The organism is Comamonas testosteroni (assembly GCF_030505195.1).
Lineage (GTDB): Bacteria > Pseudomonadota > Gammaproteobacteria > Burkholderiales > Burkholderiaceae_C > Comamonas > Comamonas testosteroni_G.
In genome coordinates this window covers 2,536,994-2,994,633 of sequence record NZ_CP129672.1, presented here as the reverse complement: position 1 = coordinate 2,994,633, position 457,640 = coordinate 2,536,994, and the positions used below count along the sequence as shown (strand labels likewise).

The window sequence follows — 457,640 nt, the reverse complement described above, 5'->3', positions numbered from 1 at the left end:
TAGTGGTGCTTGAGGTAGTCGATCCACATACGCACGCGCAGCGGCATGTGCTTGCGCTGGGGGAAGACCACGAAGATACCGTTGGGAGGTGCGGCAAACTCTTCCAGCACGGGCACGAGGCGACCCGCGGCGATCTCGGCCTCCACCTCCCAGGTGCTCCGCCAGGCAATGCCCCACCCCCCCAGGCACCAGTCGTGCAGCACCTGACCATCGGAGCAGTCCAGCGGGCCGCCCGGCTTGAAGTGCACGACCTCGCTGGTGCCGCTTTCGGGATGCGGGATGCGGAAGGCCCAGCCCCGTGTTTGCGAGGCATCGGACGACAGCGTCAGGCAGTCATGCTGGGTCAGCTCGCTGGGATGCTTGGGCGTGCCGCGGCGCTCCAGATAGCCGGGGGTGGCCACGCACAGGCGACGGTTGTCGGCAATGCGCACGCTGACCAGGGCCGAGTCCGGCAGATCCCCTACGCGCACCGCGCAATCGAAGCCCTCGCCCGCCAGATCGACCACGCGGTCGCTGAGGTTCAGCGAAATGGTGACATCGGGATGCAGGTCTCGAAAACGCGGCACCAGCGGTGCCACATGACGGCGCCCGAAACCGGCGGGAGCCGTAATGCGCAGATGGCCCGTGGCCTTGACACCGCCGGCCGACACGCTGGCCTCGGCATTGCACACATCGGAGAGCAGACGCTGGCAATCCTCAAGGAAGGCGCTGCCTTCATGGGTCAGCGAGATGCGGCGCGTGGTGCGCACCATGAGCTTGACGCCCAGATGCTCTTCCAAAGCGTCCAGACGGCGCCCCATGATGGCGGGCGCCACACCTTCGGCCTTGGCGGCAGCCGTCAAGCTGCCCCTGGTCGCTACCGATACAAAAGACTCAAATGCCTTGAGTTTGTCCATGACCGCTGCTCCTGTCTGGTCCGTGTTGTCTCCTGCTGCGGTAGCGTGCACTGTTAATACAAGAGCACATACCGCACAAGCAGTCTTGATTTCTCAAATGTTTTTATCGAAAGTTCTTTAAACAAGAGCGCTGACTGCTATCACTATAAAAGTCATCAATCAGTGCCACATGCCTGTCTCGCATGTGACTTTATTGCGATATATCTTACTCAGAAGTCACAAGTTGTCAGCGAATCTCTGATGTTTATATACGTTTATATCAAAATTTACCGTTTTCCCTGAGGCAGGAATATCGCTTATTCGCCAGCGCCATGAGCTGGTGGGCAGAGCCAGGCGTTAAACCTATGATTTGCAAAACACATTTACCAATCCGCTGCCGCCTGCCGTCATGAGCTTTTCACCCGTTTCTGCCGCCCATCTGGTCGATCTGCTGGGCCGCTCCGGCCAGGGCTGTGCACTCTGGAATGCCCAAGGGCTGCTGCTCATGGCCACTCCCGCCTGGTGCCAATGGCTGGATGTGCCCGCGGACGCAAGCCCCATCGGCCAGCCGCTGCAATCTCTGCTGCCTGCCCAGATCTGGCAAGTCCACGGCCAGCGCTTTAGCGCCGCAGCCCGGGGCTTGCACCAGGAATATGACGACATTCGGCCTGGAGGCTCCGGTTCGCAACACCACCGCCGCATACAGCTCATGCCCGGCACAGCCGATGACCGGGGCCGGCACGAGGTGCTGATGCAGCTCAGCGACATAGGACGCGAATATGCACGTGGCGAAGTCATTGAACGCCAGCGCGAACAGTTGCAGACCTTGCACGAGCAACTGCGCAGCAGCCGCCAGGACGCGGGCGAGCTCGACAGGCTGCGTACCCTGCTGGACTGGCGCACGGCCATGCTGAGCGAACACAACGAGATGCTGCAGCTGCTGTCGCACGAAATCCGCCAGCCGCTGAACAATGCCTCGGCTGCCATGCAGGCCACGCTCAAGGCCATCGAAGATCTGCATCTGGCCGATGCCGCACCCGCGGCCAAAGCCTTGCTGCGCGCCGAGCATGTGCTGCAGCAGGTGATAGGCACACTGGACAACACCCTGGCTGCCGGCACCATCTTGGCCGCAGGCGGCAAGGCCGGCGCCTCCAGCGAGACCGATCTGCCGACGCTGATCAAGCTGGTGCTGCACGATATTGCGGCCGACCTGCGCCCGCGCATCGATGTGCAATGGCTGACCACGGCACGCACCGTACAACTGCATCCAGCGCTGATGCGGCTGACGCTTCGCAATCTGCTCAACAACGCCCTGGCCTATGCGCCCGCAGATACCCGGGTGCAGCTGCGCATCTCCGAGTCCGACGAGCCGCTGGCGCTGATTCTGGAAGTCATGGACCAGGGCCCCGGCATTGCCGAGGAACTGCTCCCGCATCTGTTCGAAAAAGGCTTGCGCGGCCACCACAGCCATAGCCGCCCGGGTGCAGGCCTGGGCCTGTTCATCGTGCATTCGGTCTTGCAGTTGCACCAAGGTACAGTACAAGCTCTGCCGCACCGCCCGCATGGCACGATCATGCGCCTGGTCATTCCCCAAGGTCTTGCCGAATGAGGTCCGCCGCCCATGCTGCCTGCCACTCTTGCCCTGGTCGACGACGACACCGAGTACTGCGAATTTCTGGCCCAGCATCTGCGCAGCCAGGGCGTGGAAGTCGCGGCATACAGCGACAGCAGCGACCTGCTGGCCGACGACGCACCCTATCGCTTTGATTTCTATGTCCTGGACCTGATGCTGCCGGGGGTTGCCGGCACCGAGCTGCTGCGCATCATCCGCAAGCGCAGCCAGGCGGGCGTGCTGATTGTCTCGGGGCGCCTGGGACCCGAAGTGTTTGCCGAGGTCATCAACGCCGGTGCAGATATGTATCTGACCAAGCCCGTGAGCTTCGAGCAGGTGGAGCTGGCGGTACGCGCCGTGCACCGGCGCATCATGACAACGGCCCGGACGGCCACGGCCTGGAAGCTGGACAGCCGCCGCAGCCTGCTGACCGCCCCCGACGGCCAGAGCGTGGAGCTGGGCGCCACCGACCTGATGCTGATGGAGTGCTTTTTGCAGGCCCAGGGCGAAACCGTCAGCCGCGACCATATCCGCAGCCTGCTGACCCATACCAGCGCAGCCGAGTCCGACAACAACCTGCACGCCACCATCTACCGCCTGCGCCGCCGCATCGAAAAGGCAACGCCCGTGGCCGTGCCACTGCAGTCCCAACAGAAAGTGGGCTACCAGTTCCGCGCCCCATTGATCGCGGCCTGATCAATGCGGCGCGGAAAACAAGAACCGATCCCCGGTCCCGTTGCGCCTCTTCAGGCCGGCTCAATCACATGACGAACTTGGACTCCACATCCGAGGCCTTGCGCCTGGCCAGGGCCAGGTTGGCACGGCCGTTGTCCAGCACGTAGTAGATGAAGATGCCGTTGATCTTCTCGGCAGGGCGCAGGATGTGATACTGCTTGCCCAGGGTGATCAGAATGTCTTCGATGCTGTCGTTCAGACCCAGGGACTTCATGGTCTTCATCTTGGCGCGCACCACTTCGGTATTGCCGGCAGCGGCCAGCTCCAAGTCCACGCCGGAACCTATGCTGCCCAGCAGCATGCCGCTGTTGTAATCCACCACTGCCGCGCACATGGCGCCATCCAGGGTCATCAGTTCTTGCAGGCTTTCGTTCAGATTCGCCATCAGGAGCTCCTTGGTAAAGATAGGCTGGCCGATATCGGAAGATGCTCAATTTGTTTCAAGATTAACAAATCATTTCTGAGCGCGGATATCGACTTATGACAGACAAAACCTCGTCATTTGATTGCGCGCACTCACTTCCATACCAAGGATCAGGCACGTGAAAACACCGTCCAATCTGCCGCAAGCTCAGGCCTGGCAAGCGATTGAAGCTATTGCTTCGGGAGAGAGCTCGCCCCGCCTCTTCCAGCCTCTGCAAGCCATTGCTGAGCCGGCCACCACCGAAGCCGCCGCGCCTACCGGTCAGAACTGACGAACTCTGGCGCCTTTGGTGCGTAAAACGCATAAAGTCCCGCAACTCCATATAAAAACATCATGAGTTCTGAACTATTTAGGCTATTTATGTACTCAAAAAATTCAAATACAGTCTCCACACATGCTGCCCGTGATGGGCAACGACTCCTGAATCCAGAGACATCACAACCAGAGGTTTCCAATGACTGATCGCACCCAAGTCCACGGCCTGCAAGTCGCCACCGAGCTGTACAACTTTGTGAACACGCAAGTGCTGCCTGGCACGGGCGTGGACCAGGAGACCTACTGGAAAGGCTTCGACGCCATCGTGGCCGATCTGGCCCCCAAGAACGCAGCCCTGCTGGCCGAGCGCGATCGCCTGCAGACGCAGCTCGATACCTGGCATAAGGCCAACCCCGGCCCCATCACCGACATGGTGGCCTACCGCAAGTTTCTGACGACCATCGGCTATCTGGTCGAGTCCCCCAAGGGCGCCAAGGCAACGACCGAGAACGTGGATGCCGAGCTGGCCATCCAGGCCGGCCCCCAGCTGGTCGTGCCCATCCTGAACGCCCGCTACGCGCTGAACGCCGCCAACGCCCGCTGGGGTTCGCTGTACGACGCGCTGTATGGCACGGACGCCATTAGCGAAGAAGGCGGCGCTGAAAAGGGCAAGGGCTACAACCCCGTGCGCGGCGCCAAGGTCATCGAGTTCGCACGCAACTTCCTGGATCAGGCCGTGCCCCTGGCTTCCGGCTCGCACAAGGACTCCACCGGCTACGCCGTCGAAGGCGGCAAGCTGGTCGTATCCCTGAAAGACGGCAGCAAGACCGGTCTGAAGGACGAAGCCAAGTTCATCGGCTACCAGGGCGATGCTGCGGCTCCCACATCGGTGCTGCTCAAGAACAACGGCATCCACATCGACATCATCGTCAACAAGTCCACCCCCATTGGCGGCACCGATGCTGCCGGCGTGGCCGATGTGGTGGTCGAAGCCGCTTTGTCCACCATTTTGGATCTGGAAGACTCCGTGGCCGCCGTGGATGCCGAAGACAAGGTCAACGGCTATGCCAACTGGCTGGGCATTCTCAAGGGCACCCTGACCGAGTCCTTTGAAAAGGGCGGCAAGACCGTGACCCGTGGCCTGAACCCCGACCGCGAATACACCGGCGCCGACGGCAAGAGCGTGAAGCTGCACGGCCGCTCGCTGATGTTCGTGCGCAACGTGGGTCACCTGATGACCAACCCCGCCGTACTGTGGGGCCCCGAGCACAAGGAAATCCCCGAAGGCATCATGGACGCGCTGGTGACCACCGCCATCGCCATCCATGACCTCAAGGGCAACGGTGCCAACGGCATTAAAAACAGCCGCACCGGCTCCGTCTACATCGTCAAGCCCAAGATGCACGGCCCCGCCGAAGCCGCTTTTGCCAACGAGCTGTTCGGCCGCGTGGAAAAGGTTCTGGGCCTGCCCGAAAACACCGTCAAGCTGGGCATCATGGACGAAGAGCGCCGCACCAGCGTGAACCTGAAGGCCGCGATTGCCGCCGCCCCGGCACGCGTTGCCTTCATCAACACCGGCTTCCTGGACCGCACCGGCGATGAAATGCACACCGCCATGTATGCCGGCCCCATGGTCCGCAAGGCCGACATGAAGACCTGCGCCTGGCTGCCCGCGTATGAAAAAAACAATGTGCTGGTCGGCCTGAACATGGGCCTGCGCGGCCGCGCCCAGATCGGCAAGGGCATGTGGGCCATGCCCGATCTGATGAAGGCCATGCTGGAGCAGAAGATTGCCCAGCCCAAGGCCGGTGCCAACACCGCCTGGGTGCCCTCGCCCACTGGCGCCACCCTGCACGCCCTGCACTATCACCAGATCAATGTGGCCGACGTGCAAAAGGGTCTGGAAAGCCCCAACGCCGACGCCGAGTGCGACGAGCTGCTGAACGCCATCCTGCAAGTGCCCGTGTCCACCAACCCCAACTGGAGCGATGCGGAAAAGCAGCAGGAAGTGGACAACAACGTGCAAGGCATCCTGGGCTATGTGGTGCGCTGGATCGACCAGGGCGTGGGCTGCTCCAAGGTGCCCGACATCCACAACGTGGGCCTGATGGAAGACCGCGCCACGCTGCGCATCTCCAGCCAGCACATCGCCAACTGGCTGCAGCACGGCATCGTCACCGAAGCCATGGTGCGCGACAGCTATGCCCGCATGGCCAAGATCGTGGACGAGCAGAACGCCGGCGACGCCGCCTACAAGAGCCTGGCGGCCAACCCCGATGGCGCGGCTTACCAGGCCGCTCTGGATCTGGTGTTCAAGGGCAAGGAACAACCCTCCGGCTACACCGAGCCTCTGCTGCACGCCTGGCGCCTGAAGGTCAAGGCCGGCGCCTGATGGCCAGGCAAGGCCGCTCCTGAATAAGGAGTGGCTTTCGCTTGATATGAAAGGATTTGAAAGGTATCTATATCTGAATCCATTGATTCAAGCGCGCAAGCAGCTATCAAAATGCACTGCATGTCAGTACATCGAGTGCATTTTTCTTGGCCTCGCCACTCGCGGAGCGGTATGGCTTCTACACTGCTGCCATGCCCATCGATCCCCTCATCGACGCCAGCCGCTGCCCTCTGTGCGGCCAGCCCAACCAGTGCGCCATCAGCGCCGGCCTGCCGCCGCACAGCTGCTGGTGCATGCAGACCCCGGTTTCCCGGGACGCGCTGCAGAGGCTGCCCGCAGACGCACGCGGCAAGGCCTGCATCTGCCCCGCCTGTGCGCGGCCGCTCGACAACGATTCCACCCCTGCCTGATCCTGCGCTCACCGCCTTGCAGCTCGGGCACTCCACCACAGCCAGGAGACCTTGATGCCCACCTATCGCATTGAACTGTTTGAAGGCCGCAGCGTTGAACAAAAGCGCAAGCTGGCCGAAGAAATCACCCGCGTGACCACCGAGGTTCTGGGCAGCGCCCCCGAGTCCGTGGACATCATCATCACCGACGTGCCGCGCCACAACTGGGCCACCGGCGGCAAGCTCTGGTCGGAGCAAAGCTGAGCGGCCCGCACGCAGCCAGGACCGTCCCGGCACGGCACTTGAGCCGCCCGGCCTTATGATGGGCCTCTTTTCCCAACCCAAGCCAGCAAGGAAACCTGCACATGCCCACCTACCATGTCGAAATGATGGAAGGCCGTACCGTCGAACAAAAGCGCAAGCTGGTCGAAGAAATCACCCGCGTCAGCGTTGAAGTGCTGGGCGGCTCGCCCGAATCGGTGGACATCATCATCACCGACATCAAGCGCCACGACTGGGCCACCGGCGGCAAGCTCTGGCTGGACCGCGAATAGGCCATCGCCGCCCTCTTTCGCAAAGCAGCTTCGGCTGCTTTTTTCATGCCGGCCCGAGAGCGGTTGACGATCTCTGCCATACAGCACCATCATTGACCAGATCATCCATAGATTCTTGGGCTATAAAGCTTTTTTGCCTGAAAGATATGACAACGCCATGTGCCAGCTGCTTGGAATGAACTGCAACACGCCCACCGATGTGCGCTTTAGCTTCTCAGGCTTCACGCAGCGCGCGGGCAACACCGGCGACCACACCGACGGCTGGGGCATCGCCTTCTTCGAAGACAAAGGCCTGCGCCACTTCGTCGATCACGAACGCGCTGTCGACTCCCAGATCGCCAAGCTCATCCGCGAATACCCGATCAAGAGCACCAACGTCATCGCCCATATCCGCAAGGCCACCCAGGGCGTGGTCAGCCTGCAGAACTGCCACCCCTTCGTGCGCGAGCTCTGGGGACGCAACTGGGTCTTCGCGCACAACGGCGACCTCAAGAACTTCGCCCCCAAGCTGCATGCCCACTTCCAGCCCATTGGCAACACGGACAGCGAGCAGGCCTTCTGCTGGATCATGCAGGAGCTATGGAAGTCTCATGCCGGAGTGCCCAGCATCGAAGAGCTGACCCACACCCTGCGCGAGCTGGCCGCGAAGATCGCACCGCACGGCACGTTCAACTTCCTGCTCTCCAACGGCGAAGCGCTCTGGGCCCATGCCACGACCCACCTCTGCTACATCGAGCGTAGACATCCCTTCACCCAGGTGCAGCTGTCCGACGAAGATCTCAGCGTGGATTTCTCCCGCGAAACCACCCCCCAGGACAAGGTGGCCATCATCGTCACCGCCCCTCTGACACAGAACGAGCAGTGGATCCCTTTCCAGAACGGGGAGCTGCGCGTGTTTGTGCATGGCCAGGCGGCGCCTTATTGAAGTGCGTCAGACCGGCATTGCAAAATAAAAAGAGAGCGCCTAGCGCTCTCTTTTTATGGGTTTCCGGTATTTTTGTAGCTGTAATCCTTTGACAGCCTGCGGTAAACGCTCCTTATTTCGAAGCACCCAATAAAAAAACCCCGTAATCTTTCGACTACGGGGTTTTCACTGTAAGAGCCTGACGATGACCTACTTTCACACGGGAACCCGCACTATCATCGGCGCAAAGTCGTTTCACTGTCCTGTTCGGGATGGGAAGGAGTGGTACCAACTTGCTATGGTCATCAGGCATAAACTTTTTGTCAGATTGACGGCGCCTCGATTAACTTCTTAATCTCGCTCACCTTCAGTCCAACGAATTCATAGAGTCTTCAATCAGCTTTTCGATTGCGCCTTTTCGGCATAACTAGAACTTGCGTTCTGTCTTTATTTTTTCAGGCTTACCCAAAGTTATAGGGTCAAGCCGCACGGGCAATTAGTACTGGTTAGCTTAACGCATTACTGCGCTTCCACACCCAGCCTATCAACGTCGTGGTCTACAACGACCCTTCAGGGGGCTCAAGGCCCCGGCAGATCTCATCTTGAAACGAGTTTCCCGCTTAGATGCTTTCAGCGGTTATCTCTTCCACACTTAGCTACCCTGCGATGCCACTGGCGTGACAACAGGTACACCAGAGGTGTGTCCACTCCGGTCCTCTCGTACTAGGAGCAGGCTTCCTCAAATCTGCAGCGCCCACGGAAGATAGGGACCAAACTGTCTCACGACGTTTTAAACCCAGCTCACGTACCTCTTTAAATGGCGAACAGCCATACCCTTGGGACCGACTACAGCCCCAGGATGAGATGAGCCGACATCGAGGTGCCAAACACCGCCGTCGATATGAACTCTTGGGCGGTATCAGCCTGTTATCCCCAGAGTACCTTTTATCCGTTGAGCGATGGCCCTTCCATACAGAACCACCGGATCACTATGTCCTGCTTTCGCATCTGCTCGACTTGTCAGTCTCGCAGTTAAGCACGCTTATGCCATTGCACTATCGTCACGATGTCCGACCGTAACTAGCGTACCTTCGAACTCCTCCGTTACGCTTTGGGAGGAGACCGCCCCAGTCAAACTGCCTACCATGCACTGTCCCCGATCCAGATAATGGATCCAGGTTAGAACCTCAAACGCACCAGGGTGGTATTTCAACGTTGGCTCCATGCGATCTAGCGACCGCACTTCAAAGCCTCCCACCTATCCTACACAGATCCGTTCAAAGTCCAATACAAAGCTACAGTAAAGGTTCATGGGGTCTTTCCGTCTTTCCGCGGGGAGATTGCATCATCACAAACATTTCAACTTCGCTGAGTCTCAGGAGGAGACAGTGTGGCCATCGTTACGCCATTCGTGCAGGTCGGAACTTACCCGACAAGGAATTTCGCTACCTTAGGACCGTTATAGTTACGGCCGCCGTTTACTGGGACTTCAATCAAGAGCTTGCACCCCATCATTTAATCTTCCAGCACCGGGCAGGCGTCACACCCTATACGTCCACTTTCGTGTTTGCAGAGTGCTGTGTTTTTATTAAACAGTCGCAGCCACCAATTTTTTGCAACCCCTTTGAGCTCCGTTTGTTCAACTTCACTTACTTGGGGTACACCTTCTCCCGAAGTTACGGTGTCAATTTGCCGAGTTCCTTCTCCTGAGTTCTCTCAAGCGCCTTAGAATACTCATCTCGCGCACCAGTGTCGGTTTGCGGTACGGTCGTCAATAGCTGAAGCTTAGTGGCTTTTCCTGGAAGCAGGGTATCACTCACTTCGTCTGCAAGCAGACTCGTTATCACCCCTCATCTAAGCCTGGCGGATTTGCCTACCAGGCACGACTACAGGCTTGAACCAACATATCCAACAGTTGGCTGAGCTAACCTTCTCCGTCCCCACATCGCACTATTGATCGGTACAGGAATATTGACCTGTTTCCCATCAGCTACGCATCTCTGCCTCGCCTTAGGGGCCGACTCACCCTACGCCGATGAACGTTGCGTAGGAAACCTTGCGCTTACGGCGAGGGGGCTTTTCACCCCCTTTAACGCTACTCATGTCAGCATTCGCACTTCTGATACCTCCAGCATCCGTTACCAGACACCTTCACAGGCTTACAGAACGCTCTCCTACCACGCACAGTAAACTGTGCATCCGCAGCTTCGGTAACTGGCTTAGCCCCGTTACATCTTCCGCGCAGGACGACTCGATCAGTGAGCTATTACGCTTTCTTTAAATGATGGCTGCTTCTAAGCCAACATCCTGACTGTTTTAGCCTTCCCACTTCGTTTCCCACTTAGCCAATTTTAGGGACCTTAGCTGGCGGTCTGGGTTGTTTCCCTCTTGAGTCCGGACGTTAGCACCCGGTGCTCTGTCTCCCAAGCTGTACTCGTCGGTATTCGGAGTTTGCATAGGTTTGGTAAGTCGCCATGACCCCCTAGCCTAAACAGTGCTCTACCCCCGACGGTAATACTTGAGGCACTACCTAAATAGTTTTCGGAGAGAACCAGCTATTTCCAAGTTTGTTTAGCCTTTCACCCCTATCCACAGCTCATCCCCTAATTTTGCAACATTAGTGGGTTCGGACCTCCAGTACCTGTTACGGCACCTTCATCCTGGCCATGGATAGATCACTTGGTTTCGGGTCTACACCCAGCGACTAATCGCCCTATTCGGACTCGATTTCTCTTCGCCTCCCCTATTCGGTTAAGCTTGCCACTGAATGTAAGTCGCTGACCCATTATACAAAAGGTACGCCGTCACCCCTAAGGGCTCCGACTTTTTGTAAGCATACGGTTTCAGGATCTATTTCACTCCCCTCCCGGGGTTCTTTTCGCCTTTCCCTCACGGTACTGGTTCACTATCGGTCGATGATGAGTATTTAGCCTTGGAGGATGGTCCCCCCATATTCAGACAGGGTTTCTCGTGCCCCGCCCTACTTGTCTGCAGCCTAGTACCACCGATCGGTTTTCACATACGGGACTATCACCCACTATGGTCGGCCTTTCCATGCCGTTTTGTTAACTGATCGACTATCACTGCAAGGCTCTTCCGAATTCGCTCGCCACTACTATCGGAATCTCGGTTGATGTCTTTTCCTCTGGGTACTTAGATGTTTCAGTTCTCCAGGTTCGCTTCGAGCACCTATGTATTCAGTGCACGATACCTCTTGCGAGGTGGGTTCCCCCATTCAGAAATCTCCGGATCAAAGCTTATTTGCCAGCTCCCCGAAGCTTATCGCAGGCTATCACGTCTTTCGTCGCCTATCATCGCCAAGGCATCCACCATATGCTCTTAGTCACTTGACCCTATAACTTTGGACTCTCTTAGCGAGAATCAAAGCCTGGTTTCAAAGACTGGTGAGGTCTTGCACCTCACGCGTTATGCCGTAATGTGAATATCTTTGGCTGCATCTTTCGATACAGCTTAGAGAATATTCGTCATTACTAGATAAATTTGCATTCGCAAAATATCTGTTTTGACGCAATCAAAATGTTGCTGGCGGCACGGTGCACAAACCTTGGTTTGTGCTTTCCACCAGCAACGCTGATTTCGACTCTATGAATTTTTAAAGAACAGCCTATTGATCAAAGATCAATATAAAAGCAGTCTGCTTCAGACTGCTTTTATATTGAATTTGGTTTTTTCGCTTTTACTCTGCTTCCGATCCGCTTGCGCTTCACATCTGCTGAGCCAACGATTATAGCACCTTTCGGCGCTATCATTTTTGGTGGAGGATGACGGGATCGAACCGACGACCCCCTGCTTGCAAAGCAGGTGCTCTCCCAGCTGAGCTAATCCCCCGGGATCCTCTGACCAGATATTGGAATCTTGGTGGGTCTAGTTGGGCTCGAACCAACGACCCCTGCGTTATCAACACAGTGCTCTAACCAGCTGAGCTACAGACCCATTCCATGCAGCCCGCTGTTTTCAGCAGGCCACCTGGCTTGTTCCAACAACCGATAAGTGTGGACGTTCAATTTGAAGCAGCATTTTTCCAGAAAGGAGGTGATCCAGCCGCACCTTCCGATACGGCTACCTTGTTACGACTTCACCCCAGTCACGAACCCCGCCGTGGTAAGCGCCCTCCTTGCGGTTAGGCTACCTACTTCTGGCGAGACCCGCTCCCATGGTGTGACGGGCGGTGTGTACAAGACCCGGGAACGTATTCACCGTGACATTCTGATCCACGATTACTAGCGATTCCGACTTCACGCAGTCGAGTTGCAGACTGCGATCCGGACTACGACTGGCTTTATGGGATTAGCTCCCCCTCGCGGGTTGGCAACCCTTTGTACCAGCCATTGTATGACGTGTGTAGCCCCACCTATAAGGGCCATGAGGACTTGACGTCATCCCCACCTTCCTCCGGTTTGTCACCGGCAGTCCCATTAGAGTGCTCAACTGAATGTAGCAACTAATGGCAAGGGTTGCGCTCGTTGCGGGACTTAACCCAACATCTCACGACACGAGCTGACGACAGCCATGCAGCACCTGTGTGCAGGTTCTCTTTCGAGCACCAAACCATCTCTGGTAAGTTCCTGCCATGTCAAAGGTGGGTAAGGTTTTTCGCGTTGCATCGAATTAAACCACATCATCCACCGCTTGTGCGGGTCCCCGTCAATTCCTTTGAGTTTCAACCTTGCGGCCGTACTCCCCAGGCGGTCAACTTCACGCGTTAGCTTCGTTACTGAGTCAGTTAAGACCCAACAACCAGTTGACATCGTTTAGGGCGTGGACTACCAGGGTATCTAATCCTGTTTGCTCCCCACGCTTTCGTGCATGAGCGTCAGTGCAGGCCCAGGGGATTGCCTTCGCCATCGGTGTTCCTCCGCATATCTACGCATTTCACTGCTACACGCGGAATTCCATCCCCCTCTGCCGCACTCTAGCTTTGCAGTCACAATGGCAGTTCCCAGGTTGAGCCCGGGGATTTCACCACTGTCTTACAAAACCGCCTGCGCACGCTTTACGCCCAGTAATTCCGATTAACGCTTGCACCCTACGTATTACCGCGGCTGCTGGCACGTAGTTAGCCGGTGCTTATTCTTACGGTACCGTCATGACCCGGGGGTATTAGCCCCAGGCTTTTCGTTCCGTACAAAAGCAGTTTACAACCCGAGGGCCTTCATCCTGCACGCGGCATTGCTGGATCAGGCTTTCGCCCATTGTCCAAAATTCCCCACTGCTGCCTCCCGTAGGAGTCTGGGCCGTGTCTCAGTCCCAGTGTGGCTGGTCGTCCTCTCAGACCAGCTACAGATCGCAGGCTTGGTAAGCTTTTACCCCACCAACTACCTAATCTGCCATCAGCCGCTCTAGTAGCACAAGGCCCGAAGGTCCCCTGCTTTCATCCGTAGATCTCATGCGGTATTAGCTACTCTTTCGAGTAGTTATCCCCCACTACTAGGCACGTTCCGATGTATTACTCACCCGTTCGCCACTCGTCAGCATCCGAAGACCTGTTACCGTTCGACTTGCATGTGTAAAGCATGCCGCCAGCGTTCAATCTGAGCCAGGATCAAACTCTATAGTTCGATCTTGAATTTAAAGTCTTTCGACTGCTCACTCACTTGACGGAATCAAGAAGAATAAATTCTTCCTCATTACTGTTTTTGTGAGCGCTTGATAACTCCGAAGAGTTTGTTCCGAAGAACTGGCTGCTTGCCCTCAAACGCCCACGCTTATCGGCTGTATTTTTTTAAGGAACCGAGTGCAAAATCAAAAAATCTGATCCTGAATCTCGTTGCTTGCTGCGATCAGCGAAGCCTTCTATTGTAGCACTGTTTTCACAGTACTTTTAAAACGTTTTTGCGTTTTCTTCTCACCCCTCAGCACAAGGAGGGAGAAGAAAACGCCTGGCGTGAGCCAGGCGTTTTGGCGTAAGAGCCTGACGATGACCTACTTTCACACGGGAACCCGCACTATCATCGGCGCAAAGTCGTTTCACTGTCCTGTTCGGGATGGGAAGGAGTGGTACCAACTTGCTATGGTCATCAGGCATAAACTTTTTGTCAGATTGACGGCGCCTTGATTAACTTCTTAATCTTGCTCACCTTCAGTCCAACGAATTCATAGAGTCTTCAATCAGCTTTTCGATTGCGCCTTTTCGGCATAACTAGAACTTGCGTTCTGTCTTTATTTTTTCCAGGCTTACCCAAAGTTATAGGGTCAAGCCGCACGGGCAATTAGTACTGGTTAGCTTAACGCATTACTGCGCTTCCACACCCAGCCTATCAACGTCGTGGTCTACAACGACCCTTCAGGGGGCTCAAGGCCCCGGCAGATCTCATCTTGAAACGAGTTTCCCGCTTAGATGCTTTCAGCGGTTATCTCTTCCACACTTAGCTACCCTGCGATGCCACTGGCGTGACAACAGGTACACCAGAGGTGTGTCCACTCCGGTCCTCTCGTACTAGGAGCAGGCTTCCTCAAATCTGCAGCGCCCACGGAAGATAGGGACCAAACTGTCTCACGACGTTTTAAACCCAGCTCACGTACCTCTTTAAATGGCGAACAGCCATACCCTTGGGACCGACTACAGCCCCAGGATGAGATGAGCCGACATCGAGGTGCCAAACACCGCCGTCGATATGAACTCTTGGGCGGTATCAGCCTGTTATCCCCAGAGTACCTTTTATCCGTTGAGCGATGGCCCTTCCATACAGAACCACCGGATCACTATGTCCTGCTTTCGCATCTGCTCGACTTGTCAGTCTCGCAGTTAAGCACGCTTATGCCATTGCACTATCGTCACGATGTCCGACCGTAACTAGCGTACCTTCGAACTCCTCCGTTACGCTTTGGGAGGAGACCGCCCCAGTCAAACTGCCTACCATGCACTGTCCCCGATCCAGATAATGGATCCAGGTTAGAACCTCAAACGCACCAGGGTGGTATTTCAACGTTGGCTCCATGCGATCTAGCGACCGCACTTCAAAGCCTCCCACCTATCCTACACAGATCCGTTCAAAGTCCAATACAAAGCTACAGTAAAGGTTCATGGGGTCTTTCCGTCTTTCCGCGGGGAGATTGCATCATCACAAACATTTCAACTTCGCTGAGTCTCAGGAGGAGACAGTGTGGCCATCGTTACGCCATTCGTGCAGGTCGGAACTTACCCGACAAGGAATTTCGCTACCTTAGGACCGTTATAGTTACGGCCGCCGTTTACTGGGACTTCAATCAAGAGCTTGCACCCCATCATTTAATCTTCCAGCACCGGGCAGGCGTCACACCCTATACGTCCACTTTCGTGTTTGCAGAGTGCTGTGTTTTTATTAAACAGTCGCAGCCACCAATTTTTTGCAACCCCTTTGAGCTCCGTTTGTTCAACTTCACTTACTTGGGGTACACCTTCTCCCGAAGTTACGGTGTCAATTTGCCGAGTTCCTTCTCCTGAGTTCTCTCAAGCGCCTTAGAATACTCATCTCGCGCACCAGTGTCGGTTTGCGGTACGGTCGTCAATAGCTGAAGCTTAGTGGCTTTTCCTGGAAGCAGGGTATCACTCACTTCGTCTGCAAGCAGACTCGTTATCACCCCTCATCTAAGCCTGGCGGATTTGCCTACCAGGCACGACTACAGGCTTGAACCAACATATCCAACAGTTGGCTGAGCTAACCTTCTCCGTCCCCACATCGCACTATTGATCGGTACAGGAATATTGACCTGTTTCCCATCAGCTACGCATCTCTGCCTCGCCTTAGGGGCCGACTCACCCTACGCCGATGAACGTTGCGTAGGAAACCTTGCGCTTACGGCGAGGGGGCTTTTCACCCCCTTTAACGCTACTCATGTCAGCATTCGCACTTCTGATACCTCCAGCATCCGTTACCAGACACCTTCACAGGCTTACAGAACGCTCTCCTACCACGCACAGTAAACTGTGCATCCGCAGCTTCGGTAACTGGCTTAGCCCCGTTACATCTTCCGCGCAGGACGACTCGATCAGTGAGCTATTACGCTTTCTTTAAATGATGGCTGCTTCTAAGCCAACATCCTGACTGTTTTAGCCTTCCCACTTCGTTTCCCACTTAGCCAATTTTAGGGACCTTAGCTGGCGGTCTGGGTTGTTTCCCTCTTGAGTCCGGACGTTAGCACCCGGTGCTCTGTCTCCCAAGCTGTACTCGTCGGTATTCGGAGTTTGCATAGGTTTGGTAAGTCGCCATGACCCCCTAGCCTAAACAGTGCTCTACCCCCGACGGTAATACTTGAGGCACTACCTAAATAGTTTTCGGAGAGAACCAGCTATTTCCAAGTTTGTTTAGCCTTTCACCCCTATCCACAGCTCATCCCCTAATTTTGCAACATTAGTGGGTTCGGACCTCCAGTACCTGTTACGGCACCTTCATCCTGGCCATGGATAGATCACTTGGTTTCGGGTCTACACCCAGCGACTAATCGCCCTATTCGGACTCGATTTCTCTTCGCCTCCCCTATTCGGTTAAGCTTGCCACTGAATGTAAGTCGCTGACCCATTATACAAAAGGTACGCCGTCACCCCTAAGGGCTCCGACTTTTTGTAAGCATACGGTTTCAGGATCTATTTCACTCCCCTCCCGGGGTTCTTTTCGCCTTTCCCTCACGGTACTGGTTCACTATCGGTCGATGATGAGTATTTAGCCTTGGAGGATGGTCCCCCCATATTCAGACAGGGTTTCTCGTGCCCCGCCCTACTTGTCTGCAGCCTAGTACCACCGATCGGTTTTCACATACGGGACTATCACCCACTATGGTCGGCCTTTCCATGCCGTTTTGTTAACTGATCGACTATCACTGCAAGGCTCTTCCGAATTCGCTCGCCACTACTATCGGAATCTCGGTTGATGTCTTTTCCTCTGGGTACTTAGATGTTTCAGTTCTCCAGGTTCGCTTCGAGCACCTATGTATTCAGTGCACGATACCTCTTGCGAGGTGGGTTCCCCCATTCAGAAATCTCCGGATCAAAGCTTATTTGCCAGCTCCCCGAAGCTTATCGCAGGCTATCACGTCTTTCGTCGCCTATCATCGCCAAGGCATCCACCATATGCTCTTAGTCACTTGACCCTATAACTTTGGACTCTCTTGTCGAGAATCAAAGCCTGGTTTCAAAGACTGGTGAGGTCTTGCACCTCACGCGTTATGCCGTAATGTGAATATCTTTGGCTGCATCTTTCGATGCAGCTTAGAGAATATTCGTCATTACTAGATAAATTTGCATTCGCAAAATATCTGTTTTGACGCAATCAAAATGTTGCTGGCGGCACGGTGCACAAACCTTGGTTTGTGCTTTCCACCAGCAACGCTGATTTCGACTCTATGAATTTTTAAAGAACAGCCTATTGATCAAAGATCAATATAAAAGCAGTCTGCTTCAGACTGCTTTTATATTGAATTTGGTTTTTTCGCTTTTACTCTGCTTCTGATCCGCTTGCGCTTCACATCTGCCGAGCCAACGATTATAGCACCTTTCGGCGCTATCATTTTTGGTGGAGGATGACGGGATCGAACCGACGACCCCCTGCTTGCAAAGCAGGTGCTCTCCCAGCTGAGCTAATCCCCCGGGATCCTCTGACCAGATATTGGAATCTTGGTGGGTCTAGTTGGGCTCGAACCAACGACCCCTGCGTTATCAACACAGTGCTCTAACCAGCTGAGCTACAGACCCATTCCATGCAGCCTACTGTTTAGCAGGCCACCTGGCTTGTTCCAACAACCGATAAGTGTGGACGTTCAATTTGAAGCAGCATTTTTCCAGAAAGGAGGTGATCCAGCCGCACCTTCCGATACGGCTACCTTGTTACGACTTCACCCCAGTCACGAACCCCGCCGTGGTAAGCGCCCTCCTTGCGGTTAGGCTACCTACTTCTGGCGAGACCCGCTCCCATGGTGTGACGGGCGGTGTGTACAAGACCCGGGAACGTATTCACCGTGACATTCTGATCCACGATTACTAGCGATTCCGACTTCACGCAGTCGAGTTGCAGACTGCGATCCGGACTACGACTGGCTTTATGGGATTAGCTCCCCCTCGCGGGTTGGCAACCCTTTGTACCAGCCATTGTATGACGTGTGTAGCCCCACCTATAAGGGCCATGAGGACTTGACGTCATCCCCACCTTCCTCCGGTTTGTCACCGGCAGTCCCATTAGAGTGCTCAACTGAATGTAGCAACTAATGGCAAGGGTTGCGCTCGTTGCGGGACTTAACCCAACATCTCACGACACGAGCTGACGACAGCCATGCAGCACCTGTGTGCAGGTTCTCTTTCGAGCACCAAACCATCTCTGGTAAGTTCCTGCCATGTCAAAGGTGGGTAAGGTTTTTCGCGTTGCATCGAATTAAACCACATCATCCACCGCTTGTGCGGGTCCCCGTCAATTCCTTTGAGTTTCAACCTTGCGGCCGTACTCCCCAGGCGGTCAACTTCACGCGTTAGCTTCGTTACTGAGTCAGTTAAGACCCAACAACCAGTTGACATCGTTTAGGGCGTGGACTACCAGGGTATCTAATCCTGTTTGCTCCCCACGCTTTCGTGCATGAGCGTCAGTGCAGGCCCAGGGGATTGCCTTCGCCATCGGTGTTCCTCCGCATATCTACGCATTTCACTGCTACACGCGGAATTCCATCCCCCTCTGCCGCACTCTAGCTTTGCAGTCACAATGGCAGTTCCCAGGTTGAGCCCGGGGATTTCACCACTGTCTTACAAAACCGCCTGCGCACGCTTTACGCCCAGTAATTCCGATTAACGCTTGCACCCTACGTATTACCGCGGCTGCTGGCACGTAGTTAGCCGGTGCTTATTCTTACGGTACCGTCATGACCCGGGGGTATTAGCCCCAGGCTTTTCGTTCCGTACAAAAGCAGTTTACAACCCGAGGGCCTTCATCCTGCACGCGGCATTGCTGGATCAGGCTTTCGCCCATTGTCCAAAATTCCCCACTGCTGCCTCCCGTAGGAGTCTGGGCCGTGTCTCAGTCCCAGTGTGGCTGGTCGTCCTCTCAGACCAGCTACAGATCGCAGGCTTGGTAAGCTTTTACCCCACCAACTACCTAATCTGCCATCAGCCGCTCTAGTAGCACAAGGCCCGAAGGTCCCCTGCTTTCATCCGTAGATCTCATGCGGTATTAGCTACTCTTTCGAGTAGTTATCCCCCACTACTAGGCACGTTCCGATGTATTACTCACCCGTTCGCCACTCGTCAGCATCCGAAGACCTGTTACCGTTCGACTTGCATGTGTAAAGCATGCCGCCAGCGTTCAATCTGAGCCAGGATCAAACTCTATAGTTCGATCTTGAATTTAAAGTCTTTCGACTGCTCACTCACTTGACGGAATCAAGAAGAATAAATTCTTCCTCATTACTGTTTTTGTGAGCGCTTGATAACTCCGAAGAGTTTGTTCCGAAGAACTGGCTGCTTGCCCTCAAACGCCCACGCTTATCGGCTGTATTTTTTTAAGGAACCGAGTGCAAAATCAAAAATCTGATCCTGAATCTCGTTGCTTGCTGCGATCAGCGAAGCCTTCTATTGTAGCACTGTTTTCACAGTACTTTTAAAACGTTTTTGCGTTTTCTTCTCACCCCTCAGCACAAGGAGGGAGAAGAAAACGCCTGGCGTGAGCCAGGCGTTTTGGCGTAAGAGCCTGACGATGACCTACTTTCACACGGGAACCCGCACTATCATCGGCGCAAAGTCGTTTCACTGTCCTGTTCGGGATGGGAAGGAGTGGTACCAACTTGCTATGGTCATCAGGCATAAACTTTTTGTCAGATTGACGGCGCCTTGATTAACTTCTTAATCTTGCTCACCTTCAGTCCAACGAATTCATAGAGTCTTCAATCAGCTTTTCGATTGCGCCTTTTCGGCATAACTAGAACTTGCGTTCTGTCTTTATTTTTTCCAGGCTTACCCAAAGTTATAGGGTCAAGCCGCACGGGCAATTAGTACTGGTTAGCTTAACGCATTACTGCGCTTCCACACCCAGCCTATCAACGTCGTGGTCTACAACGACCCTTCAGGGGGCTCAAGGCCCCGGCAGATCTCATCTTGAAACGAGTTTCCCGCTTAGATGCTTTCAGCGGTTATCTCTTCCACACTTAGCTACCCTGCGATGCCACTGGCGTGACAACAGGTACACCAGAGGTGTGTCCACTCCGGTCCTCTCGTACTAGGAGCAGGCTTCCTCAAATCTGCAGCGCCCACGGAAGATAGGGACCAAACTGTCTCACGACGTTTTAAACCCAGCTCACGTACCTCTTTAAATGGCGAACAGCCATACCCTTGGGACCGACTACAGCCCCAGGATGAGATGAGCCGACATCGAGGTGCCAAACACCGCCGTCGATATGAACTCTTGGGCGGTATCAGCCTGTTATCCCCAGAGTACCTTTTATCCGTTGAGCGATGGCCCTTCCATACAGAACCACCGGATCACTATGTCCTGCTTTCGCATCTGCTCGACTTGTCAGTCTCGCAGTTAAGCACGCTTATGCCATTGCACTATCGTCACGATGTCCGACCGTAACTAGCGTACCTTCGAACTCCTCCGTTACGCTTTGGGAGGAGACCGCCCCAGTCAAACTGCCTACCATGCACTGTCCCCGATCCAGATAATGGATCCAGGTTAGAACCTCAAACGCACCAGGGTGGTATTTCAACGTTGGCTCCATGCGATCTAGCGACCGCACTTCAAAGCCTCCCACCTATCCTACACAGATCCGTTCAAAGTCCAATACAAAGCTACAGTAAAGGTTCATGGGGTCTTTCCGTCTTTCCGCGGGGAGATTGCATCATCACAAACATTTCAACTTCGCTGAGTCTCAGGAGGAGACAGTGTGGCCATCGTTACGCCATTCGTGCAGGTCGGAACTTACCCGACAAGGAATTTCGCTACCTTAGGACCGTTATAGTTACGGCCGCCGTTTACTGGGACTTCAATCAAGAGCTTGCACCCCATCATTTAATCTTCCAGCACCGGGCAGGCGTCACACCCTATACGTCCACTTTCGTGTTTGCAGAGTGCTGTGTTTTTATTAAACAGTCGCAGCCACCAATTTTTTGCAACCCCTTTGAGCTCCGTTTGTTCAACTTCACTTACTTGGGGTACACCTTCTCCCGAAGTTACGGTGTCAATTTGCCGAGTTCCTTCTCCTGAGTTCTCTCAAGCGCCTTAGAATACTCATCTCGCGCACCAGTGTCGGTTTGCGGTACGGTCGTCAATAGCTGAAGCTTAGTGGCTTTTCCTGGAAGCAGGGTATCACTCACTTCGTCTGCAAGCAGACTCGTTATCACCCCTCATCTAAGCCCGGCGGATTTGCCTACCAGGCACGACTACAGGCTTGAACCAACATATCCAACAGTTGGCTGAGCTAACCTTCTCCGTCCCCACATCGCACTATTGATCGGTACAGGAATATTGACCTGTTTCCCATCAGCTACGCATCTCTGCCTCGCCTTAGGGGCCGACTCACCCTACGCCGATGAACGTTGCGTAGGAAACCTTGCGCTTACGGCGAGGGGGCTTTTCACCCCCTTTAACGCTACTCATGTCAGCATTCGCACTTCTGATACCTCCAGCATCCGTTACCAGACACCTTCACAGGCTTACAGAACGCTCTCCTACCACGCACAGTAAACTGTGCATCCGCAGCTTCGGTAACTGGCTTAGCCCCGTTACATCTTCCGCGCAGGACGACTCGATCAGTGAGCTATTACGCTTTCTTTAAATGATGGCTGCTTCTAAGCCAACATCCTGACTGTTTTAGCCTTCCCACTTCGTTTCCCACTTAGCCAATTTTAGGGACCTTAGCTGGCGGTCTGGGTTGTTTCCCTCTTGAGTCCGGACGTTAGCACCCGGTGCTCTGTCTCCCAAGCTGTACTCGTCGGTATTCGGAGTTTGCATAGGTTTGGTAAGTCGCCATGACCCCCTAGCCTAAACAGTGCTCTACCCCCGACGGTAATACTTGAGGCACTACCTAAATAGTTTTCGGAGAGAACCAGCTATTTCCAAGTTTGTTTAGCCTTTCACCCCTATCCACAGCTCATCCCCTAATTTTGCAACATTAGTGGGTTCGGACCTCCAGTACCTGTTACGGCACCTTCATCCTGGCCATGGATAGATCACTTGGTTTCGGGTCTACACCCAGCGACTAATCGCCCTATTCGGACTCGATTTCTCTTCGCCTCCCCTATTCGGTTAAGCTTGCCACTGAATGTAAGTCGCTGACCCATTATACAAAAGGTACGCCGTCACCCCTAAGGGCTCCGACTTTTTGTAAGCATACGGTTTCAGGATCTATTTCACTCCCCTCCCGGGGTTCTTTTCGCCTTTCCCTCACGGTACTGGTTCACTATCGGTCGATGATGAGTATTTAGCCTTGGAGGATGGTCCCCCCATATTCAGACAGGGTTTCTCGTGCCCCGCCCTACTTGTCTGCAGCCTAGTACCACCGATCGGTTTTCACATACGGGACTATCACCCACTATGGTCGGCCTTTCCATGCCGTTTTGTTAACTGATCGACTATCACTGCAAGGCTCTTCCGAATTCGCTCGCCACTACTATCGGAATCTCGGTTGATGTCTTTTCCTCTGGGTACTTAGATGTTTCAGTTCTCCAGGTTCGCTTCGAGCACCTATGTATTCAGTGCACGATACCTCTTGCGAGGTGGGTTCCCCCATTCAGAAATCTCCGGATCAAAGCTTATTTGCCAGCTCCCCGAAGCTTATCGCAGGCTATCACGTCTTTCGTCGCCTATCATCGCCAAGGCATCCACCATATGCTCTTAGTCACTTGACCCTATAACTTTGGACTCTCTTGTCGAGAATCAAAGCCTGGTTTCAAAGACTGGTGAGGTCTTGCACCTCACGCGTTATGCCGTAATGTGAATATCTTTGGCTGCATCTTTCGATGCAGCTTAGAGAATATTCGTCATTACTAGATAAATTTGCATTCGCAAAATATCTGTTTTGACGCAATCAAAATGTTGCTGGCGGCACGGTGCACAAACCTTGGTTTGTGCTTTCCACCAGCAACGCTGATTTCGACTCTATGAATTTTTAAAGAACAGCCTATTGATCAAAGATCAATATAAAAGCAGTCTGGTGCAGACTGCTTTTATATTGAATTTGGTTTTTTCGCTTTTACTCTGCTTCCGATCCGCTTGCGCTTCACATCTGCCGAGCCAACGATTATAGCACCTTTCGGCGCTATCATTTTTGGTGGAGGATGACGGGATCGAACCGACGACCCCCTGCTTGCAAAGCAGGTGCTCTCCCAGCTGAGCTAATCCCCCGGGATCCTCTGACCAGATATTGGAATCTTGGTGGGTCTAGTTGGGCTCGAACCAACGACCCCTGCGTTATCAACACAGTGCTCTAACCAGCTGAGCTACAGACCCATTCCATGCAGCCTACTGTTTAGCAGGCCACCTGGCTTGTTCCAACAACCGATAAGTGTGGACGTTCAATTTGAAGCAGCATTTTTCCAGAAAGGAGGTGATCCAGCCGCACCTTCCGATACGGCTACCTTGTTACGACTTCACCCCAGTCACGAACCCCGCCGTGGTAAGCGCCCTCCTTGCGGTTAGGCTACCTACTTCTGGCGAGACCCGCTCCCATGGTGTGACGGGCGGTGTGTACAAGACCCGGGAACGTATTCACCGTGACATTCTGATCCACGATTACTAGCGATTCCGACTTCACGCAGTCGAGTTGCAGACTGCGATCCGGACTACGACTGGCTTTATGGGATTAGCTCCCCCTCGCGGGTTGGCAACCCTTTGTACCAGCCATTGTATGACGTGTGTAGCCCCACCTATAAGGGCCATGAGGACTTGACGTCATCCCCACCTTCCTCCGGTTTGTCACCGGCAGTCCCATTAGAGTGCTCAACTGAATGTAGCAACTAATGGCAAGGGTTGCGCTCGTTGCGGGACTTAACCCAACATCTCACGACACGAGCTGACGACAGCCATGCAGCACCTGTGTGCAGGTTCTCTTTCGAGCACCAAACCATCTCTGGTAAGTTCCTGCCATGTCAAAGGTGGGTAAGGTTTTTCGCGTTGCATCGAATTAAACCACATCATCCACCGCTTGTGCGGGTCCCCGTCAATTCCTTTGAGTTTCAACCTTGCGGCCGTACTCCCCAGGCGGTCAACTTCACGCGTTAGCTTCGTTACTGAGTCAGTTAAGACCCAACAACCAGTTGACATCGTTTAGGGCGTGGACTACCAGGGTATCTAATCCTGTTTGCTCCCCACGCTTTCGTGCATGAGCGTCAGTGCAGGCCCAGGGGATTGCCTTCGCCATCGGTGTTCCTCCGCATATCTACGCATTTCACTGCTACACGCGGAATTCCATCCCCCTCTGCCGCACTCTAGCTTTGCAGTCACAATGGCAGTTCCCAGGTTGAGCCCGGGGATTTCACCACTGTCTTACAAAACCGCCTGCGCACGCTTTACGCCCAGTAATTCCGATTAACGCTTGCACCCTACGTATTACCGCGGCTGCTGGCACGTAGTTAGCCGGTGCTTATTCTTACGGTACCGTCATGACCCGGGGGTATTAGCCCCAGGCTTTTCGTTCCGTACAAAAGCAGTTTACAACCCGAGGGCCTTCATCCTGCACGCGGCATTGCTGGATCAGGCTTTCGCCCATTGTCCAAAATTCCCCACTGCTGCCTCCCGTAGGAGTCTGGGCCGTGTCTCAGTCCCAGTGTGGCTGGTCGTCCTCTCAGACCAGCTACAGATCGCAGGCTTGGTAAGCTTTTACCCCACCAACTACCTAATCTGCCATCAGCCGCTCTAGTAGCACAAGGCCCGAAGGTCCCCTGCTTTCATCCGTAGATCTCATGCGGTATTAGCTACTCTTTCGAGTAGTTATCCCCCACTACTAGGCACGTTCCGATGTATTACTCACCCGTTCGCCACTCGTCAGCATCCGAAGACCTGTTACCGTTCGACTTGCATGTGTAAAGCATGCCGCCAGCGTTCAATCTGAGCCAGGATCAAACTCTATAGTTCGATCTTGAATTTAAAGTCTTTCGACTGCTCACTCACTTGACGGAATCAAGAAGAATAAATTCTTCCTCATTACTGTTTTTGTGAGCGCTTGATAACTCCGAAGAGTTTGTTCCGAAGAACTGGCTGCTTGCCCTCAAACGCCCACGCTTATCGGCTGTATTTTTTTAATGAACCGAGTGCAAAACCAAAAAACTTGATCTTGGATCTCGTTGCTTGCTGCGATCAGCGAAGCCTTGTAGTGTATCACAACTTTCGAGGCGCTGCACAAGAACTTTTGAAGTTTTGCGAGGCAGTCGTTTGCTGCGATGGATCGAACTATAGCATAGGAAAAACCCTAGCCACGCCGCTTCTGACACAAAAGATTCATCTGCCAGCGTGGTCTTTGCCTGGGCTGTGTCCTTAGACAGAGATAGAGACAGCGGCCTTACGGCCGCTGTCTCTATGGCGGCCAACGATAATGCTGGCACGATGGCACTGATTACTTTGTTAGACGCTCAATTGGCGTTCGGGCACGTGGCTCTTTTAGACCACGCAAATTTTTCCCTGGAAACTGGCGAGCGCGTCGGCCTGATCGGCCGCAACGGCGCCGGCAAGTCTTCGCTGCTCAAGATTCTGGGCGGCCTGGCAAAGGCCGATGACGGCCAGCTCCAGGTGCAGAACGGGGTCCGCATCACCTATGTGGCGCAGGAGCCCGATCTGAACCCTGCGCACACCATTTTCGAGTCGGCATCTGACGGCATTGCGGCGGTGATTGCGATTCGTGAGCGCTATCTGGCCGGCGGCGAGGGCGAGGATCTGGACGAGCTGCAGACGCAGATCGAGTCCTATGACGCCTGGAACTGGGAGCAGCGCGTAGAGGAAACATTGCAGCGCCTGCATCTGGACCCGAATGCCCTGGTAGGCAGCTTGTCCGGTGGCACCCGCAAGCGCGTGGCGCTGGCCCAGGCTCTGGTGGCCCGCCCCGATGTCCTGCTGCTCGACGAGCCGACCAACCACCTGGACCTGGACTCCATCGAGTGGCTGGAGGAGTTGTTGATTGCCTTCAAGGGCAGCGTGATCACGATCACCCACGACCGCAGCTTTCTGGACCGTATTGCCACCCGCATCGTGGAACTGGATCGGGGCGTTCTGCGCACTTACCCGGGCAACTTCTCCCAGTACGTGCTGCAAAAGGAAGAGCAGCTCAACCAAGAAGCCGTCATCAACGCCAAGGCGGACAAGCTGCTGGCCCAGGAAGAGGTCTGGATTCGCAAGGGCGTGGAAGCCCGTCGCACCCGCAGCCAGAGCCGCATCAGCCGTCTGCAGGAATTGCGTGCCAACCATGCCCAGCGCCGTGATGTCCTGGGCAGCGTGAACATGGATATCGCATCCGGCAAGGGTGACGGCTATCAGGGCAAGATCGTGGCCGAGCTGACCGATGTCAGCAAGTCCTTTGGCGAGAAGAAGATCGTCGAAGGGTTCAGCGGCACCATTTTGCGCGGTGACAAGGTTGGCTTGCTGGGCCCCAATGGCGCAGGCAAGACAACACTGCTGAAGATGATTCTGGGCGAGCTGGCTCCGGACAGCGGTCAGGTGCGCCTGGGCGGCAATCTGCAGGTGGCCTACTTTGACCAGATGCGCCATCAGGTGAATCTGGATGCCACGCTGGAGGACTTCATCAGCCCCGGCAGCGAGTGGATCGAGATCGGCAGCCAGAAAAAGCATGTCAAGAGCTATCTGGCGGACTTTCTGTTCTCTCCGGCGCGTGCGCATTCCCCGGTCCGATCGCTGTCTGGCGGTGAGCGCAACCGCTTGCTGCTGGCCCGCCTGTTTGCGCGACCGGCCAATGTCCTGGTACTGGACGAGCCGACCAACGACCTGGACATCGAGACGCTGGACATGCTGGAAGACCTGCTGCAAAGCTATGACGGCACGGTCTTTCTGGTCAGCCACGACCGCACGTTCCTCGACAACGTGGTCACCAGCACGATCGCCTGGGAAGGCCCCGGCCACTGGCGTGAATACGAAGGTGGCGTGACGGACTGGATGGAGCAGTCGCGCCGCAGCAAGGCCATGGCCGAAGCCGCGCAGACCAGGTCCGCCCCCAAGGAGGAACCCAAGCCCGTCGCAAGCCGCACCGAAGCTGCGGCCAGCTCCAAGAAGAAGCTCAGCTACAAGGATCAGCGCGAGCTGGAAGCCCTGCCGGCCACGATTGCCGCCCTGGAGGCCGAGCAAAAGCAGATCCAGCAAGCGCTGGCCGACGGTAGCCTGTTTGCCAGCGACAACGCCAAGGCCGTTGCCATGCACCAGCGCGACGCGGAAATCGATGAAGCGCTGATGGAGGCGCTGGAGCGCTGGACCTCGCTGTCCGCATAATCAAGCCTTCAAATAAAAGAGCGCCTTGCCCCTGTCAGCTCTTGATTTCAAAGCTCTACAAGCCTGAAATCTTTACCTGACAAGCGCAAGGCGCTCTCTTTTTTATGCAACCTCAGATACGGTGGTGCACCTGATCCGAGCTACCGCGCAGCTTGGTCAGCAGGGCATGGGCGATTTGCGGCAGTGGCAGCACCTCGTCGGCCGCACCATGGGCAATGGCTTCGCGGGGCATGCCGAAGACGATGCAGGTGCTCTCGTCCTGCACCAGGTTGTAGCTGCCGGCATCACGCATCTCGCGCATGGCGGTGGCACCATCGGCACCCATGCCGGTGAGCATGATGCCGTAGGCATTGCGCCCGGCGCTGGCGGACACGGACTTGAACAGCACCTCGACCGAGGGCTTGTGGCGGTTGACAGGCGGCGCATCATCGACCACGGCCACATAGTTGGCGCCGCTGCGCGTGATGGAGAAATGCTTGCCGCCGGGTGCGATATAGGCGTGACCGGGCAGCAAGCGTTCGCCGTGCGTGGCCTCCTTGACCGTCATCTGGCACAGGCTGTTGAGGCGCGCCGCAAAACTGGTGGTGAAGCCAGGGGGCATGTGCTGGGTGATGACGATGGCCGGGCAGTCGGCCGGCAAATGCGTGAGCACTTCACGGATCGCCTCGGTGCCACCTGTGGAAGCGCCGATGGCGATGATTTTTTCGGTCGAGATGCGGCCCAGCAGGCTGGGTGCCGCCGGCGCACGGGGCGCAGCAGGCTTGGCACCCGCACTCGCTGCCGCTGCCACGCCATGCGGCACCACCGGCAGGCGATGCACCTGGGCCACGGCAGCCACGCGGATCTTGTCCACGATCTGGCTGGCCAGCTCCTGCAGGCCGTTGGCCACACCGACGCGGGGCTTGGCCACAAAATCGATGGCGCCCAACTCCAGGGCGCGCATGGTGACTTCGGCACCGCGTTCGGTCAGCGTGGAGATCATCACCACCGGCATGGGACGCAGGCGCATGAGCCGCCCGAGGAAATCGATGCCGTCCATGCGGGGCATTTCCACATCCAGCGTGATCACGTCGGGGTTCAGATCGCGGATCATTTCACGAGCAATCAACGGATCATTGGCCGAGCCGATGCACTCCATGTCATGCTGGCGGTTGATGATCTCGGCCAGAAGACTGCGCACCAGCGCAGAATCGTCCACCACGATCACCCGGATTTTTGGCTTTAACAACGCTCAACCTTCCTCAAAACAGATCCACCGAGCCGCCCGCTGTATTGCGTGCCACCGCAGCCGCGTTGCCGCGAGTGATTTCCTGCTGCACCAATGCCTCAGGATGGGCGTGTGCCAGGCGCTTGACCATGGCCTTGCCCGTGGATGGAAAAAACACCACCTTGCGCGGATAGATGTCCAGCACGTCCTCGGAGACGATGGGAATGCGCTCGGTTTGCAGATACTCTGTCACAAAACTGGTGTTGCGCTCGCCCACATTCATGGTCGTGAAATTGGCCATGACCTGGGCGCCGCCAAAAATCTTGGCCTGCATGGATTCGCGCCGCGCCCCCAGCTTGAGCATTTCGTTGATCAGCAGCTCCATGGCGTAGGAGCCATAGCGCCCCGAGACATCGCTGCTGTCGCCGTCGGGCAGCATGAAGTGGTTCATGCCGCCGATGCGCATGAAGCGATCCCAGAGACAGGCGGCGATGCAGGAGCCCAGCACGGTGACGATGGCCATCTCGTCGCGCGAGACAAAATACTCGCCCGGCAGCACCTTGGCCGAATTGAGCTGGAAGTGCGGGTCGTAATAGAAGAACGAGGCCTCGCCGGGCTGGCGCGGCTGGCGCTTGAGCTGCTCCAGCGATGAAACCGGCGCCGGCATGGCAGGATCAGGATAGCCCTGGGGCACGAAGCTGTTGCCGCGCAGGGGTCTGGCAGCGCCAGCACCTGGCAGATCCAGCGGAGAGCTCAGATTCCTCATGACTTGCGGCCCTGCCCTTCAGCTTCATTGGCGCTCATAGACGGTCTTGCCCTTGAGCGCGAACAGATCGCGCGAATCGCTGAAGTTCTCGGCATGACCGACGAACAGCAGCCCACCCGGGCGCATCACCTGATGGATGCGCTCCAGCACGCGACGCTGGGTCGATGCGTCGAAATAAATCATCACATTGCGGCAGAAGACGATGTCGAAGGTCTCCCGGAACGGCCAATCGCCGGCAATGAGGTTGACGTTGAGAAAGTCCACCATGCGGCGCAGCTCCGGCTTGACCCGCACCATGCCGGAGTTGGCCGAGCGCCCGCGCAGAAAAAAGCGGTGCAGCCGCTCGGTGCTCACGCCCTTGAGGTTCTCTGCCCGGTAGACGCCGCGCGAGGCGGTTTCCAGCACGCGCGAGTCGATATCACTGGCCATGAGCTGAAAACTGGCCGAGGCGCCAAGACTCTCCACGGCCGTCATCAGGATGGAATAAGGCTCCTCTCCCGTGGAGGCCGCGCTGCACCACACCTTCCAGCCATTGCCGCCGGGCTTGTGGCTGCGCAGATGCTGAGCCAGGATGTCGAAGTGATGCTGTTCGCGGAAGAACGAGGTCAGATTCGTGGTGAGCGCGTTGACGAATTCCTGCCATTCGGGCCCGTCATTGATGCTCTCCAGCCAATCCAGATAGCTGACAAAGCTCTCATGCCCGGTCTCGCGCAGGCGGCGCGACAAACGGCTATAGACCATGGCGTGCTTGCCATCATGCAAGCTGATGCCGGCACGCTTGTAGATCAGGGCCTGCACACGGGCAAAGTCGCGATTGGACCAGACGAACTCGCGCCCCTGAGCCAGCGGGCCGGACATGCCGCCCGGCAGCGCCTCCTCATCCTGCTCAGGCCTGGCAGGAGAGGCTGCGAATGAAGTATGACGTCCCAGGTTCAGCACACAGACCTCTGGCGCGCTCAGGCTTCGGAGGCCACAAGGCCCATGTCGACATTGCCCATGAGCTTCTCGATGTCCAGCAGGATCAGCATGCGCTCGCCCACCGAACCCAGACCCAGAATGCAGCCACTGTCGATGGCGCTTTCGATATCGGGTGCAGGACGCACGGCATCTGCGGGCAGCTCCATCACATCGCTGACCGAGTCCACCACAATGCCGACCACGCGGTTGCGCAGGTTCAGGATGATGACCACGGTAAAGGCGTTGTACTCCACTTCGGAGCAGTTGAAGCGCAGGCGCATGTCCACGATGGGCACGATGGTGCCGCGCAGATTGACCACGCCCTTGATGAACTCGGGCGCGTTGGCAATGCGCGTGGGCTGCTCGTAGCCGCGGATTTCCTGCACCTTGAGGATGTCGATGCCGTATTCCTCCTCGCCCAGGCGGAAGGTCAGATATTCGCGGGCCCCGGTGGCCACGCCTTCGGCAGTCTTGTTGATGATGTTCATGTCGGCTCTCTCTGCGTTGTTCGGGTTGGCTGCCTCAATGGCGGGTACGGCGCACCAGAGCGCCCGTATCCAGAATCAGCGCCACGGATCCGTCGCCCAAAATGGTGGCACCCGATACATTGGGCACCTTGCGGTAATTGCTTTCCAGGTTCTTCACCACCACCTGGTGCTGGCCCAGCAGCTCGTCGACCAGCAGCGCCACACGGCTGCCTTCGGCCTCGACCACCACCATGATGTTGCTGGTCTGGCTTTCATCGGCGCGCGGCACCTTGAAAGTGCGCTCCAGCGCGATCACCGGCATGTATTCGTCGCGCACCTTGACCAGCTGTGTGCCATTGGCCACGGTGTTGACATCGTCGGCCTTGACCTGGAAGGACTCGACCACCGAGGACAGCGGCAGGATATAGACCTCTTCGCCCACACCGACGGACATGCCGTCCATGATGGCCAGCGTCAGCGGCAGGCGCACCGCCACCTTCATGCCCACGCCGGCAACGGACTCGATCTCCACCGTGCCGCCCAGCGAGGTGATGTTTCGCTTGACCACGTCCATGCCCACGCCGCGGCCTGAGACATCGGTGACCACATCGGCCGTAGAAAAGCCCGGCGCAAAGATCAGCTGCCAGACATCGCTGTCGGGCATGCTGTCGGAGACATCCATGCCGCGCTCGCGAGCCTTGGTCAGAATCCTCTCGCGATTCATGCCCTTGCCGTCGTCGCGCACCTCGATGACGATCGAGCCACCCTGATGGGATGCCGCCAGCGTCAGCGTGCCATGCTCGGACTTGCCTGCAGCAATGCGGTCCTCAGGCATCTCGATGCCGTGGTCCACGCTGTTGCGCACCAGATGGGTCAGCGGATCGGTAATCTTTTCGACCAAACCCTTGTCCAGCTCGGTGGCTTCGCCCAGCGTGACCAGATCGATCTTCTTGCCCAGCTTGCCCGCCAGGTCGCGCAGCATGCGCGGGAAGCGGCTGAACACGGTGGACATGGGAATCATGCGGATCGACATCACGGACTCTTGCAGGTCGCGCGTGTTGCGATCTAGGTCGGCCAGGCCGGCCAGCAGCTGTTGATAGGTCGTCGGATCCAGCCCCTGGCTGTTCTGCGCCAGCATGGCCTGGGTGATGACCAACTCGCCCACCAGATTGATGAGCTGATCCACTTTCTTCACATCCACGCGGATGCTGGTGGACTCCATATGCGCGGCAGCGGCCTTGGGTGCAGCCTTTTGCACCACGCCACCAGCACCGCCAAGCACGGCATGCTCCTGATTTTGCTGGGCATCGGGGCTGCCCGGTGCGCCCGCAAAAAAGCCGTAGGCTTCTTCGGCCGGCAGATTGTGGGGCGGCATGGCGGCTTCTTCATCCACCATGGTTTCCGGCTCGACTACCGGCTCGGCTGCGGACTGCGGCTGGGCGGCATCGCTGATCTGCACCTGCTCCTTGGAGACATGGAAGACAAACAGATCGCGCAGCTCGTCATCGGTGGACACCGTCCTGACCTTGAACAGACGGTGATCGGCCTTGGTGCTGGCCTGGTCCTGAATCGTGCCCAGGCCTGGAATATCGCGAAACAGCTCCTTGATGGCGTCGCCCAGCTCCAGGCGGGACAGCGGGCCGATCTCGATCGTCAGCTCGCGCGCGCCCTCGGGAGGCTCGGTACCGATCACAGGGCCTGGCTCTGCCGCCTGGGCCGGTGCTTGAGCGGGCGTATCCGCCACCACCGCGGCAACAGCGGCAGCTGGCTGTACAGGCTCGGCAGCTGCGGCACTGCGGTTGACCTGGGGGATTTCGGTCAGGCCCTGGGCCAGGGCCTCGATACGCACCACCAGTTCAGCAGTGGAAACCGGCTCACCCTCGTCGCCGGACTGGTGACGTGCCAGCAGGCTGCGGCTGGCGTCTGCCGACTCCAGCAGCACATCGACCATCTCGGGGATGGGCGTGATTTCATGGCGGCGCAAGCGGTCCAGCAGGGATTCCATGCGGTGCGTGAGCTCGGTCACATCCGAGAAGCCGAAGGTCGCCGCACCGCCCTTGATGGAGTGGGCGCAGCGGAAAATACCGTTGAGCTCTTCATCGTTGGCGGCCGAAAGGTCCAGGCTGAGCAGCATCTGCTCCATCTGGTCGAGGTTCTCGCTCGCTTCCTCGAAAAAGATTTGATAGAACTGGCTAAGGTCGAAGTCTGCGCCCGAACCTGCGCCATCCTGGTGTGTATCCGCCATGGTGTTTCCTGCTGTGATTCGTTGTTATCGGCTTAACGCAGCACTTTTTGAATAACTTCGATCAATCGATTGGGATCGAAGGGCTTGACCAGCCAGCCCGTGGCACCTGCGGCCCGGCCCGCCTGCTTCATCAGATCGCTGGATTCCGTCGTCAGTATCAAGATGGGCGTGCCCTTGAATTTCGGATTTTCACGCAGTTTGCGCGTGAGACCGATGCCGTCCAGGCGCGGCATGTTCTGGTCGGCCAGCACCAGATCGATGTTTTGCGTCTGTGCTTTTTCCAGCGCATCCACACCGTCGACGGCTTCCACCACCTTAAAACCAGCACTGCTCAATGTGAAAGACACCATCTTTCGCATCGAGGGGGAATCATCAACAGCCAGAATCGATCGCATGTACAGCTCCAACAGACGGGCAACGGAAAATAGGGTAGAAGTTCAAAACAGCTCCACAGAGCCGGCATCCATCTCGCTTTGCGTGACGGGATTGGGCTTTTCGGGCAGGTTTGGCAGACTGATGGCGGACTCCGCCTCATCCTCGTCCCTACCCATGGCGGCAGCCCCGAGCCTGAAAGCGCAGGCTTGCAAGGTATGTGCCATATGGGCAATCAGCTGAGACGACATATCGTGAAACTGGAGCTCGGTCACCGCCAGCCGTAGCGACTCACGTGCTGTAGCCAGTGCTGCAGAATCGGGCAAGGCAGGCTGCGACAATTGCCCGTTGACTTGCTCAAAGCGCTCCAACAGATTGTGCGTGGCATGGTCCAGCAGCCCTTCAAGACGCTGCAGATCACGCAGCGTGACCAGCAAGGCATCCTGCAGCTCCGCAGCCACCATCACCGGCACGGCAACTGCAGGCACACCCGAAGGGTTTTGCATCGTCTGCATTGTTACTCCAACTGCGTAAAACCACCATGACAGCCCTGCTGCCATGCTCCACGAAATAAACCGCCCGGTAACCCGCCCCGTGACCGCACGGCCACAATTGACGACTACCCACGATGTTCCAAAATGTATCCAATGATAGCGTCCTTGGCGATATGCAATTCCGGAATCAGACCTTGAAAATCCTTCATATTGAAGACTCTGTCGCAGATCAGTCTCTGGCACGCCTGAGCCTCAAGCGCGGGCAGCTGCCCTGCACGCTCACGGCCGTGGACAGTCTGCAGGAGGTACGCAACGCCCTGGAGACACAGGATTTCGACCTGATTTTGGCGGACTATCATCTGCCCGGCTTCACGGCTCTCGACGTCTGGGACCTGGTGAGAACCCGTTCCGATGCCCCCCCTTTTGTGCTGCTGTCGGGCGCCATCGGCGAATCCGCCGCCGTGGACATCATGCGGCTGGGCATCAGCGACTATCTGCTCAAAGACCAGATCAACGGCCTGCCCCATGTCATCAAGCGCGCCATGGAGGTCCACGAGGCGCGGCAAGCCCGCCGTCGCGCCGCATTGCAACTGGCGGAGTCCGAAAAGCGCCTGGCCGAACTGACCGAACATCTGCACACCAGCATCGAGCAGGAGCGCGCCAATATCTCGCGTGAGATTCACGATGACATCGGCGGCTCGCTCACTGCCGTCAAGTTCGATCTGGCCTGGCTGATCCGCAACAGCCCCGAAGGCAAGCAGCGCGAGCATGCCAGATCGGCACTGGAGATGCTGGAGCACGCACTGGGTGCCAGCCAACGCATCATGCAAAACCTGCGCCCGCCCGTTCTGGACCAGGGACTGGTGGCTGCCGTGCAATGGCTGGCCCAGGACTTCGAGCGCCGCACAGGCATACCCGCCCAGTTGCACACCAGCCGTGAGCATATGGAAATAGCACCCGCGCAACAGGTGGTGGTCTACCGTACGGCACAGGAATCCTTGACCAATATCAGCAAATACGCTCAAGCCAGCCACGTGAAGCTGGATTTGTCCGACCACGAGGGTTTTTTGACACTGGAAGTAACAGATAACGGGGTAGGCCTGAGCCAGGATGATCGCAACAAGCCGCAGTCTTTCGGACTTCGAGGACTAAGTGAGCGTGCACGAACAATTCAAGGCTGGCTGGATGTAAGCAGCCACACAGGCCTAGGAACCTCTATCATTCTCACCATTCCTCTGGCAGAGATCCAGGCATGAGCCGCCCAACCAAGCGCTTGCCCGGTCCGCCATCTGACTTCCTGGGAGAGCGACCTTGATTCACGTGGTGCTGTGCGACGACCATGCCATTTTGCGCCGGGGCATACGCGACACCCTGGCGGAGGCGACGGACATCAGCGTCACCGCGGAAGCCGGCAGCTATGCCGAACTGCGTGAGCAACTGCGCGACGCAACTTGCGATGTGCTGCTGCTGGACATCAATATGCCGGGCCGCAGCGGCCTGGAAGTGCTGGCCAGCGTGCGCGAAACGCATCCGCAGATCCGCGTCATCATGGTCTCCATGTACCCCGAAGACCAGTACGCCTTGCGCAGCATCAAGGCCGGCGCGGCCGGCTATGCCAACAAGGCGGGGGATCCGGTGCTGCTGATCGATGCCGTACGCACCGTCCACAGCGGGCGCAAATACCTGACTGCCGAAGTGGCCCAGATGCTGGCCGAGAGCCTGGCCCAGCCTGCCGCCCCCGTGCCGCATGAAACCCTGTCCGAGCGCGAGATGCAGACGCTGCTGAAAATTGCCAGCGGTCAGCGCCAGACCGATATTGCGCAGGAGTTGATGCTCAGCCCCAAGACGGTGAGCGTGTACCGTGCACGGGTGCTGGAGAAGCTGGGCATGGGCAGCAACGCGGAGCTGACCGCATATGCCATCAAGAACGGACTGATTGATACGCCCTGAAGCGCGCGGCAGGCGATGCGCGGCCTGGCTATCTCTGGCTTGCGCGCCCGCATAGAGGCAGCGTTTCCGTTCAAGACCAAAAACGAACCTATCCGTTTACTGCAAATCGCATAAAGCTATCAAATAGATAGCATTCACACTAAACTCCGAAGACTGCCATGCCTTTTTGCAGCAACGCCACCAGGGGCTGCTCCAGCAAGGGCAGAGTCGCAGTCAGTCCCAGCAGACCCACAGTCAAGGTGACAGGAAAGCCCACGGCATAGATATTCATCTGCGGCGCGACACGGGAGATGATGCCCAGCACCAGATTGACGAACATCAGCATGGCAATCATGGGCAGGGCAATCCAGAAAGCGCTGGCAAAAACGGCGCTGCCCATCTCATGGATCCGCATCTGAGAGATGGCCTGCAGAAAGTTGCCATCGACGGGAAAGGCCTCAAAGCTCTTGAGAACCGCCATCAGTACCAGCAGATGGCCGTTGATGACGATGAACAGCAAGGTGGCGATCTGCACCATGAAGCGCGCCACGGCACTGAGCTGGGCATTGCTGGTCGGATCGAAGAAAGACGCGAAGTTCAAGCCCATCTGCAGACCCACCACTTCACCGGCGACTTCGATGGCCGCCATCACCAGGCGCACGGCAAAGCCCACGGACAGACCGACCACCACCTGCTGCACCAGAGTGCCCAGCGCCTGGGCCGAGGCAATGCTGACCACCGTCTGCTCGCCCAGCACGGGCTGCGCGCAAAGCGCAACCAGAAAAGCCAGCCCTACCTTGAGTCGCGTGGGAATGGCTTTCTGAGAAAACACAGGCGCCGTGGTGAACAGCGCCAGCACGCGCACAAACGGCCAGATCAGCGGCGAGAGCCAGGCGGCGATCTGGGCTTCGCTAAAGGAAATCATCCCACCGAACCTGGAATGCTCTCTATGGTGCGACGAATGAAATCCACCAGCGTGGACAGCATCCACGGTCCCGCCACGGCAAACACCAGCATGGCAGCGATGAGCTTGGGCACAAAGGCCAGCGTGGCCTCATGCACCTGGGTCACGGCCTGAAAGACGCTCACCAGCAGGCCCACGCCCATGACCACGCCCAGCACAGGCATGGAGATCATGAGCAGCAAGGTCAGCGCCTCGCGGCCAAAGGTCAGAACAAATTGAGAGGTCATTGTTTTTCTCCCCACATTAGCGACAGGATTAAACGCACTTGAAACTAGCGCAACCTAAGTGAGAGGCATTAAGCAAGAGCCGCCTCGCAGCAAGAATGCCGTCCCCCTTGGGGGAAGGCGCGGGCCGCCTAGGCAAGCGCCTCAGGGGGTATCTCATGCAGCAAAGCTCGCCGCCAGAGAGCCGATGATCAGGTTCCAGCCATCGGCCAGCACAAACAGCATGAGCTTGAAAGGCAGGGCCACCAGCACCGGCGAGAGCATCATCATGCCCAGCGACATGAGGATGGAAGACACCACCATGTCGATGACCAGAAACGGAATAAAGATCATGAAGCCGATCTGAAAAGCCGTTTTCAGCTCACTGGTCACAAAGGCCGGCACCAGCACACGCAGAGGTGCAGTTTCTGCCGTGACATTCGCATCCAGCTTGGCCAGGCGCTTGAACAGCGCAAAGTCCGACTGGCGCGTCTGCTTGAGCATGAAGCCGCGCATGGGGGCTTCGGCTTTTTCCATGGCTTGCTCGAAGCTGATGCTGTTTTGCGTGTAAGGCAGATAGGCGTCCTGATAGACCTTGTCCAGCGTGGGCCCCATCACAAACATGGTGAGAAACAGCGACAGACCGATCACCACCTGATTGGGCGGGGCGGACTGCGTGCCCAGCGCCTGGCGCAGCAGGCTCAGCACGATGACGATGCGGGTAAAGCCCGTCATCAGCAGCAAGATGGCGGGCAGGAACGACAGCGCCGTGAAAAACAGCAGTGTCTGGATCGGCACCGAATAGCTGGTTCCGCCCGCGCCCTGGCCTACCAGCAGCGGCAGACTGGCGGGTGCGCCCTGGGCGGCGGCCATCAGGGGCATCGCCAGCAGGACAGCGGCAGCAGCACGAGAGACGAATTTAGACATTTCCAGAATTCCGGGCCGCTTCGTCAGCCTGCGCGCGCATCAGCGAGTCGGTGAACGATGAAACGGCTGGTGAATGGGCTGCACGGGCGGATTGCAAAGACGCGGACGGGTCTTGCAGCACATGCAGACATTGAATCTGCTGCGCCGTCACGCCAAGCACCAGTCGCACGACCTGCTCCCCCTCACCCAACTGCACGGTCAGCACCCTCTGCTGCGGGCCAATGGCCAGCGTGCTCAGCACCTGCGCCGGAACTGAGGTGGCACCACGGGCCATCCCCATGCCGCGGGGCAGGAGGTTTTTTTGCTGCAGACGACGCACCAGCCAGGGCAACGCCGCCATGACCGCCACAAACAGGATGACCAGCAGCAGCGTAGGCCACATGGAAGGGGTCGCTGCCGCAGAGTTGGCCGCGCTCTCAACCACGGCTGACTCGACGCAGACGCTCGGACGGTGTCACCACGTCCGTCAGACGGATACCGAACTTGTCGTTGACCACCACCACCTCGCCCTGGGCAATCAGGTAGCCGTTGACCAGCACGTCCATAGGTTCGCCGGCCAGCGCATCGAGCTCCACCACCGAGCCCTGAGCCAGCTGCAGAATGTATTTGATGGGCACCTTGGTGCGGCCCAGCTCCACGGACAACTGAACCGGAATGTCCAGCACCATGTTGATATCGTGCACCGGCACATCGCCATAGCTGCGAGCGGCGTCGCCAGCCAGCGGCCCGCCCTGGTCGGACAGCTCGGGGCCTTCGACGGCCTGGTCATGCTGACGCTGCTCTTCCAGCGCCTCGGCCCAGCCGGAGAACGGATCGTCACCCGCGGGCTTGTTGTTGTCGTCAATTGCCATGCTTCTCTCCCATCCAGCTGGCCTCGCCGCCGCGCAGGCTGCGTTCCACGCGGATTGCGTATTTGTCGTTGTGCGTGCCGTACTGGCACTCGAAAACCGGCACCCCACCGATGGAGGCGCGAATCAGCGGCTCGCGGTCGAGCTCGATAAAGTCACCCGGGCGCATGGCCAGCAGCTGCTCCACCGTGGCATCGGCGCGGGCCAGCTCTGCCACCAGCGTGACCTCGGCGGCCTGAATCTCCCGCGTCAGCACCTTGACCCAGCGGCGGTCCACTTCGATGGCATCGCCCTGAGTGGAGGAATACAGCACATCGCGAATCGGCTCCAGCGTCGCATAGGGCATGCAGATGTGGATGGAGCCCGAGATATCGCCGATCTCAAGCTGAAACGCCGTGGAGACCACGATTTCGCTGGGCGTGGCGATGTTGGCGAACTGCGGCTGCATTTCCGAGCGCTGATAGACCAGCTCCAGCGGATAGATGCCATGCCAGGCTTTTTTGTATTCCTCGCAGATCACATTGACCATGCGGTTGATCACGCGCTGCTCGGTGGTCGAGAAGTCGCGCCCCTCGATGCGGGTCTGCAGGCGACCCGTGCCGCCGTACAGCGTATCGATCACGCCGAACACCAGCGAGGGATCGCAGACGATCAGACCATTGCCGCGCAGCGGACGAATGGCCATGATGTTGAAATTGGTGGGAACAGCCAACTCGCGCAGGAAGGCGCTGTAGCGCTGCACCGTCACCGTGCCGACGGAAACCTCGGGGCTGCGACGGATGAAGTTGAACAGGCCGATGCGGAAATTGCGGGCAAAACGCTCGTTGACAATTTCCATGGTGGGCATGCGCCCACGCACGATGCGCTCCTGGCTGGAGATGTCGTAGCTGCGAACCTGGCCGAGATCAACCTCCACCACTTCGGAACGCTGGCTTTCGCCGGTAACGCCTTCAAGAAGAGCATCTACCTCTTCCTGGGAGAGAAAAGAATCGCTCATGCACTCCCTCCCTGCTTACTGAATGATGAAGCTGGAGAACAGCACGCGACGCACAGGCCCCTTGCGATTGGCACGCGGGCTGTCTTCGTCGGCGTCCTCGTCGTCGCGCGAGCGCTTCTTGGCACCCGTGCCGAAGCCCAGCGGCGCCGAGACCTCGGTCAGGATGTCGGCGGCCAGCTTTTCCTTGCCCTCGCGCGCCAGCAGCTCGTCGGCCGTGCGCTGGGACACCAGCATCAGAATGCCGTTGCGGATGCTGGGCAGGTATTGCTTGACGGTGGAAGCCGTCTTTTCGTCGGCCAGCTCCAGCGTGATGCCCAGCTGCACAAAGCGGTCGCCGCCGGGGTCAGCCAGATTGGCCACCATGTTGTCCAGTGGCAGGAAAGTGGGCACTGTGGCCTTGGCGCTGACCTCTTCTTCGCCATCGGCGCTGCTGTGCTGGCGTTGCATCATCAGCACATAGGCCGCAGCAGCCACTATGGCCAGCACGGCAACGATGGCCACGATGACGATCAGCTTCTTGCTTTTGGCAGGAGCAGGTGCGACAGGGGCGGCATTGGGATTGGCTGACACGGCGGGTATTCCTCAAGAGTGGGGGACTGCATCCACCTCGCAGCCATTGCCGCGACACGGAAGATCCACGCCTGAATTATTCGCCGCCCGCCCTGCAGGCCATTGCCCGAATAAAAGCGCGAAACCCGGCTTCATTCCGGGTTTCGCGCCATGTCCGGCTCACCGCTTCCGTGAACCGACTCTGATCATCTACACGAAAAGGTCCACACCGGACTGCACCGGCCGCGCGCCATTGCGCGCTCCGGCGGTGCCCATGGGCAGCTCGGCTGCATTGACCGAGACTCGGGCCACCCTGGACTGGCCGCGCCGGGCGTCCTCGCCCTGGCTATCGCCCCCGGACTGGGCGTCGGCACCGCCGCCATCCACGCTGACGCCGCTCAGATTCAGCCCCTGGGCCTGTAAAAGCTCGCGCAACTGAGCCTGGCCGTCGGCCAGCAACTGGCGTGCCTGCTCATCGCCCGCAGCAAAGCGCACATGGGCCTCCTGGCCGTTCAGTTGCACCTGGACCTGGATCGACTTGCCCTCATGCTGGATTGACAGCGCGGCATTCTGCGTTTTCTGATGCACCCAGAAGGCCACCTGCTCGGACACTTCCTGCTCACGCTCTGTAGGTGCGGCATCCTGCCCCGCCAGGCTCTGGCCGAAGTCAGAGCTATTTTGGCCGCCGCCCTGCATACCCGCGCTCGCCGCCCCCATGGCTGCCCCGACGGCAGCCGCTGCGGCCTGCAAGTCGGCCCCGCCCTGCACTGCCGCCGTCTTGCCCTGTGGCGCAGCTTCATCCTGCTGGGGCGAGCGGGCCGCACGCAGCAAATCCTTGAGTCCTTCCAGGGCCTGCGGCTGCACGGCCGTCATGCCCTGCAGGCTGACGCCCTGCTGCGGCAAGGCCTGCGCCTTGTGCACAGCAGGATCGAGGCGCGCAGCAGGCGCCTCTTCAGTCACCGAAGCCAGCGCGCTCGGCACGCTGTCCTGCCCCTGCGCGGCTGCGTCCTGCTGCGGCGGCAAGGCAGCCGCATCAGAATTAATAGCTGCTTGCACTTGTGCTGCATACGTTTGAGCCTGATTTGATTGCAAATCCTTGCCCATGAATGCGGCGTGCGTCTGCCCCGACCCGAGCTGCAAAGCCTGGCGATGGGCCAGTTGCGCAGCATGGCCTGTGCCTGAAAGAAAGTCGGTGGCCACGCCCTGGCGCAGATCGGCATCTCCCTGCCCGTCCAGCTGCGCGGTCTGCCCGACCAGGCTCATCCACGGCGCATGGCCTTGAGCGATCAGCAGCGCATCCTGCTCGCCCGGTGCCGGCTTCGCGTCCGACACCTCGGCCGTCTGCAACACCGTCTGCGGCAGACCTGCAGTCACCAATCCGTCCAGCGATGCCAGCAGCGATGAAAATCCCTGGCCGGACTCGCCTGCCGCAGCCGCAGCGCTTTTGACCGAGCTCATGGACTGCGCCATGGCCTTGCCGGTGCGTGCTTCGCTGCTGCGGGGGCCGTCAATTCTGGTTTCCGCCATGCTCAGGCCTCCTGGAGTTGCAGACCGAAGCTGCGTCGAAAAAATGCCATGGTGGCGCGCTCGTCGGTATCTTTTTGCTCGCGCCGCATCTGGGCCAGTGCCACATCACGGCTGCGGGCCTGCACCACTTTCTGCAGGCTGGTCACGCGCAACTCCGCCGCCAGCAGGGCTTGACGTGAGGTCTCCAGACGAATGTCCTGATCGGCCACGACCCGAGTCTGCAAGCCGATGGCGTGCTGCAGGCGCTCCATGAACTGATACTGGTGGTGCATGACTTCGGGCTGCACGGCCAGCCCTTCCTGGGCCCCCCAGCGCGCCTGCATCTCAAGGACATAGCCCTGCAGCTGATCCATCTGGGCCTGCGCCGCCTGCTGAGCGCGCTGGCGCTCCTGCATGGCGGTGCGGGCCGCGTCACGCTTGCGTTCTGCGGCTTCAATGGCGACGTTCAAGGCATTCAAGGACGACATCTGCGACTCTCCCTCTGGCTAACCCGTTGATGCTCAGCCCCGCTGCATGGCTTGCGCCATGCCGGCCAGGCTTTGCTCCATGCTGGAGCTTTCAAACATGCTTTGCTGCAGAAACCCGGTCATGGCGGGCTGCAGCGCAATCGCCTCGTCCAGTTGCGGATCGGAGCCCGGCACATAGGCGCCGACCTGCACCAGATCACGCCCCTTCTGATAGCGCGAATAGACGGCGCGAAAGCGACGTGCCAACTCGAAATGCTCGCGCGAGACCACGTTGTGCATGACGCGCGAAGCCGACTGCTCGATATCGATGGCTGGGTAATGCCCGGTCTCGGCCAGAGCCCGCGAGAGCACAACGTGGCCGTCGAGAATGGCGCGGGCCGCATCGGCAATCGGGTCCTGCTGATCGTCCCCCTCGGACAGCACGGTATAGAAGGCCGTGATCGAGCCCACGCCATGCAGACCGTTGCCGCTGCGCTCCACCAGCGCGGGCAGCTTGGCAAAGCACGATGGCGGATAGCCCTTGGTGGCCGGCGGCTCACCGATGGCCAGTGCGATTTCGCGCTGGGCCATGGCATAGCGGGTCAAGGAGTCCATGAGCAGCAGCACATGCTTGCCCTTGTCGCGAAAATGCTCGGCAATCGCCGTGGCGTAGCTGGCGCCCTGCATGCGCAGCAGCGGCGGTGCATCGGCGGGGGCCGCCACCACCACAGCACGGCTGCGGTCCTGGGCACCCAGAATGTCCTCGACGAATTCCTTGACCTCGCGGCCACGCTCGCCGATCAGGCCCACCACGATCACATCGGCCTGGGTGTAGCGCGCCATCATGCCCAGCAGCACGGACTTGCCCACACCCGAGCCGGCAAACAGGCCCAGACGCTGGCCGCGCCCCACGGTCAGCAGCGAATTCAGCGCCTTGACACCGGTATCCAGCGACTCGCGCACGGGGTCACGGTCCATGGCGTTGATGGGGTTGCGATCGAGCACCTCGGGCACCACGCTACCCAGCTCGCCCGCATGGTCCAGCGCAATGCCTTGCGAATCCACGACCCGCCCCAGCAAGCCATCCCCCATGGGCAGGCGCAGCACGCCCACGGTCTGCCTGATCCTCTCGGTCTCCACCACGCCCAGCTGGGGCACGGGAACAAAGGGAGCTGCCGGCGTCACCATGGCACCGCTGGACAGGCCCTGAATATCGCCCGCAGGCATCAGAAAGGCGCGCTCGCCGGCAAAACCGACCACCTCGGCAAGCACAGGCTCCTGCCCATGCTGATGAATATGGCATTGCGCCCCCACGGGCACGCGCAGCCCAGAAGCCTCCAGCACCATGCCGGTCAGCCGGGTCAGTCGGCCCTGGCATTCCAGCGGCACAGGCTCGGCATAGCGCGCTCGCGCCTGGCTCATGAACTGCTGCCAGGGGTTCATGCCTTGTCTCCGTCATACCAGGTGGAGACCAGGCCCAGAGCCGCCACGGCACGGCGCCAGCGCTTGTCCAGGCCGCCGTCGATCTCGGCACCGCCCGACTCCACCTTGACATCGCCGGGGGCAATCGAGGCATCGCCCTGCCACTGGATACGGCTGTGCGCACCATGCTCGGCACGCAGGGCTTCGTCGAGTAGCTCAAAGTCCGCGGGGTTCAGACGCACGGTCACCGGGCGGCTCTCCTCGACCAGCATGTCCAGTGCTTCGCGAATCACGGGCAGCAAAGCCTGAGGCTGGCTGCGCAGCTCCTGGCGCACCACCTGACGTGCGATGTCGCAGGCCAGATTCAGCAGCTCCTGGGCCATGCCCGACTGCAGCTGTTTGAAGTTGTCTTCCAGGCCCTGCAACACGCCGTCGACACGTTGCACGCTCTCGCGGCCCGCTCCATTGATATGGTCGTCCAGGCGCTGCTGCCATTGCTGCTGGGTCTGGGTGCGGCCTTCGGCCAGGCCCTGTGCATGGCCCTCGGTGCGCGCCTGATCCAGCATCTGCTGCAGCTGCTCCTCGTCGAAAGCCGGGGCGGCTGGCTCCACCGGCTCCACAGCCTGCGCCTCTGGCGGTGGCTGCAGCTGATGGGCAAGAGAAGGCGAAAAGCCGTTGAAGTGCTCTGTCCCCGCCGGGATGAAGGCCGACGGCTGTGCGGGCGCGAAGACACCACCGCTTTGCGCGTCCACTGCACCGAAGCGCCATTGCACCACGGTGCTGTCGTCGATCTCTTCCTGCGGGATAAAGCGCGAGTGCGAGCGCGGAGGCTGGCCCTTAGACATAGCTGTCCTCCGGGCCAGAGCCGATGGTTACCTGGCCTTCTTCGACCAGACGACGCACGACCTTGAGGATTTCCTTCTGCTGAGCCTCCACTTCGGACAGACGCATGGGGCCGCGGCCTTCCAGGTCCTCGCGCAGCGACTCGGCCGCACGCATGGACATATTGGCCAGGATCTTGTCGCGCACTTCCATGGAGCCGCCCTTGAGCGCCACGATCAGCGTCTCGGATACCACCTCGCGCAGCACCATCTGCACAGAGCGGTCGTCGAGCTTGACCAGGTCGTCGAAGACGAACATCTTGTCCATGATCTTCTGCGCCAGCTCGGGGTCGTAGTTGCGGATGGTATCGAGCACCGCCACATCGGCATTGCCGCCCATCTGATTGAGCATTTCGGCTGCGGTCTTGACGCCGCCCAGCGAGGTCTTGCGAACCTTGTCGCCACCCGCCAGCACCTTGAACAGCACTTCGTTCAAGTCCTTGAGTGCCGTGGGCTGGATGCCTTCCAGGGTGGCCACGCGCAGCATGACCTCGCTACGTGCCCGGTCGGGGAACTGCATCAGCACGGCAGCGGCCTGCTCATACTCCAGGTGCACCAGAATTGCCGCCACGATCTGCGGATGCTCGCCGCGCAGCAGCTCGGCCACAGACAGCGGATCCATCCACTTCAGGCTTTCAATACCCGAGATATCGCCGCCCTGCATGATGCGGTCGATCAGCAGCGCCGCCTTGTCATCGCCCAGCGCACGCTTGAGCACCGAGCGCACATAGTCGCTGGCATCGTCGACCAGCAGACTCTGCGACGCGGCATCGCTGGTGAAACGGTCGATCACGAAATCCACCTTTTCCCGCGTCACGCCGCGCATGCGGGCAATCGTCTCGCCCAGCTTCTGCACTTCCTTGGGCGTGAGGTGCTTGAACACCTCGGCCGCCTCTTCCTCACCGAGGGAGACCAGCAAGATGGCAGCGTCGTTCAGACCTCTATCGTCCATATTCAAAACTCTCTACTAGTTATTCAACCGTCCCATGCCAGGGATGCCGAGCAAGGGCCGCCCCCGCAGCGAGGGCATCGCCCCCCTCCCCAAGAGAGAGGGGGAAGGCGCAACGCGCCTCAGGGGGTGACTTCGTCACCCCTCACCGTTAATCCATGTCTTCACGATGTTCGCCACCGCGATCGGGTTCTGCTTGGCCAGATGACGGGCTTGATCCAGTCGTTCCTGCTCCTTGGTCGGCGACAGATCCTTCGCCGGTGCTGGCAGAGCAGGTCTGTCCAGCGCCTCGGCTTCAATGGCATTGAGCTGCCCGCCGGGGCTGGTATTGCGGCCCTTGAGCAAGGGCCGCACCAGGCCCAGCAGCACCAGGGCTCCAAACAGCGCCAGCGCAATCGGCACGCCCAGGCTCTTGGCCATGGCCTGAATTTCGGGGTCCTTCCACATCGGCAACTCGGCCGGTGCGGCACCGCTGTCCATGAAGGGAGCGCTGACCAGATTCACCGAGTCGCCTCGGTCGGCGCTATAGCCCACGGTCTCACGCACCAGCGTGAGCAGTTGCTCCTGCTGCTGGGCCGTCAGGGGACGCAGGCCGGAGCTGACGGCGGCTGCCGTTGCCGCTGTCGCGGCATCGGTACCTGCCGCAGCGGCCAGCGGTGCATTGACCACCACCGCAGCCGTCAGGCGCTTGACGGTGCCGGTGCTGCCGCGTGTAACCTTGACGGTCTTGTCCACTTCGTAATTGGTGATGGACTCGCGCTTGTTGCCCTGGGCGTTGCCTTGGCCTGCACCGGCGGCCTGCGGCGCAGGATTGGCACCGTTGATGGGCGCAGTCGAGTTCTGCGGTGGCTGGTTGCTGGTCGCGCCAGGCACGCCGGTCGGTGGGGTGGCCGTCTTCTCGCCATTGGTTTCCATCACCTGCTGGCTGCGAACGGCCCCGCCGTTGGTGGACTGATTGGGACGATGCTGCTCGGAGGTGGACTCGGTCTGGCTGAAATCCAGCTCGGCCGAGACCTGGGCCTTCACATTGCTCTTGCCGACCACGGGCTCGAGAATGTCCAGAATGCGGCGCACATATTGCTGCTCCACCTGCTGGGTGTAGAGGAACTGCTGCATGTCCACGCCGCCGGCGTTGCCGTCAGGCGACTGCGAAAGCAGCTTGCCGGTGTCGTCCACCACGCTGACGGCAGCAGGTTCCATCTCTGGCACGCTGGAGGCCACCAGATGCACGATGCCTGCGATCTGCGCACGGTCCAGCATGCGACCCGGATGCAGGCTCAGCAGCACGGAAGCCGAAGGCTTTTGCTGCTCGCGAAAAAATCCGTTCTGATTGGGCAGGGCCAGATGCACGCGGGCACTCTGCACGGCATTGAGCGCGAGGATGGAGCGGGTCAGCTCGCCTTCCAGGCCGCGCTGGAAATTGAGGCGTTCCTGAAACTGGGTGATGCCGAACTTGCTGTTCTCCATCAGCTCGAAGCCCGTCACCGAGCCCTTTGGCAGGCCTTGCGTGGCCAGCTTCAGGCGAACATCGTGCACACGGTCTGCAGGAATGAGAATGGCGCCGCCGCCCTCGCTGTACTTGTAGGGCACGTTCATCTGCGTCAGCTGCGCCACGATGGCACCGCCATCCTTGTCGCTGACGTTGGAGAACAGAAGCTTGTAATCGGGCTGGCGATAGAACACCGCCGCCGCAACCAGACCTACAGCGACCAGGGCCACCAGCGCGCCCCAGCGAAGACGTTGACCACGGTCGAGCGCATTCCAGCGCTGCGCAAGCGCAGGGCGGGGCGCATACGTGGCACCGGGCACGGCATTGGGGACAGGTACTTCAGCTACAGCAGACATCTTGATTCCATGGTGTCAGACCCCACACGAGGTCTAGCGTCCAGTGGATTATTCGGACTCGGGCCAGTGGCGTTCCCCCGATAAGCAAGCCGATTCACCCACTTATTGCCCGTCTGCGATCAAGCGAAAAACCTACGATCACCTCCAACTCACCAAGCCAGTTGGATAAATATATGGACCTGAAGATCCCTGCAATCAACCCCGCCCAACTGGGCAACCAGCTCACCAAGGTCGGCAGCGCCGGCACTGCGCCCGTGGCCGGCGGCTTCGGTCAGGCCCTGCAAAATGCACTGCAATCGGTGAGCGCCGCTCAAAACCATTCCGGCCAGCTGCAGCGCGAAGTGCAGCTGGAAAACCCCGCCGTCAGCCTTGAGCAGACCATGGTGGCCATGCAAAAATCGCAGATCGGCTTTCAGGCCACGCTGCATGTGCGCAACCGCCTGGTGCAGGCCTACTCCGATGTAATGAATATGCAGGTGTGATCGGCGCAACGCCACACACCGCTCAAAAGGCAGATTGCCCTCCAAGGCTTGCCCGCATGTTGTGATGACATGCGGGCTTTTTGCGCTCCGCCCTCCTGGCAGCGCCCAATAAAAAAGCCCGATCCATTGAAAGACCGGGCTTTTCGGGCTCAAGCGCTTATCTGCAAAGCGCAATCAGCTATTTTTTTAAAAGCCAAGACTGGCCAGCAGATCATCCACCTGGGACTGCGAAGTCACCACGTCGGTGGTGTTTTCGGGATCCACCACCGGGCCGGCCAGCTTGGGGTGCGCGGCTTCCACGGGCGCCAGGGCCGGCATCTGCTCAGCATCCGGCGAGGTCTGGATCAGCAGCTCCAGCAGCTGCGACTCCAGATCGGCCGCCAGCGCCACCACACGAGCAATCACCTGACCGGTGAGGTCGTGGAAGTCCTGCGCCATCATGATCTCGGTCAGATGGCTATTGGTCTGCTCCGTACCTTCCTCCACCTCCTGCAGATAGTTCATCACGCGCCCCTTGGCCACCGCAGCCACAGGATCCTTGATGAGTTCTGCACGCATGGCACGGGTACGCTCGGCCAGCGCATCCTGGCAGCTCTGCGTCACCTCGACCTGACCCAGCACCTTGTTGGCAGCTTCTCCCGTCAGACGGGCGATATAGGACAGACGGCTTTGCGCATCGGGAAGCTCCCCCGCACTGCCGCGCAAACGGTCCGCATAGCCCAGCTCATTGAGCGAGTTATGCAACTGGCGCGTGAGTACGCCAATCTTGTAGTGGACGTTGGCGGAAGCCTGGTCGCTGCTCATGGCTCAGAGATCGAGTTTCTTGATGATGAGATTGACCTTCTCTTCCAGAGTGGCCTTGGTGAAGGGCTTGACGATATAGCCGGCCGCGCCGCCCTGGGCAGCAGCCACGATATCTTCCTTGCGGGCTTCAGCAGTCACCATCAGCACCGGAAGATGCTTGAGCTTTTCATCCTGCTTGATCTCGGTGAGCAGCTGAAAGCCGTTCATGTTCGGCATGTTGATGTCGGTCACCACAAAGTCGAACTTGCTAGCACGCAGCTTGGTGATGGCAACCACACCATCTTCAGCTTCATCGGCATCGGCAAAGCCACTCTCCTTGAGCAGATTGCGCACGATGCGGCGCATGGTGGAGAAGTCGTCAACAATCAAAAATCGCAGGGCATTAGCCACGAGAGGCCCTTTCGGTCGGAATAGGTGCGTGGGAACAAGTTTTCAGCCGTGATGGTAACAATTTGTCAACCTCCCGGCATTGGACGTGCATTGTCAGGCTTTTCGACAGTCTCCGTGGCAACTTCAGGGTTTGTTACAACAAACTCTTCCTTGGCATCCAGAGACTGCTTGTCGACAGCGCTGGGTACTGCGCGCCGGGCCTTGGGTTGATTGATCGTGCTGGCTGCCTCCTCGGCACTGGTCACCTGCTCCATGCTGCGCTCCTTGTCATTGCCCAGCACACGGCGCTCGGCCTCCTTGGTCAGCACGGTAATCGTGATGCGGCGATTCTGCGCCGCGCGCGGCTCCTCCGGCAGCAGCAGGTCACTGCTGGCCATGCCGACCACGCGCGCCAGCTTGTCCAGAGGCATTCCGGCTGCCACCAGCTCGCGGCGCGATGCGTTGGCGCGGTCGGCCGATAATTCCCAGTTGCTATAGCCTCGATCGGCATTGCCGTAAGGCGCAGCATCGGTGTGGCCCGAGAGACTGATGCGATTTTCCGCATTGCCCATGGCCGCACCGATCTCGCGCAGGATATCGCGCATATAGGGCTTGACCACGGCACTGCCGCTATCGAACATGGGGCGGTTCTGGTCGTCAACGATCTGAATCATCAGGCCGTCATGCGTGATCTCCGTGCGAATCTGCGAGCGATACTCGTTCAGGCGCGCATTGTTGGCAATCATGCTGTCCACCTTGGCCTTGAGCGCATGCAGACGCTGTGCATCGCGTGCGGACTCTTCGGCCCGGCCCATGGCCTGGCTGGAGCGACGGTTGGCATTGTCTTCGGACTCGGAGCGGCGCACCTGGCCGTGCACCTTGGACAGGTCGTTGCCGCCCCCCGGCACGATGCTGGAGCTGTTACCGGCACCGCTGCCGCCCGACATGGCCACCTTCAGCGGCGAATTGAAATACGCAGCAATCCCCTGCAGCTCGCCCTGAGCGGTCGAGCCCAGCAGCCACATCAGCAGGAAGAAGGCCATCATCGCTGTCACAAAGTCGGCATAGGCAATCTTCCAGGCACCACCATGGTGGGCATGGGCGGTCTTCTTGACGCGCTTGATGATGATGGGCTGCAGCTTCTTGTCAGCCATAGCTGCGCTCCATCACCAGGTAATGTCGAGAGTGAGCACTCATTACTTCTTGCCCTTGACGTGCGTCTCCAGCTCCAGAAAGCCTGGACGCTCGGTGGAGAACAGCACCTTGCGGCCGAACTCGATGGCCGTGCCCGGGTTGTAGCCCTGCATGCTGGCCAGTAGCGTCGCCTTGATGCACTCGAACTCCTTGGCCGCATCCTGGGCACGCTGCTCCAACAGCGCAGCCATAGGCTCCACCAGCGCATAGGCCAGCAAAATCCCGAGGAAGGTACCCACCAGCGCCGAGGCAATCATCCCGCCCAGCACTGCCGGGGGCTGCCCCACGAAAGCCATGGTGTTCACCACACCCAGCACCGCTGCAATAATGCCGAAGGCCGGCAAGGCGCCCGCCAGACGATTCAGAGCCATCACCGGCGCATGGGCCTCGGCATGATGGGCTTCGATTTCGCTGTCCATCAGCGCTTCAATCTCGTGAGAGTTCAGATTGCCCGAGACCATCATGCGCAGATAGTCGGTGAGGAACTCGACGACATGGTGGTCGGCCATCAGCTGCGGATAGTTCTGAAACACCGTCGACGACTGCGGATCCTCCACATCGGACTCGATCGACATCAGGCCTTCCTTGCGCGCCTTCTGCAGCAGCTCGTACAGAAGCGCCATCACTTCCATATAGCGCGCCTTGTTATAGCGCGAGGGCTTGAGCGCCGAGGGAATCGCCTTGGCAGTGGCCTTGAGCACCTTGGGCTGGTTGCTGACGATGAAAGCGCCCAGAGCGCCACCGCCAATGGTCACCATCTCGAACGGCAGCGCCTTGACAAGAACGCCCACGCTGCCGCCGTGCAGCACATACATGCCGAAGATGCAGCCGAAGGCAACGATATAACCGATGAGAACAAGCATAGGTGCCGATTGTGAAGTTGCAAAAGCGCCGCCATAGCCGCAAAAAGCTGGGCGTTTGGAAGCTAGATCGGCAGCTAGCCGTCGTTATGTAGGGTAATTCCGAACCAAGCAACGACTTGAAGGCTCTGGCGGCATACAGGCAAAGCACAGCTTCTGCACTTGTTACATCCCGAAAAATATTTGCAGAACTCTCTAAAGTTTTTGCGGGATGGCTCCGATAACAGCTTCAACAGGGAAAAAAAGCCCTGTCACCAGCGAGCCACAGCAGCAAATATCACAAGGAACTGCAGGCTGGGGTGCTGGATTGGGCTGCCGCCGCCGCCCACCCTGAATATTTCAGGTCACTGTGGCGGCGACGTTTTGATCGCATCAAGGAGTTCGCATCATGGCAATGACCATCAACACCAATATCCAGTCGCTCAACGCACAGCGCAACCTGGGTGCTTCGCAATCTTCGCTGTCCACTTCCATGCAGCGCCTGTCTTCCGGTATGCGCATCAATAGCGCCAAGGATGATGCTGCTGGTCTGGCCATTGCATCGCGCATGCAAACCCAGATCACAGGCCTGAATCAAGCCCAACGTAATGCAAACGATGGAGTTTCTTTGGCGCAAACCGCTGAAGGCGCTTTGAGTACCATCGGCAATAATTTGCAGCGTATGCGCGAGCTGTCTGTGCAGTCGGCCAACGCGACCAATAGCGCAAGCGATCGTGCAGCTATGCAAAAAGAAGTCAAGGCATTGACCGATGAGATCGATCGTGTGGCTTCGACAACAAGCTTCAATGGCACCAAATTGTTGGATGGTGGTTTCAAGAATGCCTCTTTCCAAGTCGGGGCAAACAAAGGTGAAACCATCGATTTCACAGCTATCGGCAGCACTCGCACCAGCGAGCTGGGTAAGTTCTACCAAGCCAAGGTGACCTCCGGCACCTTGGATGGTTCGAACACTGTTGACTTGAGCGCAATCAAGATTAATGGCGTTGCGTTGGGGACAGATACGGCGGCTACGGCAGATGCCAAGACCATGGTGGATGCGATCAACTCTGCAGGGATTGATGGTGTGTCTGCAAAAATTACTGGCCCGACAACGATGGCTGCAACTGCGCAGACGGCTGCAGCAGCTACTGGCACTATTACCATTAATAACAAGACGACGGCCTCCTTTACCACTACCGGTAATGCCGCCACGGATCGACAACTGGCAGTGGATGCCATTAACAATATGTCGGCCCAAACCGGCGTGATTGCCAAGGACAACGGTTCGGGGGTTGACTTAGTTGCTGCTGATGGGCGAAATATTGACCTATCCTATGGAACATTTACGGAAGCCAACTTCGGTATGGCTGCCGCAGGTATTTCAGAGACAACCTATGAAGTTTCCTATGCGGGTGAGTCCGGTAAGCAACTGAAGATTGAGGGCACTATTGCGGGGTCTGGCTTGACTGTGGCGAACACCAATGTGGCACGCACTGGATCGTCGCTTTCGCAGTTGGATGTTTCTACCGTGGCTGGCGCGAACACGGCTTTGGAGTCGATTGATGCTGCCTTGACTCAGATTAACAATACGCGCGCCGAGCTCGGTGCCATGCAAAACCGCTTTGAATCGGTGGTTTCCAATCTGAGCGTGAACAGCGAAAACCTATCTGCATCCAAGAGCCGCATCATGGATGCCGACTTTGCTTCGGAAACCGCCAACCTGAGCCGCTCGCAGATTCTGCAGCAAGCCGGTACCGCCATGGTGGCACAGGCCAACCAGTTGCCCCAGGGCGTGCTGTCCCTGCTGCGTTAATCACATCCAGCAGTTGCACCAGCCATGCGCTGGTGCAGTCGGCACTTGGCCAGGCCTCCTTCGGGAGGCCTTTTTTTGCTGGTTTGCCGCTCCCAATATGCAACCGTCAATTGTAAAAATGGCAGGACTTTAGGCCTCTTATCGGTCTTATGTCATGCATGGCTTGCTCCAACAATCCTCGTACCCGGAATACCAGACTTCGTCCGTGTTTCCGGTCACGTGGGCCAGCGCCGTCGCTGGTCGTGAAAACGGCTAGTACGTCGCCGGTTTACTGGCTTGAAACAGGAGCACATACCATGGCAGCCATCATCAATACCAATATCCAGTCGCTCAATGCACAGCGCAGTCTGAGCTCATCTCAAAGCCAGCTGGCTACCTCCATGCAGCGCCTGTCCTCGGGCTTGCGCATCAACAGCGCCAAGGACGATGCCGCTGGCCTGGCCATTGCTGAACGCATGACCACGCAGGTGCGCGGTCTCACGGTTGCAATGCGCAATGCCAATGACGGCATCTCGCTGGCACAAACGGCTGAAGGTGCGCTGGGCTCGGTTGGCAGCAACCTGCAACGCATTCGCGAACTGGCCGTGCAGTCGCGCAACGCCACCAATTCGGAAGAGGATCGTGCGGCGTTGGATGCGGAAGTTCAGCAACTCAAAGCTGAAATCAGCCGAATTGCACGCGACACCTCATTCAATGGCACCAAGCTGCTGGATGGCTCGTTCACAAATATGGCTTTCCAAGTGGGCGCCAATCAAGGGCAAACGATTGATGTCAATAGCATTGCCGATTCAAGAATTGACAAGCTTGGCGAATGGAAATCCGTGCCGACGCCGAGCAAAAGTGAAGCATTTGGCACATTCACGGGCGGATCTGTTACGGGCACCACAAGTGATGATTACGAGTTCTCCCTTGTACTTGACGGGAACTCGCTCCCCCCGATTGTTGTTGCGACTGGACAAACCAAAGACCCAGCAGTAACAGGTCAAGATCTTGACGCAGCATGGGCTGCTTTCTCTACGACAACTGAAGGTGCTGGATACAAGCTTTCGGGCACCTTTGCTGCCGGAACGGCCGTGATTTCCAAGCTGGACGGAACTCCTCTTGTCATTACGAGCACAAGCACCGGCGGAACCGGTGGCACCAATACCCCCCCTGCTCTGAACACCGCCTTCGAGACGACCTTCAGCAACGGTCAGATCACACAAAACAAAACTGGCTTTGACGATTTGAACGTCAAAGACCCTCACGAGTCTGACAACGCCATCGTGGCCATGGATGCCGCTCTGCGCGCCATCAATGGTGCACGAGCAGATCTGGGTGCTATCCAAAGCCGGTTTGAAACCACGGTCGAGAATCTGAGCGTCAACACGGAAAACCTGTCTGCCTCTCGCAGCCGCATCATGGATGCCGACTTTGCCGCAGAAACCGCCAATCTGAGCCGCACACAGATTCTGCAGCAGGCCGGCACAGCTATGGTGGCACAGGCCAATCAGCTGCCGCAGCAAGTGCTCAAGCTGCTGCAAGGCTGATATCGGCACTTGGCATTTCGTACTCAAGTTCTGTTTCGGCCTGCCGAAACACAATGCGTAGTACTGTCCATAAAGACGGTGCGAGAAGCGCCGTTTGTTCAATGACGCAGACTGGGCGTGACAAACGCCTGCGGTCCTGCGCAGAGGGAGTTTTGTATGGGTATCAGTTCAGTCGGTATTGGCAGCGGCCTGGAAGTCGAAACCATTGTTTCGCAACTGGTGGCTCTGGAGTCAAAGCCCATCGCCGCGCTGCAGACCAAGGCCAGCGGAATCAATACCCAGATCTCGGCCTTCAGCCAGCTCAAGTCGCAAATCTCCAATCTGCAGGATCAGGTGGACAAGCTGACCAAGCCTGCGACCTGGCTGGGCAATACGCTGACTTCTTCCAACTCCGCCCAAGTGACAGGCACGGCAACCTCCAGCGCCGTGCAAGCCACTTATGACGTGGAGGTGTCGCAAATGGCGGCGGGCCAGACCATTGGCTCAGGCTTGGTGGCCAGTGGCTCCACTCTGGGACCTGGCAAACTGACCATTTCCATGGGAACCTATGGCGCCAATGGACTGACGCCCAATACCAAGGACGGCAAGAATGTGAGCTTCAGCGTGGAAATCACTGCAGAAGATGACTCTCTGGCCAAGATTGCTGCCAAGATCAATGCCGCCAAGGGCGATGTCAGCGCCACTGTCCTCAAGGACCACACGGGCGAGCGCCTGGTGCTGCAATCCAAGACCACGGGCGTGAACTCTGCCTTCTCGGTAGAGGCCGAAGGCGCCGGGCTGCAACAATTTGCCTACAACGGCACCGACGGGACCATGAAGCGTTCCGTTGAGGCACAGGACACTCTGGCCAAGATCAACGGCATCGACATGGCCTCGCACACCAATGTATTTGAGGAGGTGGCGGCGGGTGTGACGTTGACGGTAGCGCAAAAGTCAGCGAAGGATGCTGCTCCGGTGCGCATCACCATTGCCAATGACACAGCGACGGCCAAGACAGCGCTGAAAAATCTGGTGGAGTCCTATAACGCACTCAGCAACGCCCTGAAAACCATGACCGCCTATGACAAGGACAGCAAGACGGCTGGCACCTTGCAAGGCGATTCGACGGCGGTGAATCTACAGTCCGCTATGCGTCGTTTGCTGTCTGGTCCGGGCGGAGAAGGCGGTGGATTCACCAGCCTGTCGCAGATGGGCGTTGCCTTCCAGAAAGACGGCACGCTCAAGATTGACGACACCAAGCTGGACAAGGCCCTCAAGGACCCGGAGAGCATGTCCAAGTTCTTCACCGCAGACGTTGCGGATGCCAACCAGGACGGCTTGGCAGTGCGCATGAAGGATTTCACGAGCGGTCTGCTGGCCACTGGCGGCACCTTCTCGACCAAGGACGAGACGCTCAAGAATGCCTTGAAGCGCAATACAGCCGATCAGGAACGCCAGACCGCACGTGTGACAGCCTACGAAGCGCGCGTGCGCGCCCAGTATTCACGTCTGGATACGCAAATGGCCAGCCTGAAAGCCCTGGACACCTATGTATCCCAGCAAGTAGCCGCATGGAACAAGTCCAGCAGCTAAGCGATTGAAGCCTGCAGAAAGGACTTAATTGCCCCCTGAGTCGGCCGATAAGAAGAACAGTAATTTGAGAAACTGCAACAAAGGAGTTTTGTGATGTTTTCCCCAGCCAATGCGCGCGCAATGTCGGCTTACCGTCAGGTGGGTGTGCAATCCATGGTGGACAGCGCATCGCCTCAGCAGTTGATCAAGATGCTGTTTGATGGCCTGTTGGCCTCCATCAATGCGGCACGCGGTGCGATCGAGCGCGGTGATATCAGTGAGAAAGTGCGCCATATCGGCAAGGCGGTGCGCATTCTGCAGGAGGGCCTGCTGGGCGCGCTGGACCGCGAAAAAGGGGGCGAGCTGGCCGGCAACCTGGCCTCGCTCTATGAGTACTGCACCACCCGATTGACCTTGGCCAATGCCCGCAACGATGCAAGCATGGTCGATGAAGTCGCAGGCCTTGTGAGCACGGTGGCACAGGGCTGGAATGAAATAACCAATGCACCAGCACCCGCTGCTGCCTAAAAAATGGAGCACACATTGATCGACTTCTACCGCGCCATAGAGGAAAGCAGTGCCAAGATGCTGCAGGCCGCCCAGGCCAAGGACTGGGATGGTGTTGCGCGCTATGAGGGCACTTGTGCCGTGCTGATCGAGCAACTGCGCTTTCGCTCGCGAGATGAAAAGCTGGCGCCCGAACTGCGCAAGGAAAAGGCGCGCATCATGCAGCGCATCTTGCGCAACGACGCCCAGATTCGCGTGCTGGCCGAGCCCTGGCTTGCAAGTTTCGAGCATATGTTCGACGGTCAGCCGCATGTGATGCACTGATTGCCAAGCCACTCAACTCCAAGCCCTGCTGCAGCGATGCAACAGGGCTTTTTGCTTGCAGCGACGACGGATGAGCGATCAAAACATCCATGAATCCAATGCCGTAGAACGCCACAAGCTATCGATAGCGAAGCACCAGAACGCAGCCGGGCGGCGTCACAAAAGCAAAGCCGCCGCGTGGGCAGATGGAATCTGCCAGCGCGGCGGCTTCTGTTGTGGTCAACGGCCCGCTCCTGGCGAGCCGTTTCAGTGATCAATGCGAGCGCATCTTGGTGCGCAGGCGGGCAATGGCCTGGCTGTGCAGCTGGCAGACCCGCGATTCGGTCACGCCGAGCACGGCGGCGATCTCCTTGAGGTTCATGTCGTGCTCGTAGTACATGCCCATCACGTACTGCTCGCGCTCCGGCAGGGCCTTGATGGCCTCGACCAATGCGCAGCGCATGCGCTGGTCACGCAGCAAGGCAAAGGGGTCGGCACCCGAGTCGGCCACATGCCGCTCCAGATAATCGTCGCCATCGTCGCCGTCACCTCCGCCTATGTCCTCGAGATAGACCAGCTGCGTGCCTCGCACCTTGCCTAGCAGGGACTGATAGTCGTCCAAGGCCATGCCCAGCTCGGCCGCGATTTCCGACTCCAGCGGGGGCCGTCCCAGACGCTGCTCCAGGCGGTTGAGCGCCTGCTCGATTTCCTTCTGGCTTTTGCGCGAACTGCGGCTCATCCAGTCGCCTTCGCGCAGTTCGTCCAGCATGGCACCACGGATGCGCTGGCTGGCGAAAGTGTCGAATTGCACGCCTTGCTCGCTCTCGAAGCGCGACAGCGCTTCGGCCAGACCGATCATGCCGACCTGGATCAAATCATCCAGTTCGACATTCGGTGGCAGTTTGGCGATCATGTGCAAGGCAATCCGACGCACAAGCGGCACATGCTGACGAATCAGCGCGTCGCGGTCGAGTTGGCCTTTGGCGGTGTACATGGCAGTCAATGGCTCCAGACAAGAGATTCAGGCGCGGCAGCCGTTGTGGGCTGGGCATGCATGGGCAGGGTGCAAGCCGTCTTGAGCATGTGCAGCGTGAGCTGATGCAGATCGCTGGCCTGGCGCCAGCGCAGGCGCAAGAGTACCGGGGCATCGCCCAGGTGGCGCTGCGAACACTGTAGCAATGCATTCAGACGCTGCAGGCGTGTCTGAGCGTTTTGCTTGGCTGTCTGCGAGCTGCTCTGCTTGCGGCTCCAGTCGTATTTCTGTGGGCTGTCTGCTGTCAGCGGCCCTTCCAGCGCAGCAATCGTGCATTCCACGCCTGCAAAAACGGCCAGATGCTTGAGCTGACGGTAGCTTTCGAGCAGATGCTCGGAGTCGGGCGGCACTACCAGCAGCGGCTGCAGACCCTGGCCTTGCAGCAGTGGCGTCAAGGTTTCGCTGCTCGCATAGATGATCACGGTGGTGTAGCCGCGCACATAGGCTTGCAGGGCCGTCAGCATGTCCAGCCCCATCTCGTCGGCCGAGGCCTTGAGCTGCTTGAGGCCCATCCGCGCCGGCAGACTGGCCACCGACTGGGCATCACCGACGCTTGCGCGCAGTCCAACCTGGGCCTGCCAGGCATGCTGCGCCAGCAGCTGTGCAAGACCTGGCGTGTGAAAGGATTCGGCCTGGCTGCCGTCGAGCACCAGCACCTTCTGGCCCAGGCGCTGCAATTGAGCGCACAACGGCCAGAGCACGGCCTGCTCGGCAGCCGCACCCGATGCGCTGTGCAGCACGGCCAGCACGCGCAATCCGGCGGTGCTGGCATCGCTCATATGCAAAGCCATGCCCTGATGCAGGGGCGAACGGCGCTCAAGCATGGGCAGCCTCTGCGCCGCTGGCGGACGAAGGGGTAAAGAAGAAGTCCAGATCCAGTGACTGAGGATCAAAGGCCGACTTGGCAGCCGAGCGCATGGAGGCCGAGACCAGCAGCTGCGCATTGGCGCGCTCGAGGTCTTCGGGCACGCGCTGGCCATTGGTCACGCCGCACAGCTGGATCTGATGGCGAATCAGCGTATCCACCGAGGGGCCGACCTTCACGGCTTCATCGACTTTGGTAAGGATGGCATGTTGCGAGCCGCGCGCCTTGAAGGCCTGCATGACATCGTCCTGCGCATCGCCCTGCGCGGCCGCATTGACAGCCAGCAGCTGCTGCACGCCGTCAATGGCCAGCACATCCATGATCTCGTCCTTGCGCGGATCACGCGGGGCCACGCCGGTCGTGTCGATCAGCACCATCTTCTTGCTTTGCAGCAGGCCCAGCAGGTCCTGCAAAGCCGCCTTGTCATGGGCCTGATGGGCCACCATGCCCAGCATGCGTGCATAGGTGCGCAGCTGGTCATGACCACCGATGCGGTAGGTATCCAGCGTGATCAGGCCCACGGAGGCGGGACCGTGCTTGGCCGCACACAGCGCCGCCAGCTTGGCCGTGGTCGTGGTCTTGCCCACACCGGTCGCGCCGACCAGGGCAAACACCCCGCCTTGCTCGTAGATAGCGGGCTGTGCGGCATCGGTGCGCAGATTGCGCTCCAGCACCTGCATCAGCCAGCGCACGGCGTCGCCGGCGGAGAGCGTCTCCGGCAGCTTCTCGATCAGTGCACGCGCAAGTGCGGGCGAGTATCCGGCGCGGATGAGCTTGTGCATCAGGCTGGACTGGATCGGGTTCTGGCGCGTCTGGCCCAGCCAGGTCAGCGTGTTGAAGCGCTCCTCGATCAGATCCTTCATGGACTGCATCTCCTGCATGAAGTTCTGGGGTGCAGCCGCGCTGACGGGCCTGGCGCTTTCCTTGAGCTGAATCTTCTCGGGGCGCAGAGGATTGTGGCGAACCACCGTGGCGCTGGCCGCCTGAGACTTGGCAGCCATGGCGGGGCGTTCGTTATTGCGCTCCTGCACGCGCTGGGCAAAAGTGGGCAGGGCTTCGCTGCTGTCCAGCGACGACTCATGGCGACGGCGCAGCATGCGTTCACGCACATAGTCCTGGAAAGTCAACGTGCTCATGGACAGTTGCTCCACATCGTCCTGCACGGAATGCTGGGCCAGTTCGTTGATGGCCTTGACCGGCTTGGCCTGAACCTGCATCTCGCGGGCCTGCTCTTGCTTGGCCGTCTGGCGCGCCTGCACATGCTCCAGCGTACTCATGGCTTCACCGCCCGTGCCGCGCCTGGCAGCAGCGGGGGCCAGAGGCGAGCGCTCCTTGCGCAGGCTCATGCCTTCGTCGCTTGCGCGACGCTCCAGAGCCTTTTGCAGGGGCGAGCCGGTCTGCATGCCAGCATCCATGTCCTGGAGGGTCTCTTCGGCCGTGGCCATGACTTCCACTCCGTCCGGCGTCTGGCGGTTGGAGAGAATCAGGGTGCCGTCGCCAAAAACCATGCGCGCCTTGGCCAGGGCCTCGCGGGCGGTCGGGGCGTAAAAGCGTTTGATATTCATGCGGATGCACCTTTAAGAATCGGGCCGATGCGGATGGTGTGCGTCTCGGGAATCTCGCTGTGCGCGAGCACCTGCAGACGCGGCGCCACACGGCGCAGCAGCTTGGCAAGAGAGTTGCGGATCGCGTCCGGCACCAGCAGGCAGGCGGGCAGGCCCAGCTCTTCCTGTTGGTTGGCCACATCGACCGCTTTTTGTGTGAGGATTTCAGCCACGCCGGGGTCCAGCGATGGCGCATTGGGGTTCGACAGTGCCTGCACCAGCATACGCTCCAGGCCGGGCTCGATGGCAATCACATTGAGCTCGCGGGTCGGACCGTAGATCTGCTGCACGATGGCAGGCGACAGCGCAATGCGCACGCGACGCGCCAGCTCCACCGGGTCGGTCGTCTGCGTGGCGTTTTCGGCCAGCGTCTCGATGATGGTGCGGATATCACGAATGTGCACAGAGTCCTCCAGCAGCAGCTGGAGCACTTTCTGGAACGTTGTGATGGGCACCATTTTCGGGATGACTTCTTCGATGAGTTTGGGGGCCAACTTGGCCACATGGTCAACGAGCTGCTGCGTCTCGGTACGAGACAACAGCTTGGCCGCGTGCACTTGCATCAAGTGTGACAAATGCGTCGCCATCACGGTTTCCGAATCAACGACGGTAAAACCGGCCATTTGTGCCGCTTCCTTTTGCCGCTCGTCGATCCAGTGCGCAGGCAGACCGAAGGCCGGATCGGTAGTGGCCGTGCCGATCAGCGGCGTGGTGATACCGCCGGGGTTGATGGCCAGGAACATGCCGGGGAAGGCTTCGCCCTCGCCCACCATGACGCCGCGCAGCGTCATGCGATAGGCGCTGGGCTTGAGTTCCAGGTTGTCGCGCACATGCACGGCCGGCGGCAGAAAGCCGACCTCCTGGGCGAACTTGCGGCGCACGCCCTTGATGCGCGTCAGCAGGTCGCCCTGGCGGCTCTTGTCCACCAGCGCGATCAGGCGGTAGCCCAGCTCCAGACCCAGCAAGTCCACGGGCTGCAGATCGTCCCAGGTCGCTTCGCCATCATTTTGCGCCGCCTGTTGCTGGGGCACCGGGGCACTGTTTTGGGCGGCCAGACGGGCTTTTTCCCTCTTGTCCAGCAACCAGGCACCCCAGCCCAGCAAGGCGCCCATGAGCAGAAACACCACATGCGGCATACCGGGAATCAGACCCAGCAAGATCATCACGCCGGCAGTGATGCCCAGCACCTTGGGCGACATGAACAGCTGCTGCACGATCTGGCGGCCCATGTCGGCATCCTTGCCAACGCGCGAAATCACCATGGCCGATGCCACCGAAATCAGCAGACCCGGAATCTGGGCCACCAGCGCATCACCCACGGCCAGCAGGATATAGCTGTCGGCGGCCTGCCCGGCCGACAGGCCATGCTGGGCCATGCCGATGATCAGGCCGCCGATGACGTTGATCACCAGAATCAAGATGCCGGCAACCGCATCGCCGCGCACAAACTTGCTGGCACCGTCCATGGAGCCAAAGAAATTCGCTTCCTCGCCCACCTCGGCGCGGCGGCGCTTGGCTTCTTTTTCATCAATCAGGCCCGCGTTCAGGTCGGCGTCCACAGCCATCTGCTTGCCGGGCATGGCGTCCAGCGTAAAGCGGGCCGAGACTTCGGCAATACGCTCGGCGCCCTTGGTAATCACCACAAAGTTGATGACCACCAGAATGCTGAACACGATCAGACCGACGGCGAAGTTGCCGCCGATCAGGAAGTGGCCGAAGGCCTCGATCACTGCACCCGCAGCGCCGGGCCCGGTGTGGCCCTCCATCAGCACCACGCGCGTCGATGCCACGTTGAGCGACAGGCGCATCAGCGTCGTCAGCAGCAGTACCGAAGGGAAGGCCGCGAAATCCAGCGGCTTGATCATGTAGGCCGCCACCATCATCACCATCAGCGCCACGGCAATATTGAGGGTGAAGAAGGTGTCCAGCAGCCAGGGCGGCACAGGCAACACCATCAGACCCAGAATGGCCACCACCAGAATGGGAGCGGTCATCCCTTGCAGGGCGCTGGCGTTGGAGCCAGACCACTTCTGGAGCAGTTGCAGAGGATTCGACGACATTACAGATTACCTTCTTGCTGCGCGGCAGCATCGACCGCCGCAGGCTGGGTGCGGCCACGGTGCGGATCCAGCTCCACGGGCACGGGGGGCTCGCCCAGGACATCGGGCATTGGACCCTGGCCGCTCAGTGCAGCCTTGAGACGATAGACATAGGCCAGCACCTGGGCCACGGCTGTGTAGAGCGCAGCAGGGATGGCCTGATCCAGATCGGCATGGGCATAGAGTGCACGCGCCAGCATGGGAGACTCCAGCACCGGTATCTGGTGCGCGCCCGCTACTTCGCGAATCTTGAGCGCCACCAGATCCGTGCCCTTGGCAATGACCTGGGGAGCGGCCATGGAGGCGTCGTCATAGCGCAGCGCCACGGCATAGTGGGTGGGATTGGTGACCACAAAGTCGGCTTTCGGCACGGCGGAAACGCTGGCCCGGTCGGCGATCTCACGCTGCTTCTGGCGGATCTTGCCCTTGAGCTGCGGATTGCCTTCGGACTCCTTGTGCTCCTGCTTCACTTCCTCATGACTCATCTTGAGCCGTGACTTGAAGAGAAAGTCCTGCAGCGGCACGTCGATCAAGGCCACCAGCAGCACCACGATCAGCAGCAAGGTGATGCCCGTGGTCAGCCAGGAGCCGACCATGGCAAGTGCCATGGGCGATGGCTGGGCCGAAACCGATGCAATTTCGGCAATATTGGCGCTCATGTACTTCCAGGCCACAAAGCCCAGCACGATGGTCATGAACACCATCTTGACCACCGTGGTCAGTTGCTGCTTGGAAAACAGATTCTTGAGACCCGACAAGGGGTTGAGCTTGCCAAAGCGCGGCTGAATGGGCTTGAAGCTGAAGATCCAGCCACCGGCAGCCACGCCGGACAGCACCGAGGCCGTGGTGGTCACCAGGGCAAAGATCACGGCAATGCCCAGGCCCAGCACCAGCATGGACTGAAAGCGCTCCAGCATCAGCGCCGGAGTCTTGGCCGCCGCCGCGTTGAACACCAGTTGCCGGGCCATGGCCTCGCGCAGATGATTGATCATGGGCTGCGTGCCCATCAGCATCAGCAATGCGCCCGTACCCAGAATGGCCAGATGCGACAGATCGCGCGAGCGCGCACCCTGGCCGTCTTCGCGCGTCTTCTGCAGCTTGCGTTCGGTGGCGGGCAGGTTTTTGTCTTGGGATTCGGACATGGCGCACGGACGGATTGGATATCCCAATTGTCCGAATCCGGCGCCCAGGCAATGCGCGGATAAGCGGCAGCCAAGCCCTGCTTATGCACGACTCTGCCTCACAGCACATTCAGCATGTTTGATAGCTGCCTGCGCTTTCCCATCAGAAGATAGAGCCTGTTTTTAGCGAATTTTCACCCAGACACTCAGGTCTGAACTTGCGGCATGCCCAGCTTGAGTTCGCTGAGCATGCGCAGCAGCATCCGGTTGAGGTCCTCGGCCTCCCACTCCTCCTGCTCGCGCAGTTGCCGGATGGGCGCCGGGTCACGGCTCTCCAGAGCCTGGCTCATCTGCAGCACGGCCGCATAAGGACCGGAGCGCGTGACGATGGCATCGAAAATGCGCTCGTTCAGCGGCGTGCGTCGCAAGATGGTCGCCACCGACTCATGCAGCAGCAAGTCCAGCTGCGAGAACAGGCTGCACAAGTACATCTCGCGCTGCAGATCCAGGCTCACCCCGGCCTCGATCAGTTGCTCGGCCAGCCTGGCGCGCAGCACGACCTGCGTGCGCAGGGGCACCAGGTCCTGTTCGGTACAGGCATGGGGCAGCTGGTCGGCCAGCCAGCGCTCCAGCGTGCCCAGCCCCAGCATCACCAGCCCGCGGCGCAGCGAGTCCACGCCGCGACGCAGGCCCAGTGCGGCCGAGTTGGTATAGAGCAAAAAGCGATAGGCCAGCACCGGGTCCGAGCCCAGGATCTCTTCCATCACATCCAGGGACTGCTCCTTGTCGATGGCTTTCATGAGCCTGAAGAGCGCATCGCGCGAGGGCTGGGGCTGTTGCAGCCGAAAGGCCTGCATGGTGTCTGCCACGGGCCAGCCGGCCACGGCGGCCGCTTCATGCACATCGAGACAGGAGCGCGCCAGCTCCAGGCTTTGCAGGCTCTGGTACATCTGGCCGTCCAGCAGATTCAGCGGCTGAGTGCCAAAAAAGCCCGAGGCACTCTCCTTGTCCGCATCTTTTGCCGGCTGGCTTGGGCGCACCACATTGGGCAGTCCTGCGGCTCCTTCCGGCGGCAGGCTCAGCAGGCTGCTGGCAAAGCAGCGCGCAGCATCGGCATCGGGCACATCGGCCAGCGATCCTCCCCAAACCAGCATCAGCCCACGTGCCTTGGCCTTCTGCACCAGCTCGTAGATACCTTCATCCTGCTGCAGCCAGTCGCCGCGCACCTCTATCCAGGGACTGACCTGAGGTGCATGTTCGAGAAGATTGCACAGAACCTGGCGGGACTGCGGCGATATCAGCAGCGGCGGAGCCTGACGGCTCCAGAGCTCATCCACCGTGCGCAGGAAATGCGCCATGTCGGCAGAGGAGCCCGAGTCCTCGTGGACATAAAGCTGAATCCCTGCCAGGCGTCGCGTACGTCCCCAGAGCGGCCGATAACCAAGAGTCAAAGAGCTGAGGACAGACTGGGTCATGGAGGATTTGGACAGGTAGACGACGAGACATCAAGACGGACAGAGCCCGCCGGAATCAGCCGATGTAGTTGAACAGCGAAAGCTTCTGCATCTGTGCATAGGACTGCAGGGCGGCCTGCAAGCCCACCTTCTGCGTCTCCACTTGCGACAGCGCCGTGATCATATCGATATCTTCGGCACGCGAACGCGCTCCTTCCTGTGTCAGTGCCTGATCCTTCATGTCGGACTCCAGGCCGTCTGCACGTTTGAGCTGGTCGCCGGCATAGCTGCGCATGGCCTGCACCCGGTTCATTCCCGAATCCAGTTCGCTCAAGGCGCGCCCCAGACCCTGCTGCAATGCGGTCGATCCTCCCGTGCCGCCCTTGACCGTGGCAATGGCCTGATCCAGCACGCTGAAAATATCGGTGCGTGTGCTTGGAGACATGGTGAAGCTGTCGCCGTCGGCCGGAGCCCCCTTGATGCTGATCTGCTGACCGCCGACGGTAATCGCCTGCCCTTCCTTGTAGGGCGTGGACGGAACCACGGGATTGGTCGCCGTGGCCGAGCTGGAGTTGATCTCGTAGCTGACCTCACCGGTAGTCGGATCCTTGGTGAATACCAGGGTGTAGCTATCGCCTGTGACCTTGCTCGGGTCGGTGACCGATCCCGCATCCGCCCAGGCCTTGCCGGAATTGGAGGCAGCGCCGTTCACCACAAACACCCCGTTGCCGGTAGGCACGTTCAGCCAGGCCGCATGGCCATCCAGGGAGATGGGCAGGCCGTTGTCACTGCCGGTGTTCTGCCCAGGGTTGAGCTGGCTGCTCGAGCCCGGAGGCGTGCTTAGCAGCGGTGTATCGGGACTGCCCAGCCCGCGAAAGATCGGCAAGCCGTTGGAGTCCTTGGCATTGGCATAACCGAGAACCTGGTCACGCAGGCTCTGCAGCTGCTGGACCAGGGCGTCGCGCGCAACCGAGTCATACGAACCGTTACCAGCACCCAGCAGCAGATCCCGAAAATCCTGCAACGCGCCATAGGCCTTGCCCAGCTCGGACTCCCCCTGAGCGATCACATCGCGCTGGGCACCGAGCACACGCTGGTCATTTTCGGAACGGGTGATGCGCGTGCGCGCACGCTCGGCCTGGGCCGCAGCCACAGGATCGTCGCTGGCGCGCAGCACGCGCTTGCCCGCCGTGGTTTTCTCCATCAGGTCCACCAGGCTGCTCTGACGCGAGCCCAGGTTGTTGATGGTGCTGTCATACATATTGGCCGTGCCAATGCGGTTGATGCTCATGCTTGTTCTCCGGCTGTAGGGGGTTAACGGCCAACGGCCTGGATCACGCTGTCAAAAATGCCCTGAGCCACCTGCAGCATCTTGGCCGAGGCCTGGTAGGACTGCTGGTACTGCAGCAGCTTGGCGGCTTCCTCGTCCAGATTGACGCTGGACACTGCGGTGCGATCGCCCTCCAGATTCTTGGCAATCGAGTCGGACAACTTGGCTGCGTAGGCCGCGCTTTGCGTGCGTGTGCCGATCTGCGCCATGGCGGTGGAAAAACCGTCGCTGAGCGTGGTCGCGCCATCGAAGATCACGGCGTCGCGCAACGACAGGAAGGAGCTGGCATTGCCCGTATCCGAGCTGTAGAAGCTGTTGGGGCCGAAGCTCACGGTATCGCTGGTGGCACCATCCACTGCAGGCGTGCCGGTGAGCGTCACCTTGAGCCCCGGAGCCAGCTCGATGGCCTGCCCGGAGACATAGGCGCCTGTCGCAGCCACGCCACTGGGGGCAGGAGTGATGGTGTAGGTCATGCCACCCGCCCCATCAGGAGCGAAAGACAGGGTGGTTCCTGCAGGAAAGGCAGAGGCATCGAAGCCTTTTCCCACCTTCAGGCTGGACATGCGGACGGCCGCATCGCCCAGCGAGTTGATCTTGGCCGACACCGGATTGGCCACCGCCAGATCGTTGCCGGAATGCACCATGGTCTGAATATCGTGCGCCGCCGATGCCACAGGACTGAACAGCACGGACTGGCCGGCCTGGCCATCGTTCTTGAGATCGAACTGCAGACCGTCAATCGTCATGCTGCGCAGGTCCGTCAGATCGTTGAAGGCCGTGGTCTGGCCATCCGACAGACGAACCACCTTGCCCTTGGGCGCATCGTTGCCGAAAACGATCTTGTAATCCGAAGCCTTGAGCGCGCTTGAGTCCTTGACCGTGACCGTGGGCGTATCGGGCTGTACCCATTGAGCACCTGTGGTGGAGCCCGTGGCCGTCATCGGAATATTGAATAGCGCCCCGCCTTTCTGGCCCGACAAGGTCAGGCCCAGCTGGTTTTGCGTATTGAGCGTATCGCCGATCGAGATCACCATGCGCCCCAGCAGGTTTCGTCCCTCGCTCAGGTCGTTGTTCTGGAACTGCAGCAGACCGGCAATCTCGCCGCCACCAGCCATGGCTGGAGTCAGCTCCACGGGCTGCCCGCCCTGCTGCTGGAAATACAGGCTCATCTTGCCGCTGCCGGGGTACTGCGTGGACTCCTGCAGGCTGAGCTTGGCAGCGCTCTGTCCCAGCACCAGCGGCTGGCTGCCGCCCGCGAACAGGCTGATGGAGCCATCGCCTGCATCGACCTGCGAGGTCTGTACGTATTTGTTGATGTCACGCACCAGCTGGTCGCGCTGATCGAGCAGGTCATTGGGCGTGTGGCCCGTAGCGATGGCGCTGCTGATCTGGCCATTGAGCGCCGCCACCTGTTGGGACAGACTGTTGACCACATTCACGTCATTGCTCATCTGCTGGCGCGTGCTGTAGTCCATCTCGTCGAGCTGGGCCGAAGCCGAACGGAAGCGCGCGGCCAGTTCGCTCATGCGCGTCAGCACCACCTGACGTGCCGAAGAGTCGGTAGGCGCGCTGCTGACATCGGCAAACGCATTCATCATGTCGTTGATGGCCGCGCCCAGGCCGTTGGTTCCGCCGGAGAACACTTCCTGCAACTGGTTGAGCGAGTTCGAACGCGCGGAGTCCGCAGCACTGGCGGCGGTGGCCGCCGTGGCCTGACGGTTGAGCAGCTCGCTGAAGTTGCGCAAGATGGTCGTCACATCGGAGCCATTGCCGATATAGCCATTGCCGATGTTCTGACCCGCCGAGGTCTGGAAGGCCACGCTCTGGCGCGAATAGCCGGCGGTGTTGACGTTGGCGATGTTGTGCCCCGTGGTTTGCAGGGCGATCTGGTTGGCCATCAGGGCGCGCGCGCCCACGTTCAGAAGACTCATGACTGGTTCTCGGTGATCTTGTTGATCTGGGCTGCACGGGCACTGGCGCCCAGACGGCTTGCGACATTGGCGCTGCTGTTGCCGGCGCTGGCGACTGTGACCTGGGCCACGCTCTGGATGGCGCGGCTGAGCTTTTGCGCATAGGCCGGATCGGTGGCGTAGCCGGCCTTTTGCAACTCGCTGGCATAGGCCTGGGCAGAGCCGGTCTGGGCCATGGCTTTTTCGTAGCGCGGATTGCTGCCGATCAGACGTGCGTAGTCGCGGAAAGACTCCTCGTAGGAGTCATAGGCGCGGAACTTGGCCGTCACCTTCTTGGGCGCGCCATTGATGTATTCGGTGGTGGTGACTTCGGCGACCTTGCCCGTCCAGCTGCCCCCGGCCTTGATGCCGAACAGATTGAACGAGTTGCTGCCGTCCTTGTTGCGGATCTCGCTCTTGCCCCAGCCCGTCTCATGCCCGGCCTGGCCGATCATGTAGTGAGCCGGGATGCCGCTCTCGCTGGCCACACGCTGCGCTGCGCCGGTGTGCGCCGTCACGAAGTTGTCGCGCCCTTTGGGAGCTGGTGCATAGGCGTTGATCGATTGCACAGCCTGGCTGCGGCTGCCGCTCCAGGCGCCGTTGCTGCCCACATTGCGCCAGGCATTGCGGCTCAGGCTCAGGGTGGAAGGCACGGCAATTTCGGCTTCCTCGGCGGCGTCGACCCCCATGCTGCGCGCCAGTTGCTTGCTGATGGCATCGGTGAGGCCGCCGGGCTGGCCCGCCATGGCCACTGAGAGCTGCTGATCCAGCAGGTCGGTGCTGAGATTGCCCTGCGCACTGTCGAGCAGGCCGGACTTCATGGTCGCCTCGCGCATGCTCTTGATCATCTCGCGCATGAACAGCGATTCGAGCTGCTTGGCGGTCTCGCGTGCGGCCTGAGGGCTGTTCTCGCCGGCCGCCGTCTTGAGCGCATTGAGCGAACGTGCATCGACAGCCAGCGCATTGCTGGCCGCCAGGGATGAAGAATGGGGCAATGACGTGCTCATATCACCTCCAGCTCCGCGTCCAAGGCGCCTGCGGCCTTGATGGCCTGCAGGATGGCCAGCAGATCCTGCGGCGTGGCGCCCAGTGAGTTCAGCGCCCGCACCACATCGGTGAGCTGGGGCGAATTGGGCATGTTGATGACCTTGCCGGGCTCCTGCTTGAGCTGGATATCGGACTTCTGCGCCACCACGGTCTGCCCTTGCGAGAACGGTGCGGGCTGGCTGATGACCGGCGTGGTACTGATGGTGATGGACAGGTTGCCGTGCGCAATGGCGCAGGGACCCAGGGTCACCGCCTGATTGAGCACGATGGAGCCGGTGCGCGCATTGATGACCACCTTGGCCGCCGGCTTGGAGGTCTCGATGGGCATCTCCTGAATCTCGGCGATCATGCGCACGCGCGAGCCCGGATCGATGGGGGCATTGACCTGCACCGTGCGGCCGTCCAATGCCATGGCCGTGCCCGCGCCCATGCGCTGGTTGATGGCGCGCACCATCTTGTCGGCGGTCTGGAAATCGGTCTGATTCAGGCCCAGCGTGATCGTGTTGCCCTGGTTGACGGGAGTGGGCACTGCACGCTCCACCTGCGCGCCCTGCGGCACGCGGCCCGCGTTCAGGTGATTGACCTGCACCTTGGAGCCGCCGGCCGCAGCCCCGGCACCGCCGACCACCACATTGCCCTGGGCCAGTGCATAGATCTCGCCGTCCGCGCCGCGCAGCGGTGTCGCCACCAGCGTGCCGCCCTTGAGCGACTTGGCATTGCCCATGGAGGAGACGTTGATGTCGATGACCTGGCCGGGCTGCGCAAAGGCCGGAAGCTCGGCCGTGATGATCACCGCCGCCACATTCTTGAGCTGCAGCTGGGCCGCATTGCCTGAGGCCGGCAGGGCGATGCCCATCTGCTCCAGGTAATTGGCCAGCGCCTGCTTGGTGTAGGGCATCTGCGTGGTCTGATCGCCCGTGCCGTCGAGGCCGACCACCAGACCGTAGCCTGTCAACTGGTTGCTGCGCACGCCCTGGATGGCGGCAACCTCCTTGATGCGTGTGGCATGCGCAGGCAGGGTGAGCCCGCTGGCGCCAAGGGCTGCGACCACCAGCAAGGCGGTGTGCGCAGAGCGCAGTGACAGGAGCGTGGACAGTACTTTCATACTGCCCATTCTCGGAAGAATCAGAACGGCATAACGTTCAAAAAGAACCGGGACAACCAGCCAATTGACTGGGCTTCACCAGCCTGGCCACGGCTGCGCGACTCGACGCGCAGATTGGCCACCTGGGTCGATGCCACGGTGCTGCCCGGACGCAGCGAGCGCGGGTCCACCGTGCCCGTGAAACGCAGCACATCGACGTTATGGTTCACGCCAATCTGCTTCTCGCCGGCAATCACCAGATGACCGTTGGGCAGCACGTCGATCACAGTGGTGGCGATGGAGCCAGTGAAATAGTTGCTGCTACTCGTCGCACCGGAGCCCTTGAAGTCGTTCTTGCTATCGACTCCCATGCTCAGCGCATCTGAGAGTGCCTTTCCAGCACTGCCCTTGATCAGAGGAAAACTGGTGATGCCCGTGGTCATGTCATTGGAGCGCCCCACCTTGGAGTCCGTACTCTGTCCTGCAGAGACTCGCTCCACAATATTCACGGTCACCGAGTCGCCCACCATGCGAGCCCGCTGATCCTCGAACATGGGCCGGTAACGACTGGCGTTGAACAGGCTTCCGGTGGGCGCCTGGGCCGTCTGCTCGCGCGGCTGCAGCACGGGAGGTGCGGTGGATGGCATATCCACGGGCGGCGGCGGATTGAGCGTGACGCAGCCCGAAACCAGCAGGGCCGCAGCAAGGGCACAGACCGGTGGGCAATGGGAAACAATGGCTTTGAACATGACGGCAAGTCCTTGGCAGTCAGGCGCTTGGCCCCTTGTGCCCTCGCGTGCGCAATGCACGCTACTTAAATAGGAGCAATTAGCGCCTGATACACATATATTTCGACACATATTGCATCTGAAAATCATATTTATCAAGCGCAATAAGCTCCTCAATACATAGCAATCAATCAGAGCTGCGCCAGCTTGGCCAGCATCTGGTCGGAAGTCTGGATTGCCTTGGAATTCATTTCGTAGGCGCGCTGCGTCTGGATCATGGTCACCAGTTCCTGGACCACATTCACATTCGAGGCTTCCAGATAGCCCTGCTGAATCGTGCCCAGGCCGTTGGTGCCGGGCGTGCCCTGCTGGGGCTGGCCCGAGGAGGCGGTCTCGATGTAGAGGTTCTGGCCGCGCGGCTCCAGGCCGGCGGGATTGATGAACTGGCTCATGGCGATATTGCCCACCTGCTGCGGCGCGGCCTGGCCGGGCATGGTGACGCTCACAACGCCGTCATTGCTGATCGACACCTTGGTCGCCCCGTTGGGGATGGTGATGCCGTTGGCCACGGGCAGGCCGCTGGAGGTCACCAACTGGCCCTGGGCATTGACCTCGAACGAGCCATCGCGGGTATAGGCAATCGTGCCGTCCGGCATATTGACTTCGAAGAAGCCGTTGCCGTTGATGGCCACATCCAGCGCATTGCTCGACTGCTGCAGGCTGCCTTGCAGAAAGTTGCGGCTGGTGGCCACGGTACGCACGCCCAGGCCCAGATGCAGGCCGGTCGGCAGCTGATTTTGCTCGGTCGTTTGCGAACCGGACTGGCGCAGATTCTGATAGATCAGATCCTCGAAAACCGCATTCGCGCGCTTGTAGCCCGTGGTGGAGACGTTGGCCAGATTGTGCGAAATCACGTCCAGCTGCGTCTGCTGGGCTTCCATGCCGGTCTTGGCAATGAACAGCGAATTGATCATGACGTATTCCTTTGGCTATCAGCCGTTCAAGCTCAGCAGCTGGCTGGCGGATTTATCGTTGGTTTCAGCGGTCTGCAGCAACTTCATCTGCTGCTCGAACTGGCGCGAGGCGGCGATCATGCCGACCATGGTTTCGACGGAGTTCACGTTCGAGCCTTCGATCGAGCCCGACAGCAGACGTGCCGTCTCGTCGTTGGGCAGCGCATCGCCCTGGGCCGCGCGGAAAAAACCGTCATCGCCGCGCACCAGCGGCTCATCGACGGGAGGCGTGACCAGCTTGACGCGCCCCACGGCCACGGGCAGCTGATTGCCCGTCTTGGCGGTCAGCGTGCCGTCCGAGCCCAGCGAAATCGTGGACTCGGGCGGGATATCGATGGGAGCGCCGCCGTCAGAGAGCACGGCCTGGCCGTTGCTGTTGACCAGTTGCCCTTCGGGCGAGATCTCGAAAACGCCGTTGCGCGTGTACGCTTCCTGACCATCCAGGCCCTGCACGGCAAACCAGGCGCGACCCATGGCCATGGCGTCCAGCGCCCGGCCGGTGCGCTGGGCAGGGCCGGGAGTGTCCTGATAGCCAGAGGTTGCCTCCAGCGCAAAAACGCGCGTGCCGGCCCCCGAACCCTGCAGCGGCACCGAACGGAAGGTGGACATCTCGGCCCTGAAGCCGTTGGTGCCCGCATTGGCCAGGTTGTGAGCCAGCACGGCCTGACGCTGGGCTGCCGCATTGGCCCCAGTCATCGACGTATAAATAATTTTGTCCATGCTGACCTTCCTTCCGTCAAAGCAATCGCTTTTGCAGCCCCGGCGCAAAGCGCCTCAGGGGCTTAGCTGTTATCGCAAGTTCACCAGGGTGGAGAACACCTGATCCTGCGTCTTGATGGTCTGGGCATTGGCCTGGTAGGAGCGCTGCGCCGTCATCATGTTGACCAGCTCGGCCGTCAGATCCACGTTGGACTCTTCCAGTGCGCCCGACTGCAGCGAGCCGAAGGTGCCGGTCTGGGCCGAACCATTGAGCGCAGGACCGGAGTCGGAGGTGGCAACCCATTTGTTGTTGCCAATGGAGCCCAGACCCTGGGTATTGGTAAAGGCTGCCAGCGCGATCTGGCCTTCGGTGCGCGTGACGCCGTTGGAGTAGGAGGCCACGATGGAGCCGTCGCGACCCACATTGATGCCCGTCAGTGCGCCAGAGGTATAGCCATCCTGCTTGAGGCTGCTGACGGCAAACTTGGTACCAAACTGGGTCAGACCACCGAAATCGAACGCGACATTGAAGGGCTGCAGGCCGTTGGGATTGGCCGTGCCGCCGCTGACGCTCAGATTCAGCGTGGTGCCCGAACCTGTGGTCGGTGCATTGGGAGTGACGCTGGTGAGCTTGCCGCTCGCGTCGAACACGGCCTTGCCGATGGGCGTGGCCGTGGCATCGAGCGAGTTGAAGACATTCCAGGTGTTGCCTGTGGCGTCTTTCTCGAAATACAGATTGACCGGGATCGCCGTGCCCTGGGTGTCATAGACATTGAGCGAGGTGCCGTAGGTGGCACGCGGCGTGGCGGCAACAGGAGGCGTGGCCGTCGCGTCGCCGGCGGCCACCGTGGCGCGCGCATCCAGGTTCAGCTCCACATTCACCGTGGAGGTCTGCTTGGCGGGAATCGGCTGCCCCGTGGGAAAGCTCATCGGCACGGGCGTGGCACCCGACTGGATCTTGCCGGTCGAAGGATCCACCACATAGCCCATGACATTGTCGTTGTCCACGGTCTTGAGGTTGCCCTCCTTGTCTAGGCCGAAGTTGCCGGCGCGCGTATAGGCAATGCTGCCGTCGCTTTGCTTGACGACGAAAAAGCCGTTGCCGTTGATGGCGATGTCCAGGTTGTTGCCCGTCGATGTGATGGGGCCCTGCCTGAACTGCTGGGACACGCTGGCCACGTTGACACCGATGCCGCTGCTCTGGCCGCTGGCCGAGCCGATGGCGCTGGCGACCATTTCGGCAAAGTCGGCACGCGAGGCCTTGAAGCCCGTGGTGTTGGAGTTGGCGATGTTGTGGCCGATGACGTCCAGATTCTTGCTGGCGGCGTTCAGACCGGAGAGACCTTGTTGAAAACCCATGATGTGTTCCTCAATCAGTAAACGGCCTTGACGCCGGAATAAGCCACGCTGCTGCCGTTGTCGAGCTCCAGCGACAGCGCGCCGTTGGCCGAGCTGGTGGCGATCACGGCATGGGGCGCCAGCGGTGTGGATGCCACAGCGGTCGCTCCATTGGTGGCGACCACGCTGTAGCGCAGCTGCGAAGCGTCGCCGCTGTACTTGTCCTTGCCTTCCCAGGTGAAGTAGTTGCGCCCGGCTGCGCCGGCACCCAGATCGATGGTGTCCACCAGCTCGCCGCCGGCCGTGGTGATCTGGATCTTGACGCTGGCTGCCTGGTTTTCCAGATCGAAGGCGGCGGTATGCGTGCCATCGGCCGCCACGCCCAGGGTATTGCCCTCGGTCAACACCGTACGGCCGATCATGGAAGTGCCCTGCAGCACCTGCATGGCCGTGAACTGGCCGGACATGGAAGCCATGGTCTGGTTCAGCTGCTGAATCCCGGTCACGGTGTTGATCTGCGCCATCTGCGAGGTCATTTGCGCGTTGTCCATGGGATTCATGGGGTCCTGGTTGTTGAGCTGGGCCACCAGCAACTTGAGGAAACGGTCCTGGGCCTCGTTGGGGTCGGTTACCGAATTCTTGGTATTGCTGGTGGTGTTGGTCGTGGTGCCGTCCACACTGCTTGCGCCGTAGATCATGTGCGTGTTCCCGGGCTTACTGGCCCATTTGCAGAGTCTTGAGCAGCAGCGTCTTGGCCGTGTTCATGACTTCCACGTTGTTCTGATAGGAGCGCGAGGCCGAGATCATGTTGACCATTTCGTCCACGGCGCTCACGTTGGAGTGGGTGACATAGCCTTCGCCATCGGCCAGCGGATTGCTGGGGTCGTGGATGCGACGGCCGGGCGTGTTGTCCTCGCTGATGGCATTGACCTTGACGCCCGCGCTGCCGTCATTGCCCATGGGCACGGTCTGAAACACGACCTGACGCGCCTTGTAGACGCTGCCGTCGGGACCGGCAACGGCATCGACGTTGGCCAGATTGGAGGCCACCACGTTCAGACGCTGGGACTGGGCGCTGACCGCACTGCCCGAGATATTGAAGATGGAAAACATGGACATGGTTTAGCTCCTGGGCTTACTGGCCTTGAATGGCGCTGAGCATGGTCTTGGCCTGGCCGTTGATGAAGCGCAGCGTCGCTTCGTAGCGCACGGAGTTATCGACGAAATTGGCACGCTCGCGATCCAGGTCCACGGTGTTGTTGTCCAGACTGGGCTGGGAATTGACCGAATAGCCGAGCTTGGCCTTGAGCGCCTCGTCCGATATCTGTGCCTGCAGCGGGATATGGCCTGCCGTCGTGACACTGGCCTGGGTCAGGGGCTTGGGCCCGCTGGTCGCGGCCATCAAGGCTTCACGGAAGTTGAAGTCGCGCGCCACATAGCCGGGGGTGTCGGCGTTGGCGATATTGCTGGCAATGGCTCGCTGGCGCTCGGCGCGCAAGAGCAGCGCCTCGCTTTGGAAGTCCAGTCGTTCGGTCATTTTGTTCAGCATTGCGGCCTCGCTTTCAAAAATTCGGGGATGCCGGAGCCCACGGACTGCGGCATGCGAGGATTATGAAAATCGGCAGCGCAAACTAAAGCGCGAAGAAAGCGGTATTGCGCTGGCACTTCAAGCCATTGCGCAAGCCATGTCGCGCCTATATTTGCAAGCGTCGTCTGCAGCTTCGTGACTGCGGATACTTCAAAGGATTGATGCATGTCTGGCCGCTTTTCCCTGTTTCTGCGCCTTCGCCCCTCTCGGGGCCTGGCTGCGGCGTGGGGTCTGGGCGCGTTGCTGCTGACGGCCGGCGCACAAGCCCAGGATGGTGCGGCGCAGCTCAGCCAGATCGGACAGCGCTTTGTGGACACCGCTTTGCACCAGCCATCCGCCGAGACAGTGCAGGCCGGCAACGGCATGGCTTTGCGCATGGAGGTCCAGATGGGCCAGCTGGACTCGCGCCTGCGTCTGGCGGCCTGTGCCAAGGTCGAGCCCTATCTGCCTGCAGGCAGCCGCCTCTGGGGTCGCACCCGACTGGGCCTGCGCTGCGTGCAGGGCAGCGTGCCCTGGAATGTGTTTCTGCCCATCACCGTGCGTGCCTATGGCCCGGCCTGGGTGGCGCAGGGCAATATTCCGGCCGGCAAGACCCTGGGCGCCGAGGACGCAGTCCCTGCGGAGGTGGACTGGGCCGAGGACAGCGCCCCCGTCTTCGCCAATGCCCAGGACTTCATCGGCATGGTCGCAGCCCGCCCGCTGGCATCCGGCCAGGCTCTGCGCCAGAACATGGTGCGCCCGCCAGCCTTGTTCACGGCGGGATCGCCCGTGCAGGTGATGATCAACGGCGGCGGCTTCAGCGTTGCCGGCTCGGGCAAGGCGATGACTGCCGCCGGAGAAGGACAACAGGTACGGGTGCGCATGGATAATGGCCGCCTTGTCACAGGAACGGTCAATGCCAGTGGCGTGGTTCTGGTTCAGTAACAAGAGAGTGTTCACTCACTTCTAAGACCGTGCCAAATATTCCTCAAGTTTTACGCGCCCTTGTCGAAAGCAAGGCTACAGCGCCCTACGCCGATACAGGGCGATTGGAGAACCAGCATGAAGATAGGCAATAAGCCGGAGCTGCAGCAGACCGCTGCAGCCGCCAAGCAGGCCCCGAAATCTGCAGCCACGGTTGCCACCGAAGAATCGACCAAAGGCTTGTCCGAGCGCGCCGCCGGCGTGCCCGTGTCCTTTTCGTCCTCGGCCCGCGCCCTGGATAGCCAAAGCCGCACCAACACCGACTTTGATGCCGATCGCGTCAAGGCCATGCGCGAAGCCATTGCCAATGGCAGCTTCCGCGTCAACGCCGAGGCCGTGGCAGACAAGCTGCTGGCCAATACCGAAGAATTCCTGGTTCACGCTCGCGGCTGAAGCGCCCGAGCCTGAACTCCCGAACAGAGGCTGACCCGATGACCTTGCAGGAAATGCTCGATTCGCTGGATGCGGTGATTCAGACCGTTTCGGCATCGCTGCAGTCACCGGACGCATCCGCCCTGGAACAGTCCAGCAACCGCCTGCGTGACGCCATGGTGGCGTTCTCCCAGCTCGTCAAGCGCTTCTCGGCCGACGACTGGACGCCTGCGCTGCGCGAGCGCGCACAGAATCTGGACCGCGAAATCTCCCTGGTCCGCGACCAGTTGGCGCGGCTTTCCGTGCTCAACCAGCGCCGCACCAAGGCCCTGGTGCCTGCAGCCGAAGACAGCACCTACGAAAGCAGCCTGCGCGGCGCATCGCAGACCGGCCGCGCACGTATCTATCACGCAGCCAGCTAGGCTCGAATCGGCAACTTCAGCAAAAAAGGCGGGCCAGAGGTCCGCCTTTGCTTGTTTTGACAAGTCTCAGTGCTCGCCCTTGGCAATCTTCACGGGCCGCCAAGCCCAGACACCGTAGGCTCGCGTCACGCCTTCGGGCAATGGGTCCGGTGCCACCATCACCTCGATGATGCGGGCGTTCGGCAGTTCGTCCTCACGAATCCAGGGGCTGTATTGCAGATTGCGCTCCACGTAGACTCGTGGACGCTCGGGCAACTCCATGGCAATGCGCCCGGCCAGCGCCTGCGGGCCGATGATGATGTCCACAGGACCGCCCAGTGCCTGATGCGCCGCAGGTGCCAGACCTTCCACGATCCTGTTCACGGGGATATGGTTCTGATGACTGCTCTTGTAGCCCGACAGTCCCATGGGCGAAGCCAGCCAGAACTGCAGCAGCAGCAGCGCCTGCAAAACCCCGAACGTCAGCCAAGCGGCACGCATGTCCCCGGCTGAGCCCCAGCTCTGCGGAGAGCGAGCCCATTCCATGACGGCAGGCACGCACAGGAACATGAAGGCCGTACCCCATTGCAGATGCAGATAGGAGCCCGTAAACAGGCACAGCACCAGCATGGCCAGCAGCGGCACCAGACCCCAGAGCAACCAGAACTCGCGCAGCATCCTGTCCGCAGCGACCGGCGTCACCTGTGCCGGCGCAGTCTGTACGCCAGTTTTGCCCGCCCTGCGCCGTCCCCACCAGAGAGCCACACCCAGCACGATCCAGGCAGGCATGCAGCGGTTGAAGATCCAGTCCACCGCGAACTTCCAGGACATATTGATGCGGGCGGCCGTATCCAGGTGCAGACCCAGGGAAGTACGCTCGGCGTAATGCATGGGCATCCAGTCATGGGTGCTCAGCCAGTACAGATGGGGAGACAGCACCAACAGGCCGATCACGGTCGCCAGCGCTGCCCCTTTGACATGCACCGGATTCTTCCAGGCGCCAATGCGCAGCCACCACAGGCCTATCACGCCCAACGCCAGCACATATTGATATTTGCTGAGCATGCCCAGGCCCGAGACCAGGCCCAAGCAGGCCCAGCCCGCCAGGGATGGCTTCTGCGAGACATGCCAGGTCAGTGCTGCGGCCAGCGAGATCCACAGCATCATCACGACGTTATGGTTGTAGTAATAGAGCCGCCCGCAGTAGAAGGTGATGCTCAGCGCCGCCAGCAGAGCCACGCTCGCATAGGCCTGGCCCCGCATATCGCACAGCAGCTTCCAGAAAATCGCCAATGAACCCAGCGTGATCACACCGCCCAGCACATAGGTCAGCCCGATGGACGGACCAAAGACGGCCGCAGAAGCAGCCATGATCCAGGTCGGCATCGGCGGATGCTTGAAATAGCCCAGCTCCAGAGAGTGAATCCAGATCAGCTGCTCCACATTGTCTCCGGGCGCGGCCAGGGCCGTCACCCAGTGAATGGCCAGCCAGATCACGCCGTACACCGCAAGCAAGGCGGCAACGGCACGGCCGGTAAGAACAAGAGATTCGCGTGGGACAGCGGTCATCAGACGATCAAGGAAATAAAGGAGCAGAGGCAGCATTGCCTAGGGGCGTGAGTATAGCGACGGCCCTTAGAGGCGACACGAACCGTGACCGGCTCCAGCAAGCAGTTACAGACTTGCGCGAAAATCCTGCCCATGACCGATCTTCATGCCGAATATGCGCCCGCAGCCCCGCCAGCACAATTGCCGCGCCAGCCGCTGAGGCTGAGCTGCGTGGTCCCGGCCTATAACGAACAGGCCAATATCGAGGGCTTTTTGCGTGCGCTGGCCGAGACGGTGAGGACTTTGACTCCAGATTTCGAGATCGTGGTGGTCAACGACGGCAGCCGTGACGCCACGCATGAGTTGAGCCTGCGTCTGGCGCAGGAGCTTCCGCTGCGCTATCTGGCCTTGTCGCGCAACTATGGCAAGGAAGCCGCCCTGACTGCCGGCATAGACCACGCCCGAGGCAACGCCGTGCTGCTGATCGACGCCGATTTCCAGCATCCGCTGGAGATGCTCGGCGAGATGCACGGGCTGTGGCAAGCGGGTTACGAGATGGTCTACGGCGTGATTGCCGACCGCGGCGCAGAAAGTGGCGCCAAGCGCATGGGCACCCAACTGTTCTACCGCGTGATGAACTCGGGCAGCTCGGTCAAGATGCCGCCGAACGCAGGCGACTTCCGCTGGATGGACCGCAAGGTCGTCGATGCCCTCAAGGCCTTGCCTGAAAACAACCGCTTCATGAAAGGTCTGTACGCCTGGGTCGGCTTCAAGACCGCGGCCCTGCCCTTTGTCCCCAAGGACCGTGCGGCAGGCAACTCCAGCTTCAATCTGCGCCGCCTGGGATCGCTGGCGCTGCTCGGACTGACCTCCTTCACCACCCTGCCCCTGCGCATCTGGAGCATGGTGGGTGCCGGCATTTCCCTGCTGGCTCTGGCCTACGGCCTGTGGATTGCGATTGAAGCCCTGTTCTTTGGCAACCCTTTGCGCGGCTGGCCCACGCTGGCTGCAAGCATCATGCTGTTTTCGGGCGTGCAACTGCTGTCCATCGGCATTCTGGGCGAGTACATCGGCCGCATCTACGAAGAGGTCAAGCGTCGCCCCATTTACCTGGTGGCGCATGACGAAGACCGCAGCCCGCTGCGCGAGCCATCGTGATCGCGCACGCGCTGCAACGACTGCGCCGCCTGCCGCAGCTGCTGCAGTTCGTGCTGGTGGGCGGCTCGGCAGCGGCCACGCATCTGGCGGTGGTCGGCCTGCTGGTCTCACTTGGCGGCATGCCGCCGCTCCGGGCCAATGTGCTGGCGTTTCTGGTGGCCTTTGTGGTCAGCTACAACGGTCATGCCCTGCTCACCTTTTCGGCAGCGCAGGCCAGGGGCTGGCCGGTGGTGGCGAAATTCTTTGCCGTGGCCTGCCTTTCCTTTGTCGCCAATGAGGCGCTGTACTACATCGCCCTGAACTGGCTGCACTGGCATTACTTCTGGAGTCTGGCCGCCGTGCTGGTGCTGGTGGCCATAGGCACTTTTGTCATGAGCAAGTTCTGGGCCTTCAAGGCAAGCAGCGCCGCATGAACCACATGAAAAACACCCGCGCCATCCTGCTGTGCGCCGATGACTACGCCCTGCATCCGCTGGTGAACGACGCCGTGCGGCAGCTGGCGCTTGCCGGTCGCCTGTCGGCCACCAGCTGCATGACCACTTCGCCTCTGTGGCCGCAAGCCGCGCCGGCACTGCGGGAGTTGCGTCCCCGGCTCTCGGTGGGTCTGCACTTCAACCTGACCGAAGACCATGGCGGACAGCATGACGCCCAGGCACTGGGCAAGGTGCTGCGCCGGGCCTATGCACGGCAGATGCCGCAAGATCTGATGCGCAAGGCCTGGCGCGAACAGCTCGATGCTTTCGAGCGGGTCATGGGCACGGCCCCGGACTTCATCGACGGCCACCAGCATGTGCATCAGTTGCCCGGCCTGCGCGCTGCCATGCAGCAGGAACTCCAGGCCCGCTATGCCGCACGCGAGATGCCCTGGGTGCGCTCCACGGCACCGGCCGCAGGTCTGTGGCGCAGCCCCAAGGCTGCCGTCATTGCCTTGCTGGGCGGCTGGGCCACCACCCGGCGGCTGCGCCATGCAGGCATTCCCATGAATCATGGTTTTGGCGGCGTCTATGGCTTTGATGCACCCGACACGGCCAGCTACGGCAGGCAGATGGCCGCCTGGCTGCCGCATATGGCGGCCGGCGGCCTGCTGATGTGCCACCCGGCCAGCGGAGTGGTGCCAGGCGACGCCATAGGCAGGCAGCGCCCCGTGGAGTTCGACTATCTGATGTCCGACGCCTTTGGCGAGCTGCTGCAGCGCGGCGGCTGTCATATCCATCAGGGCCCCGTCCAGCTGGGCTAGGACTTCTGCGCCTGGGCCCGCATCTGGGCCACCGCGCGCTCGAAGACGCGCCAGAAGACGGCGTCCTGCGTGGTCGCGAAATTGATGCGCATGCAGGTGCTGGAGCCCCGGCTGGCATGGAACATGGCGCCCGGGGCGATCATATAGCCCTGATCCAGCAACAGCTGGGTCAGCACCTCGGTATCCACGCCGGTATCCACCCAGCCGAACATGCCCGCAGGCTCGGCCACAAAACGGCAGCCAGCCGCCTGGGCCAGCGCCACGCTACGCGTGCGTGCCTGGGCCAGGTGCTGGCGCAGCCGCTCGGCATGCCGGCGCAGCTGGCCTTGCTCCATGCACAGGGCCAGGGCCTGCTCCATGGGAGTCGGCGTGGACAGGGTGGACAGCAGCTTGGTGTCCAGCAGTCTCTCGACCAGCTCGGGCGGCGCCGCCAGATAGCCCAGGCGCCAGTTGGGCACCAGCACCTTGGCAAAGCCGCTGATGTAGATGCTGCGCTGCAGCCGGTCCAGCACCGACACACGCGGCGCGTGATCGGCAGCGATATGGCAGTAGCTATCGTCCTCCACCACATAAAAGCCATGGCGCTGCGCCATCTGCAGCACCTCATGGGCGCTGGCCGCACTCAGGCTGTAACCCGTGGGGTTGTGCAGCACGCTGACACTCACATAGAGCTTGGGGGCCATGGTCTCGCAATAGCGCTGCATCACCGCCATGTCCGGCCCCTCGGGCCCACGCGGCACCGGCAGCACGCGCATGCCCATGGCGGCCAGGCGCGCATATTCCACGGCCCAGCCCGGCTCTTCCACCATCACCGGATCGCCGGGCTGCAGCAGAGCCCGGCTCACAATGTCCAGCGCCTGGGTCGCGCCCAGGGTGGTGATGATCTGGCCCGGCCCCGCCGCGATGCCTATGCGCTGCAGGCGCCGCGCAAGCGCCTCGCGCAGCCGGCTGTCGCCCATGGGTTCGCCATAGCGCACCAGCGATTCGCGCAGCGCCTGCCCGCTGGTGACCTTGCGCATGGCCGCCACCAGAAAGCCGGCATCCAGCCATTCGGCGGGCAGCACACCGGCACCGGGCTGGGGTTTGCCGGCCACACTCTCCACAAACATGCCGCGGATCAGCATGGTGGCGTTGATGCGCGTGCCCGGCGGGATGCCTACCGGGGTATTGACCGCTCCCTCATTGAGAGCAAACTGCGCTTTACCTTCCTGCGTTTGAAGCGGATTTTGCACAATATCCCGCACATAGAAGCCGCGTTGCGGTCTGGCCTCGACCAGTCCCTGGGCCTGCAACAGGTCGTAGGCGGCCACCACCGTGTAGGGGCTCACGCCTTGCTGGCGCGCACATTCACGCACCGAAGGCAGGCGCGCACCTGCGGGCAAAAGCCTTGTGCGTATGCGCTCGGCCAGACGCTCGGCCAGTTGCTGGGTCAGGGTCAGGGCCGCCTGGCGGGACAGGGAGATGGACATGGTGATGGGCCGCGAACTGTATTGAAGCGAATACCGATACAGAAGCCATAATTGTGAGACTGTCTGTATAGGTACTGTAATGGTCTCAAGCGTATATTGAGTCCATCAACCTCTCTTGGCCGCCCTCCACACAGGGCTATGGTCACGGTCTGCGGTCTCACCGACTGCAGACCAAACGTCGCAATTGCCCGCCAGCCCACACAGGCAAACCGGCCGCGACACAATAAGCCCCACCTGCTGGTGCATGGTTGCAGCGCTTTGTGCGCCGCAGCGATGCATCCCGAGCCCCAAGCTCAGGCCGGCACATGCCCGACAATGGCGTGAGAATGCACACTGGCCAGCCCTGCCCGGGCTGGCAACGTAGAGATCGAGTACTGTTTATGACAACCTGGACGCTGGCAGAACGTGCTGCCAAGATGAATTCCTCCGCCATCCGCGAGATCCTCAAGCTGACCGACCGCCCCGGCATCATCAGCATGGCTGGCGGCCTGCCTTCCCCCAAGGCTTTCCCCCTGGACGCGTTCACCGAAGCCTGCCAGACCGTGATGCAGCGTGACGGTGCCGCAGCCCTGCAGTACTCGACCACCGAAGGCTTTGCCCCGCTGCGTCAGGCGATTGCCGACTTCCTGCCCTGGAGTGTCGATCCCGAGCAGATCCTGATCACCACCGGCAGCCAGCAGGCGCTGGACCTGATCGGCAAGGTGTTCCTGGACAAGGGCAGCCGTCTGCTGGTTGAAAAGCCCACCTACCTCGGCGCCCTGCAGGCCTTCACTCCCATGGAGCCCGTGGCCGTGGGCGTGGACAGCGATGACGAAGGCATGCTGATCGACGACTTTGCCAAGCAGATCGGCAGCGGCGCCGACAAGGCCCGTCTGGCCTATGTGCTGCCCAACTTCCAGAACCCCACTGGCCGCACCATGAGCGATGCGCGCCGCCAGGCTTTGGTCGACAAGGCCAGGGAACTGGACATTCCCCTGGTCGAGGACAACCCCTACGGCGACCTCTGGTACGAGCAGGAACCTCCCCTGCCCCTGGCTGCACGCAACCCCGAGGGCGTGATCTATATGGGCTCGTTCTCCAAGGTGCTGGCCCCGGGCCTGCGCATCGGCTTCATCGTCGCGCCCAAGTCCGTGTACGGCAAGCTGACCCAGGCCAAGCAGGCGGCCGACCTGCACACCCCCAGCTTCAACCAGCGCGTGGTGGCCGAAGTCATCAAGGACGGCTTCCTGGACCGCCATGTGCCCACCATCCGCGCCATGTACAAGGTGCAGCGCGATGTGATGCTGATGGCCCTGGAGCGCGAGATGGCCGGCCTCGACGTGCAATGGACACGTCCCGTGGGCGGCATGTTCCTCTGGGTCAAGCTGCCTGCCGGCATGGACGCCCAGGCCCTGCTGGCCAAGGCCGTGGAGCGCAATATGGCTTTTGTGCCCGGCGCGCCCTTCTACGCCGGCGATGCACAGAACAACACGCTGCGCCTGTCCTACGTGACGGTGTCTGCCGAGCAGATCAACGTCGGCATCAAGTCTCTGGCTGAGGCCATCAAGGCCAGCCTCTGACCTGAAAGCTCCCCCTGAGGCGCTACCCGCCTTCCCCCTCTCTCGCTTCGCGGGAGGGGGACGACACCCTCGGTGCGCGGCGGCGCTTCCTCGGTGTCTCTGACACCGCTTGACATATGTTGCGCCTCATCAACCGGCCTGACACGAACCTCCGTGCAGCGCCGGTTTTTCTTTTTGCCGACAATCGCTGCCCATGTCTGCTCCAGCCCCCCATGCCGCTCTATCCCGTCCCTATATGACCGTGGACGTGTTCACGCACACCTCGCTGCTCGGCAACCCCGTGGCCGTGGTGCTGGGCGCCGATGGCTTGAGCGATGCTCAGATGCAGGCCTTTGCGTGCTGGACCAATCTGTCGGAAACCACCTTTGTGCTGCAGCCCAGCACAGCAGCGCTGGCCGCGGGGGCCGACTACCAGCTGCGCATCTTCACGCCTGCGGGCGAGCTGGCTTTTGCTGGCCACCCCACGCTGGGCAGCTGCCATGCCTGGCTGGCCCAGGGCGGACAACCGCGCAACCCCGAGCGGGTACTGCAGGAGTGCAAAAAAGGCCTGGTGGCCATTGGCTGCAATGCACAAGGCGCTCTTTTTTTCGAAGCACCCTCACTCGACTCTCAGGAGATTTCCGAAGAGGAACTGGCACCCGTTCTGCAGGCACTGGGCCTGCAGCGTGAGCAGCTGCTGATGGCACGCAGCCTCGATAACGGATCGCCCTGGCTGGGCCTGCTGCTCGATCACCCGGACACCGTGCTGGCGGTGGAGCCCGATTTTGCGGCGCTCAAAAAGCTCGATGCCAAGGCGGGCCTGGCTGCGATTCACGAGCCTGAAGAGGCGGCTGTGCTGATAGGCCGCTCCAGCCGCGAAGCGCGCGCCTTTGCCAAGCAGGCCGAAGAAGCCGTTCAAGAAAGAGTGACCCCAGCCCAGCCACGCCTCGAAGTGCGCGCCCTGATAGGGGAGACCGCGAGCGAAGACCCTGTCACCGGCAGCCTGAATGCTGCGCTGGCCCAATGGCTGACGGGCGAAGGTCTGCTGCAGACGCCCTATATCGCCGCGCAAGGCGTTTGCGTGGGCCGTGACGGACAGGTTCATGTCCAGACCGCCGCCAACGGCAAGCTCTGGGTGGGCGGGCACACCGTGACCGTCACATCAGGCCGCGTCCTTCTTTAAATCTCAGAGCTGGACCGGCGTCATCCTGCAGATCTGGTCGGCCATGGTTTCGGCCTCCTGCGCGTTGTGCGTGACCAGAATCGCCGTCTGCCCGGTGGCACGCAGAATGTCGCGCACCTCCAGCGTCAGGCGCTCGCGCGTGGCGGCATCGAGATTGGAAAATGGCTCATCGAGCAGCAGCAAGGCCGGAGACGGCGCCAGGGCGCGGGCCAGCGCCACACGCTGCTGCTGACCGCCGGACAACTCGTGCGGGAACTTGCTGCCTGAATTCGCCAGCCCCACCACGGCAAGCAGCTCCTGCACACGTTTGTCGCGCTCTGGCTTGCCCATGCGGCGCAGGCCGAAGCCCACGTTCTGCACTGCCGTCAAATGCGGGAACAGCCCATACTCCTGAAACATCATGCCCACATGGCGCTGCTCGGGGGGCAGATGCGTGCCGGGGCCGGAGAGCAATACCTCGCCCAGATGAATGCTGCCCGCGCGCACCGGCTCAAAACCCGCAATCGCTCGCAGCACGGAGGTCTTGCCGCAGCCCGAGGGCCCCAGCAGGCTGGCGATATGTCCGGCAGGCACCTGCAGATCAAAGCCTTGCAGCACGGTGTGCAAGCCCTTGGGCGTGTCGTAGCCCAGTTGCAGCTGCGCAATTTGTAGAGAGGCGGTCATGCAATCACTTCATACGACTTACGCAAAAACGGGTTCAGGCAAGACGACTGCCTGGGCAGGCAGGCCGTTCTTGCATTCTTGTTTGCATAAGTCCTATTCATCCTATTCATTTTCAATAGCTGCTTGCGCAATATAAATAAGCACCGCAGCCGATGCTCATGCGTATTCATCGCTGCCCGTCCGACAGCTGCGTGCGCGCCAGCAGCATGACGGGAACCAGCCCCGCGACCACAATGCACAGCGCGGCGATCGCGCCCTCCTCATAGGTACCGCGCGCGGCTTCGGCATAGAGCCAGGTGGCCAGGGTGTCGAAATCGGCCGGGCGCAGCAGCAAGGTGGCGGGCAGCTCCTTCATGGCGTCGACAAATACCAGCATGGCACTGGTGGCCATGGCAGGGCGCAGCAGCGGCAGGTGTACGCGCCGCAGGGTGCCCAGGCGGCTTTCGCCCAGCAGTCGTGAGGCCTGCTCCAGCGTCGGCGGGATACGGGCCAGTCCGGCCTCGATACCGCCCACGGGCATGACCAGAAAGCGAATCACGCAGGCAGCCACCAGCACAATGCCCTGCCCCATCAGCGGCAGGCCGTCCATGCCGAACAGCTGGGCCAGCCCGGCGTCGAACGCCAGCGCCGGCGTCAACAGGCCGATGGCCAACACCGTGCCCGGCACGGCGTAACCCAGCGCCGCCAGCTGCGCTGGCCAGCGCGAAGGCGCTCGCGTGCTGACGCCGGTGCGAGTGGCCCAGGCCACGACAAGACCCGCTGCCACCGCGATCACGGTCACACCCAGCGCCAGCCCCAACGTGTTGAGCAGACTGGATACCAGGCCCTCGGAGACACCCGAGCCCTGCACCAGACGCTTGCCGCTTTCCCAAGCCAGATAGGCCGCTGGCGCAGCAAAGCCGATCAGCACCGGCAGACTGCAGGCCAGCGTGGCCAGCCAGGCGCTGCCTGGGGGCAGGCGGTGCGGCGCTATGGCCCTCATGCGCTGGGCCGAGCCAAAGCGCTGACGACTGCGGCCCTGACGCTCCAGCCAGACCAGTGCCACCACAGCCAGCAGCATGGAGCAGGCAATCTGCGCGGCACCGGCCAGATCGGAGCGCGTGACCCAGGTGGTGTAGATCGACACCGTGAGCGTGTGCACGCCCAGGAACTCGGACGCACCGATATCGTTGAGCGTCTCCAGCAACGCCAGACTCAGGCCCACGACCAGCGCCGGCCGCGCCATGGGCAAAGCCACGCGCCAAAAAGCACCCCAGCGGGTCTCACCCAGCGAGCGAGCGGCCTCCATCAGATGCGCCGGCTGGGTCATGAACATGGCCCGCGCCGTCATATACACATAGGGGTAGAGCGTGAACCCCAGCACAAAGATTGCACCGCCCATGGAGCGCAGATCGGGCAGGCGCCACTGGCGCGGGCTGTCGTAACCCAGCAGCCAGCGCAGCGCCCCTTGCACCGGGCCTATGGGGTGCAGCAGATCCAGATAGGCAAAGGCCACGATATAGGCCGGCATGGCCAGCGGCAGCAGCAGTGCCCAGTGCAGCCAGCGCCGCCCCGGAAAATCACAGGCCGTCACCAGCCAGGCACAGCCCGTGCCCACCACCAGCACCACCAGGCCCACCCCGCCCAGCAGCCAGGCCGTATTGGCAGCGGCATCGGGTAGTACATAGCGCAGCAGATCCTGCCAGTGCGCCCAGTCCGCCCCCAGCGCCAGCCAGGCCAGCGAGGCAATGGGCGCAAACACCCCCAGCGCAATCAACCAGCTTGCGCCCTGCCACACCGGCCCGACGGGCCGCAGCCCTGAACGAAGATAAGAAAACATCAAGACAAAACGATCACAGCAAGACCAACGCCCCAGAAACAGATATGCCCCAGCGAAGGGGCTCATACAGGAGCGCAATGCTAAAACAAGCATGCTCCGAAGCAAGGGACAGCGAGCAAGGGCCGCCCCGCTGCGATGCTGTCGTCCCCTCCCCTAGCGCGCAGCGCCTAGAGAGAGGGGAAGCGGCGGGGCCGCCCAGGCAAAGCCGCTCAGGGGTGTTTACTTGTCAAACCCCACCTTGTCGACCAGCATGCTGGCAGCCTTGCGGTGCTTGGCGATCTCGGTCAGCGGCAGCGGATCGATCTTGATCTCGCCAATGCTCTGGGCCACCACGGGGTCCAGCGCCACGCCCTTGCGCACAGGGTGCTCGTAGTTGGCCTGGGCGTACATGTTCTGAGCTGGCTCCGAGACCAGGAACTCCAGCAGCTTCACGGCCTGGTCGCGGTTGGGCGCGTGCTTGGCCACCGAGGCACCGCTGATATTGATATGCGTGCCGCTCTTGGGGTCGTCGAAGCTGGGCTTGACGACCTTGATGGCATCGCCCCACTTGCGTGCATCCGTGCCCTCCTTGGCCGCCTTCATATGGCCCACGTAATAGGTGTTGGCCAGACCCACATCGCAGATGCCGCCCAGAATGTCACGCGCCACGTCGCGGTCGCCGCCCGTGGCCTTGCGCGCCAGATTGGCCTTGACGCCCTTGAGCCACTGCTCGGTCTTGGCTTCACCGTCATGGGCAATCATGGCGGCAATCAGCGCCGTGTTGTAGGGGTGCTGGCCGGCACGGCTGCAGACCTTGCCCTTGAACTGAGGCTTGGCCAGGTCTTCATAGCGGAAGGCGCCGATCTTCATGTCCTTTTCGGCATACAGCACGCGGGCCCTCATGGACAGCGCAAACCACTGGTTGTCTGCGGCGCGCAGCTGGGCCGGAATGGCCGCTTCCAGCAGGCTGGACTTGACCGGCTGGGTCACGCCACCGTCCACCAGATCGAGCAGATTGCCGATATCCACCGTCATCAGCACATCGGCAGGCGAGCGCTGGCCTTCGGCCTTGACGCGCTCCAGCAGGCCGTCCTTGACGAACACCGTCTTCACACCGATCTTGGTCTGCGCCGTGAAGGCCGCCAGCAAGGGCTGGATCAGGGCCGGTTCACGGGTGGTGTAGAGCGTGATGTCCTCGGCGTGTGCGGACAGCGCAGGGGCGCACAGGCTGGCAACGGCGGCCAGTGCAAACAGGGGTCGTCGAAACATGAAGGGCTCCAGAAGGTGAACAGGCATAAAAAAATACGCTCCGCCTCGAAACTAGCAAGCCTCCTGCCAGCCAAGTGCAGGAGGCCCGTGAACCAGTACCGAAAGCGGAGCGTGTTTTTATGTTTTTGAGAATCGCTCTCAACTATCTTAACCGAGCGCCAGGCCATGCCCGCGCCTCAATCCCGATGCGGGATACGGAAATGCGAACCAGTCCGCTGTCACCCAAGCGCCACCTGGTCGCAGGCATGACAGCGCCGCAAGCAGCCAAGGGCCAACATCCGCGCCATGGGAAACCTCTACCTTGTGCGCCATGGCCAGGCCTCGTTTGGCGCGGATGATTACGACCAGCTCAGCTCACGCGGCCAGGAACAGGCCGTTCGTCTGGGTGAATACTGGCGTGAGCGAGGTCTGAAGTTCGACGCCGTCTATGCGGGCACGCTCAAGCGCCATCAGCAGACGCTGGCCGGCATCGTCCAGGGCCTGGGCAGCGCTTCCAGCGTCGAGGCACGAAGCCGCCCCGGACTCAACGAGTACGACAGCGAAGCCCTGCTGCGCGCCATCCACCCGGCCCCCTTGCCAAGGCCCGATACGCCCGAGCTGTACCGCCATCATTTCCGCCTGCTGTGCGACGCCCTGGCGCAATGGATGGGGGGCACCATCAGCCCGCAGGGCATGCCCGACTGGAACGGCTTTGCGGACGGCGTGCACCAGGTACTCGAGGAGATACGCCACCAGCACAGCGGCCAGAACGTGCTGCTGGTCAGCAGCGGCGGCCCCATCTCTGCTGCCGTGGGCCAGGTGCTTGGCACCGCGCCCGAGGTGACCATTGCCCTCAATATGCGACTGCGCAACATTGCCGTGACCGAGTTCAGCATCAGCCCCAAGCGCCTGATGCTGCAAAGCTTCAACACGCTCAACCATCTCGATAGCGCCGAATACAGAAGCTGGATCACCAGCGCCTGACCCCCCTCAGGCCTGGAGCCGGCCAACGCAAAGTGCTACAAAGCCGGCATGGACTCCATCTTTCTCACCCTTGGCGATACGGCGCTGACACTCGACATCGGCTCGCAGCAACATCGGCTACCCATAGGCCTTGCCACCCTGGTCAAGGCATTTGGCCAGCACATGCCCAATGCGCTGACGCTGGAAAACGCGATTGCCGATGTGGAAGATGCCATCATACCGGCCGGGCGCTGGCTGCCTGCAGGTGCCCGCGTGCTGCAAACGGCAGACCCGCTGCTGAGGCAGTTGATCCACAGTGCCACGGCCGACCCGCAAGCCACGCAGGCTTCGCGCGATGCGATCGAGAACCTGTTCGAGTTGCTGGCGCGCCAGGCCCAGCAGTCCGGCCATGCCGACCCGCAGTTGCCGCAGACCGCCGAACATGCAGCCGCCCTGCTGATACTCCGCGAGGCCATGCATCACTGGGGGCTGGCCGCCCTGCAAGCAAGCGGTAACTAGCCATACCTGTGCGGCATAGCAGACAGAACGCTTTGCTGCTGCCTCCAGGGGGCGTTCAGCGGCACACTCTGTGGATAAAAGTTTCAGACAGAAGGACAAGCATGAAACGCCGCAGTTTTACCCAATCTCTGATCAGCGCCGCAGCGGGGGCTGCCCTGCTGAGCGGATTTGCCGCCACCGCCCAGGCCGAAGGCCTGTCCAACCGTCCTATCCGCATCGTCGTGCCCTTCGGTGCCGGCGGCGTGGCCGATGTGACGGCCCGTGTGGTGGCCCAGCAGCTGTCCACCCAGCTCGGCCAGCCCGTGGTCATCGACAACAAGCCCAGCGCGGGCGGTATTGTGGCGGCCGATACCGTGGCCAAGGCTGCGCCTGACGGACATACCTTGTTTCTCATGTCCAACGGCAGCGCCGTCACGGTGAACCTGTTCAACAACCTGCCCTTCGACATGGTCAAGGACCTGACGCCCATCTCCACGCTGGGCTACTTCGACATTGGCGTCATCACCGATGCCAAGTCGCCCTTCAAGAATCTGGGCGAGCTGGTCAGCTATGCCAAGGCCAATCCCGGCAAGCTGAATCTGGGCAGCATCAACGTGGGCAGCACCCAGCATCTGGCGGCCGAGCTGTTCAAGACCACGGCCGGCATCGATGCCCAGATCGTGCCCTTCAACGGCACCCCCGCCGTGGTGACCGCGCTGCGCGGCAAGCAGATCGATGCGGCCGTGGAAATTCTCACGCCCATCATGGGCCAGATCAACTCCAAGGCCGTGAACCTGCTCGCGGTGACGGGAGAGAAGCGCTCGCCGCTGCTGCCCAATGTGCCCACGGCCCAGGAATCCGGCGTCAAGGGCTTTGTGGCCTCGTCCTGGAATGCGCTGGCTGCGCCCTCCAAGACCCCCGCCCCCGTGATCGCGCGTCTGAACAAGGAAATCAACGCCGCCATCAACAACCCCGAGGTCGCCAAGAAGCTGCGCGAACTGAATGTGCAGGCCCAGGCCAGCACGCCCGAGCAGACCGCCAAGCTGCTGCAGTCGGAAATCAAGCGCTGGGGCGATGTCATCACCACAGCCAAGATTGCTAAACAGTAATCTCCCCCTGTGGCGCTGGCGCGCCTTCCCCCTCTCTGGTGCTTCGCACCGGAAGGGGACGACAGCCTCGCTGCGCGGCGGCGCTTGCTCGCTGTCTCTTTGCGGACCGCGCCAGTTTTTCGGAGCGTTGACAGAGGCTGCGGCCGCTGCCCTACGGTGTCTGCGAGCAGATCTATGGCGCTGGCGCGCCTTCCCCCTCTCTGGTGCTTCGCACCGGAAGGGGACGACAGCCTCGCTGCGCGGCGGCGCTTGCTCGCTGTCTCTTTGCGGACCGCGCCAGTTTTTCAGGGCGTTGACAGAGGCTGCGGCTGCTGCACTACGGTGTCTGCGAGCAGATCTATGGCGCTGGCGCGCCTTCCCCCTCTCTGGTGCTTCGCACTGGAAGGGGACGACAGCCTCGCGGCGCGGCGGCGAGGGCCGCCCAGGTCTTGCTCGCTGTCACGCGCATGGAGCACGCCAGTTTTTGGCGGCTTGCGTTGAGCGAGGCTCGCGATGAAACAGATTTTTGCAGTGGCCTTTCAGGGCTTTTCTGTTTTTTGCTATCTTTAAAGTAGCTTATATCGCTTGATAGCATTGATTTTCAATACAAAATGTATCTCAAATGCATATTGCCATTGCGCAATAAGCTCCTGAATTCAAAGCGGCTGCGGCTGATTCCCCACCGTGCTCAGTGGCAGGTCATGAATCTCGCACAGCAACCTGACCAGGCCCTGCGCCGATGAACGCACCATGGCCGCGCCTCGCTCGGCCGTCGCGGCGGCGGAATTGCCCACGGCTCCGACCGGGTTGTAGTCCTCGATGGCCCAGCCCAGCTTGGCGCTGCGGCCATTGCCGATGAAGTGGTATTTGCCGGCCCGCAGCTCCGAGCTGGAGGCGAAGTTCTGCGCACGCTCCATATGCACGGTCTCGGGCGCCAGGTGCAGCATCATCGATGTCTCCACTTCGCCGCCGTGAACCCCGAAGCGATGCTCATGCGCGCAGAACTGCTGGTTGGCCGCGTCGTCCACCAGCCCGAACCAGCTGGCGCTGTAGACCAGCAGGCCATGCCGGATGCGCAGCTCGCGCGCAACGATGTCCATCACGCTGACCTGGCCGCCATGGCCGTTGAGCAGCAGCAGCTTCTTGATGCCGGCGCGTGCCACGCAGGTGCCCAGCTCCGTCCACAGCGCAATCAGCGTGGCGGGCTGCAGGCTCAAGGTGCCCGCATAGTGCGTATGCTCGACCGAAAAGCCGATGTTCTGCGGCGGCAGAAACAGCACTGGCAGCTCGGCAGGCAACTGCGCCAGAGCGGCATCGATGACGCCATCGATCAGGCTGGCATCCACCGACAGCGGCAGGTGCGGCCCATGCTGCTCCACCGCCGCCACGGGCAGCACGGCCACGGTATCGGCGGCCAGACCATTGCTCTGGGCCAGGGCAAAGTCATGGGCCGAGGCCTGGGCCCAGAAGCGTGACGGCCAGCGGGGAAGCGCGCTTGCGGGAGTGGTCGGGATATTGCTCATGGCCATCATCGTAGCTGCGCCAGCACCACAAAACCACGTCTCGCTCCCGACTTCGGTCCGGCCTCCCGTCATCCGCAACCGGACGACATGCCCCACAATGGCCCGATGCCTGAAGCCTCCGCAAGCGCCCCGCGCCAGAGTGCGCGCACCGCCACCTCCAAGCCCCAGACCCGCGACCTGACCCAGGGCCCGATTGCCAGCACCTTGCTGATCTTTGCCCTGCCGATTCTGGCCGGCAATGTGCTGCAGTCGCTCAACGGCTCGGTCAATGCCATCTGGGTCGGCGGTCACCTGGGCGAGGCCGCACTCACGGCCACCGCCAATGCCAACAATGTGATGTTTGCGCTGATCGGTGCGGTGTTCGGCATCAGCATGGCGACCAATATCCTGATTGCCCAGAGCATTGGCGCGAAAAACATCGCGCAGGCCAAGCGGGTGCTTGGCACCAGCGCAACGTTCTTTGGTGTTGTTTCACTGCTGATTGCCTTGCTGGGCTGGCCACTTTCGCGCCATCTCATGCAGTGGATGAGCACCCCCGAGGCGGCGCTGCCGCTGGCCGAGGCCTATCTCAAGGTCATCTTTCTGGCCATTCCGCTGCTGTTCATGTTCAGCTTTGTGACGGCGGCCCTGCGCGGCGCGGGAGACACCCGAACGCCGTTCTGGTTTCTGCTCGTCGTCGTGGCACTGGACATGGCGCTCAACCCTGTGCTGATCTTTGGCTGGGGGCCCGTGCCGCGCATGGGCATCCAGGGCTCGGCGGTCGCCACGCTGATTGCCAATGCCGTGAGCTTTACAGCCCTGCTGGGCTGGCTGCGTCTGCGCCGCCACCCGCTATGGATAGGTCGCCGGCAGTTGGGGCTGTTCAAGCCCGATCTGACGATTGTGCGCACTCTGGTGGTCAAGGGCCTGCCCATGGGCGTGCAGATCGTGATGATCTCGCTGGCCATGATCGCCATGATCTCCATGGTCAACGAACACGGCGTGCAGACGGCATCCGCCTATAGCGCCGCGCTGCAACTGTGGACCTATGTGCAGATGCCGGCCATGGCCATGGGCGCAGCCTGTTCGTCCATGGCGGCGCAGAACGTGGGCGCGGGCCTCTGGAAGCGTGTCAGCGCCACGGCCCATGCCGGCATGCTGGGCAATCTTGCGCTGACCGGCAGCCTGATCGCCCTCATCGTGCTGCTGGACCGCCATGTGCTGGGCTGGTTTCTGCCCGGAGGCAGCCCCTCGCTGGAGGTGGCCCGCCACCTCAACCACATCGCCATCGGCTCCTTCCTCTTCTTCGGCGTGACGTTTGTGCTGGCCGGCGTGGTGCGTTCCACGGGGGCGGTCATGGCGCCGGTGCTCATTCTGGCCATTGCCATGTGGGGCATACGCGTTCCCGTGGCACGCTGGCTGCAACCCGTGATGGGCGTGGATGCCATCTGGTGGAGCTTTCCCATCAGCTCCGTCTGCTCCATGCTGATGATGCTGGCCCATTACCGCTGGGGCAACTGGCGCAAGGCGCACATGCTGCCGGCTGCAGCCCAGTCCCCGGCGCAGCCCGCAGGGATGGAGGTGCCGACGCAGGCCCAGGCGAGCGAGGAGTTCGAAGCACAGGCCCCCGTGGACAGCGATGCGCTGATGGCCCGGGCCGCCCCCTGCGAGCGCATCGCCATCCCGGCCGAGGTGGGCGGCCAGCCGCCCAGTACCGTGGCCACCCTGGCCACGGATGCGGGTACGGGTACGGGTGCGCCACCGCGCGACGCTAACCCAGGGTGATGCCCGTTTCCTTGACGACGCGCTTCCAGCGCTCGTGGTCGGCGGCGATGAGCCGTCCGAACTCCTCGGGCGTACTGCGCCGCGGCAGATAGTTGTAGCCGGCGAGCCTGGCCGTCACATCGGGCATCTGCATGATCTTGTCCATCTGCTGGGCCAGATAGCCCACGACCTCCTGCGGTGTGCCCTTGGGCGCCAGCAGGCCCGACCAGGAACTGAAATCCATGCCCCCTATGCCCAGCTCGCGCAGCGTGGGCACCTGCGCCAAGGCCGGTGCACGCTGAGGCAGCAGCACGGCCAGGGCCTTGACCTTGCCCGCGCGAATCATTTCCGCCGAGGTGAAGGAGTCGAACGAGAAGTCCACCTCGCCCGCCACCACGGCCTGCATCTGCGCGCCCGTGCCCTTGTACTGGGCATTGACGATGCCGGGCACCTCGACCACCTTCTTGAACTGCTCGGTGATCAGCGAAATCATGCTGCTGCCCGAGGAGGCGCTCAGCGGTCGGCCCTGCCTCGCCATGGCGATCAGCTCCGGCATGCTGCTGACAGGCAGGTCCTTGCGCGCAATCACCACAAAGCCCACATCGCACAGATGACTGATGGGCTCGAAGCTGGCCAGCGCCTCGTAGCTGGTCTTGTAGAGCACGGGACTCAGGGTCTGCGCTCCTGCCGTGTTCATCAGCAGCGTGTAGCCATCGGGCGCGGCGCGGGCCGCCAGCTCGGAGCCAATGACACCGTTGGCGCCGCCCTTGTTGTCGACCACAAAGGACTGGCCCGTGATTTCGCCGAGCTTTTGCATGGCCAGCCTCGCCACCACGTCCGTGGTGCCCCCGGCTGGAAACGGCACGATGACCCGTACCGGCTTGTCCGGATAGCCGGGCGCTGCGGCCGCATGCCAGGGCAGCGCGGTGGCAGCACAGGCAGCCGAGGTGGCAAGAAAGCGGCGGCGTGAAGTATTCACCATAATGCTTGTCTCCTGTCATTGCCCGGCAACGGACTGCGGCGACCGGCTCCGGCTGCGGGCTGCGGGCTGCGGGCTGTTTGAGCCTTGTAGGCCAGGCCATGATGGAGTCCACCCGCGCCTTCTGTCCAATACCATGCGCCTATGCAAGCATTGGTTTTGCCAATCGGCCGCCCCCGTGCAGGGAACCAAAAACACCGCCACCGACTCCCACCGTCCGCCATGTCTTCTCAAGCCCCTTCCCTGACCGCCGGACCCCGCAGCCTCTCGCAGCACCTTTCACTCTGGCTGATGCTGGCGCTGACCGTCTGGGTCTGTGCCTTCTCCACCGGTGCCGGCGCGCAGATCCTGCTCAAGAATGCAGCTTCGGGTGGCGCCACCGTACAGACGCCGCGCGTGCAGGCCGAGCTGGTGGCCCAGGCCCCCGAGGGCATTGCCGCCGGCCAGATCTTCTGGCTGGGGCTGAAGATCACCCATCAGCCCGAATGGCATACCTATTGGAAGAATGCCGGCGATTCGGGCCTGCCCACCGTGCTGCAGTGGCAGCTGCCCCCGGGCCTGGAGGCCGGCCCCATCGACTGGCCGCTGCCTCATGCGCTGCGCCTGGGGCCCCTGGTCAACTATGGCTATGAAGACACGGTGCTGCTGCCCGTGCCCATCAAGGTCGCGGCCGATTTCAAGGCACCGGCCTCCGGCATGGTGGATGTGGGCCTGGCCGCAGAATGGCTGGTCTGCCGCGTGGAATGCATTCCCGAATCCGGCAACTTCCAGCTGCAGATCCCCGTTCAGGGCAGCAGCGCCTCGCAAAGCCAGGCCTTTGTGCAGGCCCAGGCCGGCCAGCCCCAGACGCTGAACCAGAGCGGCCAGGCCCTTGTTGAGTCCGGCAAGGCCGAGGGCGCGAACCTGCCCGACGACCGCGTGACACTGCGCATACCCGGACTGCCCGCCAGCCTGAGGGGCAAGACACTGGAGTTCTATCCCGAGAATGCCGACACCTTCAAGCATGCCGCAGAGTCAGGCAAGGACTGGAAGCAGTACTGGGACGGTGAGGTATGGGTGGGCGAGAACATGCCCCTGTCCGATATGCGCGGCGAAACTGCGGCGCAACTGGCCGTGGTGCTGGCCCTGCCGCCCGCTGAGCGCGCTGCCGCGCTGCAGCGCGGCGAAAGCGCTGGCTGGCGCAGCGAGCTGGCCGTGCAGGGCCGCTGGAGCGCCCCCGCGCTCGCAGGCGTTTCTCCGGCCCTGGCCGCAGCGCTGGAGGCCAACAAGACCGCTTCACAACCCGCAACGACAGGCAATACGGCCACGGCAGGCAGCCTCTGGGCAGCACTGCTGGGCGGTTTGATCGGTGGCCTGATCCTCAACCTCATGCCCTGCGTGTTTCCCGTGCTGGCCATCAAGGTACTGGGCTTTTCGGGTCATGGCCAGAACCGCCATGCCCAGAAACTGAGCGGCCTGGCATATACCGCAGGCGTGGTGCTGTCCTTTGTGGCACTCGGCGCACTGCTGCTGGGCTTGCGCGCGGCGGGCCAGCAGCTGGGCTGGGGCTTCCAGCTGCAGTCGCCCGTGGTGGTGTCGCTGCTGGCGGCGCTGTTCACCGTGCTGGGACTGAATCTGGCCGGACTGTTCGAGTTCGGCAATCTGCTGCCCAGCAGCATTGCCAGCGCCCAGGCGCGCAACCCGATGTTGGACTCCTTTCTCTCAGGCGTGCTGGCCGTGGCTATCGCATCGCCCTGCACAGCGCCCTTCATGGGTGCCTCGCTGGGCTTTGCCATCGATATGCCAGCGGCGCAGGCGCTGACGGTGTTTGCAGCGCTTGGCATGGGGATGGCCCTGCCCTATCTGCTGGCCAGCTTCGTGCCCGCAGTCGTGAGCTGGTTGCCTCGCCCCGGGCCCTGGATGCAGACCTTCCGCCACGCAATGGCCTTCCCCATGTTTGCCACCGTGGTCTGGCTGGTGTGGGTGTTGGGTCATCAGGGCGGCATGGATGCAGCGGCGGCCCTGCTGGCACTGCTGCTGGTGCTGGCCGCGCTGATCTGGGCCCTGGGCCTGCGCGGCAAGAGCCGCCTGAGCCTCGGAGCGCTCGCCTTGCTGCTGGCTGTTGGCGTGGCCTATTACGCCCTGCCGCTGATCAAGGCAGAACCTGTGGATCAGGTCAGGGCACAGGCCGGTGAACTCTGGCAGCCCTGGTCCGCAGACAAGGTTCAGTCGGCCCAGACTTCGGGCCAACCGGTGTTTGTGGACTTCACGGCCGCCTGGTGCGTGACCTGCCAGGTCAACAAGCGCACCACACTGAACAATGCAGAGGTACTCGCCGCCTTTTCACAGCACCAGGTGCAGTTGCTGCGCGCCGACTGGACACGCCAGGACCCGGCCATCACCCGGGCACTGCAATCGCTGGGGCGCAGCGGCGTACCCGTCTACGTGCTGTACCTGCCCGGCAAGCCGCCTGTGGTGATGAGCGAGTTGCTCTCCAAGAGTGAGGTACTTGACGCACTCCAACAGATCTAGGCCATTGCTGCGCGCAGAGCATGACGCAATTCAGGCTGGCGCCACCTCCTCGTGCAGGCAGAGGTAATTACCCTCCGTGTCCTTGAACCAGGCAGCCTTCTCGGACCCCAGCACGCAGACATGGTTGACGGTCTTGAAGTCGGGAAAGTCGTAGTCCTCAAACACCACACCCCGGCTTTTCAGTTCCCGAATGCTTGCAGCGATGTCGGGCACCCGGAAGCTGATGGCAGTGTGCTCGGCCTTGGTGCCGCCAGGCTTTGGAAAGAGCGCCAGCGCACTGCCGCCAACCAGGTAGACAAACTTTCCATCGGGCCGCAGCTCTCCTGGCTGCAGACCCAGACTTTCTTCGTAGAAAGCACGAGCACGCGCCATATCCATCACCGGCAGCATCGTCGTCACAGCAGAATGGCTCAGCATAAGAACTCCTTTGCCCGGCACTGCGGGATCATGGCCCTGAGTCGAGCAGACCAAGCTTAGTCCCAGGGGTGGGCAGATGCCAGCCCCGGCCAGCTCAATGAACGTGGCGCAATCAACTTTACGACTGGGCACATCGGTCTGGCCCTGCTCAAACCGGCAGCTTCGGCATGGATTGGAGAGCGACTTCAAACAGGCGCACAGTGCCTATGGCACAAACTAGGCAAAAGCTCTAGACTGGAACGGCCCACAAGCCAGGCGCAACCGCAGTTTCCAGCCTTGCGCGCGTTGACCACTGCGGACTGCCTGAACTGCACAGGAGGTAAGCCATGCATGCCAACCTTATCCACCAGCCGTCTCACAAACGTCTTTGCCTGTTGCGTGCACTGGCGCTGGCCAGTCTGGCAATCGCCGGTCTGGCCCTGCCCTTTGCCTGGGACGTCCTGGCCAGTATCAACAGCATGCCCAAGATGCACTGGTTGCAACAGGCACTGGCGCAGGCTCCTGCCTTCAGCTGGCTGATGATGTTTGTCTGGGGCGGAGCCATACCGGTGGTCTTGCTCAAGAGCATGGACCAGACGCCATCACACAAGCTTCGTACCACGGTGGTGATGCTGATCCTGATGTGGATCGCCGTCACCTGGTATGTGCACATGCCGGCCAGCAATCAGTGCAGCGCGCTTTATGGGTCCTGGGATTGGGCCTGCTCTGTTCTGCAATGGGGCTACAGCATGAGTCTGGTGCTGTCCATTGCAGCCTATGCCTTCCTCATGCTGGGCCTGATGGTTACGGCGCTGGGCCTGTTTGCCGAAGGTCTGGAAGATAAGCCCAGCCACGCTGGATGACCCGTCCAGCCATCAAAAAAGCCTGTGGCATGGCCACAGGCTTTTTGCTTCCTGCCCTCGCCTCAGGCCTTCATGCGCCAGAACAGTCGGCGGTAGCGAGAGGGTAGATCCTGCATGCGCATCATGATGGGCAGATCGGCCGTATTGAAGTCGCTGTCCCAGGCCGGCGCCCCCAGCACCTTGGCACCGGCACGCAGATAGCCCTGAATCAGCGCTGGCGGCTCGACCTTCAACGCATCAGCCGAGACATTGCTGATACAAGCCAGCTCCTCGGGCAGGGCTACGCGGGGACGCACCTGCAGCTCGGACTCGGCCAGATGGCTCTGGCGCAGTTGCTGCCAGATGCGTGCCGGGCCTTCGCCATGGGCCAGACCCGGGTACTGCATGGGGATGCTGGCGCAGCCCACCATGGCCTCGAGCCGGTTGCGCTGCATGAATTCGGCCAATGCTCCCCAGAGCGCCAGAATCACGCCGCCCTGGCGATGCTCCGCATGCACGCAGCTGCGCCCCAGCTCGACCATCTGCGCACGCCAGGCGTTGATGGGCGAGAGATCGAATTCCTGATCGCTGTACAGACCGCCGGCACGCTGGGCCTGAGCGGGAGTCAGCAGACGGTAGGTGCCGATCACCTTGTTCTGCTCTTCATCGCAGACCATCAGATGCTCGCAGAAATCATCAAAGACATCGATATCGTAGCCAGCCACGGGCGTCTGCAGCACTGCCCCCATTTCTTCGGCAAAGATCTGGTAGCGCAGGCGCTGCGCCTGACGAACCTCATCCAGATGTCGGGCCCAGCGCACCTGCAGGCGCAAAGCGGGCGCGGCAGCATGCACGGGACTGGCGGGGCGATGGGAAAGCGAGGGAGCCGATGACGGTGTCGTCGCGATGCTCTGCCCATTCAGCGCATCAAGAATCTCGGGATGCCTCATGTCTGCTTTCCTCCGGTGTTGGACGCAGTTGGCGGCCTGCCTGTGCCACACGGTGTGTCTGCGTGGCGTCATTGTGGAAAACACAGATGAAGCCCGCGCGACATTTGGATGACGGTTGCATGACAAACCATGGCAACCGCCATCCCTGCGCAGAGAGCTGAATTGCTGCTCGGGATTGTGGTGAATGGGAAAGCCGGAGTGGGCGACAATCAGCATATGAGTTTCGCCCCCCTGACCAATGACACCTTCCTGCGCGCATGCCGTCGCCAGGCTACTGACTACACGCCCCTGTGGCTGATGCGCCAGGCGGGACGCTACCTGCCCGAGTACAAGGCCACCCGCGCCAAGGCCGGCAGCTTCATGGGCCTGGCCACCAATGTGGACTACGCTACCGAGGTGACCCTGCAGCCGCTGGATCGCTTCCCTCTGGACGCGGCCATTCTGTTCAGCGACATCCTGACCGTGCCCGATGCCATGGGCCTTGGTCTGTCGTTCGCCGAAGGCGAGGGGCCGCGCTTTGCCAAGGTCGTGCGCGACGAGGCAGCCGTGGCGGAGCTGGCCGTGCCCGACATGGACAAGCTGCGCTATGTGTTTGACGCCGTCACCAATATCCGCAAGGTGCTCAATGGCCGTGTGCCGCTGATCGGCTTCTCGGGCAGCCCCTGGACACTGGCCTGCTACATGACCGAGGGCAAGGGCAGCGATGACTACCGCACCGTCAAGTCGCTGATGTACTCGCGCCCCGACCTGATGCACCGCATCCTGGAAGTCAACGCCGACAGCGTGGCCCAGTACCTGAACGCCCAGATCGATGCCGGCGCCCAGGCCGTGATGATTTTTGACAGCTGGGGCGGCGTCCTGGCCGACGGCGCGTTCCAGGAATTCAGCCTGGCCTATACCAAGCGCGTGCTGGCTCAGCTCAAGCGCACCGGTGTCGATGGCAGCGATGTGCCCCGCATCGTCTTCACCAAGGGGGGAGGCATCTGGCTGCAGGACATGAAGGACATCGACTGCGAGGTGCTGGGTCTGGACTGGACGGCCAACCTGGGCAAGGCTCGCGCCATCGTGGGCGGCGAGGTTGGCGGCCCAGGCAAGGCACTGCAAGGCAATATCGACCCCAATGTGCTGTTTGCCGCGCCCGAGCAGGTCGCCGCCCAGGCGCGCGCCGTGCTGGACAGCTTTGGCAAGCCCCATACCGACAAGAGCACCACCGGCCCCACCCATATCTTCAATCTGGGTCACGGCATCAGCCAGTTCACCCCGCCCGAACATGTGGCCGCGCTGGTCGAGGCCGTGCACAGCCACTCGCGCCTGCTGCGCACAAAGGGCTGACTCCGCCTGCAACCGATGCCTTCCCTGGCATTTGTTGCAGAACAACGGCCCCCAATCACCCGATAAGATCAAATGGTTATTGAACGACAATCACCGGCCTGAGATGCAGTAAAGCGGCAGCAAATCATTGATTTCAAATCACTAAATCTCAGACCCTGAAAAATTCGGCGCCAGCAGTGTTTGGCGCTTTTTTATTTTTTCACCGACCGCTGCGTCGATTGACGGAAGTTATCCACATAGGGATGCTCCGAGATAACTGCACGTCTCATGGCTGCTTGCTCTAGTGCTATTTTTTTGAGAAGTTAAGGACTTTGCGCTGCGGTTTGAACGCATTTAGGTTTAGGGAGCTTCTCGGTTGACAGTGACTCATCGCCTGATTTATGCACAGATATGGCGAGGCAGACTCCCTGCCAACACTCTGCCAAGGCAAGCTCCCCATCGCGCCATGAATACATATAAGTCTTTGTTTTAAATAAATTAATTATTCAACCACTCAGTCATCCTGCCGGCTTGCCAACGCGAACAGGACTTGCTCAGGCCTTTCGCGCATATTGTTTCTCACAAAGTTATCCACAGAACGCAAAGCCTTTGCAGGCCTCAAAATCTGCTATAGCTCTGAGGAGCTGCGGCCTCCGCAGCGCCTTCCCCTGATCCAACTCCATGCCCCATATCGTTTACGTTGCCGTCCAGACCCCTGCCCACAGCGCCGTAGGTGATCTGTTGAGCTACGTTAGCGATGCATGGCTGGAGCCCGGCACCTTGGTGCGCGCTCCTTTGGGAAAGAGAGAATTGCTGGGGGTGGTCTGGGATACGCCCGCGGCCCCTGAAGCCATTCCAGACGGGGTGGAACTGCGTCGCATTGCCGGCCTGCTGCAAGGCATAGAGCCGCTGAACCAAGCCTGGCGACGGCTGGTGGCTTTTGCCGCGCACTATTACCAGCGCAGCTTGGGCGAGATCGCCGTCACCGCGTTGCCGCCTCAGTTGCGCGATATGTCGCCCGAACAACTGGCACGGCGGCTGGCTCCGCCCAAGACGGCCAAGACACCGGCCGGCAAGCGCAAGAAGGCACAGGCACCAGTTGCCGAAGCAGCACAAGCGAGCACCGAGACGATCGCTCACGCGCCGGACGCCAGCAGCGCAACGCCTTTGCTCGCACTCAGCGCCGAGCAATCCTCGGTTTTCGAGCAAATTGAGCAAAACCCAGGCCCGTTCCTGCTATACGGCAGCACGGGCAGCGGCAAGACCGAGGTGTATCTGCGTGCAGTGCAAGCCGTGCTGGATGCCAACCCAGAGGCTCAAGCCCTGGTGATGGTGCCAGAGATCAACCTCACGCCTCAGCTGGAAGAGCGATTTATCGCCCGCTTCGTGCCTCAGTACGGCAAGGATGCCGTAGTCAGCATGCACAGCGGCATGACCAACCCGCAGCGTCTCAAAAGCTGGCTGGCCGCTCACACGGGCCGCGCCCGCATCGTGCTGGGTACGCGCATGGCTATTTTCGCCAGCGTGCCGCAACTGGCGCTGATTGTGGTCGACGAGGAGCATGACGCCAGCTACAAGCAGCAGGAAGGCGCACGCTATTCGGCACGCGATCTGGCCATCTGGCGCGGGCGCGATGCCGGCGCCAAAGTCATTCTGGGCAGTGCCACACCGTCGCTGGAGAGCTGGCATGCCTCGGAACCCGAAGTCGGCCGCTACCTGCGCCTGCATATGCCCAGCCGCATCGGCGCGGCCGGATCAGGCGCGGCCAGCCTCCCCAAGGTGAGAATGGTGGACATGGGCCAGCAGCCCAAACGCGCCGTGTTCTCGCCTGCGCTGATCGAGGCCATCACCAAGCGCGTCGAACGCGGCGAGCAAAGCCTGATTCTGCTCAACCGCCGCGGCTTTGCCCCCGTGCTGTTCTGCGCCGACTGCAACTGGAAAAGCGACTGCCCCCATTGCAGCGCTCACCAGGTCTTTCACAAGGGCGACCGCACACTGCGCTGCCACCACTGCGGCTTTACCCAGCGTGTGCCGTTTGCCTGCCCTAGCTGCGGCAACCCCGACATCCTGCCGCTGGGCAAGGGCACGGAGCAGTTGCAGGAAGAGCTGGAGCGGCTGCTGCGCAATGTGCAGCGCCCCGACGGCAATCCGGCCCGCGTGGCGCGCATCGACGCCGACACCACCAAGGCCAAGGGCAGCCTGCAGGAGCAGCTGGCCCAGGTGCATGCCGGCGATGTGGATGTGCTGGTTGGCACCCAGATGGTGGCCAAGGGCCATGACTTCCGGCGCATCACGCTGGTGGCGGCGGTGCAACCCGACAGCGCGCTGTACTCCAGCGACTATCGCGCCCCGGAGCGGCTGTTCTGCCTGCTGATGCAGGCCGCAGGGCGTGCCGGGCGCGACGCGCAATATGTGAAGGCCCAAGGCAGCCATCCGGAGATGTGGATTCAAAGCCACGACCCGCAAAACGTCGTCTACACCGCACTGCGCAAGCATGACTACCCGGCGTTTGCCAGGCAACAGCTCAAGGAACGGCTGGATGCCGGTATGCCGCCCTATGCCTTCCAGGCCATAGTCCGGGCCGATGCACGCACTCAGGAAGCCGCACAGGCCTTTCTGAATGCCGCCACCCAGGTCGCCAAAGAGGCCAGGCTGCCTTATCTGGACGAAGTGTTCATCTACCCGCCAATCCCCATGGCGGTGCAGCGCGTGGCCAATGTGGAACGTGCCCAGATGCTGCTGGAAGCCGCAAGCCGCAGCGCCCTGCTGCGCTTTCTCAATGCCTGGCAGCAGTATCTGCACTGGCTGCGCACTCTGCCCGAGCACAGGCCGCTGGTGCGCTGGCTGGTGGATGTGGATCCGCTCAGCATTTAAAGCCTCTAGGAATTTAAGGTTTTTAAGTCTTCAGGCCTTTACCCATAAGCCCTGACAGCTATTAATTTATATAAATTACAGGCGCTTGGCAAATCCATCGGGATTTGCGCGAATGGGCAAGCCGGCATGGCTATTGCATGGTGTGAGGCTCGGCTCCACAAGAGGCCGTTTCATTCAATCACGGAGCACTACTTCATGCAAAAACAAGTCTTCCGCCAGTCCTTGCTGGCCGCCACCATTGCCGTTCTGGGCGTTCTGTCCGGCCCCGGCGCAGCGCTGGCGCAGGATGCATCGCCTGCGGCCGCGCAGGCGGCCAAGGCGCAGGCAGCCAAACCCAATGTGGTGGTGCTGGCCACGGGCGGCACGATTGCGGGTGCCGGTGCCTCGACCGTCAACAGCGCCACCTACACGGCCGCCAAGGTGCCTGTGGACAAGCTGCTGGCCGGCCTTCCCGAGCTGGCCCAGATCGCCAATGTGCGCGGCGAGCAGGTGTTCCAGATCGCGTCCGAGAGCTTTACCAACGACAATCTGCTGACCCTGGCAAAGCGTGTCTCGCAATTGTCCAAGCAGCCTGATGTGGACGGCATCGTCGTCACCCACGGTACGGACACTCTGGCCGAGACGGCCTACTTCCTGAGCCTGACCGTGCACACCGACAAGCCCATTGCCGTGGTCGGCAGCATGCGCCCGGGCACGGCCTTGTCCGCCGATGGCGCGCTGAATCTGGTCAATGCCGTCAGCGTGGCAGGCTCCAAGGACGCCAGGGGCAAAGGCGTCTTCGTCACCATGAATGACGAGATCAACACCGCCCGCGATGTGAACAAGGACATCAACATCCAGACCGGTGCCTTCAAGAGCCAGTGGGGCCCGCTGGGCATGGTGGTCGAGGGCAAGAACTACTGGTTCCGCGCCCCCGTCAAGCGCCACACCATGAACTCCGAGTTCAATATCGACAACATCGACAAACTGCCTCAGGTGGACATCGTCTATGCCTATGGCAGCGTCCAGCCCACGGCCGTGAATGCCCTGGTCGATGCCGGCGCCAAGGCCATCGTCCATGCCGGCACCGGCAATGGCTCGGTGGCCGACCGCATGGTCAAGCCGCTGCAGGATGCACGCGGCAAGGGCGTATTCATCGTGCGCTCGTCACGCGTGCCCTACGGCTTTGTGCTGCGCAATGCCGAGCAGCCCGACGACAAGTACGACTGGGTGGTCGCCCACGATATGCGCCCCGAAAAAGCACGCCTGCTGACCATGCTGGCGCTGACCAAGGGCGCCAATACCAAGGAACTGCAGCGGATGTTCTGGGAGTACTGAGCACTCCCCCTGAGGCGCTTCGCGCCTTCCCCCTCTCTCTTCGGGAGGGGGACGACACCCTCGGTGCGGGACGGCCCTTCCTCGGTGTCTCTTTGCGAGGACATGCTTGGTTAAGGTCTCGATTAAAACAGCGGCTTGCGTATACAGGGTGTGCGCAAGCCGCTCTTGTTTTTGATCAGGTCATCAGCGCCACCGCGGCGGAGAAACTGAGGAAGGCCAGGCTGGTCGATACCAGGATGATGCGCGCCACGCGGCCGCTGTGGGCGCCGTAGCGCTCGGTCAGCAGCGACACATTGCTGGCCGAAGGCAGGGCCGCCAGCAGCACCAGCACCACCAGGGTTTCGTGCTGAAGCCCCAAGCCCATGGAGATCGCCGCCAACCCGACAGTCCAGACCAGCAGCGGATGGACGAGCAGCTTGGCCAGCGCAATCGGCACATAGTCGCGCGCCGCCACGCGCTCATGGCTGTTCATCTGCGAGCGCGCCAGCACCGCACCGATGGTGAACAAGGCCACCGGCGAAGCCGCTGCGGCCAGCATGGCCACGGTCTTGTCCACCGGGCCGGGCAACACCCAGCCCATGGCCGACGCCAGACCGCCCAGAAGAATCGACCAGGGCATGGGATTGGACGCCATGCCCTTGAGCGAATTGCGTACCGCCAACCAGATCCCCTGCCCTCCCGCCAGATCAAGCCGCGACAGCGCAATGCAGGCCGAGGTGGTGATGACCATGTCGATGGTCATGGTCACGATCACCGGCCCCGCGCTCTGAGCGCCGAGCAGCGCCGCCAGCATGGGCACGCCCATGAAGCCTGTGTTGGGAAACGCGGCCACCAAAGCGCCGAATGCGGCATCGTTCCAGCCCAGGCGTCTGCGTGTCAGCAACACGGTCACGCCCACCATCAGCGCCGCACAGAACAGATAGACCAGGGTGACATGGATATCGAGCAGCTGATGAATCGGCGTCTGCGCGCCAAAGCGGTATAGCATGCAAGGCAGCGCGAAGTACAGCACAAAGGCATTGAGGCCAGGAATGGCCGCCTGGGGAAGGACGGCGCGCCATGTGGCGGCAAAGCCGCAAGCCACCAATGCAAAGAAGGGGAAGGTGATGAGTAAAACGGACAACACGCACAAATTGTGACAGCGACCGGCTCCAACCCTCTCGCGGCCTTCTATGAAAATTTTTCAGTGCAGACCTACCCCAAAACAAAGCCTGCGCAAGGCAGGCTGCTGTGACAGATACGAGGACAGCGCGTCAGAGCTTGAGTTCCTTTTCCACATCGGCAGTCTTGCGGCGCGCCAGCGCCAGGTTGGCACGAGCCTTGTCCAGCACCAGATAGAAGAACACGCCATCATTGGCGGCCACGGGACGGATGATGTGATATTGCTTGCCCAGAGTGATCAGTATGTCGTCGATCTGGTCGTTGAGATTGAGCATGCGCATGGTCTTGATCTTGGCACGCACGACCTCGGTGTTGCCGGCCGCAGCCAGCTCCATGTCCACGCCGCCGCCTACGCTGCCCATCAGCATGCCGCTGGCGCTGTCCACGAGAGCGCCACAGACGGCACCGTCTGTGGTCATCAAAGCGTTCAGAGAATCCTGGATAGAGGCCATAAATCCACCTTTTGAAAAAGCAAGACAAGGAACTCGCGCGCCAGAGGCGCACCCACTCAGACTCAGAACTCCAGTGAACCTGTGATCAAGAGGGCAGGTACCCTGTGGCGACCTCACCGGCCGCCCACAGCGCGCGACCCAGCAAGGCGTTCTGATCCACCACCAGGCAGAGCACGGCCGGGAAGGAGCCGTTCACCGCCTGGAATACCACCGTGCCCGACTCCGTCTCGAAGGTCAGGCGCTTGCAATCCTTGTGTCCGATCTCATTGGCCACGGCCTTGGCCATGGCCATGAGCGAGCCCGCCATGGCCGACAGTCGTTCGGTCGGCAGTTCGCTGCGAATGCGCAGCGCTGAAATCTCGAAGCCGTCAGGGGTGCAGAGCAAGGCGATGTGGACGCCCGCCACCGGGGCGACCACGCGCGCCAGGATTTCCTGACCGGCCTCCACGACATGTCGCGGAATCACGAGGGAGGTATGGGCCTTCATAGAGTTTGACTTTGCAAGGACAACAGCGATGCAAGCACGCTCAGGGCATCCAGCATCTGCTGGCGATCACGTGGATCGGCCTCAACAAGCGGGGTGAGGTCATGGCCTTTGGCAACCAGGGCGGAGCTGAATGCCTCCAGCCTTGCTCCGCTGGCGGGACGGCAACTGAGAATGACCATCAAAGGTGCCCGGTCCAGCTCTGCGATCCCCGTCAGCATCTCGCAGGCGTAGTCCACCGCGCCCGCATCGTTGACGTCCACCATCAGCAACGCGCCCACCGATGCAGAGAGCACCCAGCGGCGCACGAAATCAAAACGATCCTGACCAGGGCTGCCTACCAGTTGCAGTCGCTCTCCAGAGCCCAGGTCAATCTCGCCAAACTCCGCTCCGACCGTGGTGAACTCCTTGTGGTGCGCCGCCTTGTCCAGGTTGCGCACATCGCTGCCCGCCATGAGTTCCCCGCACAGGCTGCGCAGAGCCGTGGTCTTGCCTATGCCCATGGGCCCCAGCAGACTCACCCGCAGCATGCCCTGACCAGGCTGCATGGGCATGAAAGATGTCATGTACGTCCTCCACGGGTAATCCAGCCCGTCAGCTTGCTGATCCATTGCAGCGGCGCGGCAGCGGCCGGCTGCCTGGCGACGCTCGGCTTTGCAGCGGCGGCGGGCTCCTCGCTGCCAGACTGGCTGCAGCTCAGCACGGACTGGAGCTGGGGCAGCGACAACAGTGCCCAGAGTTGCCGCATCTCGATACCGGCATGTTCGGCCAGCGATCTGGCATCGATGGGCCCGCGCGACAGCAGCGCCAGCACGCGCATGTTCTGCGCGCTGTTGGCGCCGCCGGGCAAGGCGATCCAGGACTTGATCTGAAAGCGATGCAGGCAGCCAGCCCCCTGCTGCTGAAGCTCCTCCAAGGCGCGCTGCAGGCTCAGGCCTGCGCTGCTGCGGTGTCCAGCCCTCCAGTCCATGAGGAAAACCGCGGCCCGGTCGAGCATGTCGATCAGGTCTGACAACGTGAAGTCCACATCAAGATGTATTACCCAGCCCTGGGAAGAACGCCCCAGCGGCTGCATGGCAGGCTCGCCGCCGAGATAGACCACGCAAGGGGCTCTCGCCTCGGCCCTGGCCAGCAGGCTATCCAGCCCTTCGATCACCAGCACTTCGGCCGCATGACGCGGAACCTGACGCCAGGCGGAAAGCGACTTGCGCGCTGCGACGGCGAACAGCGCTTCAAAGCGCTGCTGCAAGGCAGGCGTCCAAAGTTCTGCGGCCAAGCTCACTTCACCGATGGTTCTCGCCATGCACAGCACCCTGACTGTTGAGGAAAAGACGATGGATCCCTCAACCATCGACAATTCGCTGGCGCTGTCGGGATCAAGGCCGGACACGATGCAATCTTCACGCTACACAACTAACACCTTATTACAACAATTATTCAAGTAACAGCAGAGCGCACGTGTAGGTGAAGGGCTCGCTGAGTCCCTGATTTTTGTCAGTTGTGAGCGCTGTCATCAGGGCTCTTTACAGCGAAGCGGTATGCTCCCAGTCCTTGTTTTTGATGATGGGTCACTCTGCTTCATGTCTGCTGGTCTCAACCTCGCTCAGCTCCAGGCCGTGCATTACACCGAAGGTCCATGCCTTGTTTTGGCAGGTGCCGGCTCGGGCAAGACCCGTGTGATTACGCACAAGATCGGCCGTCTGATCGAAACCGGTCTGGCGCCACGGCGCATTGCCGCTATCACTTTTACCAACAAGGCCGCCGCCGAAATGCGCGAACGCGCCGCAGGTCTGATAGGCCGCCAGGCCAAGGAGGTGCTGATCTGCACCTTCCACTCGCTGGGCGTGCGCATGGTGCGCGAGGACGGCCACATTCTCGGTCTCAAGCCTCAGTTCAGCATTCTGGACACCGATGACGTCACCGGCATCCTCAAGGACTGCGCAGGCGGCACCACCGATGTGGCGACGGCACGCCAGTGGCAGTGGACCATCAGCGGCTGGAAGAATCAGGGCTGGGACAGTCGCAAGGCCCTGGCCATGGCGCAGGACGACAACGAACGCAGCACCGCGCTCATCATGCAGCGCTATGAGGAGCGCCTGACCGCCTACCAGAGCGTGGACTTCGACGACCTGATCGGCATGCCCATGCGTCTGCTGCGCGGCCACCCCGAGGTGCGCGAGAAATGGCAACGCCTGCTGGGCCATGTACTGGTGGACGAATACCAGGACACCAATGCCACGCAGTACGAGCTGCTGAAATTCCTGGTGGGTGAGCGCGCCCACTTCACGGCCGTGGGCGACGACGACCAGTCGATCTACGGCTGGCGCGGCGCCACGCTGGACAACCTCAGGAAGCTGCCCGTGGACTTTCCGCAGCTCAAGGTCATCAAGCTGGAGCAGAACTACCGCTCCACCAGCGCCATCTTGCGCGCCGCCAACAATGTGATCGGCCCCAACCCCAAGCTGTTTCCCAAGACACTGTTTTCGGAACTCGGCGAGGGTGAACCCGTACGCATCGTCGACTGCGACACCGAAGAGCACGAGGCCGAGCGCGCCGTGGCCCGCATCCAGAGCCTGCGTGCCAATATGAACCCGCAGCCCGCGTGGAAGGACTTCGCCATCCTCTACCGCGCCAACCACCAGGCCAAGCCCTTCGAGAAGGCGCTGCGCAAGGCCAACATCCCCTACAAGGTCTCGGGCGGCACCAGCTTTTTCGACCGCGCCGAGATCAAGGACCTGTGCGCCTGGTTCCGTCTCTGGATCAACAACGACGACGACCCGGCGTTTCTGCGCTCCATCGGCACCCCCAAGCGCGGCATTGGTCACACCACGCTGGGCAAGCTCGGGGAATTCTCCGCTGCGCACAAGCTCAGCATGTTCGGCTCGCTGTTCAATGCGATGCTCCCGGAGGCGCTGCCACGCAAGGCCTTCGACAGCCTGCTGGAATTCGGACGCTACATCAACGACCTGGAATACCGCGCCCGCCACACCCTGGGCTTTGAAGCCTCACGCAGCTTTCTGATCGACTGGCTCAAGGAAATTGGCTACGAACAGTATCTGTATGACAGCGAAGACAGCGAGTCCGTCGCCGCCGCGCGCTGGAGCAATGTGCTGGAGTTCTGCGACTGGATGGCCCAGCGCGCCGGCGGCCAGATAGAAGATGCTGCAGGCGCCGGCACCCAGACCGAGGTCAAGAGCCTGCTGGAGGTCTCGCAGAACATTGCCCTGCTGTCCACCATCAGCGAGCGCGAGAAGGAGCAGGACATGGTCGTGCTCTCCACCCTCCATGCCTCCAAGGGTCTGGAATGGCCCCATGTCATGCAGGTCGGAGTGACCGAGGGCATGCTGCCGTTCAAGCTCGACGACGACGACGGCAAGCAGCAAAAGGTCAGCGATGAAACGGCAGCGCGGCTGCAGGAAGAACGCCGCCTGATGTATGTGGGCATCACCCGTGCCCAGCGCACGCTGGCCGTGAGCTGGACCAAGCGCCGCAAGAAAGGCCGCGAAATGGTGGCCTGCCAGCCCAGCCGCTTCATCAAGGAGATGGGCCTCGATGCAGCCACGGCCAAGGAAGACCCGCGCGAGAAGCTGCGCAAGCTGCGCGAAGAATTTGCGGCACGCAAGAATCAGGCGGCGCCGGGCGCCACCAACTGAAGACCCGAAATGACTTTGAGAACCTTGATATTCATAGCTGCCAGCGCTTTTTCCATCAATGCTTGCGCGCAGTTCGACGCCAAGCCCGCCAGCACTTGCACGCAAGACTGGCAGATGAGCGACAAGCAGCTGCAAGGCGTATGGACGGGCTCCGTCGCCGGCAGTGAGGAAACCGCCCGCATGGTGCTGGGCCCGCACCCCGAATGGGAAGGCAATGTCAAAGGCAGCATCAGCCGCCCGGGCAGCAGCCACCCCATGGTCGGCGATGTGAACGAAGGCACGGTCACGCTTGAGGAAAGCGCAGACGGCTCACGCATCACCTCCACCTGGCTGGGTGAGGTGGTCGAGGGCAGCTGCGGTACAGAAATTCACGGCAGTTACCAGGAGGGGGAAAATGATCCACCCCGCGCGTTCATCATGCGCAAGGCCCAACCCTGAGCAGGGTCGGGCCTTGTACTGCCTGTGCATTGATTGATCCCATGAGTATTCGCTTCTTCACCCAGTCCCCCCTGACCCTGAGCATAGGCTTGACACTGGTCGGCGGCCTGAACCCGGCCACCGCCAGCAGCGCGGAACTGCCGCCCCCCGAAAGCTGGCAGCAATGCTCTGCCACCACCAGCAACAATGATCGCCTGGCCTGCTTTGATGCCTGGGCACTCAAGCAAGGCCCGGCGGTTGCGCCACAGGCCACCGGTTGGAGTGCGCCTGCAGCCAGCGCACAAGCTGCGCCTGCTCTCACTGCCGCGACCGCCTCGGCCAACGACGCCGCGCCCGCCAGTGCGGCTGCGGCGACTGTCGCCAGCGCCGATAGAGGCCTGGGCCTCTCGCCCACCAACGGCGGCTGCCGCGATCCGCGCTACACCGAGGTCTCGCGCTACTTCGAGCTGGAGCCCGGTACGGACTGCGGCACCTTCAACTTCCGCGGCTATCGCCCCATGTCGGTCTCCGTGGTGGTGGGCGACGAGGTCAATCAGCAGCCCTATTCACCCAGCCGAGGCCTGGCAACCGAGCAGCCCTACCAGAAGCACGAGATGCGCCTGCAGCTCTCGGCCCGCACCAAGATTGCCTCCGGCCTGCTGACCGGCCCCACCTCGAAGGGCAAGGATTCGCTGTGGTTCGGCTATACCCAGCAGTCCTACTGGCAGCTGTTCAACGGCGATATTTCGCGCCCTTTCCGCACCACCGACCACGAGCCCGAGGTGTTCTACGTCTACCCGACGGACGCCCAACTGCCGCTAGGCTGGCGCTGGCGCTACTCGGGCATAGGCATAGCGCACCAGTCGAACGGCCAGAGCAACCCGCTTTCGCGCAGCTGGAACCGCTGGTATCTGATGACCGGGGCCGAGCTGGGCAACCGCTGGCAGCTGCATCTGAAAGCCTGGCAGCGCATGAAGGAAAGTGCGCTTGAGGACGACAACCCCCATATCCAGGACTACATCGGTCGCGGTGAAGTCAAGCTGGGCTGGAACGTCAACGAGCAGAACTACCTGGGCCTGACCGCACGTGGCTCGCTGGGCAAGGGCAAGGGCTCCGGTCGCATCGAGTGGCTGCGCACTCTGGGCGAAGGCTGGAACGGCGGCAAGAGCAATCTGCGCCTGCATGTTCAGCTGTTCAGCGGCTATGGCGACAGCCTGATCGACTACAACAACAAGCGCACGGTACTCAGCGTGGGCCTGAGCCTGCTGGACTTCTGAAGCCGGCTTGGCCCTCGGCCGCTGGGCCGAGCCGTGATTTACGCCAGAAAACCAGAAGCCCGGGCTTGAGCCATCAGTAGTTCGGTGAACCGCGCATAGCCTGCGGCATTGGCATGCACCTGATCGGCGCGCAAGGCACTATTGCCCAGCACCTCGCTCCAGGCATCGGGCAGCAATGCCACCCGGTTTTCCTTGGCCAAGGTTTGGTAGATGGAGTGATCCTTCATGCGCCCCGTCAGCGCGGCACCCAGGCTCAGCTCCGGCACGGCCACCAGCAGCACGGGCGTCGCCCTTGCTTTGCACAGCTGCAGCATGCGCGTGATCTCGCCTTGCACAACTTGCTCGCTCCTGCGCTGCAGCCAGTCGTTGCCACCCGCGCACAGAATTGCCAACGATGGCCTGTGCTCATCGAGCAGCCCCGGCAGACGGTCCGCAATCTGTTTGCTGGTCTCGCCCGAAACACCGGCATTCACCACCTTCCAGCCCGTGCGCTCGGCCAGCAGGCTGGGGTAGCCGGCATCTGCATTGGCGCCAACACCTTGCGTCAAGGAGTCTCCAAGCGCCAGCACGGTAGCACCGGCAGGAACGGCAGCGGCCTTGGGTGTCTTCTTGCCACAGGCACTTAGCAGCATGGCGCCACCCGTCAGCAATGCTGCGGCACGCATGCCTTGAAGGACATGGCGTCGGTACGGGTCAAATATCGGTTTCATGGCATCTCACAAAACAGCGGGTTTGCAACGGCTGGAGGGCAGCTCCTTGGGCCTGAGGATAGCTCAGCCTCTGCCGCCCCTATGCAAACCGCGCTGCACCACGGTAAAACTGCAAAGGCAGCAGCCGTAAAAAAACCACTGCGCCCAAGGCCCAGCGGCTATGCGTGTGCAGATTGCCAATCAGTCGGGCACGACTGCCGTCACCTCGATCTCCACCTTGGCCCGGTCCTCGATCAAGGCCGCCACCTGCACGGCCGTCATGGCCACGTTGAATGAACCAATCAGCTCGCGATAGGCCTTGCCGATCTCGGCCTGCTGTGCCAGATATTCCTTCTTGTCGGTGATGTACCAGGTCATGCGCACGATATGTTCGGGCCTGGCTCCACCGGCCTGCAGCACCTCGACGATATTGTGCAGAGCCTGTCTGGCCTGCGCCGCGAGGTCGTCGGTATGAAACCGGCCCTCGGCGTCCCAGCCAATCATGCCGGCCACATAGATCTGGCGGCCGCTGACGGCTACGCCATTCGCATATCCCTTGGGCCGAGGCCAGCCCGGAGGCAGCAGTACTTGCATGTTCAACTCCTGTTTTCTGTTGGATTGGATGAACTTTGCCAACGCTCGATTGCGTGGCGGATATGTTGCGGCGCAGTGATGGCCTGATGGGTTTGAAGACTGGTGAAGACCAGCACTTTCTGCGCCCTCACACGCAGCTGTCCGTCAGGGCCTGTGCAGTCCACATCGAGTGTCAGCGAACGATTGCCCAGTTTGGCAGCCGACAGGCCCAGCGCCACAGTTTCACCCATGCGGGTGATGGCGCGAAAATCGCACTCCAGGTGCACGATGGGCAGACCCACCTTGTCCTTGTGCACCATGTCCGCATAGCTCAGGCCAAGTGCGTGGTTGAACCAGTCTTCGACCAGCCCGTTGAACAGCACCAGATACTGCGGAAAGAAGATGATGCCCGCCGGATCGCAGTGCGCAAAACGAATCGGCGACTGCGTCACAAAGCGTTTTGAAGCCATTGCCACTTCATTCATACCCAAACAGCTCCTTCAGCAAAATCTGCCTGCAGCGCTTTTCAATCAGCGCGTGCAGCTTTTTTAAAAACATAGCAATCAGGTTTGATGCAGGCGAAAGCGCTGCAACTTGCCCGTGGCCGTGCGTGGCAGTTGATCGACGAACTGTACGGCCCGTGGATATTTGTAGGGTGCGACCTGGCTCTTCACAAAGTCCTGCAGCTCCATGACCATGGCATCGCTGGCCACATGGCCGGCACGCAGCACCACAAAAGCCTTGACGATCTGGCCTCGCTCGCTGTCAGCCACGCCAATCACCGCGCATTCCGCCACAGAACCGTGCTGCATCAGGGCTTCTTCGACTTCAGGCGCGGCGATGTTGTATCCGGCCGAGATGATCATGTCGTCGGTGCGTGCCTGATAAACGAAATAGCCATCGACATCCATCAGATAGGCATCGCCCGTCAGATTCCAGCCCCGGCTCACATACTTGGCCTGACGGCTGTCGTTGAGATAGCGGCATCCCGTGGGTCCCTGCACGGCCAGTCTGCCCACGGTGCCGGGCGGTACCTCGAGCCCCGCATCATCCACCACCTTGGCACGATAGCCGGGCACGGCCTTGCCGGTGGCACCGGGACGAGCCTCCTCTTCGCGGTGCGAGATGAAGATGTGCAGCATCTCGGTGGAGCCGATACCGTCAATGATCTCAATACCGGTCGCCTCCTTCCACAGCGCTCGTGTGGAGGCGGTCAAGGCCTCGCCCGCCGACACGCATTTGCGCAACCGGGTGCGGCGGATGCGCTCGCCCTGCTGGGCCATCACACGGTAGGACGTAGGCGCCGTGAACACCACACTGGCACCAAATCGCTCAATGCCATCGACCAGTTGCACGGGGCCGGCTTTCTCCAGCAAGGCCATGCTGGCACCGATGGACATCGGAAACAGAACCTGCCCACCCAGCCCGAAGGTGAATGCCAGCGGCGGGCTGCCTATGAACACATCGTCGGCATTGGCACGCAGCGTATGCACGGGCCAGCAGGCGCAGACCGCCATCACATCACGATGAAAATGCATGGTGGCCTTGGGCACGCCCGTGGTGCCCGAGGTGAAGCCCAGCAGGCAAGTATCGGTCGCGGCGGTTTCCACGGCCTGGAAGTCATCGCCCGCCTGCTCCATCAGGCGCTCCAGTGCATCGGCTTGCACACTGTTGAAATAGCGCACGGCCTTGAGCGTGCTGGTTTTTTCCTGTGCGCCCTGTACCTCGGTGCGCAGCGCCGCATCGCACAACGCATGGCTGACTTGCGCTATGTCGATGATGGTGGACAGCTCCTTGGCCCGCAGCAGCGGCATGGCGGCCACGGCAATGCCCCCGGCCTTGATGACGCCAAACCAGCAGGCCACCATCATGGGGTTGTTGGGTGCGCACAGCAACACGCGATTGCCGGGCTGCAATCCCAGCTCCTGCGTCAGCACATTGGCGATGCGATTGGCCTTGAGCTGCAGATCCGCATAACTCCAGCGCAGGCCTTCGGCCTGAATGCACAGGCGATCACCGCGCCCCTCGCTCACATGTCTATCCAGCAGCTCCACGGCACAGTTCAGGCGCTCGGGGAACCGCAGCTCGGGCAGCTCGAAAATGAACTCGGGCTGCTGCTCGGGTGGCGGCAGGTTGTCGGCAGCAAAGGTATCGATATGCGCGGTGTACGACATGACTCACACTCCTTTTGGCCAAAACAGGCTGATGTTCTTTTTGGGGTGAGCGCTTTCAGCCATGGTTTTTGATGAGGTCACGACCGATGATGAGCTGCTGCACCTCGGTCGCGCCTTCGTAGATGCGCAGGGCGCGAATCTCCCGGTAAAGGCGCTCCACGGGCTGCTCGCTGACCACGCCCAGGCCGCCCCAGATCTGCACGGCGGCATCGATCACCTGCTGGGCGTTTTCGGTCGCCGTCATCTTGGCCATGGCGGCTTCCCGTGTCACGTTCTCGCCTTGGTCGCGCAACCAAGCTGCGCGATAGGTCAGCAGCGCCGCGCTGTCGATCTGCGTGGCCATCTGCGCCAGCTTGGCCTGGGTGAGCTGGAAATCGGCCAGCACGCCGCCGAACATCTTGCGGCTGGTCGCGCGCTGCAAGGCCTCATCCATGGCACGACGCGCAAAGCCCAGCGATGCGGCGGCCACCGAGGTGCGGAACACATCGAGCGTGCGCATCGCCACCTTGAAGCCCTCGCCCGCCACGCCAACGCGCTGAGCGGCAGGTACGCGGCAGTTCGAAAACTTCAAACGCGCCAGCGGGTGCGGTGCGATGACGTCGATGCGCTCGGCCACTTCGAAGCCCGATGTGTCGGCGTCCACAATCAGCGCGGACAGGCCGTGCGAGCCGGCAGCCTCGCCGGTACGCACAAAAACGACATAGAAGTCGGCGATGCCGCCGTTGGAAATCCAGGTCTTTTCGCCGTTGATCACATAGTGATCACCTTCCAGCCTGGCCTCGCAGGCCATGGCCGCCACGTCCGAGCCGGCGTCGGGCTCGGACAGCGCAAAGGCCGAGATCGCATCGCCCCTGGCCACCAGGCTCAGATAGCGTTTTTTCTGCTCCTCGCTGCCCGCCAGAGAAATCGCCCCCGAGCCCAGACCCTGCATGGCAAACGCAAAGTCGGCCAGCCCGCTATGACGCGCCAGAGTCTCCCGGATCAGGCAGATGGCTCTTGTATCAATATGCTCTGCGGCACCGCCATAGGCCGTGCCCGCAACCGCATGACGCAGCCAGCCAGCCTCGCCCAGGGACTTGACCAGTTTGCGGCATTCGGCATCCACATCGGGGCCATGCGCATGTGCAATGCTCTGCCTTGCCCAGGCATCCAGCGACTGTGTCAGACGTGCGTGATGGGGCTCGAAAAAAGGCCACTTCAGATAGCTGGTGTCTGCCATGTCAGTTTCCTTGAAAGACCGGTTTTTGCTTGGCGACGAACGCGTGATAGGCACGCGAGAAATCCTCGGTCAGCATGCACAGCGCCTGGGCCTGCGCTTCGGCTTCAATCGCCTGCTCAATCGTCATGGCCCATTCCTGGTGCAGCATGGTCTTCGTGATGCCGTTGGCAAAGCTGGGCCCGGCGGCCAGATCGGCGGCCAGCTTCTGCGCATCGGCCGGCAAGCTCTCGGGCTCACACAGACGGTTGAAGAAGCCCCAGCGTTCGCCCTCCTCGCCGCCCAGGCTGCGTCCCGTATAGAGCAACTCACTCGCACGGCCCTGGCCAATGATGCGCGGCAGCATGGCGCAGGCTCCCATATCGCAGCCCGCCAGCCCCACGCGGTTGAACAGGAACGCAGTCTTGCTGCGCGCAGTGCCAAGGCGCATGTCCGAGGCCATGGCCATGATGGCCCCAGCACCCGCGCACACCCCATCGACTGCCGCAATGATGGGCTGCGGACAGGCCCGCATGGTCTTGACCAGCTCGCCCGTCATGCGGGTGAACATCAGCAGCTCGGGAGCCTTGAGCGCGACCAGCGGACCGATGATTTCATGCACATCACCACCCGAGCAGAAGTTGCCGCCCGCGCCGACCAGCACCACGGCCTTCACATCCTGCGCCCACTTGAGCTGATGAAACAGGTCGCGCAGCTCGGCGTAGGAATCAAACGTCAGCGGATTCTTGCGCTCCGGACGATTGAGAGTGATGGTTCCCACGCCATCTGTCACCTGCCACTGGAAATGCGTGGCCCTATAGCCCGCCAGCAGCTTGTGATTGCCAGCTTGCAGCGCTGGATCGATTGCATATTCACTCATGTCTGTCTCCAAAAATCCGGGTCACATGACTTCGCCACCAGCGACGGCTATGGCTTGCCCGGTAATACTTGATGCGCCTCGACCACATAGCCACAGCACGGCGTCAGCCACCTCGTGCGGCTGTACCAGGCGGCCTTGGGGGTTGGATTTGACGAACTCAGCCATTGCCTGCTCTGGTGTGCGGCCGGTCTTGGCTACAACGCGGTCAATGCTGGTTTTGACAATCTCGGTTTCGGTATAGCCGGGGCAGACGGCGTTGACGGTGATCCCGGTCTTGGCGTACTCCAGCGCCAGGGCTCGCGTCAGGCCCACCACGCCATGCTTGGCCGCTACATAGGCCGCGACATAGGCATAGCCCACCAGTCCTGCCGTGCTGGCCATATTGACGATGCGACCCCGGCCTGATGCCAACATGGCCGGCAGCACTTGCTGAATGCAGTACATGGTGCCGCTGAGATTGACTGCCAGCATCTGCTGCCAATGCGCGGCATCCATTTTCATGAACGGTGAACTGCCGGCCTGACCTGCGTTGTTGATCAGGATATTGATAGCACCTTGCGCAGCCGCTGCCTTTTCAAACGCCGTTTTCACCTGTGATTCATCCGCCACATCGGCCAGCACCATCTTGCATTGAACGGGGTGCTCTTGCACCAGTTTCTGCAGCGGCTCGGCGCGACGCCCCAGCACCGTGACGCGAGCGCCCTGCTCCAGCAACTGGCGTGCAATCGCCTCGCCAATGCCTTGGCCCGCGCCCGTCACCAGCGCATGTTGATCGTTCAGATCGCCTGTCATTGAACTCTCCAGACAGCTGGCCCACAAAACTGGCGCACTCCAGCCCGCGGCAGCAGAAAAGGGACCGCCCCGCAGTGTGGGCTGCGTCTTCGCGGGTTGAGAGCGGGGGAAGGCGCGAGCCGACTCGGGGAGTGTTTCATTTGGCTGCGGCTTGCTGCGCTTTCTCGCGCTCGAACAGGGCTTCCATCTGGCGCTTGCCCTGGAAGTATTGTTTGGGCCAGACGATAGGCGTGTAGCCAATCTTGGCGGCCTCGGTCAGCGTCCAGGCCGGATTGGCCAGATGCGGTCTGGCAATCGCGCACAGATCGGCACGCCCTGCGGCAATGATGCTGTTGGCATGATCGGCCTCGCTGATCGCTCCCACAGCCATGGTGGCAATGCCAGCCTCCTGTCGGATGCGGTCGGCAAACGGGGTTTGATACATGCGGCCGAACACCGGCTTTTCGAGCTTGCTGACCTGCCCCGACGAGCAGTCGATCAGGTCGGCACCCGCAGCCTTGAAGGCCTTGGCAATCTGCACCGCATCTTCGGGCGTGATGCCGCCCGGCACCCAGTCATGGGCAGAAATGCGCACGGACATGGGCCTGTCCTGAGGCCAAACGGCACGCATGGCCTTGAACACTTCCAGCGGGAAGCGCAGACGGTTTTCCAGGCTGCCGCCGTATTCATCACTGCGCTGGTTGGTCAGCGGCGAGATAAAGCTGGATAGCAGATAGCCGTGCGCGCAGTGCAGCTCCAGCCAGTCCACGCCGATGTCGGCCGCCATGTGCGCAGCATGCACAAACTGCTGCAGCACCTCATCCATGTCGGCGCGTGTCATGGCCCTGGAGATCTGGCTCACTCCCTGCAGATATTGCTGCTCCGACGCGGCCATGATGGGCCAGTTGCCCTGCTCCAGCGGCAGATCCGTACCTTCCCAGGCCAGCCGCGTCGAGGCCTTGGCACCCGCATGGCCGATCTGCATGGCGAACTTGGCATCGGTGTTGGCGTGAATCCAGTCGCTGATGCGTTTCCAGGCCTGCTTTTGCCCAGCACTATAAGTACCCGGGCAGCCGGGCGTGATGCGCCCCTCGGGGCTGACACATGCCATCTCGGCGAACACCAGACCTGCACCACCGAGCGCACGCGCACCCAGGTGAACGAGGTGAAACTCACCAGGCACGCCATCAACCGCAGAGTACTGCGCCATGGGTGAGACCACGATACGGTTCTTCAGCGTGAGGCCGCGCAGGGTATAGGGCAGAAACATGGGCGGCGGCGCCTTGGCAGCGACCGCGACCCCCTCTCTTTCGGCCAGCCATTTCTCATAGCCGCCAAGCCACTGCGCATCACGCAGGCGCAGGTTCTCATGGCTGATGCGCTGACTGCGCGTGAGCATGGAGTACATGAACTGCTCGGGCTCCAGCTGGTCGCAATAGCGCTGGCCGCAGACCTCGAACCACTCCATCGCATTCCAGGCTGCGTTCTGAATGCGCAGCGTCTCAACGCGACGCGCTTCCTGATAGGCCGCCAGCACCTCGGGAATATGCCCAGCCGCATCACCCCGCTGCTTGAACTGGCGTGCCAGCTCGATCGCATCCTCGATCGCCAGCTTGGTTCCTGAGCCAATCGCGAAATGTGCCGTATGCACGGCATCGCCCATCAGCACCACATGGCTGCCCTTGGGGTTTTTCAACCACCACTGGTCACAGACCACGCGCTGAAAATTGATCCAAGCCGAGCCGCGCAGATGGCGGGCATTGGTCATCAGTTTCTCGCCCTGAAGATTGTCCGCGAACAGCTTTTCACAGAAGGCAATGGACTGCTCTTGATCGGCGGTGTCGAGGCCGCTGGCTTTCCAGCATTCCTCCGTGGTCTCCACGATGAAGGTTGAGGTCTTGTCGTCGAACTTGTAGATATGCGCCTGAAACCAGCCATGCGGCGTGCGCACGAAGTCAAAGGTGAATGCCTCGTAGACCTTGTTCGTGCCCAGCCAGATATAGCGATTGGGGCGGGTGACGATATTGGGCTTGAAGATGTCGGCGTATTTGCTGCGGATGCGCGAGTTCACGCCATCGCAGGCAATCACCAGGTCGGCATCCGGATAGTCCTCGTCGCTTTGCGCATCGGTCTCGAACACCAGGTTCACACCCAGCTGTTCGCAACGCGCTTGCAGGATATTGAGCAGATGCTTGCGGCCAATCCCCACAAAACCATGCCCGCCGGAGCGAATCTTGCGCCCTTTGAATAGCAACTCGATATCGTCCCAATGGTTGAAAGCCTGCTCGATCTGCGCGGCTGTCACCGGGTCCCAGTCGCGCATATTGTCCATGGTGGCATCGGAGAAAACCACGCCCCAGCCAAAGGTGTCGTAGGGCTTGTTGCGCTCCACCACCGTCACCTCATGCGCAGGGCTCATCTGCTTCATCAGCAAAGCGAAGTACAAGCCGGCGGGGCCACCACCTATGCAGACAATTTTCATGACAGTGATCCGTTCCTGGCTTTTCAAAAATTACTTTATACCTAAATTATTAATGCATGAAATTTTCACTAAAATCCGGCCAAACCCTGAACCCAAAGCACTCTAGTTTGCGCACCATGCCAACCATGGCCCAACACAATCCGGATTTTTCCATCGACATGCCCGAAGCCCCGGGACGCGAGGCGGGCCTGTCCCACTCCGACCATCAGGCCGTGCGCCTGTGGCTGCGCCTTCTGACCTGCAGCACACAGATCGAGCAAGTCATTCGCAGCCAGCTACGCACAGAATTCAGCACGACATTGCCTCGTTTTGACTACCTGGCACAGCTCAGCCGCTTTCCCAAAGGTCTGCGCATGAAGACCCTGTCGGAATATCTGATGGTGACCGGCGGCAATGTGACCGGACTGACCGATCAACTGGTGGCCGAAGGCTGGGTGGAGCGCGTGGCTGACGAGGAAGACCGCCGCTCCATGATCGTGCGCCTGACCCGCACGGGCAAAAAGCAGTTCAAGGCCATGGCTGCCGCGCATGAGCTATGGCTTGAGCAGTTGCTGACTCCACTGGGCAGCAAAAACGCCAGTGATCTGTACGAGCAACTGGGCAAGCTCAGGCAGGTGCTGAGCTCGCCAGATAGTGCCTGAGCCCGAAAAAACACCGTTTTGTGACAATTTCATGGAGAATGCCCTGCACGCAATCCTGCGTGACACAGGCTTGGGGGCATGGTTCATGGATTTACTGCATCTGCGATATCGGCTCAAGTCCGGGTTCTACTATCTCTACGACATGCGTGATGCGCCCAACGCCATCACGGGAGAGCGCCCCTATCGCCTCAAGACCGAGCTGGTCGCCATCGCGTTTGACCGGATCACCGGTCGCGTGCACCAGCATGGTCACCCCACCCGCATTCACTCCTGGGCCATGGGCGCGCAGCGCCGTCTGCGCATGGCAGGAGACTGGGAAGGCGCAAACCGGCTGGTCGTGGTCTCCGGCCCGCTGCCCGAAGAAGAAATCAACAAATGCCTGAGCGTGCAAGGCTATTGCCGCTGGATGCTGACGCGTCTGGCAAACATGCCACATGGCAAATTTGCAGCCCATCGTGCAGGCAGCCGCAACAGCTGGCAAAGACGTGAGTCCGGCCAGCAGCGCCAGGCTGCCTGATTTCCACTCCAATCTCCGCCAGCTCTTATTAATCAAGCGCAGAGCGCCATCAAATCAGGATTCAGCCTCTTCAGCGGAGCTGTCATCCGCCTCGGTCACCTCGGGCATTTTCACAATCGTCACCGGCAGCCGACTGTGTCTGGCCACCTCGCGTGAGACCGAGCCGATCAGAATGCTGCCCAGGCCGCTCTGGCCCGTGGCACCGATGATGATCTGGTCGCATTCATTGCTCTCGGCAATATCGATCAGGGTATTGGCCTCTTCGCCCAGGCTGATCTCCACTTCATAGGAGGCCCCGGCCTCCTTGAGAAGATCCTGTGCAGGCGCCACCAGATCCATGCCGGCTTCGATGCTGGCGTTGGCAATCAGGTCTGAATCTGTGGTTGCAAGCTCCAGCAGCGTGGCCTCCTTCTGCACATGAGCTATCACAAAGTGAGCATCCAGTCCGCTCTGTAAAAGCTTGATGCCGTGACGTACGGCCTCAAGTGCGACATCCGATCCATCCACCGCAATCATGATCTTGAGCATGGCAACCTCCTGTTCGTCTTGCGCACCAGTGTAGGCGCAGGCTGCAAAGACGGGTTGCGAATCTGGGGCAAGCACCGGCTATTGCAGCAGTGCTTGCGGGCATCTGGGAAAATAGCCGGCTATGCTGCAGTTTGACCTTCTCAAGACCGACCCGACCAGCCACGCGCGCCGTGGCACCTTGACGCTTAACCACGGAAAGGTCCAGACCCCCATCTTCATGCCCGTGGGCACCTATGGCACCGTCAAGGGCGTGATGCCGCGCAGCCTCGAAGAAATGGGCGCACAGATCATCCTGGGCAACACCTTCCATCTGTGGATGCGTCCTGGCCTGGACATCATGAAGTCCTTTGGCGGTCTGCACGACTTCGAGAAGTGGGACAAGCCCATACTGACCGACTCGGGGGGCTTCCAGGTCTGGTCGCTGGGTGCCATGCGCAAGATCACCGAGGAAGGCGTGCATTTCCAGAGCCCCGTGAACGGCGACAAGCTGTTCATGTCGTCCGAGGTCAGCATGCAGATCCAGACGATTCTGAATTCGGACATCGTCATGCAGCTCGACGAGTGCACGCCCTACGAAACCAACGGCAAGAAGACCACCGAAGCCGAAGCGCGCAAGTCCATGGAGATGAGCCGTCGCTGGGCCAAGCGCTCCAAGGAGGAGTTTCAGCGCCTGGAGAACCCCAATGCCTTGTTCGGCATCGTCCAGGGCGGCATGTACACCAATCTGCGCGAGGAATCGCTGCAGGGTCTGCTGGAAATCGATTTCCCCGGCTATGCCGTGGGCGGCGTCTCTGTGGGCGAGCCCAAGGACGAGATGCTGGAGATCATGGCCCACACGCCGCATCTGCTGCCCGCCAACAAGCCGCGCTACCTGATGGGCGTTGGTACACCCGAGGACCTGGTGCAAGGCGTGGCCGACGGCGTCGACATGTTTGACTGCGTGATGCCTACCCGCAATGCGCGCAACGGCACCATCTTCACGCGCTACGGCGATCTGAAGATCCGCAACGCTCGCCACAAGGTGGATCACCAGCCCATAGACACCACCTGCACCTGCCACGCCTGCGCGGGCAAGAGCGGCGTGAGCTGGGACGATGGCGGTCGCGACGGCTTCAGCCGCGCCTATCTGCATCACCTGGACCGCTGCGGCGAGATGCTGGGTCCCATGCTCACCACCATCCACAATCTGCACTATTACCTGAACCTGATGCAGGAAATCCGCAACGCCCTGGACGCCGGCACTTTTGCACAGTTCCGCGCCCAATTCAAGGCCGACCGCGCACGCGGGGTCTGAGCCACCCATCGTCTGCCGCAGCAGAACCTCCCAAAAGCCAGAGCGAGTCTCTGGCTTTTTTCATTCGGCGGTTGACATCCCGTATGCCTGGAGTCCGGCAAATGAAAAACATCGTCAATTTCGCTGCTTCGGCAATCACTTTTCTGTATGTTTTTGTTAAAACCACAACATTTGACGGCAACAACAGGCACTTTTGGCGATTGAGATCGAATTCCCAAAGAGCCACTGAAGAAAGCTCCACGAAACGCTCGCGGCCCCTCTCTCATGACCGAAGCCTCCGCATCCAAGCCAACGCCGCTGCTGCAGACCGCTGCCCCCAGGACATGGGCAGCGGCGCTCGGGCTTGGGAGCCTGGTGTTTCTCGCCGCCTTGCTGGGCATACTGGGGCGCCCCACTGGATTTCTCTCGGCGATCTGGCCCGCAAACGCACTGCTGCTGGGCCTTTTGCTGCACCGCCCTGACTGGCTGCGCCCGAGCTCGGTGCTGGCGATTTCGGCAGCCTATATCGCAGCCGATCTGCTCACAGGCAGCCGGCTCGATGTGGCAATCCTGCTGAGCCTCGCCAATATGGCCGGTGTGGGCGCGGCCTGGGCGCTGATGCACAGGCAGCGCCATGCCACTTTGTTCATGCAACGCCAGTCCTCCGCGCTGCTGCTGTTTGTGGGCAGCGGCCTGGGCGCACTGACGGCCGCACTGCTGGGAGCGCCGGTGCTGAGCGCCGTTTTCGGGACGCCGCACTGGCAGGCCTTTTCCATGTGGCTGAGCAGCGAATGGCTGAACTACATGATGTTTTTGCCCATTGTCCTGGCCTGGCCGACACGCAAGCAGCCAGTTGGGCATCTGGGCGAGCCCTCCCCCTTGCGCCGCATCCTGCCTTTGCTGTCTGTCATTGCGCTGGAAGCCATCAGCTACTGGATCAAAGGTCCCGGCTCGCTGGCGTTCTCGCTGCCGGCTCTCATATGGTGCGCGCTGAGCTATCGCATCTTCAGTCTGACTCTGATCACGGCAACACATTGCCTGAGCAGCATCATTTTCATTTCGCTGGGCACGCTTGAATTCACACCCGCACATTTTCTGGAGACTTTGTCATTGCGCGTGGGGCTATGCATGCTGGTGCTGGGCCCACTTGCGGTGGCAGGATCGCATATGGCGCGCAACGAGCTGATGCAAAAGCTCAGTCATGCCGTCAACCACGACTTTCTGACCGATATGCTGGCACGCGGTGCCTTCATGAAGCAGGGGCAAAGAATACTGGAGCGTTGCCGCCAGGATGGCCAGCCCTTCGCCATTCTGATGCTGGATCTCGACCATTTCAAACAGATCAACGACAGCTTCGGCCATGCGGGAGGCGACCAATTGCTGCGCAGCTTCAGCCAGACGTTGACCCAGGTGCTGCGCGCTCAGGACATCGTGGGCCGCATGGGAGGCGAGGAGTTCGCCGTGGCTCTACCCAAGGTGGACGCAACCGCTGCCCAGGAGATCGCCAAGCGCATCAATCGCGCCATCCGGGAGCTGCGCGTGTGCATGGATGACAAGATGATGAGCGCCACGGTCAGCATAGGCCTGGTCCATACCAGCCGACTGCAAGCGCATCAAAGCCTGGACCTGCTGCTGCAGCAGGCAGACCAGGCTTTGTATGAGGCCAAGGCCGCCGGGCGCGATTGCGTCGCGGCGCAGCTTCGCTGAGTGCGACACGCCACTGCGCCCCCGACCAGCCGGTAGCCCGGCCCACGGTCATCCGAGCTCGCCAGAGCCGGATGCGAGCGGTGCCGCCACCGCCGTGTCGGGACGCGGCAGCGTCTTGCTGGCTGCAGCGCCACAGCTATGACAAAAGCGTGAGAACGCGCTCTTGCGGGTATTGCAGCTGCCACAATGGTCGAACAGGCCGATACCGCAATGGGGGCAGAAGTCGATCTCGGTGTTCTTGAGATCCACTGGACGCTCGCAGCCCGGGCACACATTCTTGGACAGACGCTCCAGCGCCACGTCATAGCTCAGCTCCTCACGGCGCTGCTCTTCGGGCAAGGACTCCTGCAGCTTCTGCTTTTCCAGATAGCGGTTGAGCGCCAAAATGGCATATCGACCCAGCAGCACCGTCACCAAAATGCCCACGATGTAGCGCACATAGCCGCCGTAGTCGGGCAGGTAAGGCACCAGCTCGACAAAGAAGGCGAACAGCGCAAAAAAGATGAAGCCCCAGACAAAGGGCCACCAGGTGCTCTTGCGCTTCTTGGCAAACAGCCAGCCCGCCACACCCAGCAGGGGCAGGGTGATGGCCAGGCGGAACAGAAACACGCGCAGTTCGCTGGCACGCATGGCGGCTTCATATTGGGGATAGGCCTGCTCGCGCAGACTGCTCAGCTCCGCCTCGGCGTTGGAGACGGCCTGATTGGCCTCCAGATGGGTCTGTGCCTCTTTCTCGCGCTCCTGGCGGGCCATGTCCTCGGCCTGCTTGAGCGCATCAAGCGCCTTGCTGCGCGCGACCAGCTCGGCGTCCTGCTCGGGGCGCTCCGTCGCCCGGCGGGTCGCGACCCAGTTGTCAAAGGTGTCGCGCGCCGACTGATAGCGCGCGCGCTCGGCATCGAACTTGAGCTGAGCCCTGTCCAAAGCCTTCTGGGTCACGCCGGCCGTCTTCCGGGCCTGGTCGATTTCGGCCTGCACACGCTGTGCATCGGCCTGCGGAATAAAGGACTCCACCTCCAGCGAGCGATTAGGCTGCGGCAGATTGCCCACCACCAGTCCACCCAGACCGATCAGGAAGAAGGCAAACACCAGCGCCACCAGCCAGAGGCCGCGGCGAAACCATTTCTCAGGCAAACGCAGAGACTTGCTCATTTTCAATTACTCCAAAAACGTAGCGCCATGCGCATACTTAGCAAGGCCTTGAAGCTAACAAGACTCAAATTCACTGCACAGTACGCACGGCCGATGCCATTTGCGTGCGCTGCAGCCACTGGACCACGGAGTCCACGGTCACCGTCTCTATGCGGCTGGCAAAGCGCTTTTCATTCGGATGATCGTCAAACGCGATATTGGCAGCCGTCATGCGCCCGCCCATTCGCGAGAACGCCCGAATGATGAGCGCGCTGGGCTCATAGCCCTTGGACTGCAGCCAGGCCTGAGCCTGTGCGCGGTTCTGAATCGTTGCCGGCTCCATGGCAGCGGCCAGCGTCTCGGTCGCCCATTGGTTCGACTGCTGGTATTTGCTGCTCCAGACATAGCTGACCATGCTGTAGGGCTCGTTTTGCAGGCGCAGCACCGTGGGAGCGCTCAAGAACTTGAGCAGGGCCTGCTGCACCGCCGGCGTCGGGATCTGAATGGCGGCTTCGTAGCGCCACATATCGTCAAGAAAGAACTCGCCCAGGCCCTGGCGGTAGATATGGCCGGATGCAGTGCCGCACTCGTTGAGCTTGTGCGCCACGCGCCAGGGGCCGGCGGGTGTTCTATAAGCCCAGCCATAGTGCGAGTACTTGAGATCGTATTTGCTCAAGTCCTGCCCTTGCCGAGCCAGCAGTACGACCTGGGTGCCGTTCTTCTGAAACTCGGCATCCAGTGCCTTGGCGGTGCGCGCGGCCAGATTCAGCCCCTTGGCCATGACATCGGCAGTCAGCGGACGGGCCTCACAGCTGCGGCCAGCCTCTGCCGAGCCTGCCCAGGCAATCAGCGCGGCGCCCAGCGCCAGCACCACAGGGCCGGGAATGGGCATGCCAGTGCGTTGAGCGGGCGCCATGGCGTGTACAACGCTTGTCGGTTTCTTGATCATGCGAGCCTCCAGCTTCTTGAATTACAGACGCTCGTTGTGCATCAGCGCCTTGCCGATTTCATTGGGGATGAAGGCCAGCACCTTGCCTGCAGTGGACAGAATCACGCCGGCCGCCGTGGCGCTGGTCTCCACCACCGTGCCCACACCGACCGACAGGGCACCTGCGGCCTGGCCGGAGACCTTGACCACGGCCGAAGTGCCATCAGCCACATTCTTGAGCACATAGGTCACGCCTGTGGCACTGCCCTCCACCGCCTCAACGATCACGGATGCACCTGCCGCCGACAGAAACAGGGGTATTGCCACGACTTCCTCCGAAGCGCCACCCGATGCCACTGCAACCACCGATGCCACAGGCAGGGCCGACAGCACCAAAGAGGCTTCGCTCTGGGCGTGGACCGCACTGCCGCCCAGCAAGGCACAGGCCGCGCCCAGGGCGCACAGGCTGTTGCGAAGAGGACGGATAAAGGTCAGGACGTTGATCACAAATGGCTCCCGGTGGTTTTTGAAATGGACCGCGATTTGCATGCGGCGACGAACGAATCATCCATGCGCCCGAAACTTCGGCCCTGTTTTTTGTCAAAATCAGCAAGCGGCAGGTCTCGCAGTATCGCAAAGCGATACTTCCCGCCCGCTGCCAGCCCTCAATCCAGCTGCAGCTTGCACATCTTGCCCCACTCCCACGCCCACAACTTTCAAAAATCATCAGGCAATCCATGCGGCTTCACTCTCAGACCTTCACCCTGCACAGACCTTCACGCCGGCAAAGCCGGCATGCGACAGCGCTCGCCACGGCCATGTCCGCGCTAGCTGTCTCGGCACTGGCGCAGGGCAGCTGCATCCCCGCTTTTTCGCAGATGCCGCCGGGCCCGCTGGGCGGGCCCTGGCACTTTGCCACCCTGCCCAACAAGAATCCGACGGCATTCAATGTGGTGGAGCAGGATGGCGGTCATGTGCTGCGCGTGAGCACGCAGGACGCCTACGGCAATATGGTGCACGCCCTGCACCTGGCTGGCGCGCCCGATCTGCAGCTGCAGTGGCGCTGGCGCGTGGATCAGCTGATCGACAAGGCCGATATCAAAACCAGAGCCGGTGACGATGCGGCGCTCAAGCTCTGCGTGTCCTTCGACTTTGACAAATCGCAGCTGAGCTTTGGCGAACGGGCAAAGCTGCGTCTGGGCAGAATCAGCACTGGAGAGGACATTCCGGCCGAGACGCTGTGCTATGTCTGGGACAACAAGCAGCCCGCAGGGGCGGTCATGCACAACGCGTTCACGCATCGCATGCGCTATATCGTGCTGCAAAGCGGCAGCACGCACAAAGGCCAGTGGGTAACGGAGCAGCGCAATCTGACGTCCGACTATCTGCACGCCTTTGGCGACGAGTCCCAGGCCATGCCCACCATCATCGGCGTCACCGTCTCGGCGGACTCGGACAACACCCATGGAGAAGGACTTGCCTACATGGGTGATATCCGGCTCACTCCCTGATCATCCAACCTCAACGCCTAAGCAGTTCCGCCACGTTGTGCTGCAGCAGGGCTGGCGTGACCGCAGCCGCCGCCACAGGCTCGCCCACCTCCAGCCCCACACGGTTGAACAGGCCGCGGCGCAGCGGCTTGACCATGGCCACATTCCTGCCGCCGCGCAGCTCGATGCGGCTGAAGTAGGAGCCCCAGAGATTGGTCAGCGCCATGGGAATGACGGGAACCTGCAGGCCGTCGTCTCGCGCGTGGTCGAGAATCTTCATGATGCCGCCCTTGAACGGCTGCAGCTGGCCGTCAGAGGTGATGCCGCCCTCGGGGAAGATGGCCAGCAGATCGCCCTCGCGCAGCACCTCGGCAGCACGTGCGAACGCGGCCTCATAGGTGGCTGGGTCATCCTTGTGGGATGCAATCGGAATCGCCTTGGCCAGCTTGAACAACCAGCCCAGCACCGGTGTCTGAAAGATGCGGTGATCCATCACGAAGTGGATGGGGCGCGGGCTGGCCGCCATGAGCAAGATGGCATCGACAAAGCTCACATGGTTGCAGACCAGCACGGCCGCGCCATCGCGCGGAATATGCTCGTCGCCACGCACCTTGAAGCGGTAGACAAAGTGGGTGATGACCCAGGCCACAAACCGCAGCAGATATTCGGGCACCAGCAGGAACACATAGAGCGCCACGATGGCGTTGGCGATGCCGGTGATCAGAAACACCTGGGGAATGCTGCAGCCTGCGGCCAGCAGGGCACCGGCCAGCACGGCCGAAGCGATCATGAACAGCGCGTTCAGGATGTTGTTGGCCGCGATGATGCGCGCGCGGTGCGTGGGCTGGCTGCGCATCTGGATCAGCGCATACATGGGCACGCTGTAGATGCCCGCCGACAGCGCCAGCAGGCCCAGGTCCAGCATCACGCGCCAGTGCCTGGGCTCTCCAAAAAAGGCGCTCACGCCCATCAGCTCTGAGGGCGGCAGGGAACGCGTGGCGAAGAACAGATCAATCGCGAACACGCTCATGCCGATCGCGCCCAGCGGCACCAGGCCAATCTCCACCTGTCGACGGCTGAACACCTCGCACAGCAGCGAGCCAATGCCTATGCCCACCGAGAAGATCACCAGCAGCAGCGATGCCACATGCTCGTCGCCATGCAGCACCTCCTTGGCAAAGCTGGGAAACTGCGAGAGAAACACCGCGCCGAAGAACCACATCCAGCTGATGCCCAGCAGCGAGCGGAACACCACGGGCTGCTGACGCGCCAGCTGGAGGTTGCGCCAGGTTTCGGTGAACGGGTTCCAGTTGATCACCAGGCCCGGATCGGTGGCCGGCGCATGGGGAATGAACTGTGCGCAGATGCGGCCCACGACCGCGACGGCCACGCAGGCCATGGCCACCTGCATATGACCGACCTCGGGCACGGCGATCAGCAGGCCGCCGGCGACCTGCCCCAGCAAGATGGCGACAAACGTGCCCATCTCCACCATGCCGTTGCCGCCCGTGAGCTCCCTGTCGTTGAGCACCTGGGGCAGGTAGGCAAACTTGACGGGGCCGAACAGCGTGGAGTGCAGCCCCATGAGGAACACGCACAGCAACAGCACCGGCACATTGGCCTGGATGAAGCCCCAGGCCGCGATCAGCATGATGGCGATCTCGAGGTTCTTGACCAGACGGAACATGCGGGTCTTGTCCCACTTGTCGGTCAGCTGGCCCGAAGTGGCCGAAAACAGCAGATAAGGCAGGGTGAACAGCGCACCTATCACCAGGCCCGCCATGGAAGGCGGCAGCCACGAGACGCTGAGCTGATAGGTGACCATCACCGTGAAGGCGAACTTGAAGAGATTGTCATTGCCCGCGCCGGCAAACTGCGTCCAAAAGAACGGCGCAAAGCGGCGCTGGCCCAACAGGGCAAACTGGTTAGGGTGGGCATGCTGCTGTGCAGCGGCGGCCGTATGCACGGTCGGCGTGGAATTCATGGATCTCTCCCTGTGGCGCTGCTGGCATTGTGCCAACTTGCCCGGATTTTTTTGTAGGTTTTATGCCGCTGGCGCTTGATGAACATGCGCCAGCCGCTATGAATATTACGACTCGCGCCACTGCTGCAAGGCACGCAGCACAGGCCATGCTGCGGCGGCGGCCACCCAGTGCTTGAGACTGTGGCCGGAGATTGCGTGCGCGGTCACATCAAATACATCGCCGTCCGACAACTCCAGCAGCTTGGCCACGAGGTACAGACCGATCACCCAGCCCAGCCCTACGGGCAGCGCATGACGATGCGGCGTCGCAAAAGCCAGCCACAGGAGAATGAGCATGCCGCCGCCCTGCACCAGCACCCAGGGCAGCACGTTGCTGGTCTGCGCCCAGACTGCCACGCTGACGGGCGCCGCCACCAGCAATATCGCGGCAGTGATGCGGGCGCTGATGTCGTCAATGCGCGTCTGCACCGCCAGACCCAGCAAGCCGGCGAAAGCCAGGCTCATGCCCAGCCGGTCCCAGACCAGGCTCGAGTCCTGCGGCGCCCAGTGGTACCAGGCCGAGCCCGCCCCCGAGCACAGCAGGCCCGCAAAGAACAGAGCGCACAAGGCACGCGCCGTGCCATTGAGCTTCTGATAGTCGGCACGCCACAGAGCAAGCCCGCCCGCCAACCCGGCCAGCACAAACCCCAGATTGCTCAACACATCGGCCGCATGCGGCAGGCCCAGCCAGCCGCGCCGGTCGGCAAAGGCGTGATAGTGCTCGGGCTGGGCCATGCCGGGCATCAGCAGCGCCAGCGTGAACAGCAAGGCCATGCCCCCAAACAAGGCAAAGCGCTGCTCCAGCGTGCCCGAGGTCTCGGGGCTCGCCATTTCCACGGCCGCGATCGGTGAGTTGTGCAGTTGCATGGTGCTTCCTGTGTGTGTTTGCCGCGCAGTATGAAAATCCGCCGCTTCAACGGCATCGATCTTCTAAACTTGCGCCATATCGCTGCACTGCCAGTACTACCAACCGATACCATGAGCACGACCGCCGATCTCGTCACCGCCATCAAGAAAGAACTCAAGGCCGCGCAGATGACCTATGCCGACCTGGCCCAGGCCATAGACATGGCCGAATCCAGCGTCAAGCGCATGCTGGCCAAGGGCGACATGCCGCTGTCGCGCATCGACGAGATCTGCCGCGCCCTGCACCTGGACTTTGCCGACCTCGCGCGCAATGTGGCCGACAGCCGGCCGCTGCTGCAGCAGATCACGCGCGAGCAGGAGGTTGCCGTGGTTGCCGACCGCAAGCTGCTGCTCACGGCCATCTGCGTGCTCAGCCAGTGGACGCTGGAGCAGATCGTCGCCACCTACCGCATCAGCGAGCCCGAGGGCATCGGCTATCTGGCGCAGCTGGACCGCATCGGCATCATCGAGCTGCGTCCCGGCAACCGCTACAAGCTGCGCCTGGCCAAGACCTTCCGCTGGCAGACCAACGGCCCGGTGATGGACTTCTTCCGCGAGAACGCCGTGCTGGACTACTTTGGTGGCACTTTTGCCGGCGAGGACGAGACCATGCTGCTGGTGCATGGCTCCGTCGCCCCCAGCCTTGCGCCCAGCTTCGTGGAGCGCATTCAGCGCATCGGTCAGGACTTTTCGCAGCAGCATCTTCAGGATCAGCGCCTGGGCCCCAACAAGATCGAGGGCTACACCCTGGTGCTGGGCATGCGCAAATGGGAGCTGCCTGCCTTTGCGGCCTTGCGCAGGTAGACCGTCACTCCCAAATATGTAGCTAAATGCGCTTGCTGCATCTGCATCAACCGCCTGTTTTATACATTCTTCACCAAGCAGACACACAAGATTGCAAGACTTCGCACAGCGGCAACCCACGGTTGACGCTGGCCTTCCAACATGGAGCCCAAGGGATGCCTGGACCACCGGCAACCCGCTACCCATGAAGGAGGCGTATATGCTGACAATCCGCAACACCATCCATACCGTCGCTGCCGCAGGCGCACTCGCCTTGCTGGGCTTTGCCGGTAGTGCACAGGCCCAAAGCGCTTACTGGGCGGGTGCCGGCCAGGGCACCTATGTGAACGTGCAGTTCAACGCACCGCCCCCAGTCCGCTATGAAGCCGTACCCGCTCCGCGCCGTGGCTATGTCTGGGCTCCTGGTTACTGGGAGCCGCGCGGCCACCGCCATGTCTGGCGCGCCGGCCACTGGGTGCAGAACCGCCCCGGCTATGTGTACCGCCAGCCCGTCTGGGTACAGCACGGCAAGCGCTGGGACTACCGCGCCAGCCGCTGGGACAGGGATGGTGACGGCGTACCCAACCGCCATGACCGCAACCCCCACAACCCCTATCGTCGCTAAACCACTTAGACGATTGAGGTCCTGATCGCTCCCTCCGCTGGCCCTCCGAGTCATCACTTTCCAGCGGATTTCAGCCCATGTCTCGCAAGAGAACTGGGCTTTTTTGCATTAACCCCACGAGCTTAATGCTGCATAAGCATATAGAAGCAAAGCATTAAATTACGGACACAATTCACAGCATTCAAGGTTCCTCTGGACAAGTCCCATCATGCGTTTGCTGCCCCGTTTCATCTCCGGTCTTGTTGCCACAGCAGCGGCCACCGCCCTGTTTCCCCTGGCCAGCCAGGCGGCCGACCCCGGCGCCGCCAGCTATCCGCACCAGCCCATCACCATGATCATGGGCTTTAACGCCGGATCGGGTGTGGATGTGATCGGCCGCGTGGCGCAAGAGCCCCTGGGCAAGATTCTGGGCCAGCCCGTCATCATCGACTACAAGAGCGGCGCCGCCGGCAATATCGGCAGCGAGTTCGTGGCCCGTGCCAAGCCCGATGGCTACACCATCTACTTCGGCACCGCCGCCACCCATGGCAGCAATGCCGCGCTGTACAAGAAACTGCCGTTCGACGTGGAGGCCGACTTCGTGCCCGTCGCTCCGCTGGTGGACGTGGCCAATGTGCTGACCATCAATCCCAATGTGATCAACGTCAAGAACCTCAAGGAGTTCGTGGACGAGGTCAAGGCCCACCCCGGCAAGTACAACTACGCCTCCACCGGCAACGGCGCCGGCACCCACATGGCGTTTGCCGAGTTCAACTCGCGCCTGGGCCTGGACATGGTGCACGTGCCCTACAAGGGCGGCCCCGAAGCCATCACCTCGGTGCTGCGCGGCGAGACCTGCTGCATCATGAACCAGGTGCAGACCGTGCTGAGCCACTACAAGGCCGGCAAGGTGCGCCTGCTGGGCGTGACCACGTCCAAGCCCGTGGAAGCCGTCAAGGAAGTGCCCACCATTGCTGCCAGCGGCCTGCCCGGCACCAAGGGCTTCAACAGCTCCATCTGGTTCGGCATCTTCGCGCCCAAGGGCACGGACCCGGTCATCATCAAGAAGCTCAATCTGGCCGTCAACGACGTGCTCAAGCAGCCCGAGGTGCGCGAGCGCTTTGTCTCCCAGGGCAACACCATCCGCGAAGAGACCCCCGAGCAGTTCAAGAAAACCGTGCATGAAGACCGCATCAAGTGGGCCAAGGTGGTCAAGGATGCCAAGATAAGTATTGACTAACACCCCCTGAGCGGCCCTGCCGCTCCCCCCTCTGTCTACGCGCTGCGCGCCAAGGCAGAGGAACGACACCCTCGGTGCAGGGCGGCCCGTCCTCGGTGTCTCTCTCTCTTGGTCCTGCTTCGAGTTCAAGCAGTGTTAAGTTATCGGTGTTTGTTTGATGCGTCTGCGGCTCAAGCCTCAGACGCTTTTGGGTTTTAGCTATGTCAATTTCACCTTCTACGACAGCCGCCGCCACGGGGCTGGCAGCGCTGGAAGAGCGCCTGCGTGACGACTTCGTCACTCTGGGCTGGCCTGCCAAGGCCTGGATTCCTGCCTCCACGCGCAAGGGACTGCCGGTGCATGACGTGCTCGTCATCGGCGCCGGCCAGGCCGGCCTCGCGCTGAGCATGGCGCTGCAGCAGGTCGGCATCAAGCCTGTGCTGCTGGACAGGTCCGCGCCGGACTTCGAAGGCCCATGGGCCACCACGGCGCGCATGGAAACCCTGCGCTCGCCCAAGGAGCTGACCGGCCCCGCCATGGGTGTGGCAGCCCTGTCCTTTCGCGCCTGGTTCATCGCCCAGTTCGGTCTGGATGCCTGGACGGCGCTGGACAAGATCCCGCGCCTGCAGTGGATGGACTATCTGCGCTGGTACCGCCGCGTGACCAACGCCGATGTGCGCAACGGCCATGAAGTCATTGCCGTGCGCCCGCAGGCCGATGGCGTGGTGGAAGTCGATGTCAAGGCCAATGGCGTGACCGCCACCTGGCAAACCCGCCGCCTGGTGCTGGCCACGGGCCGCGACGGTCTGGGCGGTGCCACGGTTCCCGCCTTCATGCGGGGCGTGGACAGGAAGTTCTGGGCCCATTCCTCCGACGCCATGGACTACGCCACGCTGGCGGGCAAGCATGTGGGCGTGGTGGGCGCCGGAGCGTCGGCCATGGACAGCGCCGCGACGGCTCTCGAACACGGCGCAGCCAGCGTGGACATGCTGATCCGCCGCCAGCAGCTGCCACTGGTCAACAAGTCCAAGGGCTCGGGCGTGCCCGGCCTGACGCATGGCCAGTACCTGCTGCCCGATGCCTGGAAATGGCGCATCCGCCACTACATCAACGCCCAGCAGGTGCCGCCGCCGCATGGCAGCACGCTGCGCGTCTCGCGCCATGACAACGCCTTCTTCAACCTGGGCTGCGCCGTGCAGGCGGTGGAGAAAGCGGGCGACAAGCTGCAGGTGCAGACCTCGGCCGGCGTGTTCGTGCTGGACTTTCTCATCGTCTCCACAGGCTTTGCCATCGACTGGAGCCTGCGTCCCGAGTTTGCCGACATTGCGCCGCATGTGAAGCTGTGGAACAGCCGCTTCACGCCCGAGGCCGGCGATGAAGATGCCGAGCTGTCGGCATCGCCCGATCTGGGGCCGCTGTTCGAGTTTCAGGGCGACCTTCCCGGTCTCGACCGGATTCACTGCTTCTGCTATCCCGCTGCACTCTCGCACGGCACGGTGTCGGGCGATATTCCCGCCATCAGCGACGGAGCGCGCAAACTCGCGCAAGGTCTGGCCTCGCTGTTCTACCTGAACGATATCGAGCAGCACTTTGCCAAGCTCAAGGCCTATGCCGAGCCCGAACTGGACGGCACGGAATGGACCGCCGCCGACAGCGCTGTGCGCATCCGGCAGCTGCAACCCTAAATCAAGAGACTTCGCATGACAGACACCATCGACCGACTGGCCGGCCTCGAACAGGGCAGCCCCACATTCACCACCCGCCACGAGCGCGAGAAAGTCGCTCTGGCCACCCAGGCCTGCGAAGACCTGCTGCTGGGCAATCAGCTGGACAGCGATCTGACCCAGGCCGAGCGCCTGGTGCTGGCCGCCGAGCAGGCCCGCGTCAGCGGCGTGAACGTGCTGGAAGCCGAATACCGTGCACGCGCCCAGGCCCTGGGTGATGCCATCACGCCCGAGCTGCGCTCCCTCCTCGATCAGCCCGGAGCGCAGACCGGCAATGCACGCCTCGATGCCATGCTGCACTTTGTGCGCACCCTGGCCCTGAACCCAGCCCAGAGCGATCAGGCTGCGCTGCTGGCCATTCCTGCCGCCGGTCTGTCGCTCAACGACACCGTGCTGCTGGCCCAGCTGATCGGCTTTGTGGCCTACCAAGCCCGCCTGCTGGCGGGTGTGAAGGCCATGGGCGAGCTGGGCGGCGTGACCGAGGCGCCTGCCGCCCAGCCTGCCGATGCTGCGCCCTTTGTACACCCTGCCAACCTGCCGCCGCCCGGCGAGCCGCTGCGCCGCAACGGCTTTACCAGCGAGACGCTGGACTGGAAGGCCTGGCTGCAGGTGCTGGACCCCGACACCGCCACGCCCGAGCAGCAGCAGGTGCTGGAGGTCAGCCACCCCAAGGCCAAGAGCATGGACTTCTACCTGCTGCTGGCCCGCCAGCCCCAGGTGCTGCTGGAGCGCTCCCAGGCCTTCAACGCCATCATGTATGCGCCCGGTGGCCTGTCCCGCGCCGAGCGCGAAGTGGCGGCAACTGCCGTTTCTCGCTCCAACGGCTGCGTGTACTGCGCATCGGTGCACGCACAGCGCTTCGAGCAGCTGGCCAAGCGCAACGATGTGATGGCCCAGCTGTTTGACGAGCCCGACACCGCCGGCACCAATGCCCGCGAGCGCGCCATCATCCAGGCCTCCCTGGCACTGACACGTACGCCGGGCAGCTTTGGCAAGCAGAATCTGCAGCCGCTGCGCGACGCCGGTCTGTCCGATCTGGAAATTCTGGACATGCTGCACTCGGCCGCACTATTTGGCTGGGCGAACCGCCTGATGCTGAATCTGGGCGTGGAGCTGTATTCAACCCCCTGAGCGGCTTTGCCGGGGCGGCCCCGCCGCCTCCTCTTTTCTCTGCGCGCTGCGCGCTACGGGAGGGGGACGACCGCTTCGCTGCGCGGCGGCGCTTGCTTGCCATGTCTTTGTGGGGCTGCGCCGGTTTCGGGGCTGCCCATATTTTTGATAGCTGCTTGCGCTTTCCAGCTAAGGATTTCAGCATCAATTGATTCTGAAATCCTTTTAAATAAAGCGCTAGCAGCTATCAAATTTAAAGCTATTTGCCGGTAAACACCGTCAGCACGCCGGCCAGCTGATGCACATGCGCATCCATCAGCTGAGTCTCGGCCACCAGGCCGATCAGAGGCACCGGCCCCAGCGCATGGCGCAGCAGCTTGAGCTCGGCATCGGCGCCGCCAAACAGCTCGCTGCCACGCCCCTTGCTGCTCACATAGATGGCACCGCGTATATGCTGCGGCACGGCCGCTTCGGCGATGGTTTCGGGGCCGGCATCGGCAAAGTCCGGCTGCAGCGCATCTTTGAGGGCCGCGCCCATCTGCATCAGCTCATGGCGTGCCGCGCTGCTCTGGCGCTGGCAGAAGATCACCGTATGTTCGGCCTCCACGGGCGACGACAGCGCAACGCCCTGACGTACCGGATCCAGCCCCACGATATGCAGCACCTGGGCCTCGTCGGTCAGCGCGCCGCGCTCCAGGCCCCGGCCCAGCGGGGCAATCGCGGCCTGGGTCTTGCGCAGCTGCGACAACGCCGCCTGCCAGCCGCCACCAGCGCTGGGGCTGGCTTCCACATCCAGCATCTGCAGCAAGCGGGGCAAGGCGGGCTCGCCTTCCAGCTCCAGCACCACCGGGCCTCTGGCATCGGTAATCGCAAGTCCCCCGCCCAAGGGGGCACAGCCCTGCGCCAGCCTGGAGATGCAGGCCACGTCGGCATCGAAGGCCACCCCCGAAAAGCCGGCATGAAAGATGCCGACGCTGGCCTGGGCACGCAAGCGGGGCAGATCTTCGGCGCGGCAGGCGAACTGCACGCCCTGCTCGCTGCTGAGCGCCCCGAACAGATTTCCCGAGCTGATGCGCTCGGACAGCTCCAGCAGCAGCTCTGCCAGATCGGGCTGGTCGATGCTGGAGTGCACCAGGGCCGAATGCGCTTCAAATCCGGCTTCGGCGCCGCTTTGCGCCAGCGGCGCGACACCGGAGTAGACGCGGTAATGGGCGGCGGGCAGGTCAAGCAGCATCACCGCCAGCGAGGAACTTTCGGAATACTCATGCTCCATGGCCAGCACGGCATGGCCGGAGCTGCCCACCCAATCCGTGACCTGGGGCAGCTCGCGCGCCAGCAGCGCCAGCAGTTGCTGCGAATGGGGCACCAGGCCCTGGGCGATATAGATCAGCCCCAGGCGATGCGGCTGCAGCGACTGGCGCAGCAGTTGCTCGCGCAGTTGCAGCACGACTTGCTCTGCCGCAGTGCGCCAGTCTTCATGAGCGGCATGAGCGACGGGAAACAGTGACATAAGCCCTCCTGTTCTTGCTGGAGCGTGGATGCCTTGCAACCACGATTTTCCACCTTAGCGGGAAGGGTTTGCTCAGGGCTTGCGCGAGGTAGCAGAGGTTTTGGCTGCCGTCTTTTTGGCGGCAGGCTGCTTGGAAGCCGTTTTTTTAGCGGCTGCCGTCTTGCTGGCTGCCGTTTTTGGCTGACCGGTCTTGACCGCCGCCTTGCGTGCAGGCCTGGGCTCGGCTGCCGCAGCGCTCTGTGCCGCACTTTTTGCTGCTGCAGCAGCGCCAAGGCCGCCTGCCTGGGCCATCACCTTTTCCATGGTGGACTTGGCAAAACCGCTGGCCATCTCGGTCGCGCGCTGGGCAGCGGCCAAGGTCTCGGGGGGAACAGGCTCTGCCATGGCCTTGGCCGCAATCTGCTGGAACTGCTGGGTCAGCGCTCCCCACCATTGCATGGCCTGGCTCAAGGCAGCCTGGGAAGGCCGCTCGGCCTGGGCCTTGGCATCCGCCTCGCTCGCGGCGGGCTCTGCCTCGGGCTCCGACACTGGCGCCGCTGATGGCTCTGGGGCTGCCGCCCTGGCCGAGGCGCTGTCCATGGGCCAGCCGGTATTGCCGGTCGCAGCGGGCTCTGCCTGCGCTGCACCGGGGAAAGGAAAGGACTTGGCCAGCTCGCTCATGCTGACATTCATGTCCTTGAGCGTGGACAGCGTCATGCGCTGCACTTCCAGCGCCTGGATCGTGGCAGCCAGGGCGCGGCTGTTTTGCTCCAGCCAGAACTGCACGGCCTTGAGCTCGGCAATGCGCTTGTCCACCTCCTCCACGCTCACCGTGGGAGCCACCCATTGCGGCACGCGGCCCAGGGGATTGGCCGCAGCGCCAGCGCTTTGCGCCAGCCCCTGCAGAAAGTCAAAGCCGGGAATGAATTTGCCGAAACCAAATGCCGATGCGTCACCGCTCATAGTGCTCTCCACTGCAGGGATGGATACCAGAATCCGCATCCGGTCAGGGCCGGATGCGGAACTAGCTTACTGCACTTGCGATGTTTGCTGCAAACAAGGGAGCAGGCAGCAACCCTGGCTCAGGGCCTCAATGCTGATGCGCACCATGGCCCATGTGCTGGTGCCCGGCACCGGCCGCCGCTGGGGCCGTCGCACGCACCGGCAGTTCCAGGCTCAGGCGCGAGAGGGCGCCCTTGGCATCCTTGAACACCAGGGTCACGGGCACCTGGCTGTCCTTGACCAGCGGTGCCTTGAGCTGCTGCAGCATCAGGTGATAGCCGCCGGGCTTGAGATCCACGGCTACGCCCTGGGGCAGATCCAGCGACTCGATGGCGCGCATGCGCATCACATCGCCCTCCATCTTCATCTCGTGCACCTCGGCCACAGCGGCGGCCGTGGTTTCCACACCGACGAGCTTGAGCGGCTCCTGGGCCGTCAGGCGCATAAAGGCCCCCGAAGCCTGCTGACCCGCCACGCTGGCGCGGGCCCAGGCATTTTCAACCTTGACATGGGCAGCATCGGCATGAGCCCAGGCGGCACCGGAAACCAGCAGCGAGCCGACCAGCGAACCCAGGGCCATCACGGTAAAACGACGCATATTCATGAAACCATCTCCATTCAAAAATTCAGTCTGGACTTACGCAAACAAGGGGGCATCAGGATGATTTCCTTGAAACAAAGCCCTTGCTTGAGCCTGTTTTGCGTAAGTCGTGTCCATCTCAAAGCGACCTGAAGCGCCTGAGCATCAAGCGCCTTCAGCCATGTTTTTCAGGGTTTCAAAGGGCGGCGCACGTACCGGCGGCAGGGTGGAGACAAAGGCTCTGTGAGCGACATCGGCCCAAGGCCGGGCATCGACAACGGCGCGGTGAATGCCCGGATCTGACCGCTGCGCGGGCGGCGGCGCCAGCAGCGGCAGGCACAGCGCGCAGTCGAGCCCATGCGCAGTGGCGGCATCGTCGCTGGCGGGGCTGGGCACCCAGTGGGTGCTGCCGCCGGCCGTGCACACGGCCTCCCAGCCGGCAGGCGGCGTGGCCCGCGCCCAGGGCGTGAGCACGCTGACCAGTAGCACGCAGAACCACGCACCCAGCACCCGGCGCGCCAGCAGAGCTGCCGGTCGGTGCCGAGGATGGAATGAGCGCCATTGCATGGAGCGATTGTAGAAGCCGGCCCGCTATCCGGTTGGCGACGCAGGGCTTGCGCCACTTGCCTCTACGATCACTGGCCACGTATACCTATTCACAACCACCGATCAGGAGACAAGCATGCTGACTTTGTGCGGATTTTCGGCCAGCAACTACTACAACAAGGTCAAGCTGGCCTTGATGGAAAAGCAGATTCCCTTCGCCGAGGAGCTGGCCTGGCTGGGCAGCACCAACCCCGAGGAATCACCGCTGGGCAAAGTGCCGTATCTGCGCACCCAGCATGGTGCCATCAGCGAGTCCGACGCCATCATCGAATATGTGGAAACACTGTCCAACAAGGTGCCGCTGTTGCCCGCAGACCCGTTTGGTGCCGCCAAGGTACGTGAGCTCTGCGTCTATCTGAATCTGCACCTGGAGCTGGTGGCGCGCAACCTCTATCCCCAGGCCTTCTTCGGCGGCAAGATCAGCGACGGCGCGCGCGACAAGACGCTGGAGCAGCTCAAAAAGAACATTGCAGCCTTTGCCAAGCTGGCCCGCTTCGATACCCCGTTCATCGCGGGCGACAGCTTCACGCTGGCCGACTGCAGCGCCATCGTGCACCTGCCCCTGGTCAGCAGCGCCTGCAAGATCGTGGGCGGCAGCGACTTGCTGGCCGAGCTGCCGGTGCGCGACTATCTGGCGCGCATGAGCGAGCGCCCCACAGTGCAGAAGGTCAACGCCGACCGCAAGAGCAATACCGAAGAGCTGATGGCACGCGTGCAGGCCAAGGCTGCGCGCTGATGCGCTAAGGGTCTGGTCCAGCCTGGCCTAACCTGGCAGGACCGGGCCCGCTGATGCTACGCTTGAGGCCATCATGCAAAGCGCTTTTCATCTCGCCTACCACGTCACCGATCTCGACCAGGCCCGCCGCTTCTACGGCGGCGTGCTGGGCTGCCGCGAGGGTCGCAGCACCGACACCTGGGTCGATTTCGACTTCTTCGGCCACCAGATCTCCCTGCATCTGGGCCAGCCCTTTGCCGTGAGCAACACCGGCAAGGTCGGCAACCATATGGTGCCCATGCCCCACCTGGGCGTGATCCTGCTCAAGCCCGACTGGCTGGCCCTGGCCGAACGCCTCAAGGCCGCCGGCACGGCCTTCATCCTGGAGCCGCAAGTGCGCTTCGAAGGCGAGCCCGGAGAGCAGTGGACGATGTTCTTCACCGACCCCTGCGGCAACCCGATCGAGGTCAAGGGGTTTGCCCACTGGGACGCGGTTTACGAGCACTAATCCCCCTGAGCCGCTTCGCGCCTTGCCCCCGAAGGGGGAAGACGAACTTGGCTGCTGGGCGGTCCTTGCTGGCCGTCACGCGCGTGGACTGCGCCTGGACTGCACCAGCAGCGATCAAGACAGGTCCTCACCCATAAGCTACTGAGCACGTTCCATGAATCCCAGCAAACCGCTGCTGCGCTGCGTGGGACTGCCCATCGCCGACACTAGCAGGCCGGGCACTTCGGTCCACAGCGAGAACGCCTTGCGTGCGCGCGTGATGCCGGTATAGACCAGCTCGCGGCTGAGCACATTGCCGCCCTGCGCGGCCAGCACCAGCGCCGTGTGCTCGAACTCCGAGCCCTGGCTCTTGTGCACCGTCATGGCAAACGCGGTCTCCACATGGGCCAGGCGCGCCGTGCTGACATGGTGCAGTTGCTCGCCCTGCATGAAGTACACGCGCAGCCGCGCCGGGTCGGCAAAGCTGGGCAAGGCCATGCCGATGTCGCCATTGAACACGCCCAGCTGCGCATCGTTGCGGGTGACCATCACCGGACGGCCCATATACCACTCGCCCTCCTTGCGTATGGCGCCCATGGCCTGCAAGGCCTGCTCCACCGCGCGGTTCAGACCCGCCACACCCCAACTGCCATCGCGCACGGCGCACAGCAGGCGGTAGCGGTCGAAGGCGGCGAGCACGTCCCTCACCCATTGCCGGTGCTCGGCCTCGGTAGCAAAGCCGCGCTCCTTGCCCTGACCATGTTGTGCCAGCACCTCGGCATAGGCAGCATAGCTGGCCATACCGCCACGGCCCTGCACGGCGCTACGCACAACGGCATCGACATCACCGCCTTCGCGCGCCCAGAGTTCGGCATGCAGACCGGCCTGGGTCTGCGTGCGCAGCAGCGCCATGGCAGCCGGTGCATCGCCGGCATTCACGGCCTGCGCCAGCTGACCGATAGGGCCGCCAAAGCGGCGGCTCTCGCGCAGCATGACGGTGTGCTGGGCCAGCGGCAAGGCCCTGGCTGACGCCAGGTACTGCGCTGGCAGGGGCTGGCCGGTCACGCGCTCGGCATAGGCTGCGGTGTCCGGTGCGTAATTGCCCCGCTGCGCATCGCGGCACAGATCGCCCAGCACGGCACCGGCCTCCACCGAGGCGAGCTGATCCTTGTCGCCCAGCAAAATCAGGCGCGCCGTGGGCGGCAGGGCCTGCAGCAAGGCGGCCATCATCTCAAGGTGGATCATGGAGGCCTCATCGACGATGAGCACATCCACATCCAGCGGATTGCCCGCATGGTGGGCAAAGCGCCGCGTGTCAGGCCTGGCACCCAGCAGCGAATGCAGGGTGCGTGCCGCCCCCATGCGCTTGACCAGCGCTTCCAGATCCAGCTCGCGGCCCACGGCCTCCTTGAGCTCCAGCAGCGAGCTGTCGATGGACTGCTTGAGCCGCGCCGCCGCCTTGCCAGTTGGCGCAGCCAGCGCCACGCGCAGCTGCGTGGCATCGGGCGCCGTGGCAAACAGCAGCGCCAGCAGGCGCGCTGCCGTATAGGTCTTGCCCGTGCCCGGCCCGCCGGTGATGACGGACATGTGCCCGCGCAGCGCCAGCGCGCAAGCCAGCTTTTGCCAGTCCACCGCATTGGCGGCAGCGGCGGGCGAGCTGAAAAGCAGCCCCAGCCAGTCGCGCACCCTGGGCTCGTCCAGCGCCGCTGCATCGGCCGCCGTGCGCTGCGCCATATGCGCGGCCACGCTGCGCTCGTAGTCCCAGTAGCGGCGCAAATACAGCAAGGGCGCAGCGCCGTCCAGCAGCACCAGCGGCTGGCCTCGGTCTGCCACTACCGCTCCCGGCTGCACGACACGCACCACGGGGCTGCGGCGCAGGGCCTGCAGCCAGTCAGCCAGCCGGCCGGGCAATGGCTCCCATAGCGATTGCTGCAGGCGCTCGGCCTCCTTGGGCCAGGCAAGAATCTGATTGGGATCGCCAGCCAACGCCTTCAAGGGCAGGCAGCTATGGCCACGCCCTTCCATCTGCGCCAGCACGGCAGTGGCCACCAGCAGCGCAGGCCCGGCTTCGGCGTCCTGCGCAGCGACAAAGGCCGCCAGGGCGCTATCCAGGCGGCGCAGCAGACCCGCATCGGCCAGTCGCTCCAGCGCGGCCAGCCAGTCCGTGGTGCTCAGTGCCATTGAGTCGCCATCCGTGGGGGCTGCAAACAGGTCCAGCGTCTGCAGATCGGCTTTGCGGCGGCCCTTCATGACTGCTCCTCCTTCGATTCTTTCTCGCAGTTTCCAAGCAGCGCCTCAAGCCCGTCCAGCAGCGCCAGCGGCGGCTTCAGCACATGCATGCCGGCGGCCTCGCCATCAAGACCGCGCAGGAAGAAATAGAGCGCGCCACCCAGCTGTTCGCGGGGGTCGTAAGCCGCGCCCAGCCGGCTTTGCAGCAGGCGGTGCAGAGCCAGCAGATACAGCGCAGCCTGCACGTCATAACGGTGCGCGAGCATGGCCTGCTCCAGCGCCTGAGGGGCGTAGGCATCGCCGTCCTGGCCCAGGTGATTGGTCTTGTAGTCCAGCACCCAGTAGCGGCCGCCATGGTGAAACACCAGGTCGGCAAAACCCATCAGCATGCCGTGCAGCTCGCGCTCGGGCAGCACCGGGCGCGGCTGGCCGGGCAGGATGTGCTGGCGGCACAGCGCGTCGATGCGCGGTGCCGACAGGCGCCGCGCCGGCAGCCAGAACTCCATCTCGGGCAAGAGCGCATCGCCTTGGCCCAGTTGCGCCAGCGAGACACCGAGCGGCGCCAGCGGCTGGTGCACCACGGCGCGCAGCCATTGCAGCACATCGGCTGCCTGTTCCTTGCGGCCTGCGCGCTCGCAACGGCGCAGCAGGCGGGCCGCCAGGGGCTCACTGCTGTCGGGATCATCCTCGGGCTGCAGCGCAAAGCCCTCTGCGGCCAGCCATTCCAGCTGGTCGTGCAGGAAATTGCCCACCACCGGGCCGCGCATGAAACGGTGCCACACCGCAGCATCGCTGCGCGCGCCGGCGGCGAGTCTGCCCCAGGTGGGCAGGGCGGTCATGACATCGTTGATGGCGCCCAGGTCCAGCGCAGCTTCACCCGCCTCCTGGGCCTGCAGCGCACGCTCGTCCTCGGCCGGGCTTTGTGCGGCCACCGGCAGGACCGGCAGGCCGGGTGCGGCCATGGCGCGGGTCAGCGACGAAAAGCTGCCAATGCCCCAGCGGCGGTCGAACTGCGCCTCGTACACGGGCGCAGCAGCCAGGGCGGGCAAGGCCTGCGCGGGAACATGGCGCGTGGGCACAGGCAGTTCGGCCGGCAGATCCACCACGGCGATCTGCGTGCAACGCTGGCTCAGGGCCTGGATACTGGCGCGCCAGCCGGCTGCGGCCTGCGAAACATCTCCGGCCAGCAGATAGCCCGCCGCCCCCTGTTCGTTCGCACAGTTTTTGCCGCTGCCGCGCTTCATCGGGGCCAGCCCCATCCACAGCGCATGGCGCGCTCGGGTCAGCGCCACATACAGCAGGCGCAGATCCTCGCGCAGGCGCTCCTTGTCGGCCTGCGCCAGCTGCGCATCGTCGTAGTCCAGCACCAGCTCGCGCGCGGGTGCGCCATCGATCTGCACGGGCAGCGAAAGATAGGCCGCCTTGCCGTCCACGGGCCGGAAGCTGCCGCCAAACGGCAGGCAGACCAGCGGATACTCCAGCCCCTTGCTCTTGTGCACAGTGACGACCTTGACCAGATCGGCGTCCGATTCCAGCCGCACGATCTGCGCATCGCCGGCCGCGCCCGGACTCTCGATCTGGGTGGCCAGCCAGCGGATCAGCGCCTGCTCGCCCTCCAGCTGGGCGCTCGCACCTTGCAACAGCTCGGCCAGGTGCAGATAGTTGGTCAGACGGCGCTCGCCGCCCATGTCCTGCAGCCAGCGTGCCGGCAATTCAAAGCGGTACAGCGTCTGGCGCAGCATGGCCAGCACGCCCAGGCGCTGCCAGAGGCTGTGCAGCTCCTTGAGCAGCTCGCTGCGCGCATCGAAGGCCTCGTCATCGCTGGCCAGCCAGGCCAGCTCGTCAAACGACAGGCCCATCATGGGCATGGCCAGACCGGCGCGCACGGCAATTCCGTCCAGGGGCGCAGCCACGGCACGCAGCCACAGCAGCAGGTCTTGGGCCTCGCCGCTGGCGAAGACCGAGTCCTGATCGGAGAGGTAGACCGAGGCCACATTGCGCCGCGCCAGCGCGCGGCGCACGGCAGCGGCCTCCTTGCCCGTGCGCACCAGCACCGCGACATCGGCCGGGCGCAGGCGCTTGAGCGGCTGGCCGGTCTCGGCAAAGCCCGTGGCACCGTCCATCAGCCACTGCACGATCTGGCTGGCGCAGAACTCCGCCCCACGGCGGCGGATGTCGTCATTGCTCAGCGGCTCATCGCTGCTGCCATCCCAGGCAATGGTCAGCGCGGCCATGCGCTGGCTGCCCTGCATCAGCCGCTCCTTGCGGCCATTTGCCTTGACGCTCTCGAACGGCAGTGGATTGCTCTGCCCGGCGCGGAACATGAACGCGCCCTCGCCTTCGCGCTCTTCAGCCTGCACAAACCATTGGTTGACCGCATCGACCAGCGCCTCGGTGGAGCGGAAGTTGGTGTCCAGCACATAGTGGCGGCCCTCGGTCGCCCGCCTGGCCTGCAGATAGCTGTAGATGTCCGCACCACGAAAGCCGTAGATGGACTGCTTGGGGTCGCCGATCAGCAGCAGCGCGCTGTCCGCGCCGTTGTCTGCCGTACGGTAGATCTGGTCAAACAGCCGGTATTGCAGCGGCGAGGTGTCCTGGAACTCGTCAATCAGCGCCACCGGGTACTGGGCCGCAATGCCGGCCTGGAGCGCGGGGCCGTTGTCGCCGGCCAGGGCCGCATCCAGGCGCTGCAGCATGTCGGCAAAGCCAAAGGTGCCGGCCTGGCGCTTGAGCCACAACAGGCGCTGGCTCACATGGACGGCCGCATGCAGGCGCAGCGCCACATGGAGGGACGGCAGCTGCGCAAGGGCCTGAAGCAGCTGCTCCAGCTCGGCAAACTCGACAGGCAGCAGCAAGTCCATGGTCGATCCCTTGAAGGCCTCGGCCATGCCCTCGGGACTGAGTCGCTTGCGCGCGGAGTCACTGAGCTCCAGTTGCCGGTTGTGCGGGTCCTGCGCCCAGGCCGTCAGATGGGCAAACCAGCCCAGGTAGTAGCGTGACTGCAGCTTGCGTTTGTCCCAGAGTGCTGCGCGGCCATCGAGTTCAGCGTCGATCCAGCGCTGCATGCGCTCGGCTTTGGCCTGCCAATCTGCAGACAGCGCTTGCAACTGCTGCGCACGCTCGGCCTGTGTCCGCGCAATGCATTCACCCAAGGTCCCGGCGCCTGCCGCAGCGGGCACGCTTTCCCGCAGCAGCGACTGCATATCCTTGACCAGGGCCTGCACATCGGGCCAGACCTGCAGCGCCGCCTCCAGCACCTCGCCCGACAGCGGGTAGCACTGCTGACGCCAGTAATCCTGGGCGGCCTCGGTCTGACGCTGGCTTTCATCGGCCTCCAGCGTTTCATCAAACAGATTGCCGCTGTCGAACGCATGCTCGCGCAGCATGCGCTGGCACCAGGCGTCTATGGTGTGGATGGCGGCATCGTCCATGCACTGCGCAGCCATGTCCAGCCGCCAGGCAGCGGCGTCGCGCTGCACGCCTTCGGCATAGGCATCGCGCAGGTCGCGCAAGAAGCGGTCGTGCGCTGCCGGCTCGGCCTCGCCGCGAAAGCACTGCACGGCCTCGATCAGGCGTGCACGAATGCGGTCCGACAGCTCGCGCGTGGCGGCCCGCGTGAAGGTCATGACCAGGATGTCGGGCGGCATCAAGGGCCTGGCAAAACCGTTCTCGGCGCCATGGCCCAGTACCAGCCGCAGATAGAGTGCGGCAATCGTCCAGGTCTTGCCTGTGCCCGCGCTGGCTTCGATCAGGCGCGAGCCCCAGAGCGGGAAATGCAGGGGCTGCAGCGCCTGGCTGCCGGGCTTCATGGGGTTGGCGGGCGTGCTCATGCCGGCTCTCCTGGTTGTTCGTCCTGGTCTGCGCACTGCATCAAGGGCAGATCCTCGGTCTGCACCTGCGCGGCCAGCCAGTCATGCAGCGGGCCATAGACCTGCTTGGCCAGAGCGTGAAAGCGCAGATCGGCCGTCAGCGCCTCCCAGTCGGGGTAGCAGCGCGCCCAGCTGGGGTCCTCGCATTCGCCGCCCATCATGTAGCCGCCCTCGTAGGCCTGTGCGGCGGCGCTCAGATCGTCCAGGCCGGCGGCGATGGCGGCTTTGAGAGGCAGCGGCAGGGGCTCGTTCTGGCCCGCCAGCCACAGCTGCATCAAGGCCTGCAAGCGCGCCGTGGCCACTTCCGGCTCCAGCGGCTGCACCCAGACCAGGGTGTCGCGTGCGATCACGCCCATCAGCGTGTCGCTGCCCGTGCTTGAAAGCGCCAGACAGCGCACATAAATGGGCAGTAGCTTATGGGCCTGAAGCTCGCCTTTCTTGTTCAACAGCGTGCGCGGCTCCAGTGCGAACCAGCAACGGCCCAAGCCTGCATCCGAAGACTGCTCTTGGCGCTCCTGCAAGCCATCCATCCAGTCGTCCAGCGTGACCGCGCCGGAGTGCAGCAGCAAACGCTCGCGCGGCGCCGCATGGGGCCACAGCCGCATCTGCTGCTGCCAGGCCAGCAGCGACGGCGTGGCCTGGGCCTGCAAGGCCTCGGCCTCGCGCCTGCCAAGACCTGCCAGCGGCAGCACGCCGGCACGCCCCAGGCGCTGCACCTGGCGCTGCACCTGCAGACCCACGTCCAGCGCCGCATCATGCGCCAGCTGCGTGCGCACGCCTTGCTGCAGCTGCTGAATCAGGCCATAGGCGGTCAGGCCATCGACGCTGAAAAGCTCGTCGTCCTCCAGCAGCTCCTCGTCCTGTTCAAAGCGCACCTGCAGGCGGTTGCGCAAAAAGCTGCGTGCGGGATGGCGCAGAAATTCCGTCAGGCGCGCCAGCGTCAGCGGCACTTCGGGATCGGGCTCGAACGCGGCCACGACCGGCAGCGCCTGCGCTGCCCGCTGTTCATGCGCGCCATACCATTCGCGCGCGAAGGTCGACAGCACCGAAGCCTGCTCGAAATAGCGGCGGCTGAAGGGCTGCAAGGGATGCTGGCGGGTACGCTGGGCCAGCAGCAGATCTCCGCGCTCGCTGGCGCAAAGACCTGCGCTGCCTTCGCCCTGCCAGCCCTGGCGCAGATAGTCGCGCAGCTGCGAGACCAGCACCGAGGGCGGCTGCTCGCTGTTGTCGCGCACATTGCGACCGGCCCAGCTGATATAGAGCTTGCTGCGTGCCGACAGCAAGGCATCCAGCATCAGTTGACGGTCATCGTCGCGGCGCGCGCGGTCGCCGGGACGATGCTGGCCGGGCAAGGCCATCAGATCGAAGTCCACGCGCGTGGCGCGGCGCGGGTAGTCGCCATCGTTCATGCCCAGCAGACACACCACGTCGAAGGGAATCGCGCGCATCGGCATCAGCGTGCAAAAAGTCACGCCACCGGCGCGAAAGCGCTGGTTGAGCGCGGGCTCGGACAGAGCCTGCAACCAGGCCTCCTGGGCCACTTCCAGCGGAATGAGGGCCTCAAAACCCGCTTGCTCGCAGGCGGCCTGCCAGCCGACCAGGGCCGTGTCGAGTGCGGCGCACAAGGCCTGGTCCTCATCGCCCTGCGCGACAAAGAAATCATCGAGCAGTGCACGAAAGCGCTGCGCCCAGACCTGGGGGGCAGCCGCCTCGCCGGCGGTTTGCCACCATTGCAGCATGCGCCCCAGCAAGCTGGCCAGCGATCCGGCCAGCTCGGCCGTCAGGCCGCCCACTTCGTCATAGGGCTCCATGCCGGCAAAAGCCTGTGCCTCGTCGAAAGCGGCCTCCGGGGCCGGCCCGCTGGCATAGCCCAGCAGCATGCGGCGCAGGCCGAACCAGGCGCTGTTGGGGTCGCCGCAGGCCGCCAGGCCCAGTTGGGCGCGCTGTGCATGGTTGAGCCCCCAGCGAATGCCCGCGCCGGCCATCCAGTGCGTGAGCTGGGGCAGATCGTCGGCCGCCAGACCCACGCGCGCCGCCACGGCGGGCACATCGAGCAGATCGCACAACTCGCTCAGGCGGCAGCGCTGCTGCGGCAGCTTGAGCAGCCATTGCAGCGCGGTCACCAGCGGGCTGCTGGCGCGCGCGCCCACGTCGGCAATGTCAAACGGAATATGGCGCGCATCGTGGCGGCCGTACTGGCCGAACACCGCGCGGATGGCGGGTGCCGCCTCTTCGATCGACGGCAGCATGACCACCACCTCGCGCGGCGCCGGCGCTGGACGGCCCGCAGCGACAGGCTCGGCCAGCCATTGCAGCAGCTGGTCGTGCAGCACTTCAAGCTCGCGCACCAGGCCATGGGCCTTGTGAAAGACGATGGACTGGTCGGCCGCCGCGATCTCGACCGCAGGGTGCTCCGACATGGGCACCAGATCGCGAATGCGCTGCTGCACCTGGGCCAGCAGCGGTGCGTCGATCAGCTCGACCGCATCGGCCTCGTCATACACATCCACACGCGGCCAGCCCCATTGCACCGCGGTGTCGCCCGTGGTGTCGAAGGCATCGAGCTGGCGCACATAGTCGCGGCTCTGCCGCCCCCATGCCGCCAGCAGCGGATGGGCATGGGCGTGCATGGCCGCCAGCGGAATCTGCGCCAGGTCCTTGCCGCCCTTGTCGGCATGGCGGCGGCGCTGCTGTCGCAGCAGCTCGCGCCCGTCAATCGCATCGGCCCAGTGAAAGCGGCAGGGGTTGGGAACGGCAATCAGCACCTGGCTGTGCCGGGCAATGCCGCTGAGAAACTGCATCAGCGACAGAGGCATCTGGCTCATGCCGAACACCACCACGCGGCGCGCCAGCGGGGTGACCGGCGGCTGGCCGCTTTGCAGCGCATCCAGAATCCGGGCCAGCAGGGCCGGACGGGTGGCGGCACGCTCCTGTTCATCGAGTTCGGCCAGCACCTTGCGCCACAGCTGGGGCTGCCAGAGCTGCCCTTCGGGAACGGGCGCATCGGGGCGGCCCTCTGTACGCAGCACATCCTCGCCCTTCTGCCAGGCGGCCAGCCAGTCGGCGCGGTAGATCTGATACTGGTCGAACAGGTCGGCCAGCTTTTCGGCCAGCTGCAGCAGGCGCTGCGGCTCGCCGGGGCGCAGAAAGTTGGCAATGGGCGCAAACGCAGGCTCGCCCAGGCATTGCGGCAGCAGACGCATCAGGCGCCAGATCATGGGCGTCTTGTCCAGCGGCGATTCACGCGGCACCTCGTGCCTTCCCAGAATCTGCCGGTAGCTGCGCCAGACAAAGCGCGCCGGCAATTCAACCTGTGCAGCGGCGCACACGCCCTGCTGCTCGGCCATGCGCATCTTGAACCACTCGGCCATGCCGTTGCTTTGCACCAGCACGATCTCGGGCTCCAGCGCGGCCAGAGGGTGAGCGGCCAACCAGGCCAGCACCGTGTCGGCCAACGCTTCGGTGCGATTTCCATGCAGGGCGATCAAGCCCGGTTGCCAATGCGCTGCCACTCACGCCCTCCTGTATTGCCTGCCACGCCAGCGGCGAGCTTAACGCGACTCGAGGGCGCAGCTGCGCAAATCCTTCCGCTCCTGCATCAAGAGCTGCTATCGCTGATCAATCAATGATTTCAAATAAAAAACATATTGAAATTCAGATTAATAAAGCGCAAAAAGCTATCAAATCTGCTCCTCATTCACCAGTGCAGATAGAACATGGCCTTGGCCAGCAGCACGATGGCCAGCACATGGCAGAACACACTCAGATGCAGCCTATGCGAGCGCCGTCCGTTGAGCTGCCCTTTGCGACGCCACCACATGGCCGTGAAGAAATGCAGCAGCACACTGAGCGCCAGCGCAATCTTGATCGCCATCAGCAGGCCCATGCTGCTGGCCAGCGGATGCGCCAGCAGCGCGCGGTGCTGCCAGGCCAGGCCTGCGCCCGCCGAGTACAGCGCCAGCAACACCCAGGGCATGACAGCGGTAGCGCGCGTGCCCAGTGCCTGCTCCACGGGACGCATGTGCTGAGCTGCCACCTTGCCGTGCACGCCGCCCAGCAGAACGACTTCGAAAAACACCGTGCCGGCAAAAGCCACGGCCGCCAGCAGGTGTACGGTGATCAACAGACCGTAGCTCATGCGTGTTCCTCTTTGAGTCTCCGGATGGTCTGCAGTGACGGCACGCTGCCTGCAGGCTTTTGAACCATCAGGTCCGCCAGGCTGAAACCGTCCAGATGCTCCACAAAGCGGTTCAGTGCACCTTGCAGCATGCCGGTCAAACGGCAGTCGCCCGTCAAGGCACATTGATTGCTGCCACCCAGGCATTCCACCAGCGCAAAGTCCGGCTCCATGTCTCGCACCACGGCGCCCACGCTGATCTGCTGTGGCGCATGGGCCAGGCGCATGCCGCCGCCCTTGCCGCGCACGGTCTCTATCCAGCCCTGGCGGGCCAGTTGGTGCGTCACCTTCATCAGGTGCGCTTCGGAAATACAATGCGCCTGCGCAATCTCGGCAATCGTGCACAACCGCTCGGGGTGCCGTGCCACATGCATGAGCAGACGCAGCGCATAGTCGGTCATCAGGGTCAGGCGCATCCATCCGCTCCGTTCAAACAGGTTTTCCGGGGCGGGCCGCCCGCGCAGCCACTTGCACCACGGGCTGACTCGCCTGCTGCAGGCGCGGCCGGATCAGCAATGGCGCAAAGCGCCACAGATACAGCGCAAACGCCAGTACCCAGACCAGCGCCGAGGCATGCTGCGCGGCCAGTGCCAAACTCGTCGGCCACAGAGCCAGCAGCCGCAGCATGGCGGCAGCCAGCACCAGCCCATACATGGTCACCATGGCGCAGTCGGTGCGCAACGGCCGGCCCAGATGACCCAACGCAGTACGCGTCACCATGCCAATGATCAGCACCGCAAAGCCGGCCACGGCTATCACATGCACCGGCCAGGCCAGGCGCAGCACCCAGCCGCCCGCCTGGGCCGCTGCCACCAACAGGCCCGCGCCCAGGGCCGCATGGCCCAGGTACAGAATCCACAGCAGCGGTACCTGGCGCACGGCCCAGGGCTTCCAGGCCAGCACCTGCCACAGCGTCAACATCCCCGCCAGGGTCAAAGCCGCCACCAAGCCTGAAGTCCAGCCCAGCAGCAGGCAGGCAACAGCCAGCACGCCGGCGCCCAGTTGCCACTGACCGCTGGCCGTGTGCATGGGAATCTGCAGCCCCGCCACCGCCCGCATGGCAAAGAACGGAATCACGCGCCGCGCCACCAGCAGCGCGATCACGGCCATGCACAGCAGGCCGGAATAAAGGTATTGCATCAGCGCGGCATAGTCGCGGCCCTGCCAGATGGTGCACAGATACAGCGCATCGGTCACGCCAAGACCCAGCATCAGCAGCGGCAGGCCGTAGTTACGCCGGCTGCGCGCCATATAGATCACCCGGCCCAGCGCCACGGCAGCGACGCCGAAGAACAGCAACTCACACACAACGGCCAAAACAAAAGCCGTATCGCCTGCTGCCAGAAAGCCCGCACGCGCAATCACCCACAACAGACACAGGCCACCCAGCGCTCGGCCCTGCATCGGGTTGCGCCCGGTCCAGTTGGCAGCCGCCGTCAGCAGAAAGCCCACGGCAATCGTCGCCACAAAGGCCCAGAGCATTTCGTGTGCATGCCACAGCACACCGCCGAGTCGCCCCACCAGCCACTTCGGCGCGAACACCCACAGCGCCACCGACACTGCAGCCCACAGACAACCCGCGATGTACAAGGGTCTGAAGCCCAGCTCCAGAAAAGCGCGCCATTGCGGTGCTGGCATCTTTGGCTGGGCAGCAGAGCGCGGCTCCTCGATCTGCAGCAGCTCAGGCATGGTTCACCCCTTCCGGCAGCGCTTGGGGGTCGCGGCTCATCTGGTAGCCCATCCACAAACTTTGCGCAATGCGGCGCGCAGCCTGCCCCGCCTGCTCGGCCATGGCTCGGTTGGGCTGCTCGGCCAACGTGGCGTCGAACAGACCCAGCCAACGCTCGAACAGCTCCATGCTGAGCCCCGGCAGCGCTGCATGCTTGGGCATGGGGGCGCCCGAAAACCGCGCCGTGCGCCGCAGAATGGCCGACCAGAAATCCGTCAGCTTGGACAGATGATGGTCCCAATCGACGATGTGCGTGTTGAAGATGGGCCCCAGCACCTCGTCCTGGCGCACACGCGCATAGAAGGCATGCACCAGGATGGAAACTTCCTCTTCGGTGCACAGTTCCTTGGTATCCATTGCAACTCCTTCCAGCCATTGCTGCGACATAAGATGTATTTATTGCATATCTTATGAAGCACGACCAGTTGCAACAATCAAAAGCCTGATGCAGCGCAAATACCGCGTCACTCCAGACCACGGCTTGCGCAAATCGGATTCAAGCAAGCGCTTCCCGCAAGAAAGCCGTCTTCACTCGTTCTGGTTAGCGCAGGTCCCAGAGATGACAGCATCCACTGCACCGACCAACAAAAAACCCCAGCACCTTCCAGTGCTGGGGTTTTGAATCTGGTGGCCTGGGACGGAATCGAACCGCCGACACAAGGATTTTCAATCCTCTGCTCTACCGACTGAGCTACCGGGCCTTTGCTATTCAGCGCTTGTTTGCTGAGCCACTGATTATAGGCATATTTTTTCACCCTCGAATTCTGACCAGGCATCACATCCAGCGATGCAAGCAATCGGCGAAAACAGGTCCGGATAGAGAAAAGCGCCAGATCATTGCTGATCTGGCGCTTTATGTTTGGTGGCCTGGGACGGAATCGAACCGCCGACACAAGGATTTTCAATCCTCTGCTCTACCGACTGAGCTACCGGGCCTTTTTTTTCGGCACCCTTGAGTGCCGAAGCCACGATTATAGGCACACTTTTCGACCCGAAATCGAAAACTGCGATTTTTTTGAAAATTATCCGCGGCGATTGCGTCCGAGGTCCACGCCCAGCTGGCGCAGCTTGCGGTACAGATGGGTGCGCTCAAGGCCGGTCTTCTCGGCCACGCGCGTCATGGAGCCGCCTTCACGTGCCAGGTGGAATTCGAAATAGGCTTTTTCAAAGCCGTCGCGCGCCTCGCGCAAGGGACGGTCAAGATCGAAGCCCTGGTGCGAATTGGGCAGATTGTCTTCCGCCGCCTGGGCCGTGATGCTGACCACGGCCGATGCAGCCGTGCCGTTGCTGGCATGCGCCGCAGTTTCCGAGCCCTGGCTGGCCGTGCTGCGCGCCAGCCCCTGCTCCACCGCCTTGAGCAGCTTCTGCATGGTGATGGGCTTTTCGAGGAAGGACAGCGCGCCGATGCGCGTTGCCTCGACGGCCGTTTCGATAGTCGCATGACCGCTCATCATGATGACTGGCATGGTGAGCTGACCGGCCGTAGCCCATTCCTTGAGCAAGGTGACGCCGTCGGTGTCCGGCATCCAGATGTCCAGCAGCACCAGATCGTAGTTGTTGGTCGCCCTGGATACGCGTGCCTGCGTGGCGTTCTCCGCCACGTCCACACTATGACCTTCGTCGTTGAGGATTTCCGACAACAAATCCCGGATCCCCAGTTCGTCGTCGACCACTAGTATGTTTGCCATGTGTCTAAAGCCTGTTGCTATGCCTTGTGCGAAACGGATCAAGCCGCCCCTGCACGGTCGTTAGGTACAAATGATAGCGACACTCTCGCGCCTTGCACTACCCCGTCTTCCTCTCGATTACCCAGGTCCACTCTTGCGCCATGCTCATCGGCGATTTTTTTGACCACCGCCAAACCCAGGCCGGTGCCGCGGGTCTTGGTGGTCACATAGGGCTCGAAGGCTCTTTGAAGAATATTGGGAGCAAAACCTGTGCCACTGTCGCTGATGCTCAGGCGCACACGCTGGGCCGTGTCCATCCAGCGGGTTTCGATGGTGACGGATCCTGGAGTCTGCCCTGTTTCCTGCGCTCTTTGCGCCGTGGAATCTTGCGCATTTTGCAAAAGATTGTGGATGACCTGACGCAATTGCTGGCTATCGCCCTGAATCAACGGACAGGCCTCGTCGAGCGATGCCTCCACACGCACCGACGCATTCTCTTCACCATAGAGCTGCAGCACCTCCGCGACCAGTGCATTCAGATCCAGCGCTTGCAGATTGGCAGCCGGCAAACGTGCGTATTCGCGAAACTCATCGACCAGACGCTTCATGGCCCCCACCTGATCGACGATAGTCTTCACGGATTTGGCCAGCAGCGCCTGCTCCGCAGGCTGCAGCTTGTCGGTCAGCTTCATGGCCAGACGTTCGGCAGACAGCTGAATCGGCGTCAGCGGATTCTTGATCTCATGCGCCACGCGACGCGCCACCTCGCCCCAGGCCTGTGCACGCTGGGCCGAGACGATTTCCGAGATATCGTCAAACACCAGCAGGCGCTGGTCCTCGGGCAGCTCCGCACCTCGCATGACCAGGCTGGTGGTGTTGTGCACCACATCGCCATTGCCATTGCCGGCATCCAGCTCATAGACCTGCTGCCAGCGGTCCCGCCCCTGCTGGGCCGAAGCATCGCCCAGGAAGATCTCGAACTGCTCCTGCACTACGCGCGCAAAGTCCTGCAAGCCCGAGACATCGCGCAGGCGCTTGCCCTGGAATACCGCCATGGGCGCACGCAGAATGCGTGTCGCGCCAGGGTTGCTGAGCACGATGCGTCCGGCTCGATCGAGCACGATGACGCCCGAGGTGAGGTTGTCCAGAATGGTCTGCAGATTGCTGCGTGCCGCATCGAGCTGCAGCAGATTGCGGTTGGCGTCGGAGCGTGCGTCAGCCAGTTGCTGGGTCATGACGGCAAAGGAGCGCGTCAGCCCGCCAATCTCGTCCTTGCTCTGCAGCGCGGGCTTGGGGCGCAGATCGCCACGCGCCACATCGCGCATGCCCTGGGCCAGCAGCAGCAACGGCTTGGCCAGCTGGTTGCCCAGTACCACGGCCAGCACCACGGCGCCGAACACCGCCAGGAAGAGCGCCAGCGTCAGAGTGCCGATATACATGCGCTGCAATCCGCCGCGAGCAAGTGCTCGCTCCTGATACTCGCGATTGGCCTCCTGCACGGCCAGAGCATTGCTGACCAGGGCTTGCGGCAGGGGAATCGTGGCCTGCAGATAACGCGCCTCCTCCAGCAGATTCACTGCCGAGCTGGGCACCAGCGCCAGTGTGCGCACCTTGGCGTTGGCCGCAGCCTGATCGGCAGGCACATCGCCGGCATCATCCAGGCCTTCGATGCTGGCCACGGCACGCTGGCCGGCCTGCTCCTTCAAGCTTCGCAGCAGCTGGGTGTTGGGCCGCTCCGGCGCCAGGCTGAACTGAGACTGACCGGCACTGGCAATGGCCTTGCCCGATGCATTCCAGAGCACCACATCGGAGGCACCGATCTGATCGCGGATACGCTCCAGCATTAGTGCCGCCCCTGCATCCGAAGTCTGAGACAGCTGAAGGCCTGCCGTGCGGGTGTTGTTGGCCATGTCATTGGCCACGGTGTCCAGCGTGGCACTGGCCAGGCTCACGCCCGCAGACAAGGCCCCCTCGACCTTGACGTCAAACCAGCTCTCTATCGAGCGCGAAACAAACTGGTAGGACACGACATAGATCAACAAGCCCGGCAGCAAACCCACCAAGGTGAAGATGCCCGCCAGCTTGAGCAGCAGCTTGCTGCCAAAACGCCCGCGCCTGAGCCGCAGAGCCAGGCGCAAACCGCCCCAGAACAGCACCAGCAGCAGCAATCCGGCCACCACCACATTGGCAGCAAACAGCCAGTTGTAGTTGCGCTCGTAGGCCAGCCGGTTATTCGTGGCCAGGGTCAGCAGGAACAGCAGCAAAACGCCCACCACCACCATCAGCGCCACGCCCGTGCCCACGGCCAAGCGCGTGGCGCGCGACCAGCGTGTGGCAGAGGAGCCGCTGGCTTCGCCATCCGGGAGCTTGATGTCCGCCATCAGGGAGCGGCCTCCAGCGTCTGCGTGCGCGACAGTTGCAGATTCCAGCCCGAGCGCCCCAGCGCCCCAATCTGCAAAGGTCTGGGCAGGGACGACAGATCTACGCGAAAGCGCAGTTGCACCGAGACGCCCGAGGTGGAGCTCAGCTGGCCGGACTCCAGAATCTTCCAGCGGTAAATGCGTTGAATGGCTGCGATAGCATCCTCTAGTTGCTCGTAGGACTGGCCCAGCGCCAGTCCGGTGCCGCTGCCGCCGGTGAAGGCGGAATTGGAGATATGCAAACGCCAGCGCTTGGTCAGCGGCTGGTACGTAATGCGGTAATAGCGGGTGGCGACACCCAATTGCTGATCGGACCAGTACCAGCGCTCGCGCTGCACCTGAGCCTCGGCAATGAAATACATGGGAATGCCCTGACGCAGGGCGTCTTCCACCTGGCCGGGCAGCTCGAACTGCAGATTGGCCGAGAGAAACACACCCTCTTCCGTACGCGTGAGCTGCATGGAGCTGATATCCGGCGGCACGGTATCGGCCCGGGCCAGCAGGAAAAACAGGGACAGTGCCAGCACCAGCGAAACTGCGCGGGCCACAGGCCACAAGGCCCCCGCTACAGCGTTAGCGCAATTTTTCCAGCAGAGCGTAAAAAAAGCCGTCGTGGTCACCCAGGGGATTGTCTGCCACGGAATCGTGTTTCGCAGCTTTGCCGGGAATTAAATGACCCGGAGCAGGCAAGCTGGCCGCCGTAGTGTTGCGTGCAAGAAACGCTTGCATCTGTGCATCGCCCTCGGCCTTGAAGACCGAGCAGGTGCAATAGACCATGCGGCCACCGGGCTGCAGCAGCGGCCACAGGGTATCGAGCAGCCTGGACTGTATGTCTGCCAGCTGGGCCACATCGCTCTCACGGCGCAGCCAGCGCACATCGGGCTGGCGACGCACAATGCCCGATGCCGTGCAAGGCGCATCGAGCAAGATCGCATCGAAGGGCTGAGCGCCGCATTGCGATTCGAACCAGTCCTTTGGCGCGGACGCATCGGCCACCAGCACCTTGGCCTTCAAGCCCAGGCGTGACAGGGTTTCATCGATGCGGCGAGCCCGCTCGGGGTCGATCTCCAGGGCCGTGACTTCGATGCTGCCGGGCGCGGCGCGCTCAAGCAGATGAGCGGTCTTGCCGCCGGGTGCCGCACAGGCATCCAGCACACGCAGCGGGCGCCCCTGGGGCTGGGACAAGCCGGCCAGCAGCAGTGGGGCCGCAGCCTGCGCCGCACCATCCTGCACCGAGGCCCAGCCCTCTTCAAAATGCGGCAGCTCCTGCACGGGCACGGCCTGCTCCAACTGCAGACCACACTCGGCGACAGCTGTCGCCTTCAGGTTCATCGCCTGCAGCGCAGTCTGATACTGGGCTGCAGTGCTTTTCTGGGCATTGACGCGCAGCGTCATGGGCGGCTGGGCATTGTTGGCAACCAGAATGGCCTGCCAATCCTGGGGGTGGTCTTTCTTGAGCCGGGCAATCCACCAGGCGGGGTGATTCCAGACGGCCACGGGATCGTTGTCGGTGGCGCTCACCAGGGCATCGCGCTCGCGCAGAAAGCGGCGCAGACAGGCATTGATGAAGCCGGACTGCGCGCGTGCCGCACCGTTCTTGGCGGCTTCCACGGCCTGGTTGACCAGGGTGAAGGGCGGGTAAGGGGCTTGCGCCTCATCCCAGGCCAGAGCCAGCGCCGTGCTCAGCAAGGCACTGACCTTGGGCGCCGGTGCGCGCGGCGCCAGCTGCCTTTGCAGCGCCTGGGCACGCCCCAGATTGCGCAGCACCTGGAACAGCAAGGCCTGCACTCCCGGACGCAAGCGCTGCGGCACCTGTGCCAGCACAGCCTTGCTGGACTGGCCACCCAGGATACCGTGCAGGGCCTTGGCCACTGCATCCAGCTGTTGCCACAGGGCAGGAGCGTTGGGCACGGCAGCACCAGCAGCGGCGTTCTTGGGTTGGGAAGGCTTGGAAGTCATGAAGAGCAGACCTGAAAAACTTGGAAAACTGACGCAGACAGGAAGGCACAGCGGGCATGTCCATCGACAAGCGCCATGCTGGATCCGAACTTGCACAAGTCGTGTCTTGATCAATGAAAAACGCTCCCGTCTGCACAAGGCAGAGCGGGAGCGCGGTGCATCAGCAGCGAACCGCAGCCGTTGCCGGCCGCGGCCCAGAGCCGTGCTTAGTTGGCAGAGGCGTCGCCAGCAGGTGCTTCGACGTCATCAGCCAGCACGCCGGCCAGCTCGGCTTCTTCAGCTTCGGCGATGGCACGACGCTCGGCATCGTCCATTTCGTCCTTGGCCTTGCGAGCCTGGTGATAGGCCAGACCGGTACCGGCGGGGATCAGACGACCCACGATCACGTTTTCCTTCAGGCCACGCAGTTCGTCGCGCTTGCCCATGATGGCAGCTTCGGTCAGAACACGGGTGGTTTCCTGGAAGGAAGCCGCAGAGATGAACGAGTCGGTCGACAGCGAAGCCTTGGTAATACCCAGCAGCACGTTGGAGTACGTGGCAGGCAGCTTGCCTTCCTTCTGCATCTGTTCGTTGGTGTTGAGCACCTCGGAACGCTCGACCTGTTCACCCTGGATGTAGGTGGTATCGCCAGAGTTCTCGATGATCACGCGACGCAGCATCTGACGCACGATCACTTCGATGTGCTTGTCGTTGATCTTCACACCCTGCAGGCGGTAAACGTCCTGCACCTCGTCCACGATGTAGCGCGACAGCTCTTCGATACCCAGCAAACGCAGGATGTCTTGAGGATCGGCAGGACCGTCAACGATGGACTCGCCCTTGTTCACCACCTGGCCTTCGTGGACCAGAATGTTGCGCTCCTTGGGCACCAGTTCTTCCCAGACCTTGCCTTCCAGATCGGTGATCTGCAGGCGGATCTTGCCCTTGGTTTCCTTGCCGAAGGACACGGTACCGGTCATCTCGGCCAGCGTGCCCTTGTCCTTGGGCGTACGGGCTTCGAACAGTTCGGCCACACGGGGCAGACCACCGGTAATGTCGCGGGTCTTCTGACCTTCCACAGGGATACGGGCCAGCACTTCGCCGGGGCCCACGTCCTGGCCGTCGCGCACCTGAATCAGGGCGCCGACCTGGAAGCCGATCGTCACGGCATGGTCGGTACCAGGGATCTTGACTTCCTGGTTGTTGGCATCGATCAGCTTGACCTGGGGACGCACCACCTTGGCAGAGCCACGACGCTTGGGGTCGATCACCACCAGAGTGGACAGACCGGTCACTTCGTCGACCTGCTTGGCCACCGTCAGACCTTCTTCCACATTCTCGAAACGCACTTGACCGGCGTATTCGGTAATGATGGGTCGAGTCAGCGGGTCCCAGTTCGCCAGGATCTTGCCGGCCTTGATGGCTTCATCGGGCTTGATGGTCAGCACGGCGCCGTAAGGCACCTTGTGACGCTCGCGCTCGCGGCCGTTTTCGCTGATCACGATCTCGCCGGAACGCGAAATCACCACCAGCTCGCCCTTGGTGTTGGACACATAGCGCATCGTGCTGTTGAAGCCGATCACGCCATTGGACTTGGCTTCCACGCTCGAAGCGATGGCAGCGCGCGAAGCGGCACCACCGATGTGGAAGGTACGCATGGTCAGCTGCGTGCCGGGTTCACCGATGGACTGGGCAGCGATCACGCCCACGGCTTCGCCGAGGTTGATCAGGCCGCCACGACCCAGGTCGCGACCGTAGCAGGTGGCGCACAGGCCGAAACGGGTTTCGCAGGTCAGAGCCGTACGCACCTTGATTTCGTCCACGCCCTGAGCTTCCAGCTCTTCGATGGTGTCTTCGTCGAGCAGGGTACCGGCAGGCACCAGCACGGCACGGGTTTCGGGGTGCAGCACTTCTTCGGCGGTCGAACGGCCCAGCACGCGGTCGCGCAGGGATTCGATCACTTCACCGCCTTCGACGATGGCGCGCATCAGATAGCCGTTGGAGGTACCGCAATCCTGTTCGTTCACGACCAGATCCTGCGTCACGTCCACCAGACGACGAGTCAGGTAACCGGAGTTAGCCGTCTTCAGCGCCGTGTCGGCCAGACCCTTACGGGCACCGTGGGTCGAGATGAAGTACTGCAGCACGTTGAGGCCTTCGCGGAAGTTCGCGGTGATAGGCGTCTCAATGATGGAGCCGTCAGGCTTGGCCATCAGACCACGCATACCGGCCAGCTGACGAATCTGCGCTGCGGAGCCGCGGGCGCCGGAGTCGGCCATCATGTAAATCGCGTTGAACGATTCCTGATCGACTTCGTTGCCGTGACGGTCGGTGGTCTTCTGGACCTTGAGCTGGTCCATCATCACCTTGGACACGTCGTCGCCGGCCTTGCCCCAGATGTCCACCACCTTGTTGTAGCGCTCGCCGGAGGTCACCAGACCCGAGACGTACTGCTGCTCGATTTCCTTCACTTCGGACTCTGCGCGGGCCAGGATGTCGGCCTTTTGCGGAGGCACCAGCATGTCGTCGATGGAGATCGAGATACCAGCGTGCGTGGACAGACGGAAACCGTTTTGCAGCAGCTTGTCGGCAAACACGACCGTGGCCTTCAGACCGCACTTGCGGAAGGAGGCGTTGATCAGCTTGGAGATTTCCTTCTTCTTCAGCGCCTTGTTCATGTTGCTGAAAGCCAGGCCCTTGGGCAGGATTTCAGACAGCAGGGCACGGCCCACGGTGGTTTCCACGAGCGAGGTCACGGGCTCGAATTCGCCGGTTTCCTTGTTCTTGTTCCACTCGGTCAGGCGCACGCTGATCTTGGCGTGCAGTTCGGTCTCGCCGGCATCCAGAGCGCGTTGCAGCTCCATCAGGTCGGCAAACACCATGCCTTCGCCCTTGCCGTTGATCTTTTCACGCGTGGCGTGATACAGACCCAGCACCACGTCCTGGGAAGGAACGATGGAGGGTTCGCCCGAAGCGGGGAACAGCACGTTGTTCGAGGCCAGCATCAGCACGCGGGCTTCCATCTGCGCTTCCACAGACAGGGGCACGTGAACGGCCATCTGGTCACCGTCGAAGTCGGCGTTGAAGGCCGCGCAGACCAGCGGGTGCAGTTGCAGGGCCTTGCCTTCGATCAGGATGGGCTCGAAAGCCTGGATACCCAGACGGTGCAGCGTAGGCGCACGGTTGAGCATGATGGGGTGTTCCTTGATGACTTCTTCAAGGATGTCCCACACCACGGGCGTACCGGCTTCCACTTCCTTCTTGGCAGCCTTGATGGTCGTGGCGATGCCGCGCTGCTCGAGCTGCGCGAAGATGAAGGGCTTGAACAACTCCAGCGCCATCAGCTTGGGCAGACCGCACTGGTGCAGCTTGAGGTAAGGACCCACGGTAATCACGGAACGACCGGAGTAGTCCACGCGCTTGCCCAGCAAGTTCTGACGGAAACGACCGCTCTTACCCTTGATCATGTCGGCCAGGGACTTCAGGGCACGCTTGTTGGCGCCCGTCATGGCCTTGCCGCGACGGCCGTTGTCCAGCAGCGAGTCAACCGCTTCTTGCAACATGCGCTTTTCATTGCGAGCAATGATTTCGGGAGCCTTCAGCTCCAGCAGGCGGCGCAGACGCGAGTTACGGTTAATAACGCGGCGGTACAGGTCGTTCAGGTCGGAAGTGGCGAAACGGCCACCGTCCAGGGGCACCAGAGGACGCAGATCGGGAGGCAGCACAGGCAGCACTTCCATCACCATCCAGCCGGGCTTGATACCAGACTTCTTGAACGCTTCCAGCAGCTTCAGGCGCTTGGCATTCTTCTTGACCTTGACTTCGGAGCCGGTCAAGTCGTTGCGCAGGCGTTCGATCTCGATGTCGATATCGATGCCTTCGAGCAGATCCTTGATGCCTTCAGCGCCCATCTTGGCGGTGAATTCATCGTAGCCGTACTCGAGTTGCTTGGCGTCGTAGTCGTCCTCGGTCATGATGCTGAACTTCTTCAGCGGAGTCATGCCGGGGTCGGTCACCACATAGGCTTCGAAGTACAGCACGCGCTCGATGTCGCGCAGCGTCATGTCCAGCACCAGGCCCAGGCGCGAAGGCAGGGACTTCAGGAACCAGATGTGGGCGCAGGGCGCGGCCAGGTCGATGTGACCCATGCGTTCGCGACGCACCTTGGTCTGTGTGACTTCAACGCCGCACTTCTCGCAGATCACACCGCGGTGCTTGAGGCGCTTGTACTTGCCGCACAGGCATTCGTAGTCCTTGATCGGGCCAAAGATCTTGGCGCAGAACAGACCATCACGCTCGGGCTTGAAAGTACGGTAGTTGATCGTTTCAGGCTTCTTCACTTCACCGAAAGACCAGGAACGGATCTTCTCGGGCGAGGCCAGACCGATCTTGATGGCATCGAAATGCTCATCAGGCGTAAATTGCTTGAACAGGTCGAGTAGCGATTTCATGTAACTCTTTCCTTTTCGTCAAAAATCATTGCAGCCACCGCTGGATTTGCCTTGGTTTCAGCAACGAACCAAGCGCAAATCCTTTGTTTTTAAGCGGTTGCAGCTCTCTGTTTAATAGTGCTTAAGAACGTTCGAGCTCGATGTCCAAGCCCAGAGAGCGGATTTCCTTGACCAGCACGTTGAACGATTCGGGCATGCCCGCTTCGATCGAGTGCTCGCCCTTGACGATGGACTCGTACACCTTGGTACGACCGACCACGTCGTCGGACTTCACAGTCAGCATTTCCTGCAGCACATAGGCGGCGCCGTAAGCTTCCAGCGCCCACACTTCCATTTCACCGAAACGCTGACCACCGAACTGGGCCTTACCGCCCAGAGGCTGTTGCGTCACCAGCGAGTAAGGACCGGTGGAGCGGGCATGCATCTTGTCGTCGACCAAGTGGTGCAGCTTCAGGTAGTGCATATAGCCCACGGTGGTCGGACGCTCGAAGCGCTCGCCGGTGCGGCCGTCATACAGATAAGCCTGAGTGCGTGTCTCGGTCAGACCCTTGGTGGCAGCGATGTCATCAGGGTAGGCCAGCTTCAGCATGTCCTTGATTTCGGCTTCGGAAGCACCGTCGAACACCGGCGTTGCGAATGGCACGCCCGTGGTCAGCTCCTTGGCCATGGACATGACTTCGCCGTCGTCCAGCTGAGACAGCTCTTCCTTGCGACCGCTGCGGTTGTAGATCTCTTCCAGGAAGGCGCGCACTTCAGCAGCACGGGCTTCCTTTTGCAGCATGTCGCCGATGCGCTGGCCCAGACCCTTGCCGGCCCAGCCCAAGTGCACTTCCAGCACCTGACCGATGTTCATACGCGAAGGCACGCCCAGCGGGTTCAGCACGATGTCGGCGGTGGAGCCATCAGCCAGGAAAGGCATGTCTTCCACAGGAGTGATCTTGGAGACCACACCCTTGTTACCGTGACGGCCGGCCATCTTGTCACCGGGCTGCAGACGACGCTTGACGGCCAGGTAGACCTTGACCATCTTCAGCACGCCGGCAGGCAGCTCGTCGCCCTGGGTGAGCTTCTTGCGCTTTTCTTCGAACGCCAGGTCGAAGGTGTGACGCTGCTGCTCGATGGAGTTCTTGATGGACTCCAGCTGAGCGGCCACTTCGTCTTCGGCAGGGCGAATGTCGAACCAGTGGAACTTCTCCACGCCGTCCAGATAGGCCTTGTCGATCTTGGCGCCCTTGGACAGCTTCTGAGGGCCGCCGTTGGCCACGCGGCCGGTCAGCAGCTTCTCGATACGGTCGAAAGCGTCGGCTTCCACAATGCGCAGCTGATCGTTCAGGTCCAGGCGGAAGCGCTTGAGTTCATCGTCGATGATCTGCTGGGCGCGCTTGTCGCGCTGGATGCCTTCACGCGTGAACACCTGCACGTCGATCACGGTGCCTTGCGAGCCCTGATCCACACGCAAGGAAGTGTCCTTCACGTCGGAAGCCTTCTCGCCGAAGATGGCGCGCAGCAGCTTCTCTTCAGGCGTCAGCGTGGTCTCGCCCTTGGGCGTGACCTTGCCCACCAGCACATCGCCGGGTTGCACTTCGGCGCCCACGTAGATGATGCCGGACTCGTCCAGGCGGTTCAGTTGCTGCTCGGACAGGTTGGGGATGTCGCGTGTGATTTCTTCGGCACCCAGCTTGGTGTCGCGAGCCATCACCACCAGCTCTTCGATGTGGATCGAGGTGTAGCGATCGTCAGCCACGATGCGCTCGTTGATCATCACCGAGTCTTCGTAGTTGTAGCCGTTCCAGGGCATGAACGCGATCAGCATGTTCTGGCCGATGGCGATTTCGCCCAGGTCGGTCGAAGCGCCGTCCGCCAGCACATCACCCTTGGCCAGCTTGTCGCCACGGCTGACGATGGGGCGCTGATGGATGTTGGTGTTCTGGTTGGAACGCTGATACTTGATCAGGTTGTAGATGTCCACGCCGACTTCACCGGCCACGGCTTCGTCGTCGTTCACACGGATCACGATGCGGGTGGCGTCGACATAGTCCACGATACCGCCGCGCTTGGCGGTGACCACGGTGCCGGAGTCCACAGCGGCAACGCGCTCGATGCCGGTACCGACCATGGGCTTTTCAGGACGCAGCACAGGCACGGCCTGACGCGACATGTTGGCGCCCATCAAGGCACGGTTCGCGTCGTCGTGTTCCAGGAAGGGAATCAGCGAGGCGGCCACGGACACGATCTGCGCAGGCGACACGTCCATGTACTGCACGCGCTCGGCCGACACCAGGGTCGATTCACCGGCTTCACGGGCCGACACCAGATCGCCCACCAGATTGCCTGCGGCATCCAGATCGGCATTGGCCTGGGCGATCACGTACTTGCCTTCTTCGATGGCCGACAGATAGTCGATGTCCATCGTCACCTTGCCGTCCACCACGCGACGGTACGGGGTTTCGATGAAACCGTACTCGTTCAGGCGGGCGTACAGAGCCAGCGAGTTGATCAGACCGATGTTGGGACCTTCAGGCGTTTCGATAGGGCAGACGCGACCGTAGTGGGTCACGTGCACGTCACGCACTTCAAAGCCGGCACGTTCGCGAGTCAGACCGCCTGGGCCCAGGGCGGAAACACGACGCTTGTGCGTGATTTCTGCCAGAGGGTTGGTCTGGTCCATGAACTGCGACAGCTGCGAGGCGCCGAAGAACTCCTTCAGAGCCGCAGAGATGGGCTTGGAGTTGATCAGGTCGTGAGGCATCAGGGGCTCTTGCTCGGCCTGACCCAGACGTTCCTTCACAGCCTTTTCGATACGAGCCAGACCGGTGCGGTACTGGTTTTCGGCCAGTTCGCCCACGCAACGCACGCGGCGGTTGCCCAGGTGGTCAATATCGTCGACTTCGCCACGGCCATTGCGCAGGTCCACCAGGATCTTGACCACGGCCAGGATGTCTTCGTTGGACAGCACCATGGGACCGGTCGCGCCTTCGCGGCCGATCTTGGCGTTGAACTTCATACGGCCCACGCGCGACAGATCATAGGTGTCGGCGTTGTAGAACAGGCGCTGGAACAGGGCCTGCACGGCGTCCTCGGTAGGAGGCTCGCCAGGACGCATCATTCGGTAGATGGCAACGCGGGCAGCGAACTCGTCCACGGTTTCATCGGTGCGCAGGGTCTGCGAGATGTAGGCGCCTTGGTCCAGTTCGTTCGTGTAGATGCACTGAACGTCCTGCACACCGGCGCTGCGCAGCTTCTTGAGCAGGGCTTCGGTCAGTTCTTCGTTGGCCTTGGCGATGATTTCGCCGGTATCGGGATCAACGATGTTCTTGGCCAGCACACGACCCAGCAGGAAGTCTTCAGGCACGCTGACGAACTTGGTGCCGGACTGCTCCAGCTCGCGGGTGTGGCGAGCGGTGATGCGCTTGTCCTTGGCGACAACAACCTTGCCGGACTTGTCGGTGATGTCGAAACGTGCGACTTCGCCCTTCAGGCGATCGGCCACGAACTCCATCTGGGCACCGCTGTCCATCAGGCGGAAGTTGTCGTTCACGAAGAACGTTGCCAGGATGGTCTCGGGCGTCATGCCGATGGCCTTCAGCAGGATCGACACAGGCATCTTGCGGCGACGGTCGACGCGGAAGTACAGCAGATCCTTGGGGTCGAACTCGAAGTCCAGCCAGGAGCCGCGGTAAGGAATGATGCGAGCCGAGAACAGCAGCTTGCCCGAGCTATGGGTCTTGCCCTTGTCGTGCTCGAAGAACACGCCAGGCGAGCGGTGCAGCTGAGACACGATCACGCGCTCGGTACCGTTGATGATGAACGAACCCTTGTCGGTCATCAGGGGCACTTCGCCCATGTAGACCTCTTGTTCCTTCACTTCCTTGACCACCTTGGACTGAGCCGTGGAGGACTCGCGGTCATAGATGATCAACTGAACCTTGGCGCGGACAGCGGAGGCGAAGGTCAGACCACGGGTCTGGCATTCACGAACGTCGAAAGCGGGCTTGGCGAGGTTGTACTCGACAAACTTCATCTCCACAAAACCATTGTGGGAGACGATGGGGAAGGCGGAATTGAAGGCCGCTTGCAGGCCATCAATGGTACGTTTTTTGGGGGCTACATCTGCCTGCAGGAATGCTGTATAGGCATCTTTTTGCATCTGCAGCAGATAAGGCACTTCGAGCACGCTATCGCGGCTCCCGAAGCTTTTGCGGATTCGCTTGCGTTCGGTATAAGAATAGGCCATGAGATCTCCGGGCAAAGACATGAGTCCTGGGTCTGCGACGACTGCCCCACAGGGTTCTCCTGCGGGCTTGGCGGTTGGCCACTACCAACCATGGCTGACGGCGATGCGTTGCACATCGCCCGAACCAAGGCATCTTCTGCTGTCGGATTGTCAGAAGACACTAAAAAGCAGACTCCCTAGGAAACCTGCTTTCTGGTGTGTTCTTTCAGCGCGTTCCACAAGCGCCAAAGGCTGGAGACCCTTTTACGAGTCTCCAGCCCTTGATTTCACTGAATTACTTCAGTTCAGCCTTAGCACCGGCTTCAACCAGCTTCTTCACAGCGGCTTCAGCGTCAGCCTTGGGAGCGGCTTCCTTCACGGTCTTGGGAGCGCCGTCGACCAGGTCCTTGGCTTCCTTCAGACCCAGGCCGGTGATTTCGCGCACAGCCTTAATCACGGACACCTTGTTGGCGCCAGCTTCGGTCAGCACCACGTTGAATTCGGTCTTTTCTTCAACAGCAGCAGCGCCGCCAGCAGCACCGCCAGCAGCGGGAGCAGCCATAGCAGCGGCGGACACGCCAAACTTCTCTTCAATAGCCTTGACCAGGTCGTTCAGTTCCAGAACAGTCATGCTGTCCAGGGCGGTCAGGAATGCGTCTTTATCGAATGCCATTTTGATTTCCTAAAATTGGTTGGTTTTGCCGAGCACTCAGGCTGCAGCTGTTTCTGTTGCCGCTTCGGCAGAGCCTTCGCCCTTCTTGGCCGCCAGAGCGCCCAGCACAACGGCTGTACGCGAGATAGGCGACATGAGCAAGCCGCACACTTGTGCGAGCAGTACTTCCTTGGAGGGGATGTTTGCCAGTTGCTTAACGCCGTCGATGTCCAGGGCCTTGCCTCCGAACGCACCACCGCGAATCACCAACTTGTCGTTGGTCTTCGCGAAGTCGGCCACCACCTTAGCGGCAGCCACTGCGTCTTCAGAGAAGCCATAGATCAGGGGACCAGTCATCTGGTCAGCCACCACGTCAAACGCGCTACCGGCAACAGCACGGCGGGCCAGGGTGTTCTTCAACACGCTCAGGCTCACACCCTTGCTGCGAGCATCGGCACGCAGTTTGGTCATGTCGGCGACCGTGATGCCACGGTATTCCGCGATCACAAGCGTTTGAGCTTTAGCGGCGAGGCTGGTCACTTCGTTGATGACCGCTTCTTTCTCACTGCGATTAAGACTCAAGGTCTACTCCTTCAAATGCATATGCAAGGCAAGCCCTACATACACGCTCTTGTTGCAGCGACCAACTGTTTAGGAAAAATTTCCATCTGCAGCGGGATCGCCATCTGCGTTGGCCTTCGTGATTAAGTGATCAAATCACACCAACGGTCTTGGATGACCTGCAGAAGCAACAACTCCCGCAGCCCACCACACCAGATGAGCCAGGCTCATCTGACGATTTCTAGCAATTACGCCGAGATGGATTGTGTATCGACGCGAACGCCCACACCCATGGTCGACGAAACAGCCACCTTGCGCAGGTACTGACCCTTGCTGGAAGCAGGCTTGGCCTTGTTCAGTGCATCGACCAGAGCAGCCAGGTTGCCCTGCAGCTTGTCGGCATCGAACGAACGGCGACCAATCGTGCCGTGCACGATACCAGCCTTGTCCACGCGGAATTGCACTTGACCAGCCTTGGCGTTCTTCACGGCCGTAGCGACGTCAGGAGTCACGGTGCCAACCTTGGGGTTGGGCATCAGGCCGCGGGGGCCCAGGATCTGACCCAGCTGGCCCACAACGCGCATAGCGTCGGGAGCAGCGATCACCACGTCGAAGGGCATGTCGCCGGCCTTGACTTGAGCAGCCAGGTCGTCCATGCCGACCACGTCAGCGCCGGCGGCCTTGGCTTCTTCAGCCTTGGCGCCTTGTGCGAACACAGCCACGCGAGCAGTCTTGCCGGTACCGTGAGGCAGCACCACGGCGCCACGCACCACTTGGTCCGACTTCTTGGCATCCACGCCCAGTTGCACGGCCACGTCGATGGATTCATCGAACTTGGCAGTTGCAGCTTCCTTCACCAGCGCCACGGCGTCAGCGAAAGAATACAGCTTGTTGGAATCAACCTTGCCCTGGAGAGCTTTTTGCTTCTTGGTCAACTTGGCCATTTACACACCCTCCACGATCACGCCCATCGAACGGGCAGAACCAGCCAGCGTACGCACAGCAGCGTCAACGTCAGCGGCGTTCATGTCCTTCAGCTTGGTCTTGGCGATTTCTTCCAGCTGAGCACGTGTGATCTTGCCAACCTTGTTCTTCAGAGGATTGGAAGAGCCCTTGTCCAGCTTCACAGCCTTCTTGATCAGAACGGTTGCGGGAGGAGTCTTGATGACGAACGTGAAGCTCTTGTCAGCAAAAGCCGTGATCACCACGGGCAGAGGCAGGCCGGGCTCGACACCTTGGGTCTGGGCGTTGAACGCCTTGCAGAATTCCATGATGTTGAGGCCGCGCTGACCCAGCGCAGGACCAATAGGAGGAGAAGGATTGGCCTTACCAGCTGGCACTTGCAGCTTGATGAAGCCGACGATTTTTTTCGCCATGTTGAGCTCCTTACGGGTATAGCGCCATTTGCAAGGTCTGCAAACAGCTCCCCGAGGTTGCTGACTCTACAAAAAAGCTTCGCATCGAGTCAAAAAATGCGAAGCCCTAGATTCTATTGCGAATCTCAAGTTTTCTCAACTTGAGAGAATTCCAATTCCACAGGAGTTGCGCGGCCAAAGATGGTGACCGAGACACGCAGACGATTCTTTTCGTAGTTGACTTCCTCGACGGAGCCATTGAAGTCTGCGAAAGGGCCTTCCTTGACACGCACCATCTCGCCGACCATGAACTCGACCTTGTGACGGGGCTTTTCGGTGCCCTCCTGCATCTGGTCGACGATCTTGCGAACTTCTTCTTCAGAAATGGGGGCAGGACGGTTCTTGGCACCGCCGACGAAACCGGTCACCTTGCTGGTGTGCTTCACCAGGTGCCAGGTATCGTCATCCATCACCATTTCGACGAACACATAACCCGGGAACAGACGACGCTCTGTGGTGCGACGAGTGCCGTTGCGCATTTCCACAACTTCTTCGGAAGGCACCAGGATGCGGCCAAACTTGGACTGCATGTCCGAGCGAGCAATACGCTCCGCAATATTGCGCTCGACAGCCTTCTCCATACCCGAATAGGCATGGACGATATACCAGCGCAGATCGGGATTGGCGGGTCCCGCTGCTCCACCATTCACATCTGTTTCGACTGCATCAGCCATTACTTCCTCCAGCCCAAAATCAAGTCGTACAAGACCCATTCAAGCGTCTTATCGGTGAACCACAAGAACAAGGCCATCACCACCACAAATGCAAAGACATACAGTGTCATCTGCATGGTTTCTTTGCGGGTGGGCCAGACCACCTTCTTCACCTCACGCCAAGCATCACGAGCAAAGCCAATGAAGCGCTTGCCCGGCTCAGAAATCAGAAACACGCCTGCAGCCAGCACCAGGCCGACAATCAGAGTCGCCCACTGCACCAGCGCACCTTGCTTGCTCAACAGATAAAAGCCAGCAATAGAAGCAACAACTAAAGCCGCAACAGCGGCTAATTTTGCTTTGTCAGCAGCAGAGCTGACTGTTTCAACCTGAGTAGTGGCCATATTTTGTTTCAAATGCACAAAAATGTGCAATTTCAAGACACAAAAGCCCGCCAAAGGCGGGCTCTTGTTGATTCCACCATTAAGAGGTGGCAGGGGCAGTAGGAATCGAACCTACAACCTTCGGTTTTGGAGACCGACGCTCTGCCAATTGAGCTATACCCCTACAAATCAATTATGCAATGATCGTGGCAACCACACCGGCGCCCACAGTACGACCACCTTCGCGGATAGCGAAACGCAGACCTTCTTCCATGGCGATGGGGGAGATCAGCTTCACAGTGATCGACACGTTATCGCCAGGCATCACCATTTCCTTGCCTTCGGGCAGTTCGATGGAGCCGGTCACGTCAGTTGTACGGAAGTAGAACTGGGGACGGTAGTTGTTGAAGAAGGGAGTGTGGCGACCGCCTTCGTCCTTCGACAGCACGTAAACTTCAGCAGTGAAGTTGGTGTGGGGCTTGATGGAGCCGGGCTTGCACAGCACTTGGCCGCGTTCCACGTCTTCACGCTTGGTGCCGCGCAGCAGCAGACCCACGTTGTCGCCAGCTTGACCTTGGTCCAGCAGCTTGCGGAACATTTCCACGCCGGTGACGGTGGTCTTGACGGTGTCCTTGATACCGACGATTTCGATTTCTTCGCCGACCTTGACGATACCGCGCTCGATACGGCCGGTCACCACGGTACCACGACCGGAGATGGAGAACACGTCTTCCACGGGCATCGCGAAGGCGCCGTCAACAGCACGCTCGGGAGTGGGGATGTAGGTGTCCAGAGCTTCGGCCAGCTTCAGGATGGCAGGCTCGCCCTTGTCGGACTGGTCACCTTCCAGGGCCAGCTTGGCGGAGCCGCGGATGATGGGGGTGTCGTCACCGGGGAAGTCGTACTTGGACAGCAGCTCGCGCACTTCCATTTCGACCAGTTCCAGCAGTTCTTCGTCGTCCACCATGTCGGCCTTGTTCAGGAACACGATGATGTAGGGCACGCCCACCTGACGCGACAGCAGGATGTGCTCGCGAGTCTGGGGCATGGGGCCGTCAGCAGCGGAGCAAACCAAGATGGCGCCGTCCATCTGAGCGGCACCAGTGATCATGTTCTTCACATAGTCAGCGTGACCGGGGCAGTCCACGTGAGCGTAGTGGCGGTTGGCAGTTTCGTATTCAACGTGCGAAGTGTTGATCGTGATACCACGAGCCTTTTCTTCGGGGGCGTTGTCGATCTGCGAGTAGTCCTTGGCTTCACCGCCGAAGTGCTTGGACAGCACGGTAGCGATAGCGGCAGTCAGGGTGGTCTTGCCGTGGTCAACGTGACCGATGGTGCCCACGTTCACGTGGGGCTTCGTGCGCTCGAATTTTTCTTTTGCCATTTTTCCGACTCCGAAAAAACTAATTCACTGCAAGAGGATTTCGGCGCAACCCTATCAAGCGAGCGCACCAGAAAATGGTGCCCATGGCGGGAATCGGACCCGCGACCTCTCCCTTACCAAGGGAGTGCTCTACCACTGAGCCACATGGGCAAAGAAGCTGCAAAAAACAACTTCTAAAATCTTTGCTCGCAAACTGGAGCGGGAGACGGGAATCGAACCCGCGTCATTAGCTTGGAAGGCTAGGGTTCTACCATTGAACTACTCCCGCACAGATTTACTACTGCACGTGACTGCTATTTCTAGCAATCGCTCTTCTCAACCATTGCTGGTGGAGGGGACAGGATTCGAACCTGTGTACGCGTTAGCGGGCAGATTTACAGTCTGCTGCCTTTAACCACTCGGCCACCCCTCCGAAGAGACTTGAATTGTAGCATCTATTTTCAGCTTAAAAAGAAATTTTGAAATTTCTTTTTTCTTGCCGAAGATCGATGCTGGCGCGGCTGGCGGGGATCGAACCCACGACCCTTGGCTTCGGAGGCCAATACTCTATCCACTGAGCTACAGCCGCGAGTCCGTCAGGCCGCTCGCACGGCCAACAACAATTCAACAGCCGCAATTATTGCACGGCTTTGGACACCCAAATCACAAATTCACCTGAAATCCCAAACCTGACAAGTAGACATCCACCGACATCGAACCGACCTTGACCAATGAGAAACTCCCTTCGGTCAATACCCAGCCATGTATAAGACCCACAAAAAGAGAGTGCAACCCAAGGGCAGCCTCTTCCGGGGATACCGACAACTGCACGGACTGCCCCTGCGCTGCAGCCGCTAGGTCGTGCGCAAATTTTTCCCGAGCGAAGCCTGAACTTTCTATATGCTGCAAACGCACATCAGCCAGTTCGCCCACGTATTCCATTTTGAATAGCGCCGTTTCAAACACCTTGCGTCTGCGCTCATCCTCGTCCAAGCTCTCGAACACACACAGGATGGAGTGACGAATGCGCTCTAGCGGCAACAGGTCACCATACCTGTCGTCACAGATTTCTTCGAAAGGCAGGCATATGCGCCCAAGCATGGAAACAAAGACATCCATCTTGTCCTTGAAGTGCCAATACACCGCCCCGCGTGTGGCCCCTGCACGCTGCGCGATATCGCCCAGAGAGGTTCGAGATACCCCTTTCTCGAAAAACACCTCTTCAGCCGCATCCAGCAGCTTGGTGCGCGTCTCATCCGCTTCAGCCTTGGTTCTTCGAGCCATCACTCACCTTCTTCATCACTCGCCAGCGATAGCTCGCCGCGAGAAAAACCATTTCCCAGCTGCTTTACGCAACGTTTTCAATTATACATTTATGCATGTATGTATAATTTCCGTAGCACCGATATGCAGGAAACCATCTAGGGTTTCCACCCGAATGAGCGCTCCACCGCGGACAGCGCTCTTTTCTCGTTTTCACAATGTCAACCGGAAGGACGTTCATGCACCCGATGTATGAAGCAAACCAGGCTCCCGACAATCAGTCCAACTCAGCCGCGTCCGGCACCCGCTCCATGGTCATTGGCCTGAGCTTGGCTGCTGCATTGGGCCTAGTCGCATGCAGTGACAAAAACGCGGAAGCTCAAAAAGCACAAGCAGCCGCTCAGGCACAGCCACCAGAAGTAGGTGTAGTGACGGTATCCATGCAGAACGTGCCTCTGATCTCCGATCTGCCAGGCCGTCTGGAGCCATCGCGCATTGCTCAGGTTCGCGCCCGCGCAGCTGGCATCGTGCAAAAGCGCCTGTTCCAGGAAGGCTCGGATGTCAAAGCCGGCCAGGCCCTTTTCCAGATTGACAACACCCCGTACAAGGCCAATCTGCAGAGCGCTCAGGCGACCCTTGCACAGGCCGAAGCCAATCTTGCTCAGGCATCTGCCACCGCACGCCGCTACAAGCCGCTGGTGGAAGCCAATGCCATCAGCAAGCAGGAGTACGACACGGCCATTGCCAACGAGAAGGCAGCACTGGCACAAGTTGCGGCAGGCAAGGCGGCAGTCACCAATGCCAACGTCAACCTGGGCTATGCCAGCGTGACAGCCCCCATCTCCGGACGCATCGGCCGCGCTCTGGTGACGGAAGGCGCTCTGGTCGGCCAGGGCGAAGCCACGCAGCTGGCGACCATTCAGCAAGTCAACCCGCTGTACGTGAACCTGACCCAGTCCTCCTCCGACATCATGCGCATGCGCGAAGCGCTCAGTTCCGGCAAGTTAGCAAAGGTAGGTGGCAACGCCGCGCGCGTCCACGTCTATTTGGACGATGGCAAGGAATACGCACACACCGGCAAGCTGCTGTTCACCGACCTGACCGTGGACCCGACTACCGGCCAGGTCAGCGTGCGCGCGGAACTACCCAATCCCGATGGGCTGCTGCTGCCCGGCACCTATGTGCGCGTGCACCTGGAGCAGGCACAGGTCGAGAACGCCGCGCTGATTCCGCAACAGGCCGTAACCCGCAACGAAAAGGGCAACTTCGTCATGATCGTGGCCGAGGATGGCTCTGTGGCGCCGCGTCCCGTTCAGATCAGCCAGTCCAGTGGCAATAACTGGGTCGTCACATCCGGCTTGAAAGCTGGAGAAAAAGTCATGGTGGACGGCCTGATCAAGGTGGGCATGGGAGCCAAGAAGGTCAAGCCCGTCGAGATCAACAATGCGGCTGCCGGCGCCCCCGCACAGCCCTCTGCTGCGGCCCCCGCCGCACCAGCGCAAGAGAAAGCTGCCACACCAGCCGAAGCTGCTGGCGAAGGCAAGGCAGCCAAGTAACAGGCACGATCCATGTCCAAGTTTTTCATCCACAGACCGATCTTTGCCTGGGTGATCGCGATTTTCGTGATCATTGCGGGCGTGATCTCCATCACCAAGCTACCGGTGGCACAGTTCCCATCGGTGGCACCTCCCACCATCAACGTGACAGCGACCTACCCGGGCGCCACGTCACAGACCATGACGGACTCCGTTCTGCAACTGATCGAGCGCGAAATCAACGGTGCGCAAGGTCTGATGTACATGGAAGCCTCCGCCCCCGCGGGCGGTCAAGGCACTCTGACCGTCACATTTGCCCCCGGCACCAACCCCGATCTGGCACAGGTGGACGTGCAAAACCGCCTCTCGCGCGTGCTGCCCCGCCTGCCTCAGGTGGTTCAGGCCCTGGGCGTACGCGTGGACAAGTCCATGAGCAACTTCCTGATGATTCTGGCCTTCCAGGCCGAGTCCGGGGAGACCTCGCGTGACGACATCGCCGACTATGTGAACCGCAATGTGGTGCCTGAAATCCAGCGCCTGGACGGCGTGGGCAAGGCTCAGCTGTTTGCCTCGGGTCGAGCCATGCGCGTCTGGGTGGACCCGGCCAAGCTCCAGGGTTATGGCCTGTCGATTGCATCCGTCAACGCAGCGATTGCCGCGCAGAACCAGCAGATCTCCGGCGGTGCCCTGGGCAACCTGCCCAGCACACCCGGCACCACGACCACTGCCACGATTGTGGTGCCCGGTCAGCTGAGCACACCCGAGGAATTCGGCGAAGTAGTGCTGCGCTCCAACTCCGACGGCTCCACCGTGCGCCTCAAGGACGTGGCGCGCATCGAACTGGGCATTGAAAGCTATGCCTTCGAGTCGCGCCTGGACGGCAAGCCCGCCGTGGCAATGGCCGTGCAGCTGACTTCTACTGCCAACGCCATGGCGACGGCCAAGCTGGTCAAGACCAAGATGGCGGAGATGGAGCCCTTCCTGCCTGCCGGCGTGAAGTGGTCCTCGCCCTACGACACCTCCAAGTTCGTGAAGATTTCCATCGAAAAGGTGGTGCACACGCTGCTTGAAGCCATCGTGCTGGTGTTCATCGTGATGCTGATCTTCCTGCAGAACATCCGCTACACCCTGATCCCTACCATCGTGGTCCCCATCGCATTGCTCGGCACCTTTGCCGTGATGCTGGTTGCCGGTCTGACCATCAACATTCTGGCCATGTTCGCCATGGTGCTGGTGATCGGTATCGTGGTGGACGATGCCATCGTGGTGGTGGAAAACGTCGAGCGCATCATGGCCGAGGAAGGCTTGCCCCCCAAGGAAGCCACCATCAAGGCCATGGGACAGATCCAGGGCGCCGTGGTCGGCATCACCGTGATTCTGGTGACGGTGTTCCTGCCTCTGGCCATGTTCTCCGGGGCGACCGGCAACATCTATCGCCAGTTCTCGCTGGTGATGGCCATCTCGATCTTCTTCTCGGGCTTCTTTGCGCTGACACTGACTCCCGCGCTGTGCGCCACCATGCTCAAGCCCATTCCCAAGGGCCATGCGCATGACAAGAAGACCGGCCTGCTCGGCCCCTTCTACAACTGGTTCAACCGCAAGTTTGAAGCCGGCACCAAGCGCTATTCAGCCGCTCTGTCCGGTGTGGTCAAGCGCTCCGTGCAGGCCTTCATCATCTACCTGCTGGTGATCGCCGGTGTGGTCTTCATGTTCCTACGACTGCCCACGGCCTTTCTTCCCACCGAAGACCAGGGCTATGTCATCTCGCTGGCACAGTTGCCTCCCGGCGCGAGCCTGGAACGCACGAGCAAGACCATGGCTGAGCTGGAGAAGTTCGCCCTGAGCCAGCCTGAGACCGATCACATCGTGAGCATTCTGGGCTTCAGCTTCATGGGTCAGGGCCAGAACGTGGGCCTGGCGTTCACCACGCTCAAGGACTGGTCCGAGCGCACAGGCGCTGGCTCGGATGCCAAATCCTTTGCCGGACGCACCATGGGCGCCATGTCAGCGCTGCGCGATGGTTTCATCTTCACGCTGGTCCCCCCCTCCATTTCGGAGCTGGGCAATAGCGACGGTTTCACCTTCCGTCTGCAAGACCGCGGCAGCAAGGGGCATGCAGCCTTGCTGGCAGCGCGCAATCAGCTGGTTGCCAAGGCCAACCAGAGCCCTGTGCTGACCGGCGTGCGCTTTGATGGCGTGGATGACGCCCCCCAATGGCAGGTGGACATCAACCGAGATGCTGTCTATGCCCAGCGCGTGAGCATGGGCGACCTTGCCTCGACGCTGGCAACGGCCCTGGGCTCGTCCAACTCCACGGACTTCCCCAACAACGGCTTTATGCAGCGCGTCACCATCCAGGCCGATGCCGCCCGCCGCATGCAGCCCGAGGACGTGATGCGCCTGACGGTTCCCAACGCGCAAGGCCAGCTGGTGGAGCTTTCCACCATGGTCAGCGCCAAGTGGATCAGCGGCCCCATGCAGCTGACACGCTACAACGGCTACCCCTCCATGAGCATCACCGGTCAGGCCAAACCCGGCTTCACCAGCGGTGACGCCATGAAGGAAATGGAAAAGCTGGCCCAGGAACTGCCCGACGGCTTCGGCTACGAGTGGACCGGCCAGTCTCTGGACGAGAAAAAGGCGGGCTCCTCGGCCATGCTGCTGTACACGTTCTCCATCCTGGCCGTGTTCCTGTGCCTGGCCGCACTGTATGAAAGCTGGAGCATCCCGCTGTCCGTGCTGCTGGTCGTGCCTCTGGGCGTGTTCGGCGCCGTGGCCGGCATGCTGATGCGCGGCATGCCCAACGACATCTACTTCCAGGTGGCGCTGATCACGGTGATTGGTCTCTCGGCCAAGAACGCCATTCTGATCGTGGAGTTCGCCAAGGACCTGCATGCGGAAGGCAAGAGCGCGCTGGAGGCCGCGCTGGAGGCCGGTCATCTGCGTTTCCGACCCATTCTGATGACCTCGCTGGCCTTTATTCTGGGCGTGGTGCCGCTGTACATCGCCTCCGGCGCCAGCGCTGCCAGCCAGAAGGAAATCGGCACTGGCGTGTTCTGGGGCATGGTGATAGGCACGCCGATCTCCGTGTTCCTGGTGCCCGTGTTCTTTGTGGCCGTGTTCAATCTGTTTGGCAAGAAGTCCAAGCAAGACTCCAACGCCACTCCCCCGGCGGCAACTTCTGCAGCACAGGGAGGCTCGCAACATGAATAAAACCTTGCTACCCGTAGCACTGGCCGGCGCGCTGCTGGCCAGCGGCTGTTCCTTCATCCCCACGCTGGAGCGCCCTGCCGCTCCGGTGGCCGAGCATTACTCGGCAGCCGACGAGCAGGCCGGCACCATCGCGGCCGCCGACATCCCCTGGCAGCAGTTCTACACGGACCCACGCCTGCAGCAGGTGATCCAGCTCGCGCTGGACAACAACCGCGACCTGCGTGTGGCCGTGCTCAATATCGAAAAGGCACAGGCTCAATACCAGATCCAGCGCGCCGCCCAGTTCCCTGAGTTCGGTGTGGCAGGCAGCGCCAGCCGCCAGCCCAGCGCCACCACGGGCCGCTATGCCAACTCGTACATGGCCGGCCTTTCCATGCCCAGCTGGGAGATTGACTTCTGGGGCCGCATCGGCAGCCTCAAGCAGCAAGCTCTGGCCCAGTATCTGGCAACCGAGGAAGGCCGCAAGGCGGCCCAGATCAGTCTGATTGCAACGGTCGCCAACACCTGGCTGAACCTGCAGGCTGACGAGGAGCTGCTGGCCATTTCCCGTCGTACCCTGGGTACACGCGAGCAGTCCATCAAGCTGACCAAGCTGCGCCTGGACTCTGGCGTGGCCTCCGAGCTGGACTACCGCCAGGCTCAGTCGCTGACCGAAAGCGCACGCGCCACGCTGGCCCAGCAAGCCGGTCAGCGCGAGCGCGACGTCAACGCCCTGACGCTGCTCGTGGGCCAGGCTCTACCTGCCGATCTGCAGACCAGCATGCAAGGCAAGCAGCTGCGCGATCTGCCTGCCCTGGCCGATGTACCGTCGGGCCTGCCTTCTGACCTGCTGCTGCGCCGGCCCGACATCCGTCAGGCCGAGCAAAGCATGATTGCCGCCAATGCCAGCATTGGCGCGGCACGTGCGCTGTTCTTCCCGAACATCTCCTTGACTGCCTCGGCAGGCTTTGTGAATTCGGAGGTTTCCGATCTGTTCAAGTCTGACTCTGCAGCATTCACGATTGCGCCTTCGCTGTACCTGCCCATCTTCAATGCAGGCCGCAATCGCGCCAATCTCCAGGTTGCACAAGCCAGCCAGAAGATTGCCGTGGCGCAATACGAAGGCTCCATCCAGTCAGCCTTCCGCGAGGTGTCCGACACCTTGGTGAATCGCCGAGCACTCAAGGATCAGCTAGATGCCCAGTCACGTCAGCTGGAGGCCGAGCAGGTTCGCTACAAGCTGTCGGACCTGCGCTACACCAACGGTGTGGCCAGCTACCTGGATCTGCTGGACGCGCAGCGCTCACTGTTTGCACTGGAGCAGTCCGTGGTTCAGGTGCGCCTGGCGCAGCTTCAAAACCAGGTCAATCTCTACAAGGTGCTGGGCGGCGGCTGGACCGAGGCAGGTGCCGGCAACACCCCTGCGGCAGCAACTACAGCCCAGTAATCGGGCCATTTTTGCACTCTCACACAAGGTGTCTTCGGACGCCTTTTTTCATGCCCGCAACAAATTGGCTGCACAAAGTTGATCCAACTCAACTCCTTTATGCAGCAGCCGTCAACCCGGATCGTCGTGCACTGGTGTTCTTAACCCTCACTTCTATAATGGTTTGTTAATTCCCATCCCACGATCTCAGAGGACTTCATGAGCGAGCAACACCACGAAGAAGCCCATACAGGCCCCATTAAAAAACCCAAGCAGTTGTTGCTTGCTGTCTTCTTCTCGTTTGTGGTTCCCATCTTCGTCATCATCGGTCTGGTCAAGTTCGTGACTTCGTCCGACACCACGGGCGCAGGTACGGCCAATGCCGAAATGGCCAAGGCCATGCGTCTACAAAAAGTGGGAACGGTGGAAATTCGTGATGCCAACCGCCCTCTGCGCGGTGGCGCGGAAGTCTTCAAGTCGCAATGCGCAGCCTGCCATGAAACCGGCGTAGCCGGCGCACCCAAATTCCAGGATGCGACAGCCTGGGGCCCGCGCATCAAGCAGAGCCTGGAAACGCTGGTGCACTCTGCCCTGACCGGCAAGGGTGCAATGGCGGCCCAGGGTGGCGGCGAGTTCAATGACACGGAAATTGCCCGTGGCGTGGTCTATATGGCCAATGCTGCCGGCGCCAACTTCCCCGAGCCCCAGCCTGCTGCCGGCGCAGCAGCTGGTGATGCCCCCGCAGCAGCACCTGCGGCCCCTGTCGCCGCTGCACCTGCAGCCGCTGTTGCAACCACCGAGGCAGTACCCACGCCCGCCGCGGCTCCGGCAGCTGCCGCGGCCTCCGATGTGGGCAAGAACATCTACAACACCACCTGTATGGCCTGCCACGCCAGTGGTGTCGCCGGGGCGCCCAAGTTTGGCGACAAGGCTGCCTGGGCGCCTTTCATTGCCAAGGGCATGGACGATATGGTGCAGAAGGCCACCCAAGGTGTCGGGGCCATGCCTCCCAAAGGCGGCTCCACCGCTTCGGACGCAGACTTCAAGGCCGCCATTCAGTACATGGTGGATGCAGCCAAGTAAGCCCTGCTCTGTCCCCCGCAAAAACCGGCCTTTGGCCGGTTTTGTTATTTTTCACCAGAAGCCTTCTGTACACCAGTAAAGGCAGCCATCAGACTTGATCAGCTTTCGGGCTAGGCACAAAACCAAACTTCAATGGCAGCGAAGCGCTGTCGACCTCCTGCACCTCAGGCAGCACGCCGCCCTCCAGCGCATTCGCGGCATCCAGCATGTCCAGGCTGTGCACCATGCCCAGGCCCTGCGGCAAAGCCAGGAAAAGCCGCCCCTGCTCATCGAGCAGCACCTGCTGCACCTGTTCGGCAGCCAGTTCCTGGCCCGTATGACTGCGCAACTGCACACCATGCTCTGTGCCTCGCAGACGCCATATCCATGGCGCGCTCTCCAGTTCCACATACACGCGTTGCGGGCCGTTCTGAAAATACCAGCGGCCGTCGGACTCGGCCAGATAGTTGCGACCGATGAATTCGGCCAGCTTTTCATGGCGCAGCAGACTGCCCCTGGCACCGGGCTGCCCGCTCGCAAACGCCCCGCAGGCCTGGGCCTGCTCGTCCCTGAGCCACCACTGGCCGCGTGCATCCAGCCCCAGCCAGCCGCTGCAGGCCGGCACATTGGGCCATTTCGCCATGGCCTGCTTCACGATGTCATCCATCACTTATCTCCTGATCATTGCGTGGTCGCTCAAAGCCACTGTTCCAGCCATTCGGTCACGGCCAGTGGCATGGCCTGCACATGGGCAGGCCATGCACCGCTGGCAAAGCCTACATGCCCTCCATGCGGCGGCTGCCATAGCTGCACGGCTGCGCTCACCTCATCGGGCGTGGGCAGGCTGTGCACCGGCACAAACGGATCGTTGCGCGCATTGAGCAGCAACAAGGGCACGGCCACTTGCTTGAGCAGGGGCTTGGCCGATGCCCTGCGCCAGTAATCATCGGCATCCCTGAAGCCATGAACCGGGGCCGTGAACACATCGTCAAAGTCATGCAGGGTTCGCGCACGCTGCAGCCGCTGCCTATCGAACAGGCCCGGCGCCTGCTGCCATTTGGCCAGTGCCTTGGGCACCAGGGTACGCAGGAAGACGGGGGTGTAGATCCAGCGATTGAGCCCCTGGCCCAGATTGACGCCTCCGGCCACCAGATCCAGCGGCGCACAGATCACTGCCGCGCCCTTGACGAGCTCTGCAGCCGCCTGCTGCTGCAGCCCGGCCCAGCGCGCAAGGGCATTGCCGCCCAACGATACCCCCATTGCCAGCAATTCGCCGCTCGCGCCTTGCTGTAGCCGTCGCAAAATCCAGTCCACCTCGTCCGCATCGCCGGAGTGGTAGGCGCGCAGCAGGCGGTTGGGCTCACCGCTGCAGCCGCGAAAATGCGGCACGGCCAGATGCCAGCCGCGCTGCGCGCAGACCTGTGCCAGGGCCTTGGCGTAGTGACTTGAGGACGAGCCTTCCAGGCCGTGAAACAGCACCAGAGTGGGAGCGTTTGCACCTGCCGGATGACTTGAAAAATCAACATCGATGAAGTCGCCATCAGGCGTATCCCAGCGCTCGCGCCGCCACGCAGGAAACACCCCGCCCTTCGCATAGAGTGCAGCCCAGATGGTCTGGACATGACCTCCGGGTTGCCACCAAGGTGCACGAAATTGTTCGAAATTCATGAGGGACCCAGCCAGCTCTGCAGCTCTGCCCCCAGAGCGTCTTTCTGCGCCGACCGCCAGACCAGTTCAGGCGGAGCCACATGAATTCCCGGCGGTGCCTTGAGCAAGGCAGCCTCCACCAGGCGGGCCACATGCATGGCGCACACAGGACGCTCCGTCTGCGGCAGCATATAGCTGAGCGCCGAAAGCATGGTCTTTGCCGTGCGCTGCAGCCAATGGCCGTCATTTATTTTCCGAGCTTCTCTGGCCGAGCGCACAACAATCAGCCGTTCGAAGCCCAGCGCGGCCACGCCTTGCTCATTGAGATTGGCCAGCCCCTGCTTCAGCGCCTGGGGCAGGCTGCCCATATCGTGAGGCAGTACCACAGCGAGCGTGTGCACACCACAGCGCCGCATCCACTGCGCCACCGCTTGCAGCTGATCCGGCCGAGGCGTCCACAAGGCTCGCTCGCGCTGGTAATAGGGGCGCGGTGGCTCGAACATGATGAGGCCCACATCGGCATGCTGCACAGGCCATTGCTGCACATCGCCATCCTGCTGCGTCAGCAACTCCATGCCACGCAGGCCCTGGACGTAGGGCTCGCGCGCCAGCACCTGGACCAGCCCATAGTTCTGCGCGCCAACCACTCGGCTGAGCACCTCGTTACCCAGCGGCCCCGTGGCCCCGGCCAGCAACAGGCGCGGCAAGACCGCAGTTTTCGGGCCGGGACGCTGTGCGCCACGCAGGGCATCAAGTGGAGAAACAGTGGACATGATTGCAATGCTATCGCCGCTAGGCAGCTGACAGGACGACAAGCCCCGCGTTCACACTTCCCTGCTAAGCCCTTATGCTATGGTTTCCGTCTCAATTTCGTGAATGGAAACACCCATGAAACGCTGGCTTCTGGCAATCGCAACCGCCGCCTCCATGCTCTCCCTCACGGGCTGCGGCTACAACGACTTTCAGCGCCTGGATGAAAAATCCAAGGCGGCCTGGAGCGAAGTGCTGAATCAGTACCAGCGCCGGTCGGACCTGATTCCGAACATCGTCGCCACAGTCAAGGGCGAGGCCAACTTCGAGCAGGAGACGTTGACCAAGGTGATCGAAGCACGCGCCAAGGCCACCTCGATTCAGGCCACTCCCGAGCTGATCAACAACCCCGAAGCCTTCAACAAGTTCCAGCAAGCACAGGGCGAGATTTCCAGCGCACTCTCGCGCCTGATGGTGGTGGCGGAACGCTATCCCGAGCTCAAGGCAAATCAGGCGTTCCGCGATCTGCGCGTGACGCTGGAGGGCACGGAAAATCGCATCACCGTGGCGCGCAACGAATACATAGGCACCGTACAGGCCTACAACGTGCTGGCGCGCAGCTTCCCCACCAATATCACGGCCAAGGTATTCAGCTACCAGGTCAAGCCGACCTTCACGGTGCAGAACGAGGCCCAGATTTCCCAGCCACCGGCCGTGGACTTCTCAACGCCTGCAGCGCCTGCTGGCAACAAGTAATGGCGGGCTTCCGCTTCAAAAACCATGCACCAAACACCTCAAGCTCTTATACATAAAGCGCTTGTAGCTATTGTTTTTGCATGGCTGGCACTGCTTGCTGCGCTGCCAGTCTGGGCGCAAGGTGCTGCAGGCACGCAGCTGCAACCTGTGCCGGAGCTCACTGCGCGCATCATCGACCAGACCGGCACGCTGAGCCCCGGCGATCTGCAATCGCTGAGCGAGCAGCTCAAGAAGCTGGAGGATGAGACCGGCGCCCAGGTCGCCGTGCTCATGGTTGCCACCACGGCCCCGGAAGACATCGCCGCCTATGCCTGGCGTGTGGCCAGCAGCTGGAAGCTGGGACGCAAGGACATAGGCGATGGCTCTGTCATCGTCGTGGCCAAGAACGACAGGCGCATGCGTATCGAAGTGGCGCGCAAGCTGGAAGGCGCCATTCCCGACATCCAGGCTGCACGCATCATCGACGGAGCCATGAAGCCGCGCTTTGGCGCCGACGACTATGCGGGTGGACTGTCTGCCGCCATCGAGCAGATGAGCCTGCTGATTCATGGCGAGAAACTGCCCTCACCGCCGTCCCAGCCGCGCAAGTCCGGCAAGTCCTGGGCTGACCAGCTGGACTTTCTGCTGCCACTACTGTTCTTCGGTTTTCCGATCGGGATTGCCATCGCCCGCGCCATCTTTGGCCGCGTGCTGGGTTCGCTGCTCATTGGCGGCATTGCCGGGGTGGCTGCCTATGTGGTCACCACCAGCCTGTTGATTGCGGGCGTGGCAGGATTTCTGGGCCTGATCTTCACCCTGCTCTCCAATCTCTCGCGTGGCGGGGGCGGACCGTATATCAGCACTGGCGGGGGCGGCGGATGGAGCAGCGGCAGTGGAGGCGGTTTCAGCTCCGGTGGCGGCGGCAGCTTTGGTGGCGGTGGCGCCTCGGGGGATTGGTGAAATGAGCAATATCTTCCAACGCCTGGCACGCCTGGTGCGGCACCGCTGGGCCGAACAGCATCTGCGCAAGGCCTTGCCGCCTGCCACGCTCAAGGAGCTGGAACTGCTGATTGCCAAAAGCGAGCTGGGCCACACCGGCCAAGTCCGCATCTGCGTCGAGGCCGGCCTGCCCTGGAGCTATATCTGGCGCGATGCCACGGCCCGCCAGCGTGCGCTCTCGCAGTTCGCCAAACTCCATGTCTGGGACACGGAGCACAATAACGGTGCCCTCATCTACCTGCTGCTGGCCGACCACGCCATAGAAATCGTGGCCGACCGCGCCCTGGACCGCACCATGAGCGCCGAGCAATGGCAAACGTTGATCAGCGATATGCAGTCCGCCTTCAAGGGCGGGCATTTCAGTGTGGGCCTGGTATCGGCATTGGAGCGCGTCAACCGGCAACTGCAGGCGCATTTCCCGCGCAAATCCGCGGCCAACACGCAGCGCAACCTGCCCGATGCGCCCGTGATCCAAAGGCATCTGCCGGGCCGCAGCCGCTGATACGGTTGTGCAGCCGCATCCGCCGGCTGCAGAACCTCACAAGCCTCAGGCCAGCACATGCCGCCCATACGGCGAACACAGCCAGAGCACTGCAACCACATTGATCAGGACCATGAGCCAGAACTGCAGCTGAAAGCTGGTCTTGCTGCTTTTGTGGCGCAGCCACTGCTGGGCCAGCAGGGCACCGGGCCAGCCTCCGGCCAGCGCCATGGTCTGCAGCGTTTTTTCCGGTGTGCGCCACTGCCCCTTCTGGGCGGCCCATTTGTCCTGCCAGTAGGCCATGAAGGTCAGCATGCTCAGGCCCGCATAGACCAGCCAGAAGATGCGCGGTACGCCCCAGATGACGGCGGCGGCCAGCATCAGCAGCAGCCAAACCAGCAACACCCCATAGCTGAAGCCGCTGGAGGCATGCCAGCCCTGAGGCGGCGTACGCGAGGACTGCAAACGCCCTACAGACGGGCTGTTGCGCCGCACCGGAGACGAGCGGGCATGAGGCACCGAACCGCCAGCGCGCCATGCAACCTGAAGCGCGCGCTTTCTGCCCTGCTCCATACCGACGGCAAACTCCAGACGCAGGCCGGGCTGGGGACGCTGCTCTGCGGGCGGGCGCGGCTCAAAAGCACTGATATGGACAAACAGGCGCTCGCCACCGCCATCGGCCTCTATCCAGCCGAAGCCACGCTCGCCATTCCATTGCGTCAAGGTACCGCTGTAGCGCATCTAGATCCTTTGTTGTTTTTGACACCGCGAACAGGCCCGGTGATGCAAAAAGCAGGCGGGTCCCGTCCAGAAAAAACCTTTTCCCCCGCATGGCTGTGTTAGTTTTGGGGCAGCCGTATTTTCTTAAGAAAGCACTCAAGCATGCAGAAATCTCTGTTCTCTCTGGCCGTCATCAGCTCTGCCCTGGCACTGAGCGCCTGCTCCTCCATCAGCCCCATAGGCGCCCAAGCACCGGCTGAATACGACTACGCACTGAGCTGCAAGCTCAAGGAAGATGACCCCAAGAAGTGCGAAGCCCAGATTCGCGCTCTCTGCGAAGACCCCAGCAAGGCCGTGGTGCGCAAATCACGCCATGTGGACCCCAAGGACAATTCCGTGGTCTACGGCTATCAGGCCGCCTGCAACAGCTAAGCCCTGCAGCACTCCGAAACATCGGGTATTTCGGGCCTTGCCGCACGATGAGCCTGAACCTCAGGAGTTAACAGGCATGAAAAAGCCACCGCATGCGGTGGCTTTTCTTGGCTGATGCAGGTGCTCCAGGGCACCAGACATCAACGCTTCTGGCGGTACTTGCGCAGAGCGGCAATCTGAGCTGCCATGACGGCCAGCTCGGACTGTGCACGAGCAATATCCAGCTCGCCCTTGGCGTTCTTCAGGGCTTCCTCAGCGGCAGCCTTCGCCTTTTGCGCCTTTTCATCGTCCAGATCCTTGCCGCGGATGGCGGTGTCGGACAGCACGGTCACGCAGTTGGGTTGCACTTCCAAAATGCCACCGGCCACGAAGACGAACTCTTCGCTGCCATCAGGCATTTCGATGCGCACCGAACCCGGCTTGATGCGGGTGATCAGCGGTGTGTGGCGGGGATAAATGCCCAGCTCGCCCGCTTCGCCGGGCAAGGCGACAAAGCGCGCTTCACCGGAGAAGATGGACTCTTCGGCACTGACCACATCAACGTGGATGGTGTTCATCTTTGCTCCTTGGAAAAGGTTAAAACTGGTCCTGAAACTTGCACACCCTAAGCCATAGACGCCGAGCAAGGGCCGCCCCGCAGCGAGGGCGTCGTCCCCCTCCCGAAGAGAGAGGGGGAAGCGGCGTTAGCCGCTCAGGGGGTGAAAGTCCGTTAGGCTGCCAGCTTCTTGGCCTTCTCGAAGGCTTCGTCGATGGTACCAACCATGTAGAAAGCCTGTTCGGGCAGGTGGTCGGCTTCGCCATTCACGATCATCTTGAAGCCACGGATGGTTTCAGACAGGGGAACGTACTTGCCGGGAGCACCGGTGAACACTTCAGCCACATGGAAAGGCTGCGACAGGAAACGCTGCATCTTACGAGCGCGGGACACGACCAGCTTGTCTTCGGGAGCCAGCTCGTCCATACCCAGAATCGCGATGATGTCGCGCAGTTCCTTGTAGCGCTGCAGTGTGCCCTGCACTTGGCGAGCCACCTTGTAGTGCTCTTCGCCAACCACTTGGGGGTCCAGCTGACGGCTGGTGGAGTCCAGTGGGTCCACGGCGGGGTAGATACCCAGCGAAGCGATGTCACGGGACAGCACCACGGTGGAGTCCAAGTGAGCAAAAGTGGTCGCGGGCGAGGGGTCGGTCAAGTCATCGGCCGGCACGTAAACGGCCTGGATGGAAGTGATCGAGCCCACCTTGGTGGAGGTAATACGCTCTTGCAGCTTACCCATTTCTTCAGCCAGGGTAGGCTGGTAGCCCACGGCGGAAGGCATACGGCCCAGCAGAGCGGACACTTCGGTACCGGCCAGTGTGTAGCGGTAGATGTTGTCCACGAAGAACAGCACGTCCTTGCCTTCGTCACGGAAGGCTTCGGCCATGGTCAGACCGGTCAGCGCAACGCGCAGACGGTTTCCTGGAGGCTCGTTCATCTGACCGTAAACCATGGCAACCTTGGATTCGTTCAGGTTGGCCTGGTTCACAACGCCGGCATCCGACATTTCGTGATAGAAGTCATTGCCTTCACGGGTACGTTCACCCACACCGGCAAACACCGACAGACCACCGTGGCCCTTGGCGATGTTGTTGATGAGTTCCATCATGTTCACGGTCTTGCCCACACCGGCGCCACCGAACAGACCCACCTTGCCGCCCTTGGCGAAAGGAGAGATCAGGTCAATCACCTTGATGCCGGTTTCCAGCAGTTCCTGCGAAGGCGACAGTTCGTCGTAAGCAGGAGCCTTGCGGTGGATGGGGGCTGTCAGCGTCTGGTCCACATCGCCGCGCTCGTCGATGGGGTTGCCCAGCACGTCCATGATACGACCCAGCGTCGCCTTGCCCACGGGCACGGTGATGGGGTTGCCGGTGTTGGTGACCATCAGACCACGCTTGAGGCCGTCGGAAGAACCCAGGGCAATGGTACGCACCACGCCGTCGCCCAGCTGTTGCTGAACTTCCAGGGTCAGGGCCGTACCTTCCAGCTTCAAGGCGTCATACACCTTGGGCACCTGGCCGTGGGCAAACTCCACGTCCACCACGGCGCCGATACATTGAACAATCTTGCCTTGTACTTGAGCCATTTTTTGCTCCAATCTGTTTGTTCGTTAAAGCCGTTTACACAGCGGCTGCGCCTGCCACGATTTCCGACAACTCGGTCGTAATCGCTGCCTGACGCGTCTTGTTGTAGACCAGCTTCAACTCGCTGATGACGTTGCCGGCGTTGTCGGTAGCGGCCTTCATGGCCACCATGCGCGCCGATTGCTCGGACGCCATGTTTTCCGCAACTGCCTGGTACACGAGGGACTCCACGTAACGAACCAGCAGTTCGTCGATGACGCTCTGAGCGTCAGGCTCGTAGATGTATTCCCAGGATGCACCCGTCTTCTCGGCTTGCAATTTTTCGGACGACAGGGGGAGCAGTTGCTCCACCACCGACTCTTGCTTCATGGTGTTGATGAACTTGGTGTACGCAAGGTACACCGCGCCCAGCTTGCCTTCAGCATATTGGTCCAGCAACACCTTGACAGGCCCGATGAGCTTGTCGAGGTGAGGCGTGTCGCCCAAGCCTGTAGCGTGAGAGACCACCTTGGCACCGACACGGTTCAGAAAACCCAGTCCCTTGCCGCCAATGGCCACCGCTTCTGTCGCAATGCCCGCATCCTGCTGTTCGCGCAACTTGTTGGTGACGACACGCAACACGTTGGTGTTCATGCCGCCGCACAAACCCTTGTCGGTCGTCACCACGATGACGCCGACCTTCTTGGCATCGCTCACTTGCATGAACGGATGCACATATTCAGGGTTGGCTTCGCCAAGATGGGCTGCAATGTTGCGGATTTTTTCGCTGTATGGACGGGCAGCCAGCATCCGCTCCTGCGCCTTGCGCATTTTGGATGCAGCCACCATTTCCATGGCTTTGGTGATCTTCTTGGTGTTTTCCACCGATTTGATCTTGCCGCGTATTTCCTTACCTGCTGCCATGATGACTCCTCGCCGGTATTAAGCGAAGGACTTCTTGAATGCAGTAATGGCTGCAGTCAGTTCAGCTTCGTCCTTGCCTTCCTTGTCGAAAGCACGCTTTTCGTTCAGACGGTCCAGCAAAGCGCCGTGGCTGGTCTTCAGGAACTGGTGCAGACCAGATTCGAAGGGCAGCACTTGCTTGACTTCGATGTCGTCCATGAAGCCCTTGTTCACTGCGAACAGCGAAGAAGCCATCAGAGCGGTCGACAGAGGAGAGTACTGAGCCTGCTTGAGCAGTTCGGTCACGCGGGCACCGCGGTCCAGCTGCTTGCGGGTTGCCTCGTCCAGATCGGAAGCGAACTGCGCGAAGGCAGCCAGTTCACGGTACTGAGCCAAGTCGGTACGGATACCGCCGGACAGGCCCTTCACCACCTTGGTCTGAGCGGAACCACCCACGCGGGACACAGAGATACCGGCGTTGATAGCGGGACGGATACCGGCGTTGAACAGGCTGGTTTCCAGGAAGATCTGGCCGTCAGTAATCGAAATCACGTTCGTGGGAACGAAAGCGGACACGTCGCCAGCTTGTGTTTCGATGATAGGCAGAGCGGTCAGAGAACCGGTCTTGCCCTTGACTTCGCCCTTGGTGAAGGCTTCGACGTAGTCGGCGTTCACGCGAGCGGCACGCTCCAGCAGACGGCTGTGGAGATAGAACACGTCGCCGGGGAAAGCTTCACGTCCGGGAGGACGGCGCAGCAGCAGCGAAACCTGACGGTAGGCCACAGCCTGCTTGGACAGATCGTCATAAACGATCAGAGCGTCTTCACCGCGATCGCGGAAATATTCGCCCATCGTGCAGCCGGAGTAGGCCGACACGTACTGCATGGCTGCCGATTCGGAAGCGGTAGCAGCAACGACGATGGTGTAGTCCATCGCGCCGGCTTGCTCCAGAGAGCGCACCACGTTCTTGATCGAAGATGCCTTCTGACCAATAGCGACGTAGATGCAGGTAACGCCCTGGCCCTTCTGGTTGATGATGGCGTCGATAGCGACAGCCGTCTTACCAGTCTGACGGTCACCAATGATCAGTTCACGCTGACCACGGCCCACGGGCACCATGGAGTCGATGGACTTGATACCGGTCTGCAGAGGCTGATCCACGGATTGACGTGCGATCACGCCAGGAGCGACCTTCTCGATCACGTCCGTCATCTTGGCGTTGATGGGGCCCTTGCCGTCGATAGGCTGACCCAGGGCGTTCACCACGCGGCCGACCAGCTCGGGGCCCACGGGCACTTCCAGAATACGGCCGGTGCACTTGACGGTGTTGCCTTCTGCGATGTGCTCGTAAGCACCCAGAATCACGGCGCCCACGGAGTCGCGCTCCAGATTCAGAGCCAGACCGTAAGTGGGTTGACCGTCGGCGCCTGCGGGGAATTCCAGCATTTCGCCAGCCATCACGTCCGACAGGCCGTGCACGCGCACGATACCGTCAGTCACCGACACCACGGTGCCTTGGTTACGGACGTCAGTGCTAGCAGCCAGCCCTTCGATGCGGCTCTTGATCAGTTCAGAAATTTCTGCGGGATTGAGTTGCATGACTCTTTCCTTCTTTCTTGTGTGTTAGCCGAGACCTCAAGCGCATTACGCGGTGAGGGCCGCTTTCATTTGTTCCAGACGGGCCTTGACGGAGGTGTCCAGCACCTCGTCGCCCACCACGACGCGAACGCCACCGATCAGCGATTCATCGAGCTTCACGGTGAGATTCAGCTTGCGGCCAAAGCGCTTTTGCAGCGTGGCGCCAAGCTCGGCCAGCGCTGCATCCTCAATCGGGAAAGCGCTGTACACCACGGCATCCGAGGAGCCGCTCTTGCTGTTCACGAGGCTGCGGAACTGGGCTGCCACTTCAGGCAGCACGTCCAGACGGCCGTTTTCGAGGACCACATGCAGGAAGTTGCGTGCGGACTCGGGCAATGCCGACTTGGCCACACCCGTGACGAGATCGAACACTTGCGCGTCGCTCACGTTCGGGTTGTCGGCCAGTTGGCGCAATTGCGGGTTGGCGGCAATCGCCGCCAATTCCTCCACCCAAGCGACAGTGCTGTTCAAGTCTGCGCCCTTGTCGGCACAGGCTTTGAACAATGCTTCGGCGTAAGGGCGGGCAATGGTGGCGAGTTCTGCCATTTTTTGCTTTCCTTACAGCTCTGTCTTCAGACGGTTCAGCAGATCAGCGTGGATACCGGCATTGACTTCCTTCTTCAGGATCTGCTCGGCACCCTTGACGGCCAGCGCTGCCACTTGCTCACGCAGGGCTTCACGGGCAGCAATGGCTTGCTGGTCAGCTTCAGCGCGGGCAGCAGCAACAATCTTGTTGCCTTCTTCTGTCGCACGAGCCTTGGCTTCTTCAATGATGGCCTGGGCGCGGCGTTCGGCGTCCGCAAGCCGCGAAGCTGTTTCGTTGCGCGTCTGGGCCAATTCCTGCTCGACGCGCTTGTTGACAGCGGTCAGTTCGGTCTTAGCCTTGTCGGCAGCAGCGAGGCCATCGGCGATTTTCTGGGCTCGCTCATCCAGTGCCTTCGCGATCGGGGGCCACACGAACTTCATCGTGAACAGCGCCAGAACCAGGAAAACACCAAGCTGAACGAACAGGGTCGCGTTAATACTCACGGCAACACCTTTCTATTTAGGGCGTTGAACGGAGCTTAGGCAACCAGTTGGAAGGGGTTGGCGAAGGCGAACAGCAGAGCGATAGCCACACCGATCAGGAAGGCGGCGTCGATCAGACCAGCCAAGATGAACATCTTGGTTTGCAGTTCGTTGATCAGCTCAGGCTGACGTGCCGAGGATTCCAGGAACTTGCCACCCATCAGAGCGATACCGATCGAAGCGCCGATAGCGCCCAGACCAACAATCAGACCACAAGCCAGAGCGACGAGACCGAGAACGTTTTCCATGATGACTCCTAGGGATTAAAGAAAGGTTGAGTGAAAGAAAGGATTTCAGTGAGCTTCATGTGCTTGGCCGAGGTAAATCAGCGTCAGCATCATGAAAATGAAGGCTTGCAGGGTAATGATCAGGATGTGGAAGATCGCCCAGATCGAACCTGCAATGATGTGCCCCACGGGGAGCAACACACCGGAAAGCGACATGGCAGCCGCACCGCCCATCAAGGCGATCAGACAGAACACCAACTCACCAGCGTACATATTGCCGAACAGTCGCATACCGTGCGAAACCGTCTTGGCAACGTATTCAATGATTTGCATGGCCAGGTTCACAACACCCAGGATCACAGCAAACACGGGATTCTTCGAGGTACCGAACGGAGCGGTCACCAGTTCGTGAGCCCAGCCGCCCAGGCCCTTGATCTTCACGCTGTAGATCAGGCACAGCACCAGCACGCCGGTCGACAGACCCAGAGTGGTGGACAGGTCGGCGGTAGGCACGACACGCAGGTAGGCGTGAGAGTCGCCCTGAGCGGTCTGCCACAGCACGGGCAACAGATCCACAGGCAGCATGTCCATGGCGTTCATCGCGAAGATCCAGACGAACACGGTCAGAGCCAGAGGAGCGATGAACTTGCGAGATTGAGCGTTGTGAATATTGGCCTTGGCCTGGTTGTCCACCATCTCGACCAGCATTTCCACGGCGGCCTGGAAGCGGCCGGGAACGCCGGAAGTCGCCTTGCGGGCAGCCAGCCAGAGGACGAACAGGCACAAAGCGCCCAGAGTCACACTCACGGCAATCGAATCCAGATTGAACACGGAGAAGTCGATGATGGACTTCTGCTTGATGTTCTGGAGGTGTTGCAAGTGGTGAACGATGTATTCACTTGCAGTTGGTGCGTGCGCTTCTGCGGCCATCGGTCAACTTCTCTCAAATATCAATCGGTTTTTGGACACTGGATCGCACCAGAAGCGCAACCCAATACGTTTTCATCACAACAATCAAGCCAACCAGCAGCGCCAGCCAGCTCAGGTCAGGTACCAGCTTGGGTGCCGCCGCCAACATGGCAATGCACAGCACCAGCTTCACCAGCTCCCAACCGAAAATCCCTGCCATGGCGCCACCGGCACCTCCCGGCCGCTGACGAACCACGCCTCTTGCAAACAGCGCCGCGGGCAACACGACCGCCAGCGCTCCATACGCTGCCGACCAGCCTGCGGCTGCACGCCCCGTGATCAACCACGACAGCAAAGCCACGATAACGCCTACCAGCGTCTGAACCATGACGATGCGCCAGACCGAAACCTGCGGAAAGCGCGAACGCCATGCAGAGGCTTCTTGTGCAGTCAGGGGCTTGAAGTCTTCGACTTCGTCCTCATCCTGAAAATCAGCGGGCATGTTTGTCATGTTTTCTTTCACACCGCTGACCAGACAAGACTTTTTACAAAGCCTCTGATTATAAGTAAAAACCCCCGTCGTTAGATAGGGGTTGATACTGTCATGCGCAAAACGTCTTTGACAAGACCCGAGGGTTGTCGCCGAGTGACAACATTTGCCGCCCGCTGCTTTGGTGCGGCGCGAGTGTGCCTCAATTGAAAAACCTGATTGCCCTGAATTGCCTGCCTGCCCCCAGGGGCTTTGAAGGTTTGCAGGCTCTGGCCATCCATCGATTAGGCCCACGCACGCATGGCTGCGCGGTGTGGCGCACAATCTTTCTTACTCATTGACAGGCTGTTTCACCAACGGCAATTTTTCATTTCAGCCAAGGATTCTTCATGAGCGACACGCCCAACACCTCTGCCGCCAACGAGAACGGTCAGCAAGAAGACCCGCGCAAGGATTCGCTGATCGAGTATCCGAGCCAGTTTCCCATCAAGGTCATGGGTGTCAAGAATGAACATCTGGTGCATGAAATCACCAAGATCGCCGAAAAATTCGACCCCAGCTTTGACGCCAGCACGGTGGAGCTGCGCCCCAGCTCCGGCGGCAACTACCTGGGCGTGACCATCACCATCACGGCCACCAGCCGCGAGCAGCTGGACGATACCTACCGCGCACTGACCTCTCACCCCCTGGTGAAGGTCGTGCTGTGAGCGACAGCCCGATTGCTTCTGCCTTGCCCCCTGAACCCATGGACCTGCGCTTTCTCGGGCGCACCGGCTATGAAGCTGCGGTGGTCGCGATGCAGGAGTTCACGCGCACCCGCAACGCGAGCACGCGTGACGAACTCTGGATTTGTGAGCACTCACCGCATTTCACCCAGGGGCTGGCTGGCAAGACCGAAAATGTTCTGAACCCCGGCGATATTCCCGTGGTCGCCACCAATCGCGGCGGCCAGGTGACCTATCACGGCCCCGGTCAGGTGGTGGCCTATCCGCTGCTGGATCTGCAGCGCATGGGCTACTTCGTCAAAGAGTATGTGTACCGGCTGGAAGATGCAGTGATCCGCACGCTGGATCATTTCGGCGTTACCGGCCACCGCGTGGCAGGCGCGCCCGGCATCTATGTGCGCCTGGACGACCCGCGCAGCCATGCCATGCTGGAGCAGCGCCCTCAGCACCGCGAAGCGGGTAGCCCGGCGCCCGAGCCGCATTTCGAGGGTCTGGGCAAGATTGCCGCCCTGGGCATCAAGGTCAGCCGCCACAGCACCTACCACGGAGTGGCCCTCAATGTCGATATGGATTTGGAACCTTATTTGCGAATCAACCCTTGCGGATACGCAGGGCTGAGGACGGTGGACCTTTCTACAATCGGCGTACAGACAACCTGGGACGAGGCCGCATCCGTGCTGGGCCGCCAGCTGAAGGCGCGTCTCTCACCCTGAAGGCAAGATCATGAGCACCAATGAAGTCGTGCGCGAAGCGCAGTCCGCCGAAAACTACAACCCGCTGGCCAAGCAGAAGGCTGCAGCCAAGCTGGCGCGCATCCCCGTGAAGGTGGAGCAGGCCGAAGTCCTGAAGAAGCCCGAGTGGATTCGCGTCAAGGCCGGCAGCCCCAGCACACGCTTTTATGAGATCAAGGACATTCTGCGCAAGAACAACTTGCACACGGTCTGCGAAGAAGCCAGTTGCCCGAATATTGGCGAGTGCTTTGGCAAGGGCACGGCCACCTTCATGATCATGGGCGACAAGTGCACGCGCCGCTGCCCCTTCTGCGACGTGGGCCATGGCCGCCCCGATCCGCTGGACGTGAACGAGCCGCTGAACCTGGCACGCACCATTGCCGCGCTGCGCCTGAAGTACGTGGTGATCACCAGTGTGGACCGCGACGACCTGCGCGACGGCGGCTCGGGCCACTTTGTGGGGTGCATCAAGAACATCCGCGAACTCTCGCCCGAGACGCAGATCGAAATCCTGGTGCCCGACTTCCGCGGCCGTGACGACCGCGCGCTGGAGATCCTCAAGTCGGCCCCGCCCGATGTGATGAACCACAACCTGGAAACCGCGCCGCGCCTGTACAAGGAAGCGCGCCCCGGCTCCGACTATCAGTTCAGCCTGAACCTGCTCAAGAAGTTCAAGGAACTGCACCCCGATGTGCCGACCAAGAGCGGCATCATGGTGGGCCTGGGCGAGACGGACGAGGAAATCCTGCAGGTGATGCGCGACATGCGCGCCCACAACATCGACATGCTGACCATCGGCCAGTACCTGGCCCCCACCAACAGCCACCTGCCCGTGCGCCGCTATGTGCACCCCGACACCTTCAAGATGTTCGAGCAAGAGGCCTACAAGATGGGCTTCACCCACGCCGCTGTCGGCGCCATGGTGCGCTCCAGCTACCACGCCGATCAGCAGGCGCATGCCGCAGGCGTCTGAGCACCGAAGAAAATGCTCCCCCCAAAAGCAGCCCACGGGCTGCTTTTTTCATGGCCACACGCAACAAGCAGTGCTGCACGCTCCAGGATTTGCCCAAAAATAAAGCTCCTGAATAAGGAGCTTGATGCGCTTTTCCTGCAACGATTACAAGGTAATTTCATAGCAGGATCATTGCAGATCATGCGCTAAAAGCTATGAATTTTGAATAACTCACTGTTTGCATCGAAAAAACGCCTGGCTAACCGGCAAACCGCTGGCTGGCAAAAACGACTGCAGGCTGAACAGGCCCGACGAGTCGCCCCACGATGAAACTGAGCAATGCAGCACTTGATACCCCACCAGAGTCCTGCGCTGCAAGCTGGGGCGGATATTAACATTAAATGAGAATCAATATCAATTAATTCTCACTTCCGACAAAAAGAAATCTGTAAGCACCTGTTTTACAGCCATTTCGCAACCGTTGGCACCTGTAGCCACAGCCGGCCTGGCGTGCGCTGCCAGTTGCTGCGCAAGCGCTGCATCTCCCAGCACCGGCTCAAGCGCACGGGCGATTTCCTGCGAATTGGCGTAATTCATCCATCCCTTTTCTGCCTGCCTTGAGGTCGTTCCCTGGCTTCTTCAGGGTGCCAGCATCTGCGCCGGGCATTCGCTGACCAGCACCTCGCTGGCCCAGGGTGCAAGCTTGCTGCAGTCCGAACGCAGCACCTCCTGCTTGACGGCCAGAATCTGCGCAGGGTGCATGGAAAAGCTGCGCAGGCCCAGGCCCAAAAGCAGCCGGGTCATGCTCAGATCGCCCGCCATTTCGCCGCAAACGCAGACTTCCTTGCCTGCCGCATTGGCTGCGGCGATGACCTCGGCCACCAGCCGCAGCACGGCAGGATGCATGGGGTCGTAGAGATGGGCCACGGTTTCGTCGGCACGGTCGATGGCCAGCGTGTACTGGATCAGGTCGTTGGTGCCGATGGACAGAAAGTCGAAATATTGGAGAAAGCTGCGCACCGTCAGGGCGGCCGCCGGGATCTCGATCATGGCACCCAGCTTGACCGGCCCGTAGGCGATGCCGCGCACATCGAGCTCATGCTGCGCCTGGCGCAACTGGGCCAGGGTCTGCTCGATCTCGCTGCGATGGGCCAGCATGGGAAACAGCAGCTTGATCTGCCCATGCGCTGCGGCGCGCAAAATGGCGCGCAGCTGGGTGCGGAACATGACGGGGTCGGCCAGACTCCAGCGTATGGCACGCAGGCCCAGCGCGGGGTTGAGGTAGTAGTCCTTGGGCTGAGCCTTGTCCAGCGGCTTGTCGGCCCCCACATCCAGCGTGCGGATGGTGACCGGCATGCCTTGCATGCCGTCGATGGCCTCGCGATAGGCGCGGTACTGCTCCTCTTCCCCGGGCAGATTGCCGCTGCGCCCCATGAACAGAAACTCGGTACGGAACAGCCCCACCCCGACTGCGCCAGCACGCACGGCAGCAGCTCCGTCGCTGGGCTGCTCGATATTGGCCAGCAGCTCCACCTTCTGCCCATCCATGGTGAGGGAGGGGGTGTAGCGCAGACGGGTCAGACGCTCGCGCTCCAGTTCGGTCTGGCGCTGGCGAAAGCTGTACTCCGCCAGGATGATGGGCGTGGGGTCCACGATGACCACGCCCTCGTTGCCGTCGATGATGACCCAGTCATCCTGGCGAATCAGCTGGCTTGCGGCCCGCGCACCCACCACGGCCGGAATGTCCATGCTGCGTGCGACGATGGCCGTGTGGCTGGTCTTGCCGCCCACGGCAGTGATGAAGCCCGCAAAGACCTTGCTCTTGAACTGCAGCATGTCCGCTGGCGACAGATCTTGTGCCACCAGCACCAGCGGGGTTTCCGTGGTGACATCCAGTGGCAGCTGCTGTCCATCCGCGACGAGCGTGGCGCCAGCCGGTGCCAACGGGGGCGCAACCTGCGCAATCGGACTGGCCGCGCCCTTCATGTGGCGCAAAATGCGCTCCACAACCTGCTCCAGATCGGCCTTGCGCTCGCGCAGGTACTCGTCGTCCATCTCGTCGAACTGGCGCGAGACGATTTCCAGCTGCGTGGTCAGCGCCCATTCGGCGTTGTACAGCCGCTCCGAGATCCAGTTTCGGATGGCCTCGGCCAGTGCCTGGTCCTGCAGCAGCATCAGATGCACATCAAGCAGCGCATCCAGCTCTCCGGGCGCATCCTTGGGCATTTCCTCCTGAAGCCGGCGCAGCTCGTCAATCACCGCATTGCGTGCCGTGCGGGCACGCTGGATCTCCGACTCCACCTGATCGGGCCGGATGAAGTAATGCACCACCTCCATGCGACTGGAGGCCACAACGACCGCGCGCCCGATGGCAATCCCCCGGGAGACGGCCAGGCCGTGGATGGCAAATGTCATAGCGAATGCCCCTTCGCGAATTTCGCGATTGCTTTTTGCTTGCTTCTTGCTCTTGTTTTTGCAGCAGTCAGCGCCAACTATCGCTGCACTACAGCATCAAAAGCGCTCTACTTCATTGACAGCAAGATCTTGCCTGCTATCAAAAGAGCTAACCGTCGAGCCGCCACCTGCTCGCGGTCAAGCCGCGGCGCAGGTGAAGCAGTTTCTACTGGCCTTCGCCAAACTTGTCGTTGATCAGGGCCACCAGCGCATCCGTAGCTTCCTGCTCCTGCGCGCCATCGGTTTCCAGCTCCAGCGCGGATCCTATGCCCGCCGCCAGCATCATCACGCCCATGATGCTCTTGGCATTGACGCGGCGCTCGCCCTTGGTCAGCCAGACCTCGCAGGGGAAGCTTCCGGCCAGCTTGGTGAGCTTGGCCGATGCACGGGCATGCAGGCCCAATTTATTGCTGATGGTGATATTGGTCTTGATCATTGGAAGGTCGTGCGCTTTGATTTTGTCGGGAACTGCCGGCTACCTGCATCACCCCCTGGCTGCCGCCCACCATGGCCCGCGAAACCAGGGCATCCAGCGGCTCATGCCGATAGCCGATGGAGCGCAACAGCATGGGCAGGTTCACACCCGCCACCAGCCTGGCCTGCAACAGTCCCGTGAGACGCTGGGCCACATTGCATGGGGTGGCGCCAAACAGATCGGTCAGCACCAGGGTCGGCGCATCCAGTCCGCCATGTGCCACCAGCATGGCCAGGGCGCGCTCCAGCGTGGCCTCGGGCGCCTCTTCAGAAGGCACATCCAGGGCCAGCAAGTCGTCAGCGCTATCGGCAAACACATGCAGGGCGCATTCGCGCAATGCAGCGGCCAGAGGAGCGTGAGTGAGCAAAAGAATGCGCGTGGTCATGTAGTCACAGTTCTTGATAGCAAATTATGGCCTGTTGCCGCCTTCAACAAGGGCAATGAGGTGGAGGAAGCGCAAGGGTCATGATCTGGATGCGGGCTTATTGCAACTGCAGGCCCGAAAAAAACATCTCGGCCTCGGCAGACCTGAGCTTGTCGGCGTAAATCACGGCGTGATAGACCCTGGCGCCGCTGCCCTCCAGGCGAGCAAACCACAGGCCATGCCCCACCACCTTCTGCCCCCGGGGGCCAAGCCTCTCGAAGGTCATGCGCAAGGACTGCGGCAGATTCAACGTGCCCTTGGGCACCCACGGACCGTCCCCCTTGGCATCGAGCCTTGTCGCGACGCCGCCTGCCGACTTCAGCTGCGCCAGCACCGCCTGCTGCCAGAACGTCAGAGCCTCGGCCGCGCGGGCGGGTTCGGCCACGGCGAAATGCGATACCGCATAGGTCGCGCCCTGGGCCTCGCAGCCCACCACCGACAGCGGCACCTGGCCCAGGCCCAGCTCGACAGGGCGGCTGGCCGTCTGCGCATCGCAGGGCAGCAGCGCTTGCAGCGGCGCACCCTTGAGCTGGATGGTGCGCCAATTCAGCGCCGGGCTGCAGGCGACCAGCAGCGCGCAGCAGACCAGCACCGTCGCAGCCCAGAGTCCGGTTTTCTTCATGACCCATTATCGGCAGCGGCATGGGCCCGGCCTGTCACGCAAGCCTAGGGTTGACCCGTGGGTCAGGCAGTAAGAACTGAACTTTCGGCGTGTTTGGCACACCAAACCACAGATCAGCAAGGTGCTGAAGATTTGTGCACAATCAATCTCTATGGCAAGCAAACATTGGATCGCAGGCATTGTGGCGGCCGCCGTCATCGGCGTCGGGGCCTGGGTGTATTCGGGCGCAGGGCAGACTGCGGCGCCGCAATCCACCTTTGTGCTGCTGGACGGCAGCCAGAAAACCACCGCAGACCTCAAGGGCAAGGTGACGCTGGTGAACTTCTGGGCCACCAGCTGCACCACCTGTGTGGCAGAGATGCCCGAGATCATCAGCACCTACCAGAAGTACCAGGGCAAGGGCTTTGACACCCTGGCCGTGGCCATGAGCTACGACCCGCCCAGCTATGTCGTGAACTTTGTCGAATCGCGCAAGCTGCCCTTCCAGGTCGCGCTGGACAACACCGGCAACGTGGCCAAGGCCTGGGGCGATGTGCAACTCACCCCCACCACCTTCATCGTCAACAAGCGCGGCGAGATCGTGAAGAGCTATATCGGCGCCCCCGACTTTGAGCAGCTGCACAAGCTGATCGAGAAGCTGCTGGCCGAGCCGGCGAACGCTTGATCTCATTCAACTGCGCACGCTGCCAAACGATCTCAAGATGAAATCACACTGAAATCAGCCAGCAGAAAGCGCAAGGCGCTCGTAAAAAAACCGGCAATGCCGGTTTTTTTACGTCTGCTTGATGCAGGACAGTCTTGGCTTACTTATTGCGGAAGCTGTCGTGGCAGCTCTTGCAGCTATTGGCTGCCGGGCCGAAAGCCGTCTTGAGATTGTCCAGATTACCGGTCTTGGCGGCAGCGTTGAGCTTGACGACTTCGGCTTCCATCTTGCCCGACAGGTCATGGAACTTGGCCTGCTCCTTCCACACTTCAGGCTTGGTCTTGCCGCCTTCGGTGCCGGCGCCGAAACCGGCCCAGGGCAGCTTGGACATGAAGGCAACGACCTCGGCGCTTTCCTGCGCGCTCTTGGCATCAAAGGGCATCTTGCCGTTGGCCATGGCGCCCAGACGGCCGAAATGCGTGCCCAGCACGCTCAGGGCGCTCTGGCGGTATTTGATGGCATCTTCAGCCTTGGCGAACTGGGCCGAGGCGGGCAGGGCCACGGTGGCAACCACAGCAGCGAATGCCAGAGTGGAAAAAGCTTTCATCGGGGTATCCTTTCTTGGTTCCGCAGCCTGCCGCAGGCGGCCGCCTGACCAGTATGGCAGACGAAAGTGAAAGCATGCACTGCCGCTGCAGCTCGGCTTACCCACCCCTCAAGGCACAATGTTTGCACCGACACGCCACGAACAGAGTCCATGACGCAAGCCACCAACACCACTTCTACAGCCCCGCATAAAGTGCGCATCTGGGATCTGCCAACCCGCCTGTTCCACTGGCTTTTGGCAGCATGCATCGTGGCCCTCGTCATCACGGCCAAGATGGGTGGCAATGCCATGAACTGGCATCTGATACTGGGTCAGGTGGTTCTGGCGCTACTGGTCTTTCGTATTTTCTGGGGCTTGGTCGGCGGCTACTGGTCGCGCTTTGGCAGCTTCATCCCCTCTCCCGCCGCACTGCAGCGATATATGCACGGCAAATCAACTACTCAAGATCGCGCCGGCCACAACCCGCTGGGCTCACTGTCCGTGCTCGCCATGCTCATTGTTTTGATAGCGCAAGTCGCCAGCGGGCTGATCAGCGACGACGAAATTGCCTTCAGCGGCCCCTTGACCCGCTTTGTGTCCGGCGACCTGATTTCCCAGGCCACGGGCTATCACGCCCACTGGGGTCAGTACCTCATTTACGGGCTGGTCGTGCTGCATGTCCTCGCCCTGATCTGGTACAGCATCAAGGGCGACAAACTGGTGCCCGCCATGGTGACGGGTGACAAGCTGCTGCAAGAGCCAGTGCCCGCCAGCCGCGACACCGCCGGCCGCCGCGCTCTGGCCGTGGTGCTGGCACTGCTGGCAAGCGCCCTGTCCTGGTGGATTCAGCAACTTGGCCAAAGTGCTGCTTTCTAAGTTCTGACAGCAGCCGCCGCGCTTTAACCATGCAGCGCGCTTGCCGCTACACTGGCCCTTCTTTCATCATTGCCTAGCTGCCGTGGACAAGCCTGCCGTGGACTTGCTGACGCCCACACTCGAGGAGATGGACGCTGTGCGTCAGATCTTCCAAGAGTATGCGGACAGCCTGAACATCGACCTGGAATTTCAAGGATTCGAAACCGAACTCGCCGAGCTTCCCGGCGACTATGCCGAACCCCGCGGGCATATTCTGCTGGCTCGTGTAGACGGCAGCATTGCAGGCTGCTGTGCACTGCGCCCCCTGGATGACTCCGACTATCCCAATGCCGCCGAGATGAAGCGACTGTTCGTGCGCAAGGCGTTTCGTGGCTTTGGCCTGGGGCGCCAACTGGCAGAGGCGATGCTCGACCAGGCACGCCAGGCCGGCTACGACCATGTGCTGCTGGACACGCTCGACGACATGGAAGCCGCCCGCGCACTCTATGTCGAGCTGGGCTTTGAATCCATCGCCCCCTACTATCACAACCCGCTGCCAGGGTCGCACTACCTCAAGGCCGATATCGGCTAAGGCCGCGCATCGCGCGCCTTTAGCGCCTCGAGAACACGGCAATTTTTTCTGCACCTCGATTTAAGTTTCGGCGTGACAGAGCCGCTTAGTACAGGCAAGAGCGCCACGGTGGCGTTCGGTCTGTCATAACGACTCTGTTTTTAGGAGCACTCCATGCTGAGCCTGCACACCAACGCCGCTTCCCTGAGCACGCAAAACTCCCTGGCCTCGACCAACAAGGCCTTGTCTTCCTCCATGACCAAGCTGGGCACGGGCTACCGTGTCAACTCCGCCATGGACGATGCAGCAGGCCTGCAGATCGCCACCCGCCTGAACGCCCAGGCACGCGGCATGTCCGTGGCACAGAAAAATACCCAGAACGGCATCTCCATGCTGCAAACTGCCGAAGGCGCTTTGGCCGAGGTTGGCAACATCATCCTGCGCATGAAGGATCTTGCGACGGAAGGCTCCAATGCCACAGCAACAACTGACGACAAGACTGCAATGAAGGCCGAATTCGATGCCCTGAGTGCCGAAATCACCAACATCATGGACAACACTAAGTTCGGTGGACAAGCGCTGATGGCCACCGGGGGCACACTCACGGCCGCCGCCTCATTCCAGATCGGCGCCACAGCTGCAGAAACCTATTCCTTTGACGCTTCAGGCAGCCTGACAGCACTGAATACAGCCATCACTGCCCTCAAGGCAGGCGCCATTGCGAACGGCACCATCACACTGGCAGAAACCGCCTCCAATGCCGTGGGCACGCTGCGCTCTGCTATTGGCGCAGGTGCCAACCGTCTGGAACATGTGTACAACAATCTGGGCAATATGATTCAGAACACCGAGGCCGCCAAGGGCCGCATCCTGGACGTGGACTACGCCAGCGAAACCGCCAACATGACCAACAAGCAGATGCTGATGCAGGCTTCGTCCGCCATGCTCAAGCAATCGTCGAGCATGAGCCAAATGGTGGCTTCGCTGCTGCAATAAGCACCGTCACTCTTGTGTAAAACCGCCTTCGGGCGGTTTTTTTATTTAAGAAATTTGCCCTAGCCGTCGCTTTGGACAGGCAAGAGCGCCGCAGTGGCGTTCGGTCTGTCACAACGACTCTGTTTTTAGGAGCACTCCATGCTGAGCCTGCACACCAACGCCGCTTCCCTGAGCACGCAAAACTCCCTGGCCTCGACCAACAAGGCCTTGTCTTCCTCCATGACCAAGCTGGGCACGGGCTACCGTGTCAACTCCGCCATGGACGATGCAGCAGGCCTGCAGATCGCCACCCGCCTGAACGCCCAGGCACGCGGCATGTCCGTGGCACAGAAAAATACCCAGAACGGCATCTCCATGCTGCAAACCGCCGAAGGCTCGCTGTCGGAAGTCAGCAACATTCTGCTGCGCATGAAGGATCTTGCCACCGAGTCCGCCAACGCCACAGCTACGCAAAACGATCGCGATGCCATGCAAGCCGAATTCGATGCTCTGGGCGCAGAAATGGCCAATATCGTGGCAAACACCAAATTCGGCGGTGAAAGCCTGTTCGTCGCAGGTAAAGCGAGCATCGCCACCGCCGCCGGAACATTGGGTACTGCAGCCGGCGCAACCTTCCAAATTGGCGCCGATGCAGCCGAAACAATGACTATCAAATTCGGTGGCGCCGCTGCTTCTGCAGACGGCACACTTACCGACGTGCTCGCCGACCTTGGAGCAGTGTCCACACAATTCGCCAACGCGCCCGCTGCCGGCACAGAAGTGAAGACCCTGACTGATGCCAACGCTATCATTTCCGACATCGAGACTGCTATTAATTCCGTCGGAACGATGCGTTCGGGACTGGGCGCAGCTTCCAACCGCCTGGAGCATGTCTACAACAATCTGGGCAATATGATCCAGAACACCGAGGCCGCCAAGGGCCGCATCCTGGACGTGGACTACGCCAGCGAAACCGCCAACATGACCAACAAGCAGATGCTGATGCAGGCGTCTTCCGCCATGCTCAAGCAGTCCTCGAGCATGAGCCAGATGGTGGCTTCGCTGCTGCAGTAATTGCAGCACCGAGCGTGAGGCGCAGGCCTCTTTGCCCAATAAAAAACGCCAACCTCTCGGTTGGCTTTTTTTGCTTCTGCATCTGCCTTTTCCCAAGGCTGTCGCGGCTAGTTCAGGCGCTCGGCCATGATGCGTTCCAGCGTGGCCTGCTGCTCCTGAGTCAGGCCTTCCAGGCTGCAGCCCACAACGACCAGCTCGCCAAGCAGAAACGAGCGGTAGCTGCGGCGCGAGCGCACCGCAAGGTCCACCTGGATCTGCACACCATCGCCGAGATTGAGCACCACCATGGGAATTTTTCGGCCCATGAACAGCATGGCGGTTTCGCTGCGCGAGCCGCGCAAGGCCACCCCCCCAGCGCTTAGATCTTCCACATGCAGTACGCAAGGGCGCTGACCGAACATAAAGCGGGCTTCACCGTACTGCCCCAGCGGCAGCGGCACACGCGGATAGCGCCGGCGCTGGTGCTGCAGCACCTGTGCCGGCCAGGGTGCCTCCAGCAGCCAGCCCCCACCTGCCTGTTGCGTCCACTGCGCCTGCATCACCCATTGGGTAAGCAGCCCCCCCGGCAAATGCGCCACGGCCAGCACCTGCGTCGGCAGGGGTTGCAGCGCGCCGGAGACATCGAGTGCCAGCTGCTGCTGGTCCGCATCGATACGGCTCAACAGCCCCATGCCGCAGGGACGGCCGCCGGTATCGTCCAGGCAGGAGGCATCGTGCGCCTCAGCCCGCAAGGTCATCACGCTTTGCTGGCGCTGCAAGGTCTCGAACACCTGCAACAGAGCACCCGGGCTGTCCAGGCGGGAGTACGACGAATCAATCATGGCAGGTACGGCATTAGCTTGAGGCAGCTTGGTGAACACCATATTGTCGATGGACAAAGACCAGTAGCGGTCTTTATCCCAGCACACCACGGCTTTGCAGCAAACGCGCCACGCGCCGACGGGAGATGGCCCGCACCGCAGGCACCACGGCCAGCACCCAATCATAGGCAGGCACCTGAGCAGCACTGGTGAACGCGATGGCAAATTTCTGCATGGCCGCAGTCTGTGCGGCCTGGTCTTGCAGGCTGAGGCCCGCGCCGGTCTGAAAGGCCTGCACGGCAGCCAGCGCCTGACTCACTCTCTCGCGCACCACCGGCAGTGTGAGCTGCAGCTCTTGGGCACGCTCAGTGTCCGCCACACTCCAGCCTGCGACTGGCAGAGCCTCGGCCACCGTCTGAAGCCTGGGCGCCACCCATTGGCCCGCAGGAAAACGCTGACCATTGCCCTTGACCATGAAGCGCTGCTGCACCTGGGGCCAGCAGCGCTCATCGACCGAAAGCTGCAGCGGCTGCTCCAGGGGGCCAAGTTGCATGCCCAGCGGTGCCAGGGCTGCGGCGAGCGCATGGCGGCTGGCACCGGCCGAGCGCGTCTGGCTGGCCTGCCAGGTGCCATGGGCACCATCCTGCCCCAGCAGGCAAAAGCTCACCAGCTCCTTGTCCTGAGCGCTCAGGGCCTGCAGAGTCTCCCAGCTCCAGCCTGCCAGCAGGAATGGCTTGCGCGCGACGCGCTCCGGCGACCACTGCAGACATTCATCCAGACTGTCCAGCGTGCGCGCGGGGCGCTGCGCCCATAGCTCCTGCACCTGCTGCAGCGCAATACGCATGCGTGCCAGAGCGGCTTCCGAGGGCAGTTTGCGCTGGTGACGAGCGGCCTGTCCCAGCAGACCCAGCGCCCGCCCCAGCGCGATCAGGAAATCCTGCGTCATCTGCGCCTTGCTGACCTGCACCTGAAACTCGCGCACATGCTGCGCAACCGCCGCAGCCATCCAGCCCTTGGGCCAGGTGCTCTGGTAACGAACCTGGGGCAGCAGCTGCGCCGCAACGGCAGCAACCGGCGCCGTGGCTATACCAGGCTGCGACCCGCCCACGCTGCCCGCACGCCCCGGCGCACCGCCGGCAATCCGCGTGCTGCTCACAGGGCGTCAAACAGGCTCAGTTGGCTGACCTTGCCATAGGCGGCCTGGGTGGCCTGCACGGCTGAAATCAGGCTTTTGAGCTGCACCGCCGCAGTCGAGTAATTGAGTTGCGAATACTCGAGCACCGAGGTCTGGTTGGCCGTGCTGAGATTGCTCCAATTGGTGTTGAGCGTCGCAATGATGTTCTGGGCGCCACCGAGCTTGGAAATCTTGGTGGAGACCTGGTCCATGGATTGGTCCACGCCTTCGAGGGCAGCCTGCAGCGTGGCTCGCGTCGCCGGATCATTGGCCGTGGTGTTGCCACCGCGGATGACACCGATGGCGGCATCCAGCGCATTGAGCACACTGGCCATTTCACCACCCAGGGTCACGTTGGCGGGCTGGGTGATGCCGTTCCCGACCACCACCATCTGCTGCTCGGCATTGCCGTCGGCGCTGTAGCGGCTGCCGACGGCAGCGGTCCGGTCCAGGCCCAGCGTCGGCGTCTTGCTCAGCGTGCCGGAAAACAGGTAGGTGCCTTCCTGATCCTTGGTCAGGGTACTCGCATACAACCCGTCACGCAGGGCTTCCAGGCTTGTGGCCATGGCGCTCAGGTCTTCTGCAGTGTTGCCGCCATCCAGCGCCCAGACCAGCAGGTCGCGCCCTGCAAGCAGATCGCTGTTGATGCTGCCGAGCACGGTCTCGCTTTGCGTCATGCGGCCGGACAAGGCACCAATATTGTCCTTGTACTGCGCAATGCTGGCTTCCTCGCGCTGCAGGCGCGCAATGCGCACATGGGCGATGGGGTCGTCGCTGGGACGGGTCAGGCGGTTGCCCGAGGCCATCTGCCCCATGAGCTTTTCCAACTGGGCATTGGAGTTCTGCAACGAGGCGTTGACGGTGATGTGGTACTGGTTGCTGGAGACGCGCATGGCGTGATTTCCCGATTCGTGAATGTGAACGCAACGCGCCTCAGCGCATCTGCAGCAGGCTGTCGAACAGCTCGTTGGCCACGGTGATGACCTTCATATTGGCCTGGTACATCTGCTGGTACTGCATCAGATTGACGGCTTCTTCGTCCGTGTTGACCGCGCTGGTGGAGCGCCAGTTGGCCTCAGACTGGTTGCGCACGGTCTGGGCCGTCTCGTAGGAGGCGTTGTTTTGCTGGCTGTACATGCCCAGCTTGCCCACCAGCTGGGTGTAGACGTCACCGAGCAGCACCGAAGAGCCCACCATGCCGGTGTTGCCCGCGCCATAAATGTTCACGGCCTTGCTTTGCAGGGCGATCAGCGCCTGCAGCTGGGCGCTGTCGCCCACCTTGGCAGGATCACCCGACAGACCCAGACGTTCCGGCGTCAGACTGCCGCCTACCGTCAGCAGGGCCGAGCTGGAGGTGGCATCAAACACAAACAGCGGGGCACCGGCCTGACCGTCAAGACCGTATCCGGCCTGTAGCACCTGATTGACTTCCTGAGCAATGACCCCGGCCAGGCCGCGCACCGAGGCATCCATGGGTGCGAGCACATCGCGCTCCAGCGCCGCCAGACCGCCCAGGGTGCCACCCCAGTTGTCGGCGCCCAGCTGGAAGGTCTCGGTGCCGAAAACCACGCTCAGCGACTGCGAGCCAGGGTCCAACTGCACTGTGGCTGCGCGATTGCCCACCACCAGCGGCTGGCCGCCCTTGAGCGAAAGGTTGACCGAGCCATCGGGCTGCAGCGTGCTCTGCACGCCCACCAGCTTGGACAGCTGGTCGATCTTGGCATCACGCTGATCCTGCAGGGACGAGGTATTCAGGCCCGCCCCCGAGCTTTGTGCAATCTTGTCGTTGAGCGCGGCGATCTCGTTGATATACGAGTTGACCTGGTCCACGGCCACGCTGCGCTGCTGGCGGACGGCCAGCGCCTGATTGGCCACGATCTGGCTGATGTTGTTGACGGTCTGCCCCAGAGCCTTGGCCGATTCGATGATCTGCTGGCGCAACGGAGTGGATGTGGGCTCCACGCTGGCGGCGCTCAGGGCACTGAAAAATCCGTCCAGCGCCATATTGATGCCGCCATCGGCATCGCCCATCACCTGCTCGAGCTGCAGCAAATAGGTCTGTGCCGCCTCGTACTGGCCCTGGGTGCTGGCCGCGCGCCACATCTGCTGGGTTTTGTAGGTGTCGGCATAGCGGATCAGCGAGGTCACGGCCACGCCGTCACCCGCGGCCAGCGCGCTGTTGGCCGCGGCCTTGGCCGTCAACATCACGCCCTGGCGGGTGTAATTAGGCGTCAAGGCATTGGCCAGATTCTGGCTGACGGTGTTGAGGGCGACCTGAGAGGCCTGCACACCCGTGAGACCGTTGAAAAGCATGCTCATGAAAGTTTCCTGATTGCGGCAGAGCCGGTCGATGCCGGTGCAGCGGGCAGCATCTGGCGCACCAGCACATCGGCAATGCCAAACGCCCGCTGTCGGGCCAGCCCGTCGGCGACGGCCTGTTCGGCCAGCGCCAGCGTGCTGTCGTTGACGCGCTGGTTGATGGCGCTGCCGGGATCGGCAAGAGCCGCCGTGGCCTGGCGCATCTGCTTCATCATCTGGGCGACAAAAAAGCTCTCAAACTTCACTGCTGCCGCCGTCAGGCGCTGCACCGTGTCAGCGTCCGGGGCCGTGGCGGCAGGCGCGACGGCTTCTGGGGCTTGCTTGCTTGCCGTGGCTTTCTGAACCAAAGTGCGTGCGATATCCATGTGGTGAGGCCTCAAATTACGATCAGCTCACCCTGCAGGGCACCGGCCTGGTCCAGAGCCTGCAAGATGGACATGATGTCGTCCGGCGAGGCTCCGGTGCGGTTGATAGTGTCGATGATGGTCTGCAACTTGGCACCGGCCGGCCATTCAAACATCTGGCCGTTGCCTTCCTTGACCAGTACATCGGATTCGGGCGTCACCGCCGTGCGGCCCTGGCTGAATGGCGCGGGCTGGCTGACATTGGACTGCTCGCGAATCACCACGCGCAGCGCACCATGCGATACCGCAGCGGCCTTGACCGTCACGCCCTCGGCAATCACCACCGTGCCGGTGCGCGAGTTGAAGACCACGCGCGGCAGCTCCTGGCCCATGGCCACCTGCAGGTCCTGCAGGTCGGCGACAAAGCCCACGCGCTGGGTGGGCACGCTCGGCGCACGCACCTCGATGCTGGTGCCGTCGCGCGTGCTGGCGATGTCGCCGTAGCGCGCATTGATGGTCTGCACGATGTTGCGCGCCGTGCGAAAGCTGGGGTGGCGCAGCGACAGCAGCACGGTGTCGCCGTTTTCAAAATCCGTGGGGATCTCGCGCTCCACCGTGGCGCCGTTGGGAATGCGTCCCGAGGTCGGGGTGTTCACCGTCACGCTGGAGCCGCTGGCGCCAGCGGCACTCAGGCCGCCCACGACCAGCTGGCCCTGAGCGATGGCATAGACCTCGTTGTCCACACCGCGCAGCGGAGCCATCAGCAACATGCCACCACGCAGGTTCTTGGCGTCGCCCAGCGAGGACACGGTAACGTCGATGGTCTGGCCTTTGCGGTAGCCGGGTGGAAATACCGCACTGACCATCACCGTGGCCACGTTCTTGAGCTTGGTACTGCTTTTTTCGGGCAGCTTGACGCCAAACTGCGTGAGCATATTGTTCACCGACTGCCCGGCAAACTTCACCTGGGTGCTGTCCCCAGAACCATTCAGGCCCACCACCAGGCCGTAGCCGATCAACTGGTTCTCGCGCACGCCCTCGACATGCACAAGATGGCGCAACGCGCGCATGCTGACTTTGGCAGAGCTGTCCACCCCGGCCCGCGCGAGACGGGGGGCGGGCTGCGCCGCAGCGTGCAAGGCCGTGACGGCCAGCAGCAAGGCCAGCGCGCTGCGGCCAGGGCCGCGAATCAGGAAGGCAGACAACATCGTGAATCAGAAAGGAAAAAGCGGGCTTTGGAAAACACGGGTGAGCCAGCCGGCCTGGCTGGCATCGGACAGGGCGCCGTGGCCCGAATAGCTGATGCGCGCATTGGCCACCCGCAGAGAAGACACGCGGTTGTAGAGGTCGACATCGGTAGCGCGCACATAGCCGCTCAGGCGCAGCACCTCATCGCCCTGGTTCAGCGACAGCGCCCGGTCACCCTTGATGTAGAGCAGGCCGTTGGGCATGACTTGCTGCACGATCACGGTCATGGAGCCGGTCAACGCGTTTTGCTGCGTGCTGCTGCCACCACCTTTGAACTTGCTGCTGCCATCCAGCCCGATATCGGCCTTGATGCTCTTGCCTGCAATGACGGGCGGCGCGATGCTGGCACTGCTGCCCTTGTTGGTCTGGGTGTCGGCTTTTTTGCTGGCCTGCGTCACTTCTTCGAGCATCACGGTCAGCACATCACCGGCACGGTGGGCACGCTGATCGGCCAACAGACCCGTGGATGCATGGGGCACGAACAAGCCGCCTCCCTGGGGCCTGGCCTGGGGGACGGACAAAAAATCGGGCGCAGGCTCGGGCAACTGCGAAACCTCGGGCGGACGCGTTGCGCAGCCGGCCAGCACCAGGCCAGCCAGCAGCGCAGCGGCGGCGCGCCATGCAGCCAGGGCCCTCATGAGGCCTGGGCCAGATTGCGCATCATGTCGTCGGCTGCGGACAGCACCTTGGTGTTCATCTCATAGCTGCGCTGGGCCGAGATCATGTCCACCATTTCCTCCACGGCCTGAACATTGGAGCTCTCCAGGGCGAACTGGCGCAGCGTGCCAAAGCCGGCTTCACCGGGTTCGCCCAGCACGGCATCACCGCTGGCCTGCGAGACCAGATACAGGTTCTCGCCCTGGGCCACCAGACCGGCCGGATTCACGAACGACGCCAACTGCAGCGCGCCCAGCTCCTGAGGCGTAGATTCGGTACCGACCGTGGCAGAAACCCGGCCCGTGGCGCTGATGCTCACGGATTTGGTCTCTGCCGGGAAGGTGATCTCCGGCTGCACCACCAGGCCGTTGGCATTGACGAGGCGGCCTTCGTTGTCCACCTGCAGCTGACCGGCGCGGGTGTAGGCGGTTTCGCCATTCGACAACAGCACCTGCAAAAATCCGTTGCCCACGATGGCCACATCCAGCTGCTGGCTGGTGTTTTGCATGCTGCCGTCGGTGAACTGCTTGTGAGTGGACACCAGGCGTACGCCCGTACCCAGCTGCACGCCGGCAGGCACGCGGTTGTCGCCCTGGCTGTTGCTGCCGGGGCGGCGCGCGACTTCGTAGAACTGATCCTCAAAAGCAGCACTGTTGCGCTTGAAGCCCACGGTATTCACGTTGGCCAGGTTGTGCGCGATCACCTGCAGCTTGGCTTCCTGGGCCTGCAGGCCGGTCTTGCTGACGAGCAAAGCGGGATTCATGTTTTGGTCTTTTCCTGGAGTTCGGTGCCACCCGCCGGGGTGGCGTGCATTGTCTTAACCGCGCAGCAGGCGGTTGCCGGCCTCGGCCATGCCGTCGGCGGCCTGGTAGAGCTTCATCTGGATTTCGAACTGGCGGCTGATGTCCATCACGGCCACCATTTCCTCCACCGCCCGCACGTTCGACGATTCGAGCGCTCCGCCGCGCACGCGCACGGTCTCGCTGGCCGGCAAGGCCTGGCCGTCGCGCGCCACCAGCAGGCCCGAGGTGTTCTTGATCATGGGCTGGCTGCCATCCACCAGCTTCAGGCGGTCGACGTCCTGCATCTCGGTGCCGTTTTCCGGCAGCACCGACAGCGTGCCGTCGGCCGTCACCGACACCGCACGAAACGGCGGCAGCACCACCGGGCCGCCGTCACCCAGCACTGCGCGGCCGTTGATGGAGAGGTTGCCTTCGGAATCCACCAGCATGGCACCGGCGCGGGTGTAGGCCTCGCCCTCTCCGTCGGCCACGGCAATCAGACCCTGGCCCAGCACGGCGATGTCCAGATCACGCCCTGTCTCACGCACCGTGCCCTCGCGCCGCGCCACCACATCGGTGGCAGCCTTGCTCTGGTGGCGGCTGTCAAAGCCATAGCCGGGCACGACCTGGCTGCCCGCGACCTCGTAGTCGGCGCGAAAACCCGCGGTATCGGCATTGGCCAGATTGTTGGAGTGCACCTGCTGGGCGTGAAACGCCCGCTCCGCGCCCGTCATGACGGTAAAGATCAGCTTGTCCATGACCGCACCCGCCTTACAGCACCTGCATCAGCGACTGCATGATTTCGTTCTGCGTGCTGATCACCTTGGTGTTGGCCTGGTAGTTGCGCTGGGCGCCCATCAGGCCCACCAGCTCGTTGGCCACCTCCACATTCGACTGCTCCAGTTGCTGGCTGACCAGCCCGCCCAACTGGCCCGTACCCGGCGTACCGATCAAGGCCGTGCCGGATTTGACCGTGGCCTGCCAGCTGGTGCCATCTACATTGCTCAGACCGCTTTCGCTGGCAAACGTGGCCAGCGCGATCTTGCCCACGCTTTGCAGCATGCCGTTGCTGTACTGCGCGTTGACCGAACCGTCGGCCGCGACCAGCGCATTCACCATGGAGCCCGAGGCGTAACCGTCCGAGGCATTGGTGGTGGTGGCGGTATCGCCGGCAAACTGGGTGGTTCCGGCGTAGTTGAAGGCCACCGACAGGGGGTTGGCACCGGTCGGCGCCAGAGCCACGGGGTTGATTACCGACCCCGCTGGCGCAGCCGTCATATCCAGTTGGCCTGCGCTGGTGAAGCGTAGCGTGCTGGTCCCCACGGCATTGTTTTCATTCTGGTAATGCACCGTCACCTCGTTGCTCGCCGTCTTGACGAAATACTGGGTGATCGTGTGCTGGCTACCCAGCGAGTCATAGACCACCGAGACGGTGGAGCTGTTGTAGCTGGTCGAGTTCTTGGGATCAAACGCCACGGCGGGGGCGACCCAGTCCGCCGACAGATTGCCGACAAAGTCCACCGAGCTGCTGGCCTTGGCCGGAATCTGGCCCGTAGGCACCTTGAGCTCACCCAAAGCGCCCAGCGTGGTGCTGCCGGGCTGCTGGGCATAGCCCTGCACCTGGCGGCCCATGTGATCCACCACATAGCCTTGCTTGTCCACATCGAACACGCCCACGCGGGTGTAGTTCATCACGCCGGTGCTGTCCTTGACCATGAAGTAGCCCTTGCCGGCAATGGCCACGTCCAGATTCCGGCCTGTGCTCAGCAGGCCGCCGGACATGTCCAGGGTCTGGGTCGTGGACGATGCGCGCACGCCGTTGGGCGCCGAGCTCGAGTACATGGCCGAGAAGTTGGTGCGACTCGACTTGTAGCCCGTGGTGCCGGTGTTGGCAATGTTCTGGGAAATCGTGTCGAGCTGGGAGTTGATCGCTTGCAGCGCCGACAGGGCAATCTGGTAGCTCATGAGTTCAGGCCTGGAGAATGAAGAAAGAGAACGTCAGGGCACTCAGGCCTGCTGACCCACAAAACGCGTGATGCTGGCTGGCGAGACATCGCCCAGTCCCTCGACCTGCAAGGCCACGGCGCCGGCCGCTGTCAGGCGCACGGCCTGCAGGGTGCCGGCCACCTCCACGGGGTAGCTGGTGCCGCCTGCATCCTTGACGGCGATGTCATAGCGCCCGGACGCCAGGCCCAGTGCGGCGGGGTCGATGGAAAAATCGGCATCGCCCACGGCGCGCGAGCCGAGGCTCACCCTGGTCACCTTGCCGTCGGCGCCGGTCAACTCCAGCGTCAAATCGGCCGTGGCCGGCAGGTTCACCGCGGCCTTCACGGGAGCCTCGCCCAACTGCAGGCTCTTGGCTGAGACCATCACGGTGGAGCCCACCTGGCTGCCCAGCTGCAAGGTCTGCAGGCTGCCCAGAATTGAGGACTGCATGCTCAGCTGCGACTGCAGCGACTGCAGCGATTCGGTCTGGCTCAGCTGCGTGAGCTGGGTGATGAAGGTGCTCGAATCCGTGGGCTCCAGCGGGTTCTGGTATTTCACCTGCGCCACCAGCAGCTTGGTGAACATCTGGCCAAGTTCCGTGCCGCCCAGGGCCTGGGTGATGGCATCCGGCGCATTGCCGGCCTTGGTGCCAGTGTCGGTGGTTGCGTTGATCAGACTCATGCTTGCTCTCCCAGGCGCAACAAGGACTCCTGCATGGAGCGCACACGGCCCAGCACTTCCACATTGCTTTCAAAAGCGCGCGACGCGGACATCATGTCCGTCATCTCGGCCACCGTGTTCACGTTCGAGTAGTAGACAAAGCCCGCTTCATCGGCCACCGGGTTCTCGGGCTCGTGCACTTTGCGCACGGGCTCGGTGCTCTCCAGCACATCGAGCACCTGGACGCGCGCGGCGTAGCTGTCCAGCGTGCTCTGGCCCATCACGGCGGCGAACACCGGCTTGCGTGCCTTGTAGGCCTCGGTGTCCGAGGAGGCCGCCGCCCCGGCATTGGCCAGATTGCTGGCCACGGTGTTCAGGCGCGTGCTCTGGGCCGTCATGGCCGAGCCTGCGATCTGCGCAATTTCACGAAATCCCATGCCTATTCCCCTTTGATGGCGGAATGCAGCCCGCGCAGCTTCATGTTCAAGAACGTCAGGCTGGTCTGAAAGTCGGAGGTGTTCTGCGAGAACAGCGCCTGCTCCACGCCCACTTCCACGGTGTTGCCGTCCTGCGCGGGATGGTTGGGTACGCGAAAGAGCGCATCCCCGTCGCCACCCCGACCCAGCCCGGCTTGGCCAGCCGCGTCGGCGGTGCGGGCCATGGTGGCCGCAAAGTCAATGTCACGGGCCTGGTAGCCCGGCGTGCTGGCATTGGCCAGGTTGGAGGCCAGCCATTGCGTGCGCTCCGAGCGCACGCGCAGCGCCTGCGCATGCACGGAAAGCGCGGAGTCGAAATTCAGTGCCATTTCGCGAAGTCGCGCCCCTGCAGGCGACGCGACCCAGTGGTTACGATATTTGCGCAAGAGATATTTCTTGCGCTCTTTAAATCATACTATGCGAATGTTTCAGAGTGCTACTTTTCAATGCAATCTGATACACAACTGTCGAATTTGATGTTTTTTCATAGCATTTATCGCCTTCCACACAAGGATTTCCATGTAAAAGTCCTTTGAAAGTATTGATTTACGTATGTTAGAAGCTATTGTTTTATTGAAATATTCGCCAATCGTATGGTTTTCAGCACAAACAATTAAAATGTTTGCGCTCACATACTTTTAGCAATTCGGTTTGCAACTTTTACGAAAATAGCAAATTACATATCTTGTTTGCAATTGAAAAAACCATAGTCACGGCCTGCGCCGCCTTTCTGCTGGCGGGCACCCCGGCCCTGGCTGCGGCACCCGCCACACCACCGCCCGAGCTGCCCGAGGCCGTGCGTGGCGCGGTCTATCGACAGGTGCACGCGGCCTTGCTGCAGGCCCTGCCCGCAGCACAGCGCGAGGGCGCCCAGGTGCAGATAGGGTTCGGTGCAGCACGCGGCGCGGCACACCAGCCCTGCCCCGGCGGCTGGGAAATGGGCCCACTCAACTTCCGGCATCTGGCCCGGGTGACCGTGCCGCTGCGCTGCGAAAGCCAGCGCGGCAGCGTGGTGGCCCAGGTACAGGCCCGCGCACCGGTATGGACGCTGCGCGCCGATGTGCCCGCCGGACGGGCCCTGCGTGCCGAGGATTTGCAGCTGCAGCTACGCGAGCTGACCCAGCTGGAGGCGCTGCTGCCCGAGTCCGCCCTGCTGGGCATGCAACTGCGCGCCGACGGCCGCAGCGGCCAGATGCTTGAGCCGCGCGACATAGCGCGACCGGTGGTGGTGCGCAGAGGCGACAAAGTGGAAATTCGCGCCCAGGACGATGGCGTGCAGGTCAGCGTGGCCGGCATTGCCACCGGCAGCGGCAAGCTCGGCGAGACGGCGGTGGTGCGCAACGCCCGCAGCGGCCGCCCTGTCAAAGGTACGCTGATTGCCCCCGGGGTGCTGCTGGCGGGCAGCCAGGCACCCAAAGACGGCGTTCTGGTTCAGGTTACTGCGGAATCTGACGACTGATGCGCACCAGCTTTTGCGCGTACTGCGGGTCGGTGGCGTAACCGCCCTGGGCCAGCGCACCGGCAAAGGCCTGCACATCGTCACCCGAGCGCAGCGCCGCCTCATAGCGCGGGCTGTGGGCCAGCAGGCGCACATAGTCGGCAAAGGTGGCGTCGAGATCGGCGTACTGCCGAAACGGCTGAGACTGCGGCACGACCTGGCCGTTTTCGTATTCGGTGGTCTGCGCCTGAACGCGCTCGCCCTGCCAGCCGCTCAGGGCCTTGATGCCGAACAGGTTCAGGCTGTCCCGCCCCTGTGCATCGCGCACCGGGCGCTGGCCCCAGCCACTCTCCAGCGCGGCATGCGCCATCACCGAACGCGGCGACACGCCCAGGCGCTGCGCAGCCTGGCGGGCCCAGGGGCCAATGCGCTCCAGAAATGCCAACTGCTCCGCGCGCAGAGGCGGGCCGGGCTGCGCGTCCTGCGTCTCGGCACCGGGCTGCGTGCCACCGACGGCGCTCGTGCGCTCGGGACCCTCCTTGCGCGCAGCCTGGCGCGCGGCCTGCAGCGCCAGCCAGCTGGCCTGGGGAGAGGCCAGGGCACTGGCAGCACCACCGCCCTGGTTGATGAACTGCTGCACCTCACGCAGCACATCCTGACCCAGCGGGGTGTAAGCCGCAGCGTCCGGAGCCTGGGGCATTCCCGGCACGCCGCCCATGGACGCAGCAGCCACGGCTGGCGACTGCGGGAAGGCGGGCAGTGCCGGCAGACCCGGCTGCGTCATGCGCTCAGAATGGAACATAGATATCCGGCTGGCTGCTGCCCGCAATCACGCTGCGCATCACCTCGGCCTGCTCCATGATGAGTTGGCAATTGCGCAGATTGCAGGCCTTGCACTCCTGCACCCGCGCCTGCAACTGCGCCCATAGCGCCTGCAGTTGCTGCTGCAAAGGCGGTTGCAGCAGGGAAAACAGCGCCGTCATCGACAGCGCCGCGCCGGCCGGCAACAGCGCCCGGGCATGCAAGCTGCGCTGCTGGCGCGTGCCGTCCAGCTGCTGCACCTGGGCCGCAATCTGCCGTGCCACTTCTTCCATGGCCGCCGCGTCATGCCGCAACGCTGAGTGGAACTGGGCCTGCAGCAGGCCGGACAGTCCGGCATAGGCGGCCAGGTCCTGCTGCATGCCCCGGGCGATGTCGGCCCAGCGCTGGCGCTCCGTCAAACCGAAGCCCGCTTCGGGCTGCATGCTCATGCCTGGCCTCCGTGGTGACGCGCAATCAGCTGTGCCAGCTTTCGGGGATTGAAGCTGATGTCGCCGCGTGCCAGGGCATCCTTGATTTCAGCCACTCTGGCTGAATCCAGCTCGGGCATGGCGGCCAGTGCGGCCTGTGCGCGCTGCATGCGCGCGGCCTGGCCGCCCAGTTGCACGTCGGGAGCAGCCACGGCAGCCGCCGAGGGCAAAGGGGCAGCAGCGCCCTGCACCGTATCGCCCTGCACGGTCGTTGCACCGGCCGCCGGTGTCATGGGGGAGAGTTTCATCCTCGAGCCTCTGAGTTTGCTGCTTTGCATGATGACAGTTTTATGGCGCGCTCTGCGCGTTAGCCTTCACGGGCTTCAGCAGCAGGTTGCGCAGTGTCTCCAGCATGGGGGTATCTGCCGGTGTGCTCTCGAGCTCGCGCGTCAGCGGCTCGCTTGCCGGCAGCTTGCCAAAGGTCTGATAGATGCTGCGAGCATGGGCCCGGGTGGTGACGAGCAGCTCCACGCGGCGGTTCACAGGAGCCTGGGGATGCTCCGCGTCCAGCGGCGCCACTTCGGCCATCCCTATGACTTGCAGCACGCTGCGCTCGGGCATCCCGCCCATCAGCATATGGGCGCGCGCGGCCAGGGCACGCTGCATGGACAGCGTCCAATTGGAGGCCGCAAACGCGTTGTGGCTGCTGAACTGCAGGGCATCGGTGTGCCCGGCGATCACCAGCTGGTTGTCGATCTCGCGGAACATGGGGCCGATGCGGCGCAGCAGGCTGATGAATTGCGGCGTGGGCTCGGCACTGCCAAGCTTGAACATGCCGGATTTTTCAGTGTCGTGCACCATGATGCGCAGGCCTTCGGCGGTGACCAGCATGGTCAGGTTCTCGCCCAGTCCCACCAGCGAGCCCACTTCGCGTACACGCTTCGAAAGCGCAGCAAGTTCTTCGGGCGACTCCAGCAGCAGCTTCGCCTCCAGCTGACCGCCCGAGCGCTCCTGAACTCTTTCGGTCACGGGCTGGCGCGGGATCAGCTCGCCTGGCTGGTACTCGCCGATCATGCGTTCGCCCTGCCCCTCGTAGCTCATCTTCTGTGCGCCACCACCGGCCATGGCCATCTGCAGCTCTTCCTTGTCGCGTGCCGCAAGCACCCACATCACCAGAAACAGGCACATCAGCGCCAGACAGAAATCTGCGAACGCGACTTTCCAGGCACCGCCATGTTCGTCGTGCTGGTGTTTGCCGCCGCCTTTCTTGACGACGACCTCGCCATGCTCCTGGCCGGGCCGCTTAGCCACGAGCCGCTCCGCTGTCGCGACTGTTCATGTCGTTGATCCAGGTCTCCAGCAGCGCAAAGCCGGGCTTGCTATTCAAGGGCACCAGGCGGCGGCCCGCGTCGATGGCCAGCAGAGGCGGCTTTCCCGCCACGTGGGCGACCAGCACCACCTTGACGCACTCCATGGCCGACAGATGTTCCATCACGCGCTGCTTCATGAAGTTGCACAGCGGGTCCAGCACGCCATAGCAGAGAAAAATGCCGATAAAGGTGCCAACCATGGCCGCGCCCACCTTGACGGCGATCTCACCGGCCGTGGCGCCGTCGGCCACATAGCTCATGGCCATCACAATGCCCAGCACCGCCGCCAGAATGCCGAAGCCAGGCATGGCTTCGGCGATCTTGCCCAGCGACTTGGCCGGTTGCAGCAGCTCTTCGTGAATGGCCTCCAGCTCCTGGTCCAGCACGCCTTCGAGCTCATGGCTGCTGATCTTGCCCATGGCCATCAGACGGAAGTTGTCCACGATGAAATGCAGCAGTTTGGTGTCTTCCAGCACCAGCGGATAGCGCTGAAAGAGGGTACTTTCGGCCGGCTTTTCCACATGGGCGTCGAGGGCCTTGAGGCCATTGGCCGCCGTGAGCAGCAGCTCATACATCAACAGCAGCAACTGGCGCTGGAACTCCACGGTCTGCTTGGTGCGCGACAGCACCTGGCGCAGCTGCAGCCAAAGCTCGGCCAGAATGTGTTTGGGGTTGCCCAGCACCAGGGCTCCGAGGCCGGCGCCGGCAATGATCATCAGCTCCATAGGCTCCCAGATCACTGCCAGCTTGCCGCCGCTGAGCAGGAATCCGCCAAAGATGGTGGCCAGCACAATGAAGATGCCCAGTAGTTGCAACATGCTCTGTATTTCCCTTGGTAGCGGCAGGTGGCTCAGGCCACCTCAAGCGCGGCGCGCATCTTGCGCAGCGCTTCCTTGTTGATCTGACAGACCCGGGCCTCGGACAACTCCAGCACTGCTGCAATTTCCTTGAGATTGAGGTCGTATTCGTAGTAGAGCTGAATGACGCGCTGCTCTCGCTCGTTCAGCTGCGCCAGCACCTGCTCCAGCAGGTGGCGCTGCAGCACGGCGTGCTGCGGATCGGCAGCCGAGCTGGCCATATCCATGCCCTGGCCCACCAGCTCGTCCAGGCTGGCCATGGCTTCGGCCGATTCCGCCTGCTCATAGGCCAGATAGGCCTCGTCATCCATGCCCAGAGCCTGCTGAATCTGCAGCGGCGTAGGTTCTGCGCCGAGCTGGCGACGCAACGCCCGCACGGCATCGCGCGCCTTGTGCGCGCTCTGACGCACGGTACGCGGGCGCCAGTCCTGGCGACGCAGTTCATCGAGAATGGAGCCGCGCACGCGCTGGCGGGCATAGCCGGCAAACGCCTCGTCCACCGGACCGTAGCGACGCAGGGCTTCGAGCAGCCCCATCAGCCCCACCTGAGTCATGTCGCTCTGGTCCATGACATCCATGGCCTGGGAGGCCAGCTGGCGAACCACGCGCTTGACCATGGGCAAATAGGCCTGCAGCACATCCTGCTCCTGCTGCGGCGTCACCTGGACCGCTCCATAGGCAGCGCCGGCCTGCGTCCACGCATACCCCGCCAAAGCGGAGGCATCGCCATAGCTTGCGCATTCGTGCTGCAGCATAGGATGGGTGCCCCGACCTACTCGATGATCAGGCGCGAGACCATGACCTTGTCGAACAAGCGCAAGTCGGGATGACTGGCATAGGCGGCCACCAGATCGGCACTCAGCAGCTCGGTCCACTGATCAATGCTCATGCCCCTGGCCTGCGTCAGCCCCACCTGGGACAGCGTGCGCACGGCAACCCCCTTGAGCATGGGCAACTCCGCCTTCAGGGCTTTTTCGTGCGGTTTGTCGGTGCGCAGCACCAGGTCCAGGGACATATAGCTGTTGCCCATGCGCTCGCCCAGGTCGGTCTTGAGCATGACCACGATCTTGTCCAAGGACACATAGCTGGCATGGCGCGGGTCCAGACTCGGGCCGCTGACCTCTGCCGGCTCCGCAACCGCCGCCGCCTGCTTCTGCCCCCACCACCAGACACCGCCTGCCGCGCCCAGGCACAGCAAAACCGCAACCACGACTCCTATCACTACTTTTTTCATAGTCCTTCAGCCTTTATCTGCCCCCAGGCCTTCTGCCTGTTGCTGCCAGACCTGCAGGGCCTGGCCAATCACATCGTCTTCTGCGGCCAGAGTCCAGGGCAGAGCCTCGTCACGGGCGCCTCCGCCCTGGCCTGCGGCACCGCCGCTGTGCCGCCCCTGGGCCACGACCACGCTGGCTTCGCCGCTGCTGCGCGCCTGCAGCTCCTGGCGCAAGCCTTCGGCCAGACCTGCCAGCTGACGGCCCACCTCGGCGTGCGACGCCTGAATGAACACCTGCACCCCACCTGCGTCGTGCTGGATGCGCAGCTCCACGCTGCCCCATTGCGGCGGATCCAGTCGCACCGTGGCCACATCCACACCTTGAGCCTGTTGCAGCTGAATGCGCTGCGACAAGGCCTGCATCAGCGGCTGCGCGGCCCGCGTAGCACTGGGCGTGGCTGCCGCTGCCGCGCGTGCAGCAGAGTGCACCGAAGCCACAGGCTCTGTCGCTGACAACGCAGGCGACTGCAGCACCACTACCGCTGCACCTTGGGGCGCAGTGGCTGCATGCGTCGGAGCCTGCTCGGCGAGCTTGGCCACCACGGACTCTTTGCCATCACGTTGTGCCTGCACCGCTGCCGGATTGAGCGCGGCGACAGCCACGCTGGAGGATGGCTTCTGCGCTGCGCTGGGCTCAATAGACACCGAGCCGAGCTGGGCCTGAACCTCGGGCTGCCAGGTCGGCGCAAAGCTAGCCAGCAGAGGCAGAGCATCTGCCGCTGCAAGATCTGTCGACTCCTGGGCGGAGGGATCCGTCTGCTCGCCATCGGCGGCCTCCGGCAGGGCGCTGATCTGAGCCGACAGCGCGGCCGCACCCCAAAAACCAGCCAGCTCAGCGAACATGACGGGCGGCGGTACGGCTGGCAATGCACTGGACTGCTCCAGCCCATTGCCGGCGATGGCGGGTGTGCCAGTCACACCGCCTGCGGCGGCAAGGGCCGCAGAGGATGCAGGCACGGAGGTCGTCGGCATGGCGTTCATGAAAATTGCTCCTGCCAGGCATAGGCTTTATGGGCTTCGTTGCGATGCTGTAAATCGCGCAGGCGCACCCCGGCTTCGTGCAATGCCTGCTGGCAGGCCGCATGGGCGGCAGCGTGAGCAGCGGCAAGCTCCTGCCAAGCCACACGCATGTCCTCATCCGCGGGCAACAGGGCCGGCGACCGGGTCGCCCAGTCGGCCACCAAGCGGTCCAGTTGCGCCAAGCGCCCCCAGTCCTGGGCCGCACTCACCACCTGCAGCTGCCGGGCCAGCGCCAGCAAACGCTCTCGATCAGAGACGGGCATCCGCCATCCCTTGCCAGCCGGAGCGCAGCGTCTGCAAGATGCCATGGACCTCATCCACCTTGGCGACATCCATGTCGAAACCCGCCTGATTCAGGCGCTGGGCGCAGAAGTCGTACAGACGCGAGAGGTTCTCCACGACTTCATTGCCGGCGTCAGCCTCCAGCGCGCTGCCCAGCCCGGTCAGGATGTCGGCGCACTTGGCAATAGAGCGCGCCTTTTCCTCAAAGCGCTTCTGGGCGATATGCATGCGCAGGCGCGCCATCTCTTCGAGCAGGCCGTCCACCAGCATCAGCACCAGCTCCACCGGAGATGCCTGGGCGGTCTGCGCCACCGTATTGGCGGCGCGATAGTCGCCGTATCCGTCGTTCCAAAGGTTGTCGTTCATGGGTTATGGGTCCTGCGCCCCGGCTAGCTCTTGGACGACGGCGCGAACATCGAGCTCAGATAGTTCGAGGTGTTGCTCATCGTGGCTTCCAAATTCGCCAGGGTCGTAAATTGCGTCAGATAGCGCTGATATGCCTGTGCATACAGCCGCTCGATGGTCGACTGGTCTTTGGTGTACTGCGTCAACTGCTTTTGCAAGCCGTCCTGACGAGTTTTCAGATAACCGGTGGAGCTGTTGGTCCAGCTGCCCACATAGGTCTGCAGGCTGCCCAGCACGCCGGTGCGCTTGTATTCCAGAGTGTCGGTCTTGCCCAACAGGCTGGTCAGCGCATCGGGGTTGGACGCCACTTTTTTGGCGAACCGGCCAGCGTCCAGCGCGATCGTTCCGTCGCGCTGCGCGGAGATGCCGAAGTCGGTCAGACTGACACCGTTCACGGTGCTGCGCAGCAGGCTGTTGAGCTGGTTGCGCAGACCGCGCACGCCGGAGTCCCCATTAAGTGCAGCAGCCGCCACACCGCCTTCTGCGGAGCCCGCCGCCGTCAGCTTGTCGATGGCCTTGACGAGGCCGTTGTAGGCGTCGATAAAGCCCTGCATATTGGCCTTGGTCGCGGCCTCGTCCTTGGCGACGGTGACGGTGAAGGGCGAAGTCGTCACTTCCTTGAATTCCAGCGTCAGGCCTTCGATGCCGGTGTAGGTATTGGAGGCTTGGCGGATTTCCACTCCAGTGCCAGCACCCAATGTAAAGACGGCATCCTGGGCCTCGGACAGCTTCTGGCCTGCGACCAAAGCCACTGCGCTGCCATCCTGCTTCTGCATCTTCAACTCAAAAGCATTCGCTTCACCGGTCTCGGTGCTGGTCAGCATCAGCTTTTGCTCGCCGCCCTGCGTCACCATCGACGCCGTGATCTTGCCTGCGCTGGCCTGGTTCAAGGCCCGGGCGATTTCGGTCACCGACAGCTTGCCGTCGCCGTTTTCATCGGCCTTGTCCAGGTCCACCTGAACATAGCCTGCTCCGCCCACGGCAGACACCACCATGGTCGCGTCCTTGGGATAGTCTGTATCGGGGGCCAGGCCCAGATCCTGCATGCTGTAGAGCGTCTGCTGGGCCGTGGCCAGCTTGCTCACGCCAAAGGTGTAATTGCCTGGCGCAGCGGCACTGGACACCGTCGCCGCTGCGGCGCTGCTGCGCGACACCGCCGCCGTCTGAGCGATCACGCTGCCCTTGCCGGACAGGCTGCTCAACGCCGTGGAGAAGCCCGACAGCGCCGATTGCAGCGATGTCAGCGCCGTGGTTTTGCTCTGCGTCTTCTTGGTGTTGGTATCCACCTGCGCCTGGCGGGCGTGGACGTAGCTTTCGGCCAAAGCCTTGGCGGTTGTAACCGGATCGTAGGTAGCCACTGTGTTTCCCTTGTATGCGTTCGCGAATGGACAGTGCTAGCGGTTTCCGGCGACCTGCTGACGGGCCTGGCGCTGCCAGGCCTGACCAGCCAGTTCATCCATGGCGTTCTGCGCCTTGCGCTGCGCCAGCTGTGCCATGTCGGCGCGCGCCCGCTCCAGCACCGACTGCATGCTGTCGTGCTGGCGCAAGGCGGCCTGCATGTGCGCACTGGCCTGGGCATATTCGAGCTGCTGAACGCCACAGGCGTCCTTGCATTGCCCGGCCATGTCCATCAACCCCGAACGGAAACCTGCTGCATTCGCATACAAGGCGACATTCCCATGCAATTTCTTCACCCCGGCGCTGTGCGCCATGCTGTGCAGGCGCTCCAGCTGGGATTGGGTCTTGACCAGCAGCGCCCGAGCCCGAGCGGCCTCGGCCATGGACTGCTGGGCGCGCTGGTCCAGGACGTCCACATATTGCGCCAGGGCCACCACGGGCAAGCTCATGCCAGCACCTCGCCCAGCTGGGCTACACAGGCGGCAAAAGGAGCAGCCTCTGCCGTGCCCTGGCGCAAGAATGCCTCCAACTGTGGCCAGCGCTGCACGGCCTGGTCGGTGCGCGCATCGGCGCCGGGCACATAGGCCCCCATGGGGATCAGCTCGCGCACCTGGGCATAACGGGCCTGCAGCTCCTTGACCTGGCGCGCAGCCTGCAAATGGGCTTCGGAAACCACCAGCGGCATGCAGCGGCTGATCGAGGCCCCCACATCCACGGCCGGGTAATGTCCGCGCTCTGCCAGCTCGCGCCGCAACACGATATGGCCATCCAGAATGGCCCGCGCCGTATCGGCGATCGGGTCCTGCTGGTCATCTCCTTCGGCCAGCACGGTGTAGATGGCCGTCATGCTGCCCTCGCCGCGCTCGCCGTTGCCGGCGCTCTCCACCAGCTGCGGCAGCATGCTGAACACCGACGGCGGATAACCGCGCGTGGCCGGAGGCTCGCCCAGGGCCAGCGCAATTTCGCGCCGCGCCATGGCATAACGGGTCAGGGAGTCGAGCAGCAGCAGCACATTCAGGCCTTGATCGCGGAAATGCGCGGCAATCGTGTGGCACAGCTCGGCCGCCATCATGCGCATCAGCGCCGGCTCGTCCGCCGGCGCCACCACCACGATGGCGCGGCGCATGCCTTCCGGCCCCAGGGAATGCTCAATGAACTCGCGCACTTCGCGGCCCCGCTCACCGATCAGGCCCACCACGATCACATCGGCCTCGGTGTGGCGCGTAATCATGCCCAGCAGCACGCTCTTGCCCACGCCGCTGCCGGCGAACAGGCCAACGCGCTGGCCACGCCCCAGCGTCAGCAGGCCGTTGATACAGCGCACGCCCACATCGAGCGCCTGCTCGATCGGGCGCTTTTTGAGTGGATTGACCCTGGGCGGTTGCGCAGGCAGCACACCGTCCCCAGTCAACCGCCCCAGCCCGTCCAGCGGCTCTGCCAGGCCGTTGATGACCCGCCCCAACCAACCCATGCCGATGCCCGGCTGCTGGCGTTCGGAATCCAGCGTCACGCGCGCCCCGGTTGCCAGGCCGGTGACCGGCTTGAGCGGCATCAGATAGGAGACGGCACCGCGAAAGCCCACGACCTGGGCCGGCAACCAGGCGCCAGCCTGCCATTCGATCTGGCAACGGGCAGCCAGCGGCAGGGCCGCACCCGTGCACTCCAGCAGCAATCCGGTGGCCGCATGCACGCGTGCCGCCGGCTGCGCCACCGGCACATCGTCGAGCTGAACGCTGCGCAGCGACTGCGCCAGTCCGATGCTGTTGCCTGCCGCCATGCCCGTGGTCACAAGGCCTCCGCTGGCTGCAGCTGCTCACGCACCTGTTCCATACAGGCACCCAGACGCTGCTTGCAACCGGCATCGACCTCGGCCTCTCCCACGCGCAAACGGCATTCGCCGGCATCGAGAGTGCTGTCGGCCTGCAGCTTCCAGTCGGGCACGCGCGTGCTGTCCAGCTCCTGGATGCGCTGCAGATCGACCGGGTTCAGGTAGACCTGGACCTCGCCCGTGCGCTGGGGCATGCCCTGCAGGGTTTCCTCGACCAGCGCCAGAATCTGCGCCGGCTGCAGCGTCAGCTCGCAGCGCACCACCTGGCGCGCCACCCGCTCGACCAGGTCGATCAAATCCTTGCGCAGGCTGGCCTCCCAGTCGGCATGCAGCAACTGCAGCTGCTGCTTCAGCTCCGTCACTGGCGCGCCCAGGCTCTTCAGCTCGTCGCGCGCGCCTTGCAGGGACTCGGCGCGACCTGCCTGAACGCCGGTTTGCAGCCCGGCCTCATAGCCGGCGCGCTCGCCCTCGGCCTGCCCCTGGGCAAAGCCCTGGGCGTGGCCGCGCTGCACCGCCTGTTCATAGGCCTGAGCCAAGGCCCGGGCATCCTCCGGCCCCACGGCATCGCCGGCGGCGCTGCCGTCTGCACCCTGCTGTGCGCGGTCGGCCTGCACCAGGTCCAAGGGCGGAAAATGATAGGGGCGGTAAAGCACGCTCACTCCACCACCGCTTCGGCGAACAACTGAATCTCCAGCTCACCCGCGTCAACCATGGCCTTGACCAGATCCATGATCTCGCGCCGCGCCTGCTCCACACGACTCAAAGGCACGGGGCCGCTGCGGCGCATCTGGTCTTCAAAGCTCTGCGCCTGGCGGCGTGGCATGGCGCCCAGCACGGCCTTGCGCACCGCAGGCTCGGCGCCCTTGAGCGCCAGCGCCCACAGCTCGGCCGGCACGGCCTCGATGATCTGGGTCAGCGTGGTCTCGGACTGGGTCGAGAGCACGAAGAAGTCATACATCTCGGTTTCGATCGCGGAGGCGATTTCAGGATCGCGGGCCCGCAGGCGCGCCACCAACTCCTGCTTGTTGCCCGGAATGCGGTTGAGAATTTCCGCCGCCTGCTTCACACCCTCCATGGACACGCTTTGCGTGCCGAACTCGGCCAGATACTGCTCGGTCAGCATTTCCAGTTGCACCAGCAGATCTCGATCCACGTCCTTGAGCTTGGCCACGTTGAGCACCAGGGCCTCGCGGCCTGACTCGGGCAGATGCTCGATCACATCGCCGGCCAGTTTGGGCGGCAAAAAGGCCAGAAACACCGCTTGCATGCGCGGGTGCTCCTGGGCCAGCCGCTCGGCCAGCCAGGCCGGCGCCGCCCATTGCAGCCGCGCCATCTTGGGGCGGATCTCGTCGCCGTAAATGCTGTCGAGCACGCTGCCGGCGATGTCGCCGCCCAGCGCCAGCGCCAACGAGCGCTGCAAGAAGCTGCGCGAGGCACCATGCACACCGCTTTGCTCGCGGTAGTCATCGAAGAAATGCTGCAGCGACTGGCGCACCGAATCCACGCGAATACCGCTGAGGCGGGACATCACCTGAGTGACGGCCAGCAGGTCTTCGCGCTCCAGGCAACGCAACACGCCGGCAGCAGGCTCCTCGCCCATGCTGAGCAGCACGATGGCAGCCTGCTCGATCAGATCCAGACTTTCCGGGGCCGGCTGCTCCAGCAACGCCACGCCTGCCGCGCCTTCGGCGCTAGTCACCAACTGGTTGGCCATGTTTTTGTACCCATTGTTTGACCACTTCCGCCACCCGCTCCGGCTCTTTAGCCGCCAGGGTGCGCAAATGCTCGACCATCACATCCACTTCCGAACCCTGGGGTGGCAGATCCACGTTCTCCAGCAGCGACACCATGGACATATCGGAGGCGGCACGCTGACGCTCCGGCGCCGGCAGCAAGGAGGCGCCGCCCGCCGCCGCACCGGCCAAGGCGACAGCCTCGCCCGCCTGCGGCACCTTGGTAGCGGCAGCGCCACGCAGCACGGCATTGACCAGGCGTGCCAGCAGCACCAGCAGTGCGAGACCGCCCGCAGCCCACAGGGCCGTCACCACCCAGCCATACCAGTTGCCGGGCTCCTGCCACCAGGCCGGCAGCGGCGTGGGCGCCGTGAACGGCATGCTGGAGACAGCGATCTGGTCGCCGCGCCCGGCGTCCACCCCCAGGCCCACGCGCAGCAGCTTTTCAACCCGTGCCAGCTCGGCTTCACTCCATGCCTTGGCCTCCTTGGGAGCCACGGCATCGTCGAGCATCACCGCCACATGCAGCTTGTTGATGCGGCCCTTGCCGCGCTTGACCTGTATCACGCTGCGGTCGTAGGCATAGTTGCGCGAGACCGCCGCCCGGAAATTGTTGTTGCTTTCCTTGCCTTCCTTGCCTTCCTTGCCTTCCTTGCCCGCATCGGCCTGCACATTGACCGGGCGGTTGCTCAGCGAGCCCGGCACGCCCAAAGCAACACCACCGGAGCGGTCGTTTTCCTCCCGGGTCGCTTCATTGAGCACCCGGGGATCACCGTTGTACTTCTCGTAGGATTCCTCGGTGCGGTCCTGGCTCAGGTCGGCCGTGACCGTCACGCGGTAGTGACCAGCGCCCACTGCGGCCGAGAGCAGCTCCTGGGCGTTCTGGCGCAGCTCGGCACTGATCTTGCCCGACTGCCCGTCCTGCGCCAGCGGATCAAAGCCCTCCGACAGGTCCACGCGGGCCGAGAGGAAGTTACCCGCCTGATCGGTCAGCGCCACGCGCTGCGGGTCGAGCCCGGCCACGCTGCTGGAGACCATATGGATGATGGCCGCGATCTGCTCGTTCTTGAGCTGCTGCCCGGGCTTGAGCTGCAGCACCACCGACGCCGAGCTTTTGTCGCCGGTATTCACCACGAATGAGGAGGAGCGTGCAATCGACAGATGCACGCGTGCGCCTGCCACGGCATCCAGCGAGCCGATGCTGCGTGCCAACTCGCCTTCCAGGCCGCGGCGGAAACGCACGTCCTGCACGAACTGGCTCACGCCCAGAGGATCGTTGCGATCCATCAGCTCCAGCCCCTCGGGCAGCTTGGCGGCCACGCCCTTGGCGGCCAGCAGCATACGGGCACGACCCAGATCGCTGTCGGCCACCAGCACCTGGCCCGATTCCGGGTGCAAACGGTATTTCAGGCCTTCCGCCTCCAGCGCCGCCACCACATCGGCGGTCAGCACATTCTCGCGGGCGCCGAACAAAGGACGGTAATTGCTGCTGCCCTGCCACAGCAGCATGACCACCAGCGCGGTGGCGATGACCGCAGCCAGCACCAAGGGCACGCCCATGCGCAGCGCGCCGGGCTGTGAAGAAAAGGAGAGCAGCCGCTGTGCACCAGGCATACCTGAGAAGCGGTTTTTAATGGAATCCAGCACGAACGTTTCCCTGTCTTACACCTGCAGCTTGACGACTTCGTCCACCGCACCCATGACCTTGTTGCGCACTTGCATCAGCATGGAAAACGACAGGCTGGCCTCCTGACTGGACAGCATGGCCCCCACCAAATCGTCGCTGCGCCCCGCGTCCACGGCCGCCATCCGCTCCGAAGAAGCCTGGTTTTGCGCGTCCACCGAGCGCACCGCGCCCTCGAACATCTGCAGAAATCCGCTCCCCGGGGCCGGGCTGTCGGCAGCGGGCGCAATCGCGCTTGGAAGTGGCGACTCAAAGGCCGCAAAAGCACCGGCGGTGCGCATCAAAAGGCTGGAGGGTTCGATCTTCATCGTTCGTTCCCCAAGCCATTTCCTCCGACGCGGCGATTACCACTGGAGCCAGCCCTTCGGGGGGATGTTGTTGCACGAACAGTATACTATTCACAATTGATACAAATTTTATCGATTTAGCGACTCGTTCAGGCTTCATAGAGAAATTGCCGAAATTCGCGCAAAATCCCGCCACATCGCCACCAAAATAACAAGCGAAGAAGATATCTACTGTGCAGAATGCAAAAACCCTGGACCCGGTCATGCTGGGACGACCGGTGCAAGCCTTCGACCAGTTGGCCGCGCTGCTCGCCCGCCAGGTGGAAACGCAGATGCAGCAAACCGGCCATCGCCCGGTAGCCATGCGTATCGAACACGCTCACTTCACGCCGTTGCGCGCTGCGGCTCCGGCTCAGCCGCAGATCACCCTGACCCGCGCCACCGTGCAGGCGCACATGGCTGCGCGCTACGGCTTCACGCAGGACGACATGACCCCGACGTCCGACGACCAGCCCGCCAGCCCGACCGAGCAGCGCATTGCCACCGCCTTGCACGATGCGGTGCGCCGCGCCACCCAGACCACGCTGATGCCGGCCGCAACGGCTCAGCCCCTCATCACGGCCAGCACCTGGCAATGGCAGGCCCAGATCCAGGTCGCGGACAGCGCCTGGCAACCGTTGAACATCGCGCTGGACATAGCTTGCTGTCAGGCGCTGGAGCAACAGGTGTTGCTGCTGCGGCGCACTCGCCCCGCACCCACCCCGGCAACGCCCAAGCCGGCAGCGCCCCTGCACATCCAGTTGACCGCACGGCTGCTGGAAAAAACCGTCTCCACCGCCGATGTGCAGGCCCTGCGCACCGGCAGCGTGCTGCCGATTGCCCTGGGCACCACCACGGTGCTGATCAATGGCGAAGCCCTGCTTGCGGCCACCGTGACCGAACACCAGGGCAAGCTGCACCTGACGGCCTTTGAGACTTTGGAATGAACACGATGGATCTCCACACCGATATGGACCTGCAGGATCTGCTGGACAGCAATGCACAAGCCCCTGCCGCCGATACCCCTGCGCCAGCGCTCAGCCCCCCCGAACCCGAGCGTCTGTCGCCGTTTTTGCACCGCATCCCCGTCACGCTGACGCTGGAAGCCGGCTCCGCCCGGATCACCCTGCAGGAACTGGCTGATCTGGGCACCGACAGCGTGGTGCCGCTGGACACCGTGGTGGGCGAGCCGCTGACCATCAAGGTCAATGGCTCGCCCATCGGCAAGGGGGAGGTGGTGGTCTGCGGCGAGGCATACGGACTCAAGGTCCTGGAGCTGAGTGCCAATCTGCCTGCACTGAGCCACTGATCCACAGATTTCCAGCATGCAACAACACATGCACAGGGCGCTTCGCGCCCTCGTTTTTTTGAGTCTGGCCAGCGGTCTATGGCTTTGCGTGAGCCACGCCCAGGCCGCCAATATCCCCCTGCTGGAAAGCCAGCAAAGCCACGGGGTGACACAGCTGTCGATCAAGACCGAGATCTTCATCCTCATGACGCTGCTGGGTCTGCTGCCCATGATGGCCTTGATGATGACCACCTTCACGCGCTTCATCATCGTACTGGCTCTGCTGCGCTCCGCACTTGGCCTGCAGCAGGGCCTGCCCACGCGCGTGCTGACCGGAGTGGCGCTGATCCTCACCCTGCTGGTGATGCGCCCCGTGGGCGAGCGCCTGTGGACCGAGGCCTTCGAGCCCTATGAAAAAGACCAGATCGGCTTGATGGAAGCGCTGCGCCGCGCCGAAAAACCGATGTCGGACTTTTTGCTGGCCCAGACCCACGAGGCCGCACTCAAGCAGGTCAGCGCCCTGGCCAAGGAAGGCCCGGTGGCCAGCCCGCAGGACCACGCCTTCACCGTCAAGGTGGCGGCCTTTGTGCTCAGCGAGCTCAAGACCGCGTTCATGATCGGCTGCGTGCTGTTCATTCCGTTTCTGGTGATCGACCTGGTGGTCTCGTCGGTGCTCATGGCCATGGGCATGATGATGCTGTCGCCGCTCGTGATTTCGCTGCCCTTCAAGATTTTGCTGTTCGTGCTGGTGGACGGCTGGTCGCTCACAGTCAACACGCTGGTCACCAGCGTCCAGGGGCTGTAGCAGCATGACGCCCGACATCGCCGTGGACCTGATGTTGCAGGCCATCCAGTTGGTGCTGGTCATCGTGGCCGTGCTCGTGGTGCCAGGCCTGCTGGTCGGCCTGTTGGTGAGCCTGTTTCAGGCCGCCACCCAAATCAACGAGCAGACGCTGAGCTTTCTACCCCGCCTCATGGTCACCTTGCTGGCCCTGGCACTGAGCGCGCGCTGGCTGGTCACCCAGCTCATGGATTTTTGCGTGCGCTTTTTCCAATACGCCAGCACGCTGCTGGGCTGAGCCTGAACATGGAGCAAGGCCTTTATCCGTATCTGCTGCAATGGCTGCAGCCGCTGTGGTGGCCGTTCGTGCGCACCATGGCGCTGCTGTCCTTCGCCCCGATCTTTGGCGACCCCACCGTGCCCCAGCGGGTGCGCGTCATCATCGCCATGGTGCTGGCCGTAGTCATGCTGCCCAGCGTCGCCCCCCATGTCTCGGCAGTGGAGGCGTTTTCGCTGCGCGCCGTGGCGCTGACGCTGGAGCAGATCGCCATCGGCGCGGTGCTGGGAATAGGCCTGCAATTTGCCACCACGGCGCTCAGCATTTTTGGCTATCTGAGCGCTTCGCAGACCAGCCTGGCCATGGCCATGCTCAACGACCCCGTGCATGGCAGCTCCTCGGACGCGCTCTCGGTGCTGGCACTGCTAATGGGCATGCTGCTGTTTTTCGCCCTCGACGTGCACCTGCTGCTGGCCGGCATTCTGGCCGCCAGTTTCGACGCCTGGCCCGTGGGCCAGAGCCTGAGCCGCCTGCAGCTGCAAACCGTGGCCTACAACATGGGCTGGGTGTTTGCCGCGGCCTTTTTGCTGGCCACGCCCATCATCTTTGCCGCCATGCTGGTGCAGTTGGGCTTTGGCTTCATGGCCCGCATCTCGCCCAGCCTCAATATTTTTGCGTTGGGCTTTTCGGTGGTCACACTGTTCGGCCTGGCCATGCTGGCCTTCATGCTGCGCCACATCCCTGCGCACTATCTGCAGATGACGCGCCGCGCGCTCGATATGCTGACGCAGCTCATGAAGGGCTGACATCGTGGCCGACAGTGCTGGCGACAAGTCCGAAAACGCCTCGGACCACAAGCTGCGCAAATCGCGCGAGGAAGGCCAAGTGGCGCGCTCGCGCGATCTGGCCACGGCCGTGGGCCTGGTGGCCACGCTGCAGGTGACGGCACTTTTCATGCCCGACTATCTGCGCAAATTCCACGCCCTGTTCCAGCGCGGGCTCGACGACACCTCGGGCCCCGGCTCCCTCAACAACATCGTGGGCGCGGTCTGGGCCGACGCCGGCTGGCTGTTCGCCCAGATGCTGCTGCCCCTGTTCATCACGCCGCTGCTGGTGGCCGTGGCCTCGCTGGTGCCCGGTGGCTGGCTGCTGTCGGCCAAGAATCTGCAACCCAAGTTCAGCCGCCTGAGCCCCCAGCAGAACCTGTCCAAGTTCTTCAAGGCCAAGCATTACGGCGACCTGGTCATGTCGGTGCTCAAGGTCTCAGCCGTGGCCGCCGTGGTCTACGCCTACTGCAAGGCCAATGTGCGCCACTTCACGGCACTGCCATCAATGACGCTGGATCTGGCGGTGCGCGAGGGCATACATCTGTTTCTCTCGGGTGTGATGTCCATCGTGGTGATCTTCATCATCCTGGCCCTGATCGACGTGCCGCTGCAGCGCTTTTTCTTTCTGCGCGGCCAGCGCATGAGCAAGCAGGAAGTCAAGGAAGAGCACAAGAGCAACGAAGGCCGGCCCGAGGTCAAGAGCCGCATCCGCCAGATCCAGCGACAGCTGGCGCGGCGCAGCGTGCGTGCCACAGTGCCCCAGGCCGATGCCGTCATCGTCAACCCAGAGCACTACGCCGTGGCCGTGCGCTACGACTCGCAGCGCGCCGAAGCCCCCTATGTCATCGCCAAGGGCGTGGACGAGATGGCCTTCTACATCCGCGACATTGCCACCCGCCACCAGGTGGAGGTAGTGAGCCTGCCGCCGCTGGCGCGAGCCATTTACCACACCAGCCAGGTGAACCAGCAAATCCCCTCGGCGCTCTACCAAAGCGTCGCCCAGGTGCTGCACTACGTGCTGCAGATCAAGGCTTTCCGCCAGGGCCGACGCCCTGGCCGCCCCGATCTACCGCGCGAGCTGGATATACCCGCCGAACTGTCCGACCCCCAACCCGCCCCATGAAGTACCTCACCGAACTGCGCCAGGCGCTTTCCCGCCACCAGTGGGCCGTGCCCGTGTTTCTGCTGGCCTTGCTGGCCATGATCATGCTGCCGCTGCCGCCGCTGGCGCTGGACATCTTCTTCACCTTCAACATCGTGGTGTCGCTGGTGGTGGTTCTGGTGGCCGTGGGGGTCAAGCGACCGCTGGACTTTTCCATCTTTCCCACCGTCATCCTGGCCACCACGCTGATGCGCCTGGGCCTGACCGTGGCCTCCACGCGCGTGGTGCTGCTGCACGGCCAGAACGGCCCGGATGCGGCCGGCCATGTGATCGAGTCCTTCGGCAACGTGGTGATCGGCGGCAATTTCGTCGTAGGCCTGGTGGTGTTCGTCATCCTGATGATCATCAACTTCGTGGTGGTGACCAAGGGCGCAGAACGCATTTCCGAAGTCTCGGCCCGCTTCACGCTGGACGCGCTGCCTGGCAAGCAGATGGCCATCGATGCCGACCTGAATGCCGGCCTCATCAATCAGCAGCAGGCTCAGACGCGCCGCCGTGACGTAGCGACCGAGGCCGACTTCTACGGCGCCATGGACGGTGCCTCCAAGTTCGTGCGCGGCGATGCCATCGCCTCCATCCTGATTCTGGTCATCAACCTGATCGGCGGCGTCGCCATCGGCTCGCTGATGCACGACCTGCCGCTGGGCGAGTCCTTCCGTCTCTACGCACTGCTGACCATCGGCGACGGCCTGGTCTCCCAGATTCCGGCCCTGCTGCTGTCGGCAGCCTCGGCCGTGATCGTCACCCGCATCAGCGACGCCGATGCGGGTGAATTCCCCGACCAAGTGCGCCAGCAACTGCTGGCCAAGCCCACGGTGCTGTACAGCGCTGCCGTGGTGATGCTGGTGCTGGGCCTGATTCCTGGCATGCCCTGGCTGCCCTTCCTGGCTTTTGCCAGCGTGCTGGTGCTGGGCGGCTGGGTCATGGCCAAGCAACCGGCCAGGCCTCTGCCCGCCCAGGATGAAATGGTCTTGCTGCAGACCGTGACCGCAGCCGCTGCCCAGGACTTTGGCTGGCACAGCCTGCCGATCACCGAACAGTTGTCGGTACGCGTGGGCTACCGCCTGGTCGGCCAACTGGACCCGGCTCAGGGCGCACCTCTGGCCGTGCGCCTGCGCGGCGTGCGCCAGACCATCAGCGAAGCCATGGGTTTTGTCCTGCCCCCTGTGCATGTGCGCGATGACCTGACGCTGCCACCCAACCAGTACACCGTGCTCATCAACGACACCGTGGTGGCCAAGGCCGAGGTGCATGCCGACCGGCTGATGGCCATTCCCTCGCCCCATGTCTACGGTCAGCTTGACGGGATCCCCGGCATCGAGCCCGCCTACCAGTTGCCCGTGACCTGGATCGAACCCAAGGACAAGGCCCATGCCCTGGGCATGGGCTACCAGGTGGCGGACTGCGTGAGCATCGTCGCCACCCACCTCACGCGCGTGGTGCGCAGCCATCTGGACGAGCTGATCCGCTTCGAGGACGTGCACGCCATGGGCGAACGCCTTACGGCCTTGTCGCCCAAGCTGGCCGCCGCGCTGGAAAAAGCCTGCCCCGCGCCGCTGCAGCACACGGTGTACAAGCAGCTGCTGCGCGAGGGTGTTTCGCTCAAGGACATCGTGCTGATCGCCACCGCCCTGGTGGACAGCGCCGAAGCCACCAAGGACCCCATCCTGCTGGCCGCCGAGGTGCGCTGCGCGCTGCGCCGCCAGATCGTCAACTCCACCGTGGGATCGGTGCCCGAGATCCAGGCCTTCACTCTGGGCAACAGCCTGGAGCAGCTGCTGCTGGGCGCGCTGAACACCGCACGCCACACCAACAAGAAGGTCGCGCTGGATAACTTCCCGGTGGATCCGAATCTGCTGGGCCAGTTGCAGGAGCACATGAGTCATGCGCGCGATCTGATGAAACAGCAGGCCACGGCACCGGTGCTGCTGGTCACACCCCAGCTGCGCCCCCTGCTGGCGCGCTACGCACGCCTGTTTGCCCAAGGTCTGCAGGTGCTGTCCTTCAACGAGGTACCAGAGGGCAAGGAATTGAAGGTGCTAGGGACAGTTGGCTAAAAGAGGAGCATCCAGCGCAACAAATACAATGGCTTCAGCAATAAAAGCCATTGAAATCGATGTCCAAAAAGCGGTACATGCTACATTTTATATAGCGATCGATACATCCAGACATCGCACTCATGAATGCCATGCCCGCACCAGCGGACTACAGGGGCTGTGCCAGCTCGCCCGCCCCAAATGGCACAGTATCTAGAGCTTGCCCTGGCAGATAACGCCGCGCCATCCAGCCTGGCAGGTGCACCTGCATCTGATCGCTCCCCTGAAGCAGGGCCAGCAGTGGCGTACCGGCGCGCACATAGGCCACCTGGCGCACGCGCGTCGGGTCCGGCCAATCGGCCAGAGGAATGATCAGGACATCGATATGCCGCAGGTCCTCGTCCTCGTAGAGCAGCCGTTCGAACAGATCCGGGCGCAGCGCCATCTGCCGCACATGGGCCATATCGCGCTCGGGACTGCCTCCCTCTTGCGCCACATATTGGGCAAAGCGCGCCAGCAGGTCCTTCTGGAACTCGGAGGCGCTGCGGCGCACGTTCAGAAAGCGCATGCCCGCGCCCTGCTCGCGCAGCATCTGGCGCGTGGGTGCCACGGTGGCATTCGTGCCCACCTCTACCTGCAACTGCAGGTAGGCAAATTGCGCTTGGGAGGTGCGTGCCACCATGCGCCAGTGCTGCAACTCGTCGAGCGCATCGCGAATACCGAAAAGCGCCAGCAGGCCCATACCGGGACGCGGCGCTCTGGCATCCATAGCCCGGTTGCGAAATGGAATCGAGTTCGCAACCACCTGCAGACCATGCCCTTCATCGAACACACGCTCCGCCCCAACCACGGGTTGCAGATGCTTGCCATGCAGGCGAAACAGGCTGAGCAATGTGAGCTGGACACGAGACGAAACGGTATGGGACATAGGTGCGGGAAACGTCTACATCGGGGGTGGGTGAATCAATGGCGTGACATACAGTATATTCACAATGCTAAATTTCACACCAAGATTCCTTCTATTCTGTCGTTTCTGCACGCATTGCGTCAGCCGAACAGGGTCGCCATGACGTCACTTGAGCAGCAGGCACCTGAACAAGCCTAAATTGCAACAATCTCACCCTTCACACCATGATCCCTTCCAACCGCCCCGTCCTAGGCCGTGATCTGGATGCTGTCCGTCAGGAGTTCGGCTTGCTGACCAACGACATCATCTGGGTGCTCAGCATGTCGATCACACGTTGGATGCAGGTGGTGCGTCAGGCACCGGATGAGCCCGTCAAAGATCCTACCCTGGCCTTGCTGGTGCGCTTTCTGGCTCAGCACCCGGAACTGGCCGTGATCCCCAAACAGCCCACTGCGCCCGAGATGCTGGCCTTCATGAACGAGATTGCCGATATTGAGCCCAAGCGCTTTGCCACTTATTTCGGTGCCGAAAGCTCTGCCGCCTATCGCTGGATGCGGCCCGATGCCCGACCGTCATCCACCGTCACACGGCTCATGCACTTTCTGAAGACCGCTTTGCTGATGCAGGACGCAGCAGGACGCACCCAGTTGCTGGAAGATTGGCGCAAGACAGTAGCCCAGGAAGCACGCAATCGGGGCGTGGACGACGTGTTCAAGACCGGACGCTGGACCACACCCATTCTCGACAACGGCGCACCGTCCTCCCCTCTCAAGCGCCCTGCCGCCCCCGTCGACGCCGAAGATTGAGACAAAAAACGCCGCAAAAGCGGCGTTTTTGGAACAGGCTTCGTACAGCCGATCAGAGACTTAACCCTGCTTGGCCTGAGCCAGCATGGTGCCGGCATCGCTGACTTCAAACTTGCCGGGAGCTTCCACGTTCAGGGTCGCAACCTTGCCGTCCTTGACCAGCATCGAGAAGCGATTGGCGCGCAGGCCCAGGCCCTTGCCGTTCAGGTCCAGCGTCAGGCCGGTCGCCTTGGCAAAGGCCGCATCGCCGTCGGCAATCATGCGCACCTTGCCAGCCACCTTCTGATCGCGGCCCCAGGCGCCCATCACGAAAGCATCGTTCACGGCCAGGCACCAGATTTCATCGACGCCAGCAGCCTTGAGCTCTTCGGCCTTGGCCACATAGCCTGGCAGGTGCTTTTCGGAGCAGGTGGGCGTAAAAGCGCCGGGCACGGCAAACACGGCAATAGTCTTGCCGGCCAGAGCCTCGGGCAACTTCACGGGGTTGGGACCAAGGCTGCAGCCATTGCCTTCCACTTCCACATATTCCATCAAGGTCACTGCGGGCAGGGCATCACCAACTTTAATCATGACTATCTCCTTTGTTGCAAAGCACGGACCGCATTCTTGGCGGCCCAAATAAAAAAACGACCCACAGCATTGTGGGTCGTTTTCAAGGGCTTTGCAGCCGGCGGGCCTGGTTAGGCTTACACCAGAGCAGCCTTTTGAACCAAGCGGGTAGCAACCCAGTTCTTGGTCTTGGAGAGAGGACGGCTCTCGGTGATTTCAACCACGTCGCCCAGCTTGTACTCACCTTGCTCGTCATGAGCGTGGTACTTGCTCGACTTGATCATGATCTTGTCGTAGATGGGGTGCTTGACGCGGCGTTCCACCAGAACGGTCACAGTCTTGGCACGCTTGTCGCTGACCACCTTGCCAATCAAGGTGCGCTTGAGGGATGTTTTAGCTTCCGTCATGTCGGCTCCTTACTTGGCGGCTTGCTTTTCAGCAAGGATGGTCTTGGCACGAGCGATGTCACGGCGTGTAGCCTTGATGGTCGCAGTGTTGCCCAGTTGTTGCGTGGCCTTTTGCATGCGCAGACCGAAGTGAGCCTTTTGCAGGGACTTCACTTCAGCTTCCAGACCAGCCACGTCTTTTTGGCGGAGTTCAGCAGATTTCGTCATGTTGATCTCCTTAAGCACCAATGTGACGGGACACGAAGGTCGTGCGCAGAGGCAGCTTTGCAGCAGCCAGGCGGAACGCTTCACGGGCCAGCTCTTCAGGTACACCCACGATTTCGTAGATCACCTTGCCGGGCTGGATTTCGGCCACGTAGTACTCGGGGTTGCCCTTACCGTTACCCATACGCACTTCGGCGGGCTTGGTAGAGATGGGCTTGTCCGGGAACACGCGGATCCAGATACGACCACCACGCTTGACGTGACGGGAAATTGCACGACGTGCAGCTTCGATCTGGCGTGCGGTCAGACGACCACGGTCAGTAGACTTCAAACCGAAATCGCCGAAGGCAACGGAGTTGCCACGGGTAGCGATGCCGGTGTTGCGGCCTTTTTGTTCCTTACGGAACTTGCGGCGTGCAGGTTGCAGCATGTTTATTCTCCTTTACCGTCCGCTGCTGTAGCGGGCGCGTCGGCCTTACGAACGCGCTTAACGGAATCAGCACCAGCGCCAGCAGGCTTGTCGCTGCCATCGGCAGGAGCGGCATTGGTGCCTGCGGGACGACGGCCACCACGGCCAGCGCCATCACGGCCATCACGGCGACCGTCACGACGAGGACCACGAGGACGACGCTCGTCTTCAGGACGGGGCGTTTCCACGGCGGGCAGATCGTTACGGCCCAGGGTGTCACCCTTGTAGACCCAGACCTTCACGCCGATGATGCCGTAAGTCGTCTTGGCTTCGGAGAAGCCGTAGTCGATATCGGCACGCAGAGTGTGCAGAGGCACGCGGCCTTCACGGTACCACTCGGTACGAGCGATTTCGATACCGTTCAGACGACCGGAAGACATGATCTTGATGCCTTGAGCACCCAGACGCATGGCGTTCTGCATGGCACGCTTCATGGCGCGGCGGAACATGATGCGCTTTTCCAGCTGTTGGCAGATGGAGTCAGCGATCAGCTTGGCATCGATTTCAGGCTTGCGCACTTCTTCGATGTTCACAGCCACGGGCACGCCCAGGCGAGCAGCGAGTTCCTTCTTCAGGGCCTCGATGTCTTCACCCTTCTTGCCGATCACCACGCCCGGACGAGCCGAGAAAATGGTGATGCGGGCGTTCTTGGCAGGACGCTCGATCAGAACGCGAGCCACGGCAGCGTTCTTCAGCTTGGCCTTCAGGTACTCGCGCACCTTGATGTCTTCGGCCAGCATGCCGGCGAAGTCACGGTTGCTAGCGTACCAGCGGCTTGCCCAGTTGCGGCTCACCGCCAGACGGAAGCCGGTAGGATGGATTTTCTGTCCCATATTCTTCCTTAAGGCCTCAGTTACCCACTGTCACATAGATGTGGCAGGTAGGCTTGCTGATGCGGTTGCCACGGCCCTTGGCGCGAGCAGTGAAACGCTTGAGCGTAGTGCCTTGCTCGACGTAGATGGTCTTGACCTTCAGTTCGTCGATATCGGCGCCGTCGTTGTGCTCAGCGTTGGCGATAGCGGATTCCAGAACCTTCTTCAAGATCACAGCAGCTTTTTTCTGTGTGAACTGGAGAATGTTCAGAGCTTGATCCACCTTCTTGCCGCGGATCAGATCCGCGACCAGGCGACCCTTGTCAACAGACAGGCGGACGCCACGGAGAACAGCACGTGTTTCAGACATGTTCTATTCCTTACTTCTTGGCTTTCTTGTCCGCAGGGTGACCCTTGAAGGTACGAGTCAGCGCGAATTCACCCAGCTTGTGGCCAACCATCTGGTCAGTCACATAAACCGGCACGTGTTGCTTGCCGTTGTGCACGGCGATGGTCAGACCGATGAACTCGGGCAGGACCATGGAGCGACGCGACCAAGTCTTCACTGGCTTCTTATCCTTGGTGGCGATGGCCTTTTCGACCTTAGCCAGCAAGTGATGGTCAACAAACGGACCCTTTTTAAGAGAACGAGTCATTTGCTACCCCTTACTTCTTACGGCGCGACACGATCATTGTCTGTGTGCGCTTGTTGTTACGGGTACGGTAGCCCTTCGTCAGATTGCCCCATGGGTCAACTGGGTGACGGCCTTCACCGGTCTTACCTTCACCACCACCGTGCGGGTGGTCGACAGGGTTCATGACCGTACCGCGGACGGTAGGACGAATACCCATCCAACGCTTCACACCGGCCTTGCCCAGACGGCGCAGGCTGTGTTCTTCGTTGGCAACTTCACCGATGGTGGCGCGGCACTCAATGTGTACCTTGCGGACTTCGCCCGAACGCATACGCACTTGAGCGTAGATGCCTTCGCGAGCCAGCAAAGTGGCGGAGGTACCAGCCGAGCGAGCGATCTGAGCACCGGCACCGATCTTCAGTTCGATGCAGTGGATGGTCGAGCCCACGGGGATGTTGCGGATAGGCAGGGTGTTGCCCACGCGGATAGGAGCTTCGGAGCCGCTGATGATGGTAGCGCCGACTTCCAGGTTGCGAGGAGCAATGACGTAGCGACGCTCGCCGTCTGCGTAGCACACCAGAGCGATGTGGGCAGTACGGTTGGGGTCGTATTCAATGCGTTCAACCTTGGCGGGGATACCGTCCTTGTTGCGCTTGAAGTCCACCACACGGTAGTGGTGCTTGTGACCACCGCCCTTGTGGCGAGTTGTGATGTGACCGTTGTTATTACGACCGGCCTTCTGGAATTGAGCTTCCAGCAGGGGGGCAAAGCCCTCACCCTTGTGCAGGTGGTCGCGAGTAACCTTCACCGCGCCGCGTTGGCCGGGGGTCGTAGGTTTGAGCTTGATAACAGCCATGATTACGCAGCCTCCCCAGACAGGTTCAGCTCTTGACCGGGCTTGAGCATCACGTAAGCCTTGCGCACATTGTCGCGACGGCCCACGGTCTTGCCAAAGCGCTTGGTCTTGCCCTTGGTGTTCACCACAGACACGCCAGCCACTTCAACCTTGAACATCAATTCCACAGCGGCCTTGATTTCGGGCTTGGTAGCGTTCTGCAGCACCTTGAATGTCACAGCATTGGACTTTTCAGCAACCAGAGTGGCCTTTTCGGACACGATGGGAGCGACCAGTACTTGCATCAGACGACCTTCGTCAAACTTGGTAGTGCTCATGCGAACATCTCCTTGAGTTTGTCGATCGCACCCTTGGTGACGAGCACTTTCTTGTAGTGCACCAGCGACACGGGGTCTGCATAGCGCGGCTCAACCACGAACACGTTCTTCAGATTGCGGGATGCCAGGTACAGGTTCTCGTCGATTTCTTCAGCGATCACCATCACCGACGAAGACAGGTTCATAGCCTTGAACTTGTCTGCCAGCACCTTGGTCTTGGGGGTATCCAGCGTCAGGGACTCCACAACTGCCAGACGGCCTTCGCGGGCCAGCTGAGACAGGATGGCAGTCATACCGGCGCGGTACATCTTCTTGTTGATCTTCTGCGAGAAGTTTTCTTCGGGCAGATTGGGGAAGATGCGACCGCCGCCACGCCACAGAGGCGAGGAGGACATACCAGCACGTGCACGGCCTGTACCCTTTTGCTTGAAAGGCTTGGCGGTGGTGTGACGCACTTGTTCACGGTCCTTCTGGGCGCGAGTGCCTTGACGTGCGTTGGCACGGTAGGCAGTCACCAGCTGGTGGACCAGATCTTCGTTGAATTCACGACCGAACACAGTCTCGGGAGCTTCCACCTTGGAAGCGGCCTGGCCTTGTTCATTCAGGAGTTCGAGCTGCATTAGTTCGCTCCTTTGGAAGCTTTAGCCTTGATCGCGGGGCGCACGGAAACGAAGCCGCCCTTGGCACCAGGAATGGCACCCTTGATCAACAGCAGTTGGCGTGCTTCGTCGATACGAACCACGTCGAGGTTTTGAGTAGTGACGGTTTCGTCGCCCATGTGGCCAGTCATACGCTTACCGGGGAACACGCGACCGGGGTCTTGTGCCATACCGATAGAACCGGGAACATTGTGCGAACGGCTGTTACCGTGCGAAGCGCGCTGCGAACTGAAGTTGTGGCGCTTGATCGTGCCGGCGTAACCCTTACCGATGGAGGTGCCTTGCACGTCCACCTTCTGGCCAACGCTGAACAGCTCTGCCACAGGCAGAACGGCACCAGCGGCATACTTGCCAGCGGTTTCATCAGTCACGCGGAATTCACGGGTCACTTCACCGGCTTCGACACCCGCCTTGGCGAGGTGGCCGGCTTGAGGCTTGGTCACGCGAGAAGCCTTGCGTGCACCGAAAGTGACCTGCAGGGCCACATAGCCATCGTTCTCTTGGGTTTTGACCTGAGTCACTCGGTTGTTAGAAACATCCACCACTGTGACAGGCACTGCGTCCCCATCATCAGTGAACAGACGCATCATGCCCACCTTGCGACCCAGCAACCCCAGGGAGTTGCTCAGACTCATTTGTTTGCTCCAAAACTTTTGCCGCTGAAACTGCAATTGGCCCAGCGTTGTGCTTTAGCAATCATGCCTAGCACACAAAAGAAGGTTAATAAAACTTCGCATCAAAAGCGAAGCTCCAAATTTTAACGCGAACTGCTTTTTCAAGCAAGTTCGCGTTAAACAAAGACCCTTAAAAGCCTCTTGCGAGGCTTCCAAAACTCTTATTGCAGTTTGATCTCGACGTCCACACCTGCGGGCAGGTCCAGCTTCATCAGAGCGTCAACAGTCTTGTCAGTCGGGTCCACGATGTCCATCAGACGCTGGTGCGTACGGATTTCGAACTGGTCACGGCTGGTCTTGTTGACGTGAGGCGAACGCAGGATGTCGAAGCGCTTCATGCGTGTCGGCAGGGGCACGGGACCCTTGACGATGGCGCCGGTGCGCTTGGCGGTATCAACGATTTCAGCTGCAGACTGGTCGATCAGCTTGTAATCGAAAGCCTTCAGACGGATGCGGATTTTTTGCTTAGACATTGTTAATTCCTAGCTTTTCTAAGAATTAGGCAATGATCGTGGCAACCACACCAGCGCCCACAGTACGACCACCTTCGCGGATAGCGAAACGCAGACCTTCTTCCATGGCGATGGGGGAGATCAGCTTCACAGTGATCGACACGTTATCGCCAGGCATCACCATTTCCTTGCCTTCGGGCAGTTCGATGGAGCCGGTCACGTCAGTTGTACGGAAGTAGAACTGGGGACGGTAGTTGTTGAAGAAGGGAGTGTGGCGACCGCCTTCGTCCTTCGACAGCACGTAAACTTCAGCAGTGAAGTTGGTGTGGGGCTTGATGGAGCCGGGCTTGCACAGCACTTGGCCGCGTTCCACGTCTTCACGCTTGGTGCCGCGCAGCAGCAGACCCACGTTGTCGCCAGCTTGACCTTGGTCCAGCAGCTTGCGGAACATTTCCACGCCGGTGACGGTGGTCTTGACGGTGTCCTTGATACCGACGATTTCGATTTCTTCGCCGACCTTGACGATACCGCGCTCGATACGGCCGGTCACCACGGTACCACGACCGGAGATGGAGAACACGTCTTCCACGGGCATCGCGAAGGCGCCGTCAACAGCACGCTCGGGAGTGGGGATGTAGGTGTCCAGAGCTTCGGCCAGCTTCAGGATGGCAGGCTCGCCCTTGTCGGACTGGTCACCTTCCAGGGCCAGCTTGGCGGAGCCGCGGATGATGGGGGTGTCGTCACCGGGGAAGTCGTACTTGGACAGCAGCTCGCGCACTTCCATTTCGACCAGTTCCAGCAGTTCTTCGTCGTCCACCATGTCGGCCTTGTTCAGGAACACGATGATGTAGGGCACGCCCACCTGACGCGACAGCAGGATGTGCTCGCGAGTCTGGGGCATGGGGCCGTCAGCAGCGGAGCAAACCAGAATAGCGCCGTCCATCTGAGCGGCACCAGTGATCATGTTCTTCACATAGTCAGCGTGACCAGGGCAGTCCACGTGAGCGTAGTGGCGGTTGGCAGTTTCGTATTCAACGTGCGAAGTGTTGATCGTGATACCACGAGCCTTTTCTTCGGGGGCGTTGTCGATCTGCGAGTAGTCCTTGGCTTCACCGCCGAAGTGCTTGGACAGCACGGTAGCGATAGCAGCAGTCAGAGTGGTCTTGCCGTGGTCAACGTGACCGATGGTGCCCACGTTCACGTGGGGCTTGGTGCGTTCAAACTTTTCTTTTGCCATGATTTCTCCGAAAGAGCAAAAACCTGTGTGATGTTTAAGGTCTGCACCTCATTGCTGATTCGCCCCGCACAGGAAACAGGACGGCATGGGATCGCAGACCGGCAAAAATCGCGGCAATCCTCAAGGGACTGCCGCGATTGGAAGCCTTAGATTATGACGGATTCGTCAAACCTGCGTCAATTACTTGGCGCGGGCAGCGACGATGGATTCGGCCACGTTACGAGGAGCTTCAGCGTAGTGCTTGAATTCCATGGTGTAGCTGGCGCGACCTTGAGTCATGGAACGCAGCGAAGTGGCATAGCCGAACATTTCGGACAGAGGCACTTCAGCCTTGATGGCCTTGCCGCCACCAACCATGTCGTCCATGCCCTGCACCATGCCGCGACGGGAAGACAGGTCACCCATCACGGTACCGGCGTAGTCTTCAGGTGTTTCCACTTCCACAGCCATCATGGGTTCCAGGATGACGGGGTTGGCCTTGCGGGCAGCTTCCTTGAAACCGAAGATAGCGGCCATCTTGAACGCCATTTCGTTCGAGTCCACATCGTGGTACGAACCGAAAGTCAGCGTAACCTTCACGTCGACCACAGGGTAGCCAGCCAGCACGCCGGAAGTCAGGGCTTCGATCACACCCTTTTCCACTGCAGGGATGTATTCGCGAGGAACCACACCGCCCTTGATGGCGTCGACGAACTCGAAGCCCTTGCCGGCTTCTTGAGGTTCGACGGTGAATACCACGTGACCGTATTGACCCTTACCACCGGACTGACGAACGAACTTGCCGTCCACGTCCTTGACCGTGCTGCGGATGGTTTCGCGGTAGGCAACCTGGGGCTTGCCCACGTTGGCTTCCACGTTGAATTCGCGCTTCATGCGGTCAACGATGATTTCCAGGTGCAGCTCGCCCATACCGGCGATGATGGTCTGACCGGATTCTTCATCAGTACGCACGCGGAAGGAAGGATCTTCTGCAGCCAGACGCGACAGGGCAATACCCATCTTTTCCTGGTCGCTCTTGGTCTTGGGTTCCACAGCCTGTGCAATCACGGGCTCGGGGAACACCATGCGTTCCAGCACGATGGGTGCTGCGATATCGCACAGGGTTTCACCGGTGGTCACGTCCTTCAGACCCACGCAGGCAGCGATGTCGCCGGCACGGATTTCTTCGACTTCCACGCGGTCGTTGGCCATCATCTGCACGATACGGCCGATACGTTCTTTCTTGCCCTTGACGGCATTCAGAACGGTCTCGCCCTTGGTCAGAACGCCAGAGTACACGCGCACGAAGGTCAGCTGGCCCACGAAGGGGTCAGTCATCAGCTTGAAGGCCAGAGCCGAGAACTTCTCAGCGTCGTCGGCCTTGCGGCTCAGCTTCTTCTCTTCGTCATCGGGGTCAGTACCGGTAACGTCAGGAATGTCCACAGGAGCGGGCAGATAGTCGATCACGGCGTCCAGCATGCGCTGCACACCCTTGTTCTTGAAGGCTGTACCGCACAGCATGGGCTGAATTTCAACCGCCAGAGTACGGGCACGGATACCGGCCTTCACTTCTTCTTCCGACAAAGTACCTTCTTCCAGGTACTTGTTCATCAGCTCTTCCGAAGCTTCAGCAGCGGCTTCCACCAGGTTTTCGCGCCACTTGTTGGCGGTTTCCACCAGTTCGGCAGGGATATCCTGGTATTCAAACTTCATGCCCTGGGAAGCTTCGTCCCAGATGATGGCCTTCATCTTGACCAGATCAACCACGCCCAGGAAGTTTTCTTCAGCGCCGATTGGGATCACCACGGGCACAGGATTCGCGTTCAGGCGAGTCTTCATGCCTTCATAGACCTTGAAGAAGTTGGCACCGGTACGGTCCATCTTGTTCACGAAGGCCAGACGAGGCACCTTGTACTTGTTGGCCTGACGCCACACGGTTTCGGACTGGGGCTGCACGCCACCCACAGCGCAATACACCATGCAAGCACCGTCCAGCACGCGCATGGAACGTTCCACTTCAATCGTGAAGTCCACGTGACCGGGGGTGTCGATGATGTTGAAGCGGTGTTCTGGGTAAGACAGATCCATACCCTTCCAGAAGCAGGTCACTGCAGCGGAAGTGATGGTGATACCACGCTCTTGCTCTTGCTCCATCCAGTCGGTGGTGGCAGCGCCGTCGTGCACTTCGCCCAGCTTGTGGGTCACACCGGTATAGAACAGGATACGTTCTGTAGTGGTTGTCTTACCTGCGTCAATGTGAGCGGAAATACCGATGTTGCGATAGCGCTCAATGGGGGTCTTGCGAGCCATGATGGATCCTTGCTTGATCGTATGGGAGTACTGCCGGCCCCGCATTGTGCGCAGGAGGCAGCAGCTCTATATGGGGGCGCTCAGAATCGACACAAGGCCGCAGCAAGATTTGCATGCGGCCCTGTATCTCGAGCGAGATTCCGATTAGAAGCGGAAGTGGCTGAAGGCCTTGTTGGCTTCGGCCATACGGTGCACTTCGTCACGACGCTTCATCGCGCCGCCACGGCCTTCCGTAGCTTCCAGCAGCTCGTTGGCCAGGCGTTGAGCCATGGACTTCTCGCCACGCTTGCGGGAGGCTTCCTTGATCCAGCGCATGGCCAGAGCCAGACGACGGACGGGACGCACTTCCACGGGCACCTGGTAGTTGGCACCGCCAACACGGCGGGACTTCACTTCGACCATGGGCTTGACGTTGTTGATGGCAACAACGAAAGCTTCCAGAGGGTCCTTGCCGGGGTGCTTCTTCTCGATCAGGTCCAGAGCGCCGTAAATGATGCGCTCAGCAACCGCCTTCTTGCCGCCTTCCATGATCACGTTCATGAATTTGGACAGCTCTACATTGCCGAACTTGGGATCCGGCAGGATTTCACGTTTGGGGACTTCGCGACGACGTGGCATTTTTTACCTCTATCTTTGCTTCAGTTGGCATCTTTTCAGATACCGCGAGAGCTATTCAAAACTCTCACTTACTCGACCCGCACAAAACATTTGCGCTTAGGGCCACTACGTTTGACCGCGCCAGTCAGGCGAATCAAACACCGTTTGTTTTCAAAAAACCAGGGCTGATTACTTAGCCTTAGGCTTCTTGGCACCGTACTTGGAGCGAGCTTGCTTACGGTCCTTGACGCCTTGCAGGTCCAGGGAACCGCGCACGATGTGGTAACGCACACCGGGCAAGTCCTTCACACGACCACCGCGCACCAGCACAACGCTGTGCTCTTGCAGGTTGTGGCCTTCACCGCCGATGTACGAAATCACTTCGAAACCGTTGGTCAGACGAACCTTGGCCACCTTACGCAGAGCCGAGTTAGGCTTCTTGGGAGTGGTGGTGTACACACGGGTGCACACGCCACGGCGTTGGGGGCAGTTTTCCATAGCAGGGCTCTTGGATTTAACAACTTCTACCGTGCGGCCCTGACGCACGAGTTGGTTAATGGTTGGCATTAATTAAACGTCCCTAAACGTGAATTTGCTTCGTGAAAGCAAAAGGTTTATCCGCAAAAACAGATGCTGATGCGGAAACGTGAATCCCTTCGGAAATTCCGAAAAGCCCTCGAATGTACCAGCTTGCGCAAATCAGCACAACCCCCTCTGGGCAATAGCCCCCAGGCAGCAAGATGCTTTGCTTGAGCCTTATTCAAGGCTGTCGCCGGCTGGAGCGGCCTCCTGCCGGCCCGGGAACTTACTTGATCCAGAGGCGGATGGTGTCCCACAGTCGGCCGAAGAAGCCGGCCTGCTCGACGGCCTCAAGCGCCACCAGCGGCACCTCGGCCACCACATCCGCACCCGACTTGACCTTGAGCACGCCCATGGACTGGCCCTTGGCAATCGGTGCAATCAGCGGATCCTGGCGCACCACTTCGGTGGTCAGCTTGCCGCCGGTACCCGAGGGCACGGTCACCACCACGGCACCGTCGGCCTTGCCGATCTTGACCGCATTGGCTGCGCCCTTCCAGACGGCGGGAGTGGCCACAGGCTGATCGGCATCAAACAGCTTGACGGCATCGAAAGCGGTGTAACCCCAGTTCAGCAGCTTCTGGCTTTCGTTGGCACGCGCCTTTTCGCTGGCCGTGCCCAGCACGATGGACAGCAGGCGGCGCTGACCCACATTGGGCAGGTCGCGCTTGGCCGTGGCCACCAGGCAATAGCCGGCGGCATTGGTATGACCGGTCTTCAAGCCATCCACCGTGGGATCGCGGAACAGCAAGGCATTGCGGTTGCTGCCGTTGGAAGCGGGGGTGCCGGGGTAGCTGTACTGCTTGGTGGAGTAGTAGTGCATGTACTCGGGGAAGTCATGCATCAATCGCTGAGCCAGGATGGACAGATCACGCGCCGTCGTCAGGTGACCGGGCTCGGTCAGACCTTCGGGATTCTTGTAGCTGGTGTTCTTCATGCCCAGGGCCTTGGCCTGGTCATTCATCATCTTGACGAAGTTCTCGGCCGTGCCGCCCACGGCCTCGGCCAATGCCATGGTGGCATCGTTGCCGGACTGGATGATCATGCCGCTGAGCAGGTCATTGACGGGCACCTGCATCTTGGGGTCGATGAACATGCGCGAGCCGGGCATCTTCCAGGCACGCTCGCTCACGGGCATGCGTTGCTCCAGCGTGATTTTCTTGGAGCGCAGGGCATCGAACACCACATAGGCAGACATCAGCTTGGTCAGCGATGCCTGCTCGACGGGAGCGTCGATATCCTTGGCGCCCAGCACCTGGCCGGCAGTGACGTCCACCAGCAGATAGTTGCGGGCAGCGATTTCGGGAGGAACAGGGGCCGCCACCTGTGCCATGGCAAACACGGGTGCCACTGCGGCAGCAACGGCCAGAACACGCAGTGTGGAGTAGATGGGCTTCATGAAGAGGACTCTCGCTAAAGCAAAGATAAGCGCGGTGATTTACCGTCGAAAACGGCCAAAGCCAAGGATATACCTCGGCCTGGCGCTATGAAAAGGGAGTTAACCGAGACGGGGCAGCAATTCACGTGCGTCAAGGTGTGGGGTATGGCTCTTACAGGGACTTCAGGTGGCGCACCACCAGGCTCTTGAGCAGAGGCAATTGTCCGTGAAAGAAATGGCCGACCTGCGGAATCACGGTAACAGGCAGTATCTGCGGGCGCGCCCAGTCCATCACGGCGGACAACTCGACGGTGTCGTCCGCCTCGCCATGAATCACCAGGGTCTGGTCATGGGCCTCGGCAGGCACGGGAGCCACTTCGAAACGACTGGCGGCGGCGCCGACCAGCACGGCCTTCTGCACCCGGCCTGTACCCCAGAGTTGGGCCAGTGCATGGCTGGTGACGAAAGCGCCGAAGGAAAAACCGGCCAGGGCGATCGGGCCTTCGGGAGCCACCTGCTGTACCACGGCCAGCAAATCCTGCAGCTCGGCCTTGCCGGCGTCATACTCGCCGGCACTGGCACCCACGCCGCGAAAGTTGAAACGCACGACCGTGTAGCCGCACTGAACAAAGGCTCGCGCCAGGGTCTGGACCACCTTGTTGTCCATGGTGCCGCCAAACAGCGGATGCGGATGGGCGATGACGGCCACGCCCTTGGGGCTCTGGCCTTCGACCAGTTGCGGCGCATCGCGCAGGGCCTCAATGGCACCGGCAGTGCCGATGAGCGTCAGTCGTTCAGTCTGGGAATTCACGATTGCTATCCTAGTTGTAGCTTTTTGCGCTTGCTGTAATTGGGCTGACGCTTGAAAACACTTAAAGTTCCTGAACAGGCAAGCCCAAAGTCGGCCGCGCCAGACAAGAACCGCTTTGCCGCAAGCCTGTCGGGGCAGCCAAAGGACTCAAGGCAGCCAGATCAACGCCCCACGCTTTCGGGCAGCACAAGACGCTCGACCACCTTGCCGTTCTTGAGATGGGATTCGACGATTTCATCGATATCGCTGTCGTCGATGAAGGTGTACCAGACGGCCTCGGGGTAGACCACAGCCACGGGACCGCCAGCGCAGCGATCCAGGCAGCCGGCCTTGTTCACACGCACCTGCCCCTTACCGGCAAGTCCCTCTTCCTTGACTTTGCGCTTGCAGTGGTCAAAGCCCGCCTTGGCGCCGTGCAGAGCGCAGCAGTCCTCACCGTTGGGGCGCTCGTTCAGGCAAAAGAAGATATGACGCTGGTAGTAGCCGCCGGCCTGGTCTTGATTCTGGATGTCGCTCATGGAGGGTCATTCTAGGCAGGCTGTTGGCGACGCGAGAGTCGAATCACTACATACGCCAGTGTCACGTAAGGCCAGAGCCAGCCCAGCCATTGGCCCAGGCCGTAGAAGCGGATGAAGCGGCCTTGCTCCCAGGCCTGCAGGGTCTGGGCGAAGTACACATTTGTCGGCGCCTGATTGAGGATGCTCAGATGCAGCACCAGCACCAGCAGCAATAGCACGGCGCACATGCTGCGCGAGGCAGGCAATGCAATCACGGCCAGGCCCAGCCCACCCCAGACACCCAGGCGTACCGGCAGATCCACCCACTCCCAGGCATGGGCCGGGCCCCAGCTCAACGCGGCCGACAGTGCTGTCACCCCCACCCCTGCCGCCACCAGAAGCAATCCGGCCAGCGCGCGGCGGCCCATATGGCGCACGGCGCAGTAGGCCAGCAGACAGGGAATCCACAGCCCCAGCATCACGCACAGCATCTCCGTCACCAGCGACAGCGGCGCCATGGCGAAATCGCCCAGTGGCAACCAGTCCTCGAACGGCGTGTTCAGCAACCACTCCTGCAAGGTATCGTCAATGCGCTCCAGCACCTGACCCAGACCAAACGGCACGGCCGCCGGAAACAGCAGCGCAAAGGGCCACAGCGCCAGCAGCACCAGCACACCAGCACCACCCTCGCCCAGCCACTGGTTGCGAAATGCACTCCAGCGCGAAAGAGCCCCCAGCCTCTCCAGCAGCGCCGCCAGCAGAGCACCGATCAAGGTACCGCCGGCATTGAGCACCAGATCCAGATTGGACGGCACGCGGCGCGGCAGATAGATCTGCAGAAACTCCATGCACAGCGACAGCAGCGTGCCGGCAAGAAAAGCCAGCGGCACGGCTAGCCTGGGCTGGCCCGAGCGCATCAGGGCCAGCGCCAGGAAAAAGCCTAGCGGCGCATAGCCGACGATATTGGTGTTGACGTCGAACCAGGTCCAGTACGGCGGCGGAATCCTGGCGAACAGGAATACGCTGGGATCAATGCCCTGCGCGCGCCAGCCATCGAACGGGAACAGGCTGGCAAACACGATGAGCAGGCCATAGACCAGCGCCAGCGGCCAGGCCGAGGTATGGCGCATGGAAATCACCGGCACCGCGGAATCGGACACAGTCGCCTCCTACTCTCGGCACAAGACTCAAAAGGGCTTGACCACCACCAAAATCACGGCGGCGATCAGCAGCAGCACCGGCACTTCGTTATAGAAACGGAACCAGCGATGGCTTTTATGACAGGTGTTGTCCGCCAGCTTGCGCAGCAGCACGGCACAGCTGTGGTGGTAGCCGATGACCAGCAGCACCACCGCCAGTTTGGCATGCAGCCAGCCACCCGCGAAGCCCCAGCCCAGCCACAGCCACAGGCCCAGCCCCAGCGCGGGCACGGCCAGCATGGTGGTGAAGCGCAGCAGCTTGCGCGCCATCAACAGCAGGCGCTCACGCTCTGCCACCGAGCCCGGGGTGACCATGGCGATATTGACAAAGATGCGCGGCAGGTAGAACAGACCAGCAAACCAGCTGGCGACAAAAATGATGTGAAAGGCTTTGACCCATAGCATGGGGCCAGTGTAAAGGCCTGCGCTGCGCCACAGCCGCTGCGCGCCGCCTCTTTACCCCGCAATGAGACGGCCGTCATGGAATAGTCACGCAGCTGCAAGCCAAGCCATGGCGAATGGGGCACAATTTTCCCCATGCATTTGTCCAGCCCTACTCCTTTTCCCCAGAATCGTCCGCGCCGTCTGCGCCGCGATGCTTTCACCCGCAATCTGGTGCGCGAAAGCGTGCTGACGCCGCACGACTTCATCTACCCGGTGTTCGTGCATGAAGGCCAGAACAAGCGCGAGGCCGTGCCCTCCATGCCCGGCGTGGACCGCCTGAGCCTGGATCTGCTGCTGCCCGTGGCCGAGGAATGCGTGAAGCTGGAGATTCCCTATCTGGCGCTGTTCCCCGCCATTGAAACCAGTCTCAAGACCCCCAACGGCAAGGAAGCCCTGAACCCCGACGGTCTGATCCCGCGTGTGGTGCGCGCGCTGAAGAAGGAATTCCCCCAGCTGGGCGTGATGACCGATGTGGCGCTGGACCCCTATACCAGCCACGGCCAGGACGGCATCCTGGACGAGAGCGGCTACATCATCAACGATGACACCGTGGAAGTGCTGGTCGGCCAGGCCCTGACCCATGCCGAAGCCGGCGTGGACATGGTCGCCCCCAGCGACATGATGGACGGCCGCATCGGCGCCATCCGCGAAGCACTGGAGCTCCAAGGCCATATTCACACCCGCATCATGGCCTATAGCGCCAAGTACGCCAGCGCCTTCTACGGCCCCTTCCGCGATGCCGTGGGCACACGCGGCGCCCTGGGCAAGGCCGACAAGAATGTCTACCAGATGGACCCTGCCAACACCGACGAAGCCCTGCGCGAAGTGGCGCAGGACATCGCCGAAGGCGCGGACATGGTCATGGTCAAGCCCGGCATGCCGTATCTGGACGTGGTGCGCCGCGTCAAGGACGAGTTCAAGGTGCCGACCTTCGCCTATCAGGTGTCCGGCGAATACGCCATGCTCAAGGCCGCAGCCGCCAATGGCTGGCTCGATCACGACGCCGTGATGATGGAAGCCCTGCTGGCCTTCAAGCGCGCGGGCGCCGACGGCATCCTGACCTACTTTGCCATCGACGCCGCCAAAAAGCTGCGCGGCCTGTAAAAAATTGATAGCTGTCAGCGCAGGTCATGCTTGCGTTTGAGGGCATTTCAGGCATGATCTGACGGCTCGGGCTGCTGGCCCGGGCCGTTTTTGCATCTGCTTTTTGCACTGACATCGAGACTGCCAATTCCCATGCGCGTGCTGCATATATCTCCCCTCTATGCCCAGCCTGTTGACGGACTGCCCACGCAGGCGGCGACAATGGGGTTTTACTGGGTCTCCTGCACACGCTCGGAGCTGGAGGCTCAACTGCCGGCCATTCAGACCATGCTGGCCAGGCTGGGCGGCTCCGCCCTCGTGGACCTGCATGTCTCCGACCTGCTGAATCCGGCCATCCCTTCTAATTACGACTACACCTCGGTGTACGACGTGCTGGTGTTCCGCCGCCTGGCCAACGCCCATCTGCCGCCGCTCAACGGCAGCCACGCCCCGGCCTCGCCCGCCGTGGCCGCACCGCCTGGCCTGCCTGCAGCGATGACCGGCACCGGCAGTGCATCATCCAGCGCCCCGCCTCCATCCCACAACCCGGCTCACAGTGGCCAGCGCGAAGCGCCGGTGCTGCAACGCGTGGAAACCCAGCCCGTGGGCTTTGCGCTGTATGACCAGATCCTGCTGTCCGTGCATCCCGACGGCTGCTTTGTGCTGGAAAATTTCTGGCAGCGCCTGATCTCCGGCCCCGCCAAGACCGACGGCCGCCAGGTCAGCGCCAAGATGCCCGTGGAGCCTGCCGACCTGATGCTGCGCATGGTCAACGGCATGGTGGACGGCTATCTGGACCTGCGCCGTTCGCTGACGCGCCAGATCGACCACTGGCAGATGGCACTGCTCAAGCCCAACAAGCGTTTCAGCAACTGGGCCAGCGTGCTTGATGTGCGCCTGGCACTGCACCAGTTGGATGAAATCTGCGAAGACCAGCGCGCCGCCGTACAGGACTGGACCGAGGCACTGGAGGGCTGGCCGCCCGAGCACACACCCGCGCGCCAGCATGAGCGCGAGTTGCTGCGCGTGCGCTCGCGCGACGTGCTCGAACATATAGAGCGCGTGACCCACCACATTCACCGCATGGAACAAAGCGCCGAGACCGCCGTGCAGATGCACTTTTCGGCGCAGAGCAACCGCGCCAACGACATCATGCGCACGCTGACCACGGTGACGGCCATCTTTCTGCCGTTGAACCTGATTGCCGGCATCTTCGGCATGAACTTCGAGTTCATCCCCTTCGTGCACAAAAAGGACGGCTTCATCTGGGCCCTGCTGGCCATGGTGATCATCACCGTGGTGCTGGTGGCCTATTTCTGGCGGCGGCGCTATCTGGAAAGCGAAGAAAAAGAATGACCCCCTGAGGCGCTTCCGCGCCTTCCCCCAAGGGGGACGACATCCTCGCTGCGCGGCGGCGCTTGCTTGATGTCTCTGATGGGGAACCGCCCAGCGGCAACGGGCTTTAGATAAAAACAGCTGCTTGCGCTTATATATCAAGCACAAGCAGCTATTGTTTTTATATCAACCCAGATGCTGGGCGAAGAAGGCCAGAGTGCGCTCACCTGCCAACGCTGCAGCGGCTTCGTTATAGGAGCCGCGCTGGTCGCAGTTGAAGCCGTGGTCGGCGTCGTATACATGCACTTGCGCCTGGGGCTGAGCCTTCTTGAAGGCTTCGACGGACTCCAGCGAGATGTAATGGTCCTTGCTGCCGAAGTGGGCCAGCACCGGGCACAGTGCCTGACGACTGGCTTCCAGCTCGCCCGTCATGCCGCCGCCGTAGTAGCAGACTGCAGCCGAGACGCTGGCCAGATTGCAGGCCGAGCGCCAGGTCATGAGGCCGCCCCAGCAAAAGCCCACCACGCCGATCTTGCCGCCAGGCACCAGCGTCGCGGCATGGGCCGCAGCCGCCTCCACATCGCGCAGCGCGCCGGGCTCGGGCAGGGCTTCCACCGCAGTCTTGAGCGCAAAGCCGGCCTTCATGTCTTCTTCGCTGTAACCTAGCTCCACATCGGGCTTGACGCGGGCAAACATGGCGGGAGCCACAGCCACGTACCCCTGGGCCGCGTAGCGGTCTGCCACCGAGCGGATATGCGAGTTCACGCCAAAGATCTCCTGCAGCACCACGATGGCACCACGTGCCTGGCCCTCCGGCATGGCCACATAAGCCGGGGTTTTTGCGCCATCCACGGCTGTCAGTTCAATAAAGCTGCCCATTGCGAAGCTCCTTAACATGGTTCAAAAGGGAAATCCGCGACGCGGTCTCCAGCAATGCTGTAATGGCTGATGCCGCGTCGATGATTCGGCCATTTTTTCACAGGAGTGTTGATGCCAGCTATCCCCGCCCCACAAAAGGCAGACAGTCGCAAGAAGCCCCTCATGCCAGGAGACGAGCTGTAATGGATATCAAGCCGCTGATCACCCTGGTCGCCATCATCAACCCGCTGGCCATCGTCCCATTCTTCATCCACTACACGGCCGGCTTCGACGCCGAGCAGCGCTGGCAGACCATTCGCACCGCCGCCTTTGCAGCGTTCTGCGTGATTGCGGTCTGCGCCCTGCTGGGGCTGCAGATTCTGCAGTTCTTCAATATCTCGCTGCAAAGCTTTCAGGTCGGCGGCGGTCTGCTGCTGCTGATCAGCGCGATGAACATGCTCAACGCACGCCCTGCCGAAGAGCGCCCCAACAATGCCACTCTGGCAGCCGGCGTCGAAAAGGCCGCCGAGGGCAACAGCATTGCCGTCGTGCCGCTGACCATTCCGCTGCTGACCGGGCCTGCCGCCATGTCCACCGTGGTGATCTATGCCGATCAGGCGCGTACCATCTGGCAGCATGTGGCACTGGTCGGTTACGGCGTGGTGGTGGCTGCTGCCATCATGGTGTGCTTTTCATTGGCCCACCCGATTGCCCGCGTGCTGGGCAAGACCGGCATCAATGTGATGACCCGGCTCATGGGCCTGATTCTGGCCGCGCTGGCCATCGAGGTGATGGCGGGAGGCCTGATCAAGATCTTCCCCATCCTGGCCTCCCCGGCGATTTACCCTTGAACCACTGAGCGGCTACGCCGCTTCCCCCAAGGGGGACGGCAGCGGCGCTTGCTCGCTGTCTCTCGCCTTGGCGAGTGCCAGTTTCAGGCAGTTACCACTTCCTTTTTTTCAGCTTCACCGCAGGCGCCGCCACAGCCGGTAATGGGCTCAGTCGGCAAGGCCTCGGGCATCATCACTGCGCCGCTGACCGGATCGAAGCCCGAGCGGCGCATATGCAGGGCCAAGGCGGCATCCATATTCTGCGCATGGTGGCTGAACCAGGGGCCCAGCTCGGCCGCCATATGGCGGATGGTGGCCAGATCACCCTGCTCTGCCTTGACCGCCCCCTCGCGCAGGACGGCCAGCACCACCTTGTGCTGCTGGCTGTGGCAGTTGACCGTGGCAAATCCCGTGGTCTGCATCCAGCGGTCTTCCTGATCGAAGTGCTGCTGGGTGTGGGCAATCAGCTCGTCCCATCGAGCACACAGCTGCTCGTCGGCGGCGGCCTCCACCTGGGCCAGCAGGGCAACGAACTCCTCATGCACCGCGTCCATGACGGGAAAATCCAGGATGAGAGCGGCATTCCATTCGAGGCTGGCCATGGCAGTTCCTTGTGCGAGATTGAGGAACTGGCAGCTTAAGAACAAGACCTGATCCGGCCATTGACCCACATCAGCAAAGCAGCTGCCCGCCGGCAGCCAGGACTTGCCCGGAATCAACAAAGCCCTGCATGACAGGGCTTTGGGAGCGGCAATGCCTGGGGCTCGTCGGGCCTTAGCGCCCGTAACCCTGCAACCAGCGGCTGAGCTGGGCAGCCGCCTCATCCACCGCACGCGCCATGGCCTGGGCACCGCCGGCTGCGTCGGCTGCAGCAGCAGGCACTTCGACCGTGAACACCTTCTGGCCCAGCAACTGGTTGCCTGCACTCTCGCCGGCACCAATCAGGCTGGCACTCAGGCGCAGCAGCGCACGGCTGCTGCTGGCACTGTCAAAGACCTGGCTGAACTCGTCCACCGTCACGCGCAGCTGCGCAATCGAGCGCTTGTCGGCCAGCACCGCGCGGACATTGTCCTTGCCCGAAAGAACGGGACGCTCCAGCCCCAGACGCATGCGCAGACGCTGCTCCACCATCTGGGCCGGAGGCAGGCTCCAGCGCGCGTTCTGGTAGGCACGCAGCTGCTGGCTGTCGCTGTAGTTCAGGCGGTAGAACATGGCCGTCAGGCCCTCGGGCAGGCCTGGAGCCTGGACTTCGGCCAGCACCAGCGGCACCGGCGCCACCGAAGGAGCGGCTGCATTGGCGGCCGGCACCACAAGGTCGGTCATGCCCAGGTCATAGCGCACCGGCTGCGTGGGAGCTGTGGGCAGGCCTGAGCAGGCTGCGAGCGCCAGCACCAGAGAAGAAGCGCCCAGCAATCGCCATGCTCTGCGGCCTGTGAGTGAAAGCTTTGTGTCTGCCATATTGATTCCTTTAGGACTGGCGCCAACGGGAAAGGACAACGGGAATTCCTATCGCAAAAAACACCCTGCCTGATCCGAGTTTGCGCAAGTCGTGTCCTTGTTGCCGATTCACTTGGCCGGAGCCACAAAACCGGGCTCGCCGGGGCCTGGCAGGCCCAGGCCCTGACCGTAGATGACGGACTGCGGGTTGTCATTGAAGCGGCCCGCAGCAGCGCCCATGCTGCGCGCCGCGCGCGAGACATCGTCGGCCGCGCCGTTCATGCGCGGCAGGGTGCTGCGTCCCAACGACTCGGCCGCCTGCGACAGAGCCTGCGTGCCCTCGGCAATCTGCTGCAGCGGGCCGTCGGGGGCATTGACCTTGCGCACGGTCTGTTGCAGATCGGTCGCCACGCCCGTGGCGGCATTGCCGGCCTTGGTAAGGGACTGCAGAGTCTGATGCGCATCTGCCGTGATCTGCGGAAAGTCCTTGGCCGTCTTGTTCATGGTCTCGGCCAGGTCCTTGATCCCGCCGGATGCGGCAGCGATATTGTCGAGCGCCACGCTCACCCGCTTCTGGTTGTCCTCATCCAGCATGGCATTGAGGCGGCGTGAAATTTCGTCAACCCGCTCCAGCAGCACCGGCCCCTGGTCGGCCAGCATGTTCAGCGGCGACGACTTCATGGTCAGGCGCGGCAGGCCGCTGGGCCCGGGTTTGAGCGGTTGCGAAGACTTGCTGTCATCGTCGAGCTGGATATGGGCCAGCCCCGTCACCCCCTGATAGCCAAGCTGGGCGTAGGTGGCCTGCGTGACCGGCGTGTCCTCGCCCACGGCAATGCGAATCAACACATTGCCGGCAATCTGCGGGTCAAAACCGATGCGCACCACCTTGCCCACGGGCACGCCCTTGTAGCGCACCGTGGCCTGGGGCTGCAGGCCGCTGACGCCGTCCTTGGTGGACATTTCATAGAGCTGGTATTCGCGGTTGTCACGCGTCAGCCAGACGGCCAGCCCTGCCAGCAGGGCCGCAACCACCAGCACGAAGATGCCGGCAGCCATGGCATGGGACTTGTTTTCCATCAGCTTTCCTCTGCGGCCATGCCGCCTTGCACCGGGGCCATGGCACGGCGGCCACGCTCTCCCTGGAAGAAATGTTCGATAAACGGGTGCTTGATCCGGGCCACATCGCGCGGAGCTCCGGTGAACAGCACTCTTTTCTCGGCCAGCACGGCCACTCGTGTGGACAGTGCAAACAGCGTATCCAGATCGTGGGTGACCATGATCACGGTCAGGCCCAGCTCGGCATGGATATCGCGCAGCAACTCGCAGAACTCGTCCGAGCCCTTGGGGTCCAGTCCAGCTGTGGGTTCGTCCAGCAGCAGCAGCGGCGGATCCATCATCAGCGCACGTGCCAGCGCCACGCGCTTGATCATGCCGCCCGACAGATCTGCAGGCATGCGCGAGGCATGCTCGGGCTTGAGGCCCACCATCTGCAGCTTGACCATGGCCGCATCACGCACCACGGCATCGGGCAAGGTGCCCTGCTCACGCAGCGCAAACGCGATGTTGTCCAGCACGTTGAAGGCCGAATACAGCGCGCCCTGCTGGAACAGCATGCCCACCTGACTCGCCGCCAGCTCGCCGCTGATGACCTCGCGCGAGGGCCTGCCATCCACGGTCACCGTACCGCGCGATGGCGAGAGCAGCCCCAGAATCTGGCGCAGCAGCACCGTCTTGCCCGTGCCAGAGCCTCCCACCAGGGCCAGAATCTCGCCCGGGTAGACATCGAAGTTCAAGTCTTGGTGCACGGCAAAGCGCGACGCGCCTTCGCCAAATTCGGTCCACAGGTCCACCGCCTGCACCAAGGGCTTCACATCCTGCGGCGGCGCGTAGTCGCCCACGGCGCCCTCGATACGACGGTTCTGCATCACCTCTGTCATTTGCGTGCCCCCCGCCGCGCGAGGCTGGCGCGACCCAAGCCAGAGCCGCCGAGCAAGGGCCGCCCCGCAGCGAAGGTGTCGTCCCCTTGAGGGGAAGCGGCGAAGCCGCACAGGGGGTAGTTCATCCTAAAAGCCCACGTTTCTGAAGAGGATGGCAAAGATGGCATCCACGATGATGACCATGGTGATGGATGACACCACCGCCGCCGTGGTGCCGCGCCCCAGACTCTGGGTATTGGGCTCTACCTTCAGGCCCCAATGGCAGCCGATCAGGGCAATCAACACGCCAAACACCACGGACTTGCCCATGGCCAGCACCAGATTGCCGATCTTTACGGCCGCAGGCAGGCTTTGAATGAAGTAAGACGGCGTGATGTCCATGGTCAGGTCCGCCGCGACCATGCCGCCAGCCAGTGCCGCAAGAATGGTCCACAAAGCCACCAGCGGCATGGACACGGCCAGCGCCAGCGCACGCGGCAGCACCAGCCGGTAGCCCTGTGAGATGCCCATGACCTGCATGGCGTCGAGCTCTTCGGTCACGCGCATCACGCCGATCTGCGCCGTAATGGCCGAGCCGCTGCGCCCTGCCACCAGAATCGCCGCCAGCAGCGGCCCCAGCTCGCGGATCAGCGAAATGCCAAGAATGTTGACGATAAAGGACTCGGCCCCGAACTGGCGCAGCTGCAGCGCCATCAGATAGGCCAGCACCACACCGATCAGAAAGCCGACCAGTGCCGTGATCGGCAAGGCAGTCGCCCCCGTCGCATAGAGGTGGCCTGAAATATCGCGCCAGGGGCCACGAAACGGATTGCGCAGCAGCCGCAGGCAGTCCAGCAGCAACTGACCGACCAGTTGAATCAAGTTGGAAAAGTGCCCGCAGGCGTCGATCACCATCTGACCCAGTCGATTGACCTCGCACATCCATCCCGAGGGCTCCGGCTTGGGCTTGGGCACTTCGCTGAACCTGGCCACACGCTCCAGCATGGAGCGCTGGTTCTTGGTCGTCAGCAACTGGGCCGGCCAGGCCTTGCCCCATTGCTCCCACAGCAGCTGCGCACCGATATGGTCGAGCCAGACCATCTGCTGCAAATCCCAGGCCACGCCCTTGGGCACCGCCCTGATCTGCGGCGCCAGCTGACGCCAGATATGACGGTCGCCCAGCTCGGCAGCACTCCAGCGGCCCACAGGCACGGCCCATTGCTGACCTTCGCGGGACTGCAGCGGGCATTGAGGTAGTTGGTCTGAGCTGGGCAAAGAAAAGCTTCCTAGGACATGAGGGAGACGGCTGGCCACTGGGGCCAGCATAACGCGCCCAGTGAGGAGCATGCCAAACGCAGCACGTAGGCCGCTGCCGCATGCCACGCAATGATAGCGTTGCAATTTTTATCAAAAACCCGCGAAAGTCAAAACCAGCACTGCGCCGACAGCTTCCAAAACAGGAGTATGCGAGCGCTTTCCCTATCGACACCTGCAAGCTCATCACACCTAATGAACCAGCCTTTTTGCCCATGACTGCCCGACGCTCTGGCCTCTGTGCCTGGCCGGCCTTTTGATCTTCCCATGAGTGACACCCAGTTCGACTACATCGTCATCGGCGGCGGCACAGCAGGTTCGCTGCTGTGCAACCGCCTCACCCGCAACAAGAATCACCGGGTTCTGCTGATCGAAGCAGGCGGCAAGGATGACTACCACTGGATCCATATCCCTGTGGGCTATCTCTATTGCATAGGCAACCCGCGCACCGACTGGCGCTACCAGACCGAACCCGACCCCGGGCTCAACGGCCGCAGCCTTCGCTACCCGCGCGGCAAGACACTGGGCGGCTGCTCCAGCATCAACGGCATGATCTATATGCGCGGCCAGTCCCGCGACTACGAGCAATGGGCCGAGCTGACCGGCGACGACACCTGGCGCTGGGAGCAGGTGCTGCCGGCCTTCCGGCAGCACGAGGACCATTGGCGTCTCGACGCCGGAGGCAGCCCCAGCGAGGAATTCAAGCGCCTGCACGGCAGCAAAAGCACAGGCGGCAGCGGCGAATGGCGGGTGGAGAAGCAGCGTCTGCACTGGGACATACTCGACGCCTTTGCCCAGGCCGCGCAGCAGGCCGGCATTCCGGCCACCGATGACTTCAACCGCGGCTGCAACGAGGGCGTGGGCTATTTTGAAGTCAATCAGAAGTCAGGTCTGCGCTGGAACACGGCCAAGGCGTTTCTGCGTCCCACCTGCTACGGCCGCCCCAACTTCGAGATGTGGACCCGCGCCCAGGTGCGCCGGCTGCTTCTGGAAGATCTGCCGGACGGCAGCCAGCGCTGCACCGGCGCCGAAGTCTGGACCGGAGAGGAGATGGTGACCGTGCAGGCCGGGCGCGAAGTGCTGCTCTGCGCGGGTGCGGTCAACTCGCCGCATATCCTGCAGCTGTCGGGCATAGGCCCCGGCGAATTGCTGCACCGCCATGCCGTGGCCGTGCGCCGCGATCTGCCCGGCGTGGGCGCCAATCTGCAGGACCACCTGCAAATCCGCTCGGTCTACAAGGTGCAGAACGCCAAGACGCTCAACACCATGGCCGGCAGCCTCTGGGGCAAGGCGGCCATCGCCCTGGAATACGCACTCAAGCGCAGCGGCCCCATGAGCATGGCACCCTCGCAACTCGGGGCCTTTACACGCAGCAATCCGGCGTTGGCCCACCCCAATCTGGAATATCACGTGCAACCGCTGTCACTGGATGCCTTTGGCGAGCCGCTGCACGACTTTGCCGCCTTCACCGCCAGCGTCTGCAACCTCAACCCCAGCAGCCGCGGCACGGTGCAACTGCAAAGCGCGGATTTCCACCAGGCGCCTGCCATCGCCCCCCATTACCTGTCTACGGCAGAAGACCGGCAGGTGGCGGCAGACAGCCTGCGCGTCACGCGGCGCATCGTCAGCCAGCCGGCACTTGCACGCTTCCAGCCCGAAGAGTTCAAGCCCGGTGCTCAATACCAGAGCGACGAGGAGCTGGCGCGTCTGGCCGGCGATATCGCCACCACCATCTTCCACCCCGTGGGCACCACCAAGATGGGGCGCGCCGACGACCCGATGGCGGTCCTGGACAGCCGTTTCAAGGTGAGAGGCGTGCAAGGCCTGCGCGTGGTCGATGCCGGCGCCATGCCCACCATCACCAGCGGCAATACCAACAGCCCGACGCTGATGATGGCCGAGAAGGCGGCGCAGTGGATTCGTGACGCGACCTGAAAAACGGCCTCTCAAAAAGCCGAGCGATTCACTACGACAAGCCCGTGAGCGCCTGAAATTCGCTCTGGAGCGCCAAGTCTGTCCGGGCGGAAGAATCCCGCGCGGCGTCATGTCCTATGGATCAAAGCCCTCAGAGATCTTTTACTTATAAGCATATGACGCTATTGTTTTTGAAATATCGCAAAACTCCTAAGGATGTCACGAAGCTTTCTGATTCATTTGTCAGACGTTTTTGATATAACCCAAGGGAATTCCCCAATGCACCACACAGGTGCAGCCCTTACATTCTCGTCACTCTCGCTGCTCCACGAAGCAGCATGGAGGGCCGAGGAGACAACTCGACACAACCAGACCAATACATATAAAAGCATCAAAGATGCGTTCAAAAGCGCCCCTCAGGGGGCGCTTTTTTTATGCCTGCACACAAGCTTGAGGCAGCAGTGCGACAATGCCGGCGCCATCTTCGGGCATGCACGCCCGCTCTCCCCTGGCTTCTTCATCCCGCCTCCGGCAGCGCCGCCCCAGCGGCAACGGGCGCTGCTCACGGCATGCACCAATTGCAGGCATTTACTCCATGGAATGGATTCTTGTTTCCCTCGCCTCGGCCCTGGCCGGGTTTGTTGACGCCATCGTGGGAGGCGGCGGACTGATTCTGGTGCCGGCCATGTTTGCCGCCTTCCCCACCACCACGCCCGCCACGCTGTTTGGCACCAACAAGAGCGCCGCCGTCTGGGGCACGGCCATTTCCGCCTGGCAGTACAGCAAGCGCGTGCATATCACCTGGGCCACGCTGGTGCCCGCCATCGGCACGACGCTGGTGGGCGCTTTTCTCGGAGCCTGGGCCGTCACGTTGATCTCGCCCGATTTTCTGCGCAAGCTGCTGCCCTTCATCCTGCTGGGCGTGCTGGGCTATACCCTGGCCAAAAAAGAGCTGGGCCGCGACCATGAGCCGCGCCTGGCGGGCCGCACCGAGATGTTGACCGCCAGCACCATCGGCCTGCTGATCGGCTTCTACGACGGCTTCTTCGGCCCCGGCACAGGCAGCTTCTTCGTGTTCCTGTTCGTGCGCCTGCTGGGCTATGACTTCCTCAACGCCTCGGCCAGCGCCAAGCTGCTGAATCTGGCCTCCAACGCTGCAGCACTGCTGCTGTTCACCCTCAAGGGCCATGTCTGGTGGCACTTTGCCATCCCGCTGGCCGTGGCCAACGTGCTGGGCAGCATGCTGGGCACCTGGATGGCCTTGCGCCACGGAACGGGCTTTGTACGCACGATTTTCATCGGCGTGGTCAGCCTGCTGATTCTGAAGACAGGTTACGACGCTTTTTTGCGTTAAGCCTTTGCGTTAAGCCCCTGCGTTAAAAGCGTCAGCCGCTCTCAATTTATCAAGGTGCTGTTTCGTCGTCGGGCAGCACCGAGATATCTTCCACACGGCGCGGTGTGCCGATCGGTGGGCCTGCCTTGCCCTGGCGCACGGCAGCAATATCCGCCTCACTGGGATAGTTGCCCACCAGCCAGTAGTCCAGGATGCGGCGTGCGATAGGTGCGGCCGCCGCCGCACCGAAGCCGGCATTCTCCACAATCACGGCCACGGCAATCCTGGGCGCTTCGGCCGGACCGTAGGCGATATAGAGCGAATGGTCGCGCTGATACTCGGCCAGACGCGCAGCGTTGTACTTTTCCTTCTGGCCCACGCTCACGGCCTGGGCCGTGCCGGTCTTGCCACCCGACAGATAGCTGGCACTGCCGAATACGCCACGCCCAGTGCCACCGGTCACCACTCCGACCATGCCACGCTTGACGGCATCGACATTGCTCTGCTTGTAGCCCAGGTTGACGGGAGCTGGCTGAACAATGGCCGTGCGCGTGCCGGTGACGGAGTCGATCAGCTCCTTGCCCACATGGGGCGTGAAGCTCATGCCGCTGTTGACCAGCGTGGCCAGCGCATGCGAGAGCTGGAGGATGGTGAAGTTGTTGTAGCCCTGGCCGATACCCAGAGAAATCGTCTCGCCTGCAAACCACTGCTGCTGGGCGGCGCGCTTGTAGGTCTTGCGCTTCCACTCCTTGCTGGGCAGCACGCCGCGCACCTCGCCGGGCAGATCGATGCCGGTGATCTGGCCAAAGCCCAGCGGCTTCATGAAGTCGTGGATCGCATCCACGCCCATCTCGTTGGCCAGAGTGTAGAAATAGACGTTGCTGGAATGCTGGATGGCGCGCGCCAGATCCACCGGGCCCAGCGCATGGCCGGAGCGGAAGGTGTGGCCACCGAACGTCCAGGAGCCGCCATCCTGGATCACCGTGCCCGGCGTGCGCTTGCCGGTCTCCAGGCCCGCCAGGCCCATGAAGGGCTTGTAGGTCGAGCCCACAGGGTAGGTGCCGCGCATGGAGCGGTTGAGCAACGGGCGGTCCAGCGATTCGTTGAGTGCCTTCCAGCTCTCCTGGTCGATACCGTCGACAAACAGATTCGGGTCGTAGGTCGGCTTGCTGACCATGGCCAGCACCTCGCCGTTGCGCGGGTCCATGGCGATGGCCACGCCGCGGCGATTGCCGTAGAGGTCTTCCACCATCTTCTGCAGCTTGATGTCCACCGACAACTGCAGGCTGTGTCCCGGCGTGGCAGGGCGACTGCCCAGGCGGCGCACCGCATGACCGCCAGCCGAGGTTTCCATTTCCTCCCAGCCGGTCTGGCCGTGCAGCTGCAGCTCATAGCTCTTTTCGGCCCCCAGCTTGCCCATGACCTCGGTGCCGCGGTAGTTGGCCGCATCGTCGGAATCGTCGATCTCTTCCTTTTCCCTTTGATTGATACGACCGATGTACCCGATCAAATGGCTGCCGGTTTCCTTGAGCGGGTAGGTGCGGAACAGGCGGGCCTTGATGTCCACGCCCGGAAAGCGATAACGCTGAGCCGCGAACTTGGCCACTTCCTCATCCGTCAGGCGCGAGCGGATCGGAATCGACTCAAAGCTCTTGGAGTCATCCATGAGCCGCTTGAACTTGCGGCGGTCGCGCGGCGTGATCTCTATGACCCCGGACAGCCCCTCGATGGTCTCGTCCAGGTCCTCGACCTTGGAGCGTGTGATCTCCAGCGTATAGGCCGAGTAATTGGTCGCCAGCACCACGCCGTTGCGGTCCAGTATCTGGCCCCGGTTGGGCACGATGGGCACCACCGCCGTGCGATTGCTCTCGGCCCGCTCGGCAAATTCCTCATGGCGCTCGACCTGCAGCACCAGCAGACGCCAGACCAGCAGACAGAACGCCAGAAATACCACGCAGCACATGACGACTGCACGCATCCGGAAGCGCTGCAGCTCGACTTCGGTATTACGGATCTCCATCATGCGACAACACCAGCAAACAAAGCCGCCCCGCAGCGAGGCTGCCGTCCTGCCCCGCAAAGCAAGAGGCAGGAAAGCGCGAAGCGACTCAAGAGGGAATGCATCTCACAGAGGCCGGTTTTCATCGCTGTCAGGCGCGCGGCGCTGCGGCGCCAGCAGCAAAGCGCTAACCACAGGCCACAGCAAAGTCTCGATCACCGGAGCGATCAGAAACTCCAGTCCGGGGAAGATCCCCCCCGTCACGACACGCAGCAGTACCTGAATGCCGTGCGCCGCAGCAAACACCGGCAGCAGGTGCAGGGCCTGCACGGGGCTCGAAAACCAGAGCAGGCGGCGACTCATCCAGCCCGTCACGAAGACCAGCAAGGTGTAGGCGAGCGCATGCTGGCCCAGCAGCGAGGCTCGGTCCACATCCATGACCAGGCCCAGCGCAAAGGCGATGCCCAGACCCACGCGCTGCGGCTGGTTCAAACTCCAGAAGGCCAGCAGCAGCAGCAGCATGTCCGGCAGCCAGACGATGCGGCCCAGCGGAAGCATATTGACAGCCAGGCCGATCACCAGGGTGACGACGATGAACAGAGGATTGACCGGCAGCAACAGCTGCTGGCCGCGCGGCATGATCATGCGGGATCCTTTTCAGGCTTGGTCCCCGCCTTCTCGGCGGCGGCCTTCTCCTTTTCGGCAGCGGCCGCTTCCTTCTTGCCACGTGCCTTGGCAGCGCGGTCGGACTTCCCGGCATCGACCTGGGCCTGCATATTGGCAGCCTCGGGATGCTCGGTCCGGCCCTGGGGCTTGAGCACCATGACATGGCGCACGCCCTGCACGCGGCCCACGGGCTCGCAGTAGATGCGGGTGAAGGCAGAGTCGGCACGGCGGTCCACCGTCACCACCTTGGCCACGGGCAGACCCAAGGGATAAAGCCCGTCAATACCGCTGGTAGTGAGCAAATCGCCCACCTGTACATCCGCATTGCTGGGCATGAAGCGCAGCTCCAGCCCGCCGGCGCGGGTCGAGGATGCATCGCCATAGGCAACGCTGCGCGCACCGGTGCGCGGGTTGAAAACGGGAATGGCCTGATCGCGATCAATGAGCAGCGTGACCTCGGCGCGCGTCGGGTAGACACGTGTGACCTGACCGACCACGCCTTTTTCATCCAGCACGGGCGAGCCCGGCTCGACCCCGTCGGCCTGCCCCTTGTCGATCACCACGCGGCGCGTATAGGGGTCAGGACTGTCATAGACCACTTCGGCCACCTGGCCCGGCGTCAACGAGCGCTCACGCAACTCCAGCATGGAGCGCAGATGCTCGTTCTCCTTGATCAGCTCATCGGCCAGTTCGGCCCGCTGAGCCATGACGACCAGCTCCTTGCGCGCGGCATCCTCGCGGGCCACGGCCTGCTGCTGCACTTCGGCATAGCGGCTGGCGTTCTGATAGGCCAGCACCGGCTGGGCCACCACCCATTGCACGGGCGACAGCGCCACCGACAAGGCAGAGCGCACTGGCGTGGTGATCTTGAAACGCGCATCGGCCACCATCAAAAACAGCGCCAAGGCGCTGTAGAGGGCAAGCTGGGAAGTGCGCGATGCCTGTTGCTTGAACAGCGATGGGGCGCGGTGGTCCAGGGTGTCCAGGCTCATGCGTGTTCCCGCAGCATGGCAGCATGCGCACGGCCTCCTTGATCAGAAGGAATGCAAAAAGAGAGCGCGGTAAGCAGGCGTATCACGGACTCAGGCCCTGTTCATGGAAGTGGCTGCGGTACGCGCACTATGCCGCGTGCCGCAAAACACCACATTGCACAGCGATTAATCGCTGGTGAAGATGCTGCCCTGGCGATCCATGGTCTCCAGCGCCATGCCGCAGCCGCGCACCACACAGGTCAGCGGCTCTTCGGCCACCAGCACGGGCAGACCGGTTTCTTCGGCCAGCAGACGGTCCAGGTCGCGCAGCAGCGCGCCGCCGCCAGTCAGCATCATGCCGCGTTCGGCAATGTCGGCACCCAGCTCGGGAGGCGTCTGCTCCAGCGCGTTCTTCACGGCGGAAACGATCTGGTTGAGCGGATCGGTCAGCGCTTCCAGCACTTCGTTGGAAGAGATGGTGAAGCTGCGCGGCACGCCCTCGGACAGGTTGCGACCCTTGACTTCCAGTTCCTTGACTTCGGAGCCGGGGAAAGCCGAGCCGATCTGCTTCTTGATCAGTTCTGCCGTGGGCTCGCCGATCAGCATGCCGTAGTTGCGGCGGATATAGCTGATGATGGACTCGTCGAACTTGTCGCCACCGACGCGCACCGAGCCCTTGTAGACCATGCCGCCCAGCGAGATCACGCCCACTTCGGTCGTGCCGCCGCCGATGTCCACCACCATGGAGCCAGAGGCTTCGGAGACGGGCAGGCCCGCGCCGATACCGGCTGCCATGGGCTCTTCAATCAGGTACACGGCCGTGGCGCCCGCAGCTTCGGCGGCGTCCTTGATGGCGCGGCGCTCGACCTGGGTGGAGCCGCAGGGCACGCAGATGATGATGCGGGGGCTGGGCGTGAGCACCGAGCGCGGATGCACCATCTTGATGAACTGCTTGATCATCTGCTCGGTGATCACGAAGTCGGCGATCACGCCATCCTTCATGGGACGGATGGCTTCGATGTTGCCGGGCACCTTGCCCAGCATGGCCTTGGCTTCGCGGCCGACAGCCTGGATAACCTTCTTGCCGTGGGGGCCGCCTTCGTGACGAATCGCAACCACCGAAGGCTCGTCCAGAACAATGCCCTTGTCTCGGGCGAAAATCAGGGTGTTAGCTGTGCCAAGGTCAATGGCAAGGTCGGTGGAGAAGTACCGACGGAAAGCTCCGAACATTCAAGGTCCTCTCAGGCACGGCGTGCGCATCGGCTGGCCGTCGCCGGGATGTAAGGTAATGGAGTCTGGGTAGTGGGCATTTTTTGCACAATGACCAGCCGAACGGAGGTATTGCGGCAAAGCCGAGATAATACCGTATCCCCTGTGAATAACTTCTACTGTCAGGGTTAGAAACACTGCTTTACACGCGGCGGCCCTGTTAAATAATTTCTATGGCATTGAACGATCAAGACATTGCGCGCATCGCCAACTTGGCCCGCCTTGAGCTGTCGCAAGACGAAAGTAAGCGCATGCTCGCGCAACTAAACAACTTTTTCGGCATCGTCGAAAAAATGCAGGCTGTGGATACTTCGGGCGTCAGCCCCCTGTCACATCCGGTGGCAGCCATTCAGGACGTCGCCTTACGGCTACGTGACGATTTGGTAAGTGAAGGCAATAACCGCGACGCCAACATGCAGAACGCCCCTGCAGCCGAGAAGGGTTACTTCCTCGTACCCAAGGTCATCGAATAAACGCGCGGGACACACAAAAACATGAGCCAAACCGAACTCCACCAATTGAGCGTGGCCGAGCTGGCCGCGCAACTGCGCGCCAAGCAGGTCTCCGCCACCGAAGCCGCCCAGCATTTCCTGGCCCGCGCCAAGCAGCATCAGAACCTGGGCGCTTTTGTCGCCATCGATGAAGACGCCACCCTGGCCCAGGCCAAGGCGGCCGACGCCCTGATCGCCTCCGGCCAAGGCGGCAAGCTGGCCGGCGTGCCCATTGCGCACAAGGACATCTTCGTCACCAAGGACTTCCCCACCACCGCCGCCAGCAAGATGCTGGAAGGCTACCAATCGCCGTTTGACGCCACCGTGGTGAAGAAGCTGGCCGATGCCGGCGTGGTCACCCTGGGCAAGCTCAACTGCGACGAATTCGCCATGGGCGGCGCCAACGAGAACTCGGCCGTGGCCCCCGTGGGCTTTGACGCGGCACAGCCCGTGCGCAACCCCTGGAACACCGAGCGCGTGCCCGGCGGCTCATCGGGCGGCTCGGCCGCCGCCGTGGCCGCGCGTCTGGCCCCGGCCGTGACCGGCACCGACACCGGGGGCTCGATCCGCCAGCCCGCGTCGTTCTGCGGCATCACCGGCATCAAGCCCACCTACGGCCGCGCCAGCCGCTACGGCATGATCGCCTTTGCCTCCAGCCTGGACCAGGCCGGCCCCATGGGCCGCAGTGCCGAAGATTGCGCGCTGCTGCTGTCCGAAATGTGCGGCCCCGATCTGGACCGCGACTCCACCAGCCTGGACTACCCCGCCGAGGACTTCAGCTCCCGCCTGGGTGACTCGATCGAGGGCCTGCGCATCGGCGTGCCCGCCGAGTTCTTTGGCGAAGGCCTGTCCGACGATGTCCGCGCATCCGTGGACGCCGCGCTCAAGGAATACGAAAAGCTGGGCGCCAAGCTGGTTCCCGTGAGCCTGCCGCGTACCGAGCTGTCCGTGCCCGTGTACTACATCCTGGCTCCGGCCGAGGCTTCGTCCAATCTGTCGCGCTTTGACGGCGTGAAGTTCGGCCATCGCGCCGCCAGGTACGAAGACCTCAACGATATGTATAAGAAGACCCGCGCCGAAGGATTCGGCGATGAGGTCAAGCGCCGCATCATGATCGGCGCCTATGTGCTGTCCGAAGGCTATTACGACGCCTACTACCTGCAGGCACAGAAGATCCGCCGCATGATTGCCGACGACTTCCAGGCCGCCTTCAAGGACTGCGACGTCATCGCCGGCGCGGCCGCGCCGACAACCGCCTGGGCAATTGGCGGCAAGGCCGACCCCGTGAGCAACTACCTGGCCGACATCTTCACCCTGCCCGCATCGCTGGCCGGCCTGCCCGGCCTCAGCCTGCCCGCAGGCTTTGGCGACGGCGGCATGCCCGTGGGCCTGCAGCTGATCGGCAACTACTTCGGCGAAGCCAAGCTGCTGAACGCGGCCCACCGCTTCCAGCAAGCGACCGACTTCCACCTGAAGAGCCCTGTTGGCATTTAAAAATTAATAGCTGCTTGCGCTTGCAATGACTGACTTTCAGCATCAAAACAACCTGAAATCCAATCAAATAAAGCGCAAGCAGCTTCTCTTTTAGCAGTTAGGACACACAGAACAATGACTGTGAAACTGATCAATGGCTACGAAGTCGTCATCGGCTTCGAGACCCACACCCAGCTGGCGACCAACAGCAAGATCTTCAGCCGTGCCAGCACCGCCTTCGGCGCCGAGCCCAACACCCAGGCCTGCGCCGTGGACCTGGCCCTGCCCGGCACGCTGCCGGTGATGAACAAAAAAGCCGTGGAATGCGCGATCAAGCTCGGCCTGTCGCTGGGCTCGACGATTGCGCCGCGCAGCATTTTTGCGCGCAAGAACTACTTCTACCCCGACCTGCCCAAGGGCTACCAGATCTCCCAGTTCGAGATCCCCGTGGTGCAAGGCGGTGAAGTCAGCTTCTATCTGGAAGAAGGCAAGAACAACGTCCTCAAGACCGTGCGCCTGGTGCGCGCCCACCTGGAGGAAGACGCCGGCAAGTCGGTGCACGACGAGTTCATCGGCCAGTCCGGCATCGATTTGAACCGCGCCGGCACGCCGCTGCTGGAAATCGTGACCGAGCCCGATATCCGCTCCACCGCCGAAGCCGTGGCCTACGCCAAGGAGCTGCACAAGATCGTCACCTGGATCGGCATCTGCGACGGCAACATGCAGGAAGGCTCGTTCCGCTGCGACGCCAACGTGTCCGTGCGCAAGCCCGGCCAGCCGCTGGGCACACGCCGCGAGATCAAGAACCTGAACTCGTTCAGGAACATGCAGATCGCCATCGACTACGAAATCCTCTGGCAGATCGAGCAGATCGAGGACGGCCACAAGATCCAGCAGGCCACCGTGCTGTTCAACCCCGACACGGGCGAGACCCGCGCCATGCGCACCAAGGAAGACGCGGCCGACTACCGCTACTTCCCCGACCCCGACCTGCCCCCGCTGGTCGTGGCGCCCGAATGGGTAAGCCAAGTCAAGGCCGAGATGCCCGAGCTGCCCCGCGCCATGGCCGCGCGCTTTGTCGCGCAATACGGCCTGCCCGAGTACGACGCCACCACGCTGACGCAAAGCCAGGCCATGGCCGCCTACTTTGAAGCCGCCGCCAAGGCCTGCGGCCAGCCCAAGCTGGCGTCCAACTGGATCATGGGCGAGATCTCGCGCCGCCTGAACATGGAAGAGATCGGCATGGACCAGGTCAAGGTCAGCGCCGAGCAACTGGGCACCCTGATCGCCCGCATCCACGGCAATGTCATCAGCAACAACTCGGCCAAGCAGGTGTTTGAAGCCCTGTGGACCGGCGAAGGCTCCGATGTGGACGCCGTGATCGACGCCAAGGACCTCAAGCAGTCCAACGACACCGGCGCGCTGGAAGCCATCATCGACGAGGTCATCGCCGCCAACCCCGCCAACGTGGAGCAATACCGCGCCGGCAAGGACAAGGCCTTCAACGCCCTGGTCGGCCAGGTCATGAAGGCCTCCAAGGGCAAGGCCAACCCCGGCCAGGTCAACGAGCTGCTCAAGGCCAAGCTGGCCTAAGCCGCCAACTCCAGGCGCCAACCCACCGTTCAAGGCCGCAGGCAGCACATGCCTGCGGCCTTGTTGCTTGCCGGACATCCAGGTCCGCCGTCTCCATGCCCTGCGCCGCGCGGCTCAGGAAAATTTCAGTGATCTTCTCGAACGCTTCCCTCATCGAATCTGAAAAAGAACGCAACCTCTGCACCAAGTTCTTTGCCGGCTACTTTTTCAACGAATTCACGGCCGGCTATGCCAAGCGCATCGTCCAGTTCAACCGCTACATCCAGGAAGTCACGGGCCACGAAGACCTGGGCATTCAAAGCCCCCATATCTCGTTTGACACCCACGCCTACCTGTGCCACGAGCGCCTGCGCAGCAAGCTGGCCGATGTGGTCATCTCAGACCCCGCACGCCAGGTCTTTCTGTTCATCGAGACCAAATACCTGAGCAACTGGACTTACGCCGCCGATGTGGCCAAAGGGCTGGAGCGCCTGGACAAGGTGTTTGACGCCGACAAGAAACCGCATCTGGCCGACGCCCGCCAGCATTACTTTGTGCTGACCTCGCGCCGCAAGGAGGAAGCCGCAGGCCGCCCGGTGCAGCACTACGCCCCGGTGAATGGCTCTGTCTATGTTCCCCCCCCTGCGCGCGCCGCAGAAGTGCTCGAAGGCGATACCGCTGAGCCTGCCAAGTCGGCTTTCACCAGCCTGCTGTATTGGGAAGACCTGGCGCAGATGTGTGACCGCTCGGAAGTGCGCCAGTACATGGAAGCGCGACTGAAGCTGTGTGTGAGCAGTTCTCGAAATCAGCACAAGGCGGGGTATTTTTTGCCGGGGGCGTGATAGTTAGGTGTCTGCTCCCCTCGCAGGCGCAGCCGAAGGAACGGGGGCAGTAGGGGCCAGCTCTTTGCCTACTTTCTGGTGGTCCGGCATACCGGCAGCAGAAAGTAGGTCGGCATGGCGGGCAGAGACCCGCCCACTGTCCACTCATCAGGCATGTCGCCGAAGCAGAGACTTCAAGCAAAATCCGCCCCCAGCCCAATCACCATAATCGCAAGCGGCTCTCAAATTTCCTTCGGCGTCGTCGTACACGACAGAGGCCGGGTCTCGCCCCGGCACGCGACCTTCTTTTCTTGCTCGTGCAAGCAAAGAAGGCAAAAGAACACGCCCCGACTGTCTGCGTCCCTTCGCTGCGCTGCGGGCAAACCTGCGTCACGCCATTCAGTCTGCGGTGCGGCAAAACTCGCTTTGCGCTGCGCGCGCCGCTCAAACACGTTGCCGCAAGTCAGATGACGATGCAACGCTGTCCTGCGGCAGCGTTGCCCGCAGCCTGACCCGCGTGCCGCAGGCGCTGACACACGGGTGGAAGCGGGTACGGACGGCCTGCGAGAGTTATGACGAAATTGGCTTCTTTCGCTTATCTGTATTGCGGTAGCAGCTATTAATTTTCCAAAGAAGCTATCCCGCATCCGGTATTGCCCCTTGTGCCCACGCCTGCGACGGCAAGCTCTTGGGGTTGGCAGTTGCACCACAGAGTGCAACTGCATCGTCATCCAGTCTGCGGCAACCTGTTTGAACGGAGCGTCGAAGACGCGAAGTGAGTTTTGCCGCACAGCCCCAAGAGCTTGACGGCGCAGGTCGCCCCAGAGCGCAGCGAAGGGGTCGTGGGCAGCAGGGGCTGTGTTCTTTGCTTACTTTCTTGCACCAGCAAGAAAGTAAGTCGGCAGGCGGGCCGAGACCCGCTCTCTGAAAACCAAGCAGGCATGCGGTCAAGACAAAACACGAGCCAAACAAGCCCCAGCCGCAGGCAACACCAGTGCCACCCGCTATCAATTCCTCAAACCCCCGCTTACATAAAGCCGAGGTAAAGCGCACACCAAACCCACACAAATCTGCGCACAATCCGGCGCAAATCCCATACTTTTGCGCTCCATGTTCTCAAAGCTGCTCAAGCCCCTGCTCTGGCTGCTGGCCCTGTGCCTGGCGGTCTATATCTGTATCTGCAGCTATATGTTTGCGCAGCAGCGCCAGATGATTTTTCCGGGCGGCGGCACGCAGGTGGCGGCCGAGAGCACCGATTTCTCGCTGCAACGCGCCGATGTGCTGCTGCGAGGCTGGCAGTTGCACCCGGCCGACGGCAAGGCGCGCAATGCGGTGATCTACTTTGGAGGCAATGCCGAGAACATTGCCCACCGGCGCCAGCAGCTGTCGCGCAGCCTGCCGCACAGCGATATCTATATGCTGGCCTACCGCGGCTATGGCGCCAGTGAGGGCGAGCCCACGCAGGAGCTGATGGAGCTCGATGCCGCTGCCCTGTTCGACGAGGTCAAACGCCTGCACCCTCAGCTGCCCATCACCGTGATCGGCCGCAGCCTGGGCACGGGCGTGGCGGCTGCCGTGGCCGATCTGCGCCAGCCGGACCAGTTGGTGCTGGTCACTCCCTTCGACAGCATTCTGAACACGGTGCGCGGCATGTATGGCTGGCTGCCCGTGGAACTGCTGCTGCGCGACCCGTTCGACTCTGCCGCGCATCTGCGCAACTACCAAGGGCCGATTCTGGTGCTGCGCGCCGGACGCGATCAGGTGGTGCTGCCCGAGCGCACCGATGCCCTGCTGCACAGCCTCAGGGACAAGGCGGTGCAGGTGCAGGCATTCGCCCAGGCGAACCATTCGACCATCTTCCGCGCCAACGGCTTCTGGAGCGCCATAGAGCAGTTTGTGGACGGCCAGAAAAAACAGGCCTGAAAGGCCTCTGGCGCTGATGCGGCAAGCGCTGTCAGCGTGGCGATGCGCCTTTACTCCGCAGGCAGATCCAGCCCCAGGCCTTCATCCAGGTTCTCGGCCAGCCCCTCGGCATAACCGAGCATCAGCGTGCGCCGCGTCAGCAGCACGGACGCCAGCTGTGCCCAGCCCGCATGCTCCCGCACCTCGTCCTGCCCTTGGCCGTAGAGCATGCGCAAATCCTCGATCAGCCGCTCGACCCGCATCGCATCGGGCAAGCTGGCGCGCACAAAGCCCATCCATGCAGCGCCCATGCCGAAGAAGCGATAGCCATATTGCGCCGCCAGATGGCGGATGACCGCGTGGTTCTGGAAACTGTCCCAGTCCGCGCTGAAATAGCCGTTGGGCTGGCCCGCAATCATCAGCTCGTCGCTGGGCACGGGCAGACGCTGGACATAGACCACCTCGTCGAGCAGGGCCTCGGGACTGCGGTTGGCCTGCAGCAGGGCATTCACGTCTTCCGGCGACAAGAGTAGCGTGCCGCAGACCTGCGTCCAGTCCTGCACGAGTTCAGGCCGCTGCAGCTGCGCCACCCGGTGCTGCAGCGATGCCAGCGTCAGGGCCTGCTGCTGCGCCGGGTCGTCCCAATCCATGTCCTCGGGACTGTCCAGATACAGGCGCTCATCCTGGCTCGCATGGCCGCTGGTGTAGCTGCACTGGCTCACATCGTCCAGCGTGCAGAGGTAGCGGTGCGCTGGGTCGGCGGCGCGCAGCGCGTCCAGCCGCTCCAGCACCTCGTCCAGCGTCTTGAACTCCTGCAGCCACTCATGCGCGAAGCCGAAATTGCCCCGGCGGTATTCGGCCTGCTCCCCATCGAATTTTCCGGTCCTCATTTGCGCAGCACCCGGCGATAGAAGAACACACACAGGCCCACGAAATAGGCCAGGCCCAGCCACATGGCGGGCGCAAAGCCCTCACCCACCAGGGCCAGTGGCGCATCCTTGCCGCTGAAGCCAATCAGTGCCGCAATCAGCAGGCCCATCAGGCTCTCGCCCACGATCAGGCCCGAGGCCAGCAGCAGGCCGCGCTCCTCGGCCGCCGCCGTCCAGTCCTTGCCGCCGCGCTGCGCATAGGCCTTGATGGCTCTGGCAATGCACCAGCCCAGCACCGCGCCGATGGTCAGCGTCAGGCCGATGGTGGGCGGCAGATAGATGCCCAGGCCCACGGCCAGCGGCGGCAGCGCGCCCTTGCCACTCTTGCGCAGGGCCAGATCGACCAGGATCACGGCAATGCCCACGGCCACGCCCAGCCCCAGCATGCTCCAGTCCAGCGAGCCCTTGAAGATGCCGCTGGCAATCTGCATCATCAGCGTGGCCTGCGGTGCGGCCAGGGCCTGATTCGGGTCCATGCCGGCACGCGGCATGCTGCCCGCAAAACCGTAGGCGTTGTAGAGCAGATCCAGCACGGGCGGTATGACCAGCGCGCCCACAAGGCAGCCGATGATGAGCACGATCTGCTGACGCCAGGGCGTGGCTCCCACCAGATAGCCGGTCTTGAGATCCTGCAGGTTGTCGTTGGAGATCGCAGCCATGGCCAGAACGGCCGAGACCATGAACAGCACCAGTGCAATGCCCATCTGCCCCGCCACGGCGCTGGCATAGGCCGGCACCAGAGCATGCAGCGCCAGCAGGCTCACTCCCATGAGCAAGGTGGCAATGATGCCGATGCCCGAGATGGGACTGGCCGAAGAGCCGACCAGACCGGCCATATAGCCACAGGCCGCCGCCACCAGAAAGCCGAACAGGGCCGCAAACAGCACGCACAGGGCTGCCAGGCCGTAGCGCGCGCCAGCGGCAAGATCGGGCATATGCCCGGCGATGAAGTCATTGACAACCAGGAACAGCACGCCCAGGGCGGCGGCTCCTATCATCAACATCCAGCTGCGCGGCATGTCCTTGTCGGTTTCGTCGCCACCGCCCCCCTCGGCGACGCTGCGTACAGGCTGGTTGCGAATCGCCTGGACAATCGGCTTGGCCAGCGTGGCCACGGTCCACAGCGCCGAGATGCCGATGACGCCCGCACCCAGAAAGCGGGCCTTGCTGCCCCAAAGCTGGGTGGACAGCTCGGAGAGCGCCTGGCCGGCCGCAGGAGAAGCCTGGGCCGTCAGCCAGGGCACCACCACCCCCCAGCACAGCGCCAGCCCCACAAGCACGGCAATGCCTGCGGCCGCGCCCATCAGATAGCCGGCGGCCAGCAGGGCAGGCGAGAAGCCCGCCGCCACACGAAAGGCCACGCCGCCTGCGGGAATCCAGAAATTGAAGGCATCGCCGAGCAGGCGCAGACCGCCGCTGAGAAAGCCGAACAGCGCGGCCAGCCCCGTGCCCCAGCCCAGCTCGCGCAAGCCCGAACTGCGCGGTTTGCCCAGGCTCTGCGGGTCATGGGCGTGGCGCTGATCGTCGCCTACGCGCAAGACCTCGGCAGCGGCCACGCCCTCGGGATAGGGCAGCTCGGACTGCACCACCAGCACGCGACGCAGGGGCACGGTGTAGAGCACGCCCAATGTGCCGCCAGCCGCACAGATCAATGCCGTCTGCCAGAACGGGAAACCCGTCCACAGCCCCAGCATGAGCAGTGCCGGCAGCACAAAGATCACCGAGGACAAGGTGCCGGCTGCGGAAGCCTGGGTCTGCACCAGATTGTTTTCAAGGATGTTGGAATCCTTGAAGCGATAGAGCAGCGCCATGGAGATCACGGCAGCGGGAATCGCCGAGGCAAAGGTCAACCCGACCTTGAGCCCCAGATAGACGTTGGCGGCGGTGAACGCCAGGGTGATGAGCGCGCCAAGCAGCACGCCACGGAAGGTGAACTCTCTCTTGATTGGAGTATTCATTGTGCAAGCGGGAGGGTCTGTGACGGCACAAGCCTAGCATCAGCGGCGCACAACGCCATATCCGTCGTGCGCCCCTTCGCGCCAGCTCCTGGCGTTGCCAATGGCCGGTCCATGAAAAAAGGAGACCGAGGTCTCCTTTTCCGTTCAGCAGCCAAGGCTTCAGAACAGCACGCGGCAGCGAATGGTGCCCGCAATCTGCGCGAGCTTTTCCAGTGCCAGCGCCGAGGACTTGGCATCGATATCGATCACCACATAGCCCACTTTCTCATCGGTGCGCAGGTACTGGCCCGCGATATTGATGCCGTTATCGGCAAACACCTGGTTGATGGCAGAGAGAATGCCGGGACGGTTCTCGTGCACATGCAGGATACGGTTGTTGCCGGGGTGCTCGGGCAGTGCCACTTCGGGGAAGTTGACGGCCGAGGTGGTCGTGCCGTTGTCGCTGTACTTGACCAGCTTTTCCGCCACTTCCAGACCGATATTGGCCTGGGCTTCCATGGTGGAGCCGCCGATGTGAGGCGTGAGGATGACGTTGTCCATGCCGCGCAGCGGCGACAGGAATTCGTCCTTGTTGCTCTTGGGCTCCTTGGGGAAGACATCGATGGCGGCGCCCAGCAGCTTGCCGCTCTTGAGCGACTCGGCCAGGGCCTCGATATCGACCACGGTGCCGCGCGACGCATTGATCAAAATGCTGCCGGGCTTCATGGCCGCAATCTGGGCAGCCCCCATCATGCCGTTCGTGGAGGCCAGCTCGGGCACATGCAGGGTGACGATGTCGGACTGGGCCAGCAGCTCGCCGAGACCGCTGCTCTGCTGGGCATTGCCCAGCGGCAGCTTGGTCACCACGTCGTGGAAGATGACCTTCATGCCCAGGCCTTCGGCCAGCACCGACAGCTGGGTGCCGATGGAGCCGTAGCCGACAATGCCCAGCGTCTTGCCGCGAATCTCGAAGGAGTTCTCCGCGCTCTTCTTCCAGCCGCCGCGGTGGGAGACGGCATTTTTTTCGGGGATGCCGCGCAGCAGCAAAATGGCTTCGCCCAGCACCAGCTCGGCCACGGAGCGGGTGTTGGAGTAAGGCGCATTGAAGACAACCACACCGCGCTCGCGCGCCGCGTTGAGGTCGACCTGGTTGGTGCCGATGCAAAAGCAGCCCACGGCCACCAGCTTCTGCGCGGCCGCGAACACATCGGCCGTGAGCTGGGTGCGCGAGCGAATGCCGACAAAGTGCACATCGGCAATCTTGCGCTTGAGTTCCTCGCCATCCAGCGCGCCGGTCAGAGCCTCCACATTGGTGTAGCCCGCGTCATGCAACACCTTGAGCGCGGAGGGATGTATGCCCTCGAGCAGCAAAAACTTGATCTTCGATTTATCCAGCGACGTCTTACCCATGATCCAGCCTCGATCCATCAAAACTCCATTACAGCGGTTTCGTAATTCCGTTACAGGATCTGGGTGCATCGCCCTTTCATGAAGTGAAGAGGAGCAGCACCGGCGTGCCTGGCCCAAAAACGAGCACTGGGTAGAGCAGAGCAGAGCAAAAGCGTGCATTGGTCGCCTCACCTGTAACAAATTACGACTTTCTGATTCGCTTCCTACAATCGCGATCATTCACGCGCTTCCAATTTCATAGTTGAAAGTGCAGACCACTCAAGCTTTTTACAAGGATTTGCTGCCTATGCTGACCCTCTTGCGCCGCGCAGAAGATTTGCTGATTCAAGTTCTGCGTCTTGTCTTGCTCGCCTTTTCCATCTTTGTGCTGTTTGGCATGGGCCACTGGATCTGGGACCACTACAAGCCCAAGAAGCCCGATGCCGCCACTGCCGGTGCAACGGCGCTGAACTGGAAGGATGCGCCCTACGACCTCAAATACATGGAAGAAGAAACCGGTCGCGATCTGAGCGGCCTCGGCAACGCCGTGCCCATGGAAAAGCGTCTGGCCGACCCCGCCCTGCGTCCGGATTTCCGCAAGGCCGACGGCCTGCTGCGTGGCTTCATCTACAGGGACACGGCTGCGCGCAAACGCGTAGAGACGGAAAACAGCAGCCAGGGCCTGGATCCCATCCACCCCCTGCTCAAGGGCGATGCCCTGCCCTCGGCCGACGATGTCAACCGCCAGATCAAAATGCGCGAGGCACGAGAAAACTCCTGCTGCGACAAGGAGGCTGCCGACGCGGCCGCTGCCGAAGTGGATGCCGCCTGGACAGCGCGCCGCATCTCGCTGACCCGCGAGGACCGCATGGCCCGTGCCGCCGCAGATGCGGCAGCCGATGCAGCGATTGCGGCAGCTGCCGAGGCTGCGGGCGACGAGGCCGTGCTGATGGATCCGGTGAACCTGGCCTCCGAAATCAACGACCGTGCCCAGGCCGCCGAGATGGAACATGGCGAGGGCTCGTACGCGGCCTACATCAAGGGACTGCCCGTGGCACTGGAGAAGGTGCTGGGCAACGAAAGCCTGGCCAAGAAGCTGCAGCAGCAGTCCGCCCCGCAGATCGTCAACACCTTGCTGACCAACTACACGCTGTCGTTCGACCGCACGGCCGCCAAGCTGCGCGGCGACAACCCCGATGAGGAAAAGTGGGAGTTTCTGGGCATGGACACGGCGTTTGCCACGCTGCTGATTTCCTGCCTGGTGATGGTGATGATGGCGCTGGTGATGTTCCGCATGGAGCGCCATTTGCGAGGCATCGGCGCGCAATCGGGTCAAAAGTCCTGATTTTCCGGCTCCGGCAAAAAGGCCGGAGCTTGCGCTATGGTTTCGGGCCCGCCTCTGCATAGTAGGCGGGCCCTTTTCTTTTCAGTTCAGTGATATCACCATGAGCACCACCCGTAGCAGTACCGTTCCCGTCCACGCACAATTCATCGAGCGCATGTCGCCTCGCGCCTTTGTACCTGAAGCACTGAGTGCTGCCCAGATTGAGCAACTGGTGGAAGCCGCCCGCTGGGCGCCTTCGGCCAGCAACAAGCAGCCCTGGCACTTTGCCTACGCCCTGCGCGATGACGCGAACTGGCAGGCGTTCTCGCAGATCCCCAACGAAGCCAACCGCCGCTGGTGCCTGAATGGCGGCGCGCTGATCGTGCTGCTGTCGGACAAGCAGGCTTCCGCCGCCAAGCACAGCTTCGATGCGGGCTGCGCCTGGGGCTATCTGGCGCTGCAGGCCCATGCCATGGGCCTGGCCACGCACGCCATGGGCGGCTTCTCTGCCGATGAGGCCCGCAAGGTGCTGAACCTGCCCGAGCATCTGGTGCCCGAATGCGTGATCGCCGTGGGCCGCCGCACCGATGCCTCCACTCTGCCCGACGATCTGCACGAGCGCGAGCAGCCCTCGGGCCGCAAGCCGCTGGCCGAAATGCTGAGTGCCGGAGCCGTTCAAGCCGCCGCAACGGCCTGAAGCGGCCCCAATCCCGCCAAAGCTCCACCGCTCACCCTGTGGAGCTTTTTTTGACAGAATTGCCGCATTAGCAAATACAACATTGCGGGTGCAGCCGTCCAATCTGCAACCCAGCAGCCATAGCCTATATGTCCGTCATGCAAACAATGTGGCAACGCCTGGGGCCGGTGGCCTCGCGCCCTTCTTGGAAAGAGCTGATCCGCGCCAGCATCGGCGCAGGTCTGGGTCTGGCACTGGCCGGCATTCTGGTGGGGCTGGTCGAGCATTTCTTTCCCAACACCCTGTTCCTGTTCGCGCCGCTGGGCGCCACCGCCGTGCTGGTGTTCGCCGTGCCCAGCAGCCCGCTGGCCCAACCCTGGAACTGTGTCGTCGGCAACACCATGCCTGCGCTATATACCTTGCTGCTGCTGTGGGCGTTCCCCATGCTGTCCCAGACCTCGCTGGCCGCGCTGGCCGTGGCAGGAGCCATTGCCCTGATGCTGTTGCTGCGTGCCCTGCACCCGCCAGGCGGCGCCGTGGCCTTGCTGACGGTACTGGCCTCCGCACAGATGGCTCCCCTTGGCTGGCATCTGCTGATTCCCATGGCCGTACTCTCGGGCGTTCTTGCAGCAGTCGGCGTGCTCTACCACCGTGCCTGCGGCCGCCCCTACCTGCACCAGCCGCCTCAAGCGGCCAAGACCCAGCGCCCCACCACGCGGCTGGCGCTGAGCGAGCAGGATCTGGAACAACTGTTGCAGCGCTTCGAGCAAAGCTACAACCTGACACCCGAGGATCTGGGCGAGCTGCTGGCCGCCGCCGAGGAGGAGGCCATCAAGCGCCGGCTGTCCAGCGTGAACTGCGGCACCGTCATGTCCGCCAAGCTGCTGACCGTGAGCCCGCAGACTCCGCTTGAAGAGGTGGCCGAGCTGTTTCACCGTCATCTGATCAAAAGCCTTCCCGTGGTTGATGCCCAGGGCGAGCTGATCGGCCGCGTGCTGCGTGCCGACCTGTTCGACTGGCTCTGGCAGGACCATCGCTCGCGCCAGCAGCAAAACCTCTGGCAACGCCTGCGCAGCCGACCATCCAAAGTGCAATCCGTAGCTCAGGAGCTGATGCGCGCACCAGAGATGAGCGTGCAGGAAGACACGCCCATGGGCGATCTGCTGCACGAGCTGGCGTCGCACAGCGTGCAGTTCATTGCCGTGCTGCGCGGCAAAACCCTGGTCGGGGTCATCACGCGCTCGGACGTGATCCGCACTTTGCTCTCCATCAATCAATAGCCATGTGGGCAAAGGCCCTCTTGCCTGGCACGGGCTGCTGGATAAACTATGGGCAGTACTGGTTTGATTGCCGAAAAGGAGTTGCTGCCATGGACGCCGTGTTCACCCCCAACCTCGACAAGCTGCGCAACATCGTGCAAAGCTTTGGCGCCAACTCCTTTACCGCAACACAGGTGGCCACGGAGTATGAGGGCAGCACCGCCAGCAGCGAAGTCACCAAGACCTTCGAAGAGCTGCTCACCCACCACGCCATCGTGCTGGGCATACAGTCCGTGCCGGGCCATCACTTGGTCTGGCGCTCAAACTGAGCTGCTGACAGGCCCCTTCATGCATGCCCACCTCGGTGGGTATTTTCTTTTTCATCCAGTGATCAACTGGGCTAAAGTGCGGCGCCATGTCGCTGATTCCTCTCTCCCTCTGGTTGCCGCTGTCCGTCGCGGCCTGCGTGCTGCTGGTGCTGGCGGCCATGGGCTGGCTCTGGCGCTCGGCCCTGCGCGTTCCGGCAGGCAGCCGTGACGGCCGCAATATGCGCAGCATGGCCACCATTGCCAGCGCAGGCCTGCTGCTATGGCTGGCCTATGGCTTGTTCAAGGGTTATGGGGCGCTGTGGCAGGCCGATGCGCTGATGCTCATGGCTCAGGCACCGCTGCTGGTGCAGATGCCCTTGATCATCGCGGCAGTGGCCTGGATTGCGACCCTGCTGCTGGGTCGAGTCATGGCCCTGCACAAAGACGGCCACGAAGACTGAAGGCGTAGCCGTCAGCGCGAACGCGGCGCGGCGGGCGGCAGCTCTGTCCATAGCTTGCGCAGCTGCTGCAGCTCGGCATCGAAGCGCTGGTTGATGCGCTGCTTTTCCTCTTCCTGCTGCTTGATGAAGCGCTGCTGCTCGGCCTGGGATTCCGTGTTGTCGTCGAGCTGGCGGCGCAGATTGGCGGGAGCTTTCTTCGGATCGTTCTGATAGAACTCCAGCTCGGTGTTGAGCTTGCGGCGGCGCTCCTTGAGATCGACCAGGCGCTTCTGAGCCACGCCGATCACATCGTTGACCTGGGCAATCGCCTCGGCTCTGGTGGCATCATGCACGCCCTGGCTGGGGAAGCGCGCCAGCATGGCGCGCTCGCGCGAGCGCTCCTCGCGCAGGCGCTGCTGCTCGGCCTGATCCTGACGGCGCTTGGCCTCCTGTGCGCTGCGCTCCTGATCGGTCAGAGTCGGGCCCACGCGGCGCAACTCGACCCCCGAGTTGCCGAGCACACGCTGCTCGCGATCGACGCAGGAGGTAATCGGCCTGTCGGCCGTGATGCGCTGCCCATTGGCATCCGTGCAGGCGTAGATGCCGCCGCTATTGGCCTGGGCTGGAGCAGGCATGGCCCCTGCCCAGACGGTAGCTACCACATACAAACTCAGTTTTGCATGCAAGGCCTGCTTCATTTGCGTGTTTATTCCTTGTCTTCGACACCATAACGCTGACGATAGGCCAGCACGCGTTCATGATGCTCGGGGCCGCCCTCCCCGCCCTGCTGCTCGAGATAAAGCAACAGATCTGCCAGCTTGGCAATCGCACACACCTGCATGCCCAGTTGGTTGCGCACATATTGCACGGCGCTGTGTGCCACGTCCTGACCATTCTCTGTCGCCATTTCCTGGCGATCCAGAGCGATGGCCACGGCATGCGGCTGGGCACCGGCGGCCTTGATGATAGCAATCGACTCACGCGCTGCCGTTCCGGCCGACATCACGTCGTCAATGATGAGCACGCGGCCCTTGAGGGGAGCGCCCACCAGGGTGCCGCCTTCGCCATGATCCTTGGCTTCCTTGCGGTTATAGGCAAAGGGCACGTTCTTGCCCTGGCGCGCCAGCTCCACGGCCACCGTGGCAGCCAGAGGAATGCCCTTGTAGGCAGGGCCGAAGACCATATCGAACTCCATGCCGCTGGCCAGAATGGCTTTTGCATAGAATTCGGACAGACGGGCCATCTTGGCGCCATCGTCGAACAGGCCGGCATTGAAGAAGTACGGGCTCATGCGCCCGGCCTTGGTCTTGAACTCGCCGAAACGCAGCACGCCCGCATCGACGGCAAACTGCACGAAATCCTGCGCCAGACGGTCTGCACCGCCCATTGGCTTCTCACTCACCACCATGGATTCATCCTTGTTCAAATTAACCAGCCTCAACCTCAACGGTATCCGCTCTGCCACGACCAAAGGCGCCGAAGCCTGGATCGAAGCCACTGCGCCGGATTGTATTTGCGTCCAGGAAATCAAGGCCCAGGCTTCGGATATGGCCGGGCGCTTCGAAGTGTTGGCCGGCATGAAAGGCTACTTCCACTTTGCCGAGAAAAAGGGCTATTCGGGCGTGGGCGTCTATACCCGCCACGAGCCCAGCGATGTGGTCGTGGGCTTCGACACCGACGAGTTCGACGCCGAAGGCCGCTACGTCGAAACCCGCTTCGACACGCCCGGCCGCAAGCTGTCCATCATCAGCGCCTACTTTCCCAGCGGCAGCTCGGGCGAGCTGCGCCAGGAAGCCAAGTTCCGCTTTCTGGCCAAGATGCACAGCCACTTGATGCATCTCAAGGCAGAGCGCGACTTCGTGCTCTGCGGCGACATCAATATCGCGCACCAGCAGGCCGACCTCAAGAACTGGCGCGGCAACCAGAAAAACAGCGGCTTCCTGCCCGAGGAGCGCGACTGGATGACCAAGCTGCTGCACAAGACCGAGATCAGCGGCGGTCTGGTGGACGTTTACCGTCTGCTCCAGCCCGACACCACGGACGCCTGCTACACATGGTGGAGCAATCGCGGCCAGGCCTATGCCAACAACGTGGGATGGCGGCTGGACTACCACCTGGCCACGCCGGCGATCGCGACCCTGGCGCGCACCGAATCCATCTACAAGGGCGAGAAGTTCTCGGACCACGCGCCCATCACCATTGGCTATGACCTGACGCTCTGAGGCGCGCAGGCAACGCCGGCAGCAAGCTGCAAGGCAGTGAACGCACGCAGGCTCGGCGAATTGAGTTAGCGCAAGGTGCAACAGTACAACCCATGCGAGCATGAGTTGTACTGAGCCGGCTGGGCAGGTTTCCGAAAGAATGAACGGCGGAACCTGGAGGGCAACAAGGCCACAGCGGTTCCCGTTTCGCTTTGAGGAAAAGGAATAGCCAATGAAGAAGATTCTGATGACCCTGGCCCTGTGTGCAGCCGGTGCCCTGAGCGCGCCCGCCATGGCGGCAGGCTGTGAAGCTGTCGTCGAGAGCAACGACGCCATGCAGTTCAATGTCAAAAGCATCGATGTGCCCAAGTCCTGCAAGAAGTTCAGCGTGACTCTCAAGCATGTGGGCAAGATGCCCAAGACCGCCATGGGCCACAACATCGTGGTCAGCACCGCAGCCGATATGCAGCCCGTGATCACCGACGGCATGGCCGCAGGTGCTGGCGCCGACTATGTGAAGGCCGGCGATGCACGCGTGCTGGCTCACTCCAAGCTCATCGGTGGCGGCGAGACCACCAAGTTCGACATCGATGCGAGCAAGCTCAAGGCGGGTACGGACTACGCCTTCTTCTGCTCCTTCCCCGGTCACGCGGCCCTCATGAAGGGCACGCTCAAGCTGGGCTCCTGATCCTGGATGCTCACTTTTTAGTAGCTATTAGCGCTTTTCCCACAAGGATTTCAGCTATATAAATACCTGAAATCCTTTACCAACAAGCGCCATGAGATTCTAAATAGATAGCAAACCTTGCTGATCCCAAGCGCCTTTGACGGAAGTCACAGGCGCTTTTTTCATGGCTTATTCCATCGCCGACGTCAGCGGTCTGTTGATCACCACATGCTTCATGACCAGCGTGGAAGTCATGCGCAGCACGCCGGGCAGCCGGGTCAGGTGCTCGTCATAGAGACGCTGATAGGCCGGCAGATCACGCACCACGACCTGCAGCAGATAGTCAGGGTCGCCAAACAGGCGCTGGGCCTGCACCACGTTGGCGAGCTGGGCCACTGCGTCCTCGAACGCGGGCACGGACTTGCTGTCCTTGAGAGTGACAAAGACCAGGGACGAAAAATCCAGCCCCAGCGCTGCTGGGTCCAGCTCGGCGCGGTAGCCGCGAATCACGCCCGACTCCTCCAGCGCACGCACACGCCGGTGGCAGGGCGACAGGCTCAGGCCCACCTGCTCGGCCAGCTCGGTCACCGTGAGGCGGCCATTGTTTTCGAGCGCAGCAAGAATTTTTCGATCCAGCGAATTCACGGGGCAGTTTCTTCCAATTTCAAACCGATCAGCGGCGAATATTGAGAGCACATTCTCTCTCCTCTTCCATATTCTCTCGGCATCAACGCTTTTCGAGGGAATTCCGTGTCTTACGCCGCCTTGACTGCCTTCTGGGCCGTCTCCTTTCTTCTGGTGCTCACGCCAGGTGCCGACTGGGCCTATGTGATCTCGGCCGGTCTGCGCGGCCGGCGGCTGGTGCTGCCCGCCACGCTGGGCCTGGCCTGCGGCGCGCTGCTGGCCACATTGGCCGTGGCAGCGGGCGTGGGCGCTCTGGTGGCGCGCAACCCGGCCCTGCTGACCGCCTTGACGGCCACCGGAGCCCTGTACCTGGCCTGGCTGGGCGTGGGCCTGTGGCGCAGCCCGGCCGCCATCAGCACCGCCGCAGATGCCGAGACCGGCACGCGCTGGCACTGGACGGTCAAGGGAGCCAGCGTCAGCGGCCTCAACCCCAAGCAGCTATTGCTGCTGCTGGCCCTGCTGCCGCAGTTTGTGCGGCCCGCCGACAGCTGGCCGGTGTTTGCGCAAATCATGGCGCTGGGCGCCGTCCATGCGGCCAGTTGTGCCGTGGTCTACTTCGGCGTGGGCTGGGGCTCGCAAAGCGTGCTGCGCTCGCGCCCCGCCGCCGCGCTTGCCGTCTCGCGCCTGTCGGGCACGCTGATGCTGCTGATTGCCGCCGTGCTGCTGGGCGAGATCGCCGTCCAGCATCTGTGAAAGACAAAATGCCTGCGGCCGAAAACCGCAGGCATTTCAAAAGCAGGCACAGGCTACAAGCCAGGGCACAGAGCAGGAGCCGCCTCGCGGCGGGGAAGCCCGGCGAAGGTGTCGCCCCTCCCGCATGGCAACGCAGGACAGGGGCGCCCGGCCAGGGGCGCCCGGCCAGGGGAAAGGCGCAGAGCGCCTCAAGGGAAATCACTCCACTTCATCCGCTCTTCAGTGCCCCCAGCACCTCGTCCAGCATCTTCTTGGCATCGCCGAATAGCATGCGGTTGTTGTCCTTGTAGAACAGCGGATTGTCCACGCCCGCATAGCCGGAGGCCATGGAGCGCTTCATCACGATGGAAGTCTTGGCCTTCCACACTTCCAGCACCGGCATGCCGGCGATGGGACTTTCGGGGTCGTCCTGGGCTGCGGGATTGACGATGTCGTTCGCGCCGATGACGATGGCCACATCGGTCGCGGGGAAGTCATCGTTGATCTCGTCCATCTCCATCACGATGTCGTAGGGCACCTTGGCCTCGGCCAGCAGCACATTCATGTGGCCGGGCATGCGGCCCGCCACCGGGTGGATGGCAAAGCGCACATCCACACCCTGCTCGCGCAGGGTCCGGGTGATTTCATTGACCGTGTGCTGGGCCTGGGCCACGGCCATGCCGTAGCCGGGCACGATGATGGCGCTCTTGGCTTCGCGCAGCATCTCGGCGGTCTCTGCGGCACTGACGGGCGCCACTTCGCCCTGGGGCTCGGCAGCCGCAGATGCGCCGCCCTTCTTGGCCGGAGCCCCGGAGCCGAAGCCGCCGGCAATCACGCTGATGAAGTTGCGGTTCATGGCCTGGCACATGATGTAGCTCAGGATCGCGCCCGAAGAGCCCACCAGCGCGCCGGTGACGATCAACAGGTCATTGCCCAGCATGAAGCCGGTCGCCGCAGCAGCCCAGCCCGAGTAGCTGTTGAGCATGGACACCACCACAGGCATGTCGGCTCCACCAATGGCCATGACCATGTGCACGCCGAACAGCAGGGCGATGACGCTCATCACGATCAGCGGCAGCATGCCGTCAGCCACGGTTTCGGCGCGCACAAACTCGCGGCCGAACCAGATCACCACCAGCAGCGCCACCAGATTGAGCCAGTGGCGTGCGGGCAGCAACAGCGGCTTGCCGCCTATCCTGCCGTTGAGCTTGCCGAAGGCAATCAGCGAGCCCGAGAAGGTGACGGCACCGATCAGGATGCCCACGTAGATTTCCACCTCGTGAATGGCTTTGTCTGCGCCCGCCAGCTCGATGGAGGTATCGACATAGCTGGCAAAGCCCACCAGGCAGGCCGCCAGACCGACCAGACTGTGCATGAGGGCGACCAGCTCGGGCATCTGGGTCATCTTGACGACCTTGGCCGCATACAGGCCGATACCGCCACCGACCACCAGCGCGCCGACGATCCAGGCGATGCCGCCGGCATCGACGCGCGGGCCGAAGACGGTGGCCAGCACGGCCAGCGCCATGCCGACCATGCCGAACAGATTGCCGCGGCGCGAGGTTTCGGGGTTGGACAGGCCGCCGAGGCTGAGGATGAACAGAATGGCAGCCCCCAGATAGGCCACCGTTGCGAGACTTTGGGACATGGTGTTTCTCTCTTGTGCTCGTTCTTCTTATTTGCGGAACATGGCCAGCATGCGACGTGTCACGGCAAAGCCGCCAAACATATTGATGGCAGTCAGCACCAGCGCTGCAAAGGCCAGCCAACGAATCAAATCATCAGGGCGAGCTGTACCCGCCGTTCCAGGCGGGGCAATCTGCACCAGGGCGCCAATGGCGATGATGCTAGAGATGGCGTTGGTCACGCTCATCAGCGGCGTGTGCAACGCAGGCGTCACATTCCACACCACCATGTAGCCGATGAAGCAAGCCAGCACGAACACCGTGAAGTGACCCAGGAAGGCCGCCGGCGCGTAGGCACCGATGAACCAGAAGGCCAGGGCGGCAATCGCAAAAATAATGGCCAAGGTCTTGGCAGGCAGCGGGCCGGCAGCGCCATGGCCGTGGCCGCTTTTCTTTTGCTCCACCACAGCCGCAGCCGGTTTGGGGGCGGGCTTGGGCGCCTGGGCAAGGGGCGGAGCAGGCCAGGTGATTTCGCCGTCCTTGACCACGGTCAGCCCGCGAATCGCATCGTCTTCCATATTCACCACGGCCACGCCATCCTTGGCCTTGCACAGCTCTTCGGCCAGGCGCAGCAGATTGGTCGCGTACAAGGTGGACGACTGCTTGGCCAGTCGTGAAGCCAGATCGGTGTAGCCGATGATGGTCACGCCATGGCGCACCACGGCCTCATTGGGCACGGTCAGCTCGCAGTTGCCGCCCTGCTCGGCCGCCATGTCCACGATCACGCTGCCGGGCTTCATGCTCTGCACCATCTCGGCCGTGATGAGCTTGGGCGCGGGTTTGCCGGGGATCAGCGCGGTGGTGATGATGATGTCGGCCTCCCTGGCCTGCTGGGCATACATCTGGCGCTGCGCAGCCTGGAAGCCCTCGCTCATGACCTTGGCATAGCCGCCGCCGCCAGCTCCGTCCTCTTCGTAGTCAACCTTGACGAACTCACCGCCCAGCGATGTGACCTGGTCGGCCACTTCGGCGCGCGTGTCGTTGGCGCGCACGATGGCGCCCAGATTGGCCGCCGTGCCGATGGCCGACAAACCGGCCACACCAGCGCCAGCAATGAAGACCTTGGCCGGCGGCACCTTGCCTGCGGCCGTGATCTGGCCGTTGAAATAGCGGCCGAAGGCGTTGGCTGCCTCGATCACGGCGCGGTAGCCCGAAACACCGGCCATGGAGGTCAGTGCATCCATCTTCTGCGCGCGGCTCAATGTCCGGGGCAGCGAGTCGATCGCCAGCACGGTCACCTTCTTGGCGGCCAGTTGCTGCATCAGATCGGGATTCTGGGCCGGCCAGATGAAGTCGATCAGGATCTGGCCTTCGCGCATCAGCGCGACTTCCTCCGAGGTGGGCGGGCGCACCTTGAAGAGGATGTCGGCAGCGGCCCAGACCGCAGCAGCGTTGGGCAGCACCTCGGCACCCACTGCGCGATAAGCGTCATCGCTGAAGTTGGCGGCATCGCCAGCGCCCGATTCGATGGCGACCGAAAAGCCCAGCTTGATGAGCTTTTCGACCACATCAGGCACGGTGGCCACGCGCTTTTCCAACGGAAAGGTTTCCCGTGGAATGCCGATGCGTTGGGCGTCACTACGCTGGGCGTCACTACGCTGCGCGTCAGTGCGCTGGACGTCGGTCGGCGGGTTGGAAGAGGTAGACACGAGGAGTCTCCTGGAGTTTAAAAACTGGTTCCATTCGGGCCGACCCGCTCCCAACCATTCCTACCGCAGGAGGAACTTGCTTGCATGGGCATTGGCACGGCCTGAACGATCTTGAAACTGTGTCGGGCCGCCTCCCATGAAGCGAATGCCCGCTGCCTTGCAGCACAAATACGTTTTAGCAGCCCGCACCAAAATGGGGCACTCGCATCCATGCTAGCTCAAATGAGGGATGACGTCGAAATCTGAGCGGGCATTTGTGATGCCTCGACCATGCCGTGTCATGCTTGCGGGGTTCGCAGCCCGCGAGACTACGCAAACGCCCGAAAAATACAAGTCACCCATGTTGCAATATCACACTGTCCCCGTCACCGCCTTTCAACAGAACTGCTCTCTCGTCTGGTGCGACCAGACCATGGATGCGGCCGTCATCGACCCTGGCGGAGATATCGAGCAGATCGAGTGGGAGGTGGAGCGCCTGGGCCTGAATCTCAAGGCCATCTGGATCACCCACGCCCATATCGACCACGCGGGCGGCACCAGCGAGCTGGCGGCCAAGTACGAGCTGCCCATCATTGGCCCGCATGAGGGCGACCAGTTCTGGATCGACGGCCTGCCCCAACAGGGCGCCATGTTCGGCTTTCCCCATTCCGAGCCTTTTGTGCCCTCACGCTGGCTGCATGACGGCGATACGGTGAGCATCGGCCAGGAAACGCTGAACGTGCGCCACTGCCCAGGTCACACGCCCGGCCATGTGGTCTTCCACTCACCGCAGATCGACCGCGCCTTTGTCGGCGATGTGCTGTTTGCCGGCAGCATCGGCCGCACGGACTTCCCGCAGGGCAATCATCAGCAGCTGATCGACTCCATCGTTCAGCGCCTGTGGCCCATGGGGGACCAGACGATCTTCATCCCCGGACATGGCCCGGAAAGCAGCTTTGGCCGCGAGCGCAAGCTGAACCCCTATGTCAGCGGGACCTGAATCCTGACGGCCGAGGCTTGCGGAATCAGGTCTTCCGTAGCAGCATGCGCCTGTCACGCCTTGTGACATCACATCACTGGAGGGAGTTCGTATGCGCAGTTTATGGAAAATTTGCCTGGCTTCAGCCCTGGTCAGCAGCTCATGGGCGAGCCTTGCTCAGACACCGGCAGCGGCACCTGCCGCACCAGCTGCCAAAACAGCCCCCATGCCCGCCAAGCCGGCGGCAGAACCCGCAGCCAAGACAGTGCCGGCCCCTGCCGCTGCCAAGGCGGACATGCAGACCTTTGTCTGCAAGGATGGCACCACCATGAGCGCGGCGTCCTCCAAGGGAGCTTGCTCGGGCCGCAAGGGCATTGATCAGCAGGCCACTGCCAAGGCAGCTGCAGGCGCCAAACCGGCCGCCGCCGCCGCACCTGGCGGCGGTGCAGGCAAGGTCTGGGCCAATGAGGACAGCAAGATCTATCACTGCCCCGGCACCCGCTTTTACGGCACGACCAAGAACGGCAAGTACATGAGCGAGGCCGATGCCAAGGCTGCCGGCATGCACGGCGCCAACAACAAGAGCTGCAGCTAAACCTGTAGCATCAAACCATCGCGCTGACCTGCGATTGCAGGCAGCGCGTTTTTTCATTTAAAACAGGCTAGATTGCTTGTCCATCAAACACACGCAGCTATCAATTCAAAAGGACAATCGCGGGCATGAACTGGCTGGTCGGACTGGGTCTCTTACTGATGGCAGCCTTGCTGCTATGGGCTTTTTCGGCGCTGTTTATCAGCATGCTCGCCGGCCTGGCGGTCAGAACCCTGCTCTGGCCGCTGCTGTGCTGGTGGCGCCGCAGGCAGTTGCGGCGCGAGCTGGAACAGAACCCGGCCCTCGATATCCAGCAGCAGGCCCCTTGCGCCCTGTTTTATCTGCTGTCCGCAGCCGTGACTCTGCTGGGATGCGCTGCCGCACTGGCCACCCTGATTCATCTGCCCGATAGCCTTTATTCGCCCGAGCAGCTTTCTTTGATCTGTGGTCTGGTGTTTGCCATCAGTCTTGCCACCCTCATCAAGCTGAGCGGCAATCTCGTCAGCCTGGGTGAGGAGGCCGCTGCCGCTGCCGAGATCAGGGCGGCCTGGTCACTGGCGGCGGGCATTGTGCCCATGCTCTGCCTGATCACCCTGATTTTCTTCGTACCGCATACGGCGGGCTGGATGGTCTGGCGCGAGCAATGGCGCGGCTATGACAGCACGCGGCTGATCATCCCCCTGAAGCACAACGATGCCGAGCACCAGCAGGCCTTGTTGCAGTTGGTCCGCCCGATGCTGGACCAAGGCAGCCGCATCCTGAGTCACCGTGCCCACTCGCGCAGCGGCAGCAGCTATACCCTGAGCGCCGCACTGCCCGCACGCTATCGCTTTCATGAGGATGCGCTGGAGTTGCAACTGGCAGGTCTGATGCCGCAGGAGCAGCTCAACATGCATCTGCAGGCCCTGATTTCCGTGGTGGAAGGAAAGGCCAGCAGCCTGCCACTGGCCTATGCCCAATGCCAGCCGTCCCCCGATTGGTTGGGCAGACAGCGCTTTTTCGGGCGTGGCCAGCAAGCCATGCAATCGCTGCGCGAATGCGTGCGGACTCGCCAATCCGAGCTGACAACCGCTCTTCCATTGCTGCGGGGCAATCTGCAGGAGGTGCAAGTGGGCTGGAATCGCTTTCGCCCCTGGCCGGCTCTGCCACGCTGGCAGGCAGCGGCCTTGCCGCAAGATGAAGATGAGCTGCAGCGGCTCGATGCTTTGCGCTAAGAACCACTGAGCGGCAACACATCCAGCCACTGGCCGGGCTCCAGCCCGTCAATCGAATAGGGCCCCACGGCCATGCGCACCAGCCGCAGCGTGGGGTGACCGACGGCGGCCGTCATGCGGCGCACCTGGCGGTTCCTGCCCTCGCGGATGACGAGCTCGATCCAGCAATCGGGAATGTTCTGGCGCACGCGGATCGGCGGGTTGCGCGGCCACATGCTGGGCTGGGGCTCTATCAGGCGGGCCCTGGCGGGAAGGGTCTTGCCGTCGCTCAGCTCCACGCCCTCGCGCAGGCGCTGCAGTGCAGCTTCGTCAGGCATGCCTTCGACCTGCACCCAGTAGGTCTTCTCCATCTTGTGGCGCGGGTCGGCAATGCGGGCCTGCAACTGGCCGTCATTGGTCAGCAGCAGCAGGCCTTCGCTGTCGGCATCGAGCCGGCCCGCCACATAGACATCGGGCACATCGATCCAGTCCTTGAGGCCCTGCCACTTGCCCTCGGGCGTGAACTGGCTGAGCACTCCATAGGGCTTGTGAAAGCACAGCAGGCGCGTGACCTCGGGCCGGGGCGAGGGCTGGCGCACCGCAGTGCTGCGGCGCAGGTTGCTGGAGCGATTGGAAGAGAACGGACGGGGCATGGCGGCGAGCTTAGCAACAAAGGCCAGGACTGACATCAAGCATCAGAATGCCTTGCATCGCTTACTGGACATAGGAAAACAGCTATCAGTTTTGAAAATCCGGGAACGCAGCACCGAGGAGCGGCTGTGGATACACCTCACGCACGCAGTTGAGCCATGCCTGGGCCGCACGCGACAGATAGCCGGGCCGCCACATCAGCGCCACATTCCAGGGGATCTCGGGCTCCACCAGCGGGCGGCTGGCCACGCGCTGCGGGTCATAGCGGGCGATGACATGCTCGAACATCACGGCCACGCCCACCTGGGCCGCGACCAGATGGCCTATGAAATCCCAGTAGCGCGTCTGCAGCTTGACCTGTGGCGTGAAGCCAGCCGCCTCGCATTGCTGCAGCACATGCTCGTGCAGCGCAAAGTCCGAGGTGTAGAGCACAAACGGCAGGTCGCGCAGATCGCTCCAGCGCATGGGTTGGCTGGGGTCAGACACCTGCTGGGCAGGCAGCACCACGCGCGTCTTCTGGCGCGCCACGGTGTAGCGCTCCAGCGCCGGATCGGGAGCGGCGAACAGGCCCAGCGCCATATCCAGTTTGCCTTCCTGGATCAGCTGGTACTGGGCACGCGCGCCCTGCTCGTTGACCTGCAGGTTCACACCCGGATAGCGCTGCTGGAACAGCGCGATCACCGGTGCCATGTAATGGCCCGTGGTGGGCATGATGCCCAGGGACAGCTCGCCGCGCGTGATGTGATCCACCTCGGCCACCTGCCGGCGCAGCAGCTGGGCCTGTTCAAGAATCTCCAGTCCGCGGTCATAGACCACCTGGCCGGCATCGGTGAGCTGCACACCCCGCCCCTCGCGCAGCAGCAAACGGCCACCGAATTCATCTTCCAGCGCCTTGACCATCTTGCTGATGGTGGGCTGGGTCACATGCAGGGTTTCGGCCGCACGGGTGAATCCGTTCTGGCGCACCACCTCAATGAAATAGCGCAGGGCGCGCAAGTCCATGACAATTCCTTTTACGCATGGAAAAAATGAAAATAAGTCATTTTATGAATATGGGTGTAAACCCTAGAATTCACGCATGTCACAGATTACGGAAGCTGTCGCCCCTCGCGCCCAGGGCGGCAGCCATTCTTTTGCCCGGACACTCTGGCAGCTGCTCAGGGCCGCGTTGCAAGTGTGCCTGCTCAGCGCCATCTGGATTGCCATGGATGTGCTGCGCCAGCATTTCGGCTGGAGCATGCCGGCCGGCCTGATCGGTTTCGGCCTGCTGGCCGTGGGCCTTTTTTCGGGCCTGGTCAAAGCACGCTGGCTGCAAAGCGGCACCAACTGGCTGCTGGCCGAGATGCTGCTGTTCTTCGTGCCTGCCATGCTGGTGGTCACCGAATACCCCGACCTGATTCGCCACCAGGGCTTGCGCATCCTGGCCGTCATCGTGGCCAGCACAGCCTGCGTGATGGCCGTGACCGCACTGGCTGTCGATCGTGTCTATCGCTTCGAGTTGTGGCTGGCACGGCGCAAGTCCAGCCGCGATGCCTCGGCCCTGGATGAGGAGTAAGCCATGCTGTCGAATGAAGTCATCGGCCTGCTGTCGCTGCTGGCCACCGTGGCCTGTTACTGGGTCAACAAGCGTCTGTATCGCAAGCATCCCCACCCGTTGCTGATGCCCATAGTCGCCACCCCCATGGTGCTGATCGGCCTGTCGCTGCTGACCCATGTCAGCTACCCGCAGTACATTGCCCAGACCCACTGGCTGGTCTGGCTGCTGGGCCCCACTACGGTGGCATTTGCACTGCCTCTGTACGAGAACCGCAAGCTGCTGCGCAAGCACTGGATGTCGATAGCCACCGGCGTGGTCGTGGCCAGCCTGGTCTCCATATCCACCACCATTGCGTTTGCCGATATGTTCGGCCTTTCCGAGGCGCTGCAAAAAGGCCTGGCCGTGCGCAGCATCACGACACCGTTTGCAATCGAGGCCGAGAAAGTGCTGGGCGGCCCCACCGATCTGGCGGCCCTGTTCGTTCTGCTGACCGGCGTCAGTGCCATGCTGCTGGGCGAGACCGTGCTGCGTGTGCTGCCCCGCATCCGCAGCAAGCTGGCCACGGGCGCCAGCTGGGGTGGAGCTGCCCATGGCAGCGGCGTGGCCCGGGCGCGCCAGGCCGGCGAGGTGCAGGCCGTGATGGCATCGCTGGTGATGATGATTGCCGGTGCCGTGAACGTGCTGGCCGCGCCCTGGGTGCGGACACTGTTTTTCTGACCGGCCCTGCGCTACCTACGCTCAGGGACTGGCTCCGGCAAGCGCAGCCCTCAGCGCACCGGAATGACAATCGGGCGCAGCGGCGCGACGTCGCCACCGCGGATCTTGAGCGGCACCCCGATGAATCAGGCAAGAGAAAGCCTGCATTGGGGCGATCTTAAAAATAAAAAAGCCACCTGCAACCCCGCGTCAGCCGCTAAGCTTGGGCCGGTGGCTTCTTTTATGATTCATAGAACTTTTGCCAAGCCTTCAGAGTCTTGCTGGCGCGGGAAACAAGCCGCTACAACCTGCATGAGCGCTAACTGCGAGTCACGTCAGAATCTCCCACGATTCAAGCGCTAGGGAGCGCCAGTGCTAGATTGATGCCTATGATTCTGACTCCTGTGGGCGTGGGTGTTTATTTGTCATGATGATTGTCCTGTGCGCTTTGTTGCTTCTGGTCGGCACTTGGCTGTCATTCCTGAATTGGCGCTGCTTTTATGTGGCGTTCATAAAAAAGCAACCGTCGCCATCTTGGATACCCCTGCTCGGCGGAATTCTTGCGTTCATTGGGTTTTCTTTATTTCCCAACAATCCCATGAATGGCTTGGCATGGTTAGCATTTTTGCTTGATTGGGGCAGTCTGCCAGGTATTGTGCACGCCATCGTTTACAACCTAACCCAGAAAAAATAGCAAGTTCTAGAGGAAAGTGGGCCGTTCAAGCTTTGCAGCTTGCTTGAACAACCCCAATCATCACGCCAGCGTATAGGCCGTCTTCACCGTGGTGTAGAACTCCTGGGCATACCGGCCCTGCTCGCGCGGGCCGTAGCTCGATCACTTGCGACCGCCAAACGGCACGTGATAGTCCACGCCCGCCGTGAGCAGGTTGACCATGACCATGCCGGCCTGGCTGTGGCGCTTGAAGTGCGTGGCGTGCTTGAGGCTGGTGGTGGCAATGCCGGCCGACAGGCCGAACGGAGTGTCGTTGGCCAGGGCTTCTTCGTAGTCCTTGACGCGGATCACGCTGGCCACGGGCGCCAGCTGGGGCGGAGCCGCCCATGGCAGCGGCGTGGCCCGGGCGCGCCAGGCCGGCGAGGTGCAGGCCGTGATGGCATCGCTGGTGATGATGATTGCCGGTGCCGTGAACGTGCTGGCCGCGCCCTGGGTGCGGACACTGTTTTTCTGAGCCGCGCTCGGGGACTGGCTCCGGCAATCGCCGCTCTCAGCGCACCGGAATGGCAATCGGGCGCAGCGGCGCGGCGTCGCCGCCTCGGATCTTCAGCGGGTTTCCAATGAAAGCGAACTCATAGACCTTGTCGCGCGAGAGACCGTCCAGGGCCACCAGTTCCATGATGGGAATGCCTTGCTGGGCCAGCAGATAGCTGTGCAGCGGCACATAGTCATCGTCCACTTCTGAGGGGAAAGTCTCCAGGCTCAGGTTGTCGGCGCCGATGATCATGGCACCCGCATCCTCGGCCAGAAAGCGTGCGGCATCCAGGCCTAGCCCCGGGGGTTTGGCCATATAGGCCTGGGGTTGCTCGTAGAGCTTCATGCGCCCCGTGCGAATCAGCACGATATCGCCCTTTTGCAGCGTCACGTTCTGGCGTGCCAGCGCCTCCTTGAGGTCCTGCCGGGTGATCCGGTACTGGTCGGGCAGCATGTCCAGACCCTTGGCCGCCGCCACGTCAATCAGCACGCCGCGCGCCACCAGTGGCGGGAATTTCTCAATGCCCGTGCGCTGCCAGCCCCGATCACCCAGATGCTCGTCGGCGCTGAAGCCGTTCCAGATCTTGCCGCGTATGCCGAAGTGGTTGAGTGCGTCGATGTGCGTGCCCGTATGGCTGTACATGGAGAACGCCGTACCCGTGTAGCTGCGCGTGGCGTTCATGCTCTTGCCCACGTTCATGGGGTCGTCCACCACGGTGCCGCGTGGCGTGTGCGTCATCCAGAACTGGTAGTGCGGATCGCCGGCGTCCTGCCAGCTGGGCATGCCCACGTAGTACTCGGTGGCGAGGTCATAGACCTGGCCGCCTGCGATGCGCTGCAGGATGGCGGCGCGCGAGGCAGGCGTGATCAGATTCAGGCGGCCGATCTCGTCGCCCGGCCCCCAGGGGCTGCGGCCCACGTCCTGGCTGGCACCGGCTGGGAGCGTGTGGCCACCGTGGGCATGAGCCAGGCCGGAGAACGCTGCTGCCATAGCGAGCAACAGGGAGGGTAAGCGCCGGGCACGGGCGCGTGAAGAGAAGTTCATGGGTGTTTCCTAGGAAGCTGTGCACCTTGCGGCGCGGGTATGAAAGAGTGCTGGAATGGCTTAACCCACCAGGGCGCGCAGCCGTTCACGCAGCTGGTCCAGGGGCAGGGTCTGCAGCGTGGGAAGACCCGGAACGATGACACTGGGAATGCTGCGCAGGCCCAGGTGCTGAGCCAGTGCGAGGTCCTGGTGAACCAGGTTCAAGGCCTCGGCACTTTCCATGCAGCGTGCAAAAGCATTGCGCTCGAAGCCGGTGTGCGTGGCGATGTCCAGCAGCACCTCGGCGTCGCCTATGTTGCGGTGGGCACTCATATGGGCGTGCTGTATGGCATCGAACAGATTCCAGTGGGCCTCGTCGCCCTCCAGGATCTGGGCAGCCTGGCAGGCCAGTGCGCCAGCCAGGCCGCTGGGGTACTCAAAGGTTTCGCGGCGCATGCCTTCGATGTCGATGCGCTGTGTGTCGTCATGCCGTGCGCAAGCCTCCCAGTGCCCGAGAATGGTTTGCTTGGCCTGCTCCATGGAACCAAACCGGGCCACCATCTCGGCGCGGGAAGCTTGCAGCACAAAGCTGCGCTGACGTACGCGCAGGCCCAGCTCCCGGGCCACCTGGCGCAGGCGCGGCGACATCACATAGCACCAGCCGCAAACCACGTCGTGGAAGAAATCGATGACGGGAGCAGCCTGCGCTGCCGCGGACAGGACCGGGCCAGGGGCGGGATGGGCTGCGATCTGCGCGGGCAGAGCGCAGGAAAAATCATGGCATTGCGTCATGCTTGTGTCCTTCATGGCTGATGGACCGCAAGCGTAGGGCGCAGGCCTCGCAGGAGTAAGAGGCCTGCGCTTGAGAGACTCTTAATCCTGCGTCAAGAATCGCCGCCCATGGCCGCAGGCAGCTCTTCTGCCAGAAAGTCCACAAAGGCGCGCACCTTGGGCAGCAGGTGACGTTGCGTCGGGTAGACCACATAGACATGGCGTGGCGGCTCTGCCCAGTCTTGCAGGCTCAATGCCTCCAGCTGGCCCTGGGCGATGGCGGGCCGGGCCAGAAAGGACGGCAGTGCACCGATGCCGAGGCCAGCCTCCAGCAACTCACGCAACATAAGACTGTTGTTGACGCTGGCACGAGCTTCGCTCGGAACTTGCAAGCCATCGTCGGCCTGTGCCAGGCTGTAATTCAGCAGCGCATGGTCGCGTAGCTCGGCTGTGCTGGCCGGGCGGCCGTGTTGCTGCAGATAGGCCGGTGACGCACACAGCATCTGCGACAGCGAGGCCAGGCGCCGCGCAATCAGCGAGGAATCCGCTAGCTCGGCGCTCAGGCGTATGGAGACATCAAAGCCCTGGCCCACGGCGTCCACCAGCCGGTCTTCCATGGACAGATCGAGCTGCAATTGCGGATGGCGCTGCATGAAGCGCGCCAGCAGCGGCGCCAGCGTGCTCAGCGCAAACGACAGCGGCGCGTTCACGCGCAGCCGCCCCGTCACCAGCTCGGACTGCGCCCGCACCGATTTCTCCAGCGTGTCAAAGCCATCGAGCAGCCGGCAGCATTCGGCGTAGTAGGCCCGGCCGGTATCGGTCAGGCTCATGCGGCGCGTGGTGCGCTGGATCAGCACCGCACCCAGCTGTGCCTCCAGCGCGCGCAACTGCTTGCTCAGCGCCGCCGAGGAAAGATCGAGTGCATCAGCAGCCCTGGCAATGCTGCCTAGTTCAACAATGCGCCGAAAGGCGCGCAAAGGGGTGAGCGAATCCATGGAAGAGAAGAGCGAAAACCTGGGCCGCAGCGTAGCAGCTTTCGCAGCAGGGCCGGCGCGGCCCGGGCATGCTCGCTCCTCTTCTGAAAAATGGGCCACTCAAGCTTTGCAACTTGCTTGAACAGCCCCAAGCATCACGCCAGCGTATAGGCCGTCTTCACCGTGGTGTAGAACTCCTGGGCATAGCGGCCCTGCTCGCGCGGGCCGTAGCTCGATCCCTTGCGTCCGCCAAACGGCACGTGGTAGTCCACCCCCGCCGTGGGCAAGTTGACCATGACCATGCCGGCCTGACTGTGGCGCTTGAAGTGCGTGGCGTACTTGAGGCTGGTGGTGGCAATGCCGGCCGACAGGCCAAACGGCGTGTCGTTGGACACGGCCAGGGCTTCGTCGTAGTCCTTGACGCGGATCACGCTGGCCACGGGGCCGAAGACTTCCTCGCGGTTGATGCGCATGCCCGCTTCGGTGTCCACAAACAGCGTGGGCGCCATGTAGTAGCCCTGCTTGCCGCTGCCCGTGTGGCAGGCGACGCGGCTGCCGCCGGCCGCCAGACGCGCGCCTTCGGCCTTGGCGATTTCCACGTAGCCCAGGTCCTGCTCCAGCTGGGCCTGGCTGACCACGGGGCCCATGTCGGTGCCCGCAGCGCGTGCATCGCCAACCTTGATGCGCGCCATGCGCGCCTGCAGGGCTTCGATGAAGGCCGGGTAGATCTTGTCAGTGACGATCAGGCGGCTCGATGCCGTGCAGCGCTGGCCCGTAGAGTAGAAGCCGCTTTGCGCCGACAGCTCTACGGCCTGCTCCAGGTCGGCGTCGTCCAGCACGATCTGGGGGTTCTTGCCGCCCATTTCCAGCTGCACCTTCTTGCCCGAAGCCACGCAGGCTGCCGCGATGCCGCGGCCCACGCCCACCGAGCCCGTGAAGCTGATGGCTGCCACATCGGCATGGTTCACCAGGGCTTCGCCGATGACGCGGCCCGAGCCCATGACCAGGTTGAAGACGCCGGCGGGGAGGCCCGAGCGGTGGATGATGTCGGCCAGGGCCCAGGCGCTGCCGGGCACCAGATCGGCGGGTTTGAGCACCACGCAGTTACCGAAGGCCAGGGCCGGGGCGATCTTCCAGGCGGGAATGGCGATGGGGAAGTTCCAGGGCGTGATCAGACCGACCACGCCCATCGGCTCGCGCGTGATCTCCACGCCGATGCCGGGGCGCACCGAGGGTACGGTCTCGCCCGTGAGGCGCAGGCATTCGCCGGCAAAGAACTTGAAGATCTGGCCGGCGCGGCCGACTTCGCCAATGGCTTCGGGCAGGGTCTTGCCTTCTTCGCGGGCCAGCAGCTCGCCGAGCTCGGCCTTGCGCGCCAGGATCTCCGTGCCTATCTTGTCCAGGGCGTCGAAGCGCGCCTGGATGCCCGAGGTGGACCAGGACGGGAACGCAGCAGCGGCGGCGGCCACGGCGGCCTGCACGTCGGACGCACCGCCCTGGGCATACTCACCGATCACATCGGACAGGTCGCTGGGGTTGGTGTTGGTACTGTAGGTGGTGGCGACCGTCCATTGGCCGTTGATGAGGTTGTCGTAGCGGGACATGGGGTACTCCGTAAGAAAAATAGGGGGATCGGCGGCAGTGTGAGAAGCGCAGCGGCGTGGCGGTCAGGGGATGGCGCTTGTCACCGGCGTGGCTCAGGCCAGGGACACCGAGCAAGGGCCGTCCCGCACCGAGGGTGTCGCCGGCTGCCCGTATGCCCCCCTCCCTCGCGAAGCGAGTAGAGAGGGGGAAGGCGCGTAGCGCCTCAGGGGGAGCGCTACCGGACCATGCAAGGGCGCTTGTTGTCGAACTTCCAGCCGGGGATCAGGTGCTGCATGGCAATGGCGTCGTCACGCGCGCCCAGGCCGTGCTCCATGTACAGGGCGTTGGCGCGCTGCAGCGCGGCACGGTCCACGGTCACGCCCAGGCCGGGAGTCTTTGGCACTTCAACGAAGCCTCCCTTGATCTGCAGGGGTTGTTGCGTGAGGTACTGGCCGTCCTGCCAGATCCAGTGCGTGTCGATGGCCGTGACCTTGCCGGGCACGGCGGCAGCCACGTGGGTGAACATGGCCAGCGAGATGTCGAAGTGGTTGTTGGAGTGCGATCCCCAGGTCAGGCCCCAATCGCGGCAGGTCTGGCCCACGCGCACCGAGCCGGCCATGGTCCAGAAATGCGGGTCGGCCAGAGGGATGTCCACAGACTGCAGCGACAGCGCGTGCACCATCTGGCGCCAGTCGGTGGCAACCATGTTGGTGGCCGTGGGCAGGCCGGTGGCGCGGCGGAATTCAGCCATGACTTCGCGGCCCGAGAAGCCGCCTTCGGCGCCGCAGGGGTCTTCGGCATAGGCCAGCACACCGCGCATGTCACGCATCAGGCGTATGGCGTCCTTGAGCAGCCAGCCACCGTTGGGGTCCAGGGTGACGCGCGCGTCGGGGAAGCGCTTGGCCAGCGCGGTGACGGCCTCCACTTCCTGCTCGCCGGCCAGCACGCCCCCCTTGAGCTTGAAGTCGTTGAAACCGTAGCGCGCGTAGGCGGCTTCGGCCTGGCGCACGATGGTCTCGGGCGTCATGGCCGTCATGTGGCGCACCTGGGTCCAGTCGTCCGTGCCCAGCGTGTCTTCGCCGGCCTTGACGTAGTCCATGCCGGTCTTGTCACTGGGGCCCACGAAGAACAGGTACCCCAGCATTTCCACGCGGTCGCGCTGCTGGCCTTCGCCCAGCAGGGCGGCCACGGGCACACCCAGGTGCTGGCCCATCAGGTCCAGCAGGGCGGATTCGATGGCGGTCACGGCGTGCACGCCGATGCGCAGATCAAAGGTCTGCAGGCCACGGCCACCGGTGTCACGGCCTTCGAGGGATTTCTGCACCTCTTGCAGCAGCTGCAGATGCTGGCCGATGGAGCGGCCGATCAACACCTGCTTGCTGTCCTCCAGCGCCTGGCGAATGCCTTCGCCGCCCGGCACCTCGCCCACCCCCATGTGGCCCGCGCTGTCGTGCACCAGCGCGATGTTGCGGGTGAAATAGGGCGCGTGGGCACCACTGAGGTTCATGAGCATGCCGTCGCGGCCGGCGACGGGAATGACTTCGATGGCGGTGATGGTCGGGGTAGTGGACATAGGAAGGCTCTTCAACAGACGCGGAGGAAAAAGGGGATCACAGGGCGATCACTGCGCAGCAGACCAAGGCACTTCAGCCGCAGGCCGGCCCGTGGCGATGAACTGCTGCAGGTTGTGCAGCACCAGGTCGGCCATGGCACGGCGGGTTTCTTGCGTGCCGCTGGCGATGTGGGGGGCCAGCACCACGTTGTCCAGGGCCAGCAGGGCCGGCAGGGGGCGGGGCTCGTCCTCGAACACGTCCAGGCCCGCACCGGCGATGCGCTTGCTCTCCAGGGCATCGGCCAGGGCGGCTTCGTCGACCACGCTGCCACGTGCCACATTGACCAAAAAGCCCTGAGGGCCCAGGGCAGCCAGCACCTCGGCATTCACTAGGTGACGTGTGCCGTCACCGCCGGCCGCAGTGACGACCAGGATGTCGGCCCAGCGTGCCAGCTCCAGCAGCGAAGGCAGGTACCGGTGGGGCGAGCCATCGACGGGGCGGCGGTTGTAGTAGGCCACTTCTATATCGAAGCCAGAGGCCCGTCGCGCCACGGCGCTGCCGATGCGGCCCATGCCGAAGATGCCCAGGCGCTTGCCGCTGGCGCGCGTGCGGATGCCGAAGCGGCTCTGACTCCAGTCGCCACGGCGCACGAAGCGGTCGGATTCGCTGAGGCCACGCGTGGCGTCCAGCAGCAGGGCAAAAGCCAGGTCGGCCACACAATCGTCGAGCACGCCTGGCGTGTAGCCCACACGTGCGCCACGGCGCAGCAGGGCGTCCTTGTCGAGGGCGTCAAAACCCACGCCAAAGCTGCTCACGAACTTGAGGTTGGGCAAGGCGTCGACCACGCGCGCAGGCAGGCCCATGGCGGCCGAGGTGACCAGGTATTCGAACTGCGCACCGTGCTCGGCCAGGAAACGGTCGGGGTCGGTCTGCTCGGACAGCAGCGTCACCGCATAGGTCTGGGCCAGCTCGGCATCGAGCTGGGGTAGTGGCATCTTGCCGTATTGCAGAACGCGTGGTCGGGTGGTCGCCATGCTGGGAAATCCTTGGAATTTGCGGGAGCCTGAAGCCCGGTGGAAAGGGCCTGCCGGGTGGCAGGCCTGCGGAGATGGCCTGTGGGCCAACCCACATTTCTATCTCAGTGGCCCGTCGTGCGCGGGGTCCTCAAGGCCGTTTGCAACGGGCGCGGGCAGAGGTGGTGGGCACCGCGCACGGGCCGCCCCGCCCGGCTCCGGCGCAGCCAGGAAGGGCGAAGGGGCAAAGCGACGCAGGCGGTGCGGCATGTCAATCCGCCGTGATTTTTCTGGTCTGGATCAACTGCTTCCAGCGCTCGTTCTCCTGGGCCTGGAAGCGCGTGAATTCCTCGGGCGTGTTGCCCACGATTTCCAGCCCCTGATCCACAAAGCGCTTGCGGATATCGGGCTGCTGCAGGGCGGCAATGGCGGCCTTGGCCAGTCTGGCCTTGACATCGGCCGGCAGGCCCTTGGGAGCTGCCATGCCTTGCCACGAATAGACCTCGGCCCCTTTGACACCGGCCTCGGCCAGTGTGGGCACATCGGGCAGCACAGGTGAACGCTGGCTACCGGTCACGGCAATGGCACGCAGCTTGCCGCTGCGCAGATGGGACAGCACGGCGTTGACGTTCTGGAAGGAGAAATCCACCTGACCGCCCAGCAGATCGGTGATTGCCGGTGCTCCGCCCTTGTAGGGCACATGCACGGCTTCGGTACCCGTTTGCTGCCAGAACAGCTCGGCCGAAAGATGATCCGAGGAACCATTGCCGGAGCTTGCAAAACTGATCTTGCCGGGATTGGCCTTGAGCGCGGCAATCACCTCGCTCACGCTGCGAGCCTTTTGCGTCGGGCTGGCAACGAGCACATTGGGCGCCTGCACGGGAACGGTGATGTAGTCGAAATCCTTGCCGGCGTCATAGGGCACGTTCTTCACCATATGAGGGGTCACCACGAAAGGGCCCAGCGAGGCCACCAGCAAGGTGTAGCCATCGGCCGCTGCACGCTTGACGGCGCCCGCTCCGATGGTGCCCGTGGCGCCAGGGCGGTTTTCCACGACAAAGGGCTTGCCCAGTTGCTCGCCCATGCTCAGAGCCAGGGCACGCGCCACGGTGTCGGTGGAGCCACCAGCCGGGAACGGCACGATGATGTTGACGGGCTTGTCGGGAAAGTTGCCGGCCGCCTGGGCGGCCAGGGCCAGGGTGGCGCCCAGCGTGATCAGTATTTTTTTCATGCTTTGTCTCCTGAAGACGCGGGGCCCGGTTCTTGGTCTGACCCCTGCATCGGGTCTTACTGAGGGCCGAGCTTGTCGATCAGGACCTTGAGTTCTTCCATCTCGGCGGGCTTGAGGTCGGTCAGGGGCGCGCGCACGGGACCGGCATCGTGGCCGACCAGCTTGGCACCGGCCTTGATGATGCTCACGCCATAGCCTTCGACGCGGTTGCGGATCTTCAGATAGGGCATGAAGAATTCCTTGAGCAGCTTGTGCTGCGTGGCCTGGTCATCGATGCGCACGGCCTCGTAGAACTGCATCGCCGTCCTGGGGATGAAGTTGAAGACGGCAGAGGAGTACACGGGCGTTCCCAGAGCCTTGTAGGCAGCGGCATAGACTTCAGCGGTGGGCAGGCCACCCAGGTAGGCAAAACGGTCACCCATCTTCATGAAGATGGAGGACATGGTCTCGATATTGCCCAGGCCGTCCTTGAAGCCCACCAGGTTGGGGCAACGCTCGGCCAGGATGGCCAGGGATTCGGGCGTAAAGCGTGAGCGGTCGCGGTTGTAGACGATGACGCCGAACTTCACGCTCTTACAGACCTGCTCCACATGGGCGATCAGTCCTTCCTGGCCGGCTTCGGTCAGGTAATGAGGCATCAGCAAAATGCCGTGGGCGCCCAGTCGTTCGGCCTCTTGCGCATGGGCAATGGCGGTGCGGGTGGGGCCGCCGGCGCCAGCAATGATGGGCACCTTGCCGCGGCAGGTATCCACGGCGGTCTTGATGATCTGGCCGTACTCCTCGCCATACAGCGAGAAGTATTCGCCCGTTCCACCGGCGGCGAACAGGGCACTGGCGCCATAGGGAGCCAGCCATTCAAGGCGCGCGGCATAACCCTTGGCATTGAAGTTGCCCTGGGCGTCGAAGTCCGTCACGGGGAAGGACAGCAGGCCGGAGCTCATCACGTCTTTGAGGTGTTGGGGTGTCATGGTAATCCTTGAATAGAGGGGAGCAAAAAAGATCTGGCAGCTCAATCCAGCTGCAGTTGGGCGGCTTGCACCACGGCGCGCCAGCGCGCGCGCTCGGCGTTGAAGAATTTGTCGGTTTCGGCGGGCGTCATCGTGACGACCTCGGCCCCCTGGCCGGTCAGGCGAGACCGGACCTCGGTGGAGCGGATGGCAGCGAGCAGCACCTGGTTCACGCGCTGCACCACGGCTTCAGGCGTCTTGGCGGGCAACACCACGCCCTGCCAGGTGCCCGAGGCGAAACCCTGTGCGCCCTGCTCTGCCAACGTCGGCACATCGGCAATCAGTGGCATGCGGGTGTTCTTGGAAATGCCCAGCAGCTTGAGCTTGCCGCTTTGCACATGCGGATAGGTGGCCAGCATGCCGTTCATCAGCACCTGGGTCTGGCCTGCCACCGTGTCCTGCACCGACTGCACGCCGCCCTTGTAGGGCACGTACACCCATTTGGCGCCGGTGATGCGGGCCAGCTCCACGCCGGCCAGATGGGGGGCACTGCCCGATGCAGTGACGGCAAAGTTCAGGTCCTGCTTCTTGGACAGCTCCACCAGCTCCTTGAGATTGCTGGCCTGAACGGAGGGATGTACCACCAGCATATGAGGCGAATAAGCCAGCATGGCCGCACCACGCAGCGCCTTGGAAGGGTCGAAGCTGAGCTTGGTATAGATCGAGGGAGAGATGGCCAGTGCACCGAGATCGCACAGCAGCCAGGTATAGCCATCGGCCGGTGCACGTGCGACGAATTCAGCGCCCAGATTGCCATTGGCGCCGGGCTTGTTGTCGATCACCACGGTCTGCTTGAGCTCCTGGGAGATCAGCTGCCCGATTGAGCGCGCAATGATGTCGGAGCTGCCGCCGGGAGGATAGGGAACCACCAGACGAATGGGCTTGCTCGGCCAAGCATCGGCAGCCAGCAATGTGGACGACAGCAAACCGCTGGCCGCCAGGGCCAGCAGAGAGCGCAGAAAGTGCGAGCGTCGGACCATGGTGAAATGTCTCCTTGTTGTGGTCAGTCATCATACAACTAGGTATTTTTGAACGCCAAGACATTTCTTCTAAGGGTAAGCACGGGTCGCAGCCGGCCCCCAGTCTTTGGCTTGCGCCTATTCAATCTATGAAATTGGCTTCAAACCCAATACCAAAGCTCTCTTCAAGCTATCACTTTTAAGCTTTTCCAAGTGTTCGGCGCAGCGAAGACACAGTGGCAGCCGCATGCCGCAGGCAGCCAGCCGCTGCGGTCAGCCTCTTCCATCAAGCGCCCGCCCGGACCAGGCTCTCGGGGTCTCAGGGTCAGGACTCTGCGCTCAGGCTCAGGCGCTGGGCCAGGCGCAGACGCTCGCGCGAGTTGGTCAGATGGATGCGCATGGCGGCGCGGGCCGAATCGGCATCCTGGCGCGCGATGGCGGCATAGATCTCCTCGTGCTCACGGTTCACACGACGCAGATAGTCGGGGTCGCGTGCCGGCGTATGCATGGAGGAGATGCGATTGCGCGGAATCAGCAGCGTGCCGAAGTGCTGCAGGATGTCCTGGAAATACCGGTTGCCAGTGGCCTGCGCGATGCTCAGATGAAAGGCCAGATCGTGCTCGACAGTGTCGTGCCCCAGGGCGAAATGATGTTCGAACTCCTGCAGGGCCTCGCTCATGACCTGCAGATGGGCTTCGCTGCGGCGCTGGGCGGCCAGACCTGCAGCCTCGGTTTCCAGGCTGATGCGCAGCTCCAGCACGGCCAGCACGTCGACGGACTCGCTGAGCTCGCGCGCGCTGAGCATGGGGCTTGCGCTCTGGCGCGCCGGCAGCACGAAAGTGCCTATGCCATGGCGAGTCTCGACCAGCCCGGCAGCCTGCAATTTGGACAGCGCCTCGCGCACCACGGTGCGGCTGACGTCGTAGCTGCGCACGAGTTCGGACTCGGTGGGCAGCTTGTCGCCCTCATGCAGCAGGCCCTGGCGGATCTTGTGCTCGAACTCCTCGGACAACAGATTCGCCAGACTGCGGCTGCCCTTGCTGGTTTTGCTGCGCAGGGCGTACCCCTCCGTCAGCGGCAAAGACGGGGTTGATTGGGGTAATTCCGATGTCTGGGTACTCATAAGCCTGATGATAATGGCTTTCAGTTGTACGACAACATACCACACAAACTCCCTCTTTCAACTTCGGGCCGCAGCTCCTGCGCCGCATCAGTCATCTCAAGATGAGCACCTCTCACCAGATCCGCCACATCCGCATCACGCCGATTGCCTTCCGTGATCCGCCGCTGCTCAACGCCGCCGGCATTCACGAACCCTGGGCGCTGCGCTCCATCATCGAGATCGAAACCGCTTCCGGCCTGGTCGGCATCAACGAGAGCTATGGCGACCAGCCCATGCTGGATGCGCTGGCCAAGACCGCACCTGCCTTGGTCGGGCTCTCGCCCTGGGCGCTCAATGAAATGGAAGCCCGCGTCGCCGCCCTGGTCACTCCGCCCCAGCTCACGGCCTCGGAATTTCTGGGTCAGCAGGTCTCGCTGGCACCTGGCACCCATGTCTCCAAGACCGTGGCCAAGGTGGTCAGCGCCTTCGAAGTCGCCATGCTGGACTTGCAGGGCCAGATGGCCGGGGCACCCATCGTCGACCTGCTGGGCGGACCCGCACGCGACCGCGTGCCCTACTCCGCCTACCTTTTCTACAAGTACGCCGAGCATGTGGGCCAGCCCTACGCACCCGACGCCTGGGGCGAGGCCCTGACGCCGGCCCAGTTGGTGGCCCAGGCCCGGCGCATGATCGACCAGTACGGCTTCCAGAGCATCAAGCTCAAGGCCGGCACGCTGCCGCCCAAGCAGGAGGCTGCCGGCATCCTGGCGCTGGCCGAGGCCTTCCCTGGCACACCACTGCGCATTGACCCGAATGGCAACTGGACCGTGGAGACCAGCCTGAAGATCGTGCAGCAGTTGCGCGGCGTGCTCGAGTACTACGAGGACCCGGCACCAGGCCTGGACGGCATGGCCGCCGTGGCTCGCGAGTGCGATGTGCCCCTGGCCACGAATATGGTGGTGACGGACTTTGCCGAGTTCCGCCGCAACGCCGACATGGGCTGCCCCGTGAAGATCGTGCTCAGCGACCACCATTACTGGGGCGGCCTGCGCGCCACACAGCGCCTGTCCACGCTGTGCCGCACCTTCGACCTGGGCCTGTCCATGCACAGCAACTCCCATCTGGGCGTGAGCCTGGTGGCCATGACTCATCTGTGCGCCAGCGTGCCCCTGCTGACCTATGCCTGCGACACCCACTATCCGTGGCAGGACGAGGAAGTCGTCGAGGGCGGGCGCCTGCAGTTCGAGCAGGGCAGCCTGCGCGTGCCCACCACGCCCGGCCTGGGCGTGACCCTGGACCGCGCAGCCTTGGCCCGTCTGCACGACAACTATCTGCATTGCGGCATCCGCAACCGCGACGACCTTGGACAGATGCGCAAATACGACCCGGAATTCACCGGCAAGCAACCGCGCTTCTGAATTCCAGCCCCTGCACAGGAAGACCGAACAGAGCCCACATCCAGCCCAAGCCGAGCTGGTCCGATCGCACCCCTTTGCACAGCGCAAAAAGACGCTTTTCAACCGGAGACAACCATCATGCAACGCCGCACCCTGCTTCAATCCATCCTTGCCGCCAGCTCCCTGCTGCTGGGCGCATCCCTTGTCGCCGCACCCGCACTGGCACAAGGCAACTGGCCCACTGGCAAGCCCATCACCTATCTGGTGCCGTTCCCCCCCGGCGGCAATACCGACACCCTGGCACGCGTGATTGCGCAGCCGCTGAGCAAGGCCCTGGGCACGCCCGTGGTCATCGAGAACAAGGGCGGCGCCGGCGGCAGCGTGGGCTCGGCGCTGGCGGCACGCGCCCCGGCCGACGGCTACACCATTCTGGGCGGCACCATCAGCTCGCACGCCATCAATGTCAGCCTGTACTCCAAGCTGGACTACGACCCGATCAAGTCCTTCACGCCCGTCGCCATGCTCGGCTCCGGCCCTCTGGTGCTGGTGGTGCCCGCCTCCAGCCCCTACAAGACTCTGGCCGACGTACTGGCCGGCAGCAAGGCCAAGGCCTCGTCGGGCGGTCTGACCTCTGCCTCCCCGGGCAACGGCACCTCCAACCACATGGCGCTGGAACTGCTGGCCTACCAGAGCGGCGTGAAGTTCACCCATGTGCCCTACAAGGGCAGCGGCCCCGCCGTGCAGGATGTCATGGGAGGACAGGTGGACATGATGTTCGACACTGCCTTGGTCGTCGGCCCGCACATCCAGTCCGGCAAGCTGCGCCCCATCGCCGTGAGCAGCTCCAAGCGCCTGGAATCGCTGCCCGATGTACCCACGATTGCGGAAGCCGGCGAGAAGGGTTTCGACATGGGCTCCTGGCAGGCCGTTTTCGCCCCTGCAGGCACGCCCAAGCCCATCGTGGACCGCCTGCATGCCGAAATCCTGAAGATCGTCGCCACCCCCGAAGTCCAGGCCCGCCTCAAGAACTTCGGCATGCTGTCGTCGAACATGAGCACCGTCGAACTGGCCGATTATCAGAAGGCCGAAGTGAGCAAGTGGGCCAAGGTGATCAAGTCTGCTGGAATAAAGGCTGAGTAAATAAAGCACCCCCTGAGCGGCTTGCGCCGCTTCCCCCTCGTTGCACGGCGCCTCTCTACTTGCTTCGCAAGGGAGGGGGACGACACCCTCGGTACGGGGCGGCCCTTCCTCGGTGTCCATCGCCTTGGGCTGCGCCTGTTGCGTGGGCTGTGCCGCTTGCTTGGGCGGGCTGTGCCCAGCGGACAGCGATAAGAAACTGAAAAGACATTGTCATGAGTACCCCACTTCCGCTTTCCATCAGCATGCATCCGGCCGACAACGTAGCCATCGTGGCCAATGACGGGGGGTTGCCTGCGGGCACGGTGATGCCCGGGGGGATGGTGCTGGTCGACAAGGTACCGCAGGCGCACAAAGTGGCGCTGGTGGACATTCCCGAGGGCGGTGCGGTGCGCCGCTACAACGTGATCATCGGCTATGCGCTCAAGCCCATTGCCGCCGGCAGTTGGGTGCATGAGCGCTTGCTGCAGATGCCCGAGGCTCGCTCGCTTGAGGGCCTGCCCATCGCCACCGTCAAGCCGCCCGCGCTGGAGCCGCTGGCAGGCTATACCTTCGAGGGCTACCGCAATGCGGACGGCACGGTGGGCACGCGCAACATCCTGGCCATCACCACCACGGTGCAATGCGTGGCCGGGGTGCTCGACTTTGCGGTGCGCCGCATCAAGTCCGAGCTGCTGCCCCGCTACCCTCATGTGGACGACGTGGTGGGTCTGGAGCACAGCTACGGCTGCGGCGTGGCCATCGATGCCGTAGGAGCCGAGATACCGCAGCGCACGCTGCGCAATATCAGCCGCAACCCGAACTTCGGCGGCGAGGTCATGGTGGTCAGCCTGGGCTGTGAAAAGCTGCAACCCGAGCGCCTGCTGCCGCCGGGCAGCTTTCCCATCGTCGACGAGCGTGAAACCGAACTGGACGTGGTCTGTCTGCAGGACGAGGCCCATGTGGGCTTTATGTCCATGATCGACTCCATCATGCGCCAGGCCGAGCAGCATCTGCGCCGCCTCGACGCCCGCCGCCGCGAGACAGTGCCTGCCAGCGCCCTGGTGGTGGGAGTCCAATGCGGGGGCAGCGACGCCTTCAGCGGCGTCACCGCCAACCCGGCCGTGGGCTTTTGCACCGACCTGCTGGTACGCGCGGGCGCCACCGTGATGTTCAGCGAGGTGACCGAGGTGCGCGACGGCATCGACCAGCTCACATCACGCGCTGCAAGCCCCGAAGTGGCCGAAGCCATGATCGAGGAAATGGCCTGGTACGACGCCTACCTGGACAAGGGCAAGGTGGACCGCAGCGCCAACACCACGCCCGGCAATAAAAAAGGCGGATTGTCGAACATTGTTGAAAAGGCCATGGGCTCCATCATCAAGAGCGGGACAGCCCCCATCACCGGCGTGCTGTCGCCGGGTCAGCGGCTGGCCGATCGCGACATCAGTCAGGGCCTGGTCTATGCGGCCACGCCGGCCAGCGACTTCATCTGCGGCACGCTGCAGCTGGCAGCGGGCATGAACCTGCATGTCTTCACCACGGGCCGCGGCACGCCTTACGGTCTGGCTCAGGTGCCGGTGATCAAGGTGGCCACGCGCAGCGACCTGGCGCGCCGCTGGCACGATCTGATGGATATCAACGCCGGGCGCATTGCCGACGGCGAGGCCACGATCGAAGACATCGGCTGGGAAATGTTCAGGCTGATGCTCGATGTCGCCAGCGGCCGCAAAAAGACCTGGGCCGAGCATTGGCAGTTGCATAACGCGCTGGTGCTGTTCAACCCGGCTCCGGTGACCTGAATCCGTACGGCGCCCTCACCTCGAGAGCGCTCTCGAATCCAGAGCGCTTGGAAAAGCCGCCATCAGGGCACAGACAGAATCACCAGAAACGCTGCCATATGGCAGCGTTTCTGGTTTGCGCATGCTCCCTCAGCCCTGCATGGAGCCCGTCTTCAGATAGCGCTGATGCCAGGCATAAGCCTGATCGAGCAAATGTGGCGTGTGCTTGCCCGGTGCATCGCGCAGCGCGCGCTCCAGATACTCGCTCATCGCCGCCTTGTAGTCGGGGTGCACGCATTTCTCGATGATCAGACGTGCGCGCTGCACCGGTGCCAGGCCGCGCAGATCGGCCAGACCCTGCTCGGTCACGATGACCTGCACGTCATGCTCGGTGTGATCGACATGGGAGACCATGGGCACGATACAGCTGATCTTGCCGCCCTTGGCCGTGGAAGGTGTCATGAAGATCGACAGATAGGCGTTGCGCGCAAAGTCACCGCTGCCGCCAATGCCGTTCATGATGGACGAGCCCATGACATGCGTGCTGTTGACGTTGCCGTACATATCGGCCTCGATCAGCGCGTTCATCGAAATCAAACCCATGCGACGGATCAGCTCGGGGTGGTTCGATATCTCCTGCGGGCGCAGCATGATGCGCTGGCGGTAATAGTCGATATTGGCCAGAAAGCGCTCCATGGCCGCCGGGCTCAGCGCCAGCGAGGTGGTCGATGCGGTATCGAGCTTGCCCGACTCCAGCATGTCCAGCATGCCGTCCTGCAGCACCTCGGTATAGGCGTTCAGGTGGTCGAACGGGCCGTTGTTCAGTCCCGCCAGCACGGCGTTGGCGATATTGCCAACGCCCGACTGCAGCGGTAGCAACTCGGGCGGCAGGCGGCCCACTTTTACCTCGTTCTGCAAAAAATCGATGATGTTCTCGGCAATGCGCATGGAGCCCTCATCGGGTGCCGTGAACGCTGCCAGCCTGTCACGCTGGGCCGTTGGCACCACGGCAATCACCTTGCTCAGATCGCAATGCAGATAGGGCTCGCCAATGCGATCGAACGGATGCTCCATGAGTATGGGCTTGCGCTTTGGGGGCACGGCCGCACCGTAGTAAATGTCGTGCATGCCCTCGAGCTCGGCAGGCTGGGCGCTGTTGACTTCGAGAATGACTTTGTCGGCCTGTTCCAGCCAGGTCTTGTTGTTGCCCACCGAGGTCGATGGAATCAGGCGGCCATCGGGCAAAACACCCGCCACCTCGATCACCGCCACGTCAAGATGGCCGAGGAAGCCGAACCACACATGCTGCGCCACATGGGACAGATGGATGTCCACATACTGCATGCGCCCCTCGTTGATCTCCTTGCGCACCGTGGGGTCCGACTGGTAGGGCAGACGGCGTTCAATGCCATGCACCTTGGCCAGTGCGCCATCGAGTTCGGGTGAGGTCGAAGCTCCCGTCCATAGACTGATGCGGAAGTTTCCGCCATTGGCGTTCTGCGCTTCGATCCGGCGTGCCAATGCCTGAGGCACGGCCTTAGGTGCGCCAGCGGGTGTGAAGCCGCTCATGCCCAGTGTCATGCCGGATTGAATCAGGCCGGCGGCCTGGTCAGCCGTCATGATGCGTTCGCGCAAGACAGGGCAAAGCACGCGATCTGCAGGAGATGCGGTGGAAAAGGAAGTCTGCATGTAATGTGTCTCGTCCTGCCAGCCTTCTTGAAGAGGGATGGTATTTTTTTGTAGTTGAAGAGTTGCACTTTGACTGGTGCAAACCCGGATTGAACTACGACACACAGAGAGTCGCCAAGCGTAGTTGACTAGAGAAAACCCCGATGCGCTTTCTTGAAAGAAGCCAACGAAATTGGATTCATAACTCAAAAAAGTGAGCATCTATCGCTCACCGGATAAAGGATGAAAACTTGAAACCGCTGAAATCAACCACCATGGCAGAGTTGCCAGAATGCAGGCGGAAATTACAAAATATTTGCCTGTACTCACTGCCAGCAGACATAGGCTGACAAAACCACCATGGTTCAGCAACCAGAATTCGACACATGGCTTTTGATACCTCCGGCTGGCAGCACAAGCTGCGACGCCTCGCCCACCCCCTGCAACCGCTGATCGACTCCGTACAACTCTGGCTGCAGGCCGACGGTCTGCGCATGAGTGCCGCCATGTCGTTTTACGGCATGCTGAGCCTGGCTCCGCTGTTGCTGGCCGTCGTGGGGCTGCTGGGCTGGTGGCTGGATCGCAGCTATGTGGAAAGCACCTTGATCAGCCAGATACAGAGCGTGGTCGGGGAACGTGCGGCACAGGTCGTCAAGAGCGCTCTGGCCAGCGCCCAGAATGCCAATCAGGGCTCGCTCGCGTCCGTGCTCGGTCTGGTGATGATGCTCTCGGGCGCCACGGGCGTGTTTGTGGAGCTGCAGGCTTCGCTGGACAAGCTCTGGTCCATGGGCGAAGAGTCTCGCCCGCAGGAAAACAAGCCCTGGTGGAGCATGGCCATCTCCCGTCTCTGGGGTTTGAGCTATGTCGTGGGCCTGGGCTTTTTGCTGCTGGTGTCCATGGTGCTTTCAACCGCCATCCAGATGATCACCAAATGGGCCAATGACGAGCTGCAGCTTGTGCCGCTGGGCCCGTTGATGGGGCTGATCAACGAGGGCCTGTCCTTTAGCATCGCGGTGCTGCTGTTCTGGGGTCTGATGCGCATGGGTAGCAGCATCAAACCCGTCACCAAATACCTGCTGCTGGGCTCGCTGACGGGAGCAGCCCTGTTCACCATCGGAAAACAGGCCCTGGCCTGGTACCTGTCCACCGCCGCCGTGGTCTCGGCCTATGGCGCAGCCGGCTCGCTGGTGGTGGTGCTGATGTGGTTTTATTTCACCTCGGCCATCCTGCTGTTCTCGGCCGCCACGGCCAAGGCCTGCAGCAAGTCCAAGCTCAAGCTGCGCATGCCTTTCACCTCACCCAAGCTGTCCAGCCCTCGCCTTATGGATCTGGAGCGACTGCCAAAGAACGCGGGGGAGGGCATATAAGTTGGTCAAGAGCGCTTTCTGGATAAGCACTGGCAGCCATTAGTAGATGCACAGATTAGTTAGCAAAAGCCAATGACCCATCAACAGGAGGAGCAATGGGCTGCGTATCGTGCAAGGAGTCCAGTGGCACCATGTGGCTCCAGTTAAACACTTGAATCGGCGCACTGCTACTGGGATTTCGCAGATTTTTTGCGGAGTTGATCCAAGGACTTGAGACACCCAGCCAATTTCCGAACAAATGTAAGAAATCAAATCCACTCAAAGGAACTTCAACCTTTTTCGCTTGCTTCTGCTTGGACGAAATGAAGAACAAAGGAGTGTCATAGGCCTCTCTGACTTGAGGCTGCACATAAATATTCTTTGTCGGCAGGTGAAAACTATCCATCAGCTTTTCTGTTTCGCTCATCGGAGAGACGCGTAAGGAATGATCACTCACATAGAGGACTTCATAGTCTTCGGAGTAATTGGCCAGCAACTCGGTTAGAGCTTGCATGAACAGATCAAGCTTCTGCAAACTGGTCAGATAACAGTCAATATGACGACCATGACCTGCACGCAATTTCACAGGCATGTCAGGTACGCGTGAACAGGCATGCGGGTGCGAACCCAGCATGTGGAGAAAGACCATAGAGTCTTGTGGCAACGCTTTTGGCTGCTCAAGTTTGTCGCGCAAGTAATTCAGCAAAGCGAAATCATCTTTCGCCGGCTCAATGACAGGCATTTTGTCCAGAAATCGGTGCTGGTCCGCCTGATGAGCCATTCGCGCCACGTTGGAATCATTCGGTCCCATGCTTCGCTGATTCGAAACCCAAAGTGTTGAATAGCCTGCTGCTTTAGCCAGCGCCACCACGTTGCGGTTCAGATCAAACTCACCATCGGACGAGCGGGAATGAGTCAGGGTCCGGCTCAAACTGGTCACCGTATTGGGTGCAGGCGAGTAGTAATGAGTAAATGCCGTCACCTTAGGCGAAGCCGCAAGAAAAGGCGTCGTAGCCCAAGGGCTTCCCATTAGCGACAAATATCGCTTGCTGACACTTTCCCCCACCACCAGAACCTTCAAGCTGCGGTTGTGCTTGATTTCCTGAATTTCCCAATCCACAGATTTCAGAATTTCTCCGACCACCGGCTTTTCTTTGATATATTTTTTATAGGCTACGCCGCAGTGGTACGTGAACAATCCAAAAACATTGACTATCAGAAGAAAAATCCAGAGGCTTTTCTTGAAAACCAGCGATTTATCGTACGATTTTTCGAGCAACACAAATCGATGCACAAAAAGCAAAATAATCGTTAGAACCGAGAGCAGGCAATCTCTCCAATTAAGGTTGGCGAGGAACTCCAGGCTTTCACTGGCATTCGTCTCCAAAGCCGATGCCACCAGACTCATGTTCGGTGCGCCGTAATCGATACCAACACCCAAAGCCATAAACAAAGCAAAGCACAGAGCTATGAAAAAGACTGCTGTGCATTCCCACCTTCTGCGTAAGCTGTAAAAAAACAAGGCTCCGGTCGACAGCATAAAAAATACGCTTCTTGCGACGTCTCCCGCATCTTCGAGGTGCCCGTATCCAAGACCATAAACCAGCAAGCATGCTATAGCCGCCGAAATAAATATTTTTGTTGATTGAAGCATTAAAAATAAAAAAGCCTGCGCATCCGCAGGCTTGCATTAGTCGCGTTACAGACTGTTATTTTTCCACAAATGCGCGTTCGATGACGAAGTCGCCTGGTGTGGTGGTATTGCCTTCCTTGAAACCGCGCTTTTCCAGCAGTTCCTTGAGTTCGGACAGCATGGCGGGGCTGCCGCACAGCATGACGCGATCAGTCTCGGGATTCAGATCGGGCAGACCCAGATTCTGCGGGAAGGTGCCGTTGTTGATCTGTGCCGAGATACGGCCCTGATTGCGGAAGGGCTCGCGCGTCACCGTGGGGTAGTAATGCAGCTTGCCCTTGACGATATCGCCGAGGAATTCATGTTCGGGCAATTCCTTCTCGAACAGCTCCTGATAGGCCAGCTCCTGCACCTGACGCACGCCATGCACCACGACCACGTTGTCGAAACGCTCATAGGTCTCGGGGTCGCGCGCCACGGCCAGCCAGGGAGCCAGGCCGGTGCCCGTGCCGATCAGATACAGATTCTTGCCGGGCAGCAGATAGTCGATCAGCAGCGTGCCTGTGGGCTTCTTGCCCACGATGATGGTGTCACCCACCTGGATGTTCTGCAGCTTGGAGGTCAGAGGGCCTTCGGGTACCTTGATGGACAGGAACTCCAGATGCTCTTCGTAGTTGGGGCTGGCGATGGAGTAGGCGCGCAGCAGGTTCTTGCCATCCACCTTCAGGCCGATCATGGTGAAGTGACCGTTGGAAAAGCGCAGCGATGTGTCGCGGGTGGTGGTGAAGGAGAAAAGACGGTCGGTCCAGTGGTGGACGGACAGCACGCGTTCTTCAAGAAAAGCACTCATGATTCGTCTGAAATAAAAACTCGAAGCAGAAAACCTGCGCGGCAAATGCTGGGCGGTGGCGGGGCACTGCAGGTCAGGGCTGCTAGCGCGTTGGCTGCCGGTTGCCAAGCGGGACAAGACCTATATTGTCCGGCAATTGCACAGAAACGGGTGAATCACACATGAATGTCTTGAGATCGAATAGTGATAAGCAGAATGAAGCGCTCAGATACCGCCCGATCGCCGAAAAACTGTCTCACCCATCTTGACGCAGGGAAAACGCTGCTCTAGGATCATTTCCCACGCGCTTTGAACAAGCGCTTTATTTGTCTATATAAATGCTCAAATTGAGCATTAGTGATTGCGGCGACCCAGTACCTCAGACCATGGTCGCCCACCTAGCACCGAGGAGAATGACAATGCAGCTGCGCTGGTCCCTGCCCCTGCTGACACTGGCCGCCTTGCCCGCCTGGGCACAGGGCGTGATCAAGATTGGCGAAATCAACAGCTACAAGGCTCAACCCGCGTTTCTGGAGCCCTACAAGAAGGGCATGGAACTGGCGGTGGAGCAGGTCAATGCCGCAGGCGGCATTGCCGGCAAGAAGCTGCAGCTCATCGTGCGCGACGACAACGCCACGCCGGGCGATGCCGTGCGTGCCGCCGAAGAGCTCTACACGCGCGAAAAAATCGATGTGCTCACGGGCAGTTTTCTCTCGCATGTGGGCCTGGCACTGACCGATTACGCCAAGCAGAAAAAGCGCTTTTTCCTCGCCTCCGAACCCCTGACCGACAAGATCGTCTGGGCCGACGGCAATCACTACACCTACCGTCTGCGCGGCTCCACCTATATGCAGACCGCCATGCTGGTGGAGGAAGCGCTCAAGCTCAAGAAGAAGCGATGGGCCATCGTCTACCCCAACTACGAATACGGTCAGTCTGCGATTGCCACCTTCAAGACGCTGATGAAGGCCAGGCAGCCCGATATCGAGTTTGTGGCCGAGCAGGCACCTGCGCTGGGCAAGATCGATGCCGGCTCCGTCGTGCAGGCGCTCGCTGATGCCAAGCCCGATGCCATCTTCAACGTGCTGTTCGCCACCGACCTGGGCAAGTTCGTGCGCGAAGGCAATACACGCGGCCTGTTCAAGGGCCGCGAAGTCGTGGGCCTGCTGACGGCCGAGCCCGAATACCTGGACCCGCTCAAGAGGGAAGCGCCTATCGGCTGGACCGTGACCGGCTACCCCTGGTATTCCATCAACACCCCCGAACACGCAGCCTTCCTCAAGGCCTATCAGGCCAGGTTCAAGGACTACCCACGCCTGGGCACCATCGTGGGCTACAACGCCATCCAGTCGATTGCTGCGGGCCTGCGCAAGACCAAGGGCGACCCCGACACCGAGAAACTGATTGCGGCCTTCAAGGGCCTGGAAGTCGCCACGCCTTTCGGCCCCATCACCTACCGCGCCCAGGACAACCAGTCCACCATGGGTGCCTATATCGGCAAGACCGCCTATGACGAGAAACTGGGGCGCGGCGTACTGGTCAACTACCACTACGCCGACGGCAAGAACTATCAACCCACGGACGAGGAAGTGAAGAAGCTGCGCCCAGCGACAGCGAACTGATTTCGCTTCAGCGAAAATACCAGGCCACCTGCACTGCCGCAGGTGGCTTTTTCATCTCCGCAAACACTATGTCGAGCTTCAGGAGCTACGCAGCATGAGTGCATCCGGCCTGCTGGCCCAGTTGCTCAACGGTCTGGCCAGCGCATCGTCGTTATTCCTGGTCTCCGTCGGGCTGTCGCTGATCTTTGGTGTCACGCGCACCATCAACTTTGCCCATGGCTCGTTCTATATGCTGGGCGCCTTCATGGCGTACAGCAGCGTGGATCTGCTTTCGCCCCATATCGGCTTCTGGCCTGCCTTGCTGCTCGCGCCGCTGGCCTGCGGCCTGCTGGGTGCACTGACGGAGATGCTGCTGCTGCGCCGCATCTACAAGGCACCCGAGCTGTTCCAGCTGCTGGCCACGTTTGCGCTGGTACTGGTCATCAAGGATGCGACGCTGTGGCTGTGGGGCCCCGAAGAACTGTTCGGCCCGCGCGCGGCGGGGCTGGAAGGCTCGGTCGAAATTCTGGGCCGCCAGTTCCCCACTTACGATCTGTTTTTGATCGCTGTAGGCCCTTGCGTGCTTGTGGGCCTGACGCTTTTATTGACCCAAACCCGCTTCGGCACGCTGGTGCGCGCGGCCACACAGGACCGTGAGATGGTGGGAGCTTTGGGCGTCAACCAGGCCTGGCTGTTCACCGCCGTGTTTGCCCTGGGCACGCTGCTGGCAGGTCTGGGCGGTGCGCTGCAGCTGCCGCGCGAACCTGCCAGCCTGGAAATGGACATGCTGACCATTGGCGCCGCGTTTGTGGTGGTCGTCGTCGGCGGCATGGGCAGCATACCCGGCGCCTTTGTTGCGGCACTGCTGGTGGCCGAGCTCAAGGCCGTTTGCATCTGGCTGGGCGCGCAGGAGATTGCGGGCTTGGAGATCTCGTTCTCCAAGCTCACGCTGGTGGTGGAGTTCCTGGTCATGGCCGTGGTGCTGGTCTGGCGCCCCTGGGGCCTGCTGGGCAAGCCCCAGGCGCTGGCACGCAGCGCTGGCGAGCCCGAACAGCCGCTGCGCGCTGCGGGCAGAGGTGCATCTTCGGCATGGGCGGCCTTGCTGGCCATGCTGGTGCTGTTTCCGCTGGTCGCCGGAGAGTCCGGCAGCTACGCCTCCGTGCTGCTGACCGATATCTTTGTCGCCGCCTTGTTTGCCGCCAGCCTGCATTTCATCCTCGGACCCGGTGGCATGCACTCCTTCGGTCATGCGGCCTACTTTGGCCTCGGTGCCTACGGCGCGGCCCTGCTGGTGCGTACGCTGGATCTGCCCATGGAAGCCGCGCTGCTGCTCGGTCCTCTGGCCGCCGCTGCGGGCGCCCTTCTCTATGGCTGGTTCTGCGTGCGGCTGTCGGGTGTCTATCTGACCATGCTGACGCTGGCGTTTGCGCAGATCAGCTGGGCCATCGTCTTTCAGTGGGATGACTTCACGGGCGGCAGCAACGGCCTGACTGGCGTCTGGCCCCCCGAATGGGCATCGCAGGGCCCGGCGTTCTACTGGCTGGCTCTGGGCCTCTGCGCGCTGGGCATATACCTGCTGCGCCGTCTGCTGTTTTCTCCTCTGGGTTATGCGCTGCGCGCCTCGCGCGACTCGGCGCTGCGTGCCGATGCCATCGGTATCGATGTGCGCCGCGTGCAGTGGACGGCGTTCGTGATCGCCGGGCTGTTCGCCGGCCTGGCCGGGGCGCTGTTTGCCTTCAGCAAGGGCGGCGTTGCGCCTGACGCGATGTCGGTCACCCAATCGGTCGATGCGCTGGTCATGGTGCTGCTGGGCGGCGTGCAGACGCTGGCCGGCCCCCTGGTCGGCGCAGCAGCCTTCACCTGGCTGCACGACACCGTGGCACGCAACACCGAATACTGGCGCGCGTTGATGGGAGCGACCATGCTGATTCTGGTGCTGCTGGCCCCCCAGGGCATTGCCGGGTACGCGCAGATGCTGTGGGCCAGGCTCGCTCCTAAGCAAGCAGCGGGAGGCCGCGCATGAGCCTGCTGCAAGTAAAGAACATCAGCAAGGCCTTCGGCGGTGTGCAGGCCGTGCAGAACGTCTCGTTCAGCCTGCAGGCCGGCGAGCTGCTGGCCTTGATCGGTCCCAACGGCGCGGGCAAGAGCACCACCTTCAACATGGTGGGTGGGCAGTTACCGCCCGACAGCGGCCAGGTGCTGCTGAACGGCCAGGCCATCACCGGCCTGCCGCCGCGCGCCATCTGGCGCAAGGGCGTGGGACGCACTTTCCAGATTGCACAGACTTTTGCCTCGCTCAGCGTGACGGAAAACGTGCAGATGGCGCTGCTGTCGGCCGATCGCAAAATCTTCAGTTGGTGGCCGCGTGCCGCCAGCCACCGCCGTGCCGACGCCCTGGCCCTGCTGGAGCAGGTGGGCATGCAGGCCCAGGCCGATCGCCCCTGCAGCGCCCTGGCCTATGGCGATGTGAAACGAGTGGAGCTGGCCATGGCGCTGGCCCATGAGCCGCTGCTGCTGCTCATGGACGAACCCACGGCCGGCATGGCCCCAGGCGAGCGTGTGGCCCTGATGCAGCTGACGCGCCAGCTTGCGCAGCAGCGCCGCATGGGCGTGCTGTTTACCGAGCACAGCATGGATGTGGTTTTCGGACAGGCCGACAGTGTGGCCGTGCTGGTGCGCGGCCAGTTGCTGGCCGAAGGTACGCCGCAGGCCATTCGCGACGACGCGCGCGTGCAGCAGGCCTACCTCGGCACCGGCCTCGTTCTTGAAAAACAGCAATGAATCAAATGCATAGCAACCAGCTCTTGATGGATAAGGGCAAGAGCCCAAAATTGCTTGAAATCCAGAACCTCAATGCCTGGTATGGCGCAGCCCATATCCTGCATGAGGTATCGCTGGCCGTGGGACGCGGCGAGGTCGTGGCACTGATGGGGCGCAATGGAGCGGGCAAGTCCACCACGCTCAAGAGCATTGCCGCCCTGGTGCCGCGCCGCGAAGGCAGTATTCGCTTCATGGGAGAGGCGATAGAGAAAAAAGCCTCGCACCAGATCGCACAGCGCGGCCTGGGCTATGTGCCCGAGGACCGCCGCATCTTCACCGAACTGACGGTGCTGGAAAACCTGGAGGTCGGCAAGCAAAAACCACGCCGCTGGCCCGATGGACAGGCCGTGCCGCACTGGACGCCCGAAAAACTGTTTGCGCTTTTCCCCAACCTGGGCGAGATGCCCGAGCGACTTGGCGGACGCATGAGCGGTGGCGAGCAACAGATGCTGAGCGTGGCCCGCACGCTGATGGGCCAGCCCTGCCTGGTGCTGCTGGACGAGCCCTCCGAGGGGGTTGCTCCACTGATCGTCGAGCAGATGGCGCGCACGATTCTGGAGCTGAAGGCACAGGGCATTGGCATCTTGCTCAGCGAGCAGAACCTGCCGTTTGCCGAGGTCGTGGCCGACCGGGCCTATGTGCTGGAAAAAGGCCAGATCGTGCACGCAGCCAGCATGGCCGAACTGGCTGGCGACAAGGCCGTGCGCCAGCAATATCTGGGCGTTTGACAGCCAAGGTTCAGCGCGTCGACAGCAAGGGCGTCAGCGCGCGCAGCCGGCTGGAGCGCGACAGGCTGCTCGGCAGCAGATAACGGCCGCCCAGAATCGGCAGTTCCACCTCGGTAAATACCACCTCGAGATCCGCACCGCTTTGCAACCAGGCCCGCCAGACCAAGGTGGTGCAGTAGATGCCCTGGCCCGAGCCCAGCAACTGAAACGGCTGGCCCTGCTGGGCCATGGCCCAGGCCACGGCCCGCTCACGCGCCCCAGGGTCTGCCGTGACCTGGTACAGGCGATAGGCGTGGGCGCGCCGAACGTCCAGAAAGAAGTCCAGCGAATCCAGCACCACGGCATCGGGCTGACCCTCACGTTCGGAGGGCGTGGCATGCAGCACCTGCCACTGGCCGGGCCGTCCGACCAACATGCCCACATGGCTGAAGTCACCACCGTCCACGGCTTGCACCAGTTGGCTGACGTTCTCCGTACCCCGGCGAAAGATCAGATCGCCGGGCGCAGCCTGCGGCGGCAACGGCGGCATGGCAAAAGCCAGGCCCTCACAGCAGGCACACACTGCGATACCAGCGGCCGTTGCCAGCCGCGCAAGCATCACAGCCGCACTTTCCAGACACCTTCTTCCTGGACCAGATTGATGCGCTCGCGGCGGGTGCTGCCATCGCGATAGCTGACCAGCACCCTGAGCTTGAGGACCTGCTCCTCCTCGGACATTTTTCTTTCCACCACCTCCACCTTGGCCAGGCCGCCCTTGGAGTCGATCATTCCCTTGGCACCTGCCAGCAGGCGGCGCAGCTTGTACTCAAAACTCGCCAGCTGCTCACTGGAAATATTGCGTGCCGAGACCAGGGCAATGCAGGCGTCGAAATCACCGGCCGCAACCAGCGCGTAAAAGCGCTCGATCAGCTCATCCTGACTTTGTTCGGGGGTGATCGTGGCACAGGCCGACAGGCCCAGAGCCAGAGACAGCGAGAAGAAAAGATGCAGACAGCAACGGCGGGAAAATGAGACAGAAGCAGACACGGACCGGGCAAAGCAAAAACAAGGAAGGCCGCAGTGTAGTCGCCACAGCGGCCCTGCTCCTGGGTGCTGTCAGTGCACCGGCTTATTCGACCACCACCGGGCTGAACTCCGGTGGCGCGCCGAAGTAGGCGCGCGGTGACGGCGGCTGCGCGCCATCGATGTCCTGCACGCCATACTGGCTGGCCAGTTCGGCCGTATAGAACACGCCCCCGGAGCGCTTTTCCAGGCAGTCGGCATCGGCATGCAAGGCCAGCACCACCCGGCCTATGAATTGCGGCGTTTCGGCGCTGTCGAAGCTGTCGCCGTACTTGTCGGGTTCGACCGCGCAGACGCGTTCGGAGCGTTCGGTCCTGACCAGGCCGGGCCAGAGCGAAACCACGCTTACGCCGGCAGGCTTGAAATCGTGGGCCATGTCGAAGCTCATCTTGTCCGAGCCGGCCTTTCCCGCGCCATACGCCGGCCCATGCATGTAGCAGCGGCTGCCGGCTGACGAGATATTGACCACCAGGCCGCGCGCCACGATCAGCAGGCCGGCCGCGCAATGGCTGGCCACGTAGGTGGAGCGCAGACCCACATCGAGCAGCCCGGTCATCTCCAGCGGCTTTTGCCAAAACGGGCCAGGCACGGTCAGGGGATCGGGAATCGCAATCGCACAGTTAACCAGAATGTCGAGCCGGCCATGCTCGCGGCGCACGCGCTCGAACAGTGCAGCCACCTGGGCATCATCGCCATGGTCACAGGCCACGGCAATGCCGTGGCCGCCGGCAGCCGTCACATCGGCAGCCGTCCTGCCCACCGTGCCGGGCAGCGGCGAGTCGCCCTCCTTCACGCTGCGCCCCGTCACATAGACGGTTGCCCCCGACGCACCCAGCGCCAGCGCCACCCCCCGGCCCACGCCACGGCTGGCCCCCGTCACCACACATACCAAAGCCTGGTTCATGCCGTTCCCCTGTTTCATGAAGCAGCCTGAATCTGAACCAGACGGCGGAGCCCGGCAACGTCCGATAAGACTAGGTGGTGCGCTGCATGCGCTGCTGGGCCCAGGCGTGGCGGGCCAGTGTCTGCTGCGCCAAATGGAGCACGGGCGCATCCACCATGCGGCCGTCCAGAACGCAGACCCCGCCGCCTGCCTCGGCCAGTGTCTGACGCAGGCGCTGCGCGTGGGCCACGGCGGCGGGGTCGGGGTCGAAAACGGCATGCAGCGGCTGCACCTGGGCCGGATGGATGCACAGCTTGCCGCCAAAGCCCATGCGCCGCGCGCGTGCCGCGTCCCGGGCCAGCCGCTCGGGGTTGCGCGTGTCCACCGTCACGCCGTCCACGGCCGCGCCAAGGCCGGCGCGGCGCGAGGCCAGGACCAGGGCCATGCGCATGGGCAGCAGCTCCTCTTCGTCCTGGCCGCAGGCCATGCCCGCATCGACCTGGAAGTCCAGATGGCCGAAGGCCAGCCGCACCACCTGGGGCGCGGCGGCCAGAGCATCGGCCACGTCCAGTCCGGCCACGCTCTCGATGAGGGGCAGCAAGGCCGCCTGCGCCCCCGCAGCCTGCGCCACTGCATGCAGGGTCTGGGCACGCTCGGCCTTGGAGACCACGGCACCGGCCACGCCCTGCTCCACCAGTTGCGCCAGCGCGCGCAGGTCCTCGGTATGCCAGGGCGAGCCTTCGGCGTTGATGCGCACCAGCAGGCGTGCGCGGGCCGGGCCTTCCAGCGCTTCCACGGCCTGTGCCAGCGCCTGGCGCGCGCCCTCCTTGTCGGCCGGGGCCACGGCGTCCTCCCAGTCGGCGATGACCATGTCGGCACCGCTGTCCAGGGCCTTTCCCAGGCGCTCAGGGCGCGTGGCGGGGACGAAGAGAAAGGAGGTGGCCTGTCGCGCCAGATCGTGCATGCGTATGTCCTTGCGGGATTGCTTATTCGGCCGAGACGCCGGCCGCCTTGATGACCTTGTCCCAGCGCGCGACCTCGGCCTGCAGGTGGGTGCGCAGGCCTTCGGGCGTGGCCTTCTCAGGCGAAACCAGGTCGGAGCTGAGCTCGGCGATGCGCTTTTTGACGTTCTCGTCCTTGATGGCCACGTTCAGCGCCTTGTTGATGGCCATGACCACGTCCCTGGGTGTGCCCTTGGGCGCATACATGCCGTGCCAGACCTTGACGTCGAAGCCTTTGAGGCCCTGCTCGTCCAGCGTGGGAATGTTGGGCAGGGACGACAGACGCTGAGGCGTGGTCACGCCGAAGACCTTGGCGCGCTGGCCGTCCTTGATCACGGGCACGGTCTGCGTGGTCTGGTCGCACAGCAGATCGACCTGCCCGCCCATGAGGTCGTTCATGGCGGGACCGGCCCCCTTGTAGGGCACGGTGGTGAGCTTGACGCCCGCCTGGTGCATGAACAGCATGCCGCACAGCTGGGAGACGGCGCCAATGCCGGCATTGGCCAGCGAGACCTTCTCCTGGTTCTTCTTCACGTAGTCCAGCAGCTCTGCAAAGTTGTTGGCCGGAAAGTCCTTGCGCGACAGCAGCGTCATGGGCACGTCCAGCACCTGGCCGATGTACTCGAAGTCCTTGAGCGGGTCATAGGGCAGCTTCTTGTACAGCGCGGGCGCCGTGGCCATGCCCATGTGGTGGATGAGGATGGTGTAGCCGTCCGCCTTGGCCTTGGCCACGCGGTTGGGCGCAATGGTGCCGCCCGCGCCCACGGTGTTTTCCACCAGCACGCTTTGGCCCAGCACCTGTCCCATGGGAATGGCCAGCAGGCGCGCCACCACATCGGTGGGGCCACCAGCGCTGTAGGGCACGACGAGGACGACGGGCTTCTCGGGCCAGGCCGCGGCCAGGGCTCCGGTGCTCGACCCTCCGGCGGCAAGGGCGCAGGCGGCGGTCGCTGCGTGAACAAGGCGGCGGCGGAAAGGGTTTGTGCTTTGCATGGTTTGTCTCCTGTGCACTTGGGTGGAAGCGGGAGGCGCTCTGTGACGGCACTTTTCCCGTGGGTCCGCCGGCCGGGGCCGGCGCGAAAACTCAGCCAAGCAGGCGCTGCACGCGCGGCCAGTGCGCGATCTGCCACAGCCGCGCTACAGCAGCCTGCGCGGGGTCGTCCTGCAGGGCTCCGCCATAGGCGATCAGGCGCAGCGCCTTGGCCGTGATCTCCTCGCGCGACAGCGTGTTGCCGGGGTCACCCTTGGGTTCGTCGACACGGCCCTTGAGCAAACGGCCATCCGTGGTCTGCACGCTGACCTTGCCTATCCAGCGCCGGGGATAGGCTGCGTCGACTTCGGCATCAAGCTCCATGCTCACCTTGTCGCGCAGCCCCACGGTTTCCTGTGCCAGATAGTCTCGATCGAACTCCGTCAGCCCCGCATGGCCGTGACGCGCCGCCAGCGCCAGCACCGTGCCCATGGAGAACTTGCTCTGGTGCACGGTGCTCGGCCTGACCACGGGGCCCAGCACATCGATGGCGCCCTGGTGCACATGGCAGGTGACCTGCGCCAGGTCGGCGGGCGCGAGGTCGTGCTGCTGCATGACCTGCAGCAGCGCATCGGCCGCAGGGTGGGTGTGACGGCAGGAGGCATGCCATTTGAACGATGTCTCGGCCGTGGCCCAGCGTGTGCCGATGCCATCCGTGAGGCGCGTGGGATCGGCGTCCGTGGACATGCCTGCCGCCAGGCCCTGCGGCCCGGTGAAGATGTCCTGCGCGCCCGTGAAGCCGTCCCGGGCCAGGTAGGCCGACATCAGGCCCGCAGCGGCCGCATGCGCGGTGTGCAGCTGCTTGCTGTCGGCGCCTGTGCGCAGGAATTCCCACAGCCCTGCCGACTGCGTTCCGGCCGAGCCAAAGGCATGCTGCATCTGCGCGGGCGTGAGGCCCAGCAGCCGGCCCACGGCGGCGGCTGCCGCCAGCGTGCCTGCCGTGGCCGTGGTGTGGAAGATGCGGTAGTGGCTGCGGCCCAGAAACTCACCCACGCGGATGCCGACCTCATAGCCGGCCACACAGGCGGCCATGAGCTCGACGCCGCTGGCACCAATGCTCTGGGCCACGGCCAGCGCGGGCGGGAAGACCACGGCGGCGGGATGGAAGACCGAGCCGTTGTGCACATCGTCCTGCTCTGCCACATGCGAGGCCGCGGCATTGGCCAGTGCCGCCATCATGGGCGAGCTGGTGTCGGCACGGCCCAGGATCTCGCAGGGCCCCTGCGCCGGTCCCTGGGACAGCGCAAAGCGCGTGATGCTCTGCACGGGGCGCGCGCCCTGGCCTGCCATAACCGAACCGAACCAGTCCACCCAAAGATCTTCGGTGCGCCGCCGCACCTCCTGCGGAATGTCCTCCCAGCACAGCGTGGCCGCGAACCGGGCCAGCGGATGAATGCTCACTTGGGTCTCGTTCTTCATGGAATCACTCCCGCGCATACGGTGCGCACAGCTTTCACAGAGTTGCTTCTTCGGCATACAGAGCACGGATGCGCTCGGCCGACCAGCCCAGCTCGGCCAGGATGACCTCGCTGTGCTCGCCTACGGCGGGCACCGCCTCCATGCGGTAGTCAAAGGCACTGTTGACGCCAGGCGGCAGCAGGGCCTGCACCGGCCCGGCCGGACTGTCCACACTGCACCAGCGCTGACGCGCGGCCAGTTGCGGATGGGCCCACAGGCCCGCCATGTCGTTGACGCGGGCGTTGGCGATACCTGCCGCGTCCAGCCGCTGCACGACCTGGGCCGCATCCAGCGCGTTGAACACATCCTGGATCAGCGCTCGCAGCTCCTCGCGGTTGGCGTTGCGGCGCGCGTTGCTGTCAAAGCGCGCATCGCCGGCCAGCGCTGGCTGCAGCAGCACCTGATCGCAGAAGGTCTTCCACTCGCGCTCGTTCTGCAGGCCCAGCATCACCGTGCCGCCATCACCCACGTCCTTGCCCGCCTCGAAGGGGCCATAGGGGTAGATGCTGGCATGCGATGCACCCGTGCGCGGCGGCGGCGGCGCGCCGTCCCAGGCGTAGTACATGGGGTAACCCATCCACTCGCCCAGCGCCTCCAGCATGGACACGTCGATGTGACTGCCCTCGCCCGTGCGCCCGCGCAGCAGCAGGGCCGACAGGATGTTGGTGTACGCATACATGCCGGCCGCGATGTCGGCCACCGAGATGCCCGCCTTGGAGGGCACATCGGGCGTGCCCGTGACCGAGAGAAACCCCGCCTCGCTCTGGATCAGCAGGTCGTAGGCCTTCTTGTCTCGGTAGGGGCCTTCTGCGCCGTAGCCGCTGATGTCGCAGACGATGAGTTGGGGGTTGTGGGCCTTCAGCACCTCCCAGGACAGTCCCATGCGCGCGGCCGCGCCCGGTGCCAGGTTCTGCACCAGCACATCGACGCCTTCGAGCAGCTGCATCAGCGCCTCCAGTGCGTCGGGCCGCTTGAGATCGAGCGCCAGGCTTTGCTTGCTGCGGTTGATCCAGGTGAAGTGCGAGGACTGGCCGTTCACACGCTGGTCATAGCCGCGCGCAAAGTCGCCCGCACCGGGGCGCTCCACCTTGATCACGCGCGCGCCCAGATCGGCGAGCTGGCGCGTGCAAAACGGTGCGGCCACCGCATGTTCCAGCGAGACGACGGTGATGCCGTCCAGGGGTCGAAGACTATGCTTTTTCATCTTGAAAATCCATTGCACTTTGGCGCCGCCTGTGCAACTGGCGCGGCCCAAGGCCAGGGACACCGAGGAAGGGCCGCCCCGCCCCGAGGGTGTCGTCCCCCTTTGGGGGAAGGCGCGTAGCGACTCAGGGGGTACTTCATGTCAAAACGAACGGGGCAGCCCGAGGATGTGCTCGGCCACATAGGAATAGATCAGATTGGTGGAGATCGGCGCCACCTGATAAAGGCGGGTCTCGCGGAACTTGCGCTCCACGTCGTACTCGCAGGCAAAGCCGAAGCCTCCGTGGAACTGGATGCAGGCATTGGCCGCCTCCCAGCTGGCCTTGGCGGCAAGATACTTGGCCATATTGGCCTGGGCGCCCATGGCCTGGTTCGCGTCGAACAGTTCGCAGGCCTTCCAGCGCATCAGATTGGCGGCCTCGACCTCAATGAAAGCATCGGCGATCGGGAACTGCACGCCCTGGTTCTGGCCGATGGGGCGGCCGAACACGTTGCGGTCGCGCACATAGTTGGTCACGCGGTCCAGGAACCAGTAGCCGTCGCCAATGCACTCGGCCGCAATCAGCGTGCGCTCGGCGTTCAGGCCGTCGAGGATGTACTTGAAGCCCTTGCCTTCCTCGCCGATCAGGTTCTCCTCGGGGATTTCCAGGTTCTCGAAGAACAGCTCGTTGGTCTCGTGGTTGACCATGTTGGGGATGGGGCGCACGGTCAGGCCGCTCTTCTGTGCCTCGGCCAGGTCCACCATGAAGATGGACATGCCCTCGCTCTTTTTCTTCACCTCGGCCAGCGGCGTGGTGCGCGCCAGCAGGATCATGAAGTCGCTGTGCTGGATGCGGCTGATCCAGACCTTCTGGCCATTGATCACATAGCGCCCGTCCTTCTTCACGGCGCTGGTCTTGATCTTGGTGGTGTCCGTGCCCGTGGTGGGCTCCGTGACCCCCATGGACTGCAGCCGCCATTCGCCCGAGGCGATGCGCGGCAGGTATTTCTCCTTCTGCGCCTGCGAGCCATGGCGCAGCAGCGTGCCCATGTTGTACATCTGGCCGTGGCAGGCGCCCGAGTTGCCGCCGCAGCGGTTGATCTCCTCCATGATCACGCTGGCCTCGGTCAGGCCCAGGCCGCTGCCGCCGTACTCCTGCGGAATCAGCGCGGCCAGCCAGCCTGCGTGCGTGAGCGCGTTGACGAAGGCTTCGGGGTAGGTGCGCTGCTCGTCGATCTTGCGGAAATACTCGTCGGGAAACTCGGCGCACAGCGCACGGATGGCGTCGCGGATCTCGTGGTGGTTATTGGAGCTGGTGTGTTCAATCATTTCAAGCCTTTTGGCGACAAACGCTTGTCCAGCAAGCGCTCTCAGCGATGGGTTTCAGTCTTCAAGCCACGGTGGCCGTGGCCTGCATGGTCAGAAGCCCTTCATGGTCCTGCGCCCACAGGTCGATGGTCCTGCCGTCCTCGTGCAGCTTGCCGTGCACGCTGAAAGGGTGAAGGTCGAAGGTCGGCCGCAAGGCCTTGAAGTCGAACGCGACCACCCTGGCGTCCTGCAGCTGGCGGCGCAGCAGATCGAGCAGCAGCGTGGCGATCAGCGGACCATGCACGATCAGACCCGGGTAGCCCTCGACCTGGGTCACATACTGGCGGTCGTAGTGGATGCGGTGGCCGTTGAAGGTCAGGGCCGAGTAGCGGAACAGCAGCACGTCGTCGGGAACGATGGTGCGAGACCAGGTTTGCTGGCCGTCCAGCGGTGGCTTCTGCGGCGTGGGCGCGGGATCGCCGGGCTTGAGCGGCGACGGGCCGCCCCTAGCCGCGAGGGCCCCCTCGGGGGGCAGCGAGGACACGCCAGTGCCGAGCGTGGGGGGCCGTTCAGCCGCGCGGTAGACGATGTCATGCTCCTCGACCAACGCCAAACCGTCCTGGTTCGAGAAACGATGCTCCACCAGCACGAACAGCAGCTCGCCCGAGCGTCCTGTCTTGTGCTGCACGCTGCGGATGGTGGAGACGCGCTGCACCTGCTGCCCCACGCGCAGCGGATTCCCCGCTTCCCAGCGCAGCCGTCCGCCGGCCCACATGCGGCGCGGCAGCGGCACTGGCGGCAGAAAGCCGCCGCGCCTCGCATGCCCGTCGGGACCGATCTCGCTCTGGCGCGCATGCGGCAGGAAATATAGCCAGTGCCACAGCGCAGGCACGGCTGAGCCGTCTTCTGGCACGGGGTCGTCACGGTCCAGCGTTGCCGAGAGGGCACGCAGCGGGGCGGCGGTGATGATGTCGAGCGCGGCTTCGCTTTTGCTCTGCCAAGCCTGAAGCTGTGCCAGCTTGGCGTCATCGATGATTGCAGGTTGCGGTTCTGTCATGGCTGCCATGGTCGAGGCAGCGCCGCCGGCAGGCAATCCGCGTTTTTGAAAGCATGTCTTCAGCGCTGCCTAAGGGCGTGACAACCCGTGGTGCGCAACAGCGACTTTCACGCTGACGAAGTCCGCCCTCGGGATTGGCAAATGGCGTCCGCACCGGTTTGCCGGCATGCTGGGCTCATCTCTCACGACAACAGCAAAGGACGACAAGCCATGGACCAGAAGATGATGCAAGACAAGGTCGTAGTGGTGACCGGCGCCGGAGGCGGCATCGGTCGAGACATCGCCTTGGCCATGGCGGCGTCGGGAGCCAGAGTGGTGGTCAACGACATCGGCACGTCCACCACTGGCGAAGGCACCGACGCCGGTCCGGCGCAGAAAGTGGTCGACGAGATCAAGGCCGCAGGCGGCCAGGCCGTTGCCAGTACCGACAGCGTCTCTGAAGCGGCCAGTGCCAGTCGCATTGTGCAATGCGCGGTGGACAGCTTCGGCCGCATCGATGGTGTCGTCAACAACGCCGGCATTCTGCGCGACCGCTTCTTTCACAAGATGAGCCTGGAGGAGTGGGACGCCGTCATCAAGGTTCACCTCTACGGCAGCTACTTCATGAGCCGCGCCGCCGCCAACCACTTCAAGGAACAGGAAAGCGGCGCCCTGGTCCACATGACTTCCACCTCCGGCCTGATCGGCAACCTGGGCCAGGCGAACTACAGCGCTGCCAAGCTGGGCCTGACCGCCCTGTCCAAATCCATTGCGTTGGACATGGCCAAGTTCAATGTGCGCTCCAACTGCATCGCGCCCTTTGCCTGGAGCCGCATGATCGGCTCCATTCCCACCGATACCCCCGAGCAGCAGGCGCGTGTGGCCAAGATCCAGCAGATGACGCCCAACAAGATCGCGCCGCTGGCGGTCTATCTGCTGTCCGACCAGGCCAGAGACGTGAACGCCCAGGTCTTTGCCGTGCGCAACAACGAGCTGTTTCTGATGAGCCAGCCACGTCCGCTGCGCTCGGTGCATCGCGGCGAAGGCTGGACACCCGAGTTCATTGCCGAGCACGGCATGCCCGCACTCAAGGCCTCGTTTGTACCCATGGATCGCTCGGCCGACGTGTTTAGCTGGGATCCTGTTTGAACGACACCCCCTGAGGCGCTACGCGCCTTCCCCCTCTCTACTCGCTTCGCGAGGGAGGGGGGCGACACCCTCGGTGCGGGGCGGCCCTTCCTCGGTGTCCCTGAGTCCGGCCGCGCCAGTTGCGAGGGTTGAAGCGCGCCAGCGCAATCAAACACTGAGAGGAACCGTGATGGCCATCAGCTATCAGCACCTGAAACAGCGCCCCTTCGAGCCCGTGCGCCAGCACTATGGCGAGCGCGACACCATGCTCTATGCATTGAGCCTGGGCCTGGGCAGCGATCCGCTGTCGGACGCGGCCCTGCCCTTTTTCTACGAAGGGGCGCCGGGCGGGCTGCGCGCCCTGCCCTCGCAGGCCGTGGTGCTGGGCTACCCGGGCTTCTGGGCGCGCGAGGCCGATACCGGCATCGACTGGGTGAAGCTGCTGCATGGCGAGCAGCGCATGCGGCTGCACCACCCCCTGCCGGCCAGCGCCGACGTGGTGGGCCACAACCGCATCACGCACCTGACGGACAAGGGCGAAGGCAAGGGCGCCATCATGGTCACCGAGCGGCGCCTGGAGACCGCCGCGGGCGAGCTGCTGGCCACCGTGCAGCAGGTCAGCTTTCTGCGCGGCGACGGCGGCTACAGCCTGCTGGACGGCGGCCAGCCCAGCGACGCGCCCCTGGCGCCGCTGCGCCCCACGCCGGAGGACCGCGCGCCCGACTTCACCGACACCCAGGCCATACGCCCCGAGGCCGCGCTGCTGTACCGCCTGATGGGCGACTACAACCCGCTGCATGCCGACCCGGCCGTGGCACGCAAGGCCGGCTTCGAGCGGCCCATTCTGCATGGCCTGGCCAGCTATGGCCTGGTGGCCCATGCCGTGCTGCGCCAATGCGGCGACCGCAATCCCGCGCGCCTGAAGGCGCTGGATGTGCGCTTCACCTCGCCCGTCTATCCCGGCGAAACCCTGGTCACCGAGATCTGGCACACGCCCGACCAGCCCTGCCAGCTGCAGTTGCGCGCCCGCGTGCTCGAACGCGACAAGGTCGTGCTGAGCCACGGCTACGCCGAACTCGCTTGAATGGATCACCCCCTGAGTCGCTGCGCGCCTTCCCCCGTGTGCACGGCGCCCTCTCTCGCTTCGCGGGAGGGAGACGATACCCTCGCTGCGGGGCGGCCCTTGCTCGGTGTCCCTGGCTTGGGACATGCCGATTTGGACGCCTCGTCAAAGGTGCGCGCAGGAGCAAGCAAGACATTCCAGCTTTTTCGATCTCAAAGAATCCAACCTCGGCACCATGACTACAACACCTGAAACCTCCCCCGTATTGACCTCCGTCCAGGACGGCATAGGCACGATCACGCTGAACCGCCCCGAGGCCCGCAACGCGCTCAACCAGGCCATGCGCCCGGCCCTGGCCGCCGCCGTGGCGCAGATGCGTGACGACGCGCAGGTGCACACAGTCATCCTCACGGGCGCGGGCGGCGCCTTCTGCTCGGGCGGCGACATCAGCCAGATGATGGATGCCAGACAGGCCGGCCTGCCCTGGCGCCAGCGCATGCGCAGCCTGCACCAGTGGTTTCCCGAGCTGGTCAACCTCGAAAAGCCTGTGATCGCCGCCGTGGACGGCCCAGCCTTCGGCGCGGGCCTGAGCCTGGCGCTGGCCGCCGACTTCGTGCTGTGCACGCGGCGCGCAAAGTTCTGCGCCGTGTTCGGCCGCATCGGCCTGGTGCCTGACCTGGGCGCCATGCACATGCTGCCGCGCATCGTGGGCCTGCAAAAGGCCAAGGAGCTGGTCTTCACCGCGCGCACCGTGCAGGCCGAGGAAGCCAGGTCGCTGGGCATGGTCTACGAGATCGTGGAAGACGGCGAGGCCCTGCAGGCCGCCGCCGTGGCGCTGGCCCGGCGCTTCGGCGAGGCGTCCACAGCCGCCATCGGCATGGCCAAGACAGCCATGAACCAGGCCTTCGAGCTGGACGCACGCGCCATGGCCGAGCTGGAAGCCTATGCCCAGACGATGTGCCGTGGCTCCGACTACCACCAGGAGGCGGTACAGCGCTTCAAGGACAAGCAGCCCACGCGCTTCGACTGGGACCGCGCGCCATGAGCGTGCTGCCGCCGGACGCCCTGCAAGAAAGGCTGCAGGCCCTGATCCGCCCCGGCGACACGCTGTGGTGGGGCCAGGCCACGGCCGAGCCGCTGACGCTCACGCGCGCCGTGGTCGCGCAGCGCCAGGCACTGGCGCGGCACGGTGGCCAGGGCCGGCTGCGCGTCTTCGTGGGCATGGGCGCATCGGACACGCTGCAACCGGCGCATGCCGACGCCATCGACTTCTTCGGCTATGCGGCCGGCGGCCCCCACCGCGCACTGGCCCAGGCGGGCGTGCTGGACATCCTGCCCAGCCACTACTCCCACCTGCCCGGCCTGATCGACGATGGCCTGCTGCCTGCCGACGTGGTGCTGCTGCAGCTGTCCCCGCCCGACGCACAGGGCCGCTACAGCCTGGGCCTGGTGCATGAATACCTGCCGGCCGCCATACGCAAGGCACGCGTGCTGATCGGCGAGGTCAACCCCGCCATTCCCTGGACGCACGGCAGCCTGCACCTGCAGGCCGGCGACTTCGCGCTGCTGGTCGATGCCGAACACCCTCCGCTGGACCAGGCGCGCAGCGCATCCGGCCCTGCCGAACAGGCCATTGCCGGCCATGTGGCAGCCCTTATCGAAGACGGCGCCACGCTGCAGGTGGGCGTGGGCAACCTGCCCGAGGCCGTGCTCGCCGCCCTGCACGGCCACCGCGACCTGGGCCTGCACAGCGGCGCCGTGGGCGACGGCATTGCCGCCCTGGCCGAAGCCGGCGTGCTGACCCACGCACGCAAGAGCCAGGACCGCGGCGTGGGCATTGGCGGCATCCTCATGGGGGGCGAATCGCTCAGGCGCTGGGCACACCGCAACCCCGCCCTGCAACTGCGCGAGACGCGCTACACGCACGCCCCCGAGGTGCTGGCCGCAAGCCACCGGCTGGCCGCCATCAATTCGGCGGTGGAGGTGGACATCACGGGCCAGATCAACTCCGAAGTGGCGGGCGGCGTCTACGTGGGCGCCGTGGGAGGCGCCGTGGACTTTCTGCGCGGCGCGGCACGCAGCCGCGGCGGCCTGCCCATCATCGCCCTGCCCGCCACGGCCAGGGGTGCGACCCGCATCGTCGCGCGGCTGTCCGGCCCCGTCAGCACGCCGCGCAGCGATGCCGGCCTCATCGTCACCGAACACGGCGTGGCCGACCTGCGCGGCCAGACGCTGTCGCGCCGTGTGAAACGGCTGATCGACATCGCCGCACCGGAGCACCGCGCCGACCTGGAACAACAGGCACATACCTTGCTGCGCCAATGCGGCGCAGCCTTTTCCTGATCCATTGATTCCCAAGGAGACAACACCATGCGCAGAGCCGCCATCGTCACCCCGCTTCGCACCCCCGTCGGTACTTTCGGCGGCAGCCTGCGCCCGGTTCCCGTGGAGGAGCTGGCTGCCACCACGGTGCGTGCCGTGGTGGAGCGCAGCGGCATAGACCCCGCCCGCATCGACGATGTGGTGTTCGCCCAGTCGTATGCCAGCAGCGAGACCCCTTGCGTGGGCCGCTGGGCCGCCTTGCAGGCCGGCCTGCCGGTGGAGGTGCCGGGCATGCAGCTGGACCGCCGCTGCGGCGGTGGTCTGCAGGCCGTTGCCACGGCCGCCATGATGGTGCAAAGCGGCGCGGCCGACGTGGTGATTGCCGGCGGCGTGGAGAGCATGAGCAACATCGAGTACTACAGCCCCGACATGCGCTGGGGCGCGCGCTCTGGCAATGTGCGCATGTACGACCGCCTGGATCGCGGCCGTGAGCGCTCGCAGCCCGTGGAGCGCTTTGGCAAGATTTCGGGAATGATCGAGACCGCTGAGAACCTGGCCCGCGACTACGGCATCAGCCGCGAGGCGGCCGACGCCTTTGCCATGCGCAGCCACCAGCGTGCCGCCGATGCCTGGGCCGCTGGTCGCTTTCACCACGAAGTCGTTCCCGTGAGCGTGCCCCAGCGCAAGGGCGAGCCTGTGCTGTTCAGCCAGGACGAGGGCTTTCGTGCCGCCACCACCATGGACAGCCTGGCCAAGCTGCGCGTGCTGATGCCCGGCGGCACGGTGACGGCGGGCAACGCCAGCCAGCAAAACGATGCTTCGGCGGCCTGCCTGATCGTGGCCGAGGACAAGCTGGCCGAACTGGGCCTGACGCCCATGGCCGCTTTGGTGGGATGGGCGGCAGCGGGCTGCGAGCCTTCGCACATGGGCATAGGCCCCGTTACCGCCGTGAAGAAGCTGCTGGCACGCCTGCACCTCACGCTGGACGATATGGATCTGGTGGAACTCAATGAGGCCTTCGCCTGCCAGGTGCTGGCCGTGCTCAAAGGCTGGGAGTGGCATGACCAGGCGGCCATCGAGCACAAGCTGAACGTGAATGGCTCCGGCATCTCGCTGGGCCACCCCATTGGCGCCACTGGCGTGCGCATTCTGGCCACGCTGCTGCATGAGCTTGAACGGCGCAAAGGCCGCTATGGCCTGGAGACCATGTGCATCGGTGGTGGCCAGGGCATTGCCGCCGTTTTCGAGCGTTACTGAACACCGTCTCCTCGGTTGTGCTTGCCACCGGCAGTCTCGGCCGGTGGCTTTTTTGCGTGGCTACGCAGGGATGGCTCAGGGTTACTACCCCATAAAAACGGGCGAAGCCCGGGTTTGCAAAATGCAGATTCCCGTAGGCAGCGGGCTCGCCCACCATGGCGTCTTATCGGTAAACCAGGCCAGATACGCATGACCCTCATGCATACCCACAACGGCCCCATCACCAGGAGAAAAAGACATGCACACCCGCACACGTCGCAACGTTCTACTGTCCGCGTTGGCGCTGAGCACGGCCACCACGGCCGTGGCCCAGATCGGTGCCGGCAACGCCCCTGTTCGCCTGCTGGTCGGCTACTCGGCCGGCGGCCCTGTGGACCAGGGCGCCCGCCTGTTTGCGCAGGCGCTTTCCAAGGAACTGGGTAGCCCGGTCACTGTAGAAAACAAGACTGGCGCCAATGCCACGCTGGCCGGCAGCGAGGTGGTGCGCGCCAAGCCCGACGGCAAGACCCTCTGGTTTGCCGCCAGCCCCACCATCACCATCAGCCCCAATGTGATGAAGCAGATGCAGTTCGATCCGGCCAAGGATCTGAGCGCACTGGCCCCCGTGCTGAGCTACTACAACGTGCTGGTGATCAACAACAACGAGCCCTACAAAAACACAGCCGAGCTGGTCAGCTACGCCAAGGCCCATCCCCAGAAACTCAGCTATGGCTCGGCCGGCATAGGCGGCTCCAACCATCTCGGCGCCCTGCTGCTCGCCACGCGCAGCGGCATCGAGATGAATCATGTGCCCTACAAAGGCAATGCCCCGGCCATGAACGATGTGATCGGCGGCCAGATCAGCATGATGATGGACATCATCAGCACTGCCAGCACCTATATCCACAGCCACAAGGTGCGGGCCGTGGCGGTGACCTCGCCCAGGCGCAACGCCTCTCTGCCCGATGTGCCGACCTTTGCCGAATCCGGCATCGAGGGCCTCAAGGGCTTTGACGTGGGCGGCTGGTATGGAGTCTACGGACCCAAGGGCATGGCGCCGGAGCTGGTGCAGCAACTGAACAAAGCCATCAATGCCGCACTGGGCCAGCCCGAGCTGAAAAAGCGCTACGCAGAACTGGGCTATGACGAATGGACCGGCTCTGCCCAGACGCTGACCGACCGCGCCGCCAAGGAGCGCGCCATGTGGGCCACCGTGACCCATGGCATCGAGATCAACTGACCATGACTGCACGCATCCACCATTTGCTGGAACGCAGCCTGGAGCAGGGAGCCGATGCCCCCTTCATTCTGCTGCCCGATCACAGCCTCAGTTTTGGAGACATCTCCCGCCTGGCCGATCAGGCCGAGAAGGAGTTGCGCAGCCTGCAGGTCCGCCCCGGCGACCGCGTAATGGTCGTCGCCGAGAACTGCCCCGAACACGCAGCGCTGATCTTTGCCTGCAGCCGCATAGGCGCCTGGTCTTGCGGCGTCAACGCGCGCATGGCGCCGGCCGAAATCGATGCCTTCGCCGAACGTGCCGATGCGCGCACCGTGTACTTCACGGCCAGCGCTTCCGCCAGCGCACAAGCACATGCCCGGCGCTACCAGGCCCTGCCCAGCTGTCTGCCAGGCATGGCCTACAGCCCCATCAAGGCGGACAGCCTCAGCGAAACCGGGCCGCTGCAATCCGAGGTGGCAGGCCTGATCTTCACTTCGGGTACCACCGGCCAGCCCAAGGGAGTGATGCTGGGCCATGATGCGCTGTGCCATTTTGCGCAGCAATCTGCGGCCTCGCGTGCGCTGTCGCCGGCTGACCGCTGCTATGCCTTCGTACCCATGACGCACATCTTTGGCCTGGCCACCGTCATGCTCACGGCCTTGCATGCGCGGGCCCAGCTGGTAATGCGCCCCCAGTTCGACCCGGCCGATCTGCTGGATGCACTCGAACACCATGGAGTCTCGCAACTGCAAGGCCCGCCCGCACTGTTCTCGCGTCTGTTGGCCTATCTGCAGGAGCAAGGCATAGATCAGGTCAAGGCTCCGGCGCTGCGCTTTGTCTATACCGGCGCCGGCCCTCTCGACATGGCGCTCAAAGAACGTGTGGAAAACCTCTTCGGTCAGGCCCTGCACCATGGCTACGGCCTGTCGGAATACGCGGGCTCGGTCCATATCACCCGCATGCGCGAGTGGCGCAAGGACACCAGCGCTGGCTATGCCGTAGCCGAGGCTGAAGTACAGGTGACCGACCCAGCCACCGGCCAGGCCCTGCCCTGCGGAGAGCGCGGAGAGCTGTGGGTGCGCGGCCGTGGTCTGATGCCCGGCTATTTCCGCGACCCGCAAGCCACCGCTGCAGCCATGCGCCCCGGCGGCTGGTATGCCAGCGGCGACCTGGGCGAGCTGAGTTCAGACGGTGCTCTGTGGGTGGTGGGCCGCCTGAAGGAAATGATCATTCGCTCCGGCTTCAACGTCTATCCCGCCGAGGTCGAGACCGCACTGAATGCATATCCCAGCATCGAGCGCTCGGCCGTGGTGGGGCGCAAGGAGGCCGATGGCAACGAACAGGTGATTGCCTTCGTGGAACTGCGCCCCGGTTGCCTGCTGGATATCCCGGCCCTGCAAGCCCATTTGCGCGAACGACTGGCGCCCTACAAGCGCCCATCCCGCATCGAGACGGTGGCCGCGCTGCCCACCAACCCGAACGGAAAAATCGTCAAACGCCTGCTGCATGCCCAGGCCGAATCCCTTCCCATGTGAGGCCAGGGCCTCCGCCAAGATCCAGTGAGACATCCTCCATGCCATCCCACGCCGTTTCCCTGAACCGCCGCCATCTGCTCGCAGCAGCCGTGCTCAGCTCCCTGGGCAATGCCTCCTGGTCCCAGGCCAGCCACTGGCCAGTCAAGGCCGTGAAGTTCACCGTGCCGTTTCCTCCCGGTGGCCCGGTGGACACCACGGCGCGCATCTTCACGCAAAAGCTGGCCACGATGTGGAACCAGGCCGCCATCATCGACAACCGCGCCGGCGCGGGCGGCGTGGTCGGTGCCGCAGCTGCGGCCAAGGACCCAGCCGATGGCTACAACTTCTTTGTCGGCTCCATCCACCATGCGGTGAACCCCTGGCTGATGGGCAAGCTGTCCTATGACATCGAAAAGGACTTCGTCCCCGTCAGCTTTGCCGCGCTGTTCCCGGTCTTTCTGGTGGCCCATCCCTCCGTGCCGGCGAACAACGTCAAAGAGCTGATTGCGCTGTCCCAAAAAGGCACGGTGCTCAGCTATGGCTCATCCGGCAATGGCGGCGGCACCCACTTGGCGGGCGAGCTTTTCAACATGGAAGCCGGCACCCAGCTGCAGCACATTCCCTACAAGGGCAGTGCACCGGCCATGACCGACTTGCTGGGCGGGCAGATCCAGCTGATGTTTGCCGATGCCCCTTCAGCCCTGCAACACATCAAGACAGGCCGTATCAAGGTGCTGGGCGTGGCCAGCAAGAAGCGCTCGGACATGCTGCCCCAGGTGCCGACGATTGCAGAATCCGGCGGTCTACCGAACTACGAAGCCTATTCATGGGCTGCGCTGTTTGCACCAGCCAAGACGCCGGAGACAGTGCTGGCCAAGCTGAACGCCGACTTCAACCTGGCCCTGAACGACCCTGCCGTCAGGACCCGTCTGCTGGAGGCCGGCGCCGAAGGCGATCCCGGCACGGCCGAAGAGATGCGCCAGCGCCTGAAAGGCGAGCTGCGGAAGTGGCAGAAGGTGATACAGACCGCAGGCATCAAGGCCGGCTGACCCCCTGTCTCAACACGCAGCCATGGTCCCGGAGGAAAACAGCATGCCTGAGGCGCTTCTGTCGCTTTCGCGCCATGCGCGCTCGCCCGCTTCGCGGCACTCCCGGAGCGGCGCCATATTCCGTGAAGACGGTGTTTCAGATTCACGAATTGAGACCGGGGCGCGATGCAGGCATGCTGACCTCAAAACAAGGAAACCCGGAGCCTCACCCATGCACTTAAGCGCACAGACCCACTACCAGGCCGAACTGGATGCCGGCCGATTCGCCATCCAGCAATGCACGGCCTGCCAGCAACATGTGTTCACCCCGCGCGAGCTGTGCCCGCACTGCGGTGCCAGCCCGCTGCGCTGGGTACGCCCCAGCGGCAAGGGTACGGTCTACTCCACCACCACCATCGCCCGCAAAGCCGAAGCCGGCGGTGACTACAACGTGGCGCTGATCGATCTGGATGAAGACGTGCGCATGATGAGCCGCATCGAAGGCATTGCACCCGAGCGCGTGCAGATCGGCATGCGGGTCACTGCCCAGACGATCCAGCACAACGGCAAGGGACTGGTCGTATTCCACCCCGCCGTCAATGCACCAGGAGAGGTCGCATGAGTGCTTCTCTGCCTTCATCCAGCCTGGATGCCGCAGCCGCGAATCGCGCCCTGCGCGGCAAAGTAGCCATTGCCGGCGCTGCCACCTATGGCTGCGGCGAATCCCCCGGCATGGACGATATGACGCTGCTGGTACGTGCTGCCCACGCGGCAGTGGCCGATGCCGGCCTGTCCATGCAGGACATCGACGGCCTTGCCACCTGCAGCGTCACCGCCAGCATGTGGGCCATGCCGGTGATCGAACATCTGGGCATCAACCCCACCTACATCGACGGCACCATGCTGGGTGGCAGCAGCTTCGTGGCCCATTTGCTGCCCGCCATGCGCGCGCTGGAAGCAGGGCAGTGCAAAGCCGTGCTGATCTGCTACGGCAGCGCCCAGCGCTCCGGTGTCGCGGGCCGCAAGGACATCGTGGCCGCTCGGCGCACCATGGACCCTCAGCCCTACGAACACCCTTACGAGCCGCTGCTGCCGGCCTCTGCCTATGCGCTGGCCGCCCAGCGCCATATGCACCAGTACGGCACCACGCGCGAGCAGCTGGCCGAGGTGGCAGTAGCAGCCCGTGCCTGGGCCCAGCTCAACCCCGAAGCCTTTATGCGCGACCCGCTCACCATCGACGATGTGCTGAAGGCGCGCATGGTCTCCAGCCCCCTGGGCGTGCGCGACTGCTGTCTGGTCACCGACGGTGCCGGTGCCATCGTGCTCACCCGCGCGGACCGAGCCAAGGATTTGCCACAGCCCCCCGTCTACATCCTGGGCAGTGCCACGGCCTGCTGGAACCGCCAGATCTCCTGCATGCCCGATCTGACCGTGACCTCGGCCACCCAATCCGGCCGGCAGGCCTTTGCCATGGCGGGGCTGACGCCAGCCGACATGGACATGGCCCAGCTGTACGACGCCTTCACGATAAACACCCTCTTGTTCCTGGAAGACCTGGGCTTTTGCCGCAAAGGCGAGGGCGGCTCCTTTGTGCAAGGCGGTGCCATCGCCCCCGGCGGCCGCCTGGCCGTGAACACCAATGGCGGCGGTCTGTCCTGCGTCCACCCGGGCATGTATGGCGTGTTCCTGCTGATCGAGGCCGTGCGCCAGCTTCGCGGTCAGGCCGGCCAGCGGCAACTGGCACGCCACCGCACGGCCGTGGTCCATGGCAATGGCGGCACGCTGTCCAGCCAGGCCACGGCGGTTCTGGGGAACTTCACCCCCTGAGTCGCTTCGCGCCTTCCCCCTGACCGGGCGTCCTCTCTCGCTTCGCCGGAGGGGGACGACAGCCTCGCCGCGGGGCGGCGGGGCCGCCAAGGCCCTTGCTCGCTGCCTCTGGCCTGAACTGCGCCACCTGCGTTTGCCATAGGCGATGCTTCACCCCCTGAATAACTGACAAGGAAATCACGCCAATGATTCGCGACCCCGAAACCCTTGAAGCCCTGCTCGACAGCGTGCGCCGCTTTGTCCGTGAGCGTCTGGTGCCTGCCGAAAACGAAGTGGCCGATACCGACGAAATCCCCGCCACCATCGTGCAGGAGATGCGCGATCTGGGCCTCTTCGGGCTGACCATTCCCGAGCGCTTCGGGGGGCTGGAGCTGACCATGGAGGAAGAGGTCCGCGTGCTGCTGGAGCTGTGCCAGACTGCACCGGCATTTCGCTCCGTCATCGGCACCACCGTCGGCATTGGCTCACAAGGCATTTTGATGGATGGCACGCCCGAACAACAGGCCCAGTGGCTGCCCAGGCTTGCCACTGGCGAGGTGATTGCCTCGTTCGCGCTGACCGAGCCCGAAGCCGGCTCTGACGCGGCATCGCTGCGCACCACGGCGGTCAAGAACGGCGACCACTACATCGTCAACGGCACCAAGCGCTTCATCACCAATGCGCCGCACGCGGGCATGTTCACGCTGATGGCCCGCACCAACCCCGAGGACAAGGGCGCGGGTGGTGTGTCCTCCTTCATCGTCGACGCCAGGTCTGCGGGCATCAGCTTCGGCAAATACGACAAGAAAATGGGCCAACGCGGCGCCCACACCTGCGATGTGATCTTTGACAACGTCAAGGTGCCGGCCGCCAATCTGATCGGCCTGCAGGAAGGCAAGGGTTTCAAGACCGCCATGAAGGTGCTTGAAAAAGGCCGCATTCACATTGCCGCCGTGGCCGTGGGCTGCGCCAGACGCATTCTGCGCGATGCCCTGCAGTACGCGCTGGAGCGCAAGCAGTTCGGCCAGCCGATCTGCGACTTCCAGCTGGTGCAGGCCATGCTGGCCGACAGCCAGGCGGAGCTGTACGCGGCCGAATGCATGACGATTGATGCGGCCCGCCGCCGTGACGACGGCGGCAATGTGTCGACCGAGGCCTCCAGCGCCAAGATGTTCGCCACCGAGATGTGCGGCCGCGTGGCCGACCGCGCGGTGCAGATCCTGGGCGGGTCGGGCTATATGTCCGAATACGGCATCGAGCGCTTCTACCGCGATGTGCGTCTGTTCCGGCTGTACGAGGGCACGACGCAGATCCAGCAGATCATCATTGCCCGCAACATGGTTCGCGAAGCCCGCGCCAACGCATGAGCGTCCTCACCCCTTCGACCACAATGCCCGCAGCATCCGCCCATGAGCGCAGCGCTTTCATGCGCCTGCTGGGCGCTTGCCAGGTGGCCGATGCGCCCCCCGGCATGGTGCAGATACGACTGCCCGAGTTGCCCGAGGAGCTGCTCAACCAGCTGCCTGCCGCCCATGGCGGCGTGCTGATGAGCCTGCTGGATTCGGTGATGTCGCGCGCCGCCAGCGCGCTGCCCCAGGCGCCATCGCAGACCGCCGTGACGGTGGAGATGAGCAGCCGTTTTCACCGTCCCGGTCGCGGTGGCTTGCTGGCCGAAGGCTGGGTCGTGCAAGCCAGCCGCAGCCTGTGCAGCTGCGCCGCCAGGATCACCGACGCACAAGGCACGCTGGTGGCTACCGCCCAGGGCACGTTCAAGTACTGGAAGGCCCCAACCACACTCGAAAAGTGAGCAGTCATCGCCCGTGAAACCACGGTTTTAGACTTAAATCACCTTGAAACCTCCACTTTACGGGCGCAGTGCGCTCTCGTTTTAGAAAGTGTTGACGCTCCTAGAGCAGCTCGCCGGTATCGGACGTTCCCGCAGCATCCATCACCAGCAGCTGCACCAGCTCCTTGGCAAAACTGGGCAGCGCATCCAGGCTGCGCATGCAGATCTGCATATCGCGAACCGACCAGGCATCCGACAGCGGCACGATGGCGATGTTCATGACTGCCGCATGGCGGCTGGCCGCCGACTCCGGCAGCACGCCCACGCCCACGCCGGACTCGATCATGCGGCAAGCCGTCTCGAAGTTGCCGACCTGGATGCGCTGCTTGATGGGCTTGTGCAGATGGTCCGAGGCCTGACGCAGAAAAGCATGGATGGCGCTGGACTCGTGCAGGCCCACATAGTCCAGATCCAGCGTGTCGGAGAACGCCAGCTGCATCACCCCATCCAGCGCATGCCCCTTGGGCACCACCAACACCAGCCTGTCCTTTCGATAGGGCAGGGTTTCCAGGTTCTCGGTGCGCACCAGACCGGCCACGATGCCGATGTCGGTCTGCCCTTCGGTCACGGCGCGCACGATGTCGTGGGACAGACGCTCGCGCAGATCCACATTCACATCCGGATTGCGACCCAGAAACTCGCGCAATACCGGCGGCAGGAATTCGCTCAGCGAAGTGGTGTTGGCATACACGCGCAGATGGCCCTTGATGCCACGCACATACTCCTGCATGTCACCGCGCAGGTGCTCGATCTGGCTGAGCACCATGCGCGCATGGGTCACAAACGCCTGGCCGGGCGGCGTCAGCGTCACGCCCTGACTGGTGCGGTAGAGCAGCTTGGTGCCGATGCTGTCTTCCAGATTCTTGATGCGCGTGCTGGCGGCCGGCAATGAAATGCACGAGAGTTCGGCACCACGAGTCATGCTGTTGGCCTCCGCGATATGGGTCATCAGGCGCAGGTCTACGAGGTCAAAGTGCATGGACATGGCTGCATTGTATGAATGCAGCCAGTGATCGGCTGTCGCGGATTGGCGTGGTCGGCCCGGATAAACCCGGCTTCCACAAATGCGAAACACGCAGCGGCCGGGCTTGCCTACGATGTCTGCTAGCCTCTTTTCGGACCTGAACCCTCCTTCCGCCTCCATGACTGCTGCTTCCCCTGCCTCTTCTGACACTGCCCGCACAGGTGCCCTGAGCCATCTGCGCGTACTGGACCTCTCCCGCGTGCTCGCCGGCCCCTGGTGCACGCAGAATCTGGCCGATATGGGCGCCGACGTGATCAAGATCGAAAAGCCCGGCGAAGGCGATGACACCCGCCACTGGGGCCCGCCCTTTTTTGCCGATGCACAGGGCGATGCCTCCGCACATGCCTGCTACTTCGCGGCCTGCAACCGCAACAAGCGCTCGGTCACGGTCGACATGGCAACCCCGCAAGGCCAGGCCATCATCCGCGAGCTGGCCAGGGACAGCGACATCGTGGTGGAGAACTTCAAGACCGGCGGCCTGCAGCGCTACGGCCTGGACTACGCCAGCCTTGCGGCCCTCAATCCCCGTTTGATCTACTGCTCCGTCACCGGCTTCGGCCATACCGGGCCCTATGCGCCGCGCGCAGGTTACGACCTGCTGATCCAGGCCATGAGCGGTCTGATGAGCATCACCGGGCGCGCGGACAGCGAGCCCGGCAGCGGCCCCTTGCGCGTGGGTGTGGCCGTGATCGATCTGTTCACCGGCATGTATGCCACCAGCGCCATTCTGAGCGCGCTGGAAGCACGACACCACACGGGCCGGGGCCAGCATATCGATATGGCGCTGCTGGACGTGGCCATGGCAGTGCTGGCCAACCAAGGCACAGGTTTCCTGAACACCGGCAGCATTCCGGGCCGCCAGGGCAACACCCACCCCAGCGTGGTGCCTTATCAGGACTTTCCCACAGCCGACGGCAATATGCTGCTGGCGATAGGCAACGACGGCCAGTTCGCACGCTTTTGCGAAGCAGCCGGCGTGGCCTGGCACCAGGACGCGCGCTTCACCACGAACGCGGGCCGGGTCATTCACCGAGTGGAGATGGTGGACATGATGTCCGAGCTGACCGTCAGCCGCAGCACGGCCGACTGGATCGCGCTGCTGGAAGCCCGCGCCGTGCCCTGCGGCCCCATCAACAACATCCATCAGGCCTTTGAAGACCCCCAGGTGCAGGCACGTGGCCTGCGCATCACGCAGCAGCGCTACCCGGATGGCCAGCTGCCGCAGGGCGAGTGCATCAACCAGGTGGTCACCACGGCCAGCCCTTTGCGCCTGTCCGACACTCCAGCCACACTGCGCTATGCGCCTCCAGCCCTGGGCCAGCACACCGAGGAGGTGTTGCGTGAAAGACTGCAGCTCGACGCTGCACAACTGCAGGCGCTGCGCGACAAACAGGTGCTCTAGCCTCGCAAGACCGCTCCATGCCTTGTTTGGGTGGACCGCGCCTGATACGGGCTAGGCCGAGGTCGCCTGCTCCAGCTCCTGCGCCAGCGTACGCACGAGCTCGGCGGCAGGCAGGGCGCGTGCCAGCGGTGCGCCCTGGCCGGCCCAGTGCGCGGCATAGTCGCTGCTGCCCTGCGCGCTGGCGGCCTGGTGCAGCGCCTTGCCCGCGTCATACACCATGGGGTAGGCGGGCAGTGCACCCGCATAGTCTCGTCCCAGCTGGTGCAGACGGTTGAACATGCCGCGCGCAGGGCGTCCGGAAATGGCGGCGGTGATGGCCGTGTGCTGCGCGCTGTCGCTTTGCAGCTCGGCGCGGTAGGCCTGGCTGGCTGCGGATTCAGGGCAGAGGATGAAGGCCGTGCCCATCTGCACGGCACAGGCTCCCAGCTGCAAAGCGGCAGCGATGCCTGCACCGTCCATGATGCCGCCAGCGGCGACCACGGGCAGGCGGGACTCGCGCGCCAGCAGTCGCACCAGCGCCATGGTTCCCATCAGAGTGTCCTGCTCTGGCACGAAAGCGCCGCGATGGCCGCCCGCCTCCATGCCCTGGGCCACGATCACATCCACCCCGGCCTGCTCGATCTGGCGCGCCTCGTCGAGACTGGTGGCACAGGCCAGCGTGGTGATGCCGGCGGCGCGCAAGGCATCGACAAAGCCCTGCTCAGGCAGGCCGAAATGAAAGCTCACCACGGCGGGACGCAGCTCCAGCAGCATGGCCTGCAATCGCGCATTGCCCAGCGCGGACTCGTAGATGCAGCGCAGGGCGGGCGGCGCGCACGCGCCGTAGCGCTCGAACTCCGGCGCCAGATAGCGCAGCCACTGTGCTTCACGCTCTGCATCTGCTGCTGGCGCACGGTGACAGAAGAGGTTGACGTTGAAGGGCCGCTCGGTCAGCGCGCGCGTCTGCTCGATGTGCTGGCGCGCCTGCTCAAGGCCATAGGCACCTATGCCCACCGAGCCCAGGGCCGATGCATTGCTCACGGCGGCCGCCAGCTGCGGGGTCGAGGTCCCGGCCATCGGGGCCTGAATGATGGGATGCTGCAGGCCCAGTCCTGTCATCCATGAAGGTAGTTTGCTCATCGCGCGTCTCCCGGTTTCACATCTCGATCCTGATCATTGCGCGGTGCGGGCCAGGCGGCTAGAGGCCACCAGCAGCGCGCCCAGGCCCAGCGCCGCGCAGCCCAGCACGAACAGCTGGCGATAGCTGCCGGTACTGACGTAGACAAATGCCATCAGATAGCCGGAGCTGGCCTGCAACAGCGCAAATGCAGCCGTGGCATAGCCCCACATTTTCTTGTGCTGGCCGGGTCCAATGAGCTGCATCAGATAGCCCGAGGTAATGGCCGCCATGCCCGGTGACAGCGCTCCCACCACAAAGCCCGACAGCGCATGGCCGCCGAAACCGGCCCAGACCAGCGGCAGGCCGATGGCCACGGCCTTGAGGGCGTAGGCGCCCGTGGTCGTACCCCACCAGCCCCAGCGCGTAGCGCAGTAGGCCGCACACAGCGGCCCGACCATCGCGCCAAGCCCGAAGAAGGCCCATTGCGTCGATGCATAGGCGCCGCCCAACTGCAGCTCCCGATCCAGATAGTCCACCCAGAACACGGTGTGCGGCACAAAGCCGAAGGCGTCGCAGGCATAGGCAGTCAGCACCAGAATCACCGCCAGGCTCCACGGCGTTGTGCAGGAAGCTGCGACCGCCGTGGGCTGGACCGCCACCGGCGCATGCAGCGGGATCTGGCGCGCAGCATGCCAGCCGCTGTAAAGCGCCAGCGCACATAGCGCCGTCAATGCCCACCAGACGGCGCTCAGGCTGCTGCGCGCAAACATGGGCACCAGGGTGGCGGCCAGCAAGGCACCCACGCCAATGCCGCAGAACATCAGCGGACCCAACGCAGCACGGCGCTGCGGCGCGGCTGCAGCCATGGCCACCGACGGGCCCAGCACCATCAGCGCGGCCCCGGCAATGCCCGAGATCAGCCGCCAGACAAAGAACAAGCCCATGGGCTGGGGCAGGCTGCAGCCGGCAAAGCTCAGCATCACGGCCACCCAGCAGATCACCAGCACGCGCAGCGCGCCCCAGCGCTCGGCCAGCGGCGCGGCGACCAGCGCCCCGATCAGATAACCGAGCAGATTGGCTGCGCCCAGATAAGCCACCTGCTCGCCGCTGAACCAGCCCGCATGCACCATCTGCGGCATCAGCGCCGTATAGGCAAAACGCGCCAGGCCGACGCCGCTCAGGGTGGCCATGAAGCCGGTCAACAGCAGGGGAAGTTCTTTGCGCTCGATCACAGCTCGGATTCCGGGGGAAATTGGCATCAAGCCTAAACGCTGCGACGCAATCATGTCCAATGATTCAAAATGATGACTTGCATCTCAATTCAAGATATTGGAGCCGCCTATGCAACTCAAATCCCTGCGCATGTTCGAAGCCGTCTGCGAAAGCGGCAGCTTTGGTGCCGCAGCCCAGCGGCTGCACACCGTGCAATCCAATGTCACGGCCCATATCAAAAAGCTTGAGGGCGAAGCAGGCGTGCAGCTGCTGATGCGGGCCAGCCCGGTCTTTCCCACTCCGGCCGGACGCACGCTGCTGGAGTCTGCGCGGCAGATGCTGCAGTCGCATGACCAGGTGCTGGCCATGCTGCAAGCCCGGCAGTTTGCAGCCGGCCAGGTCAAGGGCGCCTTGCGCATCGGCTCGATGGAAACCACGGCCGCGCTGCGTCTGCCGCCACTGCTGGCCGAGTTGCGCAGGCAGCATCCGGATATCGACCTTGAGCTGGACGCCCAGCCCAGCGCCGCATTGCTGATGGAGCTGGCGGCCGGTCGCATCGACTGTGCCTTCATCAACGGTGCCGCACCACAGAGCGAGCTGCAATCCTGGCCCGTGTTCCGCGAAGAGCTGGTGCTGGTCAGCGGACAGCCTCTGACGCGCTTCCCCAGCGCCGCAGAGTTCAGCAGCGCCGTGTTTCTGGCCTTTCGCCAGGGCTGCAGCTATCGCCAGCGCATCGAGCTGCTGATGGCCTCTATGGGTGTGACGGCGGTACGCATCATGGAGCTGGGCATGCTGGACACCATCCTCGGCTGCGTGGCCGCAGGTATGGGCTATGCGCTGCTGTCGCGCTCGCTGGTCGAAGCCCAGCAGCAGCGCTTTGGCGTGCACTGGATGACTCTGCCCGGCAAGAGCGGGCAGGAGCTGGCCTTTGTCGACACCTGTTTTGTGACCGCCGCCGTGGCGGGCTGGTCGCCCGCACTGCATGCGTTTGCCCAGGTGCTGGGCGTCGGGCCTGGTGCCGCGCAGGCACGGCCCGTGCCGCTGGCCCTGGCGGCCTGAAACCGGCCCGCCATCACGGCTGCATCAGCGCGCGGCGGTACTGCAATGCCTCGGCCAGATGGGTTTGCGTGATGGCATCCGAGTCCGCCAGATCGGCGATGGTTCGCGCCACCTTCAAGGCCCGGTGCGTGCCGCGTGCCGACCAGCCAAGGCGCGTTGCAGCCTTGTGCGCAAAGGTCAGCGCCTCGGGCTCCAGCTGCAGATGCGTGTCGAGCTGCACGCCCTGCAACTGATGATTGGGCAGGCCCTGGCGCTGCAAGGCCTTGTCTCTGGCTGCACTCACGCGTTGCTGCACGGCCGCGCTGCTCTGCCCTTCGGGCGCTGCCAGAAGTTCCTCGGGCGACAGTGCCGCCACCTCCACATGCAGATCGATACGGTCCAGCAAGGGCCCGCTGATGCGCGCCTGATAACGTGCCACCTGATCAGGCGAGCAGCGGCAGGCCCTGACGCGCGAGCCCCAGTAGCCGCAGGGGCAGGGGTTCATGGCTGCCACCAACTGGAAACGGGCCGGAAACTCCGCCCTCTGCACAGCCCGCACGATGGTGATGCGACCGGTCTCCAGCGGCTCGCGCAAGGCCTCCAGGGCACTGCGCGCGAACTCAGGCAGCTCGTCCAGAAAAAGCGCCCCGCAATGGGCATAGGAGATTTCGCCAGGCCGGGGCGGAGAGCCGCCGCCGACCAGCGCGACGGAGCTGGCCGTGTGATGGGGAGCGGCAAACGGCCGCTGGCGCCACAACTGCGGCGTGAAACGACCGCTGAGGCTGGCAATGGCTGCGGCTTCGAGCGCTTCCTCATCGGTCATGCCGGGCAGCAAACCCGCAAAGCGCTGGGCCAGCATGGATTTTCCCGAACCCGGAGGGCCGATCATCAGCACACCATGTGCGCCGGCAGCTGCAATTTCAAGCGCGCGCTTGGCCTGCATCTGGCCGCGCACCTCGCGCAGATCCAGCGACGGCAAAGAAGCTTCAGCAGGTCTGGAGTGCACCCGCTGCCAGCCCTCCACGCCATCGCCCTGCTCCGACGGGGTGGCGTCATGCGCGATGAACTGCCTGACCACATCCAGCAGATGCGCAGCGCCGAAGACTTCGATTGCCGGCACGAAAGCGGCCTCCAGCGCACTGTCCGGCGGCAGCACCAGGCGCACGCGCTGTTGCTGACGCTGCAGGGCCAGCGCCGTAGCCAGGGCGCCGCGTACCGGGCGCAGGGCACCGGTCAGGGACAGCTCTCCTGCAAACTCATAATCGGCGAGCCGCTGTGCATCGATCTGGCCGCTGGCAGCCAGAATTCCCAGCGCTATCGGCAGGTCAAAGCGGCCTGAGTCCTTGGGCAGATCTGCCGGAGCCAGGTTGACCGTGATGCGCTGGTTGTTCGGGAACTCCAGCCCCGCATTGACGATGGCCGCGCGTACGCGCTCGCGGGCCTCCTTGACCTCCACATCCGCCAGGCCCACCAGCGTGAACGAAGGCAGTCCGTTGGCCAGATGGACCTCCACCGTGACAGCCGGTGCCTGCAGGCCCAGCAGGGCACGACTTTGAACCAGTGCCAGACCCATCACGCCCCTCCCCTTCAAGCCGGACTGTAGGGCTTAGCGTATGCGCCAGCGGCTCAAACAGGCAATAGGGGTGTGCACAGGCCGTCAGCCTGCGGCGTCATCGCGGGCCGGCCGTTTGCCTGCGGCCCGGCCACGACGGCGCTCGGCCTTGGGAAAGCCGCCCTGCTCCTGCATGAGCGCCGCCCTGGTGCGCACGCGCTCGAAGACCTGGGACAACACCTCAAGCTCGGCATCGCTGACGTCGCCAAGCAGCTCCTGGTTGATCGCCTGTATCTGCGGAAACAGCTGGGTGTGCAGCGCCAGCCCGGCGGCCGTCAGCTGCACCATGGCCTGACGCCCGTCGCCGGCCATGCCCTGCTTGTGCAGCAGCCCCTTGGCAATCAGCGCGGAGATGGTGCGCGAGGTGCGCGTGCGATCGAGCTGCGCCAGCTCTGCGAGCCCGGAGGGCTGCATGGCGCCCTTGGTGGCCAGCAGGCCGATCATGCGCCACTCGCGCCGGGTGATGCCGAAGCCGCCCTCGCACAGGCGCACCACCATGGTTCCCGCCGAGCTCATCAGACGGGCCAGATGGTAGAGGAACAAATCGTCCAGCTCGGACGGCTGCCGCCAGGGGTGGCGCTGCGCCTTGGTCATGGGTCTTTGTGGGTTTTCTCTAGGAATGATGGATTAGATCCATTATCGAGTCACTGCTTACAGTGGCTCCAAAGCAAACGACTGGAGACATCATGCCTTGCACCCGTATCGCCCGCAGCGCTCTGGCCGGGCTGGCGACCGCCGCGCTGCTGCTGCCGGCATCCCATGCTGCCGACAGCTGGCCCGCCAAGCCCATACGCATCATCGTTCCCACGCCGCCGGCCGGCCCTTCCGACCTCGCCGTGCGCCCGCTGGCGGCGGCCGTGCAAAAGGCGCTAGGTCAAGCCGTGATCGTGGAAAACCGGGCCGGTGCCAACGGCAATATCGGTGCGGCCGAGGTCGCCCGGGCTCCGGCCGACGGCTACACCTGGCTGTGGGCCATGGACCCGGTGCTCACCGTCAACAGGCATATCTACAAGAACATCGGCTATTCCAGCGATGCCATCGTGGTGCTCAACGCCGCCGCCAGGTTTTCGCAGACCCTGATCTGCAACCCCGGCCTCGGCTTCAAGTCCGTCAAGGACATGCTGGAGACCGCCAAGTCGCGCGAGCTGACCTATGCCACCGGCGGCGCGGGCTCGCCCGGCCATCTGGTCATGGAGTCCCTGCTGTCGGGCACCGGCGTGAAGATGGTGCATGTGCCCTACAAGGGACCGGCACCGGCCATGCAGGATCTGATGGGCGGCCAGGTGGACTGCGGCTTCCTGGCAGCTCCCACGGTGCTGCCCCAGATCCAGAGCGGCCGGGTCACTGCCCTGGCAACCACAGGGCGCACGCGCTCGCCCCTGCTGCCGGCATTGCCCACGATTGCCGAGTCGGGCTACCCCGATTTCGACGGCACCTACTGGCTGCTGCTGGCGGCTCCCAAGGGTGTTCCTGCCGAGATCCAGAAGCGCTTTCTCGCCGCCATGGATGCCGCCATCCGCTCGCCGCAGCAGCAGGAGCGGGTGAAGGCCGTGGATATCGAGATGGTGGGCAGCAGCCCCGAGCAGGCCCAGGCCAGGGTGCGCGAGATCTCGGCCAAATGGGAAGCGCTGGCCCGCAAGATCAATCTGAAACCCGATTGAGGCCAAGGCCGCAGGCCCTGGCGCCTGCCATCTGAGCGCTTCAGGCCAGTGCCGGCACGCACTTACACTGCCCGCTTTCAAGCAGAAATGGCGCGAGCCCTCGGCTCGGATCACAGACCAGGAGAGACATGACGATGCAAAGAAGAATCTTCGGCAAGCTCGCTGCGGGGCTCGGCCTGAGCGCAGGATTGCTGGGCAGCGGCGCGCTGCAGGCCCAGGACAGCCATGCCCTGTTTCCCAACAAGACACCGCTGCGCATGGTGGTCGGCTATCCGCCCGGCGGCGCCACCGACCGCGTGGCGCGCATCGTGGCCGACCGGCTGCAGGCCAGACTGGGCAGCCCGGTCATCGTGGAAAACAAGCCCGGCGCAGGCGGCCGTCTGTCGGCCCAGTACGTAAAGAATGCGCCGGCCTCCCAGCCCGCCATTTTGCTGGCCAATCCCGCCGTGATGGTGGTGGCGCCGCTGGTGTTTCCGGACTCGGGCTACGAGCCGGACAAGGACTTCCGCCCCATCAGCGAGGTCAACCGCTACGAGTTCGGTCTGGCCGTGGCCAGTGCCGTGCCCGTGAAGGAGCTGCCGCACCTGCTGGCCTGGCTCAAGGCCAATCCACAGCAGGCCAATTTCGGCGTGCCGGCCACGGGCAGCCTGCCGCACTTTTTCGCACTGATGCTGGGCGAGGCCGCCAAGGTGCCGGTCGAGGTCGTAGGCTACAAGGGCTCGGGCCCGCTGCTCACCGACCTGATGGGCGGGCAGATCCCCATTGCCGTGGACACTTTCGACACCCAGATCGCCCAGCACGAAGCGGGCAAGCTGCGCGTGCTGGCCACCTCGGGCGAGCGCCGCAGCGCCATGGCGCCCGGCATTCCCACACTCAAGGAGCTGGGCGTGAATCTGGTGGGCACGGGCTGGAACACCTTGTTCGCGCCGCAGAGCATGGCGCCGGCCACGGTGCAGCGACTGTCCCAGCTGGTGCAGGAGGTGATGAAGGAAGCCGACACGCAGCACAGGTTCGCCGCCTCCAACCTGGTGCCTGTGGTCAGCAGCGCGCAGGAGACGGAAAAAATGCTCAAGGCCTACCGCGCGCAATGGGCGCCGGTCGTACAGCGCTCGGGCTTCAAGCCCTGATATTTGAGGAGCATCTATCGCTTGCTACCAAACATTTTCAGCATCAAATCTATTCAGAATCCTTTCATAACAGGCGATAGAAGCTCCTGTTTTTGAATATTCCCCGCCCTCTCATGACCGACTCCCGCCCCAACCTGATCTTCATCCTGGCCGATGACCTCGGCTATGCCGACCTGGGCTGCACCGGTGCGCGCGATGCACACAACAACGCCACCGACGTCTCGCCGCGCCTGGATGCCATGGCGGCCCAGGGCCTGCGCTTCACGCGCGGCTACTCCAACTCGTCGGTGTGCTCGCCCACGCGCTTTGCGCTGGCCACGGGCCGCTGGCAGTACCGCCTGCGCGGTGCGGCCGAGGAACCCATCGCCAGCGTGCATGGCGACAAGGTGCTGGGCCTGCCGCCCGATCACCCCACGGTGGCCTCGCTGCTGCGCGATGCCGGCTATGCCACGGCCCTGGTCGGCAAATGGCATCTGGGCTACCCCCCGCATTTCGGCCCGCGCCTGTCCGGCTACGAGGAGTTCTACGGCTTTCACGCGGGCGGCGCCGACTACTTCGCCCACTGCGATCCGCGCGGGCGCCCCGACTTCTGGCGCAACGAGGAGCCGCACACCGAAGACGGCTACCTGACCGATCTGCTGAGCCGCCGCGCCGTGGACTTCGTCAAGCGCCAGACGGCCGAGCAGCCCTTCTACCTCTCGCTTCACTACAGCGCGCCGCACTGGCCCTGGCTGACGCGCGAGGACCGCGCCGAGTCCGAACGCCTGCAAGGCATGGGCAAGCACATAGACGGCGGCTCCATAGACACCTATCAGCGCATGATCCATCACATGGACGAAGGCATTGGCTGGCTGCTGGATGCGCTGGAGGAAAAAGGCATGAGCGAGAACACGCTCATCGTCTTCACCAGCGACAACGGCGGCGAGCGCTTCTCCAATACCTGGCCCTTCGTGGGCCAGAAGATGGACCTGCTCGAGGGCGGCATCCGCGTGCCTTTGCTGGCACGCTGGCCGGCGCGCATGACGGCCGGAGCCGTCTGCGACACGCCCAGCCTGAGCATGGACTGGTCGGCGACCTTTTTGGCCGCCGCCGGCGTGGCCGCGCATGCCGACTATCCGCTGGATGGCATCAGCCTGCTGCCGCTGATGCAGGATCAAAGCTGGATGCCCAAGCGCGACCTGGCCTGGCGCATGAAGCACCGCGAGCAAAAGGCCTTGATACGCGGCGACTGGAAATACCTGCAGATCGAGGGCATCGAATACCTGTTCCACATCGGCAACGACCCGCGCGAGCGCGCCAATCTGCGTGATCGTGAGCCCCAGAAGCTGGCCGAGCTGCGCAGCGCCTGGCAGCACTGGAATCAGGACTTGCCGCCCATTCCGCAGGAAGCCAAGGTCTCGCTGGTGTTCACCAAGGCAGACCTGCCCCAGGCCAGCTTCTGAATTGCTGCCTCCCCCCAAGCCCATCGCCCAGCCGATGGGCTTTTTCTTTGCCTGCGCCCAGATAAAGAGCGCGCACTCACTCTCAAATCCCCTGATTGGTGCAAGAAGCCGGGGAAAAGCAGAGCCATGGCGGTGCATCGCAAAAACGCACCATCTTGGTGCAATCAATTTCGGCCAGCACCCAGGTGGCGAAAGTTGCGCTCAGTGATTGTGAAAACTCGTAGCTTTTTGTACTGGGCAGCTATGGTCCGGTGCCTGTTTCAGGGCCTTGGGCAGCGCACCGTGCCGCAGTCGCCGCAGAGACTGGCACGGTCTGTGCTTTGAAAGTTCATCCGAGATTTTTGCCACGAAATTTTCAAACCGGAGGAACCCTGAATGCCTAGTCCCGCTGCAAGCCGTTTCAAGACTTTCGCCAAGACTGCCGCCCTGACCTGCGCCGTTGTCGCCCCCATGTGGGCCCATGCCCAGCTCTCCGCCAACGTTGCCCTGACCACCAACTACAAGTTCCGCGGTCAGGACCAGGACGCCAGCCGCACCAAGGCCGTGAAGCCCGCGCTGCAAGGTGGTTTTGACTACACGTTCGGCGACAGCGGCTTCTACGTGGGCAACTGGAACTCCTCCGTGGACTGGCTGCCCGGCAACTCGCTGGAAACCGACTTCTACGGCGGCTACAAGTTCAAGGCAGCCGATGTGGACTGGGACGTGGGCATGCTGACCTATGTGTACTCGGGCAATGCCAACGGCAACACCACCGAGATCTACGGCTCCGGCACCTACGGCCCGTTCACTGCCAAGTATTCGCACACGGTGTCCAAGGACTACTTCGGCTGGGCCGGCGCCAAGGCGGGTTCGGGTCTCAAGGGCCGCAACACCGGATATCTGCAGTTCTCCTACAGCCAGGAAGTGATGCCCAAGGTGACACTGAAAGCATCAGTTGGTTACACCCATTTTTCCAGCGACATCAAGGACCTGGGCGTTCCCAACTATGTGGACTACAGCTTGGGTGGTGCCTATGACCTGGGCGACGGCTTCTCTGCTGGTGCAGCGGTGACCGGCGCCAACAAGAAGGCCTACTTCGGCGATGTGAACAAGGCGCGTCTGATTCTGACGCTCTCCAAGACTTTCTAATTTTTCAGGAGCCCGTCATGAAAATGGTGATCGCCATCATCAAACCCTTCAAGCTCGACGAAGTGCGTGAAGCGCTTTCCCAAATCGGTGTCCAAGGCATCACCGTGACCGAAGTCAAGGGCTTTGGTCGTCAAAAGGGTCACACCGAGCTGTACCGCGGTGCCGAGTATGTGGTGGACTTTCTGCCCAAGCTCAAGATCGAGGCCGCGATTGCCGACGATCTGGTCGATGCCGCCATCGACGCCATCGAGGGCGCAGCCCGCACCGGCAAGATCGGCGACGGCAAGATCTTTGTGCAGACGCTGGAGCAGTCGATCCGTATCCGTACAGGAGAAACCGGCGACGCGGCCCTGTAAAGGCCCAGTCTCTCTGGAACCGTTTTGAGAAAGATTGCCATGATCAAGAAATTATTGAGCGCAGGCCTGGGACTGGGCCTGCTGGCTGCAAGTGCCACAGGCTTTGCCCAGGAAGCTGCAACGGCTGCCGCCGCCGCAGCGCCTGTGGCCGAAGCAGCGGCCGAGGCCGTTCCCACCCTGAGCGCCGGTGACACCGCCTGGATGCTGACCTCGACCATGCTGGTGATCCTGATGGTCATCCCCGGCCTGGCGCTGTTCTACGGCGGCCTGGTGCGCAGCAAGAACATGCTGTCCGTGCTGGCCCAGGTCTTCGTGATCTTTTCGCTGATCACCGTGCTGTGGGCCATCTACGGCTACTCGCTGGCCTTTGGTGGCGAGGGCAAGTTCTTCGCCGGCTTCGACAAGCTGTTCCTCATGGGGATCACGCCTGACACGCTGTCGTCCATGCTCAAGACCATCCCCGAATATGTGTTCGTGGCCTTCCAGTCCACCTTCGCCGCCATCACCGTGGCGCTGATCGTGGGTGCATTTGCCGAGCGCATCAAGTTCGCGGCCGTGATCGTGTTCTCCGTGCTGTGGTTCACCTTCAGCTACATCCCCATGGCCCACATGGTGTGGGGCGGCGGTCTGCTGGGTGCCGATGGCGCGCTGGACTTCGCGGGCGGCACCGTGGTGCACATCAACGCCGCCGTGGCCGGTCTGGTGGGTGCCTACATGCTGGGCAAGCGCATCGGCTTCGGCAAGGAAGCCCTGCCTCCTCACAGCCTGACGCTGACCATGGTGGGCGCCTCGCTGCTGTGGGTGGGTTGGTTCGGCTTCAACGCCGGCTCTGCCGGTGCTGCCAACGGCATTGCCGGCCTGGCCTTCATCAACACCATCCTGGCGACCGGCGCTGCCGCCATCTCCTGGATCGTGGCCGAAGCGCTGCTGCGCGGCAAGGCCTCCATGCTGGGCGCCGCCTCGGGTGCCGTGGCCGGTCTGGTGACCATCACGCCCGCCGCCGGTTTTGTCGGCCCCATGGGCTCCATCGTCATGGGCATCATCGCCGGCCCTCTGTGCTTCTGGGGCGTGTCCGGCCTCAAGCACATGCTCAAGGTCGACGACGTCTGCGACGTGTTCGGCGTCCACGGTGTCGGCGGTATCCTGGGTGCCATCCTGACAGGCGTGTTCTGCGCCAAGGGCCTGGGCGGTATCGAGCCCGAGGGCTACAACATGGCCCATCAGCTGTGGGTGCAGGTCGAGAGCGTGCTGGTGACCATCGTCTGGTCCGGCGTGGTCTCCTACGTGGCCTACAAGATTGCCGATCTGACCGTGGGTCTGCGTGTCTCGGAGGAGTCCGAACGCCAAGGCCTGGACATCACTTCTCACGGTGAGGTGGCCTACACCCGCTAAGCGGCAGGCTCTTCGCAAGTTCAGTTTCATTACGTTGCCCCGCAGTGCAAGCTGCGGGGCTTTTTTATTCACGCCTGCTTTTCAAAAAAATCAAAGACCAGGCCTTCCTGCCCAAGGGGCGGCCCGGCTACCATGCAGGCCATGGATTCAGCCACCAGCCAAATCAATCAGCTCAGCGAGCGCATTCGCGCCGCTGCCAGTGACAAGACCCCGCTGCGCATCTGCGGCGGCGGCAGCAAGGACTTCTATGGCCTGCGTCTGCAGGGCGAGCCGCTGTCCACGCGCGCGCTCAGCGGTATCGTCAGCTACGAGCCCAGCGAGCTGGTGGTGACCGTTCGCGGCGGCACGCCACTGGCCGAGCTGGAGGCAACATTGGCCAGCCAAGGCCAGTGCCTGGCTTTCGAGCCGCCGCACTTCGGCGCCGCCAGCACCGTCGGGGGCATGGTCGCCGCAGGCCTGTCCGGCCCGTCGCGTGCCAGCGTGGGCGCAGTACGTGACTTTGTGCTTGGCCTGGAGATGATCAACGGCCAGGGCGAGCTGCTGCGCTACGGCGGCCAGGTCATGAAGAATGTGGCCGGCTATGACGTCTCGCGCCTGATGACGGGCAGCTGGGGCACGCTGGGCCTGATCACCGAGATCAGCCTCAAGGTCCTGCCCATGGCCCCTGCGGAGGCCACGCTGCGCTTTGATAGCTGCAGCCAGGCGCAGGCGCTGGACTGGCTCAATCACTGGGGTGGCCAGCCTCTGCCGCTCAATGCCAGCAACTGGCTGGAAGAAGACGGCAAGGGCACGCTGTATCTGCGACTGCGCGGCGCCCGCGCCGCCGTTCAGGCCGCCACGCTGCGCCTGGGTGGCCAGCGGCTGGACAGAGACGCCGTTGCCGCCGACTGGAGCTCCAGCCGCGATCTGAACCTGCCCTGGTTCCAGCAGCGCGCTGCCGATCATTGCCTGTGGCGTCTGTCCACTCCTGCGACCGCAGCGCCGCTGCCATTGCCGCCAGGCGCAGCAGGCCCGTTCATCGACTGGCATGGCGCTCAGCGCTGGGTGCAGGCCCCGCGCTCGGCTGCTGCCGCCTTGCAGCAAATCGCGCAGGCAGCCGGCGGATCCGCTTCTCTTTTCAGAGCCGAGGACGCCAGCCAGACAAGCGCCAACAGCGATCTCGATGCGCATGCACAGGCCAGCCCGGCAGGCCGCACATCGGCACAGCTGCATGCCCGGCTCAAGCAGGCATTCGACCCCGCCGGCATTCTCAATGTGGGCCGTCTCTCGGCGCATTGGTAAGAACAAGGACAGCACCCCATGCAAACCAATCTCGCGCCCGAATACCGTGCCACGCCCGAAGGTCAGGAAGCCGAAGCCATCTTGCGCAAATGCGTGCATTGCGGCTTCTGCACCGCCACCTGCCCCACCTATCAGACCCTGGGCGACGAGCTGGACGGCCCGCGCGGCCGCATCTATCTGATCAAGCAGGTGCTGGAAGGGCAAACACCCACGCGGGCCACGCAGCTGCATCTGGACCGCTGCCTGACCTGCCGCAACTGCGAATCCACCTGCCCCAGCGGCGTGCAGTACGGCCACCTGGTCGATATCGGCCGCAAAATTGTCGATGAGCAGGTCGAACGCCCCACGGGCGAGAAGCTGCAGCGCTGGCTGCTCAAGGAGGGCATGAATTCCCCGCTGTTCGCCCCCGCGCTGAAGCTGGGCCGCGCCGTCAAAGGCCTGCTGCCTGAGTCCCTGGGCGAGAAGATACCGGCCGCCCAGGATGCCGGGGCCTGGCCCGTGCGCGAGCATGCGCGCAAGGTGCTGCTGCTGGCAGGCTGCGTGCAGCCGGCCATGATGCCCCGCATCAATTACGCCACGGCCCGCGTGCTGGACGCCGTGGGCGTGCAGACCGTGATTGCCGACAAGGCCGGTTGCTGCGGTGCGGTGAAATTCCACCTCAACGACCAGGACGGCGGCAAGGCCCAGATGCGCGCCAATATCGACGCCTGGTGGCCGCTGGTGGAACGCGGCGAGGTCGAGGCGATCGTGATGAACGCCTCGGGCTGTGGCGTCACCGTCAAGGAGTACGGCCATCTGCTGCGGCTGGAGCCGCAATACGCCGACAAGGCCGCGCGCATCAGCGCCCTGACCCGCGACCTCAGCGAACTGCTGCCGGACATGCTGCCCGAGCTGGTGGACAAGCTCAGGAACCGCGTCACGGTGCCACGGGCTCCCGTGGCCTATCACCCGCCCTGCACACTGCAGCATGGGCAGAAACTGCGCGGCGGCGTGGAAGCGGGCCTGCGCGAGCTGGGGTTCGATCTGCGCGTGGCGCGCACCGAGTCCCATCTGTGCTGCGGCTCTGCCGGCACCTACTCGGTGCTGCAGCCCGAGATCTCGCACCAGTTGCGCGACCGCAAGATCGCTGCACTGGACGAGCCTTTCGCCCCCGAAAAGCCCGCAGCGATTCTCTCGGCCAATATGGGCTGCATCGTCCACCTGCAAAACGGAACCGAGGTCCCGGTCATGCACTGGGTGGAGCTGCTGGATCAGGCCCTGACCACCGGCTGACACCCCCGCGTGCCACTGCAGTTTGCAATGCTGGCATGATTGGGGGTTTTGTTTTCCCAGGCCCACGGGCTTTGCCATGACTGAAATCGTGTCTGAATCACAAGAGCAGAAAGCCTCGCAAGCGGCATCGCAGCACAGCGTGCAGGACTCGCAGCCCGGCTCACGCTCGCGCCGAGGCGGCCGTGGCCGCCAGAACCCGGCCCCTGCAGCCAAAGCCGCCCCGCAGGCCGCACGTCCACAACACCCCTTGCTGGAGCAACTGGCACAGTGGCACCCGGCCCTGTTTGGCGAGCAACTGCTGCCCTTCAAGCGCGGCATTTTTGAAGACCTGCTCGCCGCCCACCCGGAGCTGGACAAGGACGCACTCAAAAGCGCGCTGCAACAGCACACCCGCTCCGGTCGCTATCTGGCCGCCATGGCCAGCGGTCATCAGCGCCATGACCTCGATGGCCAGCCCGTCGAAGCCACTTTGCCCGAGCATGTTCACCACGCGCTGATCGAAGTCTTCCGCCGCCGCCAGCAGCGCACGCAGGAAGACCTGACGCCCAAGCTGCGCAACCGCATCGTCGTCGCCTACGAAGCCTCCGGTCTCACCCGCGAGGAATACGCCGAGCGCGTGCAGGGCCGTGACGAAAAGACCAACGCTCTGGTGCTAGATGCTCTGGCCGAGGCCGATGCCCGCGCCGCCAAGGACGAGGCACTGCTGCGCTCCTTCCAGCTCAGCGGTCAGGCTTCGGAGCAGGAGTTCGCCGAGATGTACGGCATGAATCCGCGCCAGGTCGCCCAGCAGCTGGAACGCGCGCGTCGCCGCCAGCAGAATATTCAATAAAAAAAAGCTGCTGGCGCCCATCAGATGGGCACCAGCAGCTATTGATTTTGAATAGATCAGGCCGCGCCGTAGCCCATGACGGCCTTGGTTTCGAGGAAATCGCGGAAACCGTGCTCGCCCCATTCACGGCCATTGCCTGACTGCTTGTAGCCGCCGAACGGCGCATTGAAGTCAGGCCCTGCGCCGTTGAGGTGGACCATGCCAGTGCGCAGGCGCGCGGCCACGCGGCGCGCACGCTCCAGGCTGCCCGATTGCACATAGCCCGAGAGGCCGTACACCGTGTCGTTGGCCATGCGGATGGCGTCTTCCTCGTCATCGTAGGGAATCATCACCAGCACGGGACCGAAGATTTCCTCGCGCGCGATGGTCATGTCGTTGCTCACGTCGGCAAACACCGTGGGTTTGACAAAGTAGCCCTGGGCCAACCCTTCGGGGCGGCCCGTGCCGCCCGCCACCAGGGTCGCGCCCTCTTCAATGCCCTTGCGGATCAGGGCCTGGATCTTGCCCCATTGCGCCTCGCTGACCACAGGGCCCATGTGCATGCCATCGGCCAGCGCATCGGCCACGGTCGCTGCTGCAGCGACGCTGCGTGCGATCTCCACCGCCTGCCCATGCAGGGCGCGCGGCACGAACATGCGCGTGGGGGCATTGCAGCTCTGGCCCGAGTTCATCAGCACCGCCTGCACACCCTGGGTCACCGCCTTTTGCAGGTTGGCGTCATCCAGCACGATGTTGGCGGACTTGCCGCCCAGCTCCTGGGCCACGCGCTTGACGCTGTCAGCCGCGGCCTTGGCCACGGCAATGCCCGCGCGCGTGGAGCCCGTGAAGGTCATCATGTCTATGTCGGGGTGAGAGGACATGGCCTCGCCCACACCGGGGCCGTCGCCGTTGACGAGGTTGAAGACGCCGGCAGGCACGCCCGCCTCGTGCAGCACCTCGGCCACGAGCAGGGCATTGAGCGGGGCGACCTCCGAGGGCTTGAGCACCATGGTGCAGCCAGCGGCCAGGGCCGGCGCAACCTTGCACATGATCTGGTTGATGGGCCAGTTCCAGGGCGTGATCATGCCGACCACGCCCACGGGCTCGTGCACGATGGCCGTGCTGCCCTGCACCTGTTCGAAGGCGAAGTTCTTGAGAACCTCGATGGTGGAGCCCAGATGGGCCACACCCATGGCGGCCTGCGCCGCCTTGGACAGCCACAGCGGCGCCCCCATCTCCTGCGAGATGGTCTGCACAAAGTCGCCGTAGCGGCGCTGGTAGACCTCCAACACCTTGGCCAGCAGGGCCAGGCGCTCTTCGCGGCTGGTGCGCGAGTAGCTCTCGAAGGCGCGGCGCGCGGCGGCCACCGCCTTGTCCACGTCGGCGGCAGAGCCCATGCTGATGCGGGCAATGGCTTGCTCGTTGGAGGGATTGATGACCTCCAGGCTGCGCGGGCTGACCGGATTCACCCATTGGCCGTCGATATAGAACTGCAGATGGTCTTGCATAAGGCTATTTCCTTGGTATCGAGTCAAAAGAAGATATTGGCGATTTGGGGTCGCCGGTGCGTGGCTCGGGCGAGCCGGTGGCCCGGCGTACCGGCGTGGTGAAGTGCAGGCTTCAGGGCTTGGGCCGGATGGCGTCCGCCGTCCCCTGGATGAAGGCCTTGATGGACTCCACATCATCGCCCGACAGCTTGCCCGTGAAGTCCGGCATGCCGCGCGCCATGGCCGGGCCCTTGAAGACGAAGCTGGGCAGGTTCTCGATGTAGCTCGCGTCCATATAGCCCAGATTGGGAATGTTGCCGCCACGGTCCACGCCCGGCACGCCGTGACAGAACACGCAGTTGGCCACATACAGCATGGTGCCGGCTTCGACCTTGGCGGGGTCGTATTTCACGCCCTGCAACAACTGGCCCGTGCGCTGGGCCACGAACTCCGGCATCTTGGCCTTGCCGCCCACGACGAAGGTATAGACCGTGCCCGGGCCCTGGCGCTCGGTGGCGCGCGCAGCCAGACCGTAGACACCGCCCCATCCCACGGCCACAGAGACATACTGCTTGCCGTCCACCAGATAGGTGCTGGGCGCGGCCACCACACCGGTGCCCGTAGGCGCTTCCCACAGCTTTTCGCCGCTGGCCGCGTGATAAGCCACAAAGCGGCCATCAGCCGTGCCCTGGAACACCACATTGCCCGCCGTGGTCAGCGTGCCGCCGTTCCAGGGCGAGACATGTTCCACGCTCCAGGCAGCCTTTTGCGCAACGGGGTCCCAGGCCAGCAGGCGGCCAAAAGGCTTGCTTTTGGGCGGCTCGGCATTGAAGAACTTGGCCGTGTTCCAGCCCGTGCCCGACTGGGGCTTGCCCGGTCCGGCCTGGTTGAACTCCCACTTCTTGTCGTCCATCAGATTGACGGGCACATTCTGCGCAGGCAGATACACCAGGCCCGTCTGGGGGTTGAAGGACATGGGGTGCCAGTTGTGCGCGCCATAGGGGCCCGGAACCGCGTCCTGGGGCTTGCTGCCGTCGCGCGCTGCGGCAATGCCGATGGGCTTGCCATGCTTGTCGTAGCCGCTGGCCCAGTTCACGGGCACGAAGTTCTTGGCCGAGATGAACTTGCCGTTGGTGCGGTCAAGCACGAAGAAGAAGCCGTTCTTGGGCGCATGCAGTATGACCTTGCGCTGCTTGCCGGCGATCTTGATGTCGGCGAGGATCATGGGCTGGGTGGAGGTGTAGTCCCAGTTGTCGCCCGGCGTTTCCTGATAGTGCCACTTGTATTTGCCGGTGTCGGGGTCCAGGGCCACGATGGAGGCCAGGTACAGGTTGTCGCCGCCCTTGGGGCTGCGCACCTTGTGCGACCAGGGCGAGCCATTGCCCGTGCCCACATACATGGTGTTGAGCTCGGGATCGAAGGTCATGCTGTCCCACATGGTGCCGCCGCCGCCGGACTCCCACCACTTGCCGCTGGGGTCCCAGGTCCTGGCGGCGCGCTTCATGGATTCGTCCTCGAAAGGTTTGGACGGATCGCCGGGCACGCTGAACCAGCGCCATTTCTGCTCGCCGGTCTCGGCGTCATAGGCCGTGATGTAGCCGCGCACGCCATATTCGGCGCCGCCGTTGCCGATGATGACCTTGCCCTTGAACACGCGCGGCGTGCCGGTGATGGTCAGCGACCCCTTTTGCCCCTCGAAGGTATTTTGGTGCCAGACCTCCTTGCCCGTGGCGGCATCCAGCGCGATCAGGCGGCCATCCCATGCACCCACATAGACCTTGCCCTTCCACAGCGCCACGCCCCGGTTGACGACGTCGCAGCAACCCTTGAAGCCGGTGCTGCGGTCGATCTGCGGGTCATAGGTCCAGATCCTCTGGCCGGTGCGGGTGTCGATGGCGTGCACCACGCTCCACGAGGCGCTGACGTACATGATGCCGTCCACGACCACCGGCGTGGCCTCCACGCCGCGCGTGGATTCGAGGTTGTACGACCATGCCAGGCCCAGGTCCTTGACGTTGGCGGCGTTGATCTGATCGAGGCGGCTGTAGCGGGTCTCGGCATAGTCCACGCCAGTGGTGGGCCAGTCGGGCGTCTTGGCGGCATTGGCACGAATGAAGGCGCCATCGACGCGCTGCACGGCGGCAGCGGCCTGCGCCGCAGGCTCGGCTTGCGCGAAAGCCGCTGCGCTCCCCAGGCAGGCGGCCAGCAGCCAGACCATGCGGCCTGGCCGTCCGCGAGAGTTGTCGATCAGCCGTTTCATCGAGGTCTCCTGTTGTGATTGCTATGCCGCAAAGCATGGTCCATGGCCTGTTTTTGTTCACGATCGGGATTTCCCCAGGCTCGAACTGTTCCATTGCGGAACACATTGACCGCTCCTGCGGACAGCTTGGACATGACATGAGCGTTGATGAGTCACGCGCGATGGACGCGCTACAGCAGTGCTTCTCGAGCACCGGTGCGGAGCGGGCCTTGCAGGCTCGCCGCCAGTTCTTCGAGGCCGGCATACGCCCCTCGGGCCTGGTCAGCGAGGCGGTCATCCAGTCCTGGCTGCGCAGCCAGCGCCAGCACTGCAATGGCCGGCGGCTGGCTCTGGCTCCCGTCAGCCCCAGCCGGCTGCATGCCACGCAGGAGCGCTGCCGCAGCCTGCTGCAGGCACTGCAGCACGAGCTGCCGACCCTGGAGCAGGCCCTGGCGGGCACCGGCACGCGGGTGATGCTGACGGACGACAAGGGCATCGTGCTCCATGTCTCCCCGGCATCCATGCGGCCCCGTGACGAGCGGGTCGGCCTGAACATGTCCGAGCAGGCCATGGGCACGAACGCACCGGGCATCGTCGCCGCCACCGGCCAGGCCTGCACCGTCACCAACGGCGAGCACTATTTCGACGAACTGCACGCCTTCCGCTGCGCAGCAGCCCCCATACGCGACGTGCATGGCCGCCTGGCCGGGGTGCTCAACCTGATGGTGGAGGAGCAGCATTTCAGCTTCGATGCCAGTCCCGTGGTCGGCATGTATGCCACGACCATCGAAAACACCTTGCTGCAGGCGCAGTCGCACGAGCATCTGGTGCTGCGCTTTCAGGTGACACCGGCACTGCTGCACACGCCGCTGCAGGCGCTGATGGGCGTGGCTGCCGATGGCCGCGTCGCCTGGATGAACGGCACCGCCGCCCAGCTCATCGGCCAGCGCGGCCTCGGTGCGCGCAGCGCTCAGGAGCTGCTGGGCCATGATCTATCTCGCCTGCTGCAACTGAGCGGCCAGCCCGGCCCCGCACCGCTGCGCCTGACCAGCGGCCTGGGCGTCTGGATGCAGGCGCATCTGCAAACCTCGCACGGCCTTGGCACGCACCTGGACACCAGCAGTGCGCAAGACCAGGCCAGCCCCGTAACCACCGAAGCAACGCCCGCCGCCGAGGCGCAGCCCCTGGCGACGCTGCGCGAGCACAGCGCGCAGCTGATCAGGGAGACGCTGGACCAGCATGGCGGCAATGTCTCCCAGGCCGCGCGCGCCCTGGGCATCTCGCGCGGCACGCTGTACCGCCGCCTGCGCGATGGTCGCGACGAGGGTTTGTGAGCCCATTCCCGCCCCATGGCGCAAGACTCTTTTGCGTTCGCCCAGGGTTCCGCCCCGCCCCGCACGGCCCCACAATCTCGGCCGCGCTGCACCGGCCTGCAGCCAAGGAGCGTGTATGTGGTTGGGTTTGTCGCTGTTTTATGTGGGTGCGGTGCTGTTTCTCAACGGCCTGTGGATGCTGGGCAAGATTGCCGACAAGGAGATCTGGGTCATCAATATCTTCACCGGAGTGGTGTCGCTATGCATCGGCCTGGCCAGCATCTTCGGCCCGGCGGCCGACGCGGCATCGGTCAAGAGCGGCGCGCTGACCCTGCTGTTCGCCTTCACCTATCTCTGGGTGGCTTTCAATCGCTTCAGCGGCGCCGACGGCCGCGGTCTGGGCTGGTTCAGCCTGTTCGTGGCGGTCACCGCCGTTCCCGTCGCCCTCGATACACTGACCAGCGCCATCTCGGGGCTGGACTGGTGGATGGGCATCAACTGGGCAGCCTGGGCCGTACTCTGGGCCTTGTTCTTCGCGCTGCTGGCGCTCAAGAAAAGCATTGAGCGCCCCACGGGCTGGCTGTGCATCGCCCAAGGCGTGCTGACGGGCTGGGTGCCCGGATACCTGATCCTGGCGGGGAAGCTCATGTGACCCCCTGAGGCGCTGTGCGCCTGGGCGGCCGGCGCAGGCCCTTCCTCGGTGTCCTTGATGGGGTTTGGGCTATTTTTTCGGTGCTCTGCCCAAGGTGGCCAGCAAGGCTGCTCCCATGATGAGCGCACCGCCGGCCAGCGTACGCGCCGAGAGCACCTCATGGGCGATCAGCACCGAGGAGACGCTGGCAAACACCACTTCGCTGAGCATGACCACCGAGGTCACGCCTGAAGGCAGATGGGCGGCACCGAATTGCAGGGCCCAGTTGCCCAGCATCAGCAGCCCAGCCAGGCCCAGTGCCACCAGGGCCCAGCTGCCGTCGAAGGCTGGAAAGCCCGGCACCACACCCAGGCTGCTGGCGGTCAGGGCGGTCAGGGCGGTCAGCAGGCCCATGCTCATGCAGCCGGCAAACATGGCCAGCATGCGGGCCTGGGCCGGAATGCCTTGAAAGCGGCGCAGCAACACATTGGTCAGCGCAAACATGAAGCCGCCGAACACGGCCAGCGCATCGGCCACGGTGAGACCGGCAAACAGCCCGGAGAGCGAGGCATCGGCGGGCAGCAACACCAGCACCACACCGCCAAAGGCCAGCAACAGGCGCAGCAGCGCCATGGGCGTGGGCTTTTCGCCCAGCAGCTTCCAGGCCAGCAGTACCGCCCAGGCCGGCATGAGATAGAACAGCAAGATGACGCGCACCACGTCGCCCACGGTCACGGCCCAGTTGAAGGCCACATTGTTCAGGCCCGAACTGGCAGCCAGCAGCAGGAGCGCCGGGTATTGCCAGGCCTGCCTGAGGCTGGCGGGGCGCAGCGCCAGCAGACCGGCCAGCACCAGCGCATACATCGATGCCGTGGCCCACAGCGGATGCAGTCCGGCCTCATGCATGAGACGAAATGGCCACCAGGACAACCCCCAGATCAGGGCATTGAGCAGCAGCGCAAATACAGGCAGTGGACTATGCATAAAAAAGACTTCTAACACTTGCTCTGCAAGCGTTAGAAGCTATTGATTGTGTAGTGAGTGCAGCTTGCCGGGGCCCGCTGCAGGGCGTCAATGGCAGTCGCGGCGGGCGACTTCCAGCAGCTTTTCAACCTCTGCCGAGTGCCTTCTGCAATTATTCCAGTGCCAAATACCGATCAGCACCATGCTAGCGGCAACCAGCAGACCGAATACCGTGATCGCACCAAAGGCAGTCAATCCCATCTTGGTGGACAGGCTGTAGAAACCGCCCATGGCCAGAATGGCCAGTTGCTCGTTGAAGTTCTGTACCGCAATCGAGCGACCCGCGCCCATGAGATTGTGGCCGCGATGCTGCAGCAGGGCATTCATGGGCACGACCAGAAAGCCACCCAGACCGCCAAGCAAAATGAGGAAGGGCACGGCCACCCAGAGATTGTCGATAAAGATCATGCAGACCACGAGCAGGCCCATGAGCGCGCCCAGGGGAATCACCCGCGTGGCGTTGTCCAGGCGCATGCGCATGGATGCCAGCACGGCACCAACGGCCGTGCCTATTGCCACCACCCCCACCAGGGCCGAAGCCTGGGTGGTGCTGTAACCCAGGGCTGCGGCCCCCCAGGCCAGCACGATATAGCGCAAATTGCCCGACGCCCCCCAGAACAGCGTGGTGGTGGACAGCGAAATCTGGCCCAGCTTGTCGGCCCACAGGCGTTTGCTGCAGCGCCAGAAGTCGGGCAGCAGGCCCAGCAGATTGGCCACCAGGCTCTTGTTCGGGTCTTCGCGCAGCGGGCGCATGGCCACGCCCGTCAGCGGAATATGCAGATTGAACCAGGCCGCCACGACGTAGATCAGGATCAGCAGGGCAATTGCGGCCTCGGCAGGGGTGTCCACGCCGGTATCGAGATACGGGAAGTCAAAAGCCAGCAGATGCCCGGAAATGGTCGGCCCCACCAGTTGGCCGCCCACCAGCACGCCCAAAATGATGGAGGTGATGGTCAGCCCCTCGATCCAGCCATTGGCCTTGACCAGCTGGGAGGCCGGCAGCAGCTCGGTCAGGATGCCGTACTTGGCCGGCGAATAGGCGGCCGCGCCCAGCCCGATGACGGCATAGGCGATCAAGGGATGATGGCCGAAGAGCATCATCAGACAACCTATCACCTTGATGGCGTTGCTGATGAACATGACCTTGCCCTTGGGCAATGCGTCCGCAAAGGCTCCGACAAAGGGCGCCAGAACCACGTAGAACAGTGCAAACATGGGCACCAGGGCAGCACGTTGCCACTCAGGGGCACCATTGGCACGCAACAGCTCTACAGCGGTCACAAACAAGGCGTTGTCTGCCAGCGAGCTGAAAAACTGCGCTGACATGATGGTGTAGAAACCGCGCTTCATGAATTAGCTGGAACTGGCATCGGCTGGACCGATGCCGAGTAAATAAGAGACCCCGTGGCAAGTGACTGGCGGTTATATCACGCAGGCTTGAGCCTACAGTGCCAGAATCCCACTGGTCTGATTGAGAAAAACCATGCCCCGTCCCATTATTGCCACCATCCATCCTGAAGCCATTCGCCACAATCTGGAGCGGGTGCGGCAGACCGTCCCCGATGCCAAATTGTGGTCCGTGATCAAAGCCAACGCTTATGGCCACGGTATCGAAAACGTGTTCGACGGCCTGCGAGCGACAGACGGTTTCGCCATGCTGGACCTCGATGAGGCCCAGCGCGTGCGCAATCTGGGCTGGCGCGGCCCCATCCTGCTGCTCGAAGGCGTGTTCGAGCTGCGCGACCTGGAAATCTGCTCGCGCCTGGGCATCTGGCATGCCGTGCACTGCGACGAACAGATCGACTGGCTGGCCGCGCACAAGACCCAGGTCGGCCACCGAATCTTCCTCAAGATGAACAGCGGCATGAACCGGCTGGGCTTTACACCCGAGCGTTTTCGTGCGGCTTATGCGCGGCTGAACGCCCTGCCCCAGGTCGACGAGATCTCGTTCATGACCCACTTCAGCGATGCCGATGTGGAGCATGGCATGGACCACCAGCTCCGGGTCTTTCACGAAACCACGCTGGACCTGCCCGGCGAGCGCAGCATCAGCAACAGCGCTGCCACCTTGCTGCATGGTGACGAGAACAATGTGCGCTGCGACTGGGTGCGCCCCGGCATCGTGCTCTACGGCAGCTCGCCAGACTTCCCCACCCATGATGCGGCGCACTGGGGTCTTGAGCCGACCATGACGCTGTCGTCCAAAATCATCGGAACGCAGGAGCTGCATGCCGGCGACACCGTGGGCTACGGCTCGCGTTTTCAGTGCGACGGACCGCTGCGCCTGGGCGTGGTGGCCTGCGGCTATGCGGACGGCTATCCGCGCGTCTGCCCCACGGGTACGCCCGTGCTGGTGGACGGTGTGCGCACCCGCACCCTGGGCCGCGTCAGCATGGACATGATGGCCGTGGACCTGAGCCCCGTTCCCAAGGCCAGGCTGGGCAGCGAGGTCACGCTCTGGGGTCGCGCCAGCAATGGCGCCGTGCTGCCCATCGACGAGGTAGCCGCTGCGGCCGGCACGCTGGGCTATGAGCTGATGTGCGCCGTGGCTCCCCGCGTGCCCAAGCAGGTGGAGGGTGCGGGCAAATAAGACTGCCCGCCTCCCCAAAATCAGAAGCCGCTGCATGGCAGCGGCTTTTTTGCGGACCCGGCAGGCGCGGGCTAGACGGCGTGGTGACTGGCGCCACCGTCATGGCACAGACTTGCAACTCGAGCCACGATGTCGTCAATCTGCGCTTCGTCACAGATCAGCGGCGGCAACAGACGAATCGTGCGCTCACGGGTCACGGTAATCAGCAATCGCTGTTCGGCCAGCGCGCGGCCGACCAGCTCCTGGCAGTTGCGCTTCAACTCGACCCCTGCCATCAGCCCCAGGCCTCGGATGGCCTGCACATCTGGGTGCCCTGCCAGAGCCAGCCGCAGCCCGGCCAACAGGCGCTCGCCCAGCAGGGCTGCCCGCTGCGCCATACCGTCTCTTTCCATGATGCCCAGCACCGTGCAGGCGACTCGGCAGGCCAGCGGATTGCCACCGAAGGTGGAGCCGTGCTGGCCCGGGGAGAACAGATCGGCGGCGGCGCCGCGCGCCAGACAGGCGCCGATGGGAACACCATTGCCCAATGCCTTGGCCAGGGTCATCACATCGGGCGTGATCCCGGCGTGATGGTGTGCGAACCAGGCCCCCGTGCGGCCCAGGCCGGTCTGGATCTCGTCGAGCATCAGCAGCCAGCCCTGGCTGTCGCAGAGCTCGCGCAGAGCGCGCAGGTAGCCGGGACTGGCGACACGGATGCCGCCTTCACCCTGTACGGGCTCGACCAGCACGGCGACGATACCTGGTGCTTCCCGGGCCGCGCGGCGCACCGCATCGATGTCGTCATAGGGCACGCGCACGAAGCCGGGCATCTGCGGCTCGAAGCCCTGTTGCTTGGCCGCATTGCCCGTGGCGGCGAGCGTCGCCAGCGTGCGGCCGTGAAAAGCGTTCTCCATCACGAGAATTTGCGGCTGAGCCACCTGCTTGCGATGCCCGTGCAGACGGGCGAGCTTGAGAGCCGTCTCATTGGCCTCGGCACCCGAATTGCAGAAGAACACTTTTTCCATGCCGGCGAGCGCGCACAAGCGCTCGCCAAGCTGCTCTTGCCAGTCGATACGGAACACGTTGGAGGTATGCAGCAGCGTGGCGGCTTGATCGGCCATGACGGCAGCAATCTCGGGATGGGCATGGCCCAGGCTGGTGACGGCCACTCCGGCGATGGCGTCCAGGTATTCCCTCCCTTGCTCATCCCAGAGGCGCGCGCCGCGCCCTCGCACAAAAGAAACGGGCTGGCGGGCGTATGCCCGCATCAGGTGAGAGTCGGTTTGCAACATGCAATGCTCCGGTGGGATGTGAAGGAGAGCTGGCGGGAATCAACCAGTTCAGGAGAACTCTGCAGCGGCTCAAGGCCCGGTGTCAGTGGCAAAAATCGCGCATCACGCCTGCCGGGCATGGCGCAGCACCCGCAGGACCTGGCGGCAGATCGGCCGGCTCGCTACGGCCGCAACGCGCAGCGTGGGCACAAGACACTTGCGATTGCGCCGATGCCATGTCAGTCGGTAGCGGATTCCCGCGTATCCGGATCAGAGCGCGTTGGCCAGTAATAGCTATCGGGTAACGGACGCGCGCCGAAGATGGCCTGCCCCACGCGCACCACGGTGGCGCCCTCCTCGATGGCAATCTCGAAGTCGCCGGACATCCCCATCGACAGAGCATCCAGTTCCATGCCCGCGGGCGCGCTTTGCCGCAACTGATCGCGCAGCTGACGCAGGACAATGAAGCACCGACGCACCCGTTCGGCTTCGGCGGAAAACAGCGCCAGCGTCATCAGACCGCGCACGCGCAACGCGGAAAACACGGGCAGTTGCTGGATGAAGTCCGGCACGGCCTCGGGACTCAAGCCATATTTGCTGGCCTCGCCCGAGGTATTGACCTGCACAAACACGTCCAGCGACCGCCCTTGGGCCTGCAGATGCCTGTCCAGCGCCTCGGCCACGCGCAGGCTGTCCAGGGTCTGGAACTCGCTGGCAAAGCGCGCCACCAGCCTGGCCTTGTTGGTCTGCAGGTGGCCGATGACCGAGCAGTGCAGATCGGTCAGCTCCTGCATGGACTCCCATTTGCCAAAAGCCTCCTGCACCTTGTTCTCGCCCAGCCAGCGGCAGCCCGCCGCATAGGCCAGACGCAGGCTGGCTTGTGGCTTGGTCTTGCTGACGGGCAGCAAGCGCACGCTAGCTGGATCACGCCCCACGCGCCGGCAGGCAGCGGCAATGCGCTCCTGCACGGTGGCGAGGTTGCTGCGGAAATCCTCTACCGTACAGGCTTCGGGATACAGGCCATGCCGATCGTGGCGGGTCAGGGTTTCTGAAGTCATGGACACCCCCTCATGCTTTTTCGATGGCGGCTGTCGCGTCCGGCCGTGCGCTCCACGGCATCTGCCCGTTGAGCACCGCGTAGGAGAACAGTCCGATGATCAGGCCCCAGAAGGCGCCGCCGATACCCAGCAACGTGATGTTGGCTGCGGCGGCCAGGAAAGTGATCAAGGCGGCCTCGCGGCCCTTGGCATCCGTCAGGGCCGCAGCCAGACTGCCACCGATGGTTCCCAGCAGGGCAAGGCCTGCCAGCGTGGTGATGAAGGTGGCAGGAAACGCCATGAAGACCGCCGCCAGCGTGACCCCGAACATGCCGACCAGGATGTAGCACACGCCTGCAGCAACGCCGGCAATCCAGCGCCTGGACGGATCTTCATGCGCCTGCGGGCCCGTGGCGATGGCGGCCGTGATCGCGGCGATGTTGAATGCGTGCGAGCCAAACGGTGCCATGAGCAGCGATCCCAGGCCCGTGATCGTGACGATGGGGTTGGCACTGGTCTTGAAGCCATCGTTGCGCAGCACCAGCATGCCGGGCATGTACTGCCCGGTCAGCGTGATGAGAAACAGCGGCAGCGCGACGCTGAGCAGGGCATTGGGCGAGAACTCCGGCCTGGTGAACACGGGAGCAGCGAGTTTCAACTCCAGCCCGGACAGATCAACCCGGTTCTGAGACAGCAAAAAGATCAGCCCCAGCACCAGAATGCCGACAACGGCATAGCGTGCTGACATCCGCTTGAGCATCACATAGGCCACGATCAGCAGGCCCGCCAGCGTGGGATCGACGCTCATGCCGCCAAACGCCTTGATGCCGAATTGCAGCAGGATGCCCGCGAGCAGCCCGGCCGCAATACCGGCAGGGATCAGCCGGATGACGCGCTCGAAATATCCCGACAGTCCCAGCACCACGAAAGCCAGCGCCGAGACCAGGTAGGCTCCCACTGCCTCGGCATAGGGCGTGGTCGCCAAGGCCGTCACCAGGAATGCCGCAGCAGGAGTGGACCAGGCCGTGATGATGGGCTCGCGCGTCACCCAGCTCAGCAGCAGACCTGTCACCCCTACGCCAATCGAAATCGACCATACCCAGGAGGCCGTCAGTTCCGGTCCGAGGCCAGCCACCTTGGCCGCCTGGAACACCAAAATGAAGGTGCCGCCGTAGTTGACGATGACCGAGATCAGGCCTGCCACGATGGGATGAAGGAGATCGTTCCAGCGCGGGGAGGCTGGCGAATGGATGGTTGGCATGTCTTGCTGTAGCTCTTGAAAATTGATCGGCCCTGAGGGCATTCGATTTATAGAATCGAAATGGACTGATGTTCCCAGCCACTTTTTTGAAGGCATACAGACCAATTGTTCAAGCACGCCCAACTCGAATCCGTCAAGGCCTGGATCAGCGACCCCGCTCATGGCCTCTTGCCGCTGCATGCCCGCATCCAGCGAGCCCTGCGCCAGCTGATCCTCGATGGCGCGCTGGACGTGGGCCGGCGCCTGCCGGCATCGCGCGCCCTGGCCCAATCGCTGGCCGTCTCGCGCGATACGGTGGAGGCCGCCTATGGCCAGTTGCATGCCGAAGGCTTTATCGAACGACGCACGGGCAGCGGCAGCTTTGTGTCCGAGCAGGTGCAGCGCCTTCCGGGGCGCGGCCTGATGCACAGCCCTGCGGGGCACGCTCCCGCCTTGCGCTTGAGCCAGCGCGGCGCAGCCATGTTCGCGGGCGGTGGCCTGCGTGATTTCCTGGCACCACGCGCTTTTGCGCCCGGTGTGCCGGAGACACGCAACTTTCCGCTTCAGACCTGGGAGCGGTTGCAGCGACAGGTATTCAAGGAGTACGGCACCCAGGCTCTGCTGCACAGTCCGCCACAGGGCATCGAGGCTTTGCGCCAGGCCATTGCCACCTATGTGAACCTGGAGCGCGGCGCGCGCGCCACGCCCGAACGCGTGCTGGTGCTGACCAGCTCGCAGCAGGCGCTGACCCTGTGCGCCAACGTTCTGCTCGATGCCGGTGATCGCATCTTCATCGAAGACCCGGTGTATCACGGCGCACGCAAGGCCTTCGATGCCGCGGGGCTGGAATGTGTGCCCGTGCCGCTGGATGCCGATGGCATGCAGGTGGATCTGTTGCAGACCATGCCGTGCGCCAAGGCGGTGTTCCTGACGCCCTCCCACCAGTTCCCGACGGGCACCACGCTGGCCCTGGATCGCCGACTGGCTGCCATAGCCTGGGCGCAGCAGGAGCAGGCGTGGATCATCGAAGATGACTACGACAGCGAATTCCACTATGCCGGCAAGCCCACGGCCTGCGTGCAGGGGCTGGACCCGCACGAGCGCACGATCTATGTCGGCACCTTCACCAAGTCGATGTTCCCTGGGCTACGCATAGGCTACATGGTGTTGCCGACTTCGCTGGTTGCCCCCATGACGGTGGCGCGGACCTTGCTGGATGGACACAGCGCACCCATTGCGCAATTGACGCTGGCGCGGTTCATCGAAGGCGGGCACCTGGGAGCGCATGTGCGTACCATGCGCGCCGTCTATGCCGAGCGGCGTGACGTGCTGGCGCGGCTGGTGCGCGAGCATCTGGGGGATTTTCTGGAGCCTCGGGTGCCTGCGGGCGGCATGCAGATGCCGTGTACCTTGATTCGCGACATCTCCGAGCGCACCGCAGTCGATTGCGCTCGCACAGCAGGCATCGACCTGCTCGGGTTGACCCAGTTGCATGCATCGAGCCGGCACCAGGCGGGTTTCCTCATGGGATTTGCAGCTCACACACCGCATGAGCTGGAAGTCGCTGCCCGGAAGCTGGCGCGCGTGTTGCGTGCGCTGTGCATCTGAGCGGCTGCACCGGTGCCTCGCCGGGCTCGACGGCCTGCGCCTGTGCCCCATCGACAGCAGATCTGGTGAGCCTGATTTTGCCTGGATGACTCCTCGCCAAGACCCGGACAGTGTCAGCCTGCCAGCTCCCGCAGCGCCGCCAGCAGCTGGTTCACATCGGCCTCGGTATGCAGTGCCGACAAGGCGATGCGCAGCCGCGCCGTGCCCACGGGCACAGTGGGAGGACGAATCGCCGGCACCCACAGGCCATGGCGGCGCAGCCCTTCCATAAGGCCGAGCGCGGCATCGTTGCCGCCCACCACCAGGGCCTGCACGGCGGTATGCGACGGCACAAGCCGCCAGCCCTTGCCCTGCAGCAGGGGCTGCAGACCCGCGCGCAACTGGGCAATACGGGCCTGCAGCTGCTCGCGCAAGACACTCTCCTGCTCTATCAGCTGCAAGCTGGTCTGCAGGGCACGCGCCAGCATCGCCGGTGCTGCGGTCGCAAAGGTGTAGCTGCGCGTTTTCTGCAGCAGCCATTCGATCAGCAGTTCATGGCCTGCCACAAAGGCACCCGAGACGCCGGCCGCCTTGCTCAGCGTGGCCATGTACAGCACGCGTGGCGAAGCCTTGGCCCCCGTCAGCCCTGCAGCAGCCAGGCTGCCGCGGCCTTGGGGGCCGAGCACGCCAAAGCCGTGGGCATCGTCGAGCAGCAGCAGCGCGTCATGGCGCTCGCACAGCGCCAGCAGGCCCTCGATATCGGCCACATTGCCGTCCATGCTGAAGACGGCATCGCTCACCACCAGCTTGCGCTGCACCGGGCAAGCAGCCAGCAGCTGCTCCAGGGTCGCGAGATCGCCATGCTCGAAGCGGTGAATCTGTGCACGCGACAGACGGCAGCCGTCGATCAGGCTGGCGTGGTTCAGAGCGTCCGAAAAAATGGCGTCACCCGCCCCCACCAGCGCCGGGATGATGCTGGCGTTGGTGGCGAACCCGGCATAGAAGTAAAGCGCACGGGGCAATTGCACAAAGCGGGCCAGCTCCTGCTCCAGCGCGGCATTGGCCGTGCTATGGCCGTTGACCATGGGAGAGCCGCCCGAGCCCACGCCAAAGTCCTGCGCACCCGCGCAAGCCGCCTCGATCATGGCCGGGTGCTGGGCCAGCCCCAGATAGTCGTTGCTGCAGAACTGCAGCATGGGCTGCCCGTCGACCAGGATGCGCGCGCCTTGCAGGGGCGCTACGGTACGACGGGTACGGCGCAGCGCGGCGGCGTCCAGGGCAGCCAGCTGCTGTGGAATATCCTGCAGCCAGAAATTGGAAGATGCGGTCATTGCCATTCCTTGGGCAAAGAGAAACCGGTCAGACGAGGATCGGGAGTGGCCTGCCACGGAATATCGGCCAGCAGCGGCGCGCCAAGCCGTCCCAGCTGGTTGCGCAGCCAGTCCATGTTTTCCTCGGGCACCAGCATCTGCGGCTCCACACGGCTTGCCACCCAGCCCGCCAGCGGCAAGCCGGCGGCGCGAATCGCCTCGGCGGTCAGCACCGCATGGTTCAGGCAACCGAGCTTGAGGCCCACCACCAGCACCACGGGCAGCTGCAGCGCCACGGCCAGATCGGCAATGCAAAGAGAGTCCGACAGCGGCACGCGCCAGCCGCCCGCGCCCTCGACCACCACGGCATCGGCCTGCGCGGCCAGCTGCCGGTAGGCGTCGAGAATCGGCGCCAGCGTCACCTCCACGCCTGCGCGCCGCGCCGCGATATGCGGCGACATGGGGTCGGGCAGCAGCACGGGGTTGTCCAGCGCTGCCACCACGGCCAGCGTGGAGGCAGCGCGCAGGGCCACCGTGTCTTCGTTGACCCAGCCGCCCTGCCCGTCGGGATCGGCCCCCGCGGCCACGGCTTTCATGCCCACCACGCGCGGATGATGGCCCGCCAGTGCGTGCAGCAGCGCGCAGCTGGCCAGGGTCTTGCCCACACCGGTATCGGTGCCCGTGACGAAACAGCCGATCATGCTTCTGCCTTCTTCGCGGCAAGCTCCGCTTCCTGCTGCAAGGCGGTGTTCAGCGCGGCCAGCGCGGCCTGGCCCAGGTGGGCGATATCGGCGTCGTCCAGCACATAGGGCGGCATGCAGTACAGCGTGCGTCCGATGGGGCGCAGCAGCAGGCCCAGATCCAGCGCCGCCTGGTGGTAGCGCTGCGCAAAGTCCGGCAAGGCGGTATCGATGTCCCAGGCCCAGATCATTCCCTGTTGGCGCGCGTTGCTGACGCGGGGGTGAGCATTCAGCCCGGCGAATGCCGCACTGATTTTCCGGGCCAGCTGCCGATTGGCGGCCAGCGGGTCCAGTTGCTCGAACAGCTCCAGCGTGGCCACGGCAGCGCGGCAGGCCAGGGGGTTTCCGGTATAGGAGTGCGAATGCAGAAAGCCGCGCGCAGCATCGTCGTCATAAAACGCGGCATAGACCTCATCGGTCGTCAGCACGGCAGACAAGGGCAGCGTGCCGCCGGTCAACCCTTTGGACAGGCAGATGAAGTCCGGCCTGATGCCGGCCTGCTGGTGGGCGAACAGGCTGCCGGTACGGCCAAAGCCCACGGCGATCTCGTCCACCACCAGATGCACCGCATAGCGGTCGCACAGCGCTCTGGCCAGACGCAGATATTCGGCATCGTGCATGGCCATGCCGGCGGCGCACTGCACCAGCGGCTCCAGAATCAGGGCCGCAGTCTCCTGGTGATGCGCTTGCAGCCAGGCCTCCAGGCCCTGTGCTGCGCGGCGTGCCACATCGGCAGCGGTTTCGCCGGGCCTGGCCAGGCGTGCATCGGGGCTGGGCACGGTGGCCGACAGACGCACCAGGGGGCCATAGGCATCGCGAAACAGCGCAATATCGGTGACCGACAGCGCGCCTACGGTCTCGCCGTGGTAGCCGCCGGCCAGGCCCACGAAACGGTGCTTGGCGGGATGCCCCTGGTTGCGCCAGTAATGGGCGCTCATCTTCAGTGCGATCTCGGTGGCCGACGCGCCGTCGCTGCCATAGAACGCATGGCCCAGGCCAGTCAGACCGGCCAGACGCTCGGACAGCTCGACCACGGGGGCGTGGGTGAAACCGGCCAGCATCACATGATCGAGCTTGTGCATCTGCTCGGTCAGCGCCGCCCGGATATGCGGATGCGAGTGACCGAACAGATTGACCCACCAGGAACTGATACCGTCCAGATAGCGGCGGCCATCGGTATCCACCAACCAGGGCCCGATGGCATGGTCAATGGCAATCGGCGGCGCCGCTTCGTGCCGCTTCATCTGGGTGCAAGGGTGCCAGACATGGCGCACGCTGCGGCTGGCAAGACTGTGGTCCATCAAAAACTCCTGAGGCGAATCACCGGCCTTGCCGGATCGCAGGCACGGCGGGGCCTGACCTGAGCAAGAGGCCAGGCCAGACAATCCGGAAAGACAAACCCCCGGCGCGATGGCCGGGGAAGGTTCAGGGATCAGCTCGCGGCCGATGCCCCCAGGCCCTTGAGGCCCAGCTTGCGCATCAAGGTGGTATCGGCCTGCACATCGGGATTGCCGGTCACCAGCAGCTTGTCGCCGTAGAAGATGGAATTGGCCCCGGCCATGAAGCACAGGGTCTGCACGGCCTCACCCAGTTGCTGGCGGCCGGCCGACAGGCGCACGCGGGCCTTGGGCATGGTGATGCGCGCCACGGCGATCACACGGACAAAGTCCAGCGGATCCACCGGCTCGCTGTCGGCCAGCGGCGTGCCGGGCACGGGCACCAGGCTGTTGATGGGCACGGACTCGGGGTAGGGCTGCATATTCGCCAGCTGGGCAATCAGGCCGGCACGATGGACCTCGGTCTCGCCCATGCCGATGATGCCGCCGCAGCACACGCTGATGCCCGCATCGCGCACGGCCGACAGCGTGTCCAGCCGATCCTGGTACTGGCGCGTGCTGACCACATCCTTGTAATACTCGGGCGCGGTGTCGAGGTTGTGGTTGTAGTAGTCGAGACCCGCATCGCGCAGCGATGCCGCCTGATGGGGCTGCAGCATGCCCAGCGTGGCGCAGGTCTGCATGCCCAGGCCCTTCACCGCGCCGATCAGCTCGTTCATCTTCTCGATGTCACGGTCCTTGGGCGCGCGCCAGGCGGCGCCCATGCAAAAGCGCGTGGCCCCGGCATCCTGAGCGGCCTTGGCGGCGCGGGTGACCTCCTCCACGCTCATCAGCTTCTCGGCCTTCACGCCCGTGTCGAACTCGGCCGACTGCGGGCAGTAGCCGCAGTTCTCGGGACAGCCGCCGGTCTTGACGGACAGCAGGGTTGCCAGCTCGATCTCGCCCGCCGGCCAGTTCTCGCGATGCACGCTCTGGGCTCGGTGCAGCAAGTCCAGGAAAGGCATATCCAGCAGGGACTGCACGGCCTCCACGGGCCAGCGCTGCGCTTCGGGCGCCGCAGCGGGCTTGGCCGGCGCATGCCAGTGCATGGTCTGGCTGCCGCAGGCGTCGGCTTGCTGTGCGTCGGCGGTGCGGGCTGGGTGGTCTTGCTCGGGCATGGAATGGGACATCGCGGTCTCTCCTCAATCGGGGGAATGCCGCGCATTTTGGGCATAAAAATCAAGGATTTACAGAGCCCGCATGCAAATAGTTGACCACCAAAGAGTTGCAGCAAGAAGCGCTATTTTTGAATGCCATTTCAATGCATTTGACGGATTTTCAGCGCGCATTCGAAACAGCCAGCTATAACTTCCGTCAACTGCAGCCCTTGTGCGCTCAATTCAACGCAATGCACCAGATTCACGCCTTGGATTTCAACGAGGAAGAGCGTAGATATCGTCAAAAAACACGGTTTTTGGCGATTTTTACCCGGACATGGCCTGACTCATGGCCAAAAACGGTGCTGTGCCGTCCGTGCAAAGGCGGACAAACACCCAAAACTGGCGGATTTAATTCCCTCAACTCTTGTTGGACATTCACACCGAGCGCAAAAAAGCCGCAGCAAGGCTGCGGCTGGAGGGCGGGAGGCCTGGGCTCAGAAGGCGTGAGCCATGCCCACACCGAACGAAGTCCCCGAATCCGCACCGTACTCGTAGCTCTTGCGGCCCAGGCTGGCGTAGAGCGTGGTGCGCTTGGACAGCGCGTAGTCGGCCCCCAGGGAGTAGAAATGATTGGTCTGCTCCTGCATGCGCTGGCGGCCATAGCCGGCCTTCAGCGTGGTCTGCCCCATCTGATAGGTGGCACCCAGCGTCACGGCCTTGGCTGAAAGCGCTGTCTGGGCCACGCGCGAGTAGTCCCAGGCGGCCATCACGGCGGCTGCGCCAAAGCGGTATTTGCCCGCGACAAAAGTGTCCTTGTCACCGCTGCCGTTGCGCTCGAAGGCCAGCATGCCGCTCAGGCTGTCCGAGTCATAGTTGAGAGAGGCCGAGTAACCGCGCCCCTCGCGGCGCAAGGTCAGCGGCACCTCGGTGCGCTCCGGCGAGGCGCTCAGATGCACAGTGAAGCCGGCCATCGTGGGCGAGTCGTAGAAGATGCCGTTGGCCATGCGCCCATACTCGGCAACGCCGTTGTTGCTGTAGCGATCGGTAGGCGTGAGGTAGTGCCACTGATACCAGGCGGGTGAGGAAATGCGGTTGAAATTGGCCCACGGGTCGAACTTCCAGTCCTGCGACCACATGGCCGACAGGGCCCGGCCCAGGCGCACGTGGCCAAAGCCGCCCCGCAGGCCCACCGTGGACTCGTCGTGCCAGAACGGCTTGCTGCCCTGGTCTTCCAGACGCCCGGTGTCGATATCGAAACGTGCGCTCAGACGGAACGTGGCCTTGAGGCCGCCGCCCAGGTCTTCCCAGCCGGCAATGGCCAGATTGCTGCGCTGAATCGTGCCGGCCTGGGCCGTGCCATCAAAGCCGCGATAGATGCCGCCATCGATCAGACCGCCAATGCTGACGTTGGAAGACTGGGCCGCCGCAGGCAGCACGGCAGACAAAAGAGTGAAACATGTGGAACAAGCAATGCCAGTACGCAAGCGCATGCCGGTGGTTCTCCTTGAATTGTGAAGTCACTGCCCCCGCAGCCAGCCCTTGGCACAGCAGAAGACAGAGAAGGTCGAAGACCTGTGAGATGAGGCGATGACAGGCAGTCAGGCCCTGCCTGATGCACTGAAGACAGCCGGAACATGGCTGGCAGCGGGGCTGCCAATTCCGACCCGAGTAGCCTGCTCGAAAAGCAGGCAACGGGATGCATTATGAAAGTGCGGACTGCGCAGAGTCCAGCCCTGCGTCAGCTTGGTTCAGCCGCTGCGCGCCACGCCGGAGGTGGCCCAGATGCGATTCATCTCGCTGCAAAACGGCTGGGCGCAAGGTGCCAGCCCCTGGTACTGACAGCCTTCGGTCATGCATAGATGCGAGCGGTGCTCGCTGCTGCGGCGCGGCACAGGCAGGGCATTGGCAGCCTGGGCCGCAGCCATCATCAGCCAGGGATCGGACTTGTTCTGCAGCAACTGCTGCACTTCCTGCGCCAGCGCCGGCGCGGGCAGGGCCAGGGGCAGAGCGGCCATCTGTGCCGGCGTCGCCTGAGCCGCGATCGCCGTGACGGGCTGCAGCTCCAGCCACAGCAATGCGCTGGTGGCAAGCGTGCTGGTCGCCGCCGATGACTGCGGCTGCACCACCAGCGCCAGAGGGCCGCTGCTCAGGACACCCGGATCCGCCATGGGCAGGCGCAGGGCCGTCCCCGGCGCCTGGGCTGCCGGGATGCTTGGCGCGCCCACAGCCTGCGCCCAGGCGGCGGGCACCTGCAGTGTCAGGGAAAAGCTGCGCTCGCCTTGCGGCGTGACCAGCGTGCCTTGCTGCACCAGCCAGTTCTGCAGCTGGGGCAGACGCGGTGCGGCAGCGCCACCTGCAGGTGCTGCCGCCATGCCCTGCTGCGCCTGCTCCAGCGCCACGGCCGCCGTGGGCGACAGGGCCGCCGCCGTCTGCAAAGCCGAGCTGGGCGGCTGTGCGCCAGACGCCGCAGCCTGCGCCAAGGCCTGCATCAGCGCAACCGACCCCTGTTGGCCGGCCAGCAGTTGCAAGGGCTGGGCCTGTCTCTGAAGGCTGACCTGAACCTGCGCGAGCAGGTTTTGCACAAACTGCTGCACGGCCGCTGGCAGGCCCTGACTGGGCCAGCTCGCCGCAGGCGCACCGGGCTGCGCTTGCACCTGCAGGGCCAGCTGAGCAATCAGATGCTCAAAGGCCTGGAGCTTGAGGTTCTGCAAGGTTTGCGGCGACCACTGCACCATGCTGGTCGCCGGGGGCACCGCCTGAGCGGCAGGCAGTTGCTGCGCTGCGGGAAGGTCTGAGACAGTGGCCGCTGCCACATTGCCGGCCTGCGCAGCCGCCTGAGCCGTGGGCACGGACACGGGCAGTACGGGGGCAACGGGTTGCAGTGGTGCAGTCATGCGGTCGTCGGTGGCGGGGCAGCAAAGCCGGAACCAGGCCATTGTGCCCGCCCCTGCGGATAAGAGCATCGGAAAAAGAGCTGCCAGCGCTTGTGGCTCCAGCACCAGGGCTGCCCAGGTCGTGCCGGAGCCGCATGGTTCACGCCTGCAACCACAAGCGCGGGCCGGGGGCGAACCATTGCGGGCGGAATCAGGCTTCTGCCGGGTAGAACAGCTTGCGTGTGGTCGTGGCCTGCACGGCCTTGGCAATGGCACCGATATGGTCGGGTGTGGTGCCGCAGCAGCCGCCCACGATATTGACCAGACCTTCGGCCGCAAACTCGTGCACCAGACGGCTGGTGATCTCGGGCGTTTCGTCAAAGCCGGTGTCGCTCATGGGGTTGGGCAGGCCGGCATTGGGGTAGCAGCTGATGAAGGTGTCGGGAGCCGCCTTGGCCAGCTCCTGCACATAGGGACGCATCAGCGTGGCGCCCAGCGCGCAGTTCAGGCCCACGGACAGCGGGTTGCTATGGCGCACGCTGTGCCAGAAGGCCGTCACGGTCTGTCCGCTCAGAATGCGGCCCGAGGCATCGGTCACCGTGCCGCTGATCATGATGGGCAGGCGCTCGCCGGTCTGCTCGAAGGCCTCGTCCACGGCAAACAGCGCGGCCTTGGCGTTGAGGGTGTCGAAGATGGTCTCGACCAGGATCACGTCGGCACCGCCTTCAATCAGCGCCAGCGTCTGCTCCAGATAGGCCTGGCGCAGCTGCTCGAAGGTGATGTTGCGCGCGGCAGGGTCGTTCACATCGGGGCTGATGGAGGCCGTCTTGGGCGTGGGGCCCAGGGCGCCGGCCACATAGCGCTTGTGATCGGGCGTGCTGTACTTGTCGCAGGCCGCACGCGCGAGCTGGGCGCTCTTGAGGTTCATCTCATAGGCCAGATCAGCCATGTGATAGTCCTCCTGCGCAATCGTGGTCGCACCAAAGGTGTTGGTCTCGATCAGATCGGCGCCGGCAGCCAGGTATTTCTCATGGATGTCGCCAATCACGTCGGGACGGGTCAGCGACAGCAGCTCGTTGTTGCCCTTGACGTCATGGGCGAAGTCCTTGAAGCGCTCGCCCGCACCGTCGGCACCGGCATAGCCTTCGCCGCGATACTGAGCCTCGCCCAGCTTGAAACGCTGAATCATGGTGCCCATGGCGCCGTCAAGAATGACGAGGCGCTTGACAAGCGTTGCGGGCAGCTCCTGGGCTCGGGTGTAGGCGGGGGTGGGGTGCGACTGGCTCATAGACCGCCATTGTAGGAAAGCTGGCAGGCTTTGCCGGGCAGCCGGGCATTGCCCTGCTGCCAGCGCCTATTCCGATGGCAGGCCTGCCGGGTAGCGAGCCTTGGCCATGCGGAACGTCAGATTCCAGCGCTCATGGCCAAGCAGCGGGTGCTGGCCCGGCTTGAGCGGGGCGACACCATGAAACACCAGGCGCGAGGGCCCGCCCCAGACCAGCACATCGCCATGGGTGAGCGCCAGGCGCCGGGTGGGACTCTGGCGCGTCAGCCCGCCCCAGAGAAAGCTGCAAGCCAGGCCCAGCGAGACCGAGACTATGGGCGCAGCAAAGTCGCTCTCGTCCTGGTCGCGGTGCAAGCCCATGCGCGCGCCCGGCTGATAGCGGTTGATCAGGCAGGCATCGGGCGCAAAACCCGGATAGCCGGCCAGCGCCGCAGCCCCGGCCGCCTGCTCGCCCAGAAAAGCCGGGATGGCAGGCCAGGGCTTGCCGGTCTGCGGATCGACGGCGCTGTAGCGGTAGCCCCGCAGATCCGAAATCCAGCCCCAGCCGCCGGCGTTGCTGATCGCCACCGACATGAACTTGCCCCCGGGCACCTGCATGGTGCGAAATGCGGCCCGCGCCTGCAAGGCCGTCACCTCGGCCACCCAGCGCTGCTCCTCGGCTGCCGCAAAGCCGCGCAGCAGCACGGCGCCGTCATCAATGATTTCGGCGGGCAAGGGGTCGACAGGAAACAGCGAAAGCGTCATTGCAACGCCATCATAGGCTTGGCCGGTGGCGGCCCCACCCAGCCGCCAGCCAGCGCCTGATACAGCGCCACGGCGGCACGCAGGCCGCGCGCGCGGCTATCGGCGGCCGCGTCCTGGGCCGCATAGAGATCTCGCTGCGCGTCCAGCACCTCGTACAGGCCCACGCTGCCCAGGCGGTAGCGGCGCTGCGCGAGCTGCTCGGCGCGTGCACGCTGCTCGGCAGCCTGGGCCAGATGGGCGTCCTCGGTGCGGGTGCGCGCCAGACCCACCAGGGCGCTTTCGGTGTCCTCCAGCGCCAGCAGCACGCTTTGCTGGTAGTGGGCCAGCGCGGCCTGGGCACCGGCTTCGCTGGCAGCGATGCGCGCGCGCACGCGGCCCACGTCGAGAAAAGACCAGTCCACACCCAGGAACACGCTGCGGCTGGCGCTGCCGGCCTCGAACAGCGCGCCCGCGCCAAGGGCAGAGCTGCCCAGCAGACCGCCCAGCGACAGGCGCGGGAACAGGTCGGCCGTGGCCACGCCCACCCGCGCCGTGGCGGCATGCAGACGCGCCTCGGCGGCGGCCACATCGGGGCGACGGCGCAGCAGCTCGGCGGGCGTGCCGGGAGCGATGGTCTCGGGCAACTGTGGCAACGCGGCCGGCGCGTCCAGCGCTGCGATCAGCGCCTCGGGCACCTGGCCGGTGAGCACGGCCAGCCGGTGCTGAGCCACGGCGATCTGAGCCTGCAGCGCCGGAATGCGCGAGCGCGTGGTCTCCAGCTGCGCCTGGGCGCGCGCCAGATCGAACTCGGCGGAGCTGCCATGCGCCAGCCGCAGTTGCACCAGGCGCAGTGTGTCCTGCTGATTGGCGGCATTGGCCTCGGCCAGATGCAGACGCTGCTGCCAGCCTCGCAGATCGGCATAGCTGGTCGCGACCTGGGCCGCAATGGCCACCTGCAGCGCAGCCAGATCGGCAGCGCTGGCGCGCAGGTCGGCGCTGCCGGCCTCGATGCTGCGGCGCACGCGACCGAACAGGTCCAGCTCCCAGCTCGCGTTGATGCCGGCGCTGTAGCTGCGCTGGCTGCGCGGCCCGCTTGGTGCCTGGCTTTCGCCGCGTCTTTGCTGCAGCGCCTGGCCCGACACGGTGAGCGTGGGCAGCTGATCAAAACGGCTTTCGCGCAGCAGGGCCTGGGCCGCATCCAGCCGCGCCAGCGCACCGCGCAGCTCCTGGTTGGCCCGCAGGGCCTGCTCGACCAGCTGCGTCAGTTGCTCATCCTGGAACTGACGCCAGAACGCGGCATCGAAGCCGGTCTCGGGGGATGCCTGCTGCGGGACTGCGGACGGCTCGGCCCGCGCGAACTGCGCGCCGGCAGCGGGCAGCTCGGGCGCGCGGAAGTCGGGGCCGACGGCGCAGCCTGCGAGCAGGGCCGAGAGGCCCGCCACGGCACATGCCAGCGCATGCCGGCGCAAGGGTTTGCGGATCTCAGACATGGCTGCCCTCCAGAGATGTGGGTGACACAGCGGCGGCCGGCTGGGCGGGCGGGCGAGCTGCCAGCGAACGGCCCGACAGACGGCGCAGCGTGACGTAGAACACCGGCGTGAGGAAGAGGCCGAACAGCGTCACGCCGAGCATGCCCGAGAACACCGTCACGCCCGTGGCCGCGCGCACCTCGCTGCCCGCGCCGCTGCCGATCAGCAAGGGCACGGCGCCCGCGATGAAGGCGATGGAGGTCATGACGATGGGGCGCAGCCGCAGGCGGCAGGCCTGCAGCGCGGCATCGACGGTTGGCGAGCCGCGCATCTCCAGCTCGCGTGCGAACTCCACGATCAAAATCGCGTTCTTGCAGGCCAGTCCCATGAGCACCACCAGGCCCACCTGCACGAAGACATTGTTGTCCCCCCCGGCCAGCCACACGCCGAACAGCGCCGCGCAGATACACACGGGCACGATCAGGATCACGGCCAGCGGCAGGGTCCAGCTCTCGTAGAGCGCGGCCAGCACCAGAAAGACCAGCATCACGGCGATCACGAAGACCACGGCTGCGGCATGGCTCTGCTCGACCTGCTGGTAGCTCAGGTCCGTCCAGGCCAGCTCGATGCCGCGCGGCAGCGTGCGCTGCGCGATCTCCTGCAGCCGGGTCAGCACCTCAGCCGAGGACAGCAGGCGCGGATCGGAGTCGCCGATCAGGTCGGCCGCCGGAAAGCCGTTGTAGCGCAGCACCGGATCGGGCCCGTAGCTGGGCACCACGGTGACCATGGAGCCTATGGGCACCATCTCGCCGCGCGCGTTGCGCGTGCGCAGCTGGGCGATGTCCTCCACGGCCTGGCGGTAGTCGGCATCGGCCTGCAGCATCACGCGCCAGACGCGGCCGAAGGCGTTGAAGTCGTTGACATAGACCGAGCCCAGATAGGCCTGCAGGGTCTGGAACAGATCGGTCAGCGACACGCCCTGGGCCTTGGCCTTGATGCGGTCCACCTTGACTTCAAGCTGCGGGATATTGGACTGGTAGCTGCTGACCGGGTAGGTCATGCCCGGTGTCTTGGCGATCTCGGCCTGAAAGGCCTCAAGCGCCTGCTGCAGCGCTGCGTAGCCCAGGCCTGCGCGGTCCTGCAGGAACAGCGAATAGCCCGATCCGTTGCCCAGGCCCTGGATGGGCGGCGGCATTAGCGCATAGGCGAAGCCGCCCTCGATCTGCGCGAACTTGGCGCCCAGCTCGGCATTGATGGCCTCGGCGCTGCGGGTGCGCTCGCCAAAGGGCTTGAGCATGATGTAGGAGCTGCTCAGATTGGGCGTGGTAGTGGACTGCAGCGCATTGAAGCCCGCGAAGGCGGCGACCATGTCCACGCCGTCCACGCTCTTGGCCGTCTCCACCATCTGGCGCGTGAGCGCATCGGTGCGGTTCAGCGACGCCCCTTCGGGCAGCTTGGCGCCGGCAAACAGGTAGAGCTTGTCCTGCATGGGGATGAAGCCCCCGGGCACGGCGTGAAACAGCACCGCCGTGCCGGCCAGCAGCGCCGCATAGACCGCGAACACCAGGCCGCGTCGGCGCAGCGAGCGGTCCACCGAGTTCTGGTAGCCGTGGGCGCTGCGATCGAAGAAGCGGTTGAAGGGCCGGAAGAGCCAGCCCAGGCCCTTGTCGATGACACGCGCCAGCGCGTCGCGCGGTGCGCCGTGCGGCTGCAGCAGCCTGGCCGCCAGTGCCGGCGACAGGGTCAGCGAGTTGATGGCCGAGATCACCGTGGAGATGGCAATCGTCACCGCGAACTGCTGGTAGAACTGGCCCGTGACGCCACTGAGAAAAGCCATGGGCACGAAAACCGCGCACAGCACCAGGGCGATGGCGATGATGGGCCCCGAGACCTCCTTCATGGCCAGATGGGCTGCCTCCTGCGGGCTGTGGCCCAGCCCGATGTAGCGCTCCACGTTCTCGACTACGACGATGGCGTCGTCCACCACGATGCCGATCGCCAGCACCAGGCCGAACAGCGTCAGCGTGTTGATGGAGTAGCCCAGCAGATACAGGCCCGCGAACGTGCCGATGATGGACACGGGCACAGCCAGCAGCGGAATGATGGAGGCGCGCCAGGTCTGCAAAAAGACGATGACCACCAGCACCACGAGGATCACGGCCTCGATCAGCGTGCTCTGCACGGCCTTGATCGAGTCGCGCACAAAGACCGTGGGGTCCCAGACGGACTCGAAGGCCACGCCTTCGGGAAGATCCTTGGAGAGCCGATCCATCGCCGCGTAGACCTGCTCGGCCACGCCCAATGCATTCGCGCCCGGTGACAGGAAGATGCCCACGGCGGCCATGTTCTTTTTGTCGCTCCACGAGCGCAGCGTGTAGTCGCTGGCGCCCAGCTCGATACGCGCCACGTCGGCCAGACGCACGACCTGGCCGCCTTCGCCGCTCTTGAGCACGATGGAGCCGAACTCCTCGGCCGTCTTCAGCCGCCCGCGCACATTGATGGACAGCAGCTTGTCGGACTTCTGCGCACTGGGCTCGGCGCCCAGCTGACCAGCCGAAACCTGGATGTTCTGCTCGCGGATGGCGGCGATCACCTCGCCGGCCGTGAGTTGGCGTGCCGCCACCTTGTGCGGATCCAGCCAGACGCGCATCGCATAGTCGCCCGCGCCGTAGATGCCCACGTCGCCTACGCCGGGAATGCGTGCCAGCACATCCTTGATCTTGAGCGTGACATGGTTGCGCAGGTACAGCGCGTCATGCTGGCCATCCTTGGAGACCAGGCCCACGTACATCAGCGGCGTGGACGCCTGCTTCTGCGTGGTCACGCCGAACTGCCGCACCTCCTCGGGCAGCCGGCTCTGGGCCTGGCTGACACGGTTTTGCACGCGCACCGCGGCGGTGTCGGGGTCGATCTCGGGGCGGAAGGTGGCAACCACCTGCAGGCTGCCGTCGGACGCCGCGACCGACTTCATGTACATCAGGCCTTCGACCCCGTTGATGGCTTCCTCCAGCGGCACGGCCACCGACTCGGCGACCTCCTTGGGATTGGCCCCCGGATAGGTGGCGCGCACCACCACGCTGGGCGGCACGACCTCGGGATATTCGCCTACCGGCAGCTGCGGAATGGCGACCAGCCCCACGGCGAACAGGATGATGGAGAGCACGACCGCGAAGATGGGCCGGTCTATGAAGAATTTGGAGAAGTCCATGGCACTCCCCCTTACTGCGCAGCGGCGGGCACGGGCGGCACGGCCGCAGCCGCCACCGGCCTGGGATTGACGGGCATGCCGGGGTAGTAGATGCGCTGCACGCCGCCCACCACCAGCCGGTCACCCGCGGCCAGTCCCTTTTCCACCAGGCGCCGGCCATCGACCATGCGACCCAGCGTGAGGTCGCGACGCTCGGCCAGATTGCCTTCGCCCACCACATAGACGTACTTGCGATCCTGGTCGGTGAGCACGGCCTTGTCGTCGATCAGCAGGGCCTGGGGCTCGGCCCCCTGCCGCTGCGGGCCGCTTTGCATCTGCACGCGTGCGAACAGGCCCGGCGTCAGCGTCCGCTCGGGGTTGGCCAGACGCGCGCGCAGGCGCATGGTGCCCGTGCCCGGCTGCAGCTGGTTGTCGCTGAAGTCCAGCGTGCCGGTATGGGCGAAGCCGCTGTCGCCGACCAGGGCGATGCGCACCGCGCGGCCCTGACCGGCCAGACCTGACTTCTGGTAGCGCAGAAAGCTGTGCTCGTCGGCATCGAAGTAGACATACACCGGGTCCTGCGAGACCAGGGTGGTCAGCACGCTCTGGTCGGCCTGCGCCATATTGCCCACGGTGAGCAGGGCGCGGCTGGCACGGCCCGTGATGGGCGCGCGCACCTCGGTGAAGTCCAGCTGCAACCGCGCGGTGGCCAGCTCGGCCTCGGCCGCACGCACCTGAGCCGTGGCCTGGGCCAGCGTTGCGGAGCGCGTGTCGGCCTCCTCGCGCGAGACCGCATTCTCGGCCACCAGCTGGCGCGCGCGCTGGTCCTGCGTCTGCGCCAGCCCGGCAGCGGCACGCGCGCGTTCGAGCTGGGCCTGGGCGCTGGCCAGGGCTGCGCGATAGGGCCGCTGGTCGATCACGAACAGCAGCTGGCCCTTCTTCACCTCCTGGCCCTCGGCGAAGGCGATACGCTCGATATAGCCCGACACGCGCGAGCGCAGCTGCACCGACTCCACGGCCTCGATGCGGCCGTTGAACTCGTCCCAGGGACGTATGGCCTGCAAGGCGACATCGGCCACCTGCACCTCGGGCGCGGGCGGCGGGCCGTTGCCGGCATGGGCATCGCCCGCGCCGGGACGGCCGCAGCCGGACAAAAGGGCCAGCGCCGCGAGGCCGCCGGCCAGCAGCAAGGGCCGCAGCGGCGGCGTGGAGTGGACTGACATATGGACTCTCCCTGAATGAATGCGCCCGCCCTGCTGGCGGCAGCAGGCCTGACGGAACGGCCGCATCTGCCGATAAGGTGCAGGAGCAGCCAGGCTTGTGAAAAGCATTGGCAGGCCGCCGGGGGATATTCAATAAAGATAGCTGCTATCGCTTTCTAACAAACGACTTCAGACACAAAACTATCTGAAATCGTTTTTCATCAATCGGATACAGCTATGAATATCAGAAGAACTCCGGCCAGCGAATGGGCCGTTGATTGCGGCTCCACCGGCTATCGATCACAATGGCGGCATTCTTCAAGTTCAAGTGAACTTTAAGTCAAGCCCCGGAGAAAGACATCATGAAAATTGAGGATGATCCGCTGATGAGCATCAGCGACTTCGCACAGCGCAGCGGCGTCAACGCATCGGCGCTGCGCTTTTACGAGTCACTGGGTCTGATCGAATCGGTGCGCAGCAGCGGCGGAAGGCGGCGCTACCACCGCTCGGGCCTGCGGCGCATCGCCTACATCGTGTTTGCGCAGCGCGTGGGGTTCACGCTGGAGGAGATTGCCGCGCAGCTGGCGCGGCTGCCGACGCGGCATGTGCCCACGGGCGGCGACTGGCAGAAGATGTCGCGCATCTGGCAGCAGCGGCTGGACGAGCGCATCGACGAATTGCAGCGTCTGCGCGACAGCTTGAACCAGTGCATAGGCTGTGGCTGCCTGTCGCTCAAGGTCTGCAGCATGTACAACCCCGGCGACCAATGCCAGCGCGGCGGCCCGGGGCCGCGCCGCTGGCTAGGCGACGAGCTGCAGGCCGAAGGCCACTAGTCTCGGCTCAGCGGCCGCTGGCTTGGGCGAAGGCCAGAGCAGCCTGCAGCAAACGCTGCATGGTGGGCTGGATGCGCGCCGCGACCTCGGGCAGGTAGTCAAACGGCATCTGCTCCTGCATATAGCTGGACTGCGTCATCTCCAGCTGCACGGCATGAAAGCCCTGCTCCGGCTGGCCATAGTTGCGCGTGATGAAGCCGCCCTTGAAGCGGCCATTGAGCACGCTGGTGTGGCCCGGTGCCTGCTGCGCGATGTCCAGCAGTTGCTGGGCCAGTGCCGGCGCGCAGCTCTTGCCGTCGGCGGTGCCCAGGTTCAGGTCGGGCAGCTTGCCCTCGAAAAAGCGCGGCAGCACCGAGCGGATGCTGTGGGCATCCCACAGCATGGCCACGCCATGCTGGCTCTTGATGCGATCGAGCTCGGCGCGCAGCTGCGCGTGATAGGGCTGCCAGTAAAGCTCGCGGCGGCGGGCGACTTCCGCCTCGTCGGGCTCCAGGTCCTTGCTGGCATACAGGGGCTTGCTGTCGAAGCCGTCAACCGGGCACAGCCCGGTCACGCTCTGGCCCGGATAGAGGCTGGCACCATCGGGCGGACGGTTCAGGTCGATGACATAGCGCGAATGCGTGGCGACCAACATGGATGCGCCCAGTGCCTTGGCGAAGTCGTAGAGCTGCGGCATGTGCCAGTCGGTGTCGTGGACTTCGCGCCCTTCGGGCGTGAGCCGGGCCGCAATGTCGGCCGGCACATGGGTGCCGGTATGCGGCATGGAAATCAGCAGCGGTGCCGTACCCTGGTGAAAGACAAAGGGGGCGATGGCTTGGCTCATGGAGCGTCTCTCTTGTGTCAAAAATCTGATGGCAAGCCGCGCTCAGGCGCCTTGCAGCAATGCCTTGCGGGCCTGGACAAAACCCTGTTGCGCAACCTCGTGCAGCGCATGGCGGCCGGCCTGCACACGCTGCTGGCCGCGAACCCAGACTTCGGCAATGGCCGAAGTGCGATGGCTGGCAAACACATGGGCCGCATGGCCGCTGTCGGCCGGCAGACCGTTGAGGGCCACATGCCGGGCATCGAGCACCACGAAGTCGGCCTGCTGGCCCACGGCCAGACCGGCAATGGCACGGCCCGAGGCCTGGGCACCGCCGGCCACCGCCTGCAAGGTCATGGAGGTCGCCACCTGGGGCTGGGTGCCGCCGCCAAGCACATTGCGCTGACGCAAGCTCAGGCGCTGGCTGTATTCGAGCATCAGCAGCTCTTCGGCCGCATTGACCGTGGCGTGGCTGTCCGAGCCAATGCCCCAGCGGCCGCCATGCCTGAGCCACGCCGGCATGTCGAAGATGCCGTCGCCGAGATTGGCTTCGGTGGTGGGGCAGATGCCGGCCACGGCAGCGCTGCGGGCCGCGCCTGCATATTCCTCGGGGGTCATGTGCGTGGCATGGATCAGGCACCAGCGCGCATCGACAGGCGCATGCTCGAGCAGCCATTGCACGGGGCGCTGACCGCTCCAGGCCAGGCAGTCATCCACCTCCTGGGTCTGCTCGGCGATATGGATGTGCACGACCGCCTTGGGCAGCATGGCATGCAGGCCCGCGAGCGCGGTTTTCAGGCTGTCCGGGGGCACGGCCCGCAGCGAGTGCGGAGCCAGGCCCAGAGCGGCCTGCTGCGCCCTGGTCGCGGGCTCCAGTTGCTGCAGCAGGCAGAGCATATTGTCCGTGCTGCGAATGAAGCGGGCCTGATCCTCGCGAGGCGGCAGCCCCCCGAAGCCGCTGGTCTGATAGAGCACGGGCAGCAAGGTCATGCCGATGCCCGTCTTCTGCGCCGCACGCAGCAGCGCCAGGGACAGGCTGGCATCGTTGGCATAGGGCTTGCCGCCCACATCATGGTGCACATAGTGGAACTCGCACACCGAGGTGTAGCCGGCCTCCAGCATCTCCAGGTACAGCCAGGTCGCAATCGCCTCCAGCGCCTCGGGCGTCATGCGGTTGGCAAAGCCGTACATCAGCTTGCGCCAGCTCCAGAAGCTGTCCTGCGCCTGGCCGCGGAACTCGGTCAGCCCGCCGAAGGCGCGCTGGAAAGCATGCGAGTGCAGATTGGGCATGCCGGGGATCACCGGACCAGCGGCGCGGATGGCGGTATCGACCTCGCCGGCCTCGCCGCTTTGCGGATCTACATCGGTGAGCACCTCGGCCAGACGCCCGCTCTCATCCCAGCTCAGCAGGACGTTGCGCGCCCACCCCGTGGGCAGTAAGGCGTCTTCGGCAAAGAGTGTGCCGCTGGAGAAGGAGGAGTGCATGATCATTTCGAACTGCCTGAAGGAGATGAAGCCAAACGCTGGCCACGGGCCGCAAGCGCCAGCGCAGCCACGGCCAGCAAGGCCAGCGCGGCGCTGACCTGGATGGCCAGGGTGTAGCCGCCAGTCTGGTCGAACACCCAGCCGGACGCGCTGGCACCGGCGACTGCCGCCAGCCCCACGCTGATGTAGAGAATGCCCAAAATAGACCCCAGCCGCAAGGTGCCGAACCACTGGGCGGCCAGGACGGGAAACAGGGCGATGCAGCCGCCGTGCGCCGCGCCGAACAGCAGGGAAAAAACGGCCAGCGCAGCCCAGCCGTGGGCCTGCCACCACAGCAGGTGCAGCAGGGCCAGAAAAAGGCTCAGACCCATGAGCAGACGCAGCGCACCCAGCCGGTCGCCGAGACCTCCCAGCAACGGTCGACCCAGCACATTGCCGGCGCCTATCAGGGCGATCAGCCACTGGCTTGAAACAACATCGATATCCAGGCCCTGGGCCATGGGAGCGATATGCACCAAGGCGGCAAACAGGCTCACCGAAGCCAGGAAAATGGCGAGGAAAAACCAGCCGAAGCTGCTGCTGCGCAAGGCCTGGGACAGCTCCATGCCCTGCGCCTGGGCTGCGGCCTGGGCAGGGTGAGGATCACCGTCGCAGCTCAGGCCCAGCTGCGAAGGCTGGCCGACCATGGACAGCGCGGCCGGCAGTCCCAGCAGCAAGATGGCCAGCGCGAACCACTGCATGGCGATCTGCCAGCTCTGCTGCTCCAGCAGCCAGCCCGCAAACAGCGGCGCGGTGAACGTGCCGACGCCGGTGCCGGCCGAGGCCAGGCCGGAGGCACGGCTGCGCAGCCGTATGAACCAGCGCTGCACGGCCACCAGGGCCGGTACGTAGATCAGGCCCACGCCACCGCCCACGAACAGGCCAAAAACCAAGAACAGCTGCGCCAGCGAGCGGGTCTGACTGGCCAGCGCAAAGCCTGTGGCCAGCAGCAAGACCCCCGCACCGGTCACGCGACGCAGGCCTATGCGGTCGGCCAGGGGACCGGCAACGGCTCCCACGCAGTAATACAGCAAAGCCGTCACGGCAAACAGCGAGCCCACCGAGAAACGGCCCGCATCGAACTGCGTCTGGATGCTCTTGAAAAAAGCGCCAAAGGAATAAGCGGCACCGAAGGCCAGGGCGAGCAGGCCATGGGCCGCCACAACAATCGTCCACCCCCGGAACAGCTTCATGGCTCAGACCTCGAGCGCGGCCAGCAAGGCCTGCACAAAACGCGCGTTGTCCCCTTCGGTGCCTATGGACACGCGCAGGAAATGCTCGAAGCCGGGCTCCTTCCAGGGCTTGACGATCACGCCCTGCCTGAGCAGTGCCTCGGCCACTGGGGCATTGGGACGGCCCAGGTCGAGAAACAGGAAGTTGGCGACCGAGGGCGCAATGCGCAGGCCTTGCAGCGGCCGGCCCGGCCCTGCCAGCGCCAGCAGCTGTCTGCGCAGATCTTCGCGCAGCGCCACCGTGGTCGCCACACCGCTGCGCATGTGCGCAGGATCGTTCCAGGCTGCCAGCGCCGCACGCTGGGCCGCCATGTTCACGTTGAAGGGCGAGCGCACCTTGTCCATCAGGCCCACCAGCTCGGCGCTGTCGGCCATGCCGTAGCCCACGCGCAGGCCGGCCAGGCCCCAGGCCTTGGAGAAGGTGCGCAGCACGATCCAGGGCCCGACCCGCGCCTCCAGCATGGCCAGCACATCGGGGTAGTCATCGTCATGCAGCGCGTATTCGTAATAGGCCTCGTCCACCACCAGCACGGTGTGGGCGGGCGTGGCCTCCAGCACCTGCGCAAACTGCGCCGCATCCAGCATGCAGCCCACGGGGTTGGACGGGTTGGGCAGGAAGGCGATCTTGGGGGCCTTGGCCACGGCTGCGCACCAGCGGGACACATCGAAGCCCAGCTCGTCGTTCAGCTCAAGGAGCTCGACCTCCGCGCCCATCATCTTGGGATAGATTTCGTGCAGGCCGAACACGGGGCGCTGGGTCACCACCAGATCGCCGGGGGCGAGAAAGACCTCGCAGAGAATCTTGATCAGGTCTTCCGAGCCGTCGCCGAACACCAGCCGTCCGGCGGGCAGCCCCGTGCGCTCGGCAATGGCTTCGCGCAAGGCCGTGCAGTTGGCATCGGGATAGTTACCCACATCGTCGGCCACCTCGGCAATCGCCCGGCGCACCGAGGCGCTGACGCCAAAAGGGTTCTCATTGCTGGCCAGTCGCGCAATATCGGTCACGCCATAGCGCGCCCGCACCGCTTCATTGGACAGGCCGGCGTTGTATGCGGGCAGCGGGCGAACCTGGGCGCGGGCCAGCGAGGCCACCAGAGCATTCGTCATAGATCAAACACCTTTCCGGGATTCATCAGGCCCAGGGGATCGAGGGCCAGCTTGATGGCCCGCATCGCCGCCAGCTCTGCGGGCGTGCGGCTGTTGCTCAGATAAGGCTTCTTGTGCAGGCCGATGCCGTGCTCTGCGGAGACGCTGCCCTGCATCTCGCCCACGATGCGGTAGAGAAGCTCCTCCACCTGCTCGCATTCGCCGTTGACGGTCTTGCCATCCACCGAGACATGGAGATTGCCGTCGCCCACATGGCCGAAGTACAGCGCCTGGTGCGCGGGCCAGCGAGCGGCAAACGCCTGCATGCAGGCTTGGGCAAAACGGCCGATGTCGGCCTGGGGCAGGCTCACGTCGAAGTTGATTGCGGGATGCATATTGTTGTTGAGCTCGGCCGGTGCCTCGCGCAGCTTCCACAGCTGCTGCACCTGGGCGACCGACTGGGCCACGATGGCATCGAGCACCTCGCCGGCTTCCATGGCTTCCTCAAGCACCTGCTGCACATCGCCTTGCAGCTGCGCCTCGTCCTTGCCGTCCACATTGATCAGGGCCAGCAAGGGGTAGCGCTGCTCAAAAGGCGCGGCGAGCTTGAGCCAGGCCATGGAGGCCTGCACAAAGCTGTCCCACATCAGTTCGTAGGCCGCGACGCTGTTGCCGAAACGCGATTGCATGCGCTTGAGCACGGCCAGCGCCGAGTCGAAATCGGGCATGGCCACCAGCGTCGTGGCCGTGGCCTGGGGCGCGGGACGCAGGCGCAGCAGCACGCGCGTGATGATGCCCAGCGTGCCTTCGGCACCGATGAAGAACTGCTTGAGGTCGTAGCCCGTGTTGTTCTTGATCATGGGGCGCAGCATGGGCAGCACCGTGCCGTCGGCCAGCACCACCTCCAGGCCCAGCACCTGCTCGCGCATCATGCCGTGCTGCAGCACGCCGTTGCCACCCGCGTTGGTGGAGACATTGCCGCCGATCTGGCAGCTGCCGCGAGCGCCGAGATCCACGCCGAACACCATGCCGACATCGACGGCCGCCTCCTGCACGGCTTGCAGGGTGACGCCGGCCTGCACCTGCATCAGTCCGGTCTTGGCATCGATGTCCTCGATGCGATTCATGCGATCCAGCGACAGGGCCACGGCCCCCTCCATCGGAACTGCGGCACCGGCCAGGCCGGTCAGACCGCCCTGCGGGACCACCGCAATCCTGTGGGCGCTGCACAGGCGCATGACCGCGCTGACTTCCTGCGTGGTGCGTGGGCGCACCAGCGCCAATGGCTGGCGGGGCGGCGTGCCGCTCCAGTCGGTGCGGCAACGCTCGGGCGTGTCCGTGCCGCGCAGCGCCACGTCGGCCCCCAGAGTGGAGATCAGTTCATTGAGAAATTGTTCGTGAGACATCAGCAACCTTTCGCGCTCCCCGCATTCAGGCTTTGGCTTGCTGTGCAATCAGGCCCTGGCGCACCACCGTGCAGTCAGGCTTGTTGCCGAACCAGTAGGCCAGCTCTGCTGCCTGCTGCACGGGCCAGAGCACGAAATTGGCGGGGCGACCCACGGCAATCAGGCCTTGCTCGTCCTGCAGGCCCAGAGCCTGCGCGGCGTGCCGGGTGATGCCGGCCAGAGCCTCGGGAACCGTCAGACGGAACAGCGTGCAAGCCATGTTGGCCATGAGCAGCAAGCTCAAGCACGGGGAGGTACCCGGATTGTGATCGGTAGAAACGGCCATCGGGACCTTGGCGGCCCTTAATTCCTCAATCGGGGGCACTTTGGTGTCGCGCAGCGTGTAGAAGGCCCCGGGCAGCAGCACGGCCACGGTACCGGCCTTCTGCATCTCGGCGATGCCGTGCTCGGACAGATGCTCGATATGGTCGCAGGACAGCGCGCCATAGCGGGCCGCGAGGGCGGCACCCTCCATATTCGACAGCTGCTCGGCATGCAGCTTGACGGGCAGGCCCAATGCCTTGGCCGCCTGGAAGACCTGCTCGGTCTCGGCCAGCGAGAAGGCGATGCGTTCGCAGAACACGTCAACGGCATCGATCAGACCTTCGGCGGCCAGCGCCGGCAACATGACCTGGCAGACCAGATCCGTGTATTCCTGGCTGCGGCCCGCGTACTCGGGCGGCAGCGCATGGGCCCCTAAAAACGTGGTGCGCACGGTCACGGCACACCGCTGGCCCAGGCGCCGTGCGGCGCGCAGCTGCTTGCGCTCGTGTTCGAGCGCCAGGCCGTAGCCCGACTTGATCTCGATGGCCGTCACGCCTTCGGCCAGCAACTGCTGAAGACGCGGCAGCGCCAGCGCCACCAGCTCGTCCTCCGAAGCCTCGCGCGTGGCCCTGACGCTGGAGACGATGCCGCCGCCGGCCCGGGCCACTTCCTCGTAGCTGGCACCGGCCAGGCGCATGGCGAATTCGTTGGCACGCTCGCCGCCATAGACCAGATGGGTGTGGCAGTCGATCAGGCCCGGCGTGGCCAGGCGCCCTGCGCCATCGTGCCTGGGCAGCGCCTGGTATTCGGCAGGCATGGCGTCCTGCGGGCCCACCCAGACCATGCGGCCCTGCTGCACCACGATGCAGGCCAGCGTGCCCTCGGCAATATCCGCCACCTCGGAGACATACAGCTGCGGCGCCAGACGCAGGTTGTGCCAGCAGCCGTCGGCAGAGACTGCGGGATGGGGATTAGCTTGCGCCATGGCGATGCTCCTCGTGTTCGATGACGACAATTCAAACTATGAAGCTCCTTATTTCATAGCTTCATGCGCTTGCCTCTATTGATTTTCCATATCAATACGCATTGAAATGACCAACCAAAGCGCGCAAGCTGCTCCTGTTTTAGCTGTGCGGTGTCAGGCTGACCATGATCAGCCTGGCCTGCTCAGCCTGCGCGACCAGCGGCTCGGGCCGGACGCTGCTCCACCACAGGCCCTGGCCGGCTTGCAGTATCCGCCCGTCGGCGCATTTCCAGCCACCTTGCAACACCATGCAAAGCCCTGCGTCGCTCAGCCCCGCCTCGGCCCGGCCGCCGAGCTGCTCCAGCCGGGCCGACCATTGCCCGCGCCGGGTCATGACATTGAAGTCGCTGGACGGGCCGCCCAGCAGATCGCAATCGAGCGCCATATCGCCCGAAAAGGCGAATGGCTGCCAGCGCTCGGTCAATGCATGCTCAAGCCCGGCCTGGGCGCTGTGCAGCCGCACCCCGTCGCCATCGAGCAGCATGATCTGGCGGTCTATGCCCGCAAATGCCGAAAACGGGCCGGCCTGTGCAATCGTGGCCACGCTCACGCGCCAGCCAAAGCTGTCCATGCCCGCGCCCTGCGGCCAGCAGACAATCTCGCGCGTGCTGCCGCCCCCGTTCTTCCACGGGCTGGGCGCAATCTGGTTCAGGTCAAAGCGTTGCATCGATCAAAAGCACAAAAACTACAACAAAACGCGGCTTAAAACTGGCGCGGTCCAGGCGAGAGACAGCGAGGAAGGGCCGCCCCGCACCGAGGCTGTCGTCCCCCTCCCGCGGAGCGAGAGAGGGGGAAGGCGTGGGGCCGCCTAGGCGTAAGCGCCTCAGGGGGTGACAGTTATTTCACCATCGGCAGATTCAAGCCATGGCGCTTGGACGCTTGCACGGCAATCTCGTAGCCTGCATCGGCATGGCGCATCACGCCGGTGGCGGGATCGTTCCAGAGCACGCGATTCAGGCGGGCCGCCGCCTCGTCCGTACCGTCGGCCACGATCACCACGCCGGCGTGTTGCGAGTAGCCCATGCCCACGCCACCGCCGTGGTGCAGGCTGACCCAGGTCGCGCCGCCCGCAGTGTTGAGCAGGGCGTTGAGCAGCGGCCAGTCGGAGACGGCGTCGGTGCCGTCCTTCATGGCTTCGGTCTCGCGGTTGGGGCTGGCCACCGAGCCGCAGTCCAGGTGGTCGCGGCCGATGACGATGGGGGCCTTGAGTTCGCCGTTCTTGACCATTTCATTGAAGGCCAGGGCCGCCTTGTGGCGCTCGCCCAGACCCAGCCAGCAGATGCGCGAGGGCAGGCCCTGGAAGGCAATGCGCTCCCTGGCCATGTCCAGCCAGCGGTGGGTGTGCTTGTTCTCGGGGAACAGCTCCTTGATCTTGGCATCGGTCTTGTAGATGTCCTCGGGGTCGCCGGACAGCGCCACCCAGCGAAACGGCCCCTTGCCTTCGCAGAACAGCGGACGGATGTAGGCGGGCACAAAGCCGGGGAAGTCGAAGGCGTTCTTCACGCCTTCGTCCAGGGCCACCTGGCGGATGTTGTTGCCATAGTCCACCGTGGGAATGCCCATGGCCTGGAAGTCCAGCATGGCCTGCACATGCTGGGCGCAGCCCTGGGCAGCAGCCTTCTTGAGCGTGGGGTGCTGGCCGGGGTCGGCCGCAGCGGCATTCCATTGCTCCACGCTCCAGCCCGCGGGCAGGTAGCCGTTGATCAGGTCGTGGGCCGAGGTCTGGTCGGTCACGATGTCGGGACGGATGCCGCCGGCCTTGGCGCGCCTGACCAGCTCGGGCAGGACTTCGGCCGCATTGCCCAGCAGCGCGATGGAGACAGCCTCGCCCTTTTCGGTGTGATGCTTGATCAGTGCCAGCGCGTCGTCGATATCCTTGGCCTGCTTGTCCACATAGCGGGTACGCAGGCGGAAGTCGATGCTGGACTGCTTGCATTCGATGGCCAGCACGCAGGCGCCGGCCAGCACGCCGGCCAGCGGCTGGGCACCCCCCATGCCGCCCAGGCCGGCGGTGAGAATCCACTTGCCGGTCAGGTCGTTGTTGTAGTGCTGGCGACCGGCTTCGACAAAGGTCTCGAAGGTGCCCTGCACGATGCCCTGGGCACCGATGTAGATCCAGCTGCCGGCCGTCATCTGGCCGTACATGAACAGGCCCTTCTGGTCGAGCTCGTTGAACTTCTCCCAGTTGGCCCACTTGGGCACCAGGTTGGAGTTGGCCAGCAGCACGCGCGGCGCATCGGGGTGGGTCTTGAACACGCCCACGGGCTTGCCCGACTGGATCAGCAGCGATTCGTCGGCTTCGAGCTTCCTGAGCTGGGCCAGGATCTCGTCATAGCACTCCCAGTTGCGGGCCGCGCGGCCGATGCCGCCGTAGACGACCAGGGCCTTGGGGTTCTCGGCCACATCCGGGTCCAGGTTGTTCTGGATCATGCGATAGGCCGCTTCGGCGAGCCAGTTCTTGCAGTGCAGCTCGCTGCCGCGGGGAGCGCGGATTTCTCGGCTGGCGTCGTAGCGGGGGTCTTGCTTGGCCGCGCTGATGATGGCGTCGTTGGCGTTCATGATCGTATCCTTCAAGAATGGATGGGAGGATTCAGCCGGCTTGCACGGCGTAAGTGGTAGCGGCAAAGCTCTTGTCTGCGTCCATGGGCGCAGCTTGAACCTGGCTGGGGTAAATCATCTGGCTGGGCACGTTCATGCTTTTCCTGGCCAGCGGGTAGTAGACGAGCGAGGTGACGATCAGGCTCACGATCCACGAGATGTCGGCCCCGTTCATGGCCTTGGCCAGCGGGCCCACATACATGGCCTGGTTGATGAAGGGTATCTGCACCGCAACGCCCATCACATAGCAGGACAGGGCCGTCCAGTTGTAGGCGCCATAGCGGCCCTGGCTGTCATACAGCGCCGGGATGTCCACTTTTTCCTTGGAGACCAGGTAGTAGTCCACCAGATTCACGGCACTCCAGGGAACGAACACGGTGAGCAGCAGCAGCACGAAGTTCTTGAACGTGGACAGGAAGTTGGAGCTCGCCAGCAGGGCCACCAGCACCGTCACCAGCACAAAGCCCAGGATGTAGAGCAGACGCGATGTCGCAGTGAACTGCTTTTTGCGGTTGAAGGCACTGACCGTTGTCAGCACGGTCATGAAGCCGCCATAGGCATTGAGGCAGTTCACGGTGAGCTTGCCAGTGACGATGACCAGGTAGATCACCACGGCCAGCGGGCCGGCCAGCTGGCCCATGAAGCCGACCTGGTTCTTGATGAAGTTGGCACCCAGGGCGGCCACCAGCACGCCGAAGGTCATGGCCAGCTGCGAGCTGATGACGCTGCCGCTGAACGTGGTCCAGAAGGTGGCGGCCGTCGAGGTCCTGGTGGGCAGATAGCGCGAATAATCGGCCACATAGGGGGCAAACGTCATCTGCCAGCCTGCCGACAGGGCCATGGCCGTGAGAAAGCTGGCCCAGGTGAAAGGCTTCTGGCCGAAAGCCGAGACCACATCGAACTGGTGGCACAGCTGCCAGGCCAGATAGCCAAAGCCCAGAATGCCGACCACGGTGGAGATGCGCCCCACCACATGGATGAGCCGGTAGCCCACCACCGCGACCAGGGCCGTGAGCGCGCCGAAGATGATGATGCCGGCCGCAGGACTGTGAAAGCCGAACATCAGATTGATGGCCTGGCCCGAGAGCACGGTGCCCGTGGCGGCGAAACCCACATACATCAGGATCACCAGCACCAGCGGCAGGGCTGCGCCCTTGACGCCGAACTGCACGCGGCTGGAGATCATCTGGGGCAGACCCAGGCGCGGCCCCTGGGCCGAGTGCAGCGCCATGACGATGCCGCCGAGAATGTTGCCGATCAGCAGGCCCAGGATGGCGGTCATGGCTTCTGCGCCGAAGACCACGGCCAGGGCGCCGTCCACCACGGCCGTGATCTGCATGTTGGCACCGAACCAGAGGGTGAACTGGCTGGAGGGCGTGCCGTGGCGCTCGCTCTCCGGAACCATGTCGATGGTTCTGCTCTCGATAGCGCCAGAGGAACCCAGCGTTGCTGTATCAATACTCATGAAATTGCTCCGTCAATCCCTCTGGATGTCTCTTATATGTCCGAACAACTTTCAGTAATTTGCATAAAGTTGTCTATACGAATTTTGTGATTTACTCCTGCCAACGTCAATCATCTAGACAGCTTTTCTGATCCAAACAAACCCTATGTCGCGAACCGATACCGAGCAGATCCACAGTGGCGTATGGCAGGAAGCCAGTACCACGCCGCCGTACCTGCGTTCCAGCGCATCAAAGACCATGTGCTGCAGCAGATCCACAGTGGCGTATGGCAGGAAGGCCAGGCCATCCCCAGCGAGGCCGCCCTGGTCAAGCAGTTCAATGTGGCGCGCATGACCGTCAACCGCGCGCTGCGCGAGCTCAGCGACGAAAAGACGCTGACGCGTGTCCAGGGCTCGGGCACTTTCGTGGCTCAGCAGAAATACCAGGCCACCCTGGTGGAGCTGCGCAATATCGCCGACGAGATCGCGGCCCGAGGCCACCGGCATCGCGGAGAGCTGCAGCGGCTGGAGCGCAGCAAGGTCGATGCCGCCCTGCTGCGCCAGTTCGAGCTGAGCGCCGCCCCCCATCTGTTTCACTCCGTGGTCGTGCACTTCGAGAACGATGTCCCCATCCAGGTCGAAGACCGTTATGTAAACCCGGCCGTGGCTCCCGACTATCTGAGCCAGGACTTTGCGAGTCAGACGCCGAATGCCTATCTGGTGCGCGTGGCACCGCTGCAGGGAGTGAGCTTCTCCATCGAGGCGAGCATGCCCACGCCCGAGGTGGCGGAGCTTTTGCGCATGGAGGTCACCGAACCCTGTCTGGTGCTGCGCCGCAGAACCCGCTCCCAGGGGCAGGTGGCCTCGGTGTCGGCCCTGTGGCACCCGGCATCCCGCTACCAGTTCGCGGGAAGTTTTTGATCCCCCTTTTTGATCCCCCTGAGCGGCTGCGCTGCTTTTCCCCAAGGGGACGGCGCCCTCGCTGCGAGGCGGCGCGGCCGGCTAAGGTGCGGCCGGCTAAGGTGCGGCCGGCTCAGGCGCTTGCCAGGCACCCCTGGCCTGGGGCACCGGCGATTTTTGCGGTGTGGGCTACAGGCAGCCGTTTCAGCGCTCCGTGCTCGGCAAAATGCTCTGCAACACCTCGGGCCAGTCGGTTTCCAGCGCCCACAGTCGCATGATTTCGATATCGGGCGCCAGGTAGCGGTCCTTGTCCAGATAGGGCACCTGACTGCGGATCAGCGCGTACTGCTCCTCGATCAGCGGCGAGCTCTTGAGGCGGCGGTCGAAGTCCATGCCCTGAACTGCGGCCATGGCCTCCACGCCCACGATCACCGCCGTGTTCCTGGCCATGTCGGCCAGGCGACGCGCGCCATAGGTGGCCATGGAGACATGGTCTTCCTGGTTGGCCGAGGTGGGCAGGCTGGTCACGCTGCTCGGGTGCGCCAGACACTGGTTTTCGGCCGCCAGCGCGGCCGCCGTGACCTGGGCGATCATGAAGCCCGAGTTGACGCCGCTGTCCTCGATCAGGAAGGCCGGCAGGCGCGACAGGCCGGTATCCAGCAGCAAGGCCATGCGGCGTTCCGAGATGGCGCCGATTTCAGCGATCGCCAGCGCCATGATGTCGGCTGCGAAAGCCACGGGTTCGGCGTGGAAGTTGCCGCCCGAAATCACGTCGCCGTTGTCGAACACCAGCGGATTGTCCGAGGCGGCATTGGCTTCTATGACCAGCACGCGCGCAGCATGGCTGAGGTTGTCCAGGCAGGCGCCCATGACCTGCGGCACGCAGCGGATGGAGTAGGGGTCCTGCACGCGCCCGCAATTGGGGTGGGAAGGATCGATGGCGCTGCCGTCCAGCAGGGAACGCACGGCGGCCGCCACGGCAATCTGCCCCTGCTGGCCTCTGGCCTCGTGGATGCGCGCATCGAAGGGCTTGATGGAGCCCTGTATGGCTTCCAGCGTCAGGCAGCCGGCGACCAGCCCTGCGGCCAGCACGCTTTCGGCCTGGAACAGGCCGGCCAGCGCCAGCGAGGTGGAGACCTGCGTTCCATTGAGCAGCGCCAACCCCTCCTTGGGGCCCAGCACAAAGGGCTCCATGCCGATATGTTGCATGGCTTCACGGCCGCAGACGATCTTGCCGTCCACCTTGGCCTGCCCCTCGCCGATCAGCACGCAGGCCAGGTGCGACAGCGGTGCCAGATCGCCCGAAGCGCCCACCGAACCCTTGGAGGGAATCACGGGCAGGACATCGGCATTGGCCAGCGCCAGCAGCGCGTCCACCAGCGCCGTGCGGGCTCCCGAATGCCCGCGGGCCAGGCTCACGGCCTTGGTGGCCAGCACCAGACGCACCACATGGTCCGGCAGCGGATCACCGGTGCCCACGCTGTGCGACAGCACCAGATTGCGCTGCAGCTCGGCCAGACGCTCATGCGCGATCTTGGTCGAAGCCAGCTTGCCGAAACCGGTGTTGATGCCGTAGACCACCTGGTCTTCATCGACGATGTGCTGCACATGCGCCTCGGCCTTGCGCATGGCCGCATAGGCGGTCTGCGCCATGCTGAGCTGCACGCCGCCGTCCTGAATGCGGCGCAGCTGAGCCAGCGTGAGCTCGCCGGGATGCAGTTCCAGGTCGGAGTTCGAGAACTCTGGGGGGGTGGTAGTGTTCATGGCTATACCTGTCTATACAGTCAAGAGAAACAAAAACGTACGGAGGGATTCAAGGGCCGGCCGGGATCAGCCGCCGTGCACTGAATCGGTTCGGAAACGGCTACCGAGTCGGTAGCGCATGCCTGGATGCACGCAATGCACCCAGGTGATAGGGACGCCACGCAACCAGGTTCGGCGCGTGAGCATCAGGCAAGGCTGCTCGATAGCCATCTGCAGCAGCCGGGCCTGCTCGGCCGTCGGCAAGATCGCATCGACCACATGTTCGATCTGGTCGTACTGCACATTGCGCACCAGATAGACCGAGGGCTGCACGGCAGAGAAATCCTGGTCCATGAAGTCAGGGACCAGGCGGGGGTTCACATAGCGGTCTTCGATCTGGACCGGCAGCTCGTTTTCGAAGTGCACGCCCAGCAGATGAAAGACCGAGGCGCCGACCGCCAGGTCCAGCGCCGCGGCGACTTCGGGCGAGGCGGACTCGCGGCGCATATCGAGCAGCTCGAAGCGATGATCGTGGCCGCGCTGGGTGATCTCCTCACCGATATTGGCAATGCGCAGCAGGGTCGATTGCGGCTTTTCCTCGGCCACGAAGGAGCCCACTCCCGCCACACGCACGATCACACCCTGCTCGGCCAACTCGCGCAGCGCGCGGTTCACCGTCATGCGCGCCACGCCGAACTCGTTGACCAGCTCCTGCTCGGATGGCACACGCGCACCGGCCGCCAGCGAGCCGTCGCCGATCTTGCGCAGCACATGGTCCTTGACCTGCTGATACAACGCGAGCGGCATCTGGGCGGCAGGAGCCGTTTTGCGCTGGGCAGGGTCTCGGACATTCATGATGCAGGCCTCAGTGAGCAGCCGCCGCCAGTGACTCGGCGCGAATCTCTTCCGTCAACCGGGCTTTGAGCTCCATGAACTCGGGCGAGGTCTTGACGGTGTAGTGGCGCGGGTGCGGCAGATGGACCGGAATGTCTGCCTTGATGCGGCCCGGACGCGCGCTGAACACGGCCACGCGATTGGCCATGAAGATGGCTTCATCGATATCGTGGGTCACGAACATCACCGTCTTGCGCTCGGCCTCCCAGATGCCCAGCAACAATTCCTGCATCAGAACGCGGGTCTGGTTGTCCAGCGCACCGAAGGGCTCGTCCATGAGCAATATCTTGGGGTCGTTGGCCAGCGCACGCGCGATCGCCGTGCGTTGCTGCATGCCTCCGGACAGCTGCTTGGGGTAGTGATTCTCGAAGCCGCGCAGGCCCACCTTGGCAATGAAGTAGTCGCTGCGCTCTTTCTGGATGGCTTCGCTCACGCCTTTCTCGCGCAGTCCGAAGCGGATGTTCTGCGCCACGGTCAGCCAGGGGAACAAGGTGTAGCTTTGAAACACCATGCCGCGGTCTGCGCCGGGCTCCTGCACCAGTTTCCCGTCCAGCAGCACCTGCCCCGTCGTCGGAAAATCCAGACCCGCAACAATGCGCAGCATCGTCGATTTGCCGCAGCCGGAGGGCCCCAGAATGGTCACGAAATCGTTCTCCCGGACCTCGAAATCCACTGGCTGCAGCGCCTGGGTGCTGACACCTTTGTGGCTGGTGAAGGTGCGCGAAACACCTTGAATGGACAGCTGATTCATCACAGGGAACTCCATTCAAACATGCGACGGTTGAAGGTTTTGAAGATGAAGTCCGACACCAGACCGATGAGCCCGATGATGATGATGCCGAAGATGATCTGTCCGGTATTGAGCAGCGCCTGGCTGTCGGTGATCATGTGTCCGATGCCCGAGGACGAGCCGATCAGCTCGGCAACGATCACATAGGTCCAGGCCCAGCCCAGAACCAGGCGCAGGGTTTCCGCGATGCCGGGAGCGGCACCGGGAATCAGCACCCGCTTGACGATGCCGGTATTGCTGGCGCCCAGTGTGTAGGCAGCCTCCACCAGGTCCTTGCGCGCACCGCCCACGGTCACGGCCACCATGAGGGTGATCTGGAACACCGAGCCGATGAAGATGACCAGCAGCTTCTGGGCTTCGCCCACGCCGGCCCAGAGGATCAGCAGCGGAATGAAGGCCGAGGCGGGCAGGTAGCGGCAGAACGAGACAAAGGGCTCGAAAAACGCCTCCACAGGCTTCCAGGCCCCCATGGCAATGCCCAGTGGAACGGCCACGACGCTGGCCAGTATGAAGCCCCCCATGACACGCCATACGGTCATGCCGATGTCATGATGAAAGTCGAACTCCGTGAACAGCAAAATGCCTTCGCGCAGCATCGTCAGCGGGCTGGCGAGAAAGGTCGGAGACACCAGTCCGCCAAAGGTGACGGCGGACCAGACCAGCACAAACAGCGCGAAGAAGCCCGTGCCGAGCAGCCACTTGGCCTTGGGGCTGACGGGCTCCAGAGGGGCCATGTAGCGCCGGCGAGCCGGCCGAACGGAAGGCGACGCCACCTGAACCGATGCGGGAGATGCTGACTTGACAGAAGGTGATACCGCTTCCATGTGCAACCTCTTTGCGCTTACTTGATGAAGCTTGCGTCGTACATGACGCCATAGTTCTCAGGAATGCTGCGAATCACGCCGGCTTCCTTGAGGATGGCAGCGGACTCCTTCATGAAAGGCAGCAGGTCGTTGGCAAAGAATTTCTGATTGGCCTCCTTGTCCGACCATTTCAGAAAGGCGGCCGACTTGCCGAACTGTTCGCCGCTTTGCTTGACGGCCGCGCCCATGATTTCGTAGCTCTTTTCCTTGTCGGAATTGATCATGGCGATGGCATCGAAGTAGGACTGGGTCAGCGCCTTGGCGGCTGCCGTGTTGGCCTTGAGCCACTTGGGGTCGCAACCCACGGTGTCCATCACCATCGGGTAGTCGATGGTGGTGGCCAGAATCTTGCCAGCGCCGGGGTTGGCGCGCACCGTGGACAGGTAGGGCTCATAGGTCATGGCCGCATCGTTCTGCCCGGAGACAAAGGCCTGGGCGGCAGGCTGGGGCTCCAGCGACACGGTCTTGATGTCCTTCATGGTCATGCCGTTCTTGTTCAGCATCCAGGCCAGACCGAAGTAGGGAGCCGTACCCGGTGCGCTGACGGCGACGGTCTTGCCCTTCAGATCGGCAAAGTTCTTGACGTCGTTGCGCACGGCAATACCGTCTGCGCCGTAGGACTTGTCCATCTGGAAGATCTGCACGATGGGCACACCATTGGTGTTCCAGGCCACATGCGTCTCCACCGTGGTGGCGGCACATTGCACCGCGCCCGAGGCCAGCGCCAGATGCCGGTCCTTCTGGGGGATCATCTTGATTTCGACATTGAGGCCGTTCTTCTTGAAGATCCCGGCCTTGTCCGCGAGCGTCAGTGGCGCAAAGCCGGTCCATCCCGACATGCCCAGGACGATCTTGGTCTCCTGAGCCGCTGCATGTTGTGCAGCAGACACCAGAGCGGTTGCGGCTAATGCCAGTTGCCAGATGGGAACGCGACGTGTCGATTTCATGGGACTCTCCTCGGTCGATGCCAGAGCAGTTCGGTTGTTGATGCGGACTTCAAGCCTTGCACGACAGTGCAGGCAGGGAAGTTTGCGGTTGCTGATTGAACATGTATATACAGGCTTACCCGAGCGCCATAGATGCCGGATTTTTCAGATGTATAGACATGCACCAACAATCCACAAGAGCAAGCTGTGTGCCAACTCGCTCGCCCACGGGCCGCCTCTGCCGGCTCCTGGGGGCGCGCACCAAAACGGCATCCGAGTTGCGCTAGTCGGGTGCAATCACGCTTTTCGCGACGGTCAGAAATGGTGCAATCAGCGCCGAGGCATTGCTCCTGGGCACCGACAGCACCACCGCCTGCTTGGCGACGCGGCCCTTGATTCTTTTGCACACCAGTCGCTTGCCGTCGTGGGTTCTGTCGACCACCGGCCGCGTGGTCAGAACGCTGACGCCATGCCCGTTGGCGACCATGGAGCGGACAAGCTCTATCGACGCCAGCTCGTAGTTCACCGTGGGAACCACCCCTGCCTCGCGAAACAGCGAGAGAAAGTACTCTCGGCTCTGCGGCAGGTTGATCAGCAGCAACGGCGACTGGGCCAGCTCCGCCAGGCTCACGCTGGGCGCCGCAGACAGGGCATGCCTGGCGGGCAACAAGGCATAGGGCGGCAACGCGGCAACCGGGTGCATGGTCAGCAAAGGGCGAGCCAGGCCCAGGTCATATTGCAGCGCGGCATGGATCTCCCCGCGCTCTACTTGCCGCGTCAGCGAGGCGATGTCCCCCTCGACCAGCTCGATGTCGATGGACGGGTGGCGCTTGTGCATCTGGGTGAGCAACTGCGGAATCCACAGCGCGCCCAGCGTACTCAGAAAGCCCAGCCTCAGCGTGCCGGAAACCGCCTGCTTGCGTGGCTCCTGAAGCAGTTGCGCAGCTTCGAGCAGGCTCAGGGCCTCCCGGCTTCTGGCCAGCCCTGCTGCGGTCAGGTCCAGCCCGACGGCATGTTTGCGCACAAACAGCTTCTCGCCCCATTGGGCTTCGAGGTCGGCAATCGCCTTGGAAATGGAGGGCTGCGAAACATTGATGGCCAGCGCCGCCCTGGCCGTGCTGCCGTGGCGTGCGGCGGCGACAAAATATTCGAGCTGGCGCAGATTTATCTGAATCAATTTTTTGAATCCAGTGAATGGGAAATGAATATTTTCCATTGATTCATTTTTTGGGCAGCATGCAGACATCGCTTCAGATCAACAGCGGGAATCCCATGCCTGAATCCACCGAAAAATCTGCCTCCCGTCCGCTGGACGGCATCCGCATCCTGGATTTCACCCGGGTTCTGGCGGGCCCCATGTCCACGGCCTTGCTGGCCGATCTGGGCGCTGAGGTCGTGAAGGTGGAGCCGCCCCAGGGCGACGACTACCGCGCCATCGGCCCCATGAAGAACGGGCAAAGCGCCTTGTTCACGGTCATGAACCGCAACAAGCAAAGCCTGGTGCTGGACCTCAAGCATGCGGATGCGGTCGCCGTGGTGCATGAGCTGGCCCGGCAGGTCGACGTGGTGGTCGAGAACTTCAGGCCGGGCGTGGCCGAGCGCCTGGGCATCGGCCCCGAAACGCTGCGCGCCCTCAATCCCCGGCTGGTGTATGTCAGCGTCTCCGGCTTCGGCCAGACCGGCCCGCTGGCCCACCGTCCGGCCTACGACATCATTGTTCAGGCCATGAGCGGCCTGATGGAGGCCACGGGCGAACCTCAAGGCGCGCCCACGCTGGTGGGCGAAGCGGTCAGCGATGTGGTTGCCGGCCTGTTTGCCTCCTGGGCGACACTGGCGGCCCTGCTGCAGGCGCAGAGAACCGGAGACGGCCAGCATGTCGATGTCGCCATGTTCGACACCACGCTGAGCTTTCTGGCGACATCGATGTCGCGCTATCTGTTCACCGGCCTGCCTGCACGGCGTGTGGGCAACCGGCATCCGCTGTCGGCGCCTTTTGGCGTCTACAGGGCACGCGACGGCCATTACGCCCTGGCCGTGCTCAACAAGAAGCTGTTCGATGCCACTGCGGCCGCGATGGACCTGCCCGAGCTGGCCAGCGACCCGCGTTTTGCCAGCGACGAAACCCGCTCGGCCAACGAGCCCGCCTTGCGCGCCGCGCTGGAGGGCTGGAGCACGCAGCACGACGTGGCCCAGGTGGTCGCGCGGCTGGAGAGCGCAGGCGTTCCCGCAGCCCCCATCTGGAATATCGAGCAGGCCCTGAATTCCGAGCAAATCCGCTCGCGTGGCTTGCTCTGCGAGGTCGAGGACGAACGCCTTCCGGGCCTGCGGCTGCCGACACAGCCCGTGCATTTCAACGGCGCCCTGCCCAATCGTGCGCAACGCGCACCGGCCCTGGGCGAGCACACGGAGCTGCTGCTGCAAAGCTGGCTGGGCCGCAGCACGGACGCCATTGCCGCCTTGCGCGAAGCAGGCGCTTTGGGTTGATTTTGATAGCAAGAAAACAAGGAGAAACCGCCATGTCATTGATTCGTCTGGGCGCGACCGAAGAAGATCAGGCTGTTGCCGATGCCGTTGCACGCTTTGCCGAAGAAACCCTGGCACCTGTGGCCCAGGCCATGGACGAGCAAGCCTTTTCCGCCACGCGCCATGTGCCCGGCCTGTCCGCGCTGGGCGTGATGGGCATGAATCTGCCGGAGCGCTTCGGTGGGCCGGGCGTCACACCCACCGCCATGCTGATGTCGCTGGTCGCCATCTCGCGCGCCTGCGCCGCGACCTCGTCCATGATCGGTGCCCACTATCTGGGCACAGATGCCGTTCTCATCGGCGGTGACGAGACGCAGCGCGAGCAATGGCTGCCGCGCTGCGCCAGCGGGGAATGGCTGGCGGCCTTCGCACTGACCGAGCCGCGTGGCGGCTCCCACCCTGCAGACATGCGTACCCGGGCCGTGCGCGACGGCGACGACTATCTGATCACCGGCGTCAAGCACTTCATCTCGAATGCGGCAGAGGCCCGCTTCATGGTGGTCTTCGCCAAGACCGATGCTGAGGCTGCGGCGCGAGGAGTCAGCGCCTTCATCGTGCCGCGCGATCTGCCCGGCATACAGATTTCGTCGCCCGAAAAGCTCATGGGCATCCGCGGCGGCCATGCCTTTGAAGTGTCGCTGGACGGTGTCCGTGTCCCGGCGGCCAACCGCCTCGGCGCCGAAGGCACCGGCTTCAAGACCGCCATGAAAGTGCTGGACAACAGCCGCCTGGACGTGGCGGCGACCTCGCTGGGCATTGCCGAGGCCGCGCTCAAGGCGGCGGCCGACTGGGCCAACCAGCGCCTGGTGGGCGGCGAACCGATCGCCAGCAAGCAGGGCATACAGTTCAAGCTCGCCGACATGAAGCTGCGCCTGGAAGCCGCATGGGCGCTGACCATGCAGGCCCTGGCACTGCGCCAGCAGGGCCAGCCCTTCACCCAGCAGTCGGCCATGGCCAAGCTGTTCGCCTCGGAGATGGTGAGCTTCGTGACCGACGAGGCGCTGCAGATTCATGGCGGCTACGGCTATACCCGTGAAATGCCTCTGGAGCGCTATGTGCGTGACGCCCGCATCCTGCGCATCTACGAAGGCTCTTCCGAGATTCAGCGCACCATCATTGCGCGTGCCGTACTGGGCGCCTAGGAATCACAGCGGCAGCCGCGCGGATTTGCTGGTGTAATCCACGGCATGGACAAAAACTCTTCCATGTCGCTGCACGGGAAAATTCTCACCGAGATTGAACAGAACATTCTCAGTGGCCGCTGGCCGCCCGGCCATCGCATCCCGTCGGAGATGGAGCTGACCGTCCATTACCAATGCTCGCGCATGACCGTGAGCAAGGTGCTCAACAAGCTGGCACAAGCCGGTCTGCTGGTGCGCAAGCGCAAGGCGGGAAGCTTTGTGACGAGCCCGCAAACCAGCTCTGCCGTGCTGGAGATTCCCGATCTGCGCCAGGTGGTGCTGGGCATGGGGCAGGAGTATTCGAGCAGGCTGCTGGGCCGCACGCAGCGGCGCAGCACGAGAGAAGACATGGAGGCCATGCGCATGACGCAGCCGGCCCCCATCGTCCATGTGCTGTGCCTGCACATGGCGGGGTCCCGGCCGTTCTGCATCGAAGACCGCCTGATCAATCTCGAATCCGTGCCGGACGCCGAGCACGAGCCGTTCACCGAACACAGCCCCAGCTCCTGGATGGTCAACCATGTGCCCTGGAGCTCGGCCGAACACCGCATCCGCGCCGAGGCCGCCAGCGAGGAAACCGCCGGCCTGCTGGAGATCAAGCCCGGCTTTCCCTGCCTGGTGATCGACCGCCGTACCTGGACCGGGCAGCTGCCCATCACCTTTGTGCGCCTGACCTATCCTGCCGATCTCTACGAGCTGGATGCGCATTTTTCGCCCTCCACCATCAGGCAGGCTGGCTGATTGCGCATAACCCGGCCCGGGCAGCGCGCCGGGTCGCGGCGCACAATAGGGCCAGTTCTGATGCTTGCATCTGAGGTCAAATCAACCTCAAACCCATTTACAGCAAGCGCTACCAGCTATCGATTCAAGAGTACCCGGTGTCTTCCGCGCAATCCATTCTGCAAGCCGTTTTTGGCTACGAGCAATTCCGTGGCCCCCAGCAGGCCATCGTCTCGCATGTCATCAACGGCGGCGATGCGCTGGTGCTCATGCCCACGGGCGGCGGCAAATCGCTGTGCTATCAGGTTCCGGCCATTGCGCGCCAGCAGCTCGGCCATGGCGTGACGATCGTGGTCTCGCCGCTGATCGCGCTCATGCACGACCAGGTCGGGGCGCTGCATGAGGCCGGCATCAGCGCCGCCTATCTGAACTCCACCCTGAGCTACGACGAGACGCAGGAGGTGGAGCTGCGCCTGCAAAGCGGCGACATCACCCTGCTCTACGCCGCTCCCGAGCGGCTGAACACGCCACGTTTCCTGGGTCTGCTCGACGACCTGCATGCCCAGGGCAAGCTGTCGCTGTTCGCCATCGACGAAGCGCATTGCGTGAGCCAGTGGGGACACGACTTCCGCCCCGAATACCGCGCGCTGAGCGTGCTGCACCAGCGCTATGCCGAGGTGCCGCGCATCGCGCTGACGGCCACGGCCGATGCGCTGACGCGCGCCGACATCATCGAGCGCCTGCAGCTGGAAGAAGCCCAGCACTTCATCAGCAGTTTTGACCGCCCGAACATCCGCTACAAGATCGCCGAGAAAAAGGACGTCAGCAACCAGCTGCTGCGCTTTATCGAGCGCGAGCACGAGGGCGAGGCCGGCGTGGTCTATTGCCAGTCACGCAAGCGTGTCGAGGAGCTGGCCCAGACCCTGGTGCAAAACGGCATCAATGCCCTGCCCTACCACGCAGGCCTGCCCCAGGACATGCGCCAGAACCACCAGGACCGCTTCTTGCGCGAGGACGGCGTGGTCATGGTGGCGACGATTGCCTTCGGCATGGGCATCAACAAGCCCGATGTGCGCTTCGTGGCCCATGTGGACATGCCCAAGAACATCGAGGGCTACTACCAGGAAACCGGCCGTGCAGGGCGCGACGGCCTGCCCGCCGATGCCTGGATGGCCTACGGTCTGAGCGACGTGGTCAACCAGCGCCGCATGATCGACGAAAGCCCGGCCGAGGAGCAATTCAAGCAGGTGATGCGCGGCAAGCTCGATGCCCTGCTCGGTCTGGCCGAGGCCACGGACTGCCGCCGTGTGCGCCTGCTGGCCTATTTTGGCCAGCAGTATGGACAGGAGCCGCGCCTGGACGGCAAGCCATTGCAGGCCGTTGCCCGGACCCATTGCGGCAACTGCGACAACTGCCTGGAGCCGCCGGCGCTGTGGGATGGCACGGATGCGGCACGCAAGCTGCTGTCCACCATCTTCCGCGTGCACGAGGCCAGCGGCCTGACCTATGGTGCGGGCCACATCATGGACGTGCTGCGCGGCAAGGTGACGGACAAGGTCACGCAGTACGGCCATGACAAGGTGTCCACCTTCGGCATCGGCAAGGACTACTCGGAGCCGCAATTGCGCGCCGTGATGCGCCAGTTGCTGGCCACGGGATCCCTGGGCCTGCACAAGGTGGTGAGCGAGAACAGCGGCCATGTCTTTGACACCCTGTGTCTGGCCGCGGGCTCGCGTGCCGTGCTCAAGGGCGAGGTGCAGGTGCAGCTGCGCGAGGCAGTGGCCGCATCGCGCAGCAAGAAGCAGAGCAAGAAATCGGCCGCCAATGCGGCGGCGGTCAATCTGGGCCCCGATGCGCAGGTGCGCTTCATCAACCTCAAGGCCTGGCGCGCCGAAGTGGCCAAGTCCCACAATCTGCCGGCCTATGTGATCTTCCACGACGCCACGCTGGCGTCGATTGCCGAACTCAATCCCCAGAGCCTGCAGGAGCTGCAGGGCGTGAGCGGCATGGGTACCAAGAAGCTCGATGCCTATGGTGCAGAGGTGCTGCGCGTGGTGGCACTGGGCTGATCGACCCGCAGCAGCAGCAACAGCAGCGGGAGAGCTGCGGCACCTGTTTCAACGCCTTTGATGCCGCCGCAAACCGGCTGACAAGGACCTCTCCACAATTCCCACACAAATGCTCGACAGCCCGGAAATATTGCAAACGCACACTGCTGCCGCATACCGTTGACCGAATTCATTTTTGCGGAGCACTTTCTGCTGTGATCAATACTGCCCAATTGCTGGCTGACGAAGCCAAATACTGCTCGTTTGGCGACACCGTCCACTACGTCAATCCTCCTAAGATCTTCACGGGCTGCGAAGGCAGCTATATGTACGACGACGCAGGCACGTCCTACCTCGATCTGCAGATGTGGTATTCGGCCGTCAACTTCGGCTACAAGAACAAGCGTCTTGAAGCCAAGATGATCGAGCAACTGCAGGAGCTGCCCCAGGTGGCCAGCCAGTACCTGCACCCCACCAAGATCGAACTGGCCAAGTTCATTGCCGAAGACGCCAAGCGCAAATGGGGCAATGACGGCCGCGTGCACTTCAACGTGGGCGGCGCGCAAGCCATCGAGGACTCGCTGAAGGTCGTGCGTAACGCCAGCGGCGGCAAGAGCCTGATGTTCGCGTTCGAAGGCGGCTACCACGGCCGTACGCTGGGTGCATCGTCCATCACCTCCAGCTACCGCTACCGCCGCCGTTTCGGTCACTTCAGCGACCGCGCACAGTTCATCCCCTTCCCCTACCCCTTCCGTCGTCCCAAGGGCATGACGGCAGAGGAGTACGCGGAATCCATCGTGGCCGACTTCCGTCGCAAGTTCGAGAACGAATACCACGCGGTCTGGGACCCCAAGACCAACCAGTGCGAATACGCAGCCTTCTACATCGAGCCCATTCAGGGCACCGGTGGCTACGTGATCCCGCCTGCCAACTTCTTTACCGGCCTGAAAAAGGTACTGGACGACCACGGCGTACTGCTGGTGGTCGATGAAATCCAGATGGGCTTCTGGCGTACCGGCAAGCTGTGGTCGGTGGAAAACTTCGGCATCCAGCCCGATGTGCTGGTGTTTGCCAAGGCCCTGACCAATGGTCTGAATGCGCTGTCCGGCCTGTGGGCTCGCGAAGAGCTGATCAACCCCACGGTGTTCCCGCCCGGCTCCACCCACTCCACCTTTGCCTCCAACCCGCTGGGTACGGCCCTGGGCCTGGAAGTCATGAAGATGACCCACGAGATGGACTTCGGCCGTCAGGTGCGCGAATCGGGTGCCTACTTCCTCGAAGGCCTCAAGGAGCTGCAAAAGCGCCACAAGGAAATCGGCGATGTGGACGGCCTGGGTCTGGCGCTGCGTGCAGAAATCTGCACCGAGGACGGCTTCACGCCCAACAAGGCGCTGCTGGACAAGATGGTGGACATCGGCCTCGAAGGCGGCCTGGAATACCAGGGCCAGAAGCGCGGCCTGGTGCTGGACGTGGGCGGCTACTACAAGAACGTGATCACCTTCGCGCCTTCGCTGATGATTTCGCGCAGCGAGATCGACGAAGCCATGGTGCTGCTGGATCAGTTGCTGACCAAGGCCAAAAAGGCGTAACCTCCTGAGCGGCCTAGCCTAGGCGGCCCCGCCGCTCCCCCCTTCTCTCCCAGCGTTGCTGCGGAAGGGGGGGCGACAGCCTCGCTGTGCGGCGGGGGCCGCCCAGGTCTTGCTCGCTGTCTCTTGCTTGGGTTGTGCCCGTTTTCTGCGCTGCAGACACACTCAGGCGCCATCAAAAACGACTACAAAAAGGCGAAATGGCGACGGAAAATTTCCGCAACCAGCTCGAACCCAGTGGCTTGCTGCAGCAGTTCACCAACCATCCTCCAGAAGGCTTTGCCTTGCTCAAGGAATGGCCGGTGCCAGCATTCACCGCCCCCTTCGATTTGCTGACCACCGCAGATGACGCGCTCAAGGCGCGTCTTTTGTCGTGGCCGGGCGGCCGCTGGCTGAGCGCCAGGCTCAGGCTGACCACGGACTTCATCGGCACCACCGTCAGCGAATATGCGCCGCTGCCGCGCGCCGTGGATGCCGCGACGCTGGCCCGGCAGCTGCGCGCCATGGCCGGGCGCACCCTGCTCTCCATCGTCAAGGATTTGCCCCAGGCATCGCCCTTGCTAAGCGAGGAAGACAACTGCTTTGCGCAGGAGTTGGCCAACGCGCTTGCGGAGCAAGGGTTCATTGCCCTCGAAGGCCAGGCCCTGGCCTATGTGCCCATCAGCTTTGCCAGTGCGGACGAGTATCTGGCCGGCCTGTCCAAAAACCGCCGCAGCAGCCTCAGGCGCAAGCTCAAAAGCCGCGCACAGCTCGCCGTCCAGCGTATCCCTACCGGCGCAGCCTTTGCCGCTGATGCCCAGGTGGATGCCTACTATGCGCTGTTTGATGCGGTGTACGCGCAAAGCGAGATTCACTTCGACAAACTCACGCGCGGCTTCTTTGCCGACTTGCTGCGCGATGCGGACAACGGCGGCATCGTGTTCGAGTATCGCGATGCGCAAAGCGATGCGCTGCTGGGCTGGAATCTCTGCTTCGAGCATGACGGCAGGCTGATCGACAAATACATAGGCCTGTCCTACCCGGCAGCGCGCGAGGCCAATCTCTATTTCGTGAGCTGGATGGTCAATCTCGAATACGCACTGGAGCGGGGTCTGTCGCACTATGTGGCGGGCTGGACCGACCCCGAGGTCAAGGCCCAGCTGGGTGCCAGCTTCACCATGACGCAGCATCTGGTCTTCATCCGCAATCCCTTGCTGCGCGCGTTGGGGCGGCGCTTTTCCGGCCTGTTTGAAAGCGATCGCCAGTGGAGTGACAAGGCATGATGCAACCAACACCTGTGGTGCTGGATGTCGACGGATCGGTCGGCCCGCTGGCCCGGGAAAAGCGCTTGCCGCTCGCAGATTGGCATGAGCTGGTGCGCTTTGGCTGCGGCCTGCGCAGCTTCAGGCGCTTCAGCCAGGCCATAAAGGAGCAACTGCCCGCGCAGCATGGCACCGTGCTCATGGGCAGCGGCGACTTTCACCATCTGAGCTGGCCGCTGATCGAGCGCTGCATTGCCGACAAGGGCTTCAGCGCCAAGCATCCGCTGCGCGTGGTGGTGCTGGACAACCACCCGGACAATATGCGCTTTCCCTGGGGCGTGCACTGCGGCTCCTGGGTGCGGCGCGTGGCCATGCACCCGGCCGTGTCACAGGTCCATGTGGCAGGCATTACCTCGCAGGACATCGGACCGGGCCATGCCTGGGAAAACTATCTGCGACCGCTGCGCGCCGGCAAGCTCACCTACTGGAGCTGCGGCGTGGACACCGGCTGGGCCAGGCGCCTGGGCGCGGGCAAGGCGTTTCGCAGCTTTGCCGATATCGCCGAGCTGGTACAGGCGCTGTCCAGCCATCTGCATGACTGGCCGCAGGACACGTATCTGAGCATAGACAAGGATGTGTTCGCCGCCGAAGTCGTGCGCACCAACTGGGACCAGGGCCGGATGCTGGAAGAGCAGGCCGCGCAGCTGATCGATGCGCTGCGCGGACAGATCGCGGGCAGCGACATCACGGGCGACGTCTCCTCGTGGCACTATGACACCTGGTGGAAGCGACTGATGAGCGCGGGCGACGGCCAGGACACACAGATTGACGCCGCGACGCTGGCCGGCTGGCAAGCCGGACAACATGCATTGAACCAGCGGCTGATACAGCGCATCGCGCTCAGCAGCACGAGTTAGAGCGATTTCACCGGCCACTCTTCAACACTTCGCTTCAAGGAGCTGACATGCTGGACCGGTTGACCGAAAAATTGCTGCAACGGGCATTTGCACCGCTGGTCAAGACGGGACGGCTCGAAGTCATCACCCCTTCAGGCAAGGCGCTGATCTTCGGCGACGGCGGCCAGCCCCGGGCGCGCCTGCGCTTTGCCGACAGACGCGCCATCCTGGCGCTGCTGCGCGACCCAGACCTCAACTTTGGCGAGCTGTTCATGCAGCAGCGCCTTCTGGTCGAGCAAGGCACGGTCTACGACGTGCTGGAGCTGGTGCTGCGCGGCGCCAGGCAGGTGCCCGTCAGCGCCACCGTGCGCATGCTCGATGCCTGGCGCATGAAGCTGCGACCCTTGCTGCAGAACAATCTGCGCGGCCAATCGCGTGCCAACGTGGCGCATCACTACGATCTGGACGACCGGCTCTATCAACTGTTTCTGGACAGCGAGCGCCAGTACTCCTGCGCCTATTTCGAGCAGGGCAACGAAGACCTGGAAACAGCACAGCTGGCCAAGAAGCGCCATATCGCCGCCAAGCTGCTGATCGAGCCGGGCCAGCGCGTACTCGACATCGGCTGCGGCTGGGGCGGTCTCTCGCGCTATCTGGCCGAGGTGGCCGGCGCCGACCACGTCACCGGCATCACGCTGTCCACAGAGCAACTGGCCGGCGCGCGGTCCAGGGCCTCGCAGTCCATCCAGGGCGAGCGGCTGGAGTACCGGCTCGAGGACTACCGCGACATGAATCGCGAGGCACATGGGCCGTTCGAGCGCATCGTCTCTGTCGGCATGTTCGAGCATGTGGGCACGAGATTCCATGACGCCTTCTTCCGGCAATGCCATGAGCTGCTCAGCGAGGACGGCGTGATGCTGCTGCACTTCATCGGCAACAGCGATGTGCCCGACTTCAACAATCCCTGGATAGAACGCTACATCTTTCCTGGCGGCCATATTCCGTCGATGTCGGAGTTCACGCCGGCCATCGAGCGCGCGGGGCTGGTGATCTGCGATATCGAGGTGCTGCGCCTGCACTATGCCCAGACCCTGCGCCTGTGGCGCGAGCGGTTCATGGCGCGCCGTGCCGAAGCCGCAGCCCTGTATGACGAGCGCTTTTGCCGCATGTGGGAGTTCTATCTGTCCATGTCGGAAACCGCGTTCCGCTATCAGGACATCGCCATCTTCCAGGTTCAGCTGGCGCGCAGACAGGACGCTGTGCCGCTGACGCGCGACTATGTACACCAGCGCGAAGCGGAACTCAAAAGCTGGGAAGCGGCCCTGGGCCTGACCGCGCCGGCCATGGCGGGATCTGCAAAAACAAGAGCATCTACCGCCTGACTGTCATTGATTTCAACATCAATAAGGCTTGATATCCTTTTATACCAAGCGCAAGCAGCTATCTTTTTAATGACTATCAGGTGCACTGAACTGCGGACCGGAGGTGGCTGGCCAGTTGGGCAAACCGTGCGTCATCCAGCCACGGGCTGTTGCTGATGGCCAGCAGGCGCTGCGCCCAGTCGCGCGCCTGGTCGACCGTGTCACCCCGCTCAACACCCAGCACATGGTCGTAGCGTCCATAGTCGGGCAGCACATGGACAAAGGGCAGGGACAGACCCCAGCCACCGCCCCAGTGCGCGCGCAGCACGGCATCCCTGGCCTGCTGGCTGGGCATGCGCAGCAGGATCACCGGCCACACCCCCTGCGCCCCGGGCACGGCATCCTGCACCACTTCCAGCCCGCAGGCCTGCAGCTGCGCGATGCGCAGGCCGGCCTGCGCGGAGGTCTGTTGCTGAAATGCCGCCAGCCGCCGCAATGCCTTGGCGCCCACGCTCTGGCGCCAGCGCCCCAGACGATGCTGGGCAATGAAATCGTCGAAGTCATCGCCTGCGGCCTCCACCCAGTCACCACGCGACAATGATTTCTCCAGCGGCTTGCCATAGGCCATACGCAGGCCGCTGGGCCGGTAGAGCATGGCGTAGCCCAGCAGCTCGATACTGCGGCGCAGCTCCCACCACGGACTGAAGCGCGTGGCCGCGCCGGCGGCGCGCAGCGCAGCACGCATGGAAGGCTCGCGCGCCATCAGCACGCCGCCTTCAAAGGTGCTCAGACCCTTGCCGACGGCCAGACTGAAAAAGCCGATATCGCCCTTGAGGCCCACCGAGATTCCTTCGCTGCGCGCCCCCAGCGCCTGTGCCGCATCCTCGATCACATAGGCGCCCACGGCACGCGCGCATTGCAAGGCGGCGTCCACATCGGCCACTCGCCCGCACAGATGCGTGGGCAGCACGGCCAGCGTGTGCGCGCTGCACAGCTGCTGCAGGCAGACCGGGTCCATGTCCAGCGCATCGGCGCGCAGATCGCACAGGCGCAGCTGCAGCCCGCACTGCGCAATCGCCAGCGCCACCAGCGGACAGGTATAGGCCGGTGCAACGACCTCGCTGCGCTCCGGACTGAGGGTCTTGAGGCTTCGCAATGCCACCATCAGGGCCGAGGTGCCCGAGCATTCGAGCTGCACCGCCTCCACTCCCAGCCAGGCGGCCAACTGCCCTGCCAGGCTGCCCGCCCCCGAGGGCCAGAGATCGCCGAGCTGCAGTGGCAGGCCGGCCGTTGGCGGCACGGTGGGCTGGCGCATCTCAGGCGGCCTGCTCGGCCTCGGGCTTCTCGCTCACGGCCAGGCACATGATGCCGGCCACGATGAACAGACAGCCAATGAGCTGCGGCCAGCCAATGGGCTCGTTGAACAGCCAGTACGAGATCGCCAGCACCGAGATGATCTCCAGATGCGAGGCGGCAAATGCCGGGCCGATGGGCGCGTGCTTGAGCAGGCTCATCCAGGTGAAAAAGGCCCCGATGTAACCCACGAATGCACCATAGATCCAGGGCTGGCTGAACACGCGCAGCAGCCAGCCGGTCGAGAACTCCAGCGGCAGGGCGGCATCACCGGCCTGCTTGAAGCTGAGCTGCGCCAGCGTGTCAAAGGCCATGAGTACCAGAAAGCCGACAATGTAAAAACGCTTCATAGCCGACGGCCCTCAGTGCAATCCAACGATGGCCACGCCTATGGACACCAGCACGATGCCGGCCACGCGCATGGGCGCGAGCTTTTCGCGAAACAGCACCCGACCCAGAATCATGATGGCGACGATGTTGATGGAGCCCAGCAGCACCCCGTCCGACAGCGGCACCAGCGACAGAAACGCCAGCCAGACCAGGAACTCGGCCACATAGCAGGCAATGCCCACCCACAGCCAGGGCCTGGCCAGCATGAAGCGCCAGCGCTCCATGCCATTGCGATGCCCGGGCTCGCTGGCCGCGGCCTTGAAAGCCAGCTGCCCCCCGCTGTCCACCAGCACATTGAGTATCCACAACGTCACCACCAGGGGCGAGAGATCACTGCCCATTCGCACCCCTGGCAGGCGCGGCCGAGCTGGCGATGCGCGCGATGAATTCGTTGAGCTTGGCGATCACGGTGCGGCGCTCGCGGTCGATGGTGATCATGTGATAGCAATTGTCCAGCAGCACCAGGTCGACATGGGCGTTGACCGCGCCGCGCTGGATGTCGTGGGCATTGCTGACCGAGGAAATATCGTCTTCCCGGGCATGCATGACCAGACAGGGCGAACGCAGCTGCGCCAGTCTGGCCTGCACATTCGCGGACAGGGCGCGCAGCTCGATGACGCTCCACCAGGGATTGCCGGGCAGGCCTGCGGCAGAGCTGTCGCCGCTGTTCATCTGCTCGACCACGCGCGCGCGCAAGGCCTCGTCCTTGATGCCGTAGGGCGGTGCCTCCATGAAGACGCTGTTGCGGCCGATGCCCAGCAGGCGGAACAGCGGCAGCAGGAACGCCAGCTTGGTATAGGCCGGAATGCTCCAGCCGTCATAGCGAAAGGTGGTGGACAGCGCGCAGACGCCGGCCACCTTGTCGGGATGGCGCTCGGCCACGGCCAGTGACAACAGCGCCCCCATGGACAGACCGCCGACCACCACATGGTCCACATGCAGCGAAAAGCGCTGCAGACCCGACTCCACACTTGCCAGCCAGTCCGTCCAGCGGGCAGCCACCAAGTCTTCCATGCTGCCGCAATGTCCTGCCAGCTGCACCCCGTAGACCGTGAAGCCCTGCTTGTTCAGCCCTTTGGCGAGCAGGCGCATCTCGGCCGGCGTGCCGGTCAGGCCATGAATCAGCAGCACGCCCGTGCGGGCATTGCGGCCCTCGCCCGGCATGACGAACTCATGCGGCGTCACGCACAGCTGCAGCAAATCCGGCTGCTGCAGCAGCCCCAATCCATCGGCAGCATTCATGCAGTCTGCTCCATGCCGAGCAGGACTTGCTCCAGCAGCTGGGTGGCCTGCGCAAAATGCTCGAAGCGCGCATGGGCAATCCCCTGGCTCTCGCAATAGTCGATGAGCTTGTACTTGGCCAGCACGAAATCCGCCTTGCCGGAAACGCAGAAGTCCGACGTGCTGTCGCCGATATAGAGCACCCGTCCGTGCACGGCCTGCTGCTCGGCAAGGCGTTCGCACTTGCAGTTGCCGCTGGCCCGTGTGCAGCGATTGCTGGCCCAGGGCGAATCCAGTCGCCAGCTGCGCTCTCCCGTCTGCACCAGGTGATTGGCGATGACTTCCAGATCCCCAAGGCCATGGCGTGCAAGCACATGGCGAATCGCATAGTCGATGCCGTCGCTGACGACCTGCACCTTGATGCCATGCACCCTGGCCTCGGCCACGAAGCCGGCAAAGTGCTCGTCGATCTCTATGCCGTCCAGATGGTTCTGCAGTTCGGCCTCGCTCATGTCCAACAGGGCCACCTGCCCCTTCATGCATTCGCGCGAGCCGATATCGCCACGCTCCCAGGCTTCTTCCAGATCCTGCCAGCCCGGCTTGCCAAAGCGGTTGAGCAGGGTATCGGTCACGTCCAGCAGGCTGATGGTGCCGTCGAAATCGCTTTGCACCATCCAGCCGACCGAAGCTGTACCTGCAGGCGACGGAAAAATCTGAATGCGCTTATTCATGGAAACTGACCCTCACGTTCTGACCGACCTTGACATTGGCGGGCGGCTGATCAAACGCCAGCACGCATTCCACAACTCTTACCGGGCCACGCTGCGCGTCGTCCTGCAGCCGGGCCGTGCCGTAGACGGGACTGATGCGCAGCACCGTCGCAGGGGGAAACGCCTGCCGGGCAGCGCTGCCGTCTGCGTCAGCGGCCACCTGGGCTTTCATGCCTTCGCGAATCGCCGTCACATAGCTTTCGTTGACTTCGGCCCGCACGATCAGAGGGCGCTTGGGCAGCAGCACCGCCACCGGGCTGCCGCTTTGCAGCATGCTGCCGCCCTGGGCCTGCAGACGCACCACGACGGCGGCCTCGGGCGCACGCAGCTCATGGCGCTGCAGCAGGGACCGCAGCTGCTCGGCCTTGCGCTTGGCGACCGTGACTTCCGCCGTCGCAATATCCACTTCGGACTGCGCGTCACGCAGGGCCTGCACGGCTTCGTCCACGCTCTGCAGGTCCGCCGCACCCTGTTTGGCAGCGGCCTGCCAGCGCGTCAGCGTGGCCTTGAGCGCGGGCAGGCGATCCTGGCGCGTCTTGAGCTTGGTCTGTGCCAGCTGCAGCTCGGACTCCGCCACCGCCAGATCGGCGCGCGCTGCGTCGTCCGCGAGACGCAGCACCAGCTGGCCTTTCTGTACGCTCTGGCCTTCCTTGACCAGCAATTGCTGCACCACGCCCGATGCGGCCGACGAGAGGTCGAGCAGACCGCCGTCTACATCGATCTTGCCCCGCGCAACGGCTACCTGGCTTTGAGGCTTGATCTGGGCAGCAGCTGGCGTGATCACGGAGACTGCGTCCTGAGACGGAGAGCACCCGCCCAGCATCAGCACGGCAGCCGCCAGCAGCGGCGCGCCCGACACAATGCTGAGACGAAATGGGCTTGGGTTCATGTTTATTCCTTGATGGGGCTGTTCTGGCGCCAGTCGCTGCGAATGGCGCCGTCTTCCATGCCCAGCACACGATCGGCGTGGCGCACCAGACGCGGGTCATGGCTGACGCAGAGCACTGTGGTGCCGTGCGTGCGCGCTGCACGGTGCAGCAAGTCAATGACGCGCTGGCCGCTCTCGGCGTCCAGCGCACTGGTGGGCTCGTCGGCGAACAGCAGACGGGGCTGCTTGGCCATGGCACGAGCGATGGCCACACGCTGCTTCTCGCCGCCCGACAGCTGGGCCGGGCGCATATGACTGCGGTGCGAGAGCCCCACTTCGTCGAGCGCCTCCTTGGCACGGCGCAATGTCTCGGCGCTTCTGAGACCCATATAGCCCAGCGGCAGCTGCACCTGCTCCAGTGCCGTCAAGGCCGGAAACAGATTGAAGCCCTGGAAGACGAAGCCCGTATGGCGCAGACGAAATTTCTCCAGCGCCGCCGTGCCGAGCTTGGCCAGGTCCTCGCCCAGTGCCAGTGCATGACCGGCATCGGGCTTCTGCAGACCCGACATCAGGGACAGCAGCGTGCTTTTGCCGCAGCCCGAAGGGCCGGAGATCAGGCTCAACTCCCCCGCATAGAGGCTCACGGACAGTCCTTGCAGCACATGCACCTGGACGATGCCCGACACAAAGGATTTGTCGAGGCGCACGGCCTCGAGGCTGGGCACAGCATCCTTGGCTGCAGCAGGTGTTTTGACGCGTTCCATGGTCTCGGCTGGCATGTTTCAGGCCTTAACGCAACAGGGTTGCCGGGTCGGCACGCAGCAGGCTGCGCATGGCGCCCAGACCCGACAGCAGCGACAGCACGGCCACCAGAAAGCCGCACGCGAGTACCGCGGACAGGTTCAGGGCCACAGGGACGCGATAGCTGGATGCAATGCTGAGCAGCACCGCACTGGCCAGGGCCGCCAGCACAAAGCCCAGACCGCCGATCCAGCAGGCCTGCTCGACCACCACGCGGCCCAGTGCCGCCCGGCTCACGCCCAGGGCATTGAGCACCGCATACTCGCGGGCAGACCCCGCCACCACCGCCTTGAGCGACTGGCTGGTCACGATGGCACCCACCAGGCAGACGATGACGGCCATGAAGAGCACGCCGGCGCCGGCTCCGGTATCGAGCATCCAGTAACGCTGCGAGCGGCGCGCAAAAACATCGGCCGTCCAGACCTCGTACGGGCCGAAGCTGCTGCTGGACTGGCTCAATCTCGCCTGTGCCTCGCCTGCCTTGGCGCCTTGCTTGAGCCGCGCCACGAAATAGGTGCTGCCATGCTCGGCACTGGTTTCTGCAATTTCGCGGGCCGTGCTGAGCGAGGCGATCACGTTGACGCCGCCCAGCCCGCGCAAGCCGTCTACGGCAGCCACGATCTTGACCGCATGGTTGTTGATCCAGGCCGTGCTGCCTTCCTGCGCGCCCAAAGTCCCCAGGTCCGCCCGGTCCACAATCACGGCACCGGGCTCGCGCAGCAGCTGCCGCTGCCAGGAGGTGAGCACCTTGGTGAACATCATGGAGTTGTCCGCAGTGCTGACGCCCGAGAGATAGACCGAGACTCCGCCTCCGGTCGCGCCCTGGGCACCGGCGCGCGCGCGCCAGTCACCGTCGACCCAGACATAGGATTCCACGGCCGCCACATCGGGATCCATGCGCAGACGCATCTCCACATCGCTGCCGATATTGCGACCGAAGTTCACGCTTTGCGTACCCGGATAGCCCACCCAGAGATCGGCCGAAGAAGCCGTCACGTAGATCGCGGCAGAGCCGAAGATGCCCAGCACCAAGGCGGCCTGCATGGCCAGCAGAACGCCCGAAAAGCCCACGGCGAACACCGAGGGGACGAAGCGCCTCCACTCATGGATCAGCGTCTTGCGCGCCAGGGCAATCATGGCTGGGCCTCTGTGGTACGGGTCACAAGCGCAGCATCGACAGGCGCAGCACCCACAGCCTTGTACAGAGCCACATAGGCCAGCGCCTCGGCAGCCCTGGCGGTTGCCAGCTCGCTCTGGTTTTGCAGGCTGGCGCGGGCGCTATCGATGCCCGCCAACTCGCTGGACAGCCCCAGTTGCTGGCGCACTGCCTGGGCCTTCTCACGCCCGGCATGGATCTGCCTCTCGGACTGCAGCTGCTGCTGCCTTTGCTGCTGGGCGGCAACCGCTGCCAGGGCGGTTTCAGCCTCGGCAATGCCATTGAGCACGGTCTGGCGGTATGCCTTGATGCTGGCCTGCAGCGCCAACTCCTTGCCGTCTGCCACGGCACGGCGGCGCCCCCAGTCAAAGAGCGGAATATCGATCTGCGGACCAACCATGGGGATGGAGTCCGAAGTCGTGCGGTGATTGCGCGTCAGGTTGTATGCATACAACAACGACCCCGTCAGGGTCAACCGCGGATAGAGCGCCGCGTGTGACACACCGACCTCGGCCGCAGCCTGCTCCACCGCGGCCTCGGCGCTTTGAATATCGGGGCGGCTGCGCAGCAGGTCTGCCGGCAGCACGGCAAGCGCCTGCATTGTGGGCAACGCGGCATCCGTCGCGGGCTGCAGCCACTGCGGCTCGGCACGCTCGCGTCCCAGCAGGGCAGCCAGCGCATGGGCAGCACGCGCCTGGGCTTCGCTCAAGGTGAACAGCTGAGACTGCGCCGTACGCAGCTGCAACTTTTGCTGCTCCAGAGACTGGGCATCTGTCAGCCTCTGCTCATGCCGAATCTCCAGGAACTGCAATTGCCGCTGTGCCTGCTGCAATTGCCTCTCGGCCAAGCTGCGCTGCACCTGGGCCAGCCGGATATCGAGATAACGGTGCACCACATCGGCCACCAGCGCCACCCGCGCTGCATGCAGCTGGGCTTGCGCATCCAGCACGCCGGCCGCGCCTGCGCGGCGCGCCGCTTCGGAGTCACCAAACAGGCCAAGATCCCAGCTCACATCGATGCTGGAATGAAAGTAAGTGTCAACTGCCGCAATATCCTGCAGGGTTCGCGCTCCGGTGCTGACCGTGGGGCGAAAAGCCGCTCCGGCCGTACCGGCCAGCAAACGCTGCTGACGCAGACGCAGCACAGCCTGAGCCACATCCAGGTTCTGGGACAGCGCCTCGTCCACCAGCGCATTCAGCGCGGGGTCATTCCAGGCGCGCCACCAGTGGGCCAATGCCGCAGGGTCCGACTTTTGAGCCGACTCCTGCTGCTGCCACTGAGGTGGCGTGGCCCGGTCCAGCTTGACTGCCTCGGGCGCAGCACAGCCTGCCAGCAATGACAAGGCACACAGGCACAGACTGCCCATGCGAAGACGCGAGACGTGGGAAGGAAATATCACAGCGCAGTTGGCTCAAGCTAAAGGTGTCACCCGGGAACCTGCAGAAAGCGGAAACAGCTTTCCATCCTTGCCATTGGACGGCAGCAAGCTTTCGCCAGATTGCAGGGTTTATGTAGGAATTATGGAGAACCGTAGCCATTCGGCTGTTGCAGCGGCAACGCCCATAATGTGCAGATAACAAGTTTCAGGGAGTCCAGCAGATGCATGACTTTGCTGCACACAAAACCATGACTACTTTTGCTCAACCTGCTTCCACGCCGATGGTGCTTGTGGTCGAAGACGAACCCGCAATTGCGGGCGTTCTCAGCGCCTATCTGGAGCGCGACGGCCTGCGCATTCGCATGGCGCAGGATGGCGAGGAAGCCCTGCAGAGCTTTCGCCAACTGCGCCCGGACCTGGTGCTGCTGGACATTCATCTGCCCAAGGTCGATGGAGTGGATGTGCTGCGCATGATTCGCAATGACAGCGATGTCCCCGTCATCATGGTGACGGCTCTGGCAGACGATGTGGACAAGCTGCTGGCACTGCGCCTGGGAGCGGACGACTATGTGGTCAAGCCTTTCAACCCTCCCGAGGTGGTGGCCCGCGTGCGTGCCGTGCTGCGCCGCACCCAGGCCAAGCCTGCGCCGGTGGCAGCGCCCATACGCGTCGGACCGATAGAGATCGATGTGGAAGCCCACAGTGCAGCCGTCTATGACGATGCTGGCCAGGCCGTGCCTCTGGCACTGACGCTCACGGAATTCCGTCTGCTGGACTGCCTGGCAGCCCAGCCACGCCGCTGCTTTTCACGTGCCTACCTGATTGAGAACTGCCTGCCGGAAAGCGATGCGCTGGAGCGGGTGATCGACTCCCACCTCTCCAAGCTGCGCCGCAAGCTGCAACTGGCCGGCCAGGACGGGCTGATCGAGACCGTGCGCGGTATTGGCTATCGTCTATGGCCCTGGGACTGAACCGCATCTGGGTCCGCTTTGGTCTGTGGATCACGGCGGCCGTGCTGCTGGCCATTGCCTCGCTGGCGATTGGCGTGCTGACGTTTTCCGAGTTGCAGTACCGCGAGTTCTATCGCCACCTGCCAAGCCCCGTCAAGACAGAGCTGGAAGCGCTGAAGTCCCAGGATCTGGAAGACAGCCCCAGAGCCCTTCAGATCTACTCCGAGTACTGGGAAGGCGACCGCCTGTTTGGCGAGAAATGGTCGTTGGTCATCGGTCTGGCTGTCAGCCTGCCTTTCGGCATGGCCGTGGGCTTCTGGATTTCGCGACGCATCACCAGTCCGCTGGCCTCCATGGTGGAAGTGGCTGCGCGCGTGGAGCGTGGCGATCTGGCCTCCAGAGCTGTCAAAGGCAATGCCCATGGCGAGATGGCCGAGATGATCGACGCCTTCAACGGCATGGTCGATTCTCTGGAGACGCTGGAAGCAGAGCGCCTGGCCACGGCCGCCTCAATCTCCCACGAGCTGCGAACCCCTTTGACGGTGTTGCAGGCTCGCCTGCACGCGATCTGCGACGGCGTCATCGACTCCAGCCCGGCCGAGATGAAGACGCTGCTGGGCCAGGTCGAGCATCTGGGACGGCTGGTCGGCGATCTGCACACCCTGTCCATGGCCGACGCAGGACAACTGTCCCTGCGCAAGGAACGCATAGACCTTGCTGCACTGGTTGGCGATGTCGTCGAGGACTTGCACCCACAGCTGCAAAAGCTGGACATGGCGCTGTCACTGGATCTGCCCATGCAGGACGGCGATGGCAGCACCGACATCAAGGCCGACGTCGATCGCTTGCGCCAGATCACCACCAACCTCATCAGCAACGTGCTGCGTCATGCCAGCAGCGGCCACTGGCTGAGCATACGGGTGCATACGACCTCCGACCACCAGAGCCGGTCATGGGTGACCCTGGAAGTGGGCGATGCGGGGCCCGGCCTTGCTGACGAAGTTCAGGCCCACCCCTTCCAGCGCTTTGTCCAGACTCCCGGCAAGCGTCGCAGAGAAGGCTCCGGTCTGGGCCTGTCCATCGTCAAGGCACTGGTGACTTCACAGGGCGGAACCGTCAGCGCCGGCGTGTCCGAGCGCGGCGGTGCCCTGTTTACGGTGCGTTTCCCCCGTCTCTGACACCGGACTCTGCGTTCAGCCCCGGATAGAGATCGACCATGATCTGCTGCAGGCTTTGCGAGAGCAGCTCCATCGTGGCGACTCTGTGCGCATCGACCGCCGCCCCTGCGGCATGTGCTTCACGCAGCTGCGCCCAGAGAGCTGCCCATCGCGCAGCCTGCACCTGCACCGTGACCTGGGTCAGCTCACTCCATTGACTGGGCGCAGCAGGGCTGGTGTAGCGACCGCGACCACGACCGAAATGCGAGATCAGCAGGTACTTGAGCAATACCTGACTCACGCTGGCGTTCAGATAGTCGGTCGAGAGTCGAAAGCTCTGCTGCTCCTGATCGAACATCTTGTTCGCTCCCCAGGCCGCTCCCCCAAAGGTGAGCGCCCCCAACAGCGCCCCCACCAGGGCACCGGCACCCAGCGTCAAGCCTCCTGCCATCAGATCGGCCCCCAGTCCTGTGGCCGCACCGGCAGTCAACGCCCCCCACAAGCTGGCCGCCTGCGCATCCACGGGCGTGGTGATCTGAAGCTCGTTGCGCAGTTGATCCTGAATCTGACTGGCCGCCTGACCGTCGAGTCCATGAATCTCGAGCAAGCGCTGGGTGGCCTGCACATCGGCCTGACGCAAAGCCTGCATCAGCCGCTGAACGGCTGCCTTGGCTTGCGTTCCGAGCCGCTCTTCACCCTCTGCCGATTTGCCCAGTTTGGTGGTGAGCTGGCTCAGGCTTTGCCAGGCACGCACCAGCAGCTTGCCTTGCTCAGGGTCGAGCTTTTCATGCAGCCCCGCCGCCGCCAGCAACTGATCTGCCATGACCGCCAGGCTCGCCTGCTCGCGCTGTTGCTGCTGCCAGGCCCGCTGCTCCAGCAGACGCCGGTAGGCGGGCTGTTTGGACCGGGGCAACAGCGGCGCAATGCTTTGCATCATCTTGCGCTCATGCCACCAGCTGCGCGTGAAGGCATCCAGCACCAGCACGTCGCGCACCACGCTTTGAAAGCTCTGCGTCGCCTGCTGCCAGCGCCGCAAATCTTCCTGCGTCTGCTCTGCCGTGGTGTCGCTGCCGATCTGGTTGAGAAGCACGATGACCGGCTTGTTCAGCCAGGCCAGTATGTTCATCTCGGCGCTCCAGTAGCCGGCATCGGCCGGGTCCTCTGCCGCGTTGACGAGGTAGAGCATCACATCCGCATGATCGCGCGCAGCAAGCAAGGCACGCTGGCTCAGGTAAAAAGGCTTGTCGCGCCAGCGGTCCCAGACATTGCTGAGAAACCAGCCCAGCGGATTGCCCTGCTGCCGCAGGCGCTCATAAAGCCGCACGGAGTCGCCGAAACCCGGTGTGTCCCAAAGCCACAGCTCATCGCCCTGCTGCGTTTTCTGAAGCAGATAGCGCTGCGACTGCGTGGTCACATGGGCGGCATCGTCAATCTCGCCGACATCGTCGGCCATCAGCGTACGGGTCAGCGTGGTCTTGCCGATATTGGTGTGCGACAACAGACACCACTGAATGCTGTTGTCACTCGGAACCAGCACATTGTTCTCACTCATCATCACACTCCTGCGCCGGGCACCAGGGTCGCGTTCAGGCCCGCGCCGCGCACGAATTCCCGCCACAGCTGCTCGCGTTCCTGCACTCGCGCCGGGGCACCGCTGTTGCGCGCACGAAAATCCGCCGCCCATAGCCACACATCGGTCTGCGCGCCCCAGCGGTTCAATACCTGCGCCAGCAGCACGCCATGAATTTCCGCCTCCGGCGTGGCAGCCAGATTGAGCAGCAGCACCTGCTGTGCGTCAACGGCCGAAGCGTCCGGCAAGGGCGAGCCATAGGCCAGCACAGGCAGCAGCTCAAGCTGCGCACCAGCGCCGTAGCTCTGCGCCACATGGTTGCGCAGGGCGGCTTCGCGCTCGGGCGTGATGTCCAGGCTGTAGGGCTGCACCAGCAGCGCCGTTGCGCGTCCCGCCCAGTCACGCTGCAGCTTCTGGAAATAAGGCTGCTGCAGCGGCAAGGCCAGATGCTGACTCAACCACCAGACCCTGACCCCCTGCCAAAGCGCCAGCAGCAGGCGCGGCGCCACCACCATCAAGCCCAGCAGCCAGCTGTAGAGCTGCACCCAGCGTGGCCCCGCATCTGCGGCATCACCGGCCGACCAGCCCTGCAGCGCCTGGATCTGCGCCAGACTCCACGGTGCCAGACCCAGCAGATGCTGCACCGGCGCAAACAGCATGTTCAGACAGGTCTGCACGGCAGACGGCGAGAGGAAAGTGCTCTCCCAGCCCACTTGATACGCCCTGGTCAGGCCGGTCAGCCATAGCGATGCCAGCGCTCCCAGCGCCAGCATGGCCGCGCCCAGATGCAGGCACATCAACCACTGCGCATGACGTGGCTGCTGGTTGACCTGCCACCAGTTGCGCTCGAAGTTCAGCGCCATCTTGCGCAGCCCCGTGCCGCGCGAAACACTCCACTTCCTTGCCTGCAGTTTTTGCAGCCAGCCACCGGGGGCCGCGACGGCACCCTGACCCTGCCCAGGCTCCAGCGGTGCAATAACCGTCTTCCTGCGCCGCGCCAGACTGCGCAACCAGGTCGGCAGCAACAGCGCATAGACCAGCAGATTCCACAGCACGATCCCGATCAGAGAAGCAGAGAGCAGGTCCACACGATGCGGGTCTGTGATCGCATGACCCGCAAAGCCCAGCGCAAATGCCGCTGCCATCACGACCAGCACCATCCAGCTTGAGATACCGGCGCGCTGACGGGCCATCGCCCGTATGTCGGCAGGCAGCTGCGCTGCAGCAATCACGCGTTGTGCCCGCTCATGCAGAAAGCCTTCAAACGCCGCACGGCCGCCACCCTTGACCTTGCCCTGGGCGTGCAGGCACTCCTGCGTGATGGCAGTGCAACGCTCGGCCGTGGGCAGCGCCTCGTGCGGAGCTGCAGTTTCCAGAGCATGAGCAAAGACAATGTCGCGGGCTGAGCTGGCTTTCATGTCGCTATTGTGTTTCAGAGCAGAAGCTTGTTGCCGCCAATATCAAAACAATAGCTGTCAGCGCTTTCATCTTGAGGGCTGCGCTCCTTTCTGTGCCGATTCCATCCGGACTTGCCTGCAAGCGCCTTGAGCCCGCCGTGTGCTATGAATGCAGCTTCGCTGCACCACACACCAAGGAGACAAGCCATGACCCAGAACCCCCAGGCCATGCCCGATGCGCAAGGCTTCTTCGGCCCCTACGGCGGCCAGCTCGTGCCGCCAGAGCTCAAGCAATGCATGGACGAGATTGCCGCGGCCTACGAAGAGATCGTCAGGCGTCAGGACTTCCAGGACGAGCTGGCCGCGCTGTTTGCCGACTATGTGGGCCGACCCAGCCCCATCTTTCATGCCAAGCGCCTGTCCGATCAACTGGGCGGCGCGCAGATCCATCTCAAGCGCGAGGATCTGAATCACACGGGCGCTCACAAGATCAACCACTGCCTGGGCGAGGCGCTGCTGGCCAAGTTCATGGGCAAGAAAAAAGTCATTGCCGAGACCGGCGCCGGCCAGCATGGCGTGGCCCTGGCCACGGCCTGTGCACTGGTGGGCATTCCCTGCGAGATTCACATGGGCCAGGTGGATATCGAGAAGGAACACCCCAACGTCACCAAGATGCGCATTCTGGGCTGCAATCTGGTGCCCGTGACGCGCGGCGCAGCCACGCTGAAGGAAGCCGTGGACAGCGCCTTCGAGGTCTATCTGCAAGACCCCGTCAACACCATTTACGCGATTGGCTCGGTGGTCGGCCCCCACCCCTTTCCCATGATGGTGCGGGACTTCCAGTCCATCGTCGGTCGTGAGGCACGCGAGCAGTTCCAGAGCCGGCATGGCAAGCTGCCCGACCATGTGGCGGCCTGCGTGGGCGGGGGCAGCAATGCCATGGGCATCTTCACGGCCTTCCTGGGTGACGCATCCGTGCATCTGGTGGGCGTGGAGCCTGCCGGCGAGGGCGTGGACAAGCCCGGCCGCCATGCCGCCACGCTGTCGGTTGGCAAGCCCGGCGAGATTCACGGCATGAAGTGCTATGTGCTGGAGAACGCCGACGGAACGCCGGCCGCCGTGCACAGCATTGCCTCGGGCCTGGACTACCCGGGCGTGGGCCCGCAGCACAGCTACCTCAAGGATATAGGCCGCGTTGACTACCAGTCCGTGGACGACCAAGAGTGCCTGAATGCCTTCATGACGCTGTCGCGCGTGGAGGGCATCATCCCGGCTCTGGAAAGTGCACACGCCGTGGCCTGGGCCATGCGCGAAGCGCCGGGGCTTGGCAAGGACCAGCATATTCTGGTCAATCTCTCGGGACGCGGCGACAAGGATGCCGATTACGTCGCCAAGAAGCTGGGGCTGTAACAGTCGCATCCCGCACAGGGCTGCCGCCCGGCAGCCTTGTGCTTCGGAGCGTGAACACGCTTTGAGGGCATGGTCACACAAGCGTCATCAACAACCGCAAGCATGAGGCGATCTCCATCCATGCCTGAACCTATGTCCCATACCCGCCACCCCGCCTTTGCTCTGACCTTGCTTGCCGCCCTTGCCCTGAGCGCCTGTGGCGGTGGAGACGGCCCGACGCCGGCACCTGCGCCGCAGTTTCTGACGCTGGACGGCAAGCAGCCCCAGGTCATCGCCCACCGCGGCTATTCGGGGCTGTACCCCGAGCAGACACAGATGGCCTACGAGAAAGCCATCGATGCCGGTGCCGACATGATCGAGCTGGACATGCACCTGAGCCGCGACTGCCAGCTGGTGGCTCGCCACAACGCCTGGCTCAGCGACAGCACCAATATCGCCGAGGTCGCCAAGATCAATGCCTATGTGGCGGGCCGCAAGCGCAACACGCCCGGCGTGCTGGTCAACGTGAAGTACCCGGCCATTGCCGCCAACGGCCCCGCGCAGTACCTGAGCGACCGCATCGATCCTAACAATCAGAAGTCGGTGCTGCAGGCGCTGGTGGTCGATGGCGAGGACCACACCGGCGACTGGTCCATCTCGGACTTCACCCTGCATGAGCTGCGCACGCTGTTTGGCGGCACCACGCTGGACAACCGCGCCGATCGCCCCAGCGAATGGAATGGCAAGCTGCCGCTGATCAGCGCCCAGGATGTGATCGATATCGCGCTGGCCAAGGGCAAGGCGGCAGGCCGCACGATTGCCGTCTACGCCGAGACCAAGAATCCTTACTGGAACAACCAGCAGGCCATTGCCAACAGTTGCGGCACGGGCGAGCACCCGTTCGAAGATGCCGTGATGGCGCTGCTGGACAGCAACAACCTCAACCGCAAGGAAGCGCCCATCTACATCCAGAGCTTCGACCCCAACAGCCTGAAGTATCTGCGCAAGGCGGGCATGCAGGCCAAGGCGGTGCAGCTGATCGATGGCAACGACTACAACTTCAGGGACGGCTCCGTAGGCTATATCACCGCCGACGAATGGACCTTCATCAGCGGCCGCCCCTATAGCTGGACTCTGGCCGGCGATGCGCGCACCTTCGCAGTCATGCAGACGCCGGCAGGCCTGGCCGAGATCAAGACCTATGCCGACGGCATCGGCCCCTGGAAGCCCCAGGTGCTGGCCCATTCCGTCGTTCCGTACAAGGACGGCGCAGGCCTCAAGGACGTCAACACGCTCAAGGACACCGGCCTGATCGCCAACGCCCACAAGGCCGGCCTGGTGGTGCACAGCTTTACCTTCCGCAGCGAGGCCAGCCGGCTCGCGGGCATCTTCAAGGGCGACCCGCTGCAGGAATATCTGCCTTACTACCGTCTGGGCATTGACGGCGTGTTCACCGACTTCACGGCCGATGGCGTGAAGGCCCGCGATGCCTATATTGCCGAGCTGACAAAGCAATAGGCCAGGCTTGTGTCTCAGCGCAGCCCGCCGATATAGCGTGCCGAGGTGCGCAGTATCTCGGCGGCCTTGGCGGTGACGGAGCCGTCGCTCTGCACGGTCCCGGCAGGCGCTGCATGCCGGGGCTTGTCGCAGCTCCAGCTGTCCTGCAGACGCCGGGCCAGGCGCGCCAGCTCCTCGTCCTGTTGCTCTCGTGCATGCTCCAGCGCAAAGGCCACCATGGCCTGTGCGTAGGCCTGGTTGCAGGCCATCCACTCGGTATCGGTCACCCGGCCCGTCTTGCGGCGCAACACCACATGCAGATGTGCCGCCACCGCCACTCGCTCGCTGTCCTCCATACATCGCTCCAGTCTTTGATGGACCACTAGTGCTGACGCTCCAGATGCAGGCTGATATCCAGGCCCTCGATTTCCTGCACGGCATCCACCCGCAACGGCATCAGCAGACGGATCAGCACCAGCAACCCGGCCGTGGCTGCGCCGCTGTAGGCAGCCACCGCTGCCACCGCAATCAGCTGATTCAGCACCGTGGCGCCTGTGCCTGCGATCAGGGGGTCGGCAAACACCGCCGTGAGGATGGAGCCGGCAATGCCGCCCACACCGTGCACGCCGAAGACATCGAGCGAGTCGTCGGCCCCCAGCCGGCGCTTGAGCCAGGTTGCGCCCCAGAAGCACAGGGCGCCCGCAATCAGGCCTATCCACACCGCACTGCCCACCTGCACAAATCCGGCGGCAGGAGTGATGGCGACCAGACCGCCCACCATGCCCGAGAGCAGTCCCAGCAAGGTCGGAGCGCCGCGAACCAGCCACTCCACCACCATCCATGCCAGTCCGGCGGCCGAGGCCGCCACCAGCGTGACCACAAAGGCCAGCGCTGCACGCCCGTCGGCGGACAGGGCCGATCCGGCGTTGAAGCCGAACCAGCCGAACAGCAGCAAGGCCGTGCCCATGGCCGTCCAGCCCAGGCTGTGCGGCTCGAAGGGCTCGGTGCCATAGCCACGCCTGCGCCCCATCATGAAGGCACAGACCAGCGCTGCCACGCCCGCGTTCACATGCACCACGGCACCGCCGGCAAAGTCCAGTGCGCCCAGCTGGTTCAGCCAGCCGCCGCTCTCCCACACCCAGTGCGCCACCGGTGCATAGACCACCACGCTCCACAGCGCGGCAAACACCAGCAGGGCCGCAAAGCGCATGCGCTCGACCACGGCCCCCACGATCAGCGAGGTGGTGATGATGGCGAATGCGGCCTGGAACAGGGCATAGGCCGCTTCGGGCAGATGCGGCGCCAGATGGCTGACAGAGATCACGCTGCGCCGGCCATCAAAGTGCAATGAGGCAAACCAGGCGCGCCCCAGATTGCCCAGCCAGGCAGACTCGGCAGTAAACGCGAGCGAGTAGCCCAGGCCGAACCAGGTCAGGGTCACCACACAGGCCACCGCGAACACGGCCACCATGGTGTTGACCACATTCTTGCGACGCACCAGCCCCGCATAGAACAGGGCGATGCCCGGCAAGGTCATCAGCAAGACCAGCGCCGACGCAACCATGACCCAACCCGTGTCTGCCTTGTCGATGGCAGTCAATGGCACCATTTCCATGCACTCCCCCCTGCTTGTTTGCTTTGACAAAGAAGGAAGCAGGTTCCATGCCAGTGCCGTATCCATCGTCTGTCGCTGCATTACTGATAGCAGGTCGCGCTTTCCCATCAAAGAGTTCAAGCTCGTTGCATATGAATCAGGGCTTGCAGCTTGTGCTTGGGGCAGAGCCCGTTATGCTCGACAAGGTCCATCGTTGCTGCACTGATTCATGACCTGGCTGCTGCTGACTCTTCATGTATTGCTGATTGCCGGTTTCGGCCTGCGCATCCTGCTGCGCCGGGACATGCGGCCCGACGTGCGACTGGCCTGGCTCATGGTCATCGTGCTGCTGCCCTATGTGAGCTGCCTGCTGTACTACCTGTTTGGCGAAGTGGCCCTGGGCCGCGTACCAGGCCGCAGAAGACTCAATGTGCGCCAGTTCTGCCAGTCCCGCAGCGGCGCCGCGGCTGATGCCGGCCGCAGCCCGCAGGCACTGCCGGCTATTCCCGATCAATGGCTGCCGGCCTTCCGCTATGCCTCCTCCATCAACGGCTTCGTGCCGCTGCCCGGCCACAGGGCCGAGCTGATGCGCGATGGCGCACATGCCCGTGCGCAGATGCTGGCCGACATGGATGCCGCACGCCACGAGATCAATGTGCTGTACTACATCTGGCTGGACGACAGCACCGGCACCGATGTGGCCCATGCCCTGATGCGTGCCGCACAGCGCGGCGTGACCTGCAGGGCCATGGTCGACGGACTGGGGTCGCGCGCACTGACGCGCTCGCCACTGTGGCAGCAGATGCGGCAGGCCGGCGTGCACCTGGCCATTGCCCTGCCCATCAGCAATCTGCTCAAGGTCATGCTGACCAGCCGCATCGACCTGCGCAACCACCGCAAGATCACGCTCATCGACGGCAGGATCTTCTATTGCGGCAGCCAGAACTGCGCCGACGAAGGCTTTCGCATCAAGTCTCGCTATGCCCCCTGGGTGGACATCATGCTGCGCCTGCAGGGGCCCGTGGTCATGCAGATGCAGCAGGCCTTTGCCAGCGACTGGGCGCAGTCCGATGCGCGCTTTGCACCTCCGGCAATCGAGGCCGAGGCCGGCGCTGCCGCTGACGGCGGCTTCCATGCTGTTGCGATTGCCGAAGGGCCGACGGAAAGAGCACGCTCTACACCCCAGCTGGTTGCCAGCCTGCTGGCCTGTGCGCAGCGCGAGGTCGTGATCTCCACCCCCTACTTCGTACCAGACAGCACGGTGCTCGATGCCTTGTGCGCTGCCGCGCTGCGCCAGGTACAGGTCACGCTGATCCTGCCCGCCCGCAATGACTCCTGGATCGTCGGCGCCGTCAGTCGCAGCCACTACTGGCGGCTGCTGAGCGCCGGCGTCCATATCCACGAATTCCGCCCCGGCCTGCTGCATGCCAAGACCCTGTGCCTGGACGGCTCGGTCAGCCTGATCGGCTCCACGAATCTGGATCTGCGCAGCTTTGACCTGAACTTCGAGAACAATGTGCTGCTGCACGACGAAGCCATCACCGAGGCCATCCGTCAGCGCCAGCAAAGCTATCTGCGCGACTCCGATGCGGTGACGCTGGAACAGGTGCGAGCCACTCTCTGGCGCAAACGCATCTGGGACAACCTGCTGGGTGCACTGAGCCCGCTGCTGTAAGCCTCATGCCCTGGCTTTGGGCATGCGCTGCGCCCGCGCACCACGCGCGTGCATGCCTGTGCGCCCTCTCGCACCAAGGCGGAACGCCCTTTTATTTCATACGTGAAAGTCAGGGCTGATCCTCCCCTAATGGATACAAATCTGCAGGAATACCCTCTGCTGGCACGCCTTTCGCTTGCCTACATTCTTGTATTCAAGTTTCAGCCAACTTGCATACAAGATTCCACAACTTGCGAAAGACGACTATGCGCCGCTTTGTCAGATCACTGTTCGGACAGGTAGTGATCGCACTCATACTGGGTGTGCTCGCCGGACTGCTGGCCCCTGAATGGGCCGTGAAACTCAAACCCCTGGGCGATGGCTTCATCAAGCTCATCAAGATGATCATTCCCATACTGGTGTTCTGCGTGGTCGTGCACGGCATTGCCGGCGCGGGCGACCTCAAGCGCGTCGGTCGCGTGGGCGTCAAGGCCCTGATCTATTTCGAGGTGCTGACCACCATCGCCCTGGGCATGGGCCTGGTGCTGGCCTTTGTCTTCGAGCCCGGCGTGGGCATGAACGTGGACACCAGCAAGCTCGACGCCTCGGCCATGGCGGCCTACGCCAGCAATGCCGACAAGCTGACCAGCGGCGGCACGGTGGACTTTCTCATGAAGCTCATTCCCACCACCGTGGTGGAGGCCTTCGCCAAGGGCGACGTGCTGCAGGTGCTGCTGTTCGCCGTGCTGTTCGGCTGCGCGCTGACCATGCTGGGCGAGCGCGGCAAGCCCGTCTCTGATCTGGTGGACGCCTTGTCCATGGCCCTGTTCAAGGTCATGGGCATCATCATCAAGCTGGCACCGCTGGGCGTGCTGGGCGCCATCGCCTTCACCGTGGGCCAGTACGGCATAGGCTCGCTCAAGCAGCTGGGCATGCTGGTGGCGCTGTTCTACGTCTCGGTGCTGATCTTCGTGTTCGTGGTGCTGGGCCTGGTGATGCGCCTGTCCGGCTTCAGCCTGATCAAGCTGCTGCGCTATCTGCGCGAGGAGCTGACCATCGTCTTCGCGACCACCTCGTCCGACAGCGTGCTGCCCCAGATCATGGCCAAGCTGCGCAACATGGGTGTACGCGACTCCACCGTGGGCCTGGTGATTCCCACGGGCTACTCCTTCAACCTGGACGCGTTCTCCATCTACATCACGCTGGCTGCGGTCTTCATCGCCCAGGCCACCAACACCCCGATCAGCATGTCCGACCTGCTGACCATTCTGGCCATCGCGCTGGTGACCTCCAAGGGCGCACACGGCGTACCGGGATCGGCCATCGTGGTGCTGGCCGCCACCTTGCACGCCATTCCCGCCATCCCTGCGATCGGCCTGGTGCTGGTGCTGTCGGTGGACTGGTTCATGGGCATTGCACGCGCTCTGGGCAATCTGGTCGGCAACTGCGTGGCCACCGTGGCGATTGCAGCCTGGGAGGGCGACATCGACCGCGAACGTGCCCATGCGGTACTTGACGGCAAGGCCGAGCCACTGACCCAAGAAGAAGACCATGCATCTGCTATCGTGCCGCCTGTCATAGTCCCCATCCCTCACTCCAGCCACTGAACCAAGCAATGACTCCTGCCTCTCCACAACACATCGCGGAACGCGTTGTCGAAGCCATCCTGGCCCAGAAGCTGGCACCCGGCGAACGACTGGGAGAGCAGGAGCTGGCCAACAACTTCGACGTCAGCCGCACCGTGGTGCGCGAAGCGCTGATGCAGCTGCAGGCGCGTGGCTTTGTCCAGGTTCAGGCCCGCAGGGGCTGGTACGTGGTCCAGCCCTCGGCGGCCGAGGCCATGGACGCGTTCTCTGCCCGGCGGATCATCGAGACCGGCATATTGCAGGAGGCCGGCAAGCCGCTGCAGCGCGTCATCACCAGGCTGCGCCGCCATATCGCCCAGGAGCAAAAAGCCATTGCCGGCGCGGACAGCGCCACGCGTGCCTTCCTGCTTGCGGATTTCCATGTCTGCCTGGCCGAACAGATGGGCCACCGGCTGCTGGCCGACACGCTGCGCGATCTGACGGCACGCACCACCCTGGCTGCCACGCTCTATCAGTCCACGCACAGCGCCAGCCAGTCCTGCGCCGAGCACGAACGCATCGTGGCCGCCCTGGAGCGCGGCGACACCGAGGGTGCCAAGGCCCTGCTGCTGGAGCATATAGGCATGGTGGAGCGCTCGCTGGAAATCCGCGCGACCGAGACCGAGGAGCCCGGCGACCGGCTGCGTGCCACACTCGCCCCCGTGCTCAAGCAACGCCTCTGAGCGACACACTCCCAACGAAAAAAAGCCAGGATCGACCCTGGCTTTTTTCATCTGCGAGGTACAACCTCGAAGCGGGCTCAGCCCAGATTCGGCGCCAGATAACGGCGCAGCTCCTCGATATCCATAGCGCGTCGCTGGGCCATATCGGCGAGCTGGTCTTCGCCGATCTGGCCCACGTTGAAGTAGCTGGCCTCGGGGTTGCCGATGTAGAAGCCGCTCACGCTGGATGCGGGGTTCATGGCCAGGCTCTCGGTCAGCGTCATGCCGATTTCATCGGCCTGCAACGTCTTGAACAGATCGATCTTGGCCGTGTGATCGGGGCAGGCAGGATAGCCGGGCGCGGGGCGAATGCCCTTGTAGGCTTCCTTGATGAGTTCCTCGTTGCTCAGGCTCTCGTCTTCGGCATAGCCCCACAGATCCTTGCGCACGCGCTGGTGCAGACATTCGGCAAAGGCTTCTGCCAGACGGTCGGCCAGGGCCTTGAACATGATGCCGCTGTAGTCGTCCAGCGCAGCTTCGAACTCCTTGTCCTTCTTTTCAGCGCCGATGCCGGCAGTCACGGCAAACAGGCCTGCATAGTCGGCAATGCCCGACTCCTTGGTGGCCACAAAATCGGCCAGGCAGCGGCTGGGGCGCATCACGGGCCGGCCATCCGGGCCGTCCACGGCCTGTTTTTCGGTCTGCTGACGCATGCCGTACCAGGTGGTCAGCACCTGGCTGCGCGACTCGTCGGTGTAGAACACGATGTCGTCGCCCACGCGATTGGCCGGGAACAGGCCCATCACGCCATTGGCCTGCAGCCAGCGGCCGTCAATGATCTTTTGCAGCATGAGCTGGGCATCGGCCAGTACCTTGCGCGCTTCCACGCCCACGACCTCATCGTCGAGGATGGCCGGGTACGGCCCCGCCAGATCCCAGGTCTGGAAGAACGGGCCCCAATCGATGTACTGGGCAATTTCGGCCAGGTCGAAGTTCTTGAACACGCGGCGGCCCAGGGTGCGCGGCACCACGGGGGCATGGTTCACCACGGCAGCATTGGCTCTGGCCTGCTCCAGCGTCCACAGCGGCGTCTTCTTCTTGTTGGCATGCTGGGTGCGCACCTTGTCGTAGTCGGCGCTCAGCTCGTTCAGATAGGCCTGCTTGCCTTCGCCCAGCAGGCTCTGCGCCACGCTGACCGAGCGCGAGGCGTCGGGCACATAGACCACGGGGCCGTCGTACTTGGGAGCAATCTTCACGGCCGTATGCACGCGCGAGCAGGTCGCGCCGCCGATCAGCAGCGGAATCTTCTTGATGCGGAAGTAGTCGTCCTTGTCCATCTCGCCGGCCACATACTGCATCTCTTCGAGGCTGGGAGTGATCAGGCCCGACAGGCCGATGATGTCCGCGCCCTCGGCCTTGGCACGCGCCAGGATCTCGTGGCAGGGCACCATCACGCCCATGTTGATGACTTCGAAGTTGTTGCACTGCAGGACCACGGTGACGATGTTCTTGCCGATGTCGTGCACGTCGCCCTTGACCGTGGCGATGACGATCTTGCCCTTGCTGGTCACGTCCAGGCCCGCCGCTTCCTGCTGGCGCTTCTCTTCCTCGATATAGGGCACAAGGTGGGCCACGGCCTGCTTCATCACGCGCGCGGACTTGACCACCTGGGGCAGGAACATCTTGCCGGCACCGAACAGGTCGCCGACGATATTCATGCCGTCCATGAGCGGGCCTTCGATCACGTGCAGCGGGCGGCCTCCGCCCTGCACCACGATCTGCTGGTAGGCCTCTTCGGTGTCTTCGGTGATGAAGTCGGTGATGCCGTGCACCAAGGCATGCGACAGACGCTCGCCCACGGTCTTCGGTGCCTCGGGCGTGCCGCGCCACTCGAGCTTCTTGCTGTCGTCCTTGGCCGCGCCCTTGGCGCTGTCGGCGATCTCCAGCAGGCGCTCGGCCGCATCGGGGCGGCGGTTGAGCACCACGTCCTCCACGCGCTCGCGCAGCTGGGGCTCCAGGTCATCGTACACACCGACCATGCCGGCATTGACGATGCCCATGTCCATGCCTGCCCCAATCGCGTGATAGAGGAACACCGTGTGGATGGCCTCGCGCACGGGGTCGTTGCCACGGAACGAGAACGAGACATTGGAGACGCCGCCCGAGACCTTCGCTCCGGGCAGGTTCTGCTTGATCCAGCGCACGGCCTCGATGAAATCAACGCCGTAGTTGTTGTGCTCTTCGATGCCGGTGGCCACGGCAAAGATGTTGGGGTCGAAGATGATGTCCTCAGGCGGGAAGCCCACTTCGTCGACCAGAATGCGGTAGGCGCGTTCGCAGATCTCGATCTTGCGAGCAAAGGTGTCGGCCTGGCCTTTTTCGTCAAACGCCATCACCACGGCGGCAGCGCCATAGCGCTTGACCAGCTTGGCGTGCTTCTTGAATTCCTCGACGCCCTCCTTCATGGAGATCGAGTTGACGATGCCCTTGCCCTGCAGGCAGCGCAGGCCGGCTTCGATCACATCCCACTTGGAGCTGTCCACCATCACCGGCACCTTGGCGATATCGGGCTCGGAGGCAATCAGATTCAGAAAGCGCACCATGGCGGCCTTGCTGTCCAGCATGGCCTCGTCCATGTTCACATCGATCACCTGGGCGCCGTTTTCCACCTGCTGGCGCGCCACGGCCAGCGCCTCCTCGTACTGCTCATTCAGGATCAGGCGCGCAAAGGCCTTGGAGCCGGTGACGTTGGTGCGCTCGCCCACGTTGACGAACAGCGTCTCATCGCCGATGAAGACGGGCTCCAGGCCCGACAGGCGCATGGGAGGAATGGCAGTGGAAGGGATAGCAGCGGACATCAGCTCACCTGTGTGAAAACCAGAAACAGAATCGAAAACAGGTGAGCGCCGTTGGGAGTGCAGGCAGATCGCCAGCCGGATCTGCGACCCCGAGCCTGACGGGTCAAACATCTCAGGGATGACCTGCTGCAGCGCTCCTCGGGGTGAAGCCCGTCATTCTACGGCGAGGGCGGGCAATCGGGGCGTCAAGGCGCTTTGCCCCGCGGCTGTGCAGGCGGGCTCTTTGCGAATGGCTATAGCAGATTCGACTTTCCACACCCCAAAAACAGGAGCAGGGCAAAAGGTAATTTCGCAGAACACGAATGCGACCATCTCATTTCAAGCATATTCCCGCCATGGTGCACATTCGCAGGGAATGGAGCGCACCGCTTTCCTGCTCTCAGGCAGCCCGGCACCGACGGGTCCGCTTGCCATGAGTGGACAAGCACCTACAGCCCCTATCTTTGAGTCTTTGGCACCATCGACAGCAAATGTCTGGTCCATATGCTCAGCCGTGCACCGCCGAATGGCCAGCCATGACCGGGCAGGCCATTCGGCCGTTGCATGGAACCACCCAGGAGATCTTCATGAACGTGACCTTCGGCGCGTACTACACCCTCATCATGGCCGTGCTTGTGCTCATGCTTGGCAAGCTCATGACAAGACATATCCGCTTTCTGCGCGACTTCAATATTCCCGAGCCTGTCTCCGGCGGCCTGGTCGTGGCGGCCATCATCTTCATGCTGCATCAGACCACGGGACTGGCGCTGAGCTTCGAAGCAAGCCTGCAGTCGGCGTTCATGCTGGTGTTCTTCTCCTCCATCGGCCTGAGCGCGAACTTCGCCAAGCTGCGTGAGGGCGGCTCCTCGCTGTTACTCTTCCTGGGTGTGATTGCCGTCTTCATCATGATGCAGAACATCGTGGGCGTGAGTCTGGCTTCCTTGCTGGGGCTGGATCCGCTGATCGGTCTGGTCGCGGGCTCCATCACGCTGGTGGGTGGTCACGGTACGGCCGGTGCCTGGGGCTCGGTGCTGGAAAACCAATACGGTCTCACGGGAGCCACCACCCTGGGCATTGCCTGCGCCACTTTCGGTCTGGTCATCGGCGGCCTGGTGGGTGGCCCGCTGGCCAAGCGGCTGATCACGCGCCATCAACTGGCCCAGCCGCTGACCGAGTCCGAGCAGCTGCGCGCTGATGCGCCCACCGTGAGCGAAGGCAGCGCGGTCGCCAACTTCGAGTCGCCCAACAAGGCACCGCGCCTGATCACGGCCGATGCGGCGGTGGAGACACTGGCCCTCTTCGCGGGCTGCCTGGCCTTTGCCGAATTCATGACCGGCCTGACCATGGGAACGGTCATCCAGCTGCCTACCTTTGTCTGGGCGCTGGCCGGCGGCGTGGTCATCCGCAACGTGCTGGACTATATGTTCGGCTTCAAGGTCTTCGACCGTGCCATCGACGTCTTCGGCAATGCCTCGCTGTCCATCTATCTGGCCATCGCGCTGCTGTCGCTCAAGCTGTGGGAGCTGACCGATCTGGCCGGCCCGCTGATGGTCATTCTGGCCGCGCAGGCCATCGTCATGACGCTGTATGCGGCCTTCGTTACCTTCCGCATCATGGGCCGCAACTACGACGCCGCCGTGCTGGCCGCCGGCCACTGCGGCTTCGGCATGGGAGCCACACCCACGGCCGTTGCCAACATGCAGGCCATCACCAACCAGTACGGCCCTTCGCACAAGGCCTTTCTGATCGTGCCCCTGGTCGGCGCCTTCTTCATCGACCTCATCAACGCCTTTGTGCTGCAGGCCATGCTCAGCATTCTTCGCTGAGCGCTGCATCAGGCCCAAAAAGAAAGGTTCATCGAGGAATTTCGTGGAGATAAGCCCGTTCGTTTTGTAATCTGATGGCAACGACACTGACATCGGAGAACAAATCAAATGCTGGACTCGAAGTTATTGCAGGCTCTTGGCGGCTGGGAGGGCTACGTGGTTGAACGTGTGCAGTGGCCCCAGGGCGATAGCCGCACCGTGTCGATTTATCTGAAGCCGCAGGCCAGCGTCATGCATTGCGAGCGCTGCGGTGCGCAGTGCAGCCAAGTCCATGAGACCACGACACGGCGCGTGCGCGATCTGGCATTGTTCGAGTACAGAGTGGTGCTACATGTGCCGCGTCGGCGTCTGTGGTGCGATAGCTGTGGTGGCCCGCACCTGGAGAAACTCAGCTGGCTCGGTCGCTACCAGCGCGTCACAGACCGTCTGGCGCAGGCGTGCAGCCAGTTGCTTCGCAGCAGCAGCATCAAGGCGGTAGCGGCCTTCTTCGATCTGGGCTGGCACACCGTCAAGTCCATCGACAAAGCCTTGCTGCTGGCCAACACTGCGCAGCCGCAATGGGATCAGATCGAGTACCTGGCGATGGACGAGTTTGCGCTGCACAAGGGCCATCGCTACGCCACAGTCGTCGTCGACCCCATCAGCCGGCAGGTGCTGTGGGTGGGGCAAGGGCGCTCACGCGAGACGGCCCGCCAGTTCTTCGAGCAGTTGCCCGCTGGCGTTGCCCAGCGCATTCGCGCAGTTGCTATCGACATGACTACGGCTTACGAGCTGGAGATTAAGGCCCACTGCCCTAACGCCGAGATCGTCTATGACCTGTTCCATGTCGTGGCCAAGTACGGCCGGGAGGTCATCGACCGAGTGCGTGTCGATCAGGCCAACTTGCTGCGCCAACAGCCCTCAGCACGTAAGGTGCTCAAATCCAGCCGCTGGTTGCTGCTGCGCAATCGCAACAAGCTGCAGCCTCAACAAGCAGTGCAACTCAAGGAACTGCTGGCGGCCAATCAACCATTGATGACGGTATACGTCTTGCGCGACGAGCTCAAACAGTTGTGGTTCTACCGTCGTGCGACTTGGGCGCATCGCGCCTGGCGGCACTGGTGTGATCAAGCCCATCAAAGCGGCATTGCCGCACTGAGCACCTTCGCTCAGCGCTTGCAAAGCTACCTGCACGGGATCATCGCCCGATGCAGGCATCCGTTGAACACAAGTGTTGTGGAGGGCATCAACAACACCATCAAGGTCATCAAGCGCCGGGCCTATGGCTACCGCGATCAGGACTACTTCTTTCTGAAGATTCGGGCAGCATTCCCCGGTAATGCGCGATGAACCAAAAGAAAGCGTGTTCCCGGTAGACAGGAACACGCTTTTTTCATGGTTGCTTGCGCTTTCAGGGCAAGCGTCAGAGGCTTGTGTGGCTCAGATCATGCCGCCACGGCCTGGGCCGAAGCGGGCAGGCCGAAGATGCGGTCAAAGGCCCAGTTGAAGGCAAAGGTGTAGACCATGAAGAACACCAGCAGACCGGCTTCCATCACGGCAGCCTCCCACAGCGAGATGCCGAACCACCAGGCCATCAGCGGGATCAGCATGGCGGCGATGCCGCCTTCGAAACCGATGGCATGCACCACGCGGCGCATCAGGGAACGGCCCTTGACGCTCTGGCGCGATTCCCATTTTTCGAACAGGTGGTTGAAGCTCAGATTCCAGCAGATCGCGATCGCCGACGCAGCCACGGCCATGACGCCGGAGTCGCTGGCCTTTTGGCCGATGGCCATGAAGATCAGGCTGGAGACGATGATGGCGATGATTTCGTACAGGCCCACATAGAGGATGCGGCGCTTGGGACCTTGAAGGCCCTTGGCCTTGGCGGGGGCCGCAAAGGCGGCGGTATTTTTGAGAGACGCGGCAGAGGAAGAAGCGGATGCCATCGCTGAGGCTTGTTGAGACATGGGCTGCAGTGTATGTTCTATAAATTGAAGATAAAAGTCAGTTCCTTTCAATTTTTCTGACAGATCGACACCATGTCCTTTAGCGCCGACCAGGTTCCGCTGTTTCTTGCCGTGCTCGATGCCGGCTCCTTCTCGGCGGCTGCACGCAAGCTCGGGCGTGTGCCCTCGGCCGTCAGCATGGCCATTGCCCAGCTGGAGGCAGAGCTGGACCTGCAGCTGTTCGAGCGCAGCGGGCGCGAGCCCGTGCCCAGTGCCGCCGCCCGCGCGCTCGAGCCACAGGCGCGCCTGCTGGCCGAGCAGTTGCAGTTGCTGAACTGGCAGGCTCAGGCGCTGCATGCGGGTCTGGAGGAAAGGCTGACGCTGGCCATCGCCCCCGAGCTGCTGGCCACGCACTGGAGCGAACCGCTGAGCCGTCTGGTGCACGAGTTTCCCGCGCTGCCGATTGAGGTGCTGGCCGCTCCCCAGGCAGATGCGCTGGAGCTTTTGCATGCGGGCCGCGCCCATCTGGCCCTGGTATTTGAGCGACCCGCCATGGACGGGCGCGAGGGCTTCCAGGAAATGGGCCGCGAGACGCTGGTGGCCGTGATGTCGCCGCAGTTCGAGCCCTGGCAGCAGGCGCTGGCCGAGCATGGGCAGGGGCGCACCACACTGCCACAGCTCACGGTGGAGCAGTTGGCCGCCACGCGCCAGGTGCTGGTGGCCAGCCGCGACCCCCAGCAGACCGATCCGCGCTTTGTGTTTGCGCGCCAGCTCTGGCGCACGGACAGTCACCAGGCAGCGCTGTCGCTGATCGGCGCAGGTCTGGCCTGGGGCTGGCTGCCCAAGGGCCTGGTGGAATCGCATATCGACAGCGGCGCGCTGATGGAAATTCCCGTGCTCAACATCAGCAACGGCACGACCTTGTTCGTGGACTGGGTCTGGTCCAAGGAGCGTGCCCAGGGTCTGGCAGCCAGGCGCTTTGTGCAACTGCTGCGCGAGCGCTGAACCTCCATGGGCTTGCCTCCAACATCTGGCCTTGAAGCCAAAAACGCATCAGGAGCAGAATGTAAAAGCGTAAGCCGCTAGTCATTCCATAGCGAATCAATTTGCACTGCACAGGAGTTTCAATACATGCCCCGTCAGCC

At 62.8% G+C, this 457,640-nt stretch carries 416 protein-coding genes, 13 tRNA genes, 9 rRNA genes, 2 pseudogenes and 1 riboswitch (2 of these 441 running past the window's edge); of the genes and pseudogenes, 155 read left to right on the top strand and 285 right to left on the bottom strand.

The genetic code is table 11. From position 1 onward, the window contains the following. Positions 1-896: the 5' portion of a LysR family transcriptional regulator gene (locus QYQ99_RS13745; protein ID WP_034355246.1), read on the bottom strand. It extends 40 nt beyond the left edge of the window; the window shows 896 of its 936 coding nt (coding positions 1-896); it begins with the start codon at positions 894-896; its stop codon lies beyond the left edge, outside the window. A 349-nt stretch (positions 897-1,245) separates the two neighbouring features. On the opposite strand from QYQ99_RS13745, the gene QYQ99_RS13740 reads away from it, so the two are divergent. Continuing rightward, on the top strand, positions 1,246-2,484 hold the full coding sequence (locus QYQ99_RS13740) for a sensor histidine kinase (RefSeq protein WP_302088690.1): 1,239 nt from the start codon (positions 1,246-1,248) through the stop codon (positions 2,482-2,484). A 12-nt stretch (positions 2,485-2,496) separates the two neighbouring features. Then, positions 2,497-3,183 (top strand): response regulator transcription factor, encoded by a 687-nt coding sequence (locus tag QYQ99_RS13735; RefSeq protein ID WP_302088689.1) that lies wholly within the window; start codon positions 2,497-2,499, stop codon positions 3,181-3,183. A gap of 64 nt (positions 3,184-3,247) precedes the next feature. On the opposite strand, the gene QYQ99_RS13730 is transcribed toward QYQ99_RS13735, so the two are convergent. Beyond that, on the bottom strand, positions 3,248-3,607 hold the full coding sequence (locus QYQ99_RS13730; protein WP_302088688.1) for a hypothetical protein: 360 nt from the start codon (positions 3,605-3,607) through the stop codon (positions 3,248-3,250). Positions 3,608-3,764: 157 nt separating this feature from the next. On the opposite strand from QYQ99_RS13730, the gene QYQ99_RS13725 reads away from it, so the two are divergent. The 6 genes from QYQ99_RS13725 to QYQ99_RS13700 all read left to right on the top strand — a co-directional run bounded on the left by QYQ99_RS13725 (position 3,765) and on the right by QYQ99_RS13700 (position 8,161). Further along, positions 3,765-3,917 (top strand): hypothetical protein, encoded by a 153-nt coding sequence (locus tag QYQ99_RS13725; protein ID WP_302088687.1) that lies wholly within the window; start codon positions 3,765-3,767, stop codon positions 3,915-3,917. Between the two features lie 183 nt (positions 3,918-4,100). Beyond that, positions 4,101-6,293: a malate synthase G gene (locus tag QYQ99_RS13720; protein WP_302088686.1), complete on the top strand. Its 2,193-nt coding sequence runs from the start codon at positions 4,101-4,103 to the stop codon at positions 6,291-6,293. A gap of 191 nt (positions 6,294-6,484) precedes the next feature. Further along, a complete protein-coding gene (locus QYQ99_RS13715) occupies positions 6,485-6,703 on the top strand; it encodes a cysteine-rich CWC family protein (RefSeq protein ID WP_302088685.1) in 219 nt (72 codons plus the stop codon). 54 nt (positions 6,704-6,757) lie between these two features. Beyond that, positions 6,758-6,946, top strand: a complete 189-nt coding sequence (locus QYQ99_RS13710) for a 4-oxalocrotonate tautomerase (RefSeq protein ID WP_003060526.1) — start codon at positions 6,758-6,760, stop codon at positions 6,944-6,946. Positions 6,947-7,047: 101 nt separating this feature from the next. Further along, a complete protein-coding gene (locus QYQ99_RS13705) occupies positions 7,048-7,236 on the top strand; it encodes a 4-oxalocrotonate tautomerase (RefSeq protein WP_003060524.1) in 189 nt (62 codons plus the stop codon). A gap of 157 nt (positions 7,237-7,393) precedes the next feature. Further along, on the top strand, positions 7,394-8,161 hold the full coding sequence (locus tag QYQ99_RS13700; protein WP_302088684.1) for a class II glutamine amidotransferase: 768 nt from the start codon (positions 7,394-7,396) through the stop codon (positions 8,159-8,161). A gap of 176 nt (positions 8,162-8,337) precedes the next feature. Here the strand turns inward: QYQ99_RS13700 and rrf (QYQ99_RS13695) are convergent. From rrf (QYQ99_RS13695) to QYQ99_RS13625, 15 genes are all read right to left on the bottom strand, one after another. Beyond that, a 5S ribosomal RNA gene (gene rrf, locus QYQ99_RS13695) occupies positions 8,338-8,450 on the bottom strand. Between the two features lie 165 nt (positions 8,451-8,615). After that, positions 8,616-11,493 (bottom strand): 23S ribosomal RNA (locus QYQ99_RS13690). Positions 11,494-11,913: 420 nt separating this feature from the next. Beyond that, positions 11,914-11,989 (bottom strand) — tRNA-Ala (locus tag QYQ99_RS13685). Between the two features lie 28 nt (positions 11,990-12,017). After that, a tRNA-Ile gene (locus QYQ99_RS13680) sits at positions 12,018-12,094 on the bottom strand. A gap of 92 nt (positions 12,095-12,186) precedes the next feature. After that, a 16S ribosomal RNA gene (locus tag QYQ99_RS13675) occupies positions 12,187-13,719 on the bottom strand. A gap of 351 nt (positions 13,720-14,070) precedes the next feature. Next, positions 14,071-14,183: ribosomal RNA gene (rrf, locus tag QYQ99_RS13670) — 5S ribosomal RNA — on the bottom strand. A 166-nt stretch (positions 14,184-14,349) separates the two neighbouring features. Then, a 23S ribosomal RNA gene (locus QYQ99_RS13665) occupies positions 14,350-17,227 on the bottom strand. Positions 17,228-17,647: 420 nt separating this feature from the next. After that, a tRNA-Ala gene (locus QYQ99_RS13660) sits at positions 17,648-17,723 on the bottom strand. A gap of 28 nt (positions 17,724-17,751) precedes the next feature. Next, positions 17,752-17,828 (bottom strand) — tRNA-Ile (locus tag QYQ99_RS13655). A 90-nt stretch (positions 17,829-17,918) separates the two neighbouring features. Next, positions 17,919-19,451: ribosomal RNA gene (locus QYQ99_RS13650) — 16S ribosomal RNA — on the bottom strand. 350 nt (positions 19,452-19,801) lie between these two features. Continuing rightward, positions 19,802-19,914: ribosomal RNA gene (gene rrf / locus QYQ99_RS13645) — 5S ribosomal RNA — on the bottom strand. A gap of 166 nt (positions 19,915-20,080) precedes the next feature. Further along, positions 20,081-22,958 (bottom strand): 23S ribosomal RNA (locus tag QYQ99_RS13640). 420 nt (positions 22,959-23,378) lie between these two features. Then, a tRNA-Ala gene (locus QYQ99_RS13635) sits at positions 23,379-23,454 on the bottom strand. A gap of 28 nt (positions 23,455-23,482) precedes the next feature. After that, positions 23,483-23,559: transfer RNA gene (locus QYQ99_RS13630), tRNA-Ile, on the bottom strand. 90 nt (positions 23,560-23,649) lie between these two features. Next, a 16S ribosomal RNA gene (locus tag QYQ99_RS13625) occupies positions 23,650-25,182 on the bottom strand. The 16S, 23S and 5S rRNA genes sit together here with 6 tRNA genes alongside, the layout of an rRNA operon. A gap of 468 nt (positions 25,183-25,650) precedes the next feature. Here QYQ99_RS13625 and QYQ99_RS13620 point away from each other — a divergent pair. Then, entirely contained in the window at positions 25,651-27,537 is a 1,887-nt protein-coding gene (locus QYQ99_RS13620; protein ID WP_302088683.1) for an ATP-binding cassette domain-containing protein, read from the top strand. Between the two features lie 112 nt (positions 27,538-27,649). Here the strand turns inward: QYQ99_RS13620 and QYQ99_RS13615 are convergent, their stop codons facing one another. Genes QYQ99_RS13615 through QYQ99_RS13585 form a run of 7 tightly spaced genes read right to left on the bottom strand, consistent with a single transcriptional unit; the run spans position 27,650 to position 34,066 of the window. Continuing rightward, positions 27,650-28,765 (bottom strand): protein-glutamate methylesterase/protein-glutamine glutaminase, encoded by a 1,116-nt coding sequence (locus QYQ99_RS13615; RefSeq protein WP_302088682.1) that lies wholly within the window; start codon positions 28,763-28,765, stop codon positions 27,650-27,652. Between the two features lie 13 nt (positions 28,766-28,778). After that, positions 28,779-29,510 carry a chemoreceptor glutamine deamidase CheD gene (gene cheD / locus QYQ99_RS13610; RefSeq protein ID WP_012836880.1) on the bottom strand — a complete coding sequence of 244 codons (732 nt, stop codon included), beginning with the start codon at positions 29,508-29,510 and terminating at the stop codon, positions 28,779-28,781. A gap of 24 nt (positions 29,511-29,534) precedes the next feature. Then, complete coding sequence (locus tag QYQ99_RS13605) at positions 29,535-30,449, bottom strand: CheR family methyltransferase (RefSeq protein WP_302088681.1); 915 nt, start codon at positions 30,447-30,449, stop codon at positions 29,535-29,537. Positions 30,450-30,466: 17 nt separating this feature from the next. After that, positions 30,467-30,955, bottom strand: a complete 489-nt coding sequence (locus tag QYQ99_RS13600) for a chemotaxis protein CheW (RefSeq protein ID WP_003077929.1) — start codon at positions 30,953-30,955, stop codon at positions 30,467-30,469. A 34-nt stretch (positions 30,956-30,989) separates the two neighbouring features. Then, positions 30,990-33,179 carry a chemotaxis protein CheW gene (locus QYQ99_RS13595; protein ID WP_302088680.1) on the bottom strand — a complete coding sequence of 730 codons (2,190 nt, stop codon included), beginning with the start codon at positions 33,177-33,179 and terminating at the stop codon, positions 30,990-30,992. A 32-nt stretch (positions 33,180-33,211) separates the two neighbouring features. Then, on the bottom strand, positions 33,212-33,574 hold the full coding sequence (locus tag QYQ99_RS13590) for a response regulator (protein ID WP_302088679.1): 363 nt from the start codon (positions 33,572-33,574) through the stop codon (positions 33,212-33,214). Between the two features lie 42 nt (positions 33,575-33,616). Next, entirely contained in the window at positions 33,617-34,066 is a 450-nt protein-coding gene (locus tag QYQ99_RS13585) for a hypothetical protein (protein ID WP_003065446.1), read from the bottom strand. A 113-nt stretch (positions 34,067-34,179) separates the two neighbouring features. Here QYQ99_RS13585 and QYQ99_RS13580 point away from each other — a divergent pair, with 113 nt between their 5' ends. Together QYQ99_RS13580 and QYQ99_RS13575 are read left to right on the top strand one after the other, a co-directional pair. Next, a complete protein-coding gene (locus QYQ99_RS13580) occupies positions 34,180-35,301 on the top strand; it encodes a hybrid sensor histidine kinase/response regulator (protein ID WP_302088678.1) in 1,122 nt (373 codons plus the stop codon). 55 nt (positions 35,302-35,356) lie between these two features. Continuing rightward, positions 35,357-35,995 carry a response regulator gene (locus QYQ99_RS13575; protein WP_301444783.1) on the top strand — a complete coding sequence of 213 codons (639 nt, stop codon included), beginning with the start codon at positions 35,357-35,359 and terminating at the stop codon, positions 35,993-35,995. Positions 35,996-36,134: 139 nt separating this feature from the next. Here the strand turns inward: QYQ99_RS13575 and fliR are convergent, their stop codons facing one another. The 13 genes from fliR to fliF (QYQ99_RS13510) all read right to left on the bottom strand — a co-directional run bounded on the left by fliR (position 36,135) and on the right by fliF (QYQ99_RS13510) (position 47,532). Beyond that, entirely contained in the window at positions 36,135-36,899 is a 765-nt protein-coding gene (fliR, locus tag QYQ99_RS13570; RefSeq protein ID WP_302088677.1) for a flagellar biosynthetic protein FliR, read from the bottom strand. Beyond that, the gene (gene fliQ / locus QYQ99_RS13565) at positions 36,896-37,165 is read right to left on the bottom strand and encodes a flagellar biosynthesis protein FliQ (RefSeq protein WP_302088676.1); all 270 of its coding nucleotides are present in this window, start codon (positions 37,163-37,165) and stop codon (positions 36,896-36,898) included. Before fliQ (QYQ99_RS13565) ends, fliR begins: the two co-directional genes overlap by 4 nt. 153 nt (positions 37,166-37,318) lie before the next feature. Next, entirely contained in the window at positions 37,319-38,068 is a 750-nt protein-coding gene (fliP, locus tag QYQ99_RS13560; protein ID WP_409811469.1) for a flagellar type III secretion system pore protein FliP, read from the bottom strand. Further along, a complete protein-coding gene (locus QYQ99_RS13555) occupies positions 38,061-38,450 on the bottom strand; it encodes a FliO/MopB family protein (RefSeq protein WP_302093173.1) in 390 nt (129 codons plus the stop codon). Before QYQ99_RS13555 ends, fliP (QYQ99_RS13560) begins: the two co-directional genes overlap by 8 nt. 34 nt (positions 38,451-38,484) lie before the next feature. Beyond that, positions 38,485-38,919 carry a flagellar motor switch protein FliN gene (fliN, locus tag QYQ99_RS13550; RefSeq protein ID WP_003077935.1) on the bottom strand — a complete coding sequence of 145 codons (435 nt, stop codon included), beginning with the start codon at positions 38,917-38,919 and terminating at the stop codon, positions 38,485-38,487. Then, a complete protein-coding gene (gene fliM, locus QYQ99_RS13545) occupies positions 38,909-39,913 on the bottom strand; it encodes a flagellar motor switch protein FliM (protein ID WP_302088675.1) in 1,005 nt (334 codons plus the stop codon). Before fliM ends, fliN begins: the two co-directional genes overlap by 11 nt. 15 nt (positions 39,914-39,928) lie before the next feature. After that, positions 39,929-40,483, bottom strand: a complete 555-nt coding sequence (locus QYQ99_RS13540) for a flagellar basal body-associated FliL family protein (RefSeq protein ID WP_302093078.1) — start codon at positions 40,481-40,483, stop codon at positions 39,929-39,931. A 189-nt stretch (positions 40,484-40,672) separates the two neighbouring features. Next, the gene (locus QYQ99_RS13535; protein ID WP_302093077.1) at positions 40,673-41,989 is read right to left on the bottom strand and encodes a flagellar hook-length control protein FliK; all 1,317 of its coding nucleotides are present in this window, start codon (positions 41,987-41,989) and stop codon (positions 40,673-40,675) included. 2 nt (positions 41,990-41,991) lie between these two features. Then, positions 41,992-42,456, bottom strand: a complete 465-nt coding sequence (fliJ, locus tag QYQ99_RS13530) for a flagellar export protein FliJ (RefSeq protein ID WP_302093076.1) — start codon at positions 42,454-42,456, stop codon at positions 41,992-41,994. Positions 42,457-42,489: 33 nt separating this feature from the next. Beyond that, on the bottom strand, positions 42,490-43,878 hold the full coding sequence (gene fliI / locus QYQ99_RS13525; RefSeq protein ID WP_302093075.1) for a flagellar protein export ATPase FliI: 1,389 nt from the start codon (positions 43,876-43,878) through the stop codon (positions 42,490-42,492). After that, entirely contained in the window at positions 43,875-44,702 is an 828-nt protein-coding gene (locus QYQ99_RS13520) for a FliH/SctL family protein (RefSeq protein WP_302093074.1), read from the bottom strand. The genes fliI and QYQ99_RS13520 overlap by 4 nt, the downstream gene beginning before the upstream one ends. Beyond that, positions 44,695-45,690: a flagellar motor switch protein FliG gene (gene fliG / locus QYQ99_RS13515; RefSeq protein WP_302093073.1), complete on the bottom strand. Its 996-nt coding sequence runs from the start codon at positions 45,688-45,690 to the stop codon at positions 44,695-44,697. Before fliG ends, QYQ99_RS13520 begins: the two co-directional genes overlap by 8 nt. Positions 45,691-45,825: 135 nt before the next feature. Then, positions 45,826-47,532 carry a flagellar basal-body MS-ring/collar protein FliF gene (gene fliF / locus QYQ99_RS13510; protein ID WP_302093072.1) on the bottom strand — a complete coding sequence of 569 codons (1,707 nt, stop codon included), beginning with the start codon at positions 47,530-47,532 and terminating at the stop codon, positions 45,826-45,828. A gap of 173 nt (positions 47,533-47,705) precedes the next feature. Here fliF (QYQ99_RS13510) and fliE point away from each other — a divergent pair, with 173 nt between their 5' ends. After that, on the top strand, positions 47,706-48,014 hold the full coding sequence (fliE, locus tag QYQ99_RS13505) for a flagellar hook-basal body complex protein FliE (protein WP_003065477.1): 309 nt from the start codon (positions 47,706-47,708) through the stop codon (positions 48,012-48,014). Positions 48,015-48,200: 186 nt separating this feature from the next. Here the strand turns inward: fliE and QYQ99_RS13500 are convergent, their stop codons facing one another. The 4 genes from QYQ99_RS13500 to motA (QYQ99_RS13485) form a co-directional block, all read right to left on the bottom strand. Next, positions 48,201-48,818: a protein phosphatase CheZ gene (locus QYQ99_RS13500; RefSeq protein ID WP_302093071.1), complete on the bottom strand. Its 618-nt coding sequence runs from the start codon at positions 48,816-48,818 to the stop codon at positions 48,201-48,203. 3 nt (positions 48,819-48,821) lie between these two features. After that, a complete protein-coding gene (gene cheY / locus QYQ99_RS13495; protein WP_003059161.1) occupies positions 48,822-49,208 on the bottom strand; it encodes a chemotaxis response regulator CheY in 387 nt (128 codons plus the stop codon). A 65-nt stretch (positions 49,209-49,273) separates the two neighbouring features. Continuing rightward, positions 49,274-50,341 (bottom strand): flagellar motor protein MotB, encoded by a 1,068-nt coding sequence (motB, locus tag QYQ99_RS13490; protein ID WP_302093070.1) that lies wholly within the window; start codon positions 50,339-50,341, stop codon positions 49,274-49,276. A 42-nt stretch (positions 50,342-50,383) separates the two neighbouring features. After that, positions 50,384-51,244 carry a flagellar motor stator protein MotA gene (gene motA, locus QYQ99_RS13485; RefSeq protein ID WP_302093069.1) on the bottom strand — a complete coding sequence of 287 codons (861 nt, stop codon included), beginning with the start codon at positions 51,242-51,244 and terminating at the stop codon, positions 50,384-50,386. Between the two features lie 385 nt (positions 51,245-51,629). On the opposite strand from motA (QYQ99_RS13485), the gene QYQ99_RS13480 reads away from it, so the two are divergent. From QYQ99_RS13480 to QYQ99_RS13460, 5 genes are all read left to right on the top strand, one after another. Then, entirely contained in the window at positions 51,630-53,033 is a 1,404-nt protein-coding gene (locus QYQ99_RS13480; protein WP_302093068.1) for a flagellin, read from the top strand. Positions 53,034-53,329: 296 nt separating this feature from the next. After that, a complete protein-coding gene (locus tag QYQ99_RS13475) occupies positions 53,330-54,562 on the top strand; it encodes a flagellin (protein ID WP_302093067.1) in 1,233 nt (410 codons plus the stop codon). A gap of 156 nt (positions 54,563-54,718) precedes the next feature. Next, entirely contained in the window at positions 54,719-56,134 is a 1,416-nt protein-coding gene (gene fliD, locus QYQ99_RS13470; protein ID WP_302093066.1) for a flagellar filament capping protein FliD, read from the top strand. Between the two features lie 93 nt (positions 56,135-56,227). Beyond that, positions 56,228-56,641 carry a flagellar export chaperone FliS gene (gene fliS, locus QYQ99_RS13465; protein ID WP_053281771.1) on the top strand — a complete coding sequence of 138 codons (414 nt, stop codon included), beginning with the start codon at positions 56,228-56,230 and terminating at the stop codon, positions 56,639-56,641. A 3-nt stretch (positions 56,642-56,644) separates the two neighbouring features. Further along, complete coding sequence (locus tag QYQ99_RS13460; RefSeq protein WP_003059178.1) at positions 56,645-56,944, top strand: flagellar protein FliT; 300 nt, start codon at positions 56,645-56,647, stop codon at positions 56,942-56,944. A gap of 253 nt (positions 56,945-57,197) precedes the next feature. On the opposite strand, the gene QYQ99_RS13455 is transcribed toward QYQ99_RS13460, so the two are convergent. The 17 genes from QYQ99_RS13455 to flgB (QYQ99_RS13375) all read right to left on the bottom strand — a co-directional run bounded on the left by QYQ99_RS13455 (position 57,198) and on the right by flgB (QYQ99_RS13375) (position 75,836). Then, positions 57,198-57,917 (bottom strand): RNA polymerase sigma factor FliA, encoded by a 720-nt coding sequence (locus QYQ99_RS13455; RefSeq protein WP_302093065.1) that lies wholly within the window; start codon positions 57,915-57,917, stop codon positions 57,198-57,200. Positions 57,918-57,922: 5 nt separating this feature from the next. Beyond that, complete coding sequence (locus tag QYQ99_RS13450; protein ID WP_302093064.1) at positions 57,923-58,780, bottom strand: hypothetical protein; 858 nt, start codon at positions 58,778-58,780, stop codon at positions 57,923-57,925. Next, positions 58,773-60,386 (bottom strand): flagellar biosynthesis protein FlhF, encoded by a 1,614-nt coding sequence (flhF, locus tag QYQ99_RS13445; RefSeq protein ID WP_302093063.1) that lies wholly within the window; start codon positions 60,384-60,386, stop codon positions 58,773-58,775. The genes QYQ99_RS13450 and flhF overlap by 8 nt, the downstream gene beginning before the upstream one ends. Continuing rightward, entirely contained in the window at positions 60,383-62,485 is a 2,103-nt protein-coding gene (gene flhA / locus QYQ99_RS13440) for a flagellar biosynthesis protein FlhA (RefSeq protein ID WP_302093062.1), read from the bottom strand. Before flhA ends, flhF begins: the two co-directional genes overlap by 4 nt. Further along, positions 62,485-63,666, bottom strand: coding sequence for an EscU/YscU/HrcU family type III secretion system export apparatus switch protein (locus QYQ99_RS13435; RefSeq protein WP_302093061.1), 1,182 nt, complete (start codon positions 63,664-63,666; stop codon positions 62,485-62,487). Before QYQ99_RS13435 ends, flhA begins: the two co-directional genes overlap by 1 nt. 185 nt (positions 63,667-63,851) lie before the next feature. Next, positions 63,852-65,120 carry an HDOD domain-containing protein gene (locus QYQ99_RS13430; RefSeq protein ID WP_302093060.1) on the bottom strand — a complete coding sequence of 423 codons (1,269 nt, stop codon included), beginning with the start codon at positions 65,118-65,120 and terminating at the stop codon, positions 63,852-63,854. A gap of 55 nt (positions 65,121-65,175) precedes the next feature. Further along, positions 65,176-66,390, bottom strand: a complete 1,215-nt coding sequence (gene flgL, locus QYQ99_RS13425; protein WP_003077974.1) for a flagellar hook-associated protein FlgL — start codon at positions 66,388-66,390, stop codon at positions 65,176-65,178. A gap of 23 nt (positions 66,391-66,413) precedes the next feature. Further along, complete coding sequence (flgK, locus tag QYQ99_RS13420; RefSeq protein ID WP_302093059.1) at positions 66,414-68,360, bottom strand: flagellar hook-associated protein FlgK; 1,947 nt, start codon at positions 68,358-68,360, stop codon at positions 66,414-66,416. Continuing rightward, positions 68,357-69,385 carry a flagellar assembly peptidoglycan hydrolase FlgJ gene (gene flgJ, locus QYQ99_RS13415; RefSeq protein WP_302093058.1) on the bottom strand — a complete coding sequence of 343 codons (1,029 nt, stop codon included), beginning with the start codon at positions 69,383-69,385 and terminating at the stop codon, positions 68,357-68,359. Before flgJ ends, flgK (QYQ99_RS13420) begins: the two co-directional genes overlap by 4 nt. Further along, on the bottom strand, positions 69,382-70,530 hold the full coding sequence (locus QYQ99_RS13410; protein WP_302093057.1) for a flagellar basal body P-ring protein FlgI: 1,149 nt from the start codon (positions 70,528-70,530) through the stop codon (positions 69,382-69,384). Before QYQ99_RS13410 ends, flgJ begins: the two co-directional genes overlap by 4 nt. Before the next feature lie 20 nt (positions 70,531-70,550). Next, the gene (locus tag QYQ99_RS13405) at positions 70,551-71,258 is read right to left on the bottom strand and encodes a flagellar basal body L-ring protein FlgH (RefSeq protein ID WP_302093056.1); all 708 of its coding nucleotides are present in this window, start codon (positions 71,256-71,258) and stop codon (positions 70,551-70,553) included. 170 nt (positions 71,259-71,428) lie between these two features. After that, on the bottom strand, positions 71,429-72,211 hold the full coding sequence (flgG, locus tag QYQ99_RS13400) for a flagellar basal-body rod protein FlgG (protein ID WP_302093055.1): 783 nt from the start codon (positions 72,209-72,211) through the stop codon (positions 71,429-71,431). A gap of 18 nt (positions 72,212-72,229) precedes the next feature. Beyond that, positions 72,230-72,970 carry a flagellar basal body rod protein FlgF gene (locus QYQ99_RS13395; protein WP_182285477.1) on the bottom strand — a complete coding sequence of 247 codons (741 nt, stop codon included), beginning with the start codon at positions 72,968-72,970 and terminating at the stop codon, positions 72,230-72,232. Positions 72,971-73,039: 69 nt separating this feature from the next. Beyond that, entirely contained in the window at positions 73,040-74,308 is a 1,269-nt protein-coding gene (flgE, locus tag QYQ99_RS13390) for a flagellar hook protein FlgE (RefSeq protein WP_302093054.1), read from the bottom strand. Between the two features lie 14 nt (positions 74,309-74,322). Then, on the bottom strand, positions 74,323-74,985 hold the full coding sequence (locus tag QYQ99_RS13385; protein WP_302093053.1) for a flagellar hook assembly protein FlgD: 663 nt from the start codon (positions 74,983-74,985) through the stop codon (positions 74,323-74,325). A gap of 16 nt (positions 74,986-75,001) precedes the next feature. Next, the gene (gene flgC, locus QYQ99_RS13380) at positions 75,002-75,406 is read right to left on the bottom strand and encodes a flagellar basal body rod protein FlgC (protein WP_003059205.1); all 405 of its coding nucleotides are present in this window, start codon (positions 75,404-75,406) and stop codon (positions 75,002-75,004) included. Between the two features lie 16 nt (positions 75,407-75,422). Then, on the bottom strand, positions 75,423-75,836 hold the full coding sequence (gene flgB / locus QYQ99_RS13375; protein ID WP_302093052.1) for a flagellar basal body rod protein FlgB: 414 nt from the start codon (positions 75,834-75,836) through the stop codon (positions 75,423-75,425). 204 nt (positions 75,837-76,040) lie between these two features. Here flgB (QYQ99_RS13375) and flgA (QYQ99_RS13370) point away from each other — a divergent pair, with 204 nt between their 5' ends. The 3 genes from flgA (QYQ99_RS13370) (at position 76,041) to QYQ99_RS13360 (ending at position 77,632) form a co-directional block, all read left to right on the top strand. After that, positions 76,041-76,799 (top strand): flagellar basal body P-ring formation chaperone FlgA, encoded by a 759-nt coding sequence (gene flgA / locus QYQ99_RS13370; protein ID WP_302093051.1) that lies wholly within the window; start codon positions 76,041-76,043, stop codon positions 76,797-76,799. Positions 76,800-76,916: 117 nt separating this feature from the next. Then, the gene (gene flgM / locus QYQ99_RS13365; RefSeq protein ID WP_302093050.1) at positions 76,917-77,231 is read left to right on the top strand and encodes a flagellar biosynthesis anti-sigma factor FlgM; all 315 of its coding nucleotides are present in this window, start codon (positions 76,917-76,919) and stop codon (positions 77,229-77,231) included. Positions 77,232-77,269: 38 nt separating this feature from the next. Beyond that, a complete protein-coding gene (locus QYQ99_RS13360; protein ID WP_302093049.1) occupies positions 77,270-77,632 on the top strand; it encodes a hypothetical protein in 363 nt (120 codons plus the stop codon). 66 nt (positions 77,633-77,698) lie between these two features. On the opposite strand, the gene QYQ99_RS13355 is transcribed toward QYQ99_RS13360, so the two are convergent. Continuing rightward, entirely contained in the window at positions 77,699-79,180 is a 1,482-nt protein-coding gene (locus tag QYQ99_RS13355; RefSeq protein ID WP_302093048.1) for a glycosyltransferase family 39 protein, read from the bottom strand. Positions 79,181-79,312: 132 nt separating this feature from the next. On the opposite strand from QYQ99_RS13355, the gene QYQ99_RS13350 reads away from it, so the two are divergent. From QYQ99_RS13350 to QYQ99_RS13340, 3 genes are read left to right on the top strand one after another with little or no spacing between them, the layout of a single operon-like run. Continuing rightward, positions 79,313-80,317, top strand: a complete 1,005-nt coding sequence (locus tag QYQ99_RS13350) for a glycosyltransferase family 2 protein (RefSeq protein WP_302093047.1) — start codon at positions 79,313-79,315, stop codon at positions 80,315-80,317. Beyond that, a complete protein-coding gene (locus tag QYQ99_RS13345; protein WP_437439071.1) occupies positions 80,314-80,730 on the top strand; it encodes a GtrA family protein in 417 nt (138 codons plus the stop codon). The genes QYQ99_RS13350 and QYQ99_RS13345 overlap by 4 nt, the downstream gene beginning before the upstream one ends. Then, a complete protein-coding gene (locus QYQ99_RS13340) occupies positions 80,727-81,554 on the top strand; it encodes a ChbG/HpnK family deacetylase (RefSeq protein ID WP_302093046.1) in 828 nt (275 codons plus the stop codon). Before QYQ99_RS13345 ends, QYQ99_RS13340 begins: the two co-directional genes overlap by 4 nt. Here QYQ99_RS13340 and QYQ99_RS13335 read toward each other — a convergent pair. Then, positions 81,551-83,023, bottom strand: coding sequence for a PLP-dependent aminotransferase family protein (locus tag QYQ99_RS13335; protein WP_302093045.1), 1,473 nt, complete (start codon positions 83,021-83,023; stop codon positions 81,551-81,553). The genes QYQ99_RS13340 and QYQ99_RS13335 overlap by 4 nt on opposite strands. A 380-nt stretch (positions 83,024-83,403) precedes the next feature. On the opposite strand from QYQ99_RS13335, the gene QYQ99_RS13330 reads away from it, so the two are divergent. Continuing rightward, on the top strand, positions 83,404-84,582 hold the full coding sequence (locus QYQ99_RS13330) for a PLP-dependent aminotransferase family protein (protein WP_302093044.1): 1,179 nt from the start codon (positions 83,404-83,406) through the stop codon (positions 84,580-84,582). A 235-nt stretch (positions 84,583-84,817) separates the two neighbouring features. Next, positions 84,818-85,744, top strand: coding sequence for a PhzF family phenazine biosynthesis protein (locus QYQ99_RS13325; RefSeq protein WP_437439078.1), 927 nt, complete (start codon positions 84,818-84,820; stop codon positions 85,742-85,744). A 3-nt stretch (positions 85,745-85,747) separates the two neighbouring features. Here QYQ99_RS13325 and QYQ99_RS13320 read toward each other — a convergent pair whose 3' ends face one another. The 3 genes from QYQ99_RS13320 to QYQ99_RS13310 form a co-directional block, all read right to left on the bottom strand. After that, positions 85,748-86,407 (bottom strand): ABC transporter ATP-binding protein, encoded by a 660-nt coding sequence (locus tag QYQ99_RS13320; protein WP_034353083.1) that lies wholly within the window; start codon positions 86,405-86,407, stop codon positions 85,748-85,750. A 166-nt stretch (positions 86,408-86,573) separates the two neighbouring features. Next, complete coding sequence (locus QYQ99_RS13315; protein WP_302093042.1) at positions 86,574-88,226, bottom strand: ABC transporter permease; 1,653 nt, start codon at positions 88,224-88,226, stop codon at positions 86,574-86,576. A gap of 219 nt (positions 88,227-88,445) precedes the next feature. Further along, the gene (locus QYQ99_RS13310; protein WP_302093041.1) at positions 88,446-89,474 is read right to left on the bottom strand and encodes an extracellular solute-binding protein; all 1,029 of its coding nucleotides are present in this window, start codon (positions 89,472-89,474) and stop codon (positions 88,446-88,448) included. A 285-nt stretch (positions 89,475-89,759) separates the two neighbouring features. On the opposite strand from QYQ99_RS13310, the gene QYQ99_RS13305 reads away from it, so the two are divergent. From QYQ99_RS13305 to QYQ99_RS13295, 3 genes are all read left to right on the top strand, one after another. Next, entirely contained in the window at positions 89,760-90,437 is a 678-nt protein-coding gene (locus QYQ99_RS13305) for a histidine phosphatase family protein (RefSeq protein WP_302093040.1), read from the top strand. A gap of 48 nt (positions 90,438-90,485) precedes the next feature. Continuing rightward, complete coding sequence (locus QYQ99_RS13300; protein WP_302093039.1) at positions 90,486-90,935, top strand: hypothetical protein; 450 nt, start codon at positions 90,486-90,488, stop codon at positions 90,933-90,935. Between the two features lie 101 nt (positions 90,936-91,036). Continuing rightward, positions 91,037-92,023 (top strand): Bug family tripartite tricarboxylate transporter substrate binding protein, encoded by a 987-nt coding sequence (locus tag QYQ99_RS13295; RefSeq protein ID WP_302093038.1) that lies wholly within the window; start codon positions 91,037-91,039, stop codon positions 92,021-92,023. Positions 92,024-92,658: 635 nt separating this feature from the next. Here the strand turns inward: QYQ99_RS13295 and QYQ99_RS13290 are convergent. Continuing rightward, a complete protein-coding gene (locus tag QYQ99_RS13290; protein ID WP_302093037.1) occupies positions 92,659-93,534 on the bottom strand; it encodes a creatininase family protein in 876 nt (291 codons plus the stop codon). Positions 93,535-93,630: 96 nt separating this feature from the next. Between QYQ99_RS13290 and QYQ99_RS13285 the strand changes: the two genes are divergently transcribed. Continuing rightward, positions 93,631-95,289 carry an MATE family efflux transporter gene (locus QYQ99_RS13285; protein WP_302093036.1) on the top strand — a complete coding sequence of 553 codons (1,659 nt, stop codon included), beginning with the start codon at positions 93,631-93,633 and terminating at the stop codon, positions 95,287-95,289. Here QYQ99_RS13285 and QYQ99_RS13280 read toward each other — a convergent pair. Then, complete coding sequence (locus tag QYQ99_RS13280; protein WP_302093035.1) at positions 95,276-96,250, bottom strand: Bug family tripartite tricarboxylate transporter substrate binding protein; 975 nt, start codon at positions 96,248-96,250, stop codon at positions 95,276-95,278. The genes QYQ99_RS13285 and QYQ99_RS13280 overlap by 14 nt on opposite strands. Positions 96,251-96,469: 219 nt before the next feature. Between QYQ99_RS13280 and QYQ99_RS13275 the strand changes: the two genes are divergently transcribed. Then, a complete protein-coding gene (locus QYQ99_RS13275) occupies positions 96,470-98,758 on the top strand; it encodes a protein-disulfide reductase DsbD family protein (RefSeq protein WP_302093034.1) in 2,289 nt (762 codons plus the stop codon). A gap of 30 nt (positions 98,759-98,788) precedes the next feature. On the opposite strand, the gene QYQ99_RS13270 is transcribed toward QYQ99_RS13275, so the two are convergent. Beyond that, positions 98,789-99,175 (bottom strand): VOC family protein, encoded by a 387-nt coding sequence (locus QYQ99_RS13270; RefSeq protein ID WP_012836833.1) that lies wholly within the window; start codon positions 99,173-99,175, stop codon positions 98,789-98,791. Positions 99,176-99,501: 326 nt separating this feature from the next. Here QYQ99_RS13270 and QYQ99_RS13265 point away from each other — a divergent pair, with 326 nt between their 5' ends. Further along, positions 99,502-100,017, top strand: coding sequence for a hypothetical protein (locus QYQ99_RS13265; RefSeq protein ID WP_302093033.1), 516 nt, complete (start codon positions 99,502-99,504; stop codon positions 100,015-100,017). 62 nt (positions 100,018-100,079) lie between these two features. On the opposite strand, the gene QYQ99_RS13260 is transcribed toward QYQ99_RS13265, so the two are convergent. Further along, positions 100,080-100,946 (bottom strand): GNAT family N-acetyltransferase, encoded by an 867-nt coding sequence (locus QYQ99_RS13260; protein WP_302093032.1) that lies wholly within the window; start codon positions 100,944-100,946, stop codon positions 100,080-100,082. Positions 100,947-101,162: 216 nt separating this feature from the next. Between QYQ99_RS13260 and hemE the strand changes: the two genes are divergently transcribed. From hemE to QYQ99_RS13245, 3 genes are all read left to right on the top strand, one after another. Then, on the top strand, positions 101,163-102,278 hold the full coding sequence (gene hemE, locus QYQ99_RS13255; RefSeq protein WP_302093031.1) for a uroporphyrinogen decarboxylase: 1,116 nt from the start codon (positions 101,163-101,165) through the stop codon (positions 102,276-102,278). A gap of 660 nt (positions 102,279-102,938) precedes the next feature. Further along, positions 102,939-105,131 (top strand): replication restart helicase PriA, encoded by a 2,193-nt coding sequence (gene priA, locus QYQ99_RS13250; protein ID WP_302093030.1) that lies wholly within the window; start codon positions 102,939-102,941, stop codon positions 105,129-105,131. A 195-nt stretch (positions 105,132-105,326) separates the two neighbouring features. After that, the gene (locus QYQ99_RS13245) at positions 105,327-106,448 is read left to right on the top strand and encodes an asparaginase (RefSeq protein WP_302093029.1); all 1,122 of its coding nucleotides are present in this window, start codon (positions 105,327-105,329) and stop codon (positions 106,446-106,448) included. 175 nt (positions 106,449-106,623) lie between these two features. On the opposite strand, the gene QYQ99_RS13240 is transcribed toward QYQ99_RS13245, so the two are convergent. From QYQ99_RS13240 to QYQ99_RS13220, 5 genes are all read right to left on the bottom strand, one after another. Further along, positions 106,624-107,574, bottom strand: coding sequence for an AEC family transporter (locus QYQ99_RS13240; RefSeq protein WP_302093028.1), 951 nt, complete (start codon positions 107,572-107,574; stop codon positions 106,624-106,626). Positions 107,575-107,701: 127 nt separating this feature from the next. After that, complete coding sequence (locus QYQ99_RS13235) at positions 107,702-108,061, bottom strand: hypothetical protein (RefSeq protein WP_003078024.1); 360 nt, start codon at positions 108,059-108,061, stop codon at positions 107,702-107,704. 85 nt (positions 108,062-108,146) lie between these two features. Continuing rightward, positions 108,147-108,548 (bottom strand): roadblock/LC7 domain-containing protein, encoded by a 402-nt coding sequence (locus QYQ99_RS13230; RefSeq protein ID WP_302093027.1) that lies wholly within the window; start codon positions 108,546-108,548, stop codon positions 108,147-108,149. After that, positions 108,545-109,111, bottom strand: a complete 567-nt coding sequence (locus QYQ99_RS13225; RefSeq protein ID WP_302093026.1) for a GTP-binding protein — start codon at positions 109,109-109,111, stop codon at positions 108,545-108,547. Before QYQ99_RS13225 ends, QYQ99_RS13230 begins: the two co-directional genes overlap by 4 nt. Continuing rightward, positions 109,108-109,896: a hypothetical protein gene (locus QYQ99_RS13220; protein WP_302093171.1), complete on the bottom strand. Its 789-nt coding sequence runs from the start codon at positions 109,894-109,896 to the stop codon at positions 109,108-109,110. Before QYQ99_RS13220 ends, QYQ99_RS13225 begins: the two co-directional genes overlap by 4 nt. A gap of 229 nt (positions 109,897-110,125) precedes the next feature. On the opposite strand from QYQ99_RS13220, the gene QYQ99_RS13215 reads away from it, so the two are divergent. From QYQ99_RS13215 to QYQ99_RS13205, 3 genes are read left to right on the top strand one after another with little or no spacing between them, the layout of a single operon-like run. Beyond that, entirely contained in the window at positions 110,126-112,198 is a 2,073-nt protein-coding gene (locus QYQ99_RS13215) for an ATP-dependent helicase (protein ID WP_302093025.1), read from the top strand. A 9-nt stretch (positions 112,199-112,207) separates the two neighbouring features. Continuing rightward, the gene (locus tag QYQ99_RS13210; protein ID WP_302093024.1) at positions 112,208-112,636 is read left to right on the top strand and encodes a hypothetical protein; all 429 of its coding nucleotides are present in this window, start codon (positions 112,208-112,210) and stop codon (positions 112,634-112,636) included. A gap of 41 nt (positions 112,637-112,677) precedes the next feature. Then, positions 112,678-113,892: a phospholipase A gene (locus QYQ99_RS13205; RefSeq protein WP_302093023.1), complete on the top strand. Its 1,215-nt coding sequence runs from the start codon at positions 112,678-112,680 to the stop codon at positions 113,890-113,892. 38 nt (positions 113,893-113,930) lie between these two features. Here the strand turns inward: QYQ99_RS13205 and QYQ99_RS13200 are convergent, their stop codons facing one another. The 8 genes from QYQ99_RS13200 to QYQ99_RS13165 form a co-directional block, all read right to left on the bottom strand. Then, entirely contained in the window at positions 113,931-114,602 is a 672-nt protein-coding gene (locus QYQ99_RS13200; protein ID WP_302093022.1) for a GDSL-type esterase/lipase family protein, read from the bottom strand. A gap of 180 nt (positions 114,603-114,782) precedes the next feature. After that, entirely contained in the window at positions 114,783-115,175 is a 393-nt protein-coding gene (locus QYQ99_RS13195) for a RidA family protein (protein WP_182285441.1), read from the bottom strand. Positions 115,176-115,177: 2 nt separating this feature from the next. Beyond that, positions 115,178-115,639, bottom strand: coding sequence for an acyl-CoA thioesterase (locus QYQ99_RS13190; protein WP_302093021.1), 462 nt, complete (start codon positions 115,637-115,639; stop codon positions 115,178-115,180). A gap of 78 nt (positions 115,640-115,717) precedes the next feature. Further along, complete coding sequence (locus QYQ99_RS13185; protein ID WP_302093020.1) at positions 115,718-117,328, bottom strand: benzoate-CoA ligase family protein; 1,611 nt, start codon at positions 117,326-117,328, stop codon at positions 115,718-115,720. Between the two features lie 55 nt (positions 117,329-117,383). Continuing rightward, positions 117,384-118,547 carry an acyl-CoA dehydrogenase family protein gene (locus QYQ99_RS13180; protein WP_302093019.1) on the bottom strand — a complete coding sequence of 388 codons (1,164 nt, stop codon included), beginning with the start codon at positions 118,545-118,547 and terminating at the stop codon, positions 117,384-117,386. Position 118,548: 1 nt separating this feature from the next. Beyond that, a complete protein-coding gene (locus QYQ99_RS13175) occupies positions 118,549-119,403 on the bottom strand; it encodes an enoyl-CoA hydratase family protein (protein ID WP_302093018.1) in 855 nt (284 codons plus the stop codon). A 21-nt stretch (positions 119,404-119,424) separates the two neighbouring features. Then, the gene (locus tag QYQ99_RS13170) at positions 119,425-120,195 is read right to left on the bottom strand and encodes an SDR family NAD(P)-dependent oxidoreductase (protein ID WP_302093017.1); all 771 of its coding nucleotides are present in this window, start codon (positions 120,193-120,195) and stop codon (positions 119,425-119,427) included. 136 nt (positions 120,196-120,331) lie between these two features. After that, positions 120,332-122,656 (bottom strand): bifunctional salicylyl-CoA 5-hydroxylase/oxidoreductase, encoded by a 2,325-nt coding sequence (locus QYQ99_RS13165; protein ID WP_302093016.1) that lies wholly within the window; start codon positions 122,654-122,656, stop codon positions 120,332-120,334. A gap of 116 nt (positions 122,657-122,772) precedes the next feature. Here QYQ99_RS13165 and QYQ99_RS13160 point away from each other — a divergent pair, with 116 nt between their 5' ends. Both QYQ99_RS13160 and QYQ99_RS13155 read left to right on the top strand, forming a co-directional pair. Next, positions 122,773-123,297, top strand: coding sequence for a MarR family winged helix-turn-helix transcriptional regulator (locus QYQ99_RS13160; protein ID WP_409812159.1), 525 nt, complete (start codon positions 122,773-122,775; stop codon positions 123,295-123,297). Positions 123,298-123,391: 94 nt separating this feature from the next. Continuing rightward, positions 123,392-123,814, top strand: coding sequence for a hypothetical protein (locus tag QYQ99_RS13155; protein ID WP_302093169.1), 423 nt, complete (start codon positions 123,392-123,394; stop codon positions 123,812-123,814). Between the two features lie 54 nt (positions 123,815-123,868). Here QYQ99_RS13155 and QYQ99_RS13150 read toward each other — a convergent pair whose 3' ends face one another. Further along, positions 123,869-124,342 (bottom strand): universal stress protein, encoded by a 474-nt coding sequence (locus QYQ99_RS13150; RefSeq protein WP_182285434.1) that lies wholly within the window; start codon positions 124,340-124,342, stop codon positions 123,869-123,871. A gap of 121 nt (positions 124,343-124,463) precedes the next feature. Here QYQ99_RS13150 and tgt point away from each other — a divergent pair, with 121 nt between their 5' ends. Both tgt and QYQ99_RS13140 read left to right on the top strand, forming a co-directional pair. Further along, positions 124,464-125,636 carry a tRNA guanosine(34) transglycosylase Tgt gene (tgt, locus tag QYQ99_RS13145; RefSeq protein WP_302093015.1) on the top strand — a complete coding sequence of 391 codons (1,173 nt, stop codon included), beginning with the start codon at positions 124,464-124,466 and terminating at the stop codon, positions 125,634-125,636. A gap of 264 nt (positions 125,637-125,900) precedes the next feature. Further along, complete coding sequence (locus QYQ99_RS13140) at positions 125,901-127,322, top strand: GGDEF domain-containing protein (RefSeq protein WP_302093014.1); 1,422 nt, start codon at positions 125,901-125,903, stop codon at positions 127,320-127,322. 48 nt (positions 127,323-127,370) lie between these two features. Here QYQ99_RS13140 and QYQ99_RS13135 read toward each other — a convergent pair whose 3' ends face one another. The 3 genes from QYQ99_RS13135 to QYQ99_RS13125 form a co-directional block, all read right to left on the bottom strand. Continuing rightward, positions 127,371-128,471: a serine endopeptidase gene (locus tag QYQ99_RS13135; protein WP_302093013.1), complete on the bottom strand. Its 1,101-nt coding sequence runs from the start codon at positions 128,469-128,471 to the stop codon at positions 127,371-127,373. Positions 128,472-128,541: 70 nt separating this feature from the next. Beyond that, positions 128,542-129,399, bottom strand: coding sequence for a DUF2145 domain-containing protein (locus QYQ99_RS13130; protein WP_302093012.1), 858 nt, complete (start codon positions 129,397-129,399; stop codon positions 128,542-128,544). A gap of 21 nt (positions 129,400-129,420) precedes the next feature. Continuing rightward, the gene (locus QYQ99_RS13125; RefSeq protein ID WP_302093011.1) at positions 129,421-129,927 is read right to left on the bottom strand and encodes a hypothetical protein; all 507 of its coding nucleotides are present in this window, start codon (positions 129,925-129,927) and stop codon (positions 129,421-129,423) included. Positions 129,928-130,196: 269 nt separating this feature from the next. Here QYQ99_RS13125 and QYQ99_RS13120 point away from each other — a divergent pair, with 269 nt between their 5' ends. Then, the gene (locus QYQ99_RS13120) at positions 130,197-130,889 is read left to right on the top strand and encodes a DUF3047 domain-containing protein (RefSeq protein WP_302093010.1); all 693 of its coding nucleotides are present in this window, start codon (positions 130,197-130,199) and stop codon (positions 130,887-130,889) included. A 10-nt stretch (positions 130,890-130,899) separates the two neighbouring features. Here QYQ99_RS13120 and QYQ99_RS13115 read toward each other — a convergent pair whose 3' ends face one another. Together QYQ99_RS13115 and QYQ99_RS13110 are read right to left on the bottom strand one after the other, a co-directional pair. Continuing rightward, entirely contained in the window at positions 130,900-132,852 is a 1,953-nt protein-coding gene (locus tag QYQ99_RS13115) for an MFS transporter (protein ID WP_302093009.1), read from the bottom strand. A 105-nt stretch (positions 132,853-132,957) separates the two neighbouring features. Beyond that, positions 132,958-133,758: a hypothetical protein gene (locus QYQ99_RS13110; RefSeq protein WP_302093008.1), complete on the bottom strand. Its 801-nt coding sequence runs from the start codon at positions 133,756-133,758 to the stop codon at positions 132,958-132,960. Between the two features lie 111 nt (positions 133,759-133,869). Here QYQ99_RS13110 and QYQ99_RS13105 point away from each other — a divergent pair, with 111 nt between their 5' ends. From QYQ99_RS13105 to QYQ99_RS13085, 5 genes are all read left to right on the top strand, one after another. Beyond that, the gene (locus tag QYQ99_RS13105) at positions 133,870-134,601 is read left to right on the top strand and encodes a helix-turn-helix domain-containing protein (RefSeq protein WP_302093007.1); all 732 of its coding nucleotides are present in this window, start codon (positions 133,870-133,872) and stop codon (positions 134,599-134,601) included. Between the two features lie 199 nt (positions 134,602-134,800). Next, positions 134,801-135,205, top strand: a complete 405-nt coding sequence (locus QYQ99_RS13100; protein ID WP_302093006.1) for a YXWGXW repeat-containing protein — start codon at positions 134,801-134,803, stop codon at positions 135,203-135,205. A gap of 208 nt (positions 135,206-135,413) precedes the next feature. Further along, entirely contained in the window at positions 135,414-136,424 is a 1,011-nt protein-coding gene (locus QYQ99_RS13095) for a Bug family tripartite tricarboxylate transporter substrate binding protein (RefSeq protein ID WP_302093005.1), read from the top strand. A 200-nt stretch (positions 136,425-136,624) separates the two neighbouring features. Further along, positions 136,625-138,088, top strand: coding sequence for an NAD(P)-binding domain-containing protein (locus QYQ99_RS13090; protein ID WP_302093004.1), 1,464 nt, complete (start codon positions 136,625-136,627; stop codon positions 138,086-138,088). 15 nt (positions 138,089-138,103) lie between these two features. Then, on the top strand, positions 138,104-139,258 hold the full coding sequence (locus QYQ99_RS13085; RefSeq protein WP_302093003.1) for a CMD domain-containing protein: 1,155 nt from the start codon (positions 138,104-138,106) through the stop codon (positions 139,256-139,258). A gap of 238 nt (positions 139,259-139,496) precedes the next feature. On the opposite strand, the gene QYQ99_RS13080 is transcribed toward QYQ99_RS13085, so the two are convergent. The 4 genes from QYQ99_RS13080 to QYQ99_RS13065 all read right to left on the bottom strand — a co-directional run bounded on the left by QYQ99_RS13080 (position 139,497) and on the right by QYQ99_RS13065 (position 142,875). Further along, the gene (locus QYQ99_RS13080; RefSeq protein ID WP_302093002.1) at positions 139,497-140,747 is read right to left on the bottom strand and encodes an FIST signal transduction protein; all 1,251 of its coding nucleotides are present in this window, start codon (positions 140,745-140,747) and stop codon (positions 139,497-139,499) included. 72 nt (positions 140,748-140,819) lie between these two features. After that, on the bottom strand, positions 140,820-141,689 hold the full coding sequence (locus tag QYQ99_RS13075) for a PhaM family polyhydroxyalkanoate granule multifunctional regulatory protein (RefSeq protein ID WP_302093001.1): 870 nt from the start codon (positions 141,687-141,689) through the stop codon (positions 140,820-140,822). A gap of 127 nt (positions 141,690-141,816) precedes the next feature. Next, entirely contained in the window at positions 141,817-142,332 is a 516-nt protein-coding gene (locus tag QYQ99_RS13070; RefSeq protein ID WP_302093000.1) for a copper chaperone PCu(A)C, read from the bottom strand. Positions 142,333-142,473: 141 nt separating this feature from the next. Further along, positions 142,474-142,875, bottom strand: a complete 402-nt coding sequence (locus QYQ99_RS13065) for a hypothetical protein (protein WP_302092999.1) — start codon at positions 142,873-142,875, stop codon at positions 142,474-142,476. A 115-nt stretch (positions 142,876-142,990) separates the two neighbouring features. Between QYQ99_RS13065 and QYQ99_RS13060 the strand changes: the two genes are divergently transcribed. Both QYQ99_RS13060 and QYQ99_RS13055 read left to right on the top strand, forming a co-directional pair. Continuing rightward, positions 142,991-143,650, top strand: a complete 660-nt coding sequence (locus QYQ99_RS13060) for a glutathione S-transferase (protein WP_302092998.1) — start codon at positions 142,991-142,993, stop codon at positions 143,648-143,650. A gap of 73 nt (positions 143,651-143,723) precedes the next feature. Continuing rightward, on the top strand, positions 143,724-144,137 hold the full coding sequence (locus QYQ99_RS13055; RefSeq protein ID WP_302092997.1) for a VOC family protein: 414 nt from the start codon (positions 143,724-143,726) through the stop codon (positions 144,135-144,137). Between the two features lie 138 nt (positions 144,138-144,275). Here QYQ99_RS13055 and recD read toward each other — a convergent pair whose 3' ends face one another. From recD to QYQ99_RS12915, 28 genes are all read right to left on the bottom strand, one after another. Then, on the bottom strand, positions 144,276-146,366 hold the full coding sequence (recD, locus tag QYQ99_RS13050; protein ID WP_302092996.1) for an exodeoxyribonuclease V subunit alpha: 2,091 nt from the start codon (positions 146,364-146,366) through the stop codon (positions 144,276-144,278). After that, positions 146,363-150,175, bottom strand: coding sequence for an exodeoxyribonuclease V subunit beta (recB, locus tag QYQ99_RS13045; protein WP_302092995.1), 3,813 nt, complete (start codon positions 150,173-150,175; stop codon positions 146,363-146,365). The genes recD and recB overlap by 4 nt, the downstream gene beginning before the upstream one ends. Beyond that, a complete protein-coding gene (gene recC, locus QYQ99_RS13040) occupies positions 150,172-153,726 on the bottom strand; it encodes an exodeoxyribonuclease V subunit gamma (protein ID WP_302092994.1) in 3,555 nt (1,184 codons plus the stop codon). The genes recB and recC overlap by 4 nt, the downstream gene beginning before the upstream one ends. 185 nt (positions 153,727-153,911) lie before the next feature. Beyond that, a complete protein-coding gene (locus QYQ99_RS13035) occupies positions 153,912-154,352 on the bottom strand; it encodes a CopD family copper resistance protein (protein WP_302092993.1) in 441 nt (146 codons plus the stop codon). Then, positions 154,349-154,807 (bottom strand): RrF2 family transcriptional regulator, encoded by a 459-nt coding sequence (locus QYQ99_RS13030; protein WP_302092992.1) that lies wholly within the window; start codon positions 154,805-154,807, stop codon positions 154,349-154,351. The genes QYQ99_RS13035 and QYQ99_RS13030 overlap by 4 nt, the downstream gene beginning before the upstream one ends. Before the next feature lie 13 nt (positions 154,808-154,820). Beyond that, the gene (locus QYQ99_RS13025) at positions 154,821-156,080 is read right to left on the bottom strand and encodes an NnrS family protein (RefSeq protein ID WP_302092991.1); all 1,260 of its coding nucleotides are present in this window, start codon (positions 156,078-156,080) and stop codon (positions 154,821-154,823) included. Then, entirely contained in the window at positions 156,073-156,477 is a 405-nt protein-coding gene (locus QYQ99_RS13020) for a group III truncated hemoglobin (RefSeq protein WP_302092990.1), read from the bottom strand. The genes QYQ99_RS13025 and QYQ99_RS13020 overlap by 8 nt, the downstream gene beginning before the upstream one ends. Positions 156,478-156,745: 268 nt before the next feature. Continuing rightward, positions 156,746-156,821 (bottom strand) — tRNA-Phe (locus QYQ99_RS13015). 159 nt (positions 156,822-156,980) lie between these two features. Beyond that, positions 156,981-157,056, bottom strand: a tRNA-Phe gene (locus tag QYQ99_RS13010). Positions 157,057-157,142: 86 nt separating this feature from the next. Further along, complete coding sequence (locus tag QYQ99_RS13005; protein WP_302092989.1) at positions 157,143-157,808, bottom strand: response regulator; 666 nt, start codon at positions 157,806-157,808, stop codon at positions 157,143-157,145. Between the two features lie 38 nt (positions 157,809-157,846). Continuing rightward, positions 157,847-160,168 carry a sensor histidine kinase gene (locus QYQ99_RS13000; RefSeq protein ID WP_302092988.1) on the bottom strand — a complete coding sequence of 774 codons (2,322 nt, stop codon included), beginning with the start codon at positions 160,166-160,168 and terminating at the stop codon, positions 157,847-157,849. Next, positions 160,168-160,737 carry a DUF4390 domain-containing protein gene (locus QYQ99_RS12995; protein WP_302093168.1) on the bottom strand — a complete coding sequence of 190 codons (570 nt, stop codon included), beginning with the start codon at positions 160,735-160,737 and terminating at the stop codon, positions 160,168-160,170. The genes QYQ99_RS13000 and QYQ99_RS12995 overlap by 1 nt, the downstream gene beginning before the upstream one ends. Positions 160,738-160,780: 43 nt before the next feature. Next, on the bottom strand, positions 160,781-162,166 hold the full coding sequence (gene rsmB, locus QYQ99_RS12990; protein WP_302092987.1) for a 16S rRNA (cytosine(967)-C(5))-methyltransferase RsmB: 1,386 nt from the start codon (positions 162,164-162,166) through the stop codon (positions 160,781-160,783). A gap of 206 nt (positions 162,167-162,372) precedes the next feature. Next, a complete protein-coding gene (rpoC, locus tag QYQ99_RS12985; RefSeq protein WP_302092986.1) occupies positions 162,373-166,596 on the bottom strand; it encodes a DNA-directed RNA polymerase subunit beta' in 4,224 nt (1,407 codons plus the stop codon). Between the two features lie 121 nt (positions 166,597-166,717). Further along, on the bottom strand, positions 166,718-170,830 hold the full coding sequence (gene rpoB, locus QYQ99_RS12980; RefSeq protein WP_302092985.1) for a DNA-directed RNA polymerase subunit beta: 4,113 nt from the start codon (positions 170,828-170,830) through the stop codon (positions 166,718-166,720). Between the two features lie 274 nt (positions 170,831-171,104). Then, entirely contained in the window at positions 171,105-171,482 is a 378-nt protein-coding gene (rplL, locus tag QYQ99_RS12975; RefSeq protein ID WP_034374514.1) for a 50S ribosomal protein L7/L12, read from the bottom strand. Positions 171,483-171,518: 36 nt separating this feature from the next. Further along, positions 171,519-172,043, bottom strand: a complete 525-nt coding sequence (rplJ, locus tag QYQ99_RS12970; protein WP_034374512.1) for a 50S ribosomal protein L10 — start codon at positions 172,041-172,043, stop codon at positions 171,519-171,521. Between the two features lie 227 nt (positions 172,044-172,270). Then, positions 172,271-172,966 carry a 50S ribosomal protein L1 gene (gene rplA, locus QYQ99_RS12965; RefSeq protein ID WP_302092984.1) on the bottom strand — a complete coding sequence of 232 codons (696 nt, stop codon included), beginning with the start codon at positions 172,964-172,966 and terminating at the stop codon, positions 172,271-172,273. Then, positions 172,967-173,398, bottom strand: a complete 432-nt coding sequence (rplK, locus tag QYQ99_RS12960) for a 50S ribosomal protein L11 (RefSeq protein WP_003059339.1) — start codon at positions 173,396-173,398, stop codon at positions 172,967-172,969. Between the two features lie 125 nt (positions 173,399-173,523). Then, positions 173,524-174,111, bottom strand: coding sequence for a transcription termination/antitermination protein NusG (gene nusG / locus QYQ99_RS12955; protein ID WP_003065695.1), 588 nt, complete (start codon positions 174,109-174,111; stop codon positions 173,524-173,526). Further along, the gene (gene secE, locus QYQ99_RS12950) at positions 174,111-174,494 is read right to left on the bottom strand and encodes a preprotein translocase subunit SecE (RefSeq protein WP_034349432.1); all 384 of its coding nucleotides are present in this window, start codon (positions 174,492-174,494) and stop codon (positions 174,111-174,113) included. The genes nusG and secE overlap by 1 nt, the downstream gene beginning before the upstream one ends. A gap of 87 nt (positions 174,495-174,581) precedes the next feature. Continuing rightward, positions 174,582-174,657: transfer RNA gene (locus QYQ99_RS12945), tRNA-Trp, on the bottom strand. Positions 174,658-174,666: 9 nt separating this feature from the next. Next, complete coding sequence (tuf, locus tag QYQ99_RS12940; protein WP_053281820.1) at positions 174,667-175,857, bottom strand: elongation factor Tu; 1,191 nt, start codon at positions 175,855-175,857, stop codon at positions 174,667-174,669. Between the two features lie 75 nt (positions 175,858-175,932). Further along, positions 175,933-176,007 (bottom strand) — tRNA-Thr (locus tag QYQ99_RS12935). 44 nt (positions 176,008-176,051) lie between these two features. Then, a tRNA-Gly gene (locus QYQ99_RS12930) sits at positions 176,052-176,125 on the bottom strand. A gap of 58 nt (positions 176,126-176,183) precedes the next feature. Continuing rightward, a tRNA-Tyr gene (locus QYQ99_RS12925) sits at positions 176,184-176,269 on the bottom strand. Positions 176,270-176,349: 80 nt separating this feature from the next. Beyond that, positions 176,350-176,425 (bottom strand) — tRNA-Arg (locus QYQ99_RS12920). Between the two features lie 74 nt (positions 176,426-176,499). After that, positions 176,500-177,120, bottom strand: coding sequence for a TetR family transcriptional regulator (locus QYQ99_RS12915; protein WP_003065361.1), 621 nt, complete (start codon positions 177,118-177,120; stop codon positions 176,500-176,502). Between the two features lie 227 nt (positions 177,121-177,347). Between QYQ99_RS12915 and QYQ99_RS12910 the strand changes: the two genes are divergently transcribed. The 4 genes from QYQ99_RS12910 (at position 177,348) to QYQ99_RS12895 (ending at position 184,335) form a co-directional block, all read left to right on the top strand. Next, positions 177,348-178,655 (top strand): efflux RND transporter periplasmic adaptor subunit, encoded by a 1,308-nt coding sequence (locus QYQ99_RS12910; protein WP_302093167.1) that lies wholly within the window; start codon positions 177,348-177,350, stop codon positions 178,653-178,655. Positions 178,656-178,667: 12 nt separating this feature from the next. Further along, on the top strand, positions 178,668-181,847 hold the full coding sequence (locus QYQ99_RS12905) for an efflux RND transporter permease subunit (RefSeq protein ID WP_302092983.1): 3,180 nt from the start codon (positions 178,668-178,670) through the stop codon (positions 181,845-181,847). Beyond that, the gene (locus QYQ99_RS12900; protein ID WP_302092982.1) at positions 181,840-183,273 is read left to right on the top strand and encodes an efflux transporter outer membrane subunit; all 1,434 of its coding nucleotides are present in this window, start codon (positions 181,840-181,842) and stop codon (positions 183,271-183,273) included. Before QYQ99_RS12905 ends, QYQ99_RS12900 begins: the two co-directional genes overlap by 8 nt. Before the next feature lie 198 nt (positions 183,274-183,471). Next, positions 183,472-184,335, top strand: a complete 864-nt coding sequence (locus tag QYQ99_RS12895) for a c-type cytochrome (RefSeq protein ID WP_302092981.1) — start codon at positions 183,472-183,474, stop codon at positions 184,333-184,335. An 88-nt stretch (positions 184,336-184,423) separates the two neighbouring features. On the opposite strand, the gene QYQ99_RS12890 is transcribed toward QYQ99_RS12895, so the two are convergent. The 3 genes from QYQ99_RS12890 to QYQ99_RS12880 are packed head-to-tail and all read right to left on the bottom strand — an operon-like array spanning position 184,424 to position 186,734. After that, positions 184,424-184,981: a DUF2946 family protein gene (locus tag QYQ99_RS12890; protein ID WP_302092980.1), complete on the bottom strand. Its 558-nt coding sequence runs from the start codon at positions 184,979-184,981 to the stop codon at positions 184,424-184,426. A 29-nt stretch (positions 184,982-185,010) separates the two neighbouring features. After that, positions 185,011-185,982 (bottom strand): YheT family hydrolase, encoded by a 972-nt coding sequence (locus QYQ99_RS12885; RefSeq protein ID WP_302092979.1) that lies wholly within the window; start codon positions 185,980-185,982, stop codon positions 185,011-185,013. Then, positions 185,979-186,734: a hypothetical protein gene (locus QYQ99_RS12880; protein ID WP_302092978.1), complete on the bottom strand. Its 756-nt coding sequence runs from the start codon at positions 186,732-186,734 to the stop codon at positions 185,979-185,981. The genes QYQ99_RS12885 and QYQ99_RS12880 overlap by 4 nt, the downstream gene beginning before the upstream one ends. Positions 186,735-186,849: 115 nt before the next feature. On the opposite strand from QYQ99_RS12880, the gene QYQ99_RS12875 reads away from it, so the two are divergent. From QYQ99_RS12875 to QYQ99_RS12865, 3 genes are read left to right on the top strand one after another with little or no spacing between them, the layout of a single operon-like run. After that, positions 186,850-187,467, top strand: coding sequence for a LemA family protein (locus QYQ99_RS12875; RefSeq protein ID WP_302092977.1), 618 nt, complete (start codon positions 186,850-186,852; stop codon positions 187,465-187,467). Positions 187,468-187,491: 24 nt separating this feature from the next. Then, on the top strand, positions 187,492-188,406 hold the full coding sequence (locus tag QYQ99_RS12870; RefSeq protein ID WP_302092976.1) for a TPM domain-containing protein: 915 nt from the start codon (positions 187,492-187,494) through the stop codon (positions 188,404-188,406). A 1-nt stretch (position 188,407) separates the two neighbouring features. Next, positions 188,408-188,947 carry a TPM domain-containing protein gene (locus QYQ99_RS12865; RefSeq protein WP_302092975.1) on the top strand — a complete coding sequence of 180 codons (540 nt, stop codon included), beginning with the start codon at positions 188,408-188,410 and terminating at the stop codon, positions 188,945-188,947. A 45-nt stretch (positions 188,948-188,992) separates the two neighbouring features. Here QYQ99_RS12865 and QYQ99_RS12860 read toward each other — a convergent pair whose 3' ends face one another. Beyond that, positions 188,993-189,667, bottom strand: coding sequence for a cold shock and DUF1294 domain-containing protein (locus QYQ99_RS12860; protein ID WP_302092974.1), 675 nt, complete (start codon positions 189,665-189,667; stop codon positions 188,993-188,995). A gap of 141 nt (positions 189,668-189,808) precedes the next feature. Between QYQ99_RS12860 and QYQ99_RS12855 the strand changes: the two genes are divergently transcribed. Next, positions 189,809-190,078, top strand: coding sequence for a hypothetical protein (locus QYQ99_RS12855; protein WP_302092973.1), 270 nt, complete (start codon positions 189,809-189,811; stop codon positions 190,076-190,078). Between the two features lie 140 nt (positions 190,079-190,218). Here QYQ99_RS12855 and QYQ99_RS12850 read toward each other — a convergent pair whose 3' ends face one another. The 9 genes from QYQ99_RS12850 to QYQ99_RS12810 all read right to left on the bottom strand — a co-directional run bounded on the left by QYQ99_RS12850 (position 190,219) and on the right by QYQ99_RS12810 (position 197,421). Then, complete coding sequence (locus tag QYQ99_RS12850; RefSeq protein WP_003059364.1) at positions 190,219-190,635, bottom strand: F0F1 ATP synthase subunit epsilon; 417 nt, start codon at positions 190,633-190,635, stop codon at positions 190,219-190,221. A 152-nt stretch (positions 190,636-190,787) separates the two neighbouring features. Further along, the gene (atpD, locus tag QYQ99_RS12845) at positions 190,788-192,197 is read right to left on the bottom strand and encodes a F0F1 ATP synthase subunit beta (protein ID WP_043370619.1); all 1,410 of its coding nucleotides are present in this window, start codon (positions 192,195-192,197) and stop codon (positions 190,788-190,790) included. Between the two features lie 34 nt (positions 192,198-192,231). Next, complete coding sequence (gene atpG, locus QYQ99_RS12840; protein ID WP_302092972.1) at positions 192,232-193,098, bottom strand: F0F1 ATP synthase subunit gamma; 867 nt, start codon at positions 193,096-193,098, stop codon at positions 192,232-192,234. Between the two features lie 18 nt (positions 193,099-193,116). Then, a complete protein-coding gene (gene atpA / locus QYQ99_RS12835; protein ID WP_302092971.1) occupies positions 193,117-194,676 on the bottom strand; it encodes a F0F1 ATP synthase subunit alpha in 1,560 nt (519 codons plus the stop codon). A 45-nt stretch (positions 194,677-194,721) separates the two neighbouring features. Then, positions 194,722-195,261, bottom strand: a complete 540-nt coding sequence (locus tag QYQ99_RS12830; RefSeq protein ID WP_302092970.1) for a F0F1 ATP synthase subunit delta — start codon at positions 195,259-195,261, stop codon at positions 194,722-194,724. Between the two features lie 12 nt (positions 195,262-195,273). Then, positions 195,274-195,744 carry a F0F1 ATP synthase subunit B gene (locus QYQ99_RS12825; protein ID WP_003059375.1) on the bottom strand — a complete coding sequence of 157 codons (471 nt, stop codon included), beginning with the start codon at positions 195,742-195,744 and terminating at the stop codon, positions 195,274-195,276. Positions 195,745-195,779: 35 nt separating this feature from the next. Then, on the bottom strand, positions 195,780-196,031 hold the full coding sequence (gene atpE / locus QYQ99_RS12820; RefSeq protein ID WP_003059376.1) for a F0F1 ATP synthase subunit C: 252 nt from the start codon (positions 196,029-196,031) through the stop codon (positions 195,780-195,782). A 45-nt stretch (positions 196,032-196,076) separates the two neighbouring features. Then, positions 196,077-196,940, bottom strand: coding sequence for a F0F1 ATP synthase subunit A (gene atpB, locus QYQ99_RS12815; RefSeq protein ID WP_302092969.1), 864 nt, complete (start codon positions 196,938-196,940; stop codon positions 196,077-196,079). Positions 196,941-196,953: 13 nt separating this feature from the next. Then, the gene (locus QYQ99_RS12810; RefSeq protein ID WP_019042020.1) at positions 196,954-197,421 is read right to left on the bottom strand and encodes an ATP synthase subunit I; all 468 of its coding nucleotides are present in this window, start codon (positions 197,419-197,421) and stop codon (positions 196,954-196,956) included. Positions 197,422-197,798: 377 nt separating this feature from the next. Between QYQ99_RS12810 and QYQ99_RS12805 the strand changes: the two genes are divergently transcribed. From QYQ99_RS12805 to lipA, 3 genes are read left to right on the top strand one after another with little or no spacing between them, the layout of a single operon-like run. Beyond that, positions 197,799-198,116 carry a YbeD family protein gene (locus tag QYQ99_RS12805; protein WP_003059380.1) on the top strand — a complete coding sequence of 106 codons (318 nt, stop codon included), beginning with the start codon at positions 197,799-197,801 and terminating at the stop codon, positions 198,114-198,116. Between the two features lie 38 nt (positions 198,117-198,154). After that, positions 198,155-198,847 carry a lipoyl(octanoyl) transferase LipB gene (lipB, locus tag QYQ99_RS12800; RefSeq protein WP_302093166.1) on the top strand — a complete coding sequence of 231 codons (693 nt, stop codon included), beginning with the start codon at positions 198,155-198,157 and terminating at the stop codon, positions 198,845-198,847. 10 nt (positions 198,848-198,857) lie between these two features. Further along, positions 198,858-199,838 (top strand): lipoyl synthase, encoded by a 981-nt coding sequence (gene lipA / locus QYQ99_RS12795; protein WP_302092968.1) that lies wholly within the window; start codon positions 198,858-198,860, stop codon positions 199,836-199,838. 393 nt (positions 199,839-200,231) lie between these two features. Here lipA and QYQ99_RS12790 read toward each other — a convergent pair whose 3' ends face one another. The 5 genes from QYQ99_RS12790 to QYQ99_RS12770 all read right to left on the bottom strand — a co-directional run bounded on the left by QYQ99_RS12790 (position 200,232) and on the right by QYQ99_RS12770 (position 203,792). Then, complete coding sequence (locus tag QYQ99_RS12790; protein WP_302092967.1) at positions 200,232-200,414, bottom strand: hypothetical protein; 183 nt, start codon at positions 200,412-200,414, stop codon at positions 200,232-200,234. Positions 200,415-200,456: 42 nt separating this feature from the next. Beyond that, positions 200,457-202,232: a phosphoenolpyruvate--protein phosphotransferase gene (gene ptsP / locus QYQ99_RS12785; protein ID WP_302092966.1), complete on the bottom strand. Its 1,776-nt coding sequence runs from the start codon at positions 202,230-202,232 to the stop codon at positions 200,457-200,459. 205 nt (positions 202,233-202,437) lie between these two features. Continuing rightward, positions 202,438-202,707, bottom strand: a complete 270-nt coding sequence (locus QYQ99_RS12780; protein ID WP_053284307.1) for an HPr family phosphocarrier protein — start codon at positions 202,705-202,707, stop codon at positions 202,438-202,440. Then, a complete protein-coding gene (locus tag QYQ99_RS12775; protein ID WP_034359049.1) occupies positions 202,676-203,131 on the bottom strand; it encodes a PTS sugar transporter subunit IIA in 456 nt (151 codons plus the stop codon). Before QYQ99_RS12775 ends, QYQ99_RS12780 begins: the two co-directional genes overlap by 32 nt. A gap of 97 nt (positions 203,132-203,228) precedes the next feature. Beyond that, complete coding sequence (locus QYQ99_RS12770; protein ID WP_302092965.1) at positions 203,229-203,792, bottom strand: hypothetical protein; 564 nt, start codon at positions 203,790-203,792, stop codon at positions 203,229-203,231. Positions 203,793-203,943: 151 nt separating this feature from the next. Here QYQ99_RS12770 and QYQ99_RS12765 point away from each other — a divergent pair, with 151 nt between their 5' ends. Continuing rightward, positions 203,944-204,456 (top strand): TlpA disulfide reductase family protein, encoded by a 513-nt coding sequence (locus QYQ99_RS12765; protein ID WP_003081729.1) that lies wholly within the window; start codon positions 203,944-203,946, stop codon positions 204,454-204,456. Between the two features lie 139 nt (positions 204,457-204,595). Here the strand turns inward: QYQ99_RS12765 and QYQ99_RS12760 are convergent, their stop codons facing one another. Next, the gene (locus QYQ99_RS12760; RefSeq protein ID WP_302092964.1) at positions 204,596-205,042 is read right to left on the bottom strand and encodes a c-type cytochrome; all 447 of its coding nucleotides are present in this window, start codon (positions 205,040-205,042) and stop codon (positions 204,596-204,598) included. Positions 205,043-205,192: 150 nt separating this feature from the next. Between QYQ99_RS12760 and QYQ99_RS12755 the strand changes: the two genes are divergently transcribed. The 4 genes from QYQ99_RS12755 to QYQ99_RS12740 all read left to right on the top strand — a co-directional run bounded on the left by QYQ99_RS12755 (position 205,193) and on the right by QYQ99_RS12740 (position 208,496). Beyond that, positions 205,193-205,897, top strand: coding sequence for a cytochrome b/b6 domain-containing protein (locus tag QYQ99_RS12755; protein ID WP_302092963.1), 705 nt, complete (start codon positions 205,193-205,195; stop codon positions 205,895-205,897). An 82-nt stretch (positions 205,898-205,979) separates the two neighbouring features. Then, positions 205,980-206,468, top strand: a complete 489-nt coding sequence (locus QYQ99_RS12750; RefSeq protein ID WP_302092962.1) for a GNAT family N-acetyltransferase — start codon at positions 205,980-205,982, stop codon at positions 206,466-206,468. Between the two features lie 153 nt (positions 206,469-206,621). Further along, positions 206,622-207,443: a flagellin gene (locus tag QYQ99_RS12745; protein WP_302092961.1), complete on the top strand. Its 822-nt coding sequence runs from the start codon at positions 206,622-206,624 to the stop codon at positions 207,441-207,443. Between the two features lie 138 nt (positions 207,444-207,581). Next, positions 207,582-208,496: a flagellin gene (locus QYQ99_RS12740; RefSeq protein ID WP_302092960.1), complete on the top strand. Its 915-nt coding sequence runs from the start codon at positions 207,582-207,584 to the stop codon at positions 208,494-208,496. Positions 208,497-208,603: 107 nt separating this feature from the next. Here QYQ99_RS12740 and QYQ99_RS12735 read toward each other — a convergent pair whose 3' ends face one another. The 13 genes from QYQ99_RS12735 to flgB (QYQ99_RS12675) are packed head-to-tail and all read right to left on the bottom strand — an operon-like array spanning position 208,604 to position 219,271. After that, positions 208,604-209,404 (bottom strand): PilZ domain-containing protein, encoded by an 801-nt coding sequence (locus QYQ99_RS12735; protein WP_302092959.1) that lies wholly within the window; start codon positions 209,402-209,404, stop codon positions 208,604-208,606. After that, positions 209,391-210,452, bottom strand: coding sequence for a hypothetical protein (locus QYQ99_RS12730; RefSeq protein ID WP_302092958.1), 1,062 nt, complete (start codon positions 210,450-210,452; stop codon positions 209,391-209,393). The genes QYQ99_RS12735 and QYQ99_RS12730 overlap by 14 nt, the downstream gene beginning before the upstream one ends. After that, on the bottom strand, positions 210,449-211,363 hold the full coding sequence (locus QYQ99_RS12725) for a flagellar hook-associated protein 3 (protein ID WP_302092957.1): 915 nt from the start codon (positions 211,361-211,363) through the stop codon (positions 210,449-210,451). The genes QYQ99_RS12730 and QYQ99_RS12725 overlap by 4 nt, the downstream gene beginning before the upstream one ends. A gap of 40 nt (positions 211,364-211,403) precedes the next feature. Next, positions 211,404-212,789 (bottom strand): flagellar hook-associated protein FlgK, encoded by a 1,386-nt coding sequence (gene flgK / locus QYQ99_RS12720; protein WP_302092956.1) that lies wholly within the window; start codon positions 212,787-212,789, stop codon positions 211,404-211,406. Further along, on the bottom strand, positions 212,786-213,154 hold the full coding sequence (locus QYQ99_RS12715; protein WP_302092955.1) for a hypothetical protein: 369 nt from the start codon (positions 213,152-213,154) through the stop codon (positions 212,786-212,788). The genes flgK (QYQ99_RS12720) and QYQ99_RS12715 overlap by 4 nt, the downstream gene beginning before the upstream one ends. An 11-nt stretch (positions 213,155-213,165) precedes the next feature. Next, the gene (locus tag QYQ99_RS12710; protein WP_302092954.1) at positions 213,166-214,341 is read right to left on the bottom strand and encodes a flagellar basal body P-ring protein FlgI; all 1,176 of its coding nucleotides are present in this window, start codon (positions 214,339-214,341) and stop codon (positions 213,166-213,168) included. A 6-nt stretch (positions 214,342-214,347) separates the two neighbouring features. After that, complete coding sequence (gene flgH / locus QYQ99_RS12705) at positions 214,348-215,019, bottom strand: flagellar basal body L-ring protein FlgH (RefSeq protein ID WP_302092953.1); 672 nt, start codon at positions 215,017-215,019, stop codon at positions 214,348-214,350. Continuing rightward, positions 215,016-215,801: a flagellar basal-body rod protein FlgG gene (gene flgG, locus QYQ99_RS12700; RefSeq protein ID WP_302092952.1), complete on the bottom strand. Its 786-nt coding sequence runs from the start codon at positions 215,799-215,801 to the stop codon at positions 215,016-215,018. Before flgG (QYQ99_RS12700) ends, flgH begins: the two co-directional genes overlap by 4 nt. Before the next feature lie 54 nt (positions 215,802-215,855). Continuing rightward, positions 215,856-216,578: a flagellar basal body rod protein FlgF gene (locus QYQ99_RS12695; protein ID WP_302092951.1), complete on the bottom strand. Its 723-nt coding sequence runs from the start codon at positions 216,576-216,578 to the stop codon at positions 215,856-215,858. Positions 216,579-216,591: 13 nt separating this feature from the next. Continuing rightward, positions 216,592-217,785, bottom strand: a complete 1,194-nt coding sequence (locus QYQ99_RS12690; RefSeq protein ID WP_302092950.1) for a flagellar hook protein FlgE — start codon at positions 217,783-217,785, stop codon at positions 216,592-216,594. Positions 217,786-217,827: 42 nt separating this feature from the next. Beyond that, complete coding sequence (locus QYQ99_RS12685) at positions 217,828-218,487, bottom strand: flagellar hook capping FlgD N-terminal domain-containing protein (protein ID WP_302092949.1); 660 nt, start codon at positions 218,485-218,487, stop codon at positions 217,828-217,830. After that, on the bottom strand, positions 218,484-218,903 hold the full coding sequence (flgC, locus tag QYQ99_RS12680) for a flagellar basal body rod protein FlgC (protein ID WP_003081762.1): 420 nt from the start codon (positions 218,901-218,903) through the stop codon (positions 218,484-218,486). Before flgC (QYQ99_RS12680) ends, QYQ99_RS12685 begins: the two co-directional genes overlap by 4 nt. Positions 218,904-218,905: 2 nt before the next feature. Then, on the bottom strand, positions 218,906-219,271 hold the full coding sequence (flgB, locus tag QYQ99_RS12675) for a flagellar basal body rod protein FlgB (protein WP_302092948.1): 366 nt from the start codon (positions 219,269-219,271) through the stop codon (positions 218,906-218,908). A gap of 356 nt (positions 219,272-219,627) precedes the next feature. Between flgB (QYQ99_RS12675) and flgA (QYQ99_RS12670) the strand changes: the two genes are divergently transcribed. Next, positions 219,628-220,401: a flagellar basal body P-ring formation chaperone FlgA gene (gene flgA / locus QYQ99_RS12670; protein WP_302092947.1), complete on the top strand. Its 774-nt coding sequence runs from the start codon at positions 219,628-219,630 to the stop codon at positions 220,399-220,401. Here flgA (QYQ99_RS12670) and QYQ99_RS12665 read toward each other — a convergent pair. Genes QYQ99_RS12665 through QYQ99_RS12585 form a run of 17 tightly spaced genes read right to left on the bottom strand, consistent with a single transcriptional unit; the run spans position 220,379 to position 233,767 of the window. Beyond that, positions 220,379-221,182, bottom strand: coding sequence for a glucosaminidase domain-containing protein (locus tag QYQ99_RS12665; RefSeq protein WP_302092946.1), 804 nt, complete (start codon positions 221,180-221,182; stop codon positions 220,379-220,381). The genes flgA (QYQ99_RS12670) and QYQ99_RS12665 overlap by 23 nt on opposite strands. Then, complete coding sequence (gene flgN / locus QYQ99_RS12660; protein WP_302092945.1) at positions 221,169-221,630, bottom strand: flagellar export chaperone FlgN; 462 nt, start codon at positions 221,628-221,630, stop codon at positions 221,169-221,171. The genes QYQ99_RS12665 and flgN overlap by 14 nt, the downstream gene beginning before the upstream one ends. Continuing rightward, positions 221,627-221,917 carry a flagellar biosynthesis anti-sigma factor FlgM gene (gene flgM, locus QYQ99_RS12655; RefSeq protein WP_302092944.1) on the bottom strand — a complete coding sequence of 97 codons (291 nt, stop codon included), beginning with the start codon at positions 221,915-221,917 and terminating at the stop codon, positions 221,627-221,629. The genes flgN and flgM (QYQ99_RS12655) overlap by 4 nt, the downstream gene beginning before the upstream one ends. A gap of 40 nt (positions 221,918-221,957) precedes the next feature. Beyond that, entirely contained in the window at positions 221,958-222,920 is a 963-nt protein-coding gene (locus QYQ99_RS12650) for a flagellar motor protein MotB (RefSeq protein WP_302092943.1), read from the bottom strand. Next, positions 222,913-223,797 (bottom strand): flagellar motor stator protein MotA, encoded by an 885-nt coding sequence (gene motA / locus QYQ99_RS12645; RefSeq protein WP_003081778.1) that lies wholly within the window; start codon positions 223,795-223,797, stop codon positions 222,913-222,915. The genes QYQ99_RS12650 and motA (QYQ99_RS12645) overlap by 8 nt, the downstream gene beginning before the upstream one ends. 32 nt (positions 223,798-223,829) lie before the next feature. Further along, positions 223,830-224,591, bottom strand: a complete 762-nt coding sequence (locus QYQ99_RS12640) for a FliA/WhiG family RNA polymerase sigma factor (RefSeq protein ID WP_302092942.1) — start codon at positions 224,589-224,591, stop codon at positions 223,830-223,832. Between the two features lie 17 nt (positions 224,592-224,608). Beyond that, positions 224,609-225,070 carry a hypothetical protein gene (locus QYQ99_RS12635; RefSeq protein WP_302092941.1) on the bottom strand — a complete coding sequence of 154 codons (462 nt, stop codon included), beginning with the start codon at positions 225,068-225,070 and terminating at the stop codon, positions 224,609-224,611. Positions 225,071-225,076: 6 nt separating this feature from the next. Beyond that, positions 225,077-226,090 carry a flagellar hook-length control protein FliK gene (locus QYQ99_RS12630; RefSeq protein WP_302092940.1) on the bottom strand — a complete coding sequence of 338 codons (1,014 nt, stop codon included), beginning with the start codon at positions 226,088-226,090 and terminating at the stop codon, positions 225,077-225,079. Beyond that, positions 226,087-226,392, bottom strand: a complete 306-nt coding sequence (locus QYQ99_RS12625; protein ID WP_302092939.1) for a hypothetical protein — start codon at positions 226,390-226,392, stop codon at positions 226,087-226,089. Before QYQ99_RS12625 ends, QYQ99_RS12630 begins: the two co-directional genes overlap by 4 nt. Beyond that, positions 226,379-226,777, bottom strand: a complete 399-nt coding sequence (gene fliS / locus QYQ99_RS12620; RefSeq protein ID WP_302092938.1) for a flagellar export chaperone FliS — start codon at positions 226,775-226,777, stop codon at positions 226,379-226,381. The genes QYQ99_RS12625 and fliS (QYQ99_RS12620) overlap by 14 nt, the downstream gene beginning before the upstream one ends. A 23-nt stretch (positions 226,778-226,800) precedes the next feature. Then, positions 226,801-228,174, bottom strand: a complete 1,374-nt coding sequence (gene fliD / locus QYQ99_RS12615; protein WP_302092937.1) for a flagellar filament capping protein FliD — start codon at positions 228,172-228,174, stop codon at positions 226,801-226,803. A 36-nt stretch (positions 228,175-228,210) separates the two neighbouring features. Next, on the bottom strand, positions 228,211-228,663 hold the full coding sequence (locus QYQ99_RS12610) for a flagellar FliJ family protein (RefSeq protein WP_302092936.1): 453 nt from the start codon (positions 228,661-228,663) through the stop codon (positions 228,211-228,213). After that, on the bottom strand, positions 228,660-229,991 hold the full coding sequence (locus tag QYQ99_RS12605) for a FliI/YscN family ATPase (RefSeq protein ID WP_302093165.1): 1,332 nt from the start codon (positions 229,989-229,991) through the stop codon (positions 228,660-228,662). The genes QYQ99_RS12610 and QYQ99_RS12605 overlap by 4 nt, the downstream gene beginning before the upstream one ends. 8 nt (positions 229,992-229,999) lie before the next feature. Continuing rightward, positions 230,000-230,695, bottom strand: coding sequence for a flagellar assembly protein FliH (gene fliH, locus QYQ99_RS12600; protein ID WP_302092935.1), 696 nt, complete (start codon positions 230,693-230,695; stop codon positions 230,000-230,002). 2 nt (positions 230,696-230,697) lie between these two features. Beyond that, complete coding sequence (locus QYQ99_RS12595; RefSeq protein WP_302092934.1) at positions 230,698-231,756, bottom strand: FliG C-terminal domain-containing protein; 1,059 nt, start codon at positions 231,754-231,756, stop codon at positions 230,698-230,700. Beyond that, positions 231,734-233,422, bottom strand: coding sequence for a flagellar basal-body MS-ring/collar protein FliF (gene fliF, locus QYQ99_RS12590; RefSeq protein ID WP_302092933.1), 1,689 nt, complete (start codon positions 233,420-233,422; stop codon positions 231,734-231,736). The genes QYQ99_RS12595 and fliF (QYQ99_RS12590) overlap by 23 nt, the downstream gene beginning before the upstream one ends. Before the next feature lie 15 nt (positions 233,423-233,437). Then, a complete protein-coding gene (locus QYQ99_RS12585; protein WP_302092932.1) occupies positions 233,438-233,767 on the bottom strand; it encodes a flagellar hook-basal body complex protein FliE in 330 nt (109 codons plus the stop codon). Positions 233,768-233,979: 212 nt separating this feature from the next. On the opposite strand from QYQ99_RS12585, the gene QYQ99_RS12580 reads away from it, so the two are divergent. Genes QYQ99_RS12580 through QYQ99_RS12550 form a run of 7 tightly spaced genes read left to right on the top strand, consistent with a single transcriptional unit; the run spans position 233,980 to position 240,177 of the window. Then, the gene (locus QYQ99_RS12580) at positions 233,980-234,732 is read left to right on the top strand and encodes a hypothetical protein (protein WP_302092931.1); all 753 of its coding nucleotides are present in this window, start codon (positions 233,980-233,982) and stop codon (positions 234,730-234,732) included. Continuing rightward, positions 234,729-235,094, top strand: a complete 366-nt coding sequence (locus tag QYQ99_RS12575; protein WP_302092930.1) for a FliM/FliN family flagellar motor switch protein — start codon at positions 234,729-234,731, stop codon at positions 235,092-235,094. The genes QYQ99_RS12580 and QYQ99_RS12575 overlap by 4 nt, the downstream gene beginning before the upstream one ends. A gap of 16 nt (positions 235,095-235,110) precedes the next feature. Continuing rightward, positions 235,111-235,878, top strand: coding sequence for a flagellar type III secretion system pore protein FliP (gene fliP / locus QYQ99_RS12570; protein WP_302092929.1), 768 nt, complete (start codon positions 235,111-235,113; stop codon positions 235,876-235,878). Positions 235,879-235,882: 4 nt separating this feature from the next. Beyond that, a complete protein-coding gene (fliQ, locus tag QYQ99_RS12565) occupies positions 235,883-236,152 on the top strand; it encodes a flagellar biosynthesis protein FliQ (RefSeq protein ID WP_003081826.1) in 270 nt (89 codons plus the stop codon). Positions 236,153-236,160: 8 nt separating this feature from the next. Then, positions 236,161-236,937: a flagellar biosynthetic protein FliR gene (locus QYQ99_RS12560; RefSeq protein WP_003081829.1), complete on the top strand. Its 777-nt coding sequence runs from the start codon at positions 236,161-236,163 to the stop codon at positions 236,935-236,937. Between the two features lie 4 nt (positions 236,938-236,941). Beyond that, positions 236,942-238,081, top strand: coding sequence for a flagellar type III secretion system protein FlhB (gene flhB, locus QYQ99_RS12555; RefSeq protein ID WP_302092928.1), 1,140 nt, complete (start codon positions 236,942-236,944; stop codon positions 238,079-238,081). After that, a complete protein-coding gene (locus QYQ99_RS12550; RefSeq protein ID WP_302092927.1) occupies positions 238,078-240,177 on the top strand; it encodes a flagellar biosynthesis protein FlhA in 2,100 nt (699 codons plus the stop codon). The genes flhB and QYQ99_RS12550 overlap by 4 nt, the downstream gene beginning before the upstream one ends. Positions 240,178-240,325: 148 nt before the next feature. Here the strand turns inward: QYQ99_RS12550 and QYQ99_RS12545 are convergent, their stop codons facing one another. Continuing rightward, positions 240,326-241,084, bottom strand: a complete 759-nt coding sequence (locus QYQ99_RS12545; protein WP_302092926.1) for a hypothetical protein — start codon at positions 241,082-241,084, stop codon at positions 240,326-240,328. Positions 241,085-241,287: 203 nt separating this feature from the next. Between QYQ99_RS12545 and QYQ99_RS12540 the strand changes: the two genes are divergently transcribed. Further along, positions 241,288-241,869 (top strand): hypothetical protein, encoded by a 582-nt coding sequence (locus QYQ99_RS12540; protein ID WP_302092925.1) that lies wholly within the window; start codon positions 241,288-241,290, stop codon positions 241,867-241,869. Positions 241,870-241,929: 60 nt separating this feature from the next. On the opposite strand, the gene QYQ99_RS12535 is transcribed toward QYQ99_RS12540, so the two are convergent. The 21 genes from QYQ99_RS12535 to QYQ99_RS12435 form a co-directional block, all read right to left on the bottom strand. Next, on the bottom strand, positions 241,930-242,439 hold the full coding sequence (locus tag QYQ99_RS12535) for a peroxiredoxin (protein WP_302092924.1): 510 nt from the start codon (positions 242,437-242,439) through the stop codon (positions 241,930-241,932). A gap of 116 nt (positions 242,440-242,555) precedes the next feature. Beyond that, entirely contained in the window at positions 242,556-242,825 is a 270-nt protein-coding gene (gene rpsQ, locus QYQ99_RS12530) for a 30S ribosomal protein S17 (protein ID WP_003059401.1), read from the bottom strand. Positions 242,826-242,834: 9 nt separating this feature from the next. Next, the gene (rpmC, locus tag QYQ99_RS12525) at positions 242,835-243,032 is read right to left on the bottom strand and encodes a 50S ribosomal protein L29 (protein ID WP_003059403.1); all 198 of its coding nucleotides are present in this window, start codon (positions 243,030-243,032) and stop codon (positions 242,835-242,837) included. A 10-nt stretch (positions 243,033-243,042) separates the two neighbouring features. Next, a complete protein-coding gene (gene rplP / locus QYQ99_RS12520) occupies positions 243,043-243,459 on the bottom strand; it encodes a 50S ribosomal protein L16 (protein WP_003059405.1) in 417 nt (138 codons plus the stop codon). A 2-nt stretch (positions 243,460-243,461) separates the two neighbouring features. Beyond that, positions 243,462-244,331 (bottom strand): 30S ribosomal protein S3, encoded by an 870-nt coding sequence (gene rpsC, locus QYQ99_RS12515; RefSeq protein WP_003059406.1) that lies wholly within the window; start codon positions 244,329-244,331, stop codon positions 243,462-243,464. Between the two features lie 16 nt (positions 244,332-244,347). After that, positions 244,348-244,680, bottom strand: a complete 333-nt coding sequence (gene rplV, locus QYQ99_RS12510; RefSeq protein ID WP_053284304.1) for a 50S ribosomal protein L22 — start codon at positions 244,678-244,680, stop codon at positions 244,348-244,350. A gap of 10 nt (positions 244,681-244,690) precedes the next feature. Continuing rightward, a complete protein-coding gene (rpsS, locus tag QYQ99_RS12505) occupies positions 244,691-244,966 on the bottom strand; it encodes a 30S ribosomal protein S19 (protein ID WP_003059413.1) in 276 nt (91 codons plus the stop codon). A 10-nt stretch (positions 244,967-244,976) separates the two neighbouring features. Beyond that, complete coding sequence (rplB, locus tag QYQ99_RS12500; RefSeq protein WP_003059414.1) at positions 244,977-245,801, bottom strand: 50S ribosomal protein L2; 825 nt, start codon at positions 245,799-245,801, stop codon at positions 244,977-244,979. 2 nt (positions 245,802-245,803) lie between these two features. Next, positions 245,804-246,118, bottom strand: a complete 315-nt coding sequence (gene rplW / locus QYQ99_RS12495) for a 50S ribosomal protein L23 (RefSeq protein ID WP_003059415.1) — start codon at positions 246,116-246,118, stop codon at positions 245,804-245,806. Beyond that, positions 246,115-246,738, bottom strand: a complete 624-nt coding sequence (gene rplD, locus QYQ99_RS12490) for a 50S ribosomal protein L4 (RefSeq protein ID WP_003059416.1) — start codon at positions 246,736-246,738, stop codon at positions 246,115-246,117. Before rplD ends, rplW begins: the two co-directional genes overlap by 4 nt. After that, positions 246,738-247,412: a 50S ribosomal protein L3 gene (gene rplC, locus QYQ99_RS12485; RefSeq protein ID WP_003059417.1), complete on the bottom strand. Its 675-nt coding sequence runs from the start codon at positions 247,410-247,412 to the stop codon at positions 246,738-246,740. The genes rplD and rplC overlap by 1 nt, the downstream gene beginning before the upstream one ends. Positions 247,413-247,612: 200 nt before the next feature. After that, a complete protein-coding gene (gene rpsJ, locus QYQ99_RS12480) occupies positions 247,613-247,924 on the bottom strand; it encodes a 30S ribosomal protein S10 (protein ID WP_003059431.1) in 312 nt (103 codons plus the stop codon). 25 nt (positions 247,925-247,949) lie between these two features. Further along, positions 247,950-249,140: an elongation factor Tu gene (gene tuf, locus QYQ99_RS12475; protein WP_053281820.1), complete on the bottom strand. Its 1,191-nt coding sequence runs from the start codon at positions 249,138-249,140 to the stop codon at positions 247,950-247,952. 180 nt (positions 249,141-249,320) lie between these two features. Next, a complete protein-coding gene (gene fusA / locus QYQ99_RS12470) occupies positions 249,321-251,429 on the bottom strand; it encodes an elongation factor G (protein ID WP_302092923.1) in 2,109 nt (702 codons plus the stop codon). Between the two features lie 144 nt (positions 251,430-251,573). Continuing rightward, complete coding sequence (rpsG, locus tag QYQ99_RS12465; RefSeq protein WP_003059438.1) at positions 251,574-252,047, bottom strand: 30S ribosomal protein S7; 474 nt, start codon at positions 252,045-252,047, stop codon at positions 251,574-251,576. Between the two features lie 168 nt (positions 252,048-252,215). Continuing rightward, the gene (gene rpsL / locus QYQ99_RS12460) at positions 252,216-252,593 is read right to left on the bottom strand and encodes a 30S ribosomal protein S12 (RefSeq protein ID WP_003059441.1); all 378 of its coding nucleotides are present in this window, start codon (positions 252,591-252,593) and stop codon (positions 252,216-252,218) included. 238 nt (positions 252,594-252,831) lie between these two features. Beyond that, positions 252,832-254,004, bottom strand: a complete 1,173-nt coding sequence (locus QYQ99_RS12455) for a D-alanyl-D-alanine carboxypeptidase family protein (RefSeq protein WP_302092922.1) — start codon at positions 254,002-254,004, stop codon at positions 252,832-252,834. Between the two features lie 151 nt (positions 254,005-254,155). Then, complete coding sequence (locus QYQ99_RS12450; protein WP_302092921.1) at positions 254,156-254,794, bottom strand: alpha/beta hydrolase; 639 nt, start codon at positions 254,792-254,794, stop codon at positions 254,156-254,158. Between the two features lie 161 nt (positions 254,795-254,955). Next, positions 254,956-255,312 carry a (2Fe-2S) ferredoxin domain-containing protein gene (locus QYQ99_RS12445; RefSeq protein WP_034357909.1) on the bottom strand — a complete coding sequence of 119 codons (357 nt, stop codon included), beginning with the start codon at positions 255,310-255,312 and terminating at the stop codon, positions 254,956-254,958. 11 nt (positions 255,313-255,323) lie between these two features. Continuing rightward, positions 255,324-256,421, bottom strand: coding sequence for a VanZ family protein (locus tag QYQ99_RS12440; protein ID WP_302093164.1), 1,098 nt, complete (start codon positions 256,419-256,421; stop codon positions 255,324-255,326). Between the two features lie 57 nt (positions 256,422-256,478). Beyond that, positions 256,479-256,895: a CopD family protein gene (locus QYQ99_RS12435; protein WP_167010891.1), complete on the bottom strand. Its 417-nt coding sequence runs from the start codon at positions 256,893-256,895 to the stop codon at positions 256,479-256,481. Between the two features lie 132 nt (positions 256,896-257,027). Here QYQ99_RS12435 and hemB point away from each other — a divergent pair, with 132 nt between their 5' ends. Continuing rightward, positions 257,028-258,038, top strand: a complete 1,011-nt coding sequence (gene hemB, locus QYQ99_RS12430; RefSeq protein WP_302092920.1) for a porphobilinogen synthase — start codon at positions 257,028-257,030, stop codon at positions 258,036-258,038. Between the two features lie 132 nt (positions 258,039-258,170). After that, positions 258,171-259,373 carry a magnesium transporter CorA family protein gene (locus QYQ99_RS12425; RefSeq protein ID WP_302092919.1) on the top strand — a complete coding sequence of 401 codons (1,203 nt, stop codon included), beginning with the start codon at positions 258,171-258,173 and terminating at the stop codon, positions 259,371-259,373. A gap of 165 nt (positions 259,374-259,538) precedes the next feature. Here QYQ99_RS12425 and QYQ99_RS12420 read toward each other — a convergent pair whose 3' ends face one another. Further along, positions 259,539-260,231: a dienelactone hydrolase family protein gene (locus QYQ99_RS12420; RefSeq protein ID WP_302092918.1), complete on the bottom strand. Its 693-nt coding sequence runs from the start codon at positions 260,229-260,231 to the stop codon at positions 259,539-259,541. A gap of 182 nt (positions 260,232-260,413) precedes the next feature. On the opposite strand from QYQ99_RS12420, the gene QYQ99_RS12415 reads away from it, so the two are divergent. Then, positions 260,414-261,061, top strand: coding sequence for a MarC family protein (locus QYQ99_RS12415; RefSeq protein WP_302092917.1), 648 nt, complete (start codon positions 260,414-260,416; stop codon positions 261,059-261,061). An 83-nt stretch (positions 261,062-261,144) separates the two neighbouring features. Here the strand turns inward: QYQ99_RS12415 and QYQ99_RS12410 are convergent, their stop codons facing one another. The 5 genes from QYQ99_RS12410 to QYQ99_RS12390 all read right to left on the bottom strand — a co-directional run bounded on the left by QYQ99_RS12410 (position 261,145) and on the right by QYQ99_RS12390 (position 265,668). Further along, complete coding sequence (locus tag QYQ99_RS12410) at positions 261,145-261,642, bottom strand: hemerythrin domain-containing protein (RefSeq protein ID WP_302092916.1); 498 nt, start codon at positions 261,640-261,642, stop codon at positions 261,145-261,147. A 172-nt stretch (positions 261,643-261,814) separates the two neighbouring features. Continuing rightward, entirely contained in the window at positions 261,815-262,498 is a 684-nt protein-coding gene (locus QYQ99_RS12405; protein ID WP_302092915.1) for an ABC-type transport auxiliary lipoprotein family protein, read from the bottom strand. 108 nt (positions 262,499-262,606) lie between these two features. Continuing rightward, positions 262,607-263,554: an MlaD family protein gene (locus tag QYQ99_RS12400; RefSeq protein ID WP_302092914.1), complete on the bottom strand. Its 948-nt coding sequence runs from the start codon at positions 263,552-263,554 to the stop codon at positions 262,607-262,609. After that, positions 263,554-264,414, bottom strand: a complete 861-nt coding sequence (locus tag QYQ99_RS12395; protein ID WP_409811643.1) for an ABC transporter ATP-binding protein — start codon at positions 264,412-264,414, stop codon at positions 263,554-263,556. The genes QYQ99_RS12400 and QYQ99_RS12395 overlap by 1 nt, the downstream gene beginning before the upstream one ends. Before the next feature lie 126 nt (positions 264,415-264,540). Next, the gene (locus QYQ99_RS12390; RefSeq protein WP_302092912.1) at positions 264,541-265,668 is read right to left on the bottom strand and encodes an MlaE family ABC transporter permease; all 1,128 of its coding nucleotides are present in this window, start codon (positions 265,666-265,668) and stop codon (positions 264,541-264,543) included. A 306-nt stretch (positions 265,669-265,974) separates the two neighbouring features. Between QYQ99_RS12390 and QYQ99_RS12385 the strand changes: the two genes are divergently transcribed. Both QYQ99_RS12385 and QYQ99_RS12380 read left to right on the top strand, forming a co-directional pair. After that, complete coding sequence (locus QYQ99_RS12385) at positions 265,975-267,642, top strand: GMC family oxidoreductase (protein ID WP_302092911.1); 1,668 nt, start codon at positions 265,975-265,977, stop codon at positions 267,640-267,642. A gap of 574 nt (positions 267,643-268,216) precedes the next feature. Continuing rightward, complete coding sequence (locus QYQ99_RS12380; protein ID WP_302092910.1) at positions 268,217-268,975, top strand: sulfite exporter TauE/SafE family protein; 759 nt, start codon at positions 268,217-268,219, stop codon at positions 268,973-268,975. 49 nt (positions 268,976-269,024) lie between these two features. On the opposite strand, the gene mrdA is transcribed toward QYQ99_RS12380, so the two are convergent. From mrdA to QYQ99_RS12360, 4 genes are all read right to left on the bottom strand, one after another. Beyond that, on the bottom strand, positions 269,025-270,977 hold the full coding sequence (gene mrdA, locus QYQ99_RS12375) for a penicillin-binding protein 2 (protein ID WP_302092909.1): 1,953 nt from the start codon (positions 270,975-270,977) through the stop codon (positions 269,025-269,027). 102 nt (positions 270,978-271,079) lie between these two features. After that, a complete protein-coding gene (mreD, locus tag QYQ99_RS12370; RefSeq protein WP_302092908.1) occupies positions 271,080-271,598 on the bottom strand; it encodes a rod shape-determining protein MreD in 519 nt (172 codons plus the stop codon). Further along, complete coding sequence (gene mreC / locus QYQ99_RS12365) at positions 271,595-272,611, bottom strand: rod shape-determining protein MreC (protein ID WP_302092907.1); 1,017 nt, start codon at positions 272,609-272,611, stop codon at positions 271,595-271,597. The genes mreD and mreC overlap by 4 nt, the downstream gene beginning before the upstream one ends. 165 nt (positions 272,612-272,776) lie before the next feature. Further along, positions 272,777-273,820 (bottom strand): rod shape-determining protein, encoded by a 1,044-nt coding sequence (locus QYQ99_RS12360; protein ID WP_003059473.1) that lies wholly within the window; start codon positions 273,818-273,820, stop codon positions 272,777-272,779. A 212-nt stretch (positions 273,821-274,032) separates the two neighbouring features. Between QYQ99_RS12360 and gatC the strand changes: the two genes are divergently transcribed. From gatC to QYQ99_RS12335, 5 genes are all read left to right on the top strand, one after another. Continuing rightward, positions 274,033-274,332, top strand: coding sequence for an Asp-tRNA(Asn)/Glu-tRNA(Gln) amidotransferase subunit GatC (gene gatC / locus QYQ99_RS12355; RefSeq protein ID WP_003070403.1), 300 nt, complete (start codon positions 274,033-274,035; stop codon positions 274,330-274,332). Positions 274,333-274,353: 21 nt separating this feature from the next. Then, positions 274,354-275,844 carry an Asp-tRNA(Asn)/Glu-tRNA(Gln) amidotransferase subunit GatA gene (gene gatA / locus QYQ99_RS12350; RefSeq protein ID WP_302092906.1) on the top strand — a complete coding sequence of 497 codons (1,491 nt, stop codon included), beginning with the start codon at positions 274,354-274,356 and terminating at the stop codon, positions 275,842-275,844. Between the two features lie 114 nt (positions 275,845-275,958). Beyond that, positions 275,959-277,416 carry an Asp-tRNA(Asn)/Glu-tRNA(Gln) amidotransferase subunit GatB gene (gatB, locus tag QYQ99_RS12345; protein ID WP_302092905.1) on the top strand — a complete coding sequence of 486 codons (1,458 nt, stop codon included), beginning with the start codon at positions 275,959-275,961 and terminating at the stop codon, positions 277,414-277,416. A gap of 128 nt (positions 277,417-277,544) precedes the next feature. After that, a complete protein-coding gene (locus QYQ99_RS12340; protein WP_302092904.1) occupies positions 277,545-278,237 on the top strand; it encodes an excinuclease ABC subunit A in 693 nt (230 codons plus the stop codon). A gap of 1,089 nt (positions 278,238-279,326) precedes the next feature. Continuing rightward, on the top strand, positions 279,327-280,139 hold the full coding sequence (locus QYQ99_RS12335; protein ID WP_302092903.1) for an alpha/beta hydrolase: 813 nt from the start codon (positions 279,327-279,329) through the stop codon (positions 280,137-280,139). Positions 280,140-280,189: 50 nt separating this feature from the next. On the opposite strand, the gene QYQ99_RS12330 is transcribed toward QYQ99_RS12335, so the two are convergent. From QYQ99_RS12330 to serA, 3 genes are all read right to left on the bottom strand, one after another. Beyond that, positions 280,190-281,008, bottom strand: a complete 819-nt coding sequence (locus tag QYQ99_RS12330) for a hypothetical protein (RefSeq protein WP_302092902.1) — start codon at positions 281,006-281,008, stop codon at positions 280,190-280,192. Then, positions 281,005-283,005, bottom strand: a complete 2,001-nt coding sequence (locus QYQ99_RS12325; protein ID WP_302092901.1) for an OPT family oligopeptide transporter — start codon at positions 283,003-283,005, stop codon at positions 281,005-281,007. Before QYQ99_RS12325 ends, QYQ99_RS12330 begins: the two co-directional genes overlap by 4 nt. 159 nt (positions 283,006-283,164) lie before the next feature. Further along, entirely contained in the window at positions 283,165-284,394 is a 1,230-nt protein-coding gene (serA, locus tag QYQ99_RS12320; protein WP_302092900.1) for a phosphoglycerate dehydrogenase, read from the bottom strand. A gap of 286 nt (positions 284,395-284,680) precedes the next feature. On the opposite strand from serA, the gene QYQ99_RS12315 reads away from it, so the two are divergent. The 5 genes from QYQ99_RS12315 to QYQ99_RS12295 all read left to right on the top strand — a co-directional run bounded on the left by QYQ99_RS12315 (position 284,681) and on the right by QYQ99_RS12295 (position 288,401). Then, positions 284,681-285,718: a hypothetical protein gene (locus QYQ99_RS12315; RefSeq protein WP_302092899.1), complete on the top strand. Its 1,038-nt coding sequence runs from the start codon at positions 284,681-284,683 to the stop codon at positions 285,716-285,718. Positions 285,719-285,818: 100 nt separating this feature from the next. Next, positions 285,819-286,394: a nitroreductase family protein gene (locus tag QYQ99_RS12310; protein WP_302092898.1), complete on the top strand. Its 576-nt coding sequence runs from the start codon at positions 285,819-285,821 to the stop codon at positions 286,392-286,394. A gap of 128 nt (positions 286,395-286,522) precedes the next feature. After that, positions 286,523-287,653: an HPP family protein gene (locus QYQ99_RS12305; protein ID WP_302092897.1), complete on the top strand. Its 1,131-nt coding sequence runs from the start codon at positions 286,523-286,525 to the stop codon at positions 287,651-287,653. Between the two features lie 89 nt (positions 287,654-287,742). Then, positions 287,743-287,961 (top strand): hypothetical protein, encoded by a 219-nt coding sequence (locus QYQ99_RS12300; RefSeq protein ID WP_302092896.1) that lies wholly within the window; start codon positions 287,743-287,745, stop codon positions 287,959-287,961. Positions 287,962-288,047: 86 nt separating this feature from the next. Next, on the top strand, positions 288,048-288,401 hold the full coding sequence (locus tag QYQ99_RS12295; RefSeq protein ID WP_302092895.1) for a hypothetical protein: 354 nt from the start codon (positions 288,048-288,050) through the stop codon (positions 288,399-288,401). Positions 288,402-288,412: 11 nt separating this feature from the next. Here QYQ99_RS12295 and QYQ99_RS12290 read toward each other — a convergent pair whose 3' ends face one another. Together QYQ99_RS12290 and pyrE are read right to left on the bottom strand one after the other, a co-directional pair. Further along, positions 288,413-289,078 (bottom strand): DUF4124 domain-containing protein, encoded by a 666-nt coding sequence (locus tag QYQ99_RS12290; protein ID WP_302092894.1) that lies wholly within the window; start codon positions 289,076-289,078, stop codon positions 288,413-288,415. A gap of 8 nt (positions 289,079-289,086) precedes the next feature. Next, positions 289,087-289,788, bottom strand: coding sequence for an orotate phosphoribosyltransferase (gene pyrE, locus QYQ99_RS12285; protein WP_302092893.1), 702 nt, complete (start codon positions 289,786-289,788; stop codon positions 289,087-289,089). Positions 289,789-289,798: 10 nt separating this feature from the next. Between pyrE and QYQ99_RS12280 the strand changes: the two genes are divergently transcribed. Further along, positions 289,799-290,602 (top strand): exodeoxyribonuclease III, encoded by an 804-nt coding sequence (locus tag QYQ99_RS12280; RefSeq protein WP_302092892.1) that lies wholly within the window; start codon positions 289,799-289,801, stop codon positions 290,600-290,602. Positions 290,603-290,813: 211 nt separating this feature from the next. Next, on the top strand, positions 290,814-291,269 hold the full coding sequence (gene azu / locus QYQ99_RS12275) for an azurin (RefSeq protein WP_302092891.1): 456 nt from the start codon (positions 290,814-290,816) through the stop codon (positions 291,267-291,269). Positions 291,270-291,437: 168 nt separating this feature from the next. Here the strand turns inward: azu and QYQ99_RS12270 are convergent, their stop codons facing one another. Beyond that, entirely contained in the window at positions 291,438-291,893 is a 456-nt protein-coding gene (locus QYQ99_RS12270; RefSeq protein WP_302092890.1) for an Lrp/AsnC family transcriptional regulator, read from the bottom strand. 105 nt (positions 291,894-291,998) lie between these two features. Here QYQ99_RS12270 and QYQ99_RS12265 point away from each other — a divergent pair, with 105 nt between their 5' ends. Further along, a complete protein-coding gene (locus QYQ99_RS12265) occupies positions 291,999-292,625 on the top strand; it encodes a LysE family translocator (protein ID WP_302092889.1) in 627 nt (208 codons plus the stop codon). Between the two features lie 208 nt (positions 292,626-292,833). Here QYQ99_RS12265 and pntB read toward each other — a convergent pair whose 3' ends face one another. Together pntB and QYQ99_RS12255 are read right to left on the bottom strand one after the other, a co-directional pair. Continuing rightward, a complete protein-coding gene (gene pntB / locus QYQ99_RS12260; protein WP_302092888.1) occupies positions 292,834-294,252 on the bottom strand; it encodes a Re/Si-specific NAD(P)(+) transhydrogenase subunit beta in 1,419 nt (472 codons plus the stop codon). A 27-nt stretch (positions 294,253-294,279) separates the two neighbouring features. Next, positions 294,280-295,827, bottom strand: a complete 1,548-nt coding sequence (locus tag QYQ99_RS12255) for a Re/Si-specific NAD(P)(+) transhydrogenase subunit alpha (protein WP_302093163.1) — start codon at positions 295,825-295,827, stop codon at positions 294,280-294,282. A 451-nt stretch (positions 295,828-296,278) separates the two neighbouring features. Here QYQ99_RS12255 and QYQ99_RS12250 point away from each other — a divergent pair, with 451 nt between their 5' ends. The 3 genes from QYQ99_RS12250 to QYQ99_RS12240 all read left to right on the top strand — a co-directional run bounded on the left by QYQ99_RS12250 (position 296,279) and on the right by QYQ99_RS12240 (position 298,702). Next, positions 296,279-296,917, top strand: coding sequence for an MBL fold metallo-hydrolase (locus QYQ99_RS12250; RefSeq protein WP_034375307.1), 639 nt, complete (start codon positions 296,279-296,281; stop codon positions 296,915-296,917). Positions 296,918-297,122: 205 nt separating this feature from the next. Then, entirely contained in the window at positions 297,123-297,491 is a 369-nt protein-coding gene (locus QYQ99_RS12245; protein WP_367882847.1) for a hypothetical protein, read from the top strand. A gap of 125 nt (positions 297,492-297,616) precedes the next feature. Next, positions 297,617-298,702, top strand: coding sequence for a hypothetical protein (locus tag QYQ99_RS12240; RefSeq protein ID WP_302092886.1), 1,086 nt, complete (start codon positions 297,617-297,619; stop codon positions 298,700-298,702). Here QYQ99_RS12240 and QYQ99_RS12235 read toward each other — a convergent pair. Then, complete coding sequence (locus QYQ99_RS12235; RefSeq protein WP_302092885.1) at positions 298,699-299,370, bottom strand: pseudouridine synthase; 672 nt, start codon at positions 299,368-299,370, stop codon at positions 298,699-298,701. The genes QYQ99_RS12240 and QYQ99_RS12235 overlap by 4 nt on opposite strands. A 49-nt stretch (positions 299,371-299,419) precedes the next feature. Next, positions 299,420-300,334 carry a LysR family transcriptional regulator gene (locus tag QYQ99_RS12230; protein ID WP_302092884.1) on the bottom strand — a complete coding sequence of 305 codons (915 nt, stop codon included), beginning with the start codon at positions 300,332-300,334 and terminating at the stop codon, positions 299,420-299,422. A gap of 76 nt (positions 300,335-300,410) precedes the next feature. Here QYQ99_RS12230 and QYQ99_RS12225 point away from each other — a divergent pair, with 76 nt between their 5' ends. The 3 genes from QYQ99_RS12225 to QYQ99_RS12215 all read left to right on the top strand — a co-directional run bounded on the left by QYQ99_RS12225 (position 300,411) and on the right by QYQ99_RS12215 (position 302,259). Then, positions 300,411-300,887 carry a CidA/LrgA family protein gene (locus QYQ99_RS12225; protein ID WP_302092883.1) on the top strand — a complete coding sequence of 159 codons (477 nt, stop codon included), beginning with the start codon at positions 300,411-300,413 and terminating at the stop codon, positions 300,885-300,887. A 3-nt stretch (positions 300,888-300,890) separates the two neighbouring features. Continuing rightward, positions 300,891-301,586, top strand: a complete 696-nt coding sequence (locus QYQ99_RS12220; RefSeq protein ID WP_003059524.1) for an LrgB family protein — start codon at positions 300,891-300,893, stop codon at positions 301,584-301,586. A gap of 406 nt (positions 301,587-301,992) precedes the next feature. After that, entirely contained in the window at positions 301,993-302,259 is a 267-nt protein-coding gene (locus QYQ99_RS12215; protein WP_302092882.1) for a hypothetical protein, read from the top strand. A 60-nt stretch (positions 302,260-302,319) separates the two neighbouring features. Here QYQ99_RS12215 and QYQ99_RS12210 read toward each other — a convergent pair. Beyond that, positions 302,320-302,601 (bottom strand): annotated as a pseudogene (locus QYQ99_RS12210) (aldehyde dehydrogenase family protein); the annotation flags it as partial. Between QYQ99_RS12210 and QYQ99_RS12205 the strand changes: the two are divergent. Then, a pseudogene (locus tag QYQ99_RS12205) lies at positions 302,582-302,752 on the top strand (LrgB family protein); the annotation flags it as partial. The pseudogenes QYQ99_RS12210 and QYQ99_RS12205 sit on opposite strands and share 20 nt — an antisense overlap. Positions 302,753-302,788: 36 nt before the next feature. Here the strand turns inward: QYQ99_RS12205 and QYQ99_RS12200 are convergent. The 10 genes from QYQ99_RS12200 to QYQ99_RS12155 all read right to left on the bottom strand — a co-directional run bounded on the left by QYQ99_RS12200 (position 302,789) and on the right by QYQ99_RS12155 (position 313,969). Beyond that, a complete protein-coding gene (locus QYQ99_RS12200) occupies positions 302,789-303,817 on the bottom strand; it encodes a cyclase family protein (RefSeq protein ID WP_302092881.1) in 1,029 nt (342 codons plus the stop codon). Between the two features lie 60 nt (positions 303,818-303,877). Then, positions 303,878-304,588, bottom strand: coding sequence for a DsbA family oxidoreductase (locus tag QYQ99_RS12195; protein WP_302092880.1), 711 nt, complete (start codon positions 304,586-304,588; stop codon positions 303,878-303,880). A gap of 92 nt (positions 304,589-304,680) precedes the next feature. Next, a complete protein-coding gene (locus QYQ99_RS12190; RefSeq protein ID WP_302092879.1) occupies positions 304,681-305,562 on the bottom strand; it encodes a LysR family transcriptional regulator in 882 nt (293 codons plus the stop codon). 134 nt (positions 305,563-305,696) lie between these two features. Next, on the bottom strand, positions 305,697-307,145 hold the full coding sequence (locus tag QYQ99_RS12185; RefSeq protein ID WP_302092878.1) for an aldehyde dehydrogenase family protein: 1,449 nt from the start codon (positions 307,143-307,145) through the stop codon (positions 305,697-305,699). Between the two features lie 215 nt (positions 307,146-307,360). Beyond that, positions 307,361-308,698 carry an enolase C-terminal domain-like protein gene (locus tag QYQ99_RS12180; RefSeq protein ID WP_302092877.1) on the bottom strand — a complete coding sequence of 446 codons (1,338 nt, stop codon included), beginning with the start codon at positions 308,696-308,698 and terminating at the stop codon, positions 307,361-307,363. 48 nt (positions 308,699-308,746) lie between these two features. Next, a complete protein-coding gene (locus tag QYQ99_RS12175) occupies positions 308,747-309,712 on the bottom strand; it encodes a 2-hydroxyacid dehydrogenase (protein WP_302092876.1) in 966 nt (321 codons plus the stop codon). A 250-nt stretch (positions 309,713-309,962) separates the two neighbouring features. Next, positions 309,963-310,922, bottom strand: coding sequence for a Bug family tripartite tricarboxylate transporter substrate binding protein (locus QYQ99_RS12170; RefSeq protein WP_302092875.1), 960 nt, complete (start codon positions 310,920-310,922; stop codon positions 309,963-309,965). A 56-nt stretch (positions 310,923-310,978) separates the two neighbouring features. Beyond that, positions 310,979-311,890: a 5-dehydro-4-deoxyglucarate dehydratase gene (gene kdgD / locus QYQ99_RS12165; protein WP_302092874.1), complete on the bottom strand. Its 912-nt coding sequence runs from the start codon at positions 311,888-311,890 to the stop codon at positions 310,979-310,981. A 41-nt stretch (positions 311,891-311,931) separates the two neighbouring features. Next, the gene (locus QYQ99_RS12160) at positions 311,932-312,909 is read right to left on the bottom strand and encodes a Bug family tripartite tricarboxylate transporter substrate binding protein (RefSeq protein ID WP_302092873.1); all 978 of its coding nucleotides are present in this window, start codon (positions 312,907-312,909) and stop codon (positions 311,932-311,934) included. 304 nt (positions 312,910-313,213) lie between these two features. Further along, positions 313,214-313,969, bottom strand: a complete 756-nt coding sequence (locus QYQ99_RS12155; RefSeq protein ID WP_302093162.1) for a FadR/GntR family transcriptional regulator — start codon at positions 313,967-313,969, stop codon at positions 313,214-313,216. A gap of 143 nt (positions 313,970-314,112) precedes the next feature. Here QYQ99_RS12155 and QYQ99_RS12150 point away from each other — a divergent pair, with 143 nt between their 5' ends. From QYQ99_RS12150 to garD, 3 genes are all read left to right on the top strand, one after another. Further along, positions 314,113-315,408: a glucarate dehydratase family protein gene (locus QYQ99_RS12150; protein ID WP_302092872.1), complete on the top strand. Its 1,296-nt coding sequence runs from the start codon at positions 314,113-314,115 to the stop codon at positions 315,406-315,408. A 117-nt stretch (positions 315,409-315,525) separates the two neighbouring features. Next, complete coding sequence (locus QYQ99_RS12145) at positions 315,526-316,527, top strand: Bug family tripartite tricarboxylate transporter substrate binding protein (RefSeq protein WP_302092871.1); 1,002 nt, start codon at positions 315,526-315,528, stop codon at positions 316,525-316,527. Between the two features lie 212 nt (positions 316,528-316,739). Then, positions 316,740-318,305 (top strand): galactarate dehydratase, encoded by a 1,566-nt coding sequence (garD, locus tag QYQ99_RS12140; protein ID WP_302092870.1) that lies wholly within the window; start codon positions 316,740-316,742, stop codon positions 318,303-318,305. Positions 318,306-318,434: 129 nt separating this feature from the next. Here garD and QYQ99_RS12135 read toward each other — a convergent pair whose 3' ends face one another. Then, positions 318,435-319,973: an acetyl-CoA hydrolase/transferase family protein gene (locus QYQ99_RS12135; RefSeq protein WP_302092869.1), complete on the bottom strand. Its 1,539-nt coding sequence runs from the start codon at positions 319,971-319,973 to the stop codon at positions 318,435-318,437. Between the two features lie 365 nt (positions 319,974-320,338). Between QYQ99_RS12135 and QYQ99_RS12130 the strand changes: the two genes are divergently transcribed. Continuing rightward, the gene (locus QYQ99_RS12130) at positions 320,339-321,319 is read left to right on the top strand and encodes a YihY/virulence factor BrkB family protein (protein ID WP_302092868.1); all 981 of its coding nucleotides are present in this window, start codon (positions 320,339-320,341) and stop codon (positions 321,317-321,319) included. Positions 321,320-321,374: 55 nt separating this feature from the next. On the opposite strand, the gene QYQ99_RS12125 is transcribed toward QYQ99_RS12130, so the two are convergent. Continuing rightward, positions 321,375-322,952 (bottom strand): phosphoethanolamine transferase, encoded by a 1,578-nt coding sequence (locus QYQ99_RS12125; protein ID WP_302092867.1) that lies wholly within the window; start codon positions 322,950-322,952, stop codon positions 321,375-321,377. 55 nt (positions 322,953-323,007) lie between these two features. Beyond that, on the bottom strand, positions 323,008-323,781 hold the full coding sequence (locus QYQ99_RS12120) for a ferredoxin--NADP reductase (protein ID WP_003059561.1): 774 nt from the start codon (positions 323,779-323,781) through the stop codon (positions 323,008-323,010). 398 nt (positions 323,782-324,179) lie between these two features. On the opposite strand from QYQ99_RS12120, the gene QYQ99_RS12115 reads away from it, so the two are divergent. The 4 genes from QYQ99_RS12115 to QYQ99_RS12100 all read left to right on the top strand — a co-directional run bounded on the left by QYQ99_RS12115 (position 324,180) and on the right by QYQ99_RS12100 (position 328,909). After that, a complete protein-coding gene (locus QYQ99_RS12115; RefSeq protein WP_302092866.1) occupies positions 324,180-325,382 on the top strand; it encodes an ABC transporter substrate-binding protein in 1,203 nt (400 codons plus the stop codon). 94 nt (positions 325,383-325,476) lie between these two features. Further along, complete coding sequence (locus QYQ99_RS12110; protein WP_302092865.1) at positions 325,477-327,384, top strand: ABC transporter permease; 1,908 nt, start codon at positions 325,477-325,479, stop codon at positions 327,382-327,384. After that, on the top strand, positions 327,381-328,142 hold the full coding sequence (locus QYQ99_RS12105) for an ABC transporter ATP-binding protein (RefSeq protein ID WP_302092864.1): 762 nt from the start codon (positions 327,381-327,383) through the stop codon (positions 328,140-328,142). Before QYQ99_RS12110 ends, QYQ99_RS12105 begins: the two co-directional genes overlap by 4 nt. Continuing rightward, positions 328,139-328,909 (top strand): ABC transporter ATP-binding protein, encoded by a 771-nt coding sequence (locus QYQ99_RS12100; RefSeq protein ID WP_302092863.1) that lies wholly within the window; start codon positions 328,139-328,141, stop codon positions 328,907-328,909. The genes QYQ99_RS12105 and QYQ99_RS12100 overlap by 4 nt, the downstream gene beginning before the upstream one ends. A 10-nt stretch (positions 328,910-328,919) precedes the next feature. Here QYQ99_RS12100 and QYQ99_RS12095 read toward each other — a convergent pair whose 3' ends face one another. The 9 genes from QYQ99_RS12095 to QYQ99_RS12055 form a co-directional block, all read right to left on the bottom strand. Beyond that, positions 328,920-329,438 (bottom strand): YiiX/YebB-like N1pC/P60 family cysteine hydrolase, encoded by a 519-nt coding sequence (locus tag QYQ99_RS12095; RefSeq protein ID WP_302092862.1) that lies wholly within the window; start codon positions 329,436-329,438, stop codon positions 328,920-328,922. A gap of 68 nt (positions 329,439-329,506) precedes the next feature. Then, positions 329,507-329,935, bottom strand: coding sequence for a DUF4878 domain-containing protein (locus QYQ99_RS12090; RefSeq protein ID WP_302092861.1), 429 nt, complete (start codon positions 329,933-329,935; stop codon positions 329,507-329,509). 82 nt (positions 329,936-330,017) lie between these two features. Continuing rightward, positions 330,018-330,875 carry an SDR family NAD(P)-dependent oxidoreductase gene (locus QYQ99_RS12085; RefSeq protein WP_302093161.1) on the bottom strand — a complete coding sequence of 286 codons (858 nt, stop codon included), beginning with the start codon at positions 330,873-330,875 and terminating at the stop codon, positions 330,018-330,020. A 70-nt stretch (positions 330,876-330,945) separates the two neighbouring features. Then, positions 330,946-331,818 carry an HpcH/HpaI aldolase/citrate lyase family protein gene (locus QYQ99_RS12080; RefSeq protein WP_302092860.1) on the bottom strand — a complete coding sequence of 291 codons (873 nt, stop codon included), beginning with the start codon at positions 331,816-331,818 and terminating at the stop codon, positions 330,946-330,948. 22 nt (positions 331,819-331,840) lie between these two features. Then, entirely contained in the window at positions 331,841-332,848 is a 1,008-nt protein-coding gene (locus QYQ99_RS12075; protein ID WP_302092859.1) for a tripartite tricarboxylate transporter substrate-binding protein, read from the bottom strand. Positions 332,849-332,939: 91 nt separating this feature from the next. Then, positions 332,940-334,304, bottom strand: coding sequence for an MmgE/PrpD family protein (locus QYQ99_RS12070; protein ID WP_302092858.1), 1,365 nt, complete (start codon positions 334,302-334,304; stop codon positions 332,940-332,942). A 34-nt stretch (positions 334,305-334,338) separates the two neighbouring features. Next, positions 334,339-335,547, bottom strand: a complete 1,209-nt coding sequence (locus tag QYQ99_RS12065; protein WP_302092857.1) for a CaiB/BaiF CoA transferase family protein — start codon at positions 335,545-335,547, stop codon at positions 334,339-334,341. 141 nt (positions 335,548-335,688) lie between these two features. Continuing rightward, entirely contained in the window at positions 335,689-336,855 is a 1,167-nt protein-coding gene (locus QYQ99_RS12060) for an acyl-CoA dehydrogenase family protein (protein WP_302092856.1), read from the bottom strand. Positions 336,856-336,916: 61 nt separating this feature from the next. After that, a complete protein-coding gene (locus QYQ99_RS12055) occupies positions 336,917-337,900 on the bottom strand; it encodes an FAS1-like dehydratase domain-containing protein (RefSeq protein ID WP_302092855.1) in 984 nt (327 codons plus the stop codon). A gap of 201 nt (positions 337,901-338,101) precedes the next feature. On the opposite strand from QYQ99_RS12055, the gene QYQ99_RS12050 reads away from it, so the two are divergent. The 12 genes from QYQ99_RS12050 to QYQ99_RS11995 all read left to right on the top strand — a co-directional run bounded on the left by QYQ99_RS12050 (position 338,102) and on the right by QYQ99_RS11995 (position 350,993). Next, entirely contained in the window at positions 338,102-339,019 is a 918-nt protein-coding gene (locus tag QYQ99_RS12050) for an SDR family NAD(P)-dependent oxidoreductase (RefSeq protein ID WP_302092854.1), read from the top strand. Positions 339,020-339,188: 169 nt separating this feature from the next. Beyond that, positions 339,189-340,082: a MaoC family dehydratase gene (locus QYQ99_RS12045; RefSeq protein WP_302092853.1), complete on the top strand. Its 894-nt coding sequence runs from the start codon at positions 339,189-339,191 to the stop codon at positions 340,080-340,082. Positions 340,083-340,296: 214 nt separating this feature from the next. Next, entirely contained in the window at positions 340,297-341,106 is an 810-nt protein-coding gene (locus QYQ99_RS12040; RefSeq protein ID WP_302092852.1) for an enoyl-CoA hydratase/isomerase family protein, read from the top strand. Then, positions 341,103-342,404, top strand: coding sequence for an acetyl-CoA hydrolase/transferase family protein (locus QYQ99_RS12035; RefSeq protein WP_302092851.1), 1,302 nt, complete (start codon positions 341,103-341,105; stop codon positions 342,402-342,404). The genes QYQ99_RS12040 and QYQ99_RS12035 overlap by 4 nt, the downstream gene beginning before the upstream one ends. A 27-nt stretch (positions 342,405-342,431) precedes the next feature. Next, positions 342,432-343,640: an acetyl-CoA C-acetyltransferase gene (locus QYQ99_RS12030; RefSeq protein ID WP_302092850.1), complete on the top strand. Its 1,209-nt coding sequence runs from the start codon at positions 342,432-342,434 to the stop codon at positions 343,638-343,640. A 238-nt stretch (positions 343,641-343,878) separates the two neighbouring features. After that, complete coding sequence (locus QYQ99_RS12025) at positions 343,879-344,859, top strand: Bug family tripartite tricarboxylate transporter substrate binding protein (protein ID WP_302092849.1); 981 nt, start codon at positions 343,879-343,881, stop codon at positions 344,857-344,859. A gap of 2 nt (positions 344,860-344,861) precedes the next feature. Beyond that, the gene (locus QYQ99_RS12020; protein WP_302092848.1) at positions 344,862-346,373 is read left to right on the top strand and encodes a class I adenylate-forming enzyme family protein; all 1,512 of its coding nucleotides are present in this window, start codon (positions 344,862-344,864) and stop codon (positions 346,371-346,373) included. Positions 346,374-346,411: 38 nt separating this feature from the next. Continuing rightward, positions 346,412-347,401: a Bug family tripartite tricarboxylate transporter substrate binding protein gene (locus tag QYQ99_RS12015; RefSeq protein ID WP_302092847.1), complete on the top strand. Its 990-nt coding sequence runs from the start codon at positions 346,412-346,414 to the stop codon at positions 347,399-347,401. Positions 347,402-347,612: 211 nt separating this feature from the next. Further along, positions 347,613-348,002, top strand: a complete 390-nt coding sequence (locus QYQ99_RS12010) for a Zn-ribbon domain-containing OB-fold protein (RefSeq protein WP_302092846.1) — start codon at positions 347,613-347,615, stop codon at positions 348,000-348,002. Further along, a complete protein-coding gene (locus QYQ99_RS12005; RefSeq protein WP_302092845.1) occupies positions 347,999-349,207 on the top strand; it encodes a thiolase in 1,209 nt (402 codons plus the stop codon). Before QYQ99_RS12010 ends, QYQ99_RS12005 begins: the two co-directional genes overlap by 4 nt. Before the next feature lie 185 nt (positions 349,208-349,392). Next, complete coding sequence (locus tag QYQ99_RS12000; RefSeq protein ID WP_302092844.1) at positions 349,393-350,553, top strand: acyl-CoA dehydrogenase family protein; 1,161 nt, start codon at positions 349,393-349,395, stop codon at positions 350,551-350,553. Further along, positions 350,550-350,993, top strand: coding sequence for a PaaI family thioesterase (locus QYQ99_RS11995; protein WP_302092843.1), 444 nt, complete (start codon positions 350,550-350,552; stop codon positions 350,991-350,993). The genes QYQ99_RS12000 and QYQ99_RS11995 overlap by 4 nt, the downstream gene beginning before the upstream one ends. Positions 350,994-351,093: 100 nt before the next feature. On the opposite strand, the gene QYQ99_RS11990 is transcribed toward QYQ99_RS11995, so the two are convergent. After that, entirely contained in the window at positions 351,094-352,017 is a 924-nt protein-coding gene (locus tag QYQ99_RS11990) for a LysR substrate-binding domain-containing protein (protein ID WP_302092842.1), read from the bottom strand. A gap of 157 nt (positions 352,018-352,174) precedes the next feature. On the opposite strand from QYQ99_RS11990, the gene QYQ99_RS11985 reads away from it, so the two are divergent. Continuing rightward, positions 352,175-353,458, top strand: a complete 1,284-nt coding sequence (locus QYQ99_RS11985; protein WP_302092841.1) for a CaiB/BaiF CoA transferase family protein — start codon at positions 352,175-352,177, stop codon at positions 353,456-353,458. 51 nt (positions 353,459-353,509) lie between these two features. Here the strand turns inward: QYQ99_RS11985 and QYQ99_RS11980 are convergent, their stop codons facing one another. Next, positions 353,510-354,577 (bottom strand): NAD(P)H-dependent flavin oxidoreductase, encoded by a 1,068-nt coding sequence (locus QYQ99_RS11980; protein ID WP_302092840.1) that lies wholly within the window; start codon positions 354,575-354,577, stop codon positions 353,510-353,512. 33 nt (positions 354,578-354,610) lie between these two features. After that, the gene (locus QYQ99_RS11975; RefSeq protein ID WP_302092839.1) at positions 354,611-355,789 is read right to left on the bottom strand and encodes a YbfB/YjiJ family MFS transporter; all 1,179 of its coding nucleotides are present in this window, start codon (positions 355,787-355,789) and stop codon (positions 354,611-354,613) included. 109 nt (positions 355,790-355,898) lie between these two features. Between QYQ99_RS11975 and QYQ99_RS11970 the strand changes: the two genes are divergently transcribed. Next, the gene (locus QYQ99_RS11970) at positions 355,899-356,828 is read left to right on the top strand and encodes a LysR substrate-binding domain-containing protein (RefSeq protein WP_302092838.1); all 930 of its coding nucleotides are present in this window, start codon (positions 355,899-355,901) and stop codon (positions 356,826-356,828) included. Positions 356,829-356,841: 13 nt separating this feature from the next. Here the strand turns inward: QYQ99_RS11970 and QYQ99_RS11965 are convergent, their stop codons facing one another. Further along, positions 356,842-358,380: a YifB family Mg chelatase-like AAA ATPase gene (locus QYQ99_RS11965; RefSeq protein ID WP_302092837.1), complete on the bottom strand. Its 1,539-nt coding sequence runs from the start codon at positions 358,378-358,380 to the stop codon at positions 356,842-356,844. Between the two features lie 84 nt (positions 358,381-358,464). Further along, a complete protein-coding gene (locus tag QYQ99_RS11960) occupies positions 358,465-359,013 on the bottom strand; it encodes a MarR family winged helix-turn-helix transcriptional regulator (RefSeq protein WP_302092836.1) in 549 nt (182 codons plus the stop codon). Between the two features lie 92 nt (positions 359,014-359,105). Between QYQ99_RS11960 and QYQ99_RS11955 the strand changes: the two genes are divergently transcribed. The 9 genes from QYQ99_RS11955 to QYQ99_RS11915 all read left to right on the top strand — a co-directional run bounded on the left by QYQ99_RS11955 (position 359,106) and on the right by QYQ99_RS11915 (position 368,907). Next, positions 359,106-360,080: a tripartite tricarboxylate transporter substrate binding protein gene (locus QYQ99_RS11955; RefSeq protein WP_302092835.1), complete on the top strand. Its 975-nt coding sequence runs from the start codon at positions 359,106-359,108 to the stop codon at positions 360,078-360,080. Between the two features lie 134 nt (positions 360,081-360,214). Further along, the gene (locus QYQ99_RS11950; protein WP_302092834.1) at positions 360,215-361,207 is read left to right on the top strand and encodes a Bug family tripartite tricarboxylate transporter substrate binding protein; all 993 of its coding nucleotides are present in this window, start codon (positions 360,215-360,217) and stop codon (positions 361,205-361,207) included. A 113-nt stretch (positions 361,208-361,320) separates the two neighbouring features. Continuing rightward, positions 361,321-362,649 (top strand): sulfatase family protein, encoded by a 1,329-nt coding sequence (locus QYQ99_RS11945; RefSeq protein WP_302092833.1) that lies wholly within the window; start codon positions 361,321-361,323, stop codon positions 362,647-362,649. A 375-nt stretch (positions 362,650-363,024) separates the two neighbouring features. After that, complete coding sequence (locus QYQ99_RS11940; RefSeq protein WP_302092832.1) at positions 363,025-363,777, top strand: TorF family putative porin; 753 nt, start codon at positions 363,025-363,027, stop codon at positions 363,775-363,777. A 17-nt stretch (positions 363,778-363,794) separates the two neighbouring features. Next, the gene (glnK, locus tag QYQ99_RS11935; protein WP_302092831.1) at positions 363,795-364,133 is read left to right on the top strand and encodes a P-II family nitrogen regulator; all 339 of its coding nucleotides are present in this window, start codon (positions 363,795-363,797) and stop codon (positions 364,131-364,133) included. A gap of 39 nt (positions 364,134-364,172) precedes the next feature. After that, entirely contained in the window at positions 364,173-365,525 is a 1,353-nt protein-coding gene (locus QYQ99_RS11930) for an ammonium transporter (protein WP_034370965.1), read from the top strand. Positions 365,526-365,657: 132 nt separating this feature from the next. Beyond that, positions 365,658-366,806, top strand: a complete 1,149-nt coding sequence (gene glcE / locus QYQ99_RS11925) for a glycolate oxidase subunit GlcE (protein ID WP_302092830.1) — start codon at positions 365,658-365,660, stop codon at positions 366,804-366,806. An 18-nt stretch (positions 366,807-366,824) separates the two neighbouring features. After that, positions 366,825-368,078, top strand: a complete 1,254-nt coding sequence (glcF, locus tag QYQ99_RS11920; protein WP_302092829.1) for a glycolate oxidase subunit GlcF — start codon at positions 366,825-366,827, stop codon at positions 368,076-368,078. Between the two features lie 76 nt (positions 368,079-368,154). Then, positions 368,155-368,907, top strand: coding sequence for a ProQ/FinO family protein (locus QYQ99_RS11915; protein WP_302092828.1), 753 nt, complete (start codon positions 368,155-368,157; stop codon positions 368,905-368,907). 56 nt (positions 368,908-368,963) lie between these two features. Here the strand turns inward: QYQ99_RS11915 and QYQ99_RS11910 are convergent, their stop codons facing one another. Further along, positions 368,964-370,394 (bottom strand): aldehyde dehydrogenase family protein, encoded by a 1,431-nt coding sequence (locus tag QYQ99_RS11910; protein WP_302092827.1) that lies wholly within the window; start codon positions 370,392-370,394, stop codon positions 368,964-368,966. Positions 370,395-370,506: 112 nt separating this feature from the next. Beyond that, a complete protein-coding gene (locus QYQ99_RS11905; RefSeq protein ID WP_302092826.1) occupies positions 370,507-372,633 on the bottom strand; it encodes a PQQ-dependent dehydrogenase, methanol/ethanol family in 2,127 nt (708 codons plus the stop codon). A gap of 161 nt (positions 372,634-372,794) precedes the next feature. On the opposite strand from QYQ99_RS11905, the gene QYQ99_RS11900 reads away from it, so the two are divergent. Both QYQ99_RS11900 and QYQ99_RS11895 read left to right on the top strand, forming a co-directional pair. Continuing rightward, on the top strand, positions 372,795-373,946 hold the full coding sequence (locus QYQ99_RS11900; protein WP_302093160.1) for a helix-turn-helix domain-containing protein: 1,152 nt from the start codon (positions 372,795-372,797) through the stop codon (positions 373,944-373,946). Between the two features lie 115 nt (positions 373,947-374,061). After that, positions 374,062-374,577, top strand: a complete 516-nt coding sequence (locus QYQ99_RS11895; RefSeq protein ID WP_302092825.1) for an AmiS/UreI family transporter — start codon at positions 374,062-374,064, stop codon at positions 374,575-374,577. Positions 374,578-374,646: 69 nt separating this feature from the next. On the opposite strand, the gene QYQ99_RS11890 is transcribed toward QYQ99_RS11895, so the two are convergent. Together QYQ99_RS11890 and lplT are read right to left on the bottom strand one after the other, a co-directional pair. After that, the gene (locus QYQ99_RS11890; RefSeq protein ID WP_302092824.1) at positions 374,647-375,540 is read right to left on the bottom strand and encodes a DMT family transporter; all 894 of its coding nucleotides are present in this window, start codon (positions 375,538-375,540) and stop codon (positions 374,647-374,649) included. A gap of 87 nt (positions 375,541-375,627) precedes the next feature. Beyond that, positions 375,628-376,929 (bottom strand): lysophospholipid transporter LplT, encoded by a 1,302-nt coding sequence (gene lplT / locus QYQ99_RS11885; RefSeq protein WP_302092823.1) that lies wholly within the window; start codon positions 376,927-376,929, stop codon positions 375,628-375,630. Between the two features lie 133 nt (positions 376,930-377,062). On the opposite strand from lplT, the gene alr reads away from it, so the two are divergent. Further along, positions 377,063-378,169, top strand: a complete 1,107-nt coding sequence (gene alr / locus QYQ99_RS11880) for an alanine racemase (RefSeq protein ID WP_302092822.1) — start codon at positions 377,063-377,065, stop codon at positions 378,167-378,169. A 71-nt stretch (positions 378,170-378,240) separates the two neighbouring features. Here the strand turns inward: alr and QYQ99_RS11875 are convergent, their stop codons facing one another. The 3 genes from QYQ99_RS11875 to QYQ99_RS11865 all read right to left on the bottom strand — a co-directional run bounded on the left by QYQ99_RS11875 (position 378,241) and on the right by QYQ99_RS11865 (position 381,717). Beyond that, positions 378,241-379,440, bottom strand: coding sequence for an aspartate aminotransferase family protein (locus QYQ99_RS11875; RefSeq protein WP_302092821.1), 1,200 nt, complete (start codon positions 379,438-379,440; stop codon positions 378,241-378,243). A gap of 218 nt (positions 379,441-379,658) precedes the next feature. Beyond that, the gene (locus QYQ99_RS11870; RefSeq protein ID WP_302092820.1) at positions 379,659-380,477 is read right to left on the bottom strand and encodes a YggS family pyridoxal phosphate-dependent enzyme; all 819 of its coding nucleotides are present in this window, start codon (positions 380,475-380,477) and stop codon (positions 379,659-379,661) included. Positions 380,478-380,487: 10 nt separating this feature from the next. Next, the gene (locus QYQ99_RS11865) at positions 380,488-381,717 is read right to left on the bottom strand and encodes a benzoate/H(+) symporter BenE family transporter (RefSeq protein ID WP_302092819.1); all 1,230 of its coding nucleotides are present in this window, start codon (positions 381,715-381,717) and stop codon (positions 380,488-380,490) included. A 105-nt stretch (positions 381,718-381,822) separates the two neighbouring features. Between QYQ99_RS11865 and QYQ99_RS11860 the strand changes: the two genes are divergently transcribed. After that, on the top strand, positions 381,823-383,304 hold the full coding sequence (locus QYQ99_RS11860) for a PLP-dependent aminotransferase family protein (protein ID WP_302092818.1): 1,482 nt from the start codon (positions 381,823-381,825) through the stop codon (positions 383,302-383,304). Positions 383,305-383,417: 113 nt separating this feature from the next. Here QYQ99_RS11860 and bioF read toward each other — a convergent pair whose 3' ends face one another. The 11 genes from bioF to QYQ99_RS11805 form a co-directional block, all read right to left on the bottom strand. Next, positions 383,418-384,614, bottom strand: a complete 1,197-nt coding sequence (gene bioF / locus QYQ99_RS11855) for an 8-amino-7-oxononanoate synthase (protein WP_302092817.1) — start codon at positions 384,612-384,614, stop codon at positions 383,418-383,420. Continuing rightward, positions 384,611-385,294, bottom strand: coding sequence for a dethiobiotin synthase (gene bioD, locus QYQ99_RS11850; protein ID WP_302092816.1), 684 nt, complete (start codon positions 385,292-385,294; stop codon positions 384,611-384,613). Before bioD ends, bioF begins: the two co-directional genes overlap by 4 nt. Then, positions 385,291-386,634, bottom strand: coding sequence for an adenosylmethionine--8-amino-7-oxononanoate transaminase (gene bioA, locus QYQ99_RS11845; RefSeq protein WP_302092815.1), 1,344 nt, complete (start codon positions 386,632-386,634; stop codon positions 385,291-385,293). Before bioA ends, bioD begins: the two co-directional genes overlap by 4 nt. A 131-nt stretch (positions 386,635-386,765) precedes the next feature. Further along, positions 386,766-387,758 carry a biotin synthase BioB gene (gene bioB, locus QYQ99_RS11840; protein WP_302093159.1) on the bottom strand — a complete coding sequence of 331 codons (993 nt, stop codon included), beginning with the start codon at positions 387,756-387,758 and terminating at the stop codon, positions 386,766-386,768. A 545-nt stretch (positions 387,759-388,303) separates the two neighbouring features. Next, positions 388,304-389,299 (bottom strand): porin, encoded by a 996-nt coding sequence (locus QYQ99_RS11835; RefSeq protein WP_302092814.1) that lies wholly within the window; start codon positions 389,297-389,299, stop codon positions 388,304-388,306. Positions 389,300-389,557: 258 nt separating this feature from the next. Continuing rightward, complete coding sequence (locus QYQ99_RS11830) at positions 389,558-390,703, bottom strand: Fe-S oxidoreductase (protein ID WP_302092813.1); 1,146 nt, start codon at positions 390,701-390,703, stop codon at positions 389,558-389,560. A gap of 190 nt (positions 390,704-390,893) precedes the next feature. Further along, on the bottom strand, positions 390,894-391,970 hold the full coding sequence (locus QYQ99_RS11825; protein WP_302092812.1) for a homocysteine S-methyltransferase family protein: 1,077 nt from the start codon (positions 391,968-391,970) through the stop codon (positions 390,894-390,896). 66 nt (positions 391,971-392,036) lie between these two features. Beyond that, positions 392,037-392,711: a DNA oxidative demethylase AlkB gene (gene alkB / locus QYQ99_RS11820; protein ID WP_302092811.1), complete on the bottom strand. Its 675-nt coding sequence runs from the start codon at positions 392,709-392,711 to the stop codon at positions 392,037-392,039. Continuing rightward, positions 392,708-394,180 (bottom strand): efflux transporter outer membrane subunit, encoded by a 1,473-nt coding sequence (locus tag QYQ99_RS11815; RefSeq protein ID WP_302092810.1) that lies wholly within the window; start codon positions 394,178-394,180, stop codon positions 392,708-392,710. Before QYQ99_RS11815 ends, alkB begins: the two co-directional genes overlap by 4 nt. Continuing rightward, positions 394,173-397,367, bottom strand: a complete 3,195-nt coding sequence (locus tag QYQ99_RS11810; protein ID WP_302092809.1) for an efflux RND transporter permease subunit — start codon at positions 397,365-397,367, stop codon at positions 394,173-394,175. Before QYQ99_RS11810 ends, QYQ99_RS11815 begins: the two co-directional genes overlap by 8 nt. Positions 397,368-397,378: 11 nt before the next feature. After that, entirely contained in the window at positions 397,379-398,569 is a 1,191-nt protein-coding gene (locus tag QYQ99_RS11805; protein WP_302092808.1) for an efflux RND transporter periplasmic adaptor subunit, read from the bottom strand. 341 nt (positions 398,570-398,910) lie between these two features. Between QYQ99_RS11805 and soxR the strand changes: the two genes are divergently transcribed. Continuing rightward, positions 398,911-399,381 carry a redox-sensitive transcriptional activator SoxR gene (soxR, locus tag QYQ99_RS11800; RefSeq protein ID WP_302092807.1) on the top strand — a complete coding sequence of 157 codons (471 nt, stop codon included), beginning with the start codon at positions 398,911-398,913 and terminating at the stop codon, positions 399,379-399,381. A 7-nt stretch (positions 399,382-399,388) separates the two neighbouring features. Here the strand turns inward: soxR and hutG are convergent, their stop codons facing one another. The 9 genes from hutG to QYQ99_RS11755 form a co-directional block, all read right to left on the bottom strand. Then, positions 399,389-400,204 (bottom strand): N-formylglutamate deformylase, encoded by an 816-nt coding sequence (hutG, locus tag QYQ99_RS11795; RefSeq protein ID WP_302092806.1) that lies wholly within the window; start codon positions 400,202-400,204, stop codon positions 399,389-399,391. A 42-nt stretch (positions 400,205-400,246) separates the two neighbouring features. Next, positions 400,247-401,674 carry a formimidoylglutamate deiminase gene (locus QYQ99_RS11790; RefSeq protein ID WP_302092805.1) on the bottom strand — a complete coding sequence of 476 codons (1,428 nt, stop codon included), beginning with the start codon at positions 401,672-401,674 and terminating at the stop codon, positions 400,247-400,249. Further along, positions 401,671-402,900 (bottom strand): MFS transporter, encoded by a 1,230-nt coding sequence (locus tag QYQ99_RS11785; RefSeq protein WP_302092804.1) that lies wholly within the window; start codon positions 402,898-402,900, stop codon positions 401,671-401,673. The genes QYQ99_RS11790 and QYQ99_RS11785 overlap by 4 nt, the downstream gene beginning before the upstream one ends. A gap of 3 nt (positions 402,901-402,903) precedes the next feature. Then, positions 402,904-404,046, bottom strand: a complete 1,143-nt coding sequence (locus QYQ99_RS11780; protein WP_302092803.1) for a histidinol-phosphate transaminase — start codon at positions 404,044-404,046, stop codon at positions 402,904-402,906. Next, positions 404,043-405,431: an FAD-binding oxidoreductase gene (locus tag QYQ99_RS11775; RefSeq protein ID WP_302092802.1), complete on the bottom strand. Its 1,389-nt coding sequence runs from the start codon at positions 405,429-405,431 to the stop codon at positions 404,043-404,045. The genes QYQ99_RS11780 and QYQ99_RS11775 overlap by 4 nt, the downstream gene beginning before the upstream one ends. Positions 405,432-405,456: 25 nt before the next feature. Continuing rightward, on the bottom strand, positions 405,457-406,719 hold the full coding sequence (hutI, locus tag QYQ99_RS11770; RefSeq protein WP_302092801.1) for an imidazolonepropionase: 1,263 nt from the start codon (positions 406,717-406,719) through the stop codon (positions 405,457-405,459). A gap of 139 nt (positions 406,720-406,858) precedes the next feature. After that, positions 406,859-407,425: a HutD/Ves family protein gene (locus QYQ99_RS11765; RefSeq protein WP_302092800.1), complete on the bottom strand. Its 567-nt coding sequence runs from the start codon at positions 407,423-407,425 to the stop codon at positions 406,859-406,861. A 170-nt stretch (positions 407,426-407,595) separates the two neighbouring features. Beyond that, on the bottom strand, positions 407,596-409,317 hold the full coding sequence (gene hutU, locus QYQ99_RS11760; protein ID WP_302092799.1) for a urocanate hydratase: 1,722 nt from the start codon (positions 409,315-409,317) through the stop codon (positions 407,596-407,598). Between the two features lie 31 nt (positions 409,318-409,348). Further along, entirely contained in the window at positions 409,349-410,821 is a 1,473-nt protein-coding gene (locus QYQ99_RS11755; protein WP_302092798.1) for a purine-cytosine permease family protein, read from the bottom strand. A gap of 183 nt (positions 410,822-411,004) precedes the next feature. Between QYQ99_RS11755 and hutC (QYQ99_RS11750) the strand changes: the two genes are divergently transcribed. Beyond that, positions 411,005-411,721, top strand: a complete 717-nt coding sequence (hutC, locus tag QYQ99_RS11750) for a histidine utilization repressor (RefSeq protein ID WP_302092797.1) — start codon at positions 411,005-411,007, stop codon at positions 411,719-411,721. Positions 411,722-411,904: 183 nt separating this feature from the next. Here hutC (QYQ99_RS11750) and hutH read toward each other — a convergent pair whose 3' ends face one another. The 6 genes from hutH to QYQ99_RS11720 all read right to left on the bottom strand — a co-directional run bounded on the left by hutH (position 411,905) and on the right by QYQ99_RS11720 (position 418,132). Further along, positions 411,905-413,464, bottom strand: a complete 1,560-nt coding sequence (gene hutH, locus QYQ99_RS11745) for a histidine ammonia-lyase (protein ID WP_302092796.1) — start codon at positions 413,462-413,464, stop codon at positions 411,905-411,907. Between the two features lie 66 nt (positions 413,465-413,530). Continuing rightward, positions 413,531-414,298 carry a histidine utilization repressor gene (hutC, locus tag QYQ99_RS11740; protein ID WP_302092795.1) on the bottom strand — a complete coding sequence of 256 codons (768 nt, stop codon included), beginning with the start codon at positions 414,296-414,298 and terminating at the stop codon, positions 413,531-413,533. A 10-nt stretch (positions 414,299-414,308) separates the two neighbouring features. Beyond that, positions 414,309-415,088 (bottom strand): ABC transporter ATP-binding protein, encoded by a 780-nt coding sequence (locus QYQ99_RS11735; RefSeq protein WP_302092794.1) that lies wholly within the window; start codon positions 415,086-415,088, stop codon positions 414,309-414,311. After that, positions 415,088-415,951 carry an ABC transporter permease gene (locus QYQ99_RS11730; RefSeq protein WP_302092793.1) on the bottom strand — a complete coding sequence of 288 codons (864 nt, stop codon included), beginning with the start codon at positions 415,949-415,951 and terminating at the stop codon, positions 415,088-415,090. The genes QYQ99_RS11735 and QYQ99_RS11730 overlap by 1 nt, the downstream gene beginning before the upstream one ends. A 17-nt stretch (positions 415,952-415,968) precedes the next feature. Then, entirely contained in the window at positions 415,969-416,937 is a 969-nt protein-coding gene (locus QYQ99_RS11725) for an ABC transporter substrate-binding protein (RefSeq protein WP_302092792.1), read from the bottom strand. A 262-nt stretch (positions 416,938-417,199) separates the two neighbouring features. Beyond that, positions 417,200-418,132, bottom strand: a complete 933-nt coding sequence (locus tag QYQ99_RS11720; protein ID WP_080996029.1) for a LysR substrate-binding domain-containing protein — start codon at positions 418,130-418,132, stop codon at positions 417,200-417,202. Between QYQ99_RS11720 and QYQ99_RS11715 the strand changes: the two genes are divergently transcribed. The 8 genes from QYQ99_RS11715 (at position 418,111) to QYQ99_RS11680 (ending at position 428,493) form a co-directional block, all read left to right on the top strand. After that, complete coding sequence (locus tag QYQ99_RS11715) at positions 418,111-419,400, top strand: CaiB/BaiF CoA transferase family protein (RefSeq protein WP_437439070.1); 1,290 nt, start codon at positions 418,111-418,113, stop codon at positions 419,398-419,400. The two genes, QYQ99_RS11720 and QYQ99_RS11715, sit on opposite strands and share 22 nt — an antisense overlap. 32 nt (positions 419,401-419,432) lie before the next feature. Further along, positions 419,433-420,581 carry an acyl-CoA dehydrogenase family protein gene (locus QYQ99_RS11710; RefSeq protein WP_302092789.1) on the top strand — a complete coding sequence of 383 codons (1,149 nt, stop codon included), beginning with the start codon at positions 419,433-419,435 and terminating at the stop codon, positions 420,579-420,581. A 45-nt stretch (positions 420,582-420,626) separates the two neighbouring features. Further along, the gene (gene hutC / locus QYQ99_RS11705; protein ID WP_302092788.1) at positions 420,627-421,361 is read left to right on the top strand and encodes a histidine utilization repressor; all 735 of its coding nucleotides are present in this window, start codon (positions 420,627-420,629) and stop codon (positions 421,359-421,361) included. Positions 421,362-421,498: 137 nt separating this feature from the next. Next, a complete protein-coding gene (recQ, locus tag QYQ99_RS11700; RefSeq protein WP_302092787.1) occupies positions 421,499-423,409 on the top strand; it encodes a DNA helicase RecQ in 1,911 nt (636 codons plus the stop codon). Between the two features lie 194 nt (positions 423,410-423,603). Then, positions 423,604-424,977 (top strand): aspartate aminotransferase family protein, encoded by a 1,374-nt coding sequence (locus tag QYQ99_RS11695; protein ID WP_034375128.1) that lies wholly within the window; start codon positions 423,604-423,606, stop codon positions 424,975-424,977. A 197-nt stretch (positions 424,978-425,174) separates the two neighbouring features. Further along, complete coding sequence (locus QYQ99_RS11690) at positions 425,175-426,236, top strand: peptidogalycan biosysnthesis protein (protein WP_302092784.1); 1,062 nt, start codon at positions 425,175-425,177, stop codon at positions 426,234-426,236. Further along, the gene (locus tag QYQ99_RS11685) at positions 426,233-427,132 is read left to right on the top strand and encodes a hypothetical protein (RefSeq protein ID WP_302092782.1); all 900 of its coding nucleotides are present in this window, start codon (positions 426,233-426,235) and stop codon (positions 427,130-427,132) included. The genes QYQ99_RS11690 and QYQ99_RS11685 overlap by 4 nt, the downstream gene beginning before the upstream one ends. Before the next feature lie 47 nt (positions 427,133-427,179). Beyond that, positions 427,180-428,493, top strand: a complete 1,314-nt coding sequence (locus QYQ99_RS11680; RefSeq protein ID WP_302092781.1) for an SAM-dependent methyltransferase — start codon at positions 427,180-427,182, stop codon at positions 428,491-428,493. A 76-nt stretch (positions 428,494-428,569) separates the two neighbouring features. On the opposite strand, the gene QYQ99_RS11675 is transcribed toward QYQ99_RS11680, so the two are convergent. From QYQ99_RS11675 to QYQ99_RS11635, 9 genes are read right to left on the bottom strand one after another with little or no spacing between them, the layout of a single operon-like run. Next, positions 428,570-429,787, bottom strand: a complete 1,218-nt coding sequence (locus tag QYQ99_RS11675; protein ID WP_302092780.1) for a DegT/DnrJ/EryC1/StrS family aminotransferase — start codon at positions 429,785-429,787, stop codon at positions 428,570-428,572. A 1-nt stretch (position 429,788) separates the two neighbouring features. Further along, positions 429,789-430,175 (bottom strand): DMT family transporter, encoded by a 387-nt coding sequence (locus QYQ99_RS11670; protein ID WP_302092779.1) that lies wholly within the window; start codon positions 430,173-430,175, stop codon positions 429,789-429,791. A gap of 12 nt (positions 430,176-430,187) precedes the next feature. After that, positions 430,188-430,556, bottom strand: coding sequence for an EamA family transporter (locus QYQ99_RS11665; RefSeq protein ID WP_302092778.1), 369 nt, complete (start codon positions 430,554-430,556; stop codon positions 430,188-430,190). Beyond that, entirely contained in the window at positions 430,546-431,457 is a 912-nt protein-coding gene (locus QYQ99_RS11660) for an alpha/beta hydrolase (protein ID WP_302092777.1), read from the bottom strand. Before QYQ99_RS11660 ends, QYQ99_RS11665 begins: the two co-directional genes overlap by 11 nt. Continuing rightward, the gene (locus QYQ99_RS11655; RefSeq protein WP_302092776.1) at positions 431,454-432,167 is read right to left on the bottom strand and encodes an MtnX-like HAD-IB family phosphatase; all 714 of its coding nucleotides are present in this window, start codon (positions 432,165-432,167) and stop codon (positions 431,454-431,456) included. The genes QYQ99_RS11660 and QYQ99_RS11655 overlap by 4 nt, the downstream gene beginning before the upstream one ends. Then, on the bottom strand, positions 432,160-433,095 hold the full coding sequence (locus QYQ99_RS11650) for an HlyD family secretion protein (protein ID WP_302092775.1): 936 nt from the start codon (positions 433,093-433,095) through the stop codon (positions 432,160-432,162). Before QYQ99_RS11650 ends, QYQ99_RS11655 begins: the two co-directional genes overlap by 8 nt. Before the next feature lie 2 nt (positions 433,096-433,097). Beyond that, on the bottom strand, positions 433,098-433,853 hold the full coding sequence (locus tag QYQ99_RS11645) for an ABC transporter ATP-binding protein (RefSeq protein ID WP_367882846.1): 756 nt from the start codon (positions 433,851-433,853) through the stop codon (positions 433,098-433,100). Positions 433,854-433,863: 10 nt separating this feature from the next. Next, positions 433,864-435,012 (bottom strand): ABC transporter permease, encoded by a 1,149-nt coding sequence (locus QYQ99_RS11640; protein ID WP_302092773.1) that lies wholly within the window; start codon positions 435,010-435,012, stop codon positions 433,864-433,866. Beyond that, positions 435,009-436,397, bottom strand: a complete 1,389-nt coding sequence (locus tag QYQ99_RS11635; RefSeq protein ID WP_302093158.1) for an efflux transporter outer membrane subunit — start codon at positions 436,395-436,397, stop codon at positions 435,009-435,011. Before QYQ99_RS11635 ends, QYQ99_RS11640 begins: the two co-directional genes overlap by 4 nt. A 233-nt stretch (positions 436,398-436,630) precedes the next feature. Between QYQ99_RS11635 and QYQ99_RS11630 the strand changes: the two genes are divergently transcribed. Both QYQ99_RS11630 and QYQ99_RS11625 read left to right on the top strand, forming a co-directional pair. After that, the gene (locus QYQ99_RS11630) at positions 436,631-437,380 is read left to right on the top strand and encodes a response regulator (protein ID WP_437439069.1); all 750 of its coding nucleotides are present in this window, start codon (positions 436,631-436,633) and stop codon (positions 437,378-437,380) included. Beyond that, positions 437,365-438,537, top strand: a complete 1,173-nt coding sequence (locus QYQ99_RS11625) for a sensor histidine kinase (RefSeq protein WP_302092771.1) — start codon at positions 437,365-437,367, stop codon at positions 438,535-438,537. The genes QYQ99_RS11630 and QYQ99_RS11625 overlap by 16 nt, the downstream gene beginning before the upstream one ends. Here QYQ99_RS11625 and QYQ99_RS11620 read toward each other — a convergent pair. Further along, positions 438,512-440,071 carry a DUF3482 domain-containing protein gene (locus tag QYQ99_RS11620; RefSeq protein WP_302092770.1) on the bottom strand — a complete coding sequence of 520 codons (1,560 nt, stop codon included), beginning with the start codon at positions 440,069-440,071 and terminating at the stop codon, positions 438,512-438,514. The genes QYQ99_RS11625 and QYQ99_RS11620 overlap by 26 nt on opposite strands. Next, on the bottom strand, positions 440,071-441,504 hold the full coding sequence (locus QYQ99_RS11615) for a DUF2868 domain-containing protein (RefSeq protein WP_302092769.1): 1,434 nt from the start codon (positions 441,502-441,504) through the stop codon (positions 440,071-440,073). The genes QYQ99_RS11620 and QYQ99_RS11615 overlap by 1 nt, the downstream gene beginning before the upstream one ends. Before the next feature lie 186 nt (positions 441,505-441,690). On the opposite strand from QYQ99_RS11615, the gene trpB reads away from it, so the two are divergent. Both trpB and QYQ99_RS11605 read left to right on the top strand, forming a co-directional pair. Further along, positions 441,691-442,893, top strand: a complete 1,203-nt coding sequence (trpB, locus tag QYQ99_RS11610; RefSeq protein ID WP_302092768.1) for a tryptophan synthase subunit beta — start codon at positions 441,691-441,693, stop codon at positions 442,891-442,893. A gap of 120 nt (positions 442,894-443,013) precedes the next feature. Next, positions 443,014-444,390: a glycerophosphodiester phosphodiesterase family protein gene (locus QYQ99_RS11605; RefSeq protein ID WP_302092767.1), complete on the top strand. Its 1,377-nt coding sequence runs from the start codon at positions 443,014-443,016 to the stop codon at positions 444,388-444,390. A 14-nt stretch (positions 444,391-444,404) separates the two neighbouring features. Here QYQ99_RS11605 and QYQ99_RS11600 read toward each other — a convergent pair whose 3' ends face one another. Continuing rightward, the gene (locus QYQ99_RS11600) at positions 444,405-444,725 is read right to left on the bottom strand and encodes a hypothetical protein (protein ID WP_302092766.1); all 321 of its coding nucleotides are present in this window, start codon (positions 444,723-444,725) and stop codon (positions 444,405-444,407) included. Between the two features lie 26 nt (positions 444,726-444,751). Next, positions 444,752-445,984 carry an ammonium transporter gene (locus QYQ99_RS11595; protein WP_302092765.1) on the bottom strand — a complete coding sequence of 411 codons (1,233 nt, stop codon included), beginning with the start codon at positions 445,982-445,984 and terminating at the stop codon, positions 444,752-444,754. Positions 445,985-446,192: 208 nt separating this feature from the next. Here QYQ99_RS11595 and cls point away from each other — a divergent pair, with 208 nt between their 5' ends. The 3 genes from cls (at position 446,193) to QYQ99_RS11580 (ending at position 449,925) form a co-directional block, all read left to right on the top strand. Further along, a complete protein-coding gene (gene cls / locus QYQ99_RS11590) occupies positions 446,193-447,638 on the top strand; it encodes a cardiolipin synthase (RefSeq protein WP_302092764.1) in 1,446 nt (481 codons plus the stop codon). 245 nt (positions 447,639-447,883) lie between these two features. Continuing rightward, positions 447,884-449,224, top strand: a complete 1,341-nt coding sequence (locus QYQ99_RS11585) for a C4-dicarboxylate transporter DctA (RefSeq protein WP_302093157.1) — start codon at positions 447,884-447,886, stop codon at positions 449,222-449,224. 8 nt (positions 449,225-449,232) lie between these two features. Continuing rightward, positions 449,233-449,925: a GntR family transcriptional regulator gene (locus QYQ99_RS11580; RefSeq protein ID WP_003071890.1), complete on the top strand. Its 693-nt coding sequence runs from the start codon at positions 449,233-449,235 to the stop codon at positions 449,923-449,925. Between the two features lie 77 nt (positions 449,926-450,002). Here QYQ99_RS11580 and metH read toward each other — a convergent pair whose 3' ends face one another. Further along, positions 450,003-452,762, bottom strand: a complete 2,760-nt coding sequence (gene metH, locus QYQ99_RS11575; protein WP_302092763.1) for a methionine synthase — start codon at positions 452,760-452,762, stop codon at positions 450,003-450,005. A 36-nt stretch (positions 452,763-452,798) separates the two neighbouring features. Then, a riboswitch (S-adenosyl-L-homocysteine riboswitch) is annotated at positions 452,799-452,908 on the bottom strand. A 420-nt stretch (positions 452,909-453,328) separates the two neighbouring features. Between metH and gltS the strand changes: the two genes are divergently transcribed. Both gltS and QYQ99_RS11565 read left to right on the top strand, forming a co-directional pair. After that, positions 453,329-454,567: a sodium/glutamate symporter gene (gene gltS / locus QYQ99_RS11570; RefSeq protein ID WP_302092762.1), complete on the top strand. Its 1,239-nt coding sequence runs from the start codon at positions 453,329-453,331 to the stop codon at positions 454,565-454,567. 108 nt (positions 454,568-454,675) lie between these two features. Then, positions 454,676-455,896 carry an ISL3 family transposase gene (locus tag QYQ99_RS11565; protein ID WP_302089465.1) on the top strand — a complete coding sequence of 407 codons (1,221 nt, stop codon included), beginning with the start codon at positions 454,676-454,678 and terminating at the stop codon, positions 455,894-455,896. A 95-nt stretch (positions 455,897-455,991) separates the two neighbouring features. On the opposite strand, the gene QYQ99_RS11560 is transcribed toward QYQ99_RS11565, so the two are convergent. Then, entirely contained in the window at positions 455,992-456,495 is a 504-nt protein-coding gene (locus tag QYQ99_RS11560; RefSeq protein WP_302092761.1) for a PACE efflux transporter, read from the bottom strand. A gap of 93 nt (positions 456,496-456,588) precedes the next feature. Here QYQ99_RS11560 and QYQ99_RS11555 point away from each other — a divergent pair, with 93 nt between their 5' ends. Both QYQ99_RS11555 and QYQ99_RS11550 read left to right on the top strand, forming a co-directional pair. Continuing rightward, positions 456,589-457,500 (top strand): LysR family transcriptional regulator, encoded by a 912-nt coding sequence (locus QYQ99_RS11555; protein ID WP_302092760.1) that lies wholly within the window; start codon positions 456,589-456,591, stop codon positions 457,498-457,500. A gap of 126 nt (positions 457,501-457,626) precedes the next feature. After that, positions 457,627-457,640, top strand: the 5' end (the start) of a protein-coding gene (locus tag QYQ99_RS11550) for a PPK2 family polyphosphate kinase (protein WP_302092759.1). The gene runs 1,102 nt beyond the window's last position; 14 of the gene's 1,116 nt are visible here — the first part of the coding sequence; the start codon lies at positions 457,627-457,629; its stop codon lies beyond the right edge, outside the window.

Coding starts and splice junctions, on each gene's coding strand:
- QYQ99_RS13735 (WP_302088689.1), top strand. CDS start 2,497: ATGCTGCCTGCCACTCTTGCCCTGGTCGACGACGACACCGAGTACTGC.
- QYQ99_RS13730 (WP_302088688.1), bottom strand. CDS start 3,607: ATGGCGAATCTGAACGAAAGCCTGCAAGAACTGATGACCCTGGATGGC.
- QYQ99_RS13720 (WP_302088686.1), top strand. CDS start 4,101: ATGACTGATCGCACCCAAGTCCACGGCCTGCAAGTCGCCACCGAGCTG.
- QYQ99_RS13715 (WP_302088685.1), top strand. CDS start 6,485: ATGCCCATCGATCCCCTCATCGACGCCAGCCGCTGCCCTCTGTGCGGC.
- QYQ99_RS13710 (WP_003060526.1), top strand. CDS start 6,758: ATGCCCACCTATCGCATTGAACTGTTTGAAGGCCGCAGCGTTGAACAA.
- QYQ99_RS13705 (WP_003060524.1), top strand. CDS start 7,048: ATGCCCACCTACCATGTCGAAATGATGGAAGGCCGTACCGTCGAACAA.
- QYQ99_RS13700 (WP_302088684.1), top strand. CDS start 7,394: ATGTGCCAGCTGCTTGGAATGAACTGCAACACGCCCACCGATGTGCGC.
- QYQ99_RS13620 (WP_302088683.1), top strand. CDS start 25,651: ATGGCACTGATTACTTTGTTAGACGCTCAATTGGCGTTCGGGCACGTG.
- cheD (WP_012836880.1), bottom strand. CDS start 29,510: ATGAGGAATCTGAGCTCTCCGCTGGATCTGCCAGGTGCTGGCGCTGCC.
- QYQ99_RS13600 (WP_003077929.1), bottom strand. CDS start 30,955: ATGAACATCATCAACAAGACTGCCGAAGGCGTGGCCACCGGGGCCCGC.
- QYQ99_RS13595 (WP_302088680.1), bottom strand. CDS start 33,179: ATGGCGGATACACACCAGGATGGCGCAGGTTCGGGCGCAGACTTCGAC.
- QYQ99_RS13590 (WP_302088679.1), bottom strand. CDS start 33,574: ATGCGATCGATTCTGGCTGTTGATGATTCCCCCTCGATGCGAAAGATG.
- QYQ99_RS13585 (WP_003065446.1), bottom strand. CDS start 34,066: ATGCAGACGATGCAAAACCCTTCGGGTGTGCCTGCAGTTGCCGTGCCG.
- QYQ99_RS13580 (WP_302088678.1), top strand. CDS start 34,180: ATGTTCCAAAATGTATCCAATGATAGCGTCCTTGGCGATATGCAATTC.
- fliR (WP_302088677.1), bottom strand. CDS start 36,899: ATGATTTCCTTTAGCGAAGCCCAGATCGCCGCCTGGCTCTCGCCGCTG.
- fliQ (WP_302088676.1), bottom strand. CDS start 37,165: ATGACCTCTCAATTTGTTCTGACCTTTGGCCGCGAGGCGCTGACCTTG.
- fliP (WP_409811469.1), bottom strand. CDS start 38,068: ATGTCTAAATTCGTCTCTCGTGCTGCTGCCGCTGTCCTGCTGGCGATG.
- QYQ99_RS13555 (WP_302093173.1), bottom strand. CDS start 38,450: ATGTGGCCTACGCTGCTGCTGGTCATCCTGTTTGTGGCGGTCATGGCG.
- fliN (WP_003077935.1), bottom strand. CDS start 38,919: ATGGCAATTGACGACAACAACAAGCCCGCGGGTGACGATCCGTTCTCC.
- fliM (WP_302088675.1), bottom strand. CDS start 39,913: ATGAGCGATTCTTTTCTCTCCCAGGAAGAGGTAGATGCTCTTCTTGAA.
- QYQ99_RS13535 (WP_302093077.1), bottom strand. CDS start 41,989: ATGGCGGAAACCAGAATTGACGGCCCCCGCAGCAGCGAAGCACGCACC.
- fliJ (WP_302093076.1), bottom strand. CDS start 42,456: ATGTCGTCCTTGAATGCCTTGAACGTCGCCATTGAAGCCGCAGAACGC.
- fliI (WP_302093075.1), bottom strand. CDS start 43,878: ATGAACCCCTGGCAGCAGTTCATGAGCCAGGCGCGAGCGCGCTATGCC.
- QYQ99_RS13520 (WP_302093074.1), bottom strand. CDS start 44,702: ATGTCTAAGGGCCAGCCTCCGCGCTCGCACTCGCGCTTTATCCCGCAG.
- fliG (WP_302093073.1), bottom strand. CDS start 45,690: ATGGACGATAGAGGTCTGAACGACGCTGCCATCTTGCTGGTCTCCCTC.
- fliF (WP_302093072.1), bottom strand. CDS start 47,532: ATGTCTGCTGTAGCTGAAGTACCTGTCCCCAATGCCGTGCCCGGTGCC.
- fliE (WP_003065477.1), top strand. CDS start 47,706: ATGGACCTGAAGATCCCTGCAATCAACCCCGCCCAACTGGGCAACCAG.
- QYQ99_RS13500 (WP_302093071.1), bottom strand. CDS start 48,818: ATGAGCAGCGACCAGGCTTCCGCCAACGTCCACTACAAGATTGGCGTA.
- motB (WP_302093070.1), bottom strand. CDS start 50,341: ATGGCTGACAAGAAGCTGCAGCCCATCATCATCAAGCGCGTCAAGAAG.
- motA (WP_302093069.1), bottom strand. CDS start 51,244: ATGCTTGTTCTCATCGGTTATATCGTTGCCTTCGGCTGCATCTTCGGC.
- QYQ99_RS13480 (WP_302093068.1), top strand. CDS start 51,630: ATGGCAATGACCATCAACACCAATATCCAGTCGCTCAACGCACAGCGC.
- QYQ99_RS13475 (WP_302093067.1), top strand. CDS start 53,330: ATGGCAGCCATCATCAATACCAATATCCAGTCGCTCAATGCACAGCGC.
- fliD (WP_302093066.1), top strand. CDS start 54,719: ATGGGTATCAGTTCAGTCGGTATTGGCAGCGGCCTGGAAGTCGAAACC.
- fliS (WP_053281771.1), top strand. CDS start 56,228: ATGTTTTCCCCAGCCAATGCGCGCGCAATGTCGGCTTACCGTCAGGTG.
- QYQ99_RS13460 (WP_003059178.1), top strand. CDS start 56,645: ATGGAGCACACATTGATCGACTTCTACCGCGCCATAGAGGAAAGCAGT.
- QYQ99_RS13455 (WP_302093065.1), bottom strand. CDS start 57,917: ATGTACACCGCCAAAGGCCAACTCGACCGCGACGCGCTGATTCGTCAG.
- QYQ99_RS13450 (WP_302093064.1), bottom strand. CDS start 58,780: ATGCTTGAGCGCCGTTCGCCCCTGCATCAGGGCATGGCTTTGCATATG.
- flhF (WP_302093063.1), bottom strand. CDS start 60,386: ATGAATATCAAACGCTTTTACGCCCCGACCGCCCGCGAGGCCCTGGCC.
- flhA (WP_302093062.1), bottom strand. CDS start 62,485: ATGTCGTCGAATCCTCTGCAACTGCTCCAGAAGTGGTCTGGCTCCAAC.
- QYQ99_RS13435 (WP_302093061.1), bottom strand. CDS start 63,666: ATGTCCGAATCCCAAGACAAAAACCTGCCCGCCACCGAACGCAAGCTG.
- QYQ99_RS13430 (WP_302093060.1), bottom strand. CDS start 65,120: ATGACCCAGTCTGTCCTCAGCTCTTTGACTCTTGGTTATCGGCCGCTC.
- flgL (WP_003077974.1), bottom strand. CDS start 66,390: ATGAGCATCAACCGCATTGGCACGGCCAATATGTATGACAGCACCATC.
- flgK (WP_302093059.1), bottom strand. CDS start 68,360: ATGAGTCTTCTGAACGTGGGCGCGCGCGCCCTGATGGCCAACCAGATC.
- flgJ (WP_302093058.1), bottom strand. CDS start 69,385: ATGAGCACGTCATTGCCCCATTCTTCATCCCTGGCGGCCAGCAATGCG.
- QYQ99_RS13410 (WP_302093057.1), bottom strand. CDS start 70,530: ATGAAAGTACTGTCCACGCTCCTGTCACTGCGCTCTGCGCACACCGCC.
- QYQ99_RS13405 (WP_302093056.1), bottom strand. CDS start 71,258: ATGTTCAAAGCCATTGTTTCCCATTGCCCACCGGTCTGTGCCCTTGCT.
- flgG (WP_302093055.1), bottom strand. CDS start 72,211: ATGATCAATTCGCTGTTCATTGCCAAGACCGGCATGGAAGCCCAGCAG.
- QYQ99_RS13395 (WP_182285477.1), bottom strand. CDS start 72,970: ATGGACAAAATTATTTATACGTCGATGACTGGGGCCAATGCGGCAGCC.
- flgE (WP_302093054.1), bottom strand. CDS start 74,308: ATGGGTTTTCAACAAGGTCTCTCCGGTCTGAACGCCGCCAGCAAGAAT.
- QYQ99_RS13385 (WP_302093053.1), bottom strand. CDS start 74,985: ATGATCTACGGCGCAAGCAGTGTGGACGGCACCACGACCAACACCACC.
- flgC (WP_003059205.1), bottom strand. CDS start 75,406: ATGTCCATGTTTTCCATCTTCAATATCTCGGGCAGTGCGGTCAGCGCC.
- flgB (WP_302093052.1), bottom strand. CDS start 75,836: ATGCTGAACAAAATGACCGAACGACTGGACTTCCAAAGCGAGGCGCTG.
- flgA (WP_302093051.1), top strand. CDS start 76,041: ATGTCTGGCCGCTTTTCCCTGTTTCTGCGCCTTCGCCCCTCTCGGGGC.
- flgM (WP_302093050.1), top strand. CDS start 76,917: ATGAAGATAGGCAATAAGCCGGAGCTGCAGCAGACCGCTGCAGCCGCC.
- QYQ99_RS13360 (WP_302093049.1), top strand. CDS start 77,270: ATGACCTTGCAGGAAATGCTCGATTCGCTGGATGCGGTGATTCAGACC.
- QYQ99_RS13355 (WP_302093048.1), bottom strand. CDS start 79,180: ATGACCGCTGTCCCACGCGAATCTCTTGTTCTTACCGGCCGTGCCGTT.
- QYQ99_RS13350 (WP_302093047.1), top strand. CDS start 79,313: ATGACCGATCTTCATGCCGAATATGCGCCCGCAGCCCCGCCAGCACAA.
- QYQ99_RS13340 (WP_302093046.1), top strand. CDS start 80,727: ATGAACCACATGAAAAACACCCGCGCCATCCTGCTGTGCGCCGATGAC.
- QYQ99_RS13335 (WP_302093045.1), bottom strand. CDS start 83,023: ATGTCCATCTCCCTGTCCCGCCAGGCGGCCCTGACCCTGACCCAGCAA.
- QYQ99_RS13330 (WP_302093044.1), top strand. CDS start 83,404: ATGACAACCTGGACGCTGGCAGAACGTGCTGCCAAGATGAATTCCTCC.
- QYQ99_RS13325 (WP_437439078.1), top strand. CDS start 84,818: ATGACCGTGGACGTGTTCACGCACACCTCGCTGCTCGGCAACCCCGTG.
- QYQ99_RS13320 (WP_034353083.1), bottom strand. CDS start 86,407: ATGACCGCCTCTCTACAAATTGCGCAGCTGCAACTGGGCTACGACACG.
- QYQ99_RS13315 (WP_302093042.1), bottom strand. CDS start 88,226: ATGTTTTCTTATCTTCGTTCAGGGCTGCGGCCCGTCGGGCCGGTGTGG.
- QYQ99_RS13310 (WP_302093041.1), bottom strand. CDS start 89,474: ATGTTTCGACGACCCCTGTTTGCACTGGCCGCCGTTGCCAGCCTGTGC.
- QYQ99_RS13305 (WP_302093040.1), top strand. CDS start 89,760: ATGGGAAACCTCTACCTTGTGCGCCATGGCCAGGCCTCGTTTGGCGCG.
- QYQ99_RS13300 (WP_302093039.1), top strand. CDS start 90,486: ATGGACTCCATCTTTCTCACCCTTGGCGATACGGCGCTGACACTCGAC.
- QYQ99_RS13295 (WP_302093038.1), top strand. CDS start 91,037: ATGAAACGCCGCAGTTTTACCCAATCTCTGATCAGCGCCGCAGCGGGG.
- QYQ99_RS13290 (WP_302093037.1), bottom strand. CDS start 93,534: ATGATGGCCATGAGCAATATCCCGACCACTCCCGCAAGCGCGCTTCCC.
- QYQ99_RS13285 (WP_302093036.1), top strand. CDS start 93,631: ATGCCTGAAGCCTCCGCAAGCGCCCCGCGCCAGAGTGCGCGCACCGCC.
- QYQ99_RS13280 (WP_302093035.1), bottom strand. CDS start 96,250: ATGGTGAATACTTCACGCCGCCGCTTTCTTGCCACCTCGGCTGCCTGT.
- QYQ99_RS13275 (WP_302093034.1), top strand. CDS start 96,470: ATGTCTTCTCAAGCCCCTTCCCTGACCGCCGGACCCCGCAGCCTCTCG.
- QYQ99_RS13270 (WP_012836833.1), bottom strand. CDS start 99,175: ATGCTGAGCCATTCTGCTGTGACGACGATGCTGCCGGTGATGGATATG.
- QYQ99_RS13265 (WP_302093033.1), top strand. CDS start 99,502: ATGCATGCCAACCTTATCCACCAGCCGTCTCACAAACGTCTTTGCCTG.
- QYQ99_RS13260 (WP_302093032.1), bottom strand. CDS start 100,946: ATGAGGCATCCCGAGATTCTTGATGCGCTGAATGGGCAGAGCATCGCG.
- hemE (WP_302093031.1), top strand. CDS start 101,163: ATGAGTTTCGCCCCCCTGACCAATGACACCTTCCTGCGCGCATGCCGT.
- priA (WP_302093030.1), top strand. CDS start 102,939: ATGCCCCATATCGTTTACGTTGCCGTCCAGACCCCTGCCCACAGCGCC.
- QYQ99_RS13245 (WP_302093029.1), top strand. CDS start 105,327: ATGCAAAAACAAGTCTTCCGCCAGTCCTTGCTGGCCGCCACCATTGCC.
- QYQ99_RS13235 (WP_003078024.1), bottom strand. CDS start 108,061: ATGGCCTCTATCCAGGATTCTCTGAACGCTTTGATGACCACAGACGGT.
- QYQ99_RS13230 (WP_302093027.1), bottom strand. CDS start 108,548: ATGAAGGCCCATACCTCCCTCGTGATTCCGCGACATGTCGTGGAGGCC.
- QYQ99_RS13225 (WP_302093026.1), bottom strand. CDS start 109,111: ATGACATCTTTCATGCCCATGCAGCCTGGTCAGGGCATGCTGCGGGTG.
- QYQ99_RS13220 (WP_302093171.1), bottom strand. CDS start 109,896: ATGGTTGAGGGATCCATCGTCTTTTCCTCAACAGTCAGGGTGCTGTGC.
- QYQ99_RS13215 (WP_302093025.1), top strand. CDS start 110,126: ATGTCTGCTGGTCTCAACCTCGCTCAGCTCCAGGCCGTGCATTACACC.
- QYQ99_RS13210 (WP_302093024.1), top strand. CDS start 112,208: ATGACTTTGAGAACCTTGATATTCATAGCTGCCAGCGCTTTTTCCATC.
- QYQ99_RS13205 (WP_302093023.1), top strand. CDS start 112,678: ATGAGTATTCGCTTCTTCACCCAGTCCCCCCTGACCCTGAGCATAGGC.
- QYQ99_RS13200 (WP_302093022.1), bottom strand. CDS start 114,602: ATGAAACCGATATTTGACCCGTACCGACGCCATGTCCTTCAAGGCATG.
- QYQ99_RS13195 (WP_182285441.1), bottom strand. CDS start 115,175: ATGCAAGTACTGCTGCCTCCGGGCTGGCCTCGGCCCAAGGGATATGCG.
- QYQ99_RS13190 (WP_302093021.1), bottom strand. CDS start 115,639: ATGAATGAAGTGGCAATGGCTTCAAAACGCTTTGTGACGCAGTCGCCG.
- QYQ99_RS13185 (WP_302093020.1), bottom strand. CDS start 117,328: ATGTCGTACACCGCGCATATCGATACCTTTGCTGCCGACAACCTGCCG.
- QYQ99_RS13180 (WP_302093019.1), bottom strand. CDS start 118,547: ATGGCAGACACCAGCTATCTGAAGTGGCCTTTTTTCGAGCCCCATCAC.
- QYQ99_RS13175 (WP_302093018.1), bottom strand. CDS start 119,403: ATGAGTGAATATGCAATCGATCCAGCGCTGCAAGCTGGCAATCACAAG.
- QYQ99_RS13170 (WP_302093017.1), bottom strand. CDS start 120,195: ATGACAGGCGATCTGAACGATCAACATGCGCTGGTGACGGGCGCGGGC.
- QYQ99_RS13165 (WP_302093016.1), bottom strand. CDS start 122,656: ATGAAAATTGTCTGCATAGGTGGTGGCCCCGCCGGCTTGTACTTCGCT.
- QYQ99_RS13160 (WP_409812159.1), top strand. CDS start 122,773: ATGCCAACCATGGCCCAACACAATCCGGATTTTTCCATCGACATGCCC.
- QYQ99_RS13150 (WP_182285434.1), bottom strand. CDS start 124,342: ATGCTCAAGATCATGATTGCGGTGGATGGATCGGATGTCGCACTTGAG.
- tgt (WP_302093015.1), top strand. CDS start 124,464: ATGCTGCAGTTTGACCTTCTCAAGACCGACCCGACCAGCCACGCGCGC.
- QYQ99_RS13140 (WP_302093014.1), top strand. CDS start 125,901: ATGACCGAAGCCTCCGCATCCAAGCCAACGCCGCTGCTGCAGACCGCT.
- QYQ99_RS13135 (WP_302093013.1), bottom strand. CDS start 128,471: ATGAGCAAGTCTCTGCGTTTGCCTGAGAAATGGTTTCGCCGCGGCCTC.
- QYQ99_RS13130 (WP_302093012.1), bottom strand. CDS start 129,399: ATGATCAAGAAACCGACAAGCGTTGTACACGCCATGGCGCCCGCTCAA.
- QYQ99_RS13125 (WP_302093011.1), bottom strand. CDS start 129,927: ATGCAAATCGCGGTCCATTTCAAAAACCACCGGGAGCCATTTGTGATC.
- QYQ99_RS13120 (WP_302093010.1), top strand. CDS start 130,197: ATGTCCGCGCTAGCTGTCTCGGCACTGGCGCAGGGCAGCTGCATCCCC.
- QYQ99_RS13115 (WP_302093009.1), bottom strand. CDS start 132,852: ATGAATTCCACGCCGACCGTGCATACGGCCGCCGCTGCACAGCAGCAT.
- QYQ99_RS13110 (WP_302093008.1), bottom strand. CDS start 133,758: ATGCAACTGCACAACTCACCGATCGCGGCCGTGGAAATGGCGAGCCCC.
- QYQ99_RS13105 (WP_302093007.1), top strand. CDS start 133,870: ATGAGCACGACCGCCGATCTCGTCACCGCCATCAAGAAAGAACTCAAG.
- QYQ99_RS13100 (WP_302093006.1), top strand. CDS start 134,801: ATGCTGACAATCCGCAACACCATCCATACCGTCGCTGCCGCAGGCGCA.
- QYQ99_RS13095 (WP_302093005.1), top strand. CDS start 135,414: ATGCGTTTGCTGCCCCGTTTCATCTCCGGTCTTGTTGCCACAGCAGCG.
- QYQ99_RS13090 (WP_302093004.1), top strand. CDS start 136,625: ATGTCAATTTCACCTTCTACGACAGCCGCCGCCACGGGGCTGGCAGCG.
- QYQ99_RS13085 (WP_302093003.1), top strand. CDS start 138,104: ATGACAGACACCATCGACCGACTGGCCGGCCTCGAACAGGGCAGCCCC.
- QYQ99_RS13080 (WP_302093002.1), bottom strand. CDS start 140,747: ATGTCACTGTTTCCCGTCGCTCATGCCGCTCATGAAGACTGGCGCACT.
- QYQ99_RS13075 (WP_302093001.1), bottom strand. CDS start 141,689: ATGAGCGGTGACGCATCGGCATTTGGTTTCGGCAAATTCATTCCCGGC.
- QYQ99_RS13070 (WP_302093000.1), bottom strand. CDS start 142,332: ATGAATATGCGTCGTTTTACCGTGATGGCCCTGGGTTCGCTGGTCGGC.
- QYQ99_RS13065 (WP_302092999.1), bottom strand. CDS start 142,875: ATGCAATGGCGCTCATTCCATCCTCGGCACCGACCGGCAGCTCTGCTG.
- QYQ99_RS13060 (WP_302092998.1), top strand. CDS start 142,991: ATGCTGACTTTGTGCGGATTTTCGGCCAGCAACTACTACAACAAGGTC.
- QYQ99_RS13055 (WP_302092997.1), top strand. CDS start 143,724: ATGCAAAGCGCTTTTCATCTCGCCTACCACGTCACCGATCTCGACCAG.
- recD (WP_302092996.1), bottom strand. CDS start 146,366: ATGAAGGGCCGCCGCAAAGCCGATCTGCAGACGCTGGACCTGTTTGCA.
- recB (WP_302092995.1), bottom strand. CDS start 150,175: ATGAGCACGCCCGCCAACCCCATGAAGCCCGGCAGCCAGGCGCTGCAG.
- QYQ99_RS13035 (WP_302092993.1), bottom strand. CDS start 154,352: ATGAGCTACGGTCTGTTGATCACCGTACACCTGCTGGCGGCCGTGGCT.
- QYQ99_RS13030 (WP_302092992.1), bottom strand. CDS start 154,807: ATGCGCCTGACCCTGATGACCGACTATGCGCTGCGTCTGCTCATGCAT.
- QYQ99_RS13025 (WP_302092991.1), bottom strand. CDS start 156,080: ATGCCTGAGCTGCTGCAGATCGAGGAGCCGCGCTCTGCTGCCCAGCCA.
- QYQ99_RS13020 (WP_302092990.1), bottom strand. CDS start 156,477: ATGGATACCAAGGAACTGTGCACCGAAGAGGAAGTTTCCATCCTGGTG.
- QYQ99_RS13005 (WP_302092989.1), bottom strand. CDS start 157,808: ATGGCAAACATACTAGTGGTCGACGACGAACTGGGGATCCGGGATTTG.
- QYQ99_RS13000 (WP_302092988.1), bottom strand. CDS start 160,168: ATGGCGGACATCAAGCTCCCGGATGGCGAAGCCAGCGGCTCCTCTGCC.
- rsmB (WP_302092987.1), bottom strand. CDS start 162,166: ATGACTTCCAAGCCTTCCCAACCCAAGAACGCCGCTGCTGGTGCTGCC.
- rpoC (WP_302092986.1), bottom strand. CDS start 166,596: ATGAAATCGCTACTCGACCTGTTCAAGCAATTTACGCCTGATGAGCAT.
- rpoB (WP_302092985.1), bottom strand. CDS start 170,830: ATGGCCTATTCTTATACCGAACGCAAGCGAATCCGCAAAAGCTTCGGG.
- rplL (WP_034374514.1), bottom strand. CDS start 171,482: ATGGCATTCGATAAAGACGCATTCCTGACCGCCCTGGACAGCATGACT.
- rplA (WP_302092984.1), bottom strand. CDS start 172,966: ATGGCCAAGTTGACCAAGAAGCAAAAAGCTCTCCAGGGCAAGGTTGAT.
- rplK (WP_003059339.1), bottom strand. CDS start 173,398: ATGGCGAAAAAAATCGTCGGCTTCATCAAGCTGCAAGTGCCAGCTGGT.
- nusG (WP_003065695.1), bottom strand. CDS start 174,111: ATGGCTGATGCAGTCGAAACAGATGTGAATGGTGGAGCAGCGGGACCC.
- secE (WP_034349432.1), bottom strand. CDS start 174,494: ATGGCCACTACTCAGGTTGAAACAGTCAGCTCTGCTGCTGACAAAGCA.
- tuf (WP_053281820.1), bottom strand. CDS start 175,857: ATGGCAAAAGAAAAATTCGAGCGCACGAAGCCCCACGTGAACGTGGGC.
- QYQ99_RS12915 (WP_003065361.1), bottom strand. CDS start 177,120: ATGGCTCGAAGAACCAAGGCTGAAGCGGATGAGACGCGCACCAAGCTG.
- QYQ99_RS12910 (WP_302093167.1), top strand. CDS start 177,348: ATGTATGAAGCAAACCAGGCTCCCGACAATCAGTCCAACTCAGCCGCG.
- QYQ99_RS12905 (WP_302092983.1), top strand. CDS start 178,668: ATGTCCAAGTTTTTCATCCACAGACCGATCTTTGCCTGGGTGATCGCG.
- QYQ99_RS12900 (WP_302092982.1), top strand. CDS start 181,840: ATGAATAAAACCTTGCTACCCGTAGCACTGGCCGGCGCGCTGCTGGCC.
- QYQ99_RS12895 (WP_302092981.1), top strand. CDS start 183,472: ATGAGCGAGCAACACCACGAAGAAGCCCATACAGGCCCCATTAAAAAA.
- QYQ99_RS12890 (WP_302092980.1), bottom strand. CDS start 184,981: ATGGATGACATCGTGAAGCAGGCCATGGCGAAATGGCCCAATGTGCCG.
- QYQ99_RS12885 (WP_302092979.1), bottom strand. CDS start 185,982: ATGAATTTCGAACAATTTCGTGCACCTTGGTGGCAACCCGGAGGTCAT.
- QYQ99_RS12880 (WP_302092978.1), bottom strand. CDS start 186,734: ATGTCCACTGTTTCTCCACTTGATGCCCTGCGTGGCGCACAGCGTCCC.
- QYQ99_RS12875 (WP_302092977.1), top strand. CDS start 186,850: ATGAAACGCTGGCTTCTGGCAATCGCAACCGCCGCCTCCATGCTCTCC.
- QYQ99_RS12870 (WP_302092976.1), top strand. CDS start 187,492: ATGCACCAAACACCTCAAGCTCTTATACATAAAGCGCTTGTAGCTATT.
- QYQ99_RS12865 (WP_302092975.1), top strand. CDS start 188,408: ATGAGCAATATCTTCCAACGCCTGGCACGCCTGGTGCGGCACCGCTGG.
- QYQ99_RS12860 (WP_302092974.1), bottom strand. CDS start 189,667: ATGCGCTACAGCGGTACCTTGACGCAATGGAATGGCGAGCGTGGCTTC.
- QYQ99_RS12855 (WP_302092973.1), top strand. CDS start 189,809: ATGCAGAAATCTCTGTTCTCTCTGGCCGTCATCAGCTCTGCCCTGGCA.
- QYQ99_RS12850 (WP_003059364.1), bottom strand. CDS start 190,635: ATGAACACCATCCACGTTGATGTGGTCAGTGCCGAAGAGTCCATCTTC.
- atpD (WP_043370619.1), bottom strand. CDS start 192,197: ATGGCTCAAGTACAAGGCAAGATTGTTCAATGTATCGGCGCCGTGGTG.
- atpG (WP_302092972.1), bottom strand. CDS start 193,098: ATGGCAGCAGGTAAGGAAATACGCGGCAAGATCAAATCGGTGGAAAAC.
- atpA (WP_302092971.1), bottom strand. CDS start 194,676: ATGCAACTCAATCCCGCAGAAATTTCTGAACTGATCAAGAGCCGCATC.
- QYQ99_RS12830 (WP_302092970.1), bottom strand. CDS start 195,261: ATGGCAGAACTCGCCACCATTGCCCGCCCTTACGCCGAAGCATTGTTC.
- atpE (WP_003059376.1), bottom strand. CDS start 196,031: ATGGAAAACGTTCTCGGTCTCGTCGCTCTGGCTTGTGGTCTGATTGTT.
- atpB (WP_302092969.1), bottom strand. CDS start 196,940: ATGGCCGCAGAAGCGCACGCACCAACTGCAAGTGAATACATCGTTCAC.
- QYQ99_RS12810 (WP_019042020.1), bottom strand. CDS start 197,421: ATGCCCGCTGATTTTCAGGATGAGGACGAAGTCGAAGACTTCAAGCCC.
- QYQ99_RS12805 (WP_003059380.1), top strand. CDS start 197,799: ATGAGCGACACGCCCAACACCTCTGCCGCCAACGAGAACGGTCAGCAA.
- lipB (WP_302093166.1), top strand. CDS start 198,155: ATGGACCTGCGCTTTCTCGGGCGCACCGGCTATGAAGCTGCGGTGGTC.
- lipA (WP_302092968.1), top strand. CDS start 198,858: ATGAGCACCAATGAAGTCGTGCGCGAAGCGCAGTCCGCCGAAAACTAC.
- QYQ99_RS12790 (WP_302092967.1), bottom strand. CDS start 200,414: ATGAATTACGCCAATTCGCAGGAAATCGCCCGTGCGCTTGAGCCGGTG.
- ptsP (WP_302092966.1), bottom strand. CDS start 202,232: ATGACATTTGCCATCCACGGCCTGGCCGTCTCCCGGGGGATTGCCATC.
- QYQ99_RS12780 (WP_053284307.1), bottom strand. CDS start 202,707: ATGATCAAGACCAATATCACCATCAGCAATAAATTGGGCCTGCATGCC.
- QYQ99_RS12775 (WP_034359049.1), bottom strand. CDS start 203,131: ATGACCACGCGCATTCTTTTGCTCACTCACGCTCCTCTGGCCGCTGCA.
- QYQ99_RS12770 (WP_302092965.1), bottom strand. CDS start 203,792: ATGAAGAAAACCGGACTCTGGGCTGCGACGGTGCTGGTCTGCTGCGCG.
- QYQ99_RS12765 (WP_003081729.1), top strand. CDS start 203,944: ATGGCAAGCAAACATTGGATCGCAGGCATTGTGGCGGCCGCCGTCATC.
- QYQ99_RS12760 (WP_302092964.1), bottom strand. CDS start 205,042: ATGAAAGCTTTTTCCACTCTGGCATTCGCTGCTGTGGTTGCCACCGTG.
- QYQ99_RS12755 (WP_302092963.1), top strand. CDS start 205,193: ATGACGCAAGCCACCAACACCACTTCTACAGCCCCGCATAAAGTGCGC.
- QYQ99_RS12745 (WP_302092961.1), top strand. CDS start 206,622: ATGCTGAGCCTGCACACCAACGCCGCTTCCCTGAGCACGCAAAACTCC.
- QYQ99_RS12740 (WP_302092960.1), top strand. CDS start 207,582: ATGCTGAGCCTGCACACCAACGCCGCTTCCCTGAGCACGCAAAACTCC.
- QYQ99_RS12725 (WP_302092957.1), bottom strand. CDS start 211,363: ATGCGCGTCTCCAGCAACCAGTACCACATCACCGTCAACGCCTCGTTG.
- flgK (WP_302092956.1), bottom strand. CDS start 212,789: ATGAGCATGCTTTTCAACGGTCTCACGGGTGTGCAGGCCTCTCAGGTC.
- QYQ99_RS12715 (WP_302092955.1), bottom strand. CDS start 213,154: ATGGATATCGCACGCACTTTGGTTCAGAAAGCCACGGCAAGCAAGCAA.
- QYQ99_RS12710 (WP_302092954.1), bottom strand. CDS start 214,341: ATGTTGTCTGCCTTCCTGATTCGCGGCCCTGGCCGCAGCGCGCTGGCC.
- flgH (WP_302092953.1), bottom strand. CDS start 215,019: ATGAGGGCCCTGGCTGCATGGCGCGCCGCCGCTGCGCTGCTGGCTGGC.
- flgG (WP_302092952.1), bottom strand. CDS start 215,801: ATGAATCCCGCTTTGCTCGTCAGCAAGACCGGCCTGCAGGCCCAGGAA.
- QYQ99_RS12695 (WP_302092951.1), bottom strand. CDS start 216,578: ATGGACAAGCTGATCTTTACCGTCATGACGGGCGCGGAGCGGGCGTTT.
- QYQ99_RS12690 (WP_302092950.1), bottom strand. CDS start 217,785: ATGAGCTACCAGATTGCCCTGTCGGCGCTGCAAGCGATCAACTCCCAG.
- QYQ99_RS12685 (WP_302092949.1), bottom strand. CDS start 218,487: ATGAGTCTGATCAACGCAACCACCGACACTGGCACCAAGGCCGGCAAT.
- flgC (WP_003081762.1), bottom strand. CDS start 218,903: ATGGGATTTCGTGAAATTGCGCAGATCGCAGGCTCGGCCATGACGGCC.
- flgB (WP_302092948.1), bottom strand. CDS start 219,271: ATGGCACTGAATTTCGACTCCGCGCTTTCCGTGCATGCGCAGGCGCTG.
- QYQ99_RS12665 (WP_302092946.1), bottom strand. CDS start 221,182: ATGTTCCATTCTGAGCGCATGACGCAGCCGGGTCTGCCGGCACTGCCC.
- flgN (WP_302092945.1), bottom strand. CDS start 221,630: ATGAGCATGCAGCCCGAAGCGGGCTTCGGTTTGACGGAGCGCCAGCGC.
- flgM (WP_302092944.1), bottom strand. CDS start 221,917: ATGAAACTCTCCCCCATGACACCGGCGGCCGGTGCAACGACCGTGCAG.
- motA (WP_003081778.1), bottom strand. CDS start 223,797: ATGTTGCAACTACTGGGCATCTTCATTGTGCTGGCCACCATCTTTGGC.
- QYQ99_RS12640 (WP_302092942.1), bottom strand. CDS start 224,591: ATGCTGCAGCACGAATGCGCAAGCTATGGCGATGCCTCCGCTTTGGCG.
- QYQ99_RS12635 (WP_302092941.1), bottom strand. CDS start 225,070: ATGAAAAAAGTAGTGATAGGAGTCGTGGTTGCGGTTTTGCTGTGCCTG.
- QYQ99_RS12630 (WP_302092940.1), bottom strand. CDS start 226,090: ATGAACGCCATGCCGACGACCTCCGTGCCTGCATCCTCTGCGGCCCTT.
- QYQ99_RS12625 (WP_302092939.1), bottom strand. CDS start 226,392: ATGCCCGTCTCTGATCGAGAGCGTTTGCTGGCGCTGGCCCGGCAGCTG.
- fliS (WP_302092938.1), bottom strand. CDS start 226,777: ATGAACGACAACCTTTGGAACGACGGATACGGCGACTATCGCGCCGCC.
- QYQ99_RS12610 (WP_302092936.1), bottom strand. CDS start 228,663: ATGAGCTTGCCCGTGGTGGCCCTGGCGCAATATGTGGACGTCCTGGAC.
- QYQ99_RS12605 (WP_302093165.1), bottom strand. CDS start 229,991: ATGGCGGCAGGCAACAGCATCGGACTGGCGCAGTCGCTGCGCAGCGTT.
- QYQ99_RS12595 (WP_302092934.1), bottom strand. CDS start 231,756: ATGGCCAACCAGTTGGTGACTAGCGCCGAAGGCGCGGCAGGCGTGGCG.
- QYQ99_RS12585 (WP_302092932.1), bottom strand. CDS start 233,767: ATGAAGATCGAACCCTCCAGCCTTTTGATGCGCACCGCCGGTGCTTTT.
- QYQ99_RS12575 (WP_302092930.1), top strand. CDS start 234,729: ATGAACACGATGGATCTCCACACCGATATGGACCTGCAGGATCTGCTG.
- fliP (WP_302092929.1), top strand. CDS start 235,111: ATGCAACAACACATGCACAGGGCGCTTCGCGCCCTCGTTTTTTTGAGT.
- fliQ (WP_003081826.1), top strand. CDS start 235,883: ATGACGCCCGACATCGCCGTGGACCTGATGTTGCAGGCCATCCAGTTG.
- QYQ99_RS12560 (WP_003081829.1), top strand. CDS start 236,161: ATGGAGCAAGGCCTTTATCCGTATCTGCTGCAATGGCTGCAGCCGCTG.
- QYQ99_RS12550 (WP_302092927.1), top strand. CDS start 238,078: ATGAAGTACCTCACCGAACTGCGCCAGGCGCTTTCCCGCCACCAGTGG.
- QYQ99_RS12545 (WP_302092926.1), bottom strand. CDS start 241,084: ATGTCCCATACCGTTTCGTCTCGTGTCCAGCTCACATTGCTCAGCCTG.
- QYQ99_RS12540 (WP_302092925.1), top strand. CDS start 241,288: ATGATCCCTTCCAACCGCCCCGTCCTAGGCCGTGATCTGGATGCTGTC.
- QYQ99_RS12535 (WP_302092924.1), bottom strand. CDS start 242,439: ATGATTAAAGTTGGTGATGCCCTGCCCGCAGTGACCTTGATGGAATAT.
- rpsQ (WP_003059401.1), bottom strand. CDS start 242,825: ATGACGGAAGCTAAAACATCCCTCAAGCGCACCTTGATTGGCAAGGTG.
- rpmC (WP_003059403.1), bottom strand. CDS start 243,032: ATGACGAAATCTGCTGAACTCCGCCAAAAAGACGTGGCTGGTCTGGAA.
- rplP (WP_003059405.1), bottom strand. CDS start 243,459: ATGCTGCAACCTGCACGCCGCAAGTTCCGTAAGGAACAAAAAGGCCGC.
- rpsC (WP_003059406.1), bottom strand. CDS start 244,331: ATGGGACAGAAAATCCATCCTACCGGCTTCCGTCTGGCGGTGAGCCGC.
- rplV (WP_053284304.1), bottom strand. CDS start 244,680: ATGTCTGAAACACGTGCTGTTCTCCGTGGCGTCCGCCTGTCTGTTGAC.
- rpsS (WP_003059413.1), bottom strand. CDS start 244,966: ATGACTCGTTCTCTTAAAAAGGGTCCGTTTGTTGACCATCACTTGCTG.
- rplB (WP_003059414.1), bottom strand. CDS start 245,801: ATGGCTGTTATCAAGCTCAAACCTACGACCCCCGGCCAACGCGGCGCG.
- rplW (WP_003059415.1), bottom strand. CDS start 246,118: ATGAGCACTACCAAGTTTGACGAAGGTCGTCTGATGCAAGTACTGGTC.
- rplD (WP_003059416.1), bottom strand. CDS start 246,738: ATGCAGCTCGAACTCCTGAATGAACAAGGCCAGGCCGCTTCCAAGGTG.
- rplC (WP_003059417.1), bottom strand. CDS start 247,412: ATGAGTCTGAGCAACTCCCTGGGGTTGCTGGGTCGCAAGGTGGGCATG.
- rpsJ (WP_003059431.1), bottom strand. CDS start 247,924: ATGTCTAAGCAAAAAATCCGCATCCGTCTGAAGGCTTTCGATTACAAG.
- tuf (WP_053281820.1), bottom strand. CDS start 249,140: ATGGCAAAAGAAAAGTTTGAACGCACCAAGCCCCACGTGAACGTGGGC.
- fusA (WP_302092923.1), bottom strand. CDS start 251,429: ATGGCTCGCAAGACCCCCATTGAGCGCTATCGCAACATCGGTATTTCC.
- rpsG (WP_003059438.1), bottom strand. CDS start 252,047: ATGCCACGTCGTCGCGAAGTCCCCAAACGTGAAATCCTGCCGGATCCC.
- rpsL (WP_003059441.1), bottom strand. CDS start 252,593: ATGCCAACCATTAACCAACTCGTGCGTCAGGGCCGCACGGTAGAAGTT.
- QYQ99_RS12455 (WP_302092922.1), bottom strand. CDS start 254,004: ATGAAGCCCATCTACTCCACACTGCGTGTTCTGGCCGTTGCTGCCGCA.
- QYQ99_RS12445 (WP_034357909.1), bottom strand. CDS start 255,312: ATGAGCGACATCCAGAATCAAGACCAGGCCGGCGGCTACTACCAGCGT.
- QYQ99_RS12440 (WP_302093164.1), bottom strand. CDS start 256,421: ATGCGCCATACCTCGGCCTGGCCGCTGGCGCTGGTCTATGGCCTGCTC.
- QYQ99_RS12435 (WP_167010891.1), bottom strand. CDS start 256,895: ATGCTATGGGTCAAAGCCTTTCACATCATTTTTGTCGCCAGCTGGTTT.
- hemB (WP_302092920.1), top strand. CDS start 257,028: ATGCATTTGTCCAGCCCTACTCCTTTTCCCCAGAATCGTCCGCGCCGT.
- QYQ99_RS12425 (WP_302092919.1), top strand. CDS start 258,171: ATGCGCGTGCTGCATATATCTCCCCTCTATGCCCAGCCTGTTGACGGA.
- QYQ99_RS12420 (WP_302092918.1), bottom strand. CDS start 260,231: ATGGGCAGCTTTATTGAACTGACAGCCGTGGATGGCGCAAAAACCCCG.
- QYQ99_RS12415 (WP_302092917.1), top strand. CDS start 260,414: ATGGATATCAAGCCGCTGATCACCCTGGTCGCCATCATCAACCCGCTG.
- QYQ99_RS12410 (WP_302092916.1), bottom strand. CDS start 261,642: ATGGCCAGCCTCGAATGGAATGCCGCTCTCATCCTGGATTTTCCCGTC.
- QYQ99_RS12405 (WP_302092915.1), bottom strand. CDS start 262,498: ATGGCAGACACAAAGCTTTCACTCACAGGCCGCAGAGCATGGCGATTG.
- QYQ99_RS12400 (WP_302092914.1), bottom strand. CDS start 263,554: ATGGAAAACAAGTCCCATGCCATGGCTGCCGGCATCTTCGTGCTGGTG.
- QYQ99_RS12395 (WP_409811643.1), bottom strand. CDS start 264,414: ATGACAGAGGTGATGCAGAACCGTCGTATCGAGGGCGCCGTGGGCGAC.
- QYQ99_RS12385 (WP_302092911.1), top strand. CDS start 265,975: ATGAGTGACACCCAGTTCGACTACATCGTCATCGGCGGCGGCACAGCA.
- QYQ99_RS12380 (WP_302092910.1), top strand. CDS start 268,217: ATGGAATGGATTCTTGTTTCCCTCGCCTCGGCCCTGGCCGGGTTTGTT.
- mrdA (WP_302092909.1), bottom strand. CDS start 270,977: ATGATGGAGATCCGTAATACCGAAGTCGAGCTGCAGCGCTTCCGGATG.
- mreD (WP_302092908.1), bottom strand. CDS start 271,598: ATGATCATGCCGCGCGGCCAGCAGCTGTTGCTGCCGGTCAATCCTCTG.
- mreC (WP_302092907.1), bottom strand. CDS start 272,611: ATGAGCCTGGACACCCTGGACCACCGCGCCCCATCGCTGTTCAAGCAA.
- QYQ99_RS12360 (WP_003059473.1), bottom strand. CDS start 273,820: ATGTTCGGAGCTTTCCGTCGGTACTTCTCCACCGACCTTGCCATTGAC.
- gatC (WP_003070403.1), top strand. CDS start 274,033: ATGGCATTGAACGATCAAGACATTGCGCGCATCGCCAACTTGGCCCGC.
- gatA (WP_302092906.1), top strand. CDS start 274,354: ATGAGCCAAACCGAACTCCACCAATTGAGCGTGGCCGAGCTGGCCGCG.
- gatB (WP_302092905.1), top strand. CDS start 275,959: ATGACTGTGAAACTGATCAATGGCTACGAAGTCGTCATCGGCTTCGAG.
- QYQ99_RS12335 (WP_302092903.1), top strand. CDS start 279,327: ATGTTCTCAAAGCTGCTCAAGCCCCTGCTCTGGCTGCTGGCCCTGTGC.
- QYQ99_RS12330 (WP_302092902.1), bottom strand. CDS start 281,008: ATGAGGACCGGAAAATTCGATGGGGAGCAGGCCGAATACCGCCGGGGC.
- QYQ99_RS12325 (WP_302092901.1), bottom strand. CDS start 283,005: ATGAATACTCCAATCAAGAGAGAGTTCACCTTCCGTGGCGTGCTGCTT.
- serA (WP_302092900.1), bottom strand. CDS start 284,394: ATGGGTAAGACGTCGCTGGATAAATCGAAGATCAAGTTTTTGCTGCTC.
- QYQ99_RS12315 (WP_302092899.1), top strand. CDS start 284,681: ATGCTGACCCTCTTGCGCCGCGCAGAAGATTTGCTGATTCAAGTTCTG.
- QYQ99_RS12310 (WP_302092898.1), top strand. CDS start 285,819: ATGAGCACCACCCGTAGCAGTACCGTTCCCGTCCACGCACAATTCATC.
- QYQ99_RS12305 (WP_302092897.1), top strand. CDS start 286,523: ATGTCCGTCATGCAAACAATGTGGCAACGCCTGGGGCCGGTGGCCTCG.
- QYQ99_RS12300 (WP_302092896.1), top strand. CDS start 287,743: ATGGACGCCGTGTTCACCCCCAACCTCGACAAGCTGCGCAACATCGTG.
- QYQ99_RS12295 (WP_302092895.1), top strand. CDS start 288,048: ATGTCGCTGATTCCTCTCTCCCTCTGGTTGCCGCTGTCCGTCGCGGCC.
- QYQ99_RS12290 (WP_302092894.1), bottom strand. CDS start 289,078: ATGAAGCAGGCCTTGCATGCAAAACTGAGTTTGTATGTGGTAGCTACC.
- pyrE (WP_302092893.1), bottom strand. CDS start 289,788: ATGGTGGTGAGTGAGAAGCCAATGGGCGGTGCAGACCGTCTGGCGCAG.
- azu (WP_302092891.1), top strand. CDS start 290,814: ATGAAGAAGATTCTGATGACCCTGGCCCTGTGTGCAGCCGGTGCCCTG.
- pntB (WP_302092888.1), bottom strand. CDS start 294,252: ATGTCCCAAAGTCTCGCAACGGTGGCCTATCTGGGGGCTGCCATTCTG.
- QYQ99_RS12250 (WP_034375307.1), top strand. CDS start 296,279: ATGTTGCAATATCACACTGTCCCCGTCACCGCCTTTCAACAGAACTGC.
- QYQ99_RS12245 (WP_367882847.1), top strand. CDS start 297,123: ATGCCCGCCAAGCCGGCGGCAGAACCCGCAGCCAAGACAGTGCCGGCC.
- QYQ99_RS12240 (WP_302092886.1), top strand. CDS start 297,617: ATGAACTGGCTGGTCGGACTGGGTCTCTTACTGATGGCAGCCTTGCTG.
- QYQ99_RS12235 (WP_302092885.1), bottom strand. CDS start 299,370: ATGTCAGTCCTGGCCTTTGTTGCTAAGCTCGCCGCCATGCCCCGTCCG.
- QYQ99_RS12230 (WP_302092884.1), bottom strand. CDS start 300,334: ATGGACTTGCGCGCCCTGCGCTATTTCATTGAGGTGGTGCGCCAGAAC.
- QYQ99_RS12225 (WP_302092883.1), top strand. CDS start 300,411: ATGTCACAGATTACGGAAGCTGTCGCCCCTCGCGCCCAGGGCGGCAGC.
- QYQ99_RS12220 (WP_003059524.1), top strand. CDS start 300,891: ATGCTGTCGAATGAAGTCATCGGCCTGCTGTCGCTGCTGGCCACCGTG.
- QYQ99_RS12215 (WP_302092882.1), top strand. CDS start 301,993: ATGATGATTGTCCTGTGCGCTTTGTTGCTTCTGGTCGGCACTTGGCTG.
- QYQ99_RS12200 (WP_302092881.1), bottom strand. CDS start 303,817: ATGAACTTCTCTTCACGCGCCCGTGCCCGGCGCTTACCCTCCCTGTTG.
- QYQ99_RS12195 (WP_302092880.1), bottom strand. CDS start 304,588: ATGACGCAATGCCATGATTTTTCCTGCGCTCTGCCCGCGCAGATCGCA.
- QYQ99_RS12190 (WP_302092879.1), bottom strand. CDS start 305,562: ATGGATTCGCTCACCCCTTTGCGCGCCTTTCGGCGCATTGTTGAACTA.
- QYQ99_RS12185 (WP_302092878.1), bottom strand. CDS start 307,145: ATGTCCCGCTACGACAACCTCATCAACGGCCAATGGACGGTCGCCACC.
- QYQ99_RS12180 (WP_302092877.1), bottom strand. CDS start 308,698: ATGTCCACTACCCCGACCATCACCGCCATCGAAGTCATTCCCGTCGCC.
- QYQ99_RS12175 (WP_302092876.1), bottom strand. CDS start 309,712: ATGGCGACCACCCGACCACGCGTTCTGCAATACGGCAAGATGCCACTA.
- QYQ99_RS12170 (WP_302092875.1), bottom strand. CDS start 310,922: ATGAAAAAAATACTGATCACGCTGGGCGCCACCCTGGCCCTGGCCGCC.
- kdgD (WP_302092874.1), bottom strand. CDS start 311,890: ATGACACCCCAACACCTCAAAGACGTGATGAGCTCCGGCCTGCTGTCC.
- QYQ99_RS12160 (WP_302092873.1), bottom strand. CDS start 312,909: ATGGTCCGACGCTCGCACTTTCTGCGCTCTCTGCTGGCCCTGGCGGCC.
- QYQ99_RS12150 (WP_302092872.1), top strand. CDS start 314,113: ATGAGCACCTCTCACCAGATCCGCCACATCCGCATCACGCCGATTGCC.
- QYQ99_RS12145 (WP_302092871.1), top strand. CDS start 315,526: ATGCAACGCCGCACCCTGCTTCAATCCATCCTTGCCGCCAGCTCCCTG.
- garD (WP_302092870.1), top strand. CDS start 316,740: ATGAGTACCCCACTTCCGCTTTCCATCAGCATGCATCCGGCCGACAAC.
- QYQ99_RS12135 (WP_302092869.1), bottom strand. CDS start 319,973: ATGCAGACTTCCTTTTCCACCGCATCTCCTGCAGATCGCGTGCTTTGC.
- QYQ99_RS12130 (WP_302092868.1), top strand. CDS start 320,339: ATGGCTTTTGATACCTCCGGCTGGCAGCACAAGCTGCGACGCCTCGCC.
- QYQ99_RS12125 (WP_302092867.1), bottom strand. CDS start 322,952: ATGCTTCAATCAACAAAAATATTTATTTCGGCGGCTATAGCATGCTTG.
- QYQ99_RS12120 (WP_003059561.1), bottom strand. CDS start 323,781: ATGAGTGCTTTTCTTGAAGAACGCGTGCTGTCCGTCCACCACTGGACC.
- QYQ99_RS12115 (WP_302092866.1), top strand. CDS start 324,180: ATGCAGCTGCGCTGGTCCCTGCCCCTGCTGACACTGGCCGCCTTGCCC.
- QYQ99_RS12110 (WP_302092865.1), top strand. CDS start 325,477: ATGAGTGCATCCGGCCTGCTGGCCCAGTTGCTCAACGGTCTGGCCAGC.
- QYQ99_RS12105 (WP_302092864.1), top strand. CDS start 327,381: ATGAGCCTGCTGCAAGTAAAGAACATCAGCAAGGCCTTCGGCGGTGTG.
- QYQ99_RS12100 (WP_302092863.1), top strand. CDS start 328,139: ATGAATCAAATGCATAGCAACCAGCTCTTGATGGATAAGGGCAAGAGC.
- QYQ99_RS12095 (WP_302092862.1), bottom strand. CDS start 329,438: ATGCCGCCGTTGCCGCCGCAGGCTGCGCCCGGCGATCTGATCTTTCGC.
- QYQ99_RS12085 (WP_302093161.1), bottom strand. CDS start 330,875: ATGAACCAGGCTTTGGTATGTGTGGTGACGGGGGCCAGCCGTGGCGTG.
- QYQ99_RS12080 (WP_302092860.1), bottom strand. CDS start 331,818: ATGCACGATCTGGCGCGACAGGCCACCTCCTTTCTCTTCGTCCCCGCC.
- QYQ99_RS12075 (WP_302092859.1), bottom strand. CDS start 332,848: ATGCAAAGCACAAACCCTTTCCGCCGCCGCCTTGTTCACGCAGCGACC.
- QYQ99_RS12070 (WP_302092858.1), bottom strand. CDS start 334,304: ATGAAGAACGAGACCCAAGTGAGCATTCATCCGCTGGCCCGGTTCGCG.
- QYQ99_RS12065 (WP_302092857.1), bottom strand. CDS start 335,547: ATGAAAAAGCATAGTCTTCGACCCCTGGACGGCATCACCGTCGTCTCG.
- QYQ99_RS12060 (WP_302092856.1), bottom strand. CDS start 336,855: ATGATTGAACACACCAGCTCCAATAACCACCACGAGATCCGCGACGCC.
- QYQ99_RS12055 (WP_302092855.1), bottom strand. CDS start 337,900: ATGGCAGCCATGACAGAACCGCAACCTGCAATCATCGATGACGCCAAG.
- QYQ99_RS12050 (WP_302092854.1), top strand. CDS start 338,102: ATGGACCAGAAGATGATGCAAGACAAGGTCGTAGTGGTGACCGGCGCC.
- QYQ99_RS12045 (WP_302092853.1), top strand. CDS start 339,189: ATGGCCATCAGCTATCAGCACCTGAAACAGCGCCCCTTCGAGCCCGTG.
- QYQ99_RS12040 (WP_302092852.1), top strand. CDS start 340,297: ATGACTACAACACCTGAAACCTCCCCCGTATTGACCTCCGTCCAGGAC.
- QYQ99_RS12035 (WP_302092851.1), top strand. CDS start 341,103: ATGAGCGTGCTGCCGCCGGACGCCCTGCAAGAAAGGCTGCAGGCCCTG.
- QYQ99_RS12030 (WP_302092850.1), top strand. CDS start 342,432: ATGCGCAGAGCCGCCATCGTCACCCCGCTTCGCACCCCCGTCGGTACT.
- QYQ99_RS12025 (WP_302092849.1), top strand. CDS start 343,879: ATGCACACCCGCACACGTCGCAACGTTCTACTGTCCGCGTTGGCGCTG.
- QYQ99_RS12020 (WP_302092848.1), top strand. CDS start 344,862: ATGACTGCACGCATCCACCATTTGCTGGAACGCAGCCTGGAGCAGGGA.
- QYQ99_RS12015 (WP_302092847.1), top strand. CDS start 346,412: ATGCCATCCCACGCCGTTTCCCTGAACCGCCGCCATCTGCTCGCAGCA.
- QYQ99_RS12010 (WP_302092846.1), top strand. CDS start 347,613: ATGCACTTAAGCGCACAGACCCACTACCAGGCCGAACTGGATGCCGGC.
- QYQ99_RS12005 (WP_302092845.1), top strand. CDS start 347,999: ATGAGTGCTTCTCTGCCTTCATCCAGCCTGGATGCCGCAGCCGCGAAT.
- QYQ99_RS12000 (WP_302092844.1), top strand. CDS start 349,393: ATGATTCGCGACCCCGAAACCCTTGAAGCCCTGCTCGACAGCGTGCGC.
- QYQ99_RS11995 (WP_302092843.1), top strand. CDS start 350,550: ATGAGCGTCCTCACCCCTTCGACCACAATGCCCGCAGCATCCGCCCAT.
- QYQ99_RS11990 (WP_302092842.1), bottom strand. CDS start 352,017: ATGTCCATGCACTTTGACCTCGTAGACCTGCGCCTGATGACCCATATC.
- QYQ99_RS11985 (WP_302092841.1), top strand. CDS start 352,175: ATGACTGCTGCTTCCCCTGCCTCTTCTGACACTGCCCGCACAGGTGCC.
- QYQ99_RS11980 (WP_302092840.1), bottom strand. CDS start 354,577: ATGAGCAAACTACCTTCATGGATGACAGGACTGGGCCTGCAGCATCCC.
- QYQ99_RS11970 (WP_302092838.1), top strand. CDS start 355,899: ATGCAACTCAAATCCCTGCGCATGTTCGAAGCCGTCTGCGAAAGCGGC.
- QYQ99_RS11965 (WP_302092837.1), bottom strand. CDS start 358,380: ATGGGTCTGGCACTGGTTCAAAGTCGTGCCCTGCTGGGCCTGCAGGCA.
- QYQ99_RS11960 (WP_302092836.1), bottom strand. CDS start 359,013: ATGACCAAGGCGCAGCGCCACCCCTGGCGGCAGCCGTCCGAGCTGGAC.
- QYQ99_RS11955 (WP_302092835.1), top strand. CDS start 359,106: ATGCCTTGCACCCGTATCGCCCGCAGCGCTCTGGCCGGGCTGGCGACC.
- QYQ99_RS11950 (WP_302092834.1), top strand. CDS start 360,215: ATGCAAAGAAGAATCTTCGGCAAGCTCGCTGCGGGGCTCGGCCTGAGC.
- QYQ99_RS11945 (WP_302092833.1), top strand. CDS start 361,321: ATGACCGACTCCCGCCCCAACCTGATCTTCATCCTGGCCGATGACCTC.
- QYQ99_RS11940 (WP_302092832.1), top strand. CDS start 363,025: ATGCCTAGTCCCGCTGCAAGCCGTTTCAAGACTTTCGCCAAGACTGCC.
- glnK (WP_302092831.1), top strand. CDS start 363,795: ATGAAAATGGTGATCGCCATCATCAAACCCTTCAAGCTCGACGAAGTG.
- QYQ99_RS11930 (WP_034370965.1), top strand. CDS start 364,173: ATGATCAAGAAATTATTGAGCGCAGGCCTGGGACTGGGCCTGCTGGCT.
- glcE (WP_302092830.1), top strand. CDS start 365,658: ATGCAGGCCATGGATTCAGCCACCAGCCAAATCAATCAGCTCAGCGAG.
- glcF (WP_302092829.1), top strand. CDS start 366,825: ATGCAAACCAATCTCGCGCCCGAATACCGTGCCACGCCCGAAGGTCAG.
- QYQ99_RS11915 (WP_302092828.1), top strand. CDS start 368,155: ATGACTGAAATCGTGTCTGAATCACAAGAGCAGAAAGCCTCGCAAGCG.
- QYQ99_RS11910 (WP_302092827.1), bottom strand. CDS start 370,394: ATGCAAGACCATCTGCAGTTCTATATCGACGGCCAATGGGTGAATCCG.
- QYQ99_RS11905 (WP_302092826.1), bottom strand. CDS start 372,633: ATGAAACGGCTGATCGACAACTCTCGCGGACGGCCAGGCCGCATGGTC.
- QYQ99_RS11900 (WP_302093160.1), top strand. CDS start 372,795: ATGGACGCGCTACAGCAGTGCTTCTCGAGCACCGGTGCGGAGCGGGCC.
- QYQ99_RS11895 (WP_302092825.1), top strand. CDS start 374,062: ATGTGGTTGGGTTTGTCGCTGTTTTATGTGGGTGCGGTGCTGTTTCTC.
- QYQ99_RS11890 (WP_302092824.1), bottom strand. CDS start 375,540: ATGCATAGTCCACTGCCTGTATTTGCGCTGCTGCTCAATGCCCTGATC.
- lplT (WP_302092823.1), bottom strand. CDS start 376,929: ATGAAGCGCGGTTTCTACACCATCATGTCAGCGCAGTTTTTCAGCTCG.
- alr (WP_302092822.1), top strand. CDS start 377,063: ATGCCCCGTCCCATTATTGCCACCATCCATCCTGAAGCCATTCGCCAC.
- QYQ99_RS11875 (WP_302092821.1), bottom strand. CDS start 379,440: ATGTTGCAAACCGACTCTCACCTGATGCGGGCATACGCCCGCCAGCCC.
- QYQ99_RS11870 (WP_302092820.1), bottom strand. CDS start 380,477: ATGACTTCAGAAACCCTGACCCGCCACGATCGGCATGGCCTGTATCCC.
- QYQ99_RS11865 (WP_302092819.1), bottom strand. CDS start 381,717: ATGCCAACCATCCATTCGCCAGCCTCCCCGCGCTGGAACGATCTCCTT.
- bioF (WP_302092817.1), bottom strand. CDS start 384,614: ATGACCGCATCTTCCAATTTCTGGCTGCAGGATATTCCACAGCAGCTG.
- bioD (WP_302092816.1), bottom strand. CDS start 385,294: ATGATCGGCTGTTTCGTCACGGGCACCGATACCGGTGTGGGCAAGACC.
- bioA (WP_302092815.1), bottom strand. CDS start 386,634: ATGGACCACAGTCTTGCCAGCCGCAGCGTGCGCCATGTCTGGCACCCT.
- bioB (WP_302093159.1), bottom strand. CDS start 387,758: ATGCACTGGCATGCGCCGGCCAAGCCCGCTGCGGCGCCCGAAGCGCAG.
- QYQ99_RS11835 (WP_302092814.1), bottom strand. CDS start 389,299: ATGCGCTTGCGTACTGGCATTGCTTGTTCCACATGTTTCACTCTTTTG.
- QYQ99_RS11830 (WP_302092813.1), bottom strand. CDS start 390,703: ATGACTGCACCACTGCAACCCGTTGCCCCCGTACTGCCCGTGTCCGTG.
- QYQ99_RS11825 (WP_302092812.1), bottom strand. CDS start 391,970: ATGAGCCAGTCGCACCCCACCCCCGCCTACACCCGAGCCCAGGAGCTG.
- alkB (WP_302092811.1), bottom strand. CDS start 392,711: ATGACGCTTTCGCTGTTTCCTGTCGACCCCTTGCCCGCCGAAATCATT.
- QYQ99_RS11815 (WP_302092810.1), bottom strand. CDS start 394,180: ATGTCTGAGATCCGCAAACCCTTGCGCCGGCATGCGCTGGCATGTGCC.
- QYQ99_RS11810 (WP_302092809.1), bottom strand. CDS start 397,367: ATGGACTTCTCCAAATTCTTCATAGACCGGCCCATCTTCGCGGTCGTG.
- QYQ99_RS11805 (WP_302092808.1), bottom strand. CDS start 398,569: ATGTCAGTCCACTCCACGCCGCCGCTGCGGCCCTTGCTGCTGGCCGGC.
- soxR (WP_302092807.1), top strand. CDS start 398,911: ATGAAAATTGAGGATGATCCGCTGATGAGCATCAGCGACTTCGCACAG.
- hutG (WP_302092806.1), bottom strand. CDS start 400,204: ATGAGCCAAGCCATCGCCCCCTTTGTCTTTCACCAGGGTACGGCACCG.
- QYQ99_RS11790 (WP_302092805.1), bottom strand. CDS start 401,674: ATGATCATGCACTCCTCCTTCTCCAGCGGCACACTCTTTGCCGAAGAC.
- QYQ99_RS11785 (WP_302092804.1), bottom strand. CDS start 402,900: ATGAAGCTGTTCCGGGGGTGGACGATTGTTGTGGCGGCCCATGGCCTG.
- QYQ99_RS11780 (WP_302092803.1), bottom strand. CDS start 404,046: ATGACGAATGCTCTGGTGGCCTCGCTGGCCCGCGCCCAGGTTCGCCCG.
- QYQ99_RS11775 (WP_302092802.1), bottom strand. CDS start 405,431: ATGTCTCACGAACAATTTCTCAATGAACTGATCTCCACTCTGGGGGCC.
- hutI (WP_302092801.1), bottom strand. CDS start 406,719: ATGGCGCAAGCTAATCCCCATCCCGCAGTCTCTGCCGACGGCTGCTGG.
- QYQ99_RS11765 (WP_302092800.1), bottom strand. CDS start 407,425: ATGCAACGCTTTGACCTGAACCAGATTGCGCCCAGCCCGTGGAAGAAC.
- hutU (WP_302092799.1), bottom strand. CDS start 409,317: ATGAACGCCAACGACGCCATCATCAGCGCGGCCAAGCAAGACCCCCGC.
- QYQ99_RS11755 (WP_302092798.1), bottom strand. CDS start 410,821: ATGAGTATTGATACAGCAACGCTGGGTTCCTCTGGCGCTATCGAGAGC.
- hutC (WP_302092797.1), top strand. CDS start 411,005: ATGGCAGGAAGCCAGTACCACGCCGCCGTACCTGCGTTCCAGCGCATC.
- hutH (WP_302092796.1), bottom strand. CDS start 413,464: ATGAACACTACCACCCCCCCAGAGTTCTCGAACTCCGACCTGGAACTG.
- hutC (WP_302092795.1), bottom strand. CDS start 414,298: ATGAATGTCCGAGACCCTGCCCAGCGCAAAACGGCTCCTGCCGCCCAG.
- QYQ99_RS11735 (WP_302092794.1), bottom strand. CDS start 415,088: ATGAATCAGCTGTCCATTCAAGGTGTTTCGCGCACCTTCACCAGCCAC.
- QYQ99_RS11730 (WP_302092793.1), bottom strand. CDS start 415,951: ATGGAAGCGGTATCACCTTCTGTCAAGTCAGCATCTCCCGCATCGGTT.
- QYQ99_RS11725 (WP_302092792.1), bottom strand. CDS start 416,937: ATGAAATCGACACGTCGCGTTCCCATCTGGCAACTGGCATTAGCCGCA.
- QYQ99_RS11715 (WP_437439070.1), top strand. CDS start 418,111: ATGGGAAATGAATATTTTCCATTGATTCATTTTTTGGGCAGCATGCAG.
- QYQ99_RS11720 (WP_080996029.1), bottom strand. CDS start 418,132: ATGGAAAATATTCATTTCCCATTCACTGGATTCAAAAAATTGATTCAG.
- QYQ99_RS11710 (WP_302092789.1), top strand. CDS start 419,433: ATGTCATTGATTCGTCTGGGCGCGACCGAAGAAGATCAGGCTGTTGCC.
- hutC (WP_302092788.1), top strand. CDS start 420,627: ATGGACAAAAACTCTTCCATGTCGCTGCACGGGAAAATTCTCACCGAG.
- QYQ99_RS11690 (WP_302092784.1), top strand. CDS start 425,175: ATGGCGACGGAAAATTTCCGCAACCAGCTCGAACCCAGTGGCTTGCTG.
- QYQ99_RS11685 (WP_302092782.1), top strand. CDS start 426,233: ATGATGCAACCAACACCTGTGGTGCTGGATGTCGACGGATCGGTCGGC.
- QYQ99_RS11680 (WP_302092781.1), top strand. CDS start 427,180: ATGCTGGACCGGTTGACCGAAAAATTGCTGCAACGGGCATTTGCACCG.
- QYQ99_RS11675 (WP_302092780.1), bottom strand. CDS start 429,787: ATGCGCCAGCCCACCGTGCCGCCAACGGCCGGCCTGCCACTGCAGCTC.
- QYQ99_RS11670 (WP_302092779.1), bottom strand. CDS start 430,175: ATGAAGCGTTTTTACATTGTCGGCTTTCTGGTACTCATGGCCTTTGAC.
- QYQ99_RS11665 (WP_302092778.1), bottom strand. CDS start 430,556: ATGGGCAGTGATCTCTCGCCCCTGGTGGTGACGTTGTGGATACTCAAT.
- QYQ99_RS11660 (WP_302092777.1), bottom strand. CDS start 431,457: ATGAATGCTGCCGATGGATTGGGGCTGCTGCAGCAGCCGGATTTGCTG.
- QYQ99_RS11655 (WP_302092776.1), bottom strand. CDS start 432,167: ATGAATAAGCGCATTCAGATTTTTCCGTCGCCTGCAGGTACAGCTTCG.
- QYQ99_RS11650 (WP_302092775.1), bottom strand. CDS start 433,095: ATGAACCCAAGCCCATTTCGTCTCAGCATTGTGTCGGGCGCGCCGCTG.
- QYQ99_RS11645 (WP_367882846.1), bottom strand. CDS start 433,853: ATGCCAGCCGAGACCATGGAACGCGTCAAAACACCTGCTGCAGCCAAG.
- QYQ99_RS11640 (WP_302092773.1), bottom strand. CDS start 435,012: ATGATTGCCCTGGCGCGCAAGACGCTGATCCATGAGTGGAGGCGCTTC.
- QYQ99_RS11635 (WP_302093158.1), bottom strand. CDS start 436,397: ATGGGCAGTCTGTGCCTGTGTGCCTTGTCATTGCTGGCAGGCTGTGCT.
- QYQ99_RS11630 (WP_437439069.1), top strand. CDS start 436,631: ATGCATGACTTTGCTGCACACAAAACCATGACTACTTTTGCTCAACCT.
- QYQ99_RS11625 (WP_302092771.1), top strand. CDS start 437,365: ATGGCCCTGGGACTGAACCGCATCTGGGTCCGCTTTGGTCTGTGGATC.
- QYQ99_RS11620 (WP_302092770.1), bottom strand. CDS start 440,071: ATGATGAGTGAGAACAATGTGCTGGTTCCGAGTGACAACAGCATTCAG.
- QYQ99_RS11615 (WP_302092769.1), bottom strand. CDS start 441,504: ATGAAAGCCAGCTCAGCCCGCGACATTGTCTTTGCTCATGCTCTGGAA.
- trpB (WP_302092768.1), top strand. CDS start 441,691: ATGACCCAGAACCCCCAGGCCATGCCCGATGCGCAAGGCTTCTTCGGC.
- QYQ99_RS11605 (WP_302092767.1), top strand. CDS start 443,014: ATGCCTGAACCTATGTCCCATACCCGCCACCCCGCCTTTGCTCTGACC.
- QYQ99_RS11600 (WP_302092766.1), bottom strand. CDS start 444,725: ATGGAGGACAGCGAGCGAGTGGCGGTGGCGGCACATCTGCATGTGGTG.
- QYQ99_RS11595 (WP_302092765.1), bottom strand. CDS start 445,984: ATGGAAATGGTGCCATTGACTGCCATCGACAAGGCAGACACGGGTTGG.
- cls (WP_302092764.1), top strand. CDS start 446,193: ATGACCTGGCTGCTGCTGACTCTTCATGTATTGCTGATTGCCGGTTTC.
- QYQ99_RS11585 (WP_302093157.1), top strand. CDS start 447,884: ATGCGCCGCTTTGTCAGATCACTGTTCGGACAGGTAGTGATCGCACTC.
- QYQ99_RS11580 (WP_003071890.1), top strand. CDS start 449,233: ATGACTCCTGCCTCTCCACAACACATCGCGGAACGCGTTGTCGAAGCC.
- metH (WP_302092763.1), bottom strand. CDS start 452,762: ATGTCCGCTGCTATCCCTTCCACTGCCATTCCTCCCATGCGCCTGTCG.
- gltS (WP_302092762.1), top strand. CDS start 453,329: ATGAACGTGACCTTCGGCGCGTACTACACCCTCATCATGGCCGTGCTT.
- QYQ99_RS11565 (WP_302089465.1), top strand. CDS start 454,676: ATGCTGGACTCGAAGTTATTGCAGGCTCTTGGCGGCTGGGAGGGCTAC.
- QYQ99_RS11560 (WP_302092761.1), bottom strand. CDS start 456,495: ATGGCATCCGCTTCTTCCTCTGCCGCGTCTCTCAAAAATACCGCCGCC.
- QYQ99_RS11555 (WP_302092760.1), top strand. CDS start 456,589: ATGTCCTTTAGCGCCGACCAGGTTCCGCTGTTTCTTGCCGTGCTCGAT.